Origin of the sequence: Streptomyces sp. NBC_01217 (genome assembly GCF_035994185.1) — a bacterium.
Taxonomy (GTDB): domain Bacteria; phylum Actinomycetota; class Actinomycetes; order Streptomycetales; family Streptomycetaceae; genus Streptomyces.
Genome location: NZ_CP108538.1, coordinates 5,829,710 through 6,291,082, shown reverse-complemented (window position 1 = coordinate 6,291,082; position 461,373 = coordinate 5,829,710). Strand labels below are relative to the sequence as shown.

At 70.2% G+C, this 461,373-nt stretch carries 391 protein-coding genes, 3 tRNA genes, 6 pseudogenes and 1 riboswitch (1 of these 401 running past the window's edge); of the genes and pseudogenes, 180 read left to right on the top strand and 220 right to left on the bottom strand.

Annotated elements, in window-relative coordinates; translation table 11 throughout:
• The 12 genes from OG507_RS28220 to OG507_RS28165 all read left to right on the top strand — a co-directional run.
• Positions 1-47: the end of a hypothetical protein gene (locus tag OG507_RS28220; protein ID WP_327369131.1), read on the top strand. The gene continues 286 nt to the left of window position 1, outside the view; 47 of the gene's 333 nt are visible here — the last part of the coding sequence; the start codon falls outside the window, past its left edge; its stop codon occupies positions 45-47.
• A gap of 21 nt (positions 48-68) precedes the next feature.
• Positions 69-380, top strand: coding sequence for a pore-forming ESAT-6 family protein (locus OG507_RS28215; protein WP_327369130.1), 312 nt, complete (start codon positions 69-71; stop codon positions 378-380).
• A 66-nt stretch (positions 381-446) separates the two neighbouring features.
• Complete coding sequence (locus OG507_RS28210; protein ID WP_327369129.1) at positions 447-839, top strand: DUF6507 family protein; 393 nt, start codon at positions 447-449, stop codon at positions 837-839.
• Entirely contained in the window at positions 836-4,261 is a 3,426-nt protein-coding gene (locus OG507_RS28205) for a hypothetical protein (protein WP_327369960.1), read from the top strand. The genes OG507_RS28210 and OG507_RS28205 overlap by 4 nt, the downstream gene beginning before the upstream one ends.
• Positions 4,258-5,025, top strand: a complete 768-nt coding sequence (locus tag OG507_RS28200) for a hypothetical protein (protein WP_327369959.1) — start codon at positions 4,258-4,260, stop codon at positions 5,023-5,025. The genes OG507_RS28205 and OG507_RS28200 overlap by 4 nt, the downstream gene beginning before the upstream one ends.
• A gap of 34 nt (positions 5,026-5,059) precedes the next feature.
• Positions 5,060-5,854, top strand: coding sequence for a DUF6508 domain-containing protein (locus OG507_RS28195; protein ID WP_327369958.1), 795 nt, complete (start codon positions 5,060-5,062; stop codon positions 5,852-5,854).
• Positions 5,855-6,064: 210 nt separating this feature from the next.
• On the top strand, positions 6,065-6,379 hold the full coding sequence (locus OG507_RS28190; protein ID WP_327369957.1) for a hypothetical protein: 315 nt from the start codon (positions 6,065-6,067) through the stop codon (positions 6,377-6,379).
• Positions 6,380-6,513: 134 nt separating this feature from the next.
• Complete coding sequence (eccD, locus tag OG507_RS28185; RefSeq protein WP_327369956.1) at positions 6,514-7,869, top strand: type VII secretion integral membrane protein EccD; 1,356 nt, start codon at positions 6,514-6,516, stop codon at positions 7,867-7,869.
• 54 nt (positions 7,870-7,923) lie between these two features.
• Positions 7,924-9,153: a MinD/ParA family ATP-binding protein gene (locus OG507_RS28180; RefSeq protein WP_327369955.1), complete on the top strand. Its 1,230-nt coding sequence runs from the start codon at positions 7,924-7,926 to the stop codon at positions 9,151-9,153.
• Between the two features lie 61 nt (positions 9,154-9,214).
• Entirely contained in the window at positions 9,215-13,186 is a 3,972-nt protein-coding gene (gene eccCa, locus OG507_RS28175) for a type VII secretion protein EccCa (protein ID WP_327369954.1), read from the top strand.
• Positions 13,187-13,268: 82 nt separating this feature from the next.
• Positions 13,269-14,687 (top strand): DUF6177 family protein, encoded by a 1,419-nt coding sequence (locus tag OG507_RS28170; protein WP_327369953.1) that lies wholly within the window; start codon positions 13,269-13,271, stop codon positions 14,685-14,687.
• A 432-nt stretch (positions 14,688-15,119) separates the two neighbouring features.
• The gene (locus tag OG507_RS28165; RefSeq protein WP_442811032.1) at positions 15,120-16,127 is read left to right on the top strand and encodes a terpene synthase family protein; all 1,008 of its coding nucleotides are present in this window, start codon (positions 15,120-15,122) and stop codon (positions 16,125-16,127) included.
• A 79-nt stretch (positions 16,128-16,206) separates the two neighbouring features.
• Here OG507_RS28165 and OG507_RS28160 read toward each other — a convergent pair whose 3' ends face one another.
• Entirely contained in the window at positions 16,207-16,422 is a 216-nt protein-coding gene (locus OG507_RS28160) for an EF-hand domain-containing protein (protein ID WP_327369952.1), read from the bottom strand.
• 176 nt (positions 16,423-16,598) lie between these two features.
• On the opposite strand from OG507_RS28160, the gene OG507_RS28155 reads away from it, so the two are divergent.
• Positions 16,599-17,237, top strand: coding sequence for a GNAT family N-acetyltransferase (locus OG507_RS28155; protein ID WP_327369951.1), 639 nt, complete (start codon positions 16,599-16,601; stop codon positions 17,235-17,237).
• Positions 17,238-17,249: 12 nt separating this feature from the next.
• Here the strand turns inward: OG507_RS28155 and OG507_RS28150 are convergent.
• The 4 genes and pseudogenes from OG507_RS28150 to OG507_RS28135 form a co-directional block, all read right to left on the bottom strand.
• Positions 17,250-17,405 (bottom strand): annotated as a pseudogene (locus OG507_RS28150) (scabin-related ADP-ribosyltransferase); the annotation flags it as partial.
• A gap of 361 nt (positions 17,406-17,766) precedes the next feature.
• Positions 17,767-18,282, bottom strand: a complete 516-nt coding sequence (locus OG507_RS28145; protein WP_327369948.1) for an ATP-binding protein — start codon at positions 18,280-18,282, stop codon at positions 17,767-17,769.
• Between the two features lie 251 nt (positions 18,283-18,533).
• Positions 18,534-19,301 (bottom strand): enoyl-CoA hydratase/isomerase family protein, encoded by a 768-nt coding sequence (locus tag OG507_RS28140; protein WP_327369947.1) that lies wholly within the window; start codon positions 19,299-19,301, stop codon positions 18,534-18,536.
• 87 nt (positions 19,302-19,388) lie between these two features.
• Positions 19,389-20,642: a L,D-transpeptidase gene (locus OG507_RS28135; RefSeq protein ID WP_327369946.1), complete on the bottom strand. Its 1,254-nt coding sequence runs from the start codon at positions 20,640-20,642 to the stop codon at positions 19,389-19,391.
• Positions 20,643-20,953: 311 nt separating this feature from the next.
• Between OG507_RS28135 and glgX the strand changes: the two genes are divergently transcribed.
• The 3 genes from glgX (at position 20,954) to OG507_RS28120 (ending at position 27,141) form a co-directional block, all read left to right on the top strand.
• Positions 20,954-23,254 carry a glycogen debranching protein GlgX gene (gene glgX, locus OG507_RS28130; RefSeq protein ID WP_327369945.1) on the top strand — a complete coding sequence of 767 codons (2,301 nt, stop codon included), beginning with the start codon at positions 20,954-20,956 and terminating at the stop codon, positions 23,252-23,254.
• A 63-nt stretch (positions 23,255-23,317) separates the two neighbouring features.
• On the top strand, positions 23,318-25,270 hold the full coding sequence (locus tag OG507_RS28125; protein WP_327369944.1) for an ABC transporter ATP-binding protein: 1,953 nt from the start codon (positions 23,318-23,320) through the stop codon (positions 25,268-25,270).
• Complete coding sequence (locus tag OG507_RS28120; protein ID WP_327369943.1) at positions 25,267-27,141, top strand: ABC transporter ATP-binding protein; 1,875 nt, start codon at positions 25,267-25,269, stop codon at positions 27,139-27,141. Before OG507_RS28125 ends, OG507_RS28120 begins: the two co-directional genes overlap by 4 nt.
• Here OG507_RS28120 and OG507_RS28115 read toward each other — a convergent pair.
• The gene (locus OG507_RS28115) at positions 27,080-27,421 is read right to left on the bottom strand and encodes a hypothetical protein (protein WP_327369942.1); all 342 of its coding nucleotides are present in this window, start codon (positions 27,419-27,421) and stop codon (positions 27,080-27,082) included. The genes OG507_RS28120 and OG507_RS28115 overlap by 62 nt on opposite strands.
• Before the next feature lie 20 nt (positions 27,422-27,441).
• Between OG507_RS28115 and OG507_RS28110 the strand changes: the two genes are divergently transcribed.
• Positions 27,442-27,834, top strand: coding sequence for a TetR/AcrR family transcriptional regulator C-terminal domain-containing protein (locus OG507_RS28110; protein WP_327369941.1), 393 nt, complete (start codon positions 27,442-27,444; stop codon positions 27,832-27,834).
• A gap of 162 nt (positions 27,835-27,996) precedes the next feature.
• Positions 27,997-30,039 carry a M4 family metallopeptidase gene (locus OG507_RS28105; RefSeq protein WP_327369940.1) on the top strand — a complete coding sequence of 681 codons (2,043 nt, stop codon included), beginning with the start codon at positions 27,997-27,999 and terminating at the stop codon, positions 30,037-30,039.
• A 91-nt stretch (positions 30,040-30,130) separates the two neighbouring features.
• On the opposite strand, the gene OG507_RS28100 is transcribed toward OG507_RS28105, so the two are convergent.
• Together OG507_RS28100 and glgP are read right to left on the bottom strand one after the other, a co-directional pair.
• Entirely contained in the window at positions 30,131-31,363 is a 1,233-nt protein-coding gene (locus OG507_RS28100) for an alginate lyase family protein (protein WP_327369939.1), read from the bottom strand.
• Between the two features lie 200 nt (positions 31,364-31,563).
• The gene (glgP, locus tag OG507_RS28095; RefSeq protein WP_327369938.1) at positions 31,564-34,167 is read right to left on the bottom strand and encodes an alpha-glucan family phosphorylase; all 2,604 of its coding nucleotides are present in this window, start codon (positions 34,165-34,167) and stop codon (positions 31,564-31,566) included.
• Positions 34,168-34,866: 699 nt separating this feature from the next.
• Here glgP and OG507_RS28090 point away from each other — a divergent pair.
• The 4 genes from OG507_RS28090 (at position 34,867) to glgB (ending at position 42,797) form a co-directional block, all read left to right on the top strand.
• Entirely contained in the window at positions 34,867-36,918 is a 2,052-nt protein-coding gene (locus tag OG507_RS28090; protein ID WP_327369937.1) for an alpha-1,4-glucan--maltose-1-phosphate maltosyltransferase, read from the top strand.
• Positions 36,915-38,621: a maltose alpha-D-glucosyltransferase gene (treS, locus tag OG507_RS28085; protein WP_327369936.1), complete on the top strand. Its 1,707-nt coding sequence runs from the start codon at positions 36,915-36,917 to the stop codon at positions 38,619-38,621. The genes OG507_RS28090 and treS overlap by 4 nt, the downstream gene beginning before the upstream one ends.
• Before the next feature lie 239 nt (positions 38,622-38,860).
• Complete coding sequence (locus tag OG507_RS28080; protein ID WP_327369935.1) at positions 38,861-40,261, top strand: maltokinase N-terminal cap-like domain-containing protein; 1,401 nt, start codon at positions 38,861-38,863, stop codon at positions 40,259-40,261.
• A gap of 106 nt (positions 40,262-40,367) precedes the next feature.
• Positions 40,368-42,797 carry a 1,4-alpha-glucan branching enzyme gene (gene glgB, locus OG507_RS28075; protein WP_327369934.1) on the top strand — a complete coding sequence of 810 codons (2,430 nt, stop codon included), beginning with the start codon at positions 40,368-40,370 and terminating at the stop codon, positions 42,795-42,797.
• Between the two features lie 70 nt (positions 42,798-42,867).
• On the opposite strand, the gene OG507_RS28070 is transcribed toward glgB, so the two are convergent.
• A complete protein-coding gene (locus tag OG507_RS28070) occupies positions 42,868-43,752 on the bottom strand; it encodes an NAD(P)-dependent oxidoreductase (protein ID WP_327369933.1) in 885 nt (294 codons plus the stop codon).
• A 139-nt stretch (positions 43,753-43,891) separates the two neighbouring features.
• On the opposite strand from OG507_RS28070, the gene OG507_RS40450 reads away from it, so the two are divergent.
• Together OG507_RS40450 and OG507_RS28065 are read left to right on the top strand one after the other, a co-directional pair.
• Complete coding sequence (locus tag OG507_RS40450) at positions 43,892-44,125, top strand: DUF6461 domain-containing protein (RefSeq protein WP_442811031.1); 234 nt, start codon at positions 43,892-43,894, stop codon at positions 44,123-44,125.
• Positions 44,126-44,316: 191 nt separating this feature from the next.
• Positions 44,317-45,216, top strand: a complete 900-nt coding sequence (locus OG507_RS28065; protein WP_327372128.1) for an aldo/keto reductase — start codon at positions 44,317-44,319, stop codon at positions 45,214-45,216.
• 71 nt (positions 45,217-45,287) lie between these two features.
• Here OG507_RS28065 and OG507_RS28060 read toward each other — a convergent pair whose 3' ends face one another.
• The 3 genes from OG507_RS28060 to OG507_RS28050 form a co-directional block, all read right to left on the bottom strand.
• Positions 45,288-46,028: a 3-oxoacyl-ACP reductase family protein gene (locus OG507_RS28060; protein ID WP_327369932.1), complete on the bottom strand. Its 741-nt coding sequence runs from the start codon at positions 46,026-46,028 to the stop codon at positions 45,288-45,290.
• A 97-nt stretch (positions 46,029-46,125) separates the two neighbouring features.
• Entirely contained in the window at positions 46,126-46,467 is a 342-nt protein-coding gene (gene trxA, locus OG507_RS28055) for a thioredoxin (RefSeq protein WP_327369931.1), read from the bottom strand.
• A gap of 3 nt (positions 46,468-46,470) precedes the next feature.
• Positions 46,471-46,875, bottom strand: coding sequence for a MerR family transcriptional regulator (locus tag OG507_RS28050; RefSeq protein ID WP_327369930.1), 405 nt, complete (start codon positions 46,873-46,875; stop codon positions 46,471-46,473).
• Positions 46,876-47,170: 295 nt separating this feature from the next.
• Between OG507_RS28050 and OG507_RS28045 the strand changes: the two genes are divergently transcribed.
• Positions 47,171-48,580, top strand: coding sequence for a family 16 glycosylhydrolase (locus OG507_RS28045; protein ID WP_327372127.1), 1,410 nt, complete (start codon positions 47,171-47,173; stop codon positions 48,578-48,580).
• Positions 48,581-48,645: 65 nt separating this feature from the next.
• Here the strand turns inward: OG507_RS28045 and OG507_RS28040 are convergent, their stop codons facing one another.
• Positions 48,646-50,010 (bottom strand): cation:dicarboxylate symporter family transporter, encoded by a 1,365-nt coding sequence (locus OG507_RS28040; protein ID WP_327369929.1) that lies wholly within the window; start codon positions 50,008-50,010, stop codon positions 48,646-48,648.
• Between the two features lie 130 nt (positions 50,011-50,140).
• Between OG507_RS28040 and OG507_RS28035 the strand changes: the two genes are divergently transcribed.
• The 3 genes from OG507_RS28035 to OG507_RS28025 all read left to right on the top strand — a co-directional run bounded on the left by OG507_RS28035 (position 50,141) and on the right by OG507_RS28025 (position 53,311).
• Positions 50,141-51,826 carry a sensor histidine kinase gene (locus tag OG507_RS28035; protein WP_327369928.1) on the top strand — a complete coding sequence of 562 codons (1,686 nt, stop codon included), beginning with the start codon at positions 50,141-50,143 and terminating at the stop codon, positions 51,824-51,826.
• Positions 51,823-52,497 carry a response regulator gene (locus OG507_RS28030; RefSeq protein ID WP_327369927.1) on the top strand — a complete coding sequence of 225 codons (675 nt, stop codon included), beginning with the start codon at positions 51,823-51,825 and terminating at the stop codon, positions 52,495-52,497. The genes OG507_RS28035 and OG507_RS28030 overlap by 4 nt, the downstream gene beginning before the upstream one ends.
• Positions 52,498-52,672: 175 nt before the next feature.
• Complete coding sequence (locus OG507_RS28025; protein ID WP_327372126.1) at positions 52,673-53,311, top strand: helix-turn-helix transcriptional regulator; 639 nt, start codon at positions 52,673-52,675, stop codon at positions 53,309-53,311.
• A 128-nt stretch (positions 53,312-53,439) separates the two neighbouring features.
• Here the strand turns inward: OG507_RS28025 and OG507_RS28020 are convergent, their stop codons facing one another.
• On the bottom strand, positions 53,440-54,465 hold the full coding sequence (locus OG507_RS28020; RefSeq protein ID WP_327369926.1) for an ATP-dependent 6-phosphofructokinase: 1,026 nt from the start codon (positions 54,463-54,465) through the stop codon (positions 53,440-53,442).
• Between the two features lie 218 nt (positions 54,466-54,683).
• On the opposite strand from OG507_RS28020, the gene pta reads away from it, so the two are divergent.
• The 3 genes from pta (at position 54,684) to pyk (ending at position 59,556) form a co-directional block, all read left to right on the top strand.
• Positions 54,684-56,819, top strand: a complete 2,136-nt coding sequence (gene pta / locus OG507_RS28015; RefSeq protein ID WP_327369925.1) for a phosphate acetyltransferase — start codon at positions 54,684-54,686, stop codon at positions 56,817-56,819.
• Complete coding sequence (locus OG507_RS28010) at positions 56,816-58,051, top strand: acetate kinase (protein WP_327369924.1); 1,236 nt, start codon at positions 56,816-56,818, stop codon at positions 58,049-58,051. The genes pta and OG507_RS28010 overlap by 4 nt, the downstream gene beginning before the upstream one ends.
• Positions 58,052-58,125: 74 nt before the next feature.
• The gene (pyk, locus tag OG507_RS28005) at positions 58,126-59,556 is read left to right on the top strand and encodes a pyruvate kinase (RefSeq protein ID WP_327369923.1); all 1,431 of its coding nucleotides are present in this window, start codon (positions 58,126-58,128) and stop codon (positions 59,554-59,556) included.
• Between the two features lie 93 nt (positions 59,557-59,649).
• Here pyk and OG507_RS28000 read toward each other — a convergent pair whose 3' ends face one another.
• The 4 genes from OG507_RS28000 to OG507_RS27985 form a co-directional block, all read right to left on the bottom strand.
• The gene (locus OG507_RS28000) at positions 59,650-60,891 is read right to left on the bottom strand and encodes a hypothetical protein (protein ID WP_327369922.1); all 1,242 of its coding nucleotides are present in this window, start codon (positions 60,889-60,891) and stop codon (positions 59,650-59,652) included.
• Positions 60,881-61,444, bottom strand: coding sequence for a DUF6114 domain-containing protein (locus OG507_RS27995; RefSeq protein ID WP_327369921.1), 564 nt, complete (start codon positions 61,442-61,444; stop codon positions 60,881-60,883). Before OG507_RS27995 ends, OG507_RS28000 begins: the two co-directional genes overlap by 11 nt.
• Positions 61,445-61,542: 98 nt before the next feature.
• Entirely contained in the window at positions 61,543-62,184 is a 642-nt protein-coding gene (locus OG507_RS27990) for a DUF6230 family protein (RefSeq protein WP_327369920.1), read from the bottom strand.
• 598 nt (positions 62,185-62,782) lie between these two features.
• On the bottom strand, positions 62,783-63,763 hold the full coding sequence (locus OG507_RS27985; RefSeq protein ID WP_327369919.1) for a tetratricopeptide repeat protein: 981 nt from the start codon (positions 63,761-63,763) through the stop codon (positions 62,783-62,785).
• Between the two features lie 318 nt (positions 63,764-64,081).
• Between OG507_RS27985 and OG507_RS27980 the strand changes: the two genes are divergently transcribed.
• Positions 64,082-64,711: a TetR/AcrR family transcriptional regulator gene (locus tag OG507_RS27980; protein WP_327369918.1), complete on the top strand. Its 630-nt coding sequence runs from the start codon at positions 64,082-64,084 to the stop codon at positions 64,709-64,711.
• A gap of 50 nt (positions 64,712-64,761) precedes the next feature.
• On the opposite strand, the gene OG507_RS27975 is transcribed toward OG507_RS27980, so the two are convergent.
• The 4 genes from OG507_RS27975 to OG507_RS27960 all read right to left on the bottom strand — a co-directional run bounded on the left by OG507_RS27975 (position 64,762) and on the right by OG507_RS27960 (position 68,842).
• Positions 64,762-66,462 (bottom strand): acyl-CoA mutase large subunit family protein, encoded by a 1,701-nt coding sequence (locus OG507_RS27975; protein ID WP_327369917.1) that lies wholly within the window; start codon positions 66,460-66,462, stop codon positions 64,762-64,764.
• Positions 66,463-66,563: 101 nt separating this feature from the next.
• Positions 66,564-66,896, bottom strand: a complete 333-nt coding sequence (locus OG507_RS27970) for a DUF3817 domain-containing protein (protein WP_327369916.1) — start codon at positions 66,894-66,896, stop codon at positions 66,564-66,566.
• A gap of 76 nt (positions 66,897-66,972) precedes the next feature.
• Positions 66,973-67,482 (bottom strand): MarR family winged helix-turn-helix transcriptional regulator, encoded by a 510-nt coding sequence (locus OG507_RS27965; protein WP_327369915.1) that lies wholly within the window; start codon positions 67,480-67,482, stop codon positions 66,973-66,975.
• A 10-nt stretch (positions 67,483-67,492) separates the two neighbouring features.
• Entirely contained in the window at positions 67,493-68,842 is a 1,350-nt protein-coding gene (locus OG507_RS27960; protein WP_327369914.1) for an MFS transporter, read from the bottom strand.
• Positions 68,843-68,922: 80 nt separating this feature from the next.
• Between OG507_RS27960 and OG507_RS27955 the strand changes: the two genes are divergently transcribed.
• A complete protein-coding gene (locus OG507_RS27955; RefSeq protein WP_327369913.1) occupies positions 68,923-69,924 on the top strand; it encodes an ArsR/SmtB family transcription factor in 1,002 nt (333 codons plus the stop codon).
• A 69-nt stretch (positions 69,925-69,993) separates the two neighbouring features.
• Here the strand turns inward: OG507_RS27955 and OG507_RS27950 are convergent, their stop codons facing one another.
• Together OG507_RS27950 and OG507_RS27945 are read right to left on the bottom strand one after the other, a co-directional pair.
• Positions 69,994-70,293: an MTH1187 family thiamine-binding protein gene (locus OG507_RS27950; RefSeq protein WP_327369912.1), complete on the bottom strand. Its 300-nt coding sequence runs from the start codon at positions 70,291-70,293 to the stop codon at positions 69,994-69,996.
• The gene (locus tag OG507_RS27945) at positions 70,290-70,640 is read right to left on the bottom strand and encodes a DUF3817 domain-containing protein (protein WP_327369911.1); all 351 of its coding nucleotides are present in this window, start codon (positions 70,638-70,640) and stop codon (positions 70,290-70,292) included. The genes OG507_RS27950 and OG507_RS27945 overlap by 4 nt, the downstream gene beginning before the upstream one ends.
• Positions 70,641-70,920: 280 nt before the next feature.
• Between OG507_RS27945 and OG507_RS27940 the strand changes: the two genes are divergently transcribed.
• The 4 genes from OG507_RS27940 to OG507_RS27925 all read left to right on the top strand — a co-directional run bounded on the left by OG507_RS27940 (position 70,921) and on the right by OG507_RS27925 (position 73,567).
• The gene (locus OG507_RS27940) at positions 70,921-71,553 is read left to right on the top strand and encodes an AIM24 family protein (RefSeq protein ID WP_327372125.1); all 633 of its coding nucleotides are present in this window, start codon (positions 70,921-70,923) and stop codon (positions 71,551-71,553) included.
• Positions 71,553-72,203 carry an AIM24 family protein gene (locus OG507_RS27935; protein ID WP_327369910.1) on the top strand — a complete coding sequence of 217 codons (651 nt, stop codon included), beginning with the start codon at positions 71,553-71,555 and terminating at the stop codon, positions 72,201-72,203. Before OG507_RS27940 ends, OG507_RS27935 begins: the two co-directional genes overlap by 1 nt.
• Positions 72,200-72,964: an AIM24 family protein gene (locus OG507_RS27930; RefSeq protein ID WP_327369909.1), complete on the top strand. Its 765-nt coding sequence runs from the start codon at positions 72,200-72,202 to the stop codon at positions 72,962-72,964. The genes OG507_RS27935 and OG507_RS27930 overlap by 4 nt, the downstream gene beginning before the upstream one ends.
• Before the next feature lie 126 nt (positions 72,965-73,090).
• On the top strand, positions 73,091-73,567 hold the full coding sequence (locus OG507_RS27925) for a MarR family winged helix-turn-helix transcriptional regulator (protein WP_327369908.1): 477 nt from the start codon (positions 73,091-73,093) through the stop codon (positions 73,565-73,567).
• Positions 73,568-73,617: 50 nt separating this feature from the next.
• Here OG507_RS27925 and OG507_RS27920 read toward each other — a convergent pair.
• From OG507_RS27920 to OG507_RS27910, 3 genes and pseudogenes are all read right to left on the bottom strand, one after another.
• Positions 73,618-73,758 (bottom strand): annotated as a pseudogene (locus OG507_RS27920) (ATP-binding protein); the annotation flags it as partial.
• Positions 73,757-74,351 (bottom strand): annotated as a pseudogene (locus OG507_RS27915) (response regulator transcription factor); the annotation flags it as partial. The pseudogenes OG507_RS27915 and OG507_RS27920, both read right to left, overlap by 2 nt.
• A 76-nt stretch (positions 74,352-74,427) precedes the next feature.
• The gene (locus OG507_RS27910) at positions 74,428-75,666 is read right to left on the bottom strand and encodes an RNA-guided endonuclease InsQ/TnpB family protein (protein ID WP_327369907.1); all 1,239 of its coding nucleotides are present in this window, start codon (positions 75,664-75,666) and stop codon (positions 74,428-74,430) included.
• Between the two features lie 294 nt (positions 75,667-75,960).
• On the opposite strand from OG507_RS27910, the gene OG507_RS27905 reads away from it, so the two are divergent.
• A complete protein-coding gene (locus OG507_RS27905) occupies positions 75,961-76,218 on the top strand; it encodes a PepSY domain-containing protein (protein ID WP_442811030.1) in 258 nt (85 codons plus the stop codon).
• A 15-nt stretch (positions 76,219-76,233) separates the two neighbouring features.
• On the opposite strand, the gene meaB is transcribed toward OG507_RS27905, so the two are convergent.
• Together meaB and OG507_RS27895 are read right to left on the bottom strand one after the other, a co-directional pair.
• Positions 76,234-77,190, bottom strand: coding sequence for a methylmalonyl Co-A mutase-associated GTPase MeaB (gene meaB, locus OG507_RS27900; RefSeq protein ID WP_327369906.1), 957 nt, complete (start codon positions 77,188-77,190; stop codon positions 76,234-76,236).
• Positions 77,191-77,232: 42 nt separating this feature from the next.
• The gene (locus tag OG507_RS27895; RefSeq protein WP_327369905.1) at positions 77,233-78,438 is read right to left on the bottom strand and encodes an acetyl-CoA C-acetyltransferase; all 1,206 of its coding nucleotides are present in this window, start codon (positions 78,436-78,438) and stop codon (positions 77,233-77,235) included.
• Between the two features lie 135 nt (positions 78,439-78,573).
• Here OG507_RS27895 and mce point away from each other — a divergent pair, with 135 nt between their 5' ends.
• The 7 genes from mce to OG507_RS27860 all read left to right on the top strand — a co-directional run bounded on the left by mce (position 78,574) and on the right by OG507_RS27860 (position 88,300).
• A complete protein-coding gene (mce, locus tag OG507_RS27890) occupies positions 78,574-79,002 on the top strand; it encodes a methylmalonyl-CoA epimerase (protein WP_327369904.1) in 429 nt (142 codons plus the stop codon).
• Positions 79,003-79,166: 164 nt separating this feature from the next.
• On the top strand, positions 79,167-82,997 hold the full coding sequence (gene scy, locus OG507_RS27885) for a polarized growth protein Scy (RefSeq protein ID WP_327369903.1): 3,831 nt from the start codon (positions 79,167-79,169) through the stop codon (positions 82,995-82,997).
• 184 nt (positions 82,998-83,181) lie between these two features.
• Complete coding sequence (locus OG507_RS27880; protein WP_327369902.1) at positions 83,182-84,120, top strand: cellulose-binding protein; 939 nt, start codon at positions 83,182-83,184, stop codon at positions 84,118-84,120.
• Between the two features lie 88 nt (positions 84,121-84,208).
• Entirely contained in the window at positions 84,209-85,237 is a 1,029-nt protein-coding gene (locus OG507_RS27875) for an ABC transporter ATP-binding protein (protein WP_327369901.1), read from the top strand.
• A 5-nt stretch (positions 85,238-85,242) separates the two neighbouring features.
• Positions 85,243-86,022 carry an ABC transporter permease subunit gene (locus OG507_RS27870; protein WP_327369900.1) on the top strand — a complete coding sequence of 260 codons (780 nt, stop codon included), beginning with the start codon at positions 85,243-85,245 and terminating at the stop codon, positions 86,020-86,022.
• A gap of 224 nt (positions 86,023-86,246) precedes the next feature.
• Positions 86,247-87,437 carry an ABC transporter ATP-binding protein gene (locus tag OG507_RS27865; RefSeq protein WP_327369899.1) on the top strand — a complete coding sequence of 397 codons (1,191 nt, stop codon included), beginning with the start codon at positions 86,247-86,249 and terminating at the stop codon, positions 87,435-87,437.
• Entirely contained in the window at positions 87,434-88,300 is an 867-nt protein-coding gene (locus OG507_RS27860; RefSeq protein ID WP_327369898.1) for an ABC transporter permease subunit, read from the top strand. The genes OG507_RS27865 and OG507_RS27860 overlap by 4 nt, the downstream gene beginning before the upstream one ends.
• Positions 88,301-88,345: 45 nt before the next feature.
• Here the strand turns inward: OG507_RS27860 and OG507_RS27855 are convergent, their stop codons facing one another.
• The gene (locus OG507_RS27855; RefSeq protein ID WP_327369897.1) at positions 88,346-88,675 is read right to left on the bottom strand and encodes an ATP/GTP-binding protein; all 330 of its coding nucleotides are present in this window, start codon (positions 88,673-88,675) and stop codon (positions 88,346-88,348) included.
• Positions 88,676-88,886: 211 nt separating this feature from the next.
• On the opposite strand from OG507_RS27855, the gene OG507_RS27850 reads away from it, so the two are divergent.
• On the top strand, positions 88,887-89,930 hold the full coding sequence (locus OG507_RS27850) for an LLM class flavin-dependent oxidoreductase (protein WP_327369896.1): 1,044 nt from the start codon (positions 88,887-88,889) through the stop codon (positions 89,928-89,930).
• Positions 89,931-90,008: 78 nt separating this feature from the next.
• On the opposite strand, the gene OG507_RS27845 is transcribed toward OG507_RS27850, so the two are convergent.
• On the bottom strand, positions 90,009-90,401 hold the full coding sequence (locus tag OG507_RS27845; protein ID WP_030971516.1) for an SCO5389 family protein: 393 nt from the start codon (positions 90,399-90,401) through the stop codon (positions 90,009-90,011).
• 261 nt (positions 90,402-90,662) lie between these two features.
• Between OG507_RS27845 and nucS the strand changes: the two genes are divergently transcribed.
• Complete coding sequence (nucS, locus tag OG507_RS27840; RefSeq protein ID WP_327369895.1) at positions 90,663-91,334, top strand: endonuclease NucS; 672 nt, start codon at positions 90,663-90,665, stop codon at positions 91,332-91,334.
• 79 nt (positions 91,335-91,413) lie between these two features.
• Here the strand turns inward: nucS and OG507_RS27835 are convergent, their stop codons facing one another.
• The 3 genes from OG507_RS27835 to OG507_RS27825 form a co-directional block, all read right to left on the bottom strand.
• Entirely contained in the window at positions 91,414-93,915 is a 2,502-nt protein-coding gene (locus OG507_RS27835; protein ID WP_327369894.1) for an ATP-binding protein, read from the bottom strand.
• A 254-nt stretch (positions 93,916-94,169) separates the two neighbouring features.
• Positions 94,170-94,493, bottom strand: a complete 324-nt coding sequence (locus OG507_RS27830) for an STAS domain-containing protein (protein WP_327369893.1) — start codon at positions 94,491-94,493, stop codon at positions 94,170-94,172.
• Positions 94,494-94,727: 234 nt separating this feature from the next.
• The gene (locus OG507_RS27825) at positions 94,728-95,576 is read right to left on the bottom strand and encodes a 3-hydroxyacyl-CoA dehydrogenase family protein (protein WP_327369892.1); all 849 of its coding nucleotides are present in this window, start codon (positions 95,574-95,576) and stop codon (positions 94,728-94,730) included.
• Between the two features lie 248 nt (positions 95,577-95,824).
• Here OG507_RS27825 and OG507_RS27820 point away from each other — a divergent pair, with 248 nt between their 5' ends.
• Positions 95,825-96,397 (top strand): cob(I)yrinic acid a,c-diamide adenosyltransferase, encoded by a 573-nt coding sequence (locus tag OG507_RS27820; protein WP_327369891.1) that lies wholly within the window; start codon positions 95,825-95,827, stop codon positions 96,395-96,397.
• A gap of 64 nt (positions 96,398-96,461) precedes the next feature.
• On the opposite strand, the gene OG507_RS27815 is transcribed toward OG507_RS27820, so the two are convergent.
• Positions 96,462-97,007, bottom strand: coding sequence for a hypothetical protein (locus OG507_RS27815; RefSeq protein WP_327369890.1), 546 nt, complete (start codon positions 97,005-97,007; stop codon positions 96,462-96,464).
• 151 nt (positions 97,008-97,158) lie between these two features.
• On the opposite strand from OG507_RS27815, the gene OG507_RS27810 reads away from it, so the two are divergent.
• From OG507_RS27810 to OG507_RS27800, 3 genes are all read left to right on the top strand, one after another.
• Positions 97,159-98,355, top strand: coding sequence for a sensor histidine kinase (locus OG507_RS27810; RefSeq protein ID WP_327369889.1), 1,197 nt, complete (start codon positions 97,159-97,161; stop codon positions 98,353-98,355).
• Positions 98,352-99,002, top strand: a complete 651-nt coding sequence (locus OG507_RS27805) for a response regulator transcription factor (protein ID WP_327369888.1) — start codon at positions 98,352-98,354, stop codon at positions 99,000-99,002. Before OG507_RS27810 ends, OG507_RS27805 begins: the two co-directional genes overlap by 4 nt.
• Positions 99,003-99,171: 169 nt before the next feature.
• On the top strand, positions 99,172-101,049 hold the full coding sequence (locus OG507_RS27800) for a glycoside hydrolase family 18 chitinase (RefSeq protein WP_327369887.1): 1,878 nt from the start codon (positions 99,172-99,174) through the stop codon (positions 101,047-101,049).
• Between the two features lie 107 nt (positions 101,050-101,156).
• Here the strand turns inward: OG507_RS27800 and OG507_RS27795 are convergent, their stop codons facing one another.
• The 25 genes from OG507_RS27795 to OG507_RS27675 all read right to left on the bottom strand — a co-directional run bounded on the left by OG507_RS27795 (position 101,157) and on the right by OG507_RS27675 (position 127,598).
• Entirely contained in the window at positions 101,157-101,603 is a 447-nt protein-coding gene (locus tag OG507_RS27795; protein ID WP_327372124.1) for a DUF2550 domain-containing protein, read from the bottom strand.
• 134 nt (positions 101,604-101,737) lie between these two features.
• A complete protein-coding gene (locus OG507_RS27790) occupies positions 101,738-102,112 on the bottom strand; it encodes a F0F1 ATP synthase subunit epsilon (protein WP_327369886.1) in 375 nt (124 codons plus the stop codon).
• 110 nt (positions 102,113-102,222) lie between these two features.
• Positions 102,223-103,665, bottom strand: coding sequence for a F0F1 ATP synthase subunit beta (atpD, locus tag OG507_RS27785; RefSeq protein WP_327369885.1), 1,443 nt, complete (start codon positions 103,663-103,665; stop codon positions 102,223-102,225).
• Positions 103,665-104,579, bottom strand: a complete 915-nt coding sequence (locus OG507_RS27780; protein WP_327369884.1) for a F0F1 ATP synthase subunit gamma — start codon at positions 104,577-104,579, stop codon at positions 103,665-103,667. Before OG507_RS27780 ends, atpD begins: the two co-directional genes overlap by 1 nt.
• A 3-nt stretch (positions 104,580-104,582) precedes the next feature.
• Positions 104,583-106,154, bottom strand: a complete 1,572-nt coding sequence (atpA, locus tag OG507_RS27775) for a F0F1 ATP synthase subunit alpha (protein WP_267001778.1) — start codon at positions 106,152-106,154, stop codon at positions 104,583-104,585.
• Between the two features lie 133 nt (positions 106,155-106,287).
• Positions 106,288-107,103 carry a F0F1 ATP synthase subunit delta gene (locus OG507_RS27770; RefSeq protein ID WP_327369883.1) on the bottom strand — a complete coding sequence of 272 codons (816 nt, stop codon included), beginning with the start codon at positions 107,101-107,103 and terminating at the stop codon, positions 106,288-106,290.
• The gene (locus OG507_RS27765) at positions 107,100-107,645 is read right to left on the bottom strand and encodes a F0F1 ATP synthase subunit B (RefSeq protein WP_327369882.1); all 546 of its coding nucleotides are present in this window, start codon (positions 107,643-107,645) and stop codon (positions 107,100-107,102) included. The genes OG507_RS27770 and OG507_RS27765 overlap by 4 nt, the downstream gene beginning before the upstream one ends.
• 40 nt (positions 107,646-107,685) lie before the next feature.
• A complete protein-coding gene (gene atpE, locus OG507_RS27760) occupies positions 107,686-107,910 on the bottom strand; it encodes an ATP synthase F0 subunit C (RefSeq protein WP_030545783.1) in 225 nt (74 codons plus the stop codon).
• Between the two features lie 74 nt (positions 107,911-107,984).
• Positions 107,985-108,821: a F0F1 ATP synthase subunit A gene (atpB, locus tag OG507_RS27755; RefSeq protein ID WP_327372123.1), complete on the bottom strand. Its 837-nt coding sequence runs from the start codon at positions 108,819-108,821 to the stop codon at positions 107,985-107,987.
• A 210-nt stretch (positions 108,822-109,031) separates the two neighbouring features.
• Complete coding sequence (locus tag OG507_RS27750) at positions 109,032-109,469, bottom strand: hypothetical protein (RefSeq protein WP_327369881.1); 438 nt, start codon at positions 109,467-109,469, stop codon at positions 109,032-109,034.
• Positions 109,470-109,731: 262 nt separating this feature from the next.
• Positions 109,732-111,120: an MraY family glycosyltransferase gene (locus tag OG507_RS27745; RefSeq protein WP_327369880.1), complete on the bottom strand. Its 1,389-nt coding sequence runs from the start codon at positions 111,118-111,120 to the stop codon at positions 109,732-109,734.
• 294 nt (positions 111,121-111,414) lie between these two features.
• A complete protein-coding gene (gene glyA / locus OG507_RS27740) occupies positions 111,415-112,677 on the bottom strand; it encodes a serine hydroxymethyltransferase (protein WP_327369879.1) in 1,263 nt (420 codons plus the stop codon).
• Positions 112,678-113,007: 330 nt separating this feature from the next.
• Positions 113,008-113,649, bottom strand: coding sequence for an arsenate reductase/protein-tyrosine-phosphatase family protein (locus tag OG507_RS27735; RefSeq protein WP_327369878.1), 642 nt, complete (start codon positions 113,647-113,649; stop codon positions 113,008-113,010).
• The gene (locus OG507_RS27730) at positions 113,646-114,293 is read right to left on the bottom strand and encodes an L-threonylcarbamoyladenylate synthase (protein ID WP_327369876.1); all 648 of its coding nucleotides are present in this window, start codon (positions 114,291-114,293) and stop codon (positions 113,646-113,648) included. Before OG507_RS27730 ends, OG507_RS27735 begins: the two co-directional genes overlap by 4 nt.
• 64 nt (positions 114,294-114,357) lie before the next feature.
• Positions 114,358-115,203 carry a peptide chain release factor N(5)-glutamine methyltransferase gene (prmC, locus tag OG507_RS27725; protein ID WP_327369875.1) on the bottom strand — a complete coding sequence of 282 codons (846 nt, stop codon included), beginning with the start codon at positions 115,201-115,203 and terminating at the stop codon, positions 114,358-114,360.
• A 67-nt stretch (positions 115,204-115,270) separates the two neighbouring features.
• Positions 115,271-116,347, bottom strand: a complete 1,077-nt coding sequence (gene prfA / locus OG507_RS27720; protein ID WP_327372122.1) for a peptide chain release factor 1 — start codon at positions 116,345-116,347, stop codon at positions 115,271-115,273.
• Positions 116,348-116,502: 155 nt separating this feature from the next.
• Positions 116,503-116,727 (bottom strand): 50S ribosomal protein L31, encoded by a 225-nt coding sequence (gene rpmE / locus OG507_RS27715; RefSeq protein WP_327369874.1) that lies wholly within the window; start codon positions 116,725-116,727, stop codon positions 116,503-116,505.
• A 142-nt stretch (positions 116,728-116,869) separates the two neighbouring features.
• Complete coding sequence (locus OG507_RS27710) at positions 116,870-117,973, bottom strand: LCP family protein (protein ID WP_327369873.1); 1,104 nt, start codon at positions 117,971-117,973, stop codon at positions 116,870-116,872.
• A gap of 397 nt (positions 117,974-118,370) precedes the next feature.
• Positions 118,371-120,410: a transcription termination factor Rho gene (gene rho / locus OG507_RS27705; RefSeq protein ID WP_327369872.1), complete on the bottom strand. Its 2,040-nt coding sequence runs from the start codon at positions 120,408-120,410 to the stop codon at positions 118,371-118,373.
• Positions 120,411-120,795: 385 nt separating this feature from the next.
• A complete protein-coding gene (gene thrB, locus OG507_RS27700; RefSeq protein WP_327369871.1) occupies positions 120,796-121,713 on the bottom strand; it encodes a homoserine kinase in 918 nt (305 codons plus the stop codon).
• Between the two features lie 457 nt (positions 121,714-122,170).
• On the bottom strand, positions 122,171-123,241 hold the full coding sequence (gene thrC, locus OG507_RS27695; protein ID WP_327369870.1) for a threonine synthase: 1,071 nt from the start codon (positions 123,239-123,241) through the stop codon (positions 122,171-122,173).
• Positions 123,242-123,247: 6 nt separating this feature from the next.
• On the bottom strand, positions 123,248-124,546 hold the full coding sequence (locus OG507_RS27690) for a homoserine dehydrogenase (RefSeq protein ID WP_327372121.1): 1,299 nt from the start codon (positions 124,544-124,546) through the stop codon (positions 123,248-123,250).
• Positions 124,547-124,645: 99 nt separating this feature from the next.
• Positions 124,646-126,037, bottom strand: a complete 1,392-nt coding sequence (gene lysA / locus OG507_RS27685; RefSeq protein ID WP_327369869.1) for a diaminopimelate decarboxylase — start codon at positions 126,035-126,037, stop codon at positions 124,646-124,648.
• A 27-nt stretch (positions 126,038-126,064) separates the two neighbouring features.
• Positions 126,065-127,060, bottom strand: a complete 996-nt coding sequence (gene nrtL, locus OG507_RS27680) for an ArgS-related anticodon-binding protein NrtL (protein WP_327369868.1) — start codon at positions 127,058-127,060, stop codon at positions 126,065-126,067.
• A gap of 55 nt (positions 127,061-127,115) precedes the next feature.
• On the bottom strand, positions 127,116-127,598 hold the full coding sequence (locus OG507_RS27675) for a response regulator (RefSeq protein ID WP_327369867.1): 483 nt from the start codon (positions 127,596-127,598) through the stop codon (positions 127,116-127,118).
• Positions 127,599-127,816: 218 nt separating this feature from the next.
• Here OG507_RS27675 and OG507_RS27670 point away from each other — a divergent pair.
• Positions 127,817-127,888: transfer RNA gene (locus tag OG507_RS27670), tRNA-Arg, on the top strand.
• Positions 127,889-127,995: 107 nt separating this feature from the next.
• Here the strand turns inward: OG507_RS27670 and OG507_RS27665 are convergent.
• From OG507_RS27665 to OG507_RS27655, 3 genes are all read right to left on the bottom strand, one after another.
• Positions 127,996-128,277 carry a hypothetical protein gene (locus OG507_RS27665; protein WP_327369866.1) on the bottom strand — a complete coding sequence of 94 codons (282 nt, stop codon included), beginning with the start codon at positions 128,275-128,277 and terminating at the stop codon, positions 127,996-127,998.
• A gap of 95 nt (positions 128,278-128,372) precedes the next feature.
• Complete coding sequence (locus OG507_RS27660; RefSeq protein WP_327369865.1) at positions 128,373-128,810, bottom strand: ATP-binding protein; 438 nt, start codon at positions 128,808-128,810, stop codon at positions 128,373-128,375.
• A 201-nt stretch (positions 128,811-129,011) separates the two neighbouring features.
• Positions 129,012-129,752, bottom strand: coding sequence for a GntR family transcriptional regulator (locus tag OG507_RS27655; protein ID WP_327369864.1), 741 nt, complete (start codon positions 129,750-129,752; stop codon positions 129,012-129,014).
• A gap of 81 nt (positions 129,753-129,833) precedes the next feature.
• Here OG507_RS27655 and OG507_RS27650 point away from each other — a divergent pair, with 81 nt between their 5' ends.
• Positions 129,834-130,919 carry a DUF1152 domain-containing protein gene (locus OG507_RS27650; RefSeq protein ID WP_327369863.1) on the top strand — a complete coding sequence of 362 codons (1,086 nt, stop codon included), beginning with the start codon at positions 129,834-129,836 and terminating at the stop codon, positions 130,917-130,919.
• Positions 130,920-131,446: 527 nt separating this feature from the next.
• On the top strand, positions 131,447-131,764 hold the full coding sequence (locus OG507_RS27645; protein WP_327369862.1) for a hypothetical protein: 318 nt from the start codon (positions 131,447-131,449) through the stop codon (positions 131,762-131,764).
• 678 nt (positions 131,765-132,442) lie between these two features.
• Here OG507_RS27645 and OG507_RS27640 read toward each other — a convergent pair.
• Positions 132,443-132,742 (bottom strand): hypothetical protein, encoded by a 300-nt coding sequence (locus OG507_RS27640; RefSeq protein ID WP_327369861.1) that lies wholly within the window; start codon positions 132,740-132,742, stop codon positions 132,443-132,445.
• 20 nt (positions 132,743-132,762) lie between these two features.
• On the opposite strand from OG507_RS27640, the gene OG507_RS27635 reads away from it, so the two are divergent.
• A complete protein-coding gene (locus tag OG507_RS27635; RefSeq protein WP_327365118.1) occupies positions 132,763-134,154 on the top strand; it encodes an IS1380 family transposase in 1,392 nt (463 codons plus the stop codon).
• Positions 134,155-134,454: 300 nt separating this feature from the next.
• Positions 134,455-135,272 (top strand): IS5 family transposase gene (locus OG507_RS27630; RefSeq protein WP_327369860.1). Its coding sequence is split into 2 segments (ribosomal slippage): positions 134,455-134,802 and positions 134,805-135,272, totalling 816 coding nucleotides; the frame shifts between segments, so codons are not numbered across the junction.
• Here OG507_RS27630 and OG507_RS27625 read toward each other — a convergent pair.
• Positions 135,242-136,285, bottom strand: coding sequence for a transposase family protein (locus tag OG507_RS27625; protein WP_327369859.1), 1,044 nt, complete (start codon positions 136,283-136,285; stop codon positions 135,242-135,244). The genes OG507_RS27630 and OG507_RS27625 overlap by 31 nt on opposite strands.
• An 84-nt stretch (positions 136,286-136,369) precedes the next feature.
• On the opposite strand from OG507_RS27625, the gene OG507_RS27620 reads away from it, so the two are divergent.
• Entirely contained in the window at positions 136,370-136,741 is a 372-nt protein-coding gene (locus OG507_RS27620) for a hypothetical protein (protein WP_327372120.1), read from the top strand.
• An 85-nt stretch (positions 136,742-136,826) separates the two neighbouring features.
• Here the strand turns inward: OG507_RS27620 and OG507_RS27615 are convergent, their stop codons facing one another.
• A complete protein-coding gene (locus tag OG507_RS27615) occupies positions 136,827-137,492 on the bottom strand; it encodes a nitroreductase (RefSeq protein WP_327369858.1) in 666 nt (221 codons plus the stop codon).
• A gap of 112 nt (positions 137,493-137,604) precedes the next feature.
• On the opposite strand from OG507_RS27615, the gene OG507_RS27610 reads away from it, so the two are divergent.
• Positions 137,605-138,533 (top strand): IS5 family transposase gene (locus tag OG507_RS27610; RefSeq protein ID WP_442811029.1). Its coding sequence is split into 2 segments (ribosomal slippage): positions 137,605-137,983 and positions 137,983-138,533, totalling 930 coding nucleotides; the frame shifts between segments, so codons are not numbered across the junction.
• A 256-nt stretch (positions 138,534-138,789) separates the two neighbouring features.
• Here the strand turns inward: OG507_RS27610 and OG507_RS27605 are convergent.
• Both OG507_RS27605 and glyA (OG507_RS27600) read right to left on the bottom strand, forming a co-directional pair.
• Entirely contained in the window at positions 138,790-139,167 is a 378-nt protein-coding gene (locus OG507_RS27605; protein WP_327369857.1) for a hypothetical protein, read from the bottom strand.
• A gap of 97 nt (positions 139,168-139,264) precedes the next feature.
• The gene (glyA, locus tag OG507_RS27600) at positions 139,265-140,572 is read right to left on the bottom strand and encodes a serine hydroxymethyltransferase (protein WP_442811028.1); all 1,308 of its coding nucleotides are present in this window, start codon (positions 140,570-140,572) and stop codon (positions 139,265-139,267) included.
• Between the two features lie 434 nt (positions 140,573-141,006).
• On the opposite strand from glyA (OG507_RS27600), the gene OG507_RS27595 reads away from it, so the two are divergent.
• A complete protein-coding gene (locus tag OG507_RS27595; protein ID WP_327369855.1) occupies positions 141,007-142,512 on the top strand; it encodes a hypothetical protein in 1,506 nt (501 codons plus the stop codon).
• Between the two features lie 171 nt (positions 142,513-142,683).
• Positions 142,684-144,630, top strand: a complete 1,947-nt coding sequence (locus OG507_RS27590) for a S53 family peptidase (RefSeq protein WP_327369854.1) — start codon at positions 142,684-142,686, stop codon at positions 144,628-144,630.
• Positions 144,631-144,750: 120 nt separating this feature from the next.
• On the opposite strand, the gene ku is transcribed toward OG507_RS27590, so the two are convergent.
• Positions 144,751-145,836, bottom strand: coding sequence for a non-homologous end joining protein Ku (gene ku / locus OG507_RS27585; protein WP_327369853.1), 1,086 nt, complete (start codon positions 145,834-145,836; stop codon positions 144,751-144,753).
• 60 nt (positions 145,837-145,896) lie between these two features.
• Between ku and ligD the strand changes: the two genes are divergently transcribed.
• From ligD to OG507_RS27545, 8 genes are all read left to right on the top strand, one after another.
• Positions 145,897-146,829, top strand: coding sequence for a non-homologous end-joining DNA ligase (gene ligD, locus OG507_RS27580; protein WP_327369852.1), 933 nt, complete (start codon positions 145,897-145,899; stop codon positions 146,827-146,829).
• A 123-nt stretch (positions 146,830-146,952) separates the two neighbouring features.
• Positions 146,953-149,139, top strand: coding sequence for a HEAT repeat domain-containing protein (locus OG507_RS27575; protein WP_327369851.1), 2,187 nt, complete (start codon positions 146,953-146,955; stop codon positions 149,137-149,139).
• Positions 149,136-149,465 (top strand): zinc-ribbon domain-containing protein, encoded by a 330-nt coding sequence (locus tag OG507_RS27570; RefSeq protein WP_327369850.1) that lies wholly within the window; start codon positions 149,136-149,138, stop codon positions 149,463-149,465. Before OG507_RS27575 ends, OG507_RS27570 begins: the two co-directional genes overlap by 4 nt.
• Before the next feature lie 111 nt (positions 149,466-149,576).
• Positions 149,577-150,353, top strand: a complete 777-nt coding sequence (locus OG507_RS27565) for a hypothetical protein (RefSeq protein WP_327369849.1) — start codon at positions 149,577-149,579, stop codon at positions 150,351-150,353.
• Entirely contained in the window at positions 150,350-151,744 is a 1,395-nt protein-coding gene (locus tag OG507_RS27560) for a HAMP domain-containing sensor histidine kinase (RefSeq protein WP_327369848.1), read from the top strand. Before OG507_RS27565 ends, OG507_RS27560 begins: the two co-directional genes overlap by 4 nt.
• Before the next feature lie 55 nt (positions 151,745-151,799).
• Positions 151,800-153,179, top strand: a complete 1,380-nt coding sequence (locus OG507_RS27555; RefSeq protein WP_327369847.1) for an FtsW/RodA/SpoVE family cell cycle protein — start codon at positions 151,800-151,802, stop codon at positions 153,177-153,179.
• 34 nt (positions 153,180-153,213) lie between these two features.
• Complete coding sequence (locus tag OG507_RS27550) at positions 153,214-154,671, top strand: penicillin-binding transpeptidase domain-containing protein (RefSeq protein ID WP_327369846.1); 1,458 nt, start codon at positions 153,214-153,216, stop codon at positions 154,669-154,671.
• Positions 154,672-154,705: 34 nt separating this feature from the next.
• Positions 154,706-155,758, top strand: a complete 1,053-nt coding sequence (locus OG507_RS27545; RefSeq protein WP_327372119.1) for an amidase — start codon at positions 154,706-154,708, stop codon at positions 155,756-155,758.
• A gap of 115 nt (positions 155,759-155,873) precedes the next feature.
• On the opposite strand, the gene OG507_RS27540 is transcribed toward OG507_RS27545, so the two are convergent.
• The gene (locus tag OG507_RS27540; protein WP_327369845.1) at positions 155,874-157,004 is read right to left on the bottom strand and encodes a ferritin-like domain-containing protein; all 1,131 of its coding nucleotides are present in this window, start codon (positions 157,002-157,004) and stop codon (positions 155,874-155,876) included.
• Between the two features lie 201 nt (positions 157,005-157,205).
• Between OG507_RS27540 and OG507_RS27535 the strand changes: the two genes are divergently transcribed.
• From OG507_RS27535 to OG507_RS27515, 5 genes are all read left to right on the top strand, one after another.
• A complete protein-coding gene (locus OG507_RS27535) occupies positions 157,206-158,141 on the top strand; it encodes an AurF N-oxygenase family protein (RefSeq protein WP_327369844.1) in 936 nt (311 codons plus the stop codon).
• A gap of 39 nt (positions 158,142-158,180) precedes the next feature.
• Entirely contained in the window at positions 158,181-158,942 is a 762-nt protein-coding gene (locus OG507_RS27530; RefSeq protein WP_327369843.1) for a TetR/AcrR family transcriptional regulator, read from the top strand.
• A 17-nt stretch (positions 158,943-158,959) separates the two neighbouring features.
• Positions 158,960-159,226 (top strand): hypothetical protein, encoded by a 267-nt coding sequence (locus tag OG507_RS27525; protein WP_327369842.1) that lies wholly within the window; start codon positions 158,960-158,962, stop codon positions 159,224-159,226.
• A gap of 81 nt (positions 159,227-159,307) precedes the next feature.
• A complete protein-coding gene (locus OG507_RS27520) occupies positions 159,308-161,983 on the top strand; it encodes an outer membrane protein assembly factor BamB family protein (RefSeq protein WP_327369841.1) in 2,676 nt (891 codons plus the stop codon).
• A 166-nt stretch (positions 161,984-162,149) separates the two neighbouring features.
• Positions 162,150-163,304, top strand: coding sequence for a C40 family peptidase (locus tag OG507_RS27515; RefSeq protein WP_327369840.1), 1,155 nt, complete (start codon positions 162,150-162,152; stop codon positions 163,302-163,304).
• A gap of 76 nt (positions 163,305-163,380) precedes the next feature.
• On the opposite strand, the gene OG507_RS27510 is transcribed toward OG507_RS27515, so the two are convergent.
• Genes OG507_RS27510 through OG507_RS27490 form a run of 5 tightly spaced genes read right to left on the bottom strand, consistent with a single transcriptional unit; the run spans position 163,381 to position 169,125 of the window.
• Entirely contained in the window at positions 163,381-164,628 is a 1,248-nt protein-coding gene (locus OG507_RS27510) for a styrene monooxygenase/indole monooxygenase family protein (protein WP_327369839.1), read from the bottom strand.
• A gap of 22 nt (positions 164,629-164,650) precedes the next feature.
• Positions 164,651-165,301, bottom strand: coding sequence for a GTP-binding protein (locus tag OG507_RS27505; protein ID WP_327369837.1), 651 nt, complete (start codon positions 165,299-165,301; stop codon positions 164,651-164,653).
• Positions 165,282-165,695: a DUF742 domain-containing protein gene (locus tag OG507_RS27500; protein ID WP_327369836.1), complete on the bottom strand. Its 414-nt coding sequence runs from the start codon at positions 165,693-165,695 to the stop codon at positions 165,282-165,284. Before OG507_RS27500 ends, OG507_RS27505 begins: the two co-directional genes overlap by 20 nt.
• Complete coding sequence (locus OG507_RS27495) at positions 165,692-166,171, bottom strand: roadblock/LC7 domain-containing protein (RefSeq protein ID WP_327369835.1); 480 nt, start codon at positions 166,169-166,171, stop codon at positions 165,692-165,694. The genes OG507_RS27500 and OG507_RS27495 overlap by 4 nt, the downstream gene beginning before the upstream one ends.
• Positions 166,168-169,125, bottom strand: coding sequence for a sensor histidine kinase (locus tag OG507_RS27490; protein WP_327372118.1), 2,958 nt, complete (start codon positions 169,123-169,125; stop codon positions 166,168-166,170). The genes OG507_RS27495 and OG507_RS27490 overlap by 4 nt, the downstream gene beginning before the upstream one ends.
• A 365-nt stretch (positions 169,126-169,490) precedes the next feature.
• On the opposite strand from OG507_RS27490, the gene OG507_RS27485 reads away from it, so the two are divergent.
• Positions 169,491-170,276 carry a protein phosphatase 2C domain-containing protein gene (locus OG507_RS27485; protein ID WP_327369834.1) on the top strand — a complete coding sequence of 262 codons (786 nt, stop codon included), beginning with the start codon at positions 169,491-169,493 and terminating at the stop codon, positions 170,274-170,276.
• A gap of 35 nt (positions 170,277-170,311) precedes the next feature.
• Here the strand turns inward: OG507_RS27485 and OG507_RS27480 are convergent, their stop codons facing one another.
• Positions 170,312-170,809, bottom strand: a complete 498-nt coding sequence (locus tag OG507_RS27480) for a MarR family winged helix-turn-helix transcriptional regulator (RefSeq protein WP_442811027.1) — start codon at positions 170,807-170,809, stop codon at positions 170,312-170,314.
• 227 nt (positions 170,810-171,036) lie between these two features.
• Here OG507_RS27480 and OG507_RS27475 point away from each other — a divergent pair, with 227 nt between their 5' ends.
• Complete coding sequence (locus OG507_RS27475; RefSeq protein WP_327369833.1) at positions 171,037-171,885, top strand: lysozyme; 849 nt, start codon at positions 171,037-171,039, stop codon at positions 171,883-171,885.
• A gap of 254 nt (positions 171,886-172,139) precedes the next feature.
• Positions 172,140-172,898, top strand: a complete 759-nt coding sequence (locus tag OG507_RS27470; protein WP_327372116.1) for a polysaccharide deacetylase family protein — start codon at positions 172,140-172,142, stop codon at positions 172,896-172,898.
• A 94-nt stretch (positions 172,899-172,992) separates the two neighbouring features.
• Here OG507_RS27470 and lon read toward each other — a convergent pair whose 3' ends face one another.
• Positions 172,993-175,416, bottom strand: coding sequence for an endopeptidase La (gene lon, locus OG507_RS27465; RefSeq protein ID WP_327369832.1), 2,424 nt, complete (start codon positions 175,414-175,416; stop codon positions 172,993-172,995).
• A 241-nt stretch (positions 175,417-175,657) separates the two neighbouring features.
• Here lon and OG507_RS27460 point away from each other — a divergent pair, with 241 nt between their 5' ends.
• The 10 genes from OG507_RS27460 to OG507_RS27415 all read left to right on the top strand — a co-directional run bounded on the left by OG507_RS27460 (position 175,658) and on the right by OG507_RS27415 (position 187,792).
• Positions 175,658-176,482 carry a nucleotidyltransferase domain-containing protein gene (locus tag OG507_RS27460; RefSeq protein ID WP_327369831.1) on the top strand — a complete coding sequence of 275 codons (825 nt, stop codon included), beginning with the start codon at positions 175,658-175,660 and terminating at the stop codon, positions 176,480-176,482.
• 73 nt (positions 176,483-176,555) lie between these two features.
• The gene (locus OG507_RS27455; protein WP_327369830.1) at positions 176,556-177,161 is read left to right on the top strand and encodes an RNA polymerase sigma factor; all 606 of its coding nucleotides are present in this window, start codon (positions 176,556-176,558) and stop codon (positions 177,159-177,161) included.
• A gap of 14 nt (positions 177,162-177,175) precedes the next feature.
• On the top strand, positions 177,176-178,117 hold the full coding sequence (locus tag OG507_RS27450; protein ID WP_327369829.1) for a zf-HC2 domain-containing protein: 942 nt from the start codon (positions 177,176-177,178) through the stop codon (positions 178,115-178,117).
• Positions 178,114-178,896 (top strand): ABC transporter ATP-binding protein, encoded by a 783-nt coding sequence (locus OG507_RS27445; protein ID WP_442811026.1) that lies wholly within the window; start codon positions 178,114-178,116, stop codon positions 178,894-178,896. The genes OG507_RS27450 and OG507_RS27445 overlap by 4 nt, the downstream gene beginning before the upstream one ends.
• A complete protein-coding gene (locus OG507_RS27440) occupies positions 178,893-180,236 on the top strand; it encodes a hypothetical protein (RefSeq protein WP_327369828.1) in 1,344 nt (447 codons plus the stop codon). The genes OG507_RS27445 and OG507_RS27440 overlap by 4 nt, the downstream gene beginning before the upstream one ends.
• Positions 180,233-180,856: a hypothetical protein gene (locus OG507_RS27435; RefSeq protein ID WP_327369827.1), complete on the top strand. Its 624-nt coding sequence runs from the start codon at positions 180,233-180,235 to the stop codon at positions 180,854-180,856. Before OG507_RS27440 ends, OG507_RS27435 begins: the two co-directional genes overlap by 4 nt.
• A gap of 105 nt (positions 180,857-180,961) precedes the next feature.
• Positions 180,962-181,654 (top strand): spermidine synthase, encoded by a 693-nt coding sequence (locus tag OG507_RS27430; protein WP_327369826.1) that lies wholly within the window; start codon positions 180,962-180,964, stop codon positions 181,652-181,654.
• A gap of 224 nt (positions 181,655-181,878) precedes the next feature.
• A complete protein-coding gene (locus tag OG507_RS27425; RefSeq protein WP_014154105.1) occupies positions 181,879-182,616 on the top strand; it encodes a response regulator transcription factor in 738 nt (245 codons plus the stop codon).
• Complete coding sequence (locus OG507_RS27420) at positions 182,613-183,689, top strand: HAMP domain-containing sensor histidine kinase (RefSeq protein ID WP_327369825.1); 1,077 nt, start codon at positions 182,613-182,615, stop codon at positions 183,687-183,689. The genes OG507_RS27425 and OG507_RS27420 overlap by 4 nt, the downstream gene beginning before the upstream one ends.
• 257 nt (positions 183,690-183,946) lie before the next feature.
• Positions 183,947-187,792, top strand: coding sequence for a multifunctional oxoglutarate decarboxylase/oxoglutarate dehydrogenase thiamine pyrophosphate-binding subunit/dihydrolipoyllysine-residue succinyltransferase subunit (locus tag OG507_RS27415; RefSeq protein WP_327369824.1), 3,846 nt, complete (start codon positions 183,947-183,949; stop codon positions 187,790-187,792).
• Between the two features lie 98 nt (positions 187,793-187,890).
• Here the strand turns inward: OG507_RS27415 and fxsT are convergent, their stop codons facing one another.
• The 8 genes from fxsT to OG507_RS27375 all read right to left on the bottom strand — a co-directional run bounded on the left by fxsT (position 187,891) and on the right by OG507_RS27375 (position 201,631).
• A complete protein-coding gene (fxsT, locus tag OG507_RS27410) occupies positions 187,891-190,884 on the bottom strand; it encodes an FxSxx-COOH system tetratricopeptide repeat protein (protein ID WP_327369823.1) in 2,994 nt (997 codons plus the stop codon).
• A gap of 81 nt (positions 190,885-190,965) precedes the next feature.
• Positions 190,966-192,357, bottom strand: a complete 1,392-nt coding sequence (locus OG507_RS27405; protein ID WP_327369822.1) for an aKG-HExxH-type peptide beta-hydroxylase — start codon at positions 192,355-192,357, stop codon at positions 190,966-190,968.
• Positions 192,354-193,493 carry an FxsB family cyclophane-forming radical SAM/SPASM peptide maturase gene (locus OG507_RS27400; RefSeq protein ID WP_327372114.1) on the bottom strand — a complete coding sequence of 380 codons (1,140 nt, stop codon included), beginning with the start codon at positions 193,491-193,493 and terminating at the stop codon, positions 192,354-192,356. Before OG507_RS27400 ends, OG507_RS27405 begins: the two co-directional genes overlap by 4 nt.
• Before the next feature lie 301 nt (positions 193,494-193,794).
• Positions 193,795-194,004: an FxSxx-COOH cyclophane-containing RiPP peptide gene (fxsA, locus tag OG507_RS27395; RefSeq protein WP_327369821.1), complete on the bottom strand. Its 210-nt coding sequence runs from the start codon at positions 194,002-194,004 to the stop codon at positions 193,795-193,797.
• A 318-nt stretch (positions 194,005-194,322) separates the two neighbouring features.
• Positions 194,323-197,793, bottom strand: coding sequence for an SAV_2336 N-terminal domain-related protein (locus OG507_RS27390; protein ID WP_327369820.1), 3,471 nt, complete (start codon positions 197,791-197,793; stop codon positions 194,323-194,325).
• 7 nt (positions 197,794-197,800) lie between these two features.
• Positions 197,801-198,832, bottom strand: a complete 1,032-nt coding sequence (locus OG507_RS27385) for an AAA family ATPase (RefSeq protein WP_327369819.1) — start codon at positions 198,830-198,832, stop codon at positions 197,801-197,803.
• A 103-nt stretch (positions 198,833-198,935) separates the two neighbouring features.
• Positions 198,936-200,948, bottom strand: a complete 2,013-nt coding sequence (locus tag OG507_RS27380) for a VMAP-C domain-containing protein (RefSeq protein ID WP_327372113.1) — start codon at positions 200,946-200,948, stop codon at positions 198,936-198,938.
• A 68-nt stretch (positions 200,949-201,016) separates the two neighbouring features.
• On the bottom strand, positions 201,017-201,631 hold the full coding sequence (locus tag OG507_RS27375; protein WP_327369818.1) for a CU044_2847 family protein: 615 nt from the start codon (positions 201,629-201,631) through the stop codon (positions 201,017-201,019).
• 185 nt (positions 201,632-201,816) lie between these two features.
• Here OG507_RS27375 and OG507_RS27370 point away from each other — a divergent pair, with 185 nt between their 5' ends.
• Complete coding sequence (locus tag OG507_RS27370) at positions 201,817-201,999, top strand: DUF6104 family protein (RefSeq protein ID WP_003961784.1); 183 nt, start codon at positions 201,817-201,819, stop codon at positions 201,997-201,999.
• Between the two features lie 28 nt (positions 202,000-202,027).
• On the opposite strand, the gene OG507_RS27365 is transcribed toward OG507_RS27370, so the two are convergent.
• Complete coding sequence (locus tag OG507_RS27365; protein WP_327369817.1) at positions 202,028-202,915, bottom strand: hypothetical protein; 888 nt, start codon at positions 202,913-202,915, stop codon at positions 202,028-202,030.
• Between the two features lie 154 nt (positions 202,916-203,069).
• Between OG507_RS27365 and OG507_RS27360 the strand changes: the two genes are divergently transcribed.
• Together OG507_RS27360 and OG507_RS27355 are read left to right on the top strand one after the other, a co-directional pair.
• Positions 203,070-203,927: a DUF4097 family beta strand repeat-containing protein gene (locus OG507_RS27360; RefSeq protein ID WP_327369816.1), complete on the top strand. Its 858-nt coding sequence runs from the start codon at positions 203,070-203,072 to the stop codon at positions 203,925-203,927.
• Position 203,928: 1 nt separating this feature from the next.
• A complete protein-coding gene (locus OG507_RS27355) occupies positions 203,929-204,939 on the top strand; it encodes a PadR family transcriptional regulator (RefSeq protein WP_327369815.1) in 1,011 nt (336 codons plus the stop codon).
• Between the two features lie 48 nt (positions 204,940-204,987).
• Here OG507_RS27355 and OG507_RS27350 read toward each other — a convergent pair whose 3' ends face one another.
• From OG507_RS27350 to OG507_RS27335, 4 genes are all read right to left on the bottom strand, one after another.
• Entirely contained in the window at positions 204,988-205,551 is a 564-nt protein-coding gene (locus tag OG507_RS27350; protein ID WP_327372112.1) for a Clp protease N-terminal domain-containing protein, read from the bottom strand.
• The gene (locus tag OG507_RS27345) at positions 205,551-205,760 is read right to left on the bottom strand and encodes a sigma factor-like helix-turn-helix DNA-binding protein (RefSeq protein WP_327369814.1); all 210 of its coding nucleotides are present in this window, start codon (positions 205,758-205,760) and stop codon (positions 205,551-205,553) included. The genes OG507_RS27350 and OG507_RS27345 overlap by 1 nt, the downstream gene beginning before the upstream one ends.
• Positions 205,761-205,843: 83 nt before the next feature.
• Positions 205,844-206,809, bottom strand: a complete 966-nt coding sequence (locus OG507_RS27340; protein ID WP_327369813.1) for a zinc-binding dehydrogenase — start codon at positions 206,807-206,809, stop codon at positions 205,844-205,846.
• A gap of 180 nt (positions 206,810-206,989) precedes the next feature.
• The gene (locus OG507_RS27335; protein WP_327369812.1) at positions 206,990-208,201 is read right to left on the bottom strand and encodes an NAD(P)-dependent malic enzyme; all 1,212 of its coding nucleotides are present in this window, start codon (positions 208,199-208,201) and stop codon (positions 206,990-206,992) included.
• Between the two features lie 523 nt (positions 208,202-208,724).
• Here OG507_RS27335 and OG507_RS27330 point away from each other — a divergent pair.
• From OG507_RS27330 to OG507_RS27320, 3 genes are read left to right on the top strand one after another with little or no spacing between them, the layout of a single operon-like run.
• The gene (locus tag OG507_RS27330) at positions 208,725-209,681 is read left to right on the top strand and encodes an ABC transporter substrate-binding protein (protein ID WP_327369811.1); all 957 of its coding nucleotides are present in this window, start codon (positions 208,725-208,727) and stop codon (positions 209,679-209,681) included.
• A 28-nt stretch (positions 209,682-209,709) separates the two neighbouring features.
• The gene (locus OG507_RS27325) at positions 209,710-210,648 is read left to right on the top strand and encodes an amino acid ABC transporter permease (RefSeq protein ID WP_442811025.1); all 939 of its coding nucleotides are present in this window, start codon (positions 209,710-209,712) and stop codon (positions 210,646-210,648) included.
• An 11-nt stretch (positions 210,649-210,659) separates the two neighbouring features.
• Positions 210,660-211,412: an amino acid ABC transporter ATP-binding protein gene (locus OG507_RS27320; protein WP_327372110.1), complete on the top strand. Its 753-nt coding sequence runs from the start codon at positions 210,660-210,662 to the stop codon at positions 211,410-211,412.
• An 88-nt stretch (positions 211,413-211,500) separates the two neighbouring features.
• Here OG507_RS27320 and OG507_RS27315 read toward each other — a convergent pair whose 3' ends face one another.
• The 3 genes from OG507_RS27315 to OG507_RS27305 all read right to left on the bottom strand — a co-directional run bounded on the left by OG507_RS27315 (position 211,501) and on the right by OG507_RS27305 (position 213,719).
• Complete coding sequence (locus OG507_RS27315; protein WP_327369810.1) at positions 211,501-212,268, bottom strand: hypothetical protein; 768 nt, start codon at positions 212,266-212,268, stop codon at positions 211,501-211,503.
• The gene (locus tag OG507_RS27310) at positions 212,265-212,753 is read right to left on the bottom strand and encodes a SigE family RNA polymerase sigma factor (RefSeq protein ID WP_327369809.1); all 489 of its coding nucleotides are present in this window, start codon (positions 212,751-212,753) and stop codon (positions 212,265-212,267) included. Before OG507_RS27310 ends, OG507_RS27315 begins: the two co-directional genes overlap by 4 nt.
• Before the next feature lie 162 nt (positions 212,754-212,915).
• On the bottom strand, positions 212,916-213,719 hold the full coding sequence (locus OG507_RS27305) for a class I SAM-dependent methyltransferase (protein WP_442811024.1): 804 nt from the start codon (positions 213,717-213,719) through the stop codon (positions 212,916-212,918).
• A 47-nt stretch (positions 213,720-213,766) separates the two neighbouring features.
• Between OG507_RS27305 and OG507_RS27300 the strand changes: the two genes are divergently transcribed.
• Positions 213,767-214,396 (top strand): CGNR zinc finger domain-containing protein, encoded by a 630-nt coding sequence (locus OG507_RS27300; RefSeq protein ID WP_327369807.1) that lies wholly within the window; start codon positions 213,767-213,769, stop codon positions 214,394-214,396.
• On the opposite strand, the gene sodX is transcribed toward OG507_RS27300, so the two are convergent.
• The gene (gene sodX / locus OG507_RS27295) at positions 214,300-214,758 is read right to left on the bottom strand and encodes a nickel-type superoxide dismutase maturation protease (protein ID WP_327369806.1); all 459 of its coding nucleotides are present in this window, start codon (positions 214,756-214,758) and stop codon (positions 214,300-214,302) included. The genes OG507_RS27300 and sodX overlap by 97 nt on opposite strands.
• 180 nt (positions 214,759-214,938) lie before the next feature.
• On the opposite strand from sodX, the gene sodN reads away from it, so the two are divergent.
• Positions 214,939-215,334 (top strand): superoxide dismutase, Ni, encoded by a 396-nt coding sequence (gene sodN / locus OG507_RS27290; RefSeq protein ID WP_327369805.1) that lies wholly within the window; start codon positions 214,939-214,941, stop codon positions 215,332-215,334.
• Positions 215,335-215,439: 105 nt separating this feature from the next.
• On the opposite strand, the gene OG507_RS27285 is transcribed toward sodN, so the two are convergent.
• Together OG507_RS27285 and OG507_RS27280 are read right to left on the bottom strand one after the other, a co-directional pair.
• Positions 215,440-216,648: an IS30 family transposase gene (locus tag OG507_RS27285; protein ID WP_442811097.1), complete on the bottom strand. Its 1,209-nt coding sequence runs from the start codon at positions 216,646-216,648 to the stop codon at positions 215,440-215,442.
• A 458-nt stretch (positions 216,649-217,106) separates the two neighbouring features.
• Positions 217,107-218,051 (bottom strand): LysR family transcriptional regulator, encoded by a 945-nt coding sequence (locus OG507_RS27280; protein WP_327369804.1) that lies wholly within the window; start codon positions 218,049-218,051, stop codon positions 217,107-217,109.
• A gap of 123 nt (positions 218,052-218,174) precedes the next feature.
• Here OG507_RS27280 and OG507_RS27275 point away from each other — a divergent pair, with 123 nt between their 5' ends.
• The 3 genes from OG507_RS27275 (at position 218,175) to OG507_RS27265 (ending at position 221,823) form a co-directional block, all read left to right on the top strand.
• The gene (locus OG507_RS27275; protein WP_327369802.1) at positions 218,175-219,425 is read left to right on the top strand and encodes an MFS transporter; all 1,251 of its coding nucleotides are present in this window, start codon (positions 218,175-218,177) and stop codon (positions 219,423-219,425) included.
• A gap of 508 nt (positions 219,426-219,933) precedes the next feature.
• On the top strand, positions 219,934-221,142 hold the full coding sequence (locus OG507_RS27270; RefSeq protein WP_442811097.1) for an IS30 family transposase: 1,209 nt from the start codon (positions 219,934-219,936) through the stop codon (positions 221,140-221,142).
• A 201-nt stretch (positions 221,143-221,343) separates the two neighbouring features.
• The gene (locus OG507_RS27265; RefSeq protein WP_327369801.1) at positions 221,344-221,823 is read left to right on the top strand and encodes a VOC family protein; all 480 of its coding nucleotides are present in this window, start codon (positions 221,344-221,346) and stop codon (positions 221,821-221,823) included.
• 123 nt (positions 221,824-221,946) lie between these two features.
• Here the strand turns inward: OG507_RS27265 and OG507_RS27260 are convergent, their stop codons facing one another.
• Complete coding sequence (locus OG507_RS27260) at positions 221,947-223,428, bottom strand: MFS transporter (RefSeq protein WP_442811023.1); 1,482 nt, start codon at positions 223,426-223,428, stop codon at positions 221,947-221,949.
• 107 nt (positions 223,429-223,535) lie between these two features.
• Here OG507_RS27260 and OG507_RS27255 point away from each other — a divergent pair, with 107 nt between their 5' ends.
• Positions 223,536-224,147 carry a TetR/AcrR family transcriptional regulator gene (locus OG507_RS27255; protein ID WP_327369800.1) on the top strand — a complete coding sequence of 204 codons (612 nt, stop codon included), beginning with the start codon at positions 223,536-223,538 and terminating at the stop codon, positions 224,145-224,147.
• Between the two features lie 18 nt (positions 224,148-224,165).
• Here the strand turns inward: OG507_RS27255 and OG507_RS27250 are convergent, their stop codons facing one another.
• The 4 genes from OG507_RS27250 to OG507_RS27235 form a co-directional block, all read right to left on the bottom strand.
• Positions 224,166-224,789, bottom strand: a complete 624-nt coding sequence (locus OG507_RS27250) for a nucleotidyltransferase domain-containing protein (protein ID WP_327369799.1) — start codon at positions 224,787-224,789, stop codon at positions 224,166-224,168.
• A 44-nt stretch (positions 224,790-224,833) separates the two neighbouring features.
• On the bottom strand, positions 224,834-225,778 hold the full coding sequence (locus OG507_RS27245) for an NAD(P)H-binding protein (RefSeq protein ID WP_327369798.1): 945 nt from the start codon (positions 225,776-225,778) through the stop codon (positions 224,834-224,836).
• Entirely contained in the window at positions 225,775-226,134 is a 360-nt protein-coding gene (locus OG507_RS27240; protein WP_327369797.1) for a DUF952 domain-containing protein, read from the bottom strand. Before OG507_RS27240 ends, OG507_RS27245 begins: the two co-directional genes overlap by 4 nt.
• Before the next feature lie 316 nt (positions 226,135-226,450).
• Positions 226,451-227,404: a LysR family transcriptional regulator gene (locus OG507_RS27235; RefSeq protein WP_327369796.1), complete on the bottom strand. Its 954-nt coding sequence runs from the start codon at positions 227,402-227,404 to the stop codon at positions 226,451-226,453.
• 267 nt (positions 227,405-227,671) lie between these two features.
• On the opposite strand from OG507_RS27235, the gene snpA reads away from it, so the two are divergent.
• Positions 227,672-228,328 (top strand): snapalysin, encoded by a 657-nt coding sequence (snpA, locus tag OG507_RS27230; RefSeq protein WP_327372108.1) that lies wholly within the window; start codon positions 227,672-227,674, stop codon positions 228,326-228,328.
• A 93-nt stretch (positions 228,329-228,421) separates the two neighbouring features.
• Here snpA and OG507_RS27225 read toward each other — a convergent pair whose 3' ends face one another.
• The 3 genes from OG507_RS27225 to OG507_RS27215 form a co-directional block, all read right to left on the bottom strand.
• The gene (locus tag OG507_RS27225; RefSeq protein WP_327369795.1) at positions 228,422-229,090 is read right to left on the bottom strand and encodes a DUF6304 family protein; all 669 of its coding nucleotides are present in this window, start codon (positions 229,088-229,090) and stop codon (positions 228,422-228,424) included.
• A 191-nt stretch (positions 229,091-229,281) separates the two neighbouring features.
• Positions 229,282-230,376: a family 2 encapsulin nanocompartment cargo protein polyprenyl transferase gene (locus OG507_RS27220; RefSeq protein ID WP_442811022.1), complete on the bottom strand. Its 1,095-nt coding sequence runs from the start codon at positions 230,374-230,376 to the stop codon at positions 229,282-229,284.
• Between the two features lie 91 nt (positions 230,377-230,467).
• Positions 230,468-231,874 (bottom strand): family 2B encapsulin nanocompartment shell protein, encoded by a 1,407-nt coding sequence (locus OG507_RS27215; RefSeq protein ID WP_327369794.1) that lies wholly within the window; start codon positions 231,872-231,874, stop codon positions 230,468-230,470.
• A gap of 178 nt (positions 231,875-232,052) precedes the next feature.
• On the opposite strand from OG507_RS27215, the gene OG507_RS27210 reads away from it, so the two are divergent.
• From OG507_RS27210 to OG507_RS27195, 4 genes are all read left to right on the top strand, one after another.
• Positions 232,053-232,502: an RrF2 family transcriptional regulator gene (locus tag OG507_RS27210; protein ID WP_327369793.1), complete on the top strand. Its 450-nt coding sequence runs from the start codon at positions 232,053-232,055 to the stop codon at positions 232,500-232,502.
• 111 nt (positions 232,503-232,613) lie between these two features.
• Positions 232,614-233,810: a globin domain-containing protein gene (locus OG507_RS27205; RefSeq protein WP_327369792.1), complete on the top strand. Its 1,197-nt coding sequence runs from the start codon at positions 232,614-232,616 to the stop codon at positions 233,808-233,810.
• A 138-nt stretch (positions 233,811-233,948) separates the two neighbouring features.
• Positions 233,949-234,539: an N-acetylmuramoyl-L-alanine amidase gene (locus OG507_RS27200; protein ID WP_327369791.1), complete on the top strand. Its 591-nt coding sequence runs from the start codon at positions 233,949-233,951 to the stop codon at positions 234,537-234,539.
• 51 nt (positions 234,540-234,590) lie between these two features.
• On the top strand, positions 234,591-235,484 hold the full coding sequence (locus OG507_RS27195; RefSeq protein WP_327369790.1) for a 1-aminocyclopropane-1-carboxylate deaminase/D-cysteine desulfhydrase: 894 nt from the start codon (positions 234,591-234,593) through the stop codon (positions 235,482-235,484).
• Positions 235,485-235,508: 24 nt separating this feature from the next.
• Here OG507_RS27195 and OG507_RS27190 read toward each other — a convergent pair whose 3' ends face one another.
• Positions 235,509-237,113 carry a Na+/H+ antiporter gene (locus OG507_RS27190; protein ID WP_327369789.1) on the bottom strand — a complete coding sequence of 535 codons (1,605 nt, stop codon included), beginning with the start codon at positions 237,111-237,113 and terminating at the stop codon, positions 235,509-235,511.
• A gap of 35 nt (positions 237,114-237,148) precedes the next feature.
• Between OG507_RS27190 and OG507_RS27185 the strand changes: the two genes are divergently transcribed.
• The 3 genes from OG507_RS27185 to OG507_RS27175 all read left to right on the top strand — a co-directional run bounded on the left by OG507_RS27185 (position 237,149) and on the right by OG507_RS27175 (position 239,004).
• Positions 237,149-237,409: a UBP-type zinc finger domain-containing protein gene (locus tag OG507_RS27185; RefSeq protein ID WP_327369788.1), complete on the top strand. Its 261-nt coding sequence runs from the start codon at positions 237,149-237,151 to the stop codon at positions 237,407-237,409.
• 231 nt (positions 237,410-237,640) lie between these two features.
• Positions 237,641-238,054, top strand: a complete 414-nt coding sequence (locus tag OG507_RS27180; RefSeq protein WP_073781878.1) for an anti-sigma regulatory factor — start codon at positions 237,641-237,643, stop codon at positions 238,052-238,054.
• A complete protein-coding gene (locus OG507_RS27175; RefSeq protein WP_442811021.1) occupies positions 238,051-239,004 on the top strand; it encodes an RNA polymerase sigma factor SigF in 954 nt (317 codons plus the stop codon). The genes OG507_RS27180 and OG507_RS27175 overlap by 4 nt, the downstream gene beginning before the upstream one ends.
• 188 nt (positions 239,005-239,192) lie before the next feature.
• Here the strand turns inward: OG507_RS27175 and OG507_RS27170 are convergent, their stop codons facing one another.
• Positions 239,193-239,570: a hypothetical protein gene (locus tag OG507_RS27170; RefSeq protein ID WP_327372106.1), complete on the bottom strand. Its 378-nt coding sequence runs from the start codon at positions 239,568-239,570 to the stop codon at positions 239,193-239,195.
• Between the two features lie 240 nt (positions 239,571-239,810).
• Here OG507_RS27170 and OG507_RS27165 point away from each other — a divergent pair, with 240 nt between their 5' ends.
• Positions 239,811-240,779: a diacylglycerol/lipid kinase family protein gene (locus OG507_RS27165; RefSeq protein ID WP_327369786.1), complete on the top strand. Its 969-nt coding sequence runs from the start codon at positions 239,811-239,813 to the stop codon at positions 240,777-240,779.
• Between the two features lie 319 nt (positions 240,780-241,098).
• Positions 241,099-241,356, top strand: a complete 258-nt coding sequence (locus OG507_RS27160; protein WP_003953983.1) for a WhiB family transcriptional regulator — start codon at positions 241,099-241,101, stop codon at positions 241,354-241,356.
• A gap of 176 nt (positions 241,357-241,532) precedes the next feature.
• Here OG507_RS27160 and OG507_RS27155 read toward each other — a convergent pair whose 3' ends face one another.
• Positions 241,533-242,999 (bottom strand): sensor histidine kinase, encoded by a 1,467-nt coding sequence (locus tag OG507_RS27155; protein WP_327372105.1) that lies wholly within the window; start codon positions 242,997-242,999, stop codon positions 241,533-241,535.
• A gap of 487 nt (positions 243,000-243,486) precedes the next feature.
• Positions 243,487-243,738 (bottom strand): annotated as a pseudogene (locus OG507_RS27150) (SIS domain-containing protein); the annotation flags it as partial.
• Between the two features lie 194 nt (positions 243,739-243,932).
• Here OG507_RS27150 and nagB point away from each other — a divergent pair.
• Positions 243,933-244,718, top strand: a complete 786-nt coding sequence (nagB, locus tag OG507_RS27145) for a glucosamine-6-phosphate deaminase (RefSeq protein ID WP_327369785.1) — start codon at positions 243,933-243,935, stop codon at positions 244,716-244,718.
• A gap of 451 nt (positions 244,719-245,169) precedes the next feature.
• Here the strand turns inward: nagB and OG507_RS27140 are convergent, their stop codons facing one another.
• The 4 genes from OG507_RS27140 to OG507_RS27125 form a co-directional block, all read right to left on the bottom strand.
• Positions 245,170-246,711, bottom strand: coding sequence for a glycoside hydrolase family 3 protein (locus OG507_RS27140; RefSeq protein ID WP_327369784.1), 1,542 nt, complete (start codon positions 246,709-246,711; stop codon positions 245,170-245,172).
• Positions 246,712-246,720: 9 nt separating this feature from the next.
• The gene (locus tag OG507_RS27135; protein ID WP_327369783.1) at positions 246,721-247,551 is read right to left on the bottom strand and encodes a carbohydrate ABC transporter permease; all 831 of its coding nucleotides are present in this window, start codon (positions 247,549-247,551) and stop codon (positions 246,721-246,723) included.
• Positions 247,548-248,534, bottom strand: coding sequence for a carbohydrate ABC transporter permease (locus OG507_RS27130; protein ID WP_327369782.1), 987 nt, complete (start codon positions 248,532-248,534; stop codon positions 247,548-247,550). Before OG507_RS27130 ends, OG507_RS27135 begins: the two co-directional genes overlap by 4 nt.
• A gap of 84 nt (positions 248,535-248,618) precedes the next feature.
• Complete coding sequence (locus OG507_RS27125) at positions 248,619-249,899, bottom strand: extracellular solute-binding protein (RefSeq protein ID WP_327369781.1); 1,281 nt, start codon at positions 249,897-249,899, stop codon at positions 248,619-248,621.
• A 279-nt stretch (positions 249,900-250,178) separates the two neighbouring features.
• Between OG507_RS27125 and OG507_RS27120 the strand changes: the two genes are divergently transcribed.
• From OG507_RS27120 to OG507_RS27100, 5 genes are all read left to right on the top strand, one after another.
• A complete protein-coding gene (locus OG507_RS27120; RefSeq protein ID WP_327372104.1) occupies positions 250,179-250,943 on the top strand; it encodes a GntR family transcriptional regulator in 765 nt (254 codons plus the stop codon).
• Between the two features lie 295 nt (positions 250,944-251,238).
• Complete coding sequence (locus OG507_RS27115; RefSeq protein ID WP_327369780.1) at positions 251,239-251,493, top strand: DUF3311 domain-containing protein; 255 nt, start codon at positions 251,239-251,241, stop codon at positions 251,491-251,493.
• Positions 251,490-253,124, top strand: coding sequence for a monocarboxylate uptake permease MctP (gene mctP / locus OG507_RS27110; RefSeq protein WP_327369779.1), 1,635 nt, complete (start codon positions 251,490-251,492; stop codon positions 253,122-253,124). The genes OG507_RS27115 and mctP overlap by 4 nt, the downstream gene beginning before the upstream one ends.
• 178 nt (positions 253,125-253,302) lie before the next feature.
• Positions 253,303-253,404: riboswitch (adenosylcobalamin-variant (AdoCbl-variant) riboswitch) on the top strand.
• A gap of 151 nt (positions 253,405-253,555) precedes the next feature.
• Positions 253,556-255,967 carry a ribonucleoside-diphosphate reductase subunit alpha gene (locus tag OG507_RS27105; RefSeq protein ID WP_327369778.1) on the top strand — a complete coding sequence of 804 codons (2,412 nt, stop codon included), beginning with the start codon at positions 253,556-253,558 and terminating at the stop codon, positions 255,965-255,967.
• A complete protein-coding gene (locus tag OG507_RS27100) occupies positions 255,958-256,977 on the top strand; it encodes a ribonucleotide-diphosphate reductase subunit beta (protein WP_442811020.1) in 1,020 nt (339 codons plus the stop codon). Before OG507_RS27105 ends, OG507_RS27100 begins: the two co-directional genes overlap by 10 nt.
• Here the strand turns inward: OG507_RS27100 and OG507_RS27095 are convergent.
• Entirely contained in the window at positions 256,974-257,183 is a 210-nt protein-coding gene (locus OG507_RS27095) for a hypothetical protein (protein WP_327369776.1), read from the bottom strand. The two genes, OG507_RS27100 and OG507_RS27095, sit on opposite strands and share 4 nt — an antisense overlap.
• A gap of 81 nt (positions 257,184-257,264) precedes the next feature.
• Between OG507_RS27095 and OG507_RS27090 the strand changes: the two genes are divergently transcribed.
• Positions 257,265-258,239 (top strand): GlxA family transcriptional regulator, encoded by a 975-nt coding sequence (locus OG507_RS27090; RefSeq protein WP_327369775.1) that lies wholly within the window; start codon positions 257,265-257,267, stop codon positions 258,237-258,239.
• Between the two features lie 19 nt (positions 258,240-258,258).
• Here the strand turns inward: OG507_RS27090 and OG507_RS27085 are convergent, their stop codons facing one another.
• From OG507_RS27085 to OG507_RS27045, 9 genes are all read right to left on the bottom strand, one after another.
• Entirely contained in the window at positions 258,259-258,996 is a 738-nt protein-coding gene (locus tag OG507_RS27085) for a D-Ala-D-Ala carboxypeptidase family metallohydrolase (RefSeq protein ID WP_327369774.1), read from the bottom strand.
• A 173-nt stretch (positions 258,997-259,169) separates the two neighbouring features.
• A complete protein-coding gene (gene def / locus OG507_RS27080; RefSeq protein WP_327369773.1) occupies positions 259,170-259,808 on the bottom strand; it encodes a peptide deformylase in 639 nt (212 codons plus the stop codon).
• A 107-nt stretch (positions 259,809-259,915) separates the two neighbouring features.
• Complete coding sequence (locus OG507_RS27075; RefSeq protein WP_327369772.1) at positions 259,916-260,908, bottom strand: tetratricopeptide repeat protein; 993 nt, start codon at positions 260,906-260,908, stop codon at positions 259,916-259,918.
• Positions 260,909-260,999: 91 nt separating this feature from the next.
• Positions 261,000-262,298: an HD-GYP domain-containing protein gene (locus OG507_RS27070; RefSeq protein WP_327369771.1), complete on the bottom strand. Its 1,299-nt coding sequence runs from the start codon at positions 262,296-262,298 to the stop codon at positions 261,000-261,002.
• Positions 262,295-263,731 carry an HD-GYP domain-containing protein gene (locus OG507_RS27065; RefSeq protein WP_327369770.1) on the bottom strand — a complete coding sequence of 479 codons (1,437 nt, stop codon included), beginning with the start codon at positions 263,729-263,731 and terminating at the stop codon, positions 262,295-262,297. The genes OG507_RS27070 and OG507_RS27065 overlap by 4 nt, the downstream gene beginning before the upstream one ends.
• Before the next feature lie 166 nt (positions 263,732-263,897).
• Positions 263,898-264,218, bottom strand: coding sequence for a mycothiol system anti-sigma-R factor (gene rsrA / locus OG507_RS27060; RefSeq protein ID WP_327369769.1), 321 nt, complete (start codon positions 264,216-264,218; stop codon positions 263,898-263,900).
• A complete protein-coding gene (locus tag OG507_RS27055) occupies positions 264,215-264,871 on the bottom strand; it encodes a sigma-70 family RNA polymerase sigma factor (protein ID WP_189273941.1) in 657 nt (218 codons plus the stop codon). Before OG507_RS27055 ends, rsrA begins: the two co-directional genes overlap by 4 nt.
• A gap of 299 nt (positions 264,872-265,170) precedes the next feature.
• Positions 265,171-265,827, bottom strand: coding sequence for an alpha/beta hydrolase family protein (locus OG507_RS27050; RefSeq protein ID WP_327369768.1), 657 nt, complete (start codon positions 265,825-265,827; stop codon positions 265,171-265,173).
• Positions 265,828-265,859: 32 nt separating this feature from the next.
• On the bottom strand, positions 265,860-266,675 hold the full coding sequence (locus OG507_RS27045; protein ID WP_327369767.1) for an SOS response-associated peptidase: 816 nt from the start codon (positions 266,673-266,675) through the stop codon (positions 265,860-265,862).
• 65 nt (positions 266,676-266,740) lie between these two features.
• On the opposite strand from OG507_RS27045, the gene OG507_RS27040 reads away from it, so the two are divergent.
• From OG507_RS27040 to OG507_RS27025, 4 genes are all read left to right on the top strand, one after another.
• A complete protein-coding gene (locus tag OG507_RS27040; protein WP_327369766.1) occupies positions 266,741-267,454 on the top strand; it encodes a M50 family metallopeptidase in 714 nt (237 codons plus the stop codon).
• 117 nt (positions 267,455-267,571) lie between these two features.
• Positions 267,572-268,912 (top strand): 3-phosphoshikimate 1-carboxyvinyltransferase, encoded by a 1,341-nt coding sequence (gene aroA, locus OG507_RS27035; protein WP_327369765.1) that lies wholly within the window; start codon positions 267,572-267,574, stop codon positions 268,910-268,912.
• A gap of 3 nt (positions 268,913-268,915) precedes the next feature.
• Positions 268,916-269,932, top strand: coding sequence for a ribosome small subunit-dependent GTPase A (gene rsgA, locus OG507_RS27030; protein ID WP_327369764.1), 1,017 nt, complete (start codon positions 268,916-268,918; stop codon positions 269,930-269,932).
• Between the two features lie 90 nt (positions 269,933-270,022).
• A complete protein-coding gene (locus tag OG507_RS27025) occupies positions 270,023-270,346 on the top strand; it encodes a DMT family transporter (protein WP_327369763.1) in 324 nt (107 codons plus the stop codon).
• A gap of 28 nt (positions 270,347-270,374) precedes the next feature.
• On the opposite strand, the gene OG507_RS27020 is transcribed toward OG507_RS27025, so the two are convergent.
• Positions 270,375-270,989: a TetR/AcrR family transcriptional regulator gene (locus tag OG507_RS27020; RefSeq protein WP_327369762.1), complete on the bottom strand. Its 615-nt coding sequence runs from the start codon at positions 270,987-270,989 to the stop codon at positions 270,375-270,377.
• 121 nt (positions 270,990-271,110) lie between these two features.
• Here OG507_RS27020 and hisN point away from each other — a divergent pair, with 121 nt between their 5' ends.
• On the top strand, positions 271,111-271,911 hold the full coding sequence (hisN, locus tag OG507_RS27015) for a histidinol-phosphatase (protein WP_327369761.1): 801 nt from the start codon (positions 271,111-271,113) through the stop codon (positions 271,909-271,911).
• A 230-nt stretch (positions 271,912-272,141) separates the two neighbouring features.
• Here hisN and OG507_RS27010 read toward each other — a convergent pair whose 3' ends face one another.
• The gene (locus tag OG507_RS27010; RefSeq protein WP_327369760.1) at positions 272,142-273,407 is read right to left on the bottom strand and encodes a phospholipase D-like domain-containing protein; all 1,266 of its coding nucleotides are present in this window, start codon (positions 273,405-273,407) and stop codon (positions 272,142-272,144) included.
• A gap of 241 nt (positions 273,408-273,648) precedes the next feature.
• Between OG507_RS27010 and OG507_RS27005 the strand changes: the two genes are divergently transcribed.
• The 3 genes from OG507_RS27005 to OG507_RS26995 all read left to right on the top strand — a co-directional run bounded on the left by OG507_RS27005 (position 273,649) and on the right by OG507_RS26995 (position 281,957).
• Positions 273,649-280,044, top strand: a complete 6,396-nt coding sequence (locus tag OG507_RS27005) for an RHS repeat domain-containing protein (RefSeq protein ID WP_327369759.1) — start codon at positions 273,649-273,651, stop codon at positions 280,042-280,044.
• A gap of 107 nt (positions 280,045-280,151) precedes the next feature.
• The gene (locus OG507_RS27000; RefSeq protein ID WP_327369758.1) at positions 280,152-281,099 is read left to right on the top strand and encodes a hypothetical protein; all 948 of its coding nucleotides are present in this window, start codon (positions 280,152-280,154) and stop codon (positions 281,097-281,099) included.
• 453 nt (positions 281,100-281,552) lie between these two features.
• On the top strand, positions 281,553-281,957 hold the full coding sequence (locus OG507_RS26995) for a CBS domain-containing protein (RefSeq protein WP_327369757.1): 405 nt from the start codon (positions 281,553-281,555) through the stop codon (positions 281,955-281,957).
• Between the two features lie 73 nt (positions 281,958-282,030).
• Here the strand turns inward: OG507_RS26995 and OG507_RS26990 are convergent, their stop codons facing one another.
• Positions 282,031-283,482 (bottom strand): catalase, encoded by a 1,452-nt coding sequence (locus tag OG507_RS26990; RefSeq protein WP_327369756.1) that lies wholly within the window; start codon positions 283,480-283,482, stop codon positions 282,031-282,033.
• A gap of 161 nt (positions 283,483-283,643) precedes the next feature.
• Between OG507_RS26990 and OG507_RS26985 the strand changes: the two genes are divergently transcribed.
• Positions 283,644-284,063, top strand: coding sequence for a Fur family transcriptional regulator (locus OG507_RS26985; protein WP_327369755.1), 420 nt, complete (start codon positions 283,644-283,646; stop codon positions 284,061-284,063).
• Positions 284,064-284,212: 149 nt separating this feature from the next.
• Here OG507_RS26985 and OG507_RS26980 read toward each other — a convergent pair.
• The 4 genes from OG507_RS26980 to OG507_RS26965 form a co-directional block, all read right to left on the bottom strand.
• A tRNA-Met gene (locus OG507_RS26980) sits at positions 284,213-284,286 on the bottom strand.
• 107 nt (positions 284,287-284,393) lie between these two features.
• A complete protein-coding gene (locus OG507_RS26975) occupies positions 284,394-286,532 on the bottom strand; it encodes a tetratricopeptide repeat protein (RefSeq protein ID WP_442811019.1) in 2,139 nt (712 codons plus the stop codon).
• Between the two features lie 214 nt (positions 286,533-286,746).
• Positions 286,747-286,820, bottom strand: a tRNA-Met gene (locus tag OG507_RS26970).
• 52 nt (positions 286,821-286,872) lie between these two features.
• Positions 286,873-289,800: a UPF0182 family membrane protein gene (locus OG507_RS26965; protein ID WP_327372103.1), complete on the bottom strand. Its 2,928-nt coding sequence runs from the start codon at positions 289,798-289,800 to the stop codon at positions 286,873-286,875.
• Between the two features lie 128 nt (positions 289,801-289,928).
• On the opposite strand from OG507_RS26965, the gene OG507_RS26960 reads away from it, so the two are divergent.
• On the top strand, positions 289,929-290,498 hold the full coding sequence (locus OG507_RS26960; RefSeq protein WP_327369753.1) for a PPA1309 family protein: 570 nt from the start codon (positions 289,929-289,931) through the stop codon (positions 290,496-290,498).
• 53 nt (positions 290,499-290,551) lie between these two features.
• On the opposite strand, the gene OG507_RS26955 is transcribed toward OG507_RS26960, so the two are convergent.
• The 3 genes from OG507_RS26955 to OG507_RS26945 all read right to left on the bottom strand — a co-directional run bounded on the left by OG507_RS26955 (position 290,552) and on the right by OG507_RS26945 (position 293,813).
• Positions 290,552-291,640, bottom strand: coding sequence for a YlbL family protein (locus tag OG507_RS26955; RefSeq protein ID WP_327369752.1), 1,089 nt, complete (start codon positions 291,638-291,640; stop codon positions 290,552-290,554).
• A gap of 443 nt (positions 291,641-292,083) precedes the next feature.
• Entirely contained in the window at positions 292,084-292,545 is a 462-nt protein-coding gene (locus OG507_RS26950) for a molybdenum cofactor biosynthesis protein MoaE (RefSeq protein ID WP_327369751.1), read from the bottom strand.
• Between the two features lie 125 nt (positions 292,546-292,670).
• Positions 292,671-293,813 (bottom strand): SDR family oxidoreductase, encoded by a 1,143-nt coding sequence (locus tag OG507_RS26945; protein WP_327369750.1) that lies wholly within the window; start codon positions 293,811-293,813, stop codon positions 292,671-292,673.
• Positions 293,814-294,005: 192 nt separating this feature from the next.
• On the opposite strand from OG507_RS26945, the gene OG507_RS26940 reads away from it, so the two are divergent.
• A complete protein-coding gene (locus OG507_RS26940; RefSeq protein ID WP_327369749.1) occupies positions 294,006-295,481 on the top strand; it encodes a zinc-dependent metalloprotease in 1,476 nt (491 codons plus the stop codon).
• The gene (locus tag OG507_RS26935) at positions 295,478-296,026 is read left to right on the top strand and encodes an NUDIX hydrolase (protein WP_327369748.1); all 549 of its coding nucleotides are present in this window, start codon (positions 295,478-295,480) and stop codon (positions 296,024-296,026) included. The genes OG507_RS26940 and OG507_RS26935 overlap by 4 nt, the downstream gene beginning before the upstream one ends.
• Positions 296,027-296,145: 119 nt before the next feature.
• Here the strand turns inward: OG507_RS26935 and OG507_RS26930 are convergent, their stop codons facing one another.
• From OG507_RS26930 to OG507_RS26915, 4 genes are all read right to left on the bottom strand, one after another.
• Positions 296,146-296,901 carry an AIM24 family protein gene (locus OG507_RS26930; protein ID WP_327369747.1) on the bottom strand — a complete coding sequence of 252 codons (756 nt, stop codon included), beginning with the start codon at positions 296,899-296,901 and terminating at the stop codon, positions 296,146-296,148.
• Positions 296,902-296,920: 19 nt separating this feature from the next.
• On the bottom strand, positions 296,921-297,601 hold the full coding sequence (locus OG507_RS26925) for an AIM24 family protein (RefSeq protein ID WP_327369746.1): 681 nt from the start codon (positions 297,599-297,601) through the stop codon (positions 296,921-296,923).
• 11 nt (positions 297,602-297,612) lie between these two features.
• Positions 297,613-299,214 (bottom strand): TerD family protein, encoded by a 1,602-nt coding sequence (locus OG507_RS26920; protein WP_327369745.1) that lies wholly within the window; start codon positions 299,212-299,214, stop codon positions 297,613-297,615.
• 107 nt (positions 299,215-299,321) lie between these two features.
• Positions 299,322-299,945, bottom strand: coding sequence for a M48 metallopeptidase family protein (locus tag OG507_RS26915; RefSeq protein ID WP_327369744.1), 624 nt, complete (start codon positions 299,943-299,945; stop codon positions 299,322-299,324).
• Between the two features lie 219 nt (positions 299,946-300,164).
• Here OG507_RS26915 and OG507_RS26910 point away from each other — a divergent pair, with 219 nt between their 5' ends.
• Entirely contained in the window at positions 300,165-301,310 is a 1,146-nt protein-coding gene (locus OG507_RS26910) for a ThiF family adenylyltransferase (RefSeq protein WP_327372102.1), read from the top strand.
• A gap of 41 nt (positions 301,311-301,351) precedes the next feature.
• Complete coding sequence (locus OG507_RS26905) at positions 301,352-302,746, top strand: ABC1 kinase family protein (RefSeq protein WP_327369743.1); 1,395 nt, start codon at positions 301,352-301,354, stop codon at positions 302,744-302,746.
• Between the two features lie 29 nt (positions 302,747-302,775).
• Here the strand turns inward: OG507_RS26905 and OG507_RS26900 are convergent, their stop codons facing one another.
• The 5 genes from OG507_RS26900 to OG507_RS26880 form a co-directional block, all read right to left on the bottom strand.
• On the bottom strand, positions 302,776-302,991 hold the full coding sequence (locus OG507_RS26900) for a hypothetical protein (RefSeq protein WP_327369742.1): 216 nt from the start codon (positions 302,989-302,991) through the stop codon (positions 302,776-302,778).
• A gap of 180 nt (positions 302,992-303,171) precedes the next feature.
• Positions 303,172-303,495, bottom strand: a complete 324-nt coding sequence (locus tag OG507_RS26895) for a hypothetical protein (RefSeq protein ID WP_327372101.1) — start codon at positions 303,493-303,495, stop codon at positions 303,172-303,174.
• A gap of 32 nt (positions 303,496-303,527) precedes the next feature.
• Positions 303,528-303,896, bottom strand: coding sequence for a WhiB family transcriptional regulator (locus OG507_RS26890; RefSeq protein WP_030915514.1), 369 nt, complete (start codon positions 303,894-303,896; stop codon positions 303,528-303,530).
• Positions 303,897-304,069: 173 nt separating this feature from the next.
• A complete protein-coding gene (locus tag OG507_RS26885; RefSeq protein WP_327369741.1) occupies positions 304,070-304,402 on the bottom strand; it encodes a hypothetical protein in 333 nt (110 codons plus the stop codon).
• 165 nt (positions 304,403-304,567) lie between these two features.
• Positions 304,568-306,760: an ATP-dependent DNA helicase UvrD2 gene (locus OG507_RS26880; RefSeq protein ID WP_327369740.1), complete on the bottom strand. Its 2,193-nt coding sequence runs from the start codon at positions 306,758-306,760 to the stop codon at positions 304,568-304,570.
• Positions 306,761-306,965: 205 nt separating this feature from the next.
• On the opposite strand from OG507_RS26880, the gene OG507_RS26875 reads away from it, so the two are divergent.
• A complete protein-coding gene (locus tag OG507_RS26875) occupies positions 306,966-307,220 on the top strand; it encodes a mycoredoxin (protein ID WP_327369739.1) in 255 nt (84 codons plus the stop codon).
• 88 nt (positions 307,221-307,308) lie between these two features.
• On the opposite strand, the gene nudC is transcribed toward OG507_RS26875, so the two are convergent.
• From nudC to OG507_RS26850, 5 genes are all read right to left on the bottom strand, one after another.
• The gene (nudC, locus tag OG507_RS26870; protein WP_327369738.1) at positions 307,309-308,256 is read right to left on the bottom strand and encodes an NAD(+) diphosphatase; all 948 of its coding nucleotides are present in this window, start codon (positions 308,254-308,256) and stop codon (positions 307,309-307,311) included.
• A 44-nt stretch (positions 308,257-308,300) separates the two neighbouring features.
• Complete coding sequence (locus OG507_RS26865) at positions 308,301-309,695, bottom strand: dipeptidase (protein ID WP_327369737.1); 1,395 nt, start codon at positions 309,693-309,695, stop codon at positions 308,301-308,303.
• Positions 309,696-309,705: 10 nt separating this feature from the next.
• A complete protein-coding gene (locus OG507_RS26860) occupies positions 309,706-313,140 on the bottom strand; it encodes a UvrD-helicase domain-containing protein (protein ID WP_327369736.1) in 3,435 nt (1,144 codons plus the stop codon).
• A gap of 71 nt (positions 313,141-313,211) precedes the next feature.
• The gene (locus tag OG507_RS26855; RefSeq protein WP_327369735.1) at positions 313,212-316,643 is read right to left on the bottom strand and encodes an ATP-dependent helicase; all 3,432 of its coding nucleotides are present in this window, start codon (positions 316,641-316,643) and stop codon (positions 313,212-313,214) included.
• Positions 316,644-316,990: 347 nt separating this feature from the next.
• Complete coding sequence (locus tag OG507_RS26850; protein ID WP_327369734.1) at positions 316,991-317,437, bottom strand: MGMT family protein; 447 nt, start codon at positions 317,435-317,437, stop codon at positions 316,991-316,993.
• Between the two features lie 221 nt (positions 317,438-317,658).
• Here OG507_RS26850 and OG507_RS26845 point away from each other — a divergent pair, with 221 nt between their 5' ends.
• From OG507_RS26845 to OG507_RS26835, 3 genes are all read left to right on the top strand, one after another.
• Positions 317,659-320,460, top strand: a complete 2,802-nt coding sequence (locus tag OG507_RS26845) for a lysylphosphatidylglycerol synthase domain-containing protein (protein ID WP_327369733.1) — start codon at positions 317,659-317,661, stop codon at positions 320,458-320,460.
• Between the two features lie 173 nt (positions 320,461-320,633).
• Entirely contained in the window at positions 320,634-322,232 is a 1,599-nt protein-coding gene (locus OG507_RS26840; protein ID WP_327369732.1) for an alpha/beta hydrolase, read from the top strand.
• A gap of 79 nt (positions 322,233-322,311) precedes the next feature.
• Positions 322,312-323,892 carry an alpha/beta hydrolase gene (locus OG507_RS26835; RefSeq protein WP_327369731.1) on the top strand — a complete coding sequence of 527 codons (1,581 nt, stop codon included), beginning with the start codon at positions 322,312-322,314 and terminating at the stop codon, positions 323,890-323,892.
• An 85-nt stretch (positions 323,893-323,977) separates the two neighbouring features.
• On the opposite strand, the gene moeZ is transcribed toward OG507_RS26835, so the two are convergent.
• The 12 genes from moeZ to OG507_RS26775 all read right to left on the bottom strand — a co-directional run bounded on the left by moeZ (position 323,978) and on the right by OG507_RS26775 (position 339,056).
• On the bottom strand, positions 323,978-325,156 hold the full coding sequence (gene moeZ / locus OG507_RS26830; RefSeq protein WP_327369730.1) for an adenylyltransferase/sulfurtransferase MoeZ: 1,179 nt from the start codon (positions 325,154-325,156) through the stop codon (positions 323,978-323,980).
• An 85-nt stretch (positions 325,157-325,241) separates the two neighbouring features.
• Positions 325,242-326,102, bottom strand: a complete 861-nt coding sequence (locus OG507_RS26825; RefSeq protein ID WP_327369729.1) for a spherulation-specific family 4 protein — start codon at positions 326,100-326,102, stop codon at positions 325,242-325,244.
• Positions 326,090-327,055 carry an NAD-dependent epimerase/dehydratase family protein gene (locus OG507_RS26820; protein WP_327369728.1) on the bottom strand — a complete coding sequence of 322 codons (966 nt, stop codon included), beginning with the start codon at positions 327,053-327,055 and terminating at the stop codon, positions 326,090-326,092. Before OG507_RS26820 ends, OG507_RS26825 begins: the two co-directional genes overlap by 13 nt.
• Positions 327,056-327,234: 179 nt before the next feature.
• A complete protein-coding gene (locus OG507_RS26815; protein ID WP_327372100.1) occupies positions 327,235-328,293 on the bottom strand; it encodes a hypothetical protein in 1,059 nt (352 codons plus the stop codon).
• A gap of 604 nt (positions 328,294-328,897) precedes the next feature.
• A complete protein-coding gene (locus tag OG507_RS26810; RefSeq protein WP_327369727.1) occupies positions 328,898-330,769 on the bottom strand; it encodes a DUF3492 domain-containing protein in 1,872 nt (623 codons plus the stop codon).
• Positions 330,770-330,959: 190 nt separating this feature from the next.
• Positions 330,960-332,570 (bottom strand): ABC transporter ATP-binding protein, encoded by a 1,611-nt coding sequence (locus tag OG507_RS26805; RefSeq protein ID WP_327369726.1) that lies wholly within the window; start codon positions 332,568-332,570, stop codon positions 330,960-330,962.
• On the bottom strand, positions 332,567-333,556 hold the full coding sequence (locus tag OG507_RS26800; RefSeq protein WP_327369725.1) for an ABC transporter permease: 990 nt from the start codon (positions 333,554-333,556) through the stop codon (positions 332,567-332,569). The genes OG507_RS26805 and OG507_RS26800 overlap by 4 nt, the downstream gene beginning before the upstream one ends.
• Positions 333,553-334,578: an ABC transporter permease gene (locus OG507_RS26795; RefSeq protein WP_327369724.1), complete on the bottom strand. Its 1,026-nt coding sequence runs from the start codon at positions 334,576-334,578 to the stop codon at positions 333,553-333,555. Before OG507_RS26795 ends, OG507_RS26800 begins: the two co-directional genes overlap by 4 nt.
• Before the next feature lie 2 nt (positions 334,579-334,580).
• A complete protein-coding gene (locus OG507_RS26790) occupies positions 334,581-336,305 on the bottom strand; it encodes an ABC transporter substrate-binding protein (protein WP_327369723.1) in 1,725 nt (574 codons plus the stop codon).
• 226 nt (positions 336,306-336,531) lie between these two features.
• A complete protein-coding gene (locus OG507_RS26785) occupies positions 336,532-336,627 on the bottom strand; it encodes an Ms4533A family Cys-rich leader peptide (protein WP_327273062.1) in 96 nt (31 codons plus the stop codon).
• 168 nt (positions 336,628-336,795) lie between these two features.
• Positions 336,796-338,085, bottom strand: coding sequence for a DUF3152 domain-containing protein (locus OG507_RS26780; RefSeq protein ID WP_442811018.1), 1,290 nt, complete (start codon positions 338,083-338,085; stop codon positions 336,796-336,798).
• Positions 338,086-338,093: 8 nt separating this feature from the next.
• Positions 338,094-339,056 carry an alpha/beta hydrolase gene (locus tag OG507_RS26775; RefSeq protein ID WP_327369721.1) on the bottom strand — a complete coding sequence of 321 codons (963 nt, stop codon included), beginning with the start codon at positions 339,054-339,056 and terminating at the stop codon, positions 338,094-338,096.
• Between the two features lie 109 nt (positions 339,057-339,165).
• Here OG507_RS26775 and OG507_RS26770 point away from each other — a divergent pair, with 109 nt between their 5' ends.
• The 4 genes from OG507_RS26770 (at position 339,166) to OG507_RS26755 (ending at position 340,991) form a co-directional block, all read left to right on the top strand.
• Entirely contained in the window at positions 339,166-339,381 is a 216-nt protein-coding gene (locus OG507_RS26770; RefSeq protein ID WP_327369720.1) for a hypothetical protein, read from the top strand.
• Between the two features lie 168 nt (positions 339,382-339,549).
• Positions 339,550-340,191, top strand: coding sequence for a TetR/AcrR family transcriptional regulator (locus OG507_RS26765; RefSeq protein ID WP_327369719.1), 642 nt, complete (start codon positions 339,550-339,552; stop codon positions 340,189-340,191).
• Between the two features lie 156 nt (positions 340,192-340,347).
• Positions 340,348-340,575, top strand: coding sequence for a DUF3107 domain-containing protein (locus OG507_RS26760; RefSeq protein WP_164495152.1), 228 nt, complete (start codon positions 340,348-340,350; stop codon positions 340,573-340,575).
• 152 nt (positions 340,576-340,727) lie between these two features.
• On the top strand, positions 340,728-340,991 hold the full coding sequence (locus OG507_RS26755; protein ID WP_327369718.1) for a hypothetical protein: 264 nt from the start codon (positions 340,728-340,730) through the stop codon (positions 340,989-340,991).
• Positions 340,992-341,027: 36 nt separating this feature from the next.
• On the opposite strand, the gene OG507_RS26750 is transcribed toward OG507_RS26755, so the two are convergent.
• Positions 341,028-341,762, bottom strand: a complete 735-nt coding sequence (locus OG507_RS26750) for a ferritin-like fold-containing protein (RefSeq protein ID WP_327369717.1) — start codon at positions 341,760-341,762, stop codon at positions 341,028-341,030.
• Between the two features lie 485 nt (positions 341,763-342,247).
• On the opposite strand from OG507_RS26750, the gene OG507_RS26745 reads away from it, so the two are divergent.
• Positions 342,248-344,086 (top strand): DEAD/DEAH box helicase, encoded by a 1,839-nt coding sequence (locus OG507_RS26745; RefSeq protein WP_327369716.1) that lies wholly within the window; start codon positions 342,248-342,250, stop codon positions 344,084-344,086.
• Between the two features lie 129 nt (positions 344,087-344,215).
• Entirely contained in the window at positions 344,216-345,052 is an 837-nt protein-coding gene (locus tag OG507_RS26740; protein ID WP_327369715.1) for an alpha/beta fold hydrolase, read from the top strand.
• A 15-nt stretch (positions 345,053-345,067) separates the two neighbouring features.
• On the opposite strand, the gene OG507_RS26735 is transcribed toward OG507_RS26740, so the two are convergent.
• The gene (locus OG507_RS26735; RefSeq protein WP_327369714.1) at positions 345,068-345,964 is read right to left on the bottom strand and encodes an NYN domain-containing protein; all 897 of its coding nucleotides are present in this window, start codon (positions 345,962-345,964) and stop codon (positions 345,068-345,070) included.
• Between the two features lie 209 nt (positions 345,965-346,173).
• Here OG507_RS26735 and OG507_RS26730 point away from each other — a divergent pair, with 209 nt between their 5' ends.
• Positions 346,174-346,326 (top strand): hypothetical protein, encoded by a 153-nt coding sequence (locus OG507_RS26730; protein WP_198676864.1) that lies wholly within the window; start codon positions 346,174-346,176, stop codon positions 346,324-346,326.
• Between the two features lie 78 nt (positions 346,327-346,404).
• Here OG507_RS26730 and OG507_RS26725 read toward each other — a convergent pair whose 3' ends face one another.
• The 3 genes from OG507_RS26725 to OG507_RS26715 form a co-directional block, all read right to left on the bottom strand.
• Positions 346,405-347,010, bottom strand: a complete 606-nt coding sequence (locus OG507_RS26725) for a MarC family protein (protein WP_327369713.1) — start codon at positions 347,008-347,010, stop codon at positions 346,405-346,407.
• 160 nt (positions 347,011-347,170) lie between these two features.
• Positions 347,171-348,037: a PHP domain-containing protein gene (locus tag OG507_RS26720; protein ID WP_327369712.1), complete on the bottom strand. Its 867-nt coding sequence runs from the start codon at positions 348,035-348,037 to the stop codon at positions 347,171-347,173.
• An 86-nt stretch (positions 348,038-348,123) separates the two neighbouring features.
• Positions 348,124-348,762: a DUF6758 family protein gene (locus OG507_RS26715; RefSeq protein ID WP_327369711.1), complete on the bottom strand. Its 639-nt coding sequence runs from the start codon at positions 348,760-348,762 to the stop codon at positions 348,124-348,126.
• A 157-nt stretch (positions 348,763-348,919) separates the two neighbouring features.
• On the opposite strand from OG507_RS26715, the gene OG507_RS26710 reads away from it, so the two are divergent.
• Positions 348,920-350,152 (top strand): MFS transporter, encoded by a 1,233-nt coding sequence (locus tag OG507_RS26710; protein ID WP_327369710.1) that lies wholly within the window; start codon positions 348,920-348,922, stop codon positions 350,150-350,152.
• Positions 350,153-350,254: 102 nt separating this feature from the next.
• Here the strand turns inward: OG507_RS26710 and OG507_RS26705 are convergent, their stop codons facing one another.
• Complete coding sequence (locus tag OG507_RS26705; RefSeq protein WP_327369709.1) at positions 350,255-350,839, bottom strand: suppressor of fused domain protein; 585 nt, start codon at positions 350,837-350,839, stop codon at positions 350,255-350,257.
• A gap of 409 nt (positions 350,840-351,248) precedes the next feature.
• Between OG507_RS26705 and OG507_RS26700 the strand changes: the two genes are divergently transcribed.
• Positions 351,249-352,364 carry a magnesium and cobalt transport protein CorA gene (locus OG507_RS26700; protein WP_327369708.1) on the top strand — a complete coding sequence of 372 codons (1,116 nt, stop codon included), beginning with the start codon at positions 351,249-351,251 and terminating at the stop codon, positions 352,362-352,364.
• A 12-nt stretch (positions 352,365-352,376) separates the two neighbouring features.
• Positions 352,377-352,898, top strand: a complete 522-nt coding sequence (locus OG507_RS26695; RefSeq protein WP_327369707.1) for a hypothetical protein — start codon at positions 352,377-352,379, stop codon at positions 352,896-352,898.
• A gap of 30 nt (positions 352,899-352,928) precedes the next feature.
• Here the strand turns inward: OG507_RS26695 and OG507_RS26690 are convergent, their stop codons facing one another.
• A complete protein-coding gene (locus OG507_RS26690) occupies positions 352,929-353,696 on the bottom strand; it encodes a hypothetical protein (protein ID WP_327369706.1) in 768 nt (255 codons plus the stop codon).
• A 203-nt stretch (positions 353,697-353,899) separates the two neighbouring features.
• On the opposite strand from OG507_RS26690, the gene OG507_RS26685 reads away from it, so the two are divergent.
• From OG507_RS26685 to OG507_RS26675, 3 genes are read left to right on the top strand one after another with little or no spacing between them, the layout of a single operon-like run.
• A complete protein-coding gene (locus tag OG507_RS26685; protein WP_327369705.1) occupies positions 353,900-355,174 on the top strand; it encodes a magnesium transporter MgtE N-terminal domain-containing protein in 1,275 nt (424 codons plus the stop codon).
• Positions 355,164-355,721 carry a DUF1003 domain-containing protein gene (locus OG507_RS26680; protein ID WP_327369704.1) on the top strand — a complete coding sequence of 186 codons (558 nt, stop codon included), beginning with the start codon at positions 355,164-355,166 and terminating at the stop codon, positions 355,719-355,721. The genes OG507_RS26685 and OG507_RS26680 overlap by 11 nt, the downstream gene beginning before the upstream one ends.
• 44 nt (positions 355,722-355,765) lie before the next feature.
• Complete coding sequence (locus tag OG507_RS26675; protein ID WP_327369703.1) at positions 355,766-356,899, top strand: Mrp/NBP35 family ATP-binding protein; 1,134 nt, start codon at positions 355,766-355,768, stop codon at positions 356,897-356,899.
• 103 nt (positions 356,900-357,002) lie between these two features.
• Here OG507_RS26675 and OG507_RS26670 read toward each other — a convergent pair whose 3' ends face one another.
• The 5 genes from OG507_RS26670 to sigE all read right to left on the bottom strand — a co-directional run bounded on the left by OG507_RS26670 (position 357,003) and on the right by sigE (position 361,871).
• Positions 357,003-357,662: a hypothetical protein gene (locus OG507_RS26670; RefSeq protein ID WP_327369702.1), complete on the bottom strand. Its 660-nt coding sequence runs from the start codon at positions 357,660-357,662 to the stop codon at positions 357,003-357,005.
• A 118-nt stretch (positions 357,663-357,780) separates the two neighbouring features.
• Positions 357,781-358,266: a sec-independent translocase gene (locus tag OG507_RS26665; RefSeq protein ID WP_327369701.1), complete on the bottom strand. Its 486-nt coding sequence runs from the start codon at positions 358,264-358,266 to the stop codon at positions 357,781-357,783.
• 99 nt (positions 358,267-358,365) lie between these two features.
• Positions 358,366-359,967 (bottom strand): S1C family serine protease, encoded by a 1,602-nt coding sequence (locus OG507_RS26660; protein WP_327369700.1) that lies wholly within the window; start codon positions 359,965-359,967, stop codon positions 358,366-358,368.
• A gap of 111 nt (positions 359,968-360,078) precedes the next feature.
• The gene (locus OG507_RS26655; RefSeq protein ID WP_327369699.1) at positions 360,079-361,113 is read right to left on the bottom strand and encodes a zf-HC2 domain-containing protein; all 1,035 of its coding nucleotides are present in this window, start codon (positions 361,111-361,113) and stop codon (positions 360,079-360,081) included.
• Positions 361,110-361,871, bottom strand: coding sequence for an RNA polymerase sigma factor SigE (gene sigE / locus OG507_RS26650; protein ID WP_327369698.1), 762 nt, complete (start codon positions 361,869-361,871; stop codon positions 361,110-361,112). Before sigE ends, OG507_RS26655 begins: the two co-directional genes overlap by 4 nt.
• A 181-nt stretch (positions 361,872-362,052) precedes the next feature.
• Here sigE and OG507_RS26645 point away from each other — a divergent pair, with 181 nt between their 5' ends.
• Entirely contained in the window at positions 362,053-362,718 is a 666-nt protein-coding gene (locus OG507_RS26645; RefSeq protein ID WP_327369697.1) for an O-methyltransferase, read from the top strand.
• Between the two features lie 189 nt (positions 362,719-362,907).
• On the opposite strand, the gene OG507_RS26640 is transcribed toward OG507_RS26645, so the two are convergent.
• The gene (locus OG507_RS26640) at positions 362,908-363,075 is read right to left on the bottom strand and encodes a DUF3117 domain-containing protein (protein WP_003966491.1); all 168 of its coding nucleotides are present in this window, start codon (positions 363,073-363,075) and stop codon (positions 362,908-362,910) included.
• A gap of 314 nt (positions 363,076-363,389) precedes the next feature.
• Here OG507_RS26640 and OG507_RS26635 point away from each other — a divergent pair, with 314 nt between their 5' ends.
• Positions 363,390-364,202, top strand: coding sequence for an enoyl-CoA hydratase/isomerase family protein (locus OG507_RS26635; RefSeq protein WP_327369696.1), 813 nt, complete (start codon positions 363,390-363,392; stop codon positions 364,200-364,202).
• A 13-nt stretch (positions 364,203-364,215) separates the two neighbouring features.
• Here OG507_RS26635 and OG507_RS26630 read toward each other — a convergent pair whose 3' ends face one another.
• Positions 364,216-364,803 (bottom strand): DNA-3-methyladenine glycosylase I, encoded by a 588-nt coding sequence (locus tag OG507_RS26630; RefSeq protein WP_327369695.1) that lies wholly within the window; start codon positions 364,801-364,803, stop codon positions 364,216-364,218.
• Positions 364,800-365,261 (bottom strand): hypothetical protein, encoded by a 462-nt coding sequence (locus OG507_RS26625; RefSeq protein WP_327369694.1) that lies wholly within the window; start codon positions 365,259-365,261, stop codon positions 364,800-364,802. Before OG507_RS26625 ends, OG507_RS26630 begins: the two co-directional genes overlap by 4 nt.
• Before the next feature lie 144 nt (positions 365,262-365,405).
• Here OG507_RS26625 and folP point away from each other — a divergent pair, with 144 nt between their 5' ends.
• Positions 365,406-366,278 carry a dihydropteroate synthase gene (folP, locus tag OG507_RS26620; RefSeq protein WP_327369693.1) on the top strand — a complete coding sequence of 291 codons (873 nt, stop codon included), beginning with the start codon at positions 365,406-365,408 and terminating at the stop codon, positions 366,276-366,278.
• A gap of 178 nt (positions 366,279-366,456) precedes the next feature.
• Here folP and OG507_RS26615 read toward each other — a convergent pair whose 3' ends face one another.
• Together OG507_RS26615 and dapE are read right to left on the bottom strand one after the other, a co-directional pair.
• Positions 366,457-367,206 carry a TIGR00730 family Rossman fold protein gene (locus OG507_RS26615; RefSeq protein WP_327369692.1) on the bottom strand — a complete coding sequence of 250 codons (750 nt, stop codon included), beginning with the start codon at positions 367,204-367,206 and terminating at the stop codon, positions 366,457-366,459.
• 89 nt (positions 367,207-367,295) lie between these two features.
• The gene (dapE, locus tag OG507_RS26610) at positions 367,296-368,375 is read right to left on the bottom strand and encodes a succinyl-diaminopimelate desuccinylase (protein ID WP_327369691.1); all 1,080 of its coding nucleotides are present in this window, start codon (positions 368,373-368,375) and stop codon (positions 367,296-367,298) included.
• A gap of 85 nt (positions 368,376-368,460) precedes the next feature.
• On the opposite strand from dapE, the gene OG507_RS26605 reads away from it, so the two are divergent.
• Positions 368,461-369,408 (top strand): hypothetical protein, encoded by a 948-nt coding sequence (locus OG507_RS26605; protein WP_327369690.1) that lies wholly within the window; start codon positions 368,461-368,463, stop codon positions 369,406-369,408.
• Positions 369,409-369,704: 296 nt separating this feature from the next.
• Positions 369,705-370,127, top strand: coding sequence for an ATP-binding protein (locus OG507_RS26600; RefSeq protein ID WP_327369689.1), 423 nt, complete (start codon positions 369,705-369,707; stop codon positions 370,125-370,127).
• Between the two features lie 86 nt (positions 370,128-370,213).
• Here the strand turns inward: OG507_RS26600 and dapC are convergent, their stop codons facing one another.
• A complete protein-coding gene (gene dapC, locus OG507_RS26595) occupies positions 370,214-371,308 on the bottom strand; it encodes a succinyldiaminopimelate transaminase (protein WP_327369688.1) in 1,095 nt (364 codons plus the stop codon).
• A 122-nt stretch (positions 371,309-371,430) separates the two neighbouring features.
• Positions 371,431-371,751 (bottom strand): ferredoxin, encoded by a 321-nt coding sequence (fdxA, locus tag OG507_RS26590; protein WP_018956287.1) that lies wholly within the window; start codon positions 371,749-371,751, stop codon positions 371,431-371,433.
• A gap of 117 nt (positions 371,752-371,868) precedes the next feature.
• Between fdxA and OG507_RS26585 the strand changes: the two genes are divergently transcribed.
• A complete protein-coding gene (locus OG507_RS26585) occupies positions 371,869-372,870 on the top strand; it encodes a GNAT family N-acetyltransferase (protein ID WP_327369687.1) in 1,002 nt (333 codons plus the stop codon).
• Between the two features lie 17 nt (positions 372,871-372,887).
• Positions 372,888-373,718, top strand: a complete 831-nt coding sequence (locus tag OG507_RS26580; RefSeq protein ID WP_327369686.1) for a transglutaminase-like domain-containing protein — start codon at positions 372,888-372,890, stop codon at positions 373,716-373,718.
• 33 nt (positions 373,719-373,751) lie between these two features.
• Here the strand turns inward: OG507_RS26580 and OG507_RS26575 are convergent, their stop codons facing one another.
• The 3 genes from OG507_RS26575 to OG507_RS26565 form a co-directional block, all read right to left on the bottom strand.
• On the bottom strand, positions 373,752-376,127 hold the full coding sequence (locus OG507_RS26575) for a HelD family protein (protein WP_327369685.1): 2,376 nt from the start codon (positions 376,125-376,127) through the stop codon (positions 373,752-373,754).
• Between the two features lie 129 nt (positions 376,128-376,256).
• Complete coding sequence (locus tag OG507_RS26570) at positions 376,257-378,272, bottom strand: translation factor GTPase family protein (RefSeq protein ID WP_327369684.1); 2,016 nt, start codon at positions 378,270-378,272, stop codon at positions 376,257-376,259.
• Positions 378,273-378,839: 567 nt separating this feature from the next.
• Positions 378,840-379,703 carry a hypothetical protein gene (locus OG507_RS26565; protein WP_327369683.1) on the bottom strand — a complete coding sequence of 288 codons (864 nt, stop codon included), beginning with the start codon at positions 379,701-379,703 and terminating at the stop codon, positions 378,840-378,842.
• Between OG507_RS26565 and OG507_RS26560 the strand changes: the two genes are divergently transcribed.
• Positions 379,698-379,832, top strand: coding sequence for a hypothetical protein (locus OG507_RS26560; protein WP_327369682.1), 135 nt, complete (start codon positions 379,698-379,700; stop codon positions 379,830-379,832). The two genes, OG507_RS26565 and OG507_RS26560, sit on opposite strands and share 6 nt — an antisense overlap.
• A gap of 144 nt (positions 379,833-379,976) precedes the next feature.
• Entirely contained in the window at positions 379,977-380,696 is a 720-nt protein-coding gene (locus OG507_RS26555; protein ID WP_327369681.1) for a class F sortase, read from the top strand.
• A gap of 109 nt (positions 380,697-380,805) precedes the next feature.
• Here OG507_RS26555 and OG507_RS26550 read toward each other — a convergent pair whose 3' ends face one another.
• Positions 380,806-381,102, bottom strand: a complete 297-nt coding sequence (locus OG507_RS26550) for a DUF397 domain-containing protein (protein WP_327369680.1) — start codon at positions 381,100-381,102, stop codon at positions 380,806-380,808.
• Entirely contained in the window at positions 381,089-381,913 is an 825-nt protein-coding gene (locus OG507_RS26545; RefSeq protein ID WP_327369679.1) for a helix-turn-helix domain-containing protein, read from the bottom strand. Before OG507_RS26545 ends, OG507_RS26550 begins: the two co-directional genes overlap by 14 nt.
• A gap of 113 nt (positions 381,914-382,026) precedes the next feature.
• Here OG507_RS26545 and OG507_RS26540 point away from each other — a divergent pair, with 113 nt between their 5' ends.
• Together OG507_RS26540 and OG507_RS26535 are read left to right on the top strand one after the other, a co-directional pair.
• Positions 382,027-382,251 (top strand): hypothetical protein, encoded by a 225-nt coding sequence (locus OG507_RS26540; RefSeq protein WP_327369678.1) that lies wholly within the window; start codon positions 382,027-382,029, stop codon positions 382,249-382,251.
• A 24-nt stretch (positions 382,252-382,275) separates the two neighbouring features.
• Entirely contained in the window at positions 382,276-383,136 is an 861-nt protein-coding gene (locus OG507_RS26535; RefSeq protein ID WP_327369677.1) for an alpha/beta fold hydrolase, read from the top strand.
• Between the two features lie 22 nt (positions 383,137-383,158).
• On the opposite strand, the pseudogene OG507_RS26530 reads toward OG507_RS26535, so the two are convergent.
• The 5 genes and pseudogenes from OG507_RS26530 to OG507_RS26510 all read right to left on the bottom strand — a co-directional run.
• A pseudogene (locus tag OG507_RS26530) lies at positions 383,159-383,287 on the bottom strand (DNA-binding response regulator); the annotation flags it as partial.
• 42 nt (positions 383,288-383,329) lie between these two features.
• Positions 383,330-385,363, bottom strand: a complete 2,034-nt coding sequence (locus OG507_RS26525; RefSeq protein WP_442811017.1) for a hypothetical protein — start codon at positions 385,361-385,363, stop codon at positions 383,330-383,332.
• 175 nt (positions 385,364-385,538) lie between these two features.
• Positions 385,539-385,985 (bottom strand): DUF6113 family protein, encoded by a 447-nt coding sequence (locus OG507_RS26520; RefSeq protein WP_327369675.1) that lies wholly within the window; start codon positions 385,983-385,985, stop codon positions 385,539-385,541.
• The gene (gene mshB, locus OG507_RS26515; RefSeq protein WP_327369674.1) at positions 385,982-386,896 is read right to left on the bottom strand and encodes an N-acetyl-1-D-myo-inositol-2-amino-2-deoxy-alpha-D-glucopyranoside deacetylase; all 915 of its coding nucleotides are present in this window, start codon (positions 386,894-386,896) and stop codon (positions 385,982-385,984) included. The genes OG507_RS26520 and mshB overlap by 4 nt, the downstream gene beginning before the upstream one ends.
• 72 nt (positions 386,897-386,968) lie before the next feature.
• Positions 386,969-387,163, bottom strand: a complete 195-nt coding sequence (locus OG507_RS26510; protein WP_093896879.1) for a hypothetical protein — start codon at positions 387,161-387,163, stop codon at positions 386,969-386,971.
• Positions 387,164-387,329: 166 nt separating this feature from the next.
• On the opposite strand from OG507_RS26510, the gene OG507_RS26505 reads away from it, so the two are divergent.
• Entirely contained in the window at positions 387,330-389,462 is a 2,133-nt protein-coding gene (locus OG507_RS26505) for a S9 family peptidase (RefSeq protein WP_327369673.1), read from the top strand.
• A gap of 27 nt (positions 389,463-389,489) precedes the next feature.
• Here the strand turns inward: OG507_RS26505 and OG507_RS26500 are convergent, their stop codons facing one another.
• The 14 genes from OG507_RS26500 to OG507_RS26435 form a co-directional block, all read right to left on the bottom strand.
• A complete protein-coding gene (locus OG507_RS26500; protein ID WP_327369672.1) occupies positions 389,490-390,491 on the bottom strand; it encodes a hypothetical protein in 1,002 nt (333 codons plus the stop codon).
• A 229-nt stretch (positions 390,492-390,720) separates the two neighbouring features.
• Positions 390,721-391,851 (bottom strand): ABC transporter ATP-binding protein, encoded by a 1,131-nt coding sequence (locus tag OG507_RS26495; RefSeq protein ID WP_327369671.1) that lies wholly within the window; start codon positions 391,849-391,851, stop codon positions 390,721-390,723.
• Positions 391,841-392,818, bottom strand: a complete 978-nt coding sequence (locus tag OG507_RS26490) for an ABC transporter ATP-binding protein (protein ID WP_327369670.1) — start codon at positions 392,816-392,818, stop codon at positions 391,841-391,843. The genes OG507_RS26495 and OG507_RS26490 overlap by 11 nt, the downstream gene beginning before the upstream one ends.
• 13 nt (positions 392,819-392,831) lie before the next feature.
• Positions 392,832-393,806, bottom strand: a complete 975-nt coding sequence (locus tag OG507_RS26485; protein ID WP_327369669.1) for an ABC transporter permease — start codon at positions 393,804-393,806, stop codon at positions 392,832-392,834.
• Complete coding sequence (locus OG507_RS26480; protein WP_327369668.1) at positions 393,799-394,722, bottom strand: ABC transporter permease; 924 nt, start codon at positions 394,720-394,722, stop codon at positions 393,799-393,801. Before OG507_RS26480 ends, OG507_RS26485 begins: the two co-directional genes overlap by 8 nt.
• A 115-nt stretch (positions 394,723-394,837) precedes the next feature.
• Complete coding sequence (locus tag OG507_RS26475; RefSeq protein WP_327369667.1) at positions 394,838-396,466, bottom strand: peptide ABC transporter substrate-binding protein; 1,629 nt, start codon at positions 396,464-396,466, stop codon at positions 394,838-394,840.
• A gap of 729 nt (positions 396,467-397,195) precedes the next feature.
• Positions 397,196-398,341, bottom strand: a complete 1,146-nt coding sequence (locus tag OG507_RS26470) for an ABC transporter ATP-binding protein (protein ID WP_327369666.1) — start codon at positions 398,339-398,341, stop codon at positions 397,196-397,198.
• Entirely contained in the window at positions 398,334-399,392 is a 1,059-nt protein-coding gene (locus OG507_RS26465; RefSeq protein WP_442811016.1) for an ABC transporter ATP-binding protein, read from the bottom strand. Before OG507_RS26465 ends, OG507_RS26470 begins: the two co-directional genes overlap by 8 nt.
• Before the next feature lie 11 nt (positions 399,393-399,403).
• Positions 399,404-400,342, bottom strand: a complete 939-nt coding sequence (locus OG507_RS26460; protein ID WP_327369665.1) for an ABC transporter permease — start codon at positions 400,340-400,342, stop codon at positions 399,404-399,406.
• The gene (locus tag OG507_RS26455) at positions 400,335-401,261 is read right to left on the bottom strand and encodes an ABC transporter permease (protein WP_327372098.1); all 927 of its coding nucleotides are present in this window, start codon (positions 401,259-401,261) and stop codon (positions 400,335-400,337) included. The genes OG507_RS26460 and OG507_RS26455 overlap by 8 nt, the downstream gene beginning before the upstream one ends.
• Before the next feature lie 141 nt (positions 401,262-401,402).
• A complete protein-coding gene (locus OG507_RS26450) occupies positions 401,403-403,040 on the bottom strand; it encodes a peptide ABC transporter substrate-binding protein (protein WP_327369664.1) in 1,638 nt (545 codons plus the stop codon).
• 437 nt (positions 403,041-403,477) lie between these two features.
• Positions 403,478-405,349, bottom strand: coding sequence for a translational GTPase TypA (gene typA / locus OG507_RS26445; protein WP_327369663.1), 1,872 nt, complete (start codon positions 405,347-405,349; stop codon positions 403,478-403,480).
• Between the two features lie 138 nt (positions 405,350-405,487).
• Positions 405,488-406,204 carry a hypothetical protein gene (locus OG507_RS26440; protein ID WP_327369662.1) on the bottom strand — a complete coding sequence of 239 codons (717 nt, stop codon included), beginning with the start codon at positions 406,202-406,204 and terminating at the stop codon, positions 405,488-405,490.
• 287 nt (positions 406,205-406,491) lie between these two features.
• Positions 406,492-408,858, bottom strand: a complete 2,367-nt coding sequence (locus OG507_RS26435; protein ID WP_327369661.1) for an ABC transporter family substrate-binding protein — start codon at positions 408,856-408,858, stop codon at positions 406,492-406,494.
• A 284-nt stretch (positions 408,859-409,142) separates the two neighbouring features.
• On the opposite strand from OG507_RS26435, the gene OG507_RS26430 reads away from it, so the two are divergent.
• The 3 genes from OG507_RS26430 to OG507_RS26420 are packed head-to-tail and all read left to right on the top strand — an operon-like array spanning position 409,143 to position 412,163.
• On the top strand, positions 409,143-409,391 hold the full coding sequence (locus OG507_RS26430; protein WP_327369660.1) for a hypothetical protein: 249 nt from the start codon (positions 409,143-409,145) through the stop codon (positions 409,389-409,391).
• Between the two features lie 9 nt (positions 409,392-409,400).
• A complete protein-coding gene (locus tag OG507_RS26425; RefSeq protein ID WP_327369659.1) occupies positions 409,401-410,246 on the top strand; it encodes a hypothetical protein in 846 nt (281 codons plus the stop codon).
• The gene (locus OG507_RS26420; RefSeq protein ID WP_327369658.1) at positions 410,247-412,163 is read left to right on the top strand and encodes a fumarate reductase/succinate dehydrogenase flavoprotein subunit; all 1,917 of its coding nucleotides are present in this window, start codon (positions 410,247-410,249) and stop codon (positions 412,161-412,163) included.
• A gap of 62 nt (positions 412,164-412,225) precedes the next feature.
• Here OG507_RS26420 and OG507_RS26415 read toward each other — a convergent pair whose 3' ends face one another.
• Entirely contained in the window at positions 412,226-413,431 is a 1,206-nt protein-coding gene (locus OG507_RS26415) for an RNA-guided endonuclease InsQ/TnpB family protein (RefSeq protein WP_327369657.1), read from the bottom strand.
• A 293-nt stretch (positions 413,432-413,724) separates the two neighbouring features.
• Between OG507_RS26415 and OG507_RS26410 the strand changes: the two genes are divergently transcribed.
• Positions 413,725-414,498 (top strand): succinate dehydrogenase/fumarate reductase iron-sulfur subunit, encoded by a 774-nt coding sequence (locus OG507_RS26410; protein ID WP_327369656.1) that lies wholly within the window; start codon positions 413,725-413,727, stop codon positions 414,496-414,498.
• 6 nt (positions 414,499-414,504) lie between these two features.
• Here the strand turns inward: OG507_RS26410 and OG507_RS26405 are convergent, their stop codons facing one another.
• Together OG507_RS26405 and OG507_RS26400 are read right to left on the bottom strand one after the other, a co-directional pair.
• Positions 414,505-415,059 (bottom strand): isochorismatase family protein, encoded by a 555-nt coding sequence (locus OG507_RS26405; protein ID WP_327369655.1) that lies wholly within the window; start codon positions 415,057-415,059, stop codon positions 414,505-414,507.
• Between the two features lie 153 nt (positions 415,060-415,212).
• Positions 415,213-415,692, bottom strand: a complete 480-nt coding sequence (locus tag OG507_RS26400; protein WP_327369654.1) for a MarR family winged helix-turn-helix transcriptional regulator — start codon at positions 415,690-415,692, stop codon at positions 415,213-415,215.
• A 169-nt stretch (positions 415,693-415,861) separates the two neighbouring features.
• Here OG507_RS26400 and OG507_RS26395 point away from each other — a divergent pair, with 169 nt between their 5' ends.
• Entirely contained in the window at positions 415,862-416,917 is a 1,056-nt protein-coding gene (locus tag OG507_RS26395; RefSeq protein WP_327369653.1) for a LacI family DNA-binding transcriptional regulator, read from the top strand.
• 121 nt (positions 416,918-417,038) lie between these two features.
• Here OG507_RS26395 and OG507_RS26390 read toward each other — a convergent pair whose 3' ends face one another.
• On the bottom strand, positions 417,039-418,061 hold the full coding sequence (locus OG507_RS26390) for an acetylxylan esterase (protein WP_327369652.1): 1,023 nt from the start codon (positions 418,059-418,061) through the stop codon (positions 417,039-417,041).
• 256 nt (positions 418,062-418,317) lie between these two features.
• Between OG507_RS26390 and OG507_RS26385 the strand changes: the two genes are divergently transcribed.
• The 5 genes from OG507_RS26385 (at position 418,318) to OG507_RS26365 (ending at position 424,477) form a co-directional block, all read left to right on the top strand.
• Positions 418,318-419,568, top strand: coding sequence for a sugar ABC transporter substrate-binding protein (locus OG507_RS26385; RefSeq protein ID WP_327369651.1), 1,251 nt, complete (start codon positions 418,318-418,320; stop codon positions 419,566-419,568).
• A gap of 5 nt (positions 419,569-419,573) precedes the next feature.
• Positions 419,574-420,566 (top strand): carbohydrate ABC transporter permease, encoded by a 993-nt coding sequence (locus tag OG507_RS26380; protein WP_327369650.1) that lies wholly within the window; start codon positions 419,574-419,576, stop codon positions 420,564-420,566.
• Positions 420,563-421,477, top strand: a complete 915-nt coding sequence (locus OG507_RS26375; RefSeq protein WP_327369649.1) for a carbohydrate ABC transporter permease — start codon at positions 420,563-420,565, stop codon at positions 421,475-421,477. The genes OG507_RS26380 and OG507_RS26375 overlap by 4 nt, the downstream gene beginning before the upstream one ends.
• An 83-nt stretch (positions 421,478-421,560) precedes the next feature.
• Positions 421,561-422,763, top strand: coding sequence for a glycoside hydrolase family 1 protein (locus OG507_RS26370; protein ID WP_327369648.1), 1,203 nt, complete (start codon positions 421,561-421,563; stop codon positions 422,761-422,763).
• 241 nt (positions 422,764-423,004) lie between these two features.
• A complete protein-coding gene (locus OG507_RS26365; RefSeq protein ID WP_327369647.1) occupies positions 423,005-424,477 on the top strand; it encodes a glucoamylase family protein in 1,473 nt (490 codons plus the stop codon).
• A gap of 44 nt (positions 424,478-424,521) precedes the next feature.
• Here the strand turns inward: OG507_RS26365 and OG507_RS26360 are convergent, their stop codons facing one another.
• The gene (locus OG507_RS26360) at positions 424,522-425,571 is read right to left on the bottom strand and encodes a hypothetical protein (RefSeq protein WP_442811117.1); all 1,050 of its coding nucleotides are present in this window, start codon (positions 425,569-425,571) and stop codon (positions 424,522-424,524) included.
• A gap of 226 nt (positions 425,572-425,797) precedes the next feature.
• On the opposite strand from OG507_RS26360, the gene OG507_RS26355 reads away from it, so the two are divergent.
• Positions 425,798-427,873 (top strand): TPM domain-containing protein, encoded by a 2,076-nt coding sequence (locus tag OG507_RS26355; RefSeq protein ID WP_327372097.1) that lies wholly within the window; start codon positions 425,798-425,800, stop codon positions 427,871-427,873.
• A gap of 52 nt (positions 427,874-427,925) precedes the next feature.
• On the top strand, positions 427,926-428,639 hold the full coding sequence (locus tag OG507_RS26350; protein WP_327369645.1) for a PspA/IM30 family protein: 714 nt from the start codon (positions 427,926-427,928) through the stop codon (positions 428,637-428,639).
• 43 nt (positions 428,640-428,682) lie between these two features.
• On the opposite strand, the gene OG507_RS26345 is transcribed toward OG507_RS26350, so the two are convergent.
• From OG507_RS26345 to OG507_RS26320, 6 genes are all read right to left on the bottom strand, one after another.
• Positions 428,683-431,241 (bottom strand): SpoIIE family protein phosphatase, encoded by a 2,559-nt coding sequence (locus OG507_RS26345; RefSeq protein WP_327372096.1) that lies wholly within the window; start codon positions 431,239-431,241, stop codon positions 428,683-428,685.
• Between the two features lie 204 nt (positions 431,242-431,445).
• Positions 431,446-431,874, bottom strand: a complete 429-nt coding sequence (locus tag OG507_RS26340; protein WP_327372095.1) for an ATP-binding protein — start codon at positions 431,872-431,874, stop codon at positions 431,446-431,448.
• Between the two features lie 210 nt (positions 431,875-432,084).
• Positions 432,085-432,489 carry a (deoxy)nucleoside triphosphate pyrophosphohydrolase gene (locus tag OG507_RS26335; protein WP_093896846.1) on the bottom strand — a complete coding sequence of 135 codons (405 nt, stop codon included), beginning with the start codon at positions 432,487-432,489 and terminating at the stop codon, positions 432,085-432,087.
• 24 nt (positions 432,490-432,513) lie between these two features.
• A complete protein-coding gene (locus OG507_RS26330) occupies positions 432,514-432,696 on the bottom strand; it encodes an SPOR domain-containing protein (protein ID WP_327369644.1) in 183 nt (60 codons plus the stop codon).
• Between the two features lie 217 nt (positions 432,697-432,913).
• The gene (locus OG507_RS26325) at positions 432,914-434,668 is read right to left on the bottom strand and encodes a purine-cytosine permease family protein (protein ID WP_327369643.1); all 1,755 of its coding nucleotides are present in this window, start codon (positions 434,666-434,668) and stop codon (positions 432,914-432,916) included.
• A gap of 172 nt (positions 434,669-434,840) precedes the next feature.
• Positions 434,841-435,593 carry a GntR family transcriptional regulator gene (locus tag OG507_RS26320; protein ID WP_327369642.1) on the bottom strand — a complete coding sequence of 251 codons (753 nt, stop codon included), beginning with the start codon at positions 435,591-435,593 and terminating at the stop codon, positions 434,841-434,843.
• 258 nt (positions 435,594-435,851) lie between these two features.
• On the opposite strand from OG507_RS26320, the gene OG507_RS26315 reads away from it, so the two are divergent.
• Positions 435,852-437,231 (top strand): glycoside hydrolase family 18 protein, encoded by a 1,380-nt coding sequence (locus OG507_RS26315; protein ID WP_327369641.1) that lies wholly within the window; start codon positions 435,852-435,854, stop codon positions 437,229-437,231.
• Between the two features lie 76 nt (positions 437,232-437,307).
• On the opposite strand, the gene OG507_RS26310 is transcribed toward OG507_RS26315, so the two are convergent.
• Positions 437,308-438,891, bottom strand: a complete 1,584-nt coding sequence (locus OG507_RS26310) for a S8 family peptidase (protein WP_327369640.1) — start codon at positions 438,889-438,891, stop codon at positions 437,308-437,310.
• A gap of 253 nt (positions 438,892-439,144) precedes the next feature.
• On the opposite strand from OG507_RS26310, the gene OG507_RS26305 reads away from it, so the two are divergent.
• Both OG507_RS26305 and OG507_RS26300 read left to right on the top strand, forming a co-directional pair.
• Entirely contained in the window at positions 439,145-440,245 is a 1,101-nt protein-coding gene (locus OG507_RS26305; protein ID WP_327369639.1) for a threonine synthase, read from the top strand.
• A gap of 114 nt (positions 440,246-440,359) precedes the next feature.
• The gene (locus OG507_RS26300; RefSeq protein ID WP_327369638.1) at positions 440,360-442,984 is read left to right on the top strand and encodes a discoidin domain-containing protein; all 2,625 of its coding nucleotides are present in this window, start codon (positions 440,360-440,362) and stop codon (positions 442,982-442,984) included.
• On the opposite strand, the gene OG507_RS26295 is transcribed toward OG507_RS26300, so the two are convergent.
• Positions 442,923-443,858, bottom strand: a complete 936-nt coding sequence (locus OG507_RS26295; RefSeq protein WP_327369637.1) for a DMT family transporter — start codon at positions 443,856-443,858, stop codon at positions 442,923-442,925. The genes OG507_RS26300 and OG507_RS26295 overlap by 62 nt on opposite strands.
• Positions 443,859-443,906: 48 nt before the next feature.
• Between OG507_RS26295 and OG507_RS26290 the strand changes: the two genes are divergently transcribed.
• Positions 443,907-444,488: a MarR family winged helix-turn-helix transcriptional regulator gene (locus OG507_RS26290; RefSeq protein WP_327369636.1), complete on the top strand. Its 582-nt coding sequence runs from the start codon at positions 443,907-443,909 to the stop codon at positions 444,486-444,488.
• Here the strand turns inward: OG507_RS26290 and OG507_RS26285 are convergent.
• From OG507_RS26285 to OG507_RS26275, 3 genes are all read right to left on the bottom strand, one after another.
• Positions 444,473-444,973: a levansucrase gene (locus tag OG507_RS26285; protein WP_327369635.1), complete on the bottom strand. Its 501-nt coding sequence runs from the start codon at positions 444,971-444,973 to the stop codon at positions 444,473-444,475. The two genes, OG507_RS26290 and OG507_RS26285, sit on opposite strands and share 16 nt — an antisense overlap.
• Before the next feature lie 28 nt (positions 444,974-445,001).
• The gene (locus tag OG507_RS26280; protein ID WP_327369634.1) at positions 445,002-446,309 is read right to left on the bottom strand and encodes an IPT/TIG domain-containing protein; all 1,308 of its coding nucleotides are present in this window, start codon (positions 446,307-446,309) and stop codon (positions 445,002-445,004) included.
• A 264-nt stretch (positions 446,310-446,573) separates the two neighbouring features.
• Positions 446,574-447,320, bottom strand: a complete 747-nt coding sequence (locus OG507_RS26275; protein WP_327369633.1) for an IPT/TIG domain-containing protein — start codon at positions 447,318-447,320, stop codon at positions 446,574-446,576.
• A gap of 853 nt (positions 447,321-448,173) precedes the next feature.
• On the opposite strand from OG507_RS26275, the gene OG507_RS26270 reads away from it, so the two are divergent.
• The 4 genes from OG507_RS26270 (at position 448,174) to OG507_RS26255 (ending at position 455,313) form a co-directional block, all read left to right on the top strand.
• Positions 448,174-448,908 carry a carbonic anhydrase gene (locus tag OG507_RS26270; RefSeq protein ID WP_327369632.1) on the top strand — a complete coding sequence of 245 codons (735 nt, stop codon included), beginning with the start codon at positions 448,174-448,176 and terminating at the stop codon, positions 448,906-448,908.
• A 275-nt stretch (positions 448,909-449,183) separates the two neighbouring features.
• Positions 449,184-450,539 (top strand): hypothetical protein, encoded by a 1,356-nt coding sequence (locus OG507_RS26265; protein ID WP_327369631.1) that lies wholly within the window; start codon positions 449,184-449,186, stop codon positions 450,537-450,539.
• Positions 450,536-451,150 (top strand): SMI1/KNR4 family protein, encoded by a 615-nt coding sequence (locus OG507_RS26260; RefSeq protein WP_327369630.1) that lies wholly within the window; start codon positions 450,536-450,538, stop codon positions 451,148-451,150. Before OG507_RS26265 ends, OG507_RS26260 begins: the two co-directional genes overlap by 4 nt.
• A gap of 449 nt (positions 451,151-451,599) precedes the next feature.
• On the top strand, positions 451,600-455,313 hold the full coding sequence (locus OG507_RS26255) for a S8 family serine peptidase (RefSeq protein WP_327369629.1): 3,714 nt from the start codon (positions 451,600-451,602) through the stop codon (positions 455,311-455,313).
• A gap of 672 nt (positions 455,314-455,985) precedes the next feature.
• Here OG507_RS26255 and OG507_RS26250 read toward each other — a convergent pair.
• From OG507_RS26250 to OG507_RS26240, 3 genes and pseudogenes are all read right to left on the bottom strand, one after another.
• Positions 455,986-457,425: an ATP-binding protein gene (locus OG507_RS26250; RefSeq protein ID WP_327369628.1), complete on the bottom strand. Its 1,440-nt coding sequence runs from the start codon at positions 457,423-457,425 to the stop codon at positions 455,986-455,988.
• A gap of 437 nt (positions 457,426-457,862) precedes the next feature.
• Positions 457,863-458,561: pseudogene (locus OG507_RS26245) on the bottom strand (NAD(P)/FAD-dependent oxidoreductase); the annotation flags it as partial.
• A 135-nt stretch (positions 458,562-458,696) separates the two neighbouring features.
• Positions 458,697-459,242: a TetR/AcrR family transcriptional regulator gene (locus OG507_RS26240; RefSeq protein WP_327369627.1), complete on the bottom strand. Its 546-nt coding sequence runs from the start codon at positions 459,240-459,242 to the stop codon at positions 458,697-458,699.
• Positions 459,243-459,411: 169 nt separating this feature from the next.
• Between OG507_RS26240 and OG507_RS26235 the strand changes: the two genes are divergently transcribed.
• Both OG507_RS26235 and OG507_RS26230 read left to right on the top strand, forming a co-directional pair.
• The gene (locus OG507_RS26235) at positions 459,412-460,251 is read left to right on the top strand and encodes an oxidoreductase (protein ID WP_327369626.1); all 840 of its coding nucleotides are present in this window, start codon (positions 459,412-459,414) and stop codon (positions 460,249-460,251) included.
• A gap of 135 nt (positions 460,252-460,386) precedes the next feature.
• On the top strand, positions 460,387-461,271 hold the full coding sequence (locus OG507_RS26230) for an SDR family NAD(P)-dependent oxidoreductase (protein WP_327369625.1): 885 nt from the start codon (positions 460,387-460,389) through the stop codon (positions 461,269-461,271).
• Positions 461,272-461,373: the final 102 nt, after the last annotated feature.

Here is a 461,373-nt window from a genome sequence, read left to right as displayed (position 1 = left end):
AGATGTCGGCGGCGAACTTCGACGCGGCGCGCTTCGGCGGCCGTTGACAGACGGGGGTTGGGTTTCTGATGGCTGGTCAGAGTGATCGTCGTTCGTACGACACGGGTGCGTCCGCGGACGCGCAGGGCAACATCCAGGTGGTGATCGCGCAGCTGGAGTCAGTGATCGCTGCGCGTGATGCCCAGGTGAAGGCGGCGATGGCGGACTTCGCGGCGGATGGTGTGGCGGATGAGTACCACGGCAAGGAGCTGCGGTGGAACCGTTCGTCGCAGGAGGTCAAGAACATCATCCAGCTGCTGAAGACGACGCTGGAGAAGAACGACGGTACGGCGCAGCACACGATCACGCGCGCGAAGGCCGCGGTCGACAACATCGGCTGACACCGGTCTGGTTGGCGTTGTGTTCGGTGTTCGGTGTTCGGTTCGTAAGTTCACGGGGGTGTTCTGATGACTGGGTGGGATCTGAAGCCGCAGGGTATTTCGGGTGTGCTGAGGACGACGGGTGAGGCGGCGGGGAAGATCCAGACGTATGCGACGGCGTACGGGGATCATCTGACGTCGGCGGCGTCGAGTGCGGGCACGATCACCGCCGAGGGCGGTGGCGAGGGCGGCGAGAAGGCCACGGGCGGGCTCGTCGCGCTCGCCTTGTCGCAGTTCGCGGAGCACACGACGTCCGATCTGAAGTACGTCGCGGCGCGGGCGGGCAAGTCCCTCCAGGGCGCGGTTGATGCGACCACCGCCTACCTCAACGGTGATCTGGAGATGGCCGCCGAGGCCCAGCGCAAGGCGCTGGGTGCGGTGGACCTGGATCCGAAGAAGCCCGGGGTGCAGGAGCGGTGATCAAGCCCGAGGCGATTCCGCAGTTCACCGGTGATCTGGGCCAGCTGGAGAAGGACCACGCAAGCCTGAAGACCGATGCCGGTCACATCCGGGACACCGGTTCCTCCGTCCACACCCACTTCCAGGGCCTGTCCGCCTACTACCAGGCGCCCGAGGCCGAGCAGCTGTTCGCGAGCACCAAGCCGGTCCAGGAGCGGGCCGACGGCTTCGCGGACGACCTGGAGAAGGTCGCCTCCTCGCTGTCGGACTACGCGACCGAGATCCGCCCCCTCGTCACCAGGCTCGCGCAGCTCAAGACGGATGCGGCGACGTTCGTGAACGCGAACAAGGACGACGACGAGTGGGAGTACGACGAGGACAAGGTCGAGGAGCACAACCAGCTCCGCGACGACATCACCGCGGCCGTCGCCGCGTTCTGGGCCGCCGAGCGCACCTGCCACAACAAGATCACCGCCCTGTTCGGCGGGACGCAGATGGTCGCCGGTGACGGCTCCGAACGCAAGGACCAGTACGGGTTCAACGCCGACGACCTCAAGAACGCCAAACTCCCCTGGGGCGACCCCGTCGAGGAGAAGCACCACGCCTGGGAAGTCGGGCACTGGGTCAAGTCGTTCGTGTGGGACGGGCTGATCGTCGACGGGGTCTGGGGCACCATCAAGGGCCTGGGCACCCTCGTCGGGTTCGGCGGCTGGGACGCCATGGGACAGGCCTGGAAGGGCCTGGCCCAGCTCGCCACCGGCCTCGTGATCACCTCGATCCCCGGCGCGGGCACCCTGTTCTGGGCCCTGCCCGACGACAAACTCCCCTCCTGGCTGCGCGACTCACGCACCGCGATGAAGGAGACCGGCAAGGCCCTGGTCGCCTGGGACGAGTGGGGCAAGAACCCCGGACGGGCCGCCGGAGCCGTCACCTTCAACGTCCTGACCACCGTCTTCACCGGAGGCGCAGGCGGCGCAGCAGCCGGAGCAGGCAAGGCCGGAGCCGTCGCCAAGGTCCTCTCCGTCGCCGGGAAGGCCGGCAAGGTCATCGACCCGATGACCTACATCGCCAAGGGCGCGGGCGCCGGACTCTCCAAGATCGGCGACATCACCAAGGGCCTCAGGGGCATCAGCAACATCGAGATCCCCAGACTCCCCGACGACGCGATCGTGCTGCCCGAGGGCTCCCTCAAACTGCCCGACGGCACCGTCCACCTCCCCGAAGGCGCAGCCATCCCCGACGGCGGCATCAAACTCCCCGACGGCAACATCAAATTCCCCGACGACGCCCCCCTCCTGCCCGAAGGCACCACCAAGCTCCCCACCCACACCGACGTACCCGTCCAGTACTTCGACCACGACGGCAACCTCCTCGACGAGAACGGCGGCATCGTCCAGCACGCCGACGACGCCCCCAAGGAAAGCTCTCCCACCGTCCCGCGCACCGACGGCACGGACCCCACCACCCCGCACACCAACTCCCCGGTCAAGGAACCGGTCCTGGTCGGTGTCGGCGCCCACACCGTCGATGTCTCGGCCCACATCGGTGACAACGCCGCCCACCTCGGCAGCGACCTCGGCAACGCCGGCCGTCTCGGCGACGACCTGCCGGGCGGTCACACGGGAGACAACCTCCCCGGCGGCCACGCGGACGACCTCGGCCACGGCCCCTCCGCAAGCCATGAACCGCCCACCGGCAGCCACCACGGCGACGGGCACGGCGGCGACGGTGGCCACGAGGACCCGGTCGGCAACGGGCACGACGGTCCCGGAAGCCACGGCCACGACGGGCCGTCCACCGGCGGCGACCACGTTCCAGGTCCCCCTCATGGCGGCGACGGCGGAGTTCCCGGCGGGGTCACCCCCGACGGTCCCCGGGGCAACCTGCCCGACGGTTCCTGGGCGGGCGAGAACGGCCTGCGGCTGGACCGGGACGCGAACGCGGCAGCCGACGACTTCATGCGCAGGTCCACCGAGGCGGAACCCCGTATCACCGAGTCGATGCAAGGCATCGCGGGCAAGGTCGACAACGGCAGGCTGATCGGCCTCGAATACCGTCTCAAGGGCGAGGATTCGCTCAAGCGCAAGCTCGCCACGGACATGCTCGAAGACGTCGGCGTGGACCCCGCTCGGGCCCTCGGCGACATCAAGGACTCCATCCGCTACACGATGGAGATACCGAGCAACGGCTACACCCACGGCGTCCAGCAGGCGATCAACGACCTACAGGCCAAGGGCTTCGAGAACGTCACGTTCAAGAACACCTGGGACTCCGCCGGCTACAAGGGCATCAATTCGACCTGGCGCGATCCGCTCAGCGGCCAGACCTTCGAGCTCCAGTTCCACACCGCGGACAGCTTCGCGGCCAAGATGGACGGCCACGTCCTGTACGAGAAGGAGCGTCTGCCCGGCGTCTCCCCGGACGAGCTGGCCGCGATCAAGGCCGAGCAGGCGGAGCTCTTCGGCAAGGTGCCGGTGCCGCACGACGCGGGCGCCATCACGATCGGCGGACGCAACGTCGACGACGTGGTGTCCGCCATCGGCAAGGACGTGGACTCGACGGCCCACGGCCTCGGGTCGGTGGGTGACGACGTCGGACGCCTGGGCGACGACGCCGCACACATCGGGGACGACGCGACGCACATCGGCGACGACGCCGCACACATCGGGGACGACGCGACGCACATCGGCGACGACGCCGCACACATCGGGGACGACGCGACGCACATCGGCGACGATGCCGCACACATCGGGGACGACGCCGCGGACGCCGGGGACGACGCGGCGGACGGAGCGCGGGCCGACGACGACGGCGGCCCGTACGCCCACGGCCCCAACGGCGGCTGGGGTGGTGCAGGCTGGGTCGAGAAACCTTCTGATTACGCGGCCGGCGTGTACGAGTCGCTTCGGGCCACGCCCAACCACATCGACGTTCCGCAGATGTCGAGGCACACCGGTGTCGACGAGTCGGTGATCCGGCAGGTGAAGACCCACATGATCCGGTCACAGCACGACGTGATCGTTCAGCCCGGCGAATGGAAGCGCGGGCGGTTCACGCCTCGCGACGACATCGCGGACCTGTGGGACGGCGCGCGTAAGGGAACTCTGGACGCGGACCAGATCAAGGAATTCAAGCACCTCATGACACATGAGTATGTGGAGAGTCGGCTGATGAAGGCTGGTCTGCCATACCTCTACGATGAGACGGGGCTGTGGCGCAAGGACTCCGACGGAACCTACGGCAGGAACTCACCGAAGAGCCTGGGCGCGGCCGGCGCGCATGACCTGTCACCGAACCCCGCGAGGGGTGGCTTCGGAACGGCATGGCAGAAACTCGGTCTGCGGCACCCCAAGACGGTTCTGGCCGATGATTTGTCGAACATCGACAGCTTCGTGAACGATGTCGTCCAGGAGTTGCGAGCGAAGGGACTGAACCTCAAGTGACTGACCATTCGTCACACGCGGTGCTGGAGCGACTGCGCGCCATCGACTGGAGCGACGATCTCAAGGCATTCGAGCACGCGAATTCGCGTGCCCTGTTGATGCGTGAGTACCTGCGCCGTGCGGCTCTGTGGGCGCGCGCGTACGGTGCCGAGCAGTCCTGGCCCTTCTTCGATATCGCGGAGCACATCGCCGAGGCGATCCGGACGCCCCCCGAGGACGCCGCCGCTCTGGAAGAAATCCTGAGCGGACTCGCCCCGGCCTCTCTCAAGATCACATGCCGGGGTGCGGTCCGGTGGGCAGCGCTCCGGCAGGCTCAGATCGAGTGGCCTGGCGATCTGCCCGATCCCTACGAGCCACTGATCCTCATGTACGAACGCGGCGGAGGGTATTTCCTTGAGGAGTTCGTCGACCTCAATGGCGCGATGATCCGGCTGGGAAACGTGGAGAGCAATCTCTCCGCCGCCCCCTTCCTCACCCTCGCCCCCGCAACCCTCGACGCCCTGGACGCCGAGGGCGAGATCACGTACTTCGCAAAGATCGACGAGCGGAACCCCAGGAGCAGCCCACGTGGCATCGTCCGGCGCCGGGTCGACGAGGGCCGCACGTATGACGAGGCGTTCACGCGCAACCTCCGCTGGGAGCCGACCGAATACCTCAGGCTGTACGAACTCGGCCACAACGAGATCGATCACGTCGAGATCACCGAGATCGAAGCCGCCGCGTTCATCGAATCGACGATGAAGAAGCTCAGCGGATCGCGATGAACCGATAGCCGGTAGGCCGGGGCAGGAGCAAGCCATGACGAACCGCGCTGACGCACCGCGTTACCGCGGCGAGACCGACAAGCCGGTCCACCACCTAACGGTCGCCAACGCCCGCGGCGAGGCGATGGGTTACCTGTGGGCCAACGACGAGGACGACGCGGCCGGATGGTGTCTGCGGCCCGCCGGTGACCGGGCCGGGTTCGGCGAAGGGCTTGAGTGGTCCACAAAGCTCAACGAGGCCAAGGCGCGCGGGCTCTCGTCCACAGCCGCGCTCGCCGAACTGGTCCGCGGCTCGGACCCGAGGTGCGTCAGCCACATCGTCCCCGGCTCCCTGACCGCGGCCCCGTCCCTGGCCGCGCTCACAGAGCTGGCCCACGTCGTGACCGAGGCCGACGACCGGCGTCTGCTGGCCCAGCTCGACCGTGAGAACACCGACGCATGGCTCCAGTTGAGGGAGGGGCTCGCCGCGCTGACCGACGAGGACCGTGACGTCCAGTGGTCCAAGGGCGGGAAGCAGCCGGACGGCACCTGGCAGATGAGCTATCCGCTCCACAGCAGGCGGCTCGAACGCGTGGTCCGGGCGCTGCCCGCTGTCGGCGCCGTGACACCCGCGTACCTCTGGCAGAGCAATCCGCCGCCCACCGTGCCGCTCGACGGCCGGATGAGCCCGGCCGACGCCGTGCGCGCGGCCACGGCCGTGGTGCGCGGGGAGCGGTTCGCGGACGGGACGATCGCCCAGGCGGCGAGGGACGGACTCATCGACGCCGTGGCCGAGTCGCTGTGTTCGTGGTACGAGACCGAGGTCGCCGGCGCCCATGAAGATCCCTGAGGAATGACGATCCCGGCGAATGCCGAATCCGCGTCGGCCGTTTTCGCCCACTCCACAACTTGTCGGCGCCGCAACCTGGGCTGTACCGCCTCCTCGCACATGCCTTATCTTGCAGGAGTTAATTGGGGGGATTCCCGTATGGTGCGCGTCGGCTGACGCGGTGACCATGACCGACGCAACATACGACCGAGGCAACGGACGACGAGACGAATGGCACGGGATTACGACAGCCAGCTTCTGGAGTCGGTGGCGGTACGCCGGCGCAGGATGCGGGACGCGCTGCTGTTCGGCGCGCAGCGGGCGCGGCGCACGGCGGACGAGCGGCTCGGGAAGGTCTTCGCGGGAATCGCCATCGCGGCCGTGCTGTGCGCGGGATGTGTCGGGTGGTCCTTTGTCCAGAACATGCTGGAGAAGCAGAAGGCCGAACAGCAGAAGCAGCAGCGCCAGGAGCAGCAGTACGAGCAGCCGGCGACGAAATCGGCACAACCGCCGAAAAATGGGGAAACAGCGAAAAATCCCCAGTAAATCAGTAACTCCAGCCAATTCAGAAAGAGTTCCCCGCAAAGGGGACGGAGAAGACGCTAGTAGCATGGGCACGCCAAGCTGCCCGACTTCTCAGCCCGACTCCTCGAACGTCGCGACGATAGGTTCCCGTAAACGTGGTGAGCACAGCAACGACTTCCCGAGCGCAGCTCAGCCGGGTGACCCTGGTCGGTGAGCGGCGCCGGGCCGACATCGTCCTGCCGTCCGATACGCCGATCGGTCAGCTGCTGCCGGACATCCTGCAGTTGCTGGACGACCGGGCCGCCGCGCGCCCGATGACACGGCAGCTGATCACGTCGGACGGCTCCGCACTGCCGCACGACAGCACCCTGTCCTCGGCCGGTATCGCGGACGGTGCCGTGCTCCGGCTCGTACGGGCGCACTCCGCGCCGCCCGCCCCGGTCGTGCACGATGTCACCGATCTGGTGGCCGACGATCTCGATCTGCAGGCCTGGCGCTGGCGTCCCGCCGCGCGCCGGACCAGTGCGGGCGTGGCGTCCGTGGTCTTCGCGGTGGTCGCCGCGCTGCTCGCCCGCCGCGTGTTCGGCCTCGAAGCGCTGACCGGCGCCCTCGTGGCCACCACGCTCGTGCTGCTGGCGGCCGGTGCTCTCATCGCCAGGATCGCGCAGGGCAACCGGGGTCTGGCGACCGCGCTCCTGCTCGCCTCCGGCAGCCTCGGTGTCGTCACCGCGTGGACCGCCGCGGATGCCTACGACTGGCCGGGGACCGCACGGCTCGCGGCCGTCGCGGGCGCGCTCGTCCTGATGCTGCTGCTGCTCGGCTACTTCTCGCCGCTCGGCCGCGGCGGGCTCATCGGTGCCGTCGCCACCACCGCGATCGTCCTGGTGTGGGAGGCCGTTGCCGCCGTCCAGGACGACCTGGCCCGGCTCGGCGCCGTCATGGCCGTCTTCTCCGTGGTGCTGCTCGGTCTGCTCCCTCGACTCGCGCTGGCGGCGTCCGGGCTCACCGCGCTCGACGACCGCCGCTCCGGCGGCGTCTCCGTCAGCCGCCACCAGGTGGGCAACGCGCTCGCGGCCACCCACCGCGGTCTGGCCCTCGCGACGGTGGTCACGGCGGTCTCCGCGGCGGCGGGCGGCTGGCTGCTCACGCTGGCCGGCAAGCCGTCCGTGTGGACCGTGGCGCTGCCCTCGCTCGTGGCCCTCGTGCTGCTCTCCCGGGCGCGGGCCTTCCCGTTGGTCGCCGAGGTCGTGGCGCTCTTCGCCGCCGCCGCGGTCCTGGTCGTACGCCTCGTCATGCTGTGGATGCAGCACGCCGGGGGCGCCGGACCGCTCGCCCTGCTGTGCCTGGCCGCGGTGCTGCCGCTGCTGGTCCTGGCGGTGCAGCCGCCCGAGCATGTGCAGGTCCGGCTGCGGCGCATGGCCGATCTGGTCGAATCCATCGGCGTGGTGGGGCTCTTCCCGCTCGCCGTCGGTGTGTTCGGCGTGTACGGACAGCTGCTCAACAAGTTCTGACGTCGACGCGCAGGTGCTCCGGGCGGGGCAGCAGGGCGGAAAAGAAGGGCAGACATGCCGAACGAAGACAACTGGCAGGGCGATGTACTGCGCGCCATGAGGGGCGGCGGCGCCCAGGAGGGCGCGCAGGGCACCGGCGCGCAAGGGCAGGGCGGTCAGCCGTACGCCGCCCCCGCACCGCACCCCGGCGTCCCCGCGCAGAACGCCCCCGCGTACGGAACACCCCAGCAGCAGGCCGCGTACCAGGAGCAGCAACAGCAGGCAGCCCAGTACCCCGGCCCCCCGGTCGCACAGCCGCAGCCCCAGCCGCAGCAGGCGCAGCAGCCCCAGAGTGCGTACACCCCCGGCGCCCGCCCCCACCGCACCCCCGACTCCCGGCCCGTCGTGGACAAGTCACTCGCCTCCGTGGGGCGCAAGGCGCGGCGTGGCGAGCCGTTCGCCGCGCGGGCCGCGCGCGCCCTGCGCGTGAGCGTGTCCTCGTCGGCCGCGCGCGAGGTGGCCAGGACCACCGCCACCGCCGAGATGCTCCAGCAGCCCGTGACGACCGGTCGGCAGATCGCCGTCACATCCATCCGGGGCGGCGCGGGCAAGTCGACCGTGGCCGCGCTGCTCGGCACCACGTACGCGCACTACCGGCAGGACCCGGTCCTGTTCGTCGAGGCCGATCCGGCGCTCGGCTCGCTGCCGCTGCGGCTCGGCGCCGAGACGCTGCGCTGGACCACCGGCGACCTGGCGGGGATCATCGAGCCGCAGATGTCGCTGCTGGACATCACCGGCTATCTCGTCCAGCTCCCGGGCAACGCCTGGCTGCTGCCCGGCAGTCAGGGCCAGATCGGCGCGATGCTGGACAGCAGGGCCTACGAGCGGGTCATGGTCTCGCTGCGCCGCTACTTCGGCGTCACCGTCGTCGACTGCGAGACGCTGCCCGCCGAGGTCGCCCGGGTCGCGCTGTCCGCCGCCCAGGCCCGTGTGCTGGCCGCGCCCGCCACGCTGGAGGGCATCACCAGCACGTACGCGGTGCTGCAGTGGATGCAGTCGCTGCCCCGGCAGGTGATCGCCGGCACGGTCGTCGTGCTCAGCGAACTCGTGCCGCACCCCGGACTCGACCTCGACGAGGCCGCCGAGAAGCTCAGGTCCACGGGGGCGGGCGTCCAGGTCCTGCCGTACGACCGGCATCTTGCGGCCGGTGGCGCGATCCGCACCGAACTCCTGGCGCACGCCACCAGAGAGGCCGCCACGCGTCTCGCCGCGGATGTGTTCCGGCTGTCCCAGCAACACCACTGACCACCGATCAGCAGCACCGCCGATCCCCGATGCCGAGCCCGACCCCGAGTGACGGACGCCGATGAGTACCCGACTGATCCACCGCCCGGCCAGGACCACCCGGCCGCCCGCCGCCTCCGAGGCGCGCACCATCGAGGCCCCGCCGAACCTGCCCGAGGGCAAGTCGGGCAACATCGCGATGTCGCTGTTGCCCGTCGCCGGTGTGATGTCGTCCGTCGTGATGATGACGGTCGTACGCAACAGTCAGTTCGCCGGGCTCGGCGCGATCATCCTCGTCGTCACCGTCATCGGCTCCGTCGCGCTCGTCTTCTCGCAGCGCGGCAAGGCCCAGCGCACCCGCCGCACCCAGCGCGAGGCCTACCTCGCCTATCTGGAGGATCTGCGCGAGGAGCTCTCCGTCGAGGAGCGCGAGCGGGCCGAGCGGGCCGATGTCCTCAACCCGCCGCCGCACGCGCTGTACGACATAGTGCGCGACCCGGCCCGGCTGTGGGAGCGCCGCCGCATGGACGGCGACTTCCTGCGGGTGCGCGTCGGCACGGGTGAGATGCCCGTACGGGATCTGAAGGTCGCCCAGCAGGGTTCGTCGGTGCTCTCGCCGCCCGACACCTTCATGCTCAACGAGGCGTCGGCGCTGATGGACCGCTTCCGTACCGGCACCGAACTGCCGCTCACCGTCCCGCTCGACCGGGTCGGCAACATCAGCGTCATCGGCCCCCGCGAGGACTGTCTGCGCGTCGCGCGCGCCCTGCTCGTCCAGACCGCGGCCACCCACGCCCCCGACGACGTCGCGATCGCCCTCGCCGTGCCCGGCGACCGGCTGGCCGACTGGGAGTGGGCCAAGTGGATGCCGCATCTGCTCGACCCCGAGCAGTTCGACGGTCCCGTCGCCGCGCGCCGCATCGCCCCCTCCGCACCCCAGCTGGCTCGCCAGATCGGCGCGGAGCTGCGCCGCCGCGCCTCGTACGCGGCCGAGGTGCGGCGCGGTCTTTCCGGCAAGGACGCGCTGTCCATGACGTCCCGGCTGCTCGTCGTCACCGACGGGCACGGCGAGGACGCCGTCGACCTGCCGCGCCCCGACGACGCGGTCGGTCTGCGCGAGATGGGTGTCAGCGTGCTGCACCTGCTCGAACACCGGGTCCAGGAGCCGGGCCATGTCAGCGTACGGATCACCGTCGACGGCGACCGGGTGGTCATCGAGGACCTGCGCGAGCAGGAGCCGATCAGCGCCCACGGCACCGTGGACGAGGTCGGCATCCCGTTCGCCGAGGGCCTGGCCCGGATGCTGGCGCCGATGCGGCTGTCCGCCGAGTCGCTCGTCGACGCCCCGCTGTCCGGTCCCGTCGACTTCGCCGATCTGCTCGGCATCGAGGACGTGGCGCAGCTCGATCTGTCGCGCCTGTGGGCGCCGCGCGGCGAACGCGCCTTCCTGCGGGTCCCGATCGGCATCAGCGACTCCCATCAGCCGGTGCTCCTCGACCTGAAGGAGTCCTCCGAGCTGGGCATGGGCCCGCACGGTCTGTGCGTGGGCGCCACCGGTTCCGGGAAGTCGGAGCTGCTGCGCACCCTGGTCCTCGCGCTGGTGGCCACGCATCCGCCGGAGGATCTCGCGCTGGTCCTCGTCGACTACAAGGGCGGTGCGACCTTCGCGCCGTTCGCGGACCTGCCGCATGTGGCCGGGGTCATCACCAACCTGGAGAACCAGGCGGGTCTCGTCGAGCGTGTCCACGCCTCGCTCGCCGGTGAGGTCAAGCGCCGCCAGCAGGTTCTGAAGGACGCCGGGAACGTCGCCGACATCGGTGACTACGCGGCGCTGCGCGCGGAGCGGCGGCCCGATCTGGACCCGCTGCCGCATCTGTTCGTCGTCATCGACGAGTTCGGTGAACTCCTCACCGCGAAGCCGGACTTCATCGATCTGTTCCTGTCGATCGGGCGCATCGGCCGGTCCATCGGTGTGCATCTGCTGCTGTCCAGCCAACGCATCGAGGGCGGCAAGCTGAAGGGCCTGGACACCTATCTCTCCTACCGGCTCGGTCTGCGTACGTTCTCCGCCGACGAGTCCCGTACGGTCCTGGACACCACGGACGCCTTCCATCTGCCGCCGCTGCCCGGGTTCGGCTATCTGAAGGTGGACACCAGCCACTACGAGCGGTTCAAGGCGAGCTATGTCTCGGGCGGCTACCGGGGCCCGGTGCAGCGCACGCAGGAGGAGGACACCGGTCCGCTCGCCCTTGAGTACGAGGCGTTCAACACCCTTGCCGAGCCGGAGAGTTCGGGCGAGGAGCCCAAGGTGCGCCGCCGTGAGACCGGGCCGACCGAGATGGGTGTCGTCGTCGACCAGCTGCGCGGCGCGGCCGGTCCGGTGCGCCGGATCTGGCTGCCTCCGCTGCCCGACGCCATCGCCCTGGACAAGGTCGCGGGTCCGCTGGACGTGGGACCGCGCGGGATGCAGCTGGCCAAGCGCCGTGGTCCGCTCCAGGTGCCGCTGGGGCTGCTCGACGACCCGACCAAGCAGTGGCAGGGCCAGTGGTATCTGGACCTGACGGTGGCGGGCGGCCACGCCGCGATCATCGGCGGCCCGCAGTCCGGCAAGACCACGCTGCTGCGCACGCTCGCCCTCGCGCTGGCGCTGACCCACACTCCGCAGGAGGTCGGCGTCTACGGCCTCGACCTGGTGGGCGGCGGTCTCCAGGCCGTGTCGGGGCTGCCGCACGTCGGCGGCGTGGCCGGGCGTGCGGACCGGGAGCGTGCGGGGCGCACCGTCGAGGAGGTGCGGGGCATGCTCGCGATCCGCGAGGAGCTGTTTCGCGAGCACGGCATCGACTCGGTGGAGCAGCTGCGCTCGCTGCACGCGGCGGGCCGGCTGCCGCAGCTGGCCTCGGCCGAGATCGTGCTGGTCATCGACGGGTTCGGCGCGCTGCGCGACGACTTCGAGGAGCTGGACGACGCCGTCGTCGACATCCTCAAGCGCGGTGGCGGCTACGGCATCCATGTCGTCGCGGGCATGCTCCGCTGGAACGATGTGCGCATCGCCACCCAGTCGAACTTCGGCACCCGTGTCGAGCTGCGGCTGAACGACCCGAGCGAGTCCAGCATCGACCGCAAGCTCGCCCAGACCCTGTCGCCGGACGAGCCGGGCCGCATCCTCACCGACGGCAAGCTCTTCGCGCAGGTCGCGCTGCCGCGTACGGACGGGCTCGCCGAAGTCTCGGACCTGGGTGCCGTCCTGGAGCACACGGCCCGTACGGTGCGCGCCACCTGGAGCGGCGAGGTCGCCCAGCCGGTGCGGATCCTGCCGCACGTCCTGGAGCCGCATCTGCTGCCGGGCCCGGTCGCCGAGCCGCGGCGGGTGCCGATCGGCCTGGACCAGACGGCGCTCGCGCCCGTCATGCTCGACCTGTTCCACCACGACCAGCATCTGCTGATCCTGGGCGACAGCGAGTGCGGCAAGACGAACCTGCTGAAGACCATCGCCGGTGGCCTCATCGAGCGCTACGGCGAGGAGGAGCTGGTCTTCGCCGTCATGGACCCGCGGCGCGGTCTGCGCGGCGCGATCCCCGAGGAGTTCCGCGGCGGTTACGCGTACAACCCCAAGATGTGCGCGGGTCTCGCCGCGGGCATCGCCACCGAGCTGGAGAAGCGGCTGCCGGACGACCGGGCGGACACCGAGGATCTGGAGCCCGGCAGCTGGGGCAGCGGTCCGCGGATCGTGATCCTCGTCGACGACTACGACGTGCTGACGACGGCGGGCCAGGCGCCGCTCGACCCGTTCCTGCCGTACATCCCCTCCGCGGTCGACATCGGGCTCCACTTCGTGCTGACGCGCCGGGTCGCGGGTGCCTCGCGCGGGATGTACGACCCGCTGGTGCTGGGGCTGCGCGAGTCGGGTGCCTCGGCGCTGCTGATGGCGGGCGACCGCAGCGAGGGCCAGTTGTTCCCCGGTGTGTACGCCGCTCAGCAGCCGGCGGGCCGCGGTGTGTTCGTCCGCAGGGGGCAGCCCAACCACCTGATCCAGACCGTGTACACCGCCGAGTGACGCACCGGGAAGCCGTCCCGTACCCGCGGGGCGCGCCCCGCAGCACATCCGCACCCCGGACGAAGAAGGAACGGCCGACCACATGACCAAGGACGTCATCGCCCTCACGACGCGCATGCCCGACCCGTTGACCGTGCTCGCGGGTCTGCTCGCGGGCGGTCCCGACAAGCTGGTGGGGACGACGGGCGAGGATGCCGTCGTACAGCTCTGCGACGAGCAGGGCAGGCCGCTCGTCTCCGTGGAGGCGCCGCTGCTGGTCCAGGTCGCGGGCGAGGCCGAGCGGCTGCTCGGGGCCACCGCTCCCCCGGTCCCGTTCTGGTGGACGGAGGCCCGCGCGACCACGGGCGTCGAGGAGGCGGAGCTGCTCGCGGGCACCTTCGCGGCCCGGCTCGCCACGCTGGCCGGGGGCTCGGCCTGGCCGCCGGAGGCCGCGCGTTCCCTGGCCGTGGTGAAGACCGAGGGCGTGAGTGTCGCGCCGACGCCCGCGGCCGCGCAGCCCGCCGTGGACGCCCTCACCGACAAGGTCGCCGTCGTCATCCAGGACCGCCCGGTGATCGCCATGACGGCCTGGCTCTCGGACGCGTTCCGGGCCGCGGCCAACGCCGAGCTGGGGCTCCAGATCGTCACCTCGCCGGGGGTCACGCTCTCCCCCGCCGTACGCAACAGCCTGAGCGGCTGGCCCTCGCGCTGGGTGGTGCAGGACGAGCAGGACGGCTACTACGACGGTCTGTCCGGTGCCGTACTGCGGTGGCAGAACGGGCTGTTCGCGCCGGTCGAGGCGGCGAACCCGGTCCCCGGGGATCCGCGCACACCGGTGGCCGCCGCCTTCCAGCAGGTCTCGGAGACCGGCGAACGCCAGCTGGCCGTCTCGTTCCGCACGGTCCACCCCGCGGACGACCGTCTTGTGCTCGGCGGGGCCCTGGAGTCGGTGTGGCGCGAGCTGACCGGTGAGGCTCCGGCCGGCTGGGGCACCGCGGAGCCCGCCAACCTGCCCTGGTCGCTGCGGCGGCTGACCGATGTCGCCCACGAGCGGGCGCCCGCGCCGACCTGGCTCGTGGTGGTCGGCGGCCCGGACCGGCCCGGTCTGGCGACGGTCCGCATCAGCCGTACGAAGGCGGGCGTGGAGGAGGACGTCACGCTGGCGTTCGGCTACGGCCCCGACGAGGAGCTTCCGCTGGACGCCCTGCCCCGGGCGGCGGAGGTGCTCGCCACCCGTCATCATCTGCAGTCGATGCTCGTCCAACTCCGCAAGGCCCGGCGCGACTTGGCGGTTCCACCGCGCTTCGAGGGGCCCGGCGTCCCGCTGGCCTTCGTGCTCGGCGCGCAGGAGGTCCGCGAGATGCCCGGCGACCGCGCCCGGCGCACCCCGCTGTCCGAGCCGCCGGTCCAGCTCGGCCCGCGGTCCCGTCCGGCGCTGTACTACCCGCTGCCGGGCGACCCTTCGGATCTGTCGGGCTGGCAGGACTTCGAGCGGCTGATGCGGCATCTGAAGGGCGCCTGAGCAAGGCACGGAACAGGATCGGCCAGAAATCGACGAGCCGTGCAGACGGCCGCGCGCCCGGCACCGCGATCGTCCCAAGAGGTCACCAACCGCTCAGAGGTGCTCACTCGTCCCTGACGATCACGCAGTTTCGGTCACAAACGACTTCCCTCGCTCGCCCACACGGGGTTGACTATGGGTCACACATGGTGATGCCGCCGTCCTGAGCCAAGGGCGATTGCCACCGCGGACCCGCGAGCCCGGCCCCGACGCCCCGACCCCCGGCAGAGGAGAGTGAGCAGGGATGACCGGCTTATTCCGCACGGTGACCCTCTGGCCAAGGGCGGGTGGGAGCGGGCCGCCCGTCCCCCGATGTGTACTGGCGCCGACGCGTGAATTCGATCAGAACTCTGTTCGTATCGTTCATCCGCATCGTCTCGACGAGGGGCACCAATGAGCCAGATTGCGCTGCCAGAGTTTCATATGCCGTTCCAGAGCACGGGATGCAATCCCGGCATCGAGGAGACCAGGAAGGCCGCCTGGGAATGGGCTGGATCCAACGGTCTGGCACTCTCCCCGATGGCCCGGAAGAAGATGATCCGGACCAGGCCCGAACTCTGGATATCCCTCATATTCCCCACTGCTTCACAGCAGCACCTCGATCTCTTCTGCCAGTGGCTCTTCTGGGCCTTCCTCGTCGACGACGAGTTCGACGACGGCCCCGCGGGACGCGACCCCCGCATGTGCGAGGCCGCGATCGACCGGCTGGTGGCCGTGCTCGACGGCGAACAGCCGGGCGGTGCCATGGAGTACGCGCTCGTGGGCCTGCGGGACCGGACGTACCACGACCGCTCGCCGCGCTGGATCCGGCAGTTCCGGCGGGACACGGTCGCCTGGCTGTGGACCTACTACGCCGAGGCGGTGGAGCGGGCCGCCGGGCAGGTGCCGACCAGGAACGAATTCGTGAAGCACCGCCGGGATTCGGTGGCCATGCAGCCCTTCCTGGATCTGCACGAGATCACCGCCGGAATCGACCTCCCGGAATCGGCCCGCAGCCTTCCCGCGTATATCGCCCTGCGCAACGCGGTGACCGATCACTCGGGGCTCTGCAACGACATCTGCTCCTTCGAGAAGGAGGCGCTGCTCGGTTATGAGCACAATGCGGTACGGCTCATTCAGCGCGATCTCGGATTCACCCTCCAGCAGGCCGTCGACGAGGCCGGGAGACAGCTCGCCGAGATAGCGGAACGGGTACAGCGCGCCGAGAAGGAACTGATCGACGAAATAGAGGCGGCCGGGATCCACGGCCGCACCCGGGCCGCGCTGGAGCGCTGCGTGCAGGACTACCGCGGGCTGGTCCGGGGCGATTTCGACTACCACGCCCGTGCGGAGCGCTACACCCGTCCAGATCTGGTGGAGATCGACGAACGGGAGTCGCTGTCACGGTTCTTCGCTGCCTGAACGACCGCCTGAACGGCCGCGTATCCGCCCGTGGGCGCCGGTTTCGCCACCGGCGCCCCTCGGGCCGCACCCCGGCCCGTCAGCCCTTGTTCTGCGCCGCCCAGAACTCGTCGAACGTGAGCAGCCCGTCGCCGTTGGCGTCGTGCGAGTTGATGACGGCCTGGGCCACCGGCTCGGTGACGTAGGGGTCGCCGAGCTGCGCCATGGCGCTCTTGTACTCGGCGGCCGATATCAGCCCGTCGCCGTTCAGATCGAACCGTTCGAATGCCTTGCGCGCCGACTCGATGTCCGCCACAGTTCCGCCCCTTCGTAATGCCTGACCATTGCCTGACCAATGCCTGACCGGTGTCCGGTTGACGGTGGTCAGATTAACGGGCGCGACCGATGGCGGTCGCGGCGGCCGGTGGTCGATCATGGGTGGGGTGTCCGTCGCCCGGCGGACCGCGGTGCGGACCGGGGAGCGGAACGCCGATGGACGGCACACTGGCAGAGGTCCTGGCGGCTGCCGCACACGGCCGGTTTCCTCCGCCGGACGGGGCGACGACGGTGATCGGGCAGCCGAACGCGCGGGATGCGGGAGTGCTGGCGTTCACCGCGCACTCGGTGGTGTTCACCGACGAGGATCCGCGGTGGGTGCGGGCCGTGCTGGCCGCCACCCCCGGTGACGCGCTGGCCGCGACGATGAATCCGTACTTCCTGAACGCGCTGCTGGCCCGCACCGGCCGGCACATGAACACCATCGATCTGCTGACGGTCGCGAGCGCGCTGCCGGGCGAGCCGGGGATCGCGCTGCGGGAGATCGAGGACCCGGAGCATCCCAGGGTGGCGCGGGCGATGACGTACCGCGACGAGGTGCGGGTCTGGTCCACCGACGGCGGTGTGGTGATCCTCGGCCGGGGGGTCGCGGGGCGCTGGGAGACCGCGATCGAGGTGGCGCAGGAGGCGCGCGGCCGGCGGCTGGGCGAGCGGCTGGCGCGGGCGGCCCGGCATCTGGTGCCGGACTCGGTGGTGTGGGCGCAGCAGTCGCCCGGGAACGCCCGCAGTGTGCGGACGTTCCAGGCGGCGGGCTACCGGCCGGTGGGCTCCGAGGCCCTGTGGGTCGCGGGGTGAGTGTTCAGCGGATCAGTGGCGCCACGGCCTGTAGTGGGGGTTGTCGACGCCCTTGTCCATGTTCTCGGTCTTGGCCGCCTGGTTGATCGGGCACGCCCCGACGATGAACTTCCGGTCGACGCCGCCGGGGAAGGCGACCTCGACCTGGTCGGCGCACTTGTGGGTGTTCATGTACAGACACAGTAGGGGCGAAACGCACGCGGGGTACCAACGTGAACATACGGGGAACGCGAATGAATCACTCAACGAATCCCATAAATATTCATGGTTTTCCAGGCAAGTGACCCATCACACCTGCGATTCAGCGAGAGAATGTCCCGTTATGATCATTAAATACATCTTTTGAGGCTTTGGCGGCGGGGTCGTCCGTCTGCCATAGTCGGTGACACGACCGCATTGACCCGAGCCAGGTCGTCACAAGCGGCCGTGAACACACCCCCCATCTCACGGCCCTCACACAGAAGCCCCCGAAGCGCCGTACCACGGCAGACCGGGGGCTTCTGTGCATCCGGGCGTGGGCCCGCCGGGGTCAGCGGTCGGAGATCCGCATCTCGAACCAGGTGGTCTTGCCGCGCGGCAGCAGATCCACGCCCCACCGGTCGGAGAGCTTGTCGACGAGGAAGAGTCCCCGTCCGCTGACGTCCATCTCCTGGACGGGCATCAGACACGGCAGTCCGCGCGAGGGGTCGCGCACCTCGATCCTGATCCAGCCGCGCCGGCGCAGCATCCGTAACCCGAAGACCCTGGCACCGGTGTGCCGTACCGCGTTGCCGACGAGCTCCGAGACCAGCAGCACGGCGAACTCCGCGGTCTGCGGGGAGAGTGCCCACTGGCGCAGCACCACGCACGAGGTGAGCCGCCGGGCGGTGGCAGCGGACTCCGGGCGGGACGGCAGCCGGACTTCGCCCTCCGTCGGATTTCCGAACAACTCCAGTGCTTTGAACGCCTGTTCGTCCTCGACGGCCGACGTCCAGCGTGCCGCTGTCGCACCGCTGTGCGGTCGCGGCTGATCCACACCCTCCAGGCCCGCCATGCACACCATCATGGCCGCAAGGTGGGCGCTCCGGGGCCGTTCCCACGGAATCCACACACCGGAATGCCTCATTCCACAGAGGTGGATAGGCATATGCCACCGGCAGGACGAGGCCCGTCACACCACCCCTGACCTGCACCGATATGGCGCCCGAGCGAGTTTGCCACCGCCTTCGGCCGACTGGGCCTTAAGGTTCTCTTAAGGCCCAGCTAATCCGCCCGCACGGATGAACGCGCGTCAGTCTGTGCCCAACTGGCGTTCGGTCAGAGGAACTTGGCCTTGCCCGGACCCTCTTCCACAAAGCTGCGCATTCCGCGCTCCCGGTCCTCGGTGGCAAACAGACCGGCGAACCAGTTCCGCTCGATCGTGAGCCCGGTGTCGATGTCCGTCTCCAGTCCGGCGTCGACGGATTCCTTGGCGGCGCGCAGTGCGAGAGCGGGCCCCTTCGCCAGCCCGGCGGCCCAGGCGTGCGCCTGCTCGTACACCTCGGCGGCGGGCACCACACGGTCCACCAGACCGATCGTCAGGGCCTCCTCGGCCTTCACATGGCGGCCGGTGAAGATCAGGTCCTTGGCGCGGGACGGGCCGATCAGCCGGGCGAGGCGCTGAGTGCCGCCCGCGCCGGGGATCAGTCCGAGCAGGATCTCGGGCTGGCCCAGCCTGGCGTTGTCGGCGGCGATCCGGAAGTCGGCACAGAGCGCCAGCTCGCAGCCGCCGCCCAGCGCGTAGCCGGTGACTGCGGCGACGACGGGCTTGGGGATGCGGGCCACCGCGGTGAAGGAGTCCTGCAACGCCTTGGACCGCACGACCATCGCCGTGTGGTCCATCGCCTGCATCTCCTTGATGTCCGCGCCCGCCGCGAACACCTTCTCGCCGCCGTAGAGGACCACGGCGCGCACGTCGTCGCGCCGGGTGGCCTCCTCGGCGAGTTCACGCAGCCGGTCCTGGGTGGCGACATCCAGGGCGTTCATGGGCGGCCGGTCCAGCAGGATCGTGCCGACGCCGTCGGTCACTTCGAGGGTTACGGTCATGGGAGGCAGGTTAACCGTCGCTAACGCGGACGGACCCGGTGCTGTTGGTCACAGCGCCGGGTCCGCTCGTTCTCCGTACGAAGGGAGCTACTTGGTCCACTCCGACCAGGACATGTTCCAGCCGTTGAGGCCGTTGTCCGGCTGGATCGTCTTGTCCCTGGAGTTCTTCACGACCACGACGTCACCGATGAGCGAGTTGTCGAAGAACCAGGCGGCCGGGGTCTTCTTGCTCCAGGCGCCGCGCACGTCCTGCAGACCGACACAGCCGTGGCTGGTGTTGGTCGTGCCGAAGACGCCGGATCCGCCCCAGTAGTTGCCGTGGATGAAGGTGCCCGAGGTGGACAGGCGCATCGCGTGCGGCACGTCCTTGATGTCGTACTCGCCGCCGAAGCCGACGGTGTCGCCGTTCATCCGGGTCACCTTGAGCTTCTCGCTGATGACCATCTGGCCGTTGTACGTGGTGGTCGCCGGGGCCCCCGCCGAGATCGGGATGTTCCTGATCTGCTCGCCGTCACGGACGACCCTCATCCGGTGCGTGCTCGCGTCGACGGTGCTGACCTGCCTGCGGCCGATGGTGAACGAGATCGTCTTGGCCTGCTTGCCGTAGACGCCCGGACGCCCCTCGACGCCGTCGAGGTTGAGCTTCACGGTCACCTTGGTTCCCGCGGCCCAGTAGTCCTCGGGGCGGAAGTCGAGGCGGTCGTTGCCGAACCAGTGGCCCTCGATCGGCACGGACGGCTCGGCCGTCACCTTGATGGCGTTCTCCACCGCGGCCGGGTCGGTGATGCCACGCGTGAAGTGGATCGAGACGGGCATGCCGACACCGACCGTGGAACCGTCCTCGGGGGTGTACTGCCCGATGAAGGTGTTCTGCGGGACCAGCGTCGTGAAGGTGGTGTCCTTCGCCGACTCACGGCCCTTCGCGTCCTTGGCGACCGCGTGGACCTTGTACTTGGTCGCCGCGGCCAGATGCATCTGCGGTGTCCAGCTCGTGCCGTCCGCCGCGATCTCGCCCTCGATCTCGGTGCCCTTGGGGTCGGAAACCCGGACCGTGGTCAGCTTCCCCTGCGCGGCGGAGATCTTCAGCGCGCCGCTGGTGGCGACGGAATCCGCCCCGTCCTTCGGCGCGATGGTCACCACGGCCTGCGAGGCGGCGGTGTCCTCTACCTTCGCCCCGCCCTTGCGGTTCTTGTCCGCACTGCCGGCGTCGTCGCCCCCGCCGCACGCCGTCACCAGCAACAGCAGCGCACCCAGTACCAGAGCCAGCAGTCCGGTGGCCCCACGCCCTCGCCGTCCGCTGTCCGCCCCGACCGATGTCCCCGATATCGGCTGCCCGTTCAATGTGCTCGTCTCCCCTCACACGGCCTGGCCCCGCCAAGACCCTGGGAACCCGCAGGTCCCCGCCCCCGCGCGCGGCACATGCGCGCTCAGCGAAAGATAATCACACCAGCCATGGGGATATGACCCCTCGGCATGTCACCGTTCCGTCCCAAACGTGACCCCAGCTCAGGACAGGGCCGGACGGGGGAAACGTGAGTGCGGGCCCCCGCGTGGGCAGAAGAGAGGGGAGGACCACACTCGGGGAGCCGCGGCCGGGACGCCGCGCGCTCCCTTTCGGTGCCAGGTCCCCACGAGCCGCGGGAGGCGAGCAGGTGTCGAGCGCAGCCGAGCAGGAGGCAGTGCAGGAGACGGAAACCGAGACGGCCACGGCCACGGCGGCCGGGCTGCGAAGTACGCGGGAGGCCGTGCCCCGGAGCGTGCGGGAGGCCGGGTCGCAGAGCGCGCGGGAAGCCGTGCCCGGGCGGCCGCCCGCCGTGTGGCCCGGGGCGCCGATGCCGCTCGGGGCCCGCTTCCGGGTGGGTCCCGACGGGGTGGCGGGCACCAACTTCGCGCTCTGGGCGGGCGGCGCGGAGGCCGTCGACCTCTGCCTCTTCGACGAGGACGGGAGCGAGACGCGCCTCGCGCTGACCGAGCTGACCCATGAGATCTGGCACGGCTTCGTGCCGGGCGTACGGCCCGGCCGGCGCTACGGCTACCGGGTGCACGGCCGCTGGGACCCATGGACCGGCGCCCGCTGGAACGCGGCGAAGCTGCTCCTGGACCCGTACGCACGGGCCGTGGACGGCTCGTTCACCCTCCCGGCCGAGGTGTACGGCCATGTGAGGGACTGGCCGCACCAGCAGGTCGCCGACACCGTGCGCGACGAACGGGACTCCGCCCCGTACGTCCCCAAAGGGGTCGTGGTCCACGATGACGACGACTGGGCGGAGGACCGCCGGCCCAAGACCCCGTGGGCGGACTCAGTCATCTACGAGCTGCACGTACGCGGCTTCACCAAGCTGCACCCCGGCATCCCCGAGGAGCTGCGGGGCACGTACGCCGGTCTCGCCCACCCGGCGGCCATCGGGCATCTCCAGCGGCTCGGGGTCACCGCGGTGGAGCTGCTGCCGGTGCATCAGTTCGCCCACGAGGACCATCTGCTGCGGCGCGGACTGCACAACTACTGGGGCTACAACTCCATCGGCTACTTCGCCCCGCACGCCGACTACTCGGCGAGCGGCACCACGGGCCAGCAGGTCGGCGAGTTCAAGCGGATGGTGCGGGCCCTGCACGACGCCGGGATCGAGGTGATCCTCGACGTGGTCTACAACCACACGGCGGAGGCGAGCGAGCTGGGTCCGATGCTGTCGCTGCGCGGCATCGACAACCGCGGCTACTACCGCCTCCAGTCCGACGCCCGCAGATACGCGGACTACACCGGCTGCGGCAACACACTGCACGTCGTCCAGCCGCACGTCCTGCGGCTGATCACGGACTCGCTGCGCTACTGGGTCACGGAGATGGGCGTCGACGGCTTCCGTTTCGATCTGGCGGCCGCGCTGGCCCGCTCGATGCACGACGTCGACATGCTCTCGCCGTTCCTCGCGGTGATCGCCCAGGACCCGGTGCTGCGCCGGGTGAAGCTGATCGCCGAGCCGTGGGACGTCGGCAACGGCGGCTACCAGGTGGGCGCCTTCCCCCCGCTGTGGACCGAGTGGAACGACCGCTACCGGGACGCCGTACGGGACTTCTGGCGTGGCGCCCTGCCCGACGTACGGGATCTCGGCTACCGGCTGACCGGCTCCAGCGATCTGTACGCATGGGGCGGCAGGCGTCCGTACGCCTCGGTCAACTTCGTCACCGCGCACGACGGCTTCACCCTGCGCGATCTGGTCAGCTACGAGCAGAAGCACAACGAGGCCAACGGCGAGGGCAACCAGGACGGCACCTCGGACAACCGGGCCTGGAACTGCGGCGCCGAGGGCGAGAGCGACGACCCCGGCATCAACGCGCTGCGCCGCCGCCAGCTGCGCAACCTGCTCACCACCCTGCTGCTGTCGACAGGGGTGCCGATGCTGGTCGCGGGCGACGAGATGGGTCGTACGCAGGGCGGCAACAACAACGCCTACTGCCAGGACAACGAGGTCAGCTGGCTGGACTGGTCGCTGCTCGACCGGCCCGAGTGGCGGGCGCTGACCGAGCTGACGTCCCGGCTCCTCGCCCTGCGCCACACCCACCCGGTGCTGCGCCGCCGCGCCTTCTTCTCCGGGCGGGCGCAGGCGGCGGACGGGCTGCGGGATCTGGCGTGGTTCACCCGGGAGGGTGCGGAGATGACGGAGGAGGACTGGTACGCGCCGGCGGCGACGGTCGGGCTGTATCTCTCCGGACGCGACATCCCCGGCCGGGACGCGCGCGGCGAACCCGTCACGGACGACAGCTTTCTGGCGATCCTGCACGCGGACCACCGGCCGAGCGGCTTCCGGCTCCCTGGACCGCCGTGGGCCCAGAGTTACGAACTGGTCCTGGACACCTCGCGGGAGGACCAGACCACGGCTCCCGGCACGGTCCACCGGGGCGGCGGAACGCTGACCGTGCCGGCCAGGTCGGTGCTGCTGCTGCGGGTGCGGGAGTAAGGGGCGGGAGCGGCCGGAAAACCACATGAGCGATGTCAGTGGTGAACCGTAGGCTCGCCTGTGATGCCCGAAGAACATGTAGAGCCCAAGAACCGGTCCACCGTGCGCTCCCTGCTGCGGTTGTGGCCCTATGTGAAGCCGGTACAAAAGCGCCTGTCCGGCGCCGCTGTGGTCGCGACAGTCGCCTCCAGCATCGGCCTGGTGATCCCTCTCGTACTGAAGTGGATCGTCGACGGCCCGGTGGCGGACCGCGACCCGGGCGGTGTCTGGCTCGGCGCGCTGTATCTGCTGTTGCTGGGCATCGGCGAGGCCGTGCTCTTCGGGGTGCGGCGGTGGATGGTGGCGCGGCCGCTGGCGGGCGTCGAGGCGGCGATGCGGGCCGATCTGTACCGGCATCTGCAGCGGCTGCCGGTGGCGTTCCACGACCGCTGGCCCTCGGGGCAGCTGCTGTCGCGCGGGACCACGGACCTGATGCTGGTGCGCATGTTCCTGGCCTTCCCGCTGACCTTCCTGCTGGTCAACGGCGTGACGATCCTCATCGGTTTCGTCATTCTGCTGATGCAGCAGTGGACGCTGGGACTGGTGCTGCTCGCCCCTGTGGTGCCGCTGGTGATTCTCTGCTCGGCCTTCGAGTCGAAGTACTCGGCCGTGGCACGCACGGCGCAGGACCAGGTCGGTGATCTGACGACGGTCGTCGAGGAGAGCGTGCTCGGCATCCGCATCATCAAGGGCTTCGGCCGGCACCGCAGTCAGGCCCTCGCGTTCCGTGCCCTCTCGCAACGGCTGCGCACCACGGAGCTGGGCAAGGCCCGCCTCCTCGCGGGCATCTGGGCCGCCATCACCGCGATCCCCGAGCTGGCCATCGGGGCGGCGCTGGTCCTCGGCGCGGTCCAGGTCGCGGACGGCGGGCTCTCCGCGGGCACGCTGGTCGCCTTCCTCTCCACGGCGCTCGCGCTGCGGTGGCCGATCGAGTCGATCGGCTTCCTGCTGGCGATGAGCCAGGAGTCGGCGACGGCGACCGAGCGGTTCTTCGAGGTGATGGATGCGCCGGAGGAGGACGCCACGGACGACGCGGACGACGCGGACGACGCGGACGACGCGGACGACCACGCGCCGAAGGGCACGTCCGGTCACGGCGAAATGGTCTTCGAGGGTGTGGAGTTCCGCTATCCCGACGCGGAGGCCGGTTCCGTACCCGTACTGTCCCGGATCGATCTGCGCGTCCGTCCCGGCGAGACGATGGCCCTGGTCGGGGCCACGGGCTCCGGGAAGACGACGCTGACCGCGCTCGTGCCGCGGCTGCACGAGGCCACCGCGGGGCGGATCACGCTGGACGGCAGGGACATCACGGCCATGCCCCGGGGGCGGCTGCGCGAGCTGGTGTCCGTGGCGTTCGAGGAGCCGACGCTCTTCTCGGCGAGCGTCGGGGAGAACGTGCTGATGGGCGCCGAGGGCGCCGGGGAGGACGAGCTGCGGCGGGCGCTCGCGGTCGCGCAGGCCGACTTCGTGTACGACCTGCCCGAGGGCATCGGCACCCAGGTCGGCGAGCAGGGGCTGAGCCTCTCCGGCGGACAGCGGCAACGGCTCGCGCTGGCCCGTGCCGTGGTCGGCCGGCCGCGCTTCCTGGTGCTCGACGATCCGCTCTCCGCCCTGGATGTGCACACGGAGACGCTGGTGGAGGCCGCGCTGCGGCAGGTGCTGGACGAGACGACGGCGATCGTGGTCGCGCACCGGCCGTCCACCGTGATGCTGGCGGACCGGGTGGCGCTGCTGTCGGAGGGCCGGATCACCGCGGTCGGCACGCATCAGGAGCTGCTGAGCAGCAGCGCGGAGTACGCCTGGCTGATGTCGGGCGCGGGAAGCGCGCAGGAGGGCGCTCCGGCACAGGACGCCTTCCCTGACGCGTCCGGCCTGTCCGACCTGTCCGCTCCGTCCGATCCCTCTGCCGCACCTGCCTCGTCCGGCGAGGGCCGCCTCGTGCCGGATGCCCCAGCCGAGAAGGGCCTCACCCGATGACCAGTACGACGGCCGGGCCCACCGACCGGCGACGCGATGCGCGCAAGAAGTCCGGGGGCCCGGCGCCCTCCGACGGCGCCGGGGACCGGTTCGACCGGGACGAACTGCCCACGCCCCGTGGTGCGACCCGTGTCCTGCTGATGTCCCTGCTCCGGCCGCACCGGAGCAGGGTGATCGTGTCCGCGCTGTTGCTGCTGATCCAGCAGGCGGCGGTGCAGGCGGGCCCGCTGCTCGTCGCGTACGCCATCGACAGCGGGGTGCCCGCCTTCCGGGACAAGGACTACGGGCCGCTGATCGCGGTGGCCGTGGGGTACGCGCTGTGCTCGGTGGCCGCGGGAGCGATGCAGTACGCGTTCATCCGCGCCTCCGCCCGGATCAACCAGGACGTGCTGCTCGATCTGCGCGGGCGGATCTTCCGGCACGCGCAGGCGCTGAGCGTGGACTTCCATGAGCGTTACACCTCGGGCCGGCTGATCTCCCGTTCCACCACGGATGTGGAATCGCTGCGGGAACTGCTCAGCGAGGGACTGCAGGAGCTGATCGGCATCGTCCTGTCCTTCGTCTCCATCTCGTTGGTGCTGCTCTGGCTGGACTTCGGCCTCGGCGCGCTCGCGGTGCTGTCGTTCGTACCCCTGTATCTGCTGGTACGGCTCTACCGGCGGCGGGCCGGACTGCTGTTCGCGGCGCGGTCGACGGCGATCGCCGCGGTCATCGTGAAGTTCGCGGAGACGATGAACGGCATCCGTCCCGTCCAGGCCTTCCGCCGCGAGCGCATCAACGACACGCACTTCGAGGGGCTCAACGACACGCACCGGTGGAAGAACGGCGGCGCGATGCTGGAGATGGCGCGCTATGTCGTCGGCTCCCGGCTGGTCGCCAACACGGCGGTCGCCGGGATCGTGCTCTGGGGCGCGTACCGCGTGGCGTCGGGCACCCTGGCGCTCGGTGTGCTGGCCGCGGCCGTGCTGTATCTGCGCCGGCTGTACGACCCGATCGACCGGCTCGGCATGTTCCTCAACTCCTATGAGTCGGCCGCGGCTTCGCTGGAGAAGATCGCGGGTCTGCTGGCCCAGACCCCCTCCGTCCCCGAGGCCTCGCAGCCGCGCGAGCTGCCAGCTCTCACGGGTGAGCACCCGGGCCGCGAGGTCGTCTTCGACTCGGTGAGCTTCGCCTACCGGACGGGCGGCGAGGTGCTGCCCCGCTTCGATCTGACGGTCCCGGCGGGCCAGACGGTGGCCGTGGTCGGTGCTACGGGCGCGGGCAAGTCGACGCTCGCCAAGCTGCTGGCCCGCTTCTACGACCCGACCGACGGGCGGGTGCTGCTGGACGGGACCGATCTGCGGGAGCTGGCCGTGCCGGAGCTGCGCCGGGGTGTGGTGATGGTGACCCAGGAGGCGTTCCTGTTCTCCGGCACGGTCGCCGAGAACATCGCGATCGGCAGCCCCGACGCGAGCCGTGAGGAGATCGAGCAGGCCGCCAAGGCGATCGGCGCGCACGATTTCATCGCCGGACTGCCCGAGGGGTACGACACCGACGTACGCAAGAGGGGCGGCCGGATCTCGGCCGGTCAGCGCCAGTTGGTCGCGTTCGCCCGGGCCCTGCTGGCGAACCCGGCGGTGCTGATCCTCGACGAGGCGACGAGCTCCCTGGACATCCCCGGCGAGCGGGCGGTGCAGCGGGCCATGGACACGGTGCTGCACGGCAGGACCGCGGTCGTGATCGCCCACCGCCTGTCGACGGTGGAGATCGCGGACCGGGTCCTGGTGATGGAGCACGGGCGCATCGTGGAGGACGGTGCCCCGTCCGAACTCATCGGCGGCCCGGGCCGCTTCGCCGGTCTCCACCGGGCATGGCGGGAGAGCCTGGCGTGACGGGGGAGTCCGGCATGACGGAAGGGACCGGAGTGACAGGGGCGGTCTGACCGGGGCGGCTCGGGGAGCCGCTCCTGAGCAGGACGACGGAGAGGAGGGCCGCACCCGCCATCGCGGCGGCGGCACCGGCCGCGGCCATGTTCATGCTGTGGGTGAAGGCCCGGAAAGCGGTGGAGAGCACCGTGTCCCGCAGCTCGTGCGGGAGCCGGCGGGCCACCGCGACCGCCCCTCCCAGGGTCTCCCGCGCGGCGTCGGACGCGGCGGGCGCGGCCTTGCCCATGTCCCGGCCGTACACGGTGGATGGCGCACGCCATGGCCTCCTTCACCCGGCCGACGGCGTCCCCGCGCGCGATGCGGTACACGGAGTGGGTGCTGTACGCCCTGGCGGGCACCGGGCTCCCGCTGGACGCCAAGCTGCACATCCACCTCACGCTGTTCGCCCATGTCCAGGGGCTGGCCCTGGCCGCCGACATGGAGGCGCAGGCGCAGCAGGACACCGGACTGTCCGACGCGGAGTGGATGGAAAAAAATGAGCCACAGTTCGACGCGATCTCGGCCAGCGGCGACTACCCCCTGCTCAACTCTCTGTTCGAACACGATGAGTTCGAGCTCGACCTGGACTCGCTCTTCGAATTCGGGCTGCGGCGGATGCTGGACGGCATCGCGGTAACGCTCGGCGAAACGTCCGCTTAACGAACATGACCTTCCAGGCAACGAACGAGTTCCGGCCAAGTTCTTGACGGGGCCCTGACAGGAACCTCCTCCGGCTGCCACTCTTCACCCCGTTCTGCGCACTTCTCGTTCGCCCCGGCGGTTCACCCTCCCGCCGGCACCCCCCTCGCAGAAGGAGTCCGCGTGAGATCCACGCCCAGCCGTCGTGCCACCGCGACCGGCGCTCTGATAGCCGCAGCAGCCCTCCTCGCCGTCGGAGTCCAGACCGGTACGGCCACGGCCACGGTCGGCAGCGCCACCGCGGCGGTACCGGCGGCAGCCGGCGCCGACCACGGCGCCCTGACCAAGCAGCTGACCCCGTCCCAGCGCGCCGAGCTGATCCGCCGGGCCGACGCGACCAAGGCGGCCACGGCCAAGGAGCTCGGCCTCGGCTCGCAGGAGAAGCTCGTCGTCAAGGACGTCATCCAGGACAACGACGGCACCACGCACACGCGTTACGAGCGCACCTTCGCCGGACTCCCGGTGCTCGGCGGCGACCTGGTCGTCCAGGAGTCCAAGGCCGGCGCGACCGAGGACGTCACCAAGGCGTCCAAGGTGACCAGCGGCCAGCTGAAGGCCGTGGACACGACGGCCGAACTCGCGCCCGCCGCGGCCGAGAAGCAGGCACTGGGCCTCGCCAAGGCCGACGGCTCCAAGAAGACCGAGGCCGACCGGGCACCCCGCAAGGTGGTCTGGGTGGCGAACGGCAAGCCGCAGCTCGCCTACGAGACCGTCGTCGGCGGCCTCCAGGAGGACGGGACCCCGAACCAGCTGCACGTCATCACCGATGCCACCACCGGCGCGAAGCTGTACGAGTGGCAGGCCATCGAGAACGGCACCGGCAACACCCAGTTCAGCGGCCAGGTCACCCTCGGCACCTCGGGTACGGGTCCGTACACCCTGACCGACGCCGCCCGCGGCGGCCACAAGACGTACAACCTGAACCACGGTACGTCCGGCACCGGAACGCTCTTCTCCGGCGCCGACGACGTCTGGGGCAACGGCTCCGCGTCCAACGTCGAGACCGCCGCCGCGGACGCGCACTACGGCGCGGCCGAGACGTGGGACTACTACAAGAACGTCTACGGCCGCAGCGGCATCCGCGGCGACGGCGTCGGCGCGTACTCCCGCGTCCACTACGGCAACAACTACGTGAACGCCTTCTGGGACGACAGCTGCTTCTGCATGACCTACGGCGACGGCAGCGGCAACGCGGCGCCGCTGACCTCCCTCGACGTGGCGGCGCACGAGATGACGCACGGCGTCACCGCCGCCACCGCCGACCTGAACTACAGCGGCGAGTCCGGTGGCCTCAACGAGGCGACCAGCGACATCTTCGCCACCGCCGTCGAGTTCTACGCGAACAACGCCACCGACAAGGGCGACTACCTCATCGGTGAGAAGATCGACATCAACGGCGACGGCACCCCGCTGCGCTACCAGGACAAGCCGAGCAAGGACGGCGCGTCCAAGGACGCGTGGTACTCGGGCATCGGCAACATCGACGTCCACTACTCCTCGGGCCCGGCGAACCACTTCTTCTACCTGCTCTCCGAGGGCAGCGGCGCCAAGGTCATCGACGGGGTCTCGTACGACTCGCCGACCTCCGACGGTCTGCCGGTGACCGGCATCGGCCGCGACAAGGCCGCCCTGATCTGGTACAAGGCGCTCACCACCAAGTTCACCTCGACGACGAACTACGCGGCGGCCCGCACCGGCACCCTCGCCGTGGCCGGTGAGCTGTACGGCACGACCAGCGCCGAGTACAAGTCCGTCGCGGACGCCTGGGCCGGCATCAACGTCGGTACGCGCCCCGGCGACCCCGGCGACCCCGGTGACGGCACGGTCTTCGAGAGCACCACCCCGGTCGCCATTCCGGACCGCGGCGCGGCCGTCACCAGCACGGTCAACGTCACCGGCGTCAGCGGCAACGCGCCCAGCGACCTCAAGGTCGGCGTGGACATCACCCACACCTGGCGCGGTGACCTGGTCATCGACCTCGTCGCCCCGGACGGCACGGCCTACCGGCTGAAGAACTCCTCGTCCTCCGACTCGGCGGACAACGTCCAGACGACCTACACGGTCAACGCCTCCTCCGAGGTGGCCAACGGCTCCTGGAAGCTCAAGGTCCAGGACGTCTACTCGGGTGACACCGGCACGATCAACAGCTTCAAGCTGACCTTCTGATCCCCGGGGCCGGACCCGGTCCGGCACAGCCGCCCGGGAGGAGCGCACGCTCCTCCCGGGCGGTTTCCTGTGTCCGGCGGGCGGACGGCGGTCAGTTGGGGTTGTTCGCGTGGGTCAGGGTCTCCCAGGCGACGAACAGGTTGTTGGACCCGGCGGGCCGCTGCTGCTCGGTGAGGGTCTGGGTGTTGGTCATGGCGATGCCCATCCGGTTGTGCAGGGCATTGAAGCCGACCTCGGTGACCGGGCCCAGATTGTCCTTGAGCGTGCCGCCGCACAGCGACGACGGAACCGCCGTGCCCAGCTGGTACTTGGAGTGCAGACCCAGGGCGTGACGCAGCCGGTCGGCTATCTCGGGGTAGAGGTCCTGGCCCTGGATCCGGCCGGTCTCGGCGATGTGCGAGATGGCGGAGATTCCGTAACCGGTGTGGGTGAGGTCGCGGCAGGTCTCCTGGGAGAGTCCGTCCATGAAGGTCGTCTGGCCCTGCCAGTAGTTGATGATCTCGTCACGGGTGTCCAGGCCACTGCCCGGTGCGGTCTTCGGCAGGGCGCCGTCGGAGGTCAGATAGATGTACGCGGGGACGCGGCCGCGGAACTTGGCGACCGCCTTGTCGTAGGAGGTGCGGTCCTCCAGGAAGACCGCGATGCCGATCGCGGCCTCGGTCATGCTCAGCTCCCAGTTCCCGTTGCTGTTGGAGCCGTTGATGACCTTCGGGAGGTAGACGTTGCGCAGCATGGTCGCGAAGCGGCCGGAGTTCGGCCAGCTGCTGTAGGTGTACTTGATGATCTCGGCGGCGCGCGGCCAGGAGGAGCCGGCCCAGCCGGTCTGGAGGGGTGCGTTGCTGTTGGTGTGGTCCTGGATCACGGCCGACCAGGCGTCCATGATCTCGACGGCCTTCTGGGCGTAGCGGCTGTCCTGAGTGATGTACCAGGCCAGCGCGAGGGTGTAGGCGGCTATCGCGTCCTCGCGCTCGTCGGTGCAGCCGTAGTTGGGGTTGGAGTACGAACCGCATTCCACGACGGCGCGCGGCTTGGCGGTGCGGGTGAGCGAGGCGTACTTGCTGGCCAGCATCTGGTCGTACGCGCTCTTCCAGGGCTGGGCGCCGGCCTGCACCCTCCCTCGTACGAAGTCGAGTTGGGGACGGCTGACGAGGACGCCGGGGTGGGTGAAGGCGGCGGGGGCGGCGGCCGCGGCGGGCTTCATCGCCGAGGAGTCCGGGGCGGGGGCGGCCCTGTCCGCCGATGCCGGGGCCATGAAGAGCACGGTGATCAGCGAGGCCAGAGCGGCGGCGAGCGCGAGGCCTCGCCCGGTGGATCCGGTGCGCATGTGGGGTGCCTTCCGGTACGGGGGTGGTCCGGCAACTCGCCCTGCATCCACGGAGTTCATGGATATGAACATCGGATCGAGTTGTGAACCTGCAATGAGTGAGGAACTTAAAGGCATCCCATGGACACGTCAAGACGCTGTGTTCAGAGAACGAAGGGGCCCGGCACCGCTCCGGTGCCGGGCCCCACAGGACGGACGGCTCAGCGCATCAGCAGCCCCGCACCGTCCCCCATCGACTCCGTGGGCAGCGCCACCAGGCCGAGTTCCGCGCCGGTCGCCAGCAGCGGATGGGCGGGGAGCACCCGGACCGTGTAGCCGTACGGCCCGGTGCGGTCGAGGGCCAGCGGACCGTCGTACAGCCAGCGGCCCTCCAGGTCCTGGCCACCGGCGGGCTTCAGCGGGAAGACCTGGGCGTCCGAGATCCCGTCGGCGGCGTCCACCCGGCCGGCCACCGCCTGCACCTCGACGTCGTCCGGCTCCAGCACCCCGAGGGCGATGCGGACCCGCAGCCCCAGCGTCGACCCCAGCTCGGCGGAGCCGCCCGCCGTGTCGGGTGCCACCGCCTCCACATGGTCGACGGCGACGCGCGGCCAGGCGGCCCGGACCCTGGCCTTCCAGTCGGCGAGCTGCCGTGCCGTCGCGGCGTCCAGCGCGCGCTGGGCGAGCGCGGCGGGCGCGTACAGCCGCTCCACGTACTCGGACACCATGCGCCCCGCCAGGACCTTGGGCCCGAGGGTGCCCAGTGTGCGGCGGACCATCTCGATCCAGCGCTCGGGAAGCCCTTCGGCGCCCCGGTCGTAGAAGCGTGGTGCGATCCGGTCCTCGATCAGCTCGTAGAGCGCGCCCGCCTCCAGATCGTCACGGCGGTCCTCGTCCAGGCCCAGGCCGTCGGCCGTCGGGATCGCCCAGCCGAAGTCCGGCTCGAACCACTCGTCCCACCAGCCGTCGAGGACAGAGAGGTTGAGGCAGCCGTTGAGCGCGGCCTTCATGCCGCTCGTACCACACGCCTCCAGGGGGCGCAGGGGGTTGTTGAGCCAGACGTCGCAGCCCGGGTAGAGCTTCTGCGCCATGGCCATCCCGTAGTCCGGCAGGAACACGATGCGATGGCGCACCCGGGGGTCGTCGGAGAACCGCACCAGCTCCCGCACCAGCCGTTTCCCGCTGTCGTCGGCGGGGTGGGCCTTGCCCGCGACGACGATCTGGATCGGGCGCGTCGGGTGGAGCAGCAGCTCCCGCAGCCGGTCGCGGTCGCGCAGCATCAGCGTCAGCCGCTTGTACGAGGGCACCCTCCGGGCGAAGCCGATCGTCAGCACGTCCGGGTCGAGCACACCGTCGATCCAGCCGAGTTCGGCCGCTTCCGCGCCCCGGGTGCGCCACGATGCGTAGAGCCGCTCGCGGACCTCGGTGACCAGCTGTCCGCGCAGGGTCCGCCGCAGGTCCCACAGCTCCCGGTCCGGCACGTCGGCGACGGAGTCCCAGCGTCCGGGAGTGCCGCCGTATCCCCTGCGCAGCCGGAGAATCTCGGGTGCGACCCAGGTGGGTGCGTGGACCCCGTTGGTCACCGAGGTGATCGGCACCTCCGCCGCGTCGAAGCCCGGCCAGAGGCCGGAGAACATCTCGCGGCTGACCGAGCCGTGGAGGGTGGAGACCCCGTTGGCGCGCTGGGCGAGCCGCAGCCCCATCACGGCCATGTTGAACAGCTCGGGCTCGCCGCCGGGGTAGGTCTCCATGCCCAGCTGCAGAATGCGTTCGACGCCCACGCCGGGGAGTTCGCCGTCGTCCCCGAAGTGCCGGGCGACCAGTTCACGGTCGAACCGGTCGATCCCGGCGGGCACGGGAGTGTGGGTGGTGAAGACCGTGCCGGCCCGCACGGACTCCACCGCAGAGTCGAAGTCGAGCCCGGTGCCGGAGAGTTCACGGATGCGTTCAAGGCCGAGGAAGCCTGCGTGGCCCTCGTTGGTGTGGAACACCTCGGGCGCCGGATGTCCTGTGAGGCGGCAGTACGTGCGCACGGCCCGCACGCCGCCGATGCCCAGGAGCATCTCCTGGAGCAGCCGGTGCTCGCTGCCGCCGCCGTACAGCCGGTCGGTCACCTCGCGTTCGCCCGGCGCGTTCTCCTCCACGGCGGAGTCGAGCATCAGCAGCGGTACGCGTCCCACCTGGGCCTGCCAGATGTGGGCGTGCAGCGAACGGCCGCCGGGCAGGGCGAGCACCACCCGGCTGGGGGTTCCGTCGGCTTCGCGGAGCAGGGTGAGCGGCAGCTCGTTGGGATCGAGTACGGGGTAGTGCTCCTGCTGCCAGCCGTCGCGGGACAGGCTCTGGCGGAAGTAGCCGTGCCGGTAGAGCAGGCCGACGGCGATGAGGGGGACGCCCAGATCGCTGGCGGCCTTGAGATGGTCGCCGGCGAGGATGCCGAGCCCGCCGGAGTACTGGGGCAGCGCGGCCGTCACCCCGAACTCGGGCGAGAAGTAGGCGACGGCGACGGGCAGCTCCGCCCCCTGGGTCCGCTGTTCCTGGTACCACCTGGGACCGTCCAGGTACTCCCGGAGGTCCGCGGACACCTCGGCCAGCCGGTGCAGGAACTGCTCGTCCCGGGCCAGCTCGGCCAGCCGCCCGGCGGTTACGGCACCGAGCAGCCGCACGGGGTCGCATTCCGCCGTCCGCCGGATCTCCGGGTCGACGGCCTGGAAGAGCTCACGGGTCTCGGTGTGCCAGGACCAGCGCAGGTTGCGGGCGAGGTCGCTGAGCGGTTGAAGGGGATCGGGGAGGACGGGACGCACGGTGAATCGACGAATGGCCTTCACGTATTCCACCTTTACAGGGGACGTACGAATCCGAGGGGACGCACCACGGTGTGCGCCTCTCCGTCACCCTCGACGTTAACGGTGGGCCGTGCTCCGCGACCACGGCGCACGACCGGCTGCCGCGCGCGCCGCCGAATGCCCCGCCCGCCCCCGCCACATCCGTATCCGGGGCCCCGTACGGCAGATCCGGGCACAACCGCCACACAGGTAATGGCCGATTCCGCCACCGCACCCGGTCTTGTGGCACTTCGCACCAGGGGGAAAGCTGCCCAGTGGCGTCCGAGGGGCGCCGGCGGACCCCGCAGACATGGGGCGGCGCCCGGCGCATTCAGGTCGTCACAGCTACGCCCGAGTAGTTAACACATCACCGGATTGGCCCCCCGAGATCGATGGGAAGGCTACTTCGGTACACAGCCCGAGCACCTCCCGGACCATGCGAATGCCGCCCGAATGCAGCATGAATGCGAGGCACCTGCGGGACCGCTGTTCATCCGGTTTACCTCCACGCAACACATCCGCGCCCCAGCAATTCGAGTGCCATTCGAGTGAATGCGGACAGGAGCGGCCATGCCCACACCCCATCAGCCGTCAACGGAGCAGCTAGAAAGGACGGACCCCCTCGGTCGCGGTGCGCGTATTCCGCCCTCCGCGGCCGCGTCGCGCCCCGTTCAGCCCGAGCTCCAGTCCCCAGGTGATTCCATGATCGGTCGCATTCCCGTCCTCGACGTCCTCCCCCTCGTCGACTGCGGCAGAAGGCCAGCCAAGGCCGTTGCCGGAGAGACCTTCCAGGTCACCGCGACCGTGTTCCGGGAGGGCCATGACGCGGTCGCCGCCAATGTGGTCCTGCTGGACCCGAGCGGGCGCCCCGGCCCATGGACGCCGATGCGCGAACTCGCCCCCGGCACGGACCGCTGGGGCGCCGATGTCACCCCGGCCTCCGAGGGCCGCTGGACGTATACGGTCGAGGCCTGGAGCGACCCCGTCACCACCTGGCGGCAGCACGCCCGGATCAAGGTCCCGGCGAAGATCGACACCGCGCTCGTCCTGGCGGAGGGCGCCGAGCTGTACGAACGGGCCGCCGCGGGCGTGCCCAAGCGGGACGGGCGCGAGGCCGTGCTGGACGCTGCCGACGCGCTGCGCGACGAGTCCCGTACGGCAGCCGCCCGGCTCGCCGCGGCGCTCGCCCCCGAGGCGCGGGCCGCGCTCGCCCGTCATCCCCTGCGCGAACTGGTCAGCGCGTCCCGGCCGCTGCCTCTGCTGGTCGAGCGCGAAAGGGCCCTGTTCGGTTCCTGGTACGAGCTGTTCCCCCGTTCGGAGGGCGCAAGGACCGAACCCGCAGAACAGGCCAAAGGGGCCGGGGCGAAGAAGAAGGGCAGGACGGCAAAGGCGCCGCAGCAGCCGGCGAGGATCATCAGCGGCACCTTCCGCACGGCCGCCGAGCGGCTTCCCGCGGTCGCCGCCATGGGTTTCGACGTCGTCTATCTCCCGCCCGTCCACCCCATCGGAACCACCCACCGCAAGGGCCCCAACAATTCGCTCTCCCCCGCCCCCCATGACGTGGGCGTGCCCTGGGCGATCGGCTCGGCCGAGGGCGGTCACGACGCCGTCCATCCCGATCTGGGTACCCTCGACGACTTCGATCATTTCGTCCGGACCGCCCGCACCCTGCGCATGGAGATCGCACTGGATTTCGCACTCCAGTGTTCTCCCGACCACCCCTGGGTGGAGAAACACCCCGAGTGGTTCCACCACCGCGCCGACGGCACCATCGCCTACGCCGAGAATCCGCCGAAGAAATACCAGGACATCTATCCGATCGCCTTCGACAAGGATCTTCCCGGCCTGGTCGCGGAGACCCTGCGCATTCTGCGCTTCTGGATGGATCACGGAGTCCGGATCTTCCGCGTCGACAATCCGCACACCAAACCGGTGATCTTCTGGGAGAAGGTGATCGCCGATATCAACCGGACCGATCCGGACGTGATCTTCCTGGCCGAGGCGTTCACCCGGCCCGCGATGATGAAGACGCTCGCCGCCATCGGTTTCCAGCAGTCGTACACGTATTTCACCTGGCGCAACACTCGGCAGGAAATCACCGAGTACGTCACGGAACTGTCGGGCGAGACCGCGTCCTGGATGCGGCCCAACTTCTTCGTGAACACCCCCGACATCCTGCCGGGTTACCTCCAGGACGGAGGCCGTCCGGCCTTCGAGGCGCGGGCCGTTCTCGCCGCGACGCTCTCCCCGTCCTGGGGTGTGTACGCGGGGTACGAGCTGTGCGAGAACACCCCGGTCCGGCCCGGCAGCGAGGAGTACATCGACTCGGAGAAGTACGAAATCCGGCCCAGGGACTGGGAGTCGGCGGAGCGCGAGGGGCGTTCGCTGGCCCCGCTCATCACCTCGCTCAACCGCATCAGGCGCCGCCACCCGGCGTTGCAGCAGCTGCGCGACGTGCACTTCCACTCCCCCGACAACGACGCGGTGATCGCGTACAGCAAGCGTTCGGGTTCGAACATCGTTCTGGTGGTCGTCAACCTCGACCCGCACCACACCCAGGAGGCCACGGTCTCGTTGGACATGCCGCGACTCGGCCTCGACTGGCACGAGAGCGTGCCGGTGCGCGACGAGCTCACCGGCGATACCTATCACTGGGGCAGGACCTTCTATGTGCGCCTAGAGCCGGGCGTCACGCCCGCGCACATCGTCGTCCTGCGACCGTCCCCGCCGACCGGAGGGTCACCCACACCATGATCGTCAATGAGCCTGTCCACGACACGTTCGAGGACACCCCGGCCAAGGACCGCGATCCCGACTGGTTCAAGCGCGCAGTGTTCTACGAGGTCCTCGTCCGGTCCTTCCAGGACTCCAACGGCGACGGCATCGGCGACCTCAAGGGCATCACCGCCAAGCTGGACTACCTGCAGTGGCTTGGCATCGACTGCCTCTGGCTGCCGCCGTTCTTCAAGTCGCCGCTGCGCGACGGCGGATACGACGTCTCCGACTACACCGCCGTACTGCCGGAGTTCGGCGATCTGGCCGACTTCGTGGAGTTCGTCGACGCCGCGCACCAGCGCGGGATGCGCGTGATCATCGACTTCGTCATGAACCACACGAGCGATCAGCACGAGTGGTTCCAGCAGTCCCGCACCGACCCGGAAGGGCCGTACGGCGACTACTACGTCTGGGCCGACGACGACAAGCAGTTCCCGGACGCCCGGATCATCTTCGTCGACACGGAGACGTCCAACTGGACCTTCGACCCGGTGCGCAAGCAGTACTACTGGCACCGGTTCTTCTCCCACCAGCCCGATCTCAACTACGAGAACCCGGCGGTGCAGGAGGAGATCATCTCCGCGCTGCGCTTCTGGCTCGACCTCGGGATCGACGGGTTCCGGGTGGACGCCGTGCCGTACCTCTACCAGCGCGAGGGCACCAACTGCGAGAACCTCCCCGAGACGCACGACTTCCTCAAACGGGTCCGCAAGGAGATCGACGCGCACTACCCGGACACCGTGCTGCTCGCCGAGGCCAATCAGTGGCCGGAGGATGTCGTCGACTACTTCGGCGAGTTCCGGGCCGGCGGCGACGAGTGCCACATGGCGTTCCACTTCCCCGTGATGCCCCGGATCTTCATGGCCGTACGGCGCGAGAGCCGCTACCCGGTCTCCGAGATCCTGGCGAAGACACCCGCGATCCCGAAGAACTGCCAGTGGGGCATCTTCCTGCGCAACCACGACGAGCTCACCCTCGAAATGGTCACGGACGAGGAACGCGACTACATGTACGCGGAGTACGCCAAGGATCCGCGGATGCGGGCCAACATCGGCATCCGGCGGCGGCTGGCGCCCCTGCTGGACAACGACCGCAACCAGATCGAGCTGTTCACCGCGCTGCTGCTGTCCCTGCCCGGCTCCCCGATCCTCTACTACGGGGACGAGATCGGGATGGGCGACAACATCTGGCTGGGCGACCGGGACGCCGTACGCACCCCGATGCAGTGGACGCCCGACCGGAACGCCGGGTTCTCCTCCAGCGATCCGGGGCGGCTCTACCTCCCCACCATCATGGATCCGGTCTACGGCTACCAAGTCACCAACGTCGAGGCGGCGATGGCCTCCCCGTCGTCGCTGCTGCACTGGACGCGGCGGATGATCGAGATCCGTAAGCAGAACCATGCCTTCGGCCTCGGCTCGTACAGCGAACTGCCGTCGTCGAACCCCGCCGTGCTCGCCTTCACCCGTGAGCACGGGGACGATCTCGTGCTGTGCGTCCACAACTTCTCGCGGTTCGCTCAGCCGACGGAGCTGGATCTGCGGGCGTTCAACGGGCGTCATCCGGTGGAACTGATCGGCGGGGTGCGCTTCCCCGCCATCGGTCAGTGGCCCTACCTGCTGACTCTCGCGGGACACGGCTTCTACTGGTTCCGGCTGCGCAAGGACGCGCCGCCGAACTGACCGGGCGTCACTTCGCGCCACAGACCGCGGGGCGGTTTCCGCCGCCCCGCACGGGGCACGCTTCCCCCACATCGAGCTCTTCCGGACCTTTCCGGGTCCCCTCTGGCGTTTCGATCCCTTCGAGTCGAGTCCGTACGGACCATCCTGACCCGACACGTCCCGCACAGCCGGACAGCTATTGCCGCAATCCGGGACACTCTTCGCATCCTGTGGTGTGCCCGGGGAAAGGACGCGATGCCATGTCGGAGGCTGCATCCACTCGGGTCGCCCTGGCTGACAGCACAGCCCTGCTCCCGTCTCTCGCCCCCCTGCTGCACGAATGGCTGCCCCGGCAGCGGTGGTTCGCCGGCAAGGGGCGGCCGATCACCGCGTTCTCGCTGGTGTCGGCGACCGAGATACTGCCGGTGGACGCCGCTGCCGTCGGCGCCCGGGCCGGAACCGGACTGCTCCATCTGCTGGTCCGGGTCCACCAGCCCGCCATGCCCGCGCAGTCGCCCGGCGACTGCTACCAACTGCTGCTCGGCGTACGGTCCGCGCTGCCGCCACGGCTGGCGCCCGCACTGATCGGCCGCGTGGCCCGGGGCCCGCTCGCCGGCCGCACCGTCTACGAGGGACTGCACGACCCGCGCCTGGCCGAACTCCTGCTGGAACGGTTCCGTGCCCCCGGCAGCCTCGGCACCCTGCGCTTCGACCGGGGCGGCGCCCCCATCGCCGCCGGACTCGCCCCGCGCGTCCTCGAAACCGAGCAGTCCAACACCTCGCTCGTCTACGGCAACGCCTACATCCTCAAGATCTTCCGCCGGGTCTTCCCGGGCACCAACCCCGATCTGGAACTGCCGCTCGCGCTCGCGCGCGAGGGCTGCGGACGGGTGCCCGCCCCCGTCGCCTGGTTCGAGGCCGCCACCCCTGAGCCGCTGACCCTCGGCGTCCTGCAGCCCTTCCTGCGCGGCGCGGAGGACGGCTGGCAGCTCGCCCTGCACGCCCTCGCCAAGGGCCTCGACTTCACCGCCGAGGCCCACGCACTGGGCAGGGCCACCGCCGAGGTGCACACCGCGCTCGCCGCCGCCCTGCCGACGCCCGCACTGCGCCGCTCCCAGACCGAGCATCTCGCCGCCGCGATGGTGCAGCGGCTGGAAGCCGCCGCGCAGGCGGTACCAGCCCTCGTGCCGTACGTACCCGGGCTGCGCACCGCCTTCGACGCGGTGGCAGCGCTGGGCCACCGGGGGCGCAACTGGGCGGCCCAGCGGGTCCACGGCGATCTCCATCTCGGCCAGACGCTGCGCGGGACCGACGGCTTCTGGTCCCTGATCGACTTCGAGGGCGAACCGGCCAGACCGCTGCCCGAGCGCCGCCGTCCGCAGCCTCCGGTGCGCGACATCGCCGGAATGCTCCGCTCCTTCGACTACGCGGCCCGCTCGCACCGCCCGTGGAACGCCGAGTGGGCGGCGCGCTGCCGGACCGCCTACTGCGAGGGGTACGCCAAGGCCTCGGGCGTCGACCCGCGCAGCGAGCCGGAGCTGTTGCGCGCCCACGAGACCGACAAGGCGGTGTACGAGGTGCTGTACGAGGCGCGGCACCGGCCCGACTGGCTTCCGGTCCCGATGGCGGCGATCCAGCGCCTGGCCGCCGTCGCCGACTGACGGCGAGGGAGTTCGCGGCCCTTCACGCCCGCCCCACCGCCCGGCCCTCTCTTCCGCCCCCTTCCGCCCCGCTCCGTTCCGACAACCCTCCGAGGAGGCTGTCCCTGTGACCGCCCGCAAGCCGTCCCGCAAGACGCCCGCCCCCACCGAGATCCCCCAAGTCCCGCTCCCGGCACCGGAGGCGACGGCATCCCCCGCGGTCCCGGCAGAGGCGGCCGCCCCGCCCTCCTCGGAACCGGCCGCCCCGGCCGGGCAGAAGAAGCCGGCGGCCAAGCGAGCCGCCGGTGACACAGCCGCGCCGTCGCGCGCCCGCCGGGATGCCGCAGGACAGGGAGTGCGCCCGGCGCGCCCCCTCGACGACGGCGACCGGGCCCGGCTGCTCGCCGGTGAGCACCACGCCCCGCACGACCTGCTCGGCGCCCACCTGGTCCGCGGCGGAGTCACCTTCCGCGTGCTGCGCCCGTACGCGCGCTCCGTGACCGTGCTCGCCAAGGGGCTGCGGGCCCAGCTGCACAGCGACGGCGACGGCCTCTTCTCCGGGCTGCTGCCGATGCCCTCACTGCCCGAGTACCGGCTCCAGGTCACCTACGACGACAACGAGACCGAGGTCCACGATCCGTACCGCTTCCTGCCCGCGCTCGGCGAACTCGATCTGCATCTGATCGGCGAGGGCCGGCACGAGGAGCTGTGGACCGCACTCGGCGCGCGGCCCATGGAGCACCAGGGGGTCGCGGGCACCCGGTTCACCGTCTGGGCCCCCAACGCCCGCGGAGTGCGGGTCACCGGGGACTTCAACTACTGGGACGGCACCGGCTTCCCGATGCGGTCGCTCGGCTCCAGCGGGGTGTGGGAGCTGTTCCTGCCCTCGATCGGGGAGGGCACGCTCTACAAGTTCGACATCTGCCGCCCGGACGGTTCGCACACCGAGCGCGCCGACCCGATGGCCCGCCGTACCGAGGTCCCGCCCTCCAACGCCTCGATCGTGACGGCCTCGCACCACGAGTGGCAGGACCAGGAGTGGATGGCGCACCGCGGGGACGTACCGGTGCACGAGGCGCCGTTCTCCGTCTACGAGGTGCATCTGCCGTCCTGGCGCCCGGGGCTGACCTACCGCCAGCTGTCATCTCAACTCCCCGCCTATGTACGGGATCTCGGATTCACGCACGTGGAGCTGATGCCGGTCTCCGAGCATCCCTTCGGCGGTTCCTGGGGCTATCAGGTCACCGGCTTCTACGCCCCGACGTCGCGCATGGGCACACCGGACGACTTCCGTTTCCTCGTCGACGCGCTGCACCGGGCGGGCATCGGCGTCATCATGGACTGGGTGCCCGCACACTTCCCGCGCGACGACTGGGCGCTCGCGGAGTTCGACGGCCGCCCGCTGTACGAGCACTCGGACCCGTCGCGGGCGGCGCATCCGGACTGGGGCACGCTGGAGTTCGACTACGGGCGCACCGAGGTGCGCAACTTCCTTGTCGCCAACGCCACTTACTGGTGCGAGGAGTTCCACATCGACGGGCTGCGGGTGGACGCGGTCGCCTCGATGCTCTATCTCGACTACTCGCGCGAGGACGGCGGCTGGTCCCCGAACGAGCACGGCGGCCGGGAGAATCTGGACGCCGTCGCCTTCCTCCAGGAGATGAACGCGACCGTCTACCGGCGCAATCCGGGCGTCGTCACCATCGCCGAGGAGTCCACCGCCTGGAACGGCGTCACCCGTGCCACCCACCATGTCGGCCCCGACGGCTTCGGCGGGCTCGGCTTCGGGCTGAAGTGGAACATGGGCTGGATGCACGACTCTCTGGAGTACGTGTCGAAGGAGCCGGTGCACCGCAGGTACCACCACAACGAGATGACCTTCTCGATGGTGTACGCGTACAGCGAGAACTACGTCCTGCCGATCTCGCACGACGAGGTGGTGCACGGAAAGCAGGCGCTGGTCAGCAAGATGCCCGGCGACTGGTGGCAGCGGCGCGCCAACCACCGGGCGTACCTCGGCTTCATGTGGGCCCACCCGGGCAAGCAACTCCTCTTCATGGGACAGGAGTTCGCGCAGGGAGCGGAGTGGTCGGAGGGCCACGGCCCGGACTGGTGGCTGCTCGACCCCTCGTACGAGGCGGAGGCCGACCACCGCGGCGTACGCACCCTGGTCCGCGACCTGAACACCGTGTACAGCGCCACGCCCGCGCTCTGGCAGCGCGACACCGACCCGGAGGGCTTCGACTGGGTGGACGGCGGCGCGGCCGAGGACAACGCCTTCGCCTTTCTGCGCTACGACGCGCACGGCGCGCCGCTGCTCGCCGTCAGCAACTTCTCCCCCGTGGTGCGGCACGACTACCGCATCGGCGTCCCGGACGTCCTCGGTGACCAGGTCGCATGGGCGGAGGTCCTCAACACGGACGCCGGACGGTACGGCGGCAGCGACGTACACCATCCCGGGCCGCTGAAGCCGGAACGGGTGTCCGCGCACGGCCGCCCCGGCAGCATCCTGCTGACGCTGCCCCCGCTGGCGACGGTCTGGCTGAAGCCGGCGTGAGCAGGGGCGTGGGCCCGCGACCGCTTCCTCCTCCTCCGGCCGCGGGCCCCACGCCCCCCTCTCCCCCCGCTCAGCCGCCGAGCGCCTCGACGGTGCTCGCCCAGGAGTCCGCGCCGTGCCCCTTGGCGATCGCGCGGTCGGACACGGCCTTGATGGCCTCCAGCTGGGAGGTGTCCAGGCCCCTGCCGCGCGCCGCGTGCAGCAGGTGATCGACACTCGCGGTCATCATGGCGAGGTTGGCCCCCGCGCCGTCGTACTCCTTCTTGTCGATGTCGGCGGCTGTCCCGGCCACAATGGGCGGCAGGATGTCCACGATGGTCCGCAGATACGGGGCGATGGCGGCAGCGGGGATGTTCTCGGCCCTGGCCAGGGCGAAGGCGTGCACCAGCCCTGCCATGCCGCCGTAGAAGAAGTCCAGCATCGCCATGTCGTACGCGGCGGCCAGAGAGTGATCCGGCCCCAGGAACGGTGCATTGCCGCCGAGCGCCCCGAGCACGGCCTCGTACCTGTCGTACGCGGACCGCGACCCCGCATAGAAGATCAGCGCCTCCGGCGTGCCGATCACCTCGATCGGCACCATGATGGCGCCCTTCAGATATTCGAGCCCATGACTGCCCGCCCAGGCCGCGGAGGCACGGGCGCTGTCCGGGGTGTCGGAGATGAGATCGACCAGAACCCGCCCGGCGAGCGCGCCGGTCAGCGGGGCCAGGATCTGCTGCGAGGCCTCGCGGTCGACGACACAGACGACCACCAACTCGCTGGCCCGTACGGCTTCTTCGGCGGACCCGGCCAGGACCGCTCCCCGGGCGACGAGCTCATCGCCCTTGCCCGGGGAGCGGTTCCAGACGGTGGTGCGGTGGCCTGCATCCAGGAGGGCGCCGGCGAGGGCGCGCCCCATGGCGCCGAGGCCGATGACGGTGACGGGTGTGGACGAGCTGTTCGTATGCGTAGGCATACGCACCATGGTCATCGCGGCGCATGCGCCCGCCAAGAACCCACTTATTTATCAGATACCCACCAAAAGGAAAGCATCCAGGTCGCCTCAGTGTGTCAGTGCGGCGTGACGGCATCTCGGCCATGACGAGTACGAGCCGGTGGTGACGACCGGCACCGACAGTGCGTGGACGTGGGCGTGGGGACAGGACGGCAGCCATGGGCTGGACGAGAGGGTCCTGTCCCCGGTCTCACGCGGGACGGAGGCTGTCGCGCTGTACTACAACGAGAAACGTCCTGCCCCTCACAGAGAACGCCTTCGGACTGCGTGTAACGCCGGCCGGGGACGACGAAGAACGCTGGAGCGGCAGCCTGCGGGTACGTCGACCATCTGACCGACGGTGCGGCAAAGGAAGCGTCGGCAGTAACAACTCACCGTGTGTATCCCGGGGTTCCCGATCGCGCTGTGACATTCCCCCACACTCCACGCCTTCCCGCCACGCTCTCCACCTGCGCATACTCCAAGACCGCCGAGCCTCGGGCCGTCCGAGAGGCAATGGCCGATCGAATGGAGCTGATGGACGAGATGACGTCGGGCACGGTCTCTGCGGCAGCGGCGGGCACGTGGCTGCTCGGAGACCTCAAGGTCAACCGGATGGGTTTCGGCGCCATGCGCCTGACCGGCAGCGCTCCCTTCCACCGCGGCTCCCCCAGCGACCGCAGCCAGGCGATGCACGTGGTGCGTCGCGCCGTCGAACTCGGCGTCAATCACATCGACACCGCGGCGTTCTACTTCTCCCGGCTACGGTCCGCCAACGAACTCATCAACTCGGCCCTCGCGCCGTACCCGAGCAACATCGTCATCGCCACCAAGGTCGGCCCGGCACGGGACGCCTGCGGGGAGTGGACCACTCCGGCGCGGCCCGACCAACTGCGCGGCCAGGTCGAGGAGAACCTGCGCCAACTCGGCCGCGACCACCTCGATGTGGTCAACCTGCGCATCATGGGCCAGGACTCCATCAGCGAGCACTTCGGGGCCCTCGCCGAGCTGCGGGACGCCGGACTCGTCCGTCAGCTCGGTGTCTCCGATGCCCGCCCCGAGCACCTGTCCCAAGCCCTGGCGATCGCACCGGTGGTGTGCGTCCAGAACCGCCACAGCATCGACGAGCCCAGCGGTGATCGGATGCTCCGCGCATGTGCCGTACACGGCATCGCGTTCGTGCCCTTCTTCTCCGTCGCCGGGCAGGGACGCGCGGCAGGAGCTGTCCATGCCGAGCACGACAATGTCTCCGCCATCGCCCGCACACACGGCGTTTCTCCGGCGCAGATACGTCTGGCATGGACCCTGCAACAGGGTGCCCACGTGCTGGCCATCCCGGGGACAGGCAACCCTGAACACCTCGTCGACAACGTGAGGGCAGGCGCACTGCGGCTGACGAAGAGAGAACTCCAGCTCCTCGACTCGATCGGCCGCACCGGATCCTGACGCCGGCCGCCGGCAACCCCGCCCGCCTCTCGCGCCGGGTCTCCGCCCGGACGGCGCGGGCGAGTTCGCCGTCAGACGGTGAATCCTCCGTCGACGTGGATGGCCGCTCCGGTGATGTAGCCACCGTCCGTGCCTGCCAGATGGGCGACGGTGGCGGCGATCTCCGCCGCCTGCGCATAACGGCCCAGTGCGGTGAAGCCGGCGATCACCGCCGCGTCGGGGCCGTCGGCGGGGTTGGCGTCCGTGTCGGTGGGACCGGGGTGCACCAGGTTGACGGTGATGGCGCGCGGGCCCAGCTCCCGGGCCAGGCCCTTGGTCATCCCGGCGAGGGCCGTCTTGCTCATCGCGTACAGGGCGAAGCCCGGGAAGACCGCGCGCTCGGCCACATTGCTGCCGATACTGACGATGCGGCCGCCCCGGCCCATATGACGCGCCGCTGCCCGGGACGCCACGAACGGCGCCCGGACGTTCACCGCCAGGGTGCGGTCGATCTCCTCCGGCCCCATGTCCTCAAGCGGGCCGACGAGGAAGACACCGGCGTTGTTGACCAGGATGTCCAGTCCGCCGAACGTCTCGGCGGTCTCGTCCACCGCTGCGGTCAGCCTCTCGGGGACCGCGCTGTCGGCCTGGATGGCCAGCGCCCGGCGGCCGGACGCCTCGATCTGCGCCACCACCCCGGCGGCCCGCTCCGCGCCGGTCTCGTACGTCAGGGCCACATCGGCGCCCTCTTCGGCCAGCCGCAGCGCCACGGCAGCGCCGATGCCCCGGCTTCCGCCGGTGACCAGGGCCGCTTTTCCTTCGAGTCGGTTCATGACTCCGAGCATCGCGGGGGCCGCCGTTGAACGCTGGCGGCAATCGGACCTCGCAGTCGGACCGCGGGTGGGGCCTCGCCGACGACCCGCCCACGCCTCACACCGGCTCGAACACGTCCTCCAGTTCCTGGAGCAGCCTGCGCTTGGGGCGGGCGCCGACCATCGACTTCACGGGTTCGCCGGAGCGGAACACCATCAGGGTCGGCATCGACAGCACCGCGTACCGGCTCGCGATCGCCGGGTTGTTGTCGACGTCGAGCTGGACGATCTTGATGCGCCCGGCCTCCTCGGCGGCGACGGCGCTCAGCACCGGGGCGAGCTGGCGGCACGGGCCGCACCAGTCGGCGGTGAACTCGACCAGCACGGGAAGGTCCGCCCCGAGCACCTCCGTATCGAAGGTGGTGTCGGTGACCTCGGCCACGCCCTCTGCATGAATCATCTGTCATCCTCCCAATTCGCATCGTGGTTCCGGACCGCCGGGAAGCTCCGCCCCGGCCTCCAGCTCGGCCCGCGCGAGCTGGGTGCCCACCTGGGCGCGTACCGCCCGGAGCTGCTCGATGAGCGAGTCGAGCTCGCCGAGCTTGCGCCGGTAGACGGCCAGCGAGGCGGGGCAGGCGTCACCGGCCGGGTGGCCGGCGCGCAGGCACTCGACGAACGGGCGGGTCTCCTCCAGCTCGAAGCCGAAGTCCTGCAAGGTCCGGATCTGCTGGACGAGACGCAGATCGTCCTCGTCGTACGCGCGGTAGCCGTTGCCGGCGCGGCGCGCGGACAGCAGTCCGCGTGACTCGTAGTAGCGCAGAGTCCGTGTGGTCGTCCCGGCCCGCTCGGCCAGCTCCCCGATTCGCATGTCTTCGACGGTAGACGTTGACGCGGACGTCAAGGCAAGTGCGGGGTCCTTCTTTCTCCCGCCCTCCCCCAACTGCCCTTTACATTCAAGAAGTTAAGAGTGTGGCGCCATTGACGGCCTCCCCGCGTGCACCTACAAAAAGCGTGAGAGCGCTCTCAAGACCGGTACCTCGTTCCCGTTCCCCCCGCCCCCACCGGAGAGGTGTTCCTTGAACGCGAGCCGCATCCGCCTGACCGCCCACCCCACTGACTCCACTCCCCACAGACGCACCGTCGTACTCGCCGCGCTGACCGTGATGGCCCTGGTCCTGGCCGGACTGGCCACCGTCCTCGGTTCCGGATCCGCACGCGGCGCCGTCCCCCCGGCACCCGGCTGGGACCTGAAGTGGAGCGATGACTTCAACGGCGCCGACCGCTCCCTGCCCTCGGCCGCGAACTGGCAGATCGACACCGGCCACGCCTATCCGGGCGGCCCCGCGAACTGGGGCACGGGTGAGATCCAGAACTACACCGCCAACCCCGACAACCTCAGCCTCGACGGCAACGGCAACCTCCGGATCACCCCGCTGCGGGACGGCGCGGGCAACTGGACCTCGGGCCGGGTCGAGACCGTACGCTCCGACTTCAAGGCCCCGGCGGGCGGCACCCTGCGCATCGAGAGCCGGATCCAGATGCCGAACGTCACGGGGAACGCGGCCCTCGGCTACTGGCCCGCGTTCTGGGCGCTCGGCTCCCCGTACCGCGGCAACTACTGGAACTGGCCGGGCATCGGTGAGTTCGACATCATGGAGAACGTCAACGGGATCAACTCCGTCTGGGGCGTGCTGCACTGCGGCGTCAACCCGGGCGGCCCGTGCAACGAGACGAGCGGCATCGCCAGCAACCGAGCCTGCCCCGGGGCCAGTTGCCAGTCGGAGTTCCACACGTACACCTTCGAGTGGGACCGCTCCGTCACTCCCAACGCGCTGCGCTGGTACGTGGACGGGCAGCAGTTCCACTCCGTGTCCCAGAACCAGCTGGACGCCGGCACCTGGGCCAACATGACCGAGCACGCGGGGTACTTCATCCTGCTCAACCTCGCGATCGGCGGCGCGTTCCCCAACGCGCTGGGCGGCAGCACCCCCACCGCGGAGACCGTCCCGGGCCGTCCCATGCTCGTCGACTACGTCGGCGTCTGGACCAAGGGCGGCGGCACCGACCCGACCGACCCGCCGGACCCGACCGATCCGCCGTCCGGCTCGGCCGACCTCACGCTCCGCTCCGGCGGCGGTCTCGGGGCGGCAGAGGCGTCCGGCTCGGCGGTCACCCTCGCCTCGGCGGACGGCGCCAACTACGACGGCACCCCGCACAGCCCGCAGACCTTCACCGCCTCCGGCATCACCCGGACGTACAACGGCGGGTCCACCCAGTTCGACCTGTTCGTCGACGCGGGCACGACCGTCGCCAACGGGCAGCAGGTGAGGGTGAGTTACGACCGTACGGGCGACGGGACCTGGGACCGCACGGAGACGTACAACTACTTCCCCACCGACCCCGTCCCCGGCTATGAGCACTACACGCAGAGCAAGGGGCTCATGGCCTCGACCGGGAGCCAGGGCAATCTGGTGAACGGCAAGGTCAGGGTGGAGATCTGGAACGCCATCGGCAACGGCTCCAGCACGGTCGGGGTCGGCAACCAGTCGGTCGTCCACATCCCGTTCGGCTGAACGCACGGCTGACATACGTGTGCGGCCGGTACGGGAGTCCCGTACCGGCCGCACACCCAGCTTCGTTACGCCTTCGCCAGCGAGGCCTTCTCGCCGTCGCCGTCCCTGGACTCCGGGACGTACGGCTCCGTGGGGCCCTCGTCGGTGAGCATCTGCTCGTCGAACGGGATGGCGCCGGCCAGCACCTGGTCCACCCGCTCCTTGTCGATCTCCTTGGTCCAGGTGCCTACCAGGACGGTGGCCACCGCATTGCCCGCGAAGTTCGTCAGGGCTCGGGCCTCGCTCATGAAGCGGTCGATGCCGACGATCAGACCGACGCCGTCGACCAGGCCGGGGCGGTGCGACTGCAGGCCGCCCGCAAGGGTGGCCAGGCCCGCGCCGGTGACTCCGGCCGCGCCCTTCGAGGCGACGATCATGAAGAGCAGGAGGGAGATCTGCTCACCGGCGCTCAGCGGGTCACCCATCGCGTTGGCGATGAAGAGCGAGGACATCGTGAGGTAGATCGCGGTGCCGTCGAGGTTGAAGGAGTATCCGGTCGGCACGGTGATGCCCGCGACGGACTTGCTGACGCCGAGGTGCTCCATCTTGGCGATCAGCCGCGGCAGCGCGGACTCGGACGACGAGGTGGAGAGGATCAGCAGGAACTCGCGGCCCAGGTACTTCAGCAGGAGCAGCAGGTTCACACCGGCGACCAGCCGCAGGATCGTGCCGAGCACCACGAAGACGAAGATCGCGCAGGTGATGTAGAAGCCGACCATGATGATCGCGAGGGACTTCAGCGCGTCGACGCCGGTCTCGCCGACCACCGCGGCCATCGCGCCGAAGGCGCCGACCGGGGCCGCCCACATGATCATGGCGAGGACGCGGAAGACGAGGCGCTGGATGTGTCCGATGCCGCGCAGGACCGGTTCGCCGGCCGAGCCCATGGCCTGCAGGGCGAAGCCCGCGAGCAGGGCGATCAGCAGGGTCTGCAGCACCTCGCCCTCGGTGAAGGCGGAGACCATCGTCGTCGGGATGATGCCGAGCAGGAAGTCCACGGTGGACTCGCTGGCACCGGCCGCCTGCTTCTCACCGGCGGCGCGCACGGCCTCGGTGAGGTGGAGGCCCGAGCCGGGCTCCAGGATGTTGCCGACGAGCAGACCGATGGCGAGCGCGACGGTCGACATCACGAGGAAGTAGCCGAGGGCGAGGCCGCCGACCGCGCCGACCTTGGCGGCCTTGCGCACCGATCCGACGCCCAGCACGATCGTGCAGAAGATGATCGGCGAGATCATCATCTTGATGAGGTTGACGAAGCCGGTACCGATCGGCTTGAGCTCCACGGCGAAGTCCGGGGCCACGAAGCCCACGAGGATGCCGAGGCCCACGGCCGCGATCACGGCGAGATACAGATAATGCGTACGGTCCCGCCTGGCGGTTGGCACTCCCATGGGGTTCTCCTCGGCTCGGCTCTGTCCGACCCCCGTCCCTGGGGGTCCCGGCGAATATCTCGCCCCGTGTGACGGCGGTCACCGTTACGTGCATTTCGTTCATATGTTTTCGGCCAGGCACACTGGGGCCATGCGCCTCCCCCGTACCCGCCCCCGCAGCCTCGCAGGGCAGCTCTTCGCCATGCAGGTGGTGCTGGTCGCGGCCGTGGTGGCGGGGTGCGCGTTCTTCGCGTACGTCTCCGGCAGCGGACAGGCGAAGGAGACGGCGGCCCGGCAGGTCAGGGCGGCGGCGCTGGCGATCGCCGACTCCCCGTCCGTACGGGAGGCGATCCGCACCCCGGACCCGTCGGCCGTGCTGCAGCCGTACGCGGAGAAGGTCCGCAGGGACACCGGGATCGCCTTCGTCACGATCATGTCCCCGGACCGGATCCGCTGGACGCACCCGGACGCCGGGCTGATCGGCGAGAAGTTCCTCGGGCACACCGCGCGGGCGCTGCGCGGCGAGACGTTCACGGAGACGTACACCGGCACGCTCGGCCCCTCGATCCGGGTCGTCACCCCGATCCGGGACGGCGGCAGGATCACCGGCCTGGTCAGCGCGGGCATCACGGTCGACCGGGTCTCCTCGCAGGTGCGGGCACAGCTGGGGGCGCTGGGGCTGGCGGCGGGCGGGGCCCTCGCCCTCGGCGGCATCGGCACGTACGTGATCAACGCCCGGCTCCGGCGGCACACGCACGGCATGAACGCCGCCGAGCTGAGCCGGATGCACGACTACCACCAGGCCACGCTGCACGCGGTGCGCGAAGGGCTGCTGATGCTCGACGGACGGCGCAGGATCGCGCTGATCAACGACGCGGGCCGGGAGCTGCTCGGTCTCGGTGCCGGTGCGGTCGGGCGCAGGGTCGACGAGCTGGATCTGCCGGCGCCGCTGACCGGTGCGCTGCTCGCCTCCGAGGAGCGGGTCGACGAGCTGCATCTGACGGCGGAGCGGGTGATCGTCGTCAACACCCGTCCGGTGGTGGGCGGGGAGCAGCGCGGTACGGTCGTGACGCTGCGCGATCACACGGAACTGCAGGCACTGTCCGGTGAGTTGGACTCCGAGCGGGGGTTCACCCAGGCCCTGCGCTCGCAGGCGCACGAGGCGGCGAACCGGCTGCACACGGTCGTCTCGCTGATCGAACTGGGCCGGGCGCAGGAGGCGGTGGGTTTCGCCACCGCCGAACTGGAGCTGGCCCAGGCCCTCACGGACCGGGTGGTGGGCGCCGTCGCCGAACCGGTGCTGGCCGCGCTGCTGCTCGGCAAGGCGGCGCAGGCCAACGAGCGGGGGGTGGAGCTGGTGCTCGCGGAGGACAGTCTGATCGACGACGGCGCCCTGCCCGCGACCCTGCCGCCGCGGGACCTGGTGACGGTCCTCGGCAATCTGATCGACAACGCGGTGGACGCCGCCTCCGAGGCGGTGACCGGGGTGCCGGGGTCCGCAGCCGTGCCCGCCCAGCGGGGAGCGGCGGCGGGCCGGTCCGGCCGCGCCCGGGTCACCGTCACCGCGCTCGCCGGGGAGGGCGAGCTGCTGCTGCGGGTCGCCGACACCGGGGCCGGGATCGATCCGGACGACGCGGCCGAGGTGTTCGACCGGGGCTGGTCGACGCACGGCGCGGGGCGGGGGATCGGGCTGGCCCTCGTGCAGCAGGCGGTGCATCGCAACGGCGGGACGGTGGCGCTGGGCCACGGTCCGGACGGCGGTGCGCAGTTCACGGTGCGGCTGCCGCTGGCCGTCGCCCACCGCACGACGTCCGCCGCGAAGGAGGCCACCGCATGATCCAGGTGCTGGTGGTCGAGGACGATCCCGTCGCCGCGGACGCCCATCAGCTGTATGTGGGCCGCGTCCCCGGATTCGCCGTGGCCGCGGTCGCGCACTCGCGCGCGGAGGCGGTGCGGGCGCTGGACCGTACGCCGGTCGATCTGCTGCTCCTGGATCTGTATCTGCCCGACGGCCACGGCCTTCAGCTGCTGCGCTCGCTGCGCGCGGCCGGGCACGCGGCGGATGTCATCGCGGTGACGTCGGCGCGCGATCTGGCGGTGGTGCGGGAAGGGGTGTCGCTCGGTGTCGTCCAGTACGTGCTGAAACCGTTCACCTTCGCCACCCTGCGCGACCGGCTCGTGCGCTACGCCGAGTTCCGCGCGGCGGCCGGTGAGGCGAGCGGTCAGGACGAGGTGGACCGGGCGCTGGGCGCCCTGCGCGCACCGCAGCCGTCCCGGCTGCCGAAGGGGCTGAGCGGCCCGACGCTGGAGGCCGTCACCCGCGTCCTGCGGGCCGCTCCGGACGGGGTCACGGCGGGCGCGGCCGGGGTGGAGGTGGGGATCTCGCGGATCACGGCGCGCCGCTATCTGGAGCATCTGGTGACGGTGGGGCGTGCGGTGCGCAGTCCGCAGTACGGTCAGATCGGGCGCCCGGAGCTGCACTACCGGTGGGTGGCCGAGAACCGCTGACGCCGTACGGCCCGCGCGGCAAGAAGGCCGTATTCGGCCTAGGACGTTCCTACGAGCCGTGATATGGGCGGAACACACCGTAGTCAGACCGCGTGCCGGCTCCTACGGTGGGGCCGTGGACCCCTCCCCGCCCTTCAACGCCCCCGCCGCGCGCCGACTCCGCGAGGCCCTGGGGATGCTTCCCGGCCACGTCGCCTACGGACTCGGGGCCCAGTACGGACTCCGTGTCAGCGCCGAGACGGTGGTCGCCTGGGAGCGCGGGCTCGCCGTCCCGAGCGAGTACGAACTCACGGCGCTGGCCGGGGTGTTGTGGTGCTCGCCGGGCGAGCTGCTCACCGCCGCGCGCACCCTGCGGGAGCACCGGGTGGCCAGGGAGCTGGCCGTGGAGGAGCTGGCGCGTCTGCTGGGGCTGACGGCCACCGCGTATCTGCGGATGGAGGAGGCGGGGCGCTGGCGCGGCAATGAACGCCAGTCCGCGGTGCTCAGCGAGGTGCTGGGGCTGACCCCCGCCGGGTTCGTGACGGTCTGCGGCCGGGACGAGGAGCTGGCGGAGCTGCTGCGCGGCGCGGTGACGACGCGCTGGCAGGCCCATGTGCGGCAGGTGGCGAAGCTGGTGCCGCTGGAGCGCGGCTTCCTCCAGGACGTGATGGAGCAGCTGCACGCCGACTACCAGGCGCTGATGGTGTCGACGCTGAGCTGGAGCAGCACGGGTACGGAGCGGGCCGGGGCGACGGGTGCGGCGGGGCGGGAGTTCCTGGCGGAGATCGTGGAACGGTTCTGGGGGACGGCGGGGGTACGGAAGCCGGATGCCTGAGCGGTACGCCCCTGCCGGGGGGCCGGAGGGCCGGGGGCGGCCGGAAGGCCGGGGTGCTCAGACCGCCCTGGTCGGCAGAGGACCACCCCCGGCCGGAAGGCCGGCTCGCGCGAGAAGACCGGATCCGGTCAGAAGACCGACTCCGCCTCGTCCATCCGGTCCGCCGGTACGGTCTTGAGCCGGGTGATGGCGTCGGCGAGCGGGACCATCTTGATGTCGTTGCCGCGCAGGGCCGTCATCCGGCCGAAGTCTCCGCGGTGCGCGGCCTCCACCGCGTGCCAGCCGAAGCGGGTGGCGAGCACCCGGTCGTACGCGGTCGGCGTGCCGCCGCGCTGCACATGGCCGAGAATGACCGGCCGTGCCTCCTTGCCGAGCCGGGTCTCCAGCTCGATGGCCAGCCGGTTGCCGATGCCCTGGAAGCGCTCGTGGCCGTACTGGTCGATCTCGCCCTTGGCGTACGGCATGGAGCCCTCGGCCGGGTGCGCGCCCTCGGCGACACAGATGACCGCGAACTTCTTGCCGCGTGCGAAGCGTTCCTCGACCATCTTGACCAGGTCCTCGACCTGGAAGCGGCGCTCGGGCAGGCAGATGCCGTGCGCGCCGCCCGCCATGCCGGACTCCAGCGCGATCCAGCCCGCGTGGCGGCCCATCACCTCGACGACCATGACCCGCTGGTGCGATTCGGCGGTGGTCTTGAGGCGGTCTATGGCATCGGTGGCGACGCCCACCGCGGTGTCGAAGCCGAAGGTGCGGTCGGTGGCGGAGATGTCGTTGTCGATGGTCTTGGGGACGCCGACGACGGGCATCCCGGCGTCCGACAGCATCCGCGCGGCGGTGAGGGTGCCTTCGCCGCCGATCGGGATGAGGGCGTCCATGCCGTAACGGCGGCTCAGCTCGGCGCAGTTCTCGGCGGCCTCGCGCAGCCGGTCGCGCTCCAGCCGGGCCGAGCCGAGAATGGTGCCGCCGAGGGAGAGGATGCCGCTGACCTCGTTGAGACCGAGGGGGCGGAAGTGGCCGTCGAGGAGTCCCTTGAACCCGTCCTCGAAGCCGATGACTTCATCGCCGTAACCCGCCACGGCACGGTGCACGACCGACCGGATCACTGCGTTCAGGCCTGGGCAGTCGCCGCCTGCCGTGAGAACTCCGATGCGCATCGTGCTGTATCTCCTGCTCGCTAGTGCCATGCATTTCGGGGGCGACTACAGAATCCCCCGTACCGTGAGCCACAACAATTGTCCCACGTCAGGTCTGGACCTCGCGCTAGGGCCTTCCGCGGAGGGTCTTTCACCCGGCGGGCGGCGCCTGTGCCCGCGCGGGTATCGTCAACTTGGCAATACCATCCCAAACCGCAAATATGGACGGGAGAGCACGCGTGACGCGCAGCGTGTACGTGACCGGGATCGACCGGGGAGACGGCCGGCAGGTCGTCGATCTGGGAGTCATGGAGCTCCTGACGCGTCAGGTGGACCGGGTCGGGGTGTTCCGGCCGCTCGTGCACGACGGACCCGACCGGCTGTTCGAGCTGCTGCGGGCCCGCTACCGGCTCTCCCAGGATCCCGCGTCGGCCTATGGGCTGGACTACCACGAGGCGTCCGCGCTCCAGGCGGAGCAGGGTACGGACGAACTGGTCTCCCGGCTCGTCGACCGCTTCCATCAGGTGGCCCAGAAGTACGAGGTGGTGCTGGTACTCGGCACCGACTTCGCCGCCACCCAGCTCCCGGACGAGCTGGCGCTCAACGCCCGGCTCGCCAATGAGTTCGGCGCCTCGGTCATCGCGGTGGTCGGCGGGAAGGGCCAGCCCGCGGATTCCGTACGGGCCGAGACCCACAACGCCTACCGGGCGTACGCCGGCCTGGGCTGCGACGTCCTCGCGATGATCGTGAACCGGGTGGCGGCCGAGGACCGTGATGCCATCGCGGAGCGGCTGGCGGCCCGGCTGCCCGTCCCCTGTTCGGTCCTGCCGGACGACGCCGCGCTCTCCGCGCCGACCGTCGCCCAGATCACCGCGGCGCTCGGCGGCACGGTGCTGCTCGGCGACGACTCCGGGCTGGCCAGGGACGCGCTGGACTTCGTCTTCGGCGGTGCGATGCTGCCGAACATGCTGAAGGCGCTGACGCCGGGCTGCATGGTGGTCACGCCCGGGGACCGCGCGGATCTGGTGATCGGCTCGCTGGCCGCGCACAGCGCCGGGACCCCGCCCATCGCGGGGGTGCTGCTCACCCTGAACGAACGCCCCGGCGAGGAGATACTCAGGCTGGCCGCGCGACTCGCACCGGGCACCCCGGTCATCTCCGTGGCCGGCGGCTCCTTCCCCACCGCAGGGGAACTCTTCGCGCTGGAAGGCAAGTTGAACGCGGCGACGCCCCGCAAGGCCGAGACCGCACTGGGCCTCTTCGAGCGCCATGTGGACACCGGCGCCCTGCTGGACCGGATCTCGGTGGCCCGCAGCGGCCGGGTCACCCCGATGATGTTCGAGCACGAACTGCTGGAGCAGGCCCGCGCCGACCGGCGCCGCGTCGTCCTGCCGGAGGGCACCGAGGAACGGGTGCTGCGCGCCGCCGACGTACTGCTGCGCCGCGACGTCTGCGACCTCACGCTCCTCGGCGACCCCGGCGTCATCCGCAAGAAGGCCGCCGACCTCGGCATCGATCTCGCCGGTACGCAGCTCATCGACCCGCAGACCTCCGAGCTGCGCCAGGCCTTCGCGGAGCGGTACGCACAGCTGCGCGCGCACCGCGGGGTCACGGTCGAGCTGGCGTACGACGTCGTCGCGGACGTCAACTACTTCGGCACCCTGATGGTCCAGGAGGGGCTCGCGGACGGCATGGTCTCGGGAGCCGTGCACTCCACGGCGGCGACGATCCGCCCCGCGTTCGAGATCATAAGAACGAAGGGGGCCGAGCGAAGCTCGTCAGGCAGGGTGGCGGCGGGCGCTGGGGGGACCAAGCCGGACGCCTCGATCGTCTCCTCCGTCTTCTTCATGTGCCTGGCCGACAAGGTCCTGGTGTACGGGGACTGCGCGGTCAACCCGGACCCGGACGCGGAGCAGCTCGCCGACATCGCGGTGCAGTCGGCCGCCACCGCCGCGCGCTTCGGTGTGGAGCCGCGGATCGCGATGCTGTCGTACTCGACGGGCACCTCGGGGTCGGGCGCCGACGTCGACAAGGTGCGCGAGGCGACGGACCGGGTGCGCAGGAGCCGGCCGGACCTCAGGATCGAGGGCCCGATCCAGTACGACGCGGCGGTGGAGCCGAGCGTCGCCGCGACGAAGCTGCCCGGCTCCGAGGTGGCCGGGCAGGCGACGGTGCTGATCTTCCCGGACCTGAACACCGGCAACAACACGTACAAGGCCGTGCAGCGCTCGGCGGGCGCGGTGGCCGTCGGACCGGTGCTCCAGGGGCTGCGGAAGCCCGTCAACGATCTATCCCGGGGCGCGCTCGTCCAGGACATCGTCAATACCGTGGCCATCACGGCGATCCAGGCGCAGGGCGAGGAGCAGACCGCATGACCACCCCGAAGACAGTGCGCGCCGATCGCGTACTCGTGCTCAACTCCGGCTCCTCGTCGGTGAAGTACCAGCTCCTGGACATGAGCGACCACTCCCGGCTGGCGGCCGGACTGGTCGAGCGGATCGGCGAGGAGACCTCCCGGCTGGTGCACACCCCGCTGGTCGGCGGGGGCGCCGAGCCGCGCGAGCGCATCGGCCGGATCGCCGATCACGAGGCCGCGCTGAAGGCGGCGGCCGAGGAGCTGGCGGCCGACGGCCTCGGCCTGGACTCCCCCGCGCTGGCGGCGATCGGCCACCGGGTGGTGCACGGCGGGCTGCGGTTCACCGAGCCCGTGGTGATCGACGACGAGGTGCTGACGGAGATCGAGCGCCTGGTCCCGGTGGCCCCGCTGCACAATCCGGCGAACATCGTCGGCATCCGTACCGCACAGGCCCTGCGTCCGGACCTGCCGCAGGTGGCGGTCTTCGACACGGCGTTCCACACGACGATGCCGGAGTACGCGGCGCGGTACGCGATCGATGTGGAGACCGCCGACGCGCACCGCATCCGGCGCTACGGATTCCACGGCACCTCGCACGCCTATGTCTCCCGCAAGGCCGCCGAGCTGCTGGGACGCAGCCCCGAGGACGTCAATGTCATCGTGCTGCACCTGGGCAACGGCGCCTCGGCCTCGGCGGTGGCGGGCGGCAGGTGCGTGGAGACCTCGATGGGACTGACCCCGCTGGAGGGGCTGGTGATGGGTACGCGCTCGGGCGACATCGATCCGGCCGTCACCTTCCACCTCAAGCGGGTGGCGGGGATGTCGACGGACGAGATCGACGTACTGCTCAACAAGAAGAGCGGCCTGGTCGGGCTCTGCGGCGACAACGACATGCGGGAGATCCGGCGCCGGGTCGACGAGGGCGACGAGCGGGCGGCGCTCGCGTTCGACATCTATGTGCACCGGCTGAAGAAGTACATCGGCGCCTATTCGGCGGTCCTCGGGCGGGTGGATGCGGTGGTGTTCACGGCGGGGGTCGGGGAGAACTCGGCGCCCGTACGGGAGGCTGCGATCACCGGTCTCGAAGAGTTCGGCCTGGCGGTGGACGCGGATCTGAACGCCGTACGGTCCGGCTCACCGCGGCTGATCTCGCCGGACTACGCGCGGGTCGCGGTCGCCGTGGTGCCGACGGACGAGGAGCTGGAGATCGCCGTCCAGACCTTCGCACTCGTCGGACAGGCCCACAACTGAGCACCCCCGCGCCCCTTTGTACCTTCCACCAGACGGAATATTCCGTAGCGAAACAAACCGATAGGATCCGCCTCATGCGCCGTTCCAAAATCGTCTGCACACTCGGTCCCGCCGTCGACTCCCATGAGCAGCTCGTCGCTCTGATCGAGGCCGGCATGAGCGTGGCCCGCTTCAACTTCAGTCACGGCAGCCACGAGGAGCACCAGGGTCGTTACGACCGGGTCCGCAAGGCCGCCGCCGAGACGGGCAGGGCGGTCGGCGTGCTCGCCGACCTCCAGGGCCCGAAGATCCGCCTGGCGAAGTTCGCCGAGGGCCCCGTCGAGCTGGTCCGCGGGGACGAGTTCACGATCACCGCGGAGGACGTCCCCGGCGACAAGTCGATCTGCGGCACGACCTACAAGGGTCTGCCCGGCGACGTCGACAAGGGCGACCCGATCCTGATCAACGACGGCAACGTCGAGCTGAAGGTCGTCGCGGTCGAGGGCCCCCGGGTGAGGACCATCGTCATCGAGGGCGGTGTCATCTCCGACCACAAGGGCATCAACCTGCCCGGTGCGGCGGTCAACGTCCCGGCCCTGTCCGGGAAGGACGTCGAGGATCTGCGCTTCGCCCTGCGGATGGGCTGCGACCTGGTGGCGCTGTCCTTCGTGCGGGACGCCAATGACATCAAGGACGTCCACAAGGTGATGGACGAGGAGGGCCGCCGGGTCCCCGTCATCGCCAAGGTGGAGAAGCCGCAGGCGGTCGAGCACATGGAGGGCATCGTCATGGCGTTCGACGGTGTGATGGTCGCCCGCGGCGACCTGGCCGTCGAGTACCCCCTGGAGAAGGTCCCGATGGTGCAGAAGCGCCTGGTGGAGCTCTGCCGGCGGAACGCCAAGCCGGTGATCGTGGCGACCCAGATGATGGAGTCGATGATCACCAACTCGCGGCCGACGCGTGCCGAGGCGTCCGATGTCGCCAACGCGATCCTGGACGGCGCGGACGCGGTCATGCTGTCCGCCGAGTCCAGCGTCGGCGCGTATCCGATCGAGACGGTCAAGACGATGTCGAAGATCGTCGTCGCCGCCGAGCAGGAGCTGCTCTCCAAGGGCCTCCAGCCGCTGGTGCCGGGCAAGAAGCCCCGCACCCAGGGCGGTTCGGTGGCCCGCGCCGCCTGCGAGATCGCGGACTTCCTGAACGGCAAGGCACTTGTCGCCTTCACCAAGTCCGGCGACACGGCCCGCCGCCTCTCGCGCTACCGCGCCGCGCAGCCGATCCTGGCCTTCACCACCGACGAGTCCACCCGCAACCAGCTCGCCCTGAGCTGGGGCGTCGAGGCCCACGTCGTCCCGCACGTGGACAACACCGACGCCATGGTGGACCTGGTCGACGCCGAACTGCTGAAGCTGAGCCGCTACAACGCGGGCGACACAATGGTCATCACGGCCGGCTCGCCCCCCGGCATCCCGGGCACGACGAACATGGTTCGGGTCCACCACGTGGGCGGCGGCGCGCGCGACTGACACGCACTCCGCACAAGGACTGTGGCCCGCACCTCCGCTTAGCGGGGGTGCGGGCCACAGTCCTTGTGCGGCTCCCGAACGGGTCGGTTACGGCTAGCTGTTGCCGCCGGTGAAGTAGTTGTGCAGGCCGGGCACCGTGAGCGAGCCGCCGAACTGGCCGGCCTGGGTGACCTTGACCTTGGTGAAGAAGGCGAACGGGACGTTCACCGGCGGCGGTGTCTGCGGGCTGAACGTGACCGGTATGAGGCCGAAGAGGTTGCCCTTCAGCTCCTCCGTGTACATCGTCACCGTGCCGTTGCGGATGGTGGACGTGGAGCCCGCCCGCGCTTGGACATGGCCCGTGGTGCCGTTCGGGCCGACCGTCAGCTGGTGGAGGTCCTTGATGTCGATGGAGCTCGCGGTGAACTTCAGCACCTTCTTGATGGTGCCGTCCTGCGTCTTCACCTCGACGATGCCCTTGTAGTCCAGCCCGTTGAGGGTGAGCAGCGAGCTGTCCAGGATCCACGGGTCGGTCGGGACCAGCGGGATGCCCGTCTCCAGGTCGGCCGCGGCCAGTGCCTCGGGGTCGGCGGTCGGACACGGGAAGGGCTCCTTGGCCCCGTCCGGGATGTCCTCGTCCTTCTTGACGTCGAGTCCCTTGACGCTGTCGTCGAGCTCCTTGACGGACTCGCCGGCCTTGTCGGCGGCGTCGCGGATGGCGTCGGCGGTCTTGTCGGCCGTCTCCTTCGCGGCGTCCGTGACCTTCTCCACGGGCTTGGCCGCGTCGCTCTGCGAGGGCTTCGGTGACGCGGTGGTGGCGCTCGGGGACGGGCTCGCCGTCTCCTTGTCCGGTCCGTCGAGGAGGTCCTTGAGCGCGTCGCCGACGCCCAGCGGGTCGAGCGGGTTCGTCGACTGCGTGGGTGTGGGCGAGGAGCTGGGCGCGGCGGCGGGCGCGTCGGCGGCCTGCGTCTCGGGCTTCGCCGCGTCGCTCGCGGACGGGGTCGCCGAGGGCTTCGGCGTCGTCGCTTCGTCCTTGTCACCGGAGTCGGTGGCGGACGGGGACGGCGACTTCGTCTCCGATGCGGACGGGGACGGCGATTCGCTCGGCTCGTCGGAGCGCGTCACACAGGGGCCCGGCGCGAAGGGGATGTCCTTGCTGTCGTCGGCCAGCGCGAGTCTGGGGGTGAGCCCCATGCCCACGAAGACGGCCGTCGGCATCGCGGCGAGCGCGAAGGCCTTGCCCGCGGGGATGTGCAGCTTCGTCAGCAACGACTTCCTGGGGGCCGCGTGGCGCGGTCCGCCTCTCGCCCGGAGGTCGTCCCCGGACAGGTTCAGCTGCGTCTCGTCACCCCGCACGATGCCTCCCGCCGTCGACCTCAACTGTCGTGTCGTGCTGCTCCGGCTGCTGCTGGGGCATCGCTGCCGTGCTCTGGAACCCGGGTTCGGGCTCCTGCGTGCCGAATCCGGCGTCCTCGGGCCTCTCACCCTTGAAGGCAACGGGTTCGGGCTTCGGCTCGCCCGGGGCCCAGGAGATGGAGAGTGCTCCACCGAGCAGGGAGAACAGGAAGCCGATCAAAAAGCCACCGATGTTGGCGACCGGTATGGAGATCAGCGCGAGCAGGATCGCGGCGACTCCGGCGAACACTCTCACGATGTGGTGGAACCACATGGTGAGGCCCAGCGTGATCAGCAGGACTCCGATGATCAGCGATCCCGCACCGGCGGTCGTGGACATCGCCAGCGTCATGTTGCCGAGATGCATGTTGGCGTACGGGAAGTACGCGATGGGTAGACCACCCACCATGGTGAACAGGCCCGCCCAGAACGGCCGGTTACCCCGCCAGGTGCGGAATCCTCGCCAGAAGACGCGGAGGTAGTGCTCGTTCTGCCCTGTGGACTCGGGGCTCATGGAAAACAGCTCCCTGGAACCGGTACTGCTGTGAGAAGAGGAAAGGGTGGGCGGCCGGAGAGACCCGCACGGAGCGCTCCGGCCACCCGGGCGAGTGCCTAGTAGCACTCCTTGACGCCGCTGTGCAGCTTCAGGCTCAGGTTGCTGAGTCTGAAGGTGCCCGCGGTGGTCGCCCACGCCTCCTGCTTCACGTCGGTCAGCACGGCCGTCTCGGCGCGCTGCGCGAAACCGTTCGGGTTGACGGCCTTCTCGGTACCGGGCTGGATGCCGGGCTTGCCGACGGAGCCGGCGGCCACACCGATGTCGATGTTCTCGAAGTACGCGTCGGCGTCGAGCTCGGCGACGTCCAGGTACAGATTGGTCGCCCTGACCGGCTTCTTCGGGTCCGTACCCGCGTTCAGCTGCAGCGTGACGGTACCGAGGCCGAACGGAAGGTTCGGAGTGACCACCGACTGGCACATGTTGGTGATCGTGGCGTCACTGAAGCCCGACACGGCCACGGCGTGCGCCGCGTCCTTGCCGTCAATGCTCTTGCCGGTGGCGACACTGCCGTACTGGACGAAGTTGTGGCCGACGAGCTTGTCCGCGTGCACCTTGAAGCTCTGGCCGGACACGCTGAACGACGCCGCGAGGGCGCCCTGCGCGAGACCGACGCCCACGGCGGCGGTCGCGACGACGCTCGGCACCATGACCAGAGCGAAACGCTTCCATCTGGTGCCGCCACGAACCTGGGAACTCATAATTTTCCTCCTTCTCGGACGTACATCTCCGATTCGGGCCAGGGCCCGTCCTGGGATGGGAGAAGTGCTACGTCCTCGGAAAGGAGAGCGCCCGCGTACGGAGGCAGGAACCGCGTCCGAATCACCGGCGATCACCCCCGAGCGACAACCACTGGCCACGCATTCGCGCAACCTGTTCGGACAGGCCCTGCCGGACGGCAGGAACCCCCCTGTCCGGAGCCGGCGCCACTGCCGCCGACCCACTCGGTGGGGACCCAACAGGGCCGCCGCGCCGACTGGCAGCCGGGCTGGCGTTATTGGACCGAGCGTGGCCGATCGTGGTGCATTCCCGCCCGTGGCACAAGGGGGTTCGTTACTCGCTAGTAACGGCCCGATAACCGCTGTGCGACCCGGTGGTACCACCCGGCCACACAGGGTGGCACCGAACTGAAGGACGAAAGGAGAATCGGGGTCCTTATACGGACAGATCCCAGAGGGTGATTTACTGCGAGTAACAGGCCGTACCTTTATCAAGATTTGGTAAAGCGGAGCTGTCTCTTATCGCCTGCTCGCGAAAACGGCTGCGGCACCCCGGGGGTGCCGCAGCCGCGTTGTCACATCAGAACAAGACCCGCGCCAGCGCCGTACGCGCGGCGCCGACCCTCGGATCGTCGGGGCCGATCACCTCGAAGAGTTCGAGCAGGCGCACCCGCGCCGCGTCCCGGTCGTCACCGAAGGTACGGCGGACGGTCTCGACGAGCCGCCCGAAGGCGTCCTCGACATGACCGCCGACCAGATCCAGATCGGCGGCCGCGAGCTGCGCCGCGACATCGGCCGGACTCTCCGCGGCGTCCTTGCGGACCTGCTGCGGGTCCATGTCCTTGACCCGGGCCAGCAGTTCGGCCTGGGCGAGACCGAGCTTGGCCTCCGTGTTGGCCGGGTCGTCGGACAGGACGTTCCTGTACGCCTGGATGGCACCTGCGAAGTCACTGGCGTCCAGCGCCTGTACGGCCGCTTCGAGCAGGGCGTCGTACGGCCCGGCGGGCGCCTCGGCCGGAGCCGTGCCGGCTTCCGCGTCGGCTTCCGCATCCTGGTCGACCACGATTCCGGTCAGCCCGAACCGCTCCTCGCCGACCTGGATCAACTGGTCCAGCGTCTGCCGGATCTGGGACTCGGAGGCCGCGCCCTGGAAGAGCGGGAGGGCCTGCCCGGCGACGACGGCGAAGACTGCCGGGATGCCCTGGATGCCGAACTGCTGCATCAGCATCTGGTTGGCGTCGACATCGACCTTGGCCAGCACGAAGCGGCCGTTGTACTCATGGGCCAGGCGCTCCAGCAGCGGGCTCAGCTGCTTGCACGGCTCGCACCACTCGGCCCAGAAGTCGATGACGACCGGGACCTCGGCGGAGCGCTGCAGGACATCGTTCTCGAAGCCTGCCTCATCGACATCGATCACCAGGGCGGACGGGGGCACGGCACCGCCACCACCCTGCCGGGCGGCCTCGGCACGGGCCTGCTCCGCCTTCACCTTGGCCTCGCCGGCCGCCTTCACCGCGGCGAGGTCGACGACACCGCTCATGGACATGTTCCTAGGCTGCATACGTACATCCTCCCCCCTTGGCGCGCCGATACGGAAAGCGATGCCGTAACCGCACCCGTCCGCGGTCCCCGCCGGTGTGCGGGGGGGCACGGACAGACACGGTCCGAGGGCCCCTGAAAGACCCGTTTCGGCGCCGGGTCCCCACCCGGTGCCTGTGGCTGTCGTTCGGTCGTGGCGTTACGACGGCATGACCATCGTCTTTACGCTACGACCCGTAGCGTAACTTCCCGGCACCCCTCGCGCGCAAGTACGTTCGGTGATCTGTCTCACGGTGAACGGGACCGGTCGGTTCTCCCTACTGACCGGTATGGTCGCGGCATGCTGAGCCACAGCCACCCCAAACCCCCTCGAACGGGACGACCCCGCAGCGTCGCGGCCGACGAAGCGATCCTGGAGGCGACCAGAGCCTCCCTGGTCGACCTCGGCTGGTCGAAGCTGACGATGGGGGATGTGGCGACGCGGGCCGGGGTCGCCAAGACGACCCTGTACCGGCGGTGGGCGGGCAAGAACGAGCTGGTCGTGGACGCCGTCGCGGTCCTCTTCGACGAGCTGGAACTGCCCGATCTGGGCAGCCTGTCGGCCGATGTGCAGGCGGTGGTGCTGCAGTTCGCCGCGCTGCTGGAGCGCCCGGAGACCCAGACGGCGCTGATGGCGGTGGTCGCGGAGTCGACCCGCGACGAGGCGCTGCGGACCCGGATCCGGGACTCGATCGTGGACCGGCAGAAGCGGCTGGTGCTCCAGGGTCGTCAACGGGCTCAGGAACGCGGGGAGTTGCCCGTCGAGCAGGACGAGACCGTGGCTGCCGGGACCGCCGATCTGATCTTCGATGTGATCGCCGGCGCGGTGGTGCACCGAGCCCTGGTGAGCGCCGAACCCGTCGACGAGGACTGGGCCCGGCGCTTCACGGGGCTGCTGCTCACGGGGCTGGGGGCGGCGGCCTCCGCGTGACGCGGGCCGCCGCCCGTGCCGGCCCGTCAGAAGCCGGGCGGCTCCGTGTATCAGAAGCCGGGCGGCTCCGTGTAGGTGCCCCATTCGTCTCGCAGGACCCCGCAGATCTCACCGAGCGTCGCCTCCGCGCGTACGGCGTCGAGCATCGGAGCGATCATGTTGGAGTCGTCGCGGGCGGCGGCCAGCATCGCGTCCAGCGCCGACTTGACCCGCGCGTCGTCGCGGGCGTCCTTGCGGCCGCCGAGTTCGCGGACCTGCTCGCGCTCGACCTCGTGGCTGACCCGCAGGATCTCCAGGTCGCCGGTGACCGAGCCGTGGTGGACGTTGACGCCCACGACCCGCTTGTCGCCCTTCTCCAGCGACTGCTGGTACTGGAAGGCGGACTCGGCGATCTCACCGGTGAACCAGCCGTCCTCGATCCCGCGCAGGATGCCGGAGGTCATCGGCCCGATGGGGTGCTGCCCGTCCGGGTGCGCCCGGGTGCCGCGCTCCTTGATCCGGTCGAAGATCTTCTCGGCGTCGGCCTCGATCCGGTCGGTGAGCTGCTCGACGTACCAGGAACCGCCCAGCGGGTCGGCCACATTGGCGACGCCGGTCTCCTCCATCAGCACCTGCTGGGTACGCAGCGCGATCTCGGCGGCCTGCTCGGAGGGGAGCGCGAGGGTCTCGTCGAGGGCGTTGGTGTGCAGCGAGTTGGTGCCGCCGAGGACGGCGGACAGGGCCTCGACCGCGGTCCGTACGACGTTGTTGTACGGCTGCTGGGCGGTGAGCGAGACACCGGCGGTCTGGGTGTGGAAGCGCAGCCACTGCGCCTTGTCGGTCTTCGCGCCGTACGTCTCCTTCATCCAGCGGGCCCAGATCCGGCGCGCGGCACGGAACTTGGCGATCTCCTCGAAGAAGTCGAGGTGCGCGTCGAAGAAGAAGGAGAGACCGGGCGCGAAGGTGTCGACGTCCAGCCCGCGGGAGAGGCCGAGCTCCACATAGCCGAAGCCGTCGGCGAGGGTGTACGCGAGCTCCTGCGCGGCTGTCGCCCCGGCCTCGCGGATGTGGTAGCCGGAGACGGAGAGCGGCTTGTAGGCGGGGATGTCGCGGGCGCAGTGCTCCATCAGGTCGCCGATGAGGCGCAGATGGGGCTCGGGCTGGAAGAGCCACTCCTTCTGCGCGATGTACTCCTTGAAGATGTCGGTCTGGAGCGTGCCGTTGAGCACACCCGGGTCGACGCCCTGGCGCTCGGCGGCGACCAGGTACATGCAGAAGACGGGGACGGCGGGTCCGCTGATCGTCATGGACGTCGTGACATCACCGAGCGGGATGTCCTTGAAAAGGACCTCCATGTCGGCTGCGGAGTCGATGGCCACGCCGCAGTGCCCGACCTCGCCGAGCGAGCGGGGGTCGTCGGAGTCGCGGCCCATCAGCGTCGGCATGTCGAAGGCGACACTGAGCCCGCCGCCGCCCGCGGCGAGGATCATCTTGTAGCGCTCGTTGGTCTGCTCGGCGTTGCCGAAGCCGGCGAACTGGCGGATGGTCCAGGTCCGGCCGCGGTAGCCGGTCGGATAGAGCCCTCGCGTGAAGGGGTACTCACCGGGCCAGCCGATCCGCTCGAATCCCTCGTACGTGTCCCCCGGGCGGGGTCCGTACACGGGCTCGACCGGGTCGCCGGAGAGCGTGGTGAAGTCCGCGTCACGCTTGCGGGCCTTGTCGTAACGGGCCTGCCAGCGGTGGCGGCCCTCCTCGATCGCGTCAGCGTCCATACCATCGAATTTACTAGGACGTCCTAGTAAATGTCGATGGCAAACCGCCCGGTGCTTTGCACGGGGCGGTTCGGGTGGTGCGGTGCGGTGCGGCCGGGGTATCAGGCCTTGACGGTCACGGGGGAACCGTCGGCGATCAGCGGCTCGACCTCGCGGACGACCTTGCGCTCGACGAAGAACGCGGCCGTCGGGATGGTGCCGGAGATCAGCACCCAGAGCAGCTTGCCGACCGGCCACTTGGCCTTGGAGCCCAGGTCGAAGGCGAAGATCAGGTAGATGATGTAGAGGACACCGTGGACCTGGGAGACGATGAGCGTCAGGTCCTCGCCCGTTTCGAAGCCGTACTTGAAGACCATGCAGGTGCAGAGCACCAGCAACATGACTGCGGTGACGTAGGCCATCACCCGGTACCGGGTCAGCACACTGCGTTTCATGGAATCGAGCGTAACCGGACGCCCGGGGCGATCTTGCAGCGGGCCGGGCCCTCGAAGTGTTGTCCTACGGGCCGCCCTACGGCTCCTGGAAATCCTGGGCCGCGATCCGCAGCGGCCGCAGCAGGGCGAAGATCTCCGCGCACTCCTCGGCGTCGTACGCCCCGAGCCCGAACTTTATGTCGACCAGGTCCTTGGTCGCGGCCTCGACGACCTCGCGTCCCTTGTCGGTGATGGAGGCGAGGGTTCCGCGGCCGTCGTTCGGGTTGGGGCGCTTGGCGACCAGGCCGGAGCGCACCAGCCGGTCCACCGTGTTCGTGACGGAGGTCGGGTGGACCATGAGCCGCTCGCCGATCTTGGACATCGGCAGCTCGCCGGCCTTGGAGAAGGTGAGCAGCACCAGCGCCTCGTATCGCGCGAAGGTCAGTCCGTACGGTTTGACCACCGCGTCGACCTCGGCCAGCAGGATCTGCTGCGCGCGCATGATCGAGGTGATCGCCCCCATCGAGGGCACCGGACCCCAGCGCTGCTGCCAGAGTTCGTCGGCGCGGGCAATGGGATCGAAGGGGAGACTGAGCGGTTTCGACACGCCGTCGACCTTACCCACTGGTCATATGCTGGTCAGCCCCGTCTCGAACTTCGGTCCGAATGCGGTCGGCGGGTGCGGTTCTCCTGACCTCCAGGACGAGCAGCAGCACGCAGAGCGTGCCCATCGCTCCCGCTGCGGCGACCACCTGGTGTACGGGGAGGAATTCGGCGGCGAGCCCGGCGAGGGCCATGCCGACGCCCTGGAGCGTCATCAGCCCGGCGGTGAGCAGGGTCATGGCCCGGCCGCGCAGCGCTTCCGGTACGGCGGCGACGAACCACTGGTCGAGGCCGATGACGTACGCCGATCCCGCCCCGGCCAGGGCCAGCGCGAGCACGGTGACGACCATGCCGGGGCGGAGCCCGTACACCACCAGCGGCAGCAGTCCCGCGGCGGCGGCCGACAGCACGATCAGGGAGCGCAGACGGGGGGTCAGCGCGGTGCCCACGTACAATTCGGCGGCGATCTGTCCGACCGGCATCGCACACATCAGCAGCCCGAGCGCGACCGGCCCCACGCCGATCTCGTCCGCGTACGGTGCGGCGAGCGCCTCCGGTGCCACGACGAACATCGGGGGCAGCCAGAACAGCAGCAGCAGCCCGCGGATCCTGCGGTCGGCGAGGACGGCCCGGGCGCCGGAGACCGACTCCTTGAGCAGGGCGCCGCCGCCACCTTCCGTGGACCTGGCCGGCCGGTCACGGGTGCCGAGGCGGAGCAGGGCCGCCGAGCAGAGGAAGGTCACCGCGGTGATCGTCATCGCGCCGCGCGGGGACAGTACGGCGAGCAGCAGACCGCCCACGCCGAAGCCGGCGAGCAACGCGGTCTGCGAGACGATCCGCAGCAGCGAGCGGCCGAGCACGAAGAGATCGCCCTCGCCCAGGATGTCGGCGAGCGCGGCCATCCTGGTCCCGGTGAAGACGGGTGACACGGCGGCGATCACGCAGCGCAGTGCGAGCAGTCCGCCGACCGGAGTGCCCGGCAGCACCATCACGGCGACGCAGCCCGCGCAGATCAGATCGCAGACGACGAGGACCCGGCGGGCGGGGTACCGGTCGGCGATCCCCGCGAGGAGCGTGCCCGCGAAGAGGTACGGGAGGAGGCCGAGCGCGAAGGTGAGGGCGCTGAGCAGGGGCGATCCGGTCAGGCGGTACACGAGGACGGTCAGGGCGAGTTCGCTGACGATGACGCCGAGCAGGGAGAGCAGATGGGCGAGGAAGACCGCCCGGAACTCCCGCACGGCGAAGACGGGACCGTAGCCACGGGAGGCGGAGGGAGCCGCCGCCTCCACCACGTCGCCTGCGCCGCTGGAGCGGTTCGTCGCGTCGCGCGGGCGCTCTGCGGGGTTTTCGGTGTCTGTCGGCATGAGCGCAGCCTGTGGGCCGCAGGTGGTTCTCCGTAGACTTTCGGTTCACGCCGAAACTCAGCGGGCAGGGAGAGCCGCGCATGCCGTTGTATCTGCATCTCGACGAGAGCGACCTGCTCCGCTGCCGGTTCGCGCTCTCGCCGCTCGGGGAGACCCAGGCCGCCGTACGTGTGCTGGCCCAGCCCGAGCGGCACGGGTATCACCTGCCGTGGCTCCGGCTGATCCGGGACGCGGCCGCCGGGCTCGATCTCCGGCCGCTGTGGCTGCTGATGGCGCGGCACGGCCACAACCCGGACTTCATCAGCCCGCCGCCTCCCGGGCCGGTCACCACCTTCGAGGAGGAGATCGCGGGTGTGCGGTCCATCGATCCCGAACTCGCCCGCAAGGACCTCATGCTCTCCCTGGCGGAGCGGCCGGAGGCGCTGCACTCCCCCGCCGGACAGGCCATGCTCGCCGATCCCGCCCGGACCGTCCGGGAGCTGGCCGATCTGCTGGAGCAGGCCTGGCGGGTGCTGATCGAGCCGCACTGGCCGCGGCTGCGTGCCCTGCTGGAGGCGGACATCGCCTACCACTCGCGGCGGCTGGCCTCGGTCGGCTTCGAGCGGCTGCTGGGTGAGCTGAGCCCCCGGCTGAAATGGTCGGAGTCGACATTGACCGTCGTCGTCGGGACGCGCGGCCGGCACACCCGGGTGCTCGGCGGGCAGGGGCTCGTCCTGATTCCCAGCGTCTTCTCCTGGCCGGACCCGGCCAGCGGCTTCGAGCCGCCGTGGCAGCCGGCGGTCATCTATCCCGCGCGCGGGATCGGCGGGCTGTGGACCGAGCCCGCCGACCGCACCCCGCAGGCGCTGGCGCGGCTGCTCGGCCGGGCGCGGGCCGACGTCCTGTGCGCGCTGGACGAACCGGCCGGGACGAGCGCGCTCGCGCACCGGCTGGGCCTCGCGCTCTCGTCCGTGTCGGAGCATCTGTCGGTGCTGCGCGCGGCGGGGCTGCTCACCTCGCGCCGGTACGGACATCAGGTGCTGTACGAGCGGACGCCGCTCGGGATCGCCCTGGCCGTGCCGGAGCACCGCCCGCAGGAGTGACGGGAGCGGGACGAGCCCCCGGCCGGGTGGGGCCGGGGGCTCGTCGGGTCGTACGGAGGGACGGGGGCGTCAGTCCGTCCCGGCGAGATACCGCTCGACCGTCTCGACCTTGGAGGTCAGGCCGTCGGTGACACCGGGGCGGATGTCGGCCTTCAGCACGAGGGACACCCGTCCGGCGCGGGCCTCGACGGCGGCGACGGCCCGCTTGACGACGTCCATGACCTGGTCCCACTCGCCCTCGATGGAGGTGAACATGGCGTCCGTGCGGTTGGGCAGCCCGGACTCCCGGACGACCCGGACGGCGTCGGCGACGTACTCGCCGACGTCCTCACCGACACCCAGCGGACTGACCGAGAACGCGACGATCATGCGCTGACCACGCCTTCGCGGCGTGCGCGGGCCGCGATGACACCGTCGGCCTCGTAGCGCTTCAGCACCTTGTCGCCGTACAGCCCGCCGAACGGCAGCAGTGCGAGCAGGAAGAAGAACGCGACGCGCTTGAGCGGCCACTTGGTCTTGGCCCAGACGTCCAGCAGCAGCACGGCGTAGATCACGAAGAGCACGCCGTGGATGATGCCGAGCGGCATCATCAGGAAGTCGATGTCGGAGACCCGGCTGAGGATCGAGCCAAAGATGATCAGTGCCGGGAAGGAGAGCGCCTCGGGAATCGAGATGAGGCGCAGCCGGTGCAGGGCGGTAGCGGTCTTGATGTCCACGAGGGCACCTTCGGTGGGAGGGTCGTGACGGCTTGTGAATACAGGCACAAGCGCGACCCATTGTGGCACTGTCACGGGCTGTGCCCGGTGGCGGGGGCCGAAACGGGAGTGGCGGGGGTGGTGAAGGAAGCGGTGGGATGCCGCGAGGTGCCCGTTAGGGATACGTCCCGATTGCGTACGGCTCCCGTACCGGATGCGTATCAGGGTCGGTTCAGGGTGCCGGTTCCTCCTCGGGGCCCTGTCCCCTCCGCGGTCCTGCCGTTACCGTCACATCGTGGCAATGTTCCGACTCCAAGGCAGCAAGACGCTCGCCGTCGACCTCACCGGCGATGGCGTCAAGGCGAAGAACGGCTCGATGGTCGCGTACGACGGCCGGATGGCGTTCAAGAAGTTGTCCGGCGGCGGTGAGGGCATCCGCGGCATGGTGACCCGCCGGCTGACCGGCGAGCAGATGACCGTGATGGAAGTGACAGGCCAGGGCACCTGCTACTTCGCCGACCGCGCGAGCGAGATCAATCTCGTCTCGCTGCGCGGCGAGAAGCTCTACGTCGAGGCGAGCAATCTGCTCTGCACCGACGCCGGGCTGCGCACCGGCACCACCTTCACCGGCCTGCGCGGCGGGGCGACCGGCAACGGCCTGTTCACCACCACCGTCGAGGGCACCGGCCAGGCGGCGATCATGTCGGACGGCTCGGCCGTGGTGCTGCGGGTCTCGGCGCAGTACCCGCTGTTCGTCGACCCGGGCGCCTACATCGCACATCAGGGCAATCTCCAGCAGCACTTCCAGTCCGGAGTGAATTTCCGGACGCTCATGGGTGAGGGCTCGGGCGAGTCCTTCCAGATCCGCTTCGAGGGCGAGGGACTCGTCTACGTGCAGCCGAGCGAGCGGAACACCATCGGGGGCGATGTCTGATGCCGTTCCGTGAGATCAACTCGAAGATGGTCGAGGCGACGGTGCTCCCCGGCCAGAAGATGTACAGCCAGCGCGGCGCGATGCTCGCCTACCGCGGCGATGTGTCGTTTACGCCGAACATCCAGGGCGGCCAGGGCGGCGTGATGTCGATGATCGGCCGCCGGGTGGCCAATGAGACGACCCCGCTGATGACGGTCGAGGGCAGCGGCACGGTGATGTTCGGCCACGGCGGCCACCACATCCAGGTGATCAACCTGTCCGGCGACACCCTGTACGTGGAGGCCGACCGGCTGCTCGCCTTCGACGGGACGTTGCAGCAGGGCACGATGTTCATGGGTTCGCAGGGCGGGGTCATGGGCATGGTGCGCGGCCAGGTGACCGGGCAGGGGCTGTTCACCACGACGCTGAAGGGCCACGGCGCGGTCGCGGTGATGGCACACGGCGGGGTGATCGAACTGCCGATCACCCCGGGCCGCGAGGTGCATGTGGACCCGCAGGCCTATGTCGCCCACCACGGCGACGTACGCAACAAACTCTCGACCGCGCTCGGCTGGCGCGACATGGTGGGGCGCGGCTCCGGCGAGGCGTTCCAGCTGGAGCTGAGCGGCAGCGGCGCGGTGTACGTCCAGGCCTCGGAGGAGAAGCTGTGAGCACGCCCGTGGTCTTCGACCCGATGACACTGCCGTCGGACGACAACGTCAACGCGTACACCTTCTGCGTGGAGCTCAAGGGGAGCCAGTGGTTCCTGCAGAAGGGCAAGATGATCGCCTACTACGGGCGGATCGAGTTCAACGGCATAGGCCACGGCCGCTTCGACCGGCTGCTCCGTACGAGCTTCCACTCGCCGCTGCACGCGAGCGACTGGGTGGTGGCCGAGGGCAGCGGGAAGATGCTGCTCGCGGACCGGGCCTTCGATGTGAACTCCTACGACCTGGAGGACGGGAATCTGACGATCCGGTCCGGCAACCTCCTCGCCTACCAGCCGACGCTGGCACTCAAGCAGTCCATCGTGCCGGGTTTTCTGACCCTGATCGGCACGGGGAAGTTCGTGGCCGCGTCCAACGGTCCCGTGGTCTTCATGGAGCCGCCGCTGCGGGTCGATCCGCAGGCCCTGGTGGGCTGGGCGGACTGCCCTTCGCCGTGCCACCACTACGACCACGGCTATATGACGGGCGTGCTGGGCGGGCTGCGGTCGCTGACGGGCCTCGGGGGCACCTCGGGCGAGGAGCACCAGTTCGAGTTCGTCGGGGCGGGCACGGTGCTGCTCCAGTCGACCGAGATCCTGATGGCCGAGCAGCCGACGGGGGCGACTCCGGCGCAGGCCGGGGTGCCGGGCGGTGCGGGTCAACCCGGCTCCGCACCCCGTCTGCCCGGCCAGCTCGGGGACCTCCAGCGTCGCTTCGGTTTGTGAACGGTAGTCTGCGGAGTGTGACATCGAACGCCTGCACCCCGCGTCCGGGCCCTCCCCCGGGCGCGTGTCGGGCATCACACCCCCTCACCTTAGTCCGGCTTTCAACTTCTTAGGTAGAATCCATACATGGAGACCGAGACGGCCACTCGCTGGCTGAGCAATGCGGAGCAGTGCGCCTGGCGCACCCACCTGGACGTCAGCAGGCTGCTGATGTACCAGCTTGAGAAGGACCTCCAGCCGTTCGGCCTGACCATGAACGACTACGAGATCCTGGTCAACCTCTCGGAGTCGGACGATCAGCGCATGCGGATGAGCGACCTCGCCACCGCGACGCTGCAGTCCAAGAGCAGGCTCTCGCACCAGATCACCCGCATGGAGAGCGCGGGCCTGGTCCGCAGGGAGAACTGCGAGTCCGACCGGCGCGGACTGTTCGCGGTCCTCACCGAGGAGGGCGCGGAGACGATGCGGAAGGTGGCGCCGCACCACGTGGCGTCGGTGCGCAAGCACTTCATGGACCTGCTGACGCCGGAGGCACTGGCGAATCTGCACGAGACGCTGACCCCTGTCGCGAATCATCTGCGGGGGCGCCGCGGCAAGGTGTGATCCGCCGGGCGGGCGGTGCCCGGCAGGTGCGGCCCGCACGGCGGGCCCGCTCAGCCGGCGCCCGGCAGCCACAGCTCGAACCGCGCACCGCCCTCCCACGCACCGTCCACCGTCAGCCGGCCGCCGTGCCGGGCCGCGACGTCCCGGGCGATGGCCAGGCCGAGACCGGCGCCGCCCTCGTCCCGCGTACGCCGCGCCGAGCTTGCGGCGCAGCGCGCTGACATACACCTCGACGATGTTCGGGTCACCGTCGTAGGCGAAGTCCCAGACGTGTTCCAGGATGTCCACCTTGCTCACCACCTGACCGGAGCGCAGCGCGAGCTGCTCCAGCACTGCGAACTCCTTGGCCGTGAGGGTGATTTCGTCCAGACCGAGGTGGACGCGGCGCGCGGCGGTGTCCATCCGCAGGGAGCCGACGGTGACCACCGGCGATGCGGAGCCGCCGCCCCGGCGCCGCATCGGCGCCCGGATGCGGGCGACCAGTACGACGTACGAGAACGGCTTGGTCAGATAGTCGTCGGCCCCGGTGTCCAGGCCCTCCGCCTCGTCGCACTCCCCGTCCTTCGCCGTCCTTCGCCGCCCTTCGCCGTCCTTCGCCGTCCTTCGCCGTCAGCATCAGGATCGGCACCTCGTGTTCGGCGGCGCAGACCCGGTAGTCGTTCATCCCGGGCAGCATGATGTCGAGGACGACGAGGTCGTGCGCCCCCTCGGCGGCCCGGTGCAGACCTTCGAGTCCGTCGTGCACGTCGAAGCCCTCGGCGGTGAGTCCCCCGGCCAGGGACATCGCCAGCCGCTTCTCGTCCTCCACGACAACAGGCGCATACGCACAGGGTCGCAAACCGATCGTCAACTACCCGGCGCTAAATCGCCGGGCTTGCACAGCGGGCATCACTGGCAGTGATGCTGCGCTTGCGTCCAGCCCCACCCCGCCGTTGCGGGGGTAGGGCGGGGGCCGTTGACTCGGCCCCGCGTCGCCACAACTCCCGCGCACGGGCGCGGATGTTGCGGGAGCCGTTCCGGTCCGCGTGATCAACGAATCCGCACGACCGGCACTCGAACCGGGCCTGTGAGACCCGGCTCGCCTTGTCTACGTGCCCGCACTCGGCGCAGGTACGCGAGGTGTACGCAGGATCGACGTGCACCACTGCCACCCCCGCCCTGCGGGCCTTGTACGCGATGAACTGCCCCAGCTGATGGAAGGACCAGCTGTGCAGGGTGGCCCGTTGGGGCTTGCGAAGCCGTACCCTCGCGCGGATGCCGCCCAGGTCTTCCAGGGCGATGCCGCGCGAGGTGCGTTCTGCCTCGGCCACCACATGTTTCGCGATCTTGTGATTGATGCCCCTCGCCCTCCGCGCCTCCTTACGCCGCCGCTTCTTCAACCGGCGCCTGGCGGACGGGGTGTTCTTCCTCTGGAGTTTGGTACGCAGGCCTCGCTCGCGCACCCGGATACGGTTCAGCGCGCGTCCGGCCATGATCTCGCCATCGCTGGTGGTGGCGATGTTCACGATGCCCAGGTCGATACCGAGGAAGTCCACCGGATCGGTGTTCAACTCCGCTTCCGGGACCTCGCAGGTGGCCAGCAGGAACCACATGCCGTCCCGGCACACCAGGTCGGACTCACCCCGCCGGTACAACACCAGGGTGGCCAGCTGCCGCTCATCCGCAGTGAACGCCACATCCTTGAGCCGTCCGGCCACCGTCCAGATCGAGACCCGGCGGTCACCGCTCTGCCAGGACAGCATCCGGTCGTCGTACGGCTGCGCGCTCTCACGCCGGAAGACAATCGGCTTCCCGGCGGCCTGGCGGTAACGCTTCGAGCCGGGCCTGCCGAGGTTGCCAGCCTTCAGGTTCGCCTTCAGCGTCGCGTACGCGTCACAGGTCTTCTTGATCACATGCTGAGCGGCCTGCGCCCCCAGCCGCCACCGCTCCTTGGCCTCGCCGTAGGTCAGCTCGCGCAGGGCGAAGTTTCGCTTCACATCCTGCTCGAACGCCACCCCGGACACCCAAGTCGCTGCCTCGTTGCAGGCGCGCAGGGTCGCCTCAAGTGCCGCCGCCTGAGCGGGCGTCGGCTCCAGTTTGACCTGCACGGCGAGCTTCACGAACGGAACGCTACCCGCCACCCGCAAGCCCCACATTCGAACACGAGCAATTCACACCAGCCCTCCGGGCCGGCCTTCACACGGGCGCTCCGCACCCGACGCCGCCACGGCCGTCGCCTTCGCGGACGACGACAGCCACGACCGCGACCGCGAGACCAGGAGCAGCGCGGCGAGCGGACGGCGGGCGGGTCTGGGAACTCGATGTGTACGGCTCCGACAAGGTCTGGCACGACGTGACGGTGGACGCGGGCAGCGGCAAGGTGCTCGGCAGGCACGTCTCCGACGACGGTGGCGATGACGATGACGCCGACGACTCCCGTGACCGGCGTGCGCCCCGGTCTGCCTCCGTCTCGCTGCCGCGCTCGGGGCGGCGGGGCACTGCACTGGGACGTCGACGTCCGGGGCAAGGACGGCAAGGAGCACGAGCTGAACGTCGACGCGAAGACGTCCGAGGTCACGGCGGACCGTTCGGAGGTCACGGCGGACCGTTCGGACGACGGCGACCACGACCATCACGGCGACGACCATCACGGCAACGGCCGGGACGACTGAGGGCGGCGGCCCGGGTCAGGCGCCGGTGAGGCCCGCCACCAGTTCGTCGGCCGCCGCGTAAGGATCGAGGCTCCCCGCCACGATGCGTTCGGCGAGCGCGCCGATGTGGCGGTCGCCGTGCAGATCGCCGATCCGCTCGCGCAGCCGCGTGACGGCGATCGTCTCGACCTCGTGGGCCGCGCGGGCGGTGCGGCGCTCGGCGAGCACGCCGTGCTCCTCCATCCACGCCCGGTGCTTCTCCAACGCCTCGACGACCTCGTCGATGCCCTCGCCCCGGGCGGCGACCGTCTTCACGATCGGCGGCCGCCAGTCGCCGGGGCCGCGGGACTCGCCGAGGCCCAGCATGTGGTTGAGCTCGCGCGCGGTGGCGTCGGCGCCGTCCCGGTCGGCCTTGTTGACGACGTACACATCGCCGATCTCCAGGATTCCGGCCTTCGCCGCCTGGATGCCGTCGCCCATGCCGGGCGCCAGCAGGACCACGGAGGTGTCGGCCTGGGAGGCGATCTCCACCTCCGACTGGCCGACGCCGACCGTCTCCACCAGGATCACGTCGCAGCCCGCCGCGTCCAGCACCCGGATGGCCTGCGGTGCCGACCAGGCGAGGCCGCCCAGATGTCCGCGGGTGGCCATCGAGCGGATGTAGACGCCCGGGTCGGAGGCGTGCTCCGACATCCGGACCCGGTCGCCGAGGAGCGCGCCGCCGGAGAACGGCGAGGACGGGTCGACGGCCAGGACGCCGACCCGCTTGCCGGCCCGCCGGTACGCCGAGACCAGCGCCGACGTCGATGTCGACTTGCCGACACCGGGTGAGCCGGTCAGGCCGACGACGTACGCGTTGCCCGTCAGCGGCGCCAGGGCCGCCATCACCTCGCGCAGCTGCGGCGACGCCCCCTCCACCAGGGAGATGAGCCGGGCCACGGCCCTCGGGCGGCCCGCACGGGCCTGCTCGACCAGGGTGGGGACGTCCACCATTACCGCTCCGTTCGGTTCACTCTTGCAGCTGCGTACGTACGACTACTTCTTGCCCGGAACGCGGATGATCAGCGCGTCGCCCTGGCCGCCGCCGCCGCACAGCGCCGCCGCACCGATGCCGCCGCCGCGCCGCTTCAGCTCCAGCGCCAGGTGGAGCACCACACGGGCGCCGGACATGCCGATCGGGTGACCCAGCGCGATGGCGCCGCCGTTGACGTTCACCTTCTCGGGGGTGACGCCGAGGTCCTTCATCGACTGGACGGCGACCGCGGCGAACGCCTCGTTGATCTCGATGAGGTCGAGGTCCGCGACCTCCAGGCCGTCCCTCTTCAGGGCGTGCCTGATGGCGTTGGACGGCTGCGACTGGAGCGAGTTGTCCGGGCCCGCCACATTGCCGTGGGCGCCGATCTCGGCGATCCAGTCCAGGCCCAGCTCCTCGGCCTTGGCCTTGCTCATGACGACGACCGCGGCGGCGCCGTCGGAGATCTGCGAGGAGGTGCCCGCGGTGATCGTGCCGTCCTTGGTGAAGGCCGGGCGCAGCTTTCCGAGGGACTCCGCGGTCGTCTCCGGACGGATGCCCTCGTCCTTGGAGAAGAGGACCGGGTCACCCTTGCGCTGCGGGATCTCGACCGGGGTGATCTCGGCCTCGAAGATGCCGTTCTTCTGGGCGGCGGCGGCGCGCTGGTGGGAGAGGGCGCCGATCTCGTCCTGGTCGGCGCGGTTCAGCCCGAGACGGGTGTTGTGCTTCTCGGTGGACTCACCCATCGGGATGTTCTCGTAGGCGTCGGTCAGGCCGTCGTGCGCCATCGAGTCGAGCATCTCGATCGCGCCGTACTTGTAGCCCTCGCGGGACTTCGGGAGCAGGTGCGGGGCGTTCGTCATGGACTCCTGGCCACCGGCGACGACCACGTCGAACTCACCGGCGCGGATCAGCTGGTCTGCGAGCGCGATCGCGTCGAGCCCGGACAGACACACCTTGTTGACGGTGAGCGCGGGGACGTTCATCGGGATGCCGCCCTTGACCGCGGCCTGGCGTGCCGGGATCTGGCCCGCACCGGCCTGCAGCACCTGGCCCATGATCACGTACTCGACCTGGTCGCCGCCGATGCCGGCCCGGTCCAGCGCGGCCTTGATGGCGAAGCCGCCGAGCTCGGCCCCGGAGAAGCTCTTCAGCGAGCCGAGGAGGCGGCCCATGGGCGTACGCGCGCCCGCGACGATCACTGAGGTGGTACCGGTCGTTCCTGACATGAGGCGCAGCCCCTTGGGATTAGGAGTGAACGAGGGTTTACCTGAATGTACTGAGCGGTACCTCGCCCGTCATCCGGCAGCCGGTGTGATCGCGCGCACGTTGCGTAACCATCGGTGGAGCGCTGCACTGGTTGCATGCTGACGCGAATCGACCACATCGGGATCGCCTGTTTCGACCTCGACAGGACCGTCGAGTTCTACCGCTCGACCTACGGGTTCGAGGTGTTCCACTCCGAGATCAACGAGGAGCAGGGCGTACGGGAGGCCATGCTCAAGATCAACGATACGTCGGACGGCGGTGCCTCCTACCTCCAGCTGCTGGAGCCGACCCGGGAGGACTCGGCCGTGGGCAAGTGGCTGGCAAAGAATGGGGAGGGCGTCCACCACATCGCCTTCGGCACCGCGGACGTCGACGCCGACGCGGCGGACATCCGGGAGAAGGGGGTCAGGGTGCTGTACGACGAGCCCAGGACCGGTTCCATGGGGTCCAGGATCACCTTTCTGCACCCCAAGGACTGCCACGGCGTCCTCACAGAACTGGTCACGTCCGCAGCGGAGCACTGACCTCCGGATACCTGGCCCGGTAGAGTGGGCTGTTCCGGGCCGGGGCCGGGTCGGGGCCGCGCCGCGTCCCCAGCCGTTGATCTGTCACCATTCCCCGGGGGACCGTTCACCGGCGAACGGTACTCGTTGGAGAGTTGCGACCAGGGGACGGATGGGACCGCGCAGTGCGGGGCTACGAACGCCAGGAGAGCCACCGAGCTGAAGACGACCATCTCTCGCGGTTCGAGGCCGAGATGGACCGGCTGAAGACCGACCGGGAGAAGGCCGTCCAGCACGCCGAGGACCTCGGTTACCAGGTCGAGGTCTTGCGCGCCAAGCTGCACGAGGCTCGGCGCAATCTCGCGACCCGTCCCGCGTACGACAGCGCGGACATCGGCTACCAGGCCGAGCAGTTGCTCCGTAATGCCCAGATCCAGGCCGACCAGCTGCGGACCGACGCCGAGCGGGAGCTCCGTGACGCCCGGGCGCAGACGCAGCGGATCCTGCAGGAGCACGCCGAGCACCAGGCGCGGCTCCAGGCCGAGCTGCACAACGAGGCCGTGCAGCGGCGCCAGCAGCTCGACCAGGAGCTGGCCGAGCGCCGTCAGACCGTCGAGTCCCACGTCAACGAGAACGTCGCCTGGGCCGAGCAGCTCAGGGCCAGGACGGAGTCCCAGGCCCGTCGGCTCCTCGAGGAGTCCAGGGCCGATGCCGAGCAGTCGCTGGCGCAGGCGCGCGCCGAGGCGGGCCGGCTGGCGGACGAGACCCGGCAGCGGCTCGGCTCCGAGGCGGAGTCGGCCCGTGCCGAGGCCGAGTCGATCCTGCTGCGGGCCCGCAAGGACGCCGAGCGGCTGCTGAACGCCGCCTCCAGCCAGGCGCAGGAGGCCACCAGCCACGCCGAGCAGCTGCGCTCGTCGACGACCGCGGAGACCGAGCAGACCCGCCATCGGACCGCCGAGCTGAACCGGGCCGCCGAGCAGCGCATGCAGGAGGCCGAGACCCGGCTGCGCGAGGCCCGGCTGGCGGCCGAGAAGGTCACCGCCGAGGCGAAGGAGGCCGCCGTCAAGCGGCTGGCCGCCGCCGAGTCGCAGAACGAGCAGCGCACCCGTACGGCCAAGTCGGAGATCGCCCGGCTGGTCGGTGAGGCCACCAAGGACGCCGAGACGCTGAAGGCGGAGGCCGAGCAGGCGCTCGCCGACGCCCGCGCCGAGGCGGACCGGCTGACGTCCGAGGCGGCCGAGAGGGCCCGCACGGCAGCCGCGGAGGACGCCGCGGCCCAGCTCGCCAAGGCCGCCAGAGCCGCCGAGGAGGTGCTGACCAAGGCGTCCGAGGACGCACGGTCCACCACCGGGGCGGCGAGCGAGGAGGCCGACCGGATCCGCCGTGAGGCGGAGGCCGAGGCGGACCGGCTGCGCGGCGAGGCCGCCGAGCAGGCCGATCAGCTCAAGGGCGCGGCCAAGGACGACACCAAGGAGTACCGGGCCAAGACGGTCGAGCTGCAGGAGGAGGCGCGCAGGCTGCGCGGCGAGGCCGAGCAGCTGCGCTCCGAGGCGGTCGCCGAGGGCGAGCGGATCCGTGGCGAGGCCCGCCGCGAGGCCGTCCAGCAGATCGAGGAGGGCGCGAAGACCGCCGAGGAGCTGCTGTCCAAGGCGAAGGCGGACGCGGAGGAGCTGCGCTCCACCGCGGGCACGGAGAGCGAGCGGGTCCGCAGCGAGGCCGCCGAGCGTGCCGGTGCGCTGCGCAAGCAGGCCGAGGAGGCCCTGGAACGCGCGCGCGGCGAGGCCGAGCAGCTGCGTACGGAGTCCGAGGAGCAGGCCCGGTCCACCACCACCGCGGCCGAGCAGGCGGCGGCGGAGCTGCGCGAGGAGACCGAGCGCGCGGCCGCGGCCCGCAAGGCGGAGGCGGCCGACGAGCTGACCCGGCTGCACACCGAGGCCGAGACCCGGGTCACCACCGCCGAGCAGGCGCTCACGGACGCGCGCGCCGAGGCGGAGCGCATCCGGCGCGAGACGAACGAGGAGTCCGAGCGGCTGCGCGCGGAGGCCGCCGAGCGGCTGCGCGTCCTGCAGGAGCAGGCGGAGACCGAGGCGGAGCGGCTGCGCGACGAGGCCGCGGCGGATGCGTCGCAGTCGCGTGCGGAGGGCGAGTCCGTCGCCGTACGGCTGCGCAGCGAAGCGGCCGCCGAGGCGGAGCGGCTCAAGTCCGAGGCGCAGGAGAGCGCCGACCGGGTGCGTTCGGAGGCCGCTGCCGCCGCCGAGCGGGTCGGCACGGAGGCCGCCGAGGCGCTGGCCGCCGCGCAGGAGGAGGCGAACCGGCGCCGCCGGGAGGCCGAGGAGACCCTCGACGCGGCGCGCACCGAGGCGAACCAGGAGCGCGAGCGGGCCCGCGAGCAGAGCGAGGAGCTCCTCGCCTCGGCCCGCAAGCGGGTCGAGCAGGCACAGGCCGAGGCGCAGCGCCTGGTCGAGGAGGCGGACAGCCGGGCGACCGAGATGGTCTCCGCGGCCGAGCAGACCGCCCAGCAGGTACGGGATTCGGTCAACGGGCTGCAGGAGCAGGCCGAGGCGGAGATCGCCGGGCTGCGCTCCACCGCCGAGCATGTCGCGGAGCGGACGAAGTCCGAGGCACAGGAGGAGGCGGACCGGGTCCGCGCCGACGCGTACGCGGAGCGGGAGCGGGCCGGCGAGGACGCGAGCCGGATCCGCCGGGAGGCGAAGGAGGAGTCCGACGCCGCGAAGGCGATGGCCGAGCGGACGGTCTCCGACGCGATCACCGAGTCGGAGCGGCTGCGCGCGGACACCGCGGAGTACAGCCAGCGGATGCGTACCGAGGCCTCCGACTCGCTGGCCTCGGCCGAGCAGGACGCGGCACGCAGCAGGGCCGAGGCCCGCGAGGACGCCAACCGGATGCGTTCCGATGCCGCGGCCCAGGCCGACCGGCTGGTGGGCGAGGCGACGAGCGAGGCCGAGCGCATCGTCGCGGAGTCCACGCAGCAGGCCAACCGGCTCGTCGAGGACGCGACGCAGCGCGCGGCCCGGCTGGCGGACGAGGCCACGGACGAGGCCGAGCGGCTGCGCGCGGAGGCGGCGGCCACCGTCGGCTCGGCGCAGGAGCACGCGGCCCGTACCCGCGAGGAGTCGGAGCGGGTGCGCGCCGAGGCGGAGGCGGCGGCCGAGCAGATGCGGGCCGAGGCCCGTCAGGAGGCGGACCGGCTGCTCGACGAGGCGCGGGAGGCCGCGGCGAAGCGCCGGGCCGATGCAGCCGAACAGGCGGACCAGCTCGTCAACAAGGCCCAGGAGGAGGCGCTGCGCGCCGCCACCGAGGCCGAGGAGCAGGCCGACACGATGGTCGGCGTGGCCCGCAAGGAGGCCGTGCGGATCACCTCGGAGGCGACCGTCGAGGGCAACACCCTGGTCGAGCGCGCCCGTACGGACGCGGACGAGCTGCTGGTCGGCGCCCGCCGGGACGCCACGGCCATCCGGGAACGTGCCGAGGAGCTCCGTACCCGCATCGAGAGCGAGATCGAGGAGCTGCACGACCGGGCCCGGCGGGAGACCTCCGAGCAGATGAAGACGGCGGGCGAGCGCGTCGACAACCTGATGAAGGCGGCGACCGAGCAGCGCGACGAGGCGGCGGCCAAGGCCAAGGAGCTGCTGGCGGACGCCAATTCGGAGGCGAGCAAGGTCCGGATCGCGGCGGTGAAGCGGGCCGAGTCGCTGCTCAAGGAGGCCGAGCAGAAGAAGGCCGCGCTGATCCGCGAGGCCGAGAAACTGCGGGCCGACGCCGAGGCCGAGGCGAAGCGTACGGTGGACGACGGCAAGCGCGAGCTCGATCTGCTGGTGCGTCGGCGCGAGGACATCAACACCGAGATCTCCCGTGTCCAGGACGTGCTGGAGGCACTGGAGTCGTTCGAGACGCCCGGGGGCGGCGGCAAGGGTGCGGGCGGCGGCTCAGCCGGTGGCGTCAAAGCCGGGGCCTCGGCGGGCACTCGATCGAGTGGCAAGTCGTCCGAGGGGTAGTCGCCCCGTCATCTCACATGCTTCATCAAGGACGTTCAACCCTCCGAGTGGCAAGAGTTGCGGGGGTCAGCCACTCGAAAGGGGTGTCATTCTCCAGATCAAAAGGGCATCCACTCGATGACACGCCGCTTCGGCCCCTAGGATTCCCTCTAACACCTCACCGGTCTCATTCGACAGGAACCCCATGAGCGACCCTTCCTCCCCCTTCGGCTTCGAGCTCGTGCGACGTGGATACGACCGCGGTCAGGTGGATGACCGCATTACCAAGCTCGTCGCCGACCGTGATAGTGCTCTCGCCCGCATCACGTCTCTGGAAAAGCGCATCGAGGAGCTCCACCTCGAAACGCAGAACGCCCAGGCCCAGGTGAACGACGCGGAGCCGTCGTACGCCGGTCTCGGCGCCCGCGTGGAGAAGATTCTCCGCCTCGCCGAGGAGGAGGCGAAGGACCTGCGCGAGGAGGCCCGTCGCGCCGCCGAGCAGCACCGCGAGCTCGCCGAGTCGGCCGCCCAGCAGGTACGCAACGACGCCGAGTCGTTCGCCGCCGAGCGCAAGGCGAAGGCCGAGGACGAGGGCGTACGCATCGTCGAGAAGGCCAAGGGTGAGGCCGGCTCGCTGCGCACGGAGGCCCAGAAGGACGCCTCGCAGAAGCGCGAGGAGGCGGACGCCCTCTTCGAGGAGACCCGCGCCAAGGCCGCCCAGGCCGCCGCGGACTTCGAGACCAACCTGGCCAAGCGCCGCGACCAGTCGGAGCGCGACCTCGCGTCCCGTCAGGCCAAGGCCGAGAAGCGCCTCGCCGAGATCGAGCACCGCGCCGAGCAGCTCCGCCTGGAGGCCGAGAAGCTCCGTACGGACGCCGAGCGCCGGGCCCGTCAGACGGTGGAGACCGCGCAGCGCCAGTCCGAGGACATCGTGGCCGACGCGAACGCGAAGGCCGACCGGATCCGCAGCGAGTCGGAGCGCGAGCTGGCGGCGCTCACCAACCGCCGCGACTCGATCAACGCGCAGCTGACCAACGTCCGCGAGATGCTGGCGACGCTGACGGGTGCCGCGGTGGCCGCCGCCGGCTCCCCCGCCGACGACGAGCCGGTCACCCGCGGCGTTCCGGCTCAGCAGACCCGCTGACCCCGGATTACCGCAGTTCGACAAATGTTGCGCGCCCGGTTCCGCCCTTGTGGTGGCGCCGGGCGCGCGGCCGTTCTAGCGTGAACGCATGATCGAGCTTGACGGCCTCACCAAGCGCTTCGGCAACAAGGTTGCCGTCGACCGGCTTTCGTGCCGCGTCAGACCTGGAATGGTGACGGGCTTTCTGGGCCCCAACGGAGCGGGCAAATCCACGACGATGCGGATGATGCTCGATCTCGACAACCCGACCAGCGGTTCCGTGCGCATCGACGGCAAGCACTACCGCGACCTGGAAGAACCCCTCAAGTACATCGGGGCGCTGCTGGACGCCAAGTCGATGCACGGCGGGCGCAGCGCGTACAACAATCTGCTCTGTCTCGCACAGAGCAACCACATCCCGGAGAGCCGGGTCGCGGAGGTTCTGGACACCGTCGGTCTGACCGCGGTGGCGAAGAAGAAGTCGAAGGGCTTCTCCCTCGGCATGGGCCAGCGGCTCGGCATCGCCGCGGCGCTGCTCGGCGACCCGCAGGTGCTGCTCTTCGACGAGCCGGTCAACGGTCTCGACCCCGAGGGCATTCACTGGATCCGCAATCTGATGAAGGCGCTCGCAGCGGAAGGCCGGACGATCTTCGTCTCCTCGCATCTGATGAGCGAAATGGCGCTGACGGCGGACCACTTGATCGTGATCGGCCAGGGCCGGCTGCTCGCCGACACCTCGATGGCCGATTTCATCCACCAGAACTCACGCAGTTATGTACGGCTGCGCTCGCCGCAGCAGGAGCGGCTGCGCGATGTGCTGCACGAGGAGGGCCTGATCGTGGTCGAGGCGGGCAGCGGCACGCTGGAGATCGACGGCGCCACCACCGAGACGCTGGGCGAGCTCGCCGCCCGGCACCAGATCGTGCTGCACGAGCTGAGCTCCCAGCGGGCCTCCCTGGAGGAAGCGTTCATGCAGATGACGGCGGACTCCGTGGAGTACCACGCGCACTCGGACCTCGGTGCGGTGCCGCCGCCCGTTGGTCCGCACTGGGGCGATCAGTGGAATCAGCAGAACGCCGCAGGCCCGGCCGGGACACCCGGTGTCTCGGACGCACCCGACGCCGGCAAGGGGGTGTGACGGCGATGGCATCGGTACCCGCGGTCCTGACCTCCGAGTGGACCAAGATCCGTACGGTCTCCTCGACCGTCTGGACGCTGATCTCCGCGTTCGTCGTCACCGTCGCGATGAGCGCGGCGCTCTGCGCCCTGATGAACGCCCAGTTCGACGATCTCCCCGCGCCGGAGCGGGCCACCTTCGACCCGACCCTCATCAGCTTCTCCGGCATGGTCCTCGGCCAGCTGGCCATGGTCGTCTTCGGCGTGCTGGTGGTCGGTACGGAGTACAGCTCGGGCATGATCCGGACCTCGCTGGCGGCCGTGCCGCAGCGCGGTTCGTTCCTCTTCAGCAAGATCACGGTGGCCGGTCTGCTGGCCCTGGTGGTCGGCCTCGCCACCAGCTTCGTCTCGTTCTTCCTCGGCCAGGCCCTGCTCGGCGACCACCACACCGACATCGGTGCGGAACACGTCCTGCGCGCGGTCGTCGGCGGCGGCCTCTACATGGGCCTGATCGGGATCTTCTCGATGGGTGTGGCGACGATGCTGCGCAGCTCCATGCTGTCGCTCGGCATCCTGATGCCGTTCTTCTTCCTGGTCTCGCAGATCCTGTCGGCGGTCCCGGGCGCGAAGAAGGTCGCCCGGTACTTCCCCGACCAGGCCGGGTCCAAGATCATGCAGGTGGTCCCGGACGCCATGAACAGCGGCCCGTCTCCGTACGGGCCGTGGGGCGGGTTCGGCATTCTGGTCGCCTGGGTGGCGGCCGCGCTGGTCGGCGGCTATCTCGTACTGAAAAAGCGGGACGCGTGACGGGCTGACGGGACAGGTGACGGGCGGGCGGGACGCCGGCCGGTCGGCGGGGCAGCTGCCCCGGACCGTACCGGAAGTGCTCCGTCCGCTCCGCCCCGAGGCGATGCGCTCTCGTAACGCTTGGCCGGAACCGTCAAGGCCTGGATATCCTCCTAACTCTTACGGGGGGCGTGCGGCCGGACGGCCTGGGCCCCGACGACAGACGAAGTCGATGGGGCTGGAGCATGATCGAGGCAGTCGGCCTGACCAAGCGCTATGGCGCGAAGACAGCCGTGTACAACCTTTCCTTCCAGGTGCGGCCCGGTGCCGTCACCGGATTCCTCGGTCCCAACGGGTCGGGCAAGTCCACCACCATGCGCATGATGCTGGGCCTGGACCGACCGACATCCGGCCATGTCACCATCGGCGGCCACCCCTTCCGCAGCCTGCCGAACGCGCCGCGCCAGGTGGGTGCGCTGCTGGACGCGAAGGCGGTGCACGGCGGGCGCAGCGCCCGTAACCATCTCCTCTCGCTCGCCCAGCTCGCCGGCATCCCGGCCGCCCGGGTCGACGAGGTGCTCGGTGTCGTCGGTCTGCACGACGTCGCGCGGAAGCGGTCCAAGGGCTACTCGCTCGGTATGGGCCAGCGGCTCGGCATCGCGGCGGCGCTGCTCGGCGACCCGCAGGTGCTGCTCTTCGACGAGCCGGTCAACGGTCTCGACCCCGAGGGCATTCTCTGGGTCCGCAATCTGATGAAGATGCTGGCGTCGGAGGGCCGTACGGTCTTCGTCTCCAGCCACCTGATGAGCGAGATGGCCCTCACCGCCGACCATCTGATCGTGATCGGCCGCGGGCAGCTGCTCTCCGACATGAGCGTCAAGGACTTCATCTCCGCCAATTCGGCCGATTTCGCGCGGGTACGGGTCGCGGACGGGGTGCCGGAACTGCGGGAGAAGCTGACCGCCTCGCTCACCGAGGCGGGCGGCCAGGTCATGTCGGAGCCGGACGGCGCCCTGCGGATCACCGGTCTTCAGCTGCCGCGGATCAGTGATCTGGCCCATGAGTCGGACGTCCGGCTGTGGGAGCTCTCCCCGCACCAGGCCTCGCTGGAGGAGGCGTACATGCGGATGACGCAGGGCGCCGTGGACTACCGCTCGACGGCGGACCAGAAGGCCGGTCTGCAGCAGCCGGTGCACGGTGGGTACGGACAGCAGCCGGGTTACGAGGCTCCGCAGCCGCCGGTCCCGGAGATGCCGCAGCAGGGCTGGTACGCCCCGCCGCCGCCCGGACAGAACCCGTACGCCCAGGCCCCTGCGGCACCCGCCGCCCCGGCCGTACCCGCTGCCCCCGCCGCGCCCGCTCCGGCGGCCCCGACGGCTCCCGCCGCAGCCCCCGCAGACCTGACCAAGAGCGAGACCAGCGAGGACGCCCGATGACCACGCCGCCGACCCCGCAGGCCCAGGCCCCCGCCCCGGCCCCGCAGCAGAACTGGCAGGACGCACCGGCCGGGTTCTACGCCTCACCGATCCCGCTGCGCCGCGCCACCCTCGGCGATGCGCTCGCCTCCGAGTGGACCAAGATCCGTTCGGTGCGCTCCACGATGTGGACGCTCGGCATCATGATCGTGCTGCTGCTCGGCATCGGCCTGCTCGCCGCGATCGCGGTCAACGCCGCCGACACCGAGATCGGCGAGACCCCGGTGCTCAGCCTCGGCTTCTTCGGGGTGCTGCTCGGTTCGATCTGTGTGATCACGCTCGGCGTGATGACCATCGCCTCCGAGTACGGCACCGGCATGATCCGTACGACGCTGACGGCCTGCCCCAGCCGGGCGCGGGTGCTGACCGCGAAGGCGATCGTCTTCTTCCTCCTCACCTTCGTCATCACGACCGTGACGACCGCACTGGTCGGCGTCCTGCAGACGGCCATGCTCGACGGCGCGGCGCCCAGCGGTGACGAATGGCTGCGCGCCACGGTCGGCGTCGGTTTCTACATCGCCACGCTGGGGCTGCTCTCGCTCGCGGTCGGCGCTCTCATCCGGCACTCCGCGGGTGCGATCACGATCATGATCGGGGTGGTGCTGCTGCCGCTCGTGCTGGCCATGTTCATGTTCGCCGAGTCGCTCGTCGACCTGCGGGACGCACTCTTCGAGTACTCGATCCCCAGCCAGCTCAGCGCGTTCTACGACACCTCGGTCACCGGGTCGGGGCCGACCGGCTGGGATCCGCTGTGGATCATGATCGGCGTCACTGCCGTGGCTCTGCTCGGTGCCTATGCGTCGCTGGAGAAGCGCGACGTCTGACGACCCGCAACCGTTGACCGGTCGTCGACCGCCGGTCGCCGGAGCTCAGTAGCGAGGCGCGTTCCTGGACCGCTGCACCTGTGTGGTGCGGCGGTCCTTCGCGTTCCAGCAGGCCTTGTGCCAGTGCCTGCGGTCGTCGATCCCGCCGTATTCGGACCAGGCCACCAGGTGCGGGACGCCGGACGGGATCTCCTGGTCGCAGCCGGGGCAGCGGTACCGCTTGCCGGCCGCGCTCGCGCCGCTCACCAGGCGGACCGACCACTCCTCCCCCTGCCACAGTTCGCTGCGCCCGCCACCGCCGTACCGGTCCCCCGGCTCCGCTGCACTGTCGTGGGGACTCTCGCCGCCTCGGGGGCGGTTGCGGCGCGGGGACACGTGACACCTCACGGGGGGCAGGCTGGGCAGTTCCCGTCCAGCGTAGGGCCATTTGGCCCAGCCGGTGTCCCGCACCGCGCAGGGCGGCGCCCCGGAGGGGATGAGTTAGCGGAAAATCGCAACAACTTGCCGATGGACCGTGCCTTTGGCACGTGTCAGACGTTGTTGCGGGTAGGGGAGAGCCGCGTCGGCCGCAAGGAGGCAATTGGCGATGCGAGTGGGAACGTTCGTACTGGCAGCCCAGTTTCCGGGGCAGGGGCCGGGAGAAGCGCTGCATCGCGCGATCCGGTCCACCGAGGTCGCGGAGGAATCCGGGCTCGACTCGGTCTGGCTGGCAGAACATCATTTCGTGCCGTACGGGGTCTGCCCGTCCGCCGTCACCCTGGCCGCGCTGCTGCTCGGCCGCACCCGCAGAATCCGGGTGGGTACGGCGGTGAGCGTGCTGCCGAACCACCATCCGGTCGCGCTCGGCGAGCAGGCCGCGCTGCTCCACCTCACCAGCGGCGGCAGATTCACGCTCGGCGTCGGCCGGGGCGGCCCCTGGGTGGATCTGGAGGTGTTCGGAGGAGGCCTGGAGGCGTATGAGAAGGGCTTCCCGGCCTCCCTGGAGCTGCTGCTCGACTGGCTGGCCGGATCCCGGGTGTCGGGGAAGGGCGAGCGGTACGGCTTCCGCGAGGTGGCCGTGGTCCCCCGGGCCGACGAACTGCTCGGCCCGGACGGCGGCGAGAGCCCGGGCGGCCCCGAGGTGGTCGTCGCGTGCACCTCGCCCAAGACGGTACGGCTCGCCGCGGAGAACGGGCTGCCGATGCTGCTCGGGATGCACTGCGGGGACGAGGAGAAGGCCGAGATGGTCGCCCTGTGGCGCTCCGCCGCCCTCGCCGCCGGCCGCTCGCCCGAGAGCGTCCGGGAGGCCGGACATGTGTCCGCGGGGGTGGCCCAGATCGCCGACCGTAGGCAGGACGGCGTGGAGACGCTCGTGAAGACGATGCCCGGCTGGCTCCGGCAGGGCCTGGACGCCCATGTGACGGTCGACGGCCGGCACCGGGTGATGCGCGACCCGGTCGCCTATACGGAGCTGCTGTGCGGCCTTCATCCGGTGGGCCCGCCCCGGCTCGCCGCCGACCGGCTCGCCGCCACCGCCGAGCGGACAGGCATCACCCGCTTCGCGCTCCTGGTGGAGGGTTCGGGAGATCTGGCGGCCACGAAGGAGAACGTAGCGCGGCTGGGCACTGAGGTACTGCCGCTGCTCACATAAACAGTCGTAAGAGGTACGGGGGGCTGCCGCCCCGGAGCCAGTTGCACCTCCCGCGGCCCGGAACGGCAGCGGAAGCGTTTAGCAGTCCCGTAGTTCGGGCGACTGATTGAGCAACTGGCCCCTCACCGAGGTGAAGCGGGCCAGACGCTCGTCGACCGAGGCGTCCAGCGGGAACACCGCGACGCGGTGGCAGTTCTGGAATGCCAGACGCACCCCGAAGTGCCGCTGCAGAGCGCCGCGTATCGCATCACTCGCGAGCGCGCGCAGCAGCTGACCACGTGCCTGCTCGTCCGGCGGGGGCGTCTGGTTGTCGGCGAACTCTCCGCCGTCGACCTTCAGCTGTGCCACCAGAGAGCTGATCATCTCCCATGCGTAGGGCAGGGAGGTCCGGACGCAGTCGACGAAGTCGGCTTCGTCGACCTCGCCTCGCTCGGCCTGTTCCAACAGCGCCGGTGAGACGTCGAGCGACATGGGTTCTCCTCTCGCGACCCCGACGCCGGGCCGGGGCCTTACGGGCAGGGAAGGAGGACGGCGACGCAGCGTGCACGGACGGCGACCTCCTGCTTCCACCGTAAGGGTGCGGTCCTGGCCGCACCAGGAGATTGGGAACACAACCGGCCAATAACGAAGGGGAGCAAAGAGGGGCAAGCCCCCGGGGCCCCGGTCCGGGGTCCGGAGGGCGGCCGAGGGAGAATCGCGTGGAACACCCGTCGTCGAGTAGCGTTGCCGACCATGCGTCTCGTCATCGCCCGCTGCTCCGTGGACTACGCCGGCCGGCTCACGGCCCACCTGCCCTCCGCTCCCCGTCTGATCCTGGTGAAGGCGGACGGGAGCGTGTCGATCCACGCCGACGACAGGGCGTACAAACCCCTCAACTGGATGTCACCGCCCTGCACCCTCAAGGAGGGCGCCGACGACACCGCGGGCATCTGGACCGTGGTCAACAAAGCGGGCGAGAAACTGATCATCACGATGGAGGAAATCCTCCATGACTCGTCCCATGAGCTGGGTGTCGACCCCGGCCTGATCAAGGACGGTGTCGAAGCACATCTGCAGGAGCTTCTCGCCGACCGGATCGAGACACTCGGCGAGGGCTACACCCTGATCCGCCGTGAGTACTTCACCGCCATCGGACCGGTCGACATCCTGTGCCGGGACGCCGACGGGCAGACCGTGGCCGTGGAGCTGAAGCGGCGCGGCGACATCGACGGCGTGGAGCAGCTGACCCGCTATCTGGAACTGCTCAACCGCGATCCCCATCTCGCCCCCGTGAAGGGCATCTTCGCGGCGCAGGAGATCAAGCCGCAGGCGCGGGTGCTGGCGACGGACCGCGGGATCGGCTGCGTGGTGCTCGACTACGACGCACTGCGCGGCATCGAGGACGACAAACTGCGCCTGTTCTGACGGGCTGCGCCTGCTCTGACGGGTTGCGTACCTACGCCGGACGGGCACGGCCCGTCCGGCGTACACGCGCGTGGTCCGCTCAGAGCACGGTAGCTTCGGCCGGGCTACTGGCCGCCGCCGACGAAGGGGCGGGCCCGCTCGCCGAGTCGGAGGTGTCCGGCGGGGTCGGGGTCTCACTCGTCGAGCCCGACGGGGACGGGGAGCCACTCGGCGAAGTCGAGGTCGAGGTGGACGGCTTCGGCGATGTGGACGGCTTCGGCGTGCTGGACGACTTCGTCGGCTTGCCCGAGGGCGGCTTGTTGCTTGACGGCTTGTCCGACGAAGGGCTGTCGCCCGGTCCGGACGAGTCGTCCGTGGAGGGCGCACCGCTCGTGCCGGGCGTGGTCCGGCTGCCCGAGGGTCCGGGAGTCCGCGCACTGCCGCTGGATGCCGTGTCCCCGGGGGTCGAGGCGTCCTGTGACCCGTCGTCCGGGACGCCGTCCTGGAGGTCCTCACCGGTCGAATCCTCGGTCGTCACACCCGTATTGCCCTGGGCATCGCCGCCGGGCGTCAGCCCCAGAGTCACCACCGTACCGAGGACACCGGCCAGGATCACGCCCGCGCCCGCCGCGACCAGATTGCGCCGCGCCCCGCCCAGGACCGCGAAGCGGCCTCCCCGCGCGCCCGGGGCGGCTTTGGGGGCGGTCTGCCGGGATATGACCGCGGTGGTGTCGCCGTACGGCCGTGACAGCGCCTGCGTCACGGCCGCCGCCGGCCCGACGGGCGGCGGTATCCGCTCCTCGTGCCGCGCGGCCGACAACTCCTCGACCACCGGTATGCGGCCGCCGGGCAGCGGGCCGCCGGCGCGGTCCTCGACCAGGGCGAGCGCGCGACGTCCGGCCACCGCGCCCGACTTGTCGGCGAGCGCCCCGCGCATGCTGATCGAGGTCTCCAGCTCCGCCCTGGCCCGGTCGGGATTGCCGCTGCAGAGCGCGAGGACACCCAACTCATGGTGGAAGTAAGCCTCTTCGGCGACCTCTCCGGCGATCCTCGCCGCCTCCTGGCCGATCCGCAGGGCCCTCTCCCAGGCCCCCCAGTGCAGTCCCGCCGCGAAGGCCGGAGCGGCGCTGCGGGCCAGCAGCACGGCCACGCTGGTCTGTCCCGCCCCGTCGCCGGGGACGAGCTGTGCCATCGCCGCGATGACGGCGTCGGCCTCGGCCGTCGCCCGTACGGGGGTGACCGAGGGGTGCCCGGTCCACCAGGCGTAGTGCTGGGCCGCCGTCCGGGCCCGGTCGGTGCTGTCCTCGCCGTATCCGGCGGCCTCCAGCTGGGCGAGGACACCGGCGGCGAGCCGGTAGCGGGGACCGGCCGGGGAGAGGAGCCCGAAGCCGGCCAGTTCGCCGAGCGCGGCATCGGCGTGGGTGTCCCCCACGAGGGCCGGCAGATGGGCCTGGTGGGGCACCTCGCCGCCGAGTGCGACCGCGAGGCGCAGGGTGTCGCGGGCGGGCCCGCTGAGCCGTGAGGCGAGCAGTGCTGCGGGCGCCGCGCCCTCACCGAGGCTGGGCAGGGGTATGTGTACGCCGTCGGCGTCCGGGTCGTGCCCGAAGGGTGCGTCGGCGGACCCTTCGTCGAGTCCGTCGTACGCGTCGGTGCGCAGCATGTCGCGCTGGCGCAGGAGGGCGCCCGCCTGGACGAAGCGCAGCGGCAGCCCCTCGGACTCGAACCAGAGGTCGCCCGCCCAGTTCGCCTCCTCCTCGGTGAGCGGACGCTCCACGACCCGCTCCAGCAGCTCTACGGAGGAGCCGCGGCCGAGGCCCGCGAGGAAGACCTCTTCGAGGTGCGAGTCCGCGGTGGGTGCGGCGACATCCGGAGTCGTCGCGAACAGGAAGGCGCACTCCGGTGTGGCGTCGAGCAGCTCCTCCAGGGCGGCCCCGCCGAATTCCAGGTCGTCGAGCACGACGACGGCGCCGATGCTCCGGACCTTTTCGAGGAGACCTGCACGGTCGGGCCGGTGCAGCTGGGCGTCGTAAACGGCTTCGAAGAGCCCGTACAGCAGGTCGGTGACGGTCCGCTTGTAGCCGGAGAGCCGTACGACTCCGTCCGGTGCGAGGTCCGCGCAGTCGGCGGCGACGGCGCTCAGCAGGGCCGTACGGCCGGATCCGGCCGGTCCGGTGAGCCGCACCGAGCGGCCGCGGGCCAGCAGGCGCACCAGCCGTTCGCGTTCCTCCGCACGCTCCAGGAGGGGCAGCTGGGGGGCGGGCGGTCCCGGGGGCACGGGCGGTGCGGTGGCGCGTTCGCGGTCGGTGCGCTCGGCGGCGGTGCGCTTGACCGGCGGATCGGGCTGCTCACCCGGCGGGCACGGCTCGACCTCGCTGCCGTCGACCGGGTTGACGGTGAGGAGGCAGTCACCCGATATGAGCTTGACCACGCGCGCCTGCTGCGGCGTTTGCTGGCCGAAATCCGGAGCGGCGGGGCCTCCCCTGCTCGCACGGAGCTGAGAGCTCGGGGACGGCTCACGGGAGGGCAGCCGGCGGCCGGTTCCCTCACCGAAGCCGTCGTAGTCCCGGCCGTACTCCTCCGGCCCCAGGTGTGTCGGGTCCATCACCAAAGCCCCCAGACGCGTCGCGCACGATTGCTTGCCCCTCCCGGCCTCGCACGCCCCGCTGTCGCTTCCGGTCCGGTGTCCGCCCGGTGGGTTCGTCAATCGGCGGACGGGCCGAACCCTAGACCGTCGCACGGTGTCCGCGCACGGCCGGGGGGCCACGCCGCCCGAAGCGCACGTTCTCGCGCGGATTGTGCACCCCGCTCCGCGCCGCACGGCCGGCGCCCGTCCGCCGGGCCGGGGCCGCACAGGCCCTACACGCGCGGCAGGGAGTCTGCGGCGATTCCGCCCTCGATGGCCAGAATGCGGTGCAGCCGGGTCGCCACCAACAGGCGTTGCATCTGCGGCGGCACGCCGCGCAGGACCAGCCGTCGTCCGGCCCGTCCGGCCCGGCGGTGTGCGCCCATGATGACGCCGAGTCCGGTGGCGTCCCAGGAATCCAGCTCGGTCAGGTCGAGCACGAGGTCGCCGGCTCCGTTGTCGAGAGCCGAGTGCAGGGCCGTACGGGCGTCCGCCGCGCTTCGGACGTCGAGGCGGCCCCCGACGACCAGCTCGGCGTGGTCGCCCCTGATGTGCATATGCGCTCCCCGGAATGGCTCCGTAGCAAGGTTCGTCTGTCTGTTCTGTCTCTGCCACAACTGACGGCGGCAACGACAAGGAAGTTGCCGTCTGTAAGCGAACCGATACCGAATTCACCCCGTGGGGTGACCGAGGCCCGGCGAGGACCGTGCGGATCCACCGATTCCGGAGACGCCCCCCGGACCACCGGGCCTGACCGACGGCAGATCAGGCAACCGGAGGACCGAAAACGATCAGTACGTGTAGAAGCCCTGCCCGCTCTTGCGGCCGATGTCACCTGCATCCACCATCCGGCGCATCAGCTCCGGTGCGGCGAACTTCTCGTCCTGGGACTCGGTGTAGATGTTGCTCGTGGCGTGCAGCAGGATGTCGACGCCGGTCAGGTCCGCCGTGGCCAGCGGCCCCATGGCGTGGCCGAAGCCCAGCTTGCAGGCGATGTCGATGTCCTCGGCCGATGCGACGCCCGACTCGTACAGCTTGGCGGCCTCGACGACGAGCGCCGAGATCAGCCGGGTGGTGACGAAGCCGGCCACGTCGCGGTTGACGACGATGCAGGTCTTGCCGACGGACTCGGCGAACTCCCGTGCGGTGGCGAGGGTTTCGTCGCTGGTCTTGTAGCCGCGCACGAGTTCGCAGAGCTGCATCATCGGGACCGGCGAGAAGAAGTGCACACCGACGACGCGCTCCGGGCGCTCCGTCACGGCCGCGATCTTGGTGATCGGGATCGCGGAGGTGTTGGAGGCGAGCACTGCGTCGTCCCGGACGATCTTGTCGAGGGCCCGGAAGATCTCGTGCTTGACCTCCAGCTTCTCGAATACGGCCTCGACGACGACATCCGCGTCGGCGACCGCGTCGAGGTCGGTGGTGGTGGTGATGCGGCCGAGCGCGGCGTCGGCGTCGGCCGCCTCCAGCTTCCCCTTGGAGACGAACCTGTCGTACGAGGCCTTGATGCCGTCACGGCCACGGGTCAGGGCCTCGTCGGTGACGTCGCGCAGCACGACGTCCCAGCCCGCCTGGGCAGAGACCTGCGCGATGCCGGACCCCATGAGTCCGGCTCCGATGACGGCGAGCTTCCTGGCCACGTATGCACCCCTTGGTCGGTTTCCGTTCGCCTCTGCAGTCGATCCCTGCACGGCCCGGTTCTTAACGGTTGTTCACATGCTCTCCGGCGGAGATTAGTACTCATGAGGGGCCCTGGGGCCGCGAAGAGATACGCGTCACGTCTCACATGACGGACATCACACCGGGACACGTCATTCGGCGGCGCGCCGGGCGCAGTTGAGGACCTTCCCGCCGCTGCGCGGGGCCGGGACCTAACTAGGCTGGCCGCATGGTCAATCTGACACGCATCTACACCCGCACCGGCGATCAGGGCATCACGGCCCTCGGCGACATGAGCCGGACCGCCAAGACCGATCTGCGGATCTCCGCGTACGCCGACGCCAATGAGGCCAATGCCGTCATCGGTACGGCGATCGCGCTCGGTCAGCTGTCCGAGGATGTGGTGAAGGTCCTCGTCCGTGTGCAGAACGACCTGTTCGACGTGGGCGCGGATCTGTCGACCCCGGTCGTCGAGAATCCGAAGTATCCGCCGCTGCGGGTCGAGCAGAGCTACGTCGACAAGCTGGAGGCGGACTGCGACCACTTCCTGGAGCAGCTGGAGAAGCTGCGGAGCTTCATCCTGCCGGGCGGTACGCCGGGGGCGGCGCTGCTGCACCAGGCGTGCACGGTGGTCCGGCGCGCGGAGCGGTCGACGTGGGCGGCGCTGGAGGTGCACGGTGACGTGATGAACACGCTGACGGCCACGTATCTCAACCGGCTCTCCGACCTGCTGTTCATCCTCGCGAGGACGGCGAACAAGGAAGTCGGCGACGTGTTGTGGGTACCGGGCGGCGAGCGCTAGCCGCTGCGTCCTCGATCGCCGGACCGGCTTGGTTTTCAAGCCCGCCCGGCGATCGAGGAAAGCGTCAGCCTGGCACCCCCGGCGGCCTCTTCGGGAACACCGTGTAGCTCCCCGCGATGGCCACATTGATCCCGATCACGAACAGCATCGTCTGCTGCCACGCCCGCAGCGACGTCACGTCCCCGTCCCCGCCCACGTACAGGACCGCCGCCTGCAACAGCGCCAGCGCCGTCACGGCCGCGACCGTCCACCGCGCCGCGACCCGCCACTCGTGCGCCGCGCGCGCCATGCCGTACTTCGGCGGCCTCACCGGCGGCGGGCCGCCCGCGAAGCGGTGGGCGACCCTGGCATCGACCCAGCGGATCGTGGAGTGGCCGAGCCCCACCGTGAAGCCGATGTAGACCGCGGCGAGCCCGTGCTTCCAGTCGGGCGCCGCGCCGTTCTTCAGGTCGATGGCCGTCACCACCAGCAGCACGACCTCCAGCAGCGGCTCGCACAGCAGCACGGCCGCACCCAGACGCGGCTGTTTCGCCGGATACCGCAGCACGAGCCCCACGGCAAGCAGCACCCAGAAGGCAACCTCGCAGAGCACGATCAGCGTGACGATCACGGCACTTCCCCTTCCCGCTGCCTCCAGCCTTCCCCCTTCAGTGCCCGGATTCGTCATCGCCAGTGACGAACCGCGACTGCATACTCCGATGTACTCCCGTCTCACCCCCGTTACGGAGGTACGGAGGGCAGCCGCAGTGTTGGATGGACGGGTGCCTTCTCACCGCCGCCCGCACCGCAACGACGTGCTCATCGCGGCCGTCGGCCTCATCAGTGGTCTTTTCCTGTGGATGCTGGGGCCGCACACGCAGGGCGGCTGGGCCCTCGCCACCCCGTGGGTCTCCCTGCTGCCGCTCACCGTCGTCTCGGTGCTCGAACTGTTCCGCAGGACCGCCCCGCAGACGGCACTGGTCATCGGCACACTCGCCCTGGTCGCGGACCAGTTCACGGTCGGGAATCTTGCGACGGCCCTGATGTTCACGGATCTGATGTACGCGGCCGTGCTGTACGGAACACCGGCCGCGGCCCGCCGTATCCCGGTGATCACGATCCTGATCACGGTCGCGGTCACGATCGGGTCTTTGGCGTGGTTCCGCACTCCCCAGGCACTGCTCATCGGTGTCGTCACCGCAATGGTCTCGTTCCTGCCCGCGATCACCGGGGTCAGCGTCCGCAACCACCGCGACGCCGCCGAGACCGCCCGGCTGCGCGCCGATCAGACCGCGCTGCTGGCGGAGATGGACCGCACCCAGGCGGTGACCGCCGAGCGCACCCGGATGGCCCGCGAGCTGCACGACATGGTGGCGAACCATCTCTCCGCGATCGCCATCCACTCCACCGCCGCGCTCTCCATCGACGACCCGGCCACCTCGCGCGAGGCGCTGGGGGTGATCCGGGAGAACAGCGTCGAAGGTCTCGACGAGATGCGCCGGTTGATCGGGCTGCTGCGCGCCGGCGGCGCGGACCCGGAGTCCAGCGCGTCCGTGACGCTCGCCTCGCTGGACACACTGGTCGAGCAGGCCCGTACGAACGCCGCGTCGAGCGGGCTGACCTGCACCTTCGAGGACGCCCGCGATGAACAGGGTCCGCTGCCCGCGCCGGTCGAGCTGGCCGCGTACCGGATCGTCCAGGAGTCCCTGACGAACGCGCTCAAGCATGCGGCGCCGGGCCCGGTCGTGGTGCGGCTCGGGCGGGCCGGGCGGCTGCTCACCGTGGAGGTCAGCAGTGTGTTCGGGGACCGTCCCGGGCCGCGCGCACCCGGATCGGGGGCCGGTCTGGTGGGGATGCGGGAGCGGGTGGCGCTGCTGGGCGGGGAGATCGAGGCGGGCCTTGTGACCACCGGCGGTGGGGCGGAGATCTGGCGGGTACGGGCCGAACTGCCCGTGGAGGAAGGGACCGTGAGGGCATGAAGATCCGGGTTGTGGTCGCGGAGGACCAGTCGGCGGTCCGTGCGGGGCTGGTGCTGATCCTGCGCAGCGCGCCGGACATCGAGGTCGTCGCAGAGGCCGGGGACGGCGAGGAGGCGGTGCGTCTGGCCCGCGAGCTGCGGCCGGACCTGGTGCTGATGGATATTCAGATGCCGTGGCTCGACGGGGTGTCGGCGACCGGACAGGTGGTGGCCGAGGGGCTCGCGGACGTACTGGTGCTGACGACGTTCGATCTGGACGAGTACGTCTTCGGGGCGCTGCGGGCGGGGGCTGCGGGCTTTCTGCTGAAGAACACCGATGCGCGCGATCTGCTCGAAGCGGTACGCACGGTGGCGCGCGGCGAGGGGATCGTGGCCCCGGCCGTGACGCGCCGTCTGATCGCGGAGTTCGCCGGGGCCACCCCCGTACGGTCGGCGAACGCACCCGATCCGGCCCGGCTCGACGCGCTCACCCGGCGGGAGCGGGAGGTGCTGGGCTGTCTCGGCGCGGGGCTGTCGAACGCCGAGATCGCGGTCCGGCTCTCGATGGCCGAGGCGACGGTGAAGACGCACGTCAGCAGGTTGCTGGGCAAGCTGGAGCTGCGCAGCCGGCTCCAGGCGGCAGTTCTGGCACAGGAGTTGGGCATCTGATGTTTAGCTCCGATCTTTGGTCTGGACCTCTTGACGATTGGTCCAGACCTTCCTAATCTCACCGAGCACACTGCGGTGAGTGCGCCATGACAAGGCGTGCTCAGGGCGGCGCAGGGTTTGCAGCCGACGGACCACCCCCGTTTGTCCGGACCTCACCCGAGGAGCACCGTTGAGCACTGAAACCCCCCTACGCCGGACCCGATTCAGACTCGGGACCGGAAGAGCCACCAGATCCAGAGCGGTCGCGGGCCTCACCGCACTGCTCCTTCCGCTCGCCGCGCTGGTCGGCCTGGCCTCCCCCGCCGAGGCCGCCACCTCGGCGACCGCCACATACGTCAAGAAGTCCGACTGGGGCACCGGCTTCGAGGGCCAGTGGACGGTGAAGAACACCGGCACCACCGCCCTCTCCTCCTGGACCATCGAGTGGGACTTCCCCTCGGGCACCTCGGTCACCTCCGCCTGGGACGCCACCGTCACCAGCTCCGGAACCCACTGGACCGCCAAGAACGTCGGCTGGAACGGTACGGTCGCCCCCGGCGCCAGCGTCTCCTTCGGCTTCAACGGCGCGGGCCCCGGCGCCCCCAGCGCGTGCAAGCTGAACGGCGCCTCCTGTGACGGCGGCAGCGCCCCCGGCGACAACGCCCCCTCCGCGCCGGGCACCCCCACCGCGAGCAACATCACCGACACCTCGGCGAAGCTGAGCTGGAGCGCGGCAACCGACGACAACGGCATCAAGAACTACGACGTCCTGCGCGACGGCGCGGTCGTCGCCACGGTCACCGGTACGACGTACACCAACACCGGTCTCACCGCGGGCACCGACTACTCGTACACCGTGCAGGCCCGTGACACCGCCGACCAGACCGGTCCGGTCAGCGGCGCGGTCCGCGTCCACACCACCGGTGGCGGCGGCGACCCCGACCCGGGCCCCGGCGGCAACGTCAAGCTCGGCTACTTCACCGAGTGGGGCGTCTACGGGCGCAACTACCACGTGAAGAACCTGGACACCTCGGGTTCCGCGGCCAAGATCACGCACATCAACTACGCCTTCGGCAACGTCCAGGGCGGAAAGTGCACCATCGGTGACGCCTACGCCGACTACGACAAGGCCTACACCGCCGACCAGTCGGTCGACGGGGTCGCGGACACCTGGGACCAGCCGCTGCGCGGCAACTTCAACCAACTGCGCAAGCTCAAGGCCAAGTACCCGAACATCAAGGTGATCTGGTCCTTCGGCGGCTGGACCTGGTCGGGCGGCTTCGGTGCCGCGGCCCAGAACCCGGCGGCGTTCGCCCAGTCCTGCTACGACCTGGTGGAGGACCCGCGGTGGGCCGATGTCTTCGACGGCATCGACATCGACTGGGAGTACCCCAACGCCTGTGGCCTCAGCTGTGACACCAGCGGCCCGGCCGCGCTGAAGAACCTCGCCTCGGCGCTGCGGACCAAGTTCGGCACCAACAACCTGGTCACCGCCGCCATCACCGCGGACGCCTCCGCCGGAGGCAAGATCGACGCCGCCGACTACGCAGGCGCATCCCAGTCCTTCGACTGGTACAACGTGATGACGTACGACTTCTTCGGCGCCTGGGCGACGACGGGCCCGACCGCCCCGCACTCCCCGCTGACCTCCTACAGCGGCATCCCGCAGGCGGGCTTCAACTCCGCCGAAGCCATCGCCAAGCTGAAGGCGCAGGGTGTTCCCGCGTCGAAGCTGCTGCTCGGCATCGGCTTCTACGGCCGAGGCTGGACCGGAGTCACCCAGGACGCGCCCGGCGGCACCGCCACCGGAGCGGCCACCGGCACATACGAGTCGGGGATCGAGGACTACAAGGTCCTCAAGAACAGCTGCCCCGCCACCGGCACGGTCGCCGGTACGGCGTACGCCCACTGCGGTACCAACTGGTGGAGCTACGACACCCCGGCCACCATCGCCACCAAGATGACCTGGGCGAAGGGCCAGGGCCTGGGAGGCGCGTTCTTCTGGGAGTTCAGCGGTGACACCGCCAACGGTGAACTGGTCAGCGCGATCAACAACGGTCTGAAGTAAGCCTCACTCAGTACCGCGCACGACCCCGGAAAACGACCGGGGAGACAGGTCCGCCCCCTGTCTCCCCGGTTTTTCGTTCGTTGCCGAACGGGCCATCGGCTCCGTCCTCAGGCCACGTTCACCCTCTGGCCGGGCGGCGCCGCCTCCAGCCAGGCGAGGAAGCCGGTCAGCGCGTCCTCGCTCATGGCCAGCTCCAGCCGGGTCCCACGATGAAGACAGCCGAGCACCACGGCGTCGGACAGGAGCGCCAGTTCCTCCTCGCCCTCGGGCAGCCGGCGGGCGACCACCTCGATCGCGGAACGCTCAAGGACCCGGCGCGGGCGGGGAGCGTACGAGAAGACCCGGAACCAGTCGATCCGGTCGCCGCTGTACCGGGCGACCCCGTACACCCAGCCCTTGCCCAAGAGATCGGGCTCCTCCGGCACATTCCAGCGCAGGCTGCAGTCGAAGGTCCCACCGGAGCGCTGAATCAGCCGCCGGCGCAGACCGAAGACGAAGAGACCAACCGCGACCAGTGCGACGACCAGCCCGCCCACCCACAGCGCGAGGAACATCTCCACCGACCTCCTCGCGTCGTCGAGTAACGGATACCGCCATAACTGCACCTGCATCGCCTCAGCCGCGGCACGGTCTGGAGTGTCTCCAGCTCGGGCCGCGGCTGAGGGTAAAGCTACGTCGTCGCGGGGCGCTAGCGCACCGCCACCGCACGCAGTCGCACTTCGGCGCGCCGCTCGGAAGCGGCGTCCGTGTCCGACTTCGCACGCTCCAGCGCACGCTCGGCGCGCTGGACATCGATCTCGTCCGCCAGCTCCGCGATCTCCGCGAGCAGCGACAGCTTGTCGTCCGCGAACGAGATGAAACCGCCGTGCACAGCGGCGACCACGGTCTCGCCGTCGCTCGTACGGATCGTCACCGGGCCCGATTCCAGCACACCCAGAAGCGGCTGGTGACCGGGCATGACGCCGATGTCGCCGGACGTGGTGCGCGCGACGACCAGGGTGGCCTCGCCGGACCAGACACTGCGGTCCGCGGCGACCAGCTCGACGTGCAGCTCAGCAGCCAAGGGTGGCTCCTCGGGTCACCACCCGGCCGTTCGTGCCGGGTGTTGGGTCAATTCTACGGGGCGTGGTGAGGGGGACGGGACGCACCCGCCCCCCTCGGTGAGCCATGGGCTCAGGAGACGCCGAGCTCCTTGGCGTTGGCCTTGAGGTCCTCGATGCCACCGCACATGAAGAACGCCTGCTCCGGGAAGTGGTCGTACTCACCGTCACAGATCGCGTTGAACGCGGCGATCGACTCCTCGAGCGGAACGTCCGAACCGTCCACGCCGGTGAACTGCTTGGCGACGTGGGTGTTCTGCGACAGGAAACGCTCGACACGACGGGCACGGTGGACAACGAGCTTGTCCTCCTCGCCCAGCTCGTCGATACCGAGGATCGCGATGATGTCCTGGAGGTCCTTGTACTTCTGGAGGATCCCCTTGACACGCATGGCGGCCTCGTAGTGGTCCGCCGCGATGTACCGCGGGTCGAGGATGCGGGACGTCGAGTCCAGCGGGTCCACGGCCGGGTAGATGCCCTTCTCGGAGATCGGACGGGAGAGAACCGTCGTCGCGTCGAGGTGGGCGAAGGTGGTCGCCGGCGCCGGGTCGGTCAGGTCGTCCGCGGGGACGTAGATCGCCTGCATCGAGGTGATCGAGTGACCGCGGGTCGACGTGATGCGCTCCTGGAGGAGGCCCATCTCGTCGGCCAGGTTCGGCTGGTAACCCACCGCGGACGGCATGCGGCCGAGCAGGGTCGACACCTCGGAACCCGCCTGGGTGTACCGGAAGATGTTGTCGATGAAGAAGAGCACGTCCTGCTTCTGCACATCGCGGAAGTACTCCGCCATGGTCAGACCGGCAAGCGCGACCCGCAGACGGGTGCCCGGGGGCTCGTCCATCTGGCCGAAGACAAGGGCGGTCTTGTCGATGACGCCCGATTCGGCCATTTCCTCGATGAGGTCGTTGCCCTCACGGGTGCGCTCGCCGACACCGGCGAACACCGACACACCATCGTGGTTGTTGGCCACGCGGTAGATCATTTCCTGGATCAGAACGGTCTTGCCGACACCGGCACCACCGAACAGGCCGATCTTTCCACCCTTGACGTACGGGGTGAGAAGGTCGATGACCTTGACGCCGGTCTCGAACATCTCGGTCTTGGACTCGAGCTGGTCGAAGCTGGGCGCCTTGCGGTGGATCGGCCAGCGCTCGGTGACCTCGGCCTCGGCCTCGGGCTTGTTCAGGATCTCACCGAGGGTGTTGAACACCTTGCCCTTGGTGATCTCGCCGACCGGGACCGTGATGCCTTCACCCGTGTCGGTCACCGGGGCCTGGCGGACCAGACCGTCGGTGGGCTGCATCGAGATTGCGCGGATCACGCCGTCGCCGAGGTGCTGGGCGACCTCGAGCGTCAGCTTCTTGATCTTGCCGTCCTCGGCCGGGTCGGCCACCTGGACAGTCAGCGCGTTGTAGATCTCCGGCATCGCGTCGACGGGGAACTCCACGTCGACGACCGGGCCGATGACCCGGGCGACGCGGCCCGTGGCAACGGCCGTCTCAACTGTGGTCGTCATTACTTGTCACTCCCCGCGGTCGCGTCGGCCAGCGCACTGGCACCACCGACGATCTCGCTGATTTCCTGGGTGATTTCGGCCTGGCGGGCCGCGTTGGCAAGCCGGGAGAGGCTCTTGATGAGATCTCCGGCGTTGTCGGTGGCCGACTTCATCGCGCGACGGCGGGCAGCGTGCTCGGAAGCAGCGGCCTGCAGCAGTGCGTTGTAGATCCGGCTCTCGACGTACCGCGGAAGCAGGGCGTCGAGGACGTCCTCCGCCGACGGCTCGAAGTCGAAGAGCGGCAGGATCTCTCCCTTGCCGTCCTCCTCCTTCGCGGCATCGAGGCTGAGCGGCAGCATCCGGCTCTCCACCGGGTTCTGCGTCATCATCGACACGAACTCCGTGAAGACGATGTGCAGCTCGTCCACGCCGCCCTCGGCGGTCTCCTGGGTGACCGCTTCGATCAGCGGGGCCGCAGCCCGCTTCGCATCCGCGTACGTCGGGCTGTCGGTGAAGCCCGTCCACGAGTCCGCGATCTTGCGCTCACGGAATCCGTAGTAGGCGACACCCTTGCGGCCGATCACATACGTGACGACCTCCTTGCCCTCACCGCGCAGACGCTCGGTCAGTCGCTCCGCCGCCTTGATGGCGTTGGAGGAGTAACCGCCGGCCAGACCGCGGTCGCTCGTGATGAGCAGGATCGCGGCCCGCGCCGGAGCGTCGGCCTCGGTGGTCAGCGGGTGCTTGGTGGTGGAGCCGGTCGCCACCGCGGTCACCGCACGGGTGAGCTCGGTCGCGTACGGCGTCGACGCCGCCACCTGACGCTGCGCCTTGACGATGCGCGAAGCGGCGATCATCTCCATCGCCTTGGTGATCTTCTTCGTGGCGGTGACGGAGCGAATGCGGCGCTTGTAAACGCGAAGCTGAGCGCCCATCGATCAGCCCTCGCCCAGGAGCTTGCCGTCCGAGGTCTCGAACTGCTGCTTGAAGGCGGCGATCGCGTCGGCGATCGACTGCAGCGTGTCGTCGGACATCTTGCCGCCCTCGGCGATGCTGGTCAGGAGCTCCTTGCGCTCACGGCGCAGGTACTCCAGCAGCTCGCTCTCGAAGCGACGGATGTCCTCGACCGGGACGTCGTCCATCTTGCCGGTGGTGCCGGCCCAGACGGAGACGACCTGCTCCTCGACGGGCATCGGCTGGTACTGGCCCTGCTTCAGCAGCTCGACCATGCGCTTACCGCGCTCCAGCGACGCCTTCGAGGCCGCGTCCAGGTCGGAACCGAAGGCGGCGAACGCCTCCAGCTCGCGGAACTGGGCGAGGTCCACACGGAGACGGCCGGAGACCTGCTTCATGGCCTTGTGCTGGGCGGAGCCACCGACGCGGGAGACCGAGATACCGACGTTCAGGGCCGGCCGCTGACCGGCGTTGAACAGGTCGGACTCCAGGAAGCACTGGCCGTCGGTGATGGAGATGACGTTGGTCGGGATGAACGCCGACACGTCGTTCGCCTTGGTCTCGACGATCGGGAGGCCCGTCATCGAACCGGCGCCCATCTCGTCGGAGAGCTTCGCGCAGCGCTCCAGCAGACGCGAGTGGAGGTAGAAGACGTCGCCCGGGTAGGCCTCACGGCCCGGCGGACGGCGCAGCAGCAGCGACACGGCGCGGTAGGCGTCGGCCTGCTTCGAGAGGTCATCGAAGATGATCAGGACGTGCTTGCCCTGGTACATCCAGTGCTGGCCGATGGCCGAACCGGTGTACGGCGCCAGGTACTTGAAGCCGGCCGGGTCGGACGCCGGGGCGGCGACGATGGTCGTGTACTCCAGCGCACCGGCCTCTTCGAGGGCACCGCGCACGGAGGCGATGGTGGAGCCCTTCTGACCGATGGCGACGTAGATGCAGCGCACCTGCTTGTTCACGTCGCCCGAGCGCCAGTTGTCGCGCTGGTTGATGATCGTGTCGACGGCCAGAGCGGTCTTACCCGTCTGACGGTCGCCAATGATCAGCTGACGCTGGCCGCGGCCGATCGGCACCATGGCGTCGACGGCCTTGTAGCCGGTCTGCATCGGCTCGTGCACCGACTTGCGGACCATGACGCCAGGGGCCTGCAGCTCGAGGGCGCGGCGGCTGTCGGTCGCGATCTCGCCGAGACCGTCGATCGGGTTGCCGAGCGGGTCGACGACGCGGCCGAGGTAACCCTCGCCGACGCCGACGGAGAGCACCTCACCGGTGCGCTGCACCGGCTGGCCCTCTTCGATGCCGCTGAACTCGCCGAGGACGATCGCACCGATCTCGCGCTCCTCGAGGTTGAGGGCGAGACCGAGGGTGCCGTCCTCGAACTTCAGCAGCTCGTTCGCCATGGCCGAGGGAAGACCCTCGACCTTCGCGATGCCGTCGCCGGCAACGCTGACCGTACCGACCTCCTCGCGCGAGGCCGCGTCCGGCTTGTACGACTGGACAAAGTTCTCCAGCGCGTCCCGGATCTCCTCCGGCCGGATCGTGAGCTCCGCCATCTGGGTTCCCTGCTCTCCTTGTTGGGCCCGAAGTTTCTTAAGGGGGTCTGGGGGCCGACCCCCAGGAATCTTCTGCAATTTCTGCACGGCCCAACCGGGCCGCTGGTCTTGCTCTGTTCTGTTGCTGCGCTGGTCAGCCGGCCATGCGACGGGTCGCCTCGTCGAGGCGCTCCGCGATGGTGCCGTTGATGACCTCGTCACCGACCCGCACCGCGATCCCGCCGAGGACCGTGGGGTCCACATCGAGATTCAGGTGCATCGGCCGACCGTAGATCTTCGCCAGTGCGGCGCCGAGGCGCTGCTTCTGCTGATCGCTCAGCGGCACTGCCGAGGTGACCACGGCGACCATGCGGTCCCGGCGCTCCGCGGCGAGCTTGGAGAGGGACTCGAGTCCCGCTTCCAGGCTACGTCCACGCGGCTGGGTGACAAGCCGCGTCACGAGGCGCTCGGTGGTGGGCCGTGCCTTGCCGCCGAGCAGGCTGCGCAGCAGCTGGCCCTTGGCGGCGGTGGACGCGGACCGGCTGGTGAGCGCGGAGCGCAGCTCCTTGTCGGAGGCAACGATCCGGCCGAACCGGAACAGCTCGTCCTCGACGTCGTCGAGGTCTCCGCCGCGCTGGGCGGCGGTGAGGTCTGCGGTGCTCGCCAGTTCCTCGACCGAGTCGACCAGGTCACGCGACTGCGACCAGCGCGAGCGGACCATGCCGGAGATCAGGTCGACGGTCTCGCCGCCCACCTGACCGCGCAGCAGTCGTCCGGCCAGCTCGGCCTTGGCCTCGCCGGCCTGCGACGGGTCGGTCAGGACCCGTCGCAGCGATACCTCGCGCTGGAGCAGCGCCGTTACGGCGGCCAGCTCCTCGGCGAGCTTCGCCGCGTCGACCGACGTGTTGTCGGTCAGCGCGTCGAGACGCTCACGTGCGGCAGCCAGTGCCTCGCGGCTCGCGCCGTTCATCGGACAGCCTCGGCCTTCGCCTCGAGCTCATCGAGGAAACGGTCGACGGTGCCGCTCTGCCGGGCGTGGTCCTCCAGGGACTCGCCGACGAGCTTGCCGGCCAGGTCGGTGGCGAGCTTGCCCACGTCCTGACGCAGCGCGGAAGCCGCAGCCTTGCGGTCGGCCTCGATCTGGGCGTGGCCGGCAGCGATGATCTCCTCGCGCTGCCGCTGGCCTTCCGCCCGCATCTCCTGCAGGATCACGACGCCCTGCTCCTGCGCCTCCTGGCGCAGGCGCGCGGCCTCGTGGCGGGCCTCGGCGAGCTGAGCCTTGTACTGCTCAAGCACGCTCTGGGCTTCGGTCTGGGCCGCATCGGCCTTCTCGATACCGCCTTCGATGGCCTCGCGGCGCTCTTCCAGAACCTTGTTGATGTTCGGGAGGAGCTTCTTGGCGAGGAAGCCGAAGACGATGACGAAGGCGAGCAGACCGATGACGAGCTCAGGGATCGGCGGAATAAGCGGGTTCTCCGCCTCTTCGGCCGCGAGCTGAACCAGGGGGTTCACATCAGTGCCTTTCGTCGTTTACGGACTAGTCGCGGTTCGTCTAGTAGACGAACGGCATGACCAGACCGATGAGGGCGAGCGCCTCACAGAACGCGAAGCCGAGGATCTGGTTGGCGCGGATCAGGCCGGCAGCCTCGGGCTGACGGGCGAGAGCCTGGGTGCCGTTACCGAAGATGATGCCGACGCCGACGCCGGGGCCGATGGCGGCAAGGCCGTAACCGACGGAGCTGAGGGAACCTTCGACAGCAGCAAGGGTCTGGGACATGCCAGTTCTTCCTTCTCTTTCACGGACCGGTGGGGGTTGGCCACCGGACGACTGGGGGTATGGGAGGCGCGCGATCAGTGGTGTTCGGCGACGGCGCCCTGGACGAAGGTGCACGCCAGAAGCACGAAGACGTACGCCTGAACAGCCTGGATGAACAGCTCGAAGGCGGTCATTGCGAGGACCATCACGAACGAGACACCCGCGTAGGCGATACCAATGCCGTTGAGCAGGTACCAGCTGGCGATCGTAAAGAGCAGCAGCAACGTGTGACCGGCGAACATGTTCGCGAAGAGTCGGACCGCGTGCGTGAAGGGGCGGACCAGGACGTTCGAGAAGAACTCGATGACCATGACCAGCGGGAGCACCGCGCCGAGCGACTTGTCGTAGCCCGTCAGGTTCTTGAAGCCGCCGACGAAGCCGTGCCTCTTGAACGTGATGCTCATCCAGAGGATGTAGACGATCAGGGCCAGACCGGCCGGGTACGCGATGATCGACGTCACCGGGAACTGGGCGAGCGGGATGATCGACCAGAGGTTCATCATCCAGACGAAGAAGAAGATCGAGACCATCAGCGGGACGTACTTCTCGCCCTCGCGCTTGCCGAGCGTCTCGTAGACGATGCCGCGGCGTACGAAGTCGTAGCCGGCCTCGGCGACCATCTGCAGCTTGCCCGGAACGACCTTCGGCTTACGGAAGGCGGCCCAGAAGAAGCCGACGATGATGACCGTACCGAGGAGCGCCAGCAGCATCGTCTTGTTGAAATAGACGTTGCTGTCCGCGTCACCGAAGATCGGCTCGAACAGGAAAGAGTGCAGGCCGGGACCCGGGAAACCACAACCGTCGAAGATGTGGCAATCGGTCTCGAAGGCGAGCACCTGTGTCGGGTCAGCACTCACCGCGGGCTCCTTCAGCGTGGCGCATAGGTACGGCAACCTCGTTGTGTCGGCGCGGCGCGCAGCCGCGGTTCGGCACTGGACTGGTGTTACGGATGTGTGAGCGGCAGTCAGGCATTGAGCCTCGCGATCGAGCAGGCGTCAGCTCACATGCCCGCGCCCGCAGTGCCGCAGTTGGAACCGGACGATAGCAGGGTCCTGGACGTCCACTTATCCCGCCCCTACCCTTCACGACTTCGACCCCGAGTTCTTGGGCTTTTCGCCCTTGTCGGGCTCGGGTTCGACGTAAAGGATCTTGGCCTTCATGTGCGCACGCGCCTGTGCGCCGATCCACACGAGAGTCGTCGCGACCAACGTGATCGCGAAGGCCTTCGGGTTGAACATCGTCGTGTTCTTGAATACGGCGACAAAAATGAACAACAGGAGAAGCTGAGCTGTATACAACATCAGCCCCATCGCCTGGAACAGGTGAGGCAGGGACTTCGCGGTCCGTTGCAGGACGACGAGTCCGATCCCCATGAAGAGCATCACCACGATCGTCGCAATGATCGCGCCCAGGGCTCCCTTGCCACCGGCAACACCACCGCTGATCGCGGCGGCGACAGCGCCGGCGGCAGCGGTGGGTACGGCGGCCTGGAGGAGAGTCCGGACGTCGTTGGACGGCATGGCGGCAGCTCCGCTTGCAGGGGGTGGGCAGTGTGTCGTCATGGACGAGCGTAGGCCCGGTCCGAGGCGATGCCTCGGGCCGATGGACCGCGCTACTCAGGTCCTTCGGCTCTGTCACCGGGCTTCGTGAACGGTATCACAAACTATTTGATGAGGTCTTTACCAAGAAAGTGTGCTCGCTGTCACACATGTGAGGGAATCTGCGCGCGTGAGCAGGACAACCCTCTGGGTTGTCTGGTATTGCCCCTTGATGACCGAATGGTCAGCGCGCGGAATCAGCCTTGTCTCTGTCCGAAAGACGCGAACGGGGGCCGATGGCAGTCGCCCCGTTGACGCCGGAGACCCCCACGACGACCGGGGCCCGCTCCTGGAGCCTGTGCCCCTCCTGCCCCATCTGCGTCTCCAGCGGCCCCTGTTGGGCCTCCGGGGCCGGCGACGAGGATTCCCCTTCCGACACCTCACCCCTGCTGCGGCGATGGCGGTAGCGGGGCGGTACGAAGCGTTCCGCCCAGTACGGCGCCCGCGGAGTGAAGCGGGGCATCAGTAGCAGTACGAGGCCCAGCGCGCTCAGCCCCATGACCACCAGCACGATCCACAGGGACGCCGAGTGCACGGAGTAGCCGACCGCACCGAAGGCGATCAGGGCCGACCAGAAATACATGATCAGCACGGACCTGCTGTGCGAATGGCCGATCTCCAGCAGCCGGTGGTGCAGATGGCCGCGGTCCGCCGCGAACGGTGACTGACCGTTCCAGGTGCGCCGCACGATCGCCAGCACCAGGTCGGCGGCCGGGATCGCGATGATGGTCAGCGGCAGCAGCAGCGGGATGAAGACCGGCAGCATCGCGTGGGTGGCCTCGCGCTCGCTTCCGGCGAAGAGCTTCATCGCGTCCGGGTCGACCTGCCCGGTGACGGAGATCGCACCGGCCGCCAGCACCAGGCCGATCAGCATCGAGCCCGAGTCGCCCATGAAGATCCGGGCCGGATGCATGTTGTGCGGCAGAAAGCCCAGGCACATGCCCATCAGGATCGCGGTGAACAGCGTCGCGGGGGCCGCCGCCTCGATCATGTGCCCGTACCAGAGCCGGTAGGTGTACAGGAAGAACGCCGCGGAGGCGATGCACACCATGCCCGCCGCGAGACCGTCCAGGCCGTCGACGAAGTTGACCGCGTTGATCGTGATGACGACCAGGGCGACCGTGAGCAGCGTGCCCTGCCACTGGGTGAGCGCCACGGTGCCGACGCCGGGGATCGGCAGCCACAGAACCGTCAGCCCCTGGATGACCATGACCGCCGCGGCGATCATCTGCCCGCCCAGCTTGATCAGGGCGTCGATCTCGAACTTGTCGTCCAGGACACCGATCAGCCAGATCAGCGCCGCCCCGGAGAGCAGCGCCCGCGGTTCGTTGGAGAGCTGGAAGACCCAGTCGAGGTTGTACAGGTGCGCCGCGACGATCAGTCCGGCGCACAGTCCGCCGAACATGGCGATGCCACCGAGCCTCGGTGTCGGTTCTCGGTGGACGTCACGCGCACGGATCGCGGGCATCGCCCCGACCGCGATGGCGAACTTTCGCACCGGGCCGGTCAGCAGATAGGTAACCGCGGCCGTGACACAGAGCGTCAGCAGGTAATCACGCACGGGCTGCCCCACAGATTTCGCCGGCCATCTCAGAGGGCCCGGCAGTGAGCTTCGCGGCGTCACGGGGCCGGGGCACGCGCCTCGCCGCGTTGTCGTCAATCACCATGGCTCCTTCCCCGAGCTCTCGGCTGCGCTCGAGCAGGGGAGACCCCATCTGCCTCAATCCTCCGCCTTGCGATGCACGCACCCCGGCCCCGCTCCTTCACCCGCGCTGCCCACTGCCGGGCCCTCTCAGCCCACACCTTAACTACGTCGGGCTCATGGTGAAGGACACGGAGGCCGGGCCGATGGTTGCACGGACCACGTCTACCCCGGATAGGGCGGATATTTCCGGGCCAGTTCCCGGACCTCGGCGCTGATGTCCGCCTCCTCACGTACCGCCGTCCCGAAGAGCACGGCCAGCCGTGCCATGTCGGTGTCGTCCATGCCCTGGGTGGTGACGGCCGCGGTGCCGAGCCTGATGCCGCGGGCGTCCCCGTACGGCAGCGCGCAGGTGTCCAGCACCAGGCCCGCCGCTGCCAGCCGGGCGCGGGCGGTGGGACCGTCGACGCCCAGCGGGGCCGGGTCCGCGACGATCAGGTGGGTGTCCGTGCCGCCCGTGGTGACCTCGAAGCCCTCGGCCTCCAGGCCGGCGGCCAGCACCCGGGCATGGGCCACCACCCGGTGGGCGTACGCCGCGAACGCCGGAGCGGCCGCCTCCCCGAACGCGACCGCCTTCGCGGCGACCGTGTGCATCTGCGCGCCGCCCTGGGTGAACGGGAAGACCGCCCGGTCGATCCGCTCGGCCAGTTCCGCGCCGCACAGGATCATCCCGCCGCGCGGACCGCGCAGCACCTTGTGCGTGGTCGCGCAGACCACATCGGCGTACGGGACGGGGCTCGGCGCCGCTCCCCCGGCGATCAGCCCCATCGGGTGCGCGGCGTCGGCGATGAGAAACGCGCCCACCTCGTCGGCGATCTCCCGGAACAGTTCGTAGTCGGGATGGCGGGGGTAGGAGATCGAGCCGCTGACGATCGCCTTGGGGCGGTGCGCGCGGGCCAGTGCGCGCACCTGCTCGTAGTCGATCAGGCCGCTCTCGGAGTCCACCCCGTAACCGATGAACTCGAACCAGCGGCCGGAGAAGTTGGCGGGCGAGCCGTGGGTGAGATGTCCGCCGTACGGGAGGCCCATCGCGAGCACCGTGTCGCCGGGACGCAGCAGGGCGGCATAGGCGGCGAGGACGGCGGAGGAGCCGGAGTGCGCCTGGACGTTGGCGTGTTCGGCGCCGAAGAGCGAGGTGGCGCGCCGGCAGGCGATGCGTTCGGCGGCGTCGGCCTGCTCGCAGCCGCCGTGGTAGCGGGCGCCGGGGTAGCCCTCGGCGTACTTGTTGGCGAGCGGTGAGCCGAGTGCGGCGAGGACCGCGGGCGAGGTGAAGTTCTCGGCGGCGATCAGCTGCAGGGTGCTCGACTGCCGGTGCAGCTCCCCCAGCAGCACGGCGGCGATCTCCGGGTCCTCCCGGAGCAGGGCGCCGAAGCCCTGCGGCAGGGTGGCCTGGGCGGTGGTGGGGGCGGCAGGAGTGGTGACCGGCATCTGACGGCTCCGGGCCTGGGGAGGGGTGCGCTGACGTCAGCTCCAATGTAGGCCCGTGAGGGGCCCCCTGCCCGCTGTGCGACGACGCCGTACACCCGCCCGGCCCCCAGTGCCGGGCCCGTGAGTACGGCCGTCAGAGTGGCGCAGGAGCGCCCGTTCGGTGCGAGTCGTCCTCAGTGATTGGCCGTGACACCCGTCAAAGCCGTGACCACCGGGTCCAGGGCCTGGTTGAGCACCACTCCCGACGCGCCCCTCGCACCGCTCGGCCCCAGAGGGCCTCCCAGGCTTCGCGCCGCTGCGCCGGCCTCCGGCCGTCGGTGCGAGCCGTCCTCAGTGATTGGCCGCGACACCCGTCAAAGCCGTGACCACCGGGTCCAGGGCCTGGTTGATCTCGTCGCCGATGGAGCGGAAGAACGTGATCGGGGCGCCGTACGGGTCGTACACCTCGTCGGCCTCGGCGGTGGGGGCCAGGAGCCAGCCGCGCAGCGCGGCCGCGGCGCGGACCAGTGCGCGGGCGCGCTCGACGACGCCCTCGTCGCGCGGGTCGGGCAGTGTGGCGGGGTCTATGGCCCGGACCAGCCGGGTGAATTCCTTGAGGGTGAAGGTGCGCAGGCCGGCCGAGTGCCCCATGGAGATCACCTGGGCCCGGTGGTCGCGGGTGGCGGTGAGCACCAGGTCGGCCCGGATCACATGCTCGTCGAGCAGTTCCCGGCCGACGAAGCCGGTGGTGTCGGCGCCGAAGTCGGCGAGGACGATCTCGGCGTTGGCCTCCATGGGGGCGCCTTCGTGGCCCCAGGTGCCCGCACTCTCCACGATCAGTCCGCCCTGACGGGGATCGCCGAGGCGGTCCACCAGGGCATGGCGGGTCAGCCGCTCGGTGATCGGTGAGCGGCAGACGTTGCCGGTACTGACGTGGAGGATGCGGAAAGTGTCGGACTGCCCCGCTATGCCACGCCCCTCAGGGGCGGTCAATTGGCCACCTCGAGGTCGGGTACCACCTTGCGGAGCTCCTCGGCCGAGAGCGCACCCGTGCGCAGCAGTACGGGAACCTTGCCGGTCACGTCGACGATCGACGACGGCACGATGCCGGGCGTCGCGCCGCCGTCGAGGTAGACGGAGACGGAGTCGCCGAGCATGTCCTGGGCGGCGTCGCAGTCCTCGGGGGCCGGGTGTCCGGTGAGGTTGGCGCTGGAGACGGCCATCGGGCCGACCTCGGTGAGCAACTCGATGGCGACCGGGTGCAGCGGCATCCGGATGGCGACGGTGCCGCGGGTGTCCCCGAGGTCCCACTGCAGCGAAGGCTGGTGCTTGGCGACGAGCGTGAGGGCGCCGGGCCAGAAGGCGTCGACGAGTTCCCAGGCCTGCTCGGAGAAGTCCGTGACCAGTCCGTGCAGGGTGTTCGGGGAGCCGATCAGCACGGGCGTGGGCATGTTGCGGCCACGGCCCTTGGCGTCCAGCAGGTCGGCGACGCCCTCGGAACTGAAGGCGTCCGCACCGATCCCGTACACGGTGTCGGTGGGCAGCACGACCAGTTCGCCGCGGCGGACGGCCGACGCGGCCTCACGCAGACCCGTCGTACGGTCGGTCGCGTCGTTGCAGTCGTATCGCCGTGCCATCAGCCGGCCTCCTCAAGCATGTACGGGTATGGCGGGTACGGGTCGTGCGGGTGGTCGCCGCGGGTCACGGCATGGCCTTGCGGGCCGTGGCGAACCGCGGCCGGTTGTTCAGGTCCGGGTGGTCGGCCGCGTCGGCCCAGCCGCGTTCCTCGGTGAAGATCCACGGCACCTGGCCGCCCTGGGTGTCGGCGTGCTCGATGACGACGAGGCCGCCGGGGCGCAGCAGACGGTGTGCGGTGCGTTCGATGCCGCGGATGGTGTCGAGGCCGTCCTCGCCGGAGAAGAGGGCCATGTCCGGGTCGTGGTCACGGGCCTCGGGCGCCACGTACTCCCACTCGGTGAGCGGGATGTACGGCGGGTTGGAGATGACCAGGTCGACCTGGCCGTCGAGCTCGGGAAGGGCGGTGAGCGCGTCTCCGTGGTGGACGGTGACCCTGGATCCCTCGGCGTTCTTCCGCGTCCAGGTGAGGGCCTCCTCGGACAGTTCCACGGCGTGCACGCGGGAGCGGGGCACCTCCTGGGCCATGGCCAGGGCGATGGCGCCGGATCCGCTGCAGAGGTCGACGACGACCGGCTCGACGACATCCATCGCGCGCACGGCGTCTATCGCCCAGCCGACGACCGATTCGGTCTCCGGGCGGGGGACGAAGACACCGGGTCCGACCTGGAGCTCCAGGTAGCGGAAGAAGGCGCGTCCGGTGATGTGCTGGAGCGGTTCGCGGGCCTCGCGGCGGGCGATGGCCTCCCAGTAGCGGGCGTCGAAGTCGGTGTCAGGCACATGGTGCAACTCGCCCCGCTTGACGCCGTGCACGAAGGCGGCGAGCTCCTCCGCGTCGAATCGCGGTGAAGGGACACCGGCGTCGGCCAGCCGCTGGGTGGCCTGGGCCACCTCGGCGAGCAGCAGGTTCATCGCGGTTCTCCGTACGGGGTCACGGGCGGGGCGGGCTCTGTCTGGTGCGGCGTTCTCGTGCGGCGTCTTATGCGGCGGCGAGCTTGGCTGCGGAGTCGGCGTCGACGCAGGCCTGGATCACGGAATCCAGATCGCCGTCGAGCACCTGGTCCAAGTTGTACGCCTTGAAGCCGACGCGGTGGTCCGAGATGCGGTTTTCCGGGAAGTTGTAGGTGCGGATCTTCTCGGAGCGGTCGACCGTGCGCACCTGGCTGCGTCGTACGTCCGAAGCTTCCTGCTCGGCGGCCTCCTGGGCGGCCGCGAGCAGTCGCGAACGCAGGATACGCATGGCCTGCTCCTTGTTCTGGAGCTGGCTCTTCTCGTTCTGGCAGGAGGCGACGACACCGGTCGGCAGGTGGGTGATGCGGACCGCGGAGTCCGTCGTGTTGACGGACTGGCCGCCGGGGCCCGAGGAGCGGTAGACGTCGATACGGAGATCGTTGGCGTGGATCTCGACGTCGACCTCCTCGGCCTCGGGCGTGACGAGCACACCGGCGGCGGAGGTGTGGATGCGGCCCTGGGACTCGGTGGACGGCACCCGCTGGACGCGGTGCACCCCGCCCTCGTACTTCAGCCGGGCCCACACGCCCTGCCCGGGCTCGGTGGCGCCGTTGCCGCCCTTGGTCTTCACGGCGACCTGGACGTCCTTGTAACCGCCGAGCTCGGACTCGGTGGAGTCGATGATCTCGGTCTTCCAGCCGACGCGCTCGGCGTAGCGCAGATACATCCGCAGCAGATCGCCGGCGAACAGGGCGGACTCGTCGCCGCCCGCGCCCGCCTTGATCTCCAGGAGCACGTCCTTGTCGTCGCTGGGGTCGCGCGGGACCAGGAGGAGGCGGAGCTTCTCGGTGAGCTCTTCGCGCTGCTTCTCCAGGTCCTTGACCTCGGCGGCGAAGTCGGGGTCGTCGGCGGCGAACTCGCGAGCCGTCTCGATGTCGTCCCCGGTCTGCTTCCAGGAGCGGTACGCGGCGACGATCGGGGCCAGCTCGGCGTAGCGCTTGTTGAGCTTGCGTGCGTTGGCCTGGTCGGCGTGGACCGCCGGATCCGCGAGCTTCTTCTCAAGATCGGCCTGTTCGCCGATCAGTTCCTCGACCGCCTCGAACATCTTCGGGCTCCTGGTTTCTTCACTCATACGTGCCTGCTGGACGGCGTGCCGCTGTCCGGGCCCGGGTGCGGGGACGGTCCGTACCCCGGACCGGAAAAAAACGCCGGCCTCGGCGCCCCCGGGAAGAGGGCGCCGAGAACCGGCGCAGTGGCTCGCTACTTGCTGACGGAGCCGGCAGCCTTGCCGAAGCGGGCCTCGAAGCGGGCCACGCGGCCACCGGTGTCGAGGATCTTCTGCTTGCCCGTGTAGAACGGGTGGCACTCGGAGCAGACGTCGGCGCGGATGTTGCCGCCGTCGATGGTGCTCCGGGTCGTGAACGACGCGCCACAGGTGCAGCTGACCTGCGTCTCGACGTACTCGGGGTGGATGTCGCGCTTCAAGGGTTTCTCCTAGGTTCGGGAGGGCGCCGGGTCGTACGCGCGGATTGCGCGTCCGTGAACCGGGGCCGACGTACCAGTCTGCCAGGACCGGCCGCATCTCCCAAAACCGGGGGCGGGCCGCAGCTATTCCCGGCCCGGCCGGTCACCGCAGGACGCTGCCCGCGACGCCCTTGTCGCCCGCCGACTTCTCGGTGGCGGAGGCGGGGATGGCCCGGTCGTGCTTGAGCGCCGTCCACACCTGCTGTGCGGACTCCTCCAGCGGTACGACGCGGTTGGGGTCGGCGGGGTCGTACTGCACGGGCAGGGTGACCATGTGGACGTTCTTCGAGCCGAGCCCCTTGAGGCCGTTCGCGAAGCTCGTGAGTTGTGTGACCGAACCCAGGTCGGAGTCGGTGGTGATGGCCTTCGTCGCCGTGTCCGCGAGGCCGAAGAGGGTCTTCGGGCTGGAGAACACACCGACGCTCCTGGCCTGTTCCATCAGCGCCTTGATGAACGCCTGCTGGAGCTGGATGCGGCCGAGGTCGCTGCCGTCGCCGACGCTCTTGCGGGTGCGGACGAGGCCCAGCGACTGCTCGCCGTCCAGGGTGTGGGTGCCGGGTTCGAGATTCAGATGGCTCTTGGAGTCGTTGATCGCCTCGGTGGTGGTGATCTTCACGCCGCCCAGCTCGTCGATGAGCTTCTTGAATCCGGTGAAGTCGACTTCGAGGTAGTGGTCCATGCGGATGCCGGACATGGACTCGACGGTCTTGACCGCGCAGGCCGGCCCGCCGACCTCGTACGCCGTGTTGAACATCGCGCGCTGCCGGCCCGCGACGGCCTGGCCCGTGGTGTCGCTGGTGCAGTCGGGGCGGGTGACCAGGGTGTCGCGCGGGATGGAGACGACGGAGGCGCTCCTGTGGCCCTTGTTGATGTGCACGACCATCGCCGTGTCGGAGCGGGCCGTGCCCTCGTCGGCGCCGTACTTCGAATTCGCGCCGGAGCGGGAGTCCGAGCCGAGCACCAGGATGTCCTCGGAGCCGTTGTCGACGTTGCCGGGGCGGTTCTTGCCGAGCGTCGCGTTGATGTCGACGGCCTTGAGATTGCCGTTGAGCTTGAAGTACGCGTATCCGAGGCCGCCGCCGCCGACGACGACCGCGCCTGCCAGGACCCAGGCGGCTGTCACCGTCGCCCTGCGGCGACGGGAAGGCTTCTTCCGGCGTTTGCCGGTGGCGCGTATTCGGCCGCCGCTCCCGCTCTGCTCGGTCATGCCTCTCCTTCGGTCGTCAGCTTCTCCCGGCTACCCCCTGCAGCGGTGTGCGGGCACTGATTCGTCGCTTGTGGTGACTTGCCGCCACTTCATGCGACTCGTACGACGTCTCGATACCAAGAAGGGTTGCACAACGGTCTGTCGCGTCCGGGTGAGGACGAAGGGGACGCTTGACTTCGGTCAACAGCTGGTGATTCCGCGCTCACCTGCGGTTTCTTGTCCCGTACAGACATCGTGGCGGCCCCTGTTCCCGCGCCACTCGTGTGGCGAAGGTCTCGGATCGGGGGGAAAGGCCCGAATCGACTGCGCCACAAACTCACGGCCGGACGACACAGGGCCGCCCCCGTCGCATCAGTGACGGGGGCGGCCCTGTGATCCAGCCGGTCGGGATACGGCGTCAGTCGTTGCCGTTGCCCGTGGCGGGCGTCGTCTTCTGGATCTGGAGCAGGAACTCCGCGTTGGACTGGGTCTTCTTCATCCGGTCCAGGAGGAGTTCGATCGCCTGCTGCTGGTCGAGCGCGTGCAGCACCCGGCGCAGCTTCCAGACAATGGCCAACTCGTCGCTGCCGAGCAGGATTTCTTCCTTACGGGTGCTGGACGCGTCGACGTCCACCGCCGGGAAGATGCGCTTGTCCGAGAGCTTCCGGTCGAGCCTGAGCTCCATGTTGCCGGTGCCCTTGAACTCCTCGAAGATCACCTCGTCCATGCGCGAGCCGGTCTCGACGAGCGCGGTGGCCAGGATGGTCAGCGAACCGCCGTCCTCGATGTTGCGCGCGGCACCGAAGAAGCGCTTCGGCGGGTAGAGCGCGGTCGAGTCGACACCACCGGACAGGATGCGGCCGGAGGCGGGGGCCGCGAGGTTGTACGCACGGCCGAGACGGGTGATGGAGTCCAGCAGGACGACCACGTCGTGACCCAGCTCGACGAGACGCTTGGCGCGCTCGATGGCCAGCTCGGCGACGGTGGTGTGGTCCTCGGCGGGACGGTCGAAGGTCGAGGAGATGACCTCGCCCTTCACCGACCGCTGCATGTCGGTGACCTCTTCCGGACGCTCGTCGACCAGGACGACCATCAGGTGGCACTCGGGGCTGTTGACCGTGATCGCGTTGGCGATCGACTGCAGGATCATGGTCTTGCCGGTCTTCGGCGGGGCCACGATCAGGCCTCGCTGGCCCTTGCCGATCGGTGCGACCAGGTCGATGATCCGCGTCGTCAGGACGTTGGAGTCGGTCTCCAGGCGGAGCCGGTCCTGCGGGTAGAGCGGGGTCAGCTTCTGGAACTCCGGGCGACCGCGGCCGGTTTCGGGCGCCATGCCGTTGACCGAGTCGAGGCGGACCAGCGCGTTGAACTTCTCGCGGCGCTCGCCGTCCTTGGGCTGGCGCACCGCACCGGTGACGTGGTCACCCTTGCGCAGGCCGTTCTTGCGGACCTGGGCCAGCGACACGTACACGTCGTTCGGGCCCGGCAGGTAGCCGGAGGTCCGGATGAACGCGTAGTTGTCGAGGATGTCCAGGATGCCCGCGACGGGGATCAGGACGTCGTCGTCGGTGACCGGCGGCGCGTCACTCGCGAAGTCCTCGCGCCCACGGCGGCCACGGCGGTCACGGTAGCGGCCGCGACGACCGCGACGGCCGCCCGCCTCGTCGTCGTAACCGTCGTCCTGCGGGCCGCCGCCGCCCTGCGGGCCCTGGCGCTGCTGCTGGCCCTGGCCCTGCCCCTGGCGCTGCTGGCCCTGGCCACTGCCCTGCTCGTCGCCCTTGCCACGGCGGTCGCGCTGACGGTCGCGGCGCTCCCCGCGCTCCCCGCGCTCGCCACGCTCCTGGCGGTCGGCCCGGTCGCCGCGCTGACCGCGGTCCTGGCGCTCACCCCGGCGGCCCTCGGCCGTGTCCACGGCGGCCTCGGCCTTGGCTTCGGCGCGGTCGTCGCTCTGCGGCTCGGCCTGCGTCCGGTCCTCGGCAGACTTGCTCTCCGCCTTGGTCTCCGGGCTGCCCGCCTGAGCGGTCGCACGGCGCCGACGGCGCTCGCCCGTGGGCTGGTCGTCGCTGGCCGGCTGGCCGGGGATGTCGATCTGCTGCTGGGCCGTCGCCTTCTCGGCGGGCGCGGCGGCGGACTCGTCCCCCGTGCGCGTCTTGGAGGTGGCACGGCGCTTCGGCTTGGTCTCGGCATCCGCGGCGGGTGCGGCGGCCTTGGGCGCGGCGGAGCTACCGGCCTGCGCCTCCTTGATGGCCTCGATCAGCTGGCCCTTGCGCATCCGCGCAGTGCCCTTGATGCCGAGGCCGGACGCGACCTGCTGCAGCTCGGCCAGGACCATGCCGTCAAGGCCGGTGCCGGAGCGGCGGCGCCGTGCGGTGGTGCCAGTGGCAGCACCTTCGGCGGGCGCAGCGCTGTCGACGCTCTTGTCGGCAGTCACGCCCATCAGATCGGTGGTGTCGCTCACGAAGGGTCCTTCCCTGGAGCGGACGTCGGCCTTCTGGCTCGGCGACCGGTTGTGCTGTCCGACTGCGGTCTTTTTCTTGCGGACCGTGCCGGGGCGGTGGTCCGCCGGGTACGGCGGAGAGATGAAGGTGTGCAAGGGTCCGGCGCGAGCAACCCCCTGCTCGGCCCACTCCTGGACCAGCGAGGGGTGTCGTGCCGGTTCCGGAGCGTGCACGAAACTGCTCAGGCAGGCTGCTCAGGCAGTTGGGGAGGCTCCCGGAAGAATTGGTGGTCCCGGAAAGGGACACTAAGCAACGCGCCACATAGACGTCGGTTGCAGACTTGAGGTTAACACTACCGGCTCCAACAAACATTCCCCCTCTCACTCACCGGCAATCACTTCTCGCCTACGGGGCGAGCGGCAGCACACTCGCACCCGGGGCGTCGAGAGCGAGGCGGTTGGCCGCCCATCCCTCACCCGCCAGCTGTGCGACCTTGTCGGCCGCACCGTCCTCGGCCAGTGCGAGCACGGTCGGCCCGGCACCGGAGATGACTGCGGGCACGCCGTCGGCGCGCAGTCGGTTCACGAGCTCCACGCTCCGCGGCATCGCCGGGGCGCGGTACTCCTGGTGCAGCCGGTCCTCGGTGGCGGTGAGCAGCAGCTCGGGGCGTCTGGTCAGGGCCTCGACGAGGAGCGCGGCACGTCCTGCGTTGAAGGCGGCGTCCACATGCGGGACCGTGCGCGGCAGGAGGCCGCGGGCGGTCTCGGTCAGGACCGGCTTGCCGGGGACGAAAACCACCGGAACGATGGAATCTGCGGGATTCATCCTGATCGCACGGGCCGATCCGCCGTCCATCCAGGCAAGGGTGAACCCGCCGAGCAGACAGGCCGCGACATTGTCGGGGTGGCCCTCGATCTCGGTGGCGAGCTCCAGCAGCGCGGCGTCGTCGAGCCGGGCGTCACCCCCGGTCGTCACGGCTCGGGCGGCGACGATGCCGGCGCAGATGGCGGCGGAGGAGGAGCCGAGGCCGCGCCCGTGCGGGATGCGGTTGGCGCAGACGATCTCCAGGCCGCGGGGCTGTCCGCCCAGCAGGTCGAAGGCCGTGCGCAGGGAGCGTACGAGGAGGTGGTTCTCGTCGCGGGGCAGCGTGTCCGCGCCCTCACCGGCGATGTCGATGTGCAGCCCGGAGTCGGCCACGCGGACGACGACGTCGTCGTACAGCCCCAACGACAGGCCGAAGGCGTCGAAACCCGGGCCCAGGTTGGCGCTGGTCGCGGGGACGCGCACCCGGACGGCGGCGGCTCGGAAGGCGGGACCGGCCATCGGTTGGAGGACTCTCCTTGTGAGGCAGCGGGGGTGGTGAAGCGGTTTTTCGATACTGGCGGAGGTCGTGGCGGCGGGGAGTGGGATTCCGGGGAAACCGACGGCCACAACGGCCCTTCCCACGCGGCAGATGCGGCGGGGCGGGTTGGGTACAGCTTATCGAAGGAAGGTTCTGTGGCGACATAGGGCGCACAGGAGGCGCACGATGCGTGTCGCCCGCCTCCTATGCGCTCTCCGCCCCGAAAAGGGGCGGTTGAGCTGGGTTCTTACCGACAGGTGAGCCGGGTCGCCACCGCCGGCGCGCGGGGCTCCTGCCGGCAGCGGAGCCGGGTTCTCGTCGGGGGGCGAGCGGGGTTCTCGTCGTCGGGCGAGCGGGGTTCTCGTCGTCGGGCGAGCGGGCTTCCGGCCGGCGGCGAGCAATATTGCTACCGGCCGGTCCCGCACTCCTGGGCGGCCCTTACGCGAGGCCCAGCTTCTCCGCTGCCGTGACCGCGTCGACCGGGACCGTGACCGGCTGCGGGGCGCCCGCGACGGCCCAGTCGGGGTCCTTGAGCCCGTTGCCGGTGACCGTGCAGACGATCTTCTGGCCCGGGTCGACCTTGCCCTCCTCGGCGGCCTTCAGCAGACCGGCGACGGACGCGGCCGACGCGGGCTCCACGAAGACGCCCTCCTGGGAGGCCAACAGCCGGTAGGCGGCCAGGATCTGGCGGTCCGTCACCTCATCGATGAAACCGCCCGATTCGTCCTTGGCGTTCAGCGCGTACTGCCAGGAGGCCGGGTTGCCGATCCGGATCGCGGTGGCGATGGTCGACGGGTCCTTGACGATCTCACCGCGGACGATGGGCGCGGAGCCGGACGCCTGGAAGCCCCACATGCGCGGGGTGTGCGTGGACATGCCGTCGCCCGCGTACTCCTTGTATCCCTTCCAGTACGCGGTGATGTTGCCCGCGTTGCCGACCGGGAGGACATGGATGTCCGGGGCGTCGCCGAGCGCGTCGACGATTTCGAACGCGGCGGTCTTCTGGCCCTCGATACGGACCGGATTGACCGAATTGACCAGCGCCACCGGGTAGTTGTCCGAGAGCGAGCGGGCCAGCGTCAGGCAGTCGTCGAAATTGCCGTCGACCTGGAGGATCTTGGCGCCGTGCACGAGCGCCTGACCCATCTTGCCGAGCGCGATCTTGCCCTGCGGTACGAGGACGGCGCAGACCATGCCGGCCCGCACCGCGTACGCGGCGGCGGAGGCGGAGGTGTTGCCGGTGGAGGCACAGATGACGGCCTGTGCGCCCTCCTCCTTGGCCCGGCTGATCGCCATCGTCATTCCGCGGTCCTTGAAGGACCCGGTGGGGTTGGCGCCCTCCACCTTGAGGTGCACCTCGCAGCCCGTGCGCTCGGAGAGGACCTGAGCGGGGACGAGCGGCGTGCCGCCCTCACGAAGCGTGACGACGGGCGTCGCGCTCGTGACCGGAAGGCGGTCCCGGTACTCCTCGATGATGCCGCGCCACTGGTGGGTGCCCTTGCTGGTCATGGGTCCTTACTCCCCTTCAACACGCATGATGCTGGCGACACCGCGCACGGTGTCGAGCTTGCGCAGCGCTTCGACGGTCGCCGAGAGGGCGGCGTCGGGCGCGCGGTGGGTGACGACGACGAGAGATGCCTCGCCGCCTCCGTCCGGTCGGCCCTGCTGACGTACCGTATCGATGGATACGCCCTGTTCGGCGAAGACCGTCGCGACCTGGGCGAGTACGCCAGGCTTGTCGGCCACGTCGAGGCTGATGTGGTACCGCGTGACGACCTCGCCCATGGGACTGACCGGCAGGCGCGTGTACGCGGACTCACCGGGACCGGTGGCCTCGTTGAGCTTGTTGCGGCAGACCGCGACCAGGTCGCCGAGGACCGCGGACGCGGTCGGCGAGCCACCGGCGCCGGGGCCGTAGAACATGAGCTGTCCAGCCGCGTCGGCCTCGATGAAGACCGCGTTGTACGCCTCGCGGACGGAGGCCAGCGGGTGGCTCAGCGGGATCATCGCCGGATGCACGCGCGCGGTGACGGACCGCCCGTCGGCGGCGCGCTCGCAGATGGCGAGGAGCTTGACGGTGCAGCCCATGCGGCGGGCGGAGGCGATGTCGGCGGCGGTGACCTCGGTGATGCCCTCGCGGTGCACATCGCCGATCCTGACCCGGGTGTGGAAGGCGATACCGGCGAGGATCGCGGCCTTGGCGGCGGCGTCGAAGCCCTCGACGTCGGCGGTCGGGTCGGCCTCGGCGTATCCGAGGGCGGTGGCCTCGTCGAGCGCCTCGGAGTATCCGGCTCCGCTCGTGTCCATCCGGTCGAGGATGAAGTTGGTCGTGCCGTTGACGATGCCGAGGACCCGGTTGACCTTGTCACCGGCGAGGGACTCGCGCAGCGGCCGTACGAGCGGGATGGCACCGGCCACGGCGGCCTCGTAGTAGAGATCCCGGCCGTACTGCTCGGCGGCGGCGTGCAGAGCGGCGCCGTCCTCGGCGAGCAGCGCCTTGTTGGCGGAGACGACGCTCGCGCCGTGCTCGAAGGCGGTGGTGATGAGGGCACGGGCGGGCTCGATGCCGCCGATGACCTCGATGACGACGTCGATGTCGCCCCGTTTGACCAGGGCTGTCGCATCGGTGGTGATCAGTGCGGGGTCGACGCCCTCACGCACCTTGGAGGGCCGGCGTACGGCGACACCGGCGAGCTCGACCGGTGCGCCGATGCGCGCGGCGAGGTCGTCGGCGTGCGTCGTCATGATGCGCGCCACCTCTGAGCCGACCACTCCACAGCCCAGCAGCGCCACCTTCAGCGGACGCGTACGCATCATCCGACCTCGTTTCCTTGTACATCTGATGTGTGGACCAGTCTCACTCACCGGACGGGCGTTTCTGTCACTCGTCCGGATCCTGAGACATCTATTTCATCAGCCGACATCGAGTCGCAGGAGATCTTCCTCCGTCTCGCGCCGGACGATGACTCGCGCCTCTCCGTCGCGCACGGCGACGACGGGCGGGCGCAGGGCGTGGTTGTAGTTGCTCGCCATGGAGCGGCAGTACGCGCCGGTGGCGGGCACGGCGATGAGATCGCCGGGGGCCAGGTCGGACGGCAGGAACGCGTCCTTGACCACGATGTCACCGCTCTCGCAGTGCTTGCCGACGACGCGTACGAGCATCGGCTCGGCGTCGGAGGTGCGCGAGACGAGCGCGACGCTGTACTCGGCGTCGTACAGCGCGGTGCGGATGTTGTCCGACATGCCGCCGTCGACGCTGACGTACGTACGCAGCCCCTCCAGGGGCTTGATGGTGCCGACCTCGTACAGCGTGAACGCGGTGGGGCCGACGATGGCGCGCCCCGGCTCGACGGAGATCCGCGGGGTGGCGAGCCCGGCGGCCTCGCACTCGCGGGTCACGATGTCGCCGAGCGCCTTGGCGATCTCGTGCGGCTCGCGCGGGTCGTCCTCGGAGGTGTAGGCGATTCCCAGCCCGCCGCCCAGGTCGATCTCGGGCAGTTCGATGCCGTGCTCGTCACGCACCTCGGCGAGCAGCTGCACCACGCGCCGGGCGGAGACCTCGAAGCCGGCCATGTCGAAGATCTGCGAGCCGATGTGCGAGTGGATACCGATGAGTTCGAGCCCGTCGAGGGTGAGCGCCCTGCGCACCGCCTCGGCGGCCTGTCCCCCGGCGAGCGCGATGCCGAACTTCTGGTCCTCGTGCGCGGTGGCGATGAACTCGTGGGTGTGCGCCTCGACGCCGACGGTCACCCGGATCTGTACGCGCTGCCGCTTGCCGAGCGCCTGCGCGATGTGCGCGACCCGGGCGATCTCCTGGAAGGAGTCGAGCACGATCCGCCCGACACCGACGGTGATCGCCCGCTCGATCTCCGCGACGGTCTTGTTGTTGCCGTGGAAGGCGATGCGCTCGGCGGGCATTCCCGCGTCGAGCGCGGTGGTCAGCTCGCCGCCGGAGCAGACGTCGAGGTTGAGCCCCTCGTCCTTGAGCCAGCGCACGACGGCGCGCGACAGGAAGGCCTTCCCTGCGTAGAAGACATCGGCGTCACGCCCGAAGGCGTCGGCCCAGGCCCGGCAGCGGGCCCGGAAGTCGCTCTCGTCCAGGAAGTAGGCGGGGGTGCCGAACTCCTCGGCCAGCCGCGTCACTTCGATACCGCCGACGGTGACCGCGCCGTCCTCGTTGCGGGTGACGGTACGGGCCCAGACCTTCTCGTCCAGGGCGTTGAGGTCGGCGGGCGGGGCCGTGTAGTGCCCCTCCGTCATGGCATCGGCGTGACGGGGCCCGGCGGGGTGTGCGGATCGGCTCATCGTGTTGCTCTGCTTCTCTCGGATCTCTCAGAGGACTTCGGGTGCGCTGATGCCGAGCAGGGACAGGCCGCCTGCCAGCACCGTCCCGGCGGCTTCGGCAAGGGCGAGCCGGGAGCGGTGGGCGGCCGAGGGTTTCTCGTCACCGACGGGGAGCGGCCCGGCGCTGTCGTGGAAGTCGAAGAATGCCTGCGCGACCGCTTCCAGCTGCCGGGCGACCCGGTCCGGCTCGCGGTGGCGGGCGGCGGCGGCGAGCACACCGGGATGATCGGCGAGGAGTGCCCCGAGCGCGGGCGCGTCCACGCTCTCCTCGTACTCGGCGCGGAACCCGAGCTGCCGGGCGTTCCGGCTCAGCGCACGGGTGCGGGCGTACGCGTACCGCACCCGGAACAACGGATTGCTCTCCTGCTGTACGAGGAGCTCGTCGCTCCCCGTACACCGGGCGCGGTCGTGCGGGGCGGCCCGCAGCAGCGCCCAGCGCGCGGCGTCGCTCCCGAGCCGCGTGAAGAGATCACGGTCTTCGGCAGGCACGGGCACGACGTACAGTGCCTCGCCGTCCTCCGTACGCGCCCCGACGTCCGCCCCCTGGGCCCGGAGCAGTCGCTCGACGGTCCCGGTGACGACGCGGGCGCGCGGTTCGTCGACGGGTACGAACGAGACCGGCGCGCCGGCGAGGGCGTCCCCGTGCCCGTACTCCGTGCCGCACCCGCCCACGACCCGGACGACCGCTGCCAGGCCGTCCGAATCACCGAGGGTGAAGTTCAGGAACCCGGGCCCGGTGACCTCGACGCCATCGATCCCCGGCGCCCCCTGCACCCGCTCCCGGAGGATCTCGGCCACTTCCCCGGCCGGCAGCGCGGCGGGCCCGGCCAGCTGGAGGGCGACGGCACAGGCGTAGTCACCACGCCCGCCGGGGCGTGTCCGCTCCACTCGCACGCGCGCGGGCACGGGCGCGCGCAAGGCGTTCTCGTCGACCGCGCGGCGCACGGCGTGCAGCACGGTCCTGGAGAGATCGGCGGGGGTCACAGGACCAGCGTATGGGAGGAAGGGGGGCGCCCCGCGACCCGGTTTCGCCATGCGGTCACCCGGCGGCGCTCTCCGCCCTCCCGGCTCCGTGTCTGCCGTCGAGCGACGGCGGGGCCTCCCTGTCCATCAACTGCCGTACGAGCCGCACCAGCTCGCTCGGCTCGAAGGGTTTCGCCAGGAACGCATCGACCCCTGCGGCGACCCCGCTGTCCACCTCGTAAGGCGTACAGGCACTGACGATCGCCACGGGCACATGTCTGGTCCGCGGATCGGAGCGCAATCTGGTGGCGGTCTGCAGACCGTCCATCCGGGGCATGACGACATCGAGCGTGATCACATCGGGACGCACCCGGTGGACCAGATCCAGACACTCGACACCATCGGCCGCGGTCATGACCTCGAAGCCCTCAAGCTCAAGATTGACCCTGATCAACTGCCGGATGACCTTGTTGTCGTCGACAACAAGCACGCGGCCACACGCCCCTGACACACTCCGAGAGTAGGCGGGGTGTAGGGGCTGCGTCCGGGTTTTGCCCATTTCCGACCCCGGACGAGTGGCGCAAGGGGCGGCCGGATGCCCCCGGCCCCACCCGGCCATCGTCTCCGCGCACCCCGCACAGCCACCCACGTCACCGCCCGTTTCACCACCCGCACAACCACCCGTCCCACCGCCTCCGCCAACCCGGAAATACCTGTTCACGGACACCCTGCGGAAGCTGGTAGTGTTTCCCCCGTCGCCGCGTAACGCAGCGATACGCCCCCGTAGCTCAGGGGATAGAGCATCGGCCTCCGGAGCCGTGTGCGCAGGTTCGAATCCTGCCGGGGGCACTTCGCAGGAAGTGCCCAAGACCCCGTCTCCAGCGGAAACGCTGAGGTCGGGGTCTTCGCGTATGTACAGGCGCATGCCGCCCGGATGTTCAGTTCGGGCGACATCCTCAGATGGCGCTGCGGGCATCCACCAACCGTCGCTGCACATCCAGGACCAGATGCCGGAGACGTCCCGGCTGCACCGCTTCACGCTCCATCCACTCGTCCAGGCGAGGCCGCAAATGCCGCACCATTCCCTGCCCATGACGGCGCAGGACCGAGCAGCTGATCGAGATCTCCTCCTGGAGCTCCCTCCGGAGATCGTCGGTCCAACCCTCCGCGATGTCGCGCTGCCTCAACGGCTCCTTGAGGGCGGCCACCGCTTCATCGAGCGAAGTGAGCAGATCCATGGCCCCTCCGACGGGAACAGGGGCAGAACCCCCGAAGGCTGCCCGCTCATCGAACAGATGGGCAGCAGAGTACCTTCGGCCGACTTTCGCCGACCTCATGCGGGCCAGGCATCAGCCATCACGAAGGAAACAACCGTCCCGCCGAGACGACTGGGCCCTGAGTGCCAGGAGTCGGCGATGGAAGCGACGAGGAGCAGTCCGCGCCCATGCGCGTCACCGGCATCGGGGCACCGCAGCCGCACGTTCGCCGGGAACCCAGGATTGTGCACCTCTACGCGGAGGGAAGCCCCCTCCCGGAACCACTCCACCCGCACGACCCACGACTCGTCGGACCGACCATAGACAATGGCGTTGGTCACCAGCTCGGAGATCATCAGTACGCAGTCGTCGACCGAGCAGGCAACCTCGTACGGAGCGATGAGCTTCCGGAACCAGCGCCGCGCCATCCCCACCGAATCGGCTAAGGGGTGCAACGTCATCGCGCCGAGTCGCGGTGAGCCCTCACAGGGGTAGCGGTCGATCATGTAGGCCACAGTGCTCACTCCTTCCTTGCCGCTGCCGTCGCAGTCGAGGCAGCGCCGTTTCGGTGCGGCACGGACACGGTCGTTGGCGATGGAGAGCGCAAGGGCCGCGCGCGAGCTGATCCAGCCGCCGACCAAGTGGCCTTAGCCACTTAATGGATAGTGGCATTGGCCACTCGGGCCACGCAAGCGGTTCGCCGAAATGGCGAACGATCAGGTGAGGGGATAGCCCTGCTCGAACGCCCAGCGGTGCGGCGGGTAGGTGGCTTCGGCGAACTCCAACGGCCGGTCCTGGAGGTCGAACACGACATGGTGCACGATCAAGACCGCAGATCCAGGCCCCAGTTGAAGGTCTGCTGCCTCCTCGTCGGTCGCCTGCCGAGCGCACATACGGTCCTCGGCATAGCTCCCCTGCCGTCCCGTCACGCTCTCGACGTACATCAAGGTGCCCTCCTGGATCCGCTCGGGCTCCAGAAGCTTGGATGCCCGTTGCCCGACATCCGGGGCGAACCACGAGGTGGACAGGGTGATGGGGCCGTCCTGGTTGCTGGTCACGCGCCGACGGTGCACAGCCCGACGATCCTTCACCAGGCCCAGCGCCTCGGCTACGTACTCCGGCGCCTCCAGCCAGCCGGCCGAGGTGATCACCGCGTACTCACCAGGGGTGTAGATCTTCCCGACCTGCCGAGCCCGCCCGTACAACTCCCGTGCCCGGCGGTTGACTTCGAGGCTCCGTACGTACGTGCCCGACCCCTGCCGCTTCTCGACGAGCCCCTGGTGGCTCAACGCTTCCAGCGACCGTGCCGCCGTCGGCCGGGACACCTTCCAGTTCGCCGCCAACTGCCGCTCCGAGGGCACCTCGTCCCCGGGCCTCAGGTCGCCCCGAAGGATCTGATCGCGGATGTAGTGAGCGATCTGGAGATACTTCGGCTGCGCCTCCTCGATCTGAGGCATGTCCCCTCCTCGTCCAAGTGGCTATAGCCTCTGGCCACTATAGGGTGAGCGGTCAGACGCCGAACCCGTAATGTTGAGCACATGACGCGATTGATCGTCGCGGCAGGAGGAGGGGGCGACGCAGTCGCCGCCGCAATGCTTCACGCCGCCCTGTACGGCAACGAGGAACAGGCGGTGATCCTCACGTACGCGTGGGACCGTCTGCTGGTCGACCCGCTACCGGGGCCAAGAGGACCGTCTGACTTCACGGGCCTCGAACCCCTCACTCCATCTGTCCGGTCGGTGCCGTCCAAGGCCCGCCCGGTCGCTCCAGCAGGCTCGGCCCTTCCCCGACTCGCCGCAGAGCTCCCGCACACCTTCGCACTGATCGACCCGTACCACGGCGCCAAGGGCATCACATGCCAGCTCGAAGAGCTGGTGGCCCACTTGGAGCCGGCGTCGATCGACCTCCTGGACGTTGGCGGCGACATCGTCGCGCGAGGTGACGAGCCGACGCTCAAGAGCCCGCTGGCAGATGCCCTGACACTGGCCGCGTGCTGCGAGGTGAGCGCGCCCATCCGGCTACTGATCGCCGGCCCCAGCCTTGATGGTGAACTCCCGCTCGACGACGTGCGCGGTCTGCTCGGTCCTCTCATCCACACCTTGTCCGCGAGGGACGCAGAGCTGGTCGGCTCAATCCTGGAATGGCATCCCTCCGAGGCAACTGGGATGCTCGCGGCAACAGCGCGAGGAGTGCGAGGCGTCTGCGAGGTGCGGGACGCCGGCCTGCCTATTCCGCTCACGGACGACAGCCCGACAATCCATGAAGTCGACTTTGACGAGGCACTGAACCGCAACGAGTTGGCCCGCGCCATCCTGTCGACCACCACCCTGGACGAGGTCGAGGCACACAGCCGAGAAGTCTGCGGTTACTCGGAAATCGACTACGAGCGCAACAAGGCCGCATGGCTCAAGGACCGGCCGACAGTGAAGCTCGACGGCGACTCCGTCCTGTCCCGGCTCGACGAGTTCGAGAGCGAGGCCCGAGGCCGCGGAATCACCCACACGACGTTCCGCCACATCACAGAGGTCCTGAACCTCAACGGCTCACAGCGTGACGAACTGCGCCAGCTACTCATTCGCAGCCGCCCGGAGCAGTACAACGCACCCTTGTGGCGGATCGCATGAGAGACGATCACGAGCCCCCGTCCACCGCGGATCCGCCCGCCCCAGAGTGGACACTCACCCGAACCAGCTGGACAGGACTGCACCATGCCTACGGACGAGCCGCAGATGCGCCCAAGATCCTGGTAGCGCTATCGGATGCAGATCAGGCCGTAAGAACGCAGGCGCTGGACGACGTTCACGGCATCCTCCACCACCAGAACACGATCTACGAGGCGACGGTTCCTGTTGTGAGTCTTGTCGCGGCTCGTCCGGATATCGTAGCCCCGGTTGCCCGTCCGGAGCGGAGTGAAGTGGCAATTCAGTTCGAAGTCGACATGTTCATGGCGGCCGTTGACGGCCTGAGCTCCGTGCCACAGTCATGCCACATCGTGCGGTCAACCATGGTCAACGACGGCTCGCCGCAGTCGAGATGCCTCGTTGGGTAGGGGTGGCGCTACAGCCGCAGTGACCTGGGCGTCCCAGCGATCGACCGCGTCCGCCCTTACAACGCAGTAGTCGCGGGCTCCTCGGCAGGTCATGATCTGCCTATGGACGAGTACAACTGGCCAGCGCGCCGCCCCGACGTGCCGGGGCAGTCGTCGGAGGAAGTTTGGACGGCGACGCTTGCAGTTCTCCCTCTGGGGGCCTCCGTCGCGGGAGAGGTGATCGGACGTCAGCCCTTCGGCATCTTCATCCGGGTCGACGGACTTCCGAACGCCGTGGCGCTCGCCGAGATCATTGCCATGCCCGAGGGGATGGGACTACCCATTCTCGGGGCACGCATCCGCGGTGAGGTCATCGGGCACGCTGAGCACAACCACCAGGTGAGAGTTCGGCTGCACGGGTCAGGAACGGCGCTTGGGTGATCACGTCTGGGGCCTCCCCGGGGGGTGAGGGGGCTCGGGTTAGTGTGCGGCGCATGACCAGCGATGTACCGGCCTGTCCTGGGTGCGGCTAGCCCATGAAGTCGGGTGGCCTCGTGCTCTCCAAGCGAGAGGACGATGGTCGGCGGAGGTGCCGATCGCTGCGGGGGTGTGCCAGTCGGCACACCCTGGTGGAGCTGAGCGGATCGGCCGGACGAGCCCTTGGAGATCTTCCCTGTGCCGGAGTTGTTCGGCTGACATCCAGCGCTGACATCAACGACCACCGACAGCTGCACCTTTGAGCGGCCGTAGATGACTCTCGTGCGCGCAGCTGGGCCCAGCCGAGGCCGAGATAGAGCGAACTTACAAGGCGGTGGTCGACGAGCCTGCCGATGCAATCATGCTCTAGCCACGGATGGGTACGGATGATCCGCGGGCCCCTGGCGCCGGCGGCGGACGCGGTTCAGTAAAGCTGGGTGGCAACCGTCGCGATGCTACCCGGTGGGCGTCCCGCGTCAACGGAGAGATCACTGGCCGCCAGTAGTAGTTCGGTGTCTTCATGGGGTCGCAGGAATCTGCAGCTGTCCGCTTACAAACCCTACGAGTTGACACAACAGAGCCACTCGCCAGCACGTTGCCAATGAGGCGAATGGCCCTCCGTAGCAAGGCCAGATCTGGAATCTACTCCAAGTCAGTTTCTTCATCGAACCCCTCTATAGGGTCGAGTTCAGCAGCGGGTGACTCCACAACCTCCCCCTTGCCTTCCTTCAGCTTCGAAGCCGAGAGCTTCCTCCTGGCATCAATCTGGGACGTTCTGACGTCGAGTCCAAAGCGCGACGAAACTTCTTTCGCGAGCTGCTTCGCCCTGACCGTAAGCTCAGCCCGGATCCACCGGCTGACCTCTGTGGACAACTTCTCCGGGAACGAGGAAGAGCCTTGTGACCTGCGATGATGGGAGTTCTTGAGGCTTCCAGCACGCACGATGACAAGGCTCTTCCGAGATGCAATCTTCCCATGCCGCCGTCCATGTCTCCGCACTCTTCGACGAGCCGAATCTGATCGCGGATGCGGGGCTGCTTCCGCTGATCGCGCTCGCCGAACGGGTCGGCCTGCCCGGTCTGGCCGCCCAGGTCCGCATCGAGGCGGCCGACAACAGCGGCGGCGCCCATCCGGCGGCCAAGGTGCTGTCGCTGCTGGGCGCGATGTGCTCGGGGGCCGACTCCATCGATGATGCCGACCGGCTGCGGCACGGCGCAATGGACCGGGCCTTCGCCGGGATACGCGCCCCGTCCACGCTGGGCACCTTCCTGCGCTCCTTCACCCACGGCCACAACCGGCAACTCCACCGTGTGCACCGGGAATTCCTGGCCCGCCTCGCGACCCGTACCCCGCTGCTGCCCGGCGCCGGGCAGCTGATGTTCATCGACATCGACCCCACCCACCGCCGGGTCTACGGACGGGCCAAGCAAGGCGCCGAGCACGGGCGCCTGAAGGGGCAGCGCACCCTGCACCCGATCATGGCCACCCTGTCCACCCCGCTCGCCCGGCCGGTGATCGGTGCGGTCCGCCTGCGCCGCGGCAAGGCCGCCGACGTCCGCGGCGCGAAAAGCTTCGTCGCCCAGGCCCTGGCCATCGCGAAGGACGCGGGCGGAACCGGAATCCGGATGGTGCGGGCGGACAGCAAGTTCTACACCGCCGATGTGGCCGCCGCCTGCCACAGGTCCGGTGCCCACTTCTCCCTCACCACGGGCATGAACCCCTCCATCGCCGCCGCGATCGGCCGCATCACCGAGGACGCCTGGATCCCGATCCGCTACCCCGAGGCGTTCGTGGATCCCGACACCGGCGAGATGGTCTCCGACGCCGAGGTCGCCGAGACCGAGTACACCGCGTTCACCGGACGCAAGAAGGCCGAGCAGGTCACCGCCCGTCTGATCGTGCGACGGGTGCGACGCCTGAACCCGCAAGCAGCCACCGGGCAGGGCGAGTTGTTCGACTCCTGGCGCTACCATCCCATCTTCACCAACAGCCCCTTCGGCATGCTTCAGGCCGAACTGCACCACCGGCAACACGCTGTCGTGGAACAGGCGATCGCGGACGGGAAGTCCTCCGCGCTCGCCCACCTGCCCTCGGGAAACTTCCAGGCGAACGCCGCCTGGCTGATCCTGTGGGCCATGTCGCACAACCTGCTGCGGGCCGCCGGCGCCCTGGCCTCGGCCTTCCACGCCAAGGCCACCACCGCCACACTCCGCGCCCACCTGATCCACGTCCCCGCCCGACTCGCCCGCACCGCGAGGACCAAGCTGACCGCCCACCTGCCCGCCAACTGGCCCTGGCAGGCCGCCTACCAGGACTTGTTCGAGGCCGTCCATCACCCACCGTCAACACCCTGACGGCCTCCATCGACACCGCACCCTGACGGCCGCACCGGCCACCGGCACCACCGCCCCAGCCCCGACTCGCAAAACACCTCGGACAGGCCGCGACCCGAGCGCGGCGGGCGCCGCCCGCCCTCGAACCCAAGCCCCACACCACCATCAGCCCTCGGCGAGAAATCGGACCTCGGAAACATCAGCCGGTGGATCCGGGCTCAGGCTCCACGTGGCGCTCGGCATGAATCACGTACACGAAGTAGCCAAGCTTAGAGGATGTCTCACGTGGTGATGGTGTGAGCTGCGGCATGATGTCTCTTCGTGAGTGCCGATCTTTCGCAGCGGCTGGTTCCTGACGGTCTGTGGGAACTCGTCGCCCCGTTGTTGCCGTCGTTCAGCTCCCGTCCGCAGGGCGGTGGGACTGCGCCGCTGAACGAGCGGGCCGTGTTCACGGCGGTGGTGTACGTGCTGACCAGCGGGTGCGCCTGGCGGCACCTGCCGGAGACGTTCGGGGTATCGCCCGCGACGGCGCACCGCCGGTTCACCGCGTGGACCGAGGCCGGGTTGTGGCGCCGATTGCACCGGGCGGTGCTGGATGAACTCGGCGCCAGGGGTGAGCTCGACTGGACCTCCGCGATCGTCGATGCGGCGTCGGTGCGGGCGAAAAGGGGGGCTCGCTGACCGGGCCGAATCCGGTCGATCGCGGCAAGAAGGGCAGCAAACTGCACGTGCTGTCCGAGGCCCAGGGCCTGCCGCTGGCCGTGGCGGTCTCGGGTGCGAACCTGCACGACAGCCAGGCGTTCAAGCCGCTGATCCTCGGCATACCCGCCGTCCGCTCCCGGCGCGGGCCCCGTCGGAGACGGCCCGTGAAGATCCGCGCGGACAAGGCGTACTACTCCGCGGAACACCTGCGCTGGCTCCGCGCCCGGAACCTCGTCCCACGCATCGCCCGTCCCGGCATCGAGTCCGGCGAGCGCCTCGGCCGACACCGGTGGAAGATCGAGCGGTCGATCTCCTGGCTCTTCGGCTACCGCCGCCTCACCGTCCGGTATGAGCGAAAGGGCAGCCACTTCCTCGCCTTCCTCGGCCTCGCCGCAGCCCTGACCTGCTACAAGAGACTCGCCAAGATCACCACGTGAGACATCCTCTTAATGCCTTCCGACTTGAGGTATTGAACTGTTTGCTTCGTGAGGCCATGCCAGAAATACGGATTGGATGCAAGCTTTATCTCCAGAAGTGCCCGAGATTCCCAATTCTGCACGAATTTGAAATCGACGGGCCCTCTCCCAGCATTCGCCTCGGCTGTCATGTCGACACCTACTGCTCGGCAGTAGTGCCACACTGTATGCCTGAAAAGGCTTTGAACAGCTCTCTCGCTGACGAATCTATCGTCGCGCCACAAGTGCATCCACAAGTCGGATTCTTCTATTGCATGCTGGAAGGTTCCGATGATGGCCTGAATGAATTCAGGGAACTGCTCAGGTCCTGACGGAGTAAATGTTAAAGGGTTCCTATCGGCGAGATCTTTTGCCGCCTCGTACGCCCTGACGCGGAAGAGCGGATCCCCCTCCAAGTCGTAGGGCTTCTTCTCCTCGGCTTCTTTCTCCTCAAGGTAGCCGCCGTCGGCGATCGTGAGTGTCCTGCCGACTGCGGCCTTGGCGCCGGATTCATCCCACGCCTTGCAGTCGTTGCGGTTCCCGGGCAGCGGTCGGCCGACCACGACGACGAGCCGAGTGTCGGCATCGATGACGATCTGGTGGTTGGTGGAGTACCGGTAGTTCTTCGACTGCGCGGCGATGGTGTGGTCGCGGGTGGGGACCAGAGTGCCGTCCACGATGAGCACGGTGGCCTTGGCGAACCGCTTGCGGGGCTGGAGCGCGAGCATCGGCCCGAGGTGGTCGATGATGCGGTCCGCCAATGACTTGGAGACCCCGAACCGCGGGGCCAGCTGGCGCATCGTTAGGTTCGTGCGCCAGTACGCCGCGACCAGCAGTGCCCGGTCCTCCAGCGGCAGGCCCCACGGCCGACCCTTGCGGACCGCGTCCGCGCCCTCGCGCCGCAAAACCGTCATCAGCTTCCCGAAGGCGCGCGGGCTCAGCCCGGTGAACGGGGCTATCCACGAGGGCTCCGACGCCGTGATCACACCAGCCATACGGCAGATCATTTCAGTTGCCGACACGTCTCCCCGCGGCCGATCCTGAGCACCGGGCAAGCAAGGAGGAACAGAGTGGGGCTCATGCTCTCCCCCGGAGGCGACGACGTGACCAGCCCAGACGTCTCCTGGTCCTATAGCGGCTTCAACATGTTCAGGGAGTGGCTGGCCCAGGCAGAGGGATTCACCCTTGCGGAGATGAACGGATTCGGTGGAGACCGCATGTGGAGCAGCGTCTCCACCACGCTGGCACCACTACTCGACCATCCAGACGACGACGGCTCTCTCGCGCCCGTTCAATGCGCGGCCATGCTGCCCAGACTGGAAGCAATCACCAACCAGCAGCAACACGAGGACGGTGGCCATGTCCTTGAGCGACACATCGACGACGTGCGCCAACTGGTCACCGTCATGAAGTACTGCATGGAGAAGGAAGTCGAGCTCATCTTCTGCTGACCGCTGCGGGCTGTCTCCCACTGGAGATGAGGAGCAGTTGCGGGACAGCCCTTGGCCCTGTCCTGTCGATCTCGGCCGTCAGCGGTCACACTCCGATGAAGCTCACCGTTTCCGTCATGTCCGCCCGCCCGGTACGCAGCCTTGGTACGCCTTCCTTCTCAAATCCCACTGAAATGCCACAGAACAGCACAAGCTCGTCATCGGCTCCGACTATTCGGCTGACGGTCTTGCGGCACATGGTCCACATCACCTGGGGGCAGCTGTGCAATCCTTCCGCCCTCAGCAACAGCATGACCGTCTGCAGGTACATCCCCGCGTCACCCCACTGCCCGGGCCCCATCGTCCGGTCGAGGTAGCAGAACAAGACGACCGGCGCCCCGAACGCCTCCGAGTTCAAGGTAGCGATCTTCTGGGGCCGGTCGGGGTCGTCGCGCTCAATCCCCAGCGCTTCGTATCGCTGAGCCGCCGCAGCGGAGAAGCGGTCCAGATACGGCGAGGTCAGTTCGTCCGGGTACATCGGATACTCCCGCTCATCACCCGGGTCTCCCGCCAGTGACCTGGCCGTCGCGCACTTCTTCAGTTCGGCCAAGGGTTCCCCGCTCACGACATACATGCGCCACGGCTGGAGGTTCCCGCTGGACGGAGCCCGCGTTGCTGCGGTCAGCACCCGTTCGAGGACCTCCTTGGGCACCGGCTCATCGCTGAACGCCCGTACAGCCCGGCGGCTGTCCACGGCCTCATACACATCCACGTCTTCGCGTCCTCTCATTCAGCCGGGCCCCTCCACCGTATTCAGCGGTCAGCACCGAGCATCGCCGGGGGCTGGACGACATCCCGACGGTCAGTCAGTCGTTGATGTGACTATGGGGAGTAGGAGTGATCTGACAGATGCCCAGTGGGAGCGGCTGGAGCCGCTCCTGCCGGTGAGCAATGGGCGTTGCGGCAGGTGGCGGGACCATCGCCAGGTCGTGAACGGGGTGCTTTTCCAGATACGCACGGGCGTGCAGTGGCGCGATTTGCCGGAACAATACGGACCGTGGAAGACGGTGCACGAGCGCCATCGCCGCTGGTCGGCGGACGGAACGTGGGAAATGCTCCTGCGGCGGGTCCAGGCTGAGGCGGACGCGGCCGGCGAGATCGACTGGAACGTCTCGGTCGACTCGACGTCCGTGCGCGCCCACCACCACGCCGCCGGCGCCCGGCACGCTCCGCCGCCCGTCCTCAAAGGGGGCTTTGGCCGGGCGGTCAAAGCCGCTCGGATCCGGGCGGAACTGATCAACCGGCTGGCGGGGGTAGTGCGGGAGGTGAGGCGCTCGGCCGCTCGCGCGGCGGGTTCACCACCAAGATCCACCTGAGTGCGGACGGCCGTTGCCGGGTGCTCTCGCTGGTCATCACGCCCGGGCAGTGTGCCGACTGCACCCAGTTCGAGCCGGTCATGGACAAGATCCGTGTGCCGAGGTTGACCAGCGGCAGGCCTAGTACGAAGCCGGACAGCGTCAGCGCCGACAAGGGCTACAGCAACCGCCGAACCCGCCGCTACCTGCGCAGACGAGGAATCCGGCATGTCATCCCGGAGAAGGCCGACCAGGCCGCCAACCGGGTCCGACGCGGCAGCGCCGGGGGTCGGCCGCCCGGTTTCGACAGGGACCGCTACAAGAAGCGCAACACCGTCGAACGGGCGATCAACAGGCTGAAGACCTTCCGCGCGGTTGCGACCAGGTTCGACAAGCGCGGCTACGTCTACCTCGGCACCGTCACCGCAGCCGCACTCGTCATCTGGCTCCGCTCATGATCGCCAGGACACTGCCTAGTTGGATCGCAGAAGCACGATGACCTGCGCCTACGGCATAGTCCGAAGGGCCCTCCGGAGCCGTGTGCGCAGGTTCGAATCCTGCCGGGGGCACCTTGTGCAAGGTGCCGGACAGGCCCTTTGATCAGGCATCGCGCCGGATCTGAGGGCCTGTTGTCATGTGCGGTCGTGTCCGTTCGGGGTGCAGTACCGGACCGGCGGCCGGTCGGCCGCCGGTCGGTTCGGGGCGTCCGGTCGTCTACTCGTCCATGCCCTCCTGGCCGCCGGAGCCGATCTGTTCCGCGCGCAGGGCCAGGTCCTGGAGTACGTCGGCGGAGGTGACGTCCGTCTGTCCGGAGTCGTGGACCTGGGCCAGCATCGCGAAGGCCAGGGTGAACGCGCCGACCAGCTGCTCCACCGCGCCGCCGACCTCCCGGCCGACGAGGACGGCGACCTCTTCGATCGAGGCGTCCTCGGGGATCGTGATCCGGGGCATCGTCTCGTTCAGGAGCGCGGTCACCACGCTCGGATCGGTTTCCACGTCGTCGCGGTCGACGTTCTCTTCGAGGAGCCGGCGGATCTCGCCCGCCTCCGTGAGGATGCCCACGACACGCTTCACCACTTCGCTCTGCTCCATCCCGTGAGCATAGGCGGGCAGCCGTGCGGCCCGGGGCCGGTCGGATGTTCGCGTCTCCGGGGGCGGGCGGCCCTCGCCGTCGGGATCGGCGTCGGACTCAGTTCACCGGCAGCCCCGGTGCCGGGTAGCCGGCCATCAGGGTCTTCACCTCGTCGCGGACCTTCTCGATGGTGGGCTCGTCGCCCGTGCGGGCCGCCTCGACCACGCGGGTGATCCATTGCGCGACCGTGGCCATCTCCGAGGCCGGGATGGAGCGGGAGGTCAGGGCCGGGGTGCCGATGCGGATGCCGGAGGGGTCGAAGGGCTTGCGGGGGTCGTAGGGGACGGTGTTGTAGTTGACGACGATTCCGGCGCGGTCCAGGGCCTTGGCCGCGATCTTGCCCGGGACACCGCGGGAGGTCAGGTCGATCAGGAGGAGGTGGTTGTCCGTGCCGCCGGAGACCAGGTCGAAGCCGCGGGAGGCCAACTCCTCGCCCAGGGCGCGGGCGTTGGCGACCACCTGGTGGGCGTAGGTGCTGAAGTCGGGGCGGGCGGCTTCCTTGAGCGCGACCGCGATCGCCGCCGTCGTCTGGTTGTGGGGGCCGCCCTGGAGGCCGGGGAAGACGGCACGGTCGATGGCGCGGGCGTGTTCGGCCCGGCTCAGCAGCATCGCGCCGCGCGGGCCGCGCAGGGTCTTGTGGGTGGTGGTGGAGACCACGTCGGCGTACGGGGCGGGCGAGGGGTGTGCGCCTCCGGCGATCAGGCCGGCGATGTGGGCGACATCGGCGACCAGGACCGCGCCGACCTCCTTGGCGATCTCGGCGAAGCCCGCGAAGTCGATCGTCCTGGGCACGGCCGTACCGCCGCAGAAGATCAGCTTGGGGCGTTCCGCGAGGGCCAGGTCGCGTACCTCGTCCAGGTCGATGCGGCCGGTGTCGCGCCGCACGCCGTACTGCACCCCGCGAAACCAGGTACCGGTCGCCGAGACGCCCCAGCCGTGCGTGAGGTGACCGCCCATCGGCAGTGACATGCCGAGCACGGTGTCGCCCGGCTTCAGGAACGCCAGGTACACCGCGAGGTTGGCGGGCGAGCCGGAGTACGGCTGCACATTGGCGTGGTCCATCCGGAAGAGCGCCTTGGCCCGTTCGACGGCGAGGGTCTCGACCTGGTCGATGTTCTGCTGGCCCTCGTAGTACCGCTTGCCCGGGTAGCCCTCGGAGTACTTGTTCTGGAGGACGGTGCCCGATGCCTCAAGCACCGCGGCGGAGACGTAGTTCTCACTGGGGATCAGGCGCAGGGTGTCCGCCTGGAGCTGTTCCTCGGACGCCACCAGTGCGGCGATCTCCGGGTCGGTTGCTGCCAGAGCGTCATGGCGGGTGTGCGGCGGTACGGATACGGTCACGGGGTCCTCCCGGGTCGGTCGCATTGCTGCAGTGGACCCGGATGCCCAGGCGGACGGCTCTCCGGCGGTGACGCCCCCCGGGCGGGCCCGGGGTGTGCCGCTCCCTCGTGGTCGGTTCCACGGAGCACCCCTGCCGGGGTACGCGCCAGTCGCGGCGCCCTCACATTATCCGGTGTGGGGGTCGTGCGCGCTTCTATACCGGTTCGGGACCGGTCCGGGGTGCGTGAGCCGACGTGCGGACCGGGGCCCGGATTGACACCGTTCGGGGGCTCGTGGATGGTAATCACACCGGGTGCGGTTCTGGGCCCGACTCGCTCAACGGTTGGGGGGCCGACGTGAGTTGGGACGATCAGCGCTTCGGGGCGGGGGCTTGTCCGCCGCCTCCGCCACCGCCGCCGGCACCCCCGCGCCGGCCGCCGACTGTCGGGCCGCCGCCACCCGGGGGTGGTCTCCGTTCCGTGGCCGTGGCGTTGCTCAATCTGGGTGGCTTCGGGCTCGGCTATGCGCTGATGCGGTGCTGGTTCAGGGCGGCAGTGTGCTGCGTGGCGACCGGTGCGCTGCTGCTCGCCTCGCTGCCCGCCGACCCCGACGGGGTGGCCAGGGGGCTCGTCGTCGCGTATCTCCTGGCACTGGCCCTGGCGGCCCTGGACGGGGCGCGGACCGCCCGGCGCCGGACCGTCGGCGGGTCGTGGCGGCCGGTGGTGGCGGCCGTGGCCGGTCTGGTGCTGCTGGCCGTGCCCGCGGGGGGCGTGGTGTTCTACGGCTCCGCGCAGGACGAGGCCGTGGAACAGATGCTGCTCGACCGGCTGGACAGGGGCGACAGGACCGTCGAGGCCGCGTCGGCCAAGCCCTTCGACGCCGCGCGGGGCGACTACCGCTCGGCGCTCGCCGTCTACCGCGAGCTCGGTGAGGAGCACGCCGGGTCCGGGGCCGGGAAGCTCGTACCGTCGCGGCTCGACGCGTACTACCGGGCCGTCTCGGCACCGTACCGGCAGAAGAAGCACTGTGAGGCCATCGAGCCGCTGACCCATCTGCGGACCGTGCCCGAGTCCATCGACCCGGAGCTGCTCGGCGATCTCGTCGGTTATCCGGACGGTCCGCTGGCCACCTCCCTGTACGAGTGCGGGGTGTCCCGGCTGGGCGACACGTCCGCCGGTGCGGAGGGTGGCGAACTGGGCGAGCTGCTGCGTGCGTTCCCCGGATCGGCGCAGGCCAAGAAGGTGGGAGCGGCGGTCTCCAAGGAGATCTCGGAGCAGAGCCGGGCCGTACGCGGGAGCGATCCCTGCGCCGCCACGGACACCTTGCGACGGGTCCGCGCGACGGCGCTGTCGCTGCCGGACAAGTCGGTCTCGGTGCTGGCCGGGAGCGCCGACGGCGGTATCGAGAACGGTGTCTACGCCTGCGGGCTCGCGGAGTTCAAGGCCAAGCGGTTCGGCGACGCGCGACAGACGCTGACGGAGTTCGCCGCCACGTACAAGAAGGACAAGCGCAGGGCGCGGGCCCGGGACATCGCCATCGCCGCCGAGATCGCCGACACCCGGCCGGCGGCCGGGAAGCACCTGCCGCCCTCGGACCGGGCGGGCGGGGCCCGGATGCAGCTCGTCATCAGCAACGACGCCCCCGACGGGGTCGAGATCCTGTACACCGGGCCGGTGACGGGGAAGGTCGACATCGGGGGGTGCGGCAGTTGCAGGTCGTACACCTGGGCGAGCGGTTCCGTGTCGGCCTGCAAGGCCAAGGGGAAGAGCTATCCGCGGGTGACGCTGTGGCTGCCCGCGGGTGAGTACCACTTCCTCTACAAGCACCGAGGGGGCACCGCCTCCGACACGAGTGTGACGAGTTACGCGGACGGGTCGAGGATCCAGCCCGGGTATCGGTACACCGGCTGTACGTACGTGTCCAGTTCGTCCTCGCTCGGCACCGGCCCTGCGGAACCGGTCTCCGGCTCCGGCTCGGACGCCTGACGGAGCATTTCCCTGGAACGGGATGAACCACCCCGTCAATCAGTCCACTTGATCGATTCTTGGTGAATGCATGCCCCCTACATGAGGGGTTCCTCGCCAGAGTGGCGCATTACATGTGCACATCATCCGGCACATGCTCCACACGCGAAGAACCACATCGCAGGGGGTTACATGAGAACCAGCCGCGCGAGAAGTCGCGCCGCGCTGAGCATGGCAGCGACACTGCCACTGCTCGCCGGTGCGCTCGCCCTCGGGATACCGAACGCCAGCGCCGATTCCGCGCCCAGCGGGCGGGACGCGCTGCAGGGCACCAAGCCCGTCTGGGCGACCGCCGAGGCCGACCAGGGGGCCACGTCCGACAGCGGCAAGGTCGGCGTCCGGGTCCATCTGGCCGGACGGGACGCGAAGGGGCTGGCCGCCTACGCCGCCGCCGTGTCCGACCCGCAGTCCGCCTCGTACGGGAAGTACCTGAGCGCCGCACAGGCGCAGGCCCGGTTCGGGGCCACTCAGCAGCAGATCGACCAGGTCGGTCAGTGGCTGAAGTCGAACGGGCTGACCGTCACCGGAGCCAATCAGCACTACGTCTCCGCCACCGGTGACGTCGCCGCCGCCGAGAAGGCGTTCGGCACCCAGCTGCGCAACTATCGCAAGGGCGCCCGGACCTACCGCGCCCCGGCCTCCACCGCCTCCGTGCCCGCCGCCCTGAGCGACGCCGTTCTCGCCGTCTCCGGCCTGGACAACGCGCCGCACAAGTCGAGCCACGACGAGACGCTGCCGCCGCCGGACGCGGTGTTCCGCAACTCCGGCCCCTTCTCCTCGTACTACGGCTCGAAGACCGCGTCGTCGCTGCCGAGCGCCTACGGGTCCAAGGTGCCGTACGCCGTCAAGGGGTATACCGGCAAGCAGCTGCGCGCCGCGTACGGTGCGGGCAGCTGGACCGGCAAGGGCGTCACCGTCGCGATCACCGACGCGTACGCATCGCCGACCATCGCGAAGGACGCCGCCGAGTACGCGAAGCGCAACGGTGACGCCCCCTACCGTCGCGGGCAGCTCAGCCAGGTGCTGCCGGACGACTACACGAAGACCGAGGAGTGCGGGGCCTCCGGCTGGTACGGCGAGGAGACCCTCGACGTCGAGGCCGTGCACGCGGTCGCGCCCGCCGCCGACATCGTGTACGTGGGCGGCGCCTCCTGCTACGACGCCGATCTGCTGGACTCGCTGAACAAGATCGTCGACCATCGGCTCGCGGACATCGTCTCCAACTCCTGGGGCGACATCGAGGCCAATGAGCCCCCGGACGTCGCGGCCGCGTACGACCAGGTCTTCAAGATGGGCGCGATCGAGGGCATCGGCTTCTACTTCTCCTCCGGCGACGCGGGCGACAACGTCGCGTCCACGGGCACGAAGCAGATCGACGTCCCGTCCAACTCCGCCTGGGTGACCTCGGTCGGCGGCACCTCGCTGGCCGTCGGCAGGAACGACACGTACCAGTGGGAGACCGGCTGGGGCACGCTGAAGGCGAACCTCTCCGACGACGGGAAGAGCTGGACCGGCTTCCCCGGCTCGTACACCTCCGGCGCGGGCGGCGGCACCAGCTCGACCGTGAAGCAGCCGTCGTACCAGCGCGGCATCGTCCCGGACTCCCTCGCGCAGGCGAACGGGACGAAGCGGATGCGCACGGCCCCGGACATCGCGGCCGTCGCCGACCCGAACACCGGCTTCCTGGTCGGCCAGACCCAGACGCTGCCCGACGGCTCGCTCGGCTACGACGAGTACCGCATCGGCGGTACGTCACTGGCCGCGCCGGTCATCGCCGGTGTCCAGGCACTCGCGCAGCAGGCCCGGCACGGTCTGCCGATCGGCTTCGCCAACCCGGCGATCTACGACCGGTACGGCTCGAAGGCGTACCACGACGTCACCGACCACCCGCTGGGCCCGAACCACGACCTCGCGGTGGCGCGGGCCGACTTCGCCAACGGCTTCGACGCGGCGGACGGTGTGCTGACGTCGCTGCGCAGCCTCGGCAAGGACGCCTCGCTGAAGGCGGTCAAGGGGTATGACGACGTGACGGGTGTCGGGACTCCGGCGGCCGGTTACGTGAACTCGTACCGCTGGTAGTGGCGTAGCGGTCGATCGCCTGACCACGACGACGGCCGTCCCGGGCCTGTGCTCCGGGGCGGCCGTCGGCCATCGGGCAGCGGGCATACGTGCCCGGGCCGGACGGACCGGCCGGGCTTCTCAGGCCGAGGCACGCTTGCGCGGCGCCGCCTTCTTCGCCGTCTGCTTCGTGTCCGCCTTCGCCGTGGTCTTCTTCGCCGTCGTCTTGGCGGACGACTTCGCCGTCGACCGTGCGGCGGTCTTCCTGGCGGGCGCCCTGCTCGGCGTGGACTTCTTCGCGGCCGTCTTCTGGGTGGCCGCCGCGGCCTTCTTCTTGGCTCCGGTTCCGCCGGACTTCTTGCGGCTGGTGAGCGAGGTGACCTTGGCGACAGGGGCGTCCGCCGATGCCTCTGCGGATTCCGGTTCCTCTGCGGGCTCCGGCTCCTCGCCGCGGGCCTTCTTCGCCGCGCGAACGCTGTTCTCCAGCGCTGCGATGAGGTCGATGACCTTGCCGCCGCCCGCGCCCTCCGCCTCCGCCGCCTCCACGGTCCGGCCCTCCGCCTTCGCCGCGATGAGTTCCTCGACCGCCTCGCGGTAGTCGTCGTGGAGCGAGTCCATGTCGACCTCACCGAGAGTGGCCATCAGCGCGTCGGCCAGGTCGAGTTCGGCGTCGCGGACCGTGACCCCGGTCTCCGGGGCGATGCCCTCGGTGCCGCGGATCTCGTCCGGCCAGAGCAGACCGTGCATGGCGATCACATCGTCGACCACCCGGAGCATGCCGAGCCGTTCGCGGCCGCGCAGCGCGTATTTCGCCACGGCGACCTTCCGGCTCCGCTTGAGCGCCTCGCGCAGCAGGGTGTACGGCTTGGCGGCCGGGACTCCGTTGGCGGAGAGGTAGTACGCCGCGTCCATCTGGAGCGGGTCGATCTCGGTGGCGGGCACGAAGGCGACGATCTCGATCGTCTTGGCGGTGGGAAGCGGGAGCGAGGCCAGATCCTCGTCGGTGATCGGGATCATCGAGCCGTCGGCGTCCTCGTAGGCCTTGCCGATCTCGGCGGCGGTGACCTCCTGCTCGTCGATCTCGCAGACCTTCCGGTAGCGGATCCGGCCGCCGTCGGCGAGGTGGATCTGGCGGAAGGAGACCGCGTGGCTCTCGGTGGCGTTGACCAGCTTGATCGGGATGCTGACCAGCCCGAAGGAGATGGCACCGTTCCATATGGACCGCACTGTTCACCCCTTGTGTACGTATGAATACCTGTAGATCCGTAAACGTGTGATTCTTATCGTATGACGCCGATCACAGAGGTGGAGGGGCGGCGGCTGGCTCTCAGCAATCTCGACAAGGTGCTGTATCCGGCCACCGGAACCACCAAGGGCGAGGTGCTCCACTACTACGCGGCCACCGCGGCGGGGGCCCTGCTCGCGCATCTGTACAACCGGCCCGTGTCCTTTCTGCGCTATCCGGACGGGCCGGAGGGGCAGCGTTTCTTCACGAAGAATCCGCCGCCGGGTACGCCGTCCTGGGTACGGACCACTCCCGTGCCGCACCAGGAGGACAGCCGGGCCAGACAGGTGGTCGTGCAGGATCTGGCCTCGCTGATGTGGGCGGCCAATCTGGTGGTGGAGTTCCACACTCCGCAATGGCAGGCCGATGCGCCCGCAATCGCCGACCGGATGGTGTTCGACCTCGACCCCGGTGCACCCGCCAGCGTGGTGGAGTGCTGCACGGTGGCGCTGTGGCTGCGCGAGCGGCTGGCGGCGGACGGGCTGCTCACGTACGGCAAGACCTCCGGGTCGAAGGGGCTGCATCTGCTCGTACCGCTGGAGCCGACCCCTGCCGATCGGGTGTCGGCGTACGCGAAAGGGCTGGCCGTCGAGGCGGAACTGGAGCTTCCGGAGCTGGTCGTGCACCGGATGACCCGGGCGCTGCGGCCGGGGAAGGTCTTCGTCGACTTCAGCCAGAACGCGGCGTCGAAGACGACCGCCACGCCCTATACGCTGCGCGCCCGGCCCGAGCCGACCGTCTCGGCGCCCGTCACCTGGGCGGAGATCGAGGAGTGCCGGGCGCCGGGGCAGCTGGCCTTCCTGGCCGGTGACATGGGGGCGCGGCTGGAGCGGTACGGGGATCTGCTCGGGCCGCTCATCAATCCGAACCGGGCCCGGCGGCTGCCGGCCGGGCTTGATCCGAAGGCGTCCGGAATTCGCCCCCCGGGCGCTTAGCGCACGGCGGACGATCTTGTCATGTCCCTCAGGAAAAGACCGCATGTGGAGGGCGGACCGTCCGAGCCGTGGTGCACACTCCTCGCAGACACTGCTTCGTGAATGACGTGGGGAGGCGATGGCGTGTTCGCGGGGATCGACGAGGTCGACTGGGCCTCGATGGAGCATGCCTACGGGCCTGCCGATGATGTGCCGGAGATGCTGCGGGGTCTGGCGTCCGCCGATCCGGCGGAGCGCGAGACGGCGCTTGACGGCATGTACGGGGCCGTTCACCACCAGGGTGATGTGTACGCCTGCACGCTGGCCTGCATTCCTTTTCTCTTCGAGCTGGTCGTTGATCCGGGGATCCAGGACCGGGGCAGCATCGTCGAGCTGCTCACCAGCATCGGCGGCATCGATCTGGACGGGGACGACGAGGACGAGTTCGACGAGGAGGAGATCGAGGGCGCGGCAAACTACGCGATGGCGGCGACCGCCGTCGCCGCGGGTGCCGGGGTGTTCTGCGAGCTGATGGCCGATGAGGACCCGGGCGTGCGGCTTTCCGCGCCCCTGGCGCTCGCCACGCTGCACAGCCACCCGGTGCGGGTCCTGGCGCTGCTGCAAGAGCGGTTGCCGGTAGAGCCGTCCGACGAGGTACGGCTCGCCCTGGTCGAGGCCGCGGGGCGGGTCGCCCTGCGCCATCGTGGGCTGGCCGGGCAGGCCGCGGCGTGGCTGGTGCGGCTGGCCGGTGAGGGGTTTCCGCCGGGGCTGCGGCTCGCCGCGCTGGCCCAGCTGGCGCGGTGCGCGCCGGACGCTCTGCCGGGCGATGTCGTACGGGTGGTGACGGGGCTGCTGCGGCAGCTGCGTTCGGTGCCCGTGCGCCGGGGCGCGGCGGCTCCCTCGGTCGATGCGCAGACGGGTCCGGCCGAGGCGGTCGCGACCGTCGACGGGTACGCGGATGCGGCCGGGTCCGGGGCCGGGGAGCCGCCCGTCGAGGAGCGGGCCGCGCCCGTGACCCTGGTGGGGCAGTTGCGGGCGCTGTCCGACGAGGAGACCTCGGGGCGCACCGCCCCCTGGACGGCGGATCTGCTGCGGACGCTGCACGTCGGGCTCGACGACCGGGTCGCCGAGCGGACGGCGCTGCTGACCGACCAGCTGCGCAGCCCCGACCACCGGCAGCGGATCGACGCGCTCCGGATGAGCAGCGGGCTGATCCGGGCCTGGCGGGGTTCGTACGAGGAGCTGGTCCGGCTGGTCGGTGAGCAGCTCGCCACGCCCGAACCACGGCTGGCCGAGGCCGCCGCGCATGTGCTGGAGGAGCTGTTCGGGCTGGCCGCGCCCGCCGCGGACGCGCTGGCGGCGCGGGTGGCTGCGGACCCCGGCGCCTGGGTGCAGGAGTGGCCGAGCGGGCCTCCGGCGCTCGGCAGCGCGGTGAAGGCGCTGGCCCGGCTGGGCGATGCCCGTGCCGTGCCCGCGCTGGCCGCCGCGCTGGAGCGGCCCGAGGTGCCGCACGACGTGGGCTTCGCCATCGACTGTCTGGGGGCGGCGGCGGCCCCGCTGGCCGAGGCGTTGCGGCGCAGGCTCGGCGAGGTCCGGCTGGACGAGCGGGCGTACGACCGGGCGGGGCCGCTGCTCGTGGGGCTGACCGCGCTGCGGGCGCACGAGGCGGTGCCGGAGGTGCTGCGGGTGCTGCGGGGCACGCCGGAGTACCGGGGCGAGTGGCTGCGTACGGCGGCGCTGCGGGCGCTCGGTTCGTTCGGGCCCGCGGCCCACAGCGCCGTACCGGAGCTGCGTACGCTGCTGCGCCGCCCCGGGAGCACCTCGGCGGCGGAGGCCGCGGAGGCCCTGTGGGCGGTCGGCGGGGACGCCGATGCCGTGCTGCCGGTGCTGATCGAGGGGCTGCAGGCGGAGCGCACCCACGAGCGGCGCTCCGCGGTGAACGCGCTGGGCAGGCTCGGCACGCGGGCAGCGGTGACCGCGCCCCGGCTGCGCGCGCTGCTCGGTCACGAGGAGCTGTGGCTGAGGGTGGATGCGGCGATCGCGCTGTGGGACGTGTCCGGGCGGGCCGACGAGTCCGTTCCGGTGCTCCTGGCGGCCTGGGAGAAGAACCGTCATGCCCGGGTCCGGGTGGCGGAATGCCTGGCGCAAAAGGGTGTCGCCGGTGCAGGGTCGGACGTGGCACGCGTGCTGCGCGACGAGCTGGCCTCCGTACGCCGTCACAACGCGATGGACGGTGGATTCGGCAGCCACGACACATACGAGGACGAAAAACTGCTGGCGTTCTGCCGGCAGGCACTTCTGGGCGATACGGGGAAGGGACCCACGACATGATCATTTTCGGTACGCGGGGTTATCTGTACCAGCTGGCCATCCTGACGATGGTCTGCGGGTGGTGCGGCAATCCGGCCGCGCACACGCTGCGCAAGCGGGTCACGAAGTTCACGCTGTTCTTCGTGCCGCTGTTCCCGTTCTCGACGAAGTACGCGACGCAGTGCACGTTCTGCGGCGGGGAGCAGCAGATCCCGAAGGAGCAGGCCGAGCAGCTGCTGGCGCAGCACGCCGCCTCGCAGGACGGCAATCCGTTCGGACAGGCGCAGGCGCAGGGGCAGCCGGGTTACGCGCCGGGCGGGCAGGGCCAGAACCCCTACCAGCACTGAGGCAGCGCTGAGGCAGCACCCGAGTAGCACTCTTACAGGCATCAAATAGACATAAAGGACTTCCTTCCGAATAAGGTCTATGAGGCATGGACCGCGGGAAGGGAGGGTGTCATGCGTCCGCAGCGCCGGGTGCGGTGCCGTACGGCGGTGGCCCTCGGGGCCGTCGTCGGCGCAGTGCTGCTGGCGGGCTGCGGTACGGGCGGTGGGCTGCGGAGCGCCGGACCGACCCCGGCCGCCATCGGACCCGCCCGGCTCTGGCCGCAGCTGCCGCCCGCCTCCGCCGCTCCGTACGACTACGGCGAGGGCGAGACCGCGCGCGTCCCGGGGATCGAGGTGCCGGACGGCGATGTGCACCGTCTGGCCCCGGTGACGGTGGTGCAGGCCGACCTGAAGGCCCGGCCCAACCGGACCAGCGGCAGGAACGAGCTGCCCGCCGACACCGTCCGGCACATCGTCGCGTGCCGCACCGAGCCGGCCTCCTGTCCCGTGCTGCAGCCCTACTTCCGTGACCTGACGGGCGACGGCGAGGACGAGATGGTGCTCGGCATCCGGATGCCCGGCCGCCAGCTCTCCGTGCGGGTCTACATGCCGGAGGCGGGCGGGCTCATGCGGATCCTGTCCACCGCGGACGCCGTGATCAGCGTCGAGCTGGCCGGGCGGGATCTGATCATTCGGACGCCGTCGGTCATCACCGGGTACGCGTACCGCACCGCCTGGACCTGGGACAGCCGGCAGCGCGCCATGCTGCCCGCCGAGGACGAGATCCTGCGGATGCCCGCGTCCAGGACCCCTCGACCGAAACCCACGGCCGCCCCGCCGAGCCCCGGGCCCACGACCGCGAAGCCCACCGCCGCACCATCCGTCGGCGTCTCCGCGGAGCGCCGATGAAACGGCAGGGCAAGAGGCTGCGCGGCACGGGGCGTCGCGGACTGCGCGCGCCTTCCTGGACCGCGACGCTCACCTGGAAGGCGGCCGTCTTCATCACCGTGATGTGCTGCGCCCTCGCCGCGCTGCTGAGCGTGCTGGTTCACAGCGAGGTGACTCGTCAGACCGTCGGCCAGGCCCGCGAGAAGGCGCTGTCCCGGCTGGAGGACGTCTCCGCCGCCTACGAGACGGGCGAGGCGCTCCCGCCCGGTTCCGGGATCGATCCGCCCGAGCTGCCCGCCTCCCTGCGCGCCCTGGCCGTGAGCGGCGAACGCGGCACACTGGTCGGCCGTCACGACGGCCGCCCCGCCATGTGGGCGGCGGCACCGGCCGACGGCCGCGCGCTGGCCACGCAGGTGGACTACAGCCAGAGCGCCCGCACGATCAACGATCTCGACGGGGCGATCGTCGGTTCCTCCCTGCTGGCCACCGGCGCCACCCTGCTGGTCGGCGCGTTCGCCGTCACCCGGGTCACCCGGCGGCTGCACCAGACCGCCCGGGTGGCCCGCCGGATCAGCGCGGGCGACCTCGACGCCCGCGTCGACGACCCGCGCACGGCGGACCCCTCGCGCCCGCAGGACGAGGTGGCGATCGTCGCCGGTGCTCTGGACACGATGGCGTCCACACTCCAGCGCAAGCTGCTGACCGAGCAGCGCTTCACCGCCGATGTGGCGCACGAGCTGCGCACCCCGCTGACCGGACTCTCGGCCGCCGCCGAACTGCTGCCGCCGGGGCGGCCGTCCGAGCTGGTGCGGGACCGGGTCCGCACGATGCGGGCGCTGACGGAGGATCTGCTGGAGATCTCCCGGCTCGACGCCCGTACCGAACAGGTCGATCTCGACATCCACGAACTGGCGCCGCTCGTCGAACGCGTGGTGCGTGCGTCGGGGACGAAGACCGCGATCCGCGTCGTGGGAGCGGAGGCCGGCACCGGGGCGAGGGACGTGCGGGTGGAGACCGACAAGCGGCGCCTGGAACGGGTGCTGGGCAATCTGATCGCCAATGCGCACAAGCACGGCCGCCCTCCGGTGGTGCTGACGGTCGACGGGCCGGTGGTGACCGTACGCGATCACGGGCCGGGTTTTCCGGACTATCTGCTGGACGGCGGCCCACAGCGGTTCCGTACCGAGGCCTGCGGCAAGGGACACGGCCTCGGGCTGACCATCGCCGCCGGACAGGCGCAGGTGATCGGCGCCGGCCTCGTCTTCTCCAACGCCGAGGACGGCGGGGCGGTGGCCCGGCTGACACTCCCGGAGTACGTACGGCTGGATGACGAGGCGTCGGACGGTCCGGGAGGGACGGACAGCCCCTCCCCCACCGACCGCCGGACAGACCCCGATAAACATGTCGGCTGACATACCGACCATGACATAAAGGAAATAGACACCACCTCTTGCTACGTTGCGTGGCATGACCGCAACGACGGCGGACGCGCCCCCGCCCGATCTACGTCTGCCCAAGCGGCGCGGAGTCGAGCTGCTGCTCCTCATCGGGGCCGTCCTCATCTCCGTCTACGGCTACGCCGCCGTCGGCCTGGCCAGGAACGGCGCGGTCCCGCCCGATGTGGCCGGCTACGGCGCGGGCCTGGGGCTGCTCGCCCTCCTCGCCCATCTCGCGGTCCGCTTCCGTGCCCCGTACGCCGATCCGCTGCTGCTGCCCATCGCCGTACTGCTCAACGGGCTCGGCCTGGTGCTGATCTACCGACTCGACCTGGAGACGCCGAAGGACCAGGCGGCCCCCACCCAGCTGATCTGGTCCACGCTCGGTGTGGCGCTCTTCATCGCGGTGGTCGTCTTTCTGCGCGACCACCGGGTGCTCCAGCGGTACGCGTATCTCTCGGTCGCCGCCGCCCTGGTCCTGATGATCGTGCCGATCTTCTTCCCCGCGGTGAACGGCGCCAAGATCTGGATCAGGGTCGGCGGATTCTCCTTCCAGCCGGGCGAGTTCGCCAAGATCCTGCTCGCCGTGTTCTTCGCCGCGTATCTCGCCGCGAACCGCAACGCCCTCGCCTATACCGGCCGCAAGATCTGGCGGCTCCAGCTCCCCACCGGCCGGGTGCTCGGCCCGATCGTGGCGATCTGGCTGCTCAGCGTCGGCGTGCTGGTCCTGGAGCGCGATCTGGGCACCTCGCTGCTCTTCTTCGGCCTCTTCGTGATCATGCTGTACGTGGCGACCGGCCGGACCGGGTGGATCGCGGTGGGGCTGCTGCTCGCCGCCGTCGGCGCGTTCGTGGTCGGCTCCTTCGAACCGCATGTGCACAGCCGCGTCCAGGACTGGCTCGACCCGTTCGCCTCGATCGACGCCGGACGGGGCCCCGGCCAGCTGGCCCAGTCGCTGTTCGCGTTCGCCGCGGGCGGGATGCTCGGCACCGGGCTCGGGCTCGGGCACTCCATCCTCATCGGTTTCGCCGCCAAGTCCGACTTCATTCTGGCCACCGCGGGCGAGGAACTCGGCCTGACCGGGCTCACCGCGGTCTTCCTGCTCTACGCGCTGCTCGTCGCCCGCGGCTACCGGGCGGGGCTGGCCCTGCGCGACCCGTTCGGGCGGCTGCTGTCGATCGGTCTCGCCTCGATCCTGGCGCTCCAGGTGTTCGTGATCGCGGGCGGGGTTATGGGGCTGATCCCGCTGACCGGCATGGCGATGCCGTTCCTCGCCCAGGGCGGTTCGTCCGTCGTCACCAACTGGATCATCGTGGCGCTGCTGATCCGGGTCAGCGACCAGGCCCGCAGACCGCGCCCCGACCATGTGGAGACCGGGGTCATCGCACCGATGGCGGAGGACGAGCTGTGACCCGGTACCCGCCGCGAGCCCCGGAGGCCAGGCTGTGATCCGTTATATCCGCCGGGCCGCCGCGCTTCTGCTGCTGCTGCTCGTGGCGCTGCTGCTGAACGCCGCCCGCATCCAGGTCCTCGACGCCGACAGCCTGGACGACAATCCCGCCAACCGCCGCCTCACGATCGCCCGTTACAGCCAGCCGCGGGGCAACATCCTGGTCGGCGGCAGGTCCGTCACCGGCTCCGAGGACACCGGTGAGCAGCTCAAGTACGAGCGCACGTACCTGCACGGACCGCTGTACGCGCCGGTGACCGGCTACGCCTCGCAGACGTACGGCACGACCCTGATCGAGAACGCCGAGGACGACATCCTCTCCGGCACCGACTCGATGCTCGCCCCGCTCCCGCTGTGGAACGAGATCACCCGCGACCGGCAGCCCGGCGGCAATGTCGCCACGACCATCAAGGACTCGATGCAGCGCGCCGCCTACGACGGGCTGGGGGGACGACGGGGTGCGGTCGCCGCCGTCGAGCCGTCGACCGGCAGGATCCTGGCGCTGGTCTCGACACCCTCGTACGATCCCGGGCGGATCTCCGGCACCGGTTCGTCCGTCACGGACGCGTGGCAGGAGCTGAACGCGTCGAAGAGCCAGCCGATGCTCAACCGGGCGATCCGGCAGACGTATCCGCCGGGCTCCGCGTTCAAGATCGTGACGGCGGCGGCCGCGCTCGACGCGGACGTCGTCACCGATCCCGACGACGAGACCGACACCCCCTCCCCCTATGTGCTGCCGGGCACGTCGACCACGCTCCCCAATGAGGCGGAGGGCTGTGAGGACGCCTCGCTCGCCGAGGCGATCCGGGTCTCCTGCAACACCGTGATGGCGGAGCTGGGGGTGCGGGTCGGGCTGAAGGGCATGGTGGACGCGGTGCGCAGGTTCGGCTTCAACGACACCGGGCTGAAGATCCCGTCGGGGGTGGCGAAGAGCAACTTCGACACCGAGATGAGCGACGACCAGCTGGCCCTCTCCTCGATCGGGCAGTTCGACACGACGGCGACTCCGCTCCAGATGGCGATGGTCGCCTCGGCCGTGGCGAACGGCGGCGACCTCAAGTACCCGTATCTGGTGGACCGTACGACCACGAGAGGCGGCTCGACCGTCCACCGCAACGGCCCGCGCACCTACCACCGGGCGATGAGCCAGCAGACGGCCATGCAGCTGCGGAGGATGATGGTCGACGTGGTGGACGAGGGCACGGGGTCCAATGCCGCGATCGACGGAGTGACGGTCGGCGGCAAGACCGGCACCGCACAGCACGGCATCGACAACTCGGGCAGACCGTACGCCTGGTTCATCTCCTGGGCGCAGGCGCCGGACTCGGCGCAGCCGGCCGTCGCGGTCGCCGTGGTCGTCGAGGACGCCGCCGCCAACCGGGCCGACATCAGCGGCGGCGGCAGCGCGGCCCCGATCGCCCGCGCCGTCATGGAGGCGGCCCTGCGAGACTGACCGCGTGGCGGATGCGGGTGCGGGTGCGGGTGGGGTGGGCCGGGCGCTGGAGCGGATCGGACGCGAGGATCCGCGGCTGTGCGCGTTCATCGAGGTGTGGCCCGAAAGGGCACTCGCCGACGAGCAACGGGCCCGCAGGCTCGCGCTGGCCGCAATGCCGTTCGCGGTCAAGGGACCTTCCGGCATCCGTTCGTACGCGGCCCGGCGGCTGATCGCGGCCGGTGGCGTCCCGGTCGGCGCGACCTCGGTGCCCGGACCCGGCACGCCCTGGCAGACGTGGGGGCTGGGCGCCCACGGCCGTACGGTCAACCCTTGGCGTCCCGACCGCACGCCGGGCGGGTCCTCGGCGGGCGCGGCGGTCGCGGTCGCGGCGGATCTGGTGGAGCTGGCCACGGGCAGCGACGGGGCGGGGTCGGTGCGGATTCCGGCGGCGTGGTGCGGGGTGTTCGGCCTGAAGACGACGAACGGCCTGCTGCCCTCCCCCGACCGTTCCGGGCTCGCGTCCGCGGGGGTGCTGGCCCGTTCGGCGGCTCATGCCCAGACGTATCTGAGCTGTGTCCTGGACGGGTACGGACCGCAGGCCCCGGCAGGTCTTCCGATCCCGGCCGTCTTCAGCCCCGGTCTGGGGTACGCGCAGGTCGACCCGGAAGTCGAGTCGGTCGTCCGGCGTGCGGTGGGGCGGCTCACAGCGGCCGGGGTGGTGCGGCCGGTGGACCGTACCTGCGAGCTGCTCGACCCGCGAGAGGCGTGGCAGGCGGTCCGGAGCGGGGAGCCGTCCGCGGCCGCCACCGAGATCCGGCACGAGAACGACGCACGGCTCGACGCGCTGTTCGCCCGCACCCCCCTCCTGCTCACCCCGACCACCCCCAACCGACCACATGGCCACGACGGTCCGGGCGAGCTCTATTCGACCGCGCTGACCTGGGCGTTCAATCTCAGCGGGCATCCCGCCGCGAGTGTGCCGGCCGGTTTCACGACGGACGGCTGCCCGGCCGGGCTGCAGTTGGTCGCCCGGCGCGGGGCGGATGTCTCGCTGCTCGAAATGGCCCGTGCGGTGGAGAACGCGCTGGTCGCTGTACGGCCATGACACACAACGCCCGGGCGGGCGTGCACCCTGCGAAGGCGCTGCCCGGCACCGGCACCGACCGCGACCGCGTCATATGCCCCGCGTCCCTCCGGGAGCGGCCGATGACGTACATCCATCAAGGCCCTGAAATGTCTCCCGGCGTGCCCGGTCCGCCCTGCGCTATCGCCTCCTCGACCTCGGCGACCCTGGCCTGTTCCTCCGCCGCGAATCGGTCCCGGTCCAACTGCTCGGCCAGCTCCTCGTCCTGGGCCATCAGCAGGTCCAGGTTGGAGTCGCCGAGCTCGAAGACGCCCATGTCGACGTAGGCCTTCTGGAGCCGTTCGCCCCACAGACCGATGTCCTTGACGCACGGCACTATGCGGCTGAACAGCAGTTTGCGGAAGAGCTGCAGGAACGGTGAGTTCTCGGAGAGTTCCTCGGCCTCGCGCCTGCCGATGCCGAAGTTCTCCAGCACCTCGACGCCCCTGAGCCGGTCGCGCATCAGATAGCAGCCCTCGATGACGAACTCCTCGCGTTCGCGCAGTTCGGCGTCGCTCAGCTGCTTGTAGTAGTCGCGCAGCGCCATCCGCCCGAAGGCGACGTGCCGGGCCTCGTCCTGCATGACGTACGCGAGGAGCTGTTTGGGCAGCGGCTTGGTCGTCGTGTCGCGGATCATGCCGAACGCGGCCAGGGCGAGGCCCTCGATGAGGACCTGCATGCCGAGGTAGGGCATGTCCCAGCGGGAGTCGCGCAGGGTGTCGCCGAGCAGGCCCTGGAGGTTGTCGTTGATCGGGTAGAGCATCCCGACCTTCTCGTGCAGGAACCGGCTGTATATCTCCGCGTGCCGGGCCTCGTCCATGGTCTGGGTGGCGGAGTAGAACTTCGCGTCCAGATCGGGGACGGACTCCACGATCCTGGCCGCGCAGACCATGGCGCCCTGCTCACCGTGGAGGAACTGGCTGAACTGCCAGGCGGTGTAGTGCTTGCGCAGCTCGCCCCGGTCCTTCTCGGTCATCTTCGCCCAGTGCGGCGTGTCGTACAGGGTGAGGACGTCGTCCGGGGTGCCGAGCGGGTCGGTGGGGTCGACCTCCAGGGACCAGTCGATCCGCTTGTTGGCGTCCCACTGCTTGTCCTTGCCCTTCTGGTAGAGGGCGAGCAGGCGTTCGCGGCCTTCGTCGTAGTCCCAGCTGAAGCGGGCGGCGCCGGAGGCGGGGACCTGCCACAGGGGTGCGTCGGGGGCGGTGGTGTAGAGGTCGTGTGTCGACACGGACGGCTCCTTCTCGCCTTGCGTGCTCCGATTGAGTTCCGTGGCGTCCGCATAAGTGCCGCAGCAGTGACGTCAGTTGGCAGGTTCACACGTTGGTAGACGCCGGGTCAACAAGTCGTGCGCAAGGGATTGACGGCCTTGCTGACGGGGGGTCTCATAAGAGGTGACCGCCGGTAACCCATGTGTGAGGTGCCTTCAGCCATGACGACAGTGACCGAACGCGATGTGCAGTTGCTCCGCGATGCGCTCGGCCCGCTCCGGGACCGCGAGCAGATCGCCGAGCGGCTGCTCGAATCCTCCGCCAAGCACTCCTTCGATCCGGACAAGGAGCTCGACTGGGACTCGGCGGTCGAGGACGGCAAGTGGTTCTGGCCGCCCGAGCTCGTCTCGCTCTACGACACCCCGCTGTGGCGGAAGATGTCCGAGGAACAGCGGCTGGACCTGTCCCGGCACGAGGCGGCGTCGCTGGCCTCGCTGGGCATCTGGTTCGAGATCATCCTCATGCAGCTGCTGGTCCGGCACATCTACGACAGGCCAGTGACCAGCAACCACGTCCGCTACGCGCTCACCGAGATAGCCGACGAGTGCCGGCACTCGATGATGTTCGGCCGCATGATCAAGTGGAGCGGGTCGCCGGACTACCCCGTGCCGCGCGTCTATCACAACCTCGCGCGCGTGCTGAAGACCGTCTCCACCACGCCGGGTTCGTTCGCCGCGACCCTGCTCGGCGAGGAGATCCTCGACTGGATGCAGCGCCTCACGTTCCCCGACGAGCGCGTCCAGCCGCTGGTGCGCGGCGTGACCCGCATCCATGTCGTCGAGGAGGCACGGCACGTCCGGTACGCCCGCGAGGAGCTGCGCCGCCAGATGGTGACCGCCCCGCGCTGGGAGCGCGAGTTCACCCGGGTGAGCTGCGGTGAGGCGGCCCGGGTCTTCTCCGTCTGCTTCATCAACCCGCTGGTGTACGAGAACGTCGGCCTGGACCGCCGCGAGGCCGTCGCCCAGGTGCGGGCGAGCGGCCACCGGGCGGAGGTCATGCAGAGCGGTGCCAAGCGGCTGACGGACTTCCTCGACGACATCGGAGTGCTGAACGGCGTGGGACGCAGGCTGTGGAAGAGCTCGGGCCTGCTGGCCTGAGCCGCCCCCCATTTGCCGGTCGGTCTTAGGCTTCATGGCATGACCACTGCCGCTGCCGCGCCGCCGCCCCGTGCATACCGAAGGCTGAGCGTCGAGGAGCGCCGCGCCCAGCTCCTGGGTGCGGCGCTGACCCTGTTCGCACACCGGGCCCCCGACGAGGTCTCGCTCGACGAGGTCGCGACGGTCGCCGGGGTCTCCCGCCCGCTCGTCTACCGCTACTTCCCGGGCGGGCGGCAGCAGTTGTACGAAGCGGCGCTGAGGTCCGCCGCCGAGCAGCTGATCCTGTGCTTCAGCGAGCCGCCGGTGGGGCCGCCCACCGAGCGGGTGCTGCGGGTGCTCGACCGCTATCTCGCCTTCGTGGACGAGCACGACGCCGGATTCAGCGCGCTGCTGCGCGGCGGGAGCGTCGTCGAGACCTCCCGTACGACCGCGATCGTCGACGAGGTGCGGCGAGCGGCGGCCGAGCAGATCCTGCTGCACCTGGGCCGGGGCGGCCCGGATGCGAAGGCCCCGGCCGGGCCCCGGCTGGGGATGATGGTGCGCACCTGGATCGCGGCCGTCGAAGCGGCGTCCCTGATCTGGCTGGACGAGGGCAAGCAGCCCGCCGCGTCCGAACTGCGCGACTGGCTGGTCGACCAGCTGATCGCACTGCTGGCCGCAACGGCGGCGACGGACCCGGACACCGCGTCGGCGGTGGCGGAGCTGCTGCCGCTGGAGACCGCAGCGGGTCCGGCCGGACGGCTGGCGGAGCGGCTGATCCCGGTCGTCGGCGGTGCGGCCCATCTGCTGCCCGAGAGCTGATCGGTCAGACTGGGGCCGTGAGAAGCGAGAACACCCACTTCACCGGCGGCCCCCTGGACGGACGGGTCCTGCCCGTCCTCGTCGGCCCGACCGGCCATCCGCCCAAGTGGTACGAGGTCCCGGTACCGGCCGCCGACGGCGGGCCCGCCACGGTGTACGCGTACCGCAGGGTGCCGGCCGGTCACTCCAGGCGGTTGGGGATTCCACGCGGCTGGGTGTACGAGTACGCCCCCGAGGGCCGTGAGCGACACAGCCCCAAGTGGCCCTGGTCGAAGCCGCGCTGAGGGCACGGTACCCGGCGCGGCCGGGGTGTCGGTCTAAGATCGGCGCTCTGGTGCCAGGCACGGTCAGCAAGGGGGTGCGCCATGGAGGCGCTGCGTCAGGACGATCCACGCCGCATCGGCCCGTACGCCGTGCTGGCGCGGCTCCGCGAGACCGCGAGCGCCGTGCAGTACCTCGCGCACGACATGGCCGACGGGCCGGTGGTGATCGCCGCCGCCCGCCCCGGACTCGCCGCGCTGCCCGCCTTCCGGCGCCGCTTCCAGTCGGAGGCCCGCACCGCTGACCGGCTGGCCGGCGGCTGGGTCCAGCCTCAGCTCCACATCCCGTCCGACGGCGACGGGGACGACGGCCTGCCGTGGACGGCGGGCCCCTACGTACCCGCGCTGACGCTCTCCGAGGCGATCGAGGTCGCGGGTCCGCTTCCCGAGCGTGCCGTGCGGATACTGGGCGCGGGCATCGCCGAGACGCTCTCCCGGGTGCACGCCACCGGAGCCGTGCTCCAGGGCCTGGCCCCGCGGACGGTGCTGATGGCCGAGGACGGGCCGCGGCTCACCGCGTTCGGCCCGCTGGGCGCCGCGGCCGCCGCCGAGGCCCGGCCCGGCGGGCAGTTGTCCGTACGGCTCGGCTATCTCACCCCGGAGCAGGTCGAGGGCGAGGAACCCGGTCCGGCCTCCGACCTCTTCGTACTGGGCCTGCTGCTGGCGTACGCGGCGACCGGCACGACCCCCCTCGCCGACGGCCCGGCCGCCGAGGCAGCCGACCGGATCGCCCACACCGACCCCGAACTCGGCGCGGTCCCCGGGGAGTTGCGCGATCTGATCGCCCGCTGCCTGGCGAAGGACCCGGTCGACCGGCCGACCGCGGGGACGGTGGCCGCGGAGCTGGCCCTTGAGGGAGCGGCGGGCCTGGCGAAGGGCGGCTGGCTCCCGGAACACCTGACGGCGGTGGTGGCGGAACAGGGGTTGCTCGTACGGGAGTTGGTCGCCGAGGGACGTCCGCTGGAAGCGGCGGCGGGCAGCGGTCCGGCGGACGCACTGGTGAACGAGTCGACCGACGGACCGGCCGACGCGGCGTCAAGTGGGTCAGCTGACAAACCGGCAAGCGGACCGGCCGACGCGGCAGCAAGCGCACCGGCCGACGAAGGCACTGACGGGCCCCTCGGTGAGCCCATGGACGCCTTGCCGGCCGACGCTGCGCCCGGTACGGCCGGGCGTGAGCTCATTCCCGCCCCCGCTCCCGCCCCCGATCAGGACACCCGTACCGCTCAGCTCGGGGACGTCGGGCGCCACGTCCCGGCGACCGACCGGCCGACGACCCAGCTGTCCGTCCCGCGCCAGCTCAACACGCCCCCTGCCGTGCTCCCGCCCGCCGTGCCCATGCCTCCCCGCCCGCTGCCGGTCCCCGCAGCACCCGCTCCCGCGTCCGCCGCCCCCACCGTCCCCGCCCTCGGCCGGCGGGGGCTTCTCATCGGGGTCGCTGCCGGGGTCGCCGGTCTGGTGGCCGGTGGGGGCGGGGGGCTCGCGCTCGGGTCCGGCGACGGGGGGACGGACGATCCCAAGCCCGCGCCGAGCCCCAGCGGTCCGGTCGTCGCGGGGCTGCCGCCGCAGCCGCGTTGGGTGTACACGCACCCGGCCGCCGAACCGCCGCCGCTCACCGCCACCCTCTGGAACGACCGGCTGCTGGTGCTGACCGGCGAGAACGGGGCGTCCGGCATCGATCTGCGCGCCGGGCGCCGGGTCTGGCAGAGCGCGGACGCCGCCAAGGGGCGCGCCGCGCTTCCGGCCGGGAAGGACCTCTGCTTCGTCGCGGGTCCGTCCGAGTTCCTGTGGCTGTCGCCCAAGGACGGCAAGGTCGTGCACCGGGCGGGCTACGCCGACCAGTTCGCCGGGGCGCCGGATCTCGCGGTGTCCGAGATCGTCGGCACGTTCGGCCCTGTGGTCTGGTTCACCGGCTCCCACAAGGTCACCGTCAAGGCCCCGCCCCCGAAGAAGGGCAAGAAGCGCGGCAAGGACACCCAGGTCGTCAGGTCCTACCTGTTCGCGTACGACGTTCTCCAGCGCAAGGAGCTGTGGCGGACCCCCGTACCCACCGGGCGCGGACCCGCCGCCCCCGTGTACCGGCTGATCGCGATCGGGCAGGCCGACTTCGTCGTACGCCAGAGTCCGGGCACGCTCACCCCCGGCGATGTGAAGGCCGCCAAGGGGAAGGCCGTGTTCCGGGGCTTCGACCAGAAGACCGGCAAGCAGTTGTGGACCCGGCAGTTCGGCGCGGTCACCCCTGACGCGGCGGCCATCGCCGACGACCGGGGTCTGCTGTACGCGGCGGTGGGCGACGATCTCCAGGCGTTCGAGCTCCCCGCGGGCAAGCCGAAGTGGACGCTGAACGGCACCACAGGGACCCCGTACGGAACCTCCGTCGCCACCGGAACGCTTCTGCACACCACCAACCGCGACCAGGAGGTGGGCGCGGTCGAGCGGGAGACGGGACGGCTGCGCTGGCGCCGCTCGACCGAGGCTGCACCCGGCACCGCCGCCCCCGCGGTGACGCTCAGCACGACCGGCAGGACACTCCTGGCCGCCGACGCCTCGCAGGTCACCGCGTTCGCGGCGGCGGACGGGCGACGGCTGTGGAAGTTCCAGGACATCGGGTCCCAGGACCCCAAGGGCCCCACGGTCACCGCTCCGTACCGGGTGCTGGCGTACGGAAGGACCGCCGTCGTCCAGCGCGAGCGGATCTTCTACGCGTTCCCGGTCGCCTGAGCGAGGGTCCCGGGCCGCAGCGCACCCGCTCACCGCCTTCCGGGCGAACCCCTCGCCCGCCACACCGCGCGGTTCTTGCATCCCCCGACACAGAGTGACCGTATGAATACGTTGCGCTCACTCATGGGGCGGTCCCATGGCTCGCCCCGTCACCGGAGGTGATGTCGTGCCAGGCGCAGTCCTGCGTGCGGTCTGCACCGCGACCCTGACCACACTCGTCGTAGCCTCGCCGGCAGCCGCCACGCCCGTGGATCCGAGTCCCGCGGCCGGTCCCACCGCGGCCGCGCGGAAAAGCGTCGCCCAGCTGCTGACCGAGATGCAGAAGCTGTACCAGCAGGCCGAGGAGGCCACCGAGACGTACAACGGCACCGCGGCGGAGCTGAAGAAGCGCAAGGCGCAGGCGAAGAAGCTCGACGCCTCGCTCGCCGTCGCCCGGAACGCGCTGTCCGACAGCCGCGACGAGGCCGGGCAACTGGCCCGGGAGCAGTACCAGGGGCGATCCGACCTCTCCCAGTACATGCAGCTCCTGCTGTCCCGCGATCCCGAGCACCTGCTGGACCAGGAACATGTGATCCGGCGTGCGGCGGCCGGGCGGGCGGCGACCGTGAAGCGGCTCACCGACGCCGAGAAGCACGCCGACCGGCTGGCGGCCGAGTCCCGCAAGGTGCTGGACCGGCAGCAGGTCCTGGCCGCGAAGCAGAAGAAGCAGCGGGACACGGTGCGCTCACGGCTCAAGGCCGTGGAGTCGAAGCTGGCCAAGCTCTCCGCCGCCCAGCTCACCGAGCTGTCCCGGCTGGAGCAGCAGGACATGCAGAAGGCTCAGGGCGCCCTGGTCGCCTCGGGGGCCCTGTCCTCGACCAGGCCGCCGTCCGAGGCGGGCGGCTCGGCGGTGAGGTTCGCGATCGGGCAGATCGGCAAGCCGTATGTGTGGGGCGCGGAGGGACCGGGCTCGTTCGACTGCTCGGGACTCACCTCCCAGGCCTGGGCGAAGGCGGGCCGCGCCATTCCGCGGACCTCGCAGGAGCAGTGGCGGCAGCTCCCGAGGGTGCCGCTGAACTCGCTGCGCCCGGGTGACCTGGTGATCTACTTCCCGAAGGCCACCCATGTGGCGCTGTACATCGGCAACGGCCTGGTGGTGCAGGCGCCCCGGCCGGGCTCACGGGTGAAGGTCTCGCCGGTGGCGTCGAACCCGCTGCTGGGCGCCGTACGGCCGGATCCGCAGAGCGCGGCCCTGTCCTCGTACCGGCAGCCCGAACTCCCGCAGGGCGCGACCGCGGGCTCGGACACGGGGTACGGCGCGTCGTCGGCGCCCGCGCAGTAGGCGGGCCGAGCAGGTGAACAGCCGGGTCGGATCCCGTCGGATCGCCGACGGGGCCCGGCCCGGCTGCTGCGGTCGCTCAGGCGGCCGACGCGGATGCGGACACCTCCGCGAGGTACGCGTTCGTCTTCTCGGGGTCGAAGAAGAAGTTCTCGAAGTCCGCCGGGTCGTCGAAGCCGTTGGCGAAGCGGTCGGCGACCGGCTGGAGCTGGCCCGCGGCGCCGATCAGGTTCAGCACGTGCTCCGGCGGTACGCCGAGCATCGCGTTGGTCCACTTCACGACGTGCTGCGCGGTGTCCCAGTAACGGTCGAACGTGGCCTGCATCCAGTCCGCGTCGAACTCCCGGTCGCCGTGCTCGATGATCGAATCCAGGTACGCGTTGGCGCACTTGGAGGCCGAGTTGGAGCCCTGGCCGGTGATCGGGTCGTTGGCGACCACGACATCGGCCACGCCGAGCACCAGACCGCCGCCGGGCAGCCGGCCGATCGGCTTGCGGACGGTCGGGGCGTAGCGGCCCGCCAGGGTGCCGTTGGCGTCGGTCAGTTCGACCTTGGTGGCGCGGGCGTACTCCCACGGGGTGAACCGCTCCATGAGCTCCAGCGTCTTGGCGAGGTGCTCGGAGGGATCCTTGATGCCCTGGAAGACGTCGAGCGGGCCGCCCGGGATGCCCTCCCAGAACAGGATGTCGGCGCGGCCGGACGTGGTCAGGGTCGGCATCACGAAGAGCTCGCCGACGCCGGGGACCAGGTTGCAGCGGACCGCGTCGAAGTCGGGGTGCTCCGGGCGGGGGCCCATGCCGTGGACGTACGCGACGGCCAGGGCGCGCTGCGGGGCGTCGAACGGCGAACGCGACGCGTCCCGGCCGAACATGGAGACCAGCTCGCCCTTGCCCGCCGACACCATCACCAGGTCGTACGTACGGGAGAAGTAGTCGAGGTCGGAGACGGCGGCGCCGTGGATGACGAGCTGTCCGCCGCGCTGGGCGAAGGTCTCCATCCAGCCGGCCATCTTCACGCGCTGGTCGACGGACTGGGCGAAGCCGTCCAGCCTGCCGACCCAGTCGACGGCGCGCGAGGAGTCGGGGGCGGCGACCGAGACGCCGAGGCCCTCGATGCGCGGAGCCTGGGACTCCCAGAAGTTGAGCTGGTAGTCACGCTCGTACTGGAGCGCCGTGTCGAACATGCACTGCGTCGACATGACCCGGCCGGAGCGGATCTCGTCGGCGGTGCGGTTGGACATCAGGGTGACTTCGTACCCTCTGGACTGCAGTCCCAGGGCGAGCTGGAGACCGGACTGGCCGGCTCCGACTATGAGTATCTTCCGCATCGCGGTTCTCCGTTACGTGTTGCTAGGCGGGAGTGGCGTCAAGAGCGTGGCCGACGAGGGCCAGCAGCGACTCGACAACAGTGATCCTGTTACGCGCGTCCATGATCACAACAGGCACGTGCGGAGGTATGGTCAGGGCCTCCCGGACGTCCTGCGCCTCGAACCCCGGTGTTCCCTCGAAGTGGTTGACGGCGACGATGTAGGGCAGGCCGCAGCTCTCGAAGTAGTCGAGCGCGGGGAAGCAGTCGGCGAGGCGCCGGGTGTCGGCCAGCACGACCGCGCCGATCGCGCCGCGCACCAGGTCGTCCCACATGAACCAGAAGCGCTGCTGGCCCGGTGTGCCGAACACGTACAGCACGAGGTCGTCGTCGAGCGTGAGCCGGCCGAAGTCCATCGCGACGGTCGTGGTGACCTTGTCGGGCGTCGAGGAGAGGTCGTCGGTCTCCTCGCTGGCCTGGGTCATCATCGCTTCGGTCTGCAGCGGGGTGATCTCGGAGACCGAGCCCACGAAGGTCGTCTTGCCCACGCCGAAGCCGCCCGCGACCACGATCTTCGTGGCTATGGGGGCCCTGGTGCGGTCCAGCTGCCAGGCCTGGAGCGATTCCTCGGCCTGGTCCGTCTCCCCCGGCGCGCGGGGGGCGAAGAGCGACGGCTCAGAGACGGCGGAGTCCATCGAGCACCCTTTCGAGCAGTGCGCGGTCGGGCTGGCCGGTGCCGTGACCGGTCCCGTACACGCGGATCTTTCCCTGGTCGGCCAAGTCGCTGAGCAGCACCCGGACCACGCCGAGCGGCATCTTCAGCAGCGCGGAGATCTCCGCGACCGTACGCATCCGGCGGCAGATCTCGACGATGGCCTGGAGCTCCGGCATGACACGGGTGGCCAGGTTGCCGTTGGTCAGCTCACGGCGCTCCTCGGGTGCTTCGAGCGCGGCGACGAACGTCTCGACGAGCAGGACGTGTCCGAAGCGGGTGCGGCCGCCCGTGAGGGAGTACGGGCGGACCCGTGCGGGCCTCCGGTCGGCCCCGCGGACGGGGAGCCTGCGGGCGGATTCAGCGGCGGGCGTCACTGGGCGCTCTCCATCGATTTGCGCAGTTCACTGCGGAGTTCGGGGGTGAGTACGTGTCCCGCCCGGCCGACGAAGAGCGCCATGTGGTAGGCGACGACGCTCATGTCGCAGTCTGGCGTGGCGTGCACACCGAGCAGCGAGCCGTCGCTGATCGACATGACGAAGACGCTGCCCTCGTCCATGGCGACCATCGTCTGCTTGACGGAGCCGCCGTCCATCAGCTTGGCGGCGCCCTCGGTGAGGCTGCCGATACCGGAGACGATGGTGGCCAGGTCGGCGCTGGAGCCCTTGGGGCCGTCCTGCCGGCCGGTCTTCCGAGCGGTCAGATGGCCGGGGTCTGAGGAGAGCAGCATCAGCCCGTCGGACGAGACGACGGTGACCGAGTGGACCCCTGGCACCTCCTCCACCAGATTGCTCAGCAACCAGTGAAGGTTCCGGGCCTCGGTACTCAGCCCGAATGTGCTGGGCGCAGTCAACTGCGTGCCTCCTCGACTGTATCCCCCGTCTCATCGGTTCGGCCGTCGCTGGGGGCGGCCGGCTCACTGTGCTCGGTAGGTGCGGGGTGTCCGGCGTGTACCGGGGCCTCGGGGAACGGCTCGGTGGCCGTGATCTCGGCGATCTCCGCCTCGACGTCCCGGCGGCCCTCCTTCGCGCCCTGGTGGAAGCCGCCGAGCCGGCGGCGCAGTGCCTCCTTGTCGAGGCCGCCCTTGCGCTCGGCGGTGGGTGCCGTGGCGGGCTGGACGACCTTGGGGGTGCGCTTGGGCAGCCCCTTGTCCGTGATGGTCTCCTGCTGCTCGGGGCGGCGGGGGCCGGGCACGGTGGCCTCGGGGGCGGGCGCGGGGGCCGGGGTCTCGACCGTGTGCGGCTCCGGGGACTCGTCCGGGGTGCGCTCGTGGCGGTCGGGGCCGATGGCGTACGGGTCGGGCGCCGCGAACTCCTCGACGACCGGGAGCCGGACCTGCATCGTGATCTCCGCCTCGGTCTCGGCGGCGAGCGGGGCGGGTGCGGGCACGTTGTCCGCGGCGAACTCGGGCAGCGGCTCGGGCTCGGGCAGCGGCTCGGGCTCGGGCAGCGGCTCGACGGCGATCCCCGACTCGCGGATCGTCCGCTCGGCCGCGGCGATCAGCGGATCACCGGACAGCGGGTCGCCCGGCAGAGCGTCACCGGACAGCGGGTCGCCCGGCACCGGATCGGCGGCCGGTGCGAGCGTACGTCCCGGCAGCGCGTTGGAGTTGGCCTCGGCGACCGAACCCGGCAGGTTCAGCGCGGGGGCGTCCCCGGGGACCTTCACCGGCGGCGGTGTGGCGGCCGGTGGCGCCTTCGGCAGCAGGGCCTGGGGCAGGACGACGACCGCCGTGACCCCGCTGCCCTTGTGGTCGCGCAGCTGGACCCGTACGCCGTGGCGCGCGGCCAGCAGGGAGGTGACCTGGAGGCCGAGCCCGGCCCCGTCCGCGCTCTGCTCCCCCGCCTCGAACGAAGCCGGGTCACCGAGCCGGGTGTTGAGCTCGCCCATCCGTACCGCCGACATCCCGATGCCCTCGTCCTGGACGGAGAGCATCACCTCGCCGGTCTCCAGCAGCCAGCCGGAGAGCTGGACATGGGAGTCCGGCGGGGAGAAGGAGGTGGCGTTCTCCAGGAGTTCGGCGACCAGGTGGCTGAGGTCGTCCGCGGCGAAACCGGCGATCTGGGCGTGCGGCGGCAATGACTGGATGGTGACCCGCTCGTACCGCTCGATCTCGGAGACGGCCGCGCGCAGCACATCGACCAGCGGGATCGGGCCCGCGTGCCCGTGGCCGTGCTCGGCGCCCGCGAGGACCAGCATGTTCTCGCTGTGGCGGCGCATGACCGTGGCCATGTGGTCGAGCTTGAAGAGGGTGGCGAGCCGCTCCGGGTCGTGCTCCCGCTCCTCCAGGTTCTCGATGACACCGAGCTGGCGCTCCACGAGGCCGAGGGTGCGCAGCGAGAGATTGACGAAGGTGTGGTTGACCGTGTTCCTCAGCCGCTCCAGCTGGCCGGTGAGGTCGGCGGCCGCGGTCTGGAGTTCGGCGCGCTGGGCCGCGAGGGTCTCGCGGCCGGCGATCAGTTCGCCGCGTTCGGTCTGCAGGCTCTCGAAGCGGCCGTTGAACTCGTGGAGCAGTCCGTGCAGTTTGCCGTGCAGGGCGTTGATGGACCGTACGACCTGGGCGAACTCGTCGTTGCGGCCCGTGTAGCGGACCGGTTCGGCGGTGGCGGGTTCCGCGGCGAGGCGGGCGGCGCCGATCCGCAGGACGGCGAGCGGCTGGGTGAGGGTGCGGGCGACGGCGGTGGAGACGCCGACGGCGACCAGCAGACAGCCGCCGAGCAACGCGATCCGCAGTTCGAGCGCGGTGACGTCCTCGTCGCGCAGTTGCTCCAGGCGCTGGACCTGTGCCGTGCCGAGGGCGGACTCGACGCCCCGCATCCGGTCGATCCGGGCGGAGAGCGCCGCCTTTACCTTCTTGCTGCTGGATTTCTGGTCGGAGTCGGACAGCTCGGGGCGGTCGGTGAGGGAGTTGAGGTACTTCTCCGCGCTGTTGACCTCGGGGCCGGTGACGGTGGACGACAGCTTGTCGCGGGCGGTGGCCCCTGCGGCCTGGTCGAAGTCGGCGAGCGAGGAGAGCTCGCCGACCCGGGCCTGCTGGGCGGCGGCGCTCAGCTCGTCACGGGTGCGGTCGTCCTTGCTGCTGCCCTGTTCCTGGACCTGGATCTGCAGCCCGGTGACCGGGTCGATCTGCGGGACGGTGACCGCACGGGGTACGGAGAGCGCGGCGAGCAGCAGCCCGCGGGTGGCGGAGGCCTGCTCGGTGGCCCGGCCGAGGGCGAGCGGGGCGCGGGTGGACTCGGCGGCACGCGGCGGGGTCTTCTCGGCGAGTTCCTCGGCGAGGTCGTGGAGCTTGGAGATGACCTCGGAGTACGCCTGATGGGCCTCCAGCGCCGAGCCCTTGCCGCTGAGCGCGTCGCGGCGCAGGGAGGGGATGGCGGCAAGGTCGCGGCGCAGTGCGGCCGGCGCCGCGTCCCTGATCTCGTCCACCTGCTGGTCCACGCGGGCGCTGGGGCTGCCGGGGGCGCCCTTGCCCTCCGCCGTCGGGCCGGAGTCCTCGTCGCGGCCGGCCGCGATGTAGGAGGTGACCTCGTCGCGCTCGTCGGCGAGGGCGTGGGCGAGCGCCAAGGCCTGCTGGTTCAGCTGCGCGAGGGTGACCAGCCGCTGGGACTCGTTCAGATCGGCGGAAGCGCTGAGGGCCGCGGGGGCGCCTGCGGCGATGACGGTGATACCGACGACCGCGACACCGGCGACCAGCCGGCTGCGTACACGCACGGTCCGCCGGGTGCTCTCGCTCTCGGCGGGTACCGGGGGCGTCACCCCGGAACCGCTGTGCTTTCTGCCCTTGCTCCGAGGCCGCTTCTTCTGCACCGGTGCTCGCATTCTTGACTCGTCCGCCCTTGAAGCAGAGGTGACGCACGGTCACATATGAGCGAGCGCCCCGACCCCTGGTACGGCTTCTGACCATTCCAGCGCTTTTGAGAGGGGGACGCGCATCAACCACTCCACCACCTGAACGAGTGAACATCACTCCGGAGTTGACGAACAAGTCTCCCCCCGAGGCGTACACGGCACACCCGGGCCGTCGGCTGGAACTTCCGCCCAGGCTTTGGCAGGATGCCCGCCCGCACGCCGCACGGAGCCATTCCTTCCGCTCCGACTGCCCGTCTGACCTGCTGGTACAGGCCAGTACCGGCCAGTGCAGGGCTCGTGAAGGCGTCGTGCAGACTGGCCCCATGCACATGGAACTCGCCACCGCCGCCGGCAGCACCGGACGCCCGAACGAGGACTGGGCCGCCACCGCACTGCCCGCCTCCGGCCAGGGTGGGACGCTGGTCCTGCTCGACGGGGTGACACCGCCACAGGGTGACGACGGTTGTGTGCACTCGGTCCCCTGGTTCACCGCACGGCTGGGCGGCTCGCTGGTCGAACTGTCTGGTTCGCAACGGGATCTGACCCTCCAGGAGATCCTGGCGGAGTCCATTCGACGCACCGCCGACACACACCGCAGTTCCTGTGACCTTTCTCACGTGAGGACACCGCAGGCGACGGTGGTCATGGCGCGCTGGGACGAACGGGAGATCGAGCACCTGGTGCTCTCCGACTCCGCACTGCTGTTCGAGGCCCCGGACGGAACCGTGCACCCCCTGCTCGACGACCGGCTGGACCGCCTGCCGCCCGGCTCGCTGGCGAGCGAGGCGATCGCCGACGCACAGGTACGGAACAAGGAGGGCGGCTTCTTCACCGCCGCCGCCGATCCCTCCGTGTCGGCCCGTGCGGTCACCGGGCGCACCCCGCTCGGCCGGGTGCGGGCGCTGGCCGCGATGACCGACGGGGCGGCCCGCTGGACCGAGATGTTCCGCGAGGGCGACTGGGCGGACTGCCTCGGGGTGCTCCGCAAGGAGGGGACGCAGGGGCTGATCGACCGCGTCCGGGCCCTGGAGGACGCGGACACACGGCGTACGTATCTGCGCCGCGGCAAGACCCACGACGACGCGACGGCCGTCTACGTGGTGCTGTGACGGCGCACCGGGCACGGCGGACAGGCCCTGGGCCGTCAGTCCTCGGCGCGGGCGTTCAAGTGGTGCAGCAAACGGGCCAGTTCGGCCACCTCCGTCCGGTCCCAGTCGGCGAGTTTGCGCACATAGCGGGCGCGGCGGGCGTCGCGGACGCTGCTGTAGCGGGCCAGCCCCTCGGCGGTGAGGCGGACGAGAGAGGCCCGGCCGTCGGCCGGATCCGGCTCGCGCGACACCAGTCCGAGGTTCTCCAGGGCGCGCAGTTGACGGCTCATGGTCGCCTTGCCGACCCCGAAGTAGGCTGCGAGATCGGTGGCCCGCTGCTGCCCGGCCGACTCCAGCCGTACGAGGAGTCCATAGGCGGCGGCCTCCAGTTCGGGGTGGACCTCGCGGGCCATTTCCCCGGAGTTGGCCCGCGCCCTGCGCAGGAAGACGGCCAACTCCCGCTCCAGGGCAAGGAATGCGTGGTCCACACCACTTTCCCCGGTCGCGCCGGGTTCACTACCGCTTTCGCTCCCGTGCACGTCAACACCCCTCATGAGCTTTCCTACCGCTGAAACTTTCTTTCGCCGCAGGTCATCACCGCAGCTCGGCCAGTATTTCGCAGGCGTAGACCAACGGCAGCGCCCGGGCCCCCTTCCGCAGCCCGGGTCTACGTGCGTAGCGTCATGTATGACATGTCCACACCATGACATGTCGACAGGGGTGCGCCCGGCGTCCCCCTGGGATCAGCGCGTCCCCCCACCAAGGCCTCGGAGGCACCCACATGCCCGTGCTCAGATCCGGACCCGGAACCCCCCACCACTCGCGCTTCGCCGCCGCAGGAACCCTGCTCGCGGCCCTCTCCCTCCTCCTCACCCTGCCCGGCGCGGCAAGCGCCACGGGCACCCATGACGCCGCCAAGACCCCCACCCGCGGCACGGCCACGATGGGCATGGGTGTCATCGCCCACGACGGCCAGGGCGGACTGCCGCGCGACACCCGCGCCGTCCAGACCGAAGGCGTGGACGTCAGCAGCCACCAGGGCAACGTCGACTGGGCGACGCTCTGGAACAGCGGTGTGAAGTGGGCCTACGCCAAGGCCACCGAGGGCACGTACTACACGAACCCGTACTTCGCGCAGCAGTACAACGGCTCGTACAACATCGGGATGATCCGGGGCGCGTACCACTTCGCCACCCCGGACACCACGAGCGGTGCCACCCAGGCCAACTACTTCGTGGACCACGGGGGCGGCTGGTCGCGCGACGGCAAGACCCTGCCCGGCGTCCTCGACATCGAGTGGAACCCGTACGGCGACCAGTGCTACGGCAAGACCGCGGCCGGCATGGTCTCCTGGATCCGCGACTTCGTGAACACCTACAAGGCGCGCACCGGACGCGACGCGGTCATCTACACCGCGACCAGCTGGTGGCAGACCTGCACCGGGAACAACGCGGGCTTCGCCTCCACCAACCCGCTGTGGGTGGCCCGCTACAACACCACGGTGGGCACGCTCCCGGCCGGCTGGAGCTACTACACGATCTGGCAGTACACCTCGTCCGGCCCCTACGTCGGCGACCACAACCACTTCAACGGCGCCCTCGACCGCGTACAGGCTCTCGCGAACGGCTGAGCCGGCCCGCCGCACCGACTTCGCCCACCGCCCCGCCCCACGCCCTGCAGAGCCCCCCGGTGACCGCCCGGTCACCGGGGGGCTCTGCCATGTCCGCATCCCCCGACTCCCCAGCTGACCAGGCATTTCCCTCTCCAGGAAGGCATCACAAGCCTCTATACACTCGATGTATAAACTGTGTGTATAGTCCTTCTCTGTCGTACGCCGCACGCCGTGCGTCCCGTTCAGCTACAGAGGAGTGACCCGCCTTGCGCATGAAGACGAAGCCGACCGGTACGGCGTTGGCTGCCGCCCTTGTGACGGCGCTCACCCTGACGCTGGGCGGCTGCTCCCTGCAGACCACCGCACCGGCCTCGGCGCGGGGTGACGCGGGCTCCGACGCCAAGGGCTCCTTCGGCCCGGTGGACTGCCGCAAGGCGAAGTGCATCGCCCTGACCTTCGACGCGGGACCGGGCGAGGACACCCCTCGTCTGCTGGACATCCTCAAGCGGGAGAAGGTGCACGCGACCTTCTTCCTGCTGGGCAGGAACCACGTCAGGAAGCACCCCGACACGGTGCGCAGACTCGCCGCCGAGGGGCACGAGGTGGCCAACCACACCTGGACCCACAAGATCCTGACGGACCGCAAGCCCTCCGAGATACGCGCCGAGCTGGAGAAGACGCAGGACGCGATAGCGGCGATCACCGGCAGGAAGCCGCGCCTGATGCGCCCGCCGCAGGGCCGCACCGACGACACCGTCGCGGACATCTGCAAGGACCTGGGACTCTCCCAGATCCTGTGGAGCGCCACCGCCAAGGACTACTCCACCACCGACTCGGCGCTGATCAGGAAGCGCATCCTGGACCAGGCGGGCAGGGACGGCATCATCCTGCTGCACGACATCTACAAGGGGACGGTGCCCGCGGTGCCGGGCATCATCGAAGCGCTGAAGAAGCAGGGCTATACGTTCGTCACCGTCCCGCAGCTGATGGCACCCGCGGAGCCGGTGCCGGGGACCGTGTACCGCCCCTGACCGGTACGCGGAACGGCCCGCCCGCCCGTTTCCGGGAGGGCGGGCCGTCCGTACCGGTCGCGCACGTGGTGCCACGCCCGTCACGCCATGGCGCCTACGCCGCGGCCGGGATCCTCTCCTCGGGCCTGGCCGCGGTGGCCGGGGCGAGGGCGATCTCCAGCACCTGGCGGACGTCCGTCACCGGGTGGACCTCCAGGGTGTCCAGGACCTCGGCCGGGACGTCGTCCAGGTCGGCCTCGTTCCGCTTCGGGATCACCACGGTGGTGATCCCGGCCCGGTGCGCGGCGAGCAGCTTCTGCTTCAGGCCGCCGATCGGCAGCACCCGACCGGTCAGCGAGACCTCACCGGTCATCGCCACGTCCGTACGGACCAGCCGCCCCGAGAGCAGCGAGGCCAGCGCCGTGGTCATCGTGATACCGGCGCTCGGGCCGTCCTTGGGGACCGCGCCCGCCGGGAAGTGGATGTGCACTCCGCGGTCCTTGAGATCCGCGACCGGCAGCTCCAGCTCCGCGCCGTGCGACCGCAGGAAGCTCAGCGCGATCTGCGCGGACTCCTTCATGACGTCGCCGAGCTGACCGGTGAGGGTCAGTCCGGACGCCCCGGTCTCCGGGTCGGCCAGCGAGGCCTCCACGAACAGCACGTCACCACCTGCGCCGGTCACCGCGAGCCCGGTGGCCACACCCGGCACCGAGGTGCGGCGCTCGGCCGGGTCCTGGGCGGACTCGGGGACGTGGTGCGGGCGGCCGATCAGAGCGCGCAGATCCGCCTCGGTGACCGTGAACGGCAGCTCCCGGTCGCCCAGTTCGTGCTGGGCCGCGACCTTGCGGAGCAGCCGGGCGACGGCCCGCTCCAGGTTCCGTACGCCCGCTTCACGGGTGTACTCGCCGGCCAGCTTGCGCAGCGCGGACTCGTCGAGCGTCACCTCGTCCTTCTCCAGACCGGCCCGCTCCAGCTGGCGCGGGAGCAGGTGGTCCCGGGCGATGACGACCTTCTCGTCCTCGGTGTAGCCATCGAGCCTGACCAGCTCCATGCGGTCGAGCAGGGCCTCCGGAATGGCTTCGAGCACATTGGCCGTCGCCAGGAAGACGACGTCGCTGAGGTCGAGTTCGACCTCCAGGTAGTGGTCGCGGAAGGTGTGGTTCTGCGCCGGGTCGAGGACTTCGAGCAGGGCGGCGGCCGGGTCGCCCCGGAAGTCGGAGCCGACCTTGTCGATCTCGTCGAGCAGGACGACCGGGTTCATCGAACCGGCCTCCTTGATGGCGCGGACGATACGTCCCGGCAGGGCGCCGACGTACGTACGCCGGTGGCCGCGGATCTCCGCCTCGTCCCGCACACCGCCGAGCGCGACACGGACGAACTTGCGCCCCATGGCGTGCGCGACGGACTCACCGAGGGACGTCTTGCCTACGCCGGGCGGCCCCACGAGGGCCAGCACCGCGCCGCCACGACGCCCGCCGACGACCCCGAGACCGCGCTCGGAACGCCGCTTGCGCACCGCCAGGTACTCGGTGATCCGCTCCTTCACGTCCTGCAGGCCCGCGTGCTCGGCGTCGAGGACGGCCTGGGCGCCGCGGATGTCGTACGCGTCCTCGGTCCGCTCGTTCCAAGGCAGTTCGAGGATGGTGTCTACCCAGGTTCGAATCCAGGAGCCCTCGGGGCTCTGGTCGGAGGAGCGCTCCAGCTTGTCGACCTCCTTGAGCGCGGCCTCGCGGACATGCGCGGGAAGGTCGGCGGCCTCGACGCGCGCCCGGTAGTCGTCGGACTCGTCCCCCGGGTCGCCGTTGAGCTCGGACAGTTCCTTGCGTACGGCTTCCAGCTGGCGCCGCAGCAGGAATTCGCGCTGCTGCTTGTCGACGCCCTCCTGGACGTCCTTGGCGATGGACTCGGCGACGTCCTGTTCGGCGAGGTGTTCGCCGAGCCACTGGATGGCGAGCTTCAGCCGGGCGACCGCGTCCACGGTCTCCAGGAGCTGCACCTTCTGGGCGGTGGTGAGGAAGGGTGAGTAACCGGAATTGTCGGCGAGCGCGGAGATGTCCTCGATCTGCTGGACCCGGTCCACGACCTGCCAGGCGCCGCGCTTCTTCAGCCAGCTGGTGGCGAGCGCCTTGTACTCCTTGACCAGCTCGGCCGCGGCTCCGGGGAGCGGGTCGGGGACGACCGCGTCAACCCGTGTCCCCTCCACCCAGAGCGCTCCGCCCGGTCCACTGGTCCCGGCCCCGATCCGAACCCGGCCACGGCCGCGGATGAGCGCGCCCGGATCTCCGTCCGAAAGCCGTCCGACCTGCTCGACGGTGCCGATGACACCGGTGCCGGTGTACGTCCCGTCGATCCGCGGCACAAGAAGCACCTCGGGCTTGCCGCCGCCCTGGCGGGCTGCGGCCTGCGCGGCCTCCACGGCGGCGCGTACATCGTTGTCGGACAGGTCCAGAGGCACCACCATCCCGGGCAGCACGACCTCGTCGTCGAGCGGCAGCACGGGCAGGGCGAGCGGAGTGACCGCATTGGACTCGGTAGCCATGATCTCCCCTTCGGCAGTCAAGTTGAGCTATGCAGACTCAATGCTCATGCGCCGCCCATTGTTCCCCGGGGTGTGTTCGCTGTGAGCGATCGACCGGATGCGCCCCACGAGCGGGCCCTGCCTGTAGCGGTGAACCCCGGACGCGACCGCTTTAATCCGAGGGCGCCCCGGTCGGTCCGATGACGCTCCGGCCTGCGAAAACCATTCGGCGCCCGCGCGGGGCAGCGGGCAGAGTGCCCGTATGGACGTGAACGACGACCGAGGGCTGAACCCGGACGGGACGATCCGGCGGGAGGGCTCGCTGAGCCGGGTGCCGACGGCGTACGCCCCCGTGGTGGAGACGGCCCGGGCCCGGATCGTCGAAGCGTTCGACAGTACGCGGCTGCACAGCGCGTACCTCTACGGCAGCATTCCGCGCGGCACGGCCGTTCCCGGTGTCTCCGATCTGGATCTGCTGCTGGCGCTGCGCACCGGGCCCACGGCGGCCGACGAAGCGGCGGCCCGCGCCTTGGAGGCCGGCCTCGACGCCTCGTTCGGCCTGATCAACGGCGTAGGCGCCCTGCTGGCCCGCGCCGACACCCTCACCAGCGAACTCGAACGCAACGACCTCGGCTTCTTCCTCGCCTGTCTGTGCACCCCGCTGCTGGGCGAGGACCTCGCCGCACAGCTGCCGAGCTACCGCCCCACCCCGCTGCTCGCCCGCGAGACCAACGGGGACCTGTACCTCGCGCTGCCGCGCTGGCGCCGAAGGGCCGCCGAGGCCACCACGGACGCCGAACGCCGAGACCTCAGCCGCGTCGCCGCCCGACGTATCGTCCGGTCGGGCTTCACCCTGGTCATGCCGCGGTGGGGCGGCTGGACCAGCGACCTGGCGGAGTCCGCCGAGGTGTTCGCCCGGTACTACCCGGGCCACCCGGAGCGCATCGGGCAGATGCGGGCGGCCGCTCGCACGGCCCGCACCCCTTCCGCCGACCCGGCCGTCCTCGCCGTGCTCATCGACGACCTGGCTCCCTGGCTGGCTGCCGAGTACCTCGCGGTGCACGGCGTGAAGGCCCCGCGTCCCTGACCACCGCTCCCCCGCGCGCGAGCCGCCTGAGCCGCGCATGAACCGGCTCGGGTCCGGTGCCCGATAGAGAGATGTGAGCCTGTTGCGCCCCTCGGGGGAGGACCGAAATGACGACGACGCGTTGCTGCGTGCCGTCGCACAGGGGGATACGGCGGCCCTGGCGACGCTCTACGACCGGCACGCCGGCTGGCTGCTGGCCCGGCTGAGCAGGCGTTGCGCGGACGCCGAGACCGTACGGGAGGTCCTTCAGGACACCTTCGTGACGGCCTGGCGCTCCGCCGCATCGCACCGCGGTACACAGATCGGCGGCTGGCTGTGGGTGATCGCCTCGCGCCGGCTCGTCGACGCACAGCGCGTCCGTGCCCGCACCGATCGTGCCGTACAGGCCGAGCTGGCCGACAGCAAGGACTGGGCATCCGCGGCGCCGTCCGCCGAGGAGCGGGTGCTCGCCGGGCTGGAGTACGGCGATGTGGGTGCCGCGCTCGACCGGATCTCGCCCGAGCTGCGGGAGGTCCTGCGCGCGACGGTCGTCGACGGGCTGACGACCCGCGAGACGGCCCGGCTCCTCGGCATACCGGAAGGCACGGTCAAGACCCGGGCCATGCGGGCCAGACGTGAACTGCGCGCCGCACTGGAACTGCTGGCGCCGGAAGCCGGTCCGCTGGGAGGCACGGCATGACAGGAGGTGACGGCATGACCCATTGGCACGTGGGCGAAGACCTGGCTGGGCGGTACGCCGCCGGTGCGGTGGCCGAGACGGAGGCCTGGTCCCTGGAGAAGCACGTGGAGACGTGCGACGGGTGCGCGGCGCGGGTCTCGGCGGCGGTACGGACACGGCCGGAGGCGGCGGCGCTGCTGGACGGGGTACGGGCGGGGCTGCTCGCGACGGTGGTGGCGCAAGGCGCACCGAAGAGACACCTCACGAGGGCCGCCTTCCCCGGACCGGTCCGGGCCCGTTTCTGCGCATCGGCGCGATATGGCCGCCTGGGCCTCTCCGGGCCCGCCTCCCGCATCGGCCGGCTGCTGTGGGCCGCCGGGCCCGCGCTGCGTGGGGCGTGGTTGTCGGCGCTGGTGCTGGTGGTCGTCGGGGCGCTCGCTCTGGCGTACGGGGCCGGGCTCGGCGCGGCCACGCGGCCGTTGCTCCTCGTCATCGCGCCGGTGCTGCCGCTCGCCGGGGTCGTCGTCTCCTACGGACGGCACGCGGACCCTATGCATGAGATCACCGCCGCCACCCCGTCCGGCGGAGTGCGGCTGCTGCTGACCAGAACCGCCGCGGTGCTCGGCGTGAGCATCCCGGCGCTCACCCTCGCCGGGGCCGCGCTGCCCCCGTCCGCCGCGGGGCCGGGCCCGGCGGCATGGCTGCTGCCTGGGCTGGCGATGACGCTGGCGGCGCTCGCCCTCGGTTCGTACGTCGGCTGCCGCACCGGCGCCTCGTCCGTCGCCGTGGCCTGGGCGGCCGCCGTGCTCCTGCCCGCCTTCGCCGCCTCCCCCCTGGGGATGGCCGAGTCGGCGGCCGGGGCCGCGTCGTACTTCGCCGGGACCGCCGCACAGGGCGGCTGGGCGGCCGGGGCGCTCGTGTGCGCCGCGCTGCTCGCCGTACGCCGTAGATCCTTCGACCATCTGGAGACATTGTGAGCACGGTCAAGGTCAGGGAACTGACCGTCCGGCACCGCGGGACGGCCGCCCTCGACGCCGTCGATCTCGACTTCGCACCCGGTGTGCACGGGCTCCTCGGGCCGAACGGGGCGGGCAAGACCTCGCTGATCCGGGTGCTCGCGACGGTCGCCGCGCCGTCCGGCGGCCGGGTGGAGCTCCTCGGCAGCGAGGTCGGTGCCAGGTCGGATCACCGCAGCCGGGCGGCGGTGAGGCGCAGGCTGGGGTATCTGCCGCAGGACTTCGGGTACTACCCGGGCTTCACCGTCCGCGAGTTCGTCGCCTATGTGGCCTGGCTCAAGGAGATGGACGCGGCGGCGGTACCCGCGGCCGTGGAGCGTGCGGTGGACCGGGTGGGTCTTGCGGAGCGGATCGACGCCCGGGTGAAGACCCTGTCGGGCGGCATGATCCGGCGCGTCGGCATCGCCCAGGCGATCGTCAACGATCCGGAGCTGCTGCTGCTCGACGAGCCGACCGCCGGTCTCGACCCCGAGCAGCGGGTCGAGTTCCGGGCGCTGATACGGGGGCTGGGCCACACGTCCACCGTGATCGTCTCGACCCATCTCGTCGAGGACGTCACCACGGCCTGCACCGATGTGACGGTGATCGAGGCGGGCCGGATCGCCTACCGGGGTACGACTCAGGAGCTGATGGCCCTCGGCAGCGAGGACACCGGGGCGGACGGGCCGCAGGGCAACCGGATCGAGCGCGCCTACACCGCCGCGCTGCGGGCGCACCGGGCGGCGGTGGCGCACCGATGACGAACCTCGACGCGCCGATGACGAAGCCCCACACGCCGATGACGGACCCCGGAGCACCGGCGCACCACCCGGCTCGCACCGCGCTGCGGGCCGAGCTCCGGCACGGGGTCGCCCCCTGGACCGGGCCGGCCGTGGCCCTCACGCTTCTCGTCGTGCTGTGGGGCAGGGCGGCCCAGTGGCAGGGCAGCTGGGGCGAGACGCAGAGCCTGCTGCACTCGGCGAGTGCGCTGCTCGGCGGTCCGCTCGTCGCCGCGGCCGCCTGCTGGCAGGGCGGCCGGGAGCATCGCCGCCGTACCGCGGAACTGCTGCTCTCGGTGCCGCGCAGCCGGCTCGCGCAGACGATGACGGCCGCGACGCCGGTCATGCTGTGGTCGGCGGCCGGGTATCTGTTCGCGCTGGCCGTGGCGTTCGCGGCGACCGCCCCGTACGCCGGGGCCGGCGGCCCCTCCGTCCCGGTCATCGCCGCGGACCTCGGTTTCCTGCTGTCCATCGGCTTCGTGGGCTTCGTCGTCGGCCGGCTGGTGCGGTGGCGGCTGATCGCTCCGCTCCTGGCGGTGTGCGCGTACGTCGGTCTGGGGTTCCCGGCGTATCTGGAATCGCAGGCCCAATTCCTGAGCCCGGCCAAGGACGTCCAGCTCGAAGGGTCCGTCCCGGTGTGGTGGTTCGCCCCGGTCCTGGTGGCCTGGACGGGCGGTATCGCCGTCACCGTGCTGCTCGCGTACGCGGCCCGGCGGCGTCACCTGGCCGTCGTGCCGCTCGCCCTGGCGGCCGTGGCGGGGGCGGTGGTCGTCCACACCGGTGAGGACCTCTACCGCGACGACCCGTCCGTGACCCGCGAGGTCTGCACGGCGGCTGCCCCCGGCGCTCCGCAGATCTGCGTGTACGCATCCGAGTCCCCGGTGCTGCCCCAGATGTCCGAGGCTCTGAAAGGAATGTTCTCGCGGCTGGAGGGAGTTCCGGGCGCACCGGTCAGATACGTGGACTCCCGGTCCGGCCCGAAGAACGGCGAAGCCGCTCTCGCGCATGTGTCGCGCGGCTGGGGCATCGCACGCGACCGGCTGACCGATCCCCACCGGTATGTCTCGGAAACCGCCTTGGGCCTGGTGAACCGCGACTGTTCGGCCGGGGCGCAGGGGAAGGACCGGAAGGAGGGCGAGCGGGCGGCACGCACTCAGGACGCTGTCGTCGTCTGGCTGAGCGGCGAGGACTCTCCGTGGTATCCGAATTCGCCCTATCTCGCGCGTCTCAGGGCCATGCCGGACGCCGACCGCAAGGTCTGGCTCGGCCGCTTCCTGGCGGTCCCCGAGCGCTGCACGCCCGCGCAGGTCCCGGTCCTGTGAACGCCCGGCCGGCCCACGCCGCTCTCCCGCTCCTCTATATCCGCTCCCGCGCTCTCCACCTCACCGCCGCCGCCCTGACCTGCACCGTCCTCGTCGCCGCCTGGGCGGCGGACTGGCTGGAGGACCAGCCGTACTTCGACCACACCGCCCGCATCCCGGTCCTCGCGCTGGCCCCGCTGCTCGCCTCCGCCGCGATCGGCACCAGCCTTTACACGCACAGCGACGAGCTGGACCGGACCGCCGTACGCCGCTGGTGGCCGCTGCGGCTGCTGCATCTGCTGGCCCTGACCGTGCCGGCGGCCGGGGCGCTCGCGCTGGCCGTCCCGGGGCACCCGGAGGCGTACGGCGCACCGGGCATGGTGCGCAATGTGCTCGGCGCGACCGGGGTGGCCGCGGCCTCCGCCGCCCTGATCGGTGCCCGGCTGAGCTGGCTGCCGATGACGGTCTACGGCGGCGCCGTCTATCTGGCGGCGCCCCACACCCCGGGCGGGGCGGCGGCGGTGTGGGCCTGGCCGATGCAGCCGGGCCCGCAGGGTGCGGCGTGGACGGTGGCCCTGACGGCGTACGCGGGCGGGGCGGTCCTCCTCGCGGTGCGCGGCGCACGCCCGGAGGGCGCGTAACCCCCGACGGCGTACGCCCCCTTCTCGGGCAATCCGCTGGCCCCCGGCCGCGTCGAGCGGACAGGATGTCGCAGTACGTATCCGCCGTCCACCGGAGACCGCACCATGCCCGACATCCACGGCCCCGACACCCTCGCCCCCGTCACGCTCGACCGCCGCGAAGGCCCCTACGGCGAGGTCGTCCTGCGGGAGCGGGGGGACGACTTCGAGATCATCGCCAACGGGTGTTTCCTGATGGACACCTCGGACGGGCGTTCCGAGCGGCTGCTGGTCGACGCCGCACTGGCCGCACTGCCCTCGTGGCGGACAGCGCCCGCGGTGCTCATCGGGGGGCTCGGGGTCGGTTTCTCGCTCGTGCGGGCCGCCGCCGAGCCGCGGTGGGGGCGGATCGCCGTCGTCGAGCGGGAGCAGGCGATCGTGGACTGGCATCTGGAGGGGCCGCTGGCCGGGATCTCCGGTGCGGCGCTCGCCGACCCGCGGACCGAGATCCTGACGACGGATCTCGTCGAGTATCTGCGTACGACTACGGACCGTTACGACGCCCTGTGTCTGGATATCGACAACGGACCGGACTGGACCGTCACCGAGGACAACACCAGCCTGTACTCGCCCGCCGGTCTGGCGGACTGCCGGGAGCGGCTCACTCCGGGGGGCGTTCTCGCGGTGTGGTCCGCACAACCGTCCGCCGGCTTCGAACAGGCCCTGCGGAATGCCGGATTCAGTGGGGTTGGGACGGAAGAGGTCAGCGTTGCCCGAGGTGTGCCCGACGTGGTGCATCTCGCAATTCGGACGGGCTGAGAGCCCCCACCGGGTATCCGAGGCCCCCGGACGCCCGGGGGCCAAGCGCCACAAGGCCGACACTCCGCCACTTCGTCGCGCCCAAGCCGTTACACCCTGCGTAGCCGAGAGCAGTCCGCTGCCTTTACGCTGCTGACCGGTAACGGGGATCACCCACGAAATCCACGAGCAAAGACCGTGCCTCCGGGGGAATGGCTCCCGCGAGAACGGGCAGGGGCGGGGCGATGGAACAGACACACACCACCCACAACGGTGTCGCGGCCACCCCGGGCGCGCAGCGCCGGGTGCTGGTGGTCGAGGACGACGCCACGATCGTCGACGCCATTTCCGCCCGGCTGCGGGCCGAGGGCTTTCTGGTGCAGACCGCACTCGACGGACCCGCGGCCGTGGACGCGGCCGAGGCATGGCAGCCCGACCTGATGGTGCTCGACATCATGCTTCCCGGCTTCGACGGCCTGGAGGTCTGCCGCCGTGTGCAGGCCCAGCGGCCGGTGCCGGTGCTGATGCTGACCGCCAGGGACGACGAGACCGACATGCTGGTCGGTCTCGGGGTCGGCGCCGACGACTACATGACCAAGCCGTTCTCGATGCGCGAGCTGGCGGCCCGGGTGCACGTCCTGCTGCGCCGGGTCGAGCGTGCGGCGCTGGCCGCGGTCACGCCACGCAGCGGCATACTGCGCCTCGGCGAGCTGGAGATCGATCACGCGCAGCGCCGGGTCCGGGTGCGCGCCGACGACGTCCACCTCACGCCGACCGAGTTCGACCTGCTGGTCTGCCTGGCCAACACCCCGCGTGCGGTGCTCTCCCGGGAGCAGCTGCTGGCCGAGGTCTGGGACTGGGCGGACGCCTCCGGCACCCGTACCGTCGACAGCCACATCAAGGCGCTGCGCCGGAAGATCGGTGCGGAGCGCATCCGTACCGTGCACGGTGTCGGCTACGCCCTGGAGACCCCGGCGCCATGACCCGGCCGGGTTCCGGACTGCGCCCCTTCTCGGTCAAGGCCAAGCTGGGCACGCTCGTGGTGGTCTCGGTGTTCATCACCACCGGGCTGCTGATGGTGGCCGTGCGCACCAGGACCGAGCTGCGCTTCATCACGGTGTTCTCGGTGATCGCGACCCTGCTGATCACCCAGTTCGTGGCGCACGGTCTGACGGCGCCACTGGACGAGATGACGACCGTGGCCAGGTCGATATCGCACGGCGACTACACCAGACGGGTGAGCGGCGCCGACCGGCGTGACGAGCTCGGCGACCTCGCACAGACGATCAACCGCATGGCGGACGATCTGGAGGCCGTGGACCGGCACCGCAAGGAGCTGGTGGCCAATGTGTCGCATGAGCTGCGAACACCCATCGCGGCGCTGAGAGCCGTGCTGGAGAACGTCGTGGACGGGGTTTCCTCGGCCGATCCGGAGACCATGCGTACCGCTCTGAAGCAGACCGAGCGGCTCGGCAGGCTGGTGGAGACGCTGCTGGACCTGTCCCGGCTGGACAACGGGGTGGTCACCCTGAAGGCCCGCCGCTTCGAGGTGTGGCCGTATCTGTCGGGTGTGCTGAAGGAGGCGAACCTCGCCGCCTCGCACCGCCGGCTGTCCTCCGGTTCGGGGAACCACACCCGCAAGGACGTCCATCTGCATCTGGACGTCTCGCCGCCCGAGCTGACCGCGCACGCGGATGCGGAACGGCTGCACCAGGTGGTGGCCAATCTGATCGACAACGCTGTCAAGCACAGCCCGCCGCACGGCCGGGTCACCGTGCTGGCCCGTCGCGGGGCCGGACCGGAATCCCTGGCGCTGGAGGTCCTCGACGAGGGTCCGGGCATTCCGGAGTCCGAGCGGCACCGTGTCTTCGAGCGTTTCAACCGCGGCGAGGTGCCGTCCCCGCACGGTCCGGGCAGCGACGGCGGTACGGGTCTGGGCCTGGCGATCGCCCGCTGGGCGGTGGATCTGCACGGCGGACGCATCGGCGTGGCCGAATCCGCTCGGGGCTGCCGCATCCAGGTCACCCTTCCGGGGATTCCGCAGCCGCGAGGTTGACATAGGGTTCGAGCCGGAAGGGCACGTTCTACGTGTTCCGTTCAACGGGTACGGTCCACGGGGCCGTAGCCGCGGTCCCACGTACCCGAAGTGACGCGGAACCATGCTTGTTTCCCGCCATTTCCTGCACCGAAACCCGTCTTCCGATGTGACTTGCGCGACGAAGACCGGCCCGGCCTGCGTGGAACGGCCGGGGAGGCGTAGCCTTGATTTCCGCTGTCCATCACCTTGTGAAGCGGAAGAGGGCGGTTGCCGCCGTGTCGTCTCAGTCCCCCAGTAACTCGAGCATCTCGACCGACCAAGCCAGCCCGGGTTCGAACCCGGCTGCCGCTTTCGGCCCCAATGAGTGGCTCGTCGACGAGATCTACCAGCAGTACCTCCAGGATCCCAATTCGGTCGATCGTGCCTGGTGGGACTTCTTCGCCGACTACAAGCCGGGTACGTCCGGCACGGCGGACAAGCCCGTTCCCGGCGCCGCAGCCGCGGGGGCTGCGGTGACCGCGGCTCCGGCCGTCGCACCGGCCACCACGCCCCAGGCCGCTCCGGCACAGGTCCCGGCTCCGGCCGCGCAGGCCCCTGTGGCCCCGGCGCCCGCGCAGGCCGCGCCCGCCGCCGCTGCTCCGGCGGCCCCGGCGAAGGCCGCTGAGGCCCCGGCCGCGAAGGCCGCCGCACCCGCCCCGGCCAGGCCCGCGGCCGCCGAGGCCACCGAGGCCCCGGCCGGCCCGGAGTACGTGACGCTGCGCGGCCCCTCGGCCGCCGTCGCGAAGAACATGAACGCCTCGCTGGAGCTGCCGACGGCCACGTCCGTCCGCGCCGTTCCGGTGAAGCTGCTCTTCGACAACCGCATCGTCATCAACAACCACCTCAAGCGCGCCCGGGGCGGGAAGATCTCCTTCACGCACCTCATCGGGTACGCGATGGTGCAGGCCCTCAAGGCCATGCCGACGATGAACCACTCCTTCGCGGTGAAGGACGGCAAGCCGACCCTGGTCAAGCCGGAGCACGTCAACCTCGGTCTGGCCATCGACCTGGTGAAGCCGAACGGCGACCGCCAGCTGGTCGTCGCGGCCATCAAGAAGGCCGAGACGCTCAACTTCTTCGAGTTCTGGCAGGCCTACGAGGACATCGTCCGCCGCGCCCGCAACGGCAAGCTCGGCATGGACGACTTCACCGGGGTCACCGCCTCGCTGACCAACCCCGGCGGCATCGGCACCGTGCACTCGGTGCCCCGCCTGATGCCCGGACAGGGCCTCATCATGGGCGTCGGCGCGATGGACTACCCCGCCGAGTTCCAGGGCACCTCCCAGGACACCCTGAACAAGCTGGGCATCTCCAAGGTCATGACGCTGACCTCGACGTACGACCACCGGGTCATCCAGGGCGCCGCCTCCGGCGAGTTCCTGCGGATCGTCTCCCAGCTCCTGCTCGGCGAGAACGAGTTCTACGACGAGATCTTCAAGTCGCTGCGCATCCCGTACGAGCCGGTCCGCTGGCTCACGGACATCGACGCCTCGCACGACAACGACGTGACCAAGGCCGCGCGGGTCTTCGAGCTGATCCACTCCTACCGGGTCCGCGGCCACGTCATGGCCGACACCGACCCGCTGGAGTACCGCCAGCGCAAGCACCCCGACCTGGACATCACCGAACACGGCCTCACCCTGTGGGACCTGGAGCGGGACTTCGCGGTCGGCGGTTTCGCCGGCAAGTCGATGATGAAGCTCCGCGACATCCTCGGTGTGCTGCGTGAGTCGTACTGCCGCACCACCGGCATCGAGTTCATGCACATCCAGGACCCGAAGCAGCGCAAGTGGATCCAGGACCGGGTGGAGCGCACGCGCACCCAGCAGCCCGAGCGCGAGGAGCAGCTGCGCATCCTGCGCCGGCTGAACGCCGCCGAGGCGTTCGAGACGTTCCTGCAGACCAAGTACGTCGGCCAGAAGCGGTTCTCGCTGGAGGGCGGCGAGTCCGTCATCCCGCTGCTCGACGCGGTCATCGACTCCGCCGCCGAGGCCCGCCTCGACGAGGTCGTCATCGGCATGGCCCACCGCGGCCGGCTGAACGTCCTGGCCAACATCGTCGGCAAGTCGTACGCGCAGATCTTCCGCGAGTTCGAGGGCAACCTCGACCCCCGGTCGATGCACGGCTCCGGCGACGTGAAGTACCACCTGGGCGCCGAGGGCACCTTCACCGGTCTGGACGGCGAGCAGATCAAGGTCTCGCTGGCCGCCAACCCCTCGCACCTGGAGGCGGTCGACCCGGTCCTGGAGGGCATCGCCCGCGCCAAGCAGGACATCATCAACAAGGGCGGCACGGACTTCACGGTCCTGCCCGTCGCGCTCCACGGCGACGCGGCCTTCGCGGGCCAGGGCGTCGTCGCCGAGACGCTCAACATGTCGCAGCTGCGCGGCTACCGCACCGGCGGCACCGTGCACGTGGTGATCAACAACCAGGTCGGCTTCACCGCCGCCCCGGAGTCCTCGCGCTCCTCGATGTACGCCACCGACGTGGCGCGCATGATCGAGGCGCCGATCATCCACGTCAACGGTGACGACCCCGAGGCCGTCGTCCGCGTCGCGCGCCTGGCCTTCGAGTTCCGGCAGGCGTTCAACAAGGACGTCGTGATCGACCTCATCTGCTACCGTCGCCGCGGTCACAACGAGGGCGACAACCCGGAGTTCACCAACCCGCAGATGTACACCCTGATCGACAAGAAGCGCTCGGTGCGCAAGCTCTACACCGAGTCCCTCATCGGTCGCGGCGACATCACCCTGGAAGAGGCCGAGCAGGCCCTCCAGGACTTCCAGGGCCAGCTGGAGAAGGTCTTCGCGGAGGTCCGCGAGGCAACCTCGCTGCCGGCTCCCGCGCACACCCCCGAGGTCCAGCCCGAGTTCCCGGTCGCCGTGACCACCGCGGTCTCCCAGGAGGTCGTGAAGGTCATCGCGGAGTCCCAGGTCAACATCCCCGACCGGATCACCGTCCACCCCCGTCTGATGCCGCAGATGCAGCGCCGCGCGTCCTCGGTGGAGAACGGCACGATCGACTGGGGCATGGGCGAGACCCTGGCCATCGGTTCGCTGCTGATGGAGGGCACCCCGGTCCGGCTCGCCGGCCAGGACACCCGCCGCGGCACCTTCGGCCAGCGGCACGCGGTCCTCGTCGACCAGGTGACCGGCGAGGACTACACCCCGCTGCTCTACCTCTCCGACGACCAGGCCCGTTACAACGTCTACGACTCGCTCCTGAGCGAGTACGCGGCGATGGGCTTCGAGTACGGCTACTCGCTGGCCCGCCCGGAGTCGCTGGTGATCTGGGAGGCCCAGTTCGGTGACTTCGTCAACGGCGCGCAGACCGTCGTCGACGAGTTCATCTCCTCGGCCGAGCAGAAGTGGGGCCAGACCTCCGGCGTCACGCTGCTGCTGCCGCACGGCTACGAGGGCCAGGGCCCGGACCACTCGTCCGCCCGCCCGGAGCGCTTCCTCCAGATGTGCGCGCAGAACAACATGACGGTCGCCATGCCGACGCTCCCGTCGAACTACTTCCACCTTCTGCGGTGGCAGGTGCACAACCCGCACCACAAGCCGCTCGTCGTCTTCACCCCGAAGTCGATGCTCCGCCTCAAGGCGGCCGCGTCGAAGGCGGAGGAGTTCACCACCGGCGGCTTCCGCCCGGTGATCGGCGACGACTCGGTCGACCCGAACGCGGTCCGCAAGGTCGTCTTCTGCGCCGGCAAGGTCTACTACGACCTGGAGGCCGAGCGCGAGAGGCGCGGCGTCACGGACGCTGCAGCCGCCAGTACGGCGATTATCCGTCTGGAGCGCCTCTACCCCCTGCCGGGTGCCGAGCTCCAGGCCGAGATCGCCAAGTACCCGAACGCCGAGAAGTACCTGTGGGCCCAGGAGGAGCCGGCCAACCAGGGTGCCTGGCCGTTCATCGCCCTGAACCTGATCGACCACCTGGACCTGGCCGTCGGCGCCGACGTCCCGCACGGTGAGCGTCTGCGCCGCATCTCGCGGGCGCACGGCTCGTCCCCGGCGGTCGGCTCGGCCAAGCGCCACCAGGCCGAGCAGGCACAGCTGGTCACCGAGGTCTTCGAGGCCTGACCGGTCGCTGTACGCAGGCCGAAGGGCCCGGCCCCGCGAGTCGATCGCGGGGCCGGGCCCTTCGGCCTGTCTGCCGCAGCCTGCTTCGGATCGCCCGGTCAGATCATCTGCGGTTCGAAGTCCCAGTACGGACGGTTGCGGGAGCGCGCCGAGACCGTGTGGACGTGCTGGGCGCCCAGGGTCGCCTCCAGATCGCCCAGCGCCTCCGCCTCGATCTTCTCCGCCCGCTGCCGGTCCCGGACGCCACGCAGGTCCGCGGCGTGCGCGATGCGGGCGGAGAGGGTCAGCGGATGGGTGCGGCCGAGGACCTCGATCGCCCTGGTGATGACCGAGTCCGTCAGCGCGGCGGCGGATTCCGGGTCGCCCACCAGGTTGCGCAGCGCCGAGGCGTTGATCGCACAGCCCAGCGTCCAGGGGTGGTTCTCCCCCACCGCCCGCGTCATGTCGGCGAGCGACTCCTCCAGGAGCGTGTGCGCGTGCTCCCGCTCGCCCACGTTACGGAGGATCAGGGCGTGGTTGGCCCGGGTCCCGGCCACATACGGGTGTCCCTCGCCGAGCATGTCCACATAGCCGGCGATGACCTTTTCGCTTATGTCCCTGGCCTGGTCGATGTCGGCGTGCTCGCGGGCGAAGAAGCTCTGGCTGGCCGCGAACATCATCGTCAGCGGATCGTTCTCGCCGAGCACCCGCTCGGACCGTTCGAGCACCCGGGTGAACAGGGTCGCGGCCCTGGCGCGCTCCCCCGAGCGGTACTGGCAGAGCGCGAGGTTGTGCTCGGCGCGCAGGGTCTGCGGGTTGTCGGAGCCCATCACCAGCCGGTGCACCCGGGCACTCTGGTTCTGCAGCGAGAGGGCGTCGCCGTACCGGCCGAGCAGGCGCAGGTCGGTGGCGTAGTTGATCTCGGAGTAGAGCGTCCAGCTGTGGCGCGGGCGCAGCAGCCGTCGCCTGGCCTCCAGGGTGCGCCGGTTGAGTTCGAGCGCCTCCTCGTACCGGCCGAGCAGGCGCATCGAAGTGCCCAGGTTGTTCTGCGCGTTGAGCGTGCGTGAGTCCTGGTCGCCCAGCAGTTCGCGGTAGGCGTCGAGGATCCAGCCGGAGATGTTCAGCGCCTCGTCGTACCGGCCGAGGCCCCGCAGGTCGGCGGCGAGGCCGCTGGCGGCGCGCAGGTGTTCCAGGTCCTGCGGGCCGCGTTCGGCGCGCAGATGGTCGACGGCGGCCCGCTCGATGGCCTCCGTACCGGCGTAGTCGCCGACGGCCCGCAGCAGGTTGGCGTAGTGGTATCTGAGGTCCCAGACCCTGGGGTAGTCCTCGCCGAGGAGTTCCCGCCAGGCGTCCATGGCACGTGCGCCCAGCTTGATGCCGGCCCGGTACTCCCCCGAGAGGTACATGTAGCGCAGGCAGTTGAGCACCAGGGTCTGCACCGCCGGGTCGGTGCTCCTGAGCACGTCGGCCCATTTCAGGTGCGGGGTGATCTCGGCGTAGGCGGGCCACAGCCGGGTGTCGGTGGGGCGGCCGGGGTCGGCGGCCGCGAGGGCCCGGCGGACCACCTCGATGAACTCCCGGCGGTCCCGTTCCGGCATGTCCTTGCCGATGATCTGGTGGACCATGCGGTGCATGTAGAGCGATTCGCCGGACGAGGCCTCGTCGACGACCGACTCGTGGGACTCCAGCCGGACCACGGAGTACTGGCGGAGCTGGCCGATCGCCCTGTTCCACAGCAGCGGGTCGTTCATCAGGCCGGAGAGCTGCTCCGGCAGTTCGCCGGGGGGCATTTCCCTCAGCAGCCGTACGGGGATCGAGCCGGGCGCGAAGAAGCTGCACAGGCGCAGCAGGTCGACGGACTCGGGGACGGTGTCCTTGAGCTTGTTCAGCAGTATCGACCAGGCGGTCTGGAAGGCGAGCGGGAAGTCGGCGGAGACCTTGACGACGTCCTGGTCGATGCCGTCCTCCAGGAGTTCGATGTACTCCTCGACCGACATGTCGGAGTCGTTGAGCCAGCCGGCGGTCTGGTCGAGGAGCAGCGGGAGGTCTTCGAGGGCGTCGGCGAGCTGGTCGGCCTCGGCCGGGGTCAGGCGCGGGGCCCTGCGGCGGATGAAGGCGACGGACTCGTCGCGGGCGTAGACGGGGACCTCGACGAGGTTGCTGTTGTGCTCGCTCCACTCGGGGTTGCGGGAGGTGATCAGGACGTGTCCGGGGCCGGTCGGCACCAGGTCCCAGATGTGCTCGGGCTCGTCGGCGCCGTCGAGGACGAGGAGCCAGTGGGAGTGGGGTTCGCCGCGGCGCAGAGCGTCGCGTACCGCGCGCAGCCGTTCGCCGTACTCGGCGCCGGTGGACAGGCCCAGTTCGGGGGCGAGTTCGGCGAGTTTCTGGCGGTAGAGGGCGCGCCGGTCGGCGGGCACCCACCACACGACGTCGTACTCGGAGCCGAAGCGGTAGACGTATTCGGCGGCCAGCTGGGTCTTGCCGACGCCGGACATGCCGTGCAGGGTGACGACCCCGGCGCCGGGTCCGGCGTCCTGGAGGGACCGGTAGGCCTTGCTGAGCAGCTCCTCGCGGCCGGTGAAGCGGGTGTTGCGGCGCGGCACCCCGCCCCACACCTCGGGGGTGTCGGCCGGATACCGGGGTCCCTGTCCGGCCGCCACGGGCTCGGACAGCGGTTCGGTGGGCAGGCCCAGGCGTACGAGCAGCCGCCGCTCGGCCTCGTCGGCGCCGACGTTGGTGAGGTCGGCGGCGCCGAAGACCGAGGTGGCGCCGGGCAGCGCGGAGGTGGTGACGCTGACGGCGGCGAAGCGGTCGGGGTCGGCGGCGACGACCTCGCGCAGGGCCCTGTTCCACTCGTCGTGGCTGCGGGGGCCGAGCTGGAAGTACCAGTCGCTGAGGATCACCAGGACGCGGCCGCGCGACAGGGTCAGATCCCGCAGCGACTCCTCCAGCGGCACCTCCACCGGGGGGTCCCAGCGCTGCACGACGACCGTCACTCCGCGGCGCTCCAGGCGGTCCGCGATCCACGCCGCCCAGGCGCGGTTGAAACCGGCGAAACTGATGGTGACGGTCTGCACCCCGGTTGCTCCAACTTGCCTACGCGTTCCGGGCATTCAACCATCTCCCTGCCTCGATACGGGCTTTGTCAACATACACCGGAGCATGGTCGGCTCCGATCGGTTCGACGGGGTGGCTCACTGCCTTCGCGAGCCGTTCCTCTGCTGCCATATCACCTTGGCGGTGGCCACGTACGCCTCCGCGCGCGCGAGATGACCCGTGGGGGGCGGACAATCGTCCAGACGGTGGTAGAGCGTGATCATCTCGTCGACCAGCACCCGGCCTTCGCGGGTCAGTGCCGCCGATCCGGCGAGCACGGGCAGGACGGCCCCGACCTGTTCGCGGCAGCGGGCGTGCTCGGCCCAGGCGAGGTCGCGGTGGGTGACGCGTCGCGCGCCGAGGGCGAACCGCTGCCAGTAGTCGGCCAGCGCGATGTGCGCGTAGGCGCCCTGGAGGAGGCCGTCGAAGGGCCTGGGGTCGGTGCGCCAGGGGGCGAAGTGACGCGGTGTCGCGTCGTGGTGGTGCAGGCGTACGAGGGTGCTGAGCGCGGCCAGTTTGGTGTGCTGGAGTTCGTGGACGAGGGTCGAGGCGAAGTAGGCGGAGGTGGGCGGTTTGCTGCTGAGGACGGCGCCGAAGGCCTCGCGCCTGGTGCCGCTGCAGTGTGCGGCGCCCTCGCCGATGGGCCCGGAGCCCGGGGGCGGGCCGAGCGGTACCAGGCAGCGCAGCAGGACGGCCGCTTCGGTGAGGCGGTGCTCGCCGCCGATCCGGAGCAGGGGCTCGATGCCGGACCAGGAATCGGCCCAGGCCTTGCGTTCGTGGTCGTCGATGTGGGTGGCGGCGCTCAGTCCCTGGCGCCGGATCCCGGGGCCTTCCGTGCGGTAGGGGTCGACGTCGTCCAGGGGGATGGGTCCGGTGCCGGGCAGTACGGCGGACAGGGCGAGCACGGGCAGCCAGCGCGGGTCGGCCGAGCAGGCCGTTCCGTCCTGCTGCGCACGCACGGTGAGGGGTGGCCGGCCGCCTGCCTCACGCACCGTCAATTCCCCTTCGGCGAAGGAGATGCCGACCGGGCCCGAGGCAGTGCGCAGGGCTCCCAGGGTGGGCAGCGACAGGAGTCCGTCGTGGGCGGTGAGCCGGGTCGTGACGGCGACTCCCGCACGGATCGCGGCGGCTGCGGCGAGAACGCTCAAGTGGTCCAGGTCGACGGGGAGTTCGGGGCCGGGGGCGGTGCCGGAGAGGCCGCGCAGGCAGCGCTGGGCCCAGGGGCCCGTGAGGGGGTGGAGCAGGACGGTGCGCACGGCGGCCCGGTCGGCACATTCGGCGGTCTCCAGCAGCGCCCAGTCCTGGCGCAGCCGGTCGAGCGCCCGGGGCGGGACGACGGTCGCGGGGGCCGCACCGGCTGCGTCGAGCAGGGCGCGCAGAAGGAGGAGGCGACGGGTGTCCTGGTCGCGTACGAGGATGCCGAGGGTGTCGGCGTCGCCCTCGGTGCGGCCGAGTTGTCGCAGCATGTGGTCCGGCAGTGGGGGGCTCATCGGTGTGCTCCTGCGGTTGCGTCGGACAGCCGGCCCGCGATGTGGCGTACCAGCCGTTCGAGATCGGCGCAGTAGACGGACGGGTTGGTGAAGCCGTTGTCTGCGCGGTAGCGGTGTGCGTAGTGGCCGCCGCCGCAGACGGTCAGCAGCGGGCAGGCGCGGCACGCGGCGGCGAGCGCGTCGGCGCCCGCCTGACGGGCGGCGACGCCGGGGTGGCGCAGGGCGTCGTCGAAGCTGTGGCGGAAGATGTCGAGGCCGGTAGCGGCGGCGGTGTCGTAGGCGGACTTGAGGGAGTCCACCTGCTCGATCGACCCGTCGGTCTCGACCACGATGGCATTGACGGGGTCGAGGCCGAGGGATTCGGTGGCGGCGGGCAGGCCGAGCAGCAGGGCGAGGCACTCCTCGAAGAGCCGGATCCGGGTCTCGCGCCGGCCGGCCCGCCACCAGCGGTCGAAGACGGCGGTGAGCCAGTCGCCGTACGGGGTCGGGCGGCCCGTTCCCGGTCCCATGGGGGCGGTCCCCGCGCCGGGCAGGCCGGGCGGGAGGTTCGTCCAGTTGCCGTGCGGCAGGAGCAGGTCCAGGCCGGGCGGGCGCAGGGCGAGCAGCGACTCGTACATCTCGACCGGGTCGGTCCGCGGGTCGACGACGGTGAGGATGCCCGCGTACGCCTCGGGGTGCCGCTCGGCGAGGAGCCGGGCGCCGCGCGAGGCGGCGGGCCAGGAGGGGCGTCCGGCGTGGTCGGTGCGAAGGGTGTTGTGGGTGGCCAGACCGCCGTCGAGGCTGATGCCGATGCGTATCCCGTGCCGGGCGAGGGTGGCGATGCGGGCGTCGGTGAGGAGGGTCGCGTTGGTCTGCACGGTGGCGTGGACGGTGCAGTCCGCGGGCACCAGGGCGCGCACCCGGCCGGCGAGGGCGGCCAGCCGGTCGGCGCCCGCGAGGAGGGGTTCGCCGCCGTGCAGGACGAGGGCGGTGTCGCGCAGTCCGTGGGCCGCGGCGTGTTCGGCGATGCGGTCGGCCGCGCGGTCCAGGACGGCGGGTGCGGCGGCGGCCGGGCGGTCGCGCCAGGTCCGGTCGGGGCCTTCGTAGAGGTAGCAGTAGCGGCAGGCGAGATTGCACCGGCCGTGCACCTTGACGATGAACTGCCCGAAGGGGAAGGGGCGTTGGCCGAAGGAGCCGGTGCCGGGGCGCCGACCGGTCGTGCCGGTGTCCGGGCGTCGGGGCGTGTGCGGCGTCGTCCGTCGAGACACTCCGGCACCCCCGTGCTGCACAGCCGCCGGGACGGCCCCCGTTGCCGGCCCGAGGCGAGTATCCCTGGCCTGCCGTGCGGGCAAACCCGTACCGGTCCATGTTGTCCTGTTCAACAGGGCCCTGGACCGAAATCCTGCGGTCCGGGCCCCTGTTGAGGCACCGTCCTGCGGGGTGGCGAGGCGTCCGGCCTCAGAAGGCGCTGTTGAATCCCCACAGCATTTCCCGCGGCTGCTCGGCCCGGCCGCGCAGATCCGCGACCACCTCGGAGAGGACCGGGTGGTCCAGTGTCCGCAGCGCCTCCAGATCGAGCCCCAGCAGATCCGGCAGCGCGTCCGGCCCCCCGGACGGCTCGCCGGGCGGCCCGTCACCCGGCCCGCCGTTGCGTATCGACTCGCTCATCACGCCTCCCCGTACCGCGTACTTCCGCATCGGGCTGCGGTGACTCGCTCGCCGTTGAGCGCATCCCGTGGAGCCCGTGTCCCTGACACACGTACATCTGCTCGCGTTGCGATGGCGCACTTGCCGTTCGTGCCGTGGGCCGCCGTGCGGATCGCGCCCGCACCGGTCCCATCCGTACCCATGCCCCGCACAACCGGGCATACGCCTTCTTGAGCATGCCATCGACCGGCGCAGGTCGTACGCCGGTCGCACACGGCGCGCTCAGCCGGATCGCATCACACCGAGGCCGCTCCGCCCGAACACCCGCTGCCCCGCCACTCAGCGCTCCAGTTCCGCCAGCCGTCCGGCGGTCGCCTCGCCCGCCGCGCCGCCGCCGTCCGGCAGTTTGCGCCATTCCTGGCGGGCCGCCCGGTAGGCCTCGCGTGCGGCCCGGGGGCGTCCCGCCCTCTCGTAGGTCATACCCCGCCAGTGGTTGGCTGTAGCACCCAACTCGACCGCCTGGTGGAACTGTTCCGGACTGTCCAGCTCCGCTTCGGCCGTGGCGGCCGCGTCGGCCGCGTCCCGGAACGCCTCGGCCGCCTCGTCGAGCCGGGCCGGACGTTGCAGCACCCGGGAGGCGTCGAGGTGGGACAGGCCCAGTTCCAACCAGCAGCGCGCCGCGGTCAGCGGGTCGGTCGCCTTCTGGGCCGCGAGCCCGAAGAGATGCTCGGCCTCGCGCAGATCGACCCGGTCCTCGGTGGCCCGGTGCCGCAGCATCAGCGCACGGCCCAGCATCAGCAGCCGCTCGGCCTGGCGCGAACTCCCCTCCGCCGTCTCCGTACGGCAGTCGCGCAGCACCCGGACCGCGGCGCCGATGTGCGCGCGGCCGTCGGGCAGTTGGGCGCGGCGCAGCAGGGTGCCGCCCCACTCCTCCAGCAGATCGGCATGGGCCCGCGAATCGCGTGGGACGCCGCGTGCGGCGCGGGCGAACCAGTCGGCCGCCTCCACGAGTTCGTCCGGATTCCCGGTGTGTTCGTAGCGGGCGACGCGGACCCGGGCGGCCCGGGTCCGGAGCGAGGCGCGCAGCCGCTGTTCCCGTACGGTCTCCAGGGCCTGCTCGATCAGGGTCGCCGCCTCGTCCGGCTCCTCGCCGGAGGCGAGCAGGGCGTCCACCAGGTCCAGCAGGATGCGCACCTCGGTGCCCATGGTGTGCCGGCCGGCGCCCTGTTCGAACGCGGTGCGCAGGGAGCGTGCCGCCTGACCGGCGTACACCCGGGACTGTTCGGTGTCGACGGTGGCCCCGGCGAGTTTCAGCAGGGTACGGCCGTGTGCCAGCGGCAGGGCGGCGGGCCGGTTCTCCTGGTCGGGCCAGACATCGGCGAACGCCTCCAGCATGCCGTACGCGGCCTGCAGCAGGGCGGTGTCGCCGTCGAGCCGCCACTGCGCCTCCAGGGCCCTGACCCGTTCCAGCGTGAGCGGGAGGGCCTCGGCGGGTTCGAGGCCGGGGTCCGAGCAGGCGGCCGTGTACTCGCGGTCGGCGCGGCGCAGCAGCTCCAGTGCGCCGCGCCGGTCGCCGCGGCGGCGCCGGTCGTCGGCCGCGGCGTGCAGCACCTTGGCCAGTACGGCCCGTTCGCGTACCGCCCCGGGGTGCGCGGCGGCCCGTTCTGCGGCGTACTCGGCCTCGCGGAGCAGCTCGGCATCGCCCTGCACCTCCCACAGCCGCAGGACGCAGCGCGCGTACTCCGCCCACAGCCCGGGATCGGCGCCCGGCCGTTCCTCGCGCTCGGTGGCGCCGCGCAGCAGCTGCACGGCGTCCATCAGGTACTGCACCATGCCGTCCGACTCGAAGTGCCGCAGCAGGACTCGGGCGCTCTCCACCGCCGCGTTGGGCGTCTGGACGGGGCTGTGGTAACCGTCCCGGTCGGTCCGGACGACGAACTGCTCGGGCAGGGGCATGAAACGCTCCAGTACGCGGACCGCGACCTCGGCGAAGGGGTGGGGGACGCGCGACCCGCCGCTTGCGCCGCTCTCCCCGTTCTCGTCACCCTCTTCGATCTCCCCGTCGGGCACGCCGTTCTCCAGGGTGCCCGTGGTGTGCGTGGGCCGCGCCGATCCGTATCTGCCCTCGCCGAGCTGGGCAAAGGCCAGGGCCGGGAAGTTCGGCCCGCCCTTCCCGAACCGCTGCTCGATGTACTGCGAGCAGTGCTTGAGCACGAGCAGCGCCTCGTCCCGGCCCAGCGGACCGAGCAGGGCTTCCCGGACGCCGGGCGCGAATTCGTACCACTGGCTCCGGCCGCCGTCCCCGCCGCCGTCCTCCGCCCTGCTGCGCGAGAGCAGTCCGCTCAGCAGCACCTCGGCGAGTTCGGACGGGCCGGAGTGGGGCAGCATCGTGCGCTGCACCAGCTGCATCACGGGCAGATACAGCGGGGCCGCCGCGAGGTAGACGGCCAGCTGTCCGGCGGCCGGGGAGGCCGCCGAGCGGAAGCGGCTGACCAGTTGGAGCGAGGACAGGCCATCGCCTGGGCGCTGCGCGGCCGCCGCGGGCTGATCGGCCCGCACCCAGCCGACGGCCCCGGAGATCTGCCCCGCGCCCGTGCCGGAGAGCAGCCTCGCCCAGGCCGCCAACGCGCCTTCCACCGGCGGGAGTACGGGAACCGCGAGGGCGCCCGGATGCACGGCGGGGCCCGTTCCGCCGTGCTCCGTGACCTTCAGTACGGCGGCTCCGCCGGGCCCCTCTCCCCGGGACAGCGAGCCGTAGGTGACCGGCAGTCTGGTCCGGTTCCACATCCGCTGGGGCAGGGGCTGGAGCACGGCGGTCGGGGCCTGTGCGGCCAGCCGGTGCAGCAGCCGGTGGGCGCGGCCGCTGTGCCAGAGCGGCCCGGCGCAGTCGCTGACCAGGACGGTGACGCGGCGGCCGGTCGGATCGCTCAGCCGGTCCGCGGAGTTCAGCGGCGCGGCGGCCGGATCGGGGCTGCGGCTCACCGCGGCGGCGCCGTCGGGCCCCTGATGCAGATAGCGCACCTGGACGTCTCGGAAGGCACCCAACTGGCCGAAGATCCGCTGGAGTTCGCCGAACATCCGGTCCCACACCAGCATCGAGGAGGAGGCGTCCATGACGCACTGCAGCAGTGCCTCGCCCCGGGACACCCCGCGGAACACCGGCATGATCACGCCGCCGGCCCGGGCGCTGAGCTCAGCGGTCGCCGTCTCGTCGAGGGTGCGGCGCAGCGGCGGGACGGCCGGTCGGTAGCGCTGCAACGGGCGCAGGGCGCGCTGGAGTTCCAGCGGCGCGGGGAGGGCGGGGGCGGCGGGCACACCGACGGTGAGCACCCTCGCCCGGCCGCCGCGGCCGGTGGGTGGTGCGGCGGTGCGGGGTACGGGGTAGAGGGCGATCCGCGGGTCGGCGTCACCGGGGTCCCGCTGCTCCGTGGGCGCGTCGCCCTCCGGTGCGGGGTCCGGCGCTTCGTCGCGACCGGTCACCGGCGGGGCGGGATTCACGACGGGCCGGGAATGCTGGTCCGGGCCATCGGGCAGCGACGGCGGGGCGCTCTCCTCGTCGTCCGGCGCGTCGGGGTGACGGGTCCAGCGGGCCAGCCAGAGGGCGTCACAAAGCTGCTCGACATCGGGATCGAGCCCGGCCTCGCGTAACCGGGCGACGAATACGGGCAGCAGGCCTCCGTCGTACGACTGGGGCACCGGCGCCGCGCCCTCGGCCGCGTCGTAGTCGGAGCCGTTGTCGGTGCCGTAGTCAGGGCCGGTGCCCGAGCCGCCTCCCCCGTCCGGTCCGTGCCGTGGCGCGCCCCTGGCCATCAGTGCATCACCTCGGCCGGTCGAGTCGCTGGATGAGCAGGTCGGCGAGGCGGTCGCGGCCCGCCGGGGCGGCGGCGTCGGTGAGATAGATCGCGTTCAACAGCTGGTCGGTGGCCAGGAGTTCGCTGCGGGAGCGCTCCAGGAAGTGGGCGATGAGATCGTCCCCGGAACGCGCCGCCTCGTCGCCGAGGTGGGCTCGTACGAAGGTCGCGAGCCGCTGGTGGTCGGGGCGTCCCAGCTCCAGGTGGATGCAGCGGCGCATCAGGGGCGCCGGGAAGTCCCGCTCGCCGTTGCTGGTGAGCACCACGAACGGGAAGGACCGGCACTGCACCCGGCCGCCCCTCACCCTCACCTTGTTGCCGTCGTCGTCGAGGACCTCCGCCACGCCGTCGGGCAGCCGGTCGGCCATCCGCTCCAGCTCGGGGATGGCGAACTCGCCCTCCTCCAACACGTTGAGCAGGTCGTTCGGCAGATCGATGTCGCTCTTGTCGAGCTCGTCGATGAGCAGCACGCGCGGCCGGTCCGAGGGCAGCAGCGCCGTACCGAGCGGCCCGAGCCGGATGTAGCTGCCGATGCTCTCCGCCGATCCGGCCCCGGACGCCCCGGCCGCCGCACTGTGCGCGGCGATCTGTACGTCCTGGAGCCGGGCGATCGCGTCGTAGTGGTAGAGGCCGTCCTGGAGCGCCGAGCGGCTGACGATGGGCCAGCGCAGGACCCGGCCGAGCCCGAGCTCATGGGCGACGGAGTGGGCCAGCGTGCTCTTCCCGGCGCCGGGGCTGCCGGTGACCAGCAGCGGGCGCCGCAGATAGAGCGCGGCATTGATCATTTCGAGCTCTTCGGCGCCCGGCCGGTGGAGCTCCGCGATGTGCCGGTGGGCGCCGAGGCGGCGGTCGGCGGACCCGTCCCCGCCCTGCTCGTCGGGGTCCGGGGCGCCGCGGCCCGCGAAGTCCCGCCAGGGCGGCGGGGGCGGCAACTGCTCGATGCCCTCGTGCGGTTCGCCGGCCCCTCGGTAGATGAGCCACTCGCTGGGTTCACTCATAGCGTGGTCCTCGTCGTCACTCGTCCGCCAGGGGCAGCAGTCGAACGTTCCTCACGGTAGCGATCCGTCATACCCTCCGTAAGGGGCACGTCGGCACGGTCCTTCACGGCGCCTCCAGGAACTGCCCGGAGCCGGGCAACGGATGGTGCGGATCATCCCAGAACAGGGCAACACCGTGCGACCAGTACATTTCGGTACGAGCCGCATGCACTCCCCGCCTCAACTCATGTACTTTTCGCGGGAGTTGCTCAGCGGTGCGGGCCTCGCCGACCGCATCGGCGGCGCGTCGGTGGTACTGAGTGCAGACCGTCACCGGCTCGGCCGCGCGGCGCCGCCACAGCGCCACCCCGAAACCCCCGTCGAGCACCCGCCCGAGACCGGCAGCCGCCTCCGGGCCGTCCCTGTCACCGTGACGGCAGAGCACCGGGACGGTCTCGTACGCCAGTCCGCGCAGCTCCTCCACCACGGGTACGGGAACCCGCATGCCGTCCTCGCAGTCGACGACGGCGGCCCGCATCGCGGCGGTCATGGTCCGGTTCCAGCGCGCCTCGCGCTCATCGGTCCCGTCGTCGGCCTGGAGCGGAGAGTGGTACAGGCGGCGGACGACCACAGGGCGCAGCACTCCGAGCGGCCGCCCGTCGGGCGGCACCCGCCACCCGTCGACCTCCAGGTCCATGAGGGCCTCGGGCAGGGCGACCTGGAGCATGGCGGGGTCGTCGGGCTCGTCGCACCGCCGGAGCGCCTCCGCCAATGGGCCCGCGAGCCGGGCCGGCAGGGCCTGCGGTGCGGTGCCCCGGCTGTCCTCGGCGACGGGCAGGACGTCCCCGGTGTGCTGTCCCACGCCGATCCGCCAGTCGTAGCGGTCCCGCTCCCAGCCGCGCGCCTCAAGCTGCAGCAGGACGTACGGGGCGCTGCGCGCCCTGACGGGTTCGAGCGCCGGCGCCGGGGTTCGCAGGTGCTCGACTCCGGGGGCGCGACGGCCGTTGTGCCACAGACCGGCGAGCTCGTGCCGGAACTTGCGGGAGAGCCGGTCCTCGGCCGTCCGCCTGACCCATTCCCACAGGGATGCCTCGGCGTGCGGGGTGGACGGCAGGACGTAGGGGCGTTCGGCGGAGATGGCGCTCATGCAGTAGCGCAGGATCAGTTCCAGTGCGCCGTCGCCGCCGGGGGCGTCGTACAGCGTCCCCAGCCCGTCGCGCCAGCCGCGCGGAGCGGCGTGGTGCTCGCTCGGGTGGGAGTCCGGCAGCCGGTCCAGGACGTCGAGGAGGCTGCGGGTGCTGAGCGGGGGCGGGAGTTCGGCGAGCCGGCCGAGCAGGTCGACGCGTTGCTGCGGGCTGAGGGCGAGACCGGCTCCGGCACCCAGTTCGCGCTGGAGATCGGCCCAGGTCCGCTCGGTGCCGACCGGGCTGGTGTGCCGGTCCGCGTGGTAGCGGTCGTGGGCGTGGAACACCGACTGGTAGGGGTCGTCGGACTCGGCGGCGACCGTCCCGGGCGGCACGGGCAGCGTACGCAGCCGCTCGACGCCGATCGAGGTCCCGCCGGTCGTGCCGTCGGAGCGCGACTTGAGTACGCCGACGACCTCGCCTCGGGCCAGGTCCACCACGGGCCCGCCGGACAGGCCGGGGTACATCCGGTCACCGTCGAGCCGCATCTGTTCGTCGTCCTCGGCCCAGTCGCCGAAGGTGCCCATCACCTGGCAGCGTCCGCTGAACCGGGTCAGCTGCCCCGACCCGCCGCCGGTCCAGCCCGTGTAGAGGACCGAGCCGCCGCCGAACATGCCCGCCGGGCGCTCGGTGACGTACACACAGGGGTGCTCGACGGGCCGCAGCAGCCGGATGAGCGCGAGGTCGGGCGCGGGCCAGCCGCCGGGCCCCGGCGTGCCGGGACGGCTCTCGGGCAGGGCGGCGACCACGGCGCCCTCGACCGCGGTCTCGGCGCTGCCCGGGTCCGGCTTGAAGACCACGTTCACGCGACGCCCCTCCCCCTCCATCGCCACGTGCGCGCACGTGAGGACCCAGCTCGGGGCGATGAAGAAGCCGCTCCCCAGGAAACCTCTGTCGGATCCGTCAGGGGCATACCCGGGCTCCGGGCGATGGATGCGTACGGTCGCCGCCATCACGAGGCCCGCCAGCGCACGGTACGTACTCTCCGAACCGCCCCCTGCGCCCCTGCCCGGCGGCTGGGTCATGAGCGGCTTCCGGTGTCCGGCCCGGCCCCGTCCGGATGCGCCGATGCGCCGGTGGATGCCCCAGCGCCCGCATCCCCTGCGGATGCGCCGGGAGCCTCCGGTCGCGCGGGCGCGGGCGGTGTCATGGGCGCGGGCGGGGAGGAAGGCGGGGGCGGCAGGTGGGATGCGGGGTGCGGCTGCTGCCCCGCACCACGCGTCCCCGTCCCTGTCCGCGCCTGCGCCGGGATCGGCGGATCGACGGGCGGATCTACGGGCGGACCGCCTCCGCTCCACGTCAGCGTGACCTTGATGCCGCCCTTGGCCTCGCCGTCCGCGAGGAGGCCGACGACCTTGCCCGCCTTCGCGGTGAGCTCGATGCCGAATTCGACGCTGACCTCGTCGGGCCGCACCGCCCGCAGCGGCTCGGCAAGCGAGCGCGCGACGCTGGTCACGACCGCCTGGAGGCTCTCGACCCGGGCCTGCACCTGGTCGGCGATGGCCCCGTACCCGATGTCCGTGAACTCCGGACCCCGGGCGGGCTCGGCCAGCTCCTCCGCCCCCGAGATCCGCGCCCAGACCGGCGTGCCGTCCGGCATCTCGATGCGCGTGATACGGGCCCCGCTGTCGGCCATGAAACCCCCCGTTCCCCCAACTACCCGCAGGCTAACGGCAGTACGCGGCCGATGCGAGAGACATGGACCATGAAGCCGGGGCGCCGCAGGCCGGTTCTCGGCGGTCCGGGGCGGCCGTCCCGGACCGCGCCCCGGGACGCGCTCCCGGCCTTCGCGGGGCTGTCACCAGGCATTAGGCTTGCCGCATGTACTTCACCGACCGCGGTATCGAGGAGCTGGAGAAGCGGCGAGGCGAGGAGGAAGTCACTTTCGAGTGGCTCGCCGAGCAGCTGCGTACGTTCGTCGATCTCAATCCCGACTTCGAGGTGCCGGTCGAGCGCCTCGCCACCTGGCTGGCCCGCCTCGACGACGAGGACGAGGACGAGTAGCCGGGGAGCAACCGTCGAGCAGTCGGCGTCAGAGCGGCCCGGTGGACTCGACCCCTGAACCCCTCGCCGAGACCCCCGCCGCGCCCTCGCCCTCTCCGGCCCTGAAGCGGTCGTACGCGAGGCCGAGCGCCCCGTGCGTCATCAGCAGCACCCCCGCGCAGGCCCAGCCGCCACTGCGGCGGCCCATCCCCCAGAGGGCGAGCGGCAGTCCGGCGGCCACCTGGGCGCCGCCCAGCAGCCGGGCCCTGGGGCCACGCAGCCAGGGGCCGAGGCGGCTGTTCTCGACCGCGTCGAGTTCGGCCCTCACCGCCCCGCGCCAGCCGGTCCAGGTGATCGGTTCGGCCTCCGGCCGCTCGTCGGCCGCCGCGTACAGCCGGTCGCCGGGCATGTCCGGGTCCAGACCGGGCGGGAGGGCCAGACCGATGCGGCCGAGCACGGCGAGCAGCTCGCGCAGCCGGATGCGGGCGTCGACGTCCGGGTCCGGGCGGGTCAGCGCTTCGAGTGCCTGGACGTCCGGTACGGGGTCGAGCCCCAGCCGCTCGGCGAACGTACGCATGGCCTCGTCCTCACCGGCCGGCGTGCCGTCGGCGAGCCAGACGTAGCCGACCGGGCGGCGGAATCCGGAGGCGAGCGTGTGACCGGCCCGCTCGCCGTCCCACCACAGGGCGAGAACCGGCCAGGCCGACCCGACGGCGAGCGCGGCGGCCCAGCCGGCCACGACGCGGTCGACCGGCTCCGCGTCCGCACCCTCCGCGCCACCGTCCCGCCAGGGCTTTCCCTCGGGTACGAGGACGGACCACCCGTCTCCGGCGGGCGCGAGCAGCATCCGCTCGCGCAGCAGATGGGCCACCGGCCGCACGGCCTCGGGTTCGGCCCGGCACAGCAGCAGCGCCCCGACGGGGGATGTCGCGTTCATGCCCCACACGGTAGGGCAATCTGCCCATATTCGGCGCTTTTTGGCCGACCCACGCCACCGCGGCACCCCTTGACTTCGCCGATCCGCGATATATCGTGTTCCGTAAGAGACGCGATATGTTGCGTCATTCCGCGCTCCCCGGGAGGTCAGATCCATGCCTGTGTCGACATGGGCCATCGCCGAGCCCCAGAAGCTGGCCTTCGACGGACCGGTGACATCGCTGGATGTGCGCATCGTCGCAGGCGCCGTCAATGTCGTCGGCACCGAGGAGCCGACCGCCCGGCTGGAGGTCTCCGCGATCGAGGGCCCGCCGCTGATCGTGACCCAGGAGGGCGGCACGCTCACCGTCGCGTACGAGGGCCTGCCGTGGAACGACTTCCTGAAGTGGTTCGACCGCAAGGGCTGGCACCGCAGCGCGGTCGTCTCGCTGGCCGTGCCGGCCGGGGCGACGGTGAAGGTCGGAGTCGTCGGCGCCGGAGCCGTCGTCTCCGGAATCCGCGGGCGTACGGACGTACGGGGGGTCAGCGGCGACACCACGCTCGTCGGGCTCGCCGGTCCGGTCCTGGCCGAGACGGTCTCCGGCAGCGTGGAGGCCCAGTCGGTCACCGGCGAGCTGCACTTCCAGACGGTCTCGGGCGATCTGACGGTCGTCGAGGGCGCCGGGACCTCGGTCCGGGCGGAATCGATCAGCGGCAGCATGGTGCTGGACCTGGACCCGACCGGGAAGCCCACGGACGTCCGGCTGACCACGGTGTCCGGCGAGGTCGCCATCCGGCTGCCGCACCCGGCGGACGCGACGGTCGAGGCGAACACCGCGAGCGGCACCGTCTCCAACGGCTTCGAGGACCTGCGGGTCAGCGGCCAGTGGGGGGCGAAGAAGATCACCGGCACGCTCGGGGCAGGGACGGGGAAACTGAGGGCGACGACCGTCTCGGGATCGATCGCCCTGCTGCGCCGCCCACCGGCCGAGGACGATCCGTACGACGCCGAGCCGACCGGAAAGGTGCTCTGACATGCCCCCCGTATTCGCCCACGGCCGACTGCGCCTCTATCTGCTGAAGCTGCTCGACGAGGCCCCCCGCCACGGCTACGAGGTGATCCGGCTCCTTGAGGAGCGCTTCCAGGGGCTGTACGCACCCTCGGCGGGCACGGTCTATCCGCGCCTCGCCAAACTGGAGGCCGAGGGGCTCGTCACCCATGCCACCGAAGGCGGCCGCAAGGTCTACTCGATCACCGACGCGGGCCGCGCCGAACTGGCCGGCCGCACGGGCGAACTGGCCGATCTGGAACTGGAGATCAGGGAGTCCGTCTCCGAACTGGCCGCCGAGATCCGGGACGACGTACGCGGTGCGGCCGGCAAGCTGCGCAGCGAGATGCGGGCCGCGGCGCACGAGACCAGGCACACCGGCACCGGCACCAACGGCCGCAAGGGCGGCCGGGAGTCCGGCTTCGGCGATCTCGGGGACTTCGGTGACTTCGGTGACTTCGGTGACTTCGGTGACAAGGAGTCATGGCGCGCTGCGAAGGAGGAGCTGCGCAAGGCCAAGCAGGAGTGGAAGGAGCAGGCCCGCCGGGCGAAGGACGAGTCCCGCCGCGCCCGCGAGGACGCCCAGCAGGCCCGCCGCCAGGCCAAGGAGGCCCAGGACCGGGCGCGCGAGCAGATGCAGAACGCCGCCCGCCAGGTCCAGGAGCACTTCGCCCGGGGCGACTGGCCCACGGGCGTACGGGAGGGGCTGGCCGAGATCACCGGCCAGCTGGGCAGCTTCGCCAGGACGGGCAGCTGGCCCCCGTACATCAAGCCGGAACCCGCCGACGCCGACCCGGAATGGGGCAAGGACACCACCGGCACCGGCGACCCGGCCCGCGATCTGGACCGGCTGCTCGACCGCTTCCGCGACGACATCCGTGATGCGGCCCGGGACCGGGGCGTCACGGAGGAGCAGCTGACGGAGGCCCGCCGCCATCTGTCGACGGCGGCGGCCCACATCGGGGCGCTGCTGCGGAAGGGCGAGACGGGGAGCTGACACGGGACCGGGGCAGGCGATCCGTGGCGGCTCCCGGGGCTCCGGCCCTCAGGCGCCGGACGGGCCGGGATCGCCCCCGCCCCCGTACAGCGCGCGGTTCACCGTCTCGTACGTCGCGCCCTGTGCGGCGAGCACGTCGGCGACCACTCCGGGGCAGGCGGTGAGCGCGAGGAGCAGGTGCTCCTCACCGATGAAACGGTCGCCGCGCCCCACCGCGATCCGCAGCGTCTTCGTCAGGACGTCCTTCGACCCGCGGGTGAACGGCCGACGCCCCGCCCCGCGCCGCCGGGCCCTGTCCAGCGCACCCTCCCCGTGGGACTCCTCGACGCGGGCGACGATCTCGTCGACATCGATACCGATGCCGGCGAGCGCGTCCGTATCCGCCCGGGTCAGTCCGCCGCGGCGGCGCGCGGTGACCAGCTCGGCCTCCACCGCCGCACGGCGGTCGTCGAGGCCCAGCGAGGTGATGGCGAAGGAGGCCCGTCCGCTGCGCCCGTCCAGCAGGGCGAGCAGCAGATGTTCCTCGGTGACCGATGCGGCGTCGGTCCGTTCGGCATGGGTCACGGCACCGGTCACGGTCGCCCGGGCGCTCTTGGTGAATCGTTCGAACATCATCGCCTCCCGTACTTCTTGTGCACGGCCTGTCGGCTGACGCCCAGCTCGGCCGCGATCTCCTGCCACGACCAGCCGTTCACCCGGGCGCTTCTGACTTGTACGGCTTCGAGCTGCTCCAGCAGCCTTCGCAGCGCGGCGACCGCCCGCAGCCCCACCCGGGGGTCGTGGTCACCGGCACGCGCGGCGAGATCCGTTGCTTCGGTCATGATGTCAACTTACGTTGACATGGCACCCTTGTCAACCATCATTGACAAGGGTGCCGCGGAGAGAGCGACCAGCTCCGTACGCCTCAGGAGCAGGTGAGCACGATCTTCCCGAACTGGTCGCCCGAGGCCAGCCGCTCGAACCCCTCGCGAGCCCGGTCCAGCGGCAGCACCTCATCGATGACGGGCCGCACGCCGGTCGTCGCGCAGAACGCGAGCAGATCCTCCAGCTCGTCCTTGGACCCCATGGTCGAGCCGACGACCTTCAGCTCCAGGAAGAAGATCCGGGTCAGCTCGGCGTGCGGGGGCCGGTCGCCGCTGGTCGCGCCGGAGATGACGAGCGTGCCGCCGGGGCGCAGCGACTTCACCGAGTGGGACCAGGTGGCGGCGCCGACGGTCTCGATGACCGCGTCGACGCGCTGCGGCAGCCGCGCGCCCGGCTCGTACGCCTCGATCGCGCCGAGTTCGACGGCGCGCCTGCGCCTGGCCTCGTCACGGCTGGTGGCGTAGATCCGCAGCCCGGCCGCCCGGCCGAGCACGATCGCGGCGGTGGCGACGCCGCCGCCGGCGCCCTGGACGAGCACGGAGTCGCCCGGTCGCACTCCGGCGTTGGTGAACAGCATCCGGTACGCGGTCAGCCAGGCGGTCGGCAGACAGGCGGCCTGCTCGAAGGTGAGCTCCTTCGGCTTGGGCAGCACGTTCCAGCTGGGGACGGTGACCTGCTCGGCGAAGGTGCCCTGGTAGCGCTCGGTCAGGATGGACCGGGGCTCGTTCGGGCCGACGCCGTGCCCGGTCTGCCCGATGACGGAGTGCAGGACGACCTCGTTGCCGTCCTCGTCGATCCCGGAGGCGTCGCAGCCGAGGATCATCGGCAGTTTGTCCTCGGCGAGACCGACGCCGCGGAGCGACCAGAGGTCGTGATGATTGAGGGAGGCGGCCCGGACCCTGACGGTCGTCCAACCGGGACGAGCCTCGGGCGCGGGGCGTTCGCCCAGCTCAAGGCCGTTGATGGGGTGGTCGCGGTCGATGCGGGATGCGTAGGCGGCGAACATGGCCCCGACGATAGGACACACGCCGCGCGGCTGGTTCTTTCAGCCCCTCCGGCGTTTGAGGAGCGGGGGTCCGGGGGCAGAGCCCCCGGTTACGGGAAGAGGCGGGGCGGGGAACAGGCCCGCCGCAGGCGCACCCCGCGCCCGGGCACTCACACCCGCACCCGCACCCCGCTCCAAACCTCAGCGCCGGGCCACGCCCTCCGCCCGCGCCGCCGCGGCCACCGCGGCCGTCACCGCCGGCGCCACCCGCTCGTCGAACGGCGACGGAATCACGTAGTCCGCCGCGAGCTCATCGCCCACGACATCCGCCAGCGCGTTCGCCGCGGCGATCTTCATGCCCTCGGTGATCCCGGAGGCCCGCACCTGAAGCGCCCCCGCGAAGATGCCGGGGAAGGCCAGCACGTTGTTGATCTGGTTCGGGTAGTCGGAACGCCCGGTCGCCACGACGGCCGCGTACTTGTGCGCGATGTCGGGGTGGACCTCGGGGTTCGGATTGGCCATGGCGAAGACGAACGCACCGGGTGCCATCGACGCGACGGCCGCCTCGGACACCGTACCGCCGGAAACGCCGATGAAGACGTCCGCGCCGGCCATTGCGCTCTCCAGCGGACCGGAGATCCCGGCCCGGTTCGTGAGCTCGGCCAGCTCGCGCTTGACGTCCGTCAGGTCCGTGCGGTCCCGGCTGACAATGCCCTTGCGGTCGGCCACGGCGACATCGCCGAGCCCCGCCTCCAGCAGGAATTTGGCGATGGCCACCCCGGCCGCACCGGCCCCGGAGATGACGGCGCGCAGTTCGCCGAGGCCCCGCCCGGACAGCTTCGCGGCATTACGCAGGGCCGCGAGCGTCACGATGGCGGTGCCGTGCTGGTCGTCGTGGAAGACCGGGATGTCGAGCCGCTCCTTGAGCCTGCGCTCGATCTCGAAGCAGCGCGGCGCCGAGATGTCCTCCAGGTTCACCCCGCCGAAGGAGGGCGCGAGCCGCACGACCGTCTCGACGATCTCGTCCGCGTCGGTCGTCGCGAGCGCGATCGGCACCGCGTCGACGCCGCCGAACTGCTTGAACAGAATCGCCTTGCCCTCCATCACCGGGAGGGACGCCTCGGGTCCGATGTCACCGAGGCCCAGAACCGCGGTACCGTCCGTCACGACGGCGACGACCTGCGACTTCCAGGTGTAGTCGTGGACCAGCTCGGGATTCTCGGCGATGGCGCTGCACACCTTGGCGACGCCGGGCGTGTACGCGAGGGACAGGTCGTCCTTGTTCCGGATGGGGACGGTGGCCTGCACGGCCATCTTCCCGCCGCGGTGGAGCGCGAAGGCCGGATCGAACGGCTCATCGGTGGCGCTGTCAGTGGTGCTGTCGCTGCGAGGATTGACGATCTCCGCTGCCATGGTGTTGACCCCTTAAGTCTTCATCGTTTGAGGGTGGCCACTCCTGGTTGAGGAGGGGTGGGCGGGCACCGCGTACGTTCCCTGCGCCCGGCGGTTGGCCCGCCCCGGCAGGGGGGATACGTACGCGCGGGCGCGCCGCACACGCGCCCTGAGCCCCGGATGAGGGGTGTAAAGGTCTTTCTTACCCGACGGACCGCTGCGCGGACGAGTCCGTATCGACACGGTGATGTGACTCATAGTCGAATATCTGGACAAGTCAGCCAACCGGCGAAATGACGTCCAACGGTCGAGACGCGCCGTAGATCCTCCGGCGTGAAGAAGGAAACCCCATAGAAGGTCCGGCCTTGATGTACCGGCCCCCTGAGGTTCGGGGATCGCCCGTTACCCGATTTTGACATGACTGGCCCCCTGTTTGGGCTAGTCCGAATGGCAAGATGCCGTAATCACACAGGGCGGCGACATCCGATGTCGTGTGTCCTCACCGCCTGGCGACACCACCCTCATCTGCCGGAGGAACCCCATCATGACCGCAAGCACCACACGTCGTACGGCCGCAAAGTCCCGGATTGCAGCGGTCGGCGCCATCGCGGTCGCCGGCACCATGCTGCTGACCGCCTGCGGCGACCAGACCGACTCGGACAGCACGAAGTCGGACAGCAGCACCAAGAGCACCGCCCCCCTCTTCGACAAGCTGCCGGCGGACATCCAGAAGGCCGGCGTCATCAAGGTCGGCACGGACGCCACGTACGCTCCGATGGAGTTCAAGCAGGGGGACAAGATCGTCGGGGTCGACCCCGACATCGCCGCGGCCCTCAGCAAGCAGCTCGGTGTGAAGATCGAGTTCACGTCGGGCACCTTCGACACGCTGCTCGGCGCGCTGCCCACCGGCCGCTACAACGCCGTCATGTCCGCCATGAGCGACACCAAGGCCCGTCAGGAGGGCCTGGACGACAAGGGCAAGAAGACCGGCACCGGTGTCGACTTCGTCGACTACTTCACCGCCAGCACCGGCATCCTGGTGAAGAAGGGCAACCCCGAGGGCATCAAGTCGCTCGACGACCTCTGTGGCAAGAAGCTCGCCGTCCAGCGCGGCACGACGTATGAGCAGGCCGCCAAGGACCTCTCGGCCAAGTGCGCCAAGGACGGCAAGGCGAAGATCTCCATCGAGGCCTTCTCCAGCGACTCCGAGGCCCAGACCCGAGTCAAGTCCGGCGGCGCCGTCGCCGACCTGAACGACTCCCCGGTCGCCGCCTACATCGCCAAGACCGCGGGCGGCGGCAACGACTTCGAGGCCATCGCCAACGAGTCGGACGCCGGACCGTTCGGCATCGCCGTGGACAAGAAGAACACGCAGCTCCGTGACGCTCTCAAGGACGCCCTGGACGCGATCATCGCCGACGGCACCTACAAGGCCGCTCTCGACAAGTGGGGCGCCGCCGACGGCGCTGTCACCGCAGCAGCCGTCAACGGCGGCAGCTGATCCGCGCACCGGCTGAAGGGCAGTCGTTGTGAACGACAAGATCGACAAGGTTCCGTCCGGGGCGACCTCCACCCCGGACCGGATCCCTCCCGCCGCCATCAAGGCGATCCCGGTACGTCATTTCGGGCGCTGGATCAGCGCACTGGTCGTGGTCGCCGCCCTCGTGGCACTCGTGTACGCCTTCTCGCAGGGCAATGTGCGCTGGGCGACCGTGCCGGAGAAGCTGTTCGACTCCAGCATCCTGACCGGTCTCCGGAACACGATCTACATCAGCGTGGCCTCCATGGTCGTGGGCCTGGTGCTCGGCGTGCTGTTCGCCGTGATGCGGCTGTCCAAGAACCCGGTGACCAGTGCGGTGGCCTGGCTGTACATCTGGTTCTTCCGCGGCACCCCGGTCTATGTGCAGCTGCTCATCTGGTTCAACCTCGCCCTGATCTTCCCGATCTTCGACATCGGGTTCTACCGGGACGAGATGACCGATGTCATGACCCCCTTCCTGGCCGCCCTGCTGGGTCTCGGCCTCAATGAGGGTGCGTACATGGCGGAGATCGTCCGGGCGGGCATTCAGTCCGTCGACGAGGGCCAGACCGAGGCGTCCCACGCGCTGGGCATGACCCAGACCAGGACCATGCGGCGCGTGGTGCTCCCGCAGGCGATGCGGGTGATCATCCCGCCCACGGGCAACGAGTTCATCAACATGCTCAAGACCTCGTCGCTGGTCATCGCGGTCCAGTACCAGGACCTGCTGCGCAGCGCACAGGACATCGCATCCACCTCGTTCGCGGTGATGGAGATGCTCTTCGTCGCCTCGCTCTGGTACCTGGCCCTGACCAGCGTGTTCAGCGTCGGCCAGTACTACCTGGAGCGCCGTTACGCCCGCGGGTCGCTGCGCTCCCTGCCGCCCACCCCGCTTCAGCGTCTGCGGGCCAACCTGAACATGTTCCGCCGTTCGGAGGTGGCCGAGTGACCACTCACGCCATGGTGAAGGCCGAGGGCGTCCACAAGTCCTTCGGCGCCGCGCACATCCTCAAGGGCATCGACCTGGAGGTCGCCCCGCGTGAGGTCTTCTGTCTGATCGGCCCGTCCGGTTCCGGCAAGTCGACCTTCCTGCGGTGCATCAACCACCTGGAGCAGATCAACGCCGGCCGGCTGTACGTCGACGGCGAGCTGGTGGGTTACCGCCAGAAGGGCGACAAGCTCTACGAGCTCAAGGACAGCGAGGTCGCCCTGAAGCGCCGGGACATCGGCATGGTCTTCCAGCGCTTCAACCTCTTCCCCCACATGACGGCGATCGAGAACGTCATGGAGGCCCCGGTCCAGGTCAAGGGCGAGTCGAGGGCCGTCGCAAGGGCCAGGGCCGAGCGGCTGCTGGACCGGGTGGGCCTCGCCGACAAGGCGAAGAACTACCCCTCCCAGCTCTCCGGCGGCCAGCAGCAGCGCGTGGCGATCGCCCGCGCCCTGGCCATGGAGCCGAAGCTGATGCTCTTCGACGAGCCGACATCGGCACTCGACCCGGAGCTGGTGGGAGATGTCCTGGACGTCATGCGCGGTCTCGCGGAGGACGGCATGACGATGATCGTCGTGACCCACGAGATGGGATTCGCGCGTGAGGTCGGCGATGCGCTGGTCTTCATGGACGACGGCGTGGTGGTCGAGTCCGGCCACCCGCGCGACGTACTGACGAACCCGCAGCACGACCGGACGAAGTCGTTCCTGTCAAAGGTGCTCTGAGAGTACGAGAGGGAGGGCGGTATGGACCGGTCAAGGTCCGTACCGCCCTCCCTCTTTCCTCTTCTCTCCCCTGCTTCTTCTACTTCTTCTACTTCTTCGGCAGCAGCTCCGGGCTGAGCATCAGCGTCCGCAGCTGGGCGAGGGTGAGCGGCGGGGTCTTGAGCAGCGGGCCCTGTGCCTGCTCGCTCTTGAGACCGGTGCTGTCCCGGACGGCCAGCACCGCGCCGTCCTTCAGGGTGAGCCGGCCGACGAGTTCGGGCCCCCACAGGGGCATGCTCCCGTATTTCATCGGGTCGCTCCAGGTGGTCAGGACCCGGCCGTCGGGGAGTTCCTCGCGTACGCAGTCCGCCCGGCGCGGCTCCCCGTTGACCGGCTTGCACAGGTCCCCGGCCGGATCGATGCTGCCGAACTTCTTCCTGATGGACTCGGCGTCCCTCAGGTCGACGGTGAGATAGCCGACGCCGCCGCCCCGGCGGACGGAGTACTGCCCGTCCAGCGGCCCCACGGGATGTTCCTCGGCCTGCTCGGGTGTGGCGTTCTTGATGATGACGGCCAGCGAGACCTGCTCGACGCTCCCCACGTCTTTGGGCAGCAGTTCGACCAGCTGCTCGGACCTGCCGCCATCCTTTTCAATCTCGGCCGAGGCCGCCACGGATGACCCCTGCGGCTTCGCGCCCGCGGCGAGACCCGGGACCGTGACCACACCGGCGGCGACCACGGCGAGTGCCGCGGCCGAGACGGTGACCCGGCGCCGCAGACGGACCCGGGCGGCCCTGGCGTACACCGCCTGGGTGGAGATGACAGGCTGCCCCGCGTTCTCGGCGACCCGCCCCAACAGCTCATGCACGTCGTTCATACGAATTCCTCTGCCATTTCGGCGCGCAGCGCCGCCAACCCCCGAGCCGCGTGGCTCTTGACCGTGTTCTCCCGCATCCCGAGCAGCTGGGCCGTGGCCTCGACGCTCAGGTCCTCCCAGTAGCGCAGCACCAGTACGGCTCGCTGCTTGGCCGTGAGCCGGGCGAGGGCCGCCCGCACCGCGAGGCCGGTGTCCGTGTCGGGCGCATGGCCCGCGCGCTCGGGCAGTTCGCCGTACGACTGTTCGCGCCGCCAGAACCGGCGGCGGGCCGCGATGAAGGTGTTGACCAGGGTCTTGCGTGCGTACGCCTCGATGTTGTCGAGCCGCCCGTGCCGCCGTCCGCCGAGCACCACTTTGACCAGCGTGGCCTGGACCAGGTCCTCGGCCTCGTGCCGGTCGCCGCAGAGCAGGTACGCGCTGCGGAACAGTGCGGTGCGTCTGCCCTCGACGAAGGCGTGCAGCGCGGCATCGTCATCGATCCGCATCGTCAGCGCCCCTCTCCGGGTCCGCGGATGCGGACCGTCTCACCCTTCAAGTGCGGCGGGACGCACGGTGGGTTGCAGCAGAGTGCAGAAAAATGAGGGGCGGTACGGGCCGACTCCTGGAAACCGCCGACCCCGTACCGCCTTTTCCTGCGCATGCTGCCGCTACTTCACCGCGAGTACCAGAGTGTCCGAGGGAGACGCCCAGACGGCCCTTGCCTCACCGAAACCCGCCTTGCGCAGGGTGTCGGCGTGCCACCGCGCGGACGGCATGTCGCCGTCCGCGTGCTCGCCGTAGATCTTGTACCGCTCGGCGGTCGGCCCGGCGAGGACCGGGTCCTTGGCGGCGAGGGCCCACCAGTCCGCCCAGTCGAGAGCGCCCGCTTCCTTGGCGCGGTCCATGGTCGCGTGCCGGTGGGCGCGTTCGGCTGCGTTGATACGGGGGGTCTCGGTGTCGATCATGTGGTCGGCGTTCATGAACACCCCCCCGTCCCTGACGAGCCCGCCGATGCGCCCGTAGAGCGCGGTGAGCGGTTCGGCGTGCAGCCAGTGCAGGGCGGTCGCGGTGAGGACGGCGTCGTACGAGTCGTGCGGCAACTGCCCTGTCCAGTCCGGGTCCTTGAGGTCGGCGGTGACGAAGGTGGCACGGTCGTCGCCGTCGAAGTGGCCGCGGGCGATGGCGAGGAGCGCCGGGTCGAGGTCGACGCCCGTGCTGGTGGCCTCCGGGAACCGCTTGAGGAGCCGGTCCGTAATACTTCCCGTACCGCATGCGAGATCGAGCACTCTCGGCCGGGGCCCCACCAGGGCCTCGACCATGTCCAGCATCACCCGGAACCGTTCCTCGCGGTCGGGCATGTACCACTCCTGCTGCCGGTCCCAGCTCTCCTGCCAGGCCGCCCAGTCAGTTCCTGTCGTTGTCTCCGCCACGAGGGACCTCCCATGTAATACCCTGGAACCGCAAAAGCCCATTACACCACCGCTGCACCGACTTTAGACCGACGCCGTAAGGACTACAAGTGGAACTGGCCTATTACTCGGACTACGCCGTGCGTCTGGTCAACACCGAGGAGCCGGCCCGCAACAAGGACTCCCTCAGCTCCGTCGAGGCGGTCCGCGAGCTGTTCGGCGCCAACGGCCAGGCGGCCCGGCGGGCGACCGACGCGGATGTGACCCGCTTCCGGTCCGTACGGGCACGGCTGCGCTCGGTCTTCGAGGCGGCCGACGGCGGTGACGAGACACTTGCCGTCGACCTGCTCAACTCACTGCTGCTGGAGTTCCCGGTCAGCCCGCAGATCTCCGGGCACGACCTCCGAGACGAGGACGGCAAGCCGGACTGGCACATGCACCTGGCCGACCACCCGTCGAACGCGACGGCCGGGTACGCCGCCATCGCGGCGATGGGTCTCGCCTTCCATCTCACCTCGTACGGCGTGGACCGGCTCGGCCTGTGCGAGGCGGCGCCCTGCCGCAACGCCTACCTCGACACCTCGACCAACCGCTCCCGCCGCTACTGCTCGGACCGCTGCGCGACCCGCGCCAACGTGGCGGCCTACCGGGCCCGCAAGCGCCTGGAGACGGAGCGCGCCGCCGTCACGGGCCGCAGCGCGGAGACCGCCCAGGCCACCACTCCCAGTACCGAGCGCTGATCCTTCTTCAGCGGCCGGTAGCGCGCCCGGACCCTGGCCAGCACGAGCTCCTCGGGCACCGTCCCGTAATCCGTGCTGTCACCACCCGCGAAACTGTTGTCGGCCAGCACCCACCAGCCGTCCCGACGGCGCTCGGCGGCCCGCTTGACGACCAGCAGATCCTGCTGGAACGGATGCCGCAGAATCACCACGTCCCCGGGACGCACCACCGCCCCGTACTGCACGAGCAGCCAGTCCCCGTGATGAAGCGTGGGCACCATCGAAGGCCCCGTCACCTCCACCACCTGGAACGGCACACGCGCACCCAGCCCTCGCCCTGGCTGCTCCTGCGTCAGCTCAGGCAACTCCGGCACCTCCCGCATCTCTCCGGCACCTCCCCGGTCCGTCCAGTACACAGTCCCGTACAGCGTTCCGTACATTCGGCCACTGGGCCCATCCTCACCCCGGACTTTTGGCCTAAGCCCATGGGGGCACCCACGAAAACCCGCCTCTCACGGAGTAATGTCCCACCTGAGAAGACGATCACGAGGAAGGACAGCTCAATGCTTTCCCGCCTGTTTGCCCCCAAGGTGAAGGTCAGCGCCCACTGCGACCTGCCCTGCGGCGTGTACGACCCGGCCCAGGCCCGCATCGAGGCGGAGTCCGTCAAGGCCGTCCAGGAGAAGTACCAGGCCAACGAGGACCCGCACTTCCGGGCCCGCGCAGTGGTCATCAAGGAGCAGCGCGCCGAGCTCGCCAAGCACCACGTCTCGGTGCTGTGGAGCGACTACTTCAAGCCCCCGCACTTCGAGAAGTACCCGGAGCTGCACCAGCTGGTCAACGACGCCCTGAAGGCGCTGTCGGCCGCCAAGGCCTCCACGGACCCGGCGACGGGCCAGAAGGCTCTGGACTACATCGCCGAGATCGACAAGATCTTCTGGGAGACCAAGAAGGCCTGATCCCCCCGCCCCGACGACCGCGGCTCCGCCGCAGGCCGGACGGGACGTCAGAAGGGCCCGACCGCTTCGAGGCAGATTCTCGGGGTCCTCGCAACACCTGATGGCTTACGTGGTCGTCAGTAGATCACGCAGACGCTCGGCTGGAGTTTTCCAGCCGAGCGTTTTGCGTGGGCGGCCGTTGAGTTGCTGAGCGACGTGTTCGAGGTCTTCGGGGCTGTGCACGGACAGGTCGGTGCCCTTGGGGAAGTACTGCCGTAGCAGGCCGTTGGTGTTCTCGTTCGATCCGCGCTGCCAGGGTGAGTGCGGGTCGCAGAAGTAGACCGGAACACCGGTGGACACGGTGAACTGCTTGTGCGCGGCCATCTCGCAGCCCTGGTCCCAGGTCAGCGAGCCGCGCAGGTGCTCGGGAAGGGTCTGGATCAGGGGCACCAGCACGTCACGGACTTCCTCGGCGGTGTGCCCGCCGGGCAGGTGGCCGAGCATGACATAGCGGGTGGAGCGCTCGACCAGGGTGACGATCGCGCTCTCGTTGCGGGTGCCGACGATCAGGTCGCCTTCCCAGTGGCCGGGAACCGCCCGGTCTGCGACCTCGGGCGGCCGCTCGGAGATCATCACCATCTCGTCGACGAACCGGCGCGTTCGCTGGTCCGGGCTGCGGTGCGGCTTGCGGCGGGTGCGCCCGGTGCGCAGCGCTGCCGCGACTTCACGGCGCAGTCCGCCACGGGCCTGCACGTAGATCGCCTGGTAGATCGTCTCCGGACTCACGCGCATGCTCTCGTCGTCGGGGAACTCGGTGACCAGAGCGTGACAGATCTGCTCAGGTGACCACTGCTGCTGCAGCTTGTGGGCGACGTAATCACGCAGCGGACCGTCCGTAGCGAGCTTGGACGCCTTGGGCCTCGGACGGCTCTTCGCCCACGCCCGCTGTGCCCGGTGCGGCTGATAGACGCCCTCGACCGAATGGGCGTCGATCTCCCGCTTGACCGTGGAGGCCGGTCGGCTCAGCGCTCGCCCGATCGCCCGCAGCGATTGACCCTCACGACGCAAGTCAGCGATCAACTCCCGCTCCGCCACCGTCAGGAACCGGTGGTGCAGCTCGGCCTCGACCGCCGCAACGGACGGCTCCCGCGATGCGGCACTGGTGGTTGTCACACCGGTCTTGTAATCGATCCGGCGCCCGTCCGGGTGCAGGCGCGCGCCGTTGCTCTTCCTGATACCACGGTCCCAGTCCCGCGCAGTGCGTTCATGGACCCCGACCAGTGCCGCGGCCTCCCGCTGCCGGACCCCGGACGCGCGAAGCCTGTCGTACTCCACTCGCCCCGGATGCCCGGCCGCGCCCGGCTTCCCACGCCCACGCACGCCGGCTTTCCGCGCCCACCCGGCCGCCGTGTGACGGCTCACCCCGACCACCCGAGCAGCCCCCGCGACACTGCCGTTCTCCCGGTCCAGCGCCTCGAAGAACCTCACCTTCAAGCCCTCAAAATCCACGATCCCCGCAACTCCCTGAAGACCAGGGTGTTGCGGGGATCGCTAGAACCCGCCCGACGGTCGGGCCCTTTCGTGCTTCCGCGATCGTATGGGAGACGAACAGGAATGCCGCAAGATCGGGGCCGAGTTCGGGCTGTGGCGCCTGAGGTCCGGCGGCCTCAGGCGAAGTACTCGGCAGCCGGGAAGTCGAGGACTCCCAGCACTTCGTCCCGGCCGGGCATCGCCTCACGGGGCCGCTCGGCGTCCGGCAATGCGGCAATGCGGCAATCGCGCCCGTCCCCTGTTCACGCGCTGCCGCGTGGTGTCGTTGCCCAGGATGGGTGCCAGACCGCCTCGGGGAGCGGGGCCAGGTTTCCGAAGTGGTTGATGACTGCGCGGAGTCCTGGGTGTGGATTCGCTCGGGGGAGGATGAGCGAGAGCGGGTATGCGAGCGTCGGATTCACGATCGGGATGCGGCGCAGGTCGTAGTTCGTCGGCCAGATGTACCGGTCGCGCGAGCCCACGAGGGTTGCCACGTCCGCGGAGTCCGCGAGGATGTCGAGGAGTACCTCGTTGCCGAAGTTCGGGCCCGCGGCGTCGATGCGGAGGTCGAAGTCGGTGGCGAGCTGATCGTAGAACTCCGCCCATTCGCTTCGCGGCGCGATACCCGGCACCCAGATCCGGTGCTTGCGCAGCTGGGAGGGTGTCAGTGTTCGTGCGAAGGCGAGCGGGTGTCTCGGGCCGATGAGGAGTTCCAGTGGAGAGTCGAAGGCGTGGATCATCTGCACGTCGCGCGGCAGTGTGGCCGGGTCGGTGACCGAGCGGAACGACGCGTCGATATCGCCTGCTTGGACGGCGGTGACCGCCACGTGCGGGTCGTTGACCCTGAGGGTCACCACGTCGAGGTCGGTTTCGGGATGCGACCGCCAATAGTCGTGCAGGACGACGGCCTGCGCGGATCGCAGGCCGAGAACGTCGATCCGAAGGGCCCGCGAGCCCGGTCTGATCGCGGTGATGGCGCGATCGACACCCGTGATGATGTTCCGGGCGTGCGGGAGGAAAGCCTGGCCGTCGAGTGTCAGCTCGACCCCTCGGGCGGTACGGGTGAACAACCGGACGTCGAGTTCGCGCTCAAGGGTTGCGATCCGCTTCGACACGGCCTGTTGCGTTACGCCGAGTTCGTCGGCCGCGTATCGCAGCTGTCCGAGCTCGGCCGCGCGGACGAACGATCGCACCGCCTCGGTATCCATTGACCCAGCATAGACGTGCACAACTGATGGTTGTGGCTCGCCCGGAGGCCGGTTGTTTGATCCCGCGACGGTGCGGCCGGTGTGATTCAGAGACCCGAACTTCGGTTGTCGCTAGGGAGTCGCATGCGCGTGCAGTTGGGGCGCAGTTTCGGCTGGCTGTGGTCGGCCTACGCCGTCAGTACATACGGTACGTGGATTGCCTTCGGCGCGTTCCCGCTGATCGCGGTTCGAGTGCTGCACTCGTCGGCATTCGCCGTGTCGCTCCTGGAGGCCGCCGGGCTTGCCGTCGCGGCGATTGTTGCGTTCTCGCTCGGGCCGTGGGTCGGGCACCGGGCCAAGCGTCCGGTGATGATCGCGATGGACCTGATCCGGTTCGCCGCGATGGCGAGTGTCCCGGTCTCGTACGTCCTCGGCTTGCTTTCGTACGGCCAACTGCTGGTCGTCTCGGTCATCTCCGGGACCGCGAGCATCGCCTTCGCTGCCGCGTCCGGCGCGTATCTGAAGTATCTCGTCCGTAGCGATCACCTCCTTGTGGCGAACGGGAGATTCGAGGGCACGAGCTGGGCGGCAACGGCGGCGGGCCCGCCCCTCGGTGGTGCACTCATAGGGTTGCTCGGCCCGGTCGTCACTGTCATGACCGACGCCCTCAGCTACCTGCTGTCCGCGCTCGGGGTCCTCCGCATCCGCGGAGGCGACGTCGCGACACCCCGCGACCGGGCCACCGGGCTCCGCGGAGCCGACCTTCTCCGCGGCTGGCGGTTCATCCTCCGCGACCGCGTGCTGAGGCGCCTGTTCCTCAACTCGATCCTGGTCGGCGGCCTGATCATGGCCACCGCCCCGCTCCTGTCCGTCCTCCTGCTGGGCCAGTACCACTTCCCGGCCTGGCAATACGGTCTCGCCTTCGGCATCCCGGCACTCGGCGGCTTCGTGGGCGCCCGCCTCTCCGCGCGCCTCGTGACCCGCTACGGCCGGCACCGGGTCATGATCGTCTCCGGCCGGCTGCGATCACTCTTCCCACTCGGTCTCACGTTCGTCCATCCCGGCATCCCCGGACTCCTCACGGTGATCGTCGTCGAGGGCCTGCTGATCACCTGCATGGGCATCTTCAATCCGATCTACGCAACAGAACGCCTGCAACGGACTCCCGCGGATCACACCGCACAAATCCTCAGTACGTGGAGCGCCATCAGCAAACTCCTGCAAGCTGCCCTGATGGTGATCTGGGGCATTCTCGCCACACTCACCAGCCCGCTCGCCGCGATCACCATGTCCGGCGTTCTCCTGCTCGCCACCCCGCTCCTGCTGCCCAAACGGATGCATTTGTCGGTTCCTGAGCCCGCCGCGTCAGCCGAAGACAGGACGGTTCGGGTCTGAGACCTGCACAGCCACAAGGGGCGCTCGTCGTCGCCTTCGGTGCCGACACCGCGGTGTATCGACTTCTGGGCCCGGGCAGGGGCGGGCCTCGGGCCACCTCGGCTGTAGTACCGTCATCCTCGCCTGCGAGATGGGCCTGGTTGCCTCTATGGCACGGAGTGCGCAGTCCGGGGATCGGCCGGTGAATGACAGTCTCAGGGCTCCGCATCCGTCACACCAAAAAGGCTCGATCCCTCCACCACAGGCCGGACGGGCCGTCAGAAGGGCCCGACCGCTTCGAGGCGGGTTCTAGCGATCCCCGCAACACCCTGGTCTTCAGGGAGTTGCGGGGATCGTGGATTTTGAGGGCTTGAAGGTGAGGTTCTTCGAGGCGCTGGACCGGGAGAACGGCAGTGTCGCGGGGGCTGCTCGGGTGGTCGGGGTGAGCCGTCACACGGCGGCCGGGTGGGCGCGGAAAGCCGGCGTGCGTGGGCGTGGGAAGCCGGGCGCGGCCGGGCATCCGGGGCGAGTGGAGTACGACAGGCTTCGCGCGTCCGGGGTCCGGCAGCGGGAGGCCGCGGCACTGGTCGGGGTCCATGAACGCACTGCGCGGGACTGGGACCGTGGTATCAGGAAGAGCAACGGCGCGCGCCTGCACCCGGACGGGCGCCGGATCGATTACAAGACCGGTGTGACAACCACCAGTGCCGCATCGCGGGAGCCGTCCGTTGCGGCGGTCGAGGCCGAGCTGCACCACCGGTTCCTGACGGTGGCGGAGCGGGAGTTGATCGCTGACTTGCGTCGTGAGGGTCAATCGCTGCGGGCGATCGGGCGAGCGCTGAGCCGACCGGCCTCCACGGTCAAGCGGGAGATCGACGCCCATTCGGTCGAGGGCGTCTATCAGCCGCACCGGGCACAGCGGGCGTGGGCGAAGAGCCGTCCGAGGCCCAAGGCGTCCAAGCTCGCTACGGACGGTCCGCTGCGTGATTACGTCGCCCACAAGCTGCAGCAGCAGTGGTCACCTGAGCAGATCTGTCACGCTCTGGTCACCGAGTTCCCCGACGACGAGAGCATGCGCGTGAGTCCGGAGACGATCTACCAGGCGATCTACGTGCAGGCCCGTGGCGGACTGCGCCGTGAAGTCGCGGCAGCGCTGCGCACCGGGCGCACCCGCCGCAAGCCGCACCGCAGCCCGGACCAGCGAACGCGCCGGTTCGTCGACGAGATGGTGATGATCTCCGAGCGGCCGCCCGAGGTCGCAGACCGGGCGGTTCCCGGCCACTGGGAAGGCGACCTGATCGTCGGCACCCGCAACGAGAGCGCGATCGTCACCCTGGTCGAGCGCTCCACCCGCTATGTCATGCTCGGCCACCTGCCCGGCGGGCACACCGCCGAGGAAGTCCGTGACGTGCTGGTGCCCCTGATCCAGACCCTTCCCGAGCACCTGCGCGGCTCGCTGACCTGGGACCAGGGCTGCGAGATGGCCGCGCACAAGCAGTTCACCGTGTCCACCGGTGTTCCGGTCTACTTCTGCGACCCGCACTCACCCTGGCAGCGCGGATCGAACGAGAACACCAACGGCCTGCTACGGCAGTACTTCCCCAAGGGCACCGACCTGTCCGTGCACAGCCCCGAAGACCTCGAACACGTCGCTCAGCAACTCAACGGCCGCCCACGCAAAACGCTCGGCTGGAAAACTCCAGCCGAGCGTCTGCGTGATCTACTGACGACCACGTAAGCCATCAGGTGTTGCGAGGACCCCGAGAATCTGCCCGACCGGTCGGGCCCTTCCGCGCTTCCTGGAGCGCGGGTTCGACGCCCGGCGGGGTACCCATGTGAATTGCCCCAATATCCGACTGATGAGTTTCCGGGACGGGATCAGTCGGTATGGGTGGACATGCGCACGCGACGGGGCATGTGCTCACGACAGGAGACAACGATGACCACCGAGGGCTTCACCACATGTCTGTGGTTCGACGGGCAGGCCGAGGAAGCGGCGGAGTACTACCTCTCGGTCTTCAAGAACTCCCGCCTCGGCAGGATCGGCCGCTACACCGAAGCGGGGCCCGGGCCCGCCGGTTCGGCGATGGCGGTCGAGTTCGAGATCAACGGGCAGAAGTTCGTGGGACTGAACGGCGGGCCGCAGTTCACGTTCAATGAATCCATCTCGTTCCAGATCCGCTGCTCGGACCAGGACGAGGTGGACTACTACTGGGGCCGTCTCACCGACGGGGGCGAAGAGGGCCCCTGCGGCTGGCTGAAGGACAGATACGGCGTCTCCTGGCAGGTCGTCCCCGAGGTACTGATCGATCTGATCGGCGACCAGGACGCGGAGAAGGCCGCCCGGACCACCGCGGCGATGATGACCATGAAGAAGCTGGACATCTCCGTGCTGCGGAAAGCGCACGACGAAGGCTGACAGGGGGCGGCGGGATGGCCGGGGGCGGGAGATGACAGGGGGCGAGGACTGACAAGGCGACTGCGCCGGGCGGAAGTTGGTCCGTCCGGCGCCTTCGTGTGCCATCGGCGGGTGAGCCTGCTGTCACCGCCGCGCCGCGCCCCCAGCGCGGCGCGGCCCCAGGAAGGCGCCGGCCAGCAGCGCGCCGGTCAGGGTCAGCGCCGCGTTGAGCAGGATCGCGATCGAGACTCCCGACAGGACGCCCTCGGGGCCGGTGTCGCCCAGGGCGGACATCCGGGCGGTGACGACGGCGCTCATCACCGGGATGCCCATCGTGATGCCGACCTGCTGGGTCATGGTGGCGAGGCCGGTGGCCAGACCCTGTTCCTCGTCGGGAAGTCCGGAGGTCGCGGTGACCATGAAGCCGACGATCATCAGCATGTTGCCGATGCCGCCGATGAAGGTGGCCGCCAGCAGAAGCCGGATCCAGGCCTCCGACGTACCGAGCGCCACCAGGGAGAGCGTGGCCACGGCCTGGATGATGCCGCCGGCCACGATGGTCGTACGGCTGCCGTACCGGCCGACCGCACGGCCGCCGAACGCGCCGCCGATCACGGTGCCGAGACCCAGGACGCCGAAGGCGAGGCCGGTGGCGAGCGGTGAGTGGCCGAGTACTTCCTGCAGATAGAGGGTGAGCAGGAAGACCAGCGAGGTCTCGGTGACGAAGGCGATCAGGCCGGCGGTATTGCCCCAGATGACGCTGCGCCGCTTCAGGATGTGTACGGGAACCAGGGGCGCCGTGGCCCTCTTCTCGACGGACCGGAAGACCAGGAGGAGCACGAGCCCCACGAGGAGCGCGGCCAGGGTGGTGGGCGCGGTCCAGCCGGACTCACCGGCCCGGGTCAGTCCGTAGACGAGCAGGAGCAGTCCGCCCGTGACGGTCACGGCCCCGGGGACGTCGAGCCGGGGGCGCCGCACGGGGCGCGAGTCGGTGATGACGGCCGGGGCGAGGGCCACCACCAGGGCGGCCACGGGAACGTTGATGAAGAAGGCCCAGCGCCAGGAGAGCAGATCGGTGAGCAGTCCGCCGAGGATGGCCCCGGCGGTGAATCCGGCGGACATCAGCGCGCCGTTGAGACCCAGCGCGCGTTCCCGCAGCGGTCCCTCCTTGAAGGCCGTGGTCAGCAGGGCGAGTCCGGCGGGGGTGACGGCCGCCGTGGCGAGCCCCTGCAACACCCTTGCGGTGAGCAGGACTTCGGGCGAGGTGGCGAGTCCGCCCAGGGCGGAAGAGAGACCGAGAACGGCCATGCCGCCCAGGAACAGCCTTTTGCGGCCCACGAGATCGGCGACGCGGCCGAACAGCAGCGTGAAACCGGCGGCTGCGAGGGCGAACGCGGTGGCGATCCACTGCAGATGGGAGAGCGAGAAGCCGAGGCCCTCGCCGACGACGGGCAGCGCGACGTTCAGGATCGAGAAGTCCACGGCGATCATGAACTGGGCGCCGAGGAGGAGGGTGAGGACCAGCTTCTGCCGTCCGGTCATGCGGATCTTCGAGGACGAGGCGGCGGGAGCGGCCCCGGTGTCGTCGGTGGTGTCGGAAGACCGGGTCCGGCCGGATGCGGACATGATTGCCCTTCCTCAGGGGAGACCTACGGCTTAACAGGATGGCAGTTCCGTTAAGGTGAGTGGTTACCGTAGCAGGGAAGGCTTACTAATGAAACTGGAGACCCGTTATGGATTCTGAGGGCGTGGAGCCCGGCACCGTCCGACCCGGTGGCCGCACCGCCCGGGTCCGTGAAGCGGTCCTGCGGGCCGCGGGTGACGCCCTGGCCGAGCACGGCTTCGACCGGCTGGACCTCGCCGATGTCGCGCGCCGCGCCGAGGTCGGCAAGACGACCGTCTACCGGCGCTGGTCCACCCCCACCGGCCTGATCGCCGACCTGCTCGACGACATGGCCGAGCAGTCCTCTCCCCGTACGGACACGGGTTCCCTGGCCGAGGACCTCAGGGCCAACGCCCGACTGGTGGTCACCACCCTCACCGATCCCCGGCAGGGCGCCCTCTTCAAGTCCGTGATCGCCGCGGCCACCTGCGACCCGCGCACGGCCGAGGCGCTGCACCGCTTCTACGCGATCCGCATCAAGGAGTGGTCCGGTTGCGTCACCGAGGCCGTCGACCGCGGGGAACTGCCCGCGGGTACGGACGCGGACGAGGTGATTCGCGCCGTATCGGCACCCCTCTACTACCGGCTGCTGGCCAGCGGCGACCCGCTCGACGAGACGGCGGCGGACCGTGCCGCCGAGGCGGCGGCCGCGGCGGCACGGGCGGGCGTGTATGTGAGGTGAGGGGGCGCGTCGGGCGCGTCAGCCGGCCGTGTGGGCGCGCAGGCGTGTCGTCCACGGGTGGTCGGCGCCCTGGGCCAGGGTGATCGTCTCGGTCAGCCAGGCGCACTGGTCCGCGGTGAGGCCCGGCAGTGCCGTCGCGAAGTCCTGTTCGTCCTTGGGACGCGGGGACTTGGCCTTGTACAGGAGCTGCACCTCGGGGGAAAGGTACGGGACGCCGTCCCTGGAGACCCGGCCGAGCCGGTCGAGCGGGAGGCGGATGCGGGGGTCGCGGCGGAACAGCCAGTCGGTGCCCTCCGCGTCGTCGAGCATGAGCTGGATGCGCCAGGGCTCGGCCGGGCCGGGGCGGCACCAGATGTCGTGGACCCCCGGCGGCAGGACCTCGCCGGGGAGCCAGGGGCGCAGGGTGCCGGGCGGATCGGCGGCCCACCACTCCCAGCCCGCCAGGAGCCGCTGGGCGGCGAGCTGGTCGCGGCGCAGCAGGAGTACGTCGATGTCGCCGTGGTCCCGGAAGGCGTGGCCCACGGCGAGTTCGACCGCGTATCCGCCCGCCACCCACCAGGGGGCGCGCAGCGGGGCGAAGAGGCCGGCGGCCTCGGTGAGCGGGAGCGGCTCCCAGGGGCCCCAGGGGGTTTCTGTACGCATGGGCCCGTGGCCCCCTTCCGTCTCGCGTGTCGCCCGCCGTGGTGTCAGTCCGTCTTCAGCAGATGCCGGTAGCTGTCCGGATGCTCCCTCAGATACGTGGCCAGGCCCGTCGCCGGATGCCCGGTGAGGTTCGCCACGGCGTCCGAGACCGTGGACATCTCGCCGGTGGCGATGGCCTCGTACGACGTCACCCAGCCGGCCACCTCCCAGTCCTCGGCACCGTAGTGCGCCCGTGAGGCATAGGCCTCCTCACGGGTCTCCGGTACGTAGGTGACGGTCCGGCCGGTGACCCTGCTGAGCTCCTCGGCCGCTTCGGCGAGAGTGAAGGCCTCCGGGCCCGTGAGGTCGTACGTGACCCCGTCGTGGCGGGTGTCCACGCCCTCGGTGTCGGCGAGCAGCACGGCGGTGGCGGCGTCCGCGATGTCCTCGTGAGCCACCGCCGCCACCCGGCCGTCGCCTCCGGGACCGCGCAGCACCCCGTCGACGCCGGTCATCGCAGGGATCCCGGCGAGGTACAGGCTGTCGCGCAGGAAGGTGTAGCGGACCTCGGCGACCCGGATGTGTGCCTCGGTGTGCCAGTGGTCCCGGGCGTAGGTGAACGTGGCGTCCGGCGCCGCGCCGAGGAAGGAGACGTACACGATGCGCTCGACGCCCGCGGCGACCGCCGCGTCCACGGCCGTCGTGTGCTGGAGCACCCGGTCGGGGCTCTCGTGCGCCGAGACGAGGAACAGGGTGTGCGCCCCGGCGAGGGCGCGGCGCATGGCCTCCCCGTCCCCGTAGGGGGCGGGCGGTGCGGCGACGGCGCCGGGCAGCTCCGGCAGCCGGGACGGGTCGCGGCCGAGAAGCCGTACGGGCACTCCGGCGCGCGCCAGGCGCTGTGCGACGCGGCTGCCGACCGCACCGGTCGCGCCGGTGACGGCGATGATGGGGGCGCCCGGGTCCGTGGGGACTGTGGGGTCGACGGGGTCTGTGGGGGGTCGGGGGTTCATGCGGGGTCGCCTTCCTTGCGCGGCCAGGGGCGCACCTCCACGACCGCGTCCACCGGGACGGGTCCGTAGATGTGCGGGAACTCCTCGCCTCCGGGCGCGACGGGCTCGTACCGCACGGGCGCCGGGAGCCGTGCGGGGTCGATGACGAGGACCACCAGATCCTGGTCACCGGTCCCGGCCCGGCTCCCGGCGCCGTACAGCGTCTCGGCCACGCCGGCGAGCTGGTGCGGCAGCGAGCAGTGGATGAAGCCCTCTTCGTGCAGGGTGCGGCCGCGGGTGGACATCTCATACGTCCCGATCCCGCGGGCCGCCTCCCACAAGGGCCCTTCGGTGAGGTGCAGCAGCAGTTCGGTCATGGGCCAAAGCTAGCCGCGTCGACGCGGCCCGCGGGCCATCAGCGTGGCCGCCGATCGGGCCGCGAGCAGAACTGCCGCGATCCCGCCGAGAATCCGCTCACCGCCATGGGAACCCGCGTTCGGGCGTGAGCCGCCGCGGCCGGGCCCGTCCTTCCAGGAGCGGTCGGGGCATGCCGGGTGCCGAGCACGCGCCGGGCCGTCTCCGCCGGCGATTCGGCCTCCACTCGCGGGGTCCGCCCCGGGATCCGCCCCGCGCGGGCCGGCAGCGCCCGGTCGCAGAAGGCGTCGAGTGCGGCGATTCCCGAACCGCGGTCGTTCACCGCGTGCGGGCGAGCGGGCTGCGGTTGCGCAGCAGCCACTGGTGGTACCCGGCCGCCCGCTGGGCCGCCTCACGATAGGCCGCCTCCAGTTCCTCGTACACCGTCGTCATGTCGGCGCCCGGCCGGGACACCAGCAGCAGCCGTACGGCGAGGGGGTCGTCGCGCAGCGGCCGGATCGCCATGTCGTCGCGCGGCCCGGAGGTGGGCTGGCAGGGGGCGACCGCCTCGCCGAGCACGACGAGGGACGCGGCGGTGAGGTAGTCGCCGTGCAGGACGGTCGGCGCGAGGCCCGCCTCGCCCAACACCCGGCGCAGCCCGTCCCATTCGCCATCCACCGTGGGGTCGACCATCCACCGGTCGGCGGCCAGGTCCCCGAGGTCGACCACGGGCCGGGCGGCGGCCGGATGGTCCCGGGCCATGGAGATGAACTGCGGTTCACGGTCCAGGAGTACGCGCTGCTCCAGGCCGTCCGGAACGGCCAACGGACAGCCCTCGACCTCGTGCACGAAGGCGACGTCGAGCCCGCCCGCCTCGACCGTACGCAGCAGGGCACTGGCCGATACCTCGACCCGTAACGAGATGTCCGTGCCGGGCAGCCGGAGCCGGAGCCTGCGCAGCCAGTCACCGATGACCCGGCTCGCCGTGCTGCCGATGCGCAGTCGCTGGCCCGTGGCGCGGACCGCTTCGGCCTCCGCCTTCGCCTCGCTCACCAGGGCGGCCATTCCCTCGACCAGGGGGCGGGCCCGGCCGAGGACGGAGCGACCGAGCAACGTCGGTCGGCAGCCGGTCCGTTCGCGGCTGAACAACTCGGCGCCCAGAGTGTTCTCGATCCGGCGCAGCTGGGTGGACAGGGAGGGCTGGCTCACGCCCAGCATGCGGGCGGCTCGGTGCAGGCTGCCCGTGTCGGCGATGGCGCACAGCGCCCTGAGGTGTCTCACCTCCAGCTCCATGCGATCGAGCGTAGGACCGCGGGCGACCGTCGCACCAGACGCCCCAATCCCATCAAAGTCCTTTAATTCACCGGGAGTTGGCGCAGCCGTCGATGACGGTACCGGGGCCGGCGATAGGGCGGTGCTATCGGCGGTTGACATCATCCGCCACAGCTCGCGCTCCCCGACACTCTCTCCGTACCGCACCCCGTCCGCGTTCGATGACCGGACGGGTTCACCGGACAGGCAATCGGTAGGAGACCCCCCATGAAATACCCCAGGACCGTCATGTCGGCCGTGCTCGGACTCGGCTTCGCACTCACGGCCGCGCTGGGCACCGCACCCGCCATCGCCTCCTCTCCCGCACCCGCCGGGCCCGCCATCGCCTCCTCGCAGGCCCATGCGGGCTACACCTCCCACTCCGCGTCGCAGGAGAACGCCGCCGCGAACAAGGCGTTCTTCGAGGCGGTCGCCAGGTCCGTCGCCGAGAAGCGGGCGGCGAACCCGGGCGCCCAGGCGGTCACCATCGTCTACAGCGCCGCCAACGCGCCGAGCTTCCGCACCCAGATATCCAGCAGCGCGCAGATCTGGAACAGCTCGGTCTCCAACGTCCGGCTGCAGGAAGGCTCGAACGCCGACTTCGCCTACTACGAGGGCAACGACTCACGCGGCTCTTACGCCAGCACCGACGGGCACGGCAACGGGTACATCTTCCTCGACTACGCGCAGAACCAGCAGTACAACTCGACCCGCGTGACCGCGCACGAGACCGGTCATGTGCTCGGCCTGCCTGACCACTACTCCGGTCCGTGCAGCGAGCTGATGTCGGGCGGCGGCCCCGGCACGTCCTGCACCAACCCGTATCCCAACGCGAACGAGCGCAGCCAGGTGAACTACCTGTGGCAGTACGGCTTCGCAGCCGCACTCGCCCGCAGCACCTCCTGACGGCCGCTCGACGCCAACGGGGCCAAGGGGGCCACCTCGTAGGACGGGGTGGCCCCCTTGGGCCCGACGGACGGGTGGACACACGCCCGAGGATCAGGCGAGTTCGAGCGGGAACGCGCCCCGGTGTCCGGTGCCGGCGCCCTTGTCCGGGCGGGGCTCGTACTCCTGGCAGCTCCAGATCTCCTGGACGAAGCCGGTCCGCCGGTCCCACAGATCCAGGACATCGCCCTCACCGGCCGCCCCGCGGTAGGCGTCCTTGGCGCCCCGGAAGCAGGCGAGGCCGCCGGAGAGGCCGCGGCCGGGGGACGGGAAGTAGTCCGAGAAGGCGCAGGCTATGCAGGTCCGGAGGCGCACCCCTGGCGGCAGGGCGCGCTGGATCGTGGCGAGGGCGGACGCGAAGTCGCTCTCGGCTCGACGGGAGCCGTAGGCCGCTCCTCCGAACTGCAGCTCCAGGTAGAGGTACGGATCGGGGCGGCGCAGCGACAGCAGGCAGCTGAGCGTGGCCTGCTGGACGGCCCCGTCGCAAAGGACCGGGAGCGGCAGGTCCCACTCCAGGACGCAGTCGCCCAACGCGCCGTCCACCAGGGCGAACACATCGCCGTCCGGTGGTGTGCCGGCCGCCGGGGTGAGGCCGTCGAAGCTCTTGCCCTCGAAGTCGATGCCCCTGATCCGGAGGCGGAGTTGTTGTCCGTCGGTGGTGAGGATGACGGCGTCGGAACCCTGTCGGTCCCGGTACCACCCTGCCCATGACTCATCTGTCATGGGCACGGACTGTAGCCCGTGCCCATGACAGTCGCCCTGTCGCCCTCCTTTTCGTCTCACGGGCCTTGTGACCTCGGCACCTTCTTCGTTCTCCTTCCTTCAGCCCCCTTCACCCTTCTTCGCTTCCCGCTCCCTTCTTCACACCCCCTCCGGTCTTCGACCGCGTATCGCCACCTCCTCCCCTTCTCCGTTCAGTGCGTCCGGCGGGTGACGAACTCCGCCAGGGTCAGGAGGTCGCCCGCCGGGGCCAGGTCGGGGACCGCCCGGGACAGGTGGTGGACGGCGCGTGCCATCCGGTCCGCCGCGCAGATCTGTGCCCAGTCCCGGCCGCCCGCCCGGTCGACGGCATCCGCTGCGCGGCTCACCTCGCCGGGGGTGTTCATGGATCCCCGGTAGAGCGTGGCGAGTTCGTCCGCGGCGGGTGTGCCGGAGGTCAGTGCGGCGACCACGGGCAGGGACTTCTTGTGGGCGACGAGATCCGCCCCGACGGGTTTCCCGGTCTGTGCCGGATCCCCCCAGATGCCGATCAGATCGTCGATGAGCTGGAAGGCGAGGCCCGCCTCCCGGCCGAATCCGTCCATCGCGCCGACCGCCCGCTCCCCCGCACCGGCGTACAGCGCGCCCAGTGCGCAGGCGCAGCCGAGCAGTGCTCCGGTCTTGGCGGTGGCCATGGTGAGGCACTCGTCCAGCGAGACCTCGTCCGGGCCGCGGTCCTCGAAGGCGCAGTCGGCCTGCTGGCCCGCGCACAGCTCGATGACACAGGTCGACAGCCTCGCCGAGGCGCGGGCCGCGGCCGGGCCGGTGTCCTCGGCGAGCAGCCGCTGGGCGAGGGCGAGCATGGCGTCACCGGCGATGACCGCGTCCGGGATACCGAAGACCGCCCAGGCCGTGGGCCGGTGCCGACGGGTCCGGTCCTCGTCGATGACGTCGTCGTGCAGCAGGGTGAAGTTGTGGGCCAGCTCCACGGCGACGGCCGCCCGGACCGCCCTTTGCGGGTCGCCGCCCAGCGCCCGGGCGGCGGCGAGGACGAGCGCGGGTCTGATCGCCTTGCCCGCCCGCCCGGATGACGGGGTGCCGTCGGCCTGCTGCCAGCCGAAGTGGTACATCGCGACGCGGCGGATCGATCCGGGCAAGGAGTCTACGGCGGCGTGCAGTTGGGGGTCGACGAGGGTCCGGGTCTGCTCCAGGAGGGCTGCGGCCTCCTGGCCCTGCGCCGCGAGGGCGGCCGGATCGTTGTCACCCGGGATGCGGGGTGTGGGTGAGTGGAGTGCGTGGTGGGTCTTCACTGGGGCGTCCTCCCGTGACCGCCCCGGGCACGACTGCCCGGCGGCGGAGGTCGACGGGGGCCCGGACATCGTCGCCCGGGCCCCCGATGGGCTACCGCCAGCGGCTGACCTCGACGTTTTCCAGTACGCCGAGGGCGTCCGGCACGAGGATGGCCGCGGAGTAGTAGGCCGTCACCAGATAGGAGATGATCGCCTGCTCGTCGATGCCCATGAAGCGGACCGACAGGCTGGGCTCGATCTCGTCGGGGATGCCTGTCTGCTGGAGTCCGATGACGCCCTGCTCGGCCTCACCGGTCCTCATGCAGATGATCGATGTGGTCCGGGAGTCGGTGACCGGGATCTTGTTGGACGGGAAGATCGGCACGCCCCGCCAGGCCGGCACATGGTGGCCGCCGACATCCACGCTCTCCGGCACCAGACCGCGCTTGTTGCATTCGCGGCCGAATGCGGCGATGGCCCGCGGGTGGGCGAGGAAGAGTTTCGAGCCGCGGCGGCGCGAGAGCAGTTCGTCCATGTCGTCGGGGCTCGGCGCCCCGTCGTGCGGCTGGATGCGCTGCCCGTAGTCGCAGTTGTTGAGCAGACCGAACTCGCGGTTGTTGATCAGCTCGTGCTCCTGGCGCTCCCGCAGCGCCTCGACCGTGAGCCTCAACTGCTGCTCGGTCTGGTTCATCGGCTGGTTGTAGAGGTCGGCGACCCTGCTGTGGACCTTCAGCACGGTCTGGGCGACGCTCAGTTCGTACTCGCGCGGTGCCGATTCGTAGTCCACGTACGTGTGCGGGACGACGGCTTCGCCGACATGGCCGGCGGAGAGGTCGATCTCCGCCTCGCCGTACTTGTTGGTGCGCTGCTGCGGGATGCTGAGCAGCCCGGTGAGATGGGTGCGGAGCGAATCCGCGCGCTCGGCGAGATTCAGCACGTCGGCCCGGCTCAGCGTCAGCACCGTACAGGCGGTGACGGCACGGGCCGTGTACTCCCAGACGGCGTCGCCGTCGATCAGGGCGTGGTCACCGAAGTAGGCACCGTCGGCATGGACTCCGAGCACCGCCTCGTCCCCGTACGGGCCGGTGCCGATCTTCTCCACCTTGCCGTGCGCCAGCAGGAAGACACGGTCCGCCGCGTCCCCCGAACCGGCCAGCACCTGGCCTGCGGCGATGTCGTGCTGCTCGCACCGCCGGGCCAGTTCGCCGAGCACCTCCTCGTCCCCGAACTCCCGCAGGGCGGGGAGCTCTCCGAGCTCGGCGGGGATGACCGTGACCCGGTCACCCGTCTGCACAAACGTCACCCTGCCGTCCCCGACCGAGTAGCTCAACCTGCGGTTCACCCGGTAGGTGCCACCCTGTACCTGCACCCATGGCAGCATCTTCAGCAGCCACCGTGAGGTGATCTCCTGCATCTGCGGAGCGGACTTGGTGGTCGTCGCGAGGTTCCGCGCCGCTGCCGTGCCCAGACTCTGCTGTGGCGGCATCGGCGCGTTCTGAACCTCTTCACCAACGGACATCTGACGTCCTCTCGATCATCGGCTGACCTGCGAGAAGAAGCCTTTCAGCACGGAGAGTCGGCGCGCCATTACACAAAAGAGTGTGACTAATCGGGCTTTGGGCTGGGCACAACGCTCCGCGATGCCCATCGGTCCCTTAAATTTGCATCTTCGATGCAACTTATCTAATGTGGCCGTCATGCGGCTGACGAGATTCACCGACGTGGCGCTGCGCGTACTGATGCGCCTCGCCGTCGTGGAGAACGAGGACCCGCCGACCACCCGGGAGGTGGCGGCGACCATGCAGGTGCCGTACACGCACGCCGCGAAGGTGGTCGCCAGGCTCCAGCACCTCGGCCTCATCGAGGCGCGCCGGGGCCGCGGCGGCGGGCTCAGCCTCACCGGAGCGGGCCGGTCCGCCTCGGTCGGCCGGCTCGTACGGGAGCTGGAGGAGCCCGGCGACGTCGTCGAGTGCGAGGGCGCCACCCCCTGCCCCCTGCGCTCGGCCTGCCGGCTGCGCGGCGCCCTGCGCCAGGCGGAGGAGGCCTTCTACGCCTCGCTCGATCCGATCACCGTCTCCGAACTCGTCGCCTCCCCCACCGGACCAGTACTGATCGGCATCAGCAGCGGCCGCCCGGCCGCCGACTGAGCCGCTCCGGCCCGCACCCCTCACCACGGGCACCATCGCCCGGTTTCACACTGCCCAAAAATACGCATCTCAGATACCAATTCAGTCCCACACGAGACACAGGAGTCACCGATGCTCTCCGAGACGTCCACCGCCACCGTCCGTGCCACGCTTCCCGCCGTGGGAGCGGCCATCGGAGACATCGCCGATCTCTTCTACCGCAAGCTCTTCGACGCCCACCCCGAGCTGCTGCGCAACCTCTTCAACCGCGGCAACCAGGCGTCCGGCGCCCAGCGCCAGGCCCTCGCGGGCTCCATCGCCGCCTTCGCGACCCAGCTGGTCGAGCACCCGGACACCCGCCCCGACGTGATGCTCAGCCGGATCGCGCACAAGCACGCCTCGCTCGGCATCACCGCCGCGCAGTACGACAGCGTGCACACCCATCTGCTCGCCGCCGTCGCCGAGGTGCTCGGCGACGCGGTCACCCCCGAGGTCGCCGCCGCCTGGGACGAGGTCTACTGGCTGATGGCGGGCGCCCTGATCTCGATCGAGGAGCGGCTGTACGCACAGCAGGGCGTCGTCGCCGGTGACGTGTGGCGCGAGTGGGAGGTGACCACCCGGATCGAGGAGACGGCGGATGTCGCCACCTTCCAGCTCCGCCCTGCCGACGGCTCCCCCGCCCCCGCCTTCCGCCCCGGGCAGTACGTCTCCGTACAGGTGGAACTCCCCGACGGGGCCCGCCAGATACGCCAGTACAGCCTCTCCAGCGCCCCCGGTTCGCCGCTGCGCTCGATCACCGTCAAGCGGGTGCGCGGCGGCGGCTCGCCCGACGGCGAGGTCTCCCGTCATCTGCACGCCGAGGTCGGCGTCGGCGACCGGTTGCGGGTCTCCGCCCCGTACGGCGACCTCGTGCTCGACTCCGCCGACGCCCCGCTCCTGCTCGCCTCCGCGGGCATCGGCTGCACCCCGATGCTCTCGATGCTGGACCACCTCGCGGCCACCGGCCACCGCGCCCCGGTCACCGTCGTGCACGGCGACCGCTCCCCCGCCGACCACGCGATGCGCACCGACCACGCCCTGCTCACCGGCAAACTCCCCGACGCCTCCGCCCACTTCTGGTACGAGGACCCGGAGCCCGGCCACCCCTCCGACCGCACCGGCCTGGTCGATCTGAGCGGCCTCGCCGTCGCCTCCGGCACCCACGCCTACCTCTGCGGACCGCTGCCCTTCATGCGCACCGTACGCACCCAGTTGCTGGCCAAGGGCCTTCCCGCGGCCGACATCCACTACGAGGTGTTCGGCCCCGATCTGTGGCTCGCCCAGGACTGAACCCGGCCCCCTGCTCGTGGAATTGACCGGATCGCATCGCACACGGCCCGAACAACCGCGCCGGGTATGGCCCGGAGACCGACGTTCCGGTACAAGCGGATGAAGGCCCGGTCCCCCCACGCGCAAAAGGAGTCGGCCATGTCCCCGCCCATGTCCGCGAGCACCTTTCTCAAGGCCCTGAAGAACGAAGGGCTCACCGTCGTCCAGGTCGGCGACTGGCGTACCCACAACCGCAACCACAAGGGCCCCTGGGGCCCGGTCAACGGCGTGATGATCCACCACACGGTCAGCAGGGGCACCGCCACCACCGTCCGCATCTGCCGCGACGGCTACCCGGAGCTGCCCGGCCCGCTGTGCCATGGCGTGATCACCAAGGACGGCCGGGTCCACCTGGTCGGCTACGGCCGGGCCAACCACGCCGGACTCGGCGATGACGAGGTACTGCGCGCCGTCATCGCCGAGAAGCGCCTCCCGACCGACAACGAGGCCAACACCGACGGGAACCGGCACTTCTACGGCTTCGAGTGCGAGAACCTGGGCGACGGCGAGGACCCCTGGCCCGCCGTCCAGTTGGAAGCCATCGAGAAGGCCGCCGCCGCGGTCTGCCGTCACCACGGCTGGACGTCCCGCTCGGTGATCGGCCACAAGGAGTGGCAGCCCGGCAAGATCGATCCCCGCGGCTTCACGATGGACTCCATGCGGGCCCGTATCCACGAACGCCTGAAGTGACCAGCCGCACCCGCACAGCAGAGCAGCACAAGGGACGGCGACAATTGCGGCATGTCCTTTGAAGCGCTCGACCTCTCCCGGCTGCAGCCGGTGCTCCCCTCACCCCTGCAACCGGCCGAGGACGAGCGCTTCGCGCGCCACGGCGTGCGGCTGCTGCTCAAGCGCGACGATCTGATCCACCCCGAGCTTCCGGGCAACAAATGGCGCAAACTCGCCCCCAACCTGCGGGCCGCCGCCGGGCGGCCCGTGCTGACCTTCGGCGGTGCGTACTCCAACCATCTGCGGGCCACCGCCGCCGCCGGGCGGCTGCTCGGTTTCCCCACCATCGGCGTCGTACGCGGTGACGAACTGGCCGGGCGCCCCCTCAACCCCTCGCTCGCCCGGTGTGCCGCCGACGGGATGACTCTGCACTTCGTGGACCGCACGACGTACCGCGCGAAGGCCCGTCCAGAGGTCCTGGCGGGGCTGCGAAGCGCCTTCGGGGAGTGCTGTGTCATCCCGGAGGGCGGCAGCAACGCCCTGGCCGCACAGGGCTGTACGGAGCTCGGCCGCGAGCTGCGCGGTCCGGCCGATGTGGTCGCGGTGGCCTGCGGTACCGGCGGCACTCTCGCCGGCCTGGCCGCCGGTCTCGCACCGGGGCAGCGCGCCCTCGGCATCCCGGTGCTGCGAGGCGGCTTCCTCGGCGACGCGGTACGGGAACTGCAGCAGGAGGCGTTCGGCGGGCCCGCCGGGTCGTGGTCCCTGGACGAGCGCTTCCACTTCGGCGGCTACGCCCGTACGACCCCGCAGCTGCACACCTTCGCCGACGACTTCGAGCAGCGGCACGGGCTGCCCGTCGAGCGGCTCTATGTCGCCAAGCTGCTGTACGCGCTCACGGCGCTGGCGGAGGAAGGTGCGTTCCCTGCGGGAACCACGGTCGCGGCCGTGGTCACGGGCCGCCCATAGGACCTGCCCTCAGGGCCGTCTCCTTCAGGGAGCGTCCGACTCCTCCCGGTAGGCCGCCGCCTCCTCCAGGTCGAGCCGTCTGAGCAGGGTCCTGAGCATCTCGTCGTCGATCTGCCGCTCGTTTCGCAGCCGTACGAAGACCTCGCGCTCGGCGTCGATCATCTCCCTGGCCAGACGGCGGTAGGTGTCGTCCGCCGACTCCCCGGTCACCGGATTGGCCGCGCCCAGCCGCTCCCACACGGCGTTGCGGCGGCGCTCCAGGACCGTGCGCAGCCGGTCGGTGAGCGGTCCGGGCAGGGAGTTGCGCCGATCGGTGAGCAGCTCCTCAAGGCGCGTCTCGGCGGCCGTGGACGCCTCGCTCTGCGCCTGCGCCTCGGCCAGGGTCTCCGCGGTCGCGTCGCGCCCCGGCAGCTTCAGGACGCGTACCAGCATCGGCAGGCTGAGGCCCTGGATGACGAGGGTGCCGATGACGGTGGTGAAGGTCAAAAACAGCACCAGGTTGCGGGCCGGGAAGGCCTGCCCGTCGGTCGTGAGCACCGGGATGGAGAAGGCGATGGCGAGCGAGACGACCCCGCGCATCCCGGCCCAGCCGACGATCAGCGGAGCCGTCCAGTTGGTCTCGGGCTCGCGTTCCCTGATCCGTTTCGACAGCCATCTGGGCACGTATGTCGACGGGTAGACCCAGATGAAGCGGACCACGACGACGGCGAGGAACACGCCCACCGCGTACCAGAGGGCGTCCGCCACGGCGTACATACCGAGCCCCTTCAGTACGAAGGGCAGCTGCAGCCCGATCAGCGCGAAGACCGCGGACTCCAGGATGAACGCGACCATCTTCCAGACGGCCGCCTCCTGGAGCCGGGTCGCGAAGTCGACCTGCCAGGACCGGTGGCCCAGATAGAGCGCGACGACGACCACGGCGAGCACCCCGGAGGCGTGCACGCGTTCGGCCGCCGCGTACGCCACGAAGGGGATCAGCAGCGACAGGGTGTTCTGCAGCAGCGCTTCCTTGAGGTGGGTACGGAGCCAGTGCAGCGGCACCATCAGCGCCAGGCCGACCACGACGCCGCCGACCGCGGCGAGAAGGAATTCGCCGATCCCGGCGCCCCAGCTCATGCCCTCGCCGACGGCGGCGGCGAGCGCCACCTTGTAGGCCGTGATCGCGGTGGCGTCGTTCACCAGGGACTCACCCTGCAGGATCGTCGTGACCCGGCCGGGCAGCCCCACCCGGCGGGCGATCGCGGCGGCGGTGACGGCGTCCGGCGGGGCGACGACCGCACCGAGCACCAGCGCGGCGGTGAGCGGCAGGTCGGGCACGAGACGGTACGCCAGCCAGCCGACCGCGAAGGTCGCGAACAGGACGTAACCCACGGAGAGCAGCGCGACCGGCCGGATATTGGCGCGCAGATCGAGGTACGAGCTGTCGACGGCCGCCGTGTAGAGCAAGGGCGGCAGCAGCAGGGGCAGCACCACGTGCGCGTCCAGGGTGTACGTCGGCACCCCGGGCAGATACGAGGCGATCAGCCCCGCCGCGACCAACAGCAGTGGGGGCGGCACGGGGGTGCGGCGAGCGGCCCCCGCGACGGCCGCGCTGACCGCGACCAGCGCCACCAGCGGCAATGCATCCATTTCACGGTCCTCGCATCCGTCGTAACCTGACAATCATGAGTGAATGCCCGCACGTGCCCGAACTGCCGCGCCCCGAGCCGGCCCCGCTCAGCGCGACCTGTCTCGGCTGCCTGGAGGCGGGCACCCACCCCGTGCAGCTACGGCTCTGTCTGCTCTGCGGCCATGTCGGCTGCTGCGATTCGTCGCCGCTGCAACACGCCACCGGGCATTTCAAGGAGACCGGTCATCCGGTGATGCGGAGCTTCGAGGCGGGCGAAAACTGGCGCTGGTGCTTCGAGCACGGTTCGATCGTCTGACGCCTGGGTACGTCAAACCGGCGCCGGTTGTTCGTAATTGACCGCCGCAGACCTCTACCCACTGTGTGTACTCATGGGCTTACCATGAGTGACAGTCATGGGCTGGGGGTTCGGCGACACGGCATCATGTATCGCGATAGCGTCGCCGGACCAGAACCGAAGACGTACCGCATGGCTCCGGGGCACCCTTCCCGGATCCTCGAAAGAGTTTGTGCCACCTTGGAGGTGAGGGTGTCCCAGATCGCAGGCGAGCCCGGGAATCAGGACTTCGTAGAGGTCCGGCTGCCCGCTGCGGGTGCCTACCTGTCGGTGCTGCGTACGGCAACGGCCGGTCTCGCAGCGCGCTTGGACTTCACCCTCGACGAGATCGAGGATCTTCGCATCGCGGTCGACGAGGCCTGCGCGATCCTGCTCCAGCAGGCCGTGCCGGGCTCCGTCCTCAGCTGCGTCTTCCGGCTCATCGAGGATTCTCTGGAGGTGACGGTGTCGGCCCCGACGACGGACGGCCGGGCGCCCGAGCGGGACACCTTCGCCTGGACGGTGCTCTCCGCACTGGCCGGAAAGGTCGACTCCTCGGTCGCCGACGACCGTACGGTCAGCATCAGCCTCTACAAACAGCGCGGCGCGGGACCCGGGCCGGCGTGAGCAACGGGAACGGGGACGGTCCTGTGCGGGACGAAACGATGCGACCAGGGGTGGTGCGCGCAGCAGGCATCCCGGAACAGCAGGCCCTGCCCCATCCGGAGGACGGGGTGGAAGGGCCTGCGGGCCGTACGGTCGCGGTGGAGCAGTCGCAGGCGGAGCGGGCAGGCCAGATGAGCGAGCACGGGCACCACGATCCACACGGCCGCAGCGGGGCGCGGGCGCTGTTCATCGAACTGCGCAAGCTTCCCGACGGGTCGCCCGAGAAGGCGGAGCTGCGCAATCAGCTGGTGCGGATGCATCTGCCGCTCGTGGAGCATCTGGCCCGCCGGTTCCGCAACCGCGGCGAGCCGCTGGACGATCTGACCCAGGTCGCCACGATCGGTCTGATCAAGTCGGTGGACCGGTTCGACCCGGACCGCGGCGTCGAGTTCTCAACGTACGCGACCCCCACGGTCGTCGGCGAGATCAAGCGTCACTTCCGTGACAAGGGCTGGGCGGTCCGGGTGCCGCGCCGGCTCCAGGAGCTGCGGCTCTCGCTCACCACGGCCACCGCCGAACTCTCCCAGCAGCACGGCCGCTCGCCGACGGTGCACGAACTGGCGGAGCGGCTCGGCATCTCCGAGGAAGAGGTCCTGGAGGGCCTGGAATCGGCCAATGCGTACAGCACGCTCTCGCTGGACGTGCCGGACACGGACGACGAGTCCCCGGCGGTCGCGGACACGCTGGGTTCCGAGGACGAGGCGCTGGAGGGCGTCGAGTACCGGGAGTCGCTCAAGCCACTGCTGGAGGACCTGCCGCCGCGGGAGAAGCGGATTCTGCTGCTTCGTTTCTTCGGCAACATGACCCAGTCGCAGATCGCGCAGGAGGTCGGCATCTCGCAGATGCATGTGTCGCGGCTGCTGGCCCGCACCCTGGCACAGCTGCGCGAGCGCCTGCTCGTCGAGGAGTAGCGGGGAACAGCGGGCAGCAGCGCGAAGGACCGGTGCCGGTACGGGCGCGGGGCGGGGCGGCAGAACCGGCCGTGCCCCGCGCCCGGGGCAGCCGGCTCGGGTGCGGGCTGCTGTCGCGCCGCTCCCCGCCCGGCGGTCAACGGCCCCGAGACCGCATCACCCGAGGCCGCGTCACCCGGACATCCGGCTCAGGCGTCGGGCGTGGTGCCAGGCCGGCGGATACCGAGCGCCTCGACCGTCGTCGGCCTGACCAGCTGGTAGAGCGCCGTCAGGACCACCGCGGCGAGCACGATCCCGGCCGGGATCAGCACGCCGTGGGACCTCAGCAGCGTCCAGGCCACCGGGAGCGCGATGATCTGCGTGATGAGCGCGGGCCCGCGGCTCCAGCTGCGCCGCCGCAGCAGCCCGCGCGCGGCGATCAGCGGGATCAGGCCCAGCGCGATCAGCGTCAGGCCGCCCATCTCCGCCTGCTGCGGGCTCTCGGGCTGCCCGAGCAGCCCCATCACCAGCATGTAGATCCCGCCGACGACGAGCGCCACCCCTTCCAGGGCGGTGAGTCCGGCCACGAGCGTGATCCTGCTCGGCTTGCGCGGTTCGACCGACGGCGAAGGCGACGAGGAGGGCGTGTTCTGCTGAGTACTCACCCTTGCAGACTGACATCCCGGCCCCGCGAAAGCGAAGCCGGGGTCGGGATGCCACCGGGGCGTGGCGGCCGCCCCGCCCGGCCGCGCCCGGGCCGTCACCGAGCGTGAAGGTCATGGGGCAGGGCTTCTGAGCGATACCGCGCGGTAGGTAGTCTGGCGGTCATGCGCGCACTTCTTGTGGTCAATCCAGCTGCTACCACCACCAGTGCGCGGACGCGTGACGTGCTCATCCACGCACTGGCCAGCGAGATGAAGCTGGAGGCCGTGACCACGGAGTACCGCGGCCACGCCCGGGACCTGGGGCGGCGGGCGGCGGACTCCGGGGAGATCGACCTGGTGGTGGCCCTGGGCGGCGACGGCACGGTCAACGAGGTCGTCAACGGACTGCTGCACAACGGCCCCGACCTGAACAGCCTGCCGAGCCTCGCGGTGGTTCCCGGTGGCTCCACCAATGTGTTCGCGCGCGCCCTGGGCCTGCCCAACGACGCGGTAGAGGCGACCGGCGCGATCCTGGACGCGCTCGCCAACCGCACCGAACGCACGGTCGGTCTCGGACTGGCGGCCGGCACCCCCGGCACCGAGGACGAATCGGTTCCGGAACGCTGGTTCACTTTCTGCGCCGGACTCGGCTTCGACGCGGGCGTGGTCGGCCGGGTCGAACAGAAACGCGAACGCGGCAAACGCTCGACACATGCGCTGTACGTACGCCAGGTGGTCCGGCAGTTCCTGGAGGAGCCGCACCGGCGGCACGGGACGATCACGCTGGAGACCCCCGGACAGGAACCGGTCACCGACCTCGCGCTGTCCATAATCTCCAACACGGCCCCATGGACCTACCTGGGGAATCGCCCCATGTACGCGTCCCCGAAGGCCAGCTTCGACACCGGCCTGGACGTGCTCGGACTGAAGCGGCTCTCCACCCCGGCGGTCGCCCGCTACGGCACCCAGCTGCTCACTTCGAGCCCGGAGAAGGGCCCGTCCGGCAAGCACGCCGTTTCACTTCATGACCTCACGGACTTCACCTTGCATTCAAAGGTTCCGCTGCCGTTCCAGATGGACGGCGACCACCTGGGAGTGCGTACAAGTGTGACGTTCACAGGCGTACGCCGTGCACTGCGTGTGATTGTGTGAGCGGAAGAGACCAAAGTCCTTTAACTCGAACGTTTGGGCTGGGCTCCACCCCATAGAAGTACGGCTGTGACCTAGTCGACACCGAGGAATCAAAAAAAACTTTCCAGAAGGGGTTGTATCCGCCGCCGAGGTTTGCGAATCTCTACATGGCGATCGGGACGGCCCGCAACAACGGCCTCCACTGAGAGCCAGAACCCCTCCTCACTTCACAGGACCACAACCAGTTCATCTGGGCGTCGGCCCGATACCTGCGGGGGGATTCGTGAAAGCGTTCACATTCACAAGCAACAGTATGTAATACCAAGGAGAGGTAGCAGCCATGGACTGGCGTCACAACGCCGTTTGTCGTGAGGAAGACCCCGAGCTGTTCTTCCCCATCGGCAACACCGGTCCTGCGCTGCTGCAGATCGAGGAAGCCAAGGCCGTCTGCCGTCGCTGCCCCGTCATGGAGCAGTGCCTGCAGTGGGCGCTCGAGTCCGGCCAGGACTCCGGCGTCTGGGGTGGCCTCAGCGAGGACGAGCGCCGCGCTATGAAGCGACGCGCCGCTCGCAACCGGGCGCGTAACGCCAGCGCCTGATCCGACGCCACCGCTACGAGCCTCAGCCAGGCGGCGCGTACAGAGCGTACGCACAACCCCGCCCCCCGAGTCGCAGCGCGCAGTACCCCCGAAGCGCATGCATGAACAGTGAGCCCGGACCGTGATCAACGGTCCGGGCTCACTGCTGTGTTCCTGTCCACCGGTTGCCGGGGCCGCTACTTCTCGGCGCGGACCGGGATGTCCAGGACGACCTGGGTGCCGCGTCCGGGGGCCGGGACCATGCCGAAGGTTCCGCCCAACTCGCCCTCCACCAGCGTCCTCACGATCTGCAGCCCCAGATTGCCGGTGCGCTGCGGGTCGAAGCCCTCGGGCAGTCCGCAGCCGTCATCCTGGACCGTGATCAGCAGCCGCGTCCCGGCGGAGGATCCGCCGCGCACCGCCGACACCTCGACCGTGCCGGACTCGGCGAGGGTGAAGGCGTGCTCCAGGGCGTTCTGCAGGACCTCGGTGAGCACCATCGACAGCGGTGTGGCCACCTCGGCGTCGAGGATGCCGAAGCGTCCGGTACGGCGGCAGGTGACCTTGCCCGGGGAGATCTCGGCGACCATCGCGATGACCCGGTCGGCGATCTCGTCGAACTCCACCCGTTCGTCCAGATTCTGAGACAGCGTCTCATGGACGATGGCGATCGAACCGACGCGCCGTACCGCCTCGTTGAGCGCCTCGCGGCCCTGCTCGGAGTCCATCCGGCGGGCCTGGAGCCGCAACAGGGCTGCAACGGTCTGGAGGTTGTTCTTCACCCGGTGGTGGATCTCCCGGATGGTGGCGTCCTTGGTGATCAACTCGCGCTCGCGGCGGCGCAGTTCGGTGACGTCCCGCAGGAGGACCAGGGAGCCGATCCTGACGCCCTTGGGCTTGAGCGGGATCGCCCGGAGCTGGATCACCCCGCTCGCGCACTCGACCTCGAACTCGCGGGGCGCGTAACCGCTGGCGAGTTTGACCAGGGCCTCGTCCACCGGACCGCGGGAGGGTGCGAGTTCGGCGGTGATCCCGCCCAGGTGCTGGCCGACCAGGTCGGAGGCGAGGCCGAGGCGGTGGTAGGCGGAGAGGCCGTTGGGGCTGGCGTACTGGACGACTCCGTCGGCGTCGAGCCTGATCAGCCCGTCGCCGACGCGCGGCGACGCGTCCATGTCGACCTGCTGGCCGGGGAACGGGAAGGACCCGGCGGCGATCATCTGGGCCAGGTCGGAGGCCGACTGGAGGTAGGTGAGCTCCAGCCGGGACGGGGTACGGACGGTCAGGAGGTTGGTGTTGCGGGCGATGACTCCGAGAACCCGGCCCTCACGCCGTACGGGGATCGATTCGACCCGTACGGGAACCTCTTCGCGCCACTCCGGGTCGCCCTCGCGCACGATCCGGCCCTCGTCGAGCGCCGCGTCCAGCAGCGGGCGGCGGCCGCGCGGAACCAGGTGGCCGACCATGTCGTCCTGGTAGGAGGTGGGGCCGGTGTTCGGCCGCATCTGGGCCACGGACACATAGCGGGTGCCGTCGCGGGTGGGAACCCAGAGCACGAGGTCGGCGAAGGACAGGTCGGAGAGCAGCTGCCACTCCGAGACCAGCAGGTGCAGCCACTCCAGGTCGGTGTCACCGAGGGCTGTGTGCTGGCGGACGAGGTCGTTCATGGAGGGCACGTGTGCGAGCGTACCCGCGGATGGACGATGGCTCCGAACCGGACGACGCGGCCGTACGTGTAAGGGCACAGGCACGGAAAATTGCGGTGCTCCGATGGATGGACACAGGCGAATGGTCTAGTCCACAATGCTGAATACAGAGCTTCCACTCTCCCCGCACAGGAGAGTGGATCGAGGTGGCCGCGCTCTCTGCCCTGACTGCGCAGGCACCTCTCCCCGGCCGGGGGCACCGCACACCGCCGGCCGAGCAGACCGTCCGTGATGGCCGGTCTTACTCCGGGCTGCGGTGCCGGACGGGCTGAGGGTCCCGTCCCGGCGCCGTGGCCCGCGGGTGTTTCCGTGGGCCGTTCCCCGTACTCGACGGGCCTCGGTGACCTGGGCCGGCGCAAGGGGCGCGCCCGGGCCCTGGCCGCGGGCGATCATCACCTCATAGGCCGGCATCTGCAGCGGCGGGATCTCCAGGGTCGGCCGCACCTCCTTCTCTGGGGTCCGGCTCGGCGCCGTACGCCGTGGTGGTGGACATGGAGGCGAGACCGCGGGGCAGGCCGGGGCGGATCTCCAGCAGGCACTTGGCGTGGAGCGCGGCGTTGCCCGACGTGCCGCGGGCGCCGAGGAGGACGGAGCGCGGCCTCTTCGCCGCGATCTCGGCGGCATCCTCGCGAATCACGGGGGCGCCGCGGCCGAGAATGCGGCGCGGCACTCCGGGCCGTTCGGCCGTCTCGCCGGACATGATCCGGCCCGGCCGCCGGCTCCCCCCGGCCTCCCGGCGCCGTTCGAACCAGTCGACCACGGGGTGCCGGGCGCCTGTCGGCGGGCCGCGGCCCAGGCGGTGCGGCCGTCGTGTCCGCGTTACCGGATTCTGCTAGATTGGACCTTGATTGGTCTATACCACATGATTCAACTCTTCAGATCGGCAGGCCACGCGTGGAAGTTGTCATCGTCCCGGACGCCAAGGCAGGCGGCGAACTCATCGCGGAGGCCATCGGCGCCCTCCTGAGCCGCAAGCCCGACGCCCTTCTCGGCGTTGCCACCGGCTCTACCCCGCTGCCCATCTACCAGGCGCTGGCGGCCAAGGTCCGCTCCGGCGCCGTGGACGCCTCGCGCGCCCGCATCTGCCAGCTCGACGAGTACGTGGGGCTGCCGGCGGGCCATCCCGAGTCCTACCGCTCCGTGGTGCTGCGCGAGGTGGTCGAACCGCTGGGCCTGTCCGAGGCGTCCTTCATGGGCCCCGACGGCTCCGCCGACGACGTGCAGGCCGCCTGCGAGGCGTACGACAGGGCGCTCGCCGAGGCCGGTGGGGTGGACCTGCAGCTGCTCGGGATCGGCACCGACGGGCACATCGGCTTCAACGAGCCGTGCTCCTCGCTCGCGTCCCGTACCCGGATCAAGACGCTCACCGAGCAGACCCGGGTCGACAACGCGCGCTTCTTCGACAACGACATCACGCAGGTGCCGCACCATGTGATCACGCAGGGCATCGGCACGATCCTGGAGTCCCGCCACCCGATCCTGCTCGCCACCGGCGAGGGCAAGGCGGATGCGGTGGCGCAGACGGTGGAAGGGCCGGTGGCTTCGATCGTGCCCGCGTCGGCGCTGCAGCTGCATCCGCATGCGACGGTGGTGGTGGACGAGGCCGCGGCGTCGAAGCTGAAGCTGGCGGACTACTTCCGCGCCACGTATGCGGCGAAGCCGCGGTGGCAGGGGCTGTAGTCGTCCCGGACGTGGGAGGGCCGGGGCGATCCGAGGATGCCCCGGCCCTCTCGTATGCCGTTGCCGCTCGCGCGTCCGGCGGACGTATTCGTCCTCAATCGCCGGACAGGCTTGATTTTGGCCCTCGGGCCGTGGGTGGGTTGTCCTCAATCGCCGGACGGGCTTGATTTTGCCGGAGCGGGTTGGAGTCGGCCCTCGGGCCATGGACGAGTGTCCTCAAACGCCCGACGGGCTTGGATTTGCCGGAGCGGGTTGGAGTTGGCCCTCGGGCCATGGACGGGTGTCGTCAAACGCCGGACGGGCTGGGATTTGCCGGGGCGGGTTGGAGTCGGCGGGGCCGGGTGGGCTGGACTTGTTGGGGCGGGGGAAACGGGCAACGCCCGTCCGGGTGGACGGGCGTTGGGGTGAGGGTGGCGTGATGTGGCCCCCTCGTTCCGCGTCACGCCTGGGGTCAGGCCTTGGGGGCGGGTGAACCCTTGGTGATGATTTCCGCGGCCGCCAGGCCGCAGACGCGGGCCGCGCCGTGGGTGGCGATGTGCAGCGCGCCCCGGGGGGCCGCCTGCGGGACGCCCATCTCGACCACGACCGTGTCGGGGCGCTCCGCCACCAGGCCGTCGAGGGCTTCGGCCATCCAGGCATGACGGTGGGCGTCGCGGACGACCACGACGATGCGCCGCTCCCCCGCCGCCTCCAGCACCGCGGCCACGGGCGCCTCGGTCTCGCTGCTGTACGTGTCGGTCTCCGTGCCGGGCAGCAGCCGGCCCAGCTCCGCGGCGACGCCCCACGGGGTCTCGTCGCCGACCGCGATGTTCGACGCGGAGGTGAAGGCGGCGACGTACGCGGGTTCGGTCAGCGGCTCGGCGGAGCCGGTCACCTTCACCGCGCGGCGGGCGGCGACCAGGCCGATGTCGGAACCCATTCCGGTGCCGGGCGCGGTCCCCTCCTGCGCTGCCGCACCCGGCTGCGAACCGGTCTCCTTGGCCCCCTGCGTCCAGGACGCTAGGGCGCGCACCCGTGCGGCCGCGTCCGCGAGCCGCTCCTCGGAGAGTTCACCGCTGCGTACCGCCGCGACCAGCGCGTCGCGCAGCCGCTGCACCGTACCGTCGTCCTCAAGACCGCCACCCACGCACAGGGCGTCGGCCCCCGCGGCGATCGCGAGGACGGAGCCGCGCTCGATGCCGTACGTCCCGGCGATGGCCTGCATCTCCACGGCGTCGGTGACGATCAGGCCGTCGTAGCCCAGCTCCCCGCGCAGCAGACCGGTGAGAATCTGCGGGCTCACCGTCCCCGGGCGGTCCGGGTCGAGTGCGGGCAGCAGGATGTGCGCGCTCATCACGCACTTGGAACCTGCGGCGATGGCGGCCCTGAAGGGCACCAGTTCGCGGGCGTGCAGCGTCTCCAGGTCCACGTCGATGCGCGGCATCGCGTGGTGCGAGTCGATCGCGGTGTCGCCGTGCCCGGGGAAGTGCTTGGTGCAGGCGGCGACCCCGGCGGCCTGGAGGCCCTCGATGTACGCGGCGGTGTGCCGGGCCACCAGCTGGGTGTCGGCGCCGAAGGACCGTACGCCGATGATCGGGTTGCCCGGGTTGGAGTTGACGTCCGCGGACGGCGCCCAGTTGAGGTTGACGCCGCACTCGGCGAGCCGGCGGCCCAGCTCCTGGGCGACGGCCCGGGTCAGCGCCACGTCGTCGACGTGGCCGAGCGCGAGGTTGCCGGGGAAGGAGGAGCCGGTGCGTACCTCAAGCCGGGTGACGTCACCGCCCTCCTCGTCGATCGCGACGAGGAGGTCCTCGCGCTCCGCCCTGAGCTGGGCGGTGAGCGCGGTGACCTGCTCGGGCGTCTGGATGTTGCGGCCGAACAGGGCGACGGAGGCGAGGCCTTCGTCGACCCGGCGCAGCACCCAGTCCGGGGCGGTGGTGCCGGTGAATCCGGGCTGCAGGACGGCGAGGGCGTCGCGGGTGACGGTGTCCGTGGTGGATATCAGCGTGGTCATGGAGCGGTGTTATCCCTTCACGGCGCCGTCGGTGAGGCCGCTGACGGCCTTGCGCTGCAAGTAGACGAAGAGGACCAGGATCGGGATCGCGAAGAGCGACGAAGCGGCCATGGTCGCTCCCCAGTCGTCCCCGAACGCGGTCTGGAACTGGGAGAGCCAGAGCGGCAGGGTCTGCGACTCGATGTCCTTGTTGAGGATGAGGACGAGCGGGAATTCGTTCCAGGCGGTGATGAAGCCGAAGAGCGAGGTCGCCATCAGCCCCGGGCCGAGCAGCGGCAGGATCACCTTCATGAAGGCCTGCGGACGGGTACAGCCGTCCACCATCGCCGACTCCTCCAGCTCCTTGGGCACCGCGGCCACGTAGCCGCGCAGCGTCAGGATGGTGAAGGGCAGGACCATCATCATGTAGAAGGCCGTCAGCGGGACCAGGCTGTTCAGCATGTCCGAGTCGCGGACCAGCATGTAGACCGCGATGACCATGACTTCCCAGGGCGCCATCTGCGCCACCATGAAGGTCAGCAGGATGCCCCGTCGGCCCTTGAAACGCATGCGTGCCATCGCGAAGGACGCCAGCAGCGCGATCACCAGCGAGGCACACACGGAGACCAGGGTGACGGTGAGCGAGTTGACGACCAGGGTCCAGAAGTGGTCCGCCTGTACGGCCTTCTCGAAGTGCTCGAAGGTGATCTCGGTCGGGAACCACACCGGGGTGTCGGTGATGATGTCGCCGGTCGGTTTGAACGCCGTGCTGAACATCCAGTAGACGGGGAAGGCGAAGCCTACGAAGAGGACGACAGCCGTCGCGTTGGGCCAGATCCGGCCGAACAGTGAGCGCCTCACAGTTCGTCCTCCTCGTGCTTCAGTACCGTGCGCAGGTAGTAGGCGGTCATCGCCAGCAGGACGATGATCGTCAGGAACGAGATGGCGGCGCCCATGCCGAAGTGCTGGTTGCCGACCCCCTCGACGAAGGCGTAGACGGGCAGGGTCTCGGTGAGCCGGTCCGGGCCACCGCCGTTGATCGCGAAGAGCTGGGCGAAGGACTTGAAGACCCAGATGATTTCGAGGAACGTCGTGGCCAGCAGGAACGGCTTGAGGAACGGGAGCGTCACGGAGGTGAAGCTCTTCCAGGCTCCTGCGCCGTCGAGCGAGGCGGCCTCGTACAGCTCCTTGGGGATCGTCGTCGACGCGGCGTACAGGTTGATCGCCACGAACGGGATCGACTGCCAGACGATCACCAGGGTGACCAGCGAGAAGGTGGAGAACTGGCTGCTCGTCCAGTTGTAGTCGGCCATCGAGTGCCAGCCGAGGCTGTCGAGCACGTAGTTGACGACACCGAAGCGCTGGGCGAACAGCCACTGGTACACCGTGGTGGCGGCGATGATCGGCATGGCCCAGGCGAGGACGAGGCCCAGCATCAGCAGCAGGCGCATCTTCTTGCCCAGGCGGGCGAGCAGCAGACCGACCAGGGCCCCGAGCAGCATGATCAGGACGACATTGGCGGCGGTGAAGAAGATGGAACGCTCGACGACCTTCCAGAAGTCCGAACTGCCCAGGACTTCCTTGTAGTTGTCGACGCCGTTCCACTCGGTCAGGTGCTGGATCAGCTGGCGCGGGTTGAGGTTCTGGAACGACAGCATGCCGTTCTTGACCAGCGGGTAGCCCAGCAGCAGCGCCGTGGCGAGCAGTGCGGGCAGGAGGAGCAGATACGGGGCCGAGCCACCGGCCCGCTTCTTTCGCAGGGCGGCTGGACTGCCGGGAGGTGCGGCGTCCTTGCGGACACCGGCTGCCGGGACCGAGTCCACTTGTTCGGTCTGCACTGACATGCTCGCCATCTCTTCTTGGGCCGTTCGGTCGAGTCACGCGGGCGCGCCGGGGGGCGGTCGGTCCCCGCCCCCCGGCGCGTGCGATCAGCTCTTCTGCGAGAGACGCTTGTTGATCTCGGACTCCGCCGCCTTGGCGGCTTCCTCCGGGGTCTTCCCGTTCAGAACCGCGGTCATGTAGTTCTTGATCGGGTTCGGAGCGTTCTCGACAGCGGCCCACTCGGGGATGAGCGGGGTGGTGCCACCGACGGCGGCGGCCGGGGCGGCGGCCTCGGCCGCAGCGTTGCCGGTCAGGTTGGAGTTGAGCGACTCCTTGTTCGGGATGACGCCGTTCTCCTTCGCCAGCGCGCCCTCGAACTGGTCGGACAGGGCGAGCTTCAGGTACTCCTTGGCGAGGTCCTGCTTCTTGCTGCCCGCGGCGACGGCGAAGTTGGAGCCACCGAGGAAGACGCCCTCCGGCTTCTCGGCGGTCTCACCCGGGATGGTGAAGTAGCCGATGTCGCCCTCGATGGCCTTGTTGGCGGCGATGGCCGTGCCGGCCTCCCAGCCCATGCCGATGAAGGCGCCGACGTTGCCCTTGGCGAAGACCTCGGCCTGCTGCGGGGTGGCCTCGTCCTTGTCCTTGGGGGCCTTGGAGTAGGACTGGTACTTCTTGTAGAGCTCCATGGCCGCGGTGACCTTGGGGTCGGAGAGGTTGGAGACGTACTTGTCGCCTTCCTTCTTCACCAGGTCCGCGCCCTGACCGATGGTCAGGCCGTCGAAGAAGTACCAGTTCTGGCCGGGCATGTAGATCGGCTCGGCCTTGCCCTTCTTCTTGATGGCGTCGAGGTCCTTGAAGAACTCGTCACGCGTCTTGGGGGTGTCCGTGATGCCGGCGTCGGCCCAGACCTTCTTGTTGTAGATGACGACGCGGTTGGCGAAGTACCACGGTGCGGCGTACTGCTTGCCGTCGAAGACCGAGGACTCGTTGAGGGCCTCGGTCCAGTCGCCGCCGATCTCCTTCTTGAGGTCGCTCAGGTCGGCGAGGCCACCGGTGGCCGCGTAGGCGGGGGTCTGGGTGTTGCCGACCTCGATGACGTCCGGCGGGGTCGACTCGGAGAGCGCCGTGGTGATCTTCTGCTGAATGCCGTTCCACTGCTGGGTCTCGAACTTCAGCGTGGCGCCGGTCTTCTTCTTGAAGGCCGCGGTCAGGTCCTTGGTCCAGCCGGGAGGCGTGGAGCCGTCCATGGCCCAGACGGTCAGCGTCTGACCCTTGTAGCTGTCCGGGCCCGTCTTCTTGCCGCTGTCGCTGCCGTCGTCCGACCCACACGCCGCGAGGCCGATCATCATGCCCGCGACGCCGATCGCCGCGATGAGCTTGCGCTTCACGCCAAACCCTCCTCAGGGATACTGCAACCCCGCCCACCGCGAAGACATTCGACGAGTACTGCTGGGGCTGGACCTGGCCTTTAATGGTTTAGACCAGTACCGGGAGCTTGGCCTAGACCTTTAGGGGTGTCAAGGGTGTATAAGAAGTGCACTCGCGTCCGTTATAGGACCGACACCTAAGGGAGGGCGACGAGCCGTGACCGGACCGTGCCACCATGTGAGCCGCGACAGACGGAGGAGCCGGTGACGGCAGCAACGCAGCAGTCGGGAAGGCGGGCCATGGGTGCCGACGGGGGCAGTACGGAGAACGAGACGGGCGCGACCACGCGGACGGCGCGCGTCCCGAAGTACTACCGGCTGAAGCGACATCTCCTCGACATGACGGACACCATGCCGCCCGGCACCCCCGTGCCGCCGGAGCGGACCCTGGCCGCCGAGTTCGACACCTCACGCACGACCGTGCGTCAGGCGCTCCAGGAACTGGTCGTCGAGGGCCGGTTGGAGCGCATCCAGGGCAAGGGAACCTTCGTCGCCAAGCCGAAGGTCTCGCAGGCCCTGCAGCTCACCTCGTACACCGAGGACATGCGCGCCCAGGGGCTCGAACCGACGTCCCAGCTGCTGGACATCGGCTATGTCACCGCCGACGACACGCTCGCCGGGCTGCTCGACATCACGGCCGGCGGGCGCGTGCTGCGGATCGAGCGGCTGCGGCTCGCCAGCGGGGAGCCGATGGCGATCGAGACCACACACCTTTCGGCCAAACGCTTTCCCGCGCTGCGCCGTTCGCTGGTGAAGTACACCTCGCTCTACACCGCCCTGGCGGAGGTGTACGACGTCCGGCTGGCCGAGGCCGAGGAGACCATCGAGACCTCGCTCGCCACGCCGCGCGAGGCCGGACTGCTCGGTACGGACGTGGGCCTGCCGATGCTGATGCTGTCCCGGCACTCGCTGGACGGCCGGGGCGAGCCGGTGGAGTGGGTGCGTTCGGTCTACCGCGGCGACCGGTACAAGTTCGTGGCGCGCCTGAAGCGGCCGACGGACTGACGCGGTTCGCCCGGCGGGGGCGGACGCGCATGAGTGGTGGCCGGGGAACCTTCCCCGGCCACCACTCATTTCAGGCCGGTCACCGCGGCCACGGCCGCACCCGGCTGCGTGGCCGTCCGGCCGGGGGCAGTTCCACGAAACCCGGGTGAACCGAATCGGTTCCGGGCCCGTGCACCTCTGCGATACGTCACCGTTGCAGGACCGCAATGCGGACAGGGGATGACGCTGACCGGAAACCTCCCCTAGATTTCCTGCGCATTACACCAGGTGATCAGCTAGGGAACGGAGTCGCCCCATGCCGTCGGACCCAGAAGGAAAACCACCCACGGTCACACCCGTGCGAGTGGTCATCGCCCTCTGTCTCATCGCGCCGTTCGTGGCGATGCTCTGGGTGAGTTCGTACGCGAAGGTGGACCCCACCTTCATCGGAATCCCGTTCTTCTACTGGTACCAGATGCTCTGGGTGCTGCTCTCCACCGCGCTCACGGTCGTCGCGTACAAGCTGTGGCAGCGTGACCAGCGCGCCCGCAAGGGGGGTGCGTCGGCATGAAGGACGGCGTGAACGGCGTCGCACTCGGCGTCTTCATCTTCTTCTTCCTGGCCGTCACGGTCATGGGCTTCCTGGCGGCGCGCTGGCGCAAGGCCGAGAACGCCAGCCTCGACGAATGGGGTCTGGGCGGACGGTCGTTCGGGACCTGGGTCACCTGGTTCCTGCTCGGCGGCGACCTGTACACCGCGTACACCTTCGTCGCCGTTCCCGCGGCGATCTACGCGGCGGGCGCGGCCGGATTCTTCGCCGTGCCGTACACCATCCTGGTGTACCCGCTGATCTTCACGTTCCTGCCGCGGCTGTGGTCGGTCTCGCACAAGCACGGGTACGTGACCACCTCGGACTTCGTACGCGGGCGCTTCGGCTCGAAGGGGCTCTCGCTGGCGGTCGCCGTCACGGGCATCCTCGCCACGATGCCGTACATCGCGCTCCAGCTCGTCGGCATCCAGGCGGTGCTGGACGTGATGGGCGTCGGCGGTGGCGAGAACACCAACTGGTTCATCAAGGACCTGCCGCTGCTGATCGCGTTCGCGGTGCTCGCCGCGTACACCTACTCGTCCGGCCTGCGGGCGCCCGCGCTGATCGCGTTCGTCAAGGACGGGCTGATCTACCTGGTCATCGCGGTGGCGATCATCTACATCCCGATCAAACTCGGCGGCTTCGACGACATCTTCGCCGGGGCGAGCGAGAAGTTCTCCGCCGTCAACGAGGCAGCCGGCAAACCGGTGGCAGGCCTCGCGCCCGGGGCGGCGGGCCAGTGGACGTACGCCACCCTGGCACTGGGCTCGGCGCTGGCGCTCTTCATGTACCCGCACTCGATCACGGCCACGCTCTCCAGCCGCAGCCGCAATGTGATCCGGCGCAACACCACGATCCTGCCGCTGTACTCGCTGATGCTGGGCCTGCTTGCGCTGCTCGGCTTCATGGCGATCGCCGCCGGGATCAAGGTGGACAACGGGCAGTTGGCCATCCCCCAGCTGTTCGAGAACATGTTCCCGGACTGGTTCGCGGGCGTCGCGTTCGCCGCCATCGGCATCGGCGCGCTGGTGCCCGCCGCGATCATGTCGATCGCCGCGGCGAACCTCTTCACCCGCAACATCTACAAGGACTTCCTGAAGCCGGACGCGACCCCGGAGCAGGAGACCAAGGTCTCCAAGCTGGTGTCGCTGCTGGTTAAGGTCGGTGCGCTCGCCTTCGTCCTCACCATGGACAAGACGGTCGCGATCAACTTCCAGCTGCTCGGCGGGATCTGGATCCTGCAGACGTTCCCGGCGTTGGTGGGCGGCCTGTTCACCCGCTGGTTCCACCGCTGGGCGCTGCTCGCGGGCTGGGCGGTCGGCATGGTGTACGGGACGTTGGCCGCGTACGGGGTCGCCAGCCCGACCCAGGCGCACTTCGGCGGCTCGTCCAAGGCGATCCCGGGCATCGGTGAGATCGGCTACATCGGTCTGACCGCGTTCGTGCTGAACGTGGTGGTGACGGTGGTGCTGACCTTCGTCCTGAACGCCGTGAAGGCACCCGTCGGGATCGACGAGACCTCCCCGTCCGACTACACGGCCGACGCGGGCGACCCGGGCGTCCAGGTGGAGCTCCCGCCGGCCACGGCGGGGGCGCCGGGAGGCGGCCACTGACGGCCCTTCCCACGGTCCGGCAGCGGCCCGTCGAGCCCCGTTCAGCGGGGCGCGACGGGCCGTTCGTCTGCTCCGAGAGGGGATGGCACGGCTTGTCCCTCGGGCCCGGCCGACGGGACACGACACAACATGTGGGGGCGTCTTCATCCAGCGGCCCCCACATGTATGCTCGTGCTCGCTGTCGCCGCAGGGAAATCCGGTGCGAATCCGGAACTGTCCCGCAACGGTGTATTCGGTGTGCTTTTGCACACCCTCAGGAAGTCCGAGGACCTGCCGACAGCGCATCCGGCTCGACCGAACCGGATGCCAGACGTCCGGGCCTCGCGGATGGGCCGGTGGACGCCGTACGGAGTGCTGCCCCGACGCGGGCCCGCCTCTGCCCGGCTGCCCCGCCTCCCGCCGGCCCCGAGCCGAGCGAGGGAGAGCACCACGTGACCATCGCGCCAGTCGATCCGGCTTCAGTCGCCGTGTCCGAAGCGGCCGAGTCCGAGGCAACCGCACACGACGGACCGGGGACCGCACTGCTGCGGACCCTGACCGACCTCACCGTCGATCTGCCCGACACCGACCCCGGTCGCGTCGCCGCCGCCGCGCTGCGCGGCCGCAACGCCCGTTCGGACGAGGCGGAGTTGCGCGCGCTGGCCACCGAGGCCGCCGCGGGGCTGATCTCCGAGGACCCCGCCTACTCCCGGCTCGCCGCCAGACTGCTGACCCGTTCCGTCGCGGACGAGGCTGCCGGTCAGGGCGCGGTCTCCTTCTCCGCCTCGGTCGCCGTCGGGCACCGCGAGGGCCTGATCGCGGACCGTACGGCCGAGTTCGTCGTACTGCACGCGGCCGCCCTCGACGCGCTGGTGGAAGCTTCGCTCGCCGACGGCGCCGACGACCGCTTCGGCTACTTCGGGCTGCGGACCCTGCACAGCCGCTATCTGCTGCGTCACCCGCACACCCGTCAGGTCATCGAGACGCCCCAGCACTTCATGCTGCGCGTCGCGGCCGGACTCGCCGAGGACGACTCCGAGCGCGCCCTGGACGAGGTCGCGGCGCTGTACGGGCTGATGAGCCGCCTCGACTACCTCCCCTCCTCCCCCACGCTCTTCAACTCCGGCACCCGGCACCCGCAGATGTCCTCCTGCTATCTGCTGGACTCGCCGCTGGACGAGCTCGACTCGATCTACGACCGCTACCACCAGGTGGCGCGGCTCTCCAAGCACGCGGGCGGCATCGGCCTCTCCTACTCCCGGATCCGCGCCCGCGGTTCGCTGATCCGTGGCACCAACGGGCACTCCAACGGCATCGTGCCGTTCCTGAAGACGCTCGACGCCTCGGTCGCCGCGGTGAACCAGGGCGGCCGCCGCAAGGGCGCCGCCGCCGTCTACCTGGAGACCTGGCACGCGGACATCGAGGAGTTCCTGGAGCTGCGCGACAACACGGGTGAGGACCAGCGGCGTACGCACAACCTCAACCTGGCGCACTGGATCCCGGACGAGTTCATGCGCCGGGTCGACGCGGACGGCGACTGGTCGCTGTTCTCGCCCGCCGACGTGCCCGAGCTGGTCGACCTGTGGGGCGACGAGTTCGACGCCGCGTACCGGGCCGCCGAGGCCAAGGGCCTGGCCCGCAAGTCGATGCCGGCGCGTGAGCTGTACGGCCGGATGATGCGGACCCTCGCGCAGACCGGTCAGGGCTGGATGACCTTCAAGGACGCCTCCAACCGGACCGCGAACCAGACCGCCGAGCCGGGCCGTGTGGTCCACTCGTCGAATCTGTGCACCGAGATCCTCGAAGTCACCGACGACGGCGAGACGGCCGTCTGCAACCTGGGCTCGGTCAACCTCGGCGCGTTCGTCGCCGACGGTGGCATCGACTGGGAGCGACTGGACGCGACCGTCCGTACCGCCGTGACCTTCCTCGACCGGGTCGTCGACATCAACTTCTACCCGACCGAGCAGGCCGGCCGCTCCAATGCGAAGTGGCGCCCGGTCGGCCTGGGTGCGATGGGTCTCCAGGACGTCTTCTTCCAGCTGCGGCTGCCCTTCGACTCCCCCGAGGCCCGCGCGCTCTCCACGAAGATCTCCGAGCGGATCATGCTCGCCGCGTACGAGGCGTCCTGCGACCTCGCCGAGCGGTCCGGTCCGCTGCCCGCGTGGTCGCAGACGCGCGCCGCCCGCGGTGTGCTGCACCCCGACCACTACGCCACCGAGCTGACCTGGCCGGAGCGCTGGGACGCGCTGCGCGCCCGGGTCGCGAAGACCGGCATGCGCAACTCGCTGCTGCTGGCCATCGCGCCGACGGCGACGATCGCCTCGATCGCGGGTGTGTACGAGTGCATCGAGCCGCAGGTCTCCAACCTCTTCAAGCGCGAGACGCTCAGCGGTGAGTTCCTCCAGGTCAACGCGTATCTGGTGGACGAGCTGAAGAAGCTCGGCGTGTGGGACGCACGGACCCGTGAGGCACTGCGCGAGGCGAGCGGCTCGGTGCAGGGGTTCGCCTGGATCCCGGAGGACGTACGGGCGTTGTACCGCACGGCGTGGGAGATCCCGCAGCGCGGTCTGATCGACATGGCGGCGGCGCGTACGCCGTTCCTCGACCAGAGCCAGTCGCTGAACCTGTTCCTGGAGACGCCGACGATCGGCAAGCTTTCCTCGATGTACGCCTACGCCTGGAAGCAGGGGCTGAAGACGACGTACTACCTGCGTTCGCGCCCTGCGACCCGGATCGCCCGCGCGGCATCCGGCCAGGCCGCGGCCGCCGCCTCCATTCCCGTACAGCAGGCATCGGCTCCCGACGCGGACGCGATCGCCTGCTCCCTCGAAAACCCCGAGTCCTGCGAGGCATGCCAGTAATCATGAGTGACAAGAACCTGCTCGACCCGGGCTTCGAACTGACCCTGCGGCCCATGCGCTACCCGGACTTCTACGAGCGCTACCGCGACGCGATCAAGAACACCTGGACGGTCGAGGAGGTCGACCTCCACTCCGACGTGGCCGACCTCGCCAAGCTGTCCCCCGGCGAGCAGCACATGATCGGCCGGCTCGTCGCGTTCTTCGCGACCGGCGACTCAATCGTGTCGAACAACCTCGTGCTGACGCTGTACAAGCACATCAACTCCCCCGAGGCGCGGCTGTATCTGTCGCGGCAGCTCTTCGAGGAGGCCGTGCACGTCCAGTTCTATCTGACGCTGCTGGACACCTATCTGCCCGATCCGGACGACCGTGCGGCCGCGTTCGACGCGGTCGAGGAGATTCCGTCGATCCGCGAGAAGGCGCAGTTCTGCTTCAAGTGGATGGATTCGGTCGAGAAGATCGACCGGCTGGAGACGAAGGCCGACCGCCGCCGCTTCCTGCTGAACCTGATCTGCTTCGCGGCGTGCATCGAGGGACTGTTCTTCTACGGCGCGTTCGCGTACGTCTACTGGTTCCGCTCGCGCGGTCTGCTGCACGGTCTCGCCACGGGCACCAACTGGGTGTTCCGTGACGAGACGATGCACATGAACTTCGCGTTCGAGGTCGTGGACACCGTCCGCAAGGAGGAGCCGGACCTCTTCGACGACGAACTCCAGCAGCAGGTCACCGACATGCTGAAGGAGGCCGTCGACGCGGAGCTGCAGTTCGGCCGCGATCTGTGCGGCGACGGACTGCCGGGCATGAACACCGAGTCCATGCGCCAGTACCTGGAGTGCGTGGCCGACCAGCGGCTCGCCCGGCTGGGCTTCCCGACGGTCTACGGCTCCGAGAACCCGTTCTCGTTCATGGAGCTGCAGGGTGTGCAGGAGCTGACGAACTTCTTCGAGCGCCGCCCGTCCGCCTACCAGGTGGCGGTGGAGGGCTCGGTCGCCTTCGACGACGACTTCTAGATCCTGGCCCAGCTTCCGAGGTGGGGACGCCGCACAGTCATCGGCTGTGCGGCGTCCGCCGTTTCGGGGGGAGTGTGCCCCCGTTCCCGTTCCGCCTCGCGCAGTTGGCGGTCGATGCGGCGCTCCCGGGCCAGCCCGGCGAGGGCGGGGACCAGGAAGAGACCGATAAGTACGGCTGTGCCCAGGACGTTCAGGATTGTGTTCATGCCTCTACTCTCGTCCGCGCGGACGAATTGCGGCAGTGGCAGGACTGTCATGGAGCATCGAATTACTGCCACACTGGCTCCATGCTGAAGAATGTCGCCGCCCTGCTGCTCGACGAGGTCCACCCCTTCGAACTCGGTGTGCTGTGCGAGGTCTTCGGGCTCGACCGCGGCGACGAGGGCCTGCCGGTCCACGATTTCGCCGTGGTCTCCGCCGAGGGCCCGGTGCTGCAGACCCATGCCGGGTTCACCATCAGTACGCCGCACGGACTGGACCGCCTGGACGAGGCCGACCTCATCGCCGTGCCGGCCGGCAGCCACTTCATGCGGCGCGACTACCCCGAAGAGGTCCTCGACGCCCTGCGCCGGGCCGTGGACCGGGGCGCGCGCGTGCTGAGCGTCTGCTCCGGCGCGTATGTGCTCGGCGCGGCCGGACTGCTGGACGGGCGCCGCTGCACCACGCACTGGCGCCACGCCCAGGAGCTGGCCCGCCGCTTCCCCCGGGCCGTCGTCGAGCCCGATGTGCTCTACGTGGACGAGGGCCCGGTCATCACATCGGCGGGTACGGCGGCCGGGATCGACGCCTGTCTGCATCTGGTCCGCCAGGCATACGGCCCCGATGTGACCAACGCGATCGCCCGCCGCATGGTGGTGCCGCCGCACCGGGACGGCGGGCAGGCGCAGTACATCAAGCGGCCGCTGCCCCGCACCCGGTGCGACACGGTCGGCGAGACGCTGGTCTGGATGGAGCGCCACCTCGACCGGGAGATGACCGTCGACCAGCTCGCCGTACAGGCGCACATGTCACCGCGCACCTTCGCCCGCCGCTTCCAGCAGGAGACCGGCACCACTCCCTACCGCTGGCTGCTGCGCCAGCGTGTCCTGCTGGCGCAGCATCTGCTGGAGACCTCCGACGAAACGGTGGACACGATCGCCGGGCGCACCGGCTTCGGGACCGCCGCGGCGCTGCGCCATCAGTTCGTGCGGTCGTTGGGCACCACGCCGAACGCGTACCGCCGCACCTTCCGCGGTCCGGGCGCGATGTCCGAGGTCGCCTGAACCGCGGGCGACCTGGGCGTCAGACGCCGCAGTTCGGCGCCGACCAGAAGTGGCTGGGGCCCTGGTTGACGTGGATGTGGTCGCCGTGGTCCGGGTAGCCCGGGCCGAGGATCCCGTTGAAGCCGTGGTTGCGGGCCTGCTTGGCGAGGGTGCACAGGGCGTGCGGTCCGGCGCCGAGGTCGGCCGCGTCCCCGTACAGATGACGGCTGTTGGACGCGCCGCCGACCGCGCTGTTGCAGGAGGTGGAGCGGAAGCCGCTGGTGATCCGGATCGACTGGTCACCGAGCGCGTGCCGCAGTGCCTCCAGCTTCCACATGGTGCTCAGCGCGTTGGCCTTCGCCGTGCCCGCCGCGACGGCACCACCGGCCCAGGTCGTGTTGCACTGGTTGTGCTCGGCGTACGAGAAGTGGACGGGCGTGCAGTCGTTGTCCTGGAGCTCATAGAGCTTGGCCTGGGTGGCCGGGCCCGCGATGCCGTCGGCGGCGAGGCCGTACGCGGCCTGGAAGCGCTTGACGGCCGCGGTGGTGGCCGGCCCGTAGGAGCCGTCGATCGCGAGCACGGAGTTGTAGCCGGGGTAGCCGGCCACCCGTATCTGGAGCTGGACGACGTCATTGCCGGTGGCGCCGGAGGACAGTGTGCGGGTCCAGGTGTAGCAGCCGTCGGCCTGTGCGGTGCCGGCGGTGACCACGGCACCACCCAAGGCAAAAGCCATGGTCATGACAAGGCCGAGCAGGAGTCGTGCGATACGTCTGAGCATGTGGGGGCTCCCTACTACTACAGAGATGTGGAGAGAGAGCCTGTCGGACGAGTCGACGCGCGTCAACTACGCATGGACGAACCACAGTTGACGATCAATCGAGGGCCGCAAGACCGGGCGGGCCCGGCCTCCCCCGCAGGGAGACCGGGCCCGCCGGTGAAAGCCGGCCGGTCTCAGTCGTTCGGCACGATCTCGTAGCGCGGCGTGTTCTCCGCCATCTGCCGCAGCGCGTCCTTGCGGTCCCGCTTCGAGAGCCGGTCGATGTACAGGTATCCGTACAGGTGGTCCGTCTCGTGCTGGAGGCAGCGGGCGAAGTAGCCGTTGCCCCGGACCTTGACCGGGTTGCCCTTGGCATCCTGTCCGCGGACCACCGCGTAGTCCGGGCGGGCCAGCGAGGCATACGCCGTCGGCACCGAGAGGCAGCCCTCGTTGGAGTCGTCCAGCACCCGGTCCTCGGGCGCCAGCTCCTCCAGCACCGGGTTGCAGACGGCGCCCACGTGCCGCACGCCCTCGTCGTCCGGGCAGTCGTAGACGAAGACCTTCAGGTCCACGCCGATCTGGTTGGCGGCCAGGCCCACGCCCTCCGCCGCCCGCTGGCTCGCGAACATGTCGTCGATCAGCCGGCCCAGCTCGTCGTCGAACTCGGTGACGTCCTTGCACTCCTTGTGCAGCACCGGGTTGCCCACGACCGTGATCGGACGGGAGGTGCCGCGCTCGCGATATGCCGCCTCGCGCGCCTCACAGTCCTCGGTGTCCACGACGAAACCCTCGTCGTCGACGCTGATCTGCTCGTCCGTCTCCTGCTGCGCCATGTCCGCCGTACGCCTTCCTCAAAACCTGAAACCCGGCACATCCCGAAGGACCGGGGGCCGGGTACCCGAGCACCGCGATCGGTGCCCGTACAGCCTACGGGCACCGGTCAGCCGACTTCTTCGAGATCCCGCCACTCGCGGCTGTCCGGGCTGTCCGCCACCCAGCCGTCCAGCAGCCCGCGCACCAGCCCGGCCGGTGCCGCTATCCCGCACTCGCGCTCCGGCACCCAAAGCTCACCGGCGGTGCGGTGGCCCAGCGGACCCGGATGCCCCGGCTCGCTGTGGTCGTGCGGGTCCAGGTGCTCGCCGTCGCCCTCGTCGCTCTCCATGCGGCTCTCCGAGCAGGCCCGGCAGAGCAGCCGCACGGACGAGGACCAGTCCTCGGCGGCGAACCCGGCGTCGGACGCCAGCTGTTCCAGGGCGTTCCGGTCCGCCTCGGTGGCCGCTTCGAGCAGCACCACCCAGGTGGGCACGGGGGACGGCGCCCACAGCTCGATCTCGTCGAAGACGGGGTACGAGGGCCCGGCCGCGGTGACCCGCTCGCCGTGCGGAACGCCGTCGTGCAGGACGACCTCGCCCCAGCGGCGGCCGGAGGACGGCAGCGGGATGGAGAGCACTTCCATCCGGGCCGGATCGAGCCTGCGGCCCCAGACGACCTCGGCCTCGCCCTCCGGCGACAGCCGCACCGCGGCGCTGCCCAGCTCCATGCCGACCGGCTCGCTGTTGGCCGCCGAGGTGTGCTGGCCCGCGCCCGGCACCCTCAGGCCGTACGCCTGCCAGGCGCGGCGCGCCAGCGGCCAGTCCTGCAGTGCGGTGGCGGCGATCCCGACGTTCCACCAGTCCGGAGCGCCGGATTCCTTGTCGAGCAGCGCGACGGCCCGCAGGCCCGCGGCTCTCGCCTGTTCCCAGTCATGCCGGAATTTGTGCAGCAGCGCCAGGTTGAACCAGGACTCCGAGAGCCAGGGTTCCAGGTCCGCCGCACGTGTCAGCAGTGCGCCCGCGTCCTCGTACCGGCCGTCGCCGATCAGCGTGAACGCGCGGTCCGTGGCCTGCCGCCAAGAGGCGGAGGGCCGATGCCGTACCTTCCCGAAGATCCTCACGATTCCCGCCTGTCCCGACTGGACACCCTCGTTTTCCGCTCTTCTTCGCATCCAACCATGCCTGGCCGGAGCCCCGCTCATTACCCATGGGTTACCCAGGTGGGACGGGGGTCAGACCGCCCCGGGCCAGGACCCGTGCCAGTGATTCCACGACCTCGGGCTGATAGTCGTGACCGGTCCCGAGCCTGAGTTGTTCCAGCGCACCCAGCGGCCCGATGAGACTTTCCCCGCAGAGGTCGTCGTATGCGTTCACGGCCCTGACGATCCTGGCGGACAACGGCTGCTCGCGGTAGGGGTCGGCCTGGCGTTCGACCACGACGGCGACCTCGGTGTCCACCCCGGTCTGCCGGACCACGGCCCCGCCGAGCAGCGCGATGCGGCGCTGCTCGGCGGCGGGCAGGACGGCCGTCGCCCCGTCCGGGACCGGGTCGACGAGGGAGAGCTGGCCGATGTCGTGCATCAGTGCCGCGTACTCCAGCACGGTCAGCTCGCTTCCGGAGAGCCCCAGCTCGCGTCCGACGGCCGTGCAGAGCACGGCGACCCTGCGGGCATGCCCGTGCGGGGTGTATCCGGCGATCTCGGTGGCCCTGGCGAGCGAGGCGATCGTCTGCCGGTACGTGGTGCGCACGGCGGCGAACCGGCGGAAGGAGACCTGGGTCAGCAGCAGCGGTACGCACAGGACGGGCAGCGCCCACAGCCCGGCGACGGCGACCCCGAGGGCCATCACGACCCCGGTCGCGCAGACCGCCGAGCCGATGCCGATGAGGGCGCGCAGTTCGTCGCGGAGCAGCGGCCCGTACGGGAGGGGGGTACCTCCCGTGCTCTTGAAGCCGTGGGGGACGGTGCGCGACAGCAGCAGGGCGGCGAGCACGGCGTCGCACAGGGCGGTCAGGACGAGGAACAGGAGCATGAAGAGCACGTAGTACGGACCCTCGCCGAACCAGTCCGCGGCGCGGCCGGAGTTGTACAGCGGCTGGAAGCACACGGCGGCGAAGGTGACGGTCAGTATGCGCCGGGCCACCCGGTCGGGCGCGGGGCCGCTGCCGCGCGCCACATGGGGCACACAGGCAACGAGCTGCGCGGCGACGAGCACGGCGATCACCTGGAGGACGCCGTGGGTGGTGGGCTCGCCGCCGCTGCAGCCCAGGAGGGCGTACGCGAGTGCTCCGGCGGCGCCGAGCGGTGCGGGCTCGCGCTCGCCGGGCAGCGCGCCCCAGCGGGCCAGTTCACCGACGGTGATGAGCAGCCCGAAGGTGAGAGCGTGACCCGGTTCGTGGACACCGTCCCAGAGGGTGTGACCGAGCCCGGCGAGGGCGAGAACGACCGCGGCGCCGTGGACGGCGAGGACGACGGGGGGCAGTGCCATGCCCCGGGGACGGGTGCGGGTCATCGGTGACGGTCCGCGGACGGATTCGGACCGGGCGCAGCGGGGCCGGACACCTCGGGACCGGGCGCCACGGAGCCGGGCGCCACCGGTCCGGGCGTCTCCGCCCTCCGTGGCCCCGGAATCGCCTCGTCCGACGTAACCGCCGTCACCGTCGCCGACCATCCGTGCCGGTCCAGCGCCTGCGCCAGCGCCCGTACCATCTGCGGGTCGAACTGGGTGCCCGCGCACCGCTTCAGCTCCTCCAGCGCCGCGGGCACCGGCCTGCCCCTGCGGTAGGACCGGGTCGACGTCATCGCGTCGAAGGCGTCCGCCACCGCTACGACCCGGGCGAACTCGGGGATGTCCCGCCCGCTGAGCCCGTACGGGTAACCGCTGCCGTCGAGCCGCTCGTGGTGGTGCAGGATCGCGGCCCGCGCCTCGCCGAGGAAGCCGATGCCGCGGACGATCTCGTGGCCGTACTCCGGGTGCAGTTCGATCACCCGCCGCTCCTCCTGGGTGAGCGGCCCGTCCTTGCGGAGCACCCTGGTCGGGACGCCGAGCTTGCCGACGTCGTGCAGGATGCCGGCGAACCGGAGGACCTCCAGGCGGTCCTGGTCCATGCCCAGTTCGCGGGCGATGAGAACGGAGGCCTGTCCGACCCGTTCGCTGTGACCGCGGGTGTACGTGTCCTTGAGGTCGACGGCCTGCACCAGGGCCCTGATGGTGGCGCGGTGGGCGGCGTGCTCACGGTGGTACTGGGCGAAGACCCAGCAGGAGATGTACATCGGCAGCAGGAGGATGAGCGCGGACAGCGGCCCGTACGGACCGCGCCACAGGACGGCCATCATCAGTCCGGCGAGTCCGTGCACCAGATGCGGTCCCAGCGAGCGGGACAGCAGCCCGCTCCAGGCGCGCCGGACGGGCACCCGTTCGGCCGCGACCAGGATGGAACCGTCCAGCACGGCCAGGACGAGGCTGAAGGCGAGGGTGGCGGCGCAGGCGGGCAGAGTCGCGTACGGGAGGTCGGGGAGCCGGTCGGTGCCACTGCCGGTGCCGCCGAGCGTGGCGGCGCCGCCGAGCAGACCGTGGACGGACGAGGCCGCCCAGACGGTGACGGCGAGCTGCGCGGCCCGCCAGATCCGCCGTGCGGTGGCGGGCGCGGTCTCCACCCGGCCGACGAGCGATCCGGGGAGCGCGACCAGGGCGGCCGCGCCGGGCGGCAGCAGAAAGGCGGCGGCGAGCAGCAGTGGGAAGAACGATCCGGCGCTGATCGGCACGGAGCTGCCGAAGAACGGGCCGCGGCCGAGGAGTTCACAGACCAGATAGAGCGCGGTGAGCAGTCCGACGGTCGCCCATGGGGTCCCGGCGTCCGTTCGCAGCACGGGAAGCACGCATAAGAGTGCGCCGATCGCGACCGCCGCAATGTACGCGCGCGCCGCCCCGCGTGTGGCCCTCACCCGCCCGGCCCGCCCCCCATCATGGTCAATGAAGGCGCCAGGCTAGCGAGTTGAGTGTCCCGTCGAGCGTCAATGAGCCCGATTAGCACATTCGGGTGATGTGCGCGGGACGCGGCCGATGCGGGGTACGGACGGGGGCGGCGCGGCTACGCGCGGCCCCCGGACGTCATTCCTTGGCGACGGTCTGCTGACCGGTCTCCGAGACCGTCACGTCCTGCTCGGGCACCGCCTGCCCCGAGCGGATCAGATCGATCCGGCCCATCACCTTGGAGCGCAGATCGGTCGGCACGTCGTCCTGACCGCAGCAGCGCTTCACCAGCTTCTTCACGGCCTGCTCCAGGCCGTACTTCTCCAGGCACGGGGAGCACTCCTCGAAGTGCACCTCGAACTTGGTGCAGTCGCTGTCGGGCATCTCGTGATCGAGGAACTCGTAGAGATGATCGAGGACCTCTGAGCAGTCCGTCTCGTGCGGCTCTCCGCAGCTCATGAGCCCGAGCCTTTCCGATCGTCCGACTCTCCGGCACCGGCGGGGACGAGCCCGCGCTCACGGGCGTAGTCCTCCAGCATGCCGCGCAGTTGGCGGCGGCCCCGGTGCAGTCGGGACATCACCGTACCGATGGGTGTCCCCATGATGTCCGCGATCTCCTTGTAGGCAAAGCCCTCTACATCGGCGAGATACACGGCGATGCGGAACTCTTCGGGGATCGCCTGCAGAGCGGACTTCACATCCGAGTCGGGCAGGTGGTCGAGAGCCTGCGACTCCGCGGAGCGCAGCCCGGTCGACATGTGCGACTCGGCGCGCGCGAGCTGCCAGTCCTCGATCTCCTCGGCGGCGCTGCGCTGAGGTTCGCGCTGCTTCTTGCGGTACGAGTTGATGAACGTATTGGTGAGGATGCGGTACATCCACGCCTTGAGGTTGGTGCCCTCACGGAACTGGTGGAAGGAGCCATAGGCCTTGGCATACGTCTCCTGGACCAGGTCCTCGGCGTCCGCGGGGTTGCGCGTCATGCGCAGCGCGGCCGAGTACATCTGGTCGAGGAAACCAAGAGCGTCCCGCTCGAAGCGCGCATTGCGCTCGGCGGTCGTCTCCTGTGCGCGGCCGTCGTCGGTCCCTGTGTCGGTCCCAGTGACCGGACCCACCTCCTCCAACGCTGTGGCGGAGCCGAAACCGGACCCGCTCGAATCGGAGAATAGTCGACCTTGCTTCGAGACGGGCTGTCGATCCGATCCGCTCAGTGCCCGCTCGGGAGTGGTCTTGGCCGCATGCAGGACCGTCCACTCCAGGTCAGCGGCGTTCGAGCGGCGCGGGCAGATGGTCGAACCCATGCGACGGACTCCCTCTCCACAGACGACGTTGATGTACCGATGTCACCGACAACAGTGGCCTCTCGCTCAACATTCCCGGGGGTGCGTGCGGGCCGCCGAATCGGGCGTGTACGTCATAGGGTGCTCAGCCACGCGGTCACGGCGGCGGTGAGGACCTCCATCGCCTGATCCTCGGTCAGACCGGACCTCTTCGCCACGGCGAACCCGTGGTCGCCGTAGGGCACCTCGGTGATCCCGTACTCCCCCGGAGGGAATTCGGCGGGCCGCCCGAACGGGTCATTGCCGCCCTGCACGACGAGGGTGGGTACGCCGGCCGCGAGGAGCTCGTCCTTGCGGGACTTCTCCGGCCTTCCCGGCGGGTGCAGCGGGAAGGCGAGCGCGAGGACGGCATGGGCGCCGAGCTCCTTCGCCGTCCGGCAGGCCACCCGGGCCCCGGCGCTGCGCCCTCCGGCGACGACGGGCAGCCCCGGGGCGGTGAGCGCGGGCCACAGGCCGCGCCAGCCGGTGTCCAGGGTCTTCGGGGCAGGCGCGATCTTCCTCCCGGCGACCCGCCACGGCTGCTCCACCAGGGCGACGGTCACCCCGTGGGCGGGCAGCGCGGCGGCCAGGGCCCGGAGGTCGCGCGTCTCGATGCCACCGCCCGCGCCATGACCGACGGCGAGCACCAGCCGGGCGTTCTTCACCGGCTGCGCGGGGAACCAGGTGATCCTGGCCGGTCCGGCGTCCGTGTCGACCGTCTCGGTCCTGCGGCCTGTCTCCGGGGTACTCACGCACCCCATCCTGCCCGGTCGCGGCGGGGTCGTCAGAACAGCGTGCTCTCCTCCGGCGCGGCCAGCTCCTCCAGCAGCTCGGGACCGTTGTTGCGGACGTTGCTGACGGCCGTGGCCACCGGGTAGGCCCGCATCAGCCCGCCGGGCGGCGGTGCGAGCAGTCCCTTCAGCTCCTCGACGTCGGTGCGCGAGGGGTCGAGCCAGGCGTCCCACCGGTCCGGGGTCAGCATCAGCGGCATCCGGGGGTGGATGTCGGCGAGCGCGGCCGGGCCCTCGGCGGGGGCGACGGCGAGCGGAGTGGTCTCCGCCTCGGTCGTGATCACCGAGCAGGTCACCCACCAGGCCATCGGGTGGTCGTCCGGCAGGGTCCGGTCGCGCCAGAACTCGTACAGCCCGGCCATCGCGAAGACCGATCCGTCGGCGGGTGTGACGAAGTAGGGCTGCTTGCGCGGCCGCTTCTTCTTCCCCTTCTCCTCCAGCTGCCGCTCGTCCACGCCGGTGACCCACTCGTAGTAGCCGTCGGCGGGCAGGATGCAGCGCCGGGAGACGAAGGGGCGGCGGAAGGACGGCTTCTCGTGGACGGTCTCCGCGCGGGCGTTGATCATGCGGGCGGCGCCCTCGGGGGACTTCGCCCACGACGGCACGAGCCCCCATTTCAGGGCGCGCAACTGGCGAACCGGACGCTGATCGTCTGCGTCTTTCACAGGACGCTCCAGTACGGCGTAGACCTCCTTGGTCGGCGCCACGTTCCAATCGGGAGCCAGGGCCTCGGCCGGTTCCCACTTCTCGACCTGGAAGAGTCCGGTCAGGTCCTCGGGCCGCCGACTCGCTGCATACCGTCCGCACATGAGTGCCAGACTGCCACGACCGTCACGACGACAAGACGCCGATACCGCAAGGAGCCGCCCGCAGCATGGACAGCACCGATCTGGGCAATCTGTGGGACCGCGTCTTCGGCACCCAGCCCGCACCCGAGCAGTGGCTGGTGGTCGTCACCGGCACGCTCGCGCTGATCGCCGTCGTACCGAACCCGATATGGCGGCTGAGCCGCAATGCGATCACCATCGCGCACGAGGGCGGACATGGACTGATCGCGCTGATCAGCGGACGGCAGCTGTCCGGAATCCGGCTGCACTCGGACACCAGCGGGCTGACGGTCAGCCGCGGCAGGCCCACCGGCATCGGGATGATCCTGACTGCGGCGGCCGGCTACACCGCCCCGCCGCTGCTGGGCCTGGGCGGGGCGTGGCTGCTGGTCGACGGCAGGATCACGCTGCTGCTGTGGCTGGCCACCGCGCTGCTCGCGGTGATGCTGGTGATGATCCGCAATGTGTACGGGGCGCTGACGGTGATCCTCACCGGGGCGGCCTTCCTGCTGGTGTCCTGGCTGGCCTCGCCCGCCTGGCAGTCGCTGTTCGCGTACACCGTGGTCTGGTTCCTGCTGCTCGGGGGCGTACGCCCGGCCTTCGAGCTCCAGTCGAAGCGGCGGCACGGCGGTGCGCCGGACTCGGACGCGGACCAGTTGTCGCGGCTGACGGATGTGCCGGCCGCGCTGTGGCTGTTCCTCTTCCACGCGGTGTCGCTCTGCTCGCTGATCGGCGGCGGGCGCTGGCTGCTCGGTCTGTGAGATCCGGTCCGCGAGGTCCGGTACCGACCGACGGCACCTACCACGGTTGTATTACGCCCGAGTTTCTTCCCTTTTGATCGAGATTCGGGTTTGCGGGGAGCCACTAAAGTGAGGTCCATGACCGAAAGTTCCGTGCACCCCGCCCTCTGGCCCGCCCCCCACGCAAGCGGCGCCGTCGACGCGACCGTCACCGTGCCCGGATCGAAATCGGTCACCAATCGCGCGCTCGTCCTCGCCGCCCTCGCCGCCGAGCCCGGCTGGCTGCGCCGCCCGCTGCGCTCCCGCGACACCCTGCTGATGGCCGAGGCGCTGCGCGCGATGGGCGTCGGCATCGAGGAGACGGTGTCCTCCAGCTCCTCCGTCGCGGGCGGCCCGGACGCCTCCGGCGAGGCCTGGCGGGTCATCCCGGCCGGTCTGCACGGCCCCACCACGATCGATGTCGGCAACGCGGGCACGGTCATGCGCTTCCTGCCGCCGGTCGCGGCCCTCGCCGACGGCCCGATCCGCTTCGACGGCGACCCCCGTTCGTACGAGCGCCCGCTGAACGGCGTGATCGACGCGCTGCGCGTGCTGGGCGCCCGGATCGACGACGACGGGCGCGGCTCGCTGCCGCTGACCGTGCACGGCGGCGGTGCGCTGGACGGCGGCCCGGTGGCGATCGACGCCTCCTCGTCCTCCCAGTTCGTCTCGGCGCTGCTGCTGTCGGGGCCGCGCTTCAACCAGGGGGTGGAGGTGCGCCACACCGGCGACAAACTCCCCTCCATGCCGCACATCCGGATGACCGTCGACATGCTGCGGGCCGTCGGCGCCCAGGTAGACGAGCCGGAGACCGGCGGCGAGCCGAACGTCTGGAGGGTCTCCCCCTCCGCCCTGCTCGGCCGCGATCTGACCGTGGAGCCCGACCTCTCCAACGCCCAGCCGTTCCTCGCCGCCGCGCTGGTCACCGGCGGCCGGGTCACCATCCCCGACTGGCCCGAGCGCACCACCCAGCCGGGCGACGCGCTGCGGGAGATCTTCACCGCGATGGGCGGCAGCTGCGAGCTGACCGAGCGCGGCCTCACCTTCACCGGTTCGGGCCGCATCCACGGCATCGACGTCGACCTCGGCGAGGTCGGCGAGCTCACCCCCGGCATCGCGGCGGTCGCGGCCCTCGCCGACGGCCCGTCCACGCTGAGCGGTGTCGCCCACCTCCGGCTGCACGAGACGGACCGGCTCGCGGCGCTCACCAAGGAGATCAACGAGCTCGGCGGAGATGTCACCGAGACCGCCGACGGGCTCCGCATCCGGCCCCGGCCGCTGCACGGCGGTACCTTCCATACGTACGACGACCACCGGATGGCAACCGCGGGGTCGATCATCGGCCTTGCCGTCCCCGGAGTGGAGATCGAGAACGTGGCGACAACCGCCAAGACCCTGCCGGACTTCCCGCAGATGTGGACCGGAATGCTCGGGGCCTGAGACATGCGCCGCTACGGCAAGAACCCCGACGAGGACGACATCCGGTTCCGCCCCAACCCGAAGGGCAACCGGCCCCGTACGCACACCCGCCCGAAGCACGAGGACGCCGAGGAGGGCATGGTCCTCACCGTCGACCGCGGCCGCCTCACCTGCCTCGTCGACGGCCGTACGGTCATGGCGATGAAGGCCCGTGAGCTGGGCCGCAAGGCCGCCGTGGTCGGTGACACCGTCTCCATCGTCGGCGATCTGTCCGGAGCCAAGGACACCCTCGCCCGCATCGTCCGCATCGGTGAGCGCCGCTCGGTGCTGCGCAGGACCGCGGACGACGACGATCCGTACGAGCGGGTGGTCGTGGCCAATGCCGACCAGCTGGCGATCGTCACCGCGCTGGCCGATCCGGAGCCCCGCCCGCGCATGATCGACCGCTGTCTGGTCGCCGCGTACGACGGCGGGCTCACCCCGCTTCTCGTGCTCACCAAGTCCGACCTCGCCTCCCCGGACAAGCTGCTGGAGGCGTACACCCCACTGGGCGTCCCGTTCATCGTCACCAACCGCGAGGAGCTGGAGAACGGCGACGCGGCCGACCGGGTCCGCGAGCAGCTGCACGACCGGGTCACCGCCTTCGTCGGGCATTCCGGCGTCGGGAAGACGACGCTGGTCAACGCGCTCGTACCGAAGGACCGGCGGCGTACCACCGGAGTCGTCAACGCGGTCACGGGCCGTGGCCGGCACACCACCACATCGGCGCTGGCGCTCCCCCTTCCCGACTATCGCGGCTGGGTGATCGACACCCCCGGTGTGCGCTCCTTCGGGCTGCACCACATCGACCCGTCCCGGGTGATCCACGCGTTCCCGGACCTGGAGCCGGGCACCGAGGACTGCCCGCGCGGCTGCACCCACGACAGCCAGGAACCGGAGTGCGCCCTGGACGCCTGGGTCGCGGACGGCCACGCCGATCCGGCGCGGCTGGACTCGCTGCGGCGGCTGATGTCCACCCGGGAACGACGCGAAGGCGACTGATCCGGGCACGTTTGCGATCTCCCGCTGCAGGTAAGTGCATAATCACACCCAGCGTGGCAAGGCGGTCACCGACGCGGGAGGGCACTGAAGATGGCGTGGCTGCTGGTCGTGGTCGCAGGACTTCTGGAGACCGGTTTCGCCGTCTGTCTGAAGCTCTCGCACGGTTTCACCCGGCTCTGGCCGACCGTCGCGTTCTGCATCTTCGCCCTCGGCAGCTTCGGTCTGCTGACGCTGTCGCTGAAGAAACTCGACGTGGGGCCCGCCTATGCCGTGTGGACGGGCATCGGCGCGGCGGGCACCGCGATCTACGGCATGGTGTTCCTCGACGACGTGGTCTCCACCCTCAAGCTGATCTCGATCTCCCTGGTGATCGTCGGAGTGATCGGACTGCAGCTCTCGGGCTCGTCCCACTGAACCGTTGCGGGTTCGCCCCGGCCGGCGTTCATCCGGGCGGCCGCCGCTCCACCGCCTCGCGCACCAGCGGTGCCGGTTCCCCCTCCGTCCCCGGGGGAGCCGGGACCAGCGCGTAGCTCAGTGCGAGCCGCAGCGCGATCTCGCAGGTCGCGGCCAGCGCCCGGGGGTCGTGCGGTGGCCGTCCCTCGTCGAGGGCGGCCGCCGCCCGCGCTCCGACCTGGCCGAGCAGCTCGGCGGGCGTCGGCGCCCCGGCATCGGCGCGCCGCTGGGCGGGCACAAGGGAGGCGGTCTGTGCCGGGGGGCGTACGGGACGGGGTAACCGCTCACTCCAGCAGCCCGTGAGCAGCCCCCTGACCAGGGCGTTCGCCCGAACCGCGCGAACCGTCCAGGCGGCGGTGGCGGCCAGTCTGTCCCCCGTACCGCCGGCCGATCCCAGTGCCCGTTCGACGCCGGCCAGATAGCTGTCGGCGGCGCCGCGTACCAGCGCGCGGGCCAGGCCGTCCTTGCTGCCGAACTCGTTGTAGAGGGTCTGCCGGGAGACCCCGGCGGCGGACGCCACATCGACCATGCGCACCGCCGACCAGGGCAGCGTCGCCAGCGCCGAGTGGGCGGCGTCCAGCAATGCGTCTCGCGCTGTGGGCATCGTCGCCTCCCGCGCCAAGGGCTTCGCGTTCCAGAGTTGACGCGCCCCCGGGGACTGTCAATGGTCCGCGCGGCCGCAGGGTCGTGTAGCTCCGTTCACCCGCGGTCGATACTGTGACGGCATGCCCGATTACCACGATGATCTGCGCCTCGCCCACGTGCTGGCGGACGCCGCCGACGCGACGACGATGGACCGGTTCAAGGCTCTGGACCTCAAGGTCGAGACCAAGCCGGACATGACGCCGGTGAGCGAGGCCGACAAGGCCGCCGAGGAACTGATCCGCGGCCACCTCCATCGGGCCCGCCCGCGCGACGCGATTCTGGGCGAGGAGTACGGCATCGAGGGCACCGGCCCTCGGCGCTGGGTCGTCGACCCGATCGACGGCACCAAGAACTATGTGCGCGGCGTGCCGGTCTGGGCGACGCTGATCTCGCTGATGGAGGCCGGCGAGAACGGCTTCCAGCCGGTGGTCGGCGTGGTGTCCGCCCCCGCGCTGAACCGGCGCTGGTGGGCGGCGAAGGGCGCGGGCGCGTTCTCCGGCCGCAGCCTGACCTCCGCGACGCGGCTGCACGTCTCGAAGGTGGAGCGGATCGCGGACGCCTCGTTCGCGTACGCCTCGATGACCGGGTGGGAGGAGCAGGGCCGGCTCGACGGCTTCATGGATCTGACCAGGGCCTGCTGGCGCACTCGCGGGTACGGGGATTTCTGGCCGTACATGATGGTCGCCGAGGGATCGGTCGACATCTGTGCGGAGCCGGAACTCTCGCTCTGGGACATGGCCGCGAACGCGATCATCGTCCAGGAGGCGGGCGGCCGGTTCACCAGCCTGGACGGCGTACCCGGCCCGGGCGGCGGGAACGCGGCAGCCTCGAACGGGCTGCTCCACCACGAGCTGCTGGGCTATCTGAACCAGCGCTACTGACGCAGCTTGCGGCTTGACCTGCGCCAGGCGTAGGCGGTCTCGACGCCCGGCGGGCGAAACATCACCTACGGTGGCGTCCGGATCCTGAGCGGGAACGCGAAAGTGCCTTCTGAGCTGGGATGATGAGGCTTGTCCAAAGCCTCTGTCAGCACAGCAGGAAGGCACTTTCTGCGTGCACACCGCCGGGTCGCGTCCCGAGTTCGTCGTCTCGGCCGACGGCTGCGGGGCGGTCAGGTCTCGGGCGTACCGGTGACGCCCTTGCAAGCGCTCGTGTCGTCGGCGGTTCCCGGCACGGCCGCCGCCTTCACCGCGCTGAAGTCCGTGACGTACGCATCGTGGTCGGCGTCGCTGTCTACCTTCAGCAGCGCCTCGTCGTTCTTGGTGAGCGCCGGACCCGTGTAGTTGTGGCTGCCGGTCCACAGGACCTTCTGACCAGTGGCACCGTCGTACTTGCCCTCGATCAGCAGGAACTTGGAGTGGATGATGCGCGAGGCGGTGTCCGGGTCGCTGTCGTCGTCCCAGTTGTAGCAGCGCAGCGTGGGACCACCGGAGGCGTGCAGGGTCTCCCAGGTGCCGCTGGAGGAGCCGCTGTCGGTCTGCGAGTAGACGATGTCGACCGTGCAGCCCGCGGTCTTGAGCGCGACCAGCTTCTGGGCCACCGCGAGCCGGGTGAGCTTGAACATGCCGACCCGCACCTTGGTGTGCTTGGTGGTGCCGTCCTCGGTGTACGTGCAGGTGACGTTGTCGAGGACACCGGTGATGGTGTCGCCCGGAGACGGGTCGTCCGCGGGGCGAGGGAAGAAGTAGGCCTTGTACGGGCTGCTGGTGGTGGTGCTGTACTGCCAGTTGGCCCAGTCCTGACCCACGAGCTTGGCGAAGTAGTTGCTGTACGCCGTGTAGATCGTCACGTTGTTCGGCACGACGTAGGCGTCGTTCCAGAACCGGCTGTAGCTGGACGGTGTGAGGTTCGACGAGGTCTGCACCACGACGTCGTACGCCCCTTCGAGCTGTGAGAACAGCCAGAACTTGTTGTGGTTGATCGAGGCGCCCTGCGAGGGCTCGCCCAGACAGGACTTGTCGACCGGACACAGCCCGACGAAGGAGCTCTGGGCGCGGTCGGTGCCGAGCGCAGTCTTCAGGATTCCGTACGTCGGGTCGTCGGCGTTGTCGCTGACGTCGCTCTCGTCCATCATCAGCTGGACATCGACGCCGCGGGCGCGGGCGTCCGCGATGGCCTGGGCCAGCTCCGCGTCCCAGAAGTGGTAGACCGAGCCCTTGATGGACGAGCCGGACGGCGACTGGTTGATGTAGTCGAGCAGCCGTGTGCGTATCGCCTGCTGCTCGGCCGCGGTGCCGGTCGGCTTGTTGAAGACCGGGCCCGCCGTGACGGCCGCGGACGCGCTGCCCGCCAAACCGAGTTGAAGACCCGCGACGAGCGAGACCGAGATGAGAACCGCGGCGAGACGGCTTGAACCATGGCGTGATGCTGAGCGCACCAGACCCCCCTGAGGCCGGTCGAACATATATCTGTCGAGCGGATGTTGCCAGAGGGGTGCATGTGACTACCAGCTACACCTTCGAGATGCCTCCGAGATGGACGCGAGTCAGCTGCGAGATGACCGTGAGGTGACGCATGCCCCTTTTGATGAACTAGACATGACAGATGAGAAATTCTTACCCTCGGCGAACATTTTATTGATCTTTCTTCGCGTAGGGGGTGGGAGCTTCGTGAGACGTATGTGTTCTCGAGGCACGGCTGCCCTGGTCAGCAAGGCATTGCTGGCCGGGCTCTTGTCGGTCGTGGCGCTCGCGCCATCGGCGGCGGTGGCACTGCCGAGTGGTGACGAACCGAGCGTGCCGACCGGAAAACTGGACAGCCCGGTGTCGCAGATGGCCGAGCCGTCCCAGAAGAAGCCTGCGAAGGTGACCTGGCCCGAGTCCGGCCGCCGCACCGTGACGTTGGGATCCGTGCCGGTCGAGTCGGCCAAGGGATCGGTGGTGTCGGTCCGCACGGCCGCGTCCACGGCGAAGACCAGGGGTGCGGCAGCGGATCGCGCGCCCTCCAAGGTCGACGTCGAGGTGCTGGGGCGCTCGGAGGCCGAGGCCGCCGGCGGTCTGGGGCTCGGGCTGCGGCTCGCGCGCCGGGACGGCGGGCAGACGGCCGGAGCGGTGGAGGTCTCCATCGACTACTCGGGCTTCGCCCACGCCTACGGAGGTGACTTCGCCTCCCGGCTGCGGCTGATCAAGCTGCCGGCCTGCGCGGCAACCAACCCGAAGGCGAAGGCCTGCCAGAGCAGCAGCTACGTACCGTCGAAGAACGACACGGACGGACAGAAGCTGACGGCGACGGTCGAGGCCGCGCCGCAGACCGAGACACACTCCGGCATGGCGGCACTGGCGGAGCCCTCCGTCTACGCGCTGACCACGGGCTCGTCGTCCGACAAGGGCGACTACCGGGCGAGCACGCTGTCGCCCACGGGCAAGTGGGACGTGTCGATGGGCTCGGGCGCGTTCACCTATCAGGTGCCGATCGAGGTGCCCGAACCTCCGATGGGTGAGGCCCCGGACCTCGCGTTGACCTACAACTCTCAGTCGGTGGACGGCCGTACGTCGGCCTCCAACAACCAGGCCTCCTGGGTCGGGATGGGCTGGGACCTGAACCTCGGCTACATAGAGCGCCGCTACAAGAACTGCGCCCAGGACGGGCACCCGACATTCGGCGACCTGTGCTGGGACTCGCCGAACTCGTCCACGGACCCGAACGGAGCCGTGTACGTCATCAACATCAACGGGATGACGACAGAGCTCATCCAGGACAACACCGGTACCGGCTCCTTCCACATGCAGGACGATCCCGGCTGGAAGGTGCAGAAGCTCAACGGCGGCTACGGCTCGGACAACACGGACGAGTTCTGGGTGATCACCCAGCAGGACGGCACCCGTTACTACTTCGGCTGGGGTCGCTCCGAGCGCTCGCTCAGCAAGACGAACTCGGTGCTGACCGTCCCCGTCATCGGTGACGACGCGGGCGAGCCCTGCAACAGCTCGTCCCCCAACCCCTGCACGCAGGCCTGGCGTTGGAGCCTGGACCGGGTGGTGACGTCGAACGAGGTCGAGAACTCCTACTTCTACGACAAGGAGCAGAACTACTACCGTTCGGTGGCCGCGGCCGACAAGGCCCGCTCCTATGACGCGGGTGCATACCTGAGCCGGATCGAGTACGGCTGGTCCTCGCAGACCGCGGGCGCCCAACTGCCTGCCAAGGTGGAGTTCCAGCACGTCAACCGCTGTGTGGAGCGGATGAACGAGAAGGACCCGCTGGACAACACCCCGCCGGACTGCCCGACGATCGACGCGTCCCCGTCGTCGTACCCGGACGTGCCGGTCGACCTCATCTGCGACGGCCCGGAGGACGGCGAGTCCTGCGCGGGCAAGACGTACTACCCCACGTTCTTCCAGCGCGGAATGCTCTGGGACATCAAGACGTACGTCCGCGACAACGACGCGGCGAGCTGGGATCTGGTCACGCAGTACCAGATGAAGTACGCGCTGATGAACCCCGAGGGGTCCATCGACGGCACGCTCTGGCTCGACTACATCCAGCGCCGCGGTTACGCGGGGGACGACATCACCCTGCCGACCATCAACTTCAACGGCGAGTACCTGGACAACCAGGTCGGCGGTGGCGCGCTGCTGAACTTCCGCCGGGTCAACAAGGTCTTCACCGACCTGGGTTCCAGCGTGGCCGTCACCTACGGGCACGCTTCCGACGGTGACGTCTCCCGGCAGTGCGACGCGGCCAACCTGCCCTCACAGTCGAACAACGACTCCGAGTGCTTCTGGCAGAAGTGGACGCCGGAGGGCGAGACGACCGAGCGGACCGGCTGGTTCAAGAAGTTCGTCGTGACGCAGGTCGTGGTGGATCCCGGCGATCTCGGGGACGGCGATCCCTCGATGACCACGACATACGAGTACGACGGCGCCCCGGGCTGGCGGTTCACGGCCGACCCGATCGCCAAGGACGAGGACGAGTCCTGGTCGGAGTGGCGCGGCTACGGCAAGGTGCTCGTCACCACCGGCGCCAACTCCAACAGGCACTCCACCTATAACTGGCTGTACCGGGGCCTGGACGGCGACCGAACCTCCAAGACGGACCCCTCGCAGACCCGGACGGTGAAGGTCACCGACTCCGAGGGCACCGAGTGGACCGACTCCGCATGGCTGGCGGGCAAGCCGCTGGAGACCTCCACGCGAGACAACGCGGACAAGTCCCAGGCAAGGGAGTGGCACGAGTACTGGATGCACAACACCGCCCAGTACACGGGTCTGCCGGACGCCCGCTTCATACGGGAGAGCAAGACGCGCACGCTGGAAAAGGTCTACGACTCCACCGACACGGACCTGTCGACCTGGCGCGAGCACATCATCGAGAACGAGTACGACGACAGCGAGACGGCCTCCACCGCCTTCGGTCTGCCGATGCGCGTGGACGACTGGGGTGAGACCAACGTCTCCGACAACACGTGCACCGAGTTCGGGCGGGCCTACAACACCGACCAGCTCGACGCGACCGGCACCAAGCGGTGGATGGTGTATCAGGACGACGAACGGCACTACTCCGTCTCCTGCACCACACAGGCCCAGGACCAGGCGGCCGGGCAGGACACCCTGCACCAGGACAGGCGGACCGTCACGCTCTTCGACGGCGCCACGGCCCAGTCCGAGAACGACGCCAAGCTGACCGACGGCAACGCGACCGAGGTCCGCACCTACACCGACGCCACCAACTACCGGTCCACCAGGGGCGGTTTCGACGACGCCGGGCGCCAGACCAAGACCTGGGACGGCAAGCAGAACCTGACCACCACCACGTACAACCCGAACACGTCCTGGCCGAACGACGGCATCACCACCACGACCCCGACCCCGACCGGGGGAACAGCACTCACCTCGACCACGTACGTCTCCCGGTTCTTCGGGGAGCCGTGGAAGACCGTGGATGCCAACGGCAACACCAGCCGGGTCGTCTACGACGCGTTCGGCCGTACCATCCAGGTCTTCAAGCCGACCGAGTCCGCCAACTACCCCGACGGCACCCCGTCGATGAAGTTCTCCTACGCGGTCCCGGTCGCCCCGTCCTCGACCGGTGTGCCCGACGTGGCGACGGGCGCGCCGGCGCAGGTGACCACCGAGATCCTCCAGTCCGGCACCACCTTCCTGAAGTCGGTCGGCTACGTCGACGGCCTCGGCCGGACGCGGGAGGCGCAGATGCCCGCGTCGTCGGGCACGGGCCGCACGGTGACGGTGACCCGCTACGACTCCTCGGGCAATGTCGCCGGCACGTCGGCGGAGTTCTACAACAGCCAGGCGGCAGGCTCCGGCATGGTCAATCCGGCCGTCGCCGACATCCCGGCCTACAACGACCTGCAAGTGGACTGGGCCGGGCGCACCACGCTGTCGCAGATCCTGGTCAGGGGCAGCGAGCAGTCGGCGAGCAAGACCGTGACCAGCTACGGCGGCGCCGACCTCACCACCGTCTTTCCGCCGGTGGGGGAGCCCAAGGACACCTACACCGACGTCGACGACCAGACCGTCAAGGTGGTCGAACACAACGGCTCGGAGTCCTACACCACGGAGTACGAGTACACGCGCAGCGGTGGTCTGAAGTACGTCCACGACGCGCGGGGCAACACCACCCACTACACCTACAACTGGGCGGGAGAGCGCCTCAGGACCGAGGATCTCGACAGCGGCGTCAGCACGAACACGTACGACGCCAACGGCAACGTCGAGACCGTCACGGACGGCACCACCGTCCTCACCCACGCGTATGACGAGCTCAACCGCCAGAAGTCGGTCTCCTCGGGCTCCGCGCTGCTGAGCGAGTGGAAGTGGGACACCGCCACCGGCGGCAAGGGGCTGCTGGCCTCGACCACCTCGTACGCGGGCGGCTACGGCTATGTGTCGAAGGTCGACGCCTATGACGCGCGCGGTCGGGCCACGTCCAAGACGACGGTCGTCCCCAGCGACGGCAACGGCTTCCAGGGCAGCTACACCTTCGGCTACCACTACGACCTCAACGACCAGACGGCCTCGGTCGACTACCCGGCGGTCGGCGGACTGCCCGCGGAGACCGTCACCACCCAGCGCTCGGCGTACGGTGACCCGACCAAGCTCGCCAGCGCGCTGGCGACCTATGTGTCCGGGGTCGGTTACGACGACCTCGGCAGGACGATCTCCCGCTCGTACGGCGCCGCGGGTACCGGCACGAGTGCCACCCGCACCTTCGCCTACGACGACGCCAACGGCACCGGCTGGCTGAAGAACGTCACCACCAACACGCTCACCTCGGGCACCACCACCAAGGTTCAGGAGGACACCTACGCCCGTAACGACGCGGGAATCGTCACCACGCTGCGCGAGACCACCGCGAACCAGCAGCAGTGCTACACCTACGACGGCCTCCAGCGGCTGAAGGCGGCCTGGACCACGGCAGCCACGACCTGCGGCACCACACCGCAGTCGGACTTCGCGGGTCCCGATCCCTACCAGCAGCAGTACACCTACGACCGGCTCGGCAACATCCAGTCCGTCACCGCGACCACGGCGACGGGGACGACAGTCAAGGACTACAAGTACCCGGGCTACAGCGCCGACGAGACGACCTACACGGCCGGCCAGGCGCACCCGCACGCGGTCACGTCCGTCACCACGTCGTCGGGCACGGACAGCTACGGCTACAACGACAAGGGCCAGCTGACCTCGCGCACCGTCGGCGGGGTGAGCTCCGACCTGGCCTGGGACGCGCAGCAGCGGCTGACCAAGGTCACGCAGAAGAAGCCGACCGGCGACGAGGTGTCGACGTACGTCTACGACGTCGAGGGCAATGTCGTCCTGCGCACCGGCAAGAGCGAGAAGGTGCTGTACCTGGACGGCCAGGAACTGCACTCCACCACCGCCGGAACCAAGGCCAGCCGCTACTACGCGCTGGAGAAGACAGCGGTGGCCGTGCGCGTGGCGGACGGCACCACCAACGGCACGCTCATCTGGCTGATGTCGGACACGCAGAGCTCCACCCAGCTGATGGTGGCGCAGGCGACGGGCGCGGTCACCAAGCGGCGCTACCTGCCGTTCGGCGAACAGCGCGGCGCCACCGCGCTGCCCACGGGCACGGACCGGGGCTTCCTGGGCAAGGCCGAGGACGACTCCACCGGCCTCTCCCTCCTCGGGGCGAGGCTCTATGACCCCAGCCTGGGCCGCTTCCTGTCTCCCGACCCACTGGCGACGCCGTATCTGCCGCAGAGCCTCAACGGCTACAGCTACAGCGTCAACAACCCCATCGCGTACAGCGATCCGTCCGGACTGTTCTTCGACTTCCTGCTCGGCGGAAGCTTCTGGCGCACGCTGTGGATCTCCCGCCACGACACGGCGGTCTTTCTGCGGGCCCTGGCGGTCCGCTACTACGACCTCTCCAACGGCAATGGCCACGGGGCCGTGACCACGAGCCGCAAGGCAAACGCCATCAAGCACGGCTCGTACGGCAGCATCAACGTCAAGAACGAGAGCAAGAAGAAGACCGGGTACGCGGACCTCATCTACTGGACGGACAAGAAGGTCTACGTCTGGGAGATCAAGCACAAGGAATCGGCCAACTACAGGTCATCGAGGCCGTCGGCGGAATCCACCGGACCCGCGCAGCTCAAGAACTACATCAAGTATCTGACCAAGCAGTTGCGGGCGAAGGGGGACAAGAGAGAGGTCGTTGCAGGGTTCAAGTTCCCGCTGGCGCAGTCGGCCCCCAGCGCGAAGGGCAATGAACTCATCACCGTCCGCTCGTCGTCGAAGGCCGCGGGAATCGAGGTGTACACGTACATGAAGGTGAAGAAGATCGACAAGCCCTCCCCGTCGCCGGTTCCGCAACCGAATCCGACGGCCGTTCCGGAAAGGGTGCCCCAGCCCGCGAATCCGTACATGCCGGCGCCTGGCGCGACGCAGCACGCCCCGCTTCCGGGCGGGGAGACCAACAACGAGTGGGGCTGGGACTGGGGAACGGTGTCGACGCCGGACACCAACACGTCCGGGGCGCTCGCGACTGTGGCCCTCCTGACCGCGCTGTTCCTGAGCCCGGCGTGACGGCCCCGCACCACGATCGGCCGCTCAGGCCGCCGATCGTGGTGCAGTAGCCTTCGGTTGACGTCCGTGGGGCGCGGTGCACAACCGGCGGAGCAAAGGGGCAGGACATGGCGGTGGAGCAGGAGATCAGGCTGAACTCGAGTCTGCGCGCCGAGATCAACCTGCCCTGCCCCGAGGACGGCTCCGCCTACCGCGCGGTGGCCGAGGCGTGGTTCACCGCGGCCCTGGCCGAAGCGGCCGGGGCGCTGGGGGAGAAGTTCGGGTACGACCTGGATCTCTCCGCCCGCGCCTCGGCCATCACCGGGGGAAACAGTACGTACGGACCTCCCGGGAGTTTCTGGGCCTCACTGCTCGTCACCCGGGCCTCCGGTCGTCAGGTCGAGACCTATTGGTCACCGAAGAACTGGCGGACATTCCTCCGGGGCGTGGAGAAAATGCCACCCGAGGCCAAGGTGCAACTGGCCGTGGTGGGAAGCGACGGCTTTCCGGGTGAACCCTGGCTGGACGTCTCCGTCGTACGCGAACGGGACGCTCCGGACTGGATCGCGCTCGTCGTGGACCGCACCACCGAGGAATTCACCGATCCCGGCACGAGAAACGACGCGCAGAACCGCTGGACCGCATTTCTGAGAGCGCAGGCGCACGCCCACGAGTCGGTTCTCTTCGGCAGCATCGCGGACGACGCGGAAGTCGCCACCGGCCGCACCGCTCTGGAAGCCACGCTGGGTCTCTTCCAGGACGACACCTTCCCGGACCTGGATTCGGTCCTGCGCGGCTACGCGTGGATCACGGTCTGTTCCCCGGGCGTCGTGGAGGCGCTGGGTGGCCTCGACCGTCTCCGGGACAGCGCCGCCTTCTTCGCGGTCGAACCGCTGGCCCGCGGAGGCGCGCTGCTGCGGGCGACGGAGAACATCTGGGAGTACGGACCCGACGCGGTGCACGCGGTCTTCCGTGCCCTCGCCCCCGCGCTGCCGCCGGGCGAGGCCTCACCGGCCATCTCCTGCGACACCCTGCGGCTGGCCTTCGAGGACGCGGCCGAGCCGGGACGCTCCTGACCGCAGGGCCGCCGACTGCTGGGGCTGCGCGGCGTCACAGCTCTCCCGAGGCCCCGGGACTGCCGTCTCCGCGGCCGTCCGCATCTCAGCCCGGCCCGTGTTCCTCGGCCGCCCCGCACAGCGCCTCGACCGCTGATGTCCGGCGGGGCGTCCGCACGCCGGTCTCAGTTGTGGTCTCGACAGCCGACCGATCCGGAGCGGTCCGGCACCGTCCGTGACAGCCCGGGTCACCCCTGGCCGGCCATGCGGGCAACGCCGCGGCCGACGGCGGACAACGACCGCTACCGATCGGGAAACACGCCCCCGAGGGGCGTCGCGCACCACCGCACGCCCCTCGGATGGTCTCGCTCCCCCTTGTTCCCGTCCCGTATCGGTGCAACTCTGAGAGTCCCCCCGCTTGTGAACTTGTGAATCGGCTCACACAGTCGCTTCACCAAGGAGGTGGCTCCTTTCATGCTCGTCCGTGACGCCATGAGCACGCTGGTCCTCACCATCGGACCCACCCATACGCTCCGCCAGGCGGCCGAACTGATGTCGGCCCGCCGCATCGGAGCAGCAGTCGTCCTCGACCGGGACACCAGCGGGCTCGGCATTCTCACCGAGCGCGACATCCTCAACGCGGTCGGCTCCGGCCTGAACCCCGATGTCGAGAACGCATCCACCCACACCACCACCGATGTGGTCTTCGCCGCGCCCACCTGGACCCTGGAAGAGGCCGCGGAGGCCATGACACATGGCGGATTCCGCCACTTGATCGTGCTGGACGACCACGGACCGGTCGGCATCGTCTCGGTCCGCGACATCCTGCGCTGCTGGGCGCCCATCAGGCGCCGCCACCACGCGGAACTCGTCGTCTGAGCCCCATGAACGACCGGTGGGCCGGCCCCCTCCGCAGAAGGAACCGGCCCACCGTCGACGACAGGCGTCGGTACTAGCCGCGCAGGGCCTGGACCGCGGCCTCCAGACGCTTGCCGAAGTCGCCGTCCGCCTGGCGGAAGTTGTTGATCGCGCGCTCGGCGATGTCCTCGCGCGACACCTTGGCGATGAACCCGGCGAGGTTGTCGATCAGCCGGGTCTTCTCCTCCTCGGAGAAGAGCCGGTAGAGGTTGCCGGCCTGCACGAAGTCGTTGTCCTCGGCGTGGCTCGGGGCCTCGTGCGTACCGATCTCACCCGTGACCGAGGTGGGCTCCCACAGCGGCCGGTCCGTCTGCGCCGGGCCGCCGAAGCTGTTCGGCTCGTAGTTCTTCGCGCCCTTGTGGCGGCCGTCGTACAGGTAGCCGTCGCGGCTGTAGGTACGCGCCTCGGCGGCGTGGGGGCGGTTCACCGGCAGGTGGTCGGCGTTGATGCCGACGCGGTAGCGGTGCGCGTCGCCGTACGCGAAGAGACGGCCCTGGAGCATCTTGTCCGGGGACGGACCGATGCCCGGCACGAAGTGCGCGGGGCTGAAGATCGACTGCTCGGTCTCCGCGAAGATGTTCTCCGGGTTGCGGTTGAGCTCCAGCTTCCCGATCTCGATCGGCGGGTAGTCCTCGTGCGGCCACACCTTGGTGAGGTCGAACGGGTTGAAGCGGTACGTGGCAGCCTCGGCCGCGGGCATGATCTGGACCTGCACCGTCCAGGACGGGAAGTCGCCGCGCTCGATCGCCTCGCGCAGATCGCGCTGGTGACTGTCCGGGTCCTCACCGGCGAGCTTGTTGGCCTCGGCCTGGGTGAGGTTCTTGATGCCCTGGTCGGTCTTGAAGTGGTATTTGACCCAGAAGACCTCGCCGGCCTCGTTGTTCCACTGGTACGTGTGCGAGCCGTACCCGTTCATGTGACGCAGCGTGGCCGGGATGCCCCGGTCACCGAAGAGCCAGGTCACCTGGTGGGTGGACTCGGGCGACAGACCCCAGAAGTCCCAGACGTTGTCCGCCTCCTGCGAGCCGGTGTACGGGTCGCGCTTCTGGGTGTGGATGAAGTCCGGGAACTTGATGGCGTCCTTGATGAAGAACACCGGGGTGTTGTTGCCGACGAGGTCGTAGTTGCCCTCTTCGGTGTAGAACTTCAGCGCGAAACCGCGGGGGTCGCGCACGGCGTCGGCCGAGCCGAGGTTGCCCGCGACGGTGGAGAAGCGCAGGAACGTCTCGGTCTGCTTGCCGACCTCGGAGAGGAACTTCGCACGCGTCCACCGCGAGACGTCACGGGTGAGTGTGAAGGTGCCGTACGCACCGGCGCCGCGGGCATGCACGATGCGCTCCGGAATGCGCTCGCGGTTGAAGTGCGCGAGCTTCTCCAGCAGCGACTGGTCCTGCACCAGGACCGGACCGCCGACGCCCGCGGTCTGGCTGTTCTGGTTGTCGGCTACCGGCGCGCCGGCCTCCGTGGTGAGCGGTCCCTGCGTCACGTGCGCCTCCTGCGTCGTTCCTGCACATTCGTCATGTCCTGCACAGCCTGTCCCTTGGCGTATGCCGTATCCGATCCTACAATGGACATTGTCCAAGTCAAGTGGCCATCCAAAGTCACACCCGTTCGAGACCTGGTCCCCTCACTGTTAGGCTTGTTTCCATGAGTGACCTGCTGGAACGACTTCGCGGACGCGGCTGGCGCATGACTGCGCAGCGGCGTGTCGTGGCCGAGGTCCTCGACGGGGACCATGTGCACCTGACGGCCGACGAGGTCCACGCCCGGGCCGTCGCCAAGCTGCCCGAGATCTCCCGCGCCACCGTGTACAACACCCTGGGCGAGATGGTGACGCTCGGCGAGGTCATCGAGGTCTCCACGGACCGCCGCGCCAAGCGGTACGACCCGAACGCACACCGCCCCCACCACCACCTCGTCTGTGCGAGCTGCGGCACCATCCGCGACGTGCACCCGGCGGGCGACCCGCTGGCGGATCTGCCGAGCGACGAGCGGTTCGGTTTCACGGTCTCCGATGTCGAGGTCACCTACCGCGGCATCTGCCCGAACTGCGCCGCGACGAGCTGAGCCGTCCGGCGGAAGGCCGTCGACCGGGCGCTGCACTCGGAGGCGGGATGCACTCGGAGGCGGCGGGCCACGAACTCCGGGTCATGCGCGTGGACGTGAGTACGCGCAGAAGGCCGGATCCTCTGGAGGATCCGGCCTTCTGCGTTCAGTAGCGGGGACAGGATTTGAACCTGCGACCTCTGGGTTATGAGCCCAGCGAGCTACCGAGCTGCTCCACCCCGCGTCGTTGTGGTTCCACCGTACGTCACCGCTCCGGACCAGCGCAAATCGGTTTCGGCAGCTCGCGGGGATGCGCCGGGGCGCCGCCCCTGCGACGCCCCGCGCACGGGCTTACGCGGTGAGCTCCTGGTGCAGCGCTTCGAGCAGCCGGGCCGCCCGCTCGGCGACCTCCGCCGGGCCCAGCTCGACCGCACGCGCGCACCAGCGCTGCCCCTCGGTGAGCTCCCCTCGGCGGGCGGCCAGCAGGGCGAGGCGCAGGGCGGCCCGTCCGTGACCGTCGTTGGCGGCGCGGGTCCACCACAGCGCGGCCTCGCGCTCGCTGCCCTCGCGGGCCAGCAGCAGGCCGAGGTTGAAGGCGCCGTTGCGGCTGCCCGACTCGGCGGCCTCGCGGTACCAGCGGGCCGCGCTGTCCACATCGCCCCGGGCCGCCGCGAGCATGCCGACCCGCACCTGGGCGCGGCGGTGCCCCTGCTCGGCGGCCCGCTCGTACCACTCCTCGCACTCGGTCTTCTCCGGCATCGGCTCGCCGAGCGCGGGAGGTCCGGGCGGCGGCTGCCGCGAGTCCAGCACCCCGCCCAGCCGGAAGGCGGCCTCGGCGCTGCCGCCGCCCGCCGCGCAGCGCAGATGGCGCTCGGCCTCCCGCTCCTCGCCGTGGTGCAGCAGGGCCATGCCGACCTGCAGCGCGGCCTCGGTGTGACCGGCCGCCGCGGCCCGCTCGTACCAGACCAGTGCCGTACGGTCCTCGTCGCGTCCGGCGTACAGGATGCCGAGGTTGAAGGCCGCATCCACGCTGCCCGCCTCGGCGGCCTTGGAGAACCAGGGCTCGGCGCCGGTCGCGTCGCCCGCCTGGAGCAGGAGTACGGCCAGTGCGTTGGCGGCCTCGCGGTGGCCCGCGTACGCGGCACGGCGGTACCACTGCTCTGCCTGCGGCGTACGGTCCTGGGCCGCGCAGAGCAGCCCGAGGTTGTAGGCGCCGTTGACGTCGCCCGCGTCCATGGCGGCGCGGTACCAGCGCTCGGCGGTCTGCTGCTCGCCACGGGCGGCGTGCAGGGCACCCAGGGCGTTGGCGGCGTTCCCGTCGCCGTCCTGGGCGGCGCGCAGCCACCACACGGCGGCGCTCTCCTCGTCGCCCGCGTCACGGAGCAGGAATCCGAGCGCGCAGGCGGCCCGTGCCTCGCCGGCCTTCGCGGAGATGAGGTACCAGCGGCCGGCTTCCTTGAGCTCGCCGCGCTGTTCGAGGATGGCGCCGAGATGCAGGGCGGCACGGCGGTGACCGCGCGCGGCGGCCTGCCGGTACCACTGCTCGGCCTCGCCCACGCGCCCGGCCGCCGGACCGGCCACGGGGCCGTCGTTGCTGCGCACCGCGGTACGACCGGTGGCGCCCGGACGACCGGTGGCGCCCGCGACGGGGCCGGGTGCGGGCCCCAGCCCCGGGCGGCCGAAGGCGTCGTGCGGGTCGTCGGCGGCGTTGCGGTCCAGCATGCGCGCGAGGCGGTACGCGGCCTCCCGGTGCCCCTGCTCGGCGGCGGCGCGCAGCCAACGCTCGGCGCCGACGTCGCTGCGGTGTTCCAGCAGGTCGGCGAGGGCGTACGCGCCGAGCGCATGGCCCTGCTCGGCGGACTGCCGCAGCCAGTACTCGGCGCCGGGCTCGTCGCCGCGCTCGCGGTAGTGGCGGCCCAGCGCGTGCGCGGCGGCGGCGGAACCCGCCACGGCCGCGATACGCCACCAGCCCGCCGCGTCGTCGGTGTATCCGCGCTGGTGGAGAAGGACACCCAGGTTGTTGGCTGCGGCCCGGTCCCCGTCGGCGGTGGCCGCGCGCAGGTAGGGTTCGGCGCCCTCCAGATCACCACGGCGCAGCAGCAGGGCACCGAGGACACTCATCGACGTGGTGTCCCCGGCGTCGGCGGCGCGACGGTGACGCGCCTCGCTCTCGGCACTCTCGGGGCTCTCGGGAGTCTCAGGGCCCCCGGGAGTCTCGGTGCTCTCCGCGGCCTCAATGGACCCGGTGTTCCCGGTGGCCTCTGCGCTCTCCGTGCTCTCGACGGTCGCGGCACACCCCACAGTCTCGGCGGTCTCGCTGGTCTCGGTCGTACCGATGATCTCAGTGGTTTCAGTGGTTTCAGTGGTCTCGCTGTTCTCTGCGGCAGCAGCGCCAAAAGCCGCATTCATCACGCTATCCGTCCGATGAACGCGGCGCTGCGCAAACCGCCCTGTCTCCAACAGAGTTGCCCTGTCCCCCATAAATACCATCGTCGCACCACCTACAACCCGCGTACACCTGGTATATCGCGGCCAGTGAGGTCACTTCAGCGTTTTGTCGACATGCCCACAGAGAGACAAGTCAAACACGTCCGGGCACAACTCGTGCCCCGCGAACCGCACTTCACACCCACCGCTCAAGAAATTCCCCACGGCATGACGAAGGCCCGGATCCTTGGAAAGGATCCGGGCCTTCGTCTTTCAGTAGCGGGGACAGGATTTGAACCTGCGACCTCTGGGTTATGAGCCCAGCGAGCTACCGAGCTGCTCCACCCCGCGCCGTTGTGTTCAAACCGTACCACGACGCGAGGGTGAGCCTTTACCGAGTTACTCAGCCACTACTGCCGGCATCGGACGCCTTATCCGAAGCATCCGAATTGCCCGCATTATTCTCACTGCCCGACTTGGGCTGGGCTGCCGCCGCACGCTGCAGCGCGTCCTGCAGATCCGCCTGGGCCTTGCCGTACGCGCTCCAGTCCTGCTTCTTCAGGGCTGCCTCGCCTTCCGCATAGGCCTTCTGCGCATCCGCGATCGCCTTCTTCAGCGCCGCGTCACCGGTGGCCGGTGGCTGCGTGGTCTCACCCGGTGGCCGGGTGGTCTCCGCAGGCGGCTCGGTGGTGCCCGTGACCCCGAAGACCGCGTTGAGCGCCTCCCCGAGACTGTTCTCGAAGACGATCTTCGACCCGTACGAGGCGGCGACCTTGCGCAGCAGCGGGTAGTTCTGCGTGCCACCGCGCGTGTACACCGGCTCGATGTAGAGGAAGCCCCCTTCGAGCGGCACGGTCAGCAGGTTGCCGTACTCGATGTCGGAGTCGGTTCCCTTCAGGTTTCTGACGAACTCGGCGACGTCGTCATTGCCGTTGAGCTCGCTCTGTACCTGACCGGGGCCCTTCACCGTGGTGGTGACTCTCAACAGCCTTATCGTGCCGTAGTCCTTGCTGGCCGCATCCGCGTCCACCGCCATGAACGCCCCGAGGTCGGGCCGCCCCTTCGGGGTGAAGGTCGTCGTCAGCGAGAACTTCTGGGCCGTCTGGTCCGGCATCTTTATGCTCAGGTAGTACGGCGGGACGGCGCCGGACTCCTTGTTGGTCGGGTCGTCCGGGACCTGCCACGCGTCACTGCCGCTGTAGAACTGGGCGGGGTTCGTGACGTGGTAGCGGGTGAGCAGCTCGCGCTGCACCTTGAACAGATCCTGCGGGTACCGCAGGTGGTCCATCAGGTCCTGGGGGATGTCGGCCCGCGGCTCCACCGTTCCCGGGAACGCCTTGCGCCAGGTCTTGAGGACCGGGTCCTCGGTGTCCCACTCGTAGAGCCTGACCTTGCCGTCGTACGCGTCGACGGTGGCCTTCACCGAGTTGCGGATGTAGTTGACCTGGTTCTGCTGGGCGACGACCGCGCGCTGGTTGGTGGTCAGCGAGTCGGCCGTGGTGTCACCGAGCGTCGTACGCGAGGCGTACGGGTACCCGTTGGTGGTGGTGTACGCGTCGACGACCCACTGGATACGGCCCTTCACCACGGCCGGGTAGGCGTCGCCGTCGATGGTCAGCCAAGGGGCGACCGCCTCGACGCGCTCCTTGGGCGTGCGGTTGTAGAGAATCCGCGAGCCCTCGCCGATGGCCCCCGAGTAGAGGATCTGCGGCTCGCTGAACGCCACGGCGTACGCGGCGCGGTTGAAGGCGTTGGCGAGGCTGACCCCGCTCTTGCCCTGGTAGCTGGTGGTCTTCTCGCCGTCCTCCTCGTAGTCGAGCTCCTTCTGGGGCCCGCCGACGATGGAGTACTGCTCGGTCTTCTCGCCGTAGTAGATCTGCTGCTCGTACTCGCCGAACTCACCGGTGGTCGGCAGACCCGACTCGGTGAAGTCCGGCGAACCCAGAGGGTTCTTGCCGGTCGTCGTGCCCCGGGCCGCGATGGCGCCGTAGCCGTGGGTGTAGGTGAAGTGGTCGTTGATCCAGTTGCGCTTGGGGATGCCGTCCAGATTGAGCTCGCGCAGACCGATGACGGTGTCCTGGTCCTTGCCGGCGTCGTCCTTGTAGCGGTCCACGTCCAGCGTCTTGGGGAACTGGTAGTAGTTCCTCTTCTGCTGGAGCTGCTGGAAGGCCGGTGAGACGACGTTGGGGTCCATCACCCGGTAGCTGGCGGCCTGGTCCGCACTGGCGCGCAGCTTGGCGTCGTCGCTCGTCGTGCTCTTGCCCGAGTAGTCGTCGACCTGCGCGTCATCGATGTCGTACGCGTCACGCGTCGCGTCGATGTTCTTCCGGATGAACGGCGCTTCCTTGGCCTGCTCGTTCGGCTGGACCTGGAACTTCTGCACGATCGCCGGGTACAGCCCGCCGATCAGGATCGCCGAGAGCACCATCAGACCGAAGCCGATCATCGGCAGCTGCCAGGTGCGGCGCCAGAGCGTCGCGAAGAAGAGCACGGCGCAGATCGCCGCGATGCAGAACAGGATGGTCTTCGCCGGAAGGTAGGCGTTGGCGTCGACGTACCGAAGGCCCGTCCAGTTGTCCGTGGCCTTGAAGTCGCTGGACTTCACGGCCAGGCCGTACCGGTCGAGCCAGTAGGCCACGGCCTTCAGCGAGACGAAGACGCCGAGCAGCACCGACAGATGGCCGGTGGCCGCGCCGGTCGCCCGGGCGCCGGGGCTGGTGATGCGGAGCCCGCCGTACAGGTAGTGGGTCAGCGCGGCAGCGATCAGCGAGAGCACCGTGGCCGCGAAGCCGAAGCCCAGCAGGAATCGGTACCAGGGCAGGTCGAAGGCGTAGAAGGACACGTCCAGATGGAACTGGGGGTCCTTCTGGTTGAACGCCACGCCGTTCACATACATCAGCCAGGTGCGCCACTGACCGGAGGCGGATGCTCCGGCGATCAGCCCGACGAGCGCGGTGATCGCGAGCAGCACCCACTTCTTGTACGGGGCGAGGCTCATCCGGTAGCGGTCCAGGCTCTGCTGCTCCAGCGACATCGCGCTCAGCGGCGGCCTCAGCCGGTGCGCGAGCCAGATGTTCAGGCCGACGGCGATCGCCATCAGCAGTCCGAAGACGAGGAACAGGCCGATCTTGGTCCACAGGGTGGTGGTGAAGACGGACGAATACGCGACCGACCGGTACCAGAGCCAGTCCGTCCAGAACCCGGCGAACATGACGAACGCCATGGCGAGAACCGCCAGGACGCCCAGTGTCATGAGCAGGGTACGGGCGCGCCGGGACGGGCGGCCGACTCTGATCCGTGGCCCGGTCGGGCCTCCGCCGCGGTCCGGCATCTGGAAAGCCAACGTGCGCACCTCGAAGTTCGCGGGTCGTGTGGAGCGGGCCCAGCGATCGTAGAGCCCATCTATGCAACTTACTGAGGCTTTACCTAGTTCCCGTTCCCGGGGCGGAAGGAGGCAGGATGTTGGTCATGCCCAACGTTTCCCCCTCAGGCCCTCCGATGGCCGCGAGCCCCCTCACCGTCGCCGTGCTCGAAATCGACGAGTACATCTCCGGCCTCGGCTGGGACCAGCCGGCCCGGCTCTTCGCTCTCGTCGACACCGCCCGGCTGCGGGCCCAGGAGCCCGGCCTCGCCGCCCAGCTCGGCCTCGACGGCTCCGACTCCCCGACCGCTTCACTGACGCCCATCGAGCAGGAGGAGCTTTCGCCGGGCACCGCCCTGGACGAGTTCCTCGCCACGATCGCCTGGCCCGACGCGGTGATCGGATGCGCGATGACGGTGGAGCGGCTGATGCTGCCGCCGTCCGCCGAGGCCTCCGTGCCGGAGGGGCTCAGCGATGCCCAGCTGACCAAGTGGGTCGCCAAGCACCCGGAGCGCCAGGAGGTGCGGATGACCGTGGCCGTCCTGCGGGACGGTGCGCGTGAGGCGGCCGTACGCCTCCGCGAGAAGGACTCGCCGAGCGAGGTGCGGACCGGTGCCGGTCTGGTGCCCGGGCTGGCCGACGCACTGGCCGCGACCTTCGAGGCCTGACCCCGCCGCGTCCCCGCCCGCATCTGCGTCGCGTCCCCGTCGAGGGGGCGCGGTCAGCCCGCCGAGCAGCTCGGCAGGCCGGCCGTGTCCCCCGCGCGGATCTTCTCCAGCGAATTCTTCGCGTCGTCGATCGTCTTCACCCTCACCAGCGTGAGTCCGCTCGGGGTGTCGGATGCGGCGGCCTTGCAGTTGTCGTTCGGCGTCAGGAAGTACCGGGCGCCCGCGTCGCGCGCGCCGACCAGCTTCATGTTGATGCCGCCGATCGGGCCGACCTTGCCCTGGTCGTCGATCGTGCCGGTGCCCGCGATGAACCTGCCGCCCGTGAGCTTGCCGGTCGTCAGCTTGTCGATGATGCCCAGGGAGAACATCAGACCGGCGCTCGGGCCGCCGACGTCGGCGAGCTTGATGTCGATCCGGAACGGGAACGTGTGGTCCGTCCCGGCCTGGATGCCGACGATCGCGCGGTTCTCCTTGGGGGCCTTCGCCGTGGTGATGACGATCTTCCGGCTGCCCTCGGGCTCCTTGCCGGCCTTCTCGGCCGCCTGTGCCGTCTTCGCCGGGATGATCGTGAACGTGACGTCCTCGCCGGGCTTGTGGCGGGTGACGAGCTTCGCGACGTCCCCGGGCTGCTCGACCGCGCTGCCGTCGACCTGCTTGATCACATCACCGGCGTGCAGCTTGCCCTGGGCGGGGCTGCCCTTGACGACCGTGGACACCACGACGCGCGACGACACCGGGATGCCCAGCTCGTTCAGGGCGGCGACCTTGGCGCTCTCCTGGGACTGGCTGAACTCCTCGGCGTTCTCCTGCGTCGACTGCTGCTCGGTCTTGCCGTCGGGGTAGAGGGTGTCGTGCGGGACGACCACGCTGTCGTGGGCCAGCCAGCCGTAGACGGCCTCGACGAGGTTCATGCGGTAGTCGGCGCCGGTGACCCTGACCGTCGTCATATTGAGGTTGCCGGACGTCGGGTACGTCTTGTGCCCGGAAATCTGCAGGACCGGTTCGCCGCCGATCTTGCCGAGGGTGTTCACCGTCGGCCCGGGAGACATCTCCGAATACGGCACTCTGATCAGCACGCCCGCGCAGAGCAGCGCAATGAGGATCAGCGTGGAGGCGAGCATCGTCGCGGTGCGGCGTGGCATGGAACGACAGTACGGGAAGGGTCTGTCAGTGCACCGTCGGGGCCGGTCCGTACGGGGCGGGAAGCCGGGCACGGCGCCGGGCCGGACGGCGTCGGCGGCCAAAATCGCTGTGCGAATTGGCGACTGCGTACATTCGATGGAAGCTCAGACGACGTCGGAACCGGAGTCCGACTTCTCCATCGCCTCGCGGAACCGGGCATACCCGGCAAGTTCCGAGACATCACCGGCTGTGCGATTACGGGTAGCCCAGCTTCCCCATATCGCAGCACCGAGTGCAGCGAAAAGCGGAATCAGCAACCAAGCGAGTGCTGCCACTACGACCTCCCTACCCCGTGAGCGACCGCAACTGACTGATCAGCAGATTAACCATCTGCAGGACCAACGCTCGCGGCAGGGGGGCGGTTACGCAAATCGGGGCCGACGACCACCCGATCGGCTTGCGCTCAGCAGGCTCCGACCCATTCCTCGGTACCGTCCGAGAAACTCTGGTGCTTCCAGATCGGCACCTCGTGCTTGAGGTCGTCGATCAGCCTGCGGCACGCCTCGAACGCCTCCGCACGATGCGGGCAGGAAACGGCGACGACCACAGCGAGGTCGCCCACTCCGAGGTCACCCACTCGGTGGACCGCGGCCAGCGCCCGCACCGGGAAATCCGCCACGACCTTCTCGGCCACCCGGCGCAGCTCGTCCTGCGCGGAGGGGTGGCAGGAGTACCCGAGCGCACCGACGTCCTGACCGCCGTCGTGGTTGCGCACCGTACCGACGAAGAGCGCTGTGCCGCCCGCTGCGTCGTCCCCGACGGCCCGGAAGATCTCGTCGACCGACAACGGCGTGTCGCGAATCGCCAGCAGCCGGATGGGGTCGGTTGCCGCCTGCTCGCCGGGGTGGTCGTGGGTGGGAGCCATGGGGCCATCGTGCCGTACGGCACCGGCATCGTGGAATAGCGTTTTCCACCGGCGGGCCGCGCCCGCCCTTGGAGCCTTCTACAGAGGTCCCACGCCCACGGTCTTGCGGTGGATCCGCCGTGGCCCTAGATCCGTCGGCGGGCCTTGCGGGCGCGGCGGACCAGGGCCGCGGTGCCGAGCAGCGCCACGGTCGCACCGGCGGCCCCCGCCGCGGTGGCGTCCTTGCGGCCGAGGCGGCGTCCGGCGACTGTGTGGCGGCCCTCGACCTCTTCGAGCAGCGCGGCGAGCACTTCCTCGTTGGTCCAGGCGGGGCGCCAGCCCACGTCGTGCAGCCGGCTCACGCTGACCACCCAGGGGTGCATCGTGTACGCCAGATCGCCCGCCGGGGACGGGGTCAGGCCGATCCGGTGCAGCCGGGCGGCGGCGCCGAGGGCCACCGCGGAGGGCAGCTCCATCCGGCGGACACCGCTGAGCTCCTCGACCTCCTCCTGTTCCAGCCAGCCGTCGCAGCCGACCGCGAACTCGCCGTCGATCTTCTCCAGAGCGGCGTACTCCAGGGCCGTGACCAGGTCCTCGACATGGCAGAACTGCCAGGTGGGGCGCGATCCGGCGACGACCAGGAGGCGCGGCGACTCGAAGTAGCGGGTCAGCGCGGTGTCCGTGCCGCCGACCAGAACGGTCGGCCGGACCACGGTCACATTGAGTCCGGGGTGGGCGCGAGGAGCGCGGCGGCCGAGCCGTTCGATCTCCAGGAGGTCCCCGACGCCGGTGGCCTCGGCCGTGGCGCGCAGTTCCGCGTCCTCGGCGAGCGGGATGTCGTTGTCGGGCAGCGCTCCGTAGACCATCGCCGAGGTGCACAGCACGACCCGGTGGACCCCGACGGCCGCGGCGGCCGTCAGCACGGTCTGGGTGCCGCGCACGTTGTAGGCGGTGCGGGCCGCGGGGTCGGTCTCCAGGTCGAGATCGAGTGCCAGGTGCACGACGACATCCGCGCCGCGCAGCTTCTCCGCGATCGCGGGGTCCCGTACGTCGAGGATGTGCCAGGTCGCCTCGGAGACCTCTCCGCGGCGTTCATCGATGGCGATGACCTGCTTGATCTCCTCGGATGCCGCGAGGCGTGCGGTGAGCAGCTCACCGACGCCCCCCGCGGCTCCGGTGACCGCGACGACGGGGCCACGGTTCCTGGAGCGGCTCTTTGCGGGCTTGTTCTCGGTCGAGGGGTCGGACAGGTTTCGCGCTGCGCGAACCTGAGGATCTGGGGAACTCACCGGGCGTCTCCAGCGGTTGTCTTCAGTACGTACCCGAATGACGCGTACGTACCAGGTGGCGTCCATCCTGCCGCAGGCCGGGAGCCGGCGGGGCACTGAGGGCCCGAGGGGTCTTTTGGTGTCTACGCTGGATGGTGATGTCGGGCAGTCGCCGTCGGTTCGAGCCGGCGGCCCTACGAGCCGAGGAAACCCGTGAGTGACACCCCATTCGGATTCGGCCTTCCGCCGGAGGAGCCGGAAAACGGCGACGAGGGCAAGAAGAAGGACCCCACCGGAGGTGGGCAGGGTTCGGGCGGGCCGGCGAACCCGTTCGGCTTCGGGCCCGGCGCGGGCGGGGACAACCCGTTCGCGGCGATGTTCGGCACGATGAACCCCAACGACCTGGGTGCGGCCTTCCAGCAGCTCGGCCAGATGCTGAGCTACGAGGGCGGTCCCGTGAACTGGGACATGGCCAAGCAGATCGCCCGCCAGACGGTCTCGCAGGGCACGCCGGACGGCACCAAGGACGCGAGCGTCGGCCCGTCCGACCAGTCCGCGGTCGACGAGGCGCTGCGCCTTGCCGATCTGTGGCTGGACGGCGTGACGTCGCTGCCCTCCGGTTCGGTCTCCACCGTGGCGTGGAGCCGTGCGGAGTGGGTCGAGGCGTCCCTCCCGGCCTGGCAGAAGCTGGTCGACCCGGTGGCCGAGCGCGTCGGTCTGGCCATGGGCGATGTGCTGCCCGAGGAGATGCAGGCGATGGCCGGCCCGCTGATCGGCATGATGCGGTCGATGGGCGGCGCGATGTTCGGCCAGCAGATCGGACAGGCTATCGGTGTGCTGGCGGGTGAGGTGGTGGGTTCGACCGATATCGGGCTGCCGCTGGGCCCGGCGGGCAAGGCCGCGCTCCTTCCGCTGAACGTGGAGAGGTTCGGCAAGGACCTGAGCGTGCCGCAGGATGAGGTGCGACTGTATCTGGCCCTGCGCGAGGCCGCCCACCAGCGGCTCTTCGCCCATGTGCCGTGGCTGCGCTCGCATCTGTTCGGCGCGGTCGAGGGGTACGCGCGCGGCATCAAGGTCGACACCAGCAAGCTGGAGGACGTGGTCGGCCAGTTCGACCCGTCGCAGCCGGAGCAGCTGCAGGACGCCCTTCAGCAGGGCATGTTCCAGCCGGAGGACACCCCGGAGCAGAAGGCCGCCCTGGCCCGGCTGGAGACGGCGCTCGCCTTGGTCGAGGGTTGGGTGGACGCGGTGGTGCACGAGGCCGCGAAGTCCCGTCTGACCTCGGCGGACGCCCTGCGCGAGACGATGCGCAGGCGGCGCGCCTCCGGCGGGCCGGCCGAGCAGACGTTCGCCACGCTCATCGGTCTTCAGCTGCGTCCGCGGCGGCTGCGTGACGCCTCGCGCCTGTGGGCCTCGCTCACGGACGCCCGTGGTCTCGACGGGCGCGACGCCCTGTGGGCGCACCCCGACATGCTGCCGACCGCCCAGGACCTGGACGATCCGGACGGCTTTGTGCACCACGAGCAGCTGGACTTCTCCGAGCTGGACAAGATGCTCGGCGAGGCCGCGAAGGGTCCGCAGAAGCCGGAGGCCGACGCGGGTGAGGCGGGCGACGCGGGTCCCGAGGGAACCGACGGCCGGAAGAACGACGGCACGAAGGACGGCGGCAAGGGCGACACCGACCAGTGAGCCTCTACGACGACGCCGTTCACGTACTGAAGACGTACGAGCACCCGGTGGACCCGGCCCAGGACGAACTGCGCCAGGTCTATCTGGACCATCTGGACCTGCATCCCGACGGCATGTGGAAGGCCTGTGGGGCCGGACATCTGACGGCCAGCGCCCTGGTCATCGATCCGGAGCGCGGCCGGGTCCTGCTCACCTTGCACCGCAAGCTGCAGATGTGGCTGCAGATGGGCGGCCACTGCGAGCCGCAGGACACCACGCTGGCCGCCGCGGCGCTGCGGGAGGCCACCGAGGAGTCCGGCATCAGCGGCCTGACCCTGCTCGCGGGCGGACCGGTGAGGCTGGATCGCCACCCGATCCCAGCGCCCTGCCACTGGCATCTGGACGTGCAGTACGCGGCGCTCGCGCCGTCGGGCGCGACGGAACAGATCAGCGACGAGTCGCTGGACCTGCGCTGGTTCGCTTACGACGAGGTCGCCTCGGTGGCCGACACCTCGGTCGTACGGCTGATGACGCGCGTCCGTGCCGCGCTGGAGCAGCACCGGTAGGAGCGCCACACGCGCCACACGCGCCGCGGGTGCCGCGGGTAAGGGGCGGCCTCCCTTGGAGACCGCCCCTTACCCGTGGCGTTCGCTCACCCGTGCCGTCCGCGCCGGAGCGCCGCGGCTCAGTTCCAGGCGTTGTTCTGGTTCTGACCGTGGGCGCCGTGCTGGCCCATTCCGTACTGGGCCCGGACGCCCTGGCCGATCTCGTGGTTCTGCGGGGGCAGCACCTCGCTCGGCTGGACCAGGGCGAAGCCCTGGCCGAGGAAGCTGAGCTCCCAGCCCTCGCCGGTGTTGCCCCGCCGCCGCCAGACGCCCGTGGAGTGCGTCTGTGCCTGCATCTGCACGCGCAGCGAGCTGGACCAGGCGACGATCGCGTCGGCGTCGGCGTTGACGTACTTGTCCGGCGTGACCTGCATCATCAGCGGCTGGCCCGAGGTCATCAGAGCGACCTTGCCGGTGCCGGAGATGTTGAGCTGGTACTTGCCGGTGCCCGAGATGCCGTACTGGCTGTCGACGGCGATGACCTCGGTGTGCAGCGAGGAGTCGAGCGCCAGGACATAGGCGCTGTCCACCGTCATGCCGTCGCGGTCCACGTCCACGACGTGGATGTACTGCGCGAGGTTGGCGAGGTAGACGGTGCCCTGCCCGGAGCAGCGCATCAGGTCGAGGCCCTCACCGGTGCTCGCGCGGGCGCGGCGCTGCCCCTGCGACCGGTACTCGCCGTCGAACTCCATCAGTCCCTGGTAGGCGACCATGGCGCCCTTGCGGGCGAGGACGTCGTCCTGGCCGGTCAGCGAGACCCGCAGGAGCTGCGGGTTCTGGACTGTGTACCGGTCCTGGGACTGCTGTTCCGTGTAGCTGAAAAGCGGACTCTGCATGGTGTGTTCTCCTCCCCCGTCAGTTCCGGACCCGCAGGCGGTCGGTACTGTCCTCGCTCGGCTGTACGACGACGATGCCCTGGCCCGAGAAGGCCATCTGGTACGCCTCACCGCTGCCCCGCCCGATGAGCGAGGAGGCCTTGAAGCTGCGCTTGCCCTTCACCTTGAGGTTCGGGGACCACGCCACGAGGGCGTCCGGGTCGACATAGGTCTCGTCCTCGCCGCGTCCGCAGTCGACGACGATCGGCGTGCCGCGCGAGGTGATGGCGACCCAGCCGGTACCCGAGATGCAGACGTTCCACAGGCCCTGTCCGGCGAACTTGGCGAGGCCCTTGACCCGCTCCACGCCCCAGGTGAGATGGCCGTCGAAGGCGAGGACGTTGGTGCCGTTCACGGAGAGGGAGTCGTTGTTGAGGTTGATGACGACCACATCGGCGCCGTAGTCGGCGAGGTAGAGCAGACCGTCGCCGGAGCACTTCATGATCGGTGCGCCCTCGCCGGTGATCCACTGGGAGGCGATCTGGCGGACGGCGGGCGGGTTGGGTTCGTACTGGATGAAGCCCTCGTACGCGACCATCGAGCCGGTACGTGCGTAGAGGTCCTGGCCGGTGGCCATGGCGACCTTGAGCATCGCGCGGCCGTGGTTCTCCATACGGGCCGTGACGGGGGTCGGGGCGTAGCCCGCGAGTTGCTGGTTCATGACGGGCTCCCTCAGACCTCGTAGGGCTGGACGACGATGAAGTTGCCGGGGGCGCCCCGGAACTGAAGGTTCACGGTTTCTCCGCTGTGTCCCGGGTACGCGTTGCGGCGCAGCCGGACCTGGCTGGAGATGATCACCTGGGACGCGGACGACCAGGCCACGACGGCGTTGCAGTCGGCGAAGGTGGTCGGCGTGACGGGCAGGACGACGGGGACGCCATGGGTCTTGACGACGACCGTGCCGGTGCCCTGGAACTGCATGGTGAACAGGGCGCCGCCGGGAATGCCGTGGCCCTCGATCCTGCGGACCTCGTGCTGCAGCGACTCGTCGAAGGCGAGGACGTTCTCCGCCGAGACGCAGATGCCGTCGCCCTGCAGCTCGATGGCGTGCAGATGGGAACCGTCCTCGGCGAGGAAGACCTGTCCGCGGCCGGTGCAGCGCATCAGCTGCATCTCCTGGCCGGTGGCATTGCCGACGATGCGGCCCGCGAATCCGGCGCCCTTGTAGCTGAAGTCGACCTTGCCCTGGTACATCACCATGCTGCCTTGGCGGGCGAGCACGGGCGTGCCGCCCATGGTGAGGTCGACCCGCATCAGCTGCTGATTCTGCGGGGTCCACCGCTGCCCGGTGGCCGTCTCCTTGTACGGCTGGAGCGCTGCCTGAAGACCGGCACCGGCCTGCGGCACACCCTGCGGGACTCCCTGGGGCATTCCGGGCGGCTGCTGGCCGTACGGAGCGGGAGCCTGCTGGCCGTACGGCGGGGCAGGCGGCGGCTGCTGGCCGGGGACCTGCCCGAACTGCGGCTGCTGGGGCGGCTGCCCGTATGGAGCCGGTGCGGGGGCGGGCGGCGGAACCATGCCACCGTGCGGCGCCAACGGGGCCGCCATCGTCGGTGCGGCGTGCATCTGCTGCTGCGGCGTGGGTGCCGGGGGCTGCGCGGCCGGGGCGCCGAAGAACGGAGCCGGCTGCGGAACTTGGGGTGCCTGCGGCGCGGCCGGGGCCCCGAAGGAAGGGGCGGGCACCGACGCGGCGGGCGGGGCGAACGACGGAGCGGCACCCTGCGGCTGAGGCGCGGCGGGCTCCTCCTCGGCGACCTCGCCGCCGAAGTTCTTCAGCAGCGCGTCGAGGCCGCCGTCGAAGCCCTGACCAACTGCGGCGAACCGCCACACGTCCTTCAGGTAGAAGTCACCCAGCATCACCGCGCGCTCGGTGGTGAACTCCGAACCGTTGAAGGCGTACCTGACGACTTCCTCGCCACCCGCGACGATCCGGATGTACCCGGGGCCGACCTGGGACATCTGTCCGGCGCCGTCGACCGTCGCCGTGAACGACAGCTTGTGGATGTTCGCCGGAATGCGGTCCAGGGTGACGCGGAACGACTCGGTGTCACCGGCCTGGGCGCCGAGGAGCTGAATGGACTCCTCGGGCGATTTCGGCTGATTGAAGAAGATGAAATACCGGTCGTCGGAGAGCTGCTCATTGGCATCGAGGCCGAAGCAGCTGATGTCAAAGGTCAGTCCCGGGCCGGCGATCTGCACACCTACGTACAGGTCCGTCCCCGGCGTGAGATCGCTGATCTTGGCCTTGTGGCCGCGCTGGAATTCCCTGGCCATGCGTAACGACCGTCCCCCATCCCGAATGTGAATGCGTCGCGTCAGGCTAACCGCAAACTCCGACATTGAGCTAAGTCGGTACACACCCGGTACAGAACCTCCGGGCGTCACTCACCGCGCGCGGCGGGAAGATGCGGCAGCCGGTCGGCCGCCACCACACCCTCCAGATAGCCGCGTGCCCGCTCGGTGCGGGGATACGCCTCCAGCAGCCGCCAGAAGCGCGGACCGTGGCCGGGCACGAGCAGATGGGCCAGCTCATGGACCAGCACGTAGTCGACGACGTACTCGGGCATGCCCTGCAGCCGGTGCGACAGCCGGATGCTGCCCTCGGCCGGGGTGCAGGACCCCCATCGGGTGTTCTGATTGGTCACCCACCGCACCGAATCGGGCCTGGCCCGGCCCTCGAAGTACTGGGCGGACAACCGCTCGGCCCGCTCGGCCAGTTCCCTGTCGCCGAGGATGCGTCTGCTCTCCTGGGCCGCGAGCTTGTCGAGCATCACGTTGACCCAGCGCTGCTCCTCGGCCTCCGACATCCGGGCGGGGATGAGCACGATTGTGCGATCCCCCTCCCGGTAGGCGGAGACCGTTCTGCTGCGGCGGGTGCTCCTGCGGACCTCGACCGCGCTCGTTGCCGAGGCGCGGGGCGGACGGGTCGCCGCGCTGCGCTGATGGGTTCCGGCGCTGCGCGCGGGGGTCTCCCCGGCGAATCCGGGTGACGGGTCGGCGGGCACGCCATGACGTTACCCGGTGCCAGCGGGGGAAGTCCCGCCTCCGGGACGGTTCGCGCTTGATCCGCTCCATGGCATGCACCATTTGAACGACTAATACCCCATGCCTGTGGATAACTTTCTGCACGCTTCGACGCCTGGCTGCATTCTGACAACGGATCTCGCGGAGGTCCGGGCCGAGGCCCACGCGTAAAGATCATGAAACACAGACCGGGGGACGCCGTGTATCCGATGTTGAAGCCCACGCTGCGCCGCGCATGGCGCAGCCACGGCACCGTGCAATTCGGGGTGACTCACGCCCACGCGGTGAAGCTCGGTCCGATGGATATCGCGACGGGCTGTTTTCTGGAACTGCTCGACGGTACGCGCGGCCTGCCGCTGCTGCGCCAGGAAGCCCGGGCGCTGGATCTGTCGGACCATCAAGTGGACGTCCTGGTGGGCCGCTTGCTGAGTGCGGGCCTGATCGACGATGTGCGGACCGCCGGCCCGGAGACCGATGCGTTACGGAACCGGCCCGGCGCCCTGGAGCGGCACCGCCCCGATCTGGCATCGCTCTCCGTCGTCCATCCCGAGCCGGGCGGCGGGCTGCGGCGGCTGGCGGCCCGCCGGGCGATGCGGGTCCAGGTGCGGGGCGCCGGCCGGGTCGGTGCCGCGATCGCGGCGGTGCTGTCCGGATCCGGGGTGGGCCGGGTGGAAGTTCTGGACGGCGGGTGCACCGAGCCGTGGGACGTATCGCCCGGCGGGCTTCCACCGGCGGCCGTCGGGGAGCGCAGGGACACCTCCGCCCGGCAGTTGGTGCGCAGGTCCGCCACCGGTGCGGCACCCCGGGCATCGGAGACCGCCGGCTCCGCGGCGGGCGGCGAGCCGGGGCTGTCGCTGATCGTGATCGCCCCTCGCGACGGCCTCGCGGTGTACGCCCCCGACCCCCGCCCGGCCGAACCATGGATCGCTTCGGGGACTCCCCACCTCTATGCAGGAGTGATGGAGGCGACGGGAGTGGTGGGGCCCCTGGTGCTGCCCGGGGGTACGGCGTGCGCGGGGTGTCTGGACCTGCAGCGTGCGGACCGGGATGGGGACTGGCCCAGGATGCTGGCTCAGTGGCGGTCCGGGCGGCGCACCGCCGTGCAGGCCTGTGACCTCGGACTGGCGACGGCGGTGGCCGGTCTGGCTGCCGCCCATGCCCTGTCGTTTCTGGACGGGGAGCTGCCCGCCAGCACGGGGACCCGTTGGGAGGCCGCGCTGCCGCTGTTGGACTGGCGGACCGAGCGGATCAGGGCCCACCTCGGCTGTTCCTGCGGGGCGGCTGGGCACACTGAGGGGGAGCGCGCCTCCGTGGCCGACACGGCGCACGACACAATGGCCGGGTAACCGCCGCACGCGGTACGGCAGTCTGGGATTTGGAGGGGCTCATGTCTGATCTACCCCGGAAAGCGGTCACGCGTACCGCCAAGTTGGCCGCCCTGCCGCTGGGTTTCGCCGGCCGGGCCACGTGGGGTCTGGGCAAGCGGATCGGCGGGAAGTCGGCGGAGCTGGTCGCCCGGGAGGTGCAGCAGCGCACCGCGGACCAGCTCTTCAAGGTCCTGGGCGAGTTGAAGGGCGGGGCGATGAAGCTGGGGCAGGCTCTGTCCGTCTTCGAGTCGGCGCTGCCCGCGGAGGTCGCCGGACCGTACCGGGCGGCGCTCACAAAACTGCAGGAGGCCGCGCCTCCCCTGCCCAGCGACACCGTGCACGCGGTGCTCGGGGAACGGCTCGGCGAGGACTGGCGGGAGCTGTTCCTCGAATTCGAGGACAAGCCGTCGGCCGCCGCGTCGATCGGTCAGGTGCACCGGGCGGTGTGGCACGACGGGCGGGCAGTCGCGGTGAAGGTGCAGTATCCGGGCGCGGGAGAGGCGCTGCTCTCGGATCTGACCCAACTCAGCAGGTTCGCCCGGCTGCTCGGCCCGCTGATCCCCGGAATGGACATCAAGCCGCTTATCACGGAGCTGCGCGACCGGGTCTCGGAGGAGCTGGACTACGAGCAGGAGGCACGGTCGCAGCGGCACCATGCCGAGGAGTTCGCGGGCGACCCCGATGTCGTGATTCCCGGTGTGGTGCACCAGTGCGACCAGGTGCTGGTGACGGAGTGGATGGACGGGGTTCCGCTGGCCGATGTGATCGCGGAGGGTACGCCGGAGCAGCGTGACCGGGCCGGTCAGTTGCTGGCGCGCTTCCTCTTCTCCGGCCCCGCGCGCACCGGTCTGCTGCACGCCGACCCGCACCCGGGCAACTTCCGGCTGCTTCCCCCGCAGGAGGGGGCCGGCGAGGCCGGGCAGTGGCGGCTGGGAGTGCTGGACTTCGGCACAGTGGACCGGCTGCCGGGCGGGCTGCCGCAGCCCATCGGGGACTCCTTGCGGCTGACGCTGGCGGGTGATGCGGACGCGGTGTATGAGCTGTTGCGCGAGGAGGGGTTCGTCAGGGATTCGATCGATCTCGACCCGGTTGCGGTGCTCGACTACCTCCTCCCGATCATCGAACCGGCCCAGGTGGAGGAGTTCACCTTCACCCGGGGCTGGATGCGTAATCAGGCGGCGCGGATCGCGGATCCCCGCTCGCCCGCTCATCAGCTCGGCAGGCAGCTGAATCTGCCGCCCGCCTATCTGCTGATACACCGGGTGACACTGAGCACGATCGGGGTGCTGTGCCAGCTGGGTGCGACGGTGCGGCTGCGCGATGAGCTGGAGTCCTGGGTGCCGGGGTTCGTGACGGAGGATGAGCAGGAGCCCTCGGTCCAGGAGTTGGCGGGCGATGCGACCGCCGGTGCATAGGGGCGGGGCGGTCTTAGGGCCACCGGGTGTCACCACCAGGCGGAATCGAGACGGCTTTCGATCGCCCTGATGTGGGTGCGGGCGCACGCTTCGCAGAAGTACTGGTGTCTGCCGTTCTCCACGGAGCAGATCCAGGTCGGCGGTGCGCTCTCGCTGTCGGCGGAGGTGCCGCACAGAGCGCAGACGACCACGGCGGCGTCCCTCTGCGCGGGTTGCTGAATCCGGTGATGAGTCTCCTCGTCCACCTCGTGACGATAACTCCGTCGCCGCTGTGCCGCGCGGCACCACACAGCATGACCGCACGGCACGACCGCGGGGCCGGCCCATACGGACCGGCCCCGCGGAAGGGGTACTGACTCATGGGTACTGATTGCTGCCGGGCAGAGCGGCTGCCCGGCAGCGGGTGCTGCTGGTGTTCGGCCTGACTACTGCATGACCGCCATGGCCAGCGCACGGCGGGCGCGCATCGAGGCGCGCTCCGCCCGGCGCTGCATCCGCCGGGCGGAGACCAGGCGCACGGCCTGGCGCTCCGCTTCGGCTTCCCTCAAGCGGTCGTGCATATGGGCACGAGCCAGGGCTTCTGGGATGAGTTGCATTTCGCGGGTCCTGTTCTGACGCGAGTCGTTCGCGCCGATGATCGTGACGTTCGGTGTCGCGGAGCCGACGGGCTCATTCGTGGGGACGGACATTGGTGCCTGATTTCGGGGATCGTGGGTGTGGGGGCGGTCGATGGTTCCGATGCGTTTCATGGGTTTGGGGGCCGTGGCCCCCAGTCCGGCGATCACGCCGCGACCGGGTTCTTGCGCGGACGGCCACGCGGCCGCTTGCGAGCGACGACGACGCCCTGGATGAAGAGCTCACCACCCCAGACGCCCCACGGCTCGCGACGCTCCTTGGCGCCGGCGAGGCAGGCCTCGACGAGCGGGCAGGTGCGGCAGAGGGACTTGGCGTACTCGACGTCGGCCGGCGACTCGGCGAAGAAGACCTCGGGGTCGTAGGAGCGGCAGGGGACGGGGACGCCGAGGTTCTCGATGGCGTCGTCGAGCGCGGTGAGCGCGGTGAGGGGGATCAAGGTGGAGTCCTCCGTGAGGCCGGGCGGCGGGATCGTTTCGGAAGGCGGTACGGACGGGGCGTGCGCTTCGAGTTGCACGGTGGGTGGTGTCCTCGTCTGGTCGTTCCGGCCTGTTGGCCGGGGGGCGGCTGGTACCGGGTGCTGCTTGTCCCGAGGCTCCTTCGGGCTGTCCCGTCCGTTTGGACAAAACAAAAGGGCCGCGGATCCCGAGTGGGGTTCCGCGGCCCTGAAGGCGCCGGCCTGATTCTGAATCAGGCTGGATCACTCCAGGGTTCAGGCCCACGGAAGGCCCACATCGTGTGGTGCTTCGTCTGCTTGTCGGCGCCGGCTTCCACTCCTGCACCGGCGGCCGCAAAGGCATAGGCCTGGGCCTGTCCCTTCGCTACTGCTGCTGCCGGTGCCTGGGTCGGTCGCTCATTGCGCTCCCGCACGGGGAGACCCGACAGGGGCAGCGGGCTGACGGCGGAAATGCCGGACATACCGGTGCCACGAAGCGAGGAATCCGAAGAGCGGACGAGGCCGAGCGAGCAGGCGGAGACGACCGAGAGATCGGTCATTTTGTTGGTCTCGATGATGCTGATCACTTCAATCGCCTCCTCTCGGCGTCTCGGGTGGACCGGCGGGCCGGTCCTGCGTATTCGGATAAGTACAGCACAGGACCAGGGCTTCAGAGAAGTCGCTGTTCCCGTGGTTAAGAACCTATGGTGATGACTGGGGCGGGCGCAAACTATTTTTCCGACGAGTTTTTCTCACACCTCGTCATCGGTCTTCCCGGGCCCTTCCTCCACCGTCTCACCTGCGCAAATGGCGAGGACCGCGGTCCCGAACCGGTCCAGCTTCCGCGCGCCGACCCCAGAGATCCCGGCCAGTTCGCCCGCGCTGGACGGCGCCGCCTCGGCGATCGCCATCAGCGTCTTGTCCGTGAACACGCAGTACGCGGGCTGGCCGATCTCCTTCGCCCTGACGGCCCGCCAGTCGCGCAGCCGCTCGTACAGCGCCTCGTCCATGTCGGAGGGGCAGTCGTCGCAGCGCATCAGCTTCATCTCGCCCGCGTCGGTGAGGGTCTTTCCGCAGACCCGGCACCGGGCAGGGCCCCGGCGGCCACGCTTGGCGACCGGTCCCGGACCTCTCTCGATCCCGCCGCCACCGGCCGCGGCGCGCGCGGCGAGCGCCACCGAGCCGGGGCGCAGCCCGTTCAGGAACCGGCTCGGGCGCCGTCCGGCGCGGCCGCCGGGCGAGCGGGACAGCGACCAGGACAGCGAGAGGTGGAAGCGCGCCCGCGTGACGCCGACGTACAGCAGCCGGCGCTCCTCCTCGATCTGCTCGTCGGTCTTGGCGTAGGTGATCGGCATCATGCCCTCGTTCAGCCCGACCAGGAACACGGCGTCCCACTCCAGGCCCTTCGCCGAGTGCAGGGAGGCGAGGGTGACGCCCTGGACCGTGGGCGCGTGCTGGGCGGCGGCGCGCTCGTCGAGCTCCGCCACCAGATCGGAGAGCGTCGCCCCCGGCCTGGCCTGTTCGAAGTCCTCGGCGAGCCGGACCAGCGCGGCCAGGGACTCCCAGCGGTCGCGCACCGCGCCCGAGCCCGCGGGCGGCTGCGAGGTCCACCCCTTGGTGGAGAGCACCGCGCGCACCTCCGCGGGCAGCCCCTCCGCGTCGTCGAGCAGGGAGTCGTTGCCCCCCGCGCGGGCCGCGCCGCGCAGGGCGACGCCCGCCTCCCGCACCTCCGCCCGCTCGAAGAAGCGCTCCGCGCCCCGCAGCTGGTACGGCACGCCCGCGTCGGCCAGGGCCTGCTCGTAGACCTCGGACTGGGAGTTGACCCGGTAGAGCACGGCGATCTCGCCTGCCGGGACGCCCGTGGCGATCAGATCGCGGATGCGGCGGGCGGTGCCCTCGGCCTCCGTGGGCTCGTCCGCGTACTCCGTGTGGACCGGCTCGGGGCCGGGATCGCGCTGCGAGACCAGTTCCAGCCGGTGTTCGGCGGCGCGGCCGCGGGCCTGGCCGAGCAGTCCGTTGGCCAGATGGACGACCTGGGGGGTGGAGCGGTAGTCCCGGACCAGCTTGACCACCGTCGCGTTGGGGTGGCGGGTGCGGAAGTTCAGCAGGTGGTCGGGGGTGGCTCCGGTGAAGGAGTAGATCGTCTGGCTGGCGTCGCCGACGACGCACAGGGTGTCCCGGTCGCCGAGCCAGAGGTCGAGCAGCCGCTGCTGGAGCGGGCTGACGTCCTGGTACTCGTCGACCACGAAGTGCTGGTACTGGCGGCGGACGTGGTCGACGATGTCATGGCGGTCCTGAAGGATGGCGACGGTGAGAAGCAGCACATCCTCGAAGTCGATCACCGAGCGGTCGCGCTTCAGCTGCTCGTACATCGCGTAGATCTGGGAGATCTCGGCCGGATCGCGCGGGGCGTCGCGCTGGGTCTTGGCGACCACGGCCGGGTAGTCGGCGGGCACGGTCTGGGTGACCTTGCACCACTCGATCTCGCTGGTGACATCGCGCAGCTCGTTGCGGTCGAGCCGGATGCGGCAGCGGGCCGCGGCCTCCGCGACCAGCTGGACCTTGCGCTCCAGCAGTCGTGGCAGGTCACCGCCGACCGCCCTCGGCCAGAAGTACTGGAGCTGGCGCAGGGCGGCGGAGTGGAACGTACGCGCCTGCACCCCGCCCGCGCCGAGCTGGCGCAGCCGCCCCCGCATCTCGCCCGCGGCCCGGTTGGTGAACGTGACGGCAAGCACACTTGCGGGCTGGAGTATCCCGGCGCGCACCCCGTAGGCGATGCGGTGCGTGATCGCACGCGTCTTGCCCGTACCGGCTCCGGCCAGCACGCACACCGGGCCGTGCAGGGCCATGGCGACCTCGCGCTGCTCGGGGTCCAGGCCGTCGAGCACGGCGTCCGCCGACTCGGGGACCTGAGGGAAGGGTGAGGAATGCGTTGCTGCTGTCACCCCGCCATGCTGCCAGGTCGCAGGAGGCGGGCGCGGAAGTTGTCCACAGGGGGGCAGTATCTGTCGTACTAATGCGGGGCGAGTGCGGGAATGGCGGCCGGATCGCGTACGTTCCACTCCCTGCGGGGGGGGCACCCTTCCAGCCTTTCCGCGAGACGCGGCGACGCAACGTGACGAGACGAACGAGACAGAGGAGCGCGAAGAGATGCCGGGCACTGTGACGATGTACAGCACCACGTGGTGCGGCTACTGCCGTCGGCTCAAGAGCCAGATGGACCGCGAGGGCATCGCGTACAACGAGATCAACATCGAGCAGGACCCGGACTCGGCGGCCTTCGTCGAGAAGGCCAACGGGGGCAACCAGACTGTTCCCACCGTCCTGGTGGTCGGCTCCACGGGCGCCGAGGCCGTCATGACGAACCCGTCCCTGGCTCAGGTGAAGCAGGCGCTCGCCGCCTGATCCCGCCGCTCCGCGGTACGCAAACGCCCCCTCGGCCGAGAGCGCCTGAGGGGGCGTTCCTGTGCGTGCGCGGGACGCCGCCCGCCCGTCAGCCGACGGTGCCCGGCCTCGGGAGCGGCTTGCCGTACCAGAGTTCGATCAGGCGGGCCGCGATCGAGATGCCGAACGGGGGCAGGATCTCGCCCGACTCGAAGGCCGCCGTCAGGTCCTCGCGGGAGAACCAGCGGGCCTCCTCGATCTCCTCGCCGTCCACGTCGATCTCGGACGAGGTCGCCCGTGCCATGAAGCCGAGCATCAGGCTGGACGGGAACGGCCAGGGCTGGCTGGCGATGTACTCGACCTCGCCGACCGTGATGCCCGCCTCCTCGAACACCTCGCGGGCCACGGACTGCTCGATCGACTCCCCCGGCTCGACGAAGCCCGCGAGCGTGGAGAAGCGGCCCTCGGGCCAGTGCACCTGGCGGCCCAGCAGGGCGCGGTCCTGGTCGTCCGTGACCAGCATGATGACCGCGGGGTCGGTACGCGGGTAGTGCTCGGCGCCGCAGGCCTGGCAGCGGCGGATGTGACCGGCCGCCGCGATGACGGTGCGCTCGCCGCAGCGGGAGCAGAAGCGGTGCAGGCGCTGCCAGTTCTCCAGGGCCACCGCGTGCACCATCAGGCCCGCGTCGCGCGGACCGAGCAGCAGCCCGGCCTCGCGCAGGCCCGCCGGGCGGGCCGGCTGGTCCATGCGGCCGGGCAGGGAGTCCTTCTGGAGCGCGAAGTAGCTGACGCCGTCCTCGTCGGTTCCGAGGAAGTAGCGGTGGGTCTCGGTGACCGGGGCCTCGAAGGCCGGGGTCATGACGATCTCCGTACCGCCGTCGGCCGTGTCGTCGATCAGCACCTGCCCGCCGGAGACGACGAACACACGGGTGGTCGGGTGGCTCCACGCGGCGGCCAGCCAGGCCTCGTCGAGGCGGTGGTGCGCCGCGCGGTCGATGCCGCTGGGCGCCGTGAGACCGATAGGCCGGTCTGCGGTGGCGTTGTCGAAGGTGCTCACAGGTGCTTCCTACTCCCCCGGGACGGTTCGGGTGTTCAGAGGATTCAGCGGAGTGCGGCGGCCAGTTCGCCCCAGAGATGGGCGGTTGTCTCCACGCCCTTGAGCAGGAGGTCGATCTCGACCTTCTCGTTGGGGGCGTGCCAGCCGTCGGACGGTACGGAGATGCCCAGGAAGAGGACGGGGGCGCCGAGCACGTCCTGCAGGTCGGCGGCGGGTCCCGAGCCTCCTTCACGGGTGAAGAGGATCTTCTGGCCGAAGGCCCGTCCCATGGCTCGGGCCACGGCCTGCAGGGCGGGGTGGTCCAGCGGGGTCAGACAGGGGCGGGTGGCGGGCGAGAAGGTGATCCGGTGGTTGATGCCGGCCGGGACCTGCGCCTCGGCCCAGGCCCGGACGGCCTGCTGGACGCGGTCGGGGTCCTGGCCCGCGACCAGCCGGAAGCTGATCTTCACCAGGGCGGAGGACGGGATGATCGTCTTGCTTCCGGCGCCCTGGTAGCCGCCGCCTATGCCGTTGACCTCGGCGGTGGGGCGGGCCCAGACGCGCTCCAGCGTGGAGTAGCCGGACTCGCCGGACGCCGCCCGGGACTTGGCCGTACGCAGCCAGGTGGCCTCGTCGAAGGGCAGCTCGGCGAAGAGGGCGCGCTCGGTGTCGGTGAGTTCCGTCACGCCGTCGTAGAAGCCGGGGACCGCGACCCGTCCGTCCGCGTCGTGCAGCGCGGCGACGAGCCGGGCGACGGCGGTGGCCGGGTTGGGGACGGCGCCGCCGAACGAGCCGGAGTGGATGTCCTGCTCGGGGCCGTACAGCTCGATCTCGCACTCGGCGAGGCCGCGCATGCCCGTGCAGACCGTGGGGGTCGTCTCGTCCCACATGCCGGTGTCGGAGACGATCACGGCGTCGGCGGTGAGCCGGGCTGCCTGTTCCTCGGCCAGGGCGCGGAAGTGCGGCGAACCGGACTCCTCCTCACCCTCGATCAGCAGCTTGAGATTGACGGCGGGGGTGGTGCGGCCGGTGGTGGCCAGGTGGGCCCGGACGCCCAGGGTGTGGAAGAACACCTGCCCCTTGTCGTCGGCGGCGCCGCGCCCGTACATGCGGCCGTCGCGGATCACCGGCTCGAACGGGTCGGTGTCCCAGCCGTCCTCGCGGGCGGCGGGCTGTACGTCGTGGTGCCCGTAGACCAGGACGGTCGGGGCGTCCGGGTCGTCGGACGGCCACTCGGCGAAGACCGCGGGAGCGCCGGGCGTCTCCCAGATCTCCGTGACCGGGAAACCGGTCTCCTTGAGCTTGGCGGACAGCCAGTCGGCGCTGCGTCGTACGTCTCCGTCGTGGACCGGCTGGGCGGATACGGACGGGATGCGCAGCCAGTCGGCGAGGTCGTCGAGGAAGGCTGTGCGGTGCTGCTCGGTGTACGTACGGACGGCGCTGTCCGGGGTGTCGCTCATGACCTTGAGCCTATCGCTCGTCCAGGAAAAGTCGTTCCAGCTCTGCCCGGCCCGGGAGGCGGGTGGGGTGGACGGTCTCTCCACTGCGTACGTACAGGAACGTGGCGGTGACGTCGGTGAGCGGCAGACCGTGCAGCTCGGCCCAGGCCAGGCGGTAGACCGCGAGCTGGAGGGGGTCGGCGGTGTTGGTGCGGGTGGTCTTCCAGTCGACGATCTCGTACGTGTCCCCGGTGCGGTACACCGCGTCGATACGGCCCCGGATCACCCGGCCGGCCAGGGTGATCTGGAACGGCGTCTCCACGCGGTACGGGGTGCGGCGGGCGTACGGGGTGCGCTCGAAGGCCTCCTTGAGTGCGGCGAGGTCGCGCTCGTCGGCGATCTCGGCGTCGCTCTCGTCGCCGCCGGGCAGTTCGTCCGGGCCGAGCATGGGCAGGGGCAGCTCCTCGAAGCGGGACTCCACCCAGGCGTGGAAACGGGTGCCCCGGCGGGCCGCGGGCTGCGGGGGCCGTGGCATGGGGCGGGCCAGCTCCTGGGCGAAGCCCTCGGGGTCCTCGGCGAGGCGCAGGAGCTGGGTGGCGGAGAGCGAGGCGGGTACGAGGACGTCGCGCACGGTGGCGCGGGCACGGCGCAGTTCACCGGCGAGGGCGTCGAGGTCGCGGTCCCAGGAGGCGAGGGTGCGGGACTCCTCGGGGGTGAGGCGGTGCCCCTCGGCGGGTTCGGGGGCGCGGGCCGCGGGGACGCGTGGTGTGGGAGTGGCGGCCGTGGCAGGGGACGGTGGGGGCTCCGTCGGCAGGGACTCCCAGTCGCCGGGGTCGTCGAAGTACGCCTCGTCGTCGGGGAACGGGTCGGCGTCATACGGGTCGGCGTACGGCTCCTGAGCGTCGGGCGACGTCTCGTACGCGTCCTGTGCGCCCCCGTTCTCCGCGGCCAGGGCCTCCAGATGGGCCATCACCGTGTCCGCGGCCGCCCGGCGGCGGGTCAGGGCGGTGTCGTCCAGGGGAAGCGGCCATGCCCGGTCGGCCGCCTTCTCGGCGAGCGCGGGGTTCTCCTCGTTCTCGGCCGGCTCGTCCGCCCAGGCCTCGATCTCGCCGTGCCCGGCCACGCAGTGCTCGTACAGCGCGTGCAGGAAGTCGGACGGGCCTCGCGGCTTCTTCTGCGTCGGGCCCCACCAGTGTCCGGAGCCGAGCAGCAGGGTGCGGGGTCTGGTGAAGGTGACGTATCCCAGGCGGAGCTCCTCGGTGTGCTGGTGCTCCTTCATCTCCTCCTTGAAGCCCTTGAGCCCCTTGGCGTCCCAGGAGTGGACGACGGGGAGGGTGGCGGTGTCGCCGCGCAGGGCGTGCGGGAGGACCTTGGCCTGGGAGGTCCAGGCGTCGCGGGACTGGCCGCTGGGGAACTGGCCGGTGACCAGGCCCGGCACCGCGACGACGTCCCACTCCAGGCCCTTGGACTTGTGGGCGGTGAGGACCTTGACGGTGTTCTCGCCGCCGGGCAGGGCGTTGTCCAGGCCCTTCTCGTACTGGACCGCCGTGCGCAGGAAGCCCAGCAAGGCGAGGAGGGTCGCCTCGCCGTCGACGGCGGCGAAGCGGGCCGCCACGTCGAGGAAGTTGGCGAGGGTCTCGCGGCGGCGGGCGGCCAGGGCGTGCGGCGATGCGGAGAGCTCTACCTCCAGGCCGGTGGTGGCGAGGACGCGGTGCAGCACGTCCATCAGGGGGTCGGCCAGCGAGCGGCGCAGGTCGCGCAGTTCGGCGGCGAGGCGGGCGAAGCGGACGCGGGCCTCGGCGGAGAACGGAAGGCCGTCGTCCTTCCCTCCGCCCGATTCGAGGAAGGTGTCCAGCGCGTCGGCGAGCGAGATCACCTCGGCCGGGTCGATGCCTTCGACAGCCTCGGCGAGGCGGCGGTCGGCGTCGAAGTCGTCCTCGTCGCCGTGGGTGGCGCGGTGGACGAGGAGGCGGGCGCGGCGGCCGAGGAGCGCCAGGTCGCGGGGGCCGATCCGCCAGCGGGGGCCGGTGAGCAGCCGGACCAGGGAGGCGTTGGCTCCGGGGTCCTGGAGCACTTCGCAGACCGCGACGAGGTCGGCGACCTCGGGCAGATGCAGCAGCCCGGACAGGCCGACGACCTCGACCGGGATGTCGCGGGCCACCAGCGCGGCCTGGATCTCCGGGAAGTCGCCCGCGGTGCGGCACAGGACGGCGATCTCGCCGGGCGCCTTCCCCGTTCTCACGAGGTGGGCTATCGAGTCTGCGAGCCAGTCGATCTCTTCGGTGTGGGTACGGAGCAGGGCGCAGCGGACGATGCCGTCGCGCTCGGCGCCCGGGGCGGGGCGCAGCGCCTCGACCCCCTCGTGCATGGCGCGCAGCGGTGCGGCGAGGCGGTTGGCGAGATGGAGGAGGCGGCCGCCGCTGCGGCGGTTCTCGCTGAGGGAGTAGCGGGTGGCGGGGGTGCCGTCGGCGTGCGGGAAGTGGAGCGGGAAGTCGTCGAGATTGGCCACGGAGGCGCCGCGCCAGCCGTAGATCGCCTGACAGGGGTCACCGACGGCGGTGACGGCGTGGCCGGTCGGCGACGCTTCCTCCGGGCCTCGGCCGAAGAGGGCGGAGAGCAGCAGGCGCTGGGCGACCGAGGTGTCCTGGTACTCGTCGAGCAGTACGACGCGGAATTCGCCGCGCAGGATCGCGCCGACCTCCGGGCGTGTGAGGGCCAGCTCGGCGGAGAGGGCGATCTGGTCGCCGAAGTCGAGGAGGTCGCGGCTCTTCTTGGCCTCGCGGTAGCGGCGGGTCAGCTGCAGCAGCTCGCGACGGGCCTCGGCGGCCTCGGGGATCTTGCGCAGCTCGGCGTTGGTGAGGCGGGCCGTTTCGAGCGTACGGAGCAGGTCGGTGTCGTACTCCGCGAGCTGTTCGGGGCGTACGAGATGCTCGGCCAGCTCGGCGTCGAGAGCCAGCAGATCACTGACCAGTGTGGGGAAGGACCTGGTCAGGGCCGGATAGGGGCCGGGTGCCTCGCGCAGTACGCGGGCGGCGAGCTGGAAGCGGGTGGCGTCGGCGAGGAGGCGCGTGGTCGGTTCGAGGCCGATGCGCAGCCCGTGCTCGGTCAGGAGCCGGCCGGCGAACGCATGGTACGTGGAGATGCTGGGCTCGCCCGGGGGGTTGTCCGGGTCGATGGCGTCCGGATCGGTGACCCCGGCCGCGATCAGGGCCTTGCGGACGCGCTCGGCGAGCTCGCCCGCCGCCTTGTTGGTGAAGGTGAGTCCGAGGACCTGCTCCGGGGCGACCTGCCCCGTCCCCACCAGCCACACCACGCGCGCCGCCATCACCGTGGTCTTCCCCGACCCGGCTCCGGCCACGATCACCTGCGGGGCGGGCGGCGCCGTGATGCAGGCCGTCTGCTCCGGGGTGAACGGGATCCCCAGGAGCTCCTTCAGCTGCTCGGGATCGTTGATGGGTGAGGACACCCGACCGAGGCTAACCGGACGCACTGACAATGTGCCGCGCCCGCCGCCGTGCTCCGGACTGCTCAGGGTGCTCACTCCAGGATGTGGCGGCCCTCGGGCTGTGCGCTGCACGAGGCCCGGAAGGTGCAGTGCGTGCAGTGCTGGCCGGTCGTGGGGGTGAAGCGTTCGTCCAGGACCCGTCCGGCGGCCGTGGCCAGCAGATCGGAGACCCACTCGCCGGATTCGCCGGATTCACCGGCGAGCGCTTCCTGGGCCTGCACCTTGGGGAACGCGTCGCCGCCCTCCTTCTTGGGGGCCGCCTGGCGCAGCTGTACGAGTTCGGCGCCGCCGGGTACGGGGCGGCGGCCGTCGAAGATCTCGTCGACCGCTCCTTCCCGTACGGCCAGCTGGTACACGGCGAGCTGCGGGTGGCGGGCGACCTCGTCCTTGGTTGGGGACTGCTTGCCGGTCTTGAAGTCGACGACGTATGCCCGGCCCTCGGCGTCCTGCTCGACGCGGTCCATGGAGCCCCGGATGCGTACCTCGTACTCCCCCGCCTCCAGCGTCACGTCGAAGTCGTGCTCGCTCGCGGCGGGGGTGCGGCCGGTGCGGTCCATGACGTGCCAGTGCAGGAAGCGTTCGAGAGCTGCTCTGGCCTGTTCCTTCTCCTGATGGGACTTCCAGGGGGCGTCGAAGACGAGGCCGTCCCAGACCGAGTCCAGCCGCTCCATCAGGACGGCCAGATCGGCGGGGGTACGGCCGGAGGCCACCTCGTCGGCGAGTACGTGGACGACGTTGCCGAAGCCCTGGGCGGCCGTCGCCGGGGCGTCCGCCTTCACCTCGCGGCCGAGGAACCACTGGAGCGCGCAGGTGTTGGCCAGCTGGTCGAGCGCGCTGCCGGAGAGGGCCACCGGATGGTCCCGGTCCCGGAGCGGAACGGCGGAGCGGGTCGGCTCGTACATGCCCCACCAGCGGTAGGGATGGGCCGCGGGTACGAGCGGCCGGCCCTCGTCGTCGGTGAGCGCGGCGAGGCGGGCGAGGCGGCGGGCGGCCTCCTCGCGCAGGGCGTCGGAGGCGGCGGGGTCGACAGTGGTGGCACGCAGCTCGGCGACGAGCGCGGCGACGGCGAGCGGGCGGCGCGGCCGGCCCGTGACGTCGCGCGGTTCAGCGCCGAGTTCGGTCAGGAAGCGGGACGGCTGGTCGCCGTCGTCGGCGGGCGCCTTGACCGCGGTGACGACGAGCCGTTCGCGGGCGCGGGTCGCCGCGACGTAGAAGAGCCTGCGCTCCTCGGCGAGGAGGGCGCCGGGGGTGAGCGGTTCGGCCAGGCCGTCGCGGCCGATCCGGTCCGCTTCGAGCAGCGAACCGCGGCGGCGCAGGTCCGGCCAGAGCCCCTCCTGCACCCCTGCGACGACGACGAGACGCCACTGAAGGCCCTTGGACCTGTGCGCGGTCATCAGCCGTACGGCGTCGGGGCGCACCGAGCGCCTGGAGAGGGTGTCGGCGGCGATGTCCTGGGCGTCGACCTCCTCAAGGAAGTTGAGAGCGCCGCGCCCGCCGGTGCGTTCCTCGGCGCGGGCCGCGGTGTCGAAGAGCGCGCAGACGGCGTCGAGGTCGCGGTCGGCGTTGCGGCCGCCCGCGCCACCGCGCAGCGCGGCGCGCTCCAGCCGCGCCGGCCACGGGGTGCCGGCCCACAGCTCCCACAGGGCCTCTTCGGCGGTGCCGCCGCCTTCGAGCAGCTCACGCGCCTTGCGCAGGAGCGCGCCGAGGCGCTGGGCGCCGCGGGCGTACGCCGGATCGTGCGCGACGAGCCGTTCGGGTTCGGCGAGCGCGCGGGCCAGCAGGTCGCCGGAGGGCGCCGGTACGCGATTCCCGGCGGCCCGCTCCTCGTCGCGCAGGGCCCGGCCGAGCCGGCGCAGATCGGCCGCGTCCATGGAGCCGAGGGGGGAGGCGAGGAGGGTCAGGGCGGTCTCGGTGTCCAGCCAGGGGGGCGTTTCGGGGGCGGGTACGTCGTCGCCCTCGGCGGGCCGGAGGGGAGCCGGAGCCGCCGCTTCCGCACCTTCCGCCGCCCCGGCCCCCCGCTCCGCGCCCGGCGCGCCCCGGCGCAGGGCCGCTGTGGCGACTGCGCGCAGGGCCGTCAGGAGTGGGGCCACCGCCGGTTCGTGGCGCAGGGGGAGGTCGTCGCCGTCGACCTCCAGGGGGACGCCCGCCGACGTCAGTGCCCGGCGCACCGACGGGATCGTGCGGCCTCCGGCGCGTACGAGCACCGCCATCTCGTTCCACGGGACGCCGTCCTCCAGGCGCGCCCGGCGCAGCAGGTCGGCGATGTTGTCGAGCTCGGCGGAGGCGGTCGGGTAGGTGTACGCCTCCACGCCGCCGCCCTCGCGGACCGCGGCCAGTTCCCGGTGCGCGCGGACCTTCGCCGAGGGCAGCCGGGTCAGCGGCATCCGGCGGGTCAGCAGCCGGGTGGCGGCCAGCAGCCGTCCGCCCGAGCGGCGCGAGGTGGTGAGGACACCGACCGGGGCCGGGGCTCCGTCCGCCCGCCGGAACGTCTCCGGGAAGTCAAGGATGCCGTTCACATCCGCGCCCCGGAACGCGTAGATCGACTGGTCCGGGTCACCGAACGCGATCAGGTCCCGGCCGCCCCCGGCGCCCGGGGTGCTCCCCCGGTTGCCGGCCAGCGCGTGCAGCAGCCGTACCTGCGCCGGGTCCGTGTCCTGGTACTCGTCCACGAACACCGCGTCGTACTGCCCGGCCAGCAGCGCCGACACCTCGGGCCGCTCCGCGAGCAGCACGGCCCGGTGCACCAGCTCCGCGTAGTCCAGCACCCCCTGCGCGTCCAGCACGTCCAGGTACTCGGCGAGGAACTGGGCGGCGGCGCCCCAGTCCGGCCTGCCGGTGCGGCGCGCGAAGTCGCCGAGGGCGTCCGGGCCCAGGCCCAGCTCACGGCTGCGGGCGAGCACCGCTCGTACCTCGTCGGCGAAACCACGCGTGGTCAGACAGGCCCGCAGCTCGTCGGGCCAGCGGATGTGCGAGAAGCCGTCCTGCTCCAGTTCGAGCTGGCCGGCGAGCAGCTCGCGGACGGTGACGTCCTGCTCCGGTCCGGAGAGCAGCCGCATCGGCTCGGCGAAGAGGTCGGCGTCCTGATGGGCGCGGACCAGCGCGTAACAGAAGGAGTGGAACGTGGTGGCCTGCGGTCCGCGGGCGGCACCGAGCCGGGCGGCCATCCGGTCGCGCAGCTCCACGGCGGCCTTGCGGCTGAAGGTGAGGACCAGGATGCGGGCCGGGTCGCCGCCCCGGGCGACGCGTGCGGCGACCGCCTCGACGAGTGTGGTCGTCTTGCCGGTGCCGGGTCCGGCGAGCACCAGGAGCGGGCCGCCGGGGTGATCAACCACCGCACGTTGTGCCGCGTCCAGGAGAGGGGGCTCCACGGAGCCCGGCGGGGTGCGCACCAGCCGGTACACGGCCGCGGTCCGCTGCCGTGCCTGACGGTGCGGACTGTGCCGGGTGAAGGAGGAGGAGCTCACGTGGATCGCCGGTCCTGGTGGGTGTACTGGTGCGGAGGGTGCGGAGCGTGCCGCGAACTGACGACGCTACGCCAGCGGAGGTGCGGTACGGGGCGAGTCGGCTGCCTACCTCGTCACGTTCCGCGCGGTACGAACGGTTCGGGTGGTTCGGGTGGTTCGAGCGGTACAGGCGGTACGGGGCAAGTCCGCCGCGTACCGCGTCACGTTCCGCTTCACGGGTGCCGTCCCGTGTCTTGTCGCGGGCGCCGTCGGGCTTTGCGTCTCGGGTGCCGTCACGTATCGCCTCGTGTTCCACATCACGCGCCGGGCCCTGCGGCGCCCGCCGCGCCCCCGAATGGCCGAAGCTGTCAGATGTGAGCACCTCCGCCCTTGTCCCCGTCCGCGCCCGCGCCGCCGGTGACGCCGTCCCACCGCGCCCGCTTCATGTCGAGCCGCGGCAGATGGCCCTGCGCGCTGCGCGGCGCCTCGCGCAGCGGGGTGCTCTCCGCGCGGTAGTGGTCCAGCGCCCGCAGTTCGTGGCCGGGCAGCAGCGCCCCGTCCGCGCGCACCACGCGCCACCACGGCACCGCGCCCCCGTACAGCGCCATGACCCGGCCGACCTGGCGCGGGCCGCCGTCGCCCAGCCACTCGGCGACATCTCCGTACGTCATGACACGGCCGGGCGGGATCAGCTCGGTGACATCGAGCACCCGCTCCGCGTACTCCGGCAGCTCGTCGGCCGCCCGGGCACCGCCCGTCCCGCCGTCGCTGCTCCCGCCGCTCGTCCCGTCGCCGCTCGTCCCGTATTGGCTCATCCGGCCCATCCTGCCGTACGCCACCGACAGCCCGGCCCGATCCGCGAGCGGCTTTTCAAGGGGTGTGCGTACGGGAGCAAAGGAGCGTATGTTGCGCTTCGCGTGTCCGCGCAGTGCACCCTGATGCCCTCCTCTGTCGCCGGGCCGTGCCACCATCGTGCAGGCGGTGACCGGTGATACGAGAACACGAAGACCACTCAGAGGCGACGAAGGAGCAGGGCGTGCAGCCACCCAAGGCGGCAAACGCCCCTGACGCCGAACCGCACCCGGATGCTTCGCACGGACCCGCCGAAAAGCCCGGCACGGAGCACGAGGAGCCGGGCAGGGAGAACGGAAAGCCCGGTAGCGAGCCGGGCGAGGCCCACGGGCATCTCGTCGGCTCCACCCTCTCCACCGTCGCCGCGGAACAGGCCGAGAGCGTCTCGGGGGACGAGCCGCTGCTCCCCGCCCGGGTGCACCGCCCCTCCGACCTCATGCGGCTTCTCATCGGGGTCCTGGCGATCGTCGTCCTGTTCTCGATCGCCGCGTTCGCCCACGGCACGACCACCGGTCTCGAACAGGACATCAACAAGGGCACCGGCCAGGCGCCCGACGTCCTGATCAAGCTCGCCGGACTCGTCTCCAGCATCGCCGTGCTGCTCGTTCCGGTCGCCTTCGCCATCGAGCGGCTGATCAAACGCGACGGACTGCGGATCGCGGACGGCGTGCTCGCCGCCGTACTGGCGCACGGCGTCACGCTCGCCGCCGACCTGTGGGTCGCCAAGTCCGCCCCCGGCACCATTCAGGACGCCCTGACCCAGCCGCAGCCCGGTCACGCGCTCACCGATCCCGTACACGGCTATCTGGCCCCCGTGATCGCCTATATGACGGCGGTCGGAATGGCGAGACGGCCGCGCTGGCGGGTCGTGCTGTGGGTGGTGCTGCTGCTCGACGCGTTCGCCATGCTGGTCGGCGGCTACACGACCCCGTTCTCGATCGTCCTCACCGTGCTGATCGGCTGGACCGTGGCGTACGGCACGCTGTACGCGGTCGGCTCACCGAACGTACGGCCGACCGGTCAGCATCTGATGGCCGGTCTGCGCCATGTCGGCTTCCGCCCGGTCACCGCGATGCGCGCCGAGGACACTCCCGACTCCGGCGACCAGAACGACCGGGGGCGCCGCTATCTGGTCACCCTGGAGAACGGGCCACCGCTCGATGTGACGGTCGTCGACCGCGAGCAGCAGGCACAGGGGTTCTTCTACCGGGTGTGGCGCAGGCTCACCCTGCGCGGCATCACCCAGCGCAGCTCCATCCAGTCGCTGCGTCAGGCGCTGGAGCAGGAGGCGCTGCTCGCGTACGCGGCAATCGCCGCCGGGGCCAACGCGCCCAAGCTGATCGCCACCTCCGAGCTGGGGCCCGACGCCGTGATGCTGGTGTACGAGCACATCGGCGGCTGCTCGCTGGACGCGCTGGAGGACTCGGAGATCACCGACGAGCTGGTGCGCGGCGCCTGGCGCCAGGTCAAGGCACTCCAGTCGCGGCGGATCGCGCACCGCAGGCTCACCGGCGACGCCATCCTCGTGGACCGTTCAGGCAAGGTGTTCGTCACCGATCTGCGCGGCGGCGAGATCGCGGCCGGCGATCTGGTCCTGCGGATGGACGTCGCCCAGCTGCTGACCACCACCGGTCTGCGGGTGGGTGCCGAGCGGGCCGTCGCCGGGGCGCTGGAGGTGCTCGGCCCCGATGCCGTCGCGGACTGTCTGCCGCTGCTCCAGCCGATCGCGCTGAGCCGCTCCACCCGGGCGACGCTGCGCCGGCTCGCCCGGGAACGCTCGCAGCGCGAGCGCGAGGCGGTGCTCGACGCGTCGGACGCGGCCAAGCGTGCCAGGACGCTCGAACACGAGGCGGCTCAGGAGCCCTCGGCCGCCGGTGCGGTTCCGGGCCGCAAGGCCGTCCGCAAGTCGCTGCGCACCGAGAAACAGGCCGAGAAGCGGGCCCTGGACGACGCGCTGGAAGAGGCCCGCGAGGAGGATCTGCTCTCCCAGATGCGGCAGCAGGTGCTGCTGATCCGGCCGCAGGCACCCGTCGAACCGGTACGTCTTGAGCGCATCAAGGCGCGCACCCTGGTCAGCTGTATCGCCGGTGCGATCGCCGCGTACTTCCTCATCTCGCAGTTCACCCAGGCCGACTTCGGTGCGGTCGTCGAGCAGGCGGAGTGGGGCTGGGTGGCGGCCGCGGTCGGCTTCTCGGCCCTCAGCTATGTCGCGGCGGCGATGAGCCTGCTCGGCTTCGTGCCGGAGCGGGTGTCGTTCGGCAAGACCGTGCTGGCGCAGGTCGCCGGGTCCTTCGTGAAGATCGTCGCCCCTGCCGCGGTCGGCGGCGTGGCGCTGAACACCCGCTTCCTGCAGCGTGCCGGGGTACGTCCCGGACTCGCCGTGGCGAGTGTCGGCGCCTCGCAGCTGTTCGGTCTCGGCTGCCACATCCTGCTGCTTGCGGCGTTCGGCTATCTGACGGGCACCGAGAAGACCCCGTCCTCGCTCACTCCTTCCAGGACGGTGATCGCGGGGCTGCTGACGATCGCGGTGCTGGTGCTGGTGGTGACGGCGGTGCCGTTCCTGCGGAAGTTCGTGGTGACGCGGGTGCGGTCGCTGTTCGCCGGAGTCGTGCCGCGCATGCTCGACGTGGTGCAGCGGCCGCAGAAGCTGCTGACCGGCATCGGCGGGATGCTGCTGCTGACCGGCCTGTTCGTGATGTGCCTGGACGCGTCGGTCCGGGCGTTCAGCGGTCCCGATGTGCCGCCGCTCAGCTACGCGAGCATCGCGGTGGTCTTCCTGGCCGGTAACGCGCTGGGATCGGCGGCGCCCACCCCGGGCGGCATGGGCGCGGTCGAGGGCGCGCTGACGCTGGGGCTGATCGCGGTCGGCCTGCCGAAGGAGGTCGCGGCACCGGCCGTTCTGCTGTACCGACTGCTGACGCTGTGGCTGCCGGTGCTTCCCGGATGGCTCTGCTTCAACCATCTGACCCGTAAGGGCGAGCTGTGAGCTGTGTGGTCCGTTGGCGTTGACGGTTCCCCAACCGTAGGCAGGTCCCGTCAGCCGTAGGAAGGTCCCGTCAGCAAGGCCGGCCGGTCGGCCCCGGCGATCGGCGAGCCCCCGGCCACCCGCTTGGACCGGTGTCTCGTGCACCCGTCCGGTTCCCGCCGCACGATGGGGCCATGAGGACCTCCCCCGCCCTGCGTGCCGCCGCTCTCGCCGCCGCCGCCGTGCTCCTGCCCGTCACCGCCTGCTCGGAGAGCGGCAACAAGGACGACCCGGACGGGCCGCCGAGGCCCCTGGCGGTGAACGCCGCCGAGGCGAGCGGCTCCGGCGACCTCGCTTCCCAGAAACTGACGTGGAAGACCTGCCCGGCCCCGTCCCCGGAACAGGGCAGCGGAACGGCCCCGACGCCGCTGCCCGGCGCCGGCCCCTGGGAGTGCACCTTCATGAAGGTCCCGCTCGACTACGCGAAGCCCGGCGGCGAGACGATCGAACTGGCGCTCATCCGCGCCAGGGCGAGGAGCCTGGACAAACGGATCGGCTCCCTCATCTTCAACTTCGGCGGCCCCGGCGCCTCAGGTGTCGCCACCCTGCCCGCCTTCGGCACCGCCTACGACCCGCTGCGCGCCCGCTACGACCTGGTCAGCTTCGACCCGCGCGGGGTCGGCCGCAGCGCGGGCGTGGAATGCGAGACCGACCGGCAGCTCGACGCCCGTTACGAGACCGACAGCACCCCGGACACCACCGCCGAGCTGAACACCTTCCTCAAGGACACCAAGACGTACGCCCTGGCCTGCAAGAAGAACTCCGGCAAGGAGCTCCCCTACGTCGGCACCGCCAACGCCGCCCGCGACATGGACCTGATGCGTCAGGTGCTCGGCGACAAGAAGCTGTACTACTTCGGCATCTCGTACGGCACCGAACTGGGCGGCGTCTACGCCAACCTGTTCCCGAAGAACGTCGGCAGGTCGGTGCTGGACGCGGTGGTCGACCCGACGCAGGACTTCGCGCAGTCCTCGCTCGGCCAGGCCAAGGGGTTCCAGCTCGCCCTGGACAACTTCGCCAAGGACTGTGCGAACCGCGGCGACACCTGCAAGCTCCCCGGCTCCAACGCCAAGGAGGTCGAGCAGGGGATCGCCGATCTGCTCGACCGGCTGGAGAAGAAGCCGATCCCGGGGCTCGGCGACCGGCAGCTGACGCAGACCCTGGCCATCACCGGTATCGCGGCCGCCCTCTACTCCAAGGAGACCTGGCCGTTCCTGGAGCAGGGCGTGGACGAGGCCGACGGCGGGAACGGTGCGCTGCTCCTGGCCCTCGCGGACTCGCTGAACGGCCGTTCCCAGGACGGCCGCTACGACAACTCGATGGCCGCCAACACCGCCATCAACTGCGTCGACTCCAAGCAGCGGTTCACCGCGGACCAGACCAAGGCGAGGCTCCCGGAGTTCCGGTCCGCGTCGCCGGTCTTCGGTGACTATCTGGGCTGGAGCCTGATGTCCTGCACCGGCTGGCCGGTGGCGGGCACCTGGGACGTCCCGGACGTCAGCGCCCCCGGCTCGGCCCCCATCCTCGTCATCGGCAACACCGGCGACCCGGCGACCCCGTACGCGGGAGCCAAGGCCATGGTCGACGCGCTCGGCAAGGGCGTCGGTGTGGAACTGACTTACGAGGGCCAGGGCCACGGCGCGTACAACAGCGGCAACGTCTGCGTGCAGAAGGCTGTGGGCGGCTACCTGCTGGACGGCAAGGTTCCGGCGGACGGCACGGTCTGCAGGTAATTCGCCGTCCGGTGACGGCCTAGCATGGGCGCACTTTCTGTACGTAGTACGTACAGGCACATCGGGGAGGGACGTACACGTGCTCGGACACGCACGCGCCGGGGCTCTGGCCGGCGCCGCACTTCTGCTGACGGGGCTGCTCGCGGGCTGTGACAGCGGTACGGACGACAAGCCGGCCGACGGGACGGACCGCGCTGCGGCGTCCTCGCCCGGCTCGTCCTCCGCCACGCCGAGCGGGCAGCCCGGCACCCCCGAGCTGCCCGCCGCCCTCACCTCCCAGCGGCCGGACTGGAAGCGCTGCAAGGCCCCCGCGGGCGGCGAGGCCCCCGGTGCCGGCTGGCGGTGCGCGACGGTCGATGTGCCGCTGGACTACGCGAAGCCGGACGGCGACACGATCGGGATCGCGCTGATCCGCAAGGAGGCCCGGGACAAGGGCCGGCGCCTCGGCTCGATGCTGTTCAACTTCGGCGGCCCCGGCGGTTCGGGGGTCTCGATACTGCCGCGCGCAGCCGGCTCGTACGGGAAGCTCAACGCCCGCTACGACCTGGTGAGCTTCGACCCGCGCGGCGTCGCGGCCAGCGCGGGGGTGAACTGCCGGACCGACAAGGAGGCGGAGCAGGCCTACCGGAAGGTCGACCTGACCCCGGACACGGCGGCGGAGGAGGCGGCGTTCATGAAGGACGGCGCGGACTTCGGCGCCGGCTGCGAGCGCCGCTCCGGCAAGGTCCTGCCGTACGTCGGCACGACGAACGCCGCCCGGGACCTGGATCTGATCCGTGAGGTGCTCGGCGACAAGAAGCTCACCTACTTCGGCATGTCGTACGGCACGGAGCTGGGCGGCACCTACGCGCACCTCTTCCCCGCGAAGGTGGGGCGCACCGTCCTGGACGCCGTCGTCGACCCGACCGCGGACGCGATCGGGCACGCGCGCAACCAGGCGACCGGCTTCCAGCGGGCGCTGGAGAACTACCTCAAGGACCGCGGCCAGGACCCGAAGGCGGGCACGCAGCGGATCGTCCGGCTGCTGGAGCGGATCGACAGGAAGCCGCTGCCGACCGACTCGGGCCGCGAGCTCAACGAATCGCTGGCCGTCACCGGCATCGTCATGCCGCTCTACTCCGAGAGCAACTGGCCGTATCTGACGCAGGCGCTGGACGAGGCCGAGAAGAGCGGCACGGGCACCACGCTGCTCCAGCTGGCCGACATGTACAACGGCCGTGACGAGAAGGGGCACTACGACACCCAGAACCACTCGCAGCGCGCCATCTCCTGTGCGGACAGCAGGCTCCGGCCGACGGCGGCCGAGGCGCGGGCCGTACTGCCCGAGTTCCGGAAGCTGTCCCCGGTGTTCGGCCCGTTCCTGGCGTGGGACACGGCCGGCTGGTGTGCGCAGTGGCCGGTGGAGGGTGAGCACGACACCCCGGAAGCGAGCGCTCCGGGCGCCGGTCCGATCCTGGTCGTCGGAACGACCGGTGACCCGGCGACGCCCTACGAGGGCGCGCAGAAGATGGCGGACGAGCTGGGCAAGGGCGTCGGCATCATGCTCACCAACAAGGGCGAGGGGCACGGCGCGTACGGCCAGAACACCTGCGTGACGTCGACCGTGAACGGATACTTCCTCGACGGGAAGGTCCCGGCGGACGGCAAGACCTGCTCGTGACGTGGAACGTGTGAGCGTGTGAGTAGGCCGAAGGGGCCGGTCCGCAGCGCGCGGACCGGCCCCTTCTCCATGCTGAACCGAGCGTTTAGTACACCGGCTTCTCGGGCTCGATCTGGTTGACCCAGCCGATCACGCCGCCGCCCACGTGCACCGCGTCGGCGAAGCCCGCCGACTTGATGACCGCGAGGACCTCGGCGCTGCGGACACCGGTCTTGCAGTGCAGGACGATGCGCTTGTCCTGCGGGAGGCCCTGGAGGGCGTTGCCCATCAGGAACTCGTTCTTCGGGATCAGCTTGGCGCCGGGGATCGAGACGATCTCGTACTCGTTCGGCTCACGGACGTCGATGATCTCGATCTTCTCGTCCGCGTCGATCCACTCCTTGAGCTGCTTGGGAGTGATCGTGGAGCCGAGCGCCGCCTCCTGGGCCTCCTCGGACACGACGCCGCAGAAGGCCTCGTAGTCGATGAGTTCGGTGACGGTCGGGTTCTCGCCGCAGACCGCGCAGTCGGGGTCCTTGCGGACCTTGACCTGGCGGTACTGCATCTCCAGGGCGTCGTAGATCATCAGCCGGCCGACCAGCGGGTCGCCGATTCCGGCGAGCAGCTTGATGGCCTCGGTGACCTGGATGGAACCGACCGAGGCGCAGAGCACCCCGAGCACGCCGCCCTCGGCGCAGGAGGGGACCATGCCCGGCGGGGGCGGCTCCGGGTAGAGGCAGCGGTAGCAGGGGCCGTGCTCGGACCAGAAGACGGACGCCTGGCCGTCGAACCGGTAGATCGAGCCCCAGATGTACGGCTTGTTCAGCAGTACGGCCGCGTCGTTGACCAGATAGCGGGTGGCGAAGTTGTCCGTGCCGTCCACGATCAGGTCGTACTGGGCGAAGATGTCCATCACGTTGTCGGCTTCGAGCCGCTCCTCGTGAAGGACCACGTTCACGTACGGGTTGATGCCCAGCACCGAGTCCCTGGCGGACTCCGCCTTGGACCGGCCGATGTCGGCCTGGCTGTGGATGATCTGGCGCTGCAGGTTCGACTCGTCGACCTCGTCGAACTCCACGATGCCGAGCGTGCCGACGCCGGCCGCGGCGAGGTACATCAGGGCCGGCGAACCGAGACCGCCGGCGCCGACACAGAGCACCTTCGCGTTCTTCAGCCGCTTCTGCCCGTCCATCCCGACATCCGGGATGATCAGGTGGCGGGAGTACCTGCGGACCTCGTCGACGGTGAGCTCAGCAGCTGGCTCGACCAGGGGTGGCAGCGACACAGGAACCTCAACAATGCAGGTGGTCGGTTTTTACGTACTTCAGCTACGTACGGTTGTTCTCCCCGTAACACTGCCACGCCCCCTGTCATTCCGAGATACCGGGTCCGATCCGCGAGACGATTTCGTCCCAGTACCTGGGCAGCGCCGCGAATGGGTCAGTTTGTCCGTTCCGGCCGTCCCGGTCCGTGAAGAAGATGGTGCCCGCGCCCTGCCAGCGGGCGATGCGCATGGCTTCTTCGAGATGGCTGCGCGGGACGCCGTGGACGAAGTGCGCGAACCGCTCCGGCGGATAGGCGGCGGTCCACTCCGCCACCTGCGACCAGCGGTAGTCGGTCCACGGTCCGCGGAAGGTGACCAGTTGGTCGGCGACCTCGGCATAGCCCGGATGCGGATGGGTGCCCAGCCCCAGCACCAGCAGCCCGCGCTCCTCCGCGTGATCGCTGTCGCTGCCGCCTTCGCTGCCGCCTTCGCCGTCGCTTTCGTCGAGCAGCGTGGCGAGTGTGCCGGTGAGACGGCGGACCGCCGGGAGGTCGGCGCGCCCGGCCGGGCACCGGCCGAGATAGAAGCCGTCGACGCGGTACCAGTCCAGGAAGGACTGCGCGTCGGCGATCAGCTCGCCGAAGGGGCGGCTGCCGAAGGCCAGATCGAGGTGGCCGAGCAGCCGGCCGCCCGTCGCGTGGGTGGCCGGCTGCGGGGCCCGGTCGCGCATGGCACGCTCGCGGGCGTTGCGGAGCCGGCCCGCGGCCTCCAGACAGTGCGGGTCGGGGCGGGCGCCGGGGCCGTCGTCGATGTTGAGGACCGCCCAGTGCAGCGGGGTGCCGGGGCGGGTGAGTTCGGCCCACTCGGTGGGGGCGAGCAGCGGATGCGCGTATCCGGGGACGCCGAAGCCGAGCTGCTCGGCACCGCTGGTCCGCAGGGCGGTGTCGGTGGGGATCAGATACGGCACGCCGCCTCCATCCAGATGTCGGCCAGGGACTCCTCCAGATTGATCCGGGGGCGCCAGCCGAGCCGGTCCCGCGCCGTGCGGACATCGGCCTGCTGCCAGGCGCCGCAGCCGTCCGGGTAGGGGGACGGGGTCGCCGAGAGGTGCTCGATGACCGACTCGGTGGAGGCGCGCGGGGCGCCGATGGGCAGCCGGGGCGGGGGCGCGTCGAGTTCGTGGAGTGCGCCCGCGTATCCGGCGACCCTGGCGAGGACGGCGGCCGCGTCCCGGAGCCGCACGGCGCGACCGGTCCCGATGTTGACGACGCCCTGCGCGGCGGAGAGCGAGGCGGCGTGCACGGCGCGCGCGACATCGCGTACGTCGACGAAGTCACGCTGGACGCCGAGGCCGCTGAGCTTCAGCTCGCCGTCGCCGGACTGCATGGCCCGGCGCATCGCCTCGGCGAGCCTGCCGAGCGGGGAACCGGCCGGGGTGCCGGGGCCGACCGGGGAGAAGACCCGCAGCACGACCGCGTCGAGGCCGGAGCCGAGGACGAGTTCGGTGGCGGCGAGCTTGCTGACGCCGTACGGGCCGCCGGGGCGCGGGATCGCGTCCTCCGCGGTCGAGGAGCCGGGCTGCGAGGGCCCGTACTCGGACGAACAGCCGACCTGGACGAGCCGGGCCGTACAGCCGCTGCGCCGCATCGCCTCGCAGACGGTGGCGACGGCGACGGTGTTGTGGCGGGTCAGGTCGCGGGCCCCGCCGCGGGTGGCGCCCGCGCAGTTGACGACGACTCCGGGGTGGACGGCGTCCAGGAAGCGGGTGAGCGCGCCGGGGCTGCCCCCGGCGAGGTCGAACCGTACGTCGGCGTCGTCGCCGCGGCCGAGGGCGGTGAGGTGCACGGCCGGGTCGGCGAGCAGACGGTCGGCCACGAACCGGCCGAGGAATCCGTTGGCTCCGAGCAGCAGCACCCTCATCGCGCGCCCCCTCGGTGCCGACGGCGGGCTGCCGGTGCGGGGGATTGGGGGGTCATGTCCGGTGTCTCCTTGAGGAAGTGTGGTGCGGTACGGGGCGAGGACCCGCGGCGTCGGCTCCGCGGGGGTGTGCGGGTGGTTCGTATGTGCGGGCCGCGATGGTGCGGCTTCGGTCGCGCGGGTTACGCGGTGGAGCGGGTTTCGTCGCCGGGTGTGGTGTGGGCGGATGCCCGGGAGAGGGCGACGGTGGCGGTGGTCAGCAGCCCGAGCGCGGCTGCGCCGCAGGCGACGGCGGATACGGCTCCGGTGCCGGCCGCCGCGACGAGGACGTCGACGGGGCGGGCGAGGAAGTGCAGACCGGGCAGCCGCCCGGCCAGGACCAGGGCGGGTGCCAGCGCTTCGAGGGCGCAGGCGGCGGCGAGTCCGGCGGCCGCGGGCTCGGGGAAGCCGTGCACGGTCAGCAGCCGGGCCAGCAGGAGCAGCACACCGAGCGCCGCCGCCCCGACGAAGGGGCCGCCGCCCCCGTATCCCAGCTGCGCGATGTACAGCAGCGCGGCGAGGACGCACAGATGGAGTGCGACGGCCCCGAAGAGCAGGGGGCGCACGCCCGCGGCGAACTCCTCCAGTGCACGGCTGCCGATGAGTTTGCGGTGGGCGTGTACGGAGAAGAGGTGGGCGCACCAGGCTGCCGGGGCGACGGAGAGGGCCAGCCCGAGCAGCGGGGCGGGGGTGAGCGTCCAGGGGCCTTCGGGGCCGCCGCTGAGCACCTGGTCGAGCAGCGCGTCGCCGTACAGGACATAGCCGAGGAGCCAGCAGCCGTACACATGGGCCGTGCCCACGGAGCGGCCCTCGGCGTGCAGGGGGCCGCTGCGCAGGCTGAGGGTGAGTCCGATGAGCGCGACGAACGCTCCGGCGAGGGCGATCGCAAGCCGTCCCTGGCCGCCGAGCACCCCCTCGGTGAGCCTCAGAGCCCCGGCGGTCGCGATGCAGGCGGCGCCCGGCACAAGGGCGCGGAGCGACCATGCGGCGCGCGTCTCGGTGTCACGCTCCGGCGCACGGAGCGCTGTTGCGGGCTCCCCCGCCACGCCGGGTACCCGGGCGAAGAGCTCCTCGGCGAGCGAGAAGACATCCCGGTGCCGGTAGCGTGCGGCGGCGCGGTCGGTGACGCCGTGGGCTTCGAGCCCGGCGGCGATCTCCAGCGGATCGACGGCCCGTTCGCACAGCTCGCGGTGCCGGTGCATCAGCGACTTCACAGGATCGGCGGGCCCACGACGCGAGGCGCCGAGCCTGCGCACGGGGGCGGCCCGCGCGATCTCGGGAGCACGAGGGTTCACCTCCCGGGCCGCGGCGGCCCGTTCGGCGACGGCACTCTCTGCGGCGGGCTGCGCTGCGGCGGCGCTCTCCACGGTGGGGGTTGCCGCGGCCTGTCCTGCAGTGGCCTTCTCGGTGGTGGTCTTCGGTGCGGGATCGGGATCGGCGTCGGGAGCGGTCCCGGTCGCCTTTACGTCACCGGCCTCGACGGCCCGAGAAGTCTCGTTCCGGGAGCCCTCGTTGCGAGAGGCCTCGTCCCGGACAACCTCGTTCCGGACAACCTCGTTCCTGGCAGCCCCGTCCCGGGGCGCCTCGTCCGGGACGCCCCAGATCGGCTGCGACATCTCCGCGGCCGGCGTCTCGGAGACCAGGGCCCGGGAGCGGTGGTCCCAGCTTCCGCCGGGGGGCGGTGTGGCGGGGGCGTCGGACACCTCGGTCGGGCGGGCCATGCTGATTCCTCCGTGATCGTCGCCGACTGCGTCGGACCGTCCGCGCCCGCCGCCGCGGCCCGGCCCGGCCGTCCCGCGTTCCTGTTCACACATCGCCGCCACCCGCTCCCCGCGCTCCCGCGCAGACGGGCCGCGACCCGGCGGCCCAGCTGGGTGTGCGGCCGGGCGCGCCCGGCCGGGCGGGGTCCGAGGCCGTCCACGGGCCCAAAACATGCGCCTCGGGCGGGGTGGCGAACGGGCGCGGTCCGCCGTCGGCGTTCACCTCGTCGGCCTCCCTGCGCACCGGGGCGTGCGAGATCAGTTCCAGGTAGATGCCGCGAAATGCCGCGAGGTTCTGTTCGACGGTGAAGAGTTCGAGCGCGCGGGCGCGCGCCGCCGCTCCGAGCCGTGCGCGGCGCTCGGGGTCGCGCAGCAGCGCCAGGCAGGCATCTGCGAGCGCCCGGGGATTGCGCGGGGGCACCACGAGTCCGGTACCGCCGATGACTTCGACCACCGCGCCGACATCCGTCGACACCGTGGCCCGGCCGCAGAACATCGCCTCGACCAGGCTGATGGGGAAGCCCTCGACCACGCTGGACAGGACGACGACCCCGCCCGCCGCATAGGCCTCCGACAGATCCGGCACCTCGGCCCCGCCGATGTCCTCGAAGGAGACCGGGTTGTCGCCGACGGCGTGTGCGTCCGTGGCCTCGTCGGGGAACAGCTGGGCGGCGAGCGCCCGGCAGTGGGCGAGATAGGTGGCGCCCTCCGGGCCCTGTGCCGGAGCGCCGATGATCCGCAGCCGGGTGTCCGGTTCGGCCTTCCGCACCTCGGCGAAGGCGTGCAGCAGTGCGATCAGGTCCTTGGCGGGCTCGATCCGGCCGACCCAGACCAGCGTGTCGTCGGGACCGCTGTCGCCGCTCTCCCCCAGCGCCGTGAACCGGCCGGACTCCATGCCGGGGTGGACGGTGCGCAGCTTCTCGCGTTCGGCGCCGCACCGTTCCTGCCAGCGGCGGGCGTGGGTGTTGCCGGGGGTGATGAGCGCGGCCTGCCGGTACACCTCGGTGGCGAGCCGGCCGTGGAAGTTGGCGAGCAGGGCGCGTACCGGCGCACTCAGGGGGGTGCCGGTCGCGGAGAGGTAGTGCGCCCGCAGCTGCACACCGTGCTCGGTGACCAGCAGCGGCACCCCGAAGAAGCGTTTGGCCAGCAGTCCCGGCAAGGCCGCGGCCCCGCCGGACGTGGCGTGGCAGAGGTCGACCGCGCCGAGGCTCTCCTCGTCGTACCAGTCGAGGGAGAGCGGGCGCAGCACCCGGTCGAGCTCCCGGGCGAAGGCCAGGAAGTCGGGGACGGTGGCGCTCTGGACCGTACGCCCGGTGCCCGGGGCACGGCAGGCGGCTTCGAGTACGCGTACGGCGGTTTCGGAGCGGAGCGCCGCGGGAAGCCCCCCGTGTTCGCGGGCCAGTTCGGCGAGTCCGTACAGGCCCTCCGTGAACTGCGCGTCCGCGACACCGGCGGCTGAACTGCCCGTACGCCCCTCTTCGCTCCGGCCGCCGAAGCCCGCGCCCCCACTCGCGCCCCCGACCGCGCTCTCACCCGCCCCCGCGGTGTCGTCCTCGCCGCTCGCCGGGCCCCCTGCGCAGACCGAGGTCGCCAGAGCCGTGAAGTGCGCCGCGAAGCGCTGCCGTTCGCGCCGTCCGTAGGAGCGCCCGCCCCCGCCCGTCACCATCCTGGCCAGCAGCCCCTTGGGGGCGTGGGTGCCCAGGACGTCCTCGTCGGCCGTCCACAGCGGCGCCGTCCGCACCCGGCTGACCTGCTCCGGGAGCTGGACCCAGCCCTGCGCCTCCTGTTCGGCGGAGCGGCTGAGCGCGAAGAGATCGAACTCGTGCTGCGCGAGTCCGCGCACCAGACGGTCGCACCAGAGTCTGGACTCACCGGTCGCATACGGATAACCACCGTCGGTGAGGAGTCCGATCCGCACGAGTGCACCCCCGATCTCCCTTGTGGGCGGCCGCCGTTGGAACGACGACTCACAGCGGGACGACCGTAAGCGGATACGCCGGTGGTGCGACGGACGGTTGTCCGTCGCACCACCGAAAGGGGTGAACCGTCGTAACTTTCCCGTCCCGATCGCGTTCTGTCGCGCTAAGGGAAGGCCCGGTTACGCAGGGTCAGGCAGCGGCCAGCTCCTTGCGGGCCGCGCGGCGCACCGCCGCGAGCGCCGGATCAAGCGCGGGAACGGCCGCCAGGAGCTGCTTGGTGTACGGGTCGCGGGGGTCTTCGTACACCCGGTCCACCTCGCCCTCCTCGACGATCCGGCCCTGTCGCATGACGGCGACCCGGTCGCTGACCTGCCGTACGACGGCGAGGTCGTGCGCGATGAAGACCAGGGCCAGCCCCAGCTCCCGCTGCAACTGCGCCAGCAGCGCGGTCACCTGGGCCTGGGTCGTCACATCGAGCGCGGAGACGGCCTCGTCGCAGACGATCAGTTCCGGCTCGGCGGCCAGTGCCCGTGCGATCCCGACGCGCTGGCGCTGTCCGCCGCTGAACTCGTGCGGGTAGCGGTCGTACTGCTCGGGGTCGAGTCCGACCCGCTTGAGCAGATCCCGTACCCGTGCCCGGATCACACTCTCGTCGCGCTCCCCGGACGCCCGCAGCGGGTCGGCGACCGATTCGCCGATCGAGCGGCGCGGGTTGAGGGAGGAGACGGGGTCCTGGAAGACCATCTGCACCCGGGCCCGGCGGGTGAGCTGCCCGGAGGTGGGCTCCAGCAGTCCGACGAGCATCCGCCCGAGGGTGGTCTTGCCACTGCCGCTCTCGCCGACGATGCCGAGGGTCTCGCCGCGGCGGACGGTGAGGGAGACGCCGTCGACTGCGGCGAGGGCGGACTTGCCGCGGCCGAACACCTGCCGGACATCGACGGCTTCGACCAGCGGCTCGCCGTCGAGAGGCGTTTCGCCTTCGGCACCGCGGCTCCGCCCCGGATCCCGGTCCGGGGCCGCCGTACCGGCCGAAATGCGTGGCACCGCCGCCAGCAGCGCCTGGGTGTACGGCTCGCGCGGCGCCACGAGCAGCTCGCCCACCGGCCCCCGTTCCACCGCCCGCCCCGCCTGCATGACCAGCACCTCGTCGACCGATTCGGCCGCCACGCCCACGTCGTGCGTGACCAGCAGCAGACCCATGCCCGTCTCGCGCCGCAGACTGTGCAGCAGGTCCAGGATCTGGGCCTGGACGGTGACGTCCAGGGCGGTGGTCGGCTCGTCGGCGATCAGCAGCTGGGGCTCGCAGGCCAGGGCCATCGCGATCAGCGCCCGCTGCCGCATCCCGCCGGAGAACTCGTGCGGCCGCGACCGGGAGCGCCGTACCGCGTCGGGAATCCCGACCCGGTCCAGCACCTCGACGGCCCGGGCCCGCGCCGCCCGCCGGGAGACCCGGTTGTGGACCCGGTACACCTGGGCGATCTGGTCGCCCACCGCGTAGTACGGGTCCAGCGAGGACAGCGGGTCCTGGAAGACCATCGCGGCCTTCGCGCCCCGCAGGGACCGCAGCTCCGCGTCGTCCGCCGCGTTCACGTCGACCCCCGCGACCCTGATCGAGCCGCCGACCTCGGCCCCGGTCCCCCGGTGCAGTCCGAGCAGGGCGTACGCCGACGCGCTCTTGCCGGAGCCGGACTCACCGACGACGCCGAGTGCGCCGCCGGCCTCCAGCGAGAACGACAGCTGCCGCACCGCCCGTACATCGCCGAACGCGATCGAGAGATCGGAGACTTCGACCAGGCTCATGCCAGCACCACCCGTCGGTCGGCCATCGCCTGGAGAATGTCCGCGACGGCATTGGCAAGGACGACGAAGAATCCGGTGACGAGCACCAGACCGACGACCACCGGAAGGTCCACGTTCTTCACGGCGTCGACGAGTTCGCGGCCGACCCCCGGAATCCCGAAGAGCGATTCGGTGAGCACGGCACCGCCGAACATCGAGCCGATGTCCAGTGCGCCGAGCGCGATCACCGGCGCCAGCGCACCGCGCAGCGCGTGCCGCCCCACGAGCGCCCGTTCACCGACCCCGTACGCCCTGAAGGTGCGCACATGGTCCTCGGCCAGGGTCTCCAGCATCGAGGACCGGGTCATCCGGGCGTACGTGGCCGAGGACACCAGCGCCAGCGTGACCCAGGGCAGCAGCAGGTTCCAGGCCCACTGCTCCGGGTCGTCGGTCAGTGGCACATAGTCCGGGAACGGCAGGATCTGGAGCGCCGTGACCAGGATGATGATCAGCAGCAGACCGCTGACGAAGACCGGCGTGGCCACGCCGGCCAGGGTGACCGCGGTGAGGATGCGCTCGGTCGGCCGGCCGCGCCGCCACACCGAGAGCAGCCCCGTGCCGACGCCGAGCAGGATCGACAGGGCGAAGCCGCCGACGGCGAGCGAGGCGGTGGCCGGGAGCTTGGCCATGATCAGCTCGGTGACCTGCTGGTCACTCTGGTACGAGAGCCCCAGGCAGGGGGCCTGGCAGTGCAGTACGCCGGTGCCGGTCGAGTAGTCGCGCCCGACGAAGAGCGCCTGGAGGAAGTGCGCGTACTGCAGGTACAACGGGTCGCCCAGGTGCAGCTGTTCGCTGACCTGTGCCACCTGTGCGGGCGAGCAGCGCGGGCCGCAGGCGATCTGTGCGACGTTGCCGGGGGCGACGTAGAAGGCCGCGTAGACGACGAGGCTGAGCGCGAGCAGCACGAAGAGCGCCCCGCCGAGGCGCCTGAGCAGGAACCACTTCACGAGGCGGCCTCCTTCTTGCGTCGGGTGCCGATGCTCCTGCGTCCGCCGCCGGCGCTCTTGCGTCCGGTGCCGATCCGCAGCCGGGATTCGGCGCGCGGGTCGAGTGCGGTGCGTACTCCCTCGCCGAGGACGGTCAGCGCCAGCACCGTGACGAAGAGCAGGAGAGCGGGAATCAGCAGATAGGTGGGCGCCGCCTGGTACCAGGTGTCGGCATCGCTGAGCATCTGTCCCCAGGACGGAGTGGGCGGCTTGATGCCGACACCGAGGAAGGACAGGCCCGCTTCGATGACGATATTGGCCGGGAAGAGCAGCACGGCGTACGTGATGACGGGCGCGGCCAGTGCGGGCAGCAGCTCGCGCCTGGCGATCTGCCAGGAGTTCCAGCCGCTGAGCCGTGCGGCGGCGACGTGGTCGAGCGATTTCAGCGCGAGCGTCTGGGCGCGCACGACCCTGGACGTACCTGCCCAGCCGACCAGGCCGATGATCACAGCGATCAGGACCGGGCGCGGGAAGCCCGCAGGGACGACGGCGAGCGCGCCGAGCGCGATCACCATGAGGGGCAGCGCGACCACGACGTCGGTGACCCGGCTGAGCGCCTGGTCGACGAAGCGGTTGCCCAGTCCGGCGGCGAGGCCGATGCCGACCCCGGTGATCACCTGGACCAGAGTGGCGCCCAGCGCGACGCCGAGCGAGACCCGTGCCCCGTAGACGACACGGGCGAACAGATCGCGCCCGGTGAGCGGTTCGACACCGAGCCAGTGCTCGCCGCTGATCCCGCCGAAGGAGCCGAGCGGCACCCCGCCCGTGGCGGAGTCGACGAGGTCCGGGTGGTACGTGGTGGGGTCCTGGCCCTCGATGCCCGCGAGCAGCGGCGCGGCGAGCGCGATCAGGACGAGGAGGGCGACGACCACGGCCGCCACGACGGCCGCGCGCCGGGCGCGCAGCCGTCGCCAGAACAGATGCGCCCCGGAGGCGGGGGCCGCAACGGCCCCCGCCTCCTTGGCGAGCAGAGCTTCGGCCATGGTTACTTGACCGCGACCTGCGAGATGTCGAGCACACCGGTCCAGTCGCTGATGACGACGTTCTTGATGGCCTCGCCGTACAGACGCTTGTAGACCGGGTGGAACAGCGGCACGGTCAGCGCCTGCTCACCGACCTTCTTGTCCAGCGCGCCCCAGCGCTGCGCGGCGGTGCTCAGGTCGGTCAGCTTGTTGATCTCGTCGATCTCCTTGTTGACCGCGGGGTCGTCCAGCTGGGCGGAGTTGAAGTTGTATCCGGCCTTGACGATCTGGCGTCCGTCGAAGATCGGTGCGAAGAACGGACCGCCGGACGGCCAGTCGGCGCCCCAGCTGGCGGCGAAGAAGCCGGGCTCGGTCTTCACGCTGTGGACCGTCTCGGAGTAGTCGTTGCTCTCCAGGCCCTGGAGCTTGACGGTGATGCCGGCCTTCTTCAGCGCTTCCTGGAGCGCGGTGGCGAGCTCCGGGCTCGCTGTGTCGCTCTTCTCGTTGGAGTGCGTGAAGGTGACGGTCAGCCCCTTGGGGTAGCCGGCCTCCTTCAGCAGTTCCTCGGCCTTGGCCGCGTTGCCCGACTTCCCGGCCGGGAAGTGGTCGTACGGGGTGTAGCCGAACGACTTCTGGTCGGGCAGGAAGGTGGTGGCGGGCTCGGCGAGCGAGGAGCCGCCGGCCGCGTTGACGACGGAGGAGCGGTCGATGGCGTACGAGATCGCCTGGCGCACCTTCGGGTTGTCGAACGGCTTCACCTTCGGGTTGAAGGCGAGGTAGATGGTCTCGCCGAAGTGGCCGGTGCCGACGCGGGCGGCGAGCTTCTTGTCGCCGCTGACCTTGGCGAGCTCGGCCGGGCCCAGGTTGGTGTCGGTGGTGACTGCGGCCGCGTCCCCGCCCTGCGACGCGGAGAGGCGCTGGTTGATGACGGCGGAGTCGAGTCCGGAGCGTACGTCGATCCGGTCGGGATAGGCCTTGCGCTCCTCGTCGGTGGCGGCCGACCAGTGCGTATTGCGCTCCAGGACGAGGCGCTCGCCGTCGCCCTCGTTCTTGACGACCTTGTACGGCCCCGAGGAGATGGGGTGGTTCTCGTACTTGGTGCCGGTGTCCTTGGCCTTGGGCACCGGGGTCGTCTGGGTCTGCGTGGCCAGGAAGGGGAATTCGCCCTCCGGCTTGTTGAGGTGGAAGACGATCGTCTTCGCGTCGGGCGTCTCGATCGAGTCGAGGCCCTTCTTGTCCTTGTACGGACCCTGGTAGTCGGCGCCGCCGATCAGCCAGTCACGCAGGTAGGGCGCACCGCCGGAGAGCTCGGCGGCGAAGGAGCGCTCAATGCCGTACTTGATGTCGGCGCTCGTGATCGCGGTGCCGTCCTCGTACTTCAGGCCGTCCTTGAGGGTGTACGTCCACACGGTGGCGTTCTTGCTGGGCGTGCCCAGGTCGGTCGCCAGGTCGGGGACGACCTTCGCGCCGGCCGCGCCGCTCTCCCGGTTGCGGGTGGTGAGGGTGCGAAAGACGAGGGAGGGGACGTTGCCGCCGCCGGAGGTGTAGAGCCGCGCGGGGTCGAAGTCGCTCTGCGGGTTGCTGTTGAGGACGGTGAGTGTGCCGCCCTTCTTGGGCGTACCCGCCGCGCCGGAGTCACCGCCGCTGTCCTTGCTGTCCTGGGGCCCGCAGGCCGCGGCACCCGCAGCCACGACGAGTACTGCTGCGGCCGCTGCCACGCGGCGCGATATGACGGACGGTTGACGCATCGGAAGGTGACCTCTCGGAGTACTGCCTGAAGAAATGGACGGAGCGAATTTCCGTGCAGGCAACAACGAGAGCGGATGCAGATGGCCGGTCGGTACATGGGAAAAGTGACCGGAACGCCGAACTGTCGCGCCTGCGGGCGGAGTGCGACCGGGCGCGGCGCTCATGCGTGGCTGTCCGGCCCGGTTCAGGGCTCGGACAGCGGGCCGACGCGCGCTCGGGCAGGCGTCAGCAACAGTGGATGTCGGCGACGCTGTGCCCGGTCACGCCGATGAGCGCCAGCTCTATGGCGGCGCGCTCGGAAGTGACAGGACTGCGTGACATGCCGAGAAATATGAATCACTGCCCGAGGGATGTCAACGCGGAATGAGACAGCGATCTCACCATGCGGACGCATTTCGGGGCGTAGACGCCCCGACCGGCGGATGACGACAGAATCCCGCCCGATCGGTGAGTCGGCTCGCCACACCTCCCGGACCGTCCCAATCCGGTTCAACTGCCCGGATACACCCAGGCGTTGGGCCGGCACTTGATCCCGTCGATGTCCAGGGACTTGGTCTGCTGCTGCATCACCGGAGCGAGCGCTCCCGGCGTGCGGCAACTCACATGGTTGTGCCCCAGCCGGTGACCGACCTCATGGTTGATCAGCATCTGGCGGTAGGCGAAGAGCTTGTCCGGGCCGAATGTCGAGGACCCCTGGGCCCAGCGGTAGGCATTGATCATCACGCGGTCGGTCGCCGCGGAGTCGCACGAGACGTTGTCCTCGGTGGTGTCCAGGCCGGACTTGCGGCACCACTCCCCGGTGGTCCCGGGACTGGCCAGGGTGATCACGAAGTCGGGGTCGCCCGAGGAGATCCGCTCGAACGTCATGGCTCCGTCGTGCGCCCAGCTGCGGTCGTCGTTGAGCGTCTCCTGGACGGCGCGGGCGAAGAGCGCCGCGTCGAGTCCGAGGCCCTTCTCGACGTCGATCCGGTAGCGGTACTTGTGCCCCCTGCCCGGGGCCTTCGCCGACCCCGCGACGGCCTCGAACTTCCCGGAACCCTTGAGCTGGGGGGCGAGGGAAAAGGCCTTGGCCATCTTCTCGGCGTACGAGAGGGGCTGGACCTTGACCCGCGCCGTCTGAGGGGTCGGCCGGTCGTCCGAGCGGGAGGTGCCGTCGGAGCCGTCCCGGTCGACGCCGGCGCGCTGCGCCGCGCTAGTACCGCGGCCGCTGTCGTGGGCGACCTGCCCGGCCACGACCACCGCGAGCACGGTGGTCACCGCGGCCGCGGCGATGCCGGTGAAGGTCCGGCCCTTGGCGCCCTTGCCGTCCTTTGCGGGCGCGGGGGTTTCGTCGCCGCCGCGCGGCGGCTGCTCGTCCCACGCGCCGACGGAGCCGTACGGATCGGCCGACGGGGCGGAGGGCCGACGAGGTGCGGGGAGAGCGGGCGGTATGTCGAAGGCTTCGACGAACTCGCGCCGCGGTCCCGGTATCAGCGGCCGGGCACCGCCCTGAGCCGACCGGGTACCGCCTTGCGGCTGACGCCGGGTCACCGCCTGCTGCGGCCCCGTCCCCCAGCCGCCCCCGGGTTCACGCTGTTCGGGGTGGCCGCCGCGTACGTGGCCGGTCGACTGGAACGGGATGTGCCCGTCCGCAGCGGGCGGCGCGTCGTTCGGCCTCCGGCGCCGCCCGTTGCCGGGCCCCGGACGGCTGCTGCCGCGATCGCCGCTGCCCGCGTCCGCGAGAGCGGCTTCCATATCGGACCCCTTGGGCTTGGGGCCCTTTCGGCTATGTCGTCCCACGCCCTGGATCAGCTCCCGCCGCGTTCGTCGAGCAGTTCCCGGAACGCCTGGGCGACCGCCTCCGGGTACTCCATCATCGCCACGTGCCCCGCTTCGGGCAGTGTCAGCAGCCGCGAATCGCGGAAGGCCGCGGACGCCCTGCGTGCCATCCGGTACGAGACGAGCTGGTCCCGTCCGCCGTACACGAGCTGGGTCGGCGCGAGCACCCGCTCGGCCTGGCGCCACAGTCCGTGCTGCCCGCCGAGCGTGTACGCGTCGACGATGCCACGAGCCGAGCGCGCCATCGCGTCCCAGAAGTACGGCAGCTCCAGCCGACGCTCCATTTCCGCCACCGCTTCGCGGAAGCCGGATTCGGAGACACGTGCCGGATCGCCGTAACAGAGTGCCATGACTCCGCGCGTGCGTTCTTCCGCCGTCAGGTGCCTCGTCATCCGGGCGAACAGAGAGGCGACGCCCGGAACGGCGAGCAGTCCGGTCGGCACGGCGGGCCACTGCACCCGGATCTCGGGAAGCGCGGGCGAGATGAGGGTCAGCGTGCGCACCAGATCGGGGCGGACGGCTGCGACCCGGGTGGCCACGGCCCCGCCGAGTGAATTGCCGAACAGATGAACGGGCCCCCGCTCCTCCGCATCGAGGAACCGGATCACGGAACGGGCATGCCCGGTGACCGAGTAGTTGCCGTCGTCCGGCGGCGGCGAGTCGCCGAAACCGGGCAGGTCGACCGCCTCGCCGTCCACCAGGTCCTGGAGCAGCGGCATCAGCGCCGACCAGTTCTGCGAGGAGCCGCCGAGCCCGTGCACATAGAGCGCGGGCGGCAGCCCGGTCCGCTCCGGCGGCCGGGAGCGGACGGTCAGCGTCAGCCCGGGCAGCCCCACGGTGCACAGCTCCTCCCCCTCCGCGACCCGGACGGTACGCGCCGTGGCCGTCACCGCGGTGGCGGTGCGGACTCCCGGGAGCTCGGTCGAAGACATGCGGCAATGTTACGAGACGATCACACCGCCGTTCATGTGTTCGCGGTCACAGACCGCATAGCGCCTCGCAGAGCTAGCTCCTAGGCTCGAAGCAAGGAAGGGAGTCACCATGACGGTCGACCCCAGCGACCCGGAGACCTTCGAGGACGTCCAGCCGGACGAACCCGACCAGGAAACGCCCCGGGCGGACGCCGCCGAGCAGCGGACCGATCTCCAGCAGCAGCAGGACGAACCGCTCACGGACATCGACCGCGACAGCGCCAATGAGGCGGATGCGGCGGAGCAGGCCCGTGTTGTCGCACAGGATGAGGACGATTATCGCTAGTACGACCTGCTTTGACCCATCGGCCGGCGAATCTGTGGCTACCGCAGCCGTCCGGTCCGTGAAATTCTGCGTCCGCGCCGCGCGCACCCGGGTTACCGAAAAGTACGATGTCTGTACGGCGCAGCGTGTACGGAAAGGCTGTGTCCGATCACAATTTTGGGAGGCGGCGTGACAGCCATCGAGCAGACCGAGGCGGCGCGCCCGCGGGGCACTCGACTGCCTCGCCGCGCCCGACGCAACCAGCTGCTGGGCGCCGCGCAGGAAGTATTCGTGGCGCAGGGTTACCACTCCGCCGCGATGGACGACATCGCCGAGCGGGCCGGGGTCAGCAAGCCGGTCCTCTACCAGCACTTCCCGGGCAAGCTGGAGCTCTATCTGGCCCTGCTCGACCAGCACTGCGAGTCGCTCCTCCAGGCGGTCCGTACGGCGCTGGCGTCGACGACCGACAACAAGCTGCGCGTCGAGGCGACGATGGACGCGTACTTCGCGTACGTCGAGGACGAGGGCGGCGCCTTCCGGCTGGTCTTCGAGTCGGACCTGACCAACGAGCCCGCGGTGCGCGAGCGCGTCGACCGGGTCTCGCTGCAGTGCGCGGAGGCCATCTCCGACGTCATCGCCGGTGACACGGGACTGTCCAAGGACGAGTCCATGCTGCTCGCGGTCGGCCTGGGCGGTGTCTCCCAGGTGGTCGCCCGCTACTGGCTCTCCAGCCGGTCCGCCATTCCGCGCGACACGGCGGTCCAGCTGCTGACCTCGCTGGCCTGGCGCGGCATCGCGGGCTTCCCATTGCACGGCATCGATCAGCACTGACCGTCCGGCACCGGCGCGGGCCCACGGCCCCGGCCGGGGCACGTGTTCGCTGCGGGCGTTGCCCGCCGACCCCTGACGCCTCCCCTCAGCGGGCTAATGTGTCCTGCGTACGGCGCGGTTCACCGCGCAGGGACTGACCGTCGGAGGGACATAGCCGTGGAGGTCAAGATCGGGGTGCAGCACACGCCCCGGGAGATCGTTCTGGAGAGCGGGCTTTCCGCCGAAGAGGTCGAGAGCGCGGTCGCCGAGGCTCTCACCGGTAAGGCGCAGCTGCTCAGCCTCACGGACGAGAAGGGCCGCAAGGTCCTGGTGCCGGCCGACCGGATCGCGTACGTGGAGATCGGCGAGCCCAGCACGCGCCGCGTGGGGTTCGGCGCGCTGTAAGCAGCACGCTCGACGCAGTGGTCGTGGCAGCGGCCCGGTGGGATTCCCCCACCGGGCCGCTTTCCGTTCCAAGGAGGGTTGCGTTCCGCAACCCTCGGGTAGTACCGCTAACGACCGATTTACCCGCCCCGCAACACGCGAGGTGATCTTCTGTGATCCTGGAACCTCTCGGCTCCGTCGTGCTCGGACTCGCCCTCGCCTGGGTGGCGCTCCGCTCGCTGCCCCACCGGCTCCCGTCCCGCCGTGCCGTCTTCAGCACCGGCGCTCTGGGAGCCCTGTTCGGCGGGTTCCTCATGCACTCGGTGCTGGGCCCGGGCCATGCCGTGGCCACGCTGGTCGGCGCGGTGCTGGTCGGGGCCGTGACGCTCTCGCTGCTGGTCCGCAGCCGCCGCCTGAGCCGATCAGCGGCGGCCTGAACCGGCTCCGGACCGACCGGCGATTGCCGGTCGGTCCTACGCGGCCAGCCCCAGCGCGGCCATCCGCTTGGTGTGCGCCTCGGTGATCCGCGAGAACATCCGCCCGACCTCCGCCAGGTCGAACCCGTCGGCCACGCCCCCGACGAGCATGGTCGACAGCGCGTCGCGGTCGGCCACCACCCGCTGGGCCTGCGAGAGCGCCTCGCCCATCAGCCGGCGGGCCCACAGCGCGAGCCGCCCGCCGACACGCGGGTCGGCCTCGATCGCGGCGCGCACCTTCTCCACGGCGAAGTTGCCGTGCCCCGTGTCGTCGAGCACGGCGAGGACGAGGGAGCGGGTGTCCGAGTCGAGCCGGGCGGCGACCTCACGGTAGAAGTCACTCGCGATCGAGTCGCCGACGTACGCCTTGACCAGGCCCTCCAGCCAGTCGGACGGTGCGGTCTGGCGGTGGAAGTCGTCGAGCGCCTTGGCGAACGGTTCCATCGCGCCCGTCGGCTCCACCTCGATCGCGGTCAGCCGGTCCGTCAGCCGCTCGAAGTGATGGAATTCGGCGGCGGCCATCTTCGCCAGCTCCGCCTTGTCGGACAGCGTCGGCGCGAGTTTGGCGTCCTCGGCGAGCCGCTCGAAGGCCGCCAGCTCCCCGTACGCGAGTGCTCCCAGCAGGTCCACGACCGCTGCCCGGTACTGCGGCTCCACGGATGCGGTGGCCCAGTCCTGGGCGGCGATTCCGGTGGGCGCGGGGGCTTCGTTGGCGTTGTCAGACGTCTCCATGCAGCGCAGAATAGCCCGCCCGGCAGGGGACGGAAGGGGCTGGTCAGCCAGTGACATCACACCGTTCCGATGAATTCGCCCAACACACATGCGCGAATCCGGGGTACAGTGGTATTGCGCCTACTGAGTATTTTGGAAGTACCGGTGGCGCAAATCTCAAGTGAATCGAATGAGGATGCCCGGTCGGTGGCCCGATCGGCTCCGACCCGACAGCCCTCCACGCGGGGCGTACGCCACGTACGACCGCAGATGAGGGGCCCCCTCAGCGGTACGAGCGCTCGAGCGACGGCAGTGGTCCCGCGCCACCCGGCCCATCCACGGCCGGATGACCAACCCCGGCACGGTACGACCCCCAGCGTTCGCCTCGGACCGCGTCTCACAGAAGAGGCAGCACCCTGACTACGTTCCGAGACCTCGGGATTCTTCCCGAGACGGCCGAGGCCCTTGAGGCCGTCGGCATTGTGTCCCCCTTTCCCATCCAGGAGATGACGCTCCCCGTCGCACTCTCCGGCTCCGATGTCATCGGACAGGCCAAGACCGGCACCGGCAAGACGCTCGGTTTCGGTCTTCCGCTGCTGGAGCGCGTCACCGTCCCCGCGGACGTCGAGGCGGGCCGGGCCCAGCCCGAGCAGCTGACCGAGGCGCCGCAGGCGCTGGTCGTCGTCCCCACGCGTGAGCTCTGCCAGCAGGTCACCAACGACCTGCTGACCGCGGGCAAGGTGCGTAACGTCCGCGTTCTCGCGATCTACGGCGGCCGTGCGTACGAGCCGCAGGTCGAGGCCCTCAAGAAGGGCGTCGATGTGATCGTCGGCACCCCGGGCCGTCTGCTCGACCTGGCCGGACAGCGCAAGCTCGACCTGTCCCACGTCCGCGCCCTCGTTCTCGACGAGGCCGACGAGATGCTCGACCTGGGCTTCCTGCCCGACGTCGAGAAGATCATCACCATGCTTCCCCCGACGCGCCAGACGATGCTGTTCTCGGCGACCATGCCGGGCGCCGTCATCGGCCTCGCGCGGCGCTACATGTCGCAGCCGACGCACATCCGCGCCACCTCGCCCGACGACGAGGGCGCGACCGTCGCCAACATCTCGCAGCATGTCTTCCGGGCCCACTCGATGGACAAGCCCGAGATGGTCTCCCGCATCCTGCAGGCCAACGGCCGCGGACTCGCGATGATCTTCTGCCGTACGAAGCGCACGGCCGCCGACATCGCCGAGCAGCTGGAGAAGCGCGGCTTCGCGTCCGGCGCGGTCCACGGCGACCTCGGCCAGGGCGCGCGCGAGCAGGCACTGCGCGCGTTCCGCAACGGCAAGGTGGACGTGCTCGTCTGCACCGACGTGGCGGCCCGCGGTATCGATGTCGAGGGTGTGACCCACGTCATCAACTACCAGTCGCCGGAGGACGAGAAGACGTACCTCCACCGCATCGGCCGGACCGGCCGCGCGGGTGCCAAGGGCATCGCGATCACGCTGGTCGACTGGGACGACATCCCGCGCTGGCAGCTGATCAACAAGGCGCTGGACCTGAAGTTCCCCGACCCGGTCGAGACGTACTCCACCTCGCCGCACCTCTTCGAGCAGCTCGACATCCCGGCCGGCACCAAGGGTGTGCTGCCGCGCACCGAGCGGACCCGTGCGGGTCTGCGGGCCGAGGAGATCGAGGACCTCGGCGAGACGGGCGGCCGCGGCCGCAAGTCGCCCAGCGCGTCGTCGACGCCTGCGGTACGCGAGGAGCGTGCGCCGCGCACGCCGCGCCAGCGTCGCCGTACGCGGGGCGGCTCGACGCTCGATGAGGCCGCCGCAACCACCGCCGCCGTGCCGGCGCCGTCCATCGAGGTGGCCGACGCCGACGCCCCGTCGGAGCCGCGTACGCCGCGCCGTCGTCGCCGTACCCGCGTCGGTGCCCCGGACATCGCGGCCGAGGCCGCTGTCAGCACGGTGGAGGCCCCGGCCGCCGCTGTCGCGACGAAGACCGAGATCGCGGACGAGACTGCGGCCGAGACCAAGCCGCGCCGTCGCCGCGCCCGCGTCGTCAAGCCGGTCGCGGACGAGGTCGACTTCCAGATCGCGCCCATCGCGGAGCCGGTGCCCGAGGCGAAGACGGTGACCAAGCCGCGTCGCCGTGCCCGCGTCGTGAAGCCGGTCGCGGACGAGGTCGACTTCCAGATCGCGCCGATCTCCGAGCCCAACCCGGAGAGCAAGCCGCGTCGTCGCACGCGTGCGGCGGCCAAGCCGAAGGCCGATGCTGTGGCCGAGGCGCCGGTCGCCGAGGGCGCGGCGAAGCCGCGGAGGCGGCGGGCGGCCGCGGCCAAGGCCGAGGGCTGAGCGCAGACTGAACCGGGGCTCTGCCCCGGACCCCGCTCCTCAATCGCCGCAGGGGCTTGAAGCAAACGCCGGACGGGCCCGAGGTCATCCTCGGGCCCGTCCGGCGTTTGCCGGCATTAACCTCGTCCCATGAGCCGCCCGCCCACCTTCACCCCGCCCCCCTGTGCCCGCGCCCACCGGCTTCGTACCGGGCGTGGGGACTTCGCCGTGCTGGATGCCTCACCGCGTACCGCTCCGCGCGGTACCGCCCTTCTGCTACCGGGCTACACAGGCAGCAAGGAGGACTTCATCGCGCTCCTCGAACCACTCTGCGCCGCCGGGTACCGGACCGTCTCCGTGGACGGCCGGGGGCAGTACGAGACCGAGGGGACGGACCGTCAGGAGACGTACGCACAGGGCGAGTTGGCGCGCGATGTGCTCGCCCAGGCCGCGGCGCTCGACGGGCCCGTGCATCTGCTCGGGCACTCGCTCGGCGGGCAGATCGCCCGCGCCGCCGTACTGCTCGACGCCTCGCCCTTCCGTTCGCTGACCCTCATGTCGTCCGGGCCCGCCCAGGTCGCCGAGGCCCAGCAGGTCAAGGTGAAGATGCTCAGCGACGCGCTCGCGACGCTGAGCATGGCCGAGGTCTGGGAGGCGATGCTCGCCCTCGACCCGCCCGAGGACGCGGCGACCGACGGCGAGGCCCTGCGCCGGCGCTGGCTGCTCCACCGGCCCGCCCAGCTGATCGCCACCGGGCGTCAGCTGGTGAGCGAACCCGACCGGGTGGCCGAACTCGCCGCCGCCGCGCTGCCCTTCCATGTGCTCTCCGGCGAGCGCGACGACACCTGGCCGGTGCCGCTGCTCGACGAGATGGCCCAGCGGCTCGGTGCGCGCCGCACCCGGATCGCGGGCGCCGAGCACTCCCCCAACACGGACCGTCCGGAGCAGACGGCGTCCGCGCTCACCTCCTTCTGGGACAGCCTGTAAAACGCAGCCTGCGACTCAGTACTGCGACTGCAGGTGCTGCCAGAAGCCGTCGCGCAGCGCGCGCCGAAGGTGGGCATGGCCGCGCAGCGAGTGCTGCAGCAGCCGTTCGGCCTCGACCAGCAGGTCCTGGTCGACGGAGCCCGGCAGGTAGGGGTGTCCGGGCAGCAGATCGGCGAGGGACTCGCGGCCCCGGGCGGCCAGCCAGGCCGCGGCGATCTGCGCGCCCACGAAGCGGACGTCCTCGCGCGAGGGTGCGGGGGTGTCGTCCTCGTAGGTGGTGACGGGGCGTCTGGTGACGTATGGGCGGCAGAAGTCCAGGTCGAAGGTGCGCTGGCTGTCGACCTCCCAGAGCAGCGGTTCCGCCTGGTTGCGCCCCTCGCCCGCCTCGATGCCCCACAGGTGGACCCGGGCCCCGTACCCCTGCGCCGCCTCGACCGCGGACACCAGGTCCTCGTCGCCGCCGACGAGTGCCGCGTCGCTGATGGCGCGGTGCCGGGCGAGCGATTCGAGGTCGGTGCGGATGAGTGAATCGACGCCCTTCTGCTGGTTGTTGGCGTTGAGGTTGCCGAGTCTGACCTTGACGTCGGGGAGTTCGGCGATGGACTGCTGCTCGACGGTGTGGATGCGTCGCCTGGCTCCGTCGTACCAGTACACGCGCAGCAGTCTGCTGTCCGCGAAGATCGTGCGGGCCTTGTCGATGAAGGCCTCGATCAGCCCTTCCGCGTCGAGGTCGAAGGAGCGGCGGTCCTCGGTGCCGGTGACCAGCAGTCCGGCCGCGGCGTACACATAGCCCGCGTCCACGAAGATCGCATGGGTCGAGGGTGTCTTCGACACCTCGGCGAGCACGCGCTGGAGCAGCGCGTTGGTGCGGTCCAGGCGCTCGCGGACCTCTGCGGCCTCTGCCTCGTTCATACGGACCCCGATGTCCGCGCGCGGTCCGTCGTCCACTGGTACTTAGACATCCAAAAAATTTCCTTAGCGTAGGGAATGTTTGCAGAGAGCATGCCGTTGTAACCCCATGGAGCACGAGACACAGGTGTCCGGTGCTCCACATCCTTGCGGACGGGTCACCCGTCCTCCCAGTAGTTCTCCAGCAGGAGGATCAGACGAAGGGAAGCCTTATGCGCTTCGAGATCATGCGACTCGACGATGTCGACGGTACCGCCGTGGACAGCACCGTCGTGGACGCCGCCTCCGTCAACCGGATCGTGCAGCAGGCCGCAGCCATAGGCCAGCGCATCTACATCCGCCCGGCCGAAAGCTCGGCTTCGTAACGCACAACGAAGTTTCAAAGACGAGGCGCCCCCGTACGGAAGGTCCGTACGGGGGCGCTGTGGTGTGCGCGGGCGCCGTCAGGAGCTCTGGATGACCTGGGTGACGCCGTTGATGATCTGCTGTACGGCGATGGCGGAGAGCATCATTCCGGCAAGCCTGGTCACCAGCACGACACCGCCGTCCTTGATGACCCGGATGATCAGCAGCGAGTAGCGCATGGTCAGCCAGAGCACGATGTGCATGGCGATGATCGCCGACCAGACCGAGATCTGGCTTCCCACGCTGTCGGCGTGCTGCACCGCCAGGATCACCGAAACGATCGCACCGGGCCCGGCGAGCAGCGGCATGCCCAGCGGTACGAGCGCCACGTTGACGTCCTTGGTCTGCGTCGGCTCGTCGGTCTTGCCGGTCAGCAGATCGAGCGCGATGAGCAGCAGGAGCAGTCCGCCCGCGATCATCAGGGCGGGTACGGAGACATGCAGATAGTCGAGGATCTGCTGGCCGAGGACGCCGAAGACGGCGATCACACCGAAGGCGACGGTCACCGCCTGGAGCGCCATCCTGCGCTGGATCCTGGCGGGGCGGCCCGCGGTGAGGGCGAGGAAGATCGGGGTGATCCCCGGCGGATCCATAATCACAAAAAGCGTGAGAAAAAGGGATCCGAAGACAGCGACGTCGAACACAGTGAGCCTTGCGAGGAGAGAGCGAGAAACAGCCTGAAGGAGCGCACCCCGAAGCCATGACGGCGGTCGGGGGCGTGGAGGGAGGAACGGGCGATGGTGGGTGGGCAGCCGGGGGCGGCTCCGCACGGGGCTTCACACCCCGGCCACGACGCGTACGGTGTTACGCCGGACAGAATCCGCCGGCGCCCGGCACCGGGAAGGCTCCCGTGGCGCGCCGGGTGATCTCGCCGTAGATCTCGGGGTCGGTGGTGTACTCGCCGAGCCGGACGGTCTTGCGGCTGCCGTGGTAGTCGCTGGACCCGGTGGCGAGCAGCCCCAGTTCCTTGGCGAGCCCGCGCAGCCGGGCCCTGGTCGGCTCGTCATGGTCCATGTGGTCGACCTCGATGCCGTCGAGCCCGGCGGCCGCGAGCTGCGCGATCGACGACTCGGGGACCACCTCACCGCGCTTGACGGCGAGCGGGTGGGCGAAGACGGTGACGCCACCGGCGGCCTTGACCAGCCGGATGGCGTCGAAGGGGTCCAGTTCGTGCTTCTCGGCGTACGCGCGTCCGCCGTTCGCGAGCCACTCGGGCGTGAAGGCGTCGGAGACGGTCTCGACCACGCCCAGCTCGACGAGCGCGGTGGCGATGTGCGGCCTGCCGACCGATCCGTCCCCGGCGATCCTGGCGACCTGCTCCCACTCGACCGGCACGCCGAGCGCCTGGAGCTTGCCCACCATGGTCCGGGCGCGCGGCACCCGGTCGTCCCGCACCAGCTCGCGCTCGCGTGCCAGTTCGGGCTCGTCGGGGTCGAAGAGGTACGCCAGCATGTGCAGGCTCACGCCGTCGATCCGGCAGGAGAGCTCGGCGCCGGTGACGAGGGTGAGCCCCTGCGGCAGGGCGGCGATCGCCTCGGCGTGACCGCGGACGGTGTCGTGGTCGGTGAGGGCGACGACATCGAGGCCCGCGGCCGCGGCGGCCCGCATCAGTTCCGCGGGGCTGTCCGTGCCGTCCGAGGCGGTGGAGTGGGTGTGCAGGTCGATGCGCACGACGCGTACTCCAGTACTCGGGGCCGGACAGGGGGACGTCCAAGGATAACCGGCATTCGAGCGGTGCCCGGCCGGGCACCGGGGCCCTAGCTGAGCAGGCGCGGGGTGAGCGCCCCGCACGGCACGAGCTCCATCTCCCCCCCGGCCTCGCGCAGATCGGCGAGCACCAGCTCGTCGTACATCAGGAGCCCGGACTGCTCGGGCCAGACGATCGCCCAGAGCCAGAGGCCGCGCGCCTCGCCCGCGAAGACCGCGCGGTCCTCGGGGGCTCCCTTGACGTGCCAGAGCGGGGTGGGGCGTCCGGCGGCGAGCATCTTGACGTCCGGCGGGCCGTCGACGTTCAGATACGGGCCGGGGTCGAGGCCGTCGATCCCGGCGTAGCGTGCGCCGAGCCCGACGCCGAGCTCCTCGGTGACCAGCAGCAGCTCGCCGATGCCGCCGACGGGACCGGGGCCGGAGCAGGCGACGACGGTGGCGCGGCCGCCGCTGCGGTCGTCACCCGCGCTCGCCACTCCGGTGAACAGCCAGCCCACCGGCAGCGGCCAGGGCATCCACACGGGGACCTGGGCGCGCTGCACCACCACGCCCAGCGCCTCGACGCTGGGCGGGACGACCGGCTGCAGCGGCTGCACGCTGCCGTGCACCTCGCACCGCCAGGTGTCGGAAAAGAGGCCGGGCGCTCTGACCCGGCCTCCGCACTTCGGGCAACTGGGTTCGCCCCTCATAGCGTCCAACGGTCCTCCAGGACCGTCGCCGCGTCAAGGATGATCACCCGTCCGCAGCGTGGCTCCCACCGGCAGAATTAGATGTAAGTTGCATTCATTAGTCCCTCTAACTTATTCTGTGCATGACGCAACGACCTAGTGGAGAGCGAGAAGAGCCATGCAGGGAGAGGATCCGTTCGATCAGGGAGCGGTCAGCATCCTGCGCCAGCCGAAGGCCGTATGGGCCACGGCGGGCGCCTCTGTTGTCGCATTCATGGGAATCGGCCTGGTGGACCCGATTCTGCCGTCCATCGCCAAGGGCCTGGAGGCGACGCCGAGCCAGGTGTCGCTGCTCTTCACCTCGTACTTCCTGATCACCGCCGTGGCGATGCTCGTCACCGGCTTCGTGTCCAGCCGGATCGGCGGCCGCAAGACGCTGCTGACCGGCCTCGCACTCGTCGTCGTCTTCGCCGCGCTCTCCGGCACCTCCTCGTCCGTCGCCGAACTCGTCGGCTTCCGGGCCGGCTGGGGTCTGGGCAATGCTCTCTTCGTCTCGACCGCACTCGCCGTGATCGTCGGCGCGGCGGCGGGCGGCAGCGCGGCGGCGATCCTGCTCTACGAGTCGGCGCTCGGCCTCGGCATGGCCTGCGGACCGCTGCTCGGCGCCCTCCTCGGCGACGCCAGCTGGCGCTACCCGTTCTTCGGCACGGCCGCGCTGATGGCGATCGGCTTCGTCTGCATCACGGCGTTCCTCAAGGAACAGCCCAGGCCCGCCGAAAAGACCTCGCTGCTCGACCCGGTCAGGGCGCTCGGCCACGGCGGTCTGGCCTCCGTCGCCACCTCAGCGTTCTTCTACAACTACGCGTTCTTCACGATCCTGGCGTTCACCCCGTTCGTGCTGAACATGACGCCGTACAAGTCGGGCGCGGTCTTCTTCGCCTGGGGTCTGCTGCTCGCGGTCTTCTCGGTGCTCGTCGCCCCGCGGCTGCAGAAGCGCTTCGGATCGCTCAAGGTGCTGGGCGCCTCGCTGGTGCTGTTCGCCGTCGACCTCGTGATCCTGGGATACGGCAACCACACCGCCGCCATCGTCTGCACGATCGTCTCCGGCGCCTTCATCGGCATGAACAACACCGTCTACACGGAGCTGGCGCTCGGCGTCTCCGACGCGCCGCGTCCGGTGGCGAGCGCGGGTTACAACTTCGTCCGCTGGTTCGCCGCGGCCGCAGCCCCGTACCTCGCGCCGAAGATCGAGGAGTGGAGCAACATCCACATCCCGTTCGTGGTCGCCGCGATCGCGGCCGTGTTCGGCGCGCTCGTCGTGTGGGTCCGGCGTACGGCGCTGAGCCACGAGGCGCAGGAACTGGAGCCGAAGCACGCCACCGAGGACGGCGTCACGGTCTTCGCCAACTGACCGCGCCACACCCCCCGTTCCGCCCCGCCCGCGGCTCCTCCTCCTGGCCGCGCGGCGGGGTTTCCCGTACGCCTGCCCGGCGTTACGTATGTCTCAGTGCCGTCAGTCCAGCGTCACGGAGCCGCGCAGCGGATCACGCAGATCCGTACCGTGCGAGAGCCACCGCTCCTGGAGCTCCTGCGCGCCCCGGATCCGCTTCCACGCGGCCTCGTTGTGCGTCATCGGCAGCAGAGGCAGGAACCGCACCGGCTCCATGGGCTCGTCCAGTTCGAGGTCCTCGACCAGACCGCCCGACTCGGCGACCAGTACGGAGCTGAACGGCGCCCCGGGCCACAGCGGTTCACCGACGTCCAGCGAGGCGCCGGGCGCCACGACCAACCCCTCGACCTGCGGGGTCGCGGCCAGTACGGCCAGCGGGCGCAGCACCTTGTCGGTGCCGGTGAGTCCGGCGCGCACCGAGAGCACCAGCTCGGCGCGCGGACCCTTCACCGGGTCCGCGAGGGCCGCCGTCGGATCGGCCATCGGCTGTGCGGACATGCCGAGCGTGGCGTAGCGCACCACGTCGCCGTCGACGAAGCGGAGCACCTCGATGCGGTCCGTACCGAGAAACGTCACTGCGGCGCGTGCGTCCGGTTCACCGAGGGCTGTCAGCAGCCGGGCCTCGACCAGAGCAAGAATTTCTCCCATCCCGCGAGCATAGGACGCGTATGGAATGGGCAAAGTAAGGGATTGGCCCTCAGTCGGCTGATAGTCTTGGCCGCTGGTCGGGGCAGCACGCAGAAGCGTCGCTCTCAGCCCCGACGACACGTCATCCCCTACGGGGGACCGGCTGGAGGAGGTGGGGCTGCAATGGATCGAAGTCGACCGTGCAGTACCAACCGCTCTTCCGCTCCTCACCTCTCTTCGGTGATCTGAAGCCTTCTCGGTCAAGGCCCATGGCATTGCGCACGACGGAAGAGCACCCCCTTTTTGCCTGTCTGTAGCGAACGCCGTCATCGCGCCGCTGCGGTGCCGCCCGCTTTGCGGACGTGAGCCCACGTCCCCATTCCGGGCTGTTCCACGTGCCCGACGACGGCCCTCCGTGAAGGAGCCAGCCATGTCGATGATCCGCGACCTGCGCGCAGCCGTGCGCCCGTCCCTGCGCAAGAGCAACGCCCTGCACAACATCTACGACGCCACCCGCGACCCGTCCGCCTCCAGCGCGGTCGTCGACTGCGCGGTCTACCGCGACGGACGGCGCGTGGAGAGCAGCAGCTGCCGCACGCCGCACGAGGCGATGCTCGAAGTCCGCGAGGAGGGCGGCTTCGCCTGGATCGGTCTGCACGAGCCGACCGAGGCGGAATTCGCCGGTATCGCCCGGGAGTTCGGCCTCCACCCGCTCGCCGTCGAGGACGCCGTCCACGCCCACCAGCGGCCGAAGCTGGAGCGTTACGACGACACCCTGTTCACCGTCTTCAAGACCATCCACTACGTCGAGCACGCCGAGCTGACCGCGACCAGCGAGGTCGTGGAGACCGGCGAGGTGATGTGCTTCACCGGCCGGGACTTCGTCATCACCGTCCGGCACGGCGGGCACGGCTCGCTGCGCGCGCTGCGGCACCGGCTGCAGGACGACCCCGAACTGCTCGCCAAGGGCCCCTCCGCGGTCCTGCACTCCATCGCCGACCATGTCGTCGACGGGTACATCGCGGTGGCGGGCGCCGTCCAGGACGACATCGACGAGGTGGAGATCGAGGTCTTCTCCACCCCCGCGAAGAGCAGCCCGCGCGGCTCGGACGCGGGCCGGATCTACCAGCTCAAGCGTGAGGTCCTGGAGTTCAAGCGGGCCGTGTCGCCGCTGCTGCGGCCGATGCAGCTGCTCAGCGAGCGGCCGATGCGGCTGATCGACCCCGACATCCAGAAGTACTTCCGGGACGTCGCCGACCACCTGGCGCGGGTGCACGAGGAGGTCATCGGCTTCGACGAGCTGCTGAACTCGATCCTTCAGGCCAATCTGGCGCAGGCGACCGTCGCGCAGAACGAGGACATGCGCAAGATCACGTCCTGGGCGGCCATCATCGCCGTACCGACGATGATCTGCGGCGTCTACGGCATGAACTTCGAGCACATGCCCGAGCTGGGCTGGAAGTACGGCTACCCGATGGTGCTGGGCGTCATCGGGGTGGTCTGTTTCTCCATCCACCGCACACTCAAGCGCAACGGCTGGCTCTAATAGAGTTGGGGTATGACTGCTGCTGCCGCCGATGTGCCGCTGGGCCGCGCCCTCGTCGAGGAGGCCACCAAGAAGTCCGGCCTCATCTGGGTGCGGGGCACCGGTCCCGCACGGGCGCTGTGGCACGTATGGCACGAGGGTGCGGTGTATCTGGTCGGGGACGGCCCCGGCGAGCAGCCGCTCCCGGCCGGTCTCACCGACGGGTCCGCCGCCGAGGTAACTGTACGCAGCAAGGACAAGGGCGGCCGGCTGATCGCCTGGACGGCCGCCGTGACGGAGCCGGCCCCGCACTCCGAGGAGTGGGAGGCCGCGGTCGCCGAGCTCAAGGGCAAGCGGCTGAACGCACCGGACGCCGAGCGGATGACGGAGCGGTGGGCGCGCGAGTGCCGGGTGCTGCGGCTGGCCCCCGGCGAGTTCTGTACGGAGCTGCCGGACGGCTCGCTGGCCGCGGCGCCACTGCCCACGCCCGCGACCACACGCCGGCCGGTGCCGGCCGGACTGCCCCGGCTGCTGAAGCGCGGACGCAAGGGCTGAGCGGGGGCGGGGCCGCCGCGCGGCCCGCTCTCAGGACGTCGTCTTGGGCAGCTGCTGTCCGTAGTCGACCGTGTCCTCCTTCGCCGGGGCCTGAAGCGGGAAGTCCTTGCCCCAGTCCGACAGCGTCACGATCCCCCCGCCGCCGCCGCGTGCGAAGCGCAGCGGGTACGGAGTGCCCTCCAGCGAGACGTCCAGCGTGCCGCCCTCGCCCTTGCCTCCGGTGATCTGGACCGTACGGCTCGGTCCGACCGAGTCCCGGTCGCCCTTGTTGAGGGTGCCGTGCAGCGTGAGCAGGCCGTCGAGCAGGATCTTCTTCTCCGTGAAGCCGCGCAGCTGCTTGTACGTGGGATCGTCTTCGGGCACCCGCACGTACTTGTCCTGGAGCTTGTCCGCGGCCGCGCCGCCCGCCTTGCTGTCGGCGCCGGACTTCTCCTCATGGCTCCAGAACCCGGAATCCGCCTTCAGATAGAGCTCGTCACCGATCCGCAGCAGCTCGAAGGTGCTGTCCTTCGAGACGACGGAGCCGGCGCCGCCCTTCTCCCTGAGCTGCATATTGAGCCTGTACGTTCCGCCCTTGCTGACCAGCGTCCCGGAGAGGCGCACCGCGTCGGCGGAGTCCGCGGCGGACTGCGCCTTCTTCTCGATCTGCGTGGCGGTGAGTTTGCCGACACCGTTGGTCCCCTTGTCCGGATCCTCGCCCGCGCACGCCGTGAGGGCGGCTGTCAGCCCCGCACAGAGCACTACGGCGAGGGCGGTCCGGCGGCGTCGGACCCGGACGGGCGGGGCGGAAGAGGTCACGGGCGCACTGCCTCTCATCTGCATGGCGGGGGTGGCAGACGGCAGCGTACCCGTGCCGTACACACCCTCCGGCAGAGAGCCGTACGGACGGATCCACCGGGGCGGCCCGGAGCGGTACGGGCTAGCCTGATCCCGTCATAACGGTTAATTAGCTGTCAAACGGACCGGACAGAGAAGTCGTACACGGAAGAAGGAGGCGCACCATGGCGGCAGGCGCCCCCCGGATCTTCGTCTCGCACCTCGCCGGCGTCCCGGTCTTCGACCCCAACGGCGATCAGGTGGGCCGCGTCCGCGACCTGGTCGCGATGCTGCGGGTCGGCGGACGGCCGCCCCGGCTGCTCGGACTGGTCGTCGAGGTGCTCAGCCGGCGCCGGATCTTCCTCCCGATGACCCGGGTGACCGGGATCGAGTCCGGTCAGGTCATCACGACCGGTGTGCTCAACATGCGGCGCTTCGAACAGCGGCCCACCGAACGCCTGGTGCTCGGCGAGTTCCTCGACCGCCGGGTCAGCCTCGTGGAGACCGGCGAGGAGGTCACCGTCCTCGACGTCTCCATCCAGCAGCTCCCGGCCCGCCGCGACTGGGAGATCGACAAGTACTTCGTACGCAAGGGCAAGGGCGGGGCGCTGCGGCGCAAGGGCGAGACCCTGACGGTCGAATGGTCGGCGATCAGCGGGTTCTCGCTGGAGGAGGGCGGGCAGGGCGCCGAGTCCCTGGTCGCCACCTTCGAGCGGCTGCGCCCGACCGATGTGGCCAACGCGCTGCACCATCTGTCGCCGAAGCGGCGGGCCGAGGTCGCCGCCGCGCTCGACGACGACCGGCTCGCCGACGTCCTGGAGGAGCTGCCCGAGGACGACCAGGTGGAGATCATCGGCAAGCTCCAGGAGGAGCGCGCCGCCGATGTCCTGGAGGCCATGGACCCGGACGACGCGGCCGACCTGCTGTCCGAACTCCCCGAGGAGGACAAGGAGCGGCTGCTGACCCTGATGCGGCCGGACGAGGCGGCTGATGTGCGGCGCCTGATGTCGTACGAGGAGCGGACCGCGGGCGGGCTGATGACCACCGAGCCGATCATTCTGCGGCCGGACGCGACGGTCGCCGACGCGCTCGCACGGGTCCGGCAGGCGGACCTGTCCCCGGCGCTCGCCGCCCAGGTCTACGTGTGCCGCTCGCCGGACGAGACACCGACCGGCAAGTACCTGGGCACCGTGCACTTCCAGCGACTGCTGCGGGATCCGCCGTACGCCCTGGTCAGCTCGATCGTCGACAGCGATCTCGTCCCTCTCACGCCGCAGACCCCGCTGCCGGCCGTGACGAGCTATCTGGCCGCGTACAACCTCGTCTCGGTGCCGGTCGTGGACGAGAGCGGATCGCTGCTCGGCGCGGTGACCGTCGACGACGTACTCGACCACCTGCTGCCCGAGGACTGGCGGGAGACCGACTTCCACGGTGAGGAGGAGGTCGCCCGTGGCCGGTGAGGACCGAGCGAAGGGGGCGCCCGCGGGTGCCTCGGGCATCGCGCGCCCGCCCCGGTACCGGCTGGACCAGCCGAAGGACCCGCGACGGCGGCTGCTGCCGGACTACGATCCCGAGGCGTTCGGCCGGTTCTCCGAGCGGATCGCCCGTTTCCTGGGCACCGGACGCTTCATCGTCTGGATGACGCTGGTCATCATCGTCTGGGTGCTGTGGAACATCTTCGCGCCCTCGGACTGGCAGTTCGACCAGTACCCGTTCATCTTCCTGACGCTGATGCTGTCGCTCCAGGCCTCGTACGCGGCCCCGCTGATCCTGCTCGCGCAGAACCGGCAGGACGACCGCGACCGGGTCACCCACGAGCAGGACCGCAAGCAGAACGAGCGCTCCATCGCGGACACCGAGTACCTCACGCGGGAGATCGCATCGCTGCGGATGGGGCTCGGCGAGGTCGCCACCCGCGACTGGATCCGCGACGAACTGGAGGACCTCGTCAAGGACCTGGACGACCGGCGCGCCCTGTTTCCGGCCGAGAGTGACGAAGACCGCTGACGGGGCTACTCGCGCGTAGCGGCAGGCGCCGTAACATCGTCGGTATGGCTACGGAAGACGCGGTGCTTGAGGCACTGGCGACAGTGAACGACCCGGAGATCCACCGTCCGATCACCGAACTCGGCATGGTGAAGTCGGTCGAGATCGACGCTGACGGTGTGGTCGCTGTCACGGTCTATCTCACGGTCTCAGGCTGTCCGATGCGCGAGACGATCACCAAGAACGTTACCGACGCGGTCGCCCGTGTCGAGGGCGTCTCGCGGGTCGACGTCACGCTCGATGTGATGAGCGACGAACAGCGCAAGGAACTCACGTCCTCGCTGCGCGGCGGCACGGCGGAGCGCGAGGTGCCGTTCGCCAAGCCCGGCTCGCTGACCCGGGTCTACGCGGTCGCGTCCGGCAAGGGCGGTGTCGGCAAGTCCTCGGTCACGGTGAACCTGGCGGCCGCGATGGCGGCCGACGGCCTCAAGGTCGGTGTCGTGGACGCGGACATCTACGGGCACAGCGTGCCGCGGATGCTCGGCGCGGACGGCAAGCCGACCCAGGTCGAGAACATGATCATGCCGCCGTCGGCGCACGGCGTGAAGGTGATCTCCATCGGCATGTTCACCCCGGGCAACGCCCCGGTGGTGTGGCGCGGGCCGATGCTGCACCGCGCGCTCCAGCAGTTCCTCGCCGATGTGTACTGGGGCGACCTGGACGTCCTGCTGCTCGACCTGCCGCCGGGCACCGGTGACATCGCGATCTCGGTGGCGCAGCTCGTGCCGAACGCGGAGATCCTGGTCGTCACGACCCCGCAGCAGGCGGCGGCCGAGGTCGCCGAGCGGGCCGGTTCGATCGCCGTGCAGACCCACCAGAAGATCGTCGGCGTCGTCGAGAACATGTCGGGCCTGCCGTGTCCGCACTGCGACGAGATGGTCGACGTGTTCGGTACCGGCGGCGGCCAGAAGGTCGCCGAGGGGCTGACGAAGACGGTCGGCGCGGAGGTGCCGGTGCTCGGCTCCATCCCGATCGACGTACGGCTGCGCGAGGGTGGCGACGAGGGCAAGCCGGTCGTCCTGTCCGACCCCGACTCCCCGGCCGGCAAGGCGCTGCGCACCATCGCGGACAAGCTGGGGGGCCGTCAGCGCGGCCTGTCCGGCATGTCGCTGGGCATCACCCCGCGCAACAAGTTCTGAGCGGGCGGCAGGAACCACGGAAGGCGGCGGGGCCCTGCTCAAGGTCTCCTCAACCGCCGGACGGGCCTGAACCTCGGGCCCGTCCGGCGGGATTTTTTTCCCGCTACGCGTACGTCGCGATGTCGTCGATCACCGAGAACCCCAGCCCGTAGGCGCTCATCCCGCGCCCGTACGCCCCGATGTGCACCCCGTCGTGCGCCGACCCCGCCAGCACCCAGCCGAACTCGGACTCGCGGTAGTGGAACGGCACCGGGACGCCGTCCACCGGCAGTGACAGCGCCGACCACGCGGGACCGGCCAGATCGTCGGCGAGTTCGAACGCCGTCTCCGTCTGCTGGTCCAGCCAGTCGTCACGCAGGGTGTGATCCATCTGCGGGGGCCAGGTGCAGGCCAGCAGCCCCGACCCGGCCAGCCAGGCCGCGGAGGAGACCGTGTTCGCGTCCAGCACGCCCGTGCCGTCGCCGCTGCGCCGCACCGGGCTGCTTGCCACCGTCACGACAACGGCGAACCGTTGCTTCTCGGCACCCGAGTCGGCCCGTACCGAAGGCTCGTCGCCGTGCCCGATGGAACCGTGCTGCACCGTGCCGTCCGCCGCGGTGCCCACCTGCATCAGCCAGCGAGGCCCGGTGAAGGCCCCGTCCAGTCCGTACCAGGGAAACGGGGCCGCCAGATAACCGTCGACAATACGCCGGGCCGCCGGCACTCCCTCTGCGGTGGCTGTGCTCGACGCGTCTTCCGCGCCCACCCGACTGGTCGTCTCCATCTGCCCGGCCGCCTCCTCGATCCTTGGGGTCCGGAGCGGCCCGCCCCCCACGGGCGTCCTCACAACCGGACAGATGGAGAATAGCCATACCGTCCGGACGAGTCGGGATTGACCGGTGTCAGGTGGCGTCTGCGTCAAACGGCGGACGGTCGTCCTTCGCGGGCTGTGCACGCTTCTTGAGCAGGTCCGGAGTGCCTGCGGAGCCACTGGCCGCGATGGCCGCCGAGCCGCTGGACACGCCGCTGCGGGACTCCGCGGACTCCACGGCCGCGCTCTCCCGGCCGTTCACCGCGTCGGTGACCTCGGCCAGGTCCTTGCGCAGGTCGAAGCTCTCGCGGATCTCCTTCAGCCCCAGGTCGTCATTGCCGTCCATGAGCTGCTTGCGGAGATACGTCTTGGGGTTGAGGTCCTCGAACTCGAAGTCCTTGAACTCCGGGCCCAGCTCCGTACGGATGTCCTCCTTGGCGCTCTCCGAGAACTCACGGATCTTGCGGATGAAGCGCGAGGCGTCCTGGATAACCTTGGGCAGCTTGTCCGGGCCGAAGATCAGCACACCCAGGATCGCGAGCGTCACCAGCTCAAGTGCGCCTATGTCATTGAACACCCTGTTGCTCCTCGTGTTCTCCGAGACCGTGTCGGTCGAGGTCCGGACCCGGCCCACGGTACCCGGCGAAACTGTCCACGCGGTAGCGTCCCGTGGCTGTCACGTGCCGGTTGCCGAACCGAGCGTCAAAGAGATGGACAGGTCTTTACCACCGCGGGTCAGACCGAGGTCCAGACGGTCTCCGGGCCGGTGTGCGCGGATCTTCACGATCAGCTCCTCACCGCTGTGCACCCGCCGGCCGTCGACCTCGGTGATGACGTCGCCCGGCTTGATCCCGGCCTTGGCGCCCGGCCCGCCGGGCGTCACCGCGGGCTTGCCGGCCGCACCCTTCGCGCCGACCCTGGCGCCGTCCCCGGCGTACTCCATGTCCAGGGTGACGCCGATCACCGGGTGGGTGGCCTTCCCGGTGTTGATCAGCTCCTCGGCGACCCGCTTGCCCTGGTTGATCGGGATGGCGAAGCCGAGGCCGATGGAGCCCGCCTGGGCGCCCTCGGCGGCCGAACCGCTGTCGGCGGCCCGGATGGCGCTGTTGATGCCTATGACATGGGCCTCGGTGTCGACGAGCGGGCCGCCGGAGTTGCCCGGGTTGATCGGGGCGTCGGTCTGCAGCGCGTCGACATAGCTGATGTCGCTGCCGTCACCCTTCTCGCCGCCCGCGGTGATCGGCCGGTCCTTGGCGCTGATGATGCCGGAGGTCACGGTGTTGGACAGGTCGAAGGGTGCGCCGATGGCCACCACGGGGTCGCCGACCCGCACATTGTCGGAGTTGCCCAGCGGCAGCGGCTTGAGGCCGGAGACGCCGGTGACCTTGACCACGGCGAGGTCGTAGCCGCTGTCCTTGCCGACGACCTCGGCGCGCGCGGTCTCGCCGCCGCTGAACGTCACGGTGATGTCGCCGGAGGACCCGGCCGGGGCGACGACATGGTTGTTGGTGAGGATGTGGCCGGAGTCGTCGAGCACGAAGCCGGTGCCGGTGCCGGATTCGGTGGTGCCGCTGACGTGCAGCGTGACCACGCTGGGTAGGGCGCTGGCGGCGATGCCCGCGACGCTGTCGGGGGCGCGGCCGGCGTCGTTCCGCCCGGTCTGCGAAAGCTCGACCCGGGTGAGGCCGCCGTTGCGCTCGATGTACGCCCCGATGCCGCCGCCGATGCCGCCCGCCACCAGGGCGAGCAGCAGCGCGCCGACGAGGAGGGAGCCGCGGCGGTTCTTCCTGCGGCCGCCGTCGGCGCCGAGCGGCGGGCCGGGGCTGGTCAGCGGCTGCCGGGGCGCACCCCAGGGATCGTACTGGAGCCACTGCGCCGGCTGGGCCTGCGGGGGCTGAGGCTGGGGTTGTGGCTGGAGCGGCTGGGGCTGGAGCGGCTGCTGTGGTTGTGGCTGCTGTGGCACGAGGGGCGGGGGCGGGGGTGTCAGGCCTGCGCCGTTCGTCCCCGTGTACTGCGGGGGTACGGGGGTGCCGTGGGCCGGGGTCGGGACCGGTCGCTGTACGGGGGGTGCGGGCGCCCACGGGCCGGGTCCGCCGTACGGCGGGGTGCTGTACTGATCGGGCTCGTGCAGAGGTGCCACGGGCTGCGTGGCCGGTACGGGGGCCGCGGGCTCGGGTGCGGGCGGGGACGGCTCGTCCGGTGCCGTGCGGGTGGTGCCTCCCGGCGTGGGCCTGCTCCACCACTTCGCCTTCGGCTCCGTGGACTTCCCGTCTTCCATGCTCTCCCCGCAACTGCCGCAACCGGCCTCTGCACGCCCCGGGAGGGGCGCCCCTCCCGGAACTCCTGCCCGGAATTCAACCAGGTCTGCGAATCTCTGCGCAGACCCCGGTCAGCGCCGGTAGGAAAGCGGCAGACCCCGGTCGTCGGGGGTGGGGAGGGCCGAGACCGACGAGGACGTCAAGGACGGCGCCACGGAGGGAACCGGAGGCGGCGGCGGGGCGAGTCGCCCGAGCACATGGGCGAAGAGCGGGGTGGTGCCGATCGGACGTATCAGCGGTGGCGCGGACACATTGGACAGGACCTGAACCGCGAAGGTGTTTCCGGAGACATTTCCACTGGAGCCGAACCCTCCGGTGGAGGGCGGCGCGAGAGCCGTGGACGGCGCCGACGGTGTGACCCCCGGCGCGGGTGACGGCGGCGCGGCGGCGACGGCCGAGCGGTCGCCCGCCTCCGTCGCGGTGGCTCTGCCCTGGCCGCCGCCGTTGCGACGGCTCACCGAGCTGCCGCTCTCGCCGCGGGACGCGGTGTCGAGCGGGGTCACCGCGTTTCCGGCGCCTCCGGCGCGGGCCGGGGAGCCGCCGCCCGCAGTGGTCGGCAGGGCACCGCCCAGCGCGATGGCCGCCAGCGACACGGCGCTGGCGGCTGCGAAGGCGAACCTCCGGCCGCGCCACGGCGACCGGTCCGCCTCACGGCCCACCTCATGGATACGGAAGCCGGAACGGGAGGAGCCGCCCGGCAGTACGGCGGCCGAGCCGTGCGGATCCGGCAAAAAGCCGAACCCCCCGAGCGACGCACTGCCCGGCGGTTCCGTGCGGCCGGCGGACGGCTGGATCATGGGGAAGAGCCCGTCGGCGAAACGCCCGGAGCCGCCGAACGGTCTCCCCCGGTCGTCGTCGTCACCCCCCGGTCCCCCGGGAAGGCCCTGCAGCCGGGCGAGGAACCCCTCGGACGGCGAAGGCGGGGCGGACTGCGCGAAGACACTCTTCAGGCGCCTCTGGGCGGCAGCCTCGGCCTTGCACTTGGCGCAGGTCGCGAGGTGGGCGAGGACCCGCTCGCGGGTGTCGTGTTTCAGCTCGCCGTCGACAAGCGCGGCGAGCCGGTCCCCCAGGTGCTGTTCCGCAGGGGTCGGAGCTGTGCTGCTCACGCCGTACCGCCCTCCGCCGCCAGGATCGCGCCCGCCAGCGAGCGCTGCTCGGCACGAGCCTCGGGCGAACGGTGCTGCAGCGCCTTGCGCAGATGCGAGCGACCGCGGTGGATGCGGCTGCGCACGGTGCCGAGCTTCACGCCGAGCGTCGCGGCGATCTCCTCGTACGAAAGGCCCTCGATGTCACAGAGCACGACAGCGGCACGGAATTCGGGCGCGAGAGTGTCCAGCGCCTGCTGCACATCCGCGTCGAAGTGGGTGTCGTTGAAGGCCTGCTGCGGGGACGGCTCACGGCTCGGCAGCCGCTCGGCGGCGTCGTCACCGAGGGAGTCGAAGCGGATCCGCTGCTTACGACGGACCATGTCCAGGAACAGGTTGGTCGTGATGCGGTGCAGCCAGCCCTCGAAGGTGCCAGGCGTATAGGTCGACAGCGACCGGAACACGCGCACGAAGACCTCCTGGGTGAGGTCCTCCGCATCGTGCTGGTTGCCCGTCAGCCGGTAGGCGAGGCGATAGACACGGCCGCTGTGCGTGCTGACGATCTCTTCCCATGAGGGCGGCGTCCACGCCTGGGAGTCCGCATCTGAGGCGAAGGTCGCAGTCGGTGCGGAATCGTTGGAAGAACGGTCAGCGATGTCGGTCACGGATTTCGGCTCACCCGCCGACCTGAGGAAGCGCCGCAGCACTCCTCTCCGATCCACAGGCGCAGCCGCACCTCCCCTATCGGCTCTGGTGGTGTCCAGTGGAGCCCCTACCATAGCCACCTCGCCCGTTAGCTCCGGATAAGCCTTTTTCCTGCTGGGGCCGGGGATCACCCCGGAACCGCCGGCCCATGGCTCCCGGACCCGATCTGCGGGCCGAATCCACGGGCTCTCCCCTGTCTCTCCATAACGCCCGGTCCCATCTGCGGGTTCCCGGGTACAGCGGATACAGTCACCGTTGCGCCAACTACGGGGACAGGAGAGGGTCATTACCGCCAACCGGCAGACGAGCTGGGCGTTCGCCGACGCCTTTGTCGCCGAGGACGAAGCTTTGCGCTGGGCCCGGGACCGGGCCCGGGCGGCAGGGCTCCGCTCGGTGTCACCAGGCACCGGCGCCGCGCTGCGCCTGCTCGCTGCCACGACGGACGCCAAAGCGGTGGCCGAGATCGGCACCGGGACCGGGGTGTCCGGACTCTATCTGCTGCACGGAATGCGGCCGGACGGCGTACTGACCACGGTCGACCCGGAGCCCGAGCGCCAGCAGTTCGCCCGTGAGGCGTTCCGGGCCGCGGGGTTCGCCGCCAATCGGGCCCGCTTCATTCCCGGCCGCGCCCTGGACGTACTGCCGCGGCTCGCGGACGGCGGATACGACCTCGTGTTCTGCGACGGCGACCGGCTGGAGAGCCTGGACTGCCTCGCTGAATCGTTGCGCCTGCTGCGGCCGGGCGGCCTGGTCTGCTTCGAGGGCGTCTTCGCCGACGGCCGTACGGTCGACTCCGCCGCACAGCCCGCGGAGGTGCTGCGGCTGCGGGAGCTGCTGCGTGCGGTGCGGGAGAGTCAGGAGCTGATGGCGACGTTGCTGCCGGTGGGCGACGGGTTGCTGTGCGCGGTGCGCAGGGGCTGACGCCCCGGGGGGCGGAGCTTGCCCCGTGACCCGTGTGCCGTGACCCGTGTGCGGGGCGTCCGAGGGTGTCCTCAATCGCCGGACGGGCTTGATTTTGGTGCCGGGCTTGATTTTGGTGTCCGGGTGGACGCATCACTGCCCCGGCACGGGCACCGTGCCGGGGCAGTGGAGAATTATGGGCGCCTCTGCTCAGCCGACGACCTTCTTGAGGGCATCGCCGAGTGCATCGGCCTCGTCCGGCGTCAGCTCCACGACAAGCCGACCGCCGCCTTCGAGCGGAACGCGCATGACGATGCCCCGCCCCTCCTTTGTCACCTCGAGCGGGCCGTCGCCCGTCCGCGGCTTCATGGCCGCCATGCTCGTTCCCCTTCCTGAAACCAGCTCATAACAACCGGCGGCCCCATGACAGGCGCTGTCTCACCGGCATCGAACACATTGCTTCCAGCCCATTATCCCGCATCACAGACCCCGATGACCAACATCGGTCGGCATCGCTTGCGCAACGCGCTCTCTCAAAACCACCCAATTCGGCGATCCAGCTGCGATACTCCGTCCCCTTCGCCCCTCCATCGGGGCGCAATTGTTAGACGCAGGTCACATGTTGGCTCCCGCCCGCGTCGGCCATGCTTGCCTGGACAGGCATTGCCCGAGGCGCAGAGGGGACAGCGAAAATGGCCGACCAGTTGGCGGACAGCGTGCTCTACGAAGTGAGCGACGGACTCGCGACGATCACGATCAACCGTCCTGCCGCGATGAACGCCATGGACACCGCGGCCAAGGTGGCGCTCCGGGACGCACTGAAGTCCGCGGCGGCCGACACCGCCGTACGGGCTGTTCTGCTCACCGCGACCGGGCGCGCCTTCTGCGTCGGCCAGGATCTGAAGGAGCACGTCGGCAAGCTCGACGAGGCTCGCGAGTCGGGCGGCGGCAATGCGCTGAGCACCGTGCAGGAGCACTACAACCCGATCGTGCGGGCCATCACGCAGATGCCCAAGCCGGTGGTCGCCGGGGTGAACGGGGTCGCCGCCGGTGCCGGGTTCGGGTTCGCGCTCGCCTGCGACTACCGGGTGGTCGCCGACACCGCCTCGTTCAACACCTCCTTCGCCGGGGTCGCCCTCACCGCCGATTCGGGCGTCTCCTGGACGCTGCCCCGCCTGATCGGGCAGAGCCGCGCCGCCGACCTGCTGCTCTTCCCGCGTTCGATCTCCGCGCAGGACGCCCATGAGCTGGGCATCGTGAACAAGCTGGTGCCCGCGGCCGAGCTGGCCGCCGAGGCCGCCGCCGTGGCCCGCGCCCTGGCGTCCGGTCCCACGGTGGCGTACGCCGCGCTCAAGGAGTCCCTGGCCTACGGCGCCGCCCACACTCTGAGCGAGGCGCTGGAGAAGGAGGACGAGCTCCAGACGAAGGCGGGCGCGTCCGAGGACCACACGATCGCGGTGCAGGCGTTCCTGAACAAGGAGACGCCGAAGTACCTCGGGCGGTAGCCGCCGTCCGGGTCTACGCCGCGGTGCCGCGTGCCACGCAGTCGGCCAGGTGGTCGTCGACCAGGCCGCAGGCCTGCATCAGGGCGTAGGCCGTCGTGGGCCCGACGAAGCGCAGACCGCGCTTCTTCAGGTCCTTGGCCAGCGCCGTGGACTCCGTGGTCACCGCGGGTACGTCACCCAGGGTGCGCGGGGCCGGGCGGGCGGCCGGGTCGGGGGCGTAGGACCACAGCAGCTCGTCCAGCTCGCCGGGCCGCCAGGCGGCCAGCACCTTGGCGTTGGCGAGGGTCGCGTCGATCTTCGCCCGGTTGCGGATGATGCCAGCGTCGGCGAGGAGGCGCTCCTTGTCGGCGTCGGTGAACTCCGCCACCGCGGGGATCTTGAACCCGGCGAAGGCGGAGCGGAAGCCCTCCCGGCGGCGCAGGATCGTCAGCCAGGAGAGGCCCGACTGGAACGCCTCCAGGCAGAGCCGTTCGAACAGGGCGTCGTCGCCGTGGACGGGGCGGCCCCATTCGGTGTCGTGATACGTGAGGTAGTCCTCGGTGGAGAGTCCCCACGGGCAGCGCAGGCCGCCGTCCGGGGCCGCTTCCGCGCCGCCGCTCATCGCCGGGGCTCCTCTCCGGGCCGGTCCGGCTGCTGTGGGTGCGGATGTGGGGCCTGCCCGGGCGCGGCCCATGGTGCCCGCGGGCGGTCTTCGGGCCGCTCCCCCGTCAGCTGCGGCCGGTCCTGCGGCCGCTTGAGGAGATCGGGGCCGCCCACCGCGGTCGCCTGCGCGCCGGCCAGCGCCGACTGCAGTTCCGCGATCCGCGCGTCCCGCTCGGCGAGCTCGGCGCCGAGCCTGCCGAGCGCCTCGTCGACATCGGGCATGCGGTAGCCGCGTACGGCCACCGGCAGCCGCAGCGCCTCGACATCCGCACGGCCCACCGGGCGGGTCGCGGGCAGCGAGTCCGTCAGCCGCTCGGGCGCCACGTCCTGCAGGACGGCGCTCTTCCCCCCGCCGACCACCGCGAGGGTGACCACGGCCACGACCACCACCATCGCCAGCAGCAAGAACCAGAACACGCGCATCTCCCCGGGAGCGGAAACCTGTCCGCCTCCGATCGTGCCATGCGGCACCGACAGTTAGGGTCGCAGGCGGCCCGCGGAGCAGTCCGCGGGGCGGTCCACCAGCGGTCCACCAGCTGTCTACCAGAGGAGATACACGGGATGCGAAGCGGTGCGCTCAGGCTCGGGCGGCGCGAATTCGGGGCGCACGAGCCGGTGATCATGGCGATCGTGAACCGTACCCCGGACTCCTTCTACGACCAGGGCGCGACGTTCCGGGACGAGCCCGCGCTGGCCCGGGTCGAGCAGGCGATCGCGGAGGGCGCGGCGATCGTCGACATCGGGGGTGTGAAGGCGGGCCCCGGCGCGGAGGTGACCGCCGAGGAGGAGGCCCGTCGCACGGTGGGGTTCGTCGCGGAGGTGCGGCGCCGCCACCCGGATGTGGTGATCAGCGTCGACACCTGGCGCCATGACGTCGGCGAGGCGGTCTGCGAGGCCGGTGCGGATGTGCTGAACGACGCGTGGGGCGGTGTCGACCCGAAGCTCGCGGAGGTCGCCGCGCGGTACGGAGCGGGGCTCGTGTGCACGCACGCGGGCGGCGCCGAGCCGCGGACCCGGCCGCACCGGGTCGCGTACGACGACGTGATGGCGGACATCCTGAGGGTGACGGTCGGGCTGGCCGAGCGGGCGGTGGGGCTCGGAGTGCGGCCGGACGGGATCATGATCGACCCCGGTCACGACTTCGGGAAGAACACCCGGCACTCGCTGGAGGCGACGCGCCGGCTCGGCGAGATGGAGGAGACCGGCTGGCCCGTCCTCGTATCACTGTCCAACAAGGACTTCGTCGGGGAGACGCTCGATCGGCCCGTGAAGGAGCGGGTGATCGGGACGCTGGCGACGACGGCGGTCTCGGCGTGGCTGGGGGCGCGGGTGTACCGGGTGCACGAGGTGGCCGAGACACGGCAGGTGCTGGACATGGTGGGGGCGATCGCGGGGTGGCGGGGGCCGGCGGTGGCGCGGAGGGGGTTGGCGTAGCGGGGCGGGTGGGGGGCGGGGCGGGGCGGTGGGGCGCCTGCGGCGGGCTTGTCCCCTACCCATCCCCAAGCTCTCGACTTCGTTCGAGCAGGGGAGACCCCACTCTTCCCGTAACCGGGGGCTCTGCCCCCGGACCCCCGCTCCTCAAACGCCGGAGGGACTGGAGGTGGAAGGGCGGCTACTTGCCGACCTCCTTCGTCACCAGGTTCACCGCCTCGTCCACGTCATCCGTGACGTGGAACAGCAGCAGGTCGTGTTCGGACGCCTTGCCCTGGGCCACCACCGTGTCGCGGAGCCAGTCCACGAGTCCGCTCCAGTACGCGGTGCCGAACAGCACGATCGGGAAGCGGGTGACCTTGCCCGTCTGGACGAGCGTGAGGGCCTCGAAGAGTTCGTCCAGGGTGCCCAGGCCGCCGGGCAGGACGACGAAGCCCTGGGCGTACTTCACGAACATCGTCTTGCGGACGAAGAAGTAGCGGAAGTTGACGCCGATGTCGACGTGCGGGTTGAGGCCGGATTCGAAGGGCAGCTCGATGCCGAGGCCGACCGAGACGCCCTTCGCCTCCCGCGCCCCCTTGTTCGCCGCCTCCATGGCTCCGGGGCCGCCTCCGGTGATCACCGCGAAGCCGGCCTCGACCAGGGCCTTGCCGATCCGTACGCCCGCCTCGTAGTCCGGCCCGCCGGCCGGGGTGCGGGCCGAGCCGAAGACGCTGATGGCGCTCGGCAGCTCGGCGAGGGCTCCGAAGCCCTCGACGAACTCCGACTGGATGCGCATCACCCGCCATGGGTCGGTGTGCACCCACTCGGAGTCGCCCTCGGTGTCCAGCAGCCGCTGGTCGGTGGTGCCGGGCTGTACCTGTTCCCTGCGGCGCAGTACCGGTCCGAGCCGCTGCTCCTCGGGTACGTGCGCTCCCTCGGGGTTGCCCATGACCTGCTCCCTCCGACGACGATCGAATGACCATCTGTTGTCAGGTCAGGGTAGAGCGGCGGAGGTTACGGACAGGAGAATGCCGAGGGTCAGCTGGTGAGCCAGGAGCGGAGGCGCTCCTCGCAGTGGGTGATCCGGTCGACCCTCACGTGCTCGTTGCGCTTGTGCGCGAGGAGCGGGTCGCCGGGTCCGTAGTTCACCGCGGGAACGCCGAGGGAGCCGAAGCGGGAGACGTCGGTCCAGCCGAACTTGGGCCGGGCGGTGCCGCCGACCGCCGCCATGAAGGCCTTGGCCGCCGGATGCGACAGGCCGGGCATGGCCGCGCCGGAGTGGTCGTCGACGGTGAATTCGACGACGCCGCAGTCCGCGAAGACCTCGTGGACGTGGGCCAGGGCCTCCTCCGGACCGCGGTCGGGGGCGTACCGGTAGTTGACGACGACGGTGCAGGCGTCGGGGATGACGTTGTTGGCCACGCCGCCCTCGATCCGTACGGCGTTGAGGCCCTCGTGGTATTCGAGGCCGTCGATGACCGGGCGGCGCGGTTCGTACGCCGCGAGGCGGGCGAGGATCGGGGCGGCCGCGTGGATGGCGTTGGACCCCATCCAGCTGCGCGCGGAGTGGGACCGCTCACCCTCCGTACGGAGGAAGACCCGCAGGGTGCCCTGGCAGCCGCCCTCGACCTCGGCGTCGGAGCCCTCCAGAAGGACGGCGAAGTCGGCCGTCAGCCATTCGGGGTGGGCTTCGGCGATGTGTCCGAGGCCGTTGAGGTGCGCGGCGACCTCCTCGTTGTCGTAGAAGACGAAGGTGAGGTCGCGGTTGGGCTCGGGCACGGTCGCGGCGATCCTCAGCTGGACGGCGACGCCCGACTTCATGTCGGAGGTGCCGCAGCCCCACAGCAGGCCGTCGTCGTCGAGCCTGGACGGCACGTTGTCGGCGATCGGCACGGTGTCGATGTGCCCGGCGAGTACGACCCGCTCGGCACGGCCCAGGTTCGTCCGGGCCACGACGTTGTTGCCGTGCCGGTCGACGGTCAGATGCGGCAGGGCGCGCAGCGCCGACTCGATCGCGTCGGCGAGCTCCTTCTCCTGGCCGCTGACCGAGGGGAAGTCGACGAGCCGGGCGGTGAGCGCCGGGCCGTCCAGAGTGAGGTCAAGTGTGCTTTCGGGCATGGGACCGACCTTAGAGCCTGTCCGGGGAACGGCTCCTGGGGACTGGGCCCTCGGTCCCCGCCGGGCACTCCAGTACGGTGGCCCCGTGCCCCGGACCGCATCCCCCGCCCGCCGACACACCGGCCGCAGCCGCCTCTTCCGTATCGCGGCAGCCTTTGTGGTGCTCGCCGCACTCGGCGGATACCTGACCGTTCAGTACGTATCGGGCAGCAAGGTCACCGAAGGGTGCACCGTGGAGTCCGCCGACGGTTCGGCCGGCAAGGGCCGTACGTACCGGATGAGTCCGGAGCAGGCTTCTAACGCCGCGACGATCTCCGCCGTCGGCACCTCGCGCGGGATGCCGGAGCGGGCGGTGACGATCGCGCTGGCGACCGCGCTGCAGGAGTCGGGGCTGCGCAATATCGAGCACGGCGACCGGGACTCGCTGGGACTGTTCCAGCAGCGCCCCTCGCAGGGCTGGGGCACCGAGGAGCAGATCCTGGACCCGGTCTACTCGTCCGGGGAGTTCTACCGGCACCTGGCCGAGGTCCCCGGCTACTCGCGACTGCCGCTTACCGTCGCCGCGCAGCGGGTCCAGCGCAGTGGCTTCCCGCAGGCGTACGCGAAGCACGAGCCGGACGCCGCGCTGCTGGCGGCCGCGCTGACGGGCCGTGCGCCCGCCACACTGAACTGCACGCCGCCGCGGACGACGGCCGCGACGGCCGACGCCGCGAAGGTGCGGGCGGAGCTGGTGCGCGACTTCGGCAAGGGTGTGCTACCCGCGAAGACGTCTCCGGCACAGGACGGGAAGGCCGCCGCCGGTGCGCCGGCGACGAGCACGGTCTCGGTGCCGGTGCGGGCGGCCCGCGCCTCGGGGGACGACGGCGCGGCGCGGCGCGGCTGGGAGCTCGCGCACTGGGCGGTCGCGCGGTCCGAGGCGCTGCACCTGGACGAGGTCGCGTACGCGGGCCGGGTGTGGGAGGCCGGGTCGGGCTGGCGGACGGAGCGTGAGGAATCGGGCACCACCGAGGTCCGCATGCGGCTCGCTCGCTAGTACGGACCTTCACCCGAAGGCGTTATCCGGCCCTCCCGGAACGGCCTCCGGTCCGGCGCCTCCGACTCCTCCTGTCCGACTCACCAATTCCCTTGCGCATAAAGGGAAGTGACGGTTCATCAAGTCATTCGGGAATGTGACGTCTGCCCGGGTTCCTCCGTTGTGGATTATGTGACGCATTACCCACTCTTTACCTCGGCGTCCCGCAACCTCCCCCACCCTCACGACGGTTGTCATTGCGTCCGATCAACGGACAGACAGATTCGTCATCTTCCTCATCCCGTCGAAGGAGCATCATGTCCCTCCCCCTGACCCGCCGGATCACCCGTGCCGCGCTGCTGATCGCCGCGGGTGCAGCCCCCGTGGTCGGTGCGGCCGGTGCCGCAGGTGCCGCGGAGCTCCCGCAGGCCCCGGAGCTCGGCGGTCTGACCGCCGTCGACGGCGCCGGTCTCGGCAAGGCGGTCGACGGCGCGTCCCAGCAGGGCACCAAGGCGGCGGGCGAGACCGGCGGCAGGATCGTCGGAACGGCCCTCCCGGCCGCGGGCAGGACCGTCGGCAAGGCTGGCGCCCAGGCCACCCCGACCGTGCAGGACGCCGCCGGCGGTGCCGCGGGCAGCGCGGGCGAGGTCCTCGGCAGCGCCGCCGGTGCCGCGACCGAGGGCGGCCTGCAGGGCCTGCCCACGCAGGGCCTGCCCACGCAGGGTCTGCCGATCGGCTGACCCGGTCGGCCGGTCCACCGGCGCGGTATGTGCGAGGGGCCTCGGGAGTGCGCACTCCCGAGGCCCCTCGTGCGTACCGCCGGACGTCAGGCCAGCCGCTTGACCGCCGCGGCCACCCGCTCGTCCGTCGCCGTGAACGCCACGCGTACGAAGCGTTCACCGGCCGGCCCGTAGAAGTCGCCCGGTGCCACCAGGATGCCCAGCTCCGCCAGGTACGCCACGGTCTCCCAGCACGGCTCGTCGCGCGTCGCCCACAGGTAGAGGCTCGCCTCGCTGTGCTCGATCCGGAAGCCGTGGGCCTCCAGCGCCGTGCGCAGGGCCGCGCGCCGGTCCGCGTACCGGGTCCGCTGCTCGGCGACGTGCTCGTCGTCGCCGAGGGCAGCGATCGTCGCCGCCTGGACCGGGGCCGGGGTCATCATTCCGCCGTGCTTGCGGATCAGCAGCAGTTCGCCGAGCACGGCCGCGTCGCCCGCGATGAAGGCCGCGCGGTATCCGGCCAGGTTGGAGCGCTTGGAGAGCGAGTGGACGGCGACGATGCCCTCGTACGTACCGCCGCAGACATCCGGATGCAGTACGGAGACGGGCTCGGCCTCCCAGCCCAGCTCCAGGTAGCACTCGTCGCTGAAGACCAGCACATCGTGCTCGCGCGCCCAGGCGACGATCCGGATCAGCTCTTCCTTGGACAGGACGCGGCCGGTCGGGTTGGACGGCGAGTTGAGCCAGAGCAGTTTCAGGCCCGCCGGGTCCAGCTCGGCAGGGTCGTCGTAGACGACGGGCTCGGCGCCGCAGAGCCGGGCGCCGACCTCGTACGTCGGGTAGGCGAGCCGCGGGTACGCCACCTTGTCGCCCGCGCCGAGGCCGAGCTGGGTCGGCAGCCAGGCCACCAGCTCCTTGGAACCGACGACCGGCAGGACGTTCTCGTGCGCCACGCCGACCGCACCGAGCCGCCGCTCCAGCCAGCCGGTGATCGCGTCACGCAGCTCGGCGGTCCCCCACACCGTCGGATAGCCGGGGCTGTCCGCGGCGGCGACGAGCGCCTGCTGGATCAGCTCGGGCACCGGGTCGACGGGCGTGCCGACGGACAGATCCACGATGCCGTCCGGGTGGGCGGCGGCCGTCGACTTGTAGGGCGCGAGCTTGTCCCAGGGAAAGACCGGGAGGCGGGGGGAGACTGCGGACACGGATCTCTGCTTTCTCGTACTGGGGTTCCGAGGGTTGCTGGGCCGCTCGGGCGTGAAAACGCCTCGGTCCCGCACGGTGACGAGCCGTACGGGACCGGGGCGACGCACGTGCCGGCCGCCGGCTACTGGTTCTGCGGCGGCAGCGCGGCGATGAACGCGTGGTCTCGTTCGATCAGGCCCAGCTTGGAGGCACCACCGGGCGACCCGAGGTCGTCGAAGAACTCGACGTTCGCCTTGTAGTAGTCCTTCCACTCCTCCGGGGTGTCGTCCTCGTAGAAGATCGCCTCGACCGGGCACACCGGTTCACAGGCTCCGCAATCGACGCATTCGTCCGGGTGGATGTACAAGGACCGCTGGCCCTCGTAGATGCAGTCGACGGGGCACTCTTCGATGCAGGCCTTGTCCTTTACGTCGACACAAGGCTGCGCGATGACGTAGGTCACGCTGTCGTTCCTCCTCGGTAGGGCGTTGGCTCTCGCGCGGGAGCGCGGCGTCGTCGATGCCCGCCCCTAGTATCTCCGTTCCCGGGCACGAACCGAACAGGAGGGGCGGACAGAGCTGTGGAATTCACCATCGGCGGACAACTCGAAGTCCGAATTACACCGGCTGACGTGGGCAAACGGGTATCAGTCCGGCGCACGGCCGAGCGTGGCCCGCGAGGGCCGGTGTTCACGGACACGGTAGGCGTTCTCACATCGTGGGACAACGGTGTGCTGTCGATCACAACGAGGGCCGGAGACTGGGTCCGTATCGAGGAATCGACGCTGGTCGCGGGCAAGGTCGTGCCCGCCGCCCCGGCCCGGCGGCGCGGCCCCGCGGCCTCCTTCGAGGAGCTCGCGCCCGTCCTCGCCCGCGCCTGGCAGCCGGTGGAGAGCGAGCCGCTGGGCGACTGGCGGCTGCGTGCCGCGCGGGGGTTCACCCGGCGCGCCAATTCCGTGCTGCCGCTCGGCGATCCGGGTGTCCCGCTCGACGAGGCGCTCGGACGCGTACGGCAGTGGTACGGGGAGCGGGACCTGCCCGCGTACCTCCAGGCCTCGACCGGCGCCGAGGGCACCCAGGAGCTGCTCTGTGCGGAGCTGGAGCAGCGCGGGTGGCGGCGCGAGGTGAGCGCGGAGGTACGGATCGCCGCGCTGGCGCCGATCGGTGATCTGGACGCGGATGTGTCGCAGGTGCGGCTCGTCCGGGACCTCGACGAGACGTGGCTCTCCCGCTATCAGCGCTTCGACACCCCGGGGGCGCACGTGCTGAAGGTGCTGCGCTCCGGCCCCTCCGTGTGGTTCGCCTCCGTGCCCGGTGATGCCGAGGGCGCGGCGCCCGCCGCGATCGGGCGGTGCGTGGTGGACGGGCGCTGGGCCGGCTTCATGGCCGTCGAGGTCGGTCCCGAGTACCGGCGCCGGGGCCTCGCCACCGCCGTGATGACCGCACTCGCCCGCAAGGCCCTGGACGAGGGCGCGTCGGCGGCGTGGCTGCAGGTGGAGACGGACAACGACGGGGCGCGGGCGCTGTACGAGGGCATGGGGTTCGCGGTCCATCACCTCTATCACCACTTCCGGTCGGCGTGACGGAGGCGGGCGGTCCCATGGACCCCGAGAGGGAGGATCCGCGCAGCCGGTTCGCCGAGGAGGCGCGCGCCGAGCGGCCGGACCTCGCGCTGCTGTGCCTGCTGCTGGGCGCGGTGGCCGACCCGGCGCTCGACGCGCACGGGATCGACGCGGCGCAGATCGAACTGGACGAGCTGGCGGGCCGGCTTCCGTACGGAGTGCAGGGCGGCCGGGCCTGGGCCTCGGCCCTGGCGGAACTGCTCGGCGAGCGGTGCGGCTTCGCGGGCTCGTCGGCGGACTACCAGCGGCTGGAGTCCTCGCTGCTGCACGAGGTACTGCGACGGCGGCGCGGGCTGCCGATCCTGCTGTCCGTGGTGTGGATCGAGGTCGCGCGGCGGGCCGGCGCCCCGGTGTACGGGGTCGCGCTGCCCGGTCATTTCGTCGTCGGCTTCGGCGACCCCTCGCAGCGGGTGCTGGCAGATCCGTTCGACGGCGGCCGCCCGATGACCGGGCAGGACGCGGAGCTGCTGGTGGCGGGGGCGACCGGGGAGCCCCTGGAGGACTCGATACTGGTGCCCGCGCGGCCGCTGGAGATCGTGCTGCGCGTCCTGAACAACATCAGAGCCTGGGCTGCGGCCCGCCCGGAACGGACGGATGTGGCCCTGTGGGCGGTGGACCTGTCGCTGCTCCTGCCCTCGCACCCGGCCGGACTGCGCTACGAGCGTGCGCAGCTGCTCGTACAGAGCGGACAGTTCCTGCGCGGGGCGGCGGAGATGGATGAGTACGCGGATGTGGTCGCCGGTATCGAACCGGAAGCGGCGGAAGCGATCCGCGGCCGGGCACGGGCAGCGCGGGCACTGCTGAACTAGTGCCGTGGCCGGCGCCCGCGCCCCGCGCCCTCCTCAGCCCCGTTCCGGTACCGCCGTCGTCAGTACCTCCGGGGCCGGGCCCTCGTGCACGATGCCGAGGCGCTGGGTCGCGCGTGTCAGGGCCACGTACAGGTCGTTGAGGCCTCGCGTCGCGCTGTGGAGCACGGCTGTGGGGTCGGCCAGCAGCACCGTGTCGAACTCCAGGCCCTTGGTCTGGCGCACTCCCAGGACGACGACGCGGTTCTCCAGGTCGGGGTCGTCCCCGTACACCGCTCCCGGCACCGCACCGGCCACCGCGGCGCCCAGTTCGTCGCGCCTGGCATCGGGGACGATCACGGCGAGGCGGCCCTCGTCCAGGGCCGCAGCCTCCTTCGCGGCCAGGTCGGCGAGGGTGCGGGCGGTGTCGTCGGTGCGCAGTCGCCAGGGAGCCACGCCCGTCTCCCGTACCGAGCGCGGCGGTTCCAGGCCAGGGCCGAGCGCGGCGAGCACGTCCTTGGTGGACGCCATGATCTCCGCGGGGGTGCGGTAGTTGACGGTGAGCGAGGCCTGTCGCCACCGGTCGCCGACGTGGGGGGCGAGCGCGGACGCCCAGGAGGACGCCCCTGCCGCGTCGCCCGTCTGGGCGACATCGCCGACCAGGGTCATGGAACGGGTCGGGCAGCGCCGCATCAGCAGCCGCCAGGCCATCTGGGAGAGCTCCTGCGCCTCGTCGACGATGATGTGCCCGAAGACCCAGCTCCGGTCGGCGAAGGCCCGTTCGGCGACGGTACGGGCGGTGCGCTCCTCATGGCGGTCGGCGAGGGTCTGCGCGTCGACGAGTCCGGCGAGGCTGCCGTCCTCCTCGTCCTCCCCGTCGCCCGCCGCGAGGTCGAGGACGCCCTGTGCGTACGCGACGCCCTCGGCACGCTCGCGTGCGGCGGCCGCCTCGGCCGCACGGTTGTCCTGGCCGAGCAGATCGGCGGCCTCGTCGAGCAGTGGCACGTCCGCCGCGCTCCAGCCGTCGCCGTCCTCCGGTGCACGGAACAGCAACTTCCGCTCCCCGTCCGTGAGTCCGGGCGCGGCCGAGGCCAGGCGCGCGGGCTGCCCGTACAGGTCGGTCAGCAGCTGCTGCGGGGTAAGGGGCGGCCACAGGGCGTCGAGCGCGGCCCGTACGTCGGCGTCGGTGGCGAGCAGGCGCCGGGCGTCGGCGATGTCCTGCGCCTCGGTGCGTTCCTGCGCGGCGGCCGAGTCGTCGTCGCCGAGCAGCCCCGGCAGGGCGTCCAGGTCGGCGCGTACGGCACGGTCGAGACCGGCCTCGGCGAGCACCTCGGCGATGTCCGCCTCCAGCCGGTCGGCGAGCTCACGGGTGGCCTCCACGGCCCGCCGGGCGAGCGCGCCCACCATCTCGCGCCGGAAGACGGACGCGGCCAGGTTGTGCGGCAGCCGGGTCGCGCGGGCGGTGTCGGCGGCGCGTACGCACTCCTCGTGGTCGAGGTGGACGGTGTCCCCGTCGAACTCGACCTGGAGCCCGCTCCCGGACGGCACCTGCCGGTCCCGTATCGCGGCGGCGATCACGGCCGCCATCTCCTTACGCCCCTTCAGCTCGGCGGTCTCCGGCTCCTCGGCACGGTCCGCGCGGATCCCCGGGAACAGCTCGCCGACGGTCGAGAGCAGCACGCTGTTCTCGCCGAGGCCGGGCAGCACCTGGCCGATGTACCCGATGAAGGTGGGGTTCGGCCCGACGACCAGCACGCCCCGGGAGGCCAGTTGCTGGTGGGTGTAGAGCAGATACGCGGCCCGGTGCAGCGCGACCGCGGTCTTGCCGGTGCCAGGGCCGCCTTGCACCACCAGGACGCCGCGGTGGTCGGAGCGGATGATCGCGTCCTGCTCGGCCTGGAGGGTGGCAACGATGTCGTGCATGCGGCCGGTGCGCCCGGCGTCGAGGGAGGCGAGCAGGGCCGCCTCGCCGGTCAGTTCGCTGTCCGGTACGCCGTCCCGGTCGAGCACCTCGTCGTCGAGGCGGACGACCTGCCGGCCCCGGGTGGTGAGGTGGCGGCGTCTGCGCACCCCGTGCGGGGCCGTGGGCGTGGCGACGTAGAAGGCGCGGGCCGCCGGGGCACGCCAGTCGAGCAGCAGCGGGTCGTCGTCGGCGGACTCGGCGGGCAGCCCGATCCGGCCGATGTAGTACCGGTCCCCGTCGCGCAGGTCGAGCCGCCCGAAGCAGAGGCCGTTCTCGGCGGCGTCGTAGCGTGCGACCTGACCGGCGTAGCGGGCGGCGGCGGCCTCTCGTTCCAGCCTCCCCTGCCGGGTGCCGCCGGTCTCCCGCAGCACACCGGTCAGCTGCTGCCCGGCGTGCTCGCGGAGGGCCTCCACTCTGGCGTGGAGCATGTCGAGATGGTTCTGTTCGTGGGCGATCTCAACTCTGGACAACGGTGCACTGGCTCCCTGCGGGCGGCGATGGGGAAGCAGCCAAGGGTGCCCTACAACGCGGCGGAACGGGAGCCGTGCAGGTCCGGGCACGTGTGTACGGACGGGGGCGGAGGCACGCGCCGGGGCCGGTCAGCGGGAATCCTCCCGTCCGGCGATCCTGCGCACCGTCTGCAGGAGGTACTCCTTTCGGTTGAGCGGATCGCGGTCGGTGCGCGGCCTGTCCGGCGGCGTACCGACGACTGCCCGGTGGCTGTCGAAGCCGGATTCCAGGACCCCTTCGCCGCGCGTCAGGCCCGGGAGCTGCTGCTGCAGTTCATGGACGCGGGCCGCCGGAATCTCGCCCTCCAGCACGCAGGCCGCTCCTTGCACGGCCGGTGTCCCGGGCACGGCGCGAAGATGGGCGAGTACGGGCAGGAGCGGGCCGAGCACGTCCGCGGGGAATTCCAGGCGGAAGCGGTGCATCGGTTCGTACACCGTGGTGCCGGCCTCCTTCAGCGCGCTCATCAGGACCAGCGGGGTCAGATTGCGGAAGTCCCCGGCGGTGCTCGACATGCTCTTGTCGAAGACGGCATGGGAGTGGCTCTGCCTGGGCCAGTAGCCGGAGTGCGTCATGGTGACGACGCAATCAGTGACCTGCCAGCCGTGGAGTCCCTGCCGCAGGGTCTCCCCGACGGTCTCCTCCACCGCTCTCATCAGGGAGTACGGCATCGATCCGAGCTCGACCCCCAGCCGGTAGGCGATACCGCTGCCGACCGGCGCCGGGTCGACCCGGAGGCCGATCGTCGCCAGGAAGGGATTGGGGTCCTGGTCGCCGACCTCGTAGGCCGCACCGCTGCCGTTCGGCCGTTCCAGGCAGATGGTCGTGGTCCTGCGGAAGGTGACATCGATTCCGAATTCATCGGCGAGCATCGCCTGAATGACCTCCTTCTGCACCTCGCCGTAGAGCGAGACGGACACTTCCTTGCGGATGTCGTCCTGCCGCAGATTGATCAATGGGTCCTGTTCGGCGAGTTGCGCGAGCGCGAAATGCAGCTCGCCCCTGCTCGCCGGAGCACTGGGGACCACGACCGATTCCAGCGTCGGCGGGGCGAACCAGCGGCCCGGCGCGGTCGTGTCCGCCGCGCCGACCGTGTCGCCGACCCGGATGTCACCCAGGCCCCGGAGCCTGGCGATCCGGCCCGCCCCGACCGCCGCCTCGCGCACGGCCGAGCCGCGGTCGAAGACACTGATCCCGGTCACCTTCCCCTCGGAGCGTTCGTCGCCCCGGCCGAACGGCAGCCGGTCACGGACGCGTACCGTGCCCGAGAACATCCGGACGTACGCGGTCTTCTCGCCGCCCGGACCCCGCTCCACCTTGAAGACGGTGCCCGAGACCGGCCCGTCGGCATCGCCCTTACCCGCGGGCAGCAGCTCTTTGATCCCGCCGATCAGGTCACCCACCCCCGCCCCGGTGATCGCCGAGCCGAAGAACACCGGATGCACGAGCGCCTGCCTGGTCCGGGCCGACAGCGCCTGGCGCAGCCTGCTGTACGGGAGTGCCGCGGCGTTCTCGACGTACGCGGCCAGCAGGGCGTCGTCGTGGTCGGCGAGGAGTTCGGCCATCCGGTCGGTGAAGTCCGCGTCGGCACCGGTGTACGGCACGCAGCGGGCGTCCCGGCCGCCGGGGTCCTCGACCGATCCCATGGCGAGGACGGCCGGGGTCAGCTTCTCGGCGATGCTCCGCAGCACGGCCCCGTCCAGCGCGCCGCCGCGATCGACCTTGTTCACGAAAATGAGCGTGGGAATACGCAGGCGCTGCAGCGTCCGCATCAGCACGCGGGTCTGCGCCTGGACGCCCTCGACGGCGGAGACGACCAGCACGGCGCCGTCGAGCACGTTCAGCACCCGTTCCACCTCGGCGATGAAATCGGGGTGGCCGGGGGTGTCGATCAGATTGACCGTGATGTCGTCGATGGCGAACGAGACGACCGCGGATTTGATGGTGATGCCGCGTTGCCGTTCCAGCGCCAGGGAATCGGTCCGGGTGTTTCCGTCGTCGACGCTGCCGATCTCGTCGATGACACCGGCGGCATGGAGCAGCCGCTCGGTCAGGCTCGTCTTACCGGCGTCGACATGCGCCAGAATTCCCAGATTCAGCGCGTGCACGAAACTCCATGTCTTCAAGATCGGTGGCAATTTCCGCCTGAATGAACATGAGAGTTCCGCGCATGATCTTCTCCTCGGTCGGTCAAGTACTGCGGGGAGTACAGCAGGGAGCCGCCCGGCACGACAACCGATTAACCGCTGTCCGCGTGTCCACCCGTTCCGTTTCCCCGTTCGGCGGCAGAAAACAAGCAGCTCAGCTGTCGTCGCGCTATGCGCTCGCGTACGCCGCCGACAGGGGTTCGAGGGGGCCGCCCCGGCCGCAGGCCCGCCGGGCGCCGCGCGTACGCCTCTCGCCCGAGGCGCTGCGACACTCACCTCAACTCGCCTTACCACGTGCGGCATTGACATCCACCGCGGGGCTGTCGGATGGCCATTTGGGTACGGTCGGGCCATTACGCCACCGCGTGAAAACATCGGCAAACGGGTGGTCCGTCAGCGCTCAAACCTCAAGTGGCTTCGTATGCAGTCCAACGGGTGATTATCAGCTCGGAAAGCCCACCGCTTACCTCCAATGAGGCATTCCCCGATGGCGCCGAAACGAATTCTGGCTGACGGTGGATCATGTCGCTACTGCGCCACAATGAGTCGACACCCAGTCACTCTTCGCGGTTGCGTCGGAAGGAATGTGTTCAGATGCGCTCTGCCCGCACACTGTTCGCTACGGCCGCTGTCACGGCGGTTCTCTCCATTACTGGTCCCTCCGCCTATGCCATGACCATGGCCGCGGACGCGGGACACACCAGCGGTATCCCTACCTCTCTCGGCGATGACCGCGGGTCCGACTACGGCGACGACGAAGGCGGCCGCGGCGGCGACGAAGGGGGGCGCGGCGGCGACGAGGGCGGTCGCGGCGGCGACGAAGGCGGTCGCGGCGGCGACGAAGGCGGTCGCGGCGGCGACGAAGGCGGTCGCGGCGGCGACGAAGGCGGTCGCGGCGGCCATGGCAGGCCGAACGGCGGCGTGCACGCCGGCGGTGGCTTCATGGCCGGCATCACAGCTGACGACCGGGAAGGCGGTCGCGGCGGCGACGAAGGCGGCCGTGGCGGCGACGAAGGCGGCCGTGGCGGCGACGAAGGCGGCCGTGGCGGCGACGAAGGCGGCCGTGGCGGCGACGACGAAGGCGGTCGCGGCGGCGACTTCGGCGACGACGAGGGCGGTCGCGGTGGCGGCCGTGGCGGCGACGAGGGCGGTCGCGGCGGCGGACCCCGTGGCGGCGTGCACGCCGGCGGTGGCTTCATGGCCGGCATCATCACCGACCGGGAAGGCGGCCGCGGCGACGAGGGCGGCCGCGGCGGCGACGACGAAGGTGGCCGTGGCGGCGACGAAGGCGGTCGCGGCGGTGACTTCGGCGACGACGAAGGCGGTCGCGGTGGCGACTTCGGCGACGAGGAGGGTGGCCGCGGTGGCGGCGGTCCCCGTGGCGGCGTGCACACCGGTGGCGGCGGTATGGCGATGACCGGCAGCGGCCTGGCCGCCGGTACGGCCCTGCTGGTCGGCGGCCTCGGCGTCGGCGCGTACAAGCTGCGCCGCCGTCAGTCGTCGGGCGGTGCGATGGCCTGACCGGACCCAACGGCTGACCGGTCGTCTCATGCGTCGCGGCCGTCGTCCCTCGGGGCGGCGGCCGCGACGGCTTCGTTTCCCCACCCCTCGCACCCCCGCACCTCGCACCTCCCGCACTCCCCGCGCAACCGAAAGGCACGTTCCATGGCCGTCCCGCAGTCTTCCGGCTCCACCTCATCCCGGACTGCCCCCGGAACCACGCTGGGCCGCGCCCTGATGTGGCCCGCCGTGGCCGCCGGGATCGGCATGCTCCTCATCTACAACTCGATCAACCCCGCCGCCGACGACAAGCCGCCGACCCCGCCGGTCGCCGCCGTCGCGCCCGCCGTACCCGAGGTCCTCGGTTCCCATGCCGCTCCCCGCCCCGTCGACCCGTCGAAGGTCACCGGCCCGACGATGCTTCGTTCCGTCCCGACGCGGCTGCAGATTCCGTCCATCGCCGTCAACGCGCCCTTCACCAATCTGTCCCTCGGCCCCAACAGCCAGCTGAACCCGCCGCCCCCCAACGACCCCAACCTCGTGGGCTGGTACAAGGACGGCGTCACCCCCGGCGAACGCGGTGCCGCGATCGTGGCGGGCCATGTCGACACGACGACCGGTCCTGCCGTGTTCCTCCAGCTCCAGTTCGTCAAGCCCGGTTCCGACATCAACATCATCCGCGCGGACGGCTCGATCGCCTCGTTCAAGGTCGACTCGGTCGAGACGTTCAGCAAGGCGAAGTTCCCGGACGAGCGTGTCTACGCCGACACCCCGTCCGCGCAGCTGCGTCTGATCACCTGCGGCGGCCAGTACAACAGGACCGTCAAGGACTACATGGACAACGTGGTGGTCTTCGCTCACCTCGACTCCGCCAAGAATGGCTGACGCCCGACCGCCGGGCCGGAAGGCCGGTCGGGGCGGCACGGAACCGAGTCCGTACCGCCCCGACCGGCCTTCCGGGCACCGGAGTTGACCCGATGGCGCGTGATTCCGCTCAGCCGTGCAACCCGTCGCCCTTGACCGCCGTGACGAACGGCGTCCACGCCGAGGCCGCGAAGACGACAGCCGGACCGTGTGGATTCTTGCTGTCGCGGACGGGGACGCAGGCGGTGCAGTCGTCGCTCACTTCGAGGCAGTCGCCGCTACTGCCGCCGCTGTACGAGGACTTGCGCCAGGTCGCGTAGGCCTCGCTGACCTCAAGGCAGTCGCCGCCGCTGTCGCCGCTGTAACTGGACTTGCGCCATGCGGGCAGGGCCGAGGCGTCCGGGACGATGTACTCACTGGGCTTCATGCTCGTATTCCTCCGCGACCGACCTGATGAGCGCCAGGGACGCCTTGTGCGAGAGCGCGTCCCCCAGAGCGTGATCGTAGGCCACCTGGCAATCGCGCACTACAGACGGAAGTTCCCAGACCCGTCCCGTCTTGAGGCCCTCGGCATAGGCCACAGGTGGCATGTCCTCGAACCACATCAGGGAGACCATCCCCTCCAACAGCGCGTGGTATCCGGCCGCGAACGGCAGGACATGCACCCGGACGCGTCGCCGCTCCCCCAGCTCCACAACGTGCCGTAACTGCTTGGCCATCACGGCAGGACCGCCGATGGGACGGCGCAGCACCGCCTCGTCGAGCAGCGCCCACACCACCGGCGAGTGGAAGTTGTCGAGGATACGGGCCCGCTCCAGGCGTGTGACGAGGAGCCTGTCACGCTCTTCGTCGCCCTTGGGCGGGAAACCCGAACTCAGAACCTCGCGCGCGTACGCCTCCGTCTGGAGTAGCCCCGGAATCAACTTCGGCTCGTACAGACGGATCACCGTCGCCTGGCGCTCGAAATCCGCCGCGGCCTCGAAGTGTTCGGCGACCTTCCGTCCGTCCAGCGTCGGCAGGAACCGTACGAAGAAGCCGCCCGTCTCCAGCACCTGGTCCAGCCTCCTGGCGTCCTCCACCGACGGTCTGCGGCGGCCCGCCTCCATGTGCGCCAGGTGTGTGCGCGAGAGGATCGCACGCTGGCTCAGCTGCTCCTGGGTGAACCCGGCCGCCTCCCGCCGGCTGCGTAGCTCCTCGCCGTACGAGACCCTGGATTCGGGATTGTCCTCGATGGCCACCGGCAACTCCCTTACGTGCGAGGCGCATAGTCACTCTTGAACCTCTGGCGAGCGTATCCGCAAGAGCCTCACCCTGTGAGTTGAATCACCAACACAGAGTGAGAGGCAGTGCGATGGCAACACCCTTCGGGCAGGACACCTACGTCGCCCACACCGGCACCGACATCTACGGCCCCGGCAAGGTCATCGAGGTCGACGGGGACCACCGGCGCGTGCGGTTCGTGCACTTCGTGGCGACCATCAAGGCGGGCGATCTGCGCGACGCCTCGCCCGAGGAGACCCATGTCATCGAGGCCTGGCTCCAGCGGAAACAGGAGCGCTACGGGGGCCAGTGGTAGGCGCAACTCAGTAGGCTCGGCCGCATGGTTACGGTGACGGAGACCGATCTCGCACTGAGCGACGGTCGCACACTGCACGTCTACGAGTCCGGCGGCCAGGGGGCCGACACCGTCCTCACGGTCGTCTGGCACCACGGCACACCGAACGTCGGCGCACCGCCCGAGCCGCTCTTCCCGGCCTCCGCCGCGCGCGGCATCCGCTGGGTGTCGTACGACCGGCCCGGCTACGGCGGCTCGACGCCTCACCCGGGCCGGGACATCGCATCGGCCGCCGCCGACGTGTCGGCGATCGCCGACACGCTGGGCATCGGCCGGTTCGCGGTCATGGGGCACTCCGGCGGGGGGCCGCACGCGCTGGCCTGTGCCGCGCTGCTGCCCGAGCGGGTCGTGGGCGCGGTCAGCGGGGCGGGGCTGGCGCCGTACGACGCCGAGGGGCTCGACTGGTTCGCGGGCATGGCGCCCTCCGGCGCGGCCGAGCTGCGCGCCTCGGTGCGAGGGCGCGCGGCGCTCGAAGACCTGCTGATTTCCAGCGACTTCGACCCGGAGATGTTCACCCCGGCCGATCACGCGGCGCTCGACGGTGTGTGGGCCTGGCTGGGCGCAGTGGCCGGGAAGGGCATGGACAACGGCATCGGCGCGATGGTGGACGACGACCTGGCCTACGTCGGCCCCTGGGGCTTCGACCCTGCGCGGGTGGCCGCGCCCGTACTCCTTCTGCACGGCGGCGAGGACCGGGTGGTGCCCAGCTCGCACGGCGAGTGGCTTGCCCGGCACTGCCGTACGGCCGAACTGTGGCGGCGTCCCGAGGACGGACACATCTCGGTGCTCGACTCCGGCGTGCGGGCGCTGGACTGGCTGCTGGAGCATCAGCTTCCGAAGCCATGAGCCCGGTGACAACGTGCTGCTGCAACCAGCCCTTCTCGCGGGCGATGCGGACGGCCTCGGCCCGGTTGCGGGCCGCCGTCTTCTGGATCGCCGTCGCGAGGCAGTTGCGGACCGTGCCCTGAGAGAGGTGGAACGCGGCTCCGCCCCCGGCCGGAGTTCGGGCGGGGGCGGAGCGGATTGCCGGGGGTGCCGGTCAGCCGTTGCCGTTGAGGTTGATCGTCACCGTTCGTTCGGCGGGGGTCTTGCCCAGCAGTGCGGTCTGCATGGCGTGCGCCACGTCGTCCGCGGTGAGCTGGTGCTGCTTGCCGTCGGCCTTGGTGATCATGATGCCGTCGAAGACGCCCTCGCAGAGGGTGTCGATGGCCTTCTTGTCGTAGTGCTCGACGAGCCTGCCCTTGACCGGGACCATCGTGAGGATCTGCGGCAGCGACCTCGCCGGTCCGAACTGGATCTGCTTGGGACCGGCCTTGATGGTGACCAGTCCGGACATCGCGGGCTTGGCGAAGTCCTTCATCGCCCGGTCCAGTTCGGCCTGGGTGATGGTGGGCTCCCGGGTGGTGACCGGCAGTTCGACCGTGGTCGGCGCGCCCGTCTGCACCTGGGCCCGGTACGCGTCGCGCACCGAGATCATCGACTGGTTGACGTCCAGCGCCTTGCCCGACTTGCCGGGTACGGCGACGACCTTGCCCGGCTCGAACTTGATCGTGCCGTCGTTGGCCGTGCCGGAGACGCCCGCCAGGTCCGTCAGCGCGACGCCCAGCTTCTCCTCGTCGACCGGGATCACCGGGTCGACGTCGCGCTTGCCGCCGAAGAGGGAGCCGATGACGGAGACCGGGTTGTAGTCGCTGCCCGCGGCGGAGCGCACGGTCTCCTGGCTGTCCAGGCCGAGCCCCGCCTTGTCCGGTGCGAGCTCGGCCTTCTTGCCGTCCACGGACAGCTGGAGGGGCGTCTGGGCGCGCTCGCCGAGGGCGGCGTCCAGCTTGGCGACGCCGTCCTCCTTCGTGCCGCCGCCGATGTCGACGCCGAGGACGGTGGTGCCCTTGGGGACCTCGGAGTGGTTCATCAGCAGCCCGGCGCCGTACGCGACACCGAGCAGACCGACGACGCCTGCGCAGAGGAGGACCAGCTTGGAGCGGCCCTTCTTCTTCGACGGCGCGGGCGCCGGAGCGGGGCGCGGGGTGGGGGCCGGGACGTGCGACGGGGCGCCGGGTCCAGCCGGTCCGGTGCCCATCGCGCCGTCCGCGATACGGGGCGTCGGATCGGGGCGTCCGCCACCGGGGCCGCCCGGGAACGGGGACGGCGAGCGGCGCTCCGGCGGGATGACGGGGATGCCGCTGGTGAGCGTGTCACCGGAGACGTTGCCGCCGGACCCGGGGGCGGCCGGGGCCGCGAACTGGGGCGTCAGCACCGCCGTGTCGTCGGACATGCGCGGGGGCACGCCGCCGGGGGCGCCGGAGCCCCGCGGACCGCCGGGGCCGCCCGCTCCGGCCGGCTTCGGGGTGAGCGACGAGGTGCCGCCGGCCGGGCCCGTGGTGGGTCCGGAGGGGCCCGGCGTACGCACTCCGAGGTTCGGCGTGGGGCGCGGACCGGCTCCCGGGCCCGCGGGGGCGCCGGGGGCGAACCCGTCGAGGGGGCTGCCGCCGGGGTGGGGTGCGCCCTGGTCGCCCGTGCGCTGCGAACCGTCCGAGAAATACGGCAGGTCGGCGCGGGGCGGGGCGGGTACGGCGCCCGTGGGGGCGTCGCCGCCACCGGCGGCCGGGGGGTTCGCCGGGGTCTTGCGCGGGGCGAACCAGTCGCTGCCGCTCTTCTCCCTGGCCGGCTTGTCGGCAGCCGGTTCCGCGGGCGCGGCCCCGGCTCTCGCCTCGGCACCCGGCGCACCCTCGGACGCACCCGGCGCACCGCCCGACACGGGCGAGCCGGGGCGCGGGACGGTGCCCGTGCGCTCGGCGTCGGCGGTGTCCGCGTCGCTCATGGGCGTACGCATGACGACAGGCGGGATCGGACGCGAGCCCGGAATATTGATCCGGATGCGCGTCGTCAGCGTCGTCTCGGTCCGCGGCTCCTCGGACCTAGGCGGGTCCGCAGGCTCCGGAGCCCCCTCCGGGGCGTCCTGCGAGGGGTGCAGCGACGGATACTGGCGGGATCCGTACGGCGGCGTCCCCGAAGGGTACGCGGCGCCTCCGTGCCCCTGGGGCCCGGAGGACGAACTGTCAGTTTCACGACTCAAAGCAGGTTCTCCCGATTGGCTCCGCCGCCCGTACTTCCCCCATGCCGCAGGCCTGGGGACGGCTCGGCGCGCGAACCACCATACTGGCCGCCGCCGACAGACACCCCGCCACCGGGGGAAACGACTGTGTGACCACCGGACGGACAAGGGGCATTACGGGATCGGACGTGGCACATTACTTGCCAGGTCGGCCGCTGTCGGCGCCCAGTTGAGGCGACCGCGACATGGTGGCACAGATCACAGCGATCGCCATGCCGCCCAGCATGAAGAGGGTCAGCCCCAGTTCGTCGCCGAAGACATAGTCGCCCTCCGGCCGTCCGCCGAGCAGAAGAACGACCGAAACCAGCCAGCCCGCCGCGGGGGCGAGGCTGCCGAGCTGGGTGCCGAAGACGCAGCGCCCTCCGTAGAACAGCCCTGCGCAGGCGGCCAGCGCGAGCACCAACCCGGCGGGGAACCAGGCGGCTTGGACGAGCGCCCCGGCGATCCCGACGAGCGCCCCGAGGACGGTGAGGCCCACGTAGACGGCGATCCGCCCGGGATCGAGCGGCGCGGCGAGCCCGGTGGCCCGCGCGTCCCCTGCGGGTGCGCCGGGGCGCGGTGTGCGCTGCTTTCCGCCGCTCATGGCCTTGCCTCCGGGACTCCGGCGAACAGATCGTCCTCGCGGGCCCCTTGAGGGGCTCCCGAGGCGCCGCGCACCAACTCGTAGTACTCACTGGTGAAGAGGGGCTGGCCGAGGTCGTTGGAGAGGGCGAAGAAGGGCCCGTCCACGGCGATCTGGGTGGCATGGGCCCGCATCGCCGCGCCCTTGGCCGCCGCGTGGGCCGCACCGTCGATCTGCGCGGTGATCCTCGCGTCGTCGACCACGCCCGGTACGTCGTCGACGGCGGCGATCCCCGGGAAGGCGTCCGGCGCGGTGGCCCGCAGACGCGCGAAGCCCGCTTCGGCGACCGAGCGCGGCACCCGGTTCCAGTAGATCTTGGCGATGGTGTGCGGGCCGTCCGGTTGCGCGGCGGCCGGTCCGGTGCGGTACGCGGGGTCGGCGGCCAGTTCCGCGGCGCGCATCGCGACGCGGTGCGCCTGGATGTGGTCGGGGTGCCCGTAGCCGCCGTCGGGGTCGTAGGTGACGAGAACCTGCGGGCGCACCGAGCGGATCACCTCCACGAGGTGACCTGCGGCCTCGTCCACGTCCGCGTCCCAGAAGGCGCCGGGGCGGTGGTTCTGCTCCGCGCCCATCATTCCGGAGTCGCGGAAGCGGCCCGGGCCGCCGAGGAGCCGGTGGTCGGTGACGCCGAGTTCCTTCATCGCGGCGGCGAGTTCGCCCCGGCGGTGGGGGCCAAGGATGTCGTCCCGGTCCGAGGCGAGATGGGCGAGCGCGGGCGGGATGACCTCGCCCTCCTCGCCGAGCGTGCAGGTCACCAGGGTGACCTGGGCACCCTCGGCCGCGTACCTGGCCATGGTGGCGCCGTTGTTGATCGACTCGTCGTCGGGGTGCGCGTGCACCAGGAGCAGACGCCGGGCGGGATGGTCCGTCATGGGGACCACCCTACGAGCCGGGCGCCCCGTGCACCGACCGCGCCCGTGCCCCGGCCGCCGACGAGCCGCGCCTCAGAACTTGAGGCTGCCGATCATGCCCGCCACGTTCGTGGTCAGGTTCGAGATGCTGGGCGCAATGGACGAGCTGGCGAGATAGAAACCGAGCAGCGCGCAGACCACCGCATGTCCGCCCTTCAGTCCGGATTTCCGGATCAGCAGGAAGACGACGATCGCCAGCAGCACCACCGCCGAAATCGAGAGTGCCACGGCGGTTCACCTCCATCAGTACGGTCGGGTCGGGCAGCACACATGGAGCCAGCAGGTTCTTACCCACCGAGCGCTACGGATCATAACTATCCGTGGCACCGCATTGATCGGGGCACAGCAGCACGAGGGGCGCACGACCGGGTGGTCGGGGACTAGGTTCGGGCCCATGACTTCGCAGAAGATCTCGTTCCCCCGCCAGCACGCCAGGACCATGCGGTTCACCCTCGGCGCTCCCCGCGCGTTCACCGTTTCACCCGACGGGGAGCGGGTGGTGTTCCTGCGGTCGGGCTCCGGCACGGACCGCTCGGGCCGGCTGTGGGTGCTGGATCTGCCGGAGGGCGGCGCTCCGCGGGAGCGCGTCGTCGCCGACCCCGAGACGCTGCTCGGCGGTTCGGCGGAGCGGCTGTCGGCCCAGGAGCGGGCCAGGCGCGAGCGCAGCCGTGAGGGCTCCGCGGGGATCGTCGGCTATGCGGTCGACGCGGCGGCCGAGTTGGCCGCCTTCGCGCTTTCCGGGAAGGTGTACGTCGCGGAGTTGCGGGCGGGTACGGCGCGGGCGCTGCCGGTGCCGGGTCCGGTGATCGACCCGCGGCCGTCGCCGGACGGGCGGCACATCGCGTATGTGTCCAAGGGGGCGCTGCGTGTGGTGGGCGCCGAGGGCGAGGGGGAAAGGGCGCTCGCGGAGCCGGAGGACGGGGGCGTGACGTACGGCCTCGCGGAGTTCATCGCGGCCGAGGAGATGCAGCGTTCGCGGGGATTTTGGTGGTCGCCGGAGTCGGACCGGCTGCTGGTCGCCCGGGTCGACGACAGCCCCGTACAGCGGTGGTGGATCGCCGATCCCGCGCACCCGGACCGCAGGCCGGCCGAGGTCGCGTACCCGGCGGCGGGGACGCCCAACGCCGAGGTGCGGCTCTTTTTGACGGGCCTGGACGGCACCCGTACCGAGGTGGTCTGGGACCGGGCGCGGCACCCGTATCTGGCGCAGGTGCACTGGTCGTCGGCCGGGGCTCCGCTGCTGCTCGTGCAGGCCCGTGACCAGCGCAGCCAGCTCTACCTCGCGGTGGACACCGAGAGCGGTGCGACGCGGACGGTGCATGTCGACGAGGACCCGGTATGGCTGGAAATCTTCCCCGGCGTGCCCGCGTGGGCGCCGGACGGGCGGCTCGTGCGGATCGCGGACGAGGACGGGGCGCGGGTGCTCGCGGTCGGCGACCGGCTGCTGACCGGGGCGCAGTTGCAGCTGCAGGCGGTGCTGGACATCGGTGATTCGGATGTCCTGGTGTCGGCGTCGGCGGGCGAGGAGGCCGCGGAGCCGGAGACCGGCGAGAGCCATGTGTACCGGGTCAACGAGCTGGGCGTCGAACGGGTCTCCGAAGGGGTGGGGGTGCACTCGGCCGTCCGCGCGGGCGGTGTGACGGTGCTGGTCTCCCAGTCGCCGGAGCGGCCGGGGGCCCGTGCCGAGGCGCTCCGGGACGGCAAGCCGGTCGCCGTCGTCGAGAGTTTCGCGCAGGAGCCGGTCCTGTCGGCGCGGGTGCACCTCACCGAGGGGGGCGCACGGCGAATTCCGTGCGCCGTGCTGCTCCCCGAGGGGTACAACGAGTCGGACGGACCGCTTCCGGTGCTCATGGACCCGTACGGCGGGCCGCACGGCCGTCGGGTGCTCGCCGCCCACAATCCGCATCTGACGTCGCAGTGGTTCGCCAACCAGGGCTTCGCGGTGGTCGTCGCGGACGGCCGGGGCGCACCGGGGCGTTCGCCGGGCTGGGAGAAGGCCGTCAGGAACAACCTCGTCCTGACCGTGGACGACCAGATCGAGGCGCTGCACGCACTCGCCGAGAGGTTCCCGCTGGACCTGGGCAGGGTGGCGATCCGCGGCTGGTCGTTCGGCGGCTATCTGGCGGCCCTGGCCGCGCTGCGGCGGCCGGACGTCTTCCACGCGGCGGTGGTGGGCGCTCCGGTGACCGATCTGCGGCTGTACGACACCCACTACACCGAGCGCTATCTCGGCGATCCGGCGAAGCAGCCCGAGGTGTACGCGCACAACTCGCTGCTGACGGACGAGGGGCTGTCGGAGGCCGCGGACGAGGTCCGGCCGATGATGATCATCCATGGTCTGGCGGACGACAACGTGGTGGTCGCGCACGCGCTCCGGCTGTCTTCGGCGCTGCTCTCGGCGGGGCGCCCGCACGAGGTGCTGCCGCTCAGCGGGGTGACGCACATGACGCCGCAGGAGCAGGTCGCGGAGAATCTGCTGCTCCTGCAAGTGGACTTCCTGAAGCGGTCGTTGGGGCTTCGGGGGTAACCCGGCAGCGGTGGGCGGCCGCGCCCGTCACCAGCCCGGCGGGGGCTGGGACGGGGGCGGCGGGCCGAAGACGCCGGGCCGCGGATAGCCGTACCCCTGCCCATAGCCCTGATGGGGCCGGGGCGGGGCTTCGGCGGTGCCCCGCCGGGCCAGCACGATCAGCACCACCGCACCGACGATCACCTCGGAGACCCAGGTCAGCACCACGAGTCGGTCCTCGACCGGCAGATCGGCGAAGTGGTCGAGCATCTTGTAGTGCACGGCGCGGGACACTCCCGCCGCCCCGCCGGTGAGCAGCAGTCCGGCGGCTATCAGGCCGAAAGGCCGCGCGTGCACCGCACGCAGCAGCGCACTCGCGGCCGCGTACAGGCACAGCAGCGCGATGAGCATGTCGCTCCAGCCGGGCGGCGGGTCGATCAGCGCCTGGAAGAACGCGTCCCCGCCCACGTACCAGTCCGGGAGGAGGCCGGGGTCGCGCACCACCTGCCGGATGTCCCAGGCGATCACGAGCGCACCCGAGGCGCCCAGCAGCAGGAAGGCGGTCACACCCGCGCCACGGCCGGGGCGCGTCGGGGTGCTTTCCGTGGAGTCGCGCGGCTCCCTGCGGCCGGCCCCCGCGGTGACGAGAAGGGCGATGCCCGCCGCGAGGGCCGCGAAGGTGCAGATCAGGGCGCGGGCGCGGAGGTCGTCGGTGAAGCGGGCGTTCATCGCGGAGTCACCGATGTTCCAGAGCCCGGGCAGCCGCATGGCGAGCGTCACCGCTCCGGTCGCGACCAGCGCGGTGGCGGCCACCGCGGAGCGCAGGGCCGCGAAGGCGGCGACGAGATACACCACGAGCAGCGCCACGTCATTGGCCGAGGTGGTGGGTACCGCGGAGAGCCGCACGTCGGAGTGGGCGCCCCAGTACCGCACCAGATCCGCGGGCTCGTCGACCGCTGCGACGTCCCGCGCGAGCCAGCCCGCGACGATCAGAGCGAGCAGGGCGCAGAGCAGGGCGCCGGTGATTCTCGCCCCCCGTGTAAGTATCACGCGAGCGATACTCCACCGTCTCCGGGCGCCGTACAAGGGGCCTTGCGGGAGACGGCACGGCGGCCGGACAGGGGCCCGCCGGGGGTGAGCCAACGGGCAACCGGCCGGGGGGACTTGAAGTCACCCCGGCCGGTTCACGGCACCCGCACGGCCGTACGCGGACCATGCTGGCGCGTTCGTATATCGGACGTGAGACGGTCAAGTTGCCCGTGCGTTAACGTGTCCGTGGTCACTCGGCCATGCCGCTCCCGGAAGGCGGCGGCCCGTCCGTCTCCTCGTCCACGCCGTCCTCCTGCGCCCCTGGTTCTTCCGTGACCGTCTCCCCGGGCGGCACCACCTGCTTCTCCTCCGCGAAGTGGCAGGCCGAGTCGTGCGCGGCGGGTGTGTCCGTCAGCCGGAAGACCGCCGGGACGGCCAGCAGTGGCACCTCCAGTTCGCACCGCTCCTGCGCCTTCCAGCAGCGGGTGCGGAAGCGGCAGCCGGAGGGCGGGTTGGCGGGCGAGGGGACGTCACCGTGCAGGATGATCCGCTCCCGGTGCTCGCGGGCCAGCGGGTCGGGCACCGGGACGGCGGACAGCAGCGCCTGGGTGTACGGGTGCGTGGGGTGGTCGTAGATCTGCTCGTCGGTGCCGGTCTCGACGATCCGGCCCAGATACATCACGCCCACCCGGTCGGAGATGTGCCGGACGATCGAGAGGTCGTGCGCGATGAAGACGTAGCTCAGCCCGAACTCCGACTGGAGCCGGTCCAGCAGGTTGACGACCTGCGCCTGTACGGAGACGTCGAGGGCGGAGACGGGTTCGTCGGCGACGATGATCTCGGGGTTGAGGGCCAGACCGCGGGCGATGCCGATGCGCTGGCGCTGGCCGCCGGAGAACTGGTGCGGATAACGGTTGATGTACTCCGGGTTGAGACCCACGACATCGAGCAGGTCCTGCACCTTGCGGCGCCGGTCGCCCTTGGGGGCCACCTCGGGGTGGATCTCGTAGGGCTCCCCGATGATGTCGCCGACCGTCATCCGGGGGTTGAGCGAGGTGTACGGATCCTGGAACACCATCTGGATGTTGCGCCGTACGGCCTTCAGCGCGCGGCCGGACAGCTTGGTGACGTCCTCGCCCTTGTACGTGATCGAGCCGGCCGTCGGCTGTTCCAGATGGACGAGCATCCTGGCGACGGTCGACTTGCCGCAGCCGGACTCCCCCACGATGCCGAGGGTCTCGCCCGCAGCCAGTTGGAAGGAGACGCCGTCGACCGCCTTGACCGCACCGACCTGCTTCTTGAACAGGATGCCCTGGGTCAGCGGATAGTGCTTGACGAGGTCGCGGACCTCCAGGATCGGCTCCGTCCGGTCAGCGTGCATCGAGCGTCTCCTTCCAGAAGTAGCAGGCGCTCTCGCGGTGCTGGGCCACCTCGAACAGCGGCGGCACCTCGCCACGGCAGATGTCCTGGGCCAGTGGGCAGCGCGGGTTGAAGGCGCAGCCGGGCGGGATGTGCAGCAGGTTGGGCGGCAGTCCCTTGATCGCGTACAGCTCCTGGCCCTTCTGGTCCAGCCGTGGGATCGACTGGAGGAGGCCCTTGGTGTACGGGTGGGCGGGGGCCTTGTAGATCTCGTGGACGGGGGCCGACTCCACGATCCGGCCCGCGTACATCACGGCGATGTAGTCGGCGACGTCCGCGACCACGCCCAGGTCGTGGGTGATCAGGATGAGCCCCATGTTGAGCTCGCGCTGGAGCTCCGCGAGCAGATCCATCACCTGGGCCTGGACGGTCACATCGAGGGCCGTGGTGGGTTCGTCCGCGATGATCAGCGAGGGGTCCAGCGCCATCGCCATGGCGATCATGATGCGCTGGCGCATGCCGCCGGAGAACTGGTGCGGGTAGTTCCCGACACGTTCCTTCGCGGCCGGGATGCGGACCCGGTCCATCAGCTCGATGGCCTTCGCCCGGGCGTCCTTGCGGGACATGCCTCGGTGCACGACGAACATCTCGCCGAGCTGGTCCCCCACGCTGAGCACGGGGTTGAGGGACGACAGCGCGTCCTGGAAGATCATGGCCATCTCCTGGCCGCGGATCTTCCGGCGCTCCTCGGCCTTGAGCTTCAGCAGATCGCGGCCCTTGAAGATGATCTCGCCGCTGCTGATCTTCCCCGGCGGCATGTCGAGAATGCCCATGATCGCCTGTGCGGTGACCGACTTGCCGGAGCCGGACTCGCCGAGGACCGCGAGCGTCTCGCCCTCGGCCACCGAGTAGTTGACCCCGTTGACGGCTTTGGCCACCCCGTCCCGGGTGTGGAACTCCACGTGCAGATCGCGCACTTCGAGCAACATGGCAACGGGCTCCTCAGCGCAGCTTGGGGTCGAGGGCGTCGCGCACCGCGTCGCCGAGCATGATGAACGCGAGCACGGTGACCGCCAGCGCTCCGGCGGGCCAGAGCAGCATGTGCGGGGCGTTGCGGATGTACTGGGAGGCGGCCGAGATGTCGATGCCCCAGGAGACCGCCGGCGGCTTCAGACCGACGCCGAGGAACGAGAGGGTCGCCTCCAGGGAGATGTACGTGCCCAGGGCGATGGTCGCGACGACGATCACGGGGGCGACCGCGTTGGGGGCGATGTGGCGCAGCATCATCCGGGAGTTGGAGGCGCCGAGTGCGCGGGCCGCCTGGACGTAGTCGTTCTGCTTGGCGGTGATGACCGAGCCACGGGCGATACGGGCGATCTGCGGCCAGCCCAGCAGCACGATGAATCCGATCACCGGCCAGACGGTCGAGCTGGTCACCACGGAGAGGAAGACCAGTCCGCCGAGGACGACCGGGATGCCGAAGAAGATGTCGGTGATACGGGAGAGGAACGAGTCCCACCAGCCGCCGAAGAAGCCGGCCAGCCCTCCCAGGATGCCGCCGAGGATCGAGACTCCGACGGTGGCGCAGACGCCTACGGTGACCGATGTCCTGGCCCCGTAGACGGTACGGGTGTAGACGTCGCAGCCCTGGCCGTCGAAGCCGAACGGGTGGCCGGGCTGGGAGCCCTCCTGGGCCTTGCCCAGGTCGCAGTTGAGAGGGTCCTGGTCCGCGATCAGCGACGGCCAGATCGAGATGATCACCAGGAAGAGGATGATCAGGGCCGAGATGATGAAGACCGGGTTGCGGCGCAGGTCGCGCCAGGCGTCGGACCAGAGACTCCGGGGCTTCTCGGCCGGTCCGGTGCCCTCGGGGCCGCCCGGTGTCTTCTCCAGCGTCTCCCCTTGCGCCAGGGCGAGATCCATGGCGGCTCCTGCCCCGCCCGGGGAGATCGCTTCGTCCGGCGTCTGCTCAGGCATAGCGGATCCTCGGGTCGAGTACGGCGTACAAGAGGTCGACGATCAGGTTGGCCGCCAGGAAGACGAGGACCAGGACGGTGACGAACCCGACGACGGTCTGGGAGTTCTGGCGCAGGATGCCCTGGTAGAGCTGGTAGCCGACGCCGTGGATGTTGAAGATGCGCTCCGTGACGATCGCCCCGCCCATCAGGGCGCCCACGTCCGTACCGATGAAGGTGACGACGGGGATCAGCGAGTTGCGCAGCAGATGCCGCAGGACGACCCGGCGCCTGGGGAGGCCCTTGGCGGTGGCGGTACGGACGTAGTCGGCGCTGGCGTTCTCGGCGATCGAGGTCCGGGTGAGCCGGGTGACGTACGCCAGGGAGACCGAGGCGAGGACGAGTCCGGGGACGAGGAGCTCGTTGAACGGCGCCTCCGGGGAGACGGACGGTTTGATGACGCCCCACTCCACGCCGAGGAGGAGCTGGAGCAGCAGACCCGTGACGAAGGTCGGGATGGAGATGACGACCAGGGTCAGGATCAGCACCGTGGTGTCGACGGGCCGGCCGCGGCGCAGACCGGTGATGACGCCGAGGGTGATGCCGATGACGACCTCGAAGACGATCGCGACGATGGTGAGCCGGATGGTGATGGGGAAGGCGGTGCCCATCAGCTCGGTGACCTTCTGGCCGTTGAACGCGGTGCCGAAGTCGCCGGTGAAGACATTGCCCATGTAGGTGGCGTACTGCTGCCAGACCGGCTTATCGAGGCCGAATTCCGAGCGGAGCTGGGCGGCGGTCGCCGGATCGCACTGGCGGTCTCCGCAGAGACCCGCGATGGGGTCGCCCATCACATTCACCATGAGGAAGATCAGCAGCGTGGTGCCGAAGAAGACCGGGATCATCTGCAGCAGCCGCCGGATCACATAACGTCCCATGAAGGGCTCCGGGGGTCGCGGGGGTCAGAGGCTCGGGGCTGGGGGTGACACGCCGGGGGATGCGGAAGCCGGGCGTCCGGTGCCAGGAAGGCACCGGCCACCCGGCCTCGACGGGTCACTTGACCTTGATCTGCTCGTACACCGGGACACTGAACTGGTTCAGCGACACATCGCTGATCCGTTCCGAGTAGCCCGCGCTGCCGTTCTGGTACCAGAGCGGAATGACGGGCATCTGCTCGACCAGGACCCTTTCCGCGTCCTGGAAGGTGGAGACGGCCTTGGCCCGGTCGGACTCGGCGTTGGCCCGGTCGACGAGGCCGTCGAAGGCCTTGTTGCTCCACTTGCCGTCGTTGGACGAGGCGTCGGTGTAGTACAGCGGCTGCAGGAAGTTCTGGATCAGCGGGTAGTCCATCTGCCAGCCGGCCCGCCAGGCGCCGGTCAGCTTCTGCTGGGAGACCTGGCTGCGGAAGTCGGCGAAGGTGCCGACAGGGGCGCCGACGCAGGCCTTGTTGTTGCCCAGGACCTTGTTGATGCTGTTGCAGACGGCGTCGACCCACTCCTTGTGGGAGCCGGTGTCCCCGTTGTACGTGATCTTGAGCTGGCCGCCGGGGATGCCGCCGCCCTCCTGGATCAGCTTCTTGGCACTCGCCGCGTTGTACTCGCAGGGTGCGCCGCACAGCCCCTCCTTGAAGCCGCCGTCCACGCCGAGGACCGGGGAGGTCCAGTCGGATGCGGGCGTGCGGGTCTTCTGGAAGATCTGGCTGGTGATCTGGTCACGGTTGATCGCCATCGACAGGCCCTGACGGACCTTGATGCCGCCGGGGGTGTCCCACTTCTTGTCGTAGAAGGGGAAGGCGAGGGTCTGGATGATGCCTGCCGGGGTGTTGATGTACCGGGCGCCGAGGTCCGCCTTGACGTTCTTCAGCTGCGAGGCGGGCACGTCGTCGACGAGGTCGAGGTTGCCGGCCAACACGTCGGTGTAGGCGGTGTTGTTGTCGGTGTAGACCTTGAGGTCGATGCCGCCGTTCTGCGCCTTGTCGTCCCCGGGGTACTGGTCCCACCTGCGCAGGTTCATCGACGAGCCCTTGGTGTACTTGTCGATGGTGTACGGGCCGTTGCCGATCGGCTTGGACACCCAGGCGGCGTGGTCGGTGAAGAAGGCCTTGGGCAGCGGGGCGAAGGCCGGGTAGCCGAGGGTGTCGGGCCAGAGGGAGAACTTCTGCGTCAGCTTGACCGTGAAGGTGCGGTCGTTGACGAGCTTGAGGCCGGCGAGCGTGTTCGCGGTGGCGCTGCCGGATTCTGGGTGGACCTTGTCGTATCCGTCGATGTAACCGAAGAAGTAGGCGTTCTTCTGATTGTTCTTCAGCAGCGCCCCGTAGTTCCAGGCGTCCACGAAGGACTTCGCGGTGATCTTCTCGCCGTTGCTGAAGGTCCAGCCGTCCTTCACGGTGATGGTGAAGTTCTGGCTGTCCTTGGTGTCGATCTTCTCGGCGAGCATGTCGATGGCCGCGCCGGTCTTCGGGTCGTACCTCTTGAGTCCCCGGAAGATCATGTCGAGGACCTTGCCGCCCTGCACCTCGTTGGTGTTCGCGGGCTCCAGCGGGTTCTGCGGGTCACCCCAGGAGGAGCTCACGACTCCGTCGGCGCCACCGCCGCCGCCGCTGTCCCCTCCGCCACATGCCGTCGCCGCGAGGGCGACGGCCACCGCACATGCGGCCCACTTGGCCTGTGTGGCTCCGCGCATGGAGTGCCTCCTCTAGATCTTCCTCACACGTAGAGCCAAATATCACCTCATAACGTGACCAATGCATCATATCTGCGCCCGTACGTGTACCTGTGTCACGGAGCCATTCGGGTGCCGGGACGAAGCAACGATCACGTCCGCACCCCGCCACCAAAGCTCAATAGCCCCTCAAATCCCATATTTCGTCCGGCACTTGAGTGACAGGATCTGACACGTACCCAACAGGAACACCCCGAATCCGGAGGATCTACGTGAAGCGTGTCATGAGCACCGTTCTCTCCACCGCGCTGCTGAGCGCGGGAGCTGTGGCGGTGTCCGCCGCACCGGCCTCGGCCGGCACCAAGTGCGACGACAACCCGATCTACTCGATCGGGGACAAGAAGACCGTCTGGCGCGCCACCAACGTGCACAGCGACTGGGCGAAGCCCGGTGTGACCATCAGCTACGCCAAGAACAAGACCGGCAGCTGGACGGCCACCGGTACCGCCACCGTCGGCGCCGAAGCCGGGGTCATCTTCGCCAAGGCGTCGACCTCGTTCAGCGTCTCCGTGGGCAGGACCTGGACGAAGTCCGAAAGAGCAGCAACCTGTGGGGCATCCAGTACTCGTAGCCTTGCGAGCAAGGACATTGACGGACCGCCACAACCGCGGAGGGTGACGGTACGTCGAAGAAGGCGAAAGGCCCGGAACCTCAGGGAGGTTCCGGGCCTTTCGCGTCACACGCGCCGTGCTACGAGGCCGCGCCGACGATGTCCTTCTCCTCGGCGAAGTGGCACGCCGAGTCGTGCGCGGCCGGGGTGTCCACGGACTTGAAACGCTCGGGGACCGCCAGCAGCGGGACCTCCACAGCGCACTTGTCCTGGGCCTTCCAGCACCGCGTACGGAAGCGGCAGCCCGACGGCGGGTTCGCCGGCGAGGGGACGTCACCGGTGAGGATGATCCGGTCACGGCCCTCACGGGCCTCGGGGTCCGGGACCGGGACCGCCGACAGCAGCGCCTGGGTGTAGGGGTGCGTCGGGTGGTCGTAGATCTCCGTGTCCGTACCGATCTCGGCTATCTTGCCGAGGTACATCACACCGACCCGGTCCGAGATGTGCCGGACGATCGACAGGTCGTGCGCGATGAAGAGGTAGGACAGGTTGAACTCGTCCTGCAGCTTCTCCATCAGGTTGATGACCTGCGCCTGCACCGACACGTCGAGCGCGGAGACCGGCTCGTCGCAGATGATGATCTCCGGGTTGAGCGCGAGGCCGCGGGCGATGCCGATGCGCTGGCGCTGACCGCCGGAGAACTGGTGCGGGTAGCGGTTGATGTATTCCGGGTTGAGCCCGACGACGTCCAGCAGCTCCTGGACCTTGCGTCGCCGGTCACCCTTCGGGGCTACCTCGGGGTGGATGTCGAAGGGCTCGCCGATGATGTCGCCGACCGTCATGCGCGGGTTCAGCGAGGTGTACGGGTCCTGGAACACCATCTGGATGTTGCGGCGCACGGCCTTCAGCGCGCGACCGGACAGCTTGGTGATGTCCTGGCCCTTGTAGAAGACCTCACCCGCGGTCGCCTGCTCCAGGGTCATCAGAAGCTTGGCGACCGTGGACTTGCCGCAGCCGGACTCACCCACGATGCCGAGCGTCTCGCCCTTGTACAGGTCGAACGAGACGCCGTCCACTGCCTTGACCGCGCCGACCTGCTTCTTGAACAGGATGCCCTGGGTCAGCGGGAAGTGCTTGACCAGGTTGCGGACCTGGAGGATCGGCTCCCCCTTCGACACCGGTGCTTCGATGGCGGCGACCGCCTCCGCCTCGGTGGCGGCGGCGACCGTCTCCACTTCGGTGACGTTCGGGGTGGCGTCCACGGGCTCCTTGGTGATGTCAGCCATGGATCGTCTCCTTCCAGAAGTGGCAGGCGCTGCCGCGTCCGACCAGTTCGGTGCCGTCCTGCTCGGTCACCGGGCGCAGGGCCGGGGTCTCCGTACGGCAGATGTCCTGCGCCATCGTGCAGCGCGGGTTGAAGGCACAACCCGAGGGCACGTTGAGCAGGTTGGGCGGCAGGCCCTTGATCGCGAAGAGCTCCTGGCCCTTCTGGTCCAGGCGCGGGATCGAGGCCAGCAGACCCTTGGTGTACGGGTGCGCCGGGCGCTTGTAGATCTCGTGGACCGGGGCCGTCTCGACGATCCGGCCCGCGTACATCACGGCGATCTTGTCCGCGACGTCCGCGACGACACCGAGGTCGTGCGTGATCAGGATCAGACCCATGTGGTACTCGCGCTGGAGCTCCGCGAGGAGGTCCATCACCTGGGCCTGGACGGTCACGTCGAGCGCGGTGGTCGGCTCGTCCGCGATGATCAGGTCCGGCTCCAGGGCCAGCGCCATGGCGATCATGATGCGCTGGCGCATACCGCCGGAGAACTGGTGCGGGTAGTCCGAGACCCGGGCCGCGGCGGCCGGGATGCGGACCCGGTCCATCAGCTCGATGGACTTGGCCCTGGCCTCCTTCTTGGACAGCCCCTGATGCACCCGGAACATCTCGCCGAGCTGGTAGCCGACGGTCAGTACGGGGTTCAGCGAGGAGAGCGCGTCCTGGAAGATCATCGCGATCTTCTGGCCACGGATCTGGCGGCGCTCCTCGTTGGACATCTTGAGCATGTCCTGGCCGCGGAAGAGGATCTCGCCCTGCGGGATGCTGCCGGGCGGCATGTCGAGGATGCCCATGATCGCCTGCGCGGTCACGGACTTGCCGGACCCGGACTCACCGAGCACGGCGAGGGTCTCACCGGCGTTCACGGAGTAGTTGACCCCGTTGACCGCCTTGGCGACGCCCTCCCGGGTGTGGAACTCCACGTGCAGATCGCGGACCTCGAGCAGAGGTCCGGTGTGGTCGTCCTCGGCGCGCTGGCCAGGGACGACCGGCTTGGTATCGATGGTGCTCACGTACGTCTCCCTCAGCGCAGCTTGGGGTCAAGGGCGTCGCGCACGGCGTCGCCGAGCATGATGAACGCCAGCACGGTGATGCTCAGAGCGGCTGCGGGGAAGAACAGCACGTGCGGATCGTTGCGAATGACACCCGAGGCGGTCGAGATGTCGATGCCCCAGGAGATCGTCGGGTCCTGAAGACCGATACCCAGGTAGGACAGGGTGGCCTCGGCCCCGATGTACCCGCCGAGCGCGATCATCGAGACGACGAGCAGCGGCGCGAGCGCGTTGGGCAGCACATGCCGCATCAGGATCCGCCAGGTTCCCGCGCCGAGCGCCCGGGCCGCCTGGATGTAGTCGGCCGAGCGGATGGAGATGACGGAACCGCGCATGATGCGGGCCGACTGTGTCCAGCCGAGGAAGACCATCGACAGGACGACGACCCAGACCTTGCGGTCGGTGAAGGCGTTCAGGACGACCATGCTGCCGAGCAGGAAGGGGATGCCGAAGAAGATGTCGACGATGCGCGAGAGCAGTGCGTCCAGCCAGCCGCCGAAGTAGCCGGCCAGCATCCCGACCAGACCGCCGAAGACAGCGGTCAGCAGCGTCACGGAGACACCCACGATGACCGAGGCGCGAGCGCCGTAGACCACTCGGGTGTAGACGCTGCGGCCCTGGTTGTCGTATCCGAACCAGTCGGCCTGGAAGAAGTGCGAGTAGTTCGGCGGCGTGAGGAAGTGGTTCGTCAGGTCGCCGTCGCGCGGTGAGACATCGGTCAGGAGGCCGGGGGCCGCCACGACGAACAGGATCAGCAGGATCAGCACCGACGAGATCAGGAACAGCGGGTTGCGCCGCAGGTCCCGCAGGGCGTCCGACCACAGGCTGCCGGCGCGCTCCTTCTTCTGAGCCTTCGGCGTCTTGTCGGCCTCGTCCGCAGCGGCCTCCGGTGCGGTGAGAGTGTCAGGCATACCGGATCCTCGGGTCCAGGACCGCGTACAGCAGGTCGACGAGCAGGCTGGTGATGAGGAAGACGAGAACGATCACGGTCACTACACCGACGACGGTCGCGCCCTCGCGGCGGGTCAGGCCCTGATAGAGCAGATTGCCGACACCCTGCACATTGAAGATGCCCTCGGTGACGATCGCGCCGCCCATCAGTGCGCCCAGGTCGGTGCCGAGGAACGTGACGACGGGGATGAGGGAGTTGCGCATCAAGTGCACGCCCACCACACGCCGCCGGGGCAGGCCCTTGGCGACTGCGGTGCGCATGTAGTCGGCGCGCAAATTCTCCACGATCGACGTCCGCGAAAGTCTCGCCACATACGCGAGGGACAGTGTCGCCAACACGAAACCGGGCAGCAGGAGCTGACTGAAGTTGGTGTCGTCCTGGACCGAGGGTGTCACCCAGCCGAGGTTCGTGGCGAACACTTCTCGCAGGACATAGGCGAGCACGAAGACGGGAATCGAGATGACCAGCAGGGTGAAGACCATCACCATGTTGTCGACGAAACGCTTCGCGCGCAGACCGGCGAGCACACCGAGGCCGATGCCGAGCACGACCTCGATGACGAACGCCACCATGGTCAGGCGCAGGGTCGCCGGGAAGGCGATGGCCATCGAGTCACTGACGGGGCGCCCGGTGTAGGTGCTGCCGAAGTCGAAGTGGACCAGCTTGACCAGGTAGTCCCAGTACTGGTGCCACAGCGGCAGGTCGAGGCCGTACTGATGACGCAGGGCCGCTACCTGCGCCGGGTCGGCCGCTTTCTCTCCCCACAGTGCCCTGATGGGATCGCCGGGCAGGGCATACACCATGTAGAAGATGAGAAAGGTGGTTCCCAGGAATACCGGGATCATTTGGAGCAGTCGTCGTGCGACATAACGCCCCATCATGCCTCCATGTCAATCGCAGAGGCAGCCGACGGCGGCGTCCCCGGACTCATCCACGAGTCCAAGGCCCGCCCCCGCCGGCTGCTGTCGCTCCAGAGTGGCGCCGCCGAAACGGCGCCTACCGGAAACAGTCCCGAGTACTTACTTGGTCGCCTTCACCTTGATGGTGTTGTAGATCGGCGAACCGTCCTGGCCGAACTCAACGGTGCTCACGTTGTTGGAGTGGCCACCGTTGACGTTGTAGTACCAGAGCGGGATCGACGGCATGCTGTTGACCAGGGACTTCTCAGCGTCCTGGTACAGCTTCACCGACTCGTCCAGCGTCTTGGCGGCGTCGGCCTTCTTCGTCAGGGCGTCGAAGTCCTTGTTGGAGTAGCCGCCCTGGTTGCCCGCCGCACCCGTGCCGTACAGGTCACGGAGGAAGTTGGCGTTGACCGGGTAGTCGAGCACCCAGCCGGAACGGTAGATCGACTTGACCTGCTTGGCGTCACGCGCCTTCAGGTCGGCCTGGAAGTCGACCTTGGCGTCGCCGACGCAGTCGACACCGGTGGCCTGGCGGATGCTGTTGCAGACCGCGTCGACCCAGTCCTTGTGACCACCATCGGTGTTGTACTGGATGGAGATCTTGTTGCCCGGAACGCCGCCACCCTCCTTGATGAGGGCCTTGGCCTTCGCCGGGTCGAACGTCGTGATGTCGCCGGCCGCGCCGTCCTGGTAACCCAGAACGCCCTTGGCGACCCAGCCGGTGGCCGGGGTACGCAGACCGTTGAGGACCGTCTTGGTGATCGTGGCACGGTCGATCGCCATGGACAGACCCTGGATGACCTTGGGATCGACGTCCTTCCACTGCTTGCTGTAGTAAGCAATGCCGATCGTCGTGATGGCCGAGAACGGCTTGTTGACGGCTCGGTCGCCCAGGTCCTGCTGGAAGTTGGGCAGCGAAGCGGTCGGGATCTGGTCGACCACGTCCAGCTTGTCCGAGCGCAGGTCCGCGTAGGACGCCTCGGGGGTCGTGTAGTTCTTGAAGATCACGCCACCGTTCTGCGCGGCGTTGTCACCCTTGTACTTGTCGTACTTGGCGACCTCGATCGACTTCTTGTGCTCCCACTTGACGAACTTGTAGGCGCCGTTGCCGATCGGGGCCTCGCCCGCGGCCTTCGGGTCCTTGTAGAAGGACTCGGGCAGCGGCGAGAACACCGTGTACGCCAGCTTGTACTCGAAGTACGGCAGCGTGGTGGAGAGCTCGATGGTGAAGGTCTTGTCGTCGACGACCTTCAGACCGGACATGGTCTCGGCCTTCGGCGCACCCTTCTCCGGGTGGACATCGGCGTAGCCCTTGATGTCCGAGAACCAGGAGGCGTTCTGCTGGTTGTTCTTGGTGGCGGCGTCCCAGTTCCACGCGTCCACGTAGGACTTGGCGGTCACCGGAGTGCCGTCGTGGAAGGTCCAGCCGTCCTTGAGCTTGACGGTGAACGTCTTCGAGTCGGTGGTGGTGACGGACTCGGCGTTCTCCATCACGATCTTGCCGCTCTCGTCGTAGTCGACGAGCTGGGCGAAGACCGACTTGATGACGTCGGAGCCGTAGGACTCCATGACGTTGGCCGGCTGCAGCGGGTTCTGCGGCTCACCGGACGCCATCGTGACGATGCCGTTCGGGTCCCACTTCTGGCTCGCGTCGTCGCTGCCCGAACCGCCGTCCTTGCCGCCACCACAGGCCGTCGCGGCCAGGGCGATGAATGCCGCTCCCGCGACCCACTTGGCGCTCTTGGCACCACGCATGGGTTTCCTCCTCATGAGTCCACTTTTGACTACAAGAAAGGCACTGGAGTGATACACCGACACCCCTGACGGTGATCGTTTCAGTGCCTAGAGTGTGCTCGTGAGTCGGCACTCCCCACAGTGCGTGACCCATTGACCCGAGCTCAATGGAGCCAACTATTAAGTACGCCCGGGCCGTAAACCACACTTAAAGGGTCTCGGTTTGACAACATCAGCCACGCCCGGATGACCGAAATCCGGACAAACTGATCCCAGACAGACACGCCCGAAACGGACTGTTAACACATGTTCCGGAGAGCGACGCTCGATAACCGGACACCTCGGGCAGGAAATCGAGTTGACGAAACACCGGGGCCCCCACAGTGTCTGCGGGGGCCCCGGCCCGATGTCAATGGCTCAAACAGCTATTGCTGCGGACAGCAACTGCTGACGAGCCATCAGCGCTTGGCGCGCGACGCGGAGCGGCCGCGCTCCTTCTGGTCCAGGACGACCTTGCGGATACGGACCGTCTCCGGGGTCACCTCGATGCACTCGTCGTCGCGGCAGAACTCCAGCGACTGCTCGAGCGACAGCTTGCGGGCGGGCACCACGTTCTCCGTGGTGTCAGCGGAAGCCGCACGCATGTTGGTGAGCTTCTTCTCCTTGGTGATGTTCACGTCCATGTCGTCGGCGCGCGAGTTCTCGCCGATGATCATGCCCTCGTAGACCTCGGTGCCGGCCTCGGTGAAGATGACACCGCGCTCCTGGAGGTTGACCATCGCGAACGGCGTCACCGAACCCGAACGGTCCGCGACCAGCGAGCCGTTGTGACGGGTGCGCAGCTCGCCGAACCACGGCTCGTGGCCCTCGAAGAGGGAGTGCGCGATGCCCGTACCACGGGTCTGCGTCAGGAACTCCGTACGGAAACCGATCAGGCCGCGGGACGGGACGATCCACTCCATGCGGACCCAGCCCGACCCGTGGTTCGTCATCGTCTCCATGCGGCCCTTGCGGGTCGCCATCAGCTGCGTGATCGCACCGAGGTGCTCCTCGGGGGAGTCGATCGTCATACGCTCGATCGGCTCGTGCGTCTTGCCGTCGACCTGCTTGGTGACGACCTCCGGCTTGCCGACCGTGAGCTCGAAGCCCTCACGGCGCATCTGCTCGACGAGGATGGCCAGCGCGAGCTCACCACGGCCCTGGACCTCCCAGGCGTCGGGGCGCTCGGTCTCCAGGACACGGAGCGAGACGTTACCGACCAGCTCGCGGTCCAGACGGTCCTTGATCTGCCGGGCAGTGACCTTGTGGCCCTTGCCGCCCTTGCCGACCAGCGGCGAGGTGTTCGCACCGATGGTCATCGAGATGGCCGGCTCGTCGACCGTGATCAGCGGCAGCGCGATCGGGTTCTCGGGGTCGGCCAGGGTCTCGCCGATCATGATGTCCGGAATACCGGCGATCGCGCAGATGTCGCCCGGACCGGCCTTCTCGGCGGGCTTACGGGTGAGCGCCTCGGTCATCAGGAGCTCGGTGATGCGGACGTTGGACATCGAGCCGTCGCGCTTGATCCACGCGACGGTCTGGCCCTTGCGCAGCTCGCCCTGCTCGACACGGCACAGCGCGATACGGCCGAGGAAGTTGTCGGCGTCCAGGTTGGTGACGTGGGCCTGGAGGGGCGCGTCGTCGTCATACTCCGGGGCCGGGACCGCGGAGAGGATCGTGCTGAAGAACGGCTCCAGGCTGTCGCTGTCCTGCGGGACGGTCCCGTCCTCCGGCTTGGTCAGCGAGGCGACGCCGTCACGGGCACAGGCGTAGACGATCGGGAACTCGATCTGGTCCTCGTCGGCGTCCAGGTCCAGGAAGAGGTCGTACGTCTCGTCGATGACCTCGGCGATCCGGGAGTCCGGACGGTCCGTCTTGTTGATGCAGAGGATGACCGGCAGCTTGGCCGTCAGCGCCTTGCGGAGCACGAAGCGGGTCTGCGGGAGCGGGCCCTCCGACGCGTCGACCAGCAGGACGACCGCGTCCACCATCGACAGGCCGCGCTCGACCTCACCACCGAAGTCGGCGTGGCCGGGGGTGTCGATGATGTTGATGGTGATGACGTCGCCGCCATCCTTCGGGTGGTACTTGACGGCCGTGTTCTTGGCCAGGATCGTGATGCCCTTCTCACGCTCCAGGTCGTTCGAGTCCATCATGCGGTCGTCGAGGTGCTCGGCGGCGTGCGCGGCGAAGGCGCCCGCCTGCTTGAGCATGGCGTCGACCAGCGTGGTCTTGCCGTGGTCGACGTGGGCGACGATGGCTACGTTACGGATGTCGTGGCGCGTGGGCATGGGTGGCTTGCGCTTCTCTCGGATCGTGGGATCAGGCGTCTTGGTCGGTCTCAAGTCCTGGTACGCCCGCCGGGCGGACGCGCCACGGCTACCCCCCATGGTACGGGGCTGGCGCCGTGGCGGCTTCCCGGGCGAGTGTTACCGGCCGCAGGACAGGCGCCGGGCTTCGCGGGCGGCGGCCGATGCCTGCTTGCGGAGCGGCTCCTCGCAGTCCAGGATCCCGCTGCCCGCGCCGTTCCATGTCATGACATGCCCGACAGTCGGCTCACGGTGCCCGCCGGGCCCGCAGGTGTGGCGGAAGTCGGTCTCGATCAGCGAGAAGAAGCTGTACTGCACGAGCCGCCCGGGCCCGCTGACCTCGCCGCCGGCCGAGTCCAAGGGTGCGTAGTCCCCAGGTGCACCCAGCCCGGACCCACCGGTGGGGTCCTCCGCTGCTTCCGCTGCTTCCGCTGCTTCCTCCTTGTCCTCCTTGTCCGCGAGACCGAGGTGCAGGGCGAGGGCGAGGGCGAGCAGGACGGTGCCCTGGTCCGGCTTCGGGCCGTCGGTCCGGAGGTACGCCATGTCCGTACGCAGCCGCCGCATCGGCTCGGAGAACCTGGTGGGCCCGGCGGTGATGCGCTGGGGCTCGGTGACTCCGTTGAGCACCGACAGACGCTGGGTGTTGAACCAGGTGTACGTGCCGTCCGCGCAGGCCTGCGGACCGGTGGCGAGGGCCCGGTCCGCGCCGGTCCGCCCGGCGCTCGCCGAACCGGCCGGACGCGACGTCTCGCCGGTGGCTCCGTCGCTCGACGTACAGGCACCGGCACCCGCCAGCAGAGCCACGGCCGCAGCTGCGGCCGACAGTGTCCGCCTCATGTTTCCGCCCCCGTGATCAAGTCTTCCGGTGAATTCCACCGGTGGTGACGACCACGGTCCCGTCGGCGGGGCGGGCGGACGCGGGATTTGAGCAACTTCAGAGGTGGGGCTCCGAAGCGGCGGCTCTGAGGTGGGACCGGGAGCGGGGACTCCCGGGTGGGGGGGCTCAGAGGTGGGGGGATGGAGCGGCTGCCCGGGTCAGCAGGTAGGCACGACCTTGCCCGCCCCAGACCCCGGCAGGCAAGGGACTTGAGCCAGTTCTGAGCTTCGGGCGCCGTTCTGACCTGCTACTTCTTCGTATTTGCCGGAGGTCCGGCGACTTGCGGCTTCTTGAAGCCGATGTCCTGGTAATGGGGTGCGCCGAAGCCGAAGGCGCCCACGTTCACCAGCTTTCTGTCGGTCGCCACGAGCTGTGGGCGCTGATAGAGCGGAATCGATCCCGCGGCGGCCCAGATCCGGGCGTCCGCCTGCTTCATCAGGTCCCGGGCGTCCCCCTCGTCGAGCTCGGAGGCCGCCCTGTCGAAGAGCTGGTCGATGTGGTCCGTACCGACGCGGGTGTAGTTCTGCTCGACGAGCAGCGAGCCGTCGGTGGCGGGCACCGGCTTGGCGAAGATCGGGCGGTCGTCGGTGGCCGGGTAGGCGGTGGCGGGCCAGGAGTACAGCGCCATGTCGTAGTCGCCTGCGGCGATGTGGTCCTGGAAGTAGCTGTCGTCGGAGACCTTGGTGATGGCCGTGCGGATGCCGATCGAGTCGAGCATCGCCGAGATCTTGTCCCCGACGGCCCGCAGCGGCTCCGAGCCGGGACCGGCCGGCAGGACGAAGCGCAGGGTCAGCGCCTTGCCGTTCTTGCCGAGCGGGCCGCGGCGCGTGTCGGGGGCCTGAGCGGGGGCGGCGGTGCCCGCGGGGGCGTACGCACCGGTGGCGCCGCCCGGCCGCTGGTCCTGGGCCCCGACCTTTGCGGGGACCTCCTCGGAAGTGCCGGTCTCGGTCAGGTGGCCGGACTGGCGCAGCAGGGCGGCGCTGTGGACGGCGGCGGCGTTGGCGGGGGTGAGGATCTGGGGGGCGCGGACCTGGGAGGCGCTGGCCTGGGAGGCGCTGGCCTCGGGGGCGCGGCCGACGCCGTCGCCGGGCTTGCCGTCGTCCGGCTTGGCATCCGGCTTGGCGGACTTTTCGGGTGAGGCCGTCTTGTCGCCCTTACCTGCACCTGCCTCCTTCTCCTTCTCCTTCGCATCCTTCTTCTCGCCCTTGCTGCCCGCCTTGGCACCGCCCGGCTTCTTGATCGCGCCCTCCCGCGTCCAGCCCGCGTCGGCCAGCAGGGCCTGCGCCTCCTCGGTGTCCTGGCCACCGAGTGCGCTGCTGCTGTCCTTGTACCCCGGCTGCCCGACCAGGGCAAGATGGCTGCCGAGCGGTACGGCGGGCAGGCCGAGCGGTTTGAGTACGGTGTCGGCCAGCTCCTGGCGGTTCAGGGCCCGGGCGACCGCCCTGCGTACCCGGTCGTCGGCGAGCGGCCCGGACTCGCCGTTCAGCGCGAGCTGGGTGTAGGCGGGCTCCAGCGACTTGCGGACCACGTAACTGCGCAGCTTGCCCTGCTCTGCGGCGTACGCCTCGGCGGCCACCCGGTTCTTCTCCCTGGCCGCCCGGGCGGCCGCCGCCTCCGCCTCGTTCGAGCCGTGCGCCTCGGCCCAGGAGCGCAGTGCGGCGGCAGGGCCGGATCCGGAGCCGGGGCCCTGGGCGAGCGGCTGGCCGTTCCCGCCCGTGTCGCGGGCCGCCTGCACGATCCGGTGCGCGGCCGCGGCATCGATGTCGGCGACCTCGACCTTCCCCTCGATCAGGGCCTGGGCGCGGTCCTGCGGTGCGACGGCCCGGAAGACCAGCGAGTCGAGCTTGGCCCGGCCGCCCCACCAGCGCGGGTTGCGGACCAGGGTGACCTCGCCCTTCGCCGTGTCCACACCGCCCAGCAGGAACGGTCCCGAGGTGACCTTGAGAGTGGTCCGCGCCCCGTCGTTGAAGGCGCCGGGCGTGCCGGTCACCTCCTTGGGATACAGCGGGGAAAAGAGGGAGCGCCAGTCCGCGTACGGCTTGGCGAAGGTGACCCGGACCTCCTGGTCGTCGGCGCCGCGCTCGATCTTCTCGATCCGCTCGTAGCCGGCGTTGCGGGCGGTCCAGTACGCCGAGTCCTTGCCGTTCAGCGCCCGCCACTGGGCCAGGAAATCGGCCGCCCCGATGCCCCGGCCGTCGCTCCACACCGCCTGCGGGTTGATCCGGTAGAGCACCACCTGCCTGGGCTCGCGCTCGACCACCTTCGCGGACTCCAGATAGTCCGGATTGGCCCGCGGCGTGCCCTTGGCGTCCAGTGGGAAGAGCGTCGGCAGCAGGGCGCCGGTGATGCGGGTGGTGGAGCTGTCGGCGTCGGCCTGGAAGGTGTTGAGGGTGGCGGGAACGGAGTCGATCGCCCAGTTGACCGTGCCCCCCGGGGCGACCAGGCTCCGGGCCGAGACCGCGATGTCCTGGGGGGTGACGACCCCGGCCGATCCGCCGCCGCCGTCGGAGCCGCTGCAGCCGGCCAGTACGGGGAGCGTCAGCACGCCCGTCGTGAGGAGCGCGAGCGAGCGGCGCTTTCGGGCCGTCCCCCGCGGGACGCCGACGTGGGACATGGCTGATACCTCCGGGGCCGGCCCGGCCCACCCGCACGCGGATGGGCAGGATTGTGCGTTTCTGGTGGCATATGCAGTTGATCACACTGGTTCCGCCCGTCCACTGAAGGCGCCCCCGCGCGAGAGGCGGCGCAGACACGGCGTCATCGCCCAAAACCTCACCCGTGCGGGGGATCACGCCGCGAGACCGGGCAGGTCCGCACTCTTCACAACCGGGGTGTGACGCGCGACACTCTCAGGCGCATGAACATGACCACCCGCGACCGCGGAAGTGAGAGCAAGTCATGTCACTGCACGAAGAATTGACGGCGGTTCAGCACTGCCTCGACGACCTGGTACGCACCGTCGGCCGGCTGGAGCGGAGTCTCGCGCGGCTGCGCGAGGCGGAAGCCGGGCCGGCGCCGCTCGCAGCCACAGGTCGCACCGGACCCGTAGACGGCGTCATCACGATCAGCGAAACGCCGTACGACGCCACCCTGTGGACGGACTCGGACGACGAAGGTCTGGGCGTCCGGGGCCGGCACGCCCCCTAGGAGAGTTCCTTGGCCACCGGTACGGAAACAGGAACAGGAACGGAACCACCCCGCCCAAGGGGCGCGGCAGGCGTCCACCACGCCTCCCGGGCCGCCATCGCCGCCCGCCATCTGCGCACCGATCGCTGGTGGCTGGCGCCCGCGGCGACCGCGGGCGGGCTGCTCGCCTTCATCGTCTACTCGACCTGGCGGGCCTTCTCGAACGCGGACTACTACGCGGCCCCCTATGTGTCGCCGTTCTACTCGCCCTGCCTGGCGGAGAACTGCGCCCCCATGCGGCACGGCCCGAACTGGGAGCTCTTCGGCAACTGGTGGGGCCTCTCCCCCGCCCTGCTGATCCTGATCTTCCCGCTGGGCTTCCGGCTGACCTGCTACTACTACCGCAAGGCCTACTACCGGGGCTTCTGGGCCTCGCCCCCGGCCTGCGCGGTCGCCGAGCCGCACACGAAGTACACCGGCGAGACCCGCTTCCCGCTGATCATGCAGAACATCCACCGGTACTTCTTCTACGCCGCGCTGCCGGTCGCCGGGATCCTCACGTACGACACCGTGCTCTCCTTCCGCGACGAGCACTACGCCTGGGGCCACATGGGCCTCGGCTCCCTGATCTTCCTGGTCAACATCGTGCTGATCTGGGCGTACACCCTGTCCTGCCACTCCTGCCGCCACATCATCGGCGGCCGGCTGCGGCACTTCTCCAAGCACCCCGTGCGCTACCGGCTGTGGGGCTGGGCGGGCCGGCTCAACGCCCGGCACATGCTGCTCGCCTGGTCCTCGCTGATCAGCGTGGCGCTCGCCGACTTCTACGTCTGTCTCGTCGCCTCCGGCGCCTTCGACGATCCGAGGTTTTTCTGAATGACAGAGCTCGAACGGCAGCAGTGGGACGTCGTCGTGGTCGGTGCCGGAGGCGCCGGGCTGCGCGCCGCCATCGAGGCGAGGGAGCGCGGCGCCCGTACCGCGGTCATCTGCAAATCGCTCTTCGGCAAGGCGCACACCGTCATGGCGGAGGGCGGAATCGCCGCCTCCATGGGCAATGTGAACTCCGGGGACAACTGGCAGGTGCACTTCCGCGACACCATGCGCGGCGGAAAGTTCCTCAACCAGTGGCGGATGGCGGAGCTGCACGCCAAGGAGGCACCGGACCGGGTCTGGGAGCTGGAGACCTGGGGCGCGCTCTTCGACCGTACGCCGGACGGAAAGATCTCCCAGCGCAACTTCGGCGGCCATGAGTACCCTCGGCTCGCCCACGTCGGGGACCGCACCGGCCTCGAACTGATCCGCACCCTCCAGCAGAAGATCGTCTCGCTGCAGCAGGAGGACCACCGCGAACACGGCGACTACGAAGCCCGGTTGAAGGTCTTCCAGGAGTGCACGGTGACCCGTGTCCTCAAGGACGGGGACCGGGTGTCGGGCACCTTCTGCTACGAGCGCGAGTCCGGCCGCTTCTTCGTGCTCGAAGCCCCCGCGGTCGTCCTCGCCACCGGCGGCATCGGCAAGTCCTTCAAGGTGACGTCGAACTCCTGGGAGTACACCGGCGACGGTCACGCCCTCGCCCTGCTGGCGGGCGCACCGCTGCTGAACATGGAGTTCGTGCAGTTCCATCCGACCGGCATGGTCTGGCCCCCGTCGGTGAAGGGGATCCTCGTCACCGAGTCGGTGCGCGGGGACGGCGGGGTGCTGCGCAACTCCGAGGGCAAGCGGTTCATGTTCGACTACGTCCCCGATGTGTTCAAGGAGAAGTACGCGCAGTCGGAGGAGGAGGGCGACCGCTGGTACGAGGACCCGGACCACAACCGCCGCCCGCCCGAACTGCTGCCGCGCGACGAGGTCGCCCGCGCGATCAACTCCGAGGTGAAGGCCGGCCGGGGCTCGCCGCACGGCGGGGTGTTCCTGGATGTGTCGACCCGGATGCCCGCGGAGACGATCCGGCGGCGGCTGCCCTCGATGTACCACCAGTTCAAGGAGCTGGCGGATGTCGACATCACGGCGGAGGCGATGGAGGTCGGCCCGACCTGCCACTACGTCATGGGCGGGATCGCCGTCGAATCGGACAGCGCTGCGGCCGTCGGCGTGCCCGGTCTGTACGCGGCGGGCGAGGTCGCGGGCGGCATGCACGGCTCCAACCGGCTCGGCGGGAACTCCCTCTCCGACCTGCTGGTCTTCGGGCGGCGGGCCGGGCTGCACGCCGCCGAGTACGCGGCCGGACTGTCCGCCGCCCCCGAGGTGGATGACGAGCAGATCGACGAGGCAGCGGCGGAGGCCCTGCGTCCGTTCAGCGCGGGGGGCCTGGAGGACGGGGCGACGGCCGAGAATCCGTACACCCTCCACCAGGAACTCCAGCAGACGATGAACGACCTGGTCGGCATCATCCGGCGGGCGCCCGAGATGGAACAGGCCCTGGAGAAGCTGGCCGCCCTGCGGGTACGGGCGCACCGCGCCGGGGTCGAGGGGCACCGGCAGTTCAACCCCGGCTGGCACCTCGCCCTGGACCTGCGGAACATGCTGCTGGTCAGCGAGTGCATCGCGCGGGCCGCACTGGAGCGTACGGAGAGCCGGGGCGGTCACACCCGCGAGGACTGTCCCACGATGGAACGCTCCTGGCGCCCGGCCAATCTGCTGTGCCGGCTGGCGGCCAAGAGCGCCGAGGGCGCTTCGGGCGGCCGCATCGAACTCGTACGCAAGACGACCGACCCCATCCGTGCGGATCTGCTCTCCCTCTTCGAGAAGGAGGAGCTGGTCAAGTACCTGGCCGAAGAGGAGCTGTACGATTGAATGCTTCCTTCCTCGAAGGGAGGGGTTTCCCCCTCTCCACGGGACGTGCGGGAATTCCTGGCTCACGCCGCCTGTCGGGCCTGCGGCCCGTCAGGTCTTCTGCGATCAGCACCAGCCGGGTTCAGACCTGCCCGGACGAGCATCACGTGGGCGGAGTTCTTGTCCCTCGGGGAGACAGCTCCGCACGCGGTGCAGGTGTAAGTGCGTTCCGACAACGGCAGTGCGTGCTTGGTTCTCACTCCGCAGTGCGCGCAGTCCATGGTGGTGTGCGCGGGGTGCACCAGGTGCACTGCGCGCCCATGCTTGTGGCCCATCTCGATCAAGCATGTCTTTGTCGCCGAGATAGAGGCGTCGGCGGACTTGCGGGCCATCGTGGACTTGGCGAGGAACTTCGGGCGGAAATCCTCGACGGCAATCCGGTCGAAGTCCCGGACAATCTTCTTGGCCCACTTGCGGGCAGTGTCCTGGCGCTGCCGAGCCACCTTCTTGTGGACCTTGGCAGCCTGCCTCTTCGCCTTCCGGTAGCCCTTGGAGGCGGCCTGCCCTCGCGTGGGTTTACGGCGAGCCATCTGCCGTTGGTAGCAGGCCAGGCGCCTGGCGGACTTCCTGCCGTGCTCCGGGTGGGCGAGGTCGTGGTCATTGCTGGTGGTGGTCGCAGTCTCCTTCACGCCCCAGTCGATACCGATCACCGCGCCGGTCTCCGGCAAGGGCTGCGCCTGGATCCTGACCACGAAGGAGGCGTACCAGTGCCCGAGGCTGTCGCGGTGGATCCGGACGCTCGACGGGGCCGTGGGAAGGTCCCGGGACCAGACGACGGTCAAAACGATGCCGCCCGCCACGTGCAGGCGTCCGTTCTTCAACCGGAAGCCGCGCACGCTGTAGTTCAGAGTCGGGTCGGCCTCGGATTTCTTCTTGAACCTGGGCATGCCCGCGCGCTGCCGCAGGGGAAGCCGTTCCTTAATGTCCTTCAGTGCCTTGGCGCGGGACTTGGCGAAGTCGCGGATGGTCTGCTGCTGCGGGACCGATGCCCCGGCGCCAAGCCAGGAAAGCTCAGCACGCCAGCCGGTCAACCGCTTGTCCAGCCCGGCCGGACCGCACTTCTCACGGGCCTTGCTCGCGGCCTTGGACTGGGCGACGCATTCGTTCCACACCCACCGGCAGCGGTCCCACTCACGAAGTAACGCTGCCAGTGCGGTCGACGACACGCGCAGGCGGTAGGTGTACCGGACGCTACCGGCGTCCTCACCACTCCCAATTGATGTCGTCATACCGCCGCTTTAGTACTAACACAGCGTCGTCATGCAATTACTCTGGAGTCATGGATGAACAAACCCGCATCACACTCCGACCGCCCGCAGACCTTCACGCCCGCCTGGTCGAGCGCGCCAAGTGAGACTGGCGGTCTCTCAGCTCTGAGATCGCACACCTCTTGGAGGTCGCACTCCGCACCGCCACCCGCCAGACCGGTCCGCCTGGCCGGGAACCGGCTTGCCGGGCCCCGCCACGCGGGAAGCAGGATTCCACCCCAGCCCGAAGCCCTAGGCAATCTCCGGGAGGTCAAGTGAGCAGCTACAACGCGCAGTTCAGGGTGTGGCGCGGGGACGGGGACGGCGGTGATCTGGAGGACTTCGAGGTCGAGGTCAACGACGGCGAGGTCGTCCTCGACATCATCCACCGGATCCAGTCCACCCAGGCGGGCGACCTCGCGGTGCGCTGGAACTGCAAGGCGGGCAAGTGCGGTTCGTGCAGCGCGGAGATCAACGGGCGGCCGCGGCTGATGTGCATGACCCGGATGTCGGTGTTCAACCGGGAGGAGACGATCACCGTCACCCCGCTGCGGGCCTTCCCGGTCGTCCGCGACCTGGTGACGGATGTGACGTTCAACTACGCCAAGGCGCGGGAAGTGCCCGCCTTCGTACCGCCACAGGGCGTGAAGGCGGGCGACTACCGGATGCAGCAGGTCGATGTGGACCGCTCGCAGGAGTTCCGCAAGTGCATCGAGTGCTTCCTGTGCCAGGACACCTGCCATGTGGTGCGCGACCACGAGGAGAACAAGTCGGCGTTCGCCGGACCGCGCTTCCTTATGCGGATCGCCGAGCTGGACATGCACCCCCTGGACGCCGCAGCCGAGTCGGGACTCGACCGGAAGGCGACGGCCCAGGAGGAGCACGGGCTCGGCTACTGCAACATCACGAAGTGCTGTACGGAGGTGTGCCCCGAACACATCAGGATCACCGACAATGCGCTGATCCCGCTGAAGGAGCGGGCGGTGGACCGCAAGTACGACCCGCTGGTGTGGCTGGGGAACAGGATCCGACGGCGGGAGACTCCCTGAGGCCGGTCAGCCGAGCAGCTTGACGATCGCCTCGGTGGTGTCCGTCTCGCCGAGCCTCGGGAAGATCTTCTCGGTGCTGTTGATGTGGGAGCCGCCGTCCATGTCGGTGACCGCGTCCGTGACGACGGTGACGTTGTAGCCGTGCTCGTGAGCGGACCGGGCGGTGGACTCGACCCCGATGCTCGTCGCGACTCCCGTCACCACGACCTGGGTGACGCCGCGGCGGCGCAGCTGAAGGTCGAGATCGGTGCCGTAGAAGGCGCCCCACTGCTGCTTGGTGACCACGATGTCGCCCTCGCTCGGGCCGAGTTCGGGGACGATCTCGGCCCAGTCGGCGGCGGGCTGCCCGGAGCGCTGGGGGCCCTCGGTGCGGCCGGGGGCGCCGGCGGTGACACGGACCAGGACGACGGGGAGGCCCTTGGCGCGGAAGGCGTCGGCGAGGGTCGCGGAGTTGGCGACGACGTCGGCGGCGGGGTGGGGGGCGGTGGGCAGGCCGACGATGCCCTTCTGGAGATCGACGACGACCAGGGCGGTGTTCGGGTCGAGGGTGGTGGCGGTCATGGTGGTGCTCCCTCCGAGGGGTGGATCGATGGGCGAGGTTCGGTGTGGCGGGCGCGGAATCCGGGGGCGGATGTCGTTACGGGGGCGCGTCGCGGCCGGACAGTCAGCCGGTCAACCCCGGGGCGGCTGGGGTGGTTGGGGCGGCTGGGGCGGTCACCTCTCGACCAGTCGGTCCAGCAGATCCGCCGTCTCGGCGACCGTCCGACGTTCGGCCCCGTCGAGCTCGGCGGCGATGGCCTCGGCGAGCCAGTTGTGCTTGGCGGCGCGGACCGCGGTGAGCGTCGCGAGCCCCGTGTCCGTGATCGACATCACCGACTTGCGGCCGTCCGCCGGGTCAGGTGCCCGCCCGACGAGCCCCTGGCTCTCCAGCGCGCCGAGGGTCAGCCGCATGGACTGCGGACGTACGTACTCGGCGCGGGCCAGCGCGGCCGTGGTGGCCGGGCCCTCGCGGTCCAGTCTGGTGAGCACGGAGCGCTGCGTCGGTGTGAGCAGGCTGTCCGACGACGTGGTGCGCAGCCGCCGCAGCAGTCGGCCGACCGCGGCGGTGAGCTGCGTCGCCACCTGCTCGGCGCCCGGCTCGGGGACGAGCTCGGCGCGAGGGTCTGACGGCATGGCTTCGGTCCGTTCCCGCATGCCTTCACCGTAAAAGATGTACAGGCCAACTTGCAAGGTTGCCTGTCGAATTTTTGCGGTCTTGCCCGTCATGCGGCCTGCGATCTAGGGTGAATGCGCTTTCAGAAAAGGTTCGGTACGTGCAACAGCAGGTGCTTGGGTACGGAAGAAGAAGCGGACGGTCGGTCCAGTGAGCGCACCAACGGTGTACGACGTCGCCGAGCGGTCGGGCGTCTCCATTGCCACGGTCTCGCGGGTCTACCGCACCCCCGATTCGGTACGCGCCCAGACCCGCGAGCGGGTCCTCGAAGCCGCCCGCCAGCTCGGTTACGTACCCAGCGGGAACGCCCGGGGCCTGGCCAGCCGGACCACCGGCGTGCTCGGTCTCTGCTTCCCCGACTACGCCGACGCCGACGCGGAGGCCGACGCAGAGGCGGACAGCGACGCCGACGACGCGGTGATGCTCTACTCCGACCAGATCATCCGCGGCATGGAGCGGGCGGCGCGGCGGCACGGTTACGCGCTGCTGATCGCCGCCTCGCTGGAGGGCGGTCCGGAGAGCCTCGTCGCGAAGGTCGCGGGACGGGTCGACGGCTTCGCGGTGCTGGCCCAGACCGTGCCGACCGAGGACCTCGAAGTGATCTCGCGCCGGCTGCCGGTGGTGATGCTCGCCGGGCCCCGCGAGATCGACCATCTCGACCACATCGTCGTCGCGAACGCTGACGGGGAGCGCGAACTGGCCCGCCATCTGATCGAGGACCACGGGCTGCGCAGGCTCGCCTTCATCGGGGGCGACGTCGCATCGCCGGACGCCGAGGCGCGGTTCCGCGGCTTCCAGGAGGCGTGCCGCGACGCCGGGCTGCCGGTGCCCGCCGAGCCGGACCTGCGGACCGAGATGATGACGCAGGCAGAGGGCGCGCGGGCGGTGGAGGAGCTGCTCGACCGGGCACCGAAGCGGCCTCAGGGCGTGCTGTTCGCCAATGACCAGATGGCGGTGGGCGCACTGCGCGCGCTGGAGCGGCGCGGGGTGCGGGTGCCGGAGGACATCGCGGTGACCGGCTTCGACGGGATCCCGCTGAGCCGGATCGTACGACCGCCGCTGACGACCGTACGCCAGCCGATCCGCCAACTCGGCGAGCAGGCGGTCGAGCTGCTGGTACAACGCCTGGCCAACAGCGGCCGCGACCCGGTATCGCTGATGCTCCCGGTCTCCGTGATCCACCGAGCAAGCTGCGGCTGCCCGTAACGAGAACCCGCCCGCGCAATTCAAGCCCGTCCGGCGATCGAGGACGAAACTCTCGCCCGGGCAATTCAAGCCCGTCCGGCGCTTGAGGACGCAGCCGTCGTCCCGGACCGGGGCGTCGGCCTCACCCGCCCCCGCGAACCCGTCTCCCGAAGAAACCCCGCCGAGCCCCCCTCAGCTCCGCCTCCTCCGCCGCCGCCCCCGCATGCTCGAAGTGCCCCGCACTCAGCACCAGCAGCTCGCGCTCACCGGCCAGCGCGTTGTACACGGCGAACTGCCCCGGCGGCGGCACCGAGGGGTCGAAGAGCGCCGCGGCCACCAGCGTGGGCAGCTCCAGCCGCGTCGCGGCCGTCGCGGCGTCGAAGTACCGCAGCACCTCGACGACCTCCGGGTGCTCCCGGTGATACCCCCGTACCGCCTCCCCGCTCCCCACGCACGGCAGGGTGAGCCGCAACGGATGGTTGCCGAACGTCGGCACTGTCAGCTGCGCGGCCCCGAAGCGCTCGTCCCAGGGCAGAGCGAGCGCACCGAGCCCGCCGCCGAAACTCTCCCCGAGATACCCGAGCCGCGAACCGCCCGCCATGGCCGCTCCACCCGAACCGCCCGAACCGTCGGCCAGTCCCGGCACCAGCTCGTACAGCGCCGACGCCGCACACCACACGTCCGCCACACAGTCCCCGATCACATACGTGTCGCGCGACCCGATGCCGTACAGCACATGCGCGTCCGCCGCCTCCGGAATGCCCGGCTGCAGGCCGCGCGCCCCCATGCCCCGTACGCACGGCAGGATCGCCGCCGCCCGGGGCAACGGCAGCGGCACATCGGGGCCCGGCTCCCGGCGGCCGCCGTAACCGTGCCCGATGACGAACCCGTACTCCGCCGCCTCCTCGACGGGCAGCGCGACCCAGCCCCCGAGCCGCACCCCGCCCACCGAGGTGAACGTCACCCCGTGGATCCGTACGCCGTCGCGCTCCTCCTCCAGCGGGCCGAGCTCCGGTTCCGTGGCGACCTTGCGGGCCTCCTCGTACCGCGCCCGCCAGAAGGCGTCGAAGCCGTCCGGGGCGGGCGGAGCGGGGATGCGCAGCAGCTCGTCGAGCGTGCGCCCGTACGCCGGATCGAAGGGGAAGTCATGCGCGAACGGAGCCATGATCACGACGATATCGCCGCCCGCCCCACGCCGGTGCGGACCATCGCCCACCCCCACCAAGGCCGCGAAATAGGTCACATAACTCCCAATTCCGCAAACGACGCGCCTACCGTGCCAAGTTGAACATTCAGATGTCCGGCACGTTGCACGAGTGTGACCTAGCACCCTCTTGCGGATTCCCGAATCCCTGTCGCAGAGTGATGTATGCGCTTACAGACAGCGCATACATTTCGGATTGCTCAAGGAGGAGCCCTCCATGCCCCGCACCGCCAGAAACGCCTCGGTCGGTATCGCAGTCGCAGCCGCCCTCACTTTCGGTGTCACTGCCTGCGGCAGTTCCGGTGGCGGCGACGTCGCCGCGGACAAGAAGCAGACGCTCACCGTCTGGGCCATGGGGGCCGAGGGCGAGAAGCTCGCGGATGTGGCCAAGGTCTACGAGAAGGCCAATCCGAACATCACCGTCAAGGTGACCCCGGTCGGCTGGGACGTCGCCCACCAGAAGCTGGTCTCCGCGGCCGCCGCCGGCACCCTGCCCGACGTGGCGCAGATGGGCGGCAGCTACATGGGCGAGTTCGCCGAGCTGGGCGTTCTGGAGCCGGTCGACACCAAGACGTTCAACGAGAAGGACTTCTTCCCGTCCGGCTGGCAGCAGGGCGAGGTGGACGGCCAGGCGTACGGCGTGCCGTGGTACGTCGACACCCGCGTCCTCTACTACCGCACCGACCTGGCCGAGAAGGCCGGAATCACCAAGGCTCCGACCGACTGGAAGGAGATGCAGGACCTCGCCACCGCGTACCAGAAGAAGGCCGGTACCAAGTGGGGCCTGTCCATCCAGCCCAGCGGCCTGGACACGGTGCAGAGCTTCTACTCCTTCCTGTACTCGGCCGGCGGCGAGATCCTCAACGACAAGGGCGAGGCCGTCATCGACAGCCCCGAGGCCGTCAGGGCTCTCAAGGAGTACGGCTCGTACTTCGACAAGGGACTCTCCAACAAGTCCGTGCAGCCCGGCTACGACGTGGTGAAGGACTTCGGCAACGGCCGCGTCCCGATGTTCTTCGGCGGCCCCTGGCACGTCACCCTGCTGAACGAGGGCCAGCCGCAGATCAAGGGCAAGTGGGCGGTGGCCAACGTGCCCGCCGACAAGTCCTCCGTCTCCATGGCCGGCGGCTCCTCCCTGGTGATCTCCAAGGACAGCGGGCACAAGGCGGCCGCCACGGAGTTCATCAAGTACCTGACCGACACCAAGGGCCAGGCCGACTGGTACAAGCGCACCAAGGACCTGCCGGCCAACACCGCCGCCTGGACCTCCGGCGACCTGGCCGGCGACGCGAACCTCCAGGTCTTCAAGAAGCAGATGGACACCGCCAAGTCCGCCCCGTCGCCGGCCAAGTGGACGGAGATCACCGACAAGGTCGACCAGGCCATCGCCAAGGTCACCCAGGGCAAGGCGTCCGCCGAGGACGCCCTCAAGACGGCCCAGTCCGAAATCGAAGGCCTCGTGAAGTAGGAGTCATGCGCACCATGACCTCAAAGGCCGCTCAGCCGGCCAAGGTGCAGGCCGGGCCGGAGACCTCCGGGTCCCCGGCCGGCGGGCCCGCGAGTCGCCGGGGCGGCAAGAAGTCGTCGATGGGTGTGCAGAACCTGGCCGGCTGGCTGTTCTCCACTCCCTTCCTCGTCCTCTTCCTCGTCTTCATGGCGTTCCCGATCCTCGCGACACTGGTGATGAGCTTCACCGACTTCGGGCTGCGCAATGTCACGCACCCGCTGGACGCGAACTTCATCGGCCTCGAGAACTACGTCAATCTGTTCAGCGACGACAAGTTCCTCAAGTCACTGTTCAACACGGCGTACTTCGTGGTGATCGGCGTACCCCTGACGATCTTCCTCGGGCTGGTCGTCGCCGTACTGCTGAACAACGGCATCGACCGGGCGCGGACCTTCTTCCGCGTCGGCTTCTACGCCCCGGTGGTCACGACCATCGTCGCGGTCGCCGTGGTCTGGCGGTTCGTGCTCGACCCGAGCGACGGGCTCATCGCGGGGCTCCTCTCCGAGGTGGGTCTCACCTCGCCGGACTTCCTGGGCTCCGAGACGCTCGCCATGCCCTCGCTGATCGTGATGGCGGTCTGGCGCAACCTCGGCACGGTCATGGTGCTCTTCATCGCCGGTCTGCAGGCCATTCCCACCGAGGTGCGGGAGGCCGCGCGGCTGGACGGTGCCGGTATGTGGCAGGAGTTCAAGGGCATCACCGTGCCCCTGTTGCGGCCCACGCTGCTCTACGCCACGGTGATCACGACCATCGGCTACCTCAATGTCTTCGAGGAGCCGTTCGTGATGACCCAGGGCGATCCCTCGGACTCCACGCTCACCGTCTCGCTGAACATGTACCGCGAGGGCTTCAACTTCTTCCACATGGGCTATGCGAGTGCCATGGCGTATGTCCTCTTCGTAGTGATCATGGGCATCACGGCGCTGCAGCTCCGACTGCTGAAGGACAACACGAAATGAGCGCCACCAATGCACCGGGCGCCGTCTCGACGGCGCCGCCGCAGAAGCCCGGGGACACGCACACGCGGCCGTCCGCGGCGAAGAAGCCCCGCAACCTGAAGCGTCCCCTCGCCTACGTCCTGGTGTCGGCCGGCCTGCTCGTCATGTCGGCGCCCTTCCTGTGGATGGCGCTCTCGGCCTTCAAGACGCAGACGGAGCTGACGGCCAGCCCGCCCGTGTGGATCCCGACCGACTGGACCCTGGAGAACTTCCGGAACCTGCTCGACAAGCTGGATCTGCCCCTGTACTTCATGAACTCGGTGATCGTGGCGGTGCTGGTCACCCTCTCGAACCTGGTGTTCTGCTCGATGCTCGGGTACGCCCTGGCCAAGCTGAAGTTCGCCGGGCGCAACAAGATCTTCGGCCTGGTGCTCGGCGCCCTGATGGTGCCCGGCAACCTGATGCTGCTGCCGCTCTTCGTGCTGATGAGCAAGCTGCACCTGATCGACTCCTACGCCGGCCTGGTGCTGCCGTTCGCCGCCGGGGCCTTCGGGGTCTTCCTGATGCGTCAGTTCATGCAGTCGATCCCGGACGAGCTGCTGGAGGCGGCCCGGATGGACGGCGCCGGTGAGTGGTACATCTTCTGGCGGATCGTGATGCCGCTGGTGAAGCCCGCCCTGGCGACGCTCTCGATCTTCACGTTCCTGGGCTCCTGGAACAACTTCGTCTGGCCTCTCATCGCGACCAACGACCCGGACAAGTACACCCTTCCGGTCGCCCTGGCCACCTTCGCCACCGACCCCAACAAGGCGGGCGGGTCCAACGGCATGCTGATGGCCGGGTCCCTGCTGGTCGTCCTGCCCGTCGTCGTCCTGTTCATCGCGCTCCAGCGGCACTTCACCCAGGGCATCGCCACGGCAGGCATGAAGTAGCCCGCCCCATCGACATGTACGAGGCCGCGCGCCCCACACCCCCGCCGGCCACACCCCTTCACGCACCAGAAAGACAGTTTGCGATGACTCACACCCAGGTCCCGTTCCCCGAAGGCTTCCTGTGGGGCGCCTCCACTGCCGCCCACCAGATCGAGGGCAACAACACCAACAGCGACTGGTGGGTCAAGGAGCACGCCGAGGGCACCCACATCCAGGAGCCCAGCCTGGACGCCTGCGACAGCTACCACCGCTGGCACGAGGACATGGACACGCTGGCCGGTCTGGGCTTCACCGACTACCGGTTCTCCATCGAGTGGGCGCGCATCGAGCCGGCCGAGGGCCGGTTCTCCCGGGCCGAACTGGCCCACTACCGCCGCATGGTCGAGGGCGCGATCGAGCGCGGCCTGCGCCCCATGATCACCCTTCACCACTTCACCGTGCCGCAGTGGTTCGAGGCCCGCGGCGGCTGGACCGCCGACGGCGCGGTCGAGCTCTTCGCCCGCTACGTCGCGGCCTGTGCACCGGTGATCGGCGAGGGCGTCAGCCACGTCTGCACCATCAACGAGCCCAACATGATCGCCGTGATGGCCGGCCAGGCCAAGCGCGGCGACAACAGCTTCCCGCCCGCCGGCCTGCCGACCCCCGACGACGAGACCACCCAGGCCGTCATCGCCGCGCACCACGCGGCCGTCAAGGAGGTCAGGGCGATCGACGCGGGCATCCAGGTCGGCTGGACCATCGCCAACCAGGTCTACCAGGCCCTGCCCGGCGCCGAGGACGTCACCGCCGCGTACCGCCACCCCCGCGAGGACGTCTTCATCGAGGCCGCCCGCGGCGACGACTGGATCGGTGTGCAGTCCTACACCCGGACCAGGATCGGCAGCGAGGGTCCGATCCCGACGGCCGACGGCGCCGAGCGCACCCTCACACAGTGGGAGTACTACCCCACCGCCGTCGGCCACGCGCTGCGCCACACCGCCGAGGTCCTCGGCAACGACGTGCCGCTCATCGTCACCGAGAACGGCATCGCGACCGACGACGACAGCCGCCGGATCGACTACTACACCGGCGCGCTGAACGAGGTCGCCTCCGCGCTGGAGGACGGCCTGAACATCCAGGGCTACCTGGCCTGGAGCGCGCTCGACAACTACGAGTGGGGCTCCTACAAGCCCACCTTCGGCCTGATCGGCTGGGACCCGGAGACCTTCGAGCGCCTGCCCAAGCCGTCCGCCGTCTGGCTGGGCGAGATGGGCCGCACACGCGCGCTGCCGCGCAACGCCGACTGACCTCGGCTCCCCCGACCGGGAGCTACCTGACAGCTCCCGCCGTACGGGAACCGGTGGCACCTGACGGACGCCGGTTCCCGTACAGCTCCGCCCGCGCGGGCGCCGCCCGTGTCCAGCCCCGCCCACGGGCGGCGCCCGCGCGGTTGCCGTACGCGTCACGGCGCCCCGCGCCCTCAATCACGACCGACGAACGAAATCCGCCCACCGCCCACAGCCGGTGGCTCTTCTTCGAGGTGTACTGATGGACCGTCGCACATTCCTCACCGCCGTGGGAACAGGGGCTGCCGCCCTGTCCCTCGGAGCCGTATCCGCGCCCTCTGCGGGCGCCGCACAGCCCGTGCACGGCACGGACTCATCGCTTCTCCTGCGCTGGTTCCGCGATACGTACCGCTCGATCGAGGCGATGACGACCGACCTCGGTCTCGCCGTCGACAAGATCGACGTCAGCGGCTCCGGAACCCCCGTGCAGTCGCGCCAGACGTCCCCCACCAACATCGGCTGCGGCCTGTGGTCCACCGTCGCCGCCGCCGGGCTCGGCGTGATCAGCGACGCCACGATGGAACGCAGGCTGGAGCGCACCGTCCGGGCCGTCGAGAAGCTGGAGCGCCACCACGGCTTCTGGCTCAACTGGTACGACGCGCACGACGGTTCGGTGCTGACCGAGTGGCCCGGCACCGGCGACCCGGTGCGTCCGTTCCTCTCCTCCGTCGACAACGCCTGGCTGATCACCGGTCTGCGCATCGCCGCCGACGCCTCGCCCGCCCTGCGCCCCCGTGTCGCCCGCATCCTGGCCACCGCCGACTGGTCGTACTACTACACGCCGTACGACCCGGCCGATCCGATCGCCGGTCCCGGCCAGCTGCGCGGCGGCTTCTGGACCGACACCGAGGAGCCCACCGGCCACCACTACGGCGCGCTCAACACCGAGCCGCGCATGGCCAGTTACCTGGGCATAGCGGACGGCTCGCTGCCCACCGACCACTACTGGCACCTGCTGCGCACGATGGTCCCCGAGAACGGGCAGGAGCAGTACCCTCAGGGCAGTTACGTCGCCATGGACGGCGTACGCGTCTGGCAGGGGCACTACACCCACCGGGGCCGGAAGATCGTCCCCACCTGGGGCGGTTCGATGTTCGAGGCCCTGATGGTGCCGCTGTTCGTGCCGGAGCCGGAGTGGTCCCCGCGCTCCTGGGGCCTCACGCACCGGCGCTACGTCCGCAGCCAGATCGAGCACGGCATGGAGGAGGCGGAGTACGGGTACTGGGGCTTCTCGCCCGCCAACATTCCCGAGGGCGGGTACCAGGAGTACGGCGTCGACGCGATCGGCATGCAGATCGACGGATACGCCTCCAACACCGACCGTACGTACACCACGGACGGTGAACCGCTGCCGCCCGCCTCGGCGTTCACCAACGGTGTGGTCACCCCGCACGCCTCCTTCCTCGCCCTGCCGTACGCGCCCGACGAGGCGATCGCCAACCTGCGCGCGCTCGACCGCGACTTCGGCGCCTACCACGACGGTTACGGATTCCGGGACTCCGTCAACGTCGGCACCGGGCGGGTCAGCGACTTCATGCTCGCGCTCGACCAGGGCATGATCGCCGCGGCGCTGGCCCAGGCGCTCCGCCCGGGTCTGCTGCAGCGGCCGTTCCGGACCGGTGGGTTCCAGTCGAAGGTGCGACCGCTGCTCGTCAAGGAGCGCTTCTCCATCTGACGCCCGGCGACGCGCCTCCACATGCGTGGAGGCGTACGCGGGAGTCAGTTCCAGCCCTCCCGGTACGCCGCCCAGTCGCCGTCCAGCGCCGCGAAGTCGACGTAGAGCGCGACCCCGAACCGCTCCCGGCCGCGGTCCGTGCGCCCCAGCCCCAGTCTGGTGCCCCGGACCGCGGCCGCGACCGTCTCCGCGGACGCGTGGTGTCCGAGGTCGTTCTCGTGGAAGAACGGCAGCCCCATCAGCAGATCGGTGTCCCGGGGCGTCACTTCGAGTGCGAGCGCCGTCTGCTGGGCGACATAACCGCCGAACATGCCCTCCAGCGGCATCCAGGTGTCGTACGACATGACGGCGATCTGATCGACCCGGCGTGCGACCTGCCCGAAGAACTCCTGCGACCACCACTTCTGGCGGCCGCTGAGCGCCCCCACCACGCGGTGCGCCGCCGGCAGCGGGTCGATCTGGTGGGCGGCGACCGACAGGGAGGCCTGGCGGGCCCGGGTGAGTCCGCGCAGGTCGTCGAGGAGCGAGAGGTAGTGGGCATCGCCGGAGTGCAGCGGCTCCAGGTCGAAGTGGACGCCGTCGAACCCGGCGTCGAGTATCTGCCGCGCCGATGCGACGACCGCGTCGCGGGATGCCGCCCGCTCCAGGCGCAGCCCGTCCGGCCCCTCGGTGGCGAGCTTGTCGCCGAGCCAGGCCTGGACCCGGATGCCGGGCAGGGTGCGGTGTACGGAGTCGAGCAGCCACCGCGCCCGGGGATGGCGGGTGGCGGGCAGGGTGCCGTCGTGTTCCAGGGGCCCGGCGTGGACGTACAGGTCCTTGATGCCGGTCCCCTTGATCCGGGCGGCGAACGCGGCGAGGTCGGCGTCGTCCTTGCGTCCGTCGACCCAGGCGTGGCCGAGCCAGATCGCGTCGCGGCCCCGGGTGCGGGTGCCGTCGCCGGGGTCACCTGAATAGTTGAGCCGCAGGGCGGTACCGGCGGTGAGGACCGGCACCACGATCACGAGGACCAGGGCCAGCGCGATCCGTCTCGGCCAGGTCCGCCACAGCCCGCTCCAGCGGAAGCGGGCCGCCCGGTTCCGTACCGCCCCGGCCATGTGCTTCATCCGCGTACGCACGTCCGTACCCCCCTGTCTTTCGGTGTGCTGTCGCAGTATGAAGGTCATCCACCCAGGTGACCGGGGCACGGTCGCCCGGTCGCGGGTGACAGAGGGTGGACATAGCCTCACAAATGTGATGCCGCTCGTAAGCCGTGCCCGGGAATCCCGGACATCCGGGATATCCCGGATACCCATACCGGGCCGGGCCCTTCTCGCCGCGCTGATGACGGTGTGCTGGCTGGCCCTTCCCGCCGCGCCGGCCGCTCACGCCGACGATCCCGTGACCCTGTCCAAGGACGGGCAGATCACCGACAAGGTGGGGGCGCTCGGTAACCGCAGGGACCAGGTCACGGCCGCACTCGACCGGCTGTACGCCGACCGCCGCATCCAGCTCTTCGTGGTGTACGTACAGGACTTCTCCGGCCGGTCCGCGCAGAGCTGGGCCGATCTGACCGCCGACAGGAACGGTCTCGGCCGCGACGACGTCCTGCTAGCGGTCGCCACCCACGACCGGCAGTACGCGTACACCGTCGACCAGGACTCGCGCCTCACCGACGCCCAGCTCCAGGACGTGGCGAGCACGGCGATCGAGCCCGCGCTCAAGGAATACGACTGGGCGGGAGCGGCGATCGGCGCCGCGAACGGGTACTCCGCGGTGCTGGCCGACAAGGCCGTGCCCACACCGACGATCACGCCTGGCGTCGCCGACCCCGCAGCGGGCGGTTCCGGCGGGTCGAGCGCCGGGGACCTGATTCTTCCGGTGGTCGTCGTCGGCGGGGCGGCGGCGGCGGCCGGTTATGCGTACACCCGGCGCAGGAGGCGGGCCACCACCCGTACCACGCCCGGTGCGACCGGCTGGGGTCCGGGCTCCGCCGGGGCGGGCGGGCAGCAACCGCCGCCGACCCCGCTGCCGGAGCTCGACGCCCGGGCGAAGGAGACGCTGGTTGACACCGACGACGCGGTCCGCACCAGCGAGGAGGAACTGGGTTTCGCCACCGCCCAGTTCGGCGAAGAGGCCGCCGCACCCTTCACCGAGGCGGTCGGCCACGCGAAGGGCGAGCTGACGGCCGCGTTCCGGCTGCGCCAGCAGCTGGACGACGCCTTCCCCGAGGACGACGCGACGCGGCGCCGGATGCTGGACGAGATCATCAGCCGCTGCACAGACGCCAACAGCCGCCTCGACGCCGTGTCCGAGGACTTCGACCGGCTGCGCGCCCTGGAACGTAACGCTCCGCAGGCCCTGGCCTCGGCCGAGGCCGCCTTCCGCGCTCTCGCCGGCCGCGTCTCCACCGCCGACGCCGCCCTGAGCGCGATGCGCGGCCGGTACGCGGAGTCGGCCTCCGCGCCGGTCGCCGGTGCCGTCGAACAAGCCAAGGACCGTCTCGTCTTCGCCACTTCCGGTCTCAATCAGGCCCGGCAGTCGGTGGACAGCGGGAACAACGCCGCGGCGGCGGTGTACGTACGGGCCACCGAGGGCGCCGTCGACCAGGCGACCACCCTCGTCGATGCCGTGGACCGGCGAGGCCGGGAACTCGCGGAGGCGGCGGGCAGACTGCCTGCCGCCCTCACCGAGACGGAGACCGACCTCGCGGATGCGGGCGGGCTGCTCGAAGGCACCAGCGAGGGTGTGTCGACGGCCGATCTGCGGGGCCGGATCGCCCGCGCGCAATCGGTGCTGGGCGATGTGCGGGGGGAGATGCGGGCCGGTCCGTACGACCCCATCGACGCACTGCGCAGGGTGGAGGAGGCGGACGCGGCGCTCGACGAGGCGCTGGCCGGCGCGCGCGAACAGGAGCAGGGCAACCAGCGGGCCCGCTCCCTGCTCGACCGGGCGACGCTCACCGCGCGTTCGACGATCGCCGCCGCGGCCGACTTCATCACCACGAACCGCGGAGCCGTGGGCAGCCAGGCCCGCACCCGCCTCGCGGAGGCCCAGCGGCGGCTCGACCGGTCCCGCGAACTGGCCGGGGCCGACGATCCCCAGGGCGCGCTGGCCGAGGCGCAGCAGGCGGACTCGCTGGCAGGGCAGGCCCGCGGCCTGGCCGAACAGGACGTGCGCGCGTACGGGGGCCAGAGCGGCCCGGGCGGAATGCGGGGCGGAGGCGGCGGGGTCGGCGGCGCGGTGCTCGGCGGGATCATCCTCGGCGGACTCCTGGGCGGCGGGGGCGGCCGCGGCGGCGGAGGTTACGGAGGAGGGTTCGGCGGTGGCTTCGGAGGGGGTTACGGAGGGGGCGGCGGGCCGGGCAGCTTCGGCGGAGGGGGCACGCGCGGTCGGCGGGGCGGCGGCGGCCGCTTCTGAGCCGACGAGAGAACGCACCTATTCCCACCCATTCCCGTACAGGAGAAGCGCCATGACCAAGCAGACCATCCTCGGCCGCGTCACCCAGCTCGCGAAGGCCAACATCAACGCGCTGCTGGACCAGGCGGAGGACCCGCAGAAGATGCTGGACCAGCTGATCCGCGACTACACGGCCAACATCTCGGAGGCCGAGCAGGCGGTCGCCGCGACCATCGGCAATCTGCGGCTGATGGAGCAGGACCACCGCGAGGATGTCGACGCGGCCAAGGAGTGGGGCGGCAAGGCGCTCGCCGCCAGCCGCAAGGCCGATGAGCTGCGGGCGGCCGGGGCGGGCGTGGAGGCGGACAAGTTCGACAACCTGGCCAAGGTCGCGCTCGGCCGTCAGCTCCAGTCCGAGAAGGAGGCGAGGACCGCGGAGCCGACGATCGCCTCGCAGACCGAGGTGGTGGACAAGCTCAAGTCGGGTCTGGACCAGATGAAGACCAAGCTGACGGAGCTGAAGTCCAAGCGTGACGAGCTCGTGGCCCGCGCCAAGTCCGCCCAGGCGCAGAACCGGATGATGGACTCCGTCAAGAACATCAATGTGCTCGACCCGACCAGTGAGCTCAGCCGCTTCGAGGACAAGGTGCGGCGCGAGGAGGCGAGGGCGCTGGGCAAGCAGGAGCTCGCCGCGTCGTCCCTGGACGCCCAGTTCGAGCAGCTGGACAGCCTGGGAGACAGCGCCGAGGTGGAGGCCCGCCTCGCCGCCCTGAAAACGGCGTCCTGACGGGGCGCAGCCCGGCATCCCGCCCCGACCCGCCCCGCCCCGCTCAGAACATGCTGAGCAACTGCTCGACCGTGCGCTCGGCGGCGGGCTCCCCGTCGGGCAGGGCCAGCTCGAACCAGACGGTCTTGCCGCGCGGTGTCCGTCTGGACCCCCAGCCCACGCTGAGCAGCCCGACCAGCTGCAGCCCGCGCCCGCCCTCATCGGTGTCGCGCGCCCGCCGCCGCCGTGGCTGGACGAGACCCGCGTCCCACACCTCGCACACGAGCGTACGGTCGCGCAGCAGCCTGAGCCGGATCTCGCCCTCCCCGTACCGCAGGGCGTTGGTGACCAGTTCGCTGACCAGCAGTTCGGTGGTGTCGACCAGCTCTTCGAGGTCCCAGGCGAGCAGCTGGCCACGGGCCAGTTCACGGGCGCGGCCGACGGAGCGGGGTTCGGGGGGCAGCCGCCAGTCGCCGACGGCGTCGGCAGGCAGACCCTGGATGCGGGCCATGAGCAGGGCGATGTCGTCCTCGCCGTGCCGGGTGTCGAGGGTGGCCAGCACGTGGTCGCAGACGTCTTCGAGCGGCCGCTCCGGTGCGACGAGCGCACCGCGCAGGGCGTCGAGCCCTTCGTCGAGCGGATGGTCGCGGGACTCGACGAGGCCGTCGGTGTAGAGGGCGAGCAGCGCGCCCTCCTTCAGTTCGACCTCGACCTCCTCGAAGGGTTCGCCGCCGACGCCGAGCGGCATCCCGGGCGGGACGTCGAGCAGCATGGCCGGTTCGCCGGGCTCGACCACGGCAGGGGGGAGATGGCCGGCGTTGGCGAAGGTGCACCGCCGGGTGACCGGGTCGTAGACCGCGTAGACGCAGGTAGCCAGGTAGACCTCGGAGAGATCGGCCTCGCGGGACTTGTGGGAGGCCCGTGAGGGCCACTGAGCGCCGCCGCCGGAGGACGAGGAGGCGCTGCCGCCGGGGGTGCCGAGCCCGCGGGCGACCTCGTCGAGCGCGGAGAGCACCTCGGCGGGTTCCAGGTCCAGGAGGGCCAGGGTCCTTACGGCGGTGCGCAGTTCGCCCATGGCCACGGCGGCGCGCAGGCCGCGGCCCATGACGTCGCCGACGACGAGGGCGGTGCGGTGGCCGGGGAGTTCGATCACGTCGAACCAGTCGCCGCCCACCTCGGTGGCGGTGTTGCCGGGGAGGTAGCGGCAGGCGATGTCGAGGCCGGCGGCCACGGGGTCGCCCGGGGGCAGGAGGCTGCGCTGGAGGATCAGGGCGCGCTCGTGCTCGCGCCGGTAGAGACGGGCGTTGTCGATACAGACCGCGGCGCGGGCGGCGAGTTCGGTGGCCAGTGCCCGGTCCCGCTCGCCGAAGGATTCGCTGCCCTTCGTACGGGAGAACTGGACGAGGCCGACCACCGTGTCGTGCGCGACCATCGGCACGGCGAGCGTGGAGTGGACGAAGCTCCGGTCGTCGCCGGGCACGACCTCGACATGGCCGGTGCGCAGGGCGATGGCGCAGGGCGAGTTGTACGAGAAGCGGTGTACGGCGCCGAGCGCGGGCGGGCCGGTGCCCGTGGCGTGTGCGGCGGTGTCCGCGGCGGTGGCGGGCAGGGCGTCGGACACGGCGCTGGCGAGGGCGACGCGGCGCAGCTCGGCCGAGCCGCCGACGGACTCCTGGCGCAGCGAGTCCCAGCGGCCGGGCGGTGCGTCCTCGCCGGTGAGCAGCCCCTGGTAGAGGTCGACGGAGGCGAGGTCGCAGAAGCCGGGCACGGCGACGTCGAGGAGTTCCCGGGCGGTGGTCTCCAGGTCGAGGGAGTTGCCGATGCGGGCACTGGCCTCGTTGAGCAGGGCGAGGTTGCGGCGGGCGCTGGCGGCCTCGCGGGCGGCGATGTGCCGCCGGGTCACATCGGTGGCCAGTCCGGCGATGCCGATGGGGCGGCCCGATCCGCTGTGCACGCGGTAGAGGTTCATGGACCAGTGGCGGCTGCCGGTGCCGCCGGGCGTGGTGCCGACGAGCTGGAGGTCGGTGACGGACACGCCGGTCTCCAGTACGCGCTTCAGGGTGGCGGTGAGCCGGTCCGCCTCGGGGCGCGCGAGGTAGTCGTCGACCGTGCGGCCGCGGTGGTCGGCGGCCTGGCCGCCGAAGACGGTGGCGAAGCGCTGGTTGGCCCGTATCACCGTGAGGTCCGTGCCGAACAGCACGAAGCCGAAGGGAGATTGGCCGAATATGGCCTGTGACGCGGCGAGGTCCGTCTCGATGCGGCGCAGCGCGCGGACGTCCACGACGATGCAGAGCGCGGCCCGTTCCCCGGAGCCCGTCTCGCTCGGCATCACATAGATCTCCGCGAGCCCGTGCACGGGGTTCTCGCCCGGGATCCGGAAGGGGACGAGGCCCGTCCACTCCTTGCCGTCGAGGATCTCGCCGACCCGGCTGTGGCCGTCCCTGCGCAGTTCGGCGGGCATGAAGGCCTCGACCGGATCGGTACCCACCGCCCTGTCCGCGGGAATGCCGAAGAGACCGGCGGCCCTCCGGCTCCACTGCTCGATCAGGCCGTCGGGGCCGATCGAGAAGGAGGCGACCCTGATGTAGTCATAGATCGAGCCAGGCGGGCTGCTCTGCCACACAACGTCGCCCGCTGTCCCAGGTATTTCGCTCACGCGACCGTCCCCTCCAGCTCACACACCGGACCGGTCCTGCCCGCAGTATTCAGCACTACGGCCCCTACCGGCACGGCGTTCACGATCACAGCAAGGTCTCAGTCCCTTTCGGCCAGGTTCCGCCCGGCCTCCGGCCGACCTCGGATGATCGCTGTGCGTCCCACCCCACTCCTAACCAGGCAGGGCCAGCTCGAACCACACGGTCTTGCCGGTCTTTCCGCGCCTGGTCCCCCAGCGGCGAGCAGAACAGGCCACCAACTGCAGCCCTCGGCCGCCCTCGTCGTCGGGTCCGGCCATACGTTCGGTGGGCGGGTCCGGAAGCGGATCGGAGACTTCCACGAGCAGCCCGGAGCGGGTCACGGGGGCGTCACCGTTGAGATGAGGACGCAGAAGCCGTACGCCGATGGGGCCCGCTGTGTATTGCATGGAGTTGGTCACCAACTCACTGACCAGCAGAACCGTCATGTCCGCGACGGCGGTGTCGAGCCCCCAGCCGCGCAACGCCTCATGGACGGCATGCCGCGCGGAGCGCACGGCGCCCGGCACAGCCGGAAAGGTCCACTCGGCGCAGTCGCCTTCGGTGTCGATCACGCCGACCACTTCCAAGACCAGCAACGGGAACGTCCTGTTTACGGGGGTTAATCAGCACATACCCGATATTTGGGGTGCCCTATCGCCGGGCCCGGCACGTGGGGCGTACGGGTGTATGTCCGCGCGCACGAACAGATGCACCCGGGGAGAAGGGCGCACAGCCCCATCACCACGCGCCACCGAAGCCCTCACGGGCGGCGCACGCCGTGGTGTTCCAGGTCAGCGGGGTGCGCCGTCCGGCAGACGGCGCATCGCCTCCGCGACCGCGGGCAGGTCCTGGTCCAGCCAGTCGACCGCATCGCTCTCACCGGGCCCGAGCCAGCGCAGCTCGTCGTGGTCCTGGAGCGGTGCGGGCACCCCGGACACCAGACGGGCCGTCCACACCCGGAGCACGTACCCGGGCTTCAGCGGCCATTCGCCGGGGATGCGCTCCAGGGGTTCCGTCTCCACGCCGAGCTCCTCACGGAGTTCCCGTACGAGCGCCTGCTCGCCGCTCTCCCCCGGCTCCAGCTTTCCGCCCGGCAGCTCCCACCGGCCGGCCAGCTCGGGCGGGGCGCTGCGGCGCGCGGCCAGCAGACGGCCCCGGTCGTAGACGGCTCCGGCCACCACCACGCGATCGTTCATGAGCCGGAGCGTAACGCCCCCGTCCTACGGCCGGGCGCTCTGCCCGATGCGCTCCACCCAGTAGAGCTGCTTGTGACCACGGGCGTCGAGCTTGTCGGCGATCTTCTGGGCCTCGCCCTGCGTGGCAAACCTGCCGACGCGGTAGCGATTGCCGTTGTCGTCCTGCCGTATCACCAGCCAAGGGAGCTCGGCACCGCTGTCATTCATTGCGCCCCTCCCGAGCATTGCGCCCCTCCCTCGAACGGCATGTACGTCTCTAAGGATCCCCAGGAAACCGCAGTACGCATATGCCGGAGCCTACGCCTGACCTTCACTCAACGGATACGTAATTACACAAAGAGATACCGATCCGGCCATAAAAAAAGGGGGCGCACCCAGTTGGATGCGCCCCCCTGCAGCAGTTATGCCGCCGGTTTACCTGCGGCTATTGCGCCTCTGCCATCGCCGTACGCACCGTCGGTATCGGCATGAGGACGGGTCCGGCCGCCGGCTCCTTGCGGCAGACGTCCCCGCACTCCGCGTCCAGCGAGCAGCACAGCGAACAGATCGGCCCTGCCTGTACGGGGCAGTCGGCGATGTCCGGCAGTTCGTAGGCGGTTTCGCAGACCGCGCAGGTGTGGGTGGCGGTGATGTCCGCGATCTCGGCGCCGGGCCCGTTCACCGGATTGGGGCGGGCCAGGTAGTACTTCCCCTTCGTCGCCCAGGCGATCAACGGGCAGAGGGTCAGGGCCAGTCCGGCCGCGATGAAGGTCGAGAAGGCTTCCGCATAGCGTCCGAAGAGCCCGAAGAAGGCCAGGATCGAGACGGTCGACGCGATCACCATCGCGCCGAATCCGGCCGGGTTCACCGCATACAAGTAGGCCCGTTTGAACTCGATGTACCGGGGGCTCAGCCCGATCCGCTTGTTGATGACCAGATCGGCGGCGACGGCGGCGATCCAGGCGATGCCCACGTTCGAGTAGAAGCCCAGCAGCTTGTTGAGGGCCGCGAACATGTTCATCTCCATCAGCGTGAGAGCGATGGCGAGGTTGAGGAAGATGTACCAGACGCGGCCAGGGTGTTTGTGGGTGATCCGCGAGAAGAAATTCGACCAGGACAGCGAACCGCTGTAGGCATTGGTCACATTGATCTTGATCTGCGACACGATCACGAAGACCGCCGCCGCGGGCAGGGCGAACGAGCCGAGCCATGGCTTCAGCGCCTCGATCTGCGGTGCGATCGGCTCCAGCGCGTGCGTCTTGCCGACCGCCTCCAGCGCTACGAAGGCGAGGAGTGCGCCGCCGAGCTGCTTCGCCGCGCCGATGATGACCCAGCCGGGCCCGGCGGCGAGCACCGCGAGGTTCCAGCGCCGCTTGTTGGCCTCGGTCTTCGCGGGCATGAAGCGCAGATAGTCGGCCTGCTCGCCGATCTGGGCGATGAGCGAGAGCGCGACACCCGTACCCAGCCCGAAGCCGATCCAGGAGAACCCGGAACCCGCGCCCTCCGTACCGCCGAAGGAGCCGAACGCGCCCCAGGCGTCCGGCGCCTCGAAGGCGAGCACGACGAACGGCAGCACCAGGCCGATGATCCAGACCGGCTGGGTCCACGCCTGCACCTTGGCGAGGGCCCCCATGCCCCGGAAGACGATCGGGATGACGATGAGCGTGGTCAGCAGATAGCCGGCCTCGACCGGCAGCCCGACGGCCTGGTGCATGGCCTGCGCCATGATCGAGCCTTCGAGGGCGAAGAAGATGAAGGTGAAGGACGCGTAGATCAGCGAGGTCAGCGTCGAGCCGAAGTATCCGAACCCGGCGCCGCGGGTGACCAGGTCCATGTCCAGGCCGTACTTCGCACAGGCCCGGGCGATCGGTATGCCGGTGAGGAAGATGATCGCCGCGGCGGCGAGGATCGAGGCGAGTCCACTGGTGAATCCGTAGGTGAAGACGATCGAGGCGCCGATCGCGAAGTCGGCGAGATAGGCGATCCCGCCGAGCGCGGTGCCCGCGACCATGGACGGCGACCAGCGCCGGAAGGAGTGCGGCGCGTAGCGGAGGGAGTAGTCCTCACGACTCTCGTCGGCGGCGAGCTTCGCGTAACTGCGCCGGGGCGCGGCGGGCGCGGGAGCGCCGGGCAAGGAAGCGGGGGCCGGGGCCTGTGGAGCCCCGGCCCCCTCATGTGTGGCGGTGCCGGTGTCCGTCATAGGTGACTCCCCGTTCGTCGTCCGGTGTGCGGGTACGAACGGGAAGTTAGGAGCTGGACATGACAAGTCGTTACAGTCGGTGATTGCCCCTCGGTTAAGGGACCAGACGGGGCGTTAACTTGTCGTCACCGGCGCCGGACAGCGCCCTCCGAGTATCGGTCATCCGACAGAATCACCTCACGGGAAGGTGGTAGGCGACCCGGAACCGATCGGCCGGCACCACCACGTCCGCCGTCTCGACCGGGCGCCCCGAGGCGTAATACGTACGCTCGATCACCATCACCACATGCCCCGGCACCCCGCCGAGCGCCAGGAGCTCCTCCGCCAGCCCCGGCCGCGCGCCGACCTGCTCGGCCACGTTGTCCACGACGACATCGATCGCGGCCATCCGCTCGACCACCCCACAGCCGCCCAACGGGCCCTCCTCCGGCAGCATCACCGGCGTACGCCCCGTCACGGAGAGGGGCTCCCACGAGGTGGAGAGCATCATCGGCTCCCCGGCCTCCCGGAAGACGTATCTCGTACGCATCACCCGGTCACCCGGCTCGACGCCCAGACGCTCGGCGATCTCGACGCTCGCACCCTCCTGCTCACTGCGGGACTCCCAGGTCCCGCGCACTCCCTCAGCCGTCTGCTCCTGGCGGAACGGACTGGCCCCGGCACCCGCCCGGTAGCCGGAGCGGGCGATCCGGCGCGGGACCGGGCGCTCGCGCACATACGTACCGGAACCGGAGCGCCCCTCGACCAGGCCCTCGGCCATCAGCACCTTGCGCGCCTCCAGTGCGACGGTGTCCGAGACTCCGTACTCCTCGCGGATACGGGCCTGCGAGGGCAGGCGCGTATGCGGCGGCAGCGAACCGTTGACGATCTTCTCTCTCAGATCGCTCGCAACACGCAGATAGGCGGGCTGCTCACCGAAAGCCACAGGCCACTCCCAACAGGTTGACGGTCTGCAACAGACTGGCAACCGTCGGTTGTGGATCGCAAGCACAGGCCAGAGTTTCACCCGAAGTGATGATTCGTCAGGGCCACACGCATATCCCGCCGCCGGTCACCGGAGAGCTCCGCCCCTTCTCGCCCGGGTTCCCCCCAACCTCTTGACCCCTTTTGGTCCAGACCAATAGTTTCCTCTCCGCAGAGCACGACTCATGTACCTCTCAGCACACGCACAGGAACGGGCCTCATGCGTCGAAGAACCCTGTCCTCCCTGGCCGTTGCCGCCTGCGCAGTCACACTGGCGGCCGGCCTCACCCCCGCCGCCTCCGCCTCGTCCGATCACGGCAAGGGCCACGGCGACACCGGTCACCACGGCTCCTCCCCCGCGTACAAGCGCGTCGGCTACTTCACCCAATGGGGCGTGTACGGACGCGACTTCCAGGTCAAGGACCTGGACACGAGCGGCACCGCGGCCAAGCTCTCCCACATCAACTACGCGTTCGGCAACGTCAGCGCCGACGGCAAGTGCTTCACGGGCAATGTGCCCGGCGAGGCCGACGCCTGGGCCGACTACGTCCGCCCGCTGGACGCGGCGGGATCGGTGGACGGCGTCGCCGACACCGACGACCAGGCCCTGGCGGGCAACTTCAACCAGCTGCGCGAGCTCAAGGCCAAGCACCCCGGCCTCAAGGTCCTGATCTCCCTGGGCGGCTGGAGCTGGTCCACCCACTTCTCGGACGCGGCCCGCACCGCCGCCTCCCGCAAGGCGTTCGTCTCCTCCTGCATCGACCTGTACATCAAGGGCAACCTGCCGGTGGACGGCACGCGCGGCGGCCAGGGCGCCGCGGCCGGTCTCTTCGACGGCGTGGACATCGACTGGGAGTGGCCCGGCTCCGCCGGTGACACGGACACGGTCTTCCGCCCCGAGGACAAGCGGAACTTCACCGCGCTGGTCCACGAGTTCCGTACCCAGCTCGACGCCTACGCGAAGAGCAACGCGAAGGCCCGGAAGGGCCACGGCGCGAAGCCCAAGCACTACGAGCTCTCCGCGTTCGTCCCCACCGCCCCCGCCAAGATCGACGCGGGCTTCGATGTGCGCCGCATCATGCGGGACTTCGACTTCGTGAACCTCCAGGGCTACGACTTCCATGTCTCCGGCGAGGCGACCACGGCCCAGCAGTCCGCGCTGTACGCGAAGGGCGACTTCAGCGTCGACCAGACCGTCCACGACTGGATCGAGCGCGGCGCGCCCGCCCGCAAACTGGTGATGGGCATGCCGTTCTACGGTCAGGGCTGGACCGGCGTCACGGGCGGCGGCGACGGCCTCGGCCAGCCGGCCGCGGCGCCCGCGCCCGCCACCTGGGCGGCGGGCTACGAGGACTACAAGGCCCTGAAGAAGCTGGCCGACTCGGGCACGTACAAGGTCCACCGGAACGTCGGGGACGGCAGCGCCTGGCTGTTCGACGGCACCACCCTGTGGACGTACGACGACCCGCAGGTACTGCGCACCAAGACCTCGTACATCCGGAGGAACGGTCTCGGCGGCGCGATGTTCTGGTCGCTGGACGGGGACACGGACGACGGCGAGCTGATGACCACGGTCGACCGGGGCCTCGGCCGGCGCTAGCACGGAGCACGGCACAAGGTGTGTGGGGCGGCCGCGGATGCGGTCGCCCCACACACACTCAATCCGTCATCGGAACTCAGAACTGCAGCGCCCAGGAGTTGATCCTCCCGGTGTCCGCCGCGGCGTTGTCACTGACCCGCAGCTTCCAGGTGCCGTTGGCCACCTCCGACGAGGCGTTCACCGAGTAGGTGGTGACCACGTTGTCGCTGCTGCCGCCTGACCCGTACGCCTTCAGGTTGTAGACGGAACCGTCGGGCGCGACGAGGTCGATCTTCAGGTCACCGATGTAGGTGTGCGTGATGTCGACGGGCACGCTCAGCGCGGCCGGCGCGTTGCCGCTGACACCGGTGACGGTGACGGGCGACTCGACCGTGGAGTTGTCGCTGATGGTGTAGCTCGTCGTGTTCTCGAACCGCGGGCCCGGCGGTGTGACGGTGCCGGAGCCGACGTTCAGCAGCCGGTTCGGGGAGCCCGTGCCCGGGTTCGTCACCACTCCGGTGCTGGCCGCGGCGACGAGTCCGGCGGAGACCTGCGCCGGGGTCTCGTTCGGGTGGTCGGCCAGGTAGAGGGCCGCGGCACCGGCGACGTGCGGGGACGCCATCGACGTACCGGAGATGGTGTTGGTGGCGCTGTCGCTGGTGTTCCAGGTCGAGGTGATCGAGGAGCCCGGGGCGAAGATGTCCAGCACGGTGCCGTAGTTGGAGAAGCTGGAGCGGGCGTCGGTGTTGGTCGTGGAGCCGACGGTGATGGCCTCGGTGACGCGTGCCGGGGACTTCGTGGAGGCGTTGGTCGACTCGTTGCCCGCGGCCACCGCGTAGGTGACTCCGGAGGCGATCGACCTCCGTACGGCGGCGTCGAGCACGGAGTCCGCCCCACCGCCCAGGCTCATGTTGGCGACGGCCGGCTTCACGGCGTTCGCCGTCACCCAGTCGATGCCCGCGACGACCCCGTCGGTGGTGCCGGAACCGCCGTTGTCGAGGACGCGGACGGCGACGATCTTCGCTTTCTTGGCGACGCCGTGAGCCGTACCCGCGACCGTGCCCGCCACATGGGTGCCGTGGCCGTTGCCGTCCTGCGCGGTGTTGTCGTTGTCGACCGCGTCGTAGCCGTACGAGGCCCGGCCGCCGAAGTCGCTGTGGGTGATCCGCACACCGGTGTCGATGATGTACGCGGTGACACCCTGGCCCGCCGTGTCCGGGTAGGTGTAACTCTGGTTCAGCGGAAGGCTCTTCTGATCGATCCGGTCCAGTCCCCACGAGGGCGGCGAGGGCTGGGTACTGGAGATCGTGAAGGTCCGGTTCTGCACGACGGACTCGACGGCGGGGTCGGCGGCGAACTTCTTCGCCTGCGCCTCGGAGAGCTGGACCGCGTAGCCGTTGAGTGCGGCGCGGTACGTCCTCTTGATCTTGGCGCCGTACTCCTTGGCGAGGGCCCTGCCCTGCGCGGAGCCGGCGTCGGCCGCCGCTTCGTCGAGCGTGACGATGTAGCTGTTGCTGATGGCGCCCGGGGCACCCGCGTTCTCGATCCGGCCTTCCGTCGCCGTGCCGGCCGCGGTGGCGGGGAACGCCGCCGCGGTGGAGAGCACGAGGGCGGCACCGGCTATGACACCGGCCGCGGCAAATCTTCGACGCGCGTGGGGGGTATGACGCATCACTGACATGTGAGGGGTCCTCCTCGATTGCGGTGCGCTGGTGGGGGGTTCCACGGGAAGTGCAGGTGGGGCAGGCCGAACCGGGCGGAGCCGAGTGGACTCGTAGATCATGGGCATGTCAATCGATCGCTTCGGATTCCGCGCTGCCCACGGCCCGGCCGACAGCGAAAGATTGACCGATCCTTGGGGATCGCACAAGGGTGCGTTGAGGCATGCCATACCTCTGCCATCCGGCCGCCACGCGCCTGACATGCTGACGGGCATGGCCATGTATCTCTGCCCGCAGGACGGCACCCGCGCCGAGACCAGCTCCCTCACCTGGTGCTGCCCGGTCTGCCGCGGCCCCTGGGACCTCGATTTCGAGATCGCCGGGCCGCTCGCGCTCGATTCCCTGACCGGACGCGTCAATTCACTGTGGCGTTACGAGGAGGCGCTGCCCCTCGCCGGGCCCATGACCACCCTCGGCGAGGGCCGCACCCCGCTCGTCCCGCTCACCGGCACGGTCTCGGCCAAGCTCGACTTCCTGATGCCGACGCTCTCCTTCAAGGACCGCGGCGCCGTGATGCTCGCCGAACTGGCCCGCCGGCTCTCGCCCGAGCGCGTCGTCGCGGACAGCAGCGGCAACGCGGGCACGGCCGTCGCCGCGTACTGCGCGCGGGCCGGGCTGCCCTGCACTGTGTACGTCCCCGAGGGCACGTCCCCGAAGAAGACCGAGCAGATCCGGGCCCACGGCGCCCGCCTGGAGATCGTCCCCGGCGACCGCGAGGCCACCGCGCTGGCCGCCCGCACCGCCGCCGACACCCCCGGCACCTTCTACGCCTCGCACATCTTCAACCCGTACTTCCTGCACGGCACGAAGACGTACGTGTACGAGATGTGGGAGGACCTCGGCGGCCGTCTCCCGGACGCCATCGCCGTACCGGTCGGCAACGGCACCCTCCTCCTCGGCGCGGCCCTGGCCACCGCCGAACTCCACGCCCAGGGGCTGATCGACGAGCGCCCGGCGCTGATCGCCGTACAGGCCGAGGCCGTGTCCCCGCTGGCCGCCGCATTTCGCGCGGAGGCGGACGGGCTGCTCGACGCCGCGCCCGGTTCCCGTACCGCCCCCACCCTCGCCGAGGGCATCGCCATCCCCCGCCCGCCGCGCGCCCGGGCCATCCTGGCGGCGGTACGGGAATCGGGCGGCACGTTCCTGACGGTGACCGAGGATCAGATCCGCGCGGCCCAGCTGGACCTGGCCGCCCGCGGGTTCTACGTGGAGACGACGGGCGTCGCCTGCTGGGCGGCGGTCGGCGACCGGACGGACCGTGACATCGTCGTCCCCCTGTGCGGCGCAGGCCTCAAAACGGGCCTCGCGGCCTGACGGGGCGGGTCTTCGACCACGCGCACCACGGACCTTCCTCCTCGGCCCCGCGGTTCACCCGCACGCCGCGCGGCGCGCGGCGCCGCCCGGCTCGCGCGTCCCTACCGTCGTACGGTGAGCCTCTCGCGCGTCTGTCTCCTCACGTCTCTCACGTCCCTCACATCCCTGCTCGCGGTCTCGGGCGCGCTCATCGCGCCGCTGCCGCCCCTCTCGTACGCCGCCGCTCCCCTCCCGCCCTCGCCCACGGCCTGCGGCCGGGACACCGACCCCTCCTGGGCGCCGGTCTCCACCCGCTTCGGTGCGGCCGACGGTTACGACCCCTATGTCGGCAACGGGTATCTGGCCCACCGAGTGCCCGCCGCGGGCGCCGGATATGCCGCGTCGGGTGAGAAGACCGGCTGGCCGCTGTACACCCCGCGCTACGACGGCGCGTTCGTCTCCGGCCTGTTCGGGCGCGAGAAGGGCCTCGCCGCCGGCCGCGAGGTGATCGCCGCGCTGCCGAGCTGGACCACACTCGACGTACGCGTCGGCAAGGAGACCTACGGCTCCGACACGCCCCCGGGCCGGATCTCGCACTACCGCCGGACGCTGTTCCTGCGCTGCGGCCTGGTGCGTACGTCACTGCGCTGGACGACGGCCGACGGGCGCGCGACGGACCTGACGTACGAGGTGCTCGCCGACCGCGCCGACGTGCACACCGGCGCCGTGCGGCTGCGCATGACACCGCACTGGAGCGGTACGGCGACCGTCACCGGCCGCCTGGACGCGCGGGGCGCACGCCGGATCACGCTGAAGGGCGACGGAACGTTCCGCACGCAGGGCACCGACACGGCGGGCGCGATCGTCCAGACGATGCGCACCGGCAACGGCGGATCGGCTTCGACGCACAGCACGGCCCGGGTGCACAACGGCCGCACGTACACCTTCGAGAAGTACGTCGGGGTGGACACCGCGCTCACCTCGTCCGCCCCGCGCACCACCGCCCGCGACGCGTCCCGGCGTGCGGCCCGGCGCGGCTGGTCCGGTGTGCTCGCCGCCAACGCCGCCGCCTGGCGACGGGTCTGGGCGGCGGACATCTCCGTACCGGACAGTCCCGAGCTGCAGAAGTGGCTGCGGTCGGCGCAGTACGGACTGCTCGCCCCCACCCGGACCGGCTCCCGCGACAGCATCGCCCCGACCGGCCTGACCAGCGACAACTACGCGGGCCTGGTGTTCTGGGACGCCGAGACCTGGATGTACCCGGCGCTGCTCGCCACCCGCCCCGAGCCGGCCCGCTCGGTCGTCGAGTACCGCTACCGCACGCGCGCAGCCGCCCGTACCAATGCCCAGAAGCTGGGATTCCGGGGCCTGTTCTACCCGTGGACGAGCGCCAGCAAGGGCGACCTCTGGTCCGAGTGCCAGAGCTGGAACCCCCCGCACTGCCTCACCCAGAACCACCTCCAGGGCGATGTCGCGCTCGCCGTCTGGCAGTACTACCTGGCGACCGGGGACCGCGCCTGGCTGGCCGGGCGCGGGTGGCCGCTGCTCCGGGGGATCGCCGACTTCTGGGTCTCGCGGGCCACCGCGAACGCCGACGGCAGCTATTCGGTGAAGGACGTCGCGGGCCCCGACGAGTACAGCAACGGTGTCACCGACGGGGTCTTCACCAACGCGGTGGCCGCCACGGCCCTGCGCAACGCCACCCGCGCGGCACAGTTGCTCGGCCACCGGGCACCGGACGCGTGGACGCGGGTCGCGAACGGTCTGCGCATCCCGTACGACCCGAAGCGGAAGCTCTTCCTCCAGTACGCGGGCTACAACGGCTCGACGATCAAACAGGCCGATGCGGTCCTGCTGATCTATCCGCTCGAATGGCCGATGGAGCCCGGCGCCCGGGCGGCCACGCTCGACTACTACGCCGCGCGCACCGATCCGGACGGCCCGGCGATGACGGACTCGGTCCATGCGATCGCCGCGGCCGCGATCGGTGAGCCCGGCTGCGCGACGTACACCTATCTCCAGCGCTCCGTGCGCCCGTTCATGCGCGGCCCGTACGCCCTCTTCAGCGAGGCCCGGGGCGCGAAGGCGGGCGCACAGGACCCGTTGTCGGGCTCCCCCGCCCAGGACTTCCTCACCGGGAAGGGCGGCTTCCTCCAGGTCTTCACGCACGGTCTGACGGGCCTTCGGCTGCGGGAGGACGGGGTGCGGCTGGATCCGTTGCTGCCGCCGCAGCTGGGCAGGGGCGTCACGCTGACGGGCCTGCACTACCGGGGCCGCACGTACGACGTCGCGATCGGCCCGCTGACGACGACGGTCCGGCTGGCCTCCGGCGCCCCCTTCACCATCCACACCCCCACCGGCCCCCGCCTCCTCGCGGGCACGCTCGCCCTGCCCACCCGCCGTCCCGACCTCGCCCGGACGACGAACGCGGCCCGCTGCCGCCCGGCGGGGGCGAACTCCGAGACCCCCGGCCTGTACGCGGCCGCGGCGGTGGACGGCAGCCGGGCCACGTCCTGGTCTCCGGACGGCGCGACGGGCGCACTGACGGTGGACCTGGGGCGCGCGGCCCCGGTGACATCGATCGCCCCGGAGTGGGAGGACGTGCCCCCTGCCTCGTACAGCCTGGAGACATCGGTGAACGGCACGGACTGGCGTCCGTACGGATCAGGGGTGACGGCCCGTCAGATGCGGCTGACGGTCACTTCGGAGAACGCGGAGAAGCCGGTGGGCGTACGGGAGTTGAGGGTGACGCAGCCCTGAGCCCACTCACCGGCCCGACCGCCCGCCTCCCGCCCGCCGGCCGTCCGAGGAGAATTCCGCCCAGCACCAGGGCCAGCCCGCAGAGCTGCCTGAGGGTGAGCGACTCACCGGCGATCACCGTGCCGAGCAGTACGCCCGCCACCGGGTTGAGCAGTCCGACCAGGCCGACCGTGGCGGCGGGCAGATGGCGCAGGCCCGCGAACCAGGCGCCGAAGGCGAGCGCGGTCGCCACGACGGTGACGTAACCGAATCCGAGAGCGGCCGGCCCGTCGAGCGCGGGCGGCGCGCCCTCCACGAAAACGGCGAAGGGCAGCAACAGCAATCCTCCCGCGATCAGTTGCCAGGCGGTCGAGGCGAGCACATCGACGTCCTTGCCCCACCGCTTGGCCAGGACATAGCCGAGGGACGACATGAGCATCGCGGCGACGGAGGCGAGCACTCCGCGCGTGTCGGCCGATGCCGTACCGCTGAGCAGCATGAGCGACACCCCGCCGAGCCCGACGGCGGCACCGGCCAGCGGCAGCAGGCGCGGGCGCTCGGCGAGCAGCGCCCAGGCGATCAGCATCATCACCAGTGGCGAGGTCGCCATGACCGTCGACGCGGTGCTGGTCGGGAGCAGTTGGGCGGCTACGTAGACCAGGGCGAAGAACCCGCCCATGTTGAGGGCCCCGAGGACCGGGGACTTCCACCACCAGGAGCCGCGCGGCCGTTCCCGTCGCACGGCCAGGAGCAGCAGCCCGGCCGGCAGGGCCCTGATCGCGGCCCCGTACAGGGGGTGACCGGCGGGCAGGTAGGCGTGGGTGACGAAGTAGTTCGTGCCCCAGGCGACGGGTGCGATCGCCGTGATCAGGACCCATCGCAAAGTAGCTTCCATGGAAGTCAATATACCTTCCGAGGAAGCTAAAGCGGCTACAGTGAATCCATGGAGCCGAAATCCGCCCCGCGCACCCCGCACACCTCCTCGCCCCCTGACCACATCGCCCGCATCCAGTCCGAGTGGGCCGGGGAACGACCGGACCTCGATGTGAGCCCCCAGGGAGTGATCGGCAGACTCCACCGCCTGGCCGGCCTGCTCACGGAGGAACTCTGCGTGGTCTACCGGCGGTTCGGCCTGGGCGAGGGCGAGTTCGATGTGCTGGCGGCGCTGCGCCGCGCGGGAGAGCCGTACGAACGGGCCCCGGGGGAGCTGGCGGTGCACACCATGGTCACCACGGGGGCGATGACCAAGCGGATCGACCGTCTGGAACGGGACGGGCTCGTCACCCGCCGCCGCTCGGCGGGCGACGGCCGGGGCCGGGTGGTCGCACTCACCCACGCGGGACGGGACCTGATCGACCAGGCTTTCACCGAACACATGCGCAATGAACGCCGCCTCCTGAACACCCTGTCGCGGGAGGAGGCGGCACAGCTCGAGATACTCCTGACCGCCTGGCTGGGCCGCATGGAGCCCCCGCAAGAAGCACCCGGGAAACCCCGGAACCCGGCCGCTCAGCCCAACGGCTGAAAGTACCTGTCCCCCTTCTCGATCAGATGCGAGGCATACGCCCGCCCCAGCGCGGGCTTCCCCCGGTACATGCCCACATGGGCCTGCGCACTGTCGACGACGACCGGCCGCGCGAAGCAGGCGGACTGATTGCGTTGCTTCTCCTGCGCCCACGCCATCGCGTCCGGATGGACCCAGCCACCGACCAGAACGGGAAAGGCCGCGACGCCGGTCTGCATCCCCACAGGCAGCCCGCCCTTGTTCTTCTTGGCGTACGCGAGCACCTGCGTCGTAAACGTGTCGATGACCGGCACGGTGACCTCGGGCACGGCGGCGGCCACGGTGAACAGATGCAGATTGGTGGCCGCCCACCGCATCCGGAAATCGGCCCGCCGCCCGACGAGCACGGGAACCCCGCTCCAGTCCTCCCAACGCGGTGCACAGCCGTCGGCCGTCAGCCGGCTCTCGACGGCCGCCAGGTAGTCACGTACCGACTCATCGCTCATGGCCGCGATTGTCCATGAGCCGGACTGCTCAGATGCCGGGCGGGCCGATTCGGGTGTAAGGAATGCCGATAGTGGTGCCACCGGGGGTGGCCACCCTGACGGTGACCACGCCCGGCGCACCGGTCGGTGCCGTGACTGTCAGCTGGGTGTCGGAGACCACGGTGAAGGCGGCCGGCACGCTCCCGAACAGCACTGTGGTGGTGTACGTCAGTCCGACGCCGTTGACCGTCAACGTGTTCCCGCCCGCCGACGGCCCCTGGTTGGGCACCAGACTGGCGACGGTCGGGGCACCCAGATAGAGGTAGGCCACACTGGTGCTCGTGCCACCGGGTGTGATGACGGTGACCGGGACGGTGCCGGCGACACCGGCCGGCACCACCACTCTGATCTCCGTGGCCGAGAGAATGTTGTAGGTGGACGCCGCCGTCACGCCGAAGCGGACCGCCGTGACTTGGAGGAGATTCACACCGGTCAGCGTCACGGCGTTGTTACCGCCCACCGGCCCGGATCCGGCGACGACACCGGTCAGAAGCGGCGCGCCGATGTAGTAGTAGGGGACGGCCTGGCCGCTGGTACCCCCGGGCGCGGTGACCGTGACGGCAACCGGACCCGGGCCGGCGGTGGGAACATCCGCGGTGAGTTGAGTGGCCGAGACGAAGGTGAACGAAGTCGCCTCGTTCACGCCGAAGCGAACGGAAGTCGTTCCGGTGAAGCCGGTCCCGGACAGGGTGACGCTGTTCCCGCCCGCGACCGGCCCCTGGGCCGGAGTCACACTGCCCAGAACCGGAGCGGCGACGTACGTATAGGGGACCCCGGCACTGGTGCCGCCCGAGGTGGCGATCGTGACATTCACGGTGCCGGCGGGCGCGGCGGGGGCGATCGCCACGGCCTGCGTGTTGGAGAGGGCGATGAACGCGGCGGCCACGGTACCGAAGTGAACCGAGGTGGCGCCGGTGAAGTCGGTTCCGGTCAGCGCGACCGTGTTCCCGCCTTCGACCGACCCCTGGTTGGGAGCGATGGAAATGATCGCGGGCGCGGCGAGAAGGTAGGTGAAACCGATGCCGTTGCTCGTTCCGTCGGGCGTGGTCACCACGATCTGGCCGGTGCCCGCACCGGCCGGGGCGACCGCGGTGATCTCGGTGTCGGACACCACGGTGAACGAAGCGGAGGGAGTACCACCGAAGGTGACCGCGGTCGCGTCGGGGAATCCGGTGCCGGTCAGTGTGACAGCCGTTCCGGCGGCCCCCGAGAGAGAGGTGCTCGTGGTGATTACGGGGGCCGCCGCAGCCGTCGACGATTGCGTAGCGTGGGGCATCGAGCTGTCGGAGCTCTCCACAGCCGTTCTCCTGTCGGGGCGTTGTGATCGGGACGTTGTGGACGGGATGCGAAGGTCAAAATGCGAGAATCGGAATGGGGGCATCGGGACGCCGCCCGGACCTCCTGGCCGGGCGGCGACGAGCGAGTGATGCCGAGCGGGTTCCGCGCCCGGTCGGGCGCGAAATGTCCCGGACCGGGGCGGACACCGTCCGTCCGGAGGCGGTACCGGCGCCGGGCGTTGTGGCGCGTCGGCGGCCGGTACCGCAGCCGTGGCGGATCGGGATCAGATGCCGGGGCCTGTCGCGTAGGTGAAGGCGCCGACGTCCGTGGCCGTGCCCGCGGGGTTGGTGAGGCCGACGTCGACCGCACCGACGGCGCCGGGCGGGGTGACGGCGGACACCGTCGTCGCGTTGATGACCGCGAACGGTGCCGGCACGTCGTCGAACGTGACCTGGCTCGTCGAGGTCAGGTTGGTACCCGTGATGGTCACCGCCGTTCCACCGGTCGTCGGTCCGGAGGCCGGAGTGAGCCCGGTGATGGTCGGGGCGTCGATGTACGTGTACGACAGACCGTTGTTGGTGCCTCCGGCAGTCGTCACACTGACGCTCACCGGCCCGGCTGCCGCCCCCGCGGGCACGACGACACTGACCTGGCTGTCCGACAGGATCGTCGGCACGACGCTGTTGGCCCCGAAGGACACTCCCGTCGCGGTGGACAGGCCGGTGCCGCTGATGACGACGGTGTTGCCGCCCGCGGTGGCGCCCGAGTCCACGCTCAGACCGGACTTGAACGGGGCGCCGACGTAGAAGAACGGCAGCGGGTTGCTGGTTCCACCCGGGGTGACCACCGTGACGCCGGCCGTGCCGGAGCCGGACGGCGAGACAGCGGTGACCTGGGTGGGCGACACGTTGGTGACGGCGGTGGCCGGCTTGGTGCCGAACAGCACAGCAGTGGTGCCCGTGAGGTTGGTGCCCGTGATGGTGACGGCGGTACCGCCACCGGTGGAGCCCTGGTTCGGACTGATTGGCATGATCGTCCTCCGTGTGTTTGAACTGAACTCTCGAATACGGGAGTTGACTCCGAGCCGGGTCCGTACCATGACCCATGGCATGACGTGGACCGCCGGGCCGCTGCCCGGCCCGACTGTCCTCGCCCACCTCCTGCTCGACCGCTTCCGTGGGTACGCCGCTGGACGCACTCACGGAAGCGTCCGAGGGGTGCCTTCTGGGGGAAGGCACCGTCAGCGGCCGACACCGCGCAGGGTGCTCGGAACTGTGATGGGCCATGGAGCGGGCCGCCGGCCCCGGACGCCGTGGCGGCTGCGCTCATGACCTGGATGACGAGGTACTCGGTGTGCGCGAATGGCTCGCGCACCGCTCCCATACAGAGGCCGAGGGCTGCCGCATCAGCCCTGCCGTTGCTCGGCAGGGCGACTGGTCGGATCCAAGTCCTCTTCGGGGGCGCCCATCGCGGTCGTTCGGAGCAATCGATGCCGAGGTCCGTCATGCGTGGACGGCCGGCGAACAGAACGGTGCCGCGCTCCCCCGGAGAGGGATGGGCGGCCCACCGGTTCGGTTACTCAAGTCACCCATACGAATGGAATATGACACAAGCATCCTGACAGTCAGTCACCTGAAAGGGCGAGCGCACGGGGGCGGCCCGATCAGCACGCCGGGGCAGCCGAATCCGCCGCCTCTCCCGCCACGCGCCCCCCAGAAACCAGCACGCGCCCAACGGTTCTGTGGGCCGTCGGTGGCGAAGCGGTCCGCGCCCGCTTGCGCCTGCCGTCGGGCTCCCGCACCACGCTGAACAATCGCCCTGGCCAAGACGTACGGCCGCATCTCAGCGGACTGAATTGCGGACTGAACTGAGGGGAACCACCCATGGACAGAGCGGGACATCCGGATCGTAGAACTCTGCTCGCCGGCGGACTCGTGGTCGCCTCGGTCGCACTGGCGGGGTGCTCATCGACGAGCGCGACCCCGGTGACGAGCGGCACTTCACCGGAACCACGGCCGGCCACGCCCACCGAGGCATTCGCGAGGCTGATGGACGGCAACAAGCGCTGGGTGAGCGGAGACCTTCGGCACCCCGACCGGGATCCGGACCGGCGCGAGTTCGTAGCCCAGAAGCAGGAGCCTTTCGGGGCGATCCTCTCGTGCATCGACTCCCGGGTGCCGCCGGAACTCCTCTTCGACACCGGGCTGGGTGACCTCTACGTGATGCGCACGGGCGGTGAGGCGGTCGGTCCGGTGGTCACGGGGTCCGTGGAGTACGGGCCCATGACGAGTGACACTCCGCTCGTCGTGGTCCTCGGGCATCAGCGCTGCGGCGCCGTCGAGGCGGCGTACAAGTCCGTCCGTGACGACAAACCGCTCCCGGGCAACCTGGAGGCGATCGCCAAGGCCCTGCGTCCGGCGTACGAGCAAGCGGCCCGCGAAGGCGGCGCCGACCCGGTCGAGGCCATGGCCCGCGCCCAGGTCGAGCTGACCGCGGCCGACCTCCGCTCCAACCAGGATCTGGCCCCGCTCGTGAAGAAGGGCACCCTCGCCGTGGTCGGCGCCTACTACTCCCTCGACACCGGAAAGGTGGAAATCCTGGCCGGCGCCCCTTCCTGACCACTGGCGCACCGGCCTCCGGGGGGCGCTTACGCATCGCCCCACTCCGAGTGGTCGGGCCCGAGCCGTTGCAGGACTCGCTGTCCCCCGGATCGGCCGGGTTGTCGGGCGTGCCGGGCAAGGCCCTCGCGCCTCTTGCCGCGTACCTCTGGAGCAGCGCCCGAACGCCGCCGCCTGTGAGTCACGGTGCAGTCGGCCGGAATCCGCCGGAGGCAGCGACGCCGCTGTCCGGACCGGCAGGCCGGATTGTCAGTGGCGGCCGCTTCCATGGGGTCATGAGCACTGTGCACGAGGCCGCCGCCCTCCTCCCCGACCCTGCCGAACTCCGCGTCCATCTGCGCGCATTGGCTGTCCTGGACGTCACGATCGGCGACGATCCGCGGTTCTGCTGTTACACCTTCGACGCCGCCTGGGGCTCCGGCGAAGAGGCAGCATTGGGCGAAGAGGCAGCATTGATGGAGAACGGCTCGGGGGACGACTTCTCCGTCCTCTTCACCCCGTCCGGCGTGCTCATACGCGGCTTCGACCACGAGTCGGAGATGAGTCCGTACGCGACGGACGACGAGCAGGTCTGGCCCGGTGTCATCGACGAAGTGCCCACCGCGCTGCGCCCGCTCCTGGACGAACCCGCCTTCCGTGACGAGGGGATCGACGCCCCACGTGTCACCGCCTGTCTGTGGCGGGAGACCGGCGACATCGCCTGGCGCACCGGCTCGTCCATCACCTTCCCCTCCGGCAGCGAGGACCCGGACGGCTCAGGCTTCCTCTTCCCTCTCCTCACCGACCGCTCCCCCGAGGCCGTCCAGGCCCACTTCGAGGACTACTACGAGCGCCCCGTCCCCCTCGACGCCATTCGCCACGTCCTCGCCGGGCACCCCCTCGCCCCTGCGATCACCGCAGCCCTCAATCCGGCCGCCCTCTCGGACAACGCCCTGCTCCGCAGGATCGCCGCGCATCCCGAGGTGGCCTCCTACCTGGCCTGCGACGGCGAGTTCGACCTCGCCCGCACCGACCCGATCGCCCTGCCCAACGGCCTCCCGGTGGAGCCCGTCGCAGGCTGCAACGCGGGCGGCACCCACTACCTCTGCGGCCCGGCCGCCCCCGGCGGCCCCCGCCCCGTCCTCTACACCGACTCCGAGGGCCAGGCCTCCCTGATCGCCGAGTCCCTCGCCGAGGCCCTGACCCTCGTCATCGCCCTCCCGTCCTGGCACGACGCCCTGGCCGGCTTCCGTCCCCCGGCTCTCAACTCCGACTACATCGACGACCACCCGGACCACGCCACCGTCCGCGACCGCCTCCTCGCCGCCCTCCGGCTCCCCCCGGCCACCGAGCGGGAAGTCCTGGACCGCCTCCTCACCACCGCCGCCCGCACCGTCCCCGACGGCGTCCTCCCGCACGTTCCCGATGAGGAGGACTCCGTCTTCCAGCCGATGCTCAAACCGCTTGCCGACCAGGGGCGCCGGCGTCGGACTTCACGGTGGCGCCCCTCGCCACCTCGTGGACCGGAGCAGCCGCCAACTCGCCGCGCAGCAAAGCCGGCTCGGCGGCCGGGCGCCCGTCGGGGCGGACGGGTTCGACCACCAGGACAGACTGGCGATCACACGATCTGTCCAGCTCACGGAAAGCGGTGACTGACATAGCAGTACTGGAGACACTTCGGCAGCTGATGCCGCCCACGACCCAAAGCGACACGTCGGTCGACTGGGCACGGATGAGCGAGTCGTGGGGCAGGGAGTTCCCGTCGGATTTCCGGCACTTCATCGAGGCGTACGGAGCCGGGACGATCGAGGACTGCTTGAGCGTCCTCAAGCCCGAACCGAGAGGGGCCGAGCCTGGTCCCGGCGGCATGCTCATGGAGACGGCGAATGCCGAGAGTGCCTGGACCGGAGAACCGAAGTCGGCCGATCTGGTCGATACGGCCCCCGAGCTGATCGCATGGGGGCTGGACTCCAGCTCGGACCTCCTGTGCTGGGACGCCTCAGGTGACAATCCGGAGTCGTGGCCGGTCCTTGTTCGCAGCAGGGGCGACAATCTGTGGAGTCGTTACGACTGCGGGATGGTGGAGTTCCTCGTGCACGTGCTGCGGGCGGACTTCGCCGACTGCCCCTTGAGTGACCTGTCTCTTTGGGGCAAGCACCAAGCCGCCTTCCTGAACCAGCGTGAGTACCAGCGCCTGTTGAAGGCCGGTCTGGACCCGTGGACGGGCGAGCCGGACCCGTACGCCGGAATGTTCGGCGACTGACCGGCAGGCGCAGGGACTGTCTCCGCCTGACCCGTAGTCACATGAGTCACCACAACGGCTGAGCAGGGGTGATCCCCCGAGCTCCAACACAATGTCGTTCCACGGCACGTCCAGGTCAGCCGTCAGCCTGAGCATTTCGCGGACGAGAACCCCCCATGGACAGGTATCTGTGCCCGATCCGCCGACAGGGCAGGCAGCCGGGCCGGACATGGCGGCGCGTTACAGGCAGTTGACGATCTTGACATGTTCCATCCATATGTTAGTCATCAGATTCGCCGTTCGCCGACCCTGGAGGCAATGTGAAGCTCTCGCTCACCCGAAGATCCGCCGTGTTGATCGGTGCCGCCTTCGTCGCCACGCTGATCCCCCCTGTGCAGGCCCACGGCGCCGCCCCGCCGCTACCGCCTGCGACGACTGCGACGGACGGCCCACGCGGTGCACCTGTCACCGTGACGCTGATCACCGGCGACAAGGTGACGGTGACTCCGGGACCTGACGGATCAGTCCGCTCGGTGGATGCCATCAAGCGCCCGCCGGGCGCAACCGGTTCGGTACGCACCGCCATCGAGGACGGGGACACCTATGTGTACCCCGACGAGGCCATGGCCTACATCGCGACCGACCGGCTCGACAAGCAACTCTTCGACGTCACCGAGTTGATGGCCCAGGGCTACGACGACGCGCACAGCAGCGAACTACCGCTGATCGTCACCCACACGAAGGACTCAACCGCCCTCAGGTCCGGCGCCGCCAAGGGTTCGCCCGCCCAGCCGCCCGGCGTGGACCTGCCGGGAGCGAAGACCACCCTGAGCCTTCCGTCCGTCCACGGAGAGGCGGTCCGGGCCCAGCGGTCGAAATCCGCCGCCTTCTGGTCCGCCCTCACCGGCACCGAACAGCAGAAATCCCCGCCGCCGACGGCACGGAGCAGTGGAGCCGCGGATGCCGCGCCGTCCTTCATCGACGGTGTCGACAAGGTGTGGCTCGACAGCAAGGCGCAGGAGGCCCTCGCCGACAGCACCTCCCAGATCGGCGCTCCCGCGGCCTGGGCCGCGGGAGGCACGGGGACCGGGGTCCGGGTCGCGGTACTGGACACCGGGGTGGACCCCACCCATCCGGACCTGGTGAACCGCATTGTGGGGTCCCGGAACTTCGTCCGCGGCGAAGACGCCATCGACCGGGCCGGCCATGGAACCCACACCGCCTCCACCGTCGCCGGTACCGGCGCCGCCTCCGACGGCAAGGAGCGGGGAGTCGCCCCTGACGCCGATCTGCTGGTGGGCAAGGTTCTGGGCAACGACGGATCCGGGCCGATATCGGGGATCATCGCGGGCATGGAGTGGGCGGCACGGACCGAGCACGCCAAGGTGATCAACATGAGTCTGGGCACACCGGTCTGGCGCACCCAGGACGACCCGCTGAGCCAGGCGGTCAACCAGCTGAGCGCCGAGACCGGTGCGCTCTTCGTCATCGCCGCGGGCAACACCGGAAACGGCCCCTACAGCGTGACCGCGCCGGGCACCGCGGACGCCGCGCTCACCGTCGGGGCAGTGGACTCGTCCGACCACCTCGCCGATTTCTCCGCTGCCGGACCACGTACGAACGACGACGGCCTCAAGCCGGATCTGACCGCTCCCGGCGTGGACGTGCTGGCCGCACGCTCGCAGTACATGAACGACGGCGGCGAAGGCTACTACCGTTCGGACAGCGGTACCTCCATGGCGGCGCCCCACGTCGCCGGGGCAGCGGTCCTGCTGGCCCAGAAGCACCCCGAGTGGACCGGGCAGCGGATCAAGGACGCTCTGATGAGCACCAGCGTGCCGACTCCCGACTACAGCCCCTACCAGGCCGGCACCGGTCGGGTGAACGTGGCCGCCGCTTACCACCAGGACCAGGTCATCGCGACCGGATCGGTGGACGCGGGGCTCGTTGCCTGGTCGACCGACCAGCAGCGGAAGCAGATCACGCGGAAGATCACCTACACCAACGCAACGGACAGGGCCGTCACGCTGGATCTCTCGGCCGACCACGGCGACTCGCCCGCGGGGGTGTTCACGCCCGCCGCCGACAGCGTCACCGTGCCGGCGCACGGATCCTCGACGGTCGACATCGTGGTGGACCCGAACGGGCTGGCTCCGGGCCAGTACGCCGCCCAGGTCACCGCAGACTATGCGACCGGTGAGGTGCACACAGCCGTAGGGGTCTCCGTCGAATCCGAGAAGTACGACCTCACCATCCACCTGAAGGACCAAACCGGCCGCCCCATCAGCGGCGACGTCGAGATAACGGGCGCCGACGGAAAAACAACCGACAAATGGGTCCAGGACGGGACGCTCACCAGCCGCTGGGCCCCTGGTTCCTACACGGCCGTCGCCACGGTGGATGTGGAAGGTCTGCACGGACCCCACTCCCTCGGATTCGCGGTGCTGACCGTTCCCGAGTTCGATCTGACGACCGACCGGGACCTCGAACTCGACGCCTCGGGAATACGCCAGGTGAAGGTGGCGACTCCCAAGCCGACCACCGTTGTCAACAGCAGGATCGACGTCTACCGCTCTTTCACCTCCAGCGAGCCCACGCCCAACGACCAGCAGGCTCTGCACGAGATCTTCTGGCCCTCCGCCACCTACGACAGCCTGTGGGCCCTCCCGACCAAGGGCAAGGTCAAGAAGGGCAGCTTCGTCTTCACCACCCGGATCCGTGCCAAGCAGACTCCACTGAAGATCACCTACGGCGGACACAGCCTCGATGACACCCTGGTTGTGCAGCCCGGCTCCCCGCTGCTGCCGGACGGCACCTCACGCCTGGACGCCGTCTTCGCCGGTACCGGCTCCCAGGCCGACTACACCGGCCTGTCGGCCCGAGGCAAGGCCGTGGTCGTACGCGCCGACGCCACCGCGATTCCCACGGATCAGGCGGCCGCGGCTCACGCCGCCGGTGCGGCGATGCTCCTGGTGGTCAACGACGGCGACGGCCGGAGGAGCGACTGGTACGGCAACCCCGACGGCGGGACAACCGGACAGATCCCGGTCGCCTCGCTCACCCTGGACGAGGGAGAGGCGTTGATCAAGAAGATCAACGCCGCAGGAAAGAAGGCGGTACGGCTGGCAGTTGAGGCCCACCCCGCGCCGAAGTACCTGTACGACCTGGTCGACTACCACCACGGAGGGGTGCCCAAGGACCCCTCGGCCGCAACGGACCCCGGCAGCCTCGCCCGGATCGACCTCGACTTCGCCCCGCCCACTGGTGAGCAGATCACCGAGAGCCGGGAGGACAGTCCGGCGTACGAATACGGGCCGGCCGCCAACCCGCACGCTGTGTACGGGATGGTCCGGGTCGCACGGTTCCCGACGGAGCTGGTCACCCCGGGGCGGCGGACCGACTGGGTCTCCGCCGGAGCCGGCGTCAAGTGGCAGCAGTACGCAAGAATCGACAACTGGTCGTCCAACACCGACGTGCGGACCTACAAGCCGGGCAGCGTGCAGAAGGACCGATGGTTCGGCCCCATCACACGGCCACGCCTGACCAGCGCCGAGATCCCGTCCCGTGGCGAGTACGGCATGAGCCTCTTCATCACGGGACCCGCCGGCGACGGAGGATCCGCGCACAACGGCTATGCCGGCTCGATGTCGGGGACGTTCTCGCTCTATCAGGGTGACAAGCTACTGGCGCAACGCAGAAGCCAAGACGCGCCCTCACTCGACGTCTGGGACCTGGAACCGCAGAAACTGCCGTACCGGCTGGCCGTCGATACCAAGAGTGACGCCGGGTTCGGCCCCTACTCCACCACCACCCGCACCGAGTGGAGCTTTGCCTCCGGTGCCCCTGAGGAGGTACAGGCCACGTCCGTCCCGCTGGTCCAGCTGGATTACGAAACCGACCTGGACCCCGCGGGGCGGGCGAAGCGCAACTCGGACTTCTCCATCACACCCGAGGTTCCCCGCAGCAACTCGGCCCAGGACGCGGTCTCCTCGGTCAGGCTCGAGGTCTCCTACGATGACGGGGCCACCTGGCAGCGGCAGGACCTGAGGAAGAAGAAGGGCACCTGGCAGGCGTCCCTGAACGCGCCGCACCGGGCCGACTACGTATCCATCCGAGTCACCGCCAAGCAGCGCAACGGCGGCGGCATCACCCAGACCGTCACCCGGGCCTTCGGCCTGAAGTGACACCGCGAGGGGCCGGTGCCCCCGTGCGCATCCGCGCACCGGGCACCGGCCCCTCCGTGCGGTCCCGCCCGCCTCGGCTGTTCCTCGATCCGGACCAGCGGAATTCCCCACCAGGGGCGCCGGCGGACGGTGCGGCAACTGGACGAACACGAGCGCCTGCTGCGCGAACAGCTCGCCCTGACACGGCGCATCCGCCACGGCGCGCTGGACGGAGGCATCATCCCCACGCCGTGGCCATCATCACGGCCGGGACTGCCGCGGGCATCGCCCCGCCACGCCACGGCCTGCCGACGGATCGACACCCGGTGTGCCCCCTCCCGGGCAGGCCCACACTCCCCAGGAAGGGGGCCGCGGGCACGGGTCATGGCGACGAGGAACCGATTGCGCGCGAGTTGCGGGCGTCCTGTCTCCGCTTCCACGGGACCGGGTGTGCGGGAGGCAGACCTGGGTCCGTACCTCAGATCCTGGCCGTGACCAGAGCGCATGGAGGGCGCGTTCTGGTGCCGACGGTCCTCAAGATACGGGTGTTGAGGCAGTGGAGCCGATCCGGCCGAGGTAGACCTCGTCGCTGCGCTCATCTCGCAAGGTGCGAGTCGGAGCGCATTGCTGACGATGCTCCCGTGCGGGGCTCCGCCGGATCGTTCACGACGTGAGAGATCCCGGACTTCGCGGCTATCGGGGCTGCCACGCCCGTACGAGGTCCTCCGGCCCCCAGTGCGCGGTGAGCGGCAGATCATCGGTCACCCCACAGCGGGAGACCGCGACCAGTGGAGTATCCGAGGTGGTACCGGGGACGGCGAGCACGTCGCGCACCAAGGCGTCGTACTCATGACGGCCGAAGGGCTGGGTCTCCAGCCACTTGACCGACCCGACGAAGGACACCTGCCGGGCCACCGGCTCGCGGTCTGCACCGATGAGGTCGATCTCGGGGTTGTTCTGACGGTTCCACCAACCGCCGATCGCCTCGGTCTCGGGCCACTCATCATTGGGCATCAGACGCAGCAAGGACTCGCGGATCAGTGGCTCGACCGCTCGCCCGCGCCAACTGGTCCATGACCGCTCGATGCGTTCCAGCGCCAAGTCACCGCGGCCTCGCTCGATGAGTGGGATCGCGCGTGCCAGGAACGCCAGCCAGAACCGCAGATACGGGTCGGCGATCCGGTAGCGCTTGTTCTTGCTGTCCGGCTTGACCGACAGGGGGAGATCAGCGGCCAGGACTCGCTTGGCCTGCAGCATGGCCAGCAACGGGGAGAGCGTGCCGGACGGCAGAGCGCTGGCGCCGCCGGCCTGGGCTGCGATTGCGCTGAACGTGCGCTCACCACTGCCAACCGCTTCCAGCACGGCCCGTGAGTGCGAAGCCTCGGGGAATTCGCCCAGCAGGGACAGCTCGCCGGCCACCAGCAGGGGCGAGAGAGGATTGGCGACCGACGCCTGCAAGAAGGCTGTACGCCCCATTCCCGGCCGCCATGACTGCACGATCTCGGGGAATCCGCCAGTGATCAACTGGGCGTCGACAGCTTCGGCGGCGTCGAGCCCGGTCATGGCCTGTACGTCGGCCAGGTTCAGGGGGTGGACGGTCATTTTCGCTGCCCGGCCGAAGAACGGGCGTCCGTACGACTGCAGTGCCTCCATCACCGATGTATCGCTGCCAACCAGCAGCAGAAGCACGGGCTTGGAAGACAAATGACGGTCCCAGACAGTTTGGAGTGCGCCCTCGAATTCCTGATCCTGCTCGACGAGCCAGGGCACCTCGTCGATCACCGCGATGCTGGGCGAGTCATCGGGTACCGCGAGCGCCAGAGAGCGCAGGGCCTGGTTCCAGTCCTGCGCCTGGAGGCCGGCGACCAGCTCCGCCCCAGGCAGTAGCGACTGCGCGAGCGTCGCGGCAAAGTCGGCGCGCTCCGTCACAGGGTTGCGCCCACGGGTGGCCTGAAACACCACGTACGGCGCTCCCGAGCGGTCGCAGAACTCCTGGACCAGTCGCGACTTCCCTACTCGGCGCCGGCCCGTCATGATCACAGCCCGCCCCCGAGTGCCTCCAACCGCCTCTGCCACTGTCCGGTACTGCTCAGCCAGCAGCTCAAGATCTCCGGCCCGACCTTGAAACTCCACGACGTACCCCTGGACACAATTAACGTAGATAGATTCTTACGTAGATTGAATCTTACTTCACCAGGTGCCCTGATGGAGCGACGGGGGAAAACCCAGGGGCCCCGACTCGGAAGAGCCGGGCCCCTTCTGGCCTGCCTCTTTACCAGATCAGTGACGTACCGCATCGCGCCCGCTACACGTTGAAGCGGAACGTATCCAGGTCGAATCTGACCTGCGGTGGAGCGCCGATCACGGCTCTGACCAGGCACTCTGGCGTTGCCTTGCGTTGGCTTTCGACCGGGGTCTACGAGCGTTCTGCGGACTGCCTGCGGACCGCCTGCCCTCCGCAGGCAGTCCGGGCCTACCATCATCGGTTCTCACCGTTCCAGCCTCAGGTCCGGACGGCCGCGCCGGCGGTACGCGAAGGAGCCATACCGGCGGTTCCGTGAGTCCTCGGGTCAGGCCATTGCCTGGGCCGGCTCGCTGGCCGCAGACGCGTCGCCGATGCCGGCGAGGTAGCGCTCGGCGTCCATGGCGGCGGCGCAGCCGGTGCCGGCCGCGGTGATGGCTTGGCGGTAGGAGTGGTCGACGACGTCACCGACGGCGAACACCCCGGGGATGCCGGTGCGGGTGGTGGGGGCTTGGACGGTGATGTAACCCTCTGAGTCGAGGTCGAGCTGGTCGGCGAAGAGCTCAGTGCGGGGGTCGTGCCCGATCGCGATGAACAGCCCGGTCACGTCCAGGCGGCGGATCTCCTCGGTGAAGACATCGCGCAGCGTCACTCCGGCGAGCATGCCGCTGCTCTCGTGGAGTTCGGCGATCTCACGGTCGAAGGCGAAGGAGATCTTGTCGTCGGCGAATGCGCGGCTCTGCATCACCTGCGAGGCTCGCAGGCGGCTGCGGCGGTGCACGATCGTCACCGAGCGGGCGAAGCGGGTCAGGAAGGTCGCTTCTTCCATGGCGGTGTCCCCGCCGCCGACCACGACGATGTCCCGGTCACGGAAGAAGAAGCCGTCGCACGTCGCGCACCAAGACACCCCGCGCCCCGACAGATCCTCCTCACCCGGCAGTCCGAGCTTGCGGTAGCCGGAGCCGGTGGCGACGATCACCGTCTTGGCGCGGTGGACGGTGCCTTCGGAGTCGGTCAGCTCCTTGAGGCCCCAAGGGCTACCGCGGCGAGGGCAAGACCGACGCAGAGGACACGGCGTGATCGCAGGCCAGGATCGCATCAGGTCGGCCGGGTAGCGGTGTCGCGTGTTCGGCGCTCGCCCTGTTCCGCGGTGGGTGAGGTGTCAGGTCGTGCCGAGGCCGTTCAGGAGGGTGGCGGCGACAAGATCGGCGGCCTGAGGAGGTTCCAGGTCGGGGAACCGGTGGGCGACAGTGTCGACGAGTTCGTCCAGGATCGTCCGCGCCCACGCCGCGTCAACGTCGGCGCGCAGGTAGCCCTCGTCCAACGCGCGGCGGATGAAGGCGTCGAGGCGCGCACTCTGCTCCTGTCGGCGGACCCGGGCGGCGGGGTCTTTCTGCATCATGAGGCGCGTGTCGACCGGCCATTCGCGGCTGACGGGGATGATCCCCTCCAGGTAGCGGTGGAGGGCGACCGGCAGGGGGGCCTCCACCAGACGGGCTTCGTCCAGAACGCGTTCGGCGGAGTCGAGCTTGGCCTGGAAAACGGCGCTGAGCAGGACTTCACGGTTTGCGAAACGGCGGTGGACGGTGGTCCGGTCCACCCCCGCGGCACTGGCGATGGCCGCCATGGAAGTACCAGGGTCCTCGGCCAGGAGCTGAGCTCCGGCATGGAGGACGGCAGTCAGATTACGCGCGGCGTCAGCTCTCATGATTCCGCCATTCTACTCAGGAGCTCCACTTAGATGTCGAGCATCCCATTGTGAGATGCAATACTACTAATTACTGCATCATTCTTGTTGTAATTAAGGCGATTTCGTCTACAGTGGAGTTGCTGTCCCGTTCGGGGTGGTGAACAAGTGACGAAACGAGGCACGCGTCATGGCACGGACTTGGCTGATCACGGGGGGCTCGCAGGGCCTGGGTAAGGCTCTGGTGCTCGCGGCCCTGGAGGCCGGCGACAACGTTGTGGTGACTTCCCGCAGGCCAGAGGCGCTGGCTTCCCTGAGGACCGAGCACCCGGACCAACTGGAGGCGGTGGCGCTGGACGTCACATCCTCTTCCCAGTCCCGGGACGTCGTGGCCGCGGCGGTGGAGCGGTTCGGATCGGTTGACGTAGTCGTCAACAACGCCGGTTACGCCACCAGCGGCTCGATCGAGGACTTCCCCGAGGATGAGTTCCGCGCGCAGATCGATACCAATCTGTACGGCGTGGTCAACATGACCCGGGCGGTCCTTCCTGTCATGCGCCGCCAGCGGTCCGGGCACATCGTGCAGATCTCCTCAATCGGCGGACGTGTGGGTGGTACGCCGGGCCTGAGCGCCTACCAGACCGCGAAGTTCGCCGTCGAGGGGTTCTCCGAGGCATTGGCGAACGAGGTGGCACCGTTCGGTGTCAAGGTCACCATCGTCGAGCCGGGCGGCATCCGCACCGGCTGGGCCGCGGGTGCGGCGGAGCCTTCCGGTCCCATAACCCCCGACTACGAGGAGACCGTGGGCCTGTGGCTGGCCCGGTTCGCGGACTACGCCGGCAACGAGCCCGGCGACCCGGACCGCATGGCCCGCGCGATCATCGGCGCCGTGAATGCCGAGGAGCCCCCGCGCCGGCTGCTGCTCGGCAGCGATGCCCTGGGGATCGCGATCAGCTCGGAGGAAGGCCGTCTGGACGAGGCCAAAAAGTGGGCCGAGGTCAGCCGTTCCACGGACTACCCCACCACCTGACGGCACCGTGCGGGCGCGGCGGCGGGGTGATCGAAGCACCGGATCCCCGGGCCGACCGTAGCCCGGACCTCCCGCGCCAACCGACTGCCCCGCTCCGCCGGGTAGGCCACCGATTCCCAGTAGGGACGAGAAACAATGACCAAGACCTTTCTGATAGCCGGTGCCGCCGGGGGCTTGGGCGGCCGTGTCGTCGCGGCGGCGCTCGCCGCCGGCCACAACGTCGTGGCGACCGACCTGGCACCCGACACGGTGCCCGTCCCCCACGAGCACCGTGACCGGCTGCGCGTACGCGCCCTGGACGTGACCGACCCGGCCTCCGCGCGTGACGCGGTCGCCCACGCGGTCGCCGAGTTCGGAGCCGTCGACGTGCTCGTGAACAGCGCCGGCGTCCGAAGCATCGGCTCGATCGAGGACACGTCCGAGGACGAGTTCCACCGCGATGTGAACGTCAATTTTTTCGGCGCGGTCAACACGGTGCGTGCCGTGCTTCCGGTGATGCGCCCGCGTCGTTCGGGCAGCATCATCAACCTCTCCACCATCGGAGGCCGGCGCAACCAGCCCGGTCTGGGCGCCTACCAGTCGTCGAAGTGGGCGCTGGGCGGGTTCACCGAGATCCTCGCGCGTGAGGTCGGCCCCATCGGGATCCGCGTCACGCTGGTGGAGCCGGGCGGCATCCGCACCCCCTGGGCGGCCGCCCCGATACCGGTACCGGACATCCACGACGAGTACGAAGAAACAGTCGGCGCCTTCGCCCGAACCTACGACAACAACCCCGACGTGCAGCGTGGTGACCCGGCCAAGATGGCCGCCGTGATCCTGCGCCTCACCGAGGAGCCGGCCCCGCCGACGCGGCTTCTTCTGGGCTCCGACGCGGCCTGGCTCGCCCCGCAGATCGCCCGGGCACGCGCTGTGGAGGACGCGCAGTGGCGTGAGCTCAGCATGTCCACCGACCGCGACGGACTCGGCGATTTCGCCGACTCCGCGGTCGCCCAGATGGTCCGCCCACCCGAAAAGGGCTGACCGGGAGCGCTCTGCGGGCCGGCCGCCCGGGCCGCGTCCGCCCCTGCCCGACTGCCGGCGACATCACCACAACGAACTTCTGCGCGCTGCCGGGCGCACGCC

Coding starts and splice junctions, on each gene's coding strand:
- aroA (WP_327369765.1), top strand. CDS start 267,572: ATGACCGAAAGTTCCGTGCACCCCGCCCTCTGGCCCGCCCCCCACGCA.
- OG507_RS26805 (WP_327369726.1), bottom strand. CDS start 332,570: ATGAGCCTGGTCGAAGTCTCCGATCTCTCGATCGCGTTCGGCGATGTA.
- OG507_RS26865 (WP_327369737.1), bottom strand. CDS start 309,695: ATGAGCGACACCCCGGACAGCGCCGTCCGTACGTACACCGAGCAGCAC.
- OG507_RS27625 (WP_327369859.1), bottom strand. CDS start 136,285: ATGGCTGGTGTGATCACGGCGTCGGAGCCCTCGTGGATAGCCCCGTTC.
- OG507_RS26450 (WP_327369664.1), bottom strand. CDS start 403,040: ATGCGTGGTGCCAAGAGCGCCAAGTGGGTCGCGGGAGCGGCATTCATC.
- OG507_RS26470 (WP_327369666.1), bottom strand. CDS start 398,341: ATGGCTGACATCACCAAGGAGCCCGTGGACGCCACCCCGAACGTCACC.
- sodN (WP_327369805.1), top strand. CDS start 214,939: ATGCTTTCCCGCCTGTTTGCCCCCAAGGTGAAGGTCAGCGCCCACTGC.
- OG507_RS26555 (WP_327369681.1), top strand. CDS start 379,977: ATGGCCGTCCCGCAGTCTTCCGGCTCCACCTCATCCCGGACTGCCCCC.
- OG507_RS27260 (WP_442811023.1), bottom strand. CDS start 223,428: ATGTCCGCATCCGGCCGGACCCGGTCTTCCGACACCACCGACGACACC.
- OG507_RS26305 (WP_327369639.1), top strand. CDS start 439,145: ATGGCCATGTATCTCTGCCCGCAGGACGGCACCCGCGCCGAGACCAGC.
- OG507_RS26240 (WP_327369627.1), bottom strand. CDS start 459,242: ATGAGAGCTGACGCCGCGCGTAATCTGACTGCCGTCCTCCATGCCGGA.
- OG507_RS27645 (WP_327369862.1), top strand. CDS start 131,447: ATGGACGAGTACAACTGGCCAGCGCGCCGCCCCGACGTGCCGGGGCAG.
- OG507_RS27380 (WP_327372113.1), bottom strand. CDS start 200,948: ATGGCGGCGACCGTACGCATCCATCGCCCGGAGCCCGGGTATGCCCCT.
- OG507_RS26435 (WP_327369661.1), bottom strand. CDS start 408,858: ATGTCCCACGTCGGCGTCCCGCGGGGGACGGCCCGAAAGCGCCGCTCG.
- OG507_RS27040 (WP_327369766.1), top strand. CDS start 266,741: ATGGACAGCACCGATCTGGGCAATCTGTGGGACCGCGTCTTCGGCACC.
- OG507_RS26325 (WP_327369643.1), bottom strand. CDS start 434,668: ATGACGGACACCGGCACCGCCACACATGAGGGGGCCGGGGCTCCACAG.
- OG507_RS26295 (WP_327369637.1), bottom strand. CDS start 443,858: ATGGAAGCTACTTTGCGATGGGTCCTGATCACGGCGATCGCACCCGTC.
- OG507_RS26615 (WP_327369692.1), bottom strand. CDS start 367,206: ATGGGCAACCCCGAGGGAGCGCACGTACCCGAGGAGCAGCGGCTCGGA.
- OG507_RS27475 (WP_327369833.1), top strand. CDS start 171,037: ATGCCCGTGCTCAGATCCGGACCCGGAACCCCCCACCACTCGCGCTTC.
- OG507_RS26535 (WP_327369677.1), top strand. CDS start 382,276: ATGGTTACGGTGACGGAGACCGATCTCGCACTGAGCGACGGTCGCACA.
- OG507_RS26460 (WP_327369665.1), bottom strand. CDS start 400,342: ATGCCTGACACTCTCACCGCACCGGAGGCCGCTGCGGACGAGGCCGAC.
- OG507_RS28070 (WP_327369933.1), bottom strand. CDS start 43,752: ATGCCTACGCATACGAACAGCTCGTCCACACCCGTCACCGTCATCGGC.
- OG507_RS27370 (WP_003961784.1), top strand. CDS start 201,817: ATGTACTTCACCGACCGCGGTATCGAGGAGCTGGAGAAGCGGCGAGGC.
- OG507_RS27935 (WP_327369910.1), top strand. CDS start 71,553: ATGCCGTTCCGTGAGATCAACTCGAAGATGGTCGAGGCGACGGTGCTC.
- OG507_RS26380 (WP_327369650.1), top strand. CDS start 419,574: ATGCGCACCATGACCTCAAAGGCCGCTCAGCCGGCCAAGGTGCAGGCC.
- OG507_RS27245 (WP_327369798.1), bottom strand. CDS start 225,778: ATGAACCCCCGACCCCCCACAGACCCCGTCGACCCCACAGTCCCCACG.
- folP (WP_327369693.1), top strand. CDS start 365,406: ATGCGAAGCGGTGCGCTCAGGCTCGGGCGGCGCGAATTCGGGGCGCAC.
- OG507_RS27420 (WP_327369825.1), top strand. CDS start 182,613: ATGACCCGGCCGGGTTCCGGACTGCGCCCCTTCTCGGTCAAGGCCAAG.
- OG507_RS28115 (WP_327369942.1), bottom strand. CDS start 27,421: ATGGGCAAGGCCGCGCCCGCCGCGTCCGACGCCGCGCGGGAGACCCTG.
- OG507_RS27690 (WP_327372121.1), bottom strand. CDS start 124,546: ATGCGTACGCGTCCGCTGAAGGTGGCGCTGCTGGGCTGTGGAGTGGTC.
- OG507_RS27480 (WP_442811027.1), bottom strand. CDS start 170,809: ATGAGGGGTGTTGACGTGCACGGGAGCGAAAGCGGTAGTGAACCCGGC.
- OG507_RS28020 (WP_327369926.1), bottom strand. CDS start 54,465: ATGCGCATCGGAGTTCTCACGGCAGGCGGCGACTGCCCAGGCCTGAAC.
- OG507_RS26415 (WP_327369657.1), bottom strand. CDS start 413,431: ATGACGACATCAATTGGGAGTGGTGAGGACGCCGGTAGCGTCCGGTAC.
- OG507_RS26735 (WP_327369714.1), bottom strand. CDS start 345,964: ATGAACGAGGCAGAGGCCGCAGAGGTCCGCGAGCGCCTGGACCGCACC.
- OG507_RS27200 (WP_327369791.1), top strand. CDS start 233,949: ATGTCCCCGCCCATGTCCGCGAGCACCTTTCTCAAGGCCCTGAAGAAC.
- OG507_RS27960 (WP_327369914.1), bottom strand. CDS start 68,842: ATGCCGACAGACACCGAAAACCCCGCAGAGCGCCCGCGCGACGCGACG.
- OG507_RS26290 (WP_327369636.1), top strand. CDS start 443,907: ATGGAGCCGAAATCCGCCCCGCGCACCCCGCACACCTCCTCGCCCCCT.
- OG507_RS26975 (WP_442811019.1), bottom strand. CDS start 286,532: ATGGTATTTATGGGGGACAGGGCAACTCTGTTGGAGACAGGGCGGTTT.
- fxsA (WP_327369821.1), bottom strand. CDS start 194,004: ATGAGCGAGTCGATACGCAACGGCGGGCCGGGTGACGGGCCGCCCGGC.
- OG507_RS27750 (WP_327369881.1), bottom strand. CDS start 109,469: ATGCCGTCCAACGACGTCCGGACTCTCCTCCAGGCCGCCGTACCCACC.
- OG507_RS27235 (WP_327369796.1), bottom strand. CDS start 227,404: ATGGAGCTGGAGGTGAGACACCTCAGGGCGCTGTGCGCCATCGCCGAC.
- OG507_RS26540 (WP_327369678.1), top strand. CDS start 382,027: ATGGCAACACCCTTCGGGCAGGACACCTACGTCGCCCACACCGGCACC.
- OG507_RS27355 (WP_327369815.1), top strand. CDS start 203,929: ATGCCCCCCGTATTCGCCCACGGCCGACTGCGCCTCTATCTGCTGAAG.
- OG507_RS27275 (WP_327369802.1), top strand. CDS start 218,175: ATGCGCGTGCAGTTGGGGCGCAGTTTCGGCTGGCTGTGGTCGGCCTAC.
- OG507_RS26840 (WP_327369732.1), top strand. CDS start 320,634: ATGAGGACCTCCCCCGCCCTGCGTGCCGCCGCTCTCGCCGCCGCCGCC.
- OG507_RS27350 (WP_327372112.1), bottom strand. CDS start 205,551: ATGTTCGAACGATTCACCAAGAGCGCCCGGGCGACCGTGACCGGTGCC.
- OG507_RS27120 (WP_327372104.1), top strand. CDS start 250,179: ATGGGTGCCGACGGGGGCAGTACGGAGAACGAGACGGGCGCGACCACG.
- OG507_RS27990 (WP_327369920.1), bottom strand. CDS start 62,184: ATGAGTTCCCAGGTTCGTGGCGGCACCAGATGGAAGCGTTTCGCTCTG.
- OG507_RS26385 (WP_327369651.1), top strand. CDS start 418,318: ATGCCCCGCACCGCCAGAAACGCCTCGGTCGGTATCGCAGTCGCAGCC.
- sigE (WP_327369698.1), bottom strand. CDS start 361,871: ATGGTAGGGGCTCCACTGGACACCACCAGAGCCGATAGGGGAGGTGCG.
- OG507_RS27095 (WP_327369776.1), bottom strand. CDS start 257,183: ATGAACACAATCCTGAACGTCCTGGGCACAGCCGTACTTATCGGTCTC.
- OG507_RS27360 (WP_327369816.1), top strand. CDS start 203,070: ATGCCTGTGTCGACATGGGCCATCGCCGAGCCCCAGAAGCTGGCCTTC.
- OG507_RS28165 (WP_442811032.1), top strand. CDS start 15,120: ATGAGCCAGATTGCGCTGCCAGAGTTTCATATGCCGTTCCAGAGCACG.
- OG507_RS26330 (WP_327369644.1), bottom strand. CDS start 432,696: ATGAATGACAGCGGTGCCGAGCTCCCTTGGCTGGTGATACGGCAGGAC.
- rsrA (WP_327369769.1), bottom strand. CDS start 264,218: ATGAGCTGCGGAGAGCCGCACGAGACGGACTGCTCAGAGGTCCTCGAT.
- OG507_RS26920 (WP_327369745.1), bottom strand. CDS start 299,214: ATGGCCAGGGAATTCCAGCGCGGCCACAAGGCCAAGATCAGCGATCTC.
- OG507_RS26955 (WP_327369752.1), bottom strand. CDS start 291,640: ATGCCACGCCGCACCGCGACGATGCTCGCCTCCACGCTGATCCTCATT.
- OG507_RS27100 (WP_442811020.1), top strand. CDS start 255,958: ATGCCAGTAATCATGAGTGACAAGAACCTGCTCGACCCGGGCTTCGAA.
- OG507_RS27805 (WP_327369888.1), top strand. CDS start 98,352: ATGAAGATCCGGGTTGTGGTCGCGGAGGACCAGTCGGCGGTCCGTGCG.
- OG507_RS28190 (WP_327369957.1), top strand. CDS start 6,065: ATGGCACGGGATTACGACAGCCAGCTTCTGGAGTCGGTGGCGGTACGC.
- OG507_RS28110 (WP_327369941.1), top strand. CDS start 27,442: ATGGCGCACGCCATGGCCTCCTTCACCCGGCCGACGGCGTCCCCGCGC.
- OG507_RS27255 (WP_327369800.1), top strand. CDS start 223,536: ATGGATTCTGAGGGCGTGGAGCCCGGCACCGTCCGACCCGGTGGCCGC.
- OG507_RS26350 (WP_327369645.1), top strand. CDS start 427,926: ATGACCAAGCAGACCATCCTCGGCCGCGTCACCCAGCTCGCGAAGGCC.
- prmC (WP_327369875.1), bottom strand. CDS start 115,203: ATGAACCTGCTGCTCGCCGAGGTGGCCCAGGCCACCCAGCGGCTGGCC.
- OG507_RS27835 (WP_327369894.1), bottom strand. CDS start 93,915: ATGGACCCGACACACCTGGGGCCGGAGGAGTACGGCCGGGACTACGAC.
- OG507_RS27430 (WP_327369826.1), top strand. CDS start 180,962: ATGCCCGACATCCACGGCCCCGACACCCTCGCCCCCGTCACGCTCGAC.
- mctP (WP_327369779.1), top strand. CDS start 251,490: ATGAAGGACGGCGTGAACGGCGTCGCACTCGGCGTCTTCATCTTCTTC.
- OG507_RS27320 (WP_327372110.1), top strand. CDS start 210,660: ATGGTGAAGGCCGAGGGCGTCCACAAGTCCTTCGGCGCCGCGCACATC.
- OG507_RS28080 (WP_327369935.1), top strand. CDS start 38,861: ATGTCGGAGGCTGCATCCACTCGGGTCGCCCTGGCTGACAGCACAGCC.
- trxA (WP_327369931.1), bottom strand. CDS start 46,467: ATGATTCATGCAGAGGGCGTGGCCGAGGTCACCGACACCACCTTCGAT.
- thrB (WP_327369871.1), bottom strand. CDS start 121,713: ATGGCCGGTCCCGCCTTCCGAGCCGCCGCCGTCCGGGTGCGCGTCCCC.
- OG507_RS28050 (WP_327369930.1), bottom strand. CDS start 46,875: ATGCGAATCGGGGAGCTGGCCGAGCGGGCCGGGACGACCACACGGACT.
- OG507_RS27605 (WP_327369857.1), bottom strand. CDS start 139,167: ATGGAGCAGAGCGAAGTGGTGAAGCGTGTCGTGGGCATCCTCACGGAG.
- OG507_RS26790 (WP_327369723.1), bottom strand. CDS start 336,305: ATGCGTCAACCGTCCGTCATATCGCGCCGCGTGGCAGCGGCCGCAGCA.
- OG507_RS28125 (WP_327369944.1), top strand. CDS start 23,318: ATGCCCGAAGAACATGTAGAGCCCAAGAACCGGTCCACCGTGCGCTCC.
- OG507_RS28030 (WP_327369927.1), top strand. CDS start 51,823: ATGATCCAGGTGCTGGTGGTCGAGGACGATCCCGTCGCCGCGGACGCC.
- OG507_RS26495 (WP_327369671.1), bottom strand. CDS start 391,851: ATGCACGCTGACCGGACGGAGCCGATCCTGGAGGTCCGCGACCTCGTC.
- OG507_RS26700 (WP_327369708.1), top strand. CDS start 351,249: ATGTCGATGATCCGCGACCTGCGCGCAGCCGTGCGCCCGTCCCTGCGC.
- OG507_RS27090 (WP_327369775.1), top strand. CDS start 257,265: ATGCTGAAGAATGTCGCCGCCCTGCTGCTCGACGAGGTCCACCCCTTC.
- hisN (WP_327369761.1), top strand. CDS start 271,111: ATGCCCGATTACCACGATGATCTGCGCCTCGCCCACGTGCTGGCGGAC.
- OG507_RS27240 (WP_327369797.1), bottom strand. CDS start 226,134: ATGACCGAACTGCTGCTGCACCTCACCGAAGGGCCCTTGTGGGAGGCG.
- sodX (WP_327369806.1), bottom strand. CDS start 214,758: ATGCGGGAGGTGCCGGAGTTGCCTGAGCTGACGCAGGAGCAGCCAGGG.
- OG507_RS26815 (WP_327372100.1), bottom strand. CDS start 328,293: ATGCACCGGCACCGCGAGCTGTGCGAACGGGCCGTCGATCCGCTGGAG.
- OG507_RS27635 (WP_327365118.1), top strand. CDS start 132,763: ATGCAATCTTCCCATGCCGCCGTCCATGTCTCCGCACTCTTCGACGAG.
- OG507_RS26750 (WP_327369717.1), bottom strand. CDS start 341,762: ATGGAGACGTCTGACAACGCCAACGAAGCCCCCGCGCCCACCGGAATC.
- OG507_RS27510 (WP_327369839.1), bottom strand. CDS start 164,628: ATGCGGAAGATACTCATAGTCGGAGCCGGCCAGTCCGGTCTCCAGCTC.
- OG507_RS28195 (WP_327369958.1), top strand. CDS start 5,060: ATGACGAACCGCGCTGACGCACCGCGTTACCGCGGCGAGACCGACAAG.
- OG507_RS27985 (WP_327369919.1), bottom strand. CDS start 63,763: ATGCAGCCTAGGAACATGTCCATGAGCGGTGTCGTCGACCTCGCCGCG.
- OG507_RS26745 (WP_327369716.1), top strand. CDS start 342,248: ATGACGCTCCCCGTCGCACTCTCCGGCTCCGATGTCATCGGACAGGCC.
- OG507_RS26775 (WP_327369721.1), bottom strand. CDS start 339,056: ATGTCTTCGACCGAGCTCCCGGGAGTCCGCACCGCCACCGCGGTGACG.
- OG507_RS26420 (WP_327369658.1), top strand. CDS start 410,247: ATGACAGAGCTCGAACGGCAGCAGTGGGACGTCGTCGTGGTCGGTGCC.
- OG507_RS27780 (WP_327369884.1), bottom strand. CDS start 104,579: ATGGGCGCTCAGCTTCGCGTTTACAAGCGCCGCATTCGCTCCGTCACC.
- OG507_RS26635 (WP_327369696.1), top strand. CDS start 363,390: ATGGCCGACCAGTTGGCGGACAGCGTGCTCTACGAAGTGAGCGACGGA.
- mce (WP_327369904.1), top strand. CDS start 78,574: ATGCTGACGCGAATCGACCACATCGGGATCGCCTGTTTCGACCTCGAC.
- OG507_RS27250 (WP_327369799.1), bottom strand. CDS start 224,789: ATGCGTACAGAAACCCCCTGGGGCCCCTGGGAGCCGCTCCCGCTCACC.
- mshB (WP_327369674.1), bottom strand. CDS start 386,896: ATGACGGACCATCCCGCCCGGCGTCTGCTCCTGGTGCACGCGCACCCC.
- OG507_RS26985 (WP_327369755.1), top strand. CDS start 283,644: ATGAGTGACCTGCTGGAACGACTTCGCGGACGCGGCTGGCGCATGACT.
- OG507_RS26675 (WP_327369703.1), top strand. CDS start 355,766: ATGGCTACGGAAGACGCGGTGCTTGAGGCACTGGCGACAGTGAACGAC.
- OG507_RS27130 (WP_327369782.1), bottom strand. CDS start 248,534: ATGTCAGTGCAGACCGAACAAGTGGACTCGGTCCCGGCAGCCGGTGTC.
- OG507_RS26580 (WP_327369686.1), top strand. CDS start 372,888: ATGGACCCCGAGAGGGAGGATCCGCGCAGCCGGTTCGCCGAGGAGGCG.
- OG507_RS27140 (WP_327369784.1), bottom strand. CDS start 246,711: ATGACCACGCTGATATCCACCACGGACACCGTCACCCGCGACGCCCTC.
- glyA (WP_327369879.1), bottom strand. CDS start 112,677: ATGCCGGTCACCACTCCTGCCGCCCCCACCACCGCCCAGGCCACCCTG.
- OG507_RS26230 (WP_327369625.1), top strand. CDS start 460,387: ATGACCAAGACCTTTCTGATAGCCGGTGCCGCCGGGGGCTTGGGCGGC.
- OG507_RS27190 (WP_327369789.1), bottom strand. CDS start 237,113: ATGGATGCATTGCCGCTGGTGGCGCTGGTCGCGGTCAGCGCGGCCGTC.
- OG507_RS26795 (WP_327369724.1), bottom strand. CDS start 334,578: ATGGCCGAAGCTCTGCTCGCCAAGGAGGCGGGGGCCGTTGCGGCCCCC.
- OG507_RS26875 (WP_327369739.1), top strand. CDS start 306,966: ATGCCGGGCACTGTGACGATGTACAGCACCACGTGGTGCGGCTACTGC.
- OG507_RS27345 (WP_327369814.1), bottom strand. CDS start 205,760: ATGACCGAAGCAACGGATCTCGCCGCGCGTGCCGGTGACCACGACCCC.
- OG507_RS28025 (WP_327372126.1), top strand. CDS start 52,673: ATGCTTCCCGGCCACGTCGCCTACGGACTCGGGGCCCAGTACGGACTC.
- OG507_RS27655 (WP_327369864.1), bottom strand. CDS start 129,752: ATGCCTCAGATCGAGGAGGCGCAGCCGAAGTATCTCCAGATCGCTCAC.
- OG507_RS26930 (WP_327369747.1), bottom strand. CDS start 296,901: ATGCAGAGTCCGCTTTTCAGCTACACGGAACAGCAGTCCCAGGACCGG.
- OG507_RS27940 (WP_327372125.1), top strand. CDS start 70,921: ATGTTCCGACTCCAAGGCAGCAAGACGCTCGCCGTCGACCTCACCGGC.
- OG507_RS27405 (WP_327369822.1), bottom strand. CDS start 192,357: ATGAGCCCCCCACTGCCGGACCACATGCTGCGACAACTCGGCCGCACC.
- OG507_RS27070 (WP_327369771.1), bottom strand. CDS start 262,298: ATGACCCGCACCCGTCCCCGGGGCATGGCACTGCCCCCCGTCGTCCTC.
- OG507_RS27385 (WP_327369819.1), bottom strand. CDS start 198,832: ATGAGTGAACCCAGCGAGTGGCTCATCTACCGAGGGGCCGGCGAACCG.
- OG507_RS27485 (WP_327369834.1), top strand. CDS start 169,491: ATGCACATGGAACTCGCCACCGCCGCCGGCAGCACCGGACGCCCGAAC.
- OG507_RS28045 (WP_327372127.1), top strand. CDS start 47,171: ATGGCCCTGGTCCTGGCCGGACTGGCCACCGTCCTCGGTTCCGGATCC.
- nucS (WP_327369895.1), top strand. CDS start 90,663: ATGCGTCTCGTCATCGCCCGCTGCTCCGTGGACTACGCCGGCCGGCTC.
- OG507_RS27045 (WP_327369767.1), bottom strand. CDS start 266,675: ATGTGCGGACGGTATGCAGCGAGTCGGCGGCCCGAGGACCTGACCGGA.
- OG507_RS28180 (WP_327369955.1), top strand. CDS start 7,924: ATGCCGAACGAAGACAACTGGCAGGGCGATGTACTGCGCGCCATGAGG.
- OG507_RS26630 (WP_327369695.1), bottom strand. CDS start 364,803: ATGAGCGGCGGCGCGGAAGCGGCCCCGGACGGCGGCCTGCGCTGCCCG.
- OG507_RS26430 (WP_327369660.1), top strand. CDS start 409,143: ATGTCACTGCACGAAGAATTGACGGCGGTTCAGCACTGCCTCGACGAC.
- lon (WP_327369832.1), bottom strand. CDS start 175,416: ATGGCTACCGAGTCCAATGCGGTCACTCCGCTCGCCCTGCCCGTGCTG.
- OG507_RS26850 (WP_327369734.1), bottom strand. CDS start 317,437: ATGAGCCAATACGGGACGAGCGGCGACGGGACGAGCGGCGGGAGCAGC.
- OG507_RS27710 (WP_327369873.1), bottom strand. CDS start 117,973: ATGACCGAGCAGAGCGGGAGCGGCGGCCGAATACGCGCCACCGGCAAA.
- OG507_RS28140 (WP_327369947.1), bottom strand. CDS start 19,301: ATGACCGTAACCCTCGAAGTGACCGACGGCGTCGGCACGATCCTGCTG.
- meaB (WP_327369906.1), bottom strand. CDS start 77,190: ATGGTGGACGTCCCCACCCTGGTCGAGCAGGCCCGTGCGGGCCGCCCG.
- OG507_RS27565 (WP_327369849.1), top strand. CDS start 149,577: ATGCGTCCGCAGCGCCGGGTGCGGTGCCGTACGGCGGTGGCCCTCGGG.
- OG507_RS27440 (WP_327369828.1), top strand. CDS start 178,893: ATGACGAACCTCGACGCGCCGATGACGAAGCCCCACACGCCGATGACG.
- OG507_RS26335 (WP_093896846.1), bottom strand. CDS start 432,489: ATGAACGATCGCGTGGTGGTGGCCGGAGCCGTCTACGACCGGGGCCGT.
- OG507_RS26485 (WP_327369669.1), bottom strand. CDS start 393,806: ATGCCTGAGCAGACGCCGGACGAAGCGATCTCCCCGGGCGGGGCAGGA.
- OG507_RS28010 (WP_327369924.1), top strand. CDS start 56,816: ATGACCACCCCGAAGACAGTGCGCGCCGATCGCGTACTCGTGCTCAAC.
- OG507_RS27115 (WP_327369780.1), top strand. CDS start 251,239: ATGCCGTCGGACCCAGAAGGAAAACCACCCACGGTCACACCCGTGCGA.
- OG507_RS26670 (WP_327369702.1), bottom strand. CDS start 357,662: ATGGAGACGACCAGTCGGGTGGGCGCGGAAGACGCGTCGAGCACAGCC.
- OG507_RS27335 (WP_327369812.1), bottom strand. CDS start 208,201: ATGGCAGCGGAGATCGTCAATCCTCGCAGCGACAGCACCACTGACAGC.
- atpE (WP_030545783.1), bottom strand. CDS start 107,910: ATGTCCCAGACCCTTGCTGCTGTCGAAGGTTCCCTCAGCTCCGTCGGT.
- OG507_RS26770 (WP_327369720.1), top strand. CDS start 339,166: ATGACGGTCGACCCCAGCGACCCGGAGACCTTCGAGGACGTCCAGCCG.
- OG507_RS26475 (WP_327369667.1), bottom strand. CDS start 396,466: ATGCGCGGAGCCACACAGGCCAAGTGGGCCGCATGTGCGGTGGCCGTC.
- OG507_RS27535 (WP_327369844.1), top strand. CDS start 157,206: ATGACGACAGTGACCGAACGCGATGTGCAGTTGCTCCGCGATGCGCTC.
- OG507_RS26405 (WP_327369655.1), bottom strand. CDS start 415,059: ATGACCGCCACCACCCTCGACCCGAACACCGCCCTGGTCGTCGTCGAT.
- rsgA (WP_327369764.1), top strand. CDS start 268,916: ATGCGCCGCTACGGCAAGAACCCCGACGAGGACGACATCCGGTTCCGC.
- OG507_RS26740 (WP_327369715.1), top strand. CDS start 344,216: ATGAGCCGCCCGCCCACCTTCACCCCGCCCCCCTGTGCCCGCGCCCAC.
- typA (WP_327369663.1), bottom strand. CDS start 405,349: ATGCCCACGCGCCACGACATCCGTAACGTAGCCATCGTCGCCCACGTC.
- glyA (WP_442811028.1), bottom strand. CDS start 140,572: ATGCGACCGACCCGGGAGGACCCCGTGACCGTATCCGTACCGCCGCAC.
- OG507_RS27205 (WP_327369792.1), top strand. CDS start 232,614: ATGCTCTCCGAGACGTCCACCGCCACCGTCCGTGCCACGCTTCCCGCC.
- OG507_RS27210 (WP_327369793.1), top strand. CDS start 232,053: ATGCGGCTGACGAGATTCACCGACGTGGCGCTGCGCGTACTGATGCGC.
- OG507_RS27460 (WP_327369831.1), top strand. CDS start 175,658: ATGGACGTGAACGACGACCGAGGGCTGAACCCGGACGGGACGATCCGG.
- OG507_RS27185 (WP_327369788.1), top strand. CDS start 237,149: ATGAGTGAATGCCCGCACGTGCCCGAACTGCCGCGCCCCGAGCCGGCC.
- OG507_RS26375 (WP_327369649.1), top strand. CDS start 420,563: ATGAGCGCCACCAATGCACCGGGCGCCGTCTCGACGGCGCCGCCGCAG.
- OG507_RS27895 (WP_327369905.1), bottom strand. CDS start 78,438: ATGTCAGGAACGACCGGTACCACCTCAGTGATCGTCGCGGGCGCGCGT.
- OG507_RS27950 (WP_327369912.1), bottom strand. CDS start 70,293: ATGATCGTCGCGTTCTCGGTCAGTCCGCTGGGTGTCGGTGAGGACGTC.
- OG507_RS26505 (WP_327369673.1), top strand. CDS start 387,330: ATGACTTCGCAGAAGATCTCGTTCCCCCGCCAGCACGCCAGGACCATG.
- OG507_RS28090 (WP_327369937.1), top strand. CDS start 34,867: ATGATCGGTCGCATTCCCGTCCTCGACGTCCTCCCCCTCGTCGACTGC.
- OG507_RS27875 (WP_327369901.1), top strand. CDS start 84,209: ATGATCGAGCTTGACGGCCTCACCAAGCGCTTCGGCAACAAGGTTGCC.
- OG507_RS26390 (WP_327369652.1), bottom strand. CDS start 418,061: ATGGCTCCGTTCGCGCATGACTTCCCCTTCGATCCGGCGTACGGGCGC.
- OG507_RS27425 (WP_014154105.1), top strand. CDS start 181,879: ATGGAACAGACACACACCACCCACAACGGTGTCGCGGCCACCCCGGGC.
- OG507_RS27470 (WP_327372116.1), top strand. CDS start 172,140: ATGAAGACGAAGCCGACCGGTACGGCGTTGGCTGCCGCCCTTGTGACG.
- OG507_RS26285 (WP_327369635.1), bottom strand. CDS start 444,973: ATGAGCGATGAGTCGGTACGTGACTACCTGGCGGCCGTCGAGAGCCGG.
- OG507_RS27675 (WP_327369867.1), bottom strand. CDS start 127,598: ATGGGCAAAACCCGGACGCAGCCCCTACACCCCGCCTACTCTCGGAGT.
- OG507_RS27390 (WP_327369820.1), bottom strand. CDS start 197,793: ATGGCCAGGGGCGCGCCACGGCACGGACCGGACGGGGGAGGCGGCTCG.
- OG507_RS26695 (WP_327369707.1), top strand. CDS start 352,377: ATGACTGCTGCTGCCGCCGATGTGCCGCTGGGCCGCGCCCTCGTCGAG.
- OG507_RS28170 (WP_327369953.1), top strand. CDS start 13,269: ATGACCAAGGACGTCATCGCCCTCACGACGCGCATGCCCGACCCGTTG.
- OG507_RS27375 (WP_327369818.1), bottom strand. CDS start 201,631: ATGGCCGACAGCGGGGCCCGTATCACGCGCATCGAGATGCCGGACGGC.
- OG507_RS27330 (WP_327369811.1), top strand. CDS start 208,725: ATGACCGCAAGCACCACACGTCGTACGGCCGCAAAGTCCCGGATTGCA.
- OG507_RS28210 (WP_327369129.1), top strand. CDS start 447: ATGACTGGGTGGGATCTGAAGCCGCAGGGTATTTCGGGTGTGCTGAGG.
- OG507_RS26730 (WP_198676864.1), top strand. CDS start 346,174: ATGCGCTTCGAGATCATGCGACTCGACGATGTCGACGGTACCGCCGTG.
- OG507_RS28155 (WP_327369951.1), top strand. CDS start 16,599: ATGGACGGCACACTGGCAGAGGTCCTGGCGGCTGCCGCACACGGCCGG.
- OG507_RS26480 (WP_327369668.1), bottom strand. CDS start 394,722: ATGGGACGTTATGTGATCCGGCGGCTGCTGCAGATGATCCCGGTCTTC.
- OG507_RS27845 (WP_030971516.1), bottom strand. CDS start 90,401: ATGTCGCTCGACGTCTCACCGGCGCTGTTGGAACAGGCCGAGCGAGGC.
- snpA (WP_327372108.1), top strand. CDS start 227,672: ATGTCGGCCGTGCTCGGACTCGGCTTCGCACTCACGGCCGCGCTGGGC.
- OG507_RS27165 (WP_327369786.1), top strand. CDS start 239,811: ATGCGCGCACTTCTTGTGGTCAATCCAGCTGCTACCACCACCAGTGCG.
- OG507_RS27225 (WP_327369795.1), bottom strand. CDS start 229,090: ATGACAGATGAGTCATGGGCAGGGTGGTACCGGGACCGACAGGGTTCC.
- OG507_RS27215 (WP_327369794.1), bottom strand. CDS start 231,874: ATGTCCGTTGGTGAAGAGGTTCAGAACGCGCCGATGCCGCCACAGCAG.
- pyk (WP_327369923.1), top strand. CDS start 58,126: ATGCGCCGTTCCAAAATCGTCTGCACACTCGGTCCCGCCGTCGACTCC.
- OG507_RS27870 (WP_327369900.1), top strand. CDS start 85,243: ATGGCATCGGTACCCGCGGTCCTGACCTCCGAGTGGACCAAGATCCGT.
- OG507_RS26715 (WP_327369711.1), bottom strand. CDS start 348,762: ATGAGGGGCGAACCCAGTTGCCCGAAGTGCGGAGGCCGGGTCAGAGCG.
- OG507_RS28215 (WP_327369130.1), top strand. CDS start 69: ATGGCTGGTCAGAGTGATCGTCGTTCGTACGACACGGGTGCGTCCGCG.
- OG507_RS28065 (WP_327372128.1), top strand. CDS start 44,317: ATGACGTCGGGCACGGTCTCTGCGGCAGCGGCGGGCACGTGGCTGCTC.
- OG507_RS27085 (WP_327369774.1), bottom strand. CDS start 258,996: ATGCTCAGACGTATCGCACGACTCCTGCTCGGCCTTGTCATGACCATG.
- OG507_RS27995 (WP_327369921.1), bottom strand. CDS start 61,444: ATGAGCCCCGAGTCCACAGGGCAGAACGAGCACTACCTCCGCGTCTTC.
- OG507_RS26440 (WP_327369662.1), bottom strand. CDS start 406,204: ATGAGGCGGACACTGTCGGCCGCAGCTGCGGCCGTGGCTCTGCTGGCG.
- OG507_RS27590 (WP_327369854.1), top strand. CDS start 142,684: ATGAGAACCAGCCGCGCGAGAAGTCGCGCCGCGCTGAGCATGGCAGCG.
- OG507_RS26365 (WP_327369647.1), top strand. CDS start 423,005: ATGGACCGTCGCACATTCCTCACCGCCGTGGGAACAGGGGCTGCCGCC.
- OG507_RS28120 (WP_327369943.1), top strand. CDS start 25,267: ATGACCAGTACGACGGCCGGGCCCACCGACCGGCGACGCGATGCGCGC.
- def (WP_327369773.1), bottom strand. CDS start 259,808: ATGGCGCAGCAGGAGACGGACGAGCAGATCAGCGTCGACGACGAGGGT.
- OG507_RS26705 (WP_327369709.1), bottom strand. CDS start 350,839: ATGGGAGAAATTCTTGCTCTGGTCGAGGCCCGGCTGCTGACAGCCCTC.
- OG507_RS27665 (WP_327369866.1), bottom strand. CDS start 128,277: ATGGATCTGCTCACTTCGCTCGATGAAGCGGTGGCCGCCCTCAAGGAG.
- OG507_RS27310 (WP_327369809.1), bottom strand. CDS start 212,753: ATGCGGATCGATGACGATGCCGCGCTGCACGCCTTCGTCGAGGGCAGA.
- OG507_RS26685 (WP_327369705.1), top strand. CDS start 353,900: ATGGCGGCAGGCGCCCCCCGGATCTTCGTCTCGCACCTCGCCGGCGTC.
- OG507_RS27795 (WP_327372124.1), bottom strand. CDS start 101,603: ATGTTCCTCGCGCTGTGGGTGGGCGGGCTGGTCGTCGCACTGGTCGCG.
- OG507_RS27980 (WP_327369918.1), top strand. CDS start 64,082: ATGCTGAGCCACAGCCACCCCAAACCCCCTCGAACGGGACGACCCCGC.
- OG507_RS28145 (WP_327369948.1), bottom strand. CDS start 18,282: ATGATGGTGTGCATGGCGGGCCTGGAGGGTGTGGATCAGCCGCGACCG.
- OG507_RS26660 (WP_327369700.1), bottom strand. CDS start 359,967: ATGGAAGACGGGAAGTCCACGGAGCCGAAGGCGAAGTGGTGGAGCAGG.
- OG507_RS26520 (WP_327369675.1), bottom strand. CDS start 385,985: ATGAGCGGCGGAAAGCAGCGCACACCGCGCCCCGGCGCACCCGCAGGG.
- OG507_RS28100 (WP_327369939.1), bottom strand. CDS start 31,363: ATGCGCACCGGATCCACCGGGCGAGGCCTCGCGCTCGCCGCCGCTCTG.
- OG507_RS27155 (WP_327372105.1), bottom strand. CDS start 242,999: ATGAACGACCTCGTCCGCCAGCACACAGCCCTCGGTGACACCGACCTG.
- OG507_RS26710 (WP_327369710.1), top strand. CDS start 348,920: ATGCAGGGAGAGGATCCGTTCGATCAGGGAGCGGTCAGCATCCTGCGC.
- OG507_RS26785 (WP_327273062.1), bottom strand. CDS start 336,627: ATGTCACGCAGTCCTGTCACTTCCGAGCGCGCCGCCATAGAGCTGGCG.
- OG507_RS27860 (WP_327369898.1), top strand. CDS start 87,434: ATGACCACGCCGCCGACCCCGCAGGCCCAGGCCCCCGCCCCGGCCCCG.
- lysA (WP_327369869.1), bottom strand. CDS start 126,037: ATGAGCCGATCCGCACACCCCGCCGGGCCCCGTCACGCCGATGCCATG.
- OG507_RS27770 (WP_327369883.1), bottom strand. CDS start 107,103: ATGAACGGCGCGAGCCGCGAGGCACTGGCTGCCGCACGTGAGCGTCTC.
- OG507_RS26235 (WP_327369626.1), top strand. CDS start 459,412: ATGGCACGGACTTGGCTGATCACGGGGGGCTCGCAGGGCCTGGGTAAG.
- OG507_RS26355 (WP_327372097.1), top strand. CDS start 425,798: ATGACGGTGTGCTGGCTGGCCCTTCCCGCCGCGCCGGCCGCTCACGCC.
- OG507_RS26950 (WP_327369751.1), bottom strand. CDS start 292,545: ATGGCTCCCACCCACGACCACCCCGGCGAGCAGGCGGCAACCGACCCC.
- OG507_RS27195 (WP_327369790.1), top strand. CDS start 234,591: ATGTCCTTTGAAGCGCTCGACCTCTCCCGGCTGCAGCCGGTGCTCCCC.
- OG507_RS26315 (WP_327369641.1), top strand. CDS start 435,852: ATGCGTCGAAGAACCCTGTCCTCCCTGGCCGTTGCCGCCTGCGCAGTC.
- OG507_RS27955 (WP_327369913.1), top strand. CDS start 68,923: ATGCCGTTGTATCTGCATCTCGACGAGAGCGACCTGCTCCGCTGCCGG.
- OG507_RS27730 (WP_327369876.1), bottom strand. CDS start 114,293: ATGGCACGGCGATACGACTGCAACGACGCGACCGACCGTACGACGGGT.
- OG507_RS27365 (WP_327369817.1), bottom strand. CDS start 202,915: ATGAACGCGACATCCCCCGTCGGGGCGCTGCTGCTGTGCCGGGCCGAA.
- OG507_RS27850 (WP_327369896.1), top strand. CDS start 88,887: ATGCGAGTGGGAACGTTCGTACTGGCAGCCCAGTTTCCGGGGCAGGGG.
- OG507_RS27650 (WP_327369863.1), top strand. CDS start 129,834: ATGACGCGATTGATCGTCGCGGCAGGAGGAGGGGGCGACGCAGTCGCC.
- OG507_RS26265 (WP_327369631.1), top strand. CDS start 449,184: ATGAGCACTGTGCACGAGGCCGCCGCCCTCCTCCCCGACCCTGCCGAA.
- atpA (WP_267001778.1), bottom strand. CDS start 106,154: ATGGCGGAGCTCACGATCCGGCCGGAGGAGATCCGGGACGCGCTGGAG.
- OG507_RS27880 (WP_327369902.1), top strand. CDS start 83,182: ATGAGCGACCCTTCCTCCCCCTTCGGCTTCGAGCTCGTGCGACGTGGA.
- OG507_RS27305 (WP_442811024.1), bottom strand. CDS start 213,719: ATGGGCTTTTGCGGTTCCAGGGTATTACATGGGAGGTCCCTCGTGGCG.
- OG507_RS26965 (WP_327372103.1), bottom strand. CDS start 289,800: ATGCCGGACCGCGGCGGAGGCCCGACCGGGCCACGGATCAGAGTCGGC.
- OG507_RS27265 (WP_327369801.1), top strand. CDS start 221,344: ATGACCACCGAGGGCTTCACCACATGTCTGTGGTTCGACGGGCAGGCC.
- OG507_RS26360 (WP_442811117.1), bottom strand. CDS start 425,571: ATGGCCGGGGCGGTACGGAACCGGGCGGCCCGCTTCCGCTGGAGCGGG.
- OG507_RS26400 (WP_327369654.1), bottom strand. CDS start 415,692: ATGCGGGAACGGACCGAAGCCATGCCGTCAGACCCTCGCGCCGAGCTC.
- treS (WP_327369936.1), top strand. CDS start 36,915: ATGATCGTCAATGAGCCTGTCCACGACACGTTCGAGGACACCCCGGCC.
- OG507_RS28040 (WP_327369929.1), bottom strand. CDS start 50,010: ATGGGAGTGCCAACCGCCAGGCGGGACCGTACGCATTATCTGTATCTC.
- OG507_RS27340 (WP_327369813.1), bottom strand. CDS start 206,809: ATGTTCGCCGCCTACGCATCCCGCATCGACCGCGACCACCCCATCAAC.
- OG507_RS27620 (WP_327372120.1), top strand. CDS start 136,370: ATGCTCTCCCCCGGAGGCGACGACGTGACCAGCCCAGACGTCTCCTGG.
- OG507_RS26490 (WP_327369670.1), bottom strand. CDS start 392,818: ATGTTGCTCGAAGTGCGCGATCTGCACGTGGAGTTCCACACCCGGGAC.
- OG507_RS26455 (WP_327372098.1), bottom strand. CDS start 401,261: ATGGGGCGTTATGTCGCACGACGACTGCTCCAAATGATCCCGGTATTC.
- OG507_RS27975 (WP_327369917.1), bottom strand. CDS start 66,462: ATGGACGCTGACGCGATCGAGGAGGGCCGCCACCGCTGGCAGGCCCGT.
- OG507_RS26925 (WP_327369746.1), bottom strand. CDS start 297,601: ATGAACCAGCAACTCGCGGGCTACGCCCCGACCCCCGTCACGGCCCGT.
- OG507_RS26895 (WP_327372101.1), bottom strand. CDS start 303,495: ATGAAACGCATCGGAACCATCGACCGCCCCCACACCCACGATCCCCGA.
- OG507_RS26905 (WP_327369743.1), top strand. CDS start 301,352: ATGTCTGATCTACCCCGGAAAGCGGTCACGCGTACCGCCAAGTTGGCC.
- OG507_RS26820 (WP_327369728.1), bottom strand. CDS start 327,055: ATGAGGGTGCTGCTGCTCGGAGCCAACGGATTCCTCGGCCGGTTCGTG.
- OG507_RS27905 (WP_442811030.1), top strand. CDS start 75,961: ATGACGATGACGCCGACGACTCCCGTGACCGGCGTGCGCCCCGGTCTG.
- OG507_RS27560 (WP_327369848.1), top strand. CDS start 150,350: ATGAAACGGCAGGGCAAGAGGCTGCGCGGCACGGGGCGTCGCGGACTG.
- fxsT (WP_327369823.1), bottom strand. CDS start 190,884: ATGCCCGGAACGCGTAGGCAAGTTGGAGCAACCGGGGTGCAGACCGTC.
- OG507_RS27520 (WP_327369841.1), top strand. CDS start 159,308: ATGGAGGCGCTGCGTCAGGACGATCCACGCCGCATCGGCCCGTACGCC.
- OG507_RS26275 (WP_327369633.1), bottom strand. CDS start 447,320: ATGCCAATCAGTCCGAACCAGGGCTCCACCGGTGGCGGTACCGCCGTC.
- OG507_RS27020 (WP_327369762.1), bottom strand. CDS start 270,989: ATGCCCACAGCGCGAGACGCATTGCTGGACGCCGCCCACTCGGCGCTG.
- atpD (WP_327369885.1), bottom strand. CDS start 103,665: ATGACGACCACAGTTGAGACGGCCGTTGCCACGGGCCGCGTCGCCCGG.
- OG507_RS27000 (WP_327369758.1), top strand. CDS start 280,152: ATGGCGGTGGAGCAGGAGATCAGGCTGAACTCGAGTCTGCGCGCCGAG.
- OG507_RS27530 (WP_327369843.1), top strand. CDS start 158,181: ATGACCACTGCCGCTGCCGCGCCGCCGCCCCGTGCATACCGAAGGCTG.
- OG507_RS26370 (WP_327369648.1), top strand. CDS start 421,561: ATGACTCACACCCAGGTCCCGTTCCCCGAAGGCTTCCTGTGGGGCGCC.
- OG507_RS27555 (WP_327369847.1), top strand. CDS start 151,800: ATGACCGCAACGACGGCGGACGCGCCCCCGCCCGATCTACGTCTGCCC.
- OG507_RS27315 (WP_327369810.1), bottom strand. CDS start 212,268: ATGAACGACGTGCATGAGCTGTTGGGGCGGGTCGCCGAGAACGCGGGG.
- OG507_RS26960 (WP_327369753.1), top strand. CDS start 289,929: ATGTTGGTCATGCCCAACGTTTCCCCCTCAGGCCCTCCGATGGCCGCG.
- OG507_RS26270 (WP_327369632.1), top strand. CDS start 448,174: ATGGACAGAGCGGGACATCCGGATCGTAGAACTCTGCTCGCCGGCGGA.
- OG507_RS27865 (WP_327369899.1), top strand. CDS start 86,247: ATGATCGAGGCAGTCGGCCTGACCAAGCGCTATGGCGCGAAGACAGCC.
- OG507_RS27970 (WP_327369916.1), bottom strand. CDS start 66,896: ATGAAACGCAGTGTGCTGACCCGGTACCGGGTGATGGCCTACGTCACC.
- OG507_RS28060 (WP_327369932.1), bottom strand. CDS start 46,028: ATGAACCGACTCGAAGGAAAAGCGGCCCTGGTCACCGGCGGAAGCCGG.
- thrC (WP_327369870.1), bottom strand. CDS start 123,241: ATGACCAGCAAGGGCACCCACCAGTGGCGCGGCATCATCGAGGAGTAC.
- OG507_RS27925 (WP_327369908.1), top strand. CDS start 73,091: ATGGAGACCGAGACGGCCACTCGCTGGCTGAGCAATGCGGAGCAGTGC.
- dapE (WP_327369691.1), bottom strand. CDS start 368,375: ATGCCCGAAAGCACACTTGACCTCACTCTGGACGGCCCGGCGCTCACC.
- OG507_RS27570 (WP_327369850.1), top strand. CDS start 149,136: ATGATCATTTTCGGTACGCGGGGTTATCTGTACCAGCTGGCCATCCTG.
- OG507_RS26310 (WP_327369640.1), bottom strand. CDS start 438,891: ATGTCAGTGATGCGTCATACCCCCCACGCGCGTCGAAGATTTGCCGCG.
- OG507_RS26995 (WP_327369757.1), top strand. CDS start 281,553: ATGCTCGTCCGTGACGCCATGAGCACGCTGGTCCTCACCATCGGACCC.
- OG507_RS27450 (WP_327369829.1), top strand. CDS start 177,176: ATGACCCATTGGCACGTGGGCGAAGACCTGGCTGGGCGGTACGCCGCC.
- eccCa (WP_327369954.1), top strand. CDS start 9,215: ATGAGTACCCGACTGATCCACCGCCCGGCCAGGACCACCCGGCCGCCC.
- OG507_RS27830 (WP_327369893.1), bottom strand. CDS start 94,493: ATGCACATCAGGGGCGACCACGCCGAGCTGGTCGTCGGGGGCCGCCTC.
- OG507_RS27505 (WP_327369837.1), bottom strand. CDS start 165,301: ATGGACTCCGCCGTCTCTGAGCCGTCGCTCTTCGCCCCCCGCGCGCCG.
- OG507_RS26640 (WP_003966491.1), bottom strand. CDS start 363,075: ATGGCGGCCATGAAGCCGCGGACGGGCGACGGCCCGCTCGAGGTGACA.
- OG507_RS27820 (WP_327369891.1), top strand. CDS start 95,825: ATGGTCAATCTGACACGCATCTACACCCGCACCGGCGATCAGGGCATC.
- OG507_RS28035 (WP_327369928.1), top strand. CDS start 50,141: ATGCGCCTCCCCCGTACCCGCCCCCGCAGCCTCGCAGGGCAGCTCTTC.
- OG507_RS27160 (WP_003953983.1), top strand. CDS start 241,099: ATGGACTGGCGTCACAACGCCGTTTGTCGTGAGGAAGACCCCGAGCTG.
- ligD (WP_327369852.1), top strand. CDS start 145,897: ATGACGCCGATCACAGAGGTGGAGGGGCGGCGGCTGGCTCTCAGCAAT.
- OG507_RS26550 (WP_327369680.1), bottom strand. CDS start 381,102: ATGAAGCCCAGTGAGTACATCGTCCCGGACGCCTCGGCCCTGCCCGCA.
- OG507_RS27280 (WP_327369804.1), bottom strand. CDS start 218,051: ATGGATACCGAGGCGGTGCGATCGTTCGTCCGCGCGGCCGAGCTCGGA.
- prfA (WP_327372122.1), bottom strand. CDS start 116,347: ATGTTCGAGGCGGTCGAGGAACTGATCGGCGAACAGGCCGATCTTGAG.
- OG507_RS26600 (WP_327369689.1), top strand. CDS start 369,705: ATGTCCCTCCCCCTGACCCGCCGGATCACCCGTGCCGCGCTGCTGATC.
- OG507_RS27005 (WP_327369759.1), top strand. CDS start 273,649: ATGTGTTCTCGAGGCACGGCTGCCCTGGTCAGCAAGGCATTGCTGGCC.
- OG507_RS27025 (WP_327369763.1), top strand. CDS start 270,023: ATGGCGTGGCTGCTGGTCGTGGTCGCAGGACTTCTGGAGACCGGTTTC.